Source organism: Micromonospora sp. DSM 45708 (assembly GCF_039566955.1).
GTDB lineage: Bacteria > Actinomycetota > Actinomycetes > Mycobacteriales > Micromonosporaceae > Micromonospora.
In genome coordinates this window covers 3,702,690-4,164,062 of the sequence record NZ_CP154796.1, presented here as the reverse complement: position 1 = coordinate 4,164,062, position 461,373 = coordinate 3,702,690, and the positions used below count along the sequence as shown (strand labels likewise).

At 71.3% G+C, this 461,373-nt stretch carries 345 protein-coding genes, 1 tRNA gene, 3 rRNA genes, 9 pseudogenes and 1 riboswitch (2 of these 359 running past the window's edge); of the genes and pseudogenes, 210 read left to right on the top strand and 148 right to left on the bottom strand.

The features are described 5' to 3' along the window. Together VKK44_RS17585 and VKK44_RS17580 are read left to right on the top strand one after the other, a co-directional pair. Nucleotides 1–250: the 3' portion of an adenine phosphoribosyltransferase gene (locus VKK44_RS17585; RefSeq protein WP_343442183.1), read on the top strand. It extends 317 nt beyond the left edge of the window; the window shows 250 of its 567 coding nt (coding positions 318–567); its start codon lies off the left edge, out of view; it ends in the stop codon at nt 248–250. Between the two features lie 222 nt (nt 251–472). Then, complete coding sequence (locus VKK44_RS17580; protein WP_458351543.1) at nt 473–2,935, top strand: RelA/SpoT family protein; 2,463 nt, start codon at nt 473–475, stop codon at nt 2,933–2,935. A gap of 59 nt (nt 2,936–2,994) precedes the next feature. Here the strand turns inward: VKK44_RS17580 and VKK44_RS17575 are convergent, their stop codons facing one another. Further along, nucleotides 2,995–3,834: a peptidylprolyl isomerase gene (locus VKK44_RS17575; protein ID WP_343442182.1), complete on the bottom strand. Its 840-nt coding sequence runs from the start codon at nt 3,832–3,834 to the stop codon at nt 2,995–2,997. Between the two features lie 83 nt (nt 3,835–3,917). Next, nucleotides 3,918–4,769, bottom strand: coding sequence for a peptidylprolyl isomerase (locus VKK44_RS17570; protein ID WP_343442181.1), 852 nt, complete (start codon nt 4,767–4,769; stop codon nt 3,918–3,920). 259 nt (nt 4,770–5,028) lie between these two features. On the opposite strand from VKK44_RS17570, the gene VKK44_RS17565 reads away from it, so the two are divergent. Genes VKK44_RS17565 through VKK44_RS17555 form a run of 3 tightly spaced genes read left to right on the top strand, consistent with a single transcriptional unit; the run spans nt 5,029 to nt 8,106 of the window. Further along, nucleotides 5,029–5,742, top strand: a complete 714-nt coding sequence (locus tag VKK44_RS17565) for an MBL fold metallo-hydrolase (protein ID WP_343442180.1) — start codon at nt 5,029–5,031, stop codon at nt 5,740–5,742. A 42-nt stretch (nt 5,743–5,784) separates the two neighbouring features. After that, a complete protein-coding gene (hisS, locus tag VKK44_RS17560; protein WP_343442178.1) occupies nt 5,785–7,119 on the top strand; it encodes a histidine--tRNA ligase in 1,335 nt (444 codons plus the stop codon). A gap of 51 nt (nt 7,120–7,170) precedes the next feature. After that, entirely contained in the window at nt 7,171–8,106 is a 936-nt protein-coding gene (locus tag VKK44_RS17555) for an acyl-ACP desaturase (RefSeq protein ID WP_343442177.1), read from the top strand. A 258-nt stretch (nt 8,107–8,364) separates the two neighbouring features. On the opposite strand, the gene VKK44_RS17550 is transcribed toward VKK44_RS17555, so the two are convergent. Beyond that, a complete protein-coding gene (locus VKK44_RS17550; protein ID WP_343442176.1) occupies nt 8,365–8,874 on the bottom strand; it encodes a PaaI family thioesterase in 510 nt (169 codons plus the stop codon). Between the two features lie 56 nt (nt 8,875–8,930). Here VKK44_RS17550 and VKK44_RS17545 point away from each other — a divergent pair, with 56 nt between their 5' ends. The 7 genes from VKK44_RS17545 (at nt 8,931) to VKK44_RS17515 (ending at nt 16,635) form a co-directional block, all read left to right on the top strand. After that, on the top strand, nt 8,931–9,404 hold the full coding sequence (locus VKK44_RS17545) for a winged helix-turn-helix transcriptional regulator (protein WP_343442175.1): 474 nt from the start codon (nt 8,931–8,933) through the stop codon (nt 9,402–9,404). A gap of 213 nt (nt 9,405–9,617) precedes the next feature. Continuing rightward, nucleotides 9,618–10,664, top strand: a complete 1,047-nt coding sequence (locus VKK44_RS17540; protein ID WP_343442174.1) for a S1 family peptidase — start codon at nt 9,618–9,620, stop codon at nt 10,662–10,664. Between the two features lie 108 nt (nt 10,665–10,772). Then, entirely contained in the window at nt 10,773–12,386 is a 1,614-nt protein-coding gene (locus VKK44_RS17535) for an MFS transporter (RefSeq protein WP_343442173.1), read from the top strand. An 83-nt stretch (nt 12,387–12,469) separates the two neighbouring features. Beyond that, nucleotides 12,470–14,275, top strand: coding sequence for an aspartate--tRNA ligase (gene aspS / locus VKK44_RS17530; RefSeq protein WP_343442172.1), 1,806 nt, complete (start codon nt 12,470–12,472; stop codon nt 14,273–14,275). A gap of 123 nt (nt 14,276–14,398) precedes the next feature. Beyond that, nucleotides 14,399–14,569 (top strand): hypothetical protein, encoded by a 171-nt coding sequence (locus VKK44_RS17525; RefSeq protein ID WP_343442171.1) that lies wholly within the window; start codon nt 14,399–14,401, stop codon nt 14,567–14,569. Between the two features lie 72 nt (nt 14,570–14,641). Beyond that, entirely contained in the window at nt 14,642–15,253 is a 612-nt protein-coding gene (locus VKK44_RS17520) for a helix-turn-helix domain-containing protein (protein WP_343442170.1), read from the top strand. Further along, entirely contained in the window at nt 15,250–16,635 is a 1,386-nt protein-coding gene (locus VKK44_RS17515; protein WP_343442169.1) for an MFS transporter, read from the top strand. The genes VKK44_RS17520 and VKK44_RS17515 overlap by 4 nt, the downstream gene beginning before the upstream one ends. A gap of 261 nt (nt 16,636–16,896) precedes the next feature. Here VKK44_RS17515 and VKK44_RS17510 read toward each other — a convergent pair whose 3' ends face one another. After that, nucleotides 16,897–17,637: a GNAT family N-acetyltransferase gene (locus tag VKK44_RS17510; RefSeq protein ID WP_343442168.1), complete on the bottom strand. Its 741-nt coding sequence runs from the start codon at nt 17,635–17,637 to the stop codon at nt 16,897–16,899. Nucleotides 17,638–17,663: 26 nt separating this feature from the next. Between VKK44_RS17510 and VKK44_RS17505 the strand changes: the two genes are divergently transcribed. The 14 genes from VKK44_RS17505 (at nt 17,664) to VKK44_RS17440 (ending at nt 38,280) form a co-directional block, all read left to right on the top strand. Next, the gene (locus VKK44_RS17505; RefSeq protein ID WP_343442167.1) at nt 17,664–18,233 is read left to right on the top strand and encodes a GNAT family N-acetyltransferase; all 570 of its coding nucleotides are present in this window, start codon (nt 17,664–17,666) and stop codon (nt 18,231–18,233) included. A gap of 62 nt (nt 18,234–18,295) precedes the next feature. Then, on the top strand, nt 18,296–18,508 hold the full coding sequence (locus VKK44_RS17500) for a hypothetical protein (RefSeq protein WP_018785054.1): 213 nt from the start codon (nt 18,296–18,298) through the stop codon (nt 18,506–18,508). Nucleotides 18,509–18,582: 74 nt separating this feature from the next. Beyond that, complete coding sequence (locus VKK44_RS17495; protein ID WP_343442166.1) at nt 18,583–20,085, top strand: replication-associated recombination protein A; 1,503 nt, start codon at nt 18,583–18,585, stop codon at nt 20,083–20,085. Nucleotides 20,086–22,478: 2,393 nt separating this feature from the next. Continuing rightward, the gene (locus tag VKK44_RS17490; protein WP_458351678.1) at nt 22,479–23,213 is read left to right on the top strand and encodes a hypothetical protein; all 735 of its coding nucleotides are present in this window, start codon (nt 22,479–22,481) and stop codon (nt 23,211–23,213) included. A gap of 149 nt (nt 23,214–23,362) precedes the next feature. Next, nucleotides 23,363–23,824 (top strand): DUF948 domain-containing protein, encoded by a 462-nt coding sequence (locus VKK44_RS17485; protein ID WP_343442165.1) that lies wholly within the window; start codon nt 23,363–23,365, stop codon nt 23,822–23,824. 31 nt (nt 23,825–23,855) lie between these two features. After that, nucleotides 23,856–24,161 (top strand): hypothetical protein, encoded by a 306-nt coding sequence (locus VKK44_RS17480; RefSeq protein WP_343442164.1) that lies wholly within the window; start codon nt 23,856–23,858, stop codon nt 24,159–24,161. Then, the gene (alaS, locus tag VKK44_RS17475) at nt 24,158–26,839 is read left to right on the top strand and encodes an alanine--tRNA ligase (RefSeq protein ID WP_343442163.1); all 2,682 of its coding nucleotides are present in this window, start codon (nt 24,158–24,160) and stop codon (nt 26,837–26,839) included. The genes VKK44_RS17480 and alaS overlap by 4 nt, the downstream gene beginning before the upstream one ends. A gap of 72 nt (nt 26,840–26,911) precedes the next feature. After that, nucleotides 26,912–27,385, top strand: coding sequence for a Holliday junction resolvase RuvX (gene ruvX, locus VKK44_RS17470; RefSeq protein ID WP_343442162.1), 474 nt, complete (start codon nt 26,912–26,914; stop codon nt 27,383–27,385). Continuing rightward, on the top strand, nt 27,369–28,568 hold the full coding sequence (gene mltG, locus VKK44_RS17465; protein ID WP_343442161.1) for an endolytic transglycosylase MltG: 1,200 nt from the start codon (nt 27,369–27,371) through the stop codon (nt 28,566–28,568). Before ruvX ends, mltG begins: the two co-directional genes overlap by 17 nt. Then, a complete protein-coding gene (locus VKK44_RS17460; RefSeq protein ID WP_343442160.1) occupies nt 28,568–29,377 on the top strand; it encodes a shikimate dehydrogenase in 810 nt (269 codons plus the stop codon). Before mltG ends, VKK44_RS17460 begins: the two co-directional genes overlap by 1 nt. 410 nt (nt 29,378–29,787) lie before the next feature. After that, complete coding sequence (locus tag VKK44_RS17455) at nt 29,788–35,901, top strand: RHS repeat-associated core domain-containing protein (RefSeq protein ID WP_343442159.1); 6,114 nt, start codon at nt 29,788–29,790, stop codon at nt 35,899–35,901. A gap of 171 nt (nt 35,902–36,072) precedes the next feature. Next, entirely contained in the window at nt 36,073–36,432 is a 360-nt protein-coding gene (locus VKK44_RS17450) for a hypothetical protein (protein WP_343442158.1), read from the top strand. A gap of 163 nt (nt 36,433–36,595) precedes the next feature. Then, nucleotides 36,596–37,774, top strand: coding sequence for a chorismate synthase (aroC, locus tag VKK44_RS17445; RefSeq protein WP_343442157.1), 1,179 nt, complete (start codon nt 36,596–36,598; stop codon nt 37,772–37,774). Then, nucleotides 37,771–38,280 carry a shikimate kinase gene (locus VKK44_RS17440; protein WP_343442156.1) on the top strand — a complete coding sequence of 170 codons (510 nt, stop codon included), beginning with the start codon at nt 37,771–37,773 and terminating at the stop codon, nt 38,278–38,280. Before aroC ends, VKK44_RS17440 begins: the two co-directional genes overlap by 4 nt. Here VKK44_RS17440 and VKK44_RS17435 read toward each other — a convergent pair. Beyond that, the gene (locus VKK44_RS17435; RefSeq protein ID WP_343442155.1) at nt 38,270–39,091 is read right to left on the bottom strand and encodes a cytochrome c oxidase assembly protein; all 822 of its coding nucleotides are present in this window, start codon (nt 39,089–39,091) and stop codon (nt 38,270–38,272) included. The genes VKK44_RS17440 and VKK44_RS17435 overlap by 11 nt on opposite strands. Continuing rightward, the gene (locus tag VKK44_RS17430; protein ID WP_343442154.1) at nt 39,088–39,588 is read right to left on the bottom strand and encodes a DUF2243 domain-containing protein; all 501 of its coding nucleotides are present in this window, start codon (nt 39,586–39,588) and stop codon (nt 39,088–39,090) included. The genes VKK44_RS17435 and VKK44_RS17430 overlap by 4 nt, the downstream gene beginning before the upstream one ends. A 92-nt stretch (nt 39,589–39,680) precedes the next feature. On the opposite strand from VKK44_RS17430, the gene aroB reads away from it, so the two are divergent. Genes aroB through nusB form a run of 4 tightly spaced genes read left to right on the top strand, consistent with a single transcriptional unit; the run spans nt 39,681 to nt 42,236 of the window. Further along, nucleotides 39,681–40,757, top strand: coding sequence for a 3-dehydroquinate synthase (aroB, locus tag VKK44_RS17425; protein WP_343442153.1), 1,077 nt, complete (start codon nt 39,681–39,683; stop codon nt 40,755–40,757). Continuing rightward, complete coding sequence (gene aroQ, locus VKK44_RS17420) at nt 40,754–41,200, top strand: type II 3-dehydroquinate dehydratase (RefSeq protein WP_343442152.1); 447 nt, start codon at nt 40,754–40,756, stop codon at nt 41,198–41,200. The genes aroB and aroQ overlap by 4 nt, the downstream gene beginning before the upstream one ends. A gap of 44 nt (nt 41,201–41,244) precedes the next feature. Further along, on the top strand, nt 41,245–41,802 hold the full coding sequence (gene efp, locus VKK44_RS17415) for an elongation factor P (protein ID WP_343442151.1): 558 nt from the start codon (nt 41,245–41,247) through the stop codon (nt 41,800–41,802). A 23-nt stretch (nt 41,803–41,825) separates the two neighbouring features. Beyond that, entirely contained in the window at nt 41,826–42,236 is a 411-nt protein-coding gene (nusB, locus tag VKK44_RS17410) for a transcription antitermination factor NusB (RefSeq protein ID WP_199733039.1), read from the top strand. 71 nt (nt 42,237–42,307) lie between these two features. Here the strand turns inward: nusB and bldD are convergent, their stop codons facing one another. After that, nucleotides 42,308–42,796 (bottom strand): transcriptional regulator BldD, encoded by a 489-nt coding sequence (gene bldD, locus VKK44_RS17405; protein WP_013285505.1) that lies wholly within the window; start codon nt 42,794–42,796, stop codon nt 42,308–42,310. 286 nt (nt 42,797–43,082) lie between these two features. Here bldD and pyrR point away from each other — a divergent pair, with 286 nt between their 5' ends. From pyrR to VKK44_RS17305, 20 genes are all read left to right on the top strand, one after another. Continuing rightward, nucleotides 43,083–43,667, top strand: coding sequence for a bifunctional pyr operon transcriptional regulator/uracil phosphoribosyltransferase PyrR (gene pyrR, locus VKK44_RS17400; protein WP_343442150.1), 585 nt, complete (start codon nt 43,083–43,085; stop codon nt 43,665–43,667). Further along, a complete protein-coding gene (locus VKK44_RS17395; protein WP_343442149.1) occupies nt 43,664–44,590 on the top strand; it encodes an aspartate carbamoyltransferase catalytic subunit in 927 nt (308 codons plus the stop codon). The genes pyrR and VKK44_RS17395 overlap by 4 nt, the downstream gene beginning before the upstream one ends. Further along, nucleotides 44,587–45,864, top strand: a complete 1,278-nt coding sequence (locus VKK44_RS17390) for a dihydroorotase (protein ID WP_343442148.1) — start codon at nt 44,587–44,589, stop codon at nt 45,862–45,864. The genes VKK44_RS17395 and VKK44_RS17390 overlap by 4 nt, the downstream gene beginning before the upstream one ends. Further along, on the top strand, nt 45,861–47,027 hold the full coding sequence (gene carA, locus VKK44_RS17385; RefSeq protein WP_343442146.1) for a glutamine-hydrolyzing carbamoyl-phosphate synthase small subunit: 1,167 nt from the start codon (nt 45,861–45,863) through the stop codon (nt 47,025–47,027). The genes VKK44_RS17390 and carA overlap by 4 nt, the downstream gene beginning before the upstream one ends. Further along, a complete protein-coding gene (gene carB / locus VKK44_RS17380) occupies nt 47,020–50,367 on the top strand; it encodes a carbamoyl-phosphate synthase large subunit (RefSeq protein ID WP_343442145.1) in 3,348 nt (1,115 codons plus the stop codon). The genes carA and carB overlap by 8 nt, the downstream gene beginning before the upstream one ends. Nucleotides 50,368–50,461: 94 nt before the next feature. Then, entirely contained in the window at nt 50,462–51,478 is a 1,017-nt protein-coding gene (locus VKK44_RS17375; RefSeq protein WP_343442143.1) for a quinone-dependent dihydroorotate dehydrogenase, read from the top strand. Between the two features lie 93 nt (nt 51,479–51,571). Beyond that, nucleotides 51,572–52,846 carry an adenosylmethionine--8-amino-7-oxononanoate transaminase gene (locus tag VKK44_RS17370; protein WP_343442142.1) on the top strand — a complete coding sequence of 425 codons (1,275 nt, stop codon included), beginning with the start codon at nt 51,572–51,574 and terminating at the stop codon, nt 52,844–52,846. 114 nt (nt 52,847–52,960) lie between these two features. Then, complete coding sequence (gene pyrF / locus VKK44_RS17365; RefSeq protein WP_343442140.1) at nt 52,961–53,827, top strand: orotidine-5'-phosphate decarboxylase; 867 nt, start codon at nt 52,961–52,963, stop codon at nt 53,825–53,827. Between the two features lie 147 nt (nt 53,828–53,974). After that, nucleotides 53,975–54,292: an integration host factor, actinobacterial type gene (mihF, locus tag VKK44_RS17360; RefSeq protein ID WP_343442138.1), complete on the top strand. Its 318-nt coding sequence runs from the start codon at nt 53,975–53,977 to the stop codon at nt 54,290–54,292. Between the two features lie 25 nt (nt 54,293–54,317). Then, nucleotides 54,318–54,851, top strand: a complete 534-nt coding sequence (locus VKK44_RS17355; protein ID WP_343442136.1) for a nucleoside/nucleotide kinase family protein — start codon at nt 54,318–54,320, stop codon at nt 54,849–54,851. Nucleotides 54,852–54,890: 39 nt separating this feature from the next. Continuing rightward, a complete protein-coding gene (gene rpoZ / locus VKK44_RS17350) occupies nt 54,891–55,157 on the top strand; it encodes a DNA-directed RNA polymerase subunit omega (protein ID WP_025617742.1) in 267 nt (88 codons plus the stop codon). 14 nt (nt 55,158–55,171) lie between these two features. Beyond that, nucleotides 55,172–56,380 (top strand): bifunctional phosphopantothenoylcysteine decarboxylase/phosphopantothenate--cysteine ligase CoaBC, encoded by a 1,209-nt coding sequence (gene coaBC, locus VKK44_RS17345; RefSeq protein WP_343442135.1) that lies wholly within the window; start codon nt 55,172–55,174, stop codon nt 56,378–56,380. A gap of 95 nt (nt 56,381–56,475) precedes the next feature. Next, nucleotides 56,476–57,666, top strand: a complete 1,191-nt coding sequence (gene metK / locus VKK44_RS17340; RefSeq protein WP_343442134.1) for a methionine adenosyltransferase — start codon at nt 56,476–56,478, stop codon at nt 57,664–57,666. A 59-nt stretch (nt 57,667–57,725) separates the two neighbouring features. Next, nucleotides 57,726–59,798, top strand: coding sequence for a primosomal protein N' (locus VKK44_RS17335; protein ID WP_458351542.1), 2,073 nt, complete (start codon nt 57,726–57,728; stop codon nt 59,796–59,798). A 229-nt stretch (nt 59,799–60,027) separates the two neighbouring features. Then, a complete protein-coding gene (locus VKK44_RS17330) occupies nt 60,028–60,999 on the top strand; it encodes an AAA family ATPase (RefSeq protein WP_343442133.1) in 972 nt (323 codons plus the stop codon). Between the two features lie 97 nt (nt 61,000–61,096). Further along, nucleotides 61,097–62,341, top strand: coding sequence for a cytochrome P450 (locus VKK44_RS17325; RefSeq protein ID WP_458351677.1), 1,245 nt, complete (start codon nt 61,097–61,099; stop codon nt 62,339–62,341). A gap of 43 nt (nt 62,342–62,384) precedes the next feature. Then, nucleotides 62,385–62,945, top strand: a complete 561-nt coding sequence (def, locus tag VKK44_RS17320; protein ID WP_343442130.1) for a peptide deformylase — start codon at nt 62,385–62,387, stop codon at nt 62,943–62,945. Nucleotides 62,946–62,950: 5 nt separating this feature from the next. After that, the gene (fmt, locus tag VKK44_RS17315; protein WP_343447804.1) at nt 62,951–63,877 is read left to right on the top strand and encodes a methionyl-tRNA formyltransferase; all 927 of its coding nucleotides are present in this window, start codon (nt 62,951–62,953) and stop codon (nt 63,875–63,877) included. 58 nt (nt 63,878–63,935) lie between these two features. Further along, a complete protein-coding gene (locus VKK44_RS17310) occupies nt 63,936–65,441 on the top strand; it encodes an RsmB/NOP family class I SAM-dependent RNA methyltransferase (RefSeq protein WP_343442129.1) in 1,506 nt (501 codons plus the stop codon). A 275-nt stretch (nt 65,442–65,716) separates the two neighbouring features. Beyond that, complete coding sequence (locus VKK44_RS17305) at nt 65,717–67,474, top strand: M28 family metallopeptidase (RefSeq protein ID WP_343442127.1); 1,758 nt, start codon at nt 65,717–65,719, stop codon at nt 67,472–67,474. A 42-nt stretch (nt 67,475–67,516) separates the two neighbouring features. Here the strand turns inward: VKK44_RS17305 and VKK44_RS17300 are convergent, their stop codons facing one another. Continuing rightward, the gene (locus VKK44_RS17300) at nt 67,517–68,407 is read right to left on the bottom strand and encodes a septum formation family protein (protein WP_343442126.1); all 891 of its coding nucleotides are present in this window, start codon (nt 68,405–68,407) and stop codon (nt 67,517–67,519) included. Between the two features lie 122 nt (nt 68,408–68,529). Next, nucleotides 68,530–69,417 carry a septum formation family protein gene (locus tag VKK44_RS17295; RefSeq protein ID WP_343442125.1) on the bottom strand — a complete coding sequence of 296 codons (888 nt, stop codon included), beginning with the start codon at nt 69,415–69,417 and terminating at the stop codon, nt 68,530–68,532. 261 nt (nt 69,418–69,678) lie between these two features. On the opposite strand from VKK44_RS17295, the gene rpe reads away from it, so the two are divergent. The 25 genes from rpe to argH all read left to right on the top strand — a co-directional run bounded on the left by rpe (nt 69,679) and on the right by argH (nt 94,252). Then, a complete protein-coding gene (gene rpe / locus VKK44_RS17290) occupies nt 69,679–70,359 on the top strand; it encodes a ribulose-phosphate 3-epimerase (RefSeq protein ID WP_343442124.1) in 681 nt (226 codons plus the stop codon). A 1-nt stretch (nt 70,360) separates the two neighbouring features. Next, nucleotides 70,361–71,317, top strand: a complete 957-nt coding sequence (locus VKK44_RS17285) for a GGDEF domain-containing response regulator (RefSeq protein ID WP_343442122.1) — start codon at nt 70,361–70,363, stop codon at nt 71,315–71,317. A gap of 79 nt (nt 71,318–71,396) precedes the next feature. Continuing rightward, nucleotides 71,397–71,570: riboswitch (FMN riboswitch) on the top strand. Nucleotides 71,571–71,740: 170 nt separating this feature from the next. Next, entirely contained in the window at nt 71,741–72,802 is a 1,062-nt protein-coding gene (gene ribD / locus VKK44_RS17280; RefSeq protein ID WP_343442120.1) for a bifunctional diaminohydroxyphosphoribosylaminopyrimidine deaminase/5-amino-6-(5-phosphoribosylamino)uracil reductase RibD, read from the top strand. A gap of 1 nt (nt 72,803) precedes the next feature. Then, nucleotides 72,804–73,400: a riboflavin synthase gene (locus VKK44_RS17275; RefSeq protein ID WP_343442119.1), complete on the top strand. Its 597-nt coding sequence runs from the start codon at nt 72,804–72,806 to the stop codon at nt 73,398–73,400. Then, nucleotides 73,397–74,089, top strand: a complete 693-nt coding sequence (gene pnuC, locus VKK44_RS17270; RefSeq protein ID WP_343442118.1) for a nicotinamide riboside transporter PnuC — start codon at nt 73,397–73,399, stop codon at nt 74,087–74,089. The genes VKK44_RS17275 and pnuC overlap by 4 nt, the downstream gene beginning before the upstream one ends. Next, nucleotides 74,086–75,351: a bifunctional 3,4-dihydroxy-2-butanone-4-phosphate synthase/GTP cyclohydrolase II gene (locus tag VKK44_RS17265; protein WP_343442116.1), complete on the top strand. Its 1,266-nt coding sequence runs from the start codon at nt 74,086–74,088 to the stop codon at nt 75,349–75,351. The genes pnuC and VKK44_RS17265 overlap by 4 nt, the downstream gene beginning before the upstream one ends. A gap of 4 nt (nt 75,352–75,355) precedes the next feature. Beyond that, nucleotides 75,356–75,853, top strand: a complete 498-nt coding sequence (gene ribH, locus VKK44_RS17260; protein ID WP_343442115.1) for a 6,7-dimethyl-8-ribityllumazine synthase — start codon at nt 75,356–75,358, stop codon at nt 75,851–75,853. A 701-nt stretch (nt 75,854–76,554) separates the two neighbouring features. Beyond that, on the top strand, nt 76,555–76,818 hold the full coding sequence (locus VKK44_RS17255) for a phosphoribosyl-ATP diphosphatase (protein WP_043324932.1): 264 nt from the start codon (nt 76,555–76,557) through the stop codon (nt 76,816–76,818). A 43-nt stretch (nt 76,819–76,861) separates the two neighbouring features. Next, nucleotides 76,862–77,707 carry an ATP phosphoribosyltransferase gene (hisG, locus tag VKK44_RS17250; RefSeq protein ID WP_343442114.1) on the top strand — a complete coding sequence of 282 codons (846 nt, stop codon included), beginning with the start codon at nt 76,862–76,864 and terminating at the stop codon, nt 77,705–77,707. After that, on the top strand, nt 77,704–78,666 hold the full coding sequence (locus tag VKK44_RS17245; RefSeq protein ID WP_343442112.1) for a DMT family transporter: 963 nt from the start codon (nt 77,704–77,706) through the stop codon (nt 78,664–78,666). Before hisG ends, VKK44_RS17245 begins: the two co-directional genes overlap by 4 nt. Then, complete coding sequence (locus VKK44_RS17240) at nt 78,663–79,136, top strand: PH domain-containing protein (RefSeq protein WP_343442111.1); 474 nt, start codon at nt 78,663–78,665, stop codon at nt 79,134–79,136. The genes VKK44_RS17245 and VKK44_RS17240 overlap by 4 nt, the downstream gene beginning before the upstream one ends. 327 nt (nt 79,137–79,463) lie before the next feature. Next, nucleotides 79,464–80,114 (top strand): translation initiation factor IF-3, encoded by a 651-nt coding sequence (gene infC, locus VKK44_RS17235; protein WP_091263828.1) that lies wholly within the window; start codon nt 79,464–79,466, stop codon nt 80,112–80,114. 18 nt (nt 80,115–80,132) lie between these two features. Next, nucleotides 80,133–80,327, top strand: a complete 195-nt coding sequence (gene rpmI / locus VKK44_RS17230; protein WP_343442110.1) for a 50S ribosomal protein L35 — start codon at nt 80,133–80,135, stop codon at nt 80,325–80,327. Between the two features lie 32 nt (nt 80,328–80,359). Beyond that, entirely contained in the window at nt 80,360–80,752 is a 393-nt protein-coding gene (gene rplT, locus VKK44_RS17225) for a 50S ribosomal protein L20 (protein WP_222957518.1), read from the top strand. A 32-nt stretch (nt 80,753–80,784) separates the two neighbouring features. After that, the gene (locus VKK44_RS17220; RefSeq protein ID WP_343442109.1) at nt 80,785–81,666 is read left to right on the top strand and encodes a TrmH family RNA methyltransferase; all 882 of its coding nucleotides are present in this window, start codon (nt 80,785–80,787) and stop codon (nt 81,664–81,666) included. A gap of 172 nt (nt 81,667–81,838) precedes the next feature. Further along, entirely contained in the window at nt 81,839–82,900 is a 1,062-nt protein-coding gene (gene pheS, locus VKK44_RS17215; protein WP_343442107.1) for a phenylalanine--tRNA ligase subunit alpha, read from the top strand. A gap of 26 nt (nt 82,901–82,926) precedes the next feature. Continuing rightward, entirely contained in the window at nt 82,927–85,473 is a 2,547-nt protein-coding gene (gene pheT / locus VKK44_RS17210) for a phenylalanine--tRNA ligase subunit beta (RefSeq protein ID WP_343442105.1), read from the top strand. A 284-nt stretch (nt 85,474–85,757) separates the two neighbouring features. Next, on the top strand, nt 85,758–86,759 hold the full coding sequence (gene argC / locus VKK44_RS17205) for an N-acetyl-gamma-glutamyl-phosphate reductase (RefSeq protein WP_343442103.1): 1,002 nt from the start codon (nt 85,758–85,760) through the stop codon (nt 86,757–86,759). Beyond that, on the top strand, nt 86,756–87,925 hold the full coding sequence (argJ, locus tag VKK44_RS17200) for a bifunctional glutamate N-acetyltransferase/amino-acid acetyltransferase ArgJ (RefSeq protein WP_343442101.1): 1,170 nt from the start codon (nt 86,756–86,758) through the stop codon (nt 87,923–87,925). The genes argC and argJ overlap by 4 nt, the downstream gene beginning before the upstream one ends. Beyond that, a complete protein-coding gene (argB, locus tag VKK44_RS17195) occupies nt 87,925–88,860 on the top strand; it encodes an acetylglutamate kinase (protein ID WP_458351541.1) in 936 nt (311 codons plus the stop codon). The genes argJ and argB overlap by 1 nt, the downstream gene beginning before the upstream one ends. After that, nucleotides 88,857–90,137: an acetylornithine transaminase gene (locus tag VKK44_RS17190; RefSeq protein ID WP_343442099.1), complete on the top strand. Its 1,281-nt coding sequence runs from the start codon at nt 88,857–88,859 to the stop codon at nt 90,135–90,137. Before argB ends, VKK44_RS17190 begins: the two co-directional genes overlap by 4 nt. Beyond that, a complete protein-coding gene (argF, locus tag VKK44_RS17185) occupies nt 90,134–91,060 on the top strand; it encodes an ornithine carbamoyltransferase (RefSeq protein WP_343442098.1) in 927 nt (308 codons plus the stop codon). Before VKK44_RS17190 ends, argF begins: the two co-directional genes overlap by 4 nt. Then, on the top strand, nt 91,057–91,572 hold the full coding sequence (locus tag VKK44_RS17180; protein WP_343442097.1) for an arginine repressor: 516 nt from the start codon (nt 91,057–91,059) through the stop codon (nt 91,570–91,572). Before argF ends, VKK44_RS17180 begins: the two co-directional genes overlap by 4 nt. Continuing rightward, entirely contained in the window at nt 91,569–92,780 is a 1,212-nt protein-coding gene (locus tag VKK44_RS17175) for an argininosuccinate synthase (protein WP_343442096.1), read from the top strand. The genes VKK44_RS17180 and VKK44_RS17175 overlap by 4 nt, the downstream gene beginning before the upstream one ends. 8 nt (nt 92,781–92,788) lie before the next feature. Next, a complete protein-coding gene (gene argH / locus VKK44_RS17170) occupies nt 92,789–94,252 on the top strand; it encodes an argininosuccinate lyase (protein ID WP_343447803.1) in 1,464 nt (487 codons plus the stop codon). Between the two features lie 40 nt (nt 94,253–94,292). On the opposite strand, the gene VKK44_RS17165 is transcribed toward argH, so the two are convergent. From VKK44_RS17165 to VKK44_RS17155, 3 genes are all read right to left on the bottom strand, one after another. Beyond that, nucleotides 94,293–94,646 carry an MmcQ/YjbR family DNA-binding protein gene (locus VKK44_RS17165; protein WP_343442095.1) on the bottom strand — a complete coding sequence of 118 codons (354 nt, stop codon included), beginning with the start codon at nt 94,644–94,646 and terminating at the stop codon, nt 94,293–94,295. Nucleotides 94,647–94,715: 69 nt separating this feature from the next. Beyond that, nucleotides 94,716–95,150, bottom strand: a complete 435-nt coding sequence (locus tag VKK44_RS17160; protein ID WP_233220091.1) for a DNA-binding protein — start codon at nt 95,148–95,150, stop codon at nt 94,716–94,718. 341 nt (nt 95,151–95,491) lie between these two features. Next, the gene (locus VKK44_RS17155; RefSeq protein WP_343442094.1) at nt 95,492–96,109 is read right to left on the bottom strand and encodes a DNA-3-methyladenine glycosylase; all 618 of its coding nucleotides are present in this window, start codon (nt 96,107–96,109) and stop codon (nt 95,492–95,494) included. A 169-nt stretch (nt 96,110–96,278) separates the two neighbouring features. On the opposite strand from VKK44_RS17155, the gene VKK44_RS17150 reads away from it, so the two are divergent. Together VKK44_RS17150 and VKK44_RS17145 are read left to right on the top strand one after the other, a co-directional pair. Then, nucleotides 96,279–97,379, top strand: coding sequence for an LLM class flavin-dependent oxidoreductase (locus VKK44_RS17150; protein ID WP_343442093.1), 1,101 nt, complete (start codon nt 96,279–96,281; stop codon nt 97,377–97,379). Then, nucleotides 97,376–98,002: an FMN reductase gene (locus VKK44_RS17145; RefSeq protein WP_343442092.1), complete on the top strand. Its 627-nt coding sequence runs from the start codon at nt 97,376–97,378 to the stop codon at nt 98,000–98,002. The genes VKK44_RS17150 and VKK44_RS17145 overlap by 4 nt, the downstream gene beginning before the upstream one ends. 89 nt (nt 98,003–98,091) lie before the next feature. Here VKK44_RS17145 and VKK44_RS17140 read toward each other — a convergent pair whose 3' ends face one another. Beyond that, complete coding sequence (locus tag VKK44_RS17140; protein ID WP_343442091.1) at nt 98,092–98,976, bottom strand: universal stress protein; 885 nt, start codon at nt 98,974–98,976, stop codon at nt 98,092–98,094. Nucleotides 98,977–99,304: 328 nt separating this feature from the next. On the opposite strand from VKK44_RS17140, the gene VKK44_RS17135 reads away from it, so the two are divergent. Beyond that, complete coding sequence (locus VKK44_RS17135; protein WP_343442090.1) at nt 99,305–99,775, top strand: cyclic nucleotide-binding domain-containing protein; 471 nt, start codon at nt 99,305–99,307, stop codon at nt 99,773–99,775. A gap of 1 nt (nt 99,776) precedes the next feature. Here the strand turns inward: VKK44_RS17135 and VKK44_RS17130 are convergent, their stop codons facing one another. Then, nucleotides 99,777–100,028, bottom strand: coding sequence for a hypothetical protein (locus VKK44_RS17130; protein ID WP_343442089.1), 252 nt, complete (start codon nt 100,026–100,028; stop codon nt 99,777–99,779). 216 nt (nt 100,029–100,244) lie between these two features. Here VKK44_RS17130 and VKK44_RS17125 point away from each other — a divergent pair, with 216 nt between their 5' ends. From VKK44_RS17125 to VKK44_RS17115, 3 genes are all read left to right on the top strand, one after another. Further along, complete coding sequence (locus tag VKK44_RS17125) at nt 100,245–100,748, top strand: GNAT family N-acetyltransferase (protein WP_343442088.1); 504 nt, start codon at nt 100,245–100,247, stop codon at nt 100,746–100,748. 11 nt (nt 100,749–100,759) lie between these two features. Continuing rightward, nucleotides 100,760–101,386, top strand: coding sequence for a hypothetical protein (locus VKK44_RS17120; RefSeq protein ID WP_343442087.1), 627 nt, complete (start codon nt 100,760–100,762; stop codon nt 101,384–101,386). Nucleotides 101,387–101,662: 276 nt separating this feature from the next. Continuing rightward, nucleotides 101,663–103,027 (top strand): hemolysin family protein, encoded by a 1,365-nt coding sequence (locus VKK44_RS17115; RefSeq protein ID WP_343442086.1) that lies wholly within the window; start codon nt 101,663–101,665, stop codon nt 103,025–103,027. A gap of 38 nt (nt 103,028–103,065) precedes the next feature. On the opposite strand, the gene VKK44_RS17110 is transcribed toward VKK44_RS17115, so the two are convergent. The 4 genes from VKK44_RS17110 to VKK44_RS17095 all read right to left on the bottom strand — a co-directional run bounded on the left by VKK44_RS17110 (nt 103,066) and on the right by VKK44_RS17095 (nt 105,448). Continuing rightward, nucleotides 103,066–103,383, bottom strand: a complete 318-nt coding sequence (locus tag VKK44_RS17110; protein ID WP_343442085.1) for a PRC-barrel domain containing protein — start codon at nt 103,381–103,383, stop codon at nt 103,066–103,068. Then, nucleotides 103,370–103,750 (bottom strand): hypothetical protein, encoded by a 381-nt coding sequence (locus tag VKK44_RS17105; protein WP_343442084.1) that lies wholly within the window; start codon nt 103,748–103,750, stop codon nt 103,370–103,372. The genes VKK44_RS17110 and VKK44_RS17105 overlap by 14 nt, the downstream gene beginning before the upstream one ends. Continuing rightward, nucleotides 103,747–104,973, bottom strand: coding sequence for an NRAMP family divalent metal transporter (locus tag VKK44_RS17100; protein ID WP_343442083.1), 1,227 nt, complete (start codon nt 104,971–104,973; stop codon nt 103,747–103,749). The genes VKK44_RS17105 and VKK44_RS17100 overlap by 4 nt, the downstream gene beginning before the upstream one ends. Nucleotides 104,974–105,058: 85 nt before the next feature. Next, nucleotides 105,059–105,448, bottom strand: a complete 390-nt coding sequence (locus VKK44_RS17095; protein WP_343442082.1) for a PaaI family thioesterase — start codon at nt 105,446–105,448, stop codon at nt 105,059–105,061. 102 nt (nt 105,449–105,550) lie between these two features. Here VKK44_RS17095 and tyrS point away from each other — a divergent pair, with 102 nt between their 5' ends. From tyrS to rrf, 4 genes are all read left to right on the top strand, one after another. Further along, nucleotides 105,551–106,834 (top strand): tyrosine--tRNA ligase, encoded by a 1,284-nt coding sequence (tyrS, locus tag VKK44_RS17090; RefSeq protein ID WP_343447802.1) that lies wholly within the window; start codon nt 105,551–105,553, stop codon nt 106,832–106,834. A 607-nt stretch (nt 106,835–107,441) separates the two neighbouring features. Next, nucleotides 107,442–108,956 (top strand): 16S ribosomal RNA (locus VKK44_RS17085). A 378-nt stretch (nt 108,957–109,334) separates the two neighbouring features. Beyond that, a 23S ribosomal RNA gene (locus tag VKK44_RS17080) occupies nt 109,335–112,445 on the top strand. Between the two features lie 84 nt (nt 112,446–112,529). Continuing rightward, nucleotides 112,530–112,646 (top strand): 5S ribosomal RNA (gene rrf / locus VKK44_RS17075). The 16S, 23S and 5S rRNA genes sit together here, the layout of an rRNA operon. Nucleotides 112,647–112,652: 6 nt before the next feature. On the opposite strand, the gene VKK44_RS17070 is transcribed toward rrf, so the two are convergent. After that, nucleotides 112,653–114,341, bottom strand: a complete 1,689-nt coding sequence (locus VKK44_RS17070; protein WP_343442081.1) for a hypothetical protein — start codon at nt 114,339–114,341, stop codon at nt 112,653–112,655. A gap of 264 nt (nt 114,342–114,605) precedes the next feature. Between VKK44_RS17070 and VKK44_RS17065 the strand changes: the two genes are divergently transcribed. Then, nucleotides 114,606–115,580, top strand: coding sequence for a tetratricopeptide repeat protein (locus VKK44_RS17065; RefSeq protein WP_343447801.1), 975 nt, complete (start codon nt 114,606–114,608; stop codon nt 115,578–115,580). A gap of 77 nt (nt 115,581–115,657) precedes the next feature. Further along, nucleotides 115,658–116,653, top strand: a complete 996-nt coding sequence (locus VKK44_RS17060; protein WP_343447800.1) for an HAD-IIA family hydrolase — start codon at nt 115,658–115,660, stop codon at nt 116,651–116,653. A 14-nt stretch (nt 116,654–116,667) separates the two neighbouring features. Here the strand turns inward: VKK44_RS17060 and VKK44_RS17055 are convergent, their stop codons facing one another. Continuing rightward, entirely contained in the window at nt 116,668–117,003 is a 336-nt protein-coding gene (locus tag VKK44_RS17055) for an SCP2 sterol-binding domain-containing protein (protein ID WP_343442080.1), read from the bottom strand. A gap of 112 nt (nt 117,004–117,115) precedes the next feature. Between VKK44_RS17055 and VKK44_RS17050 the strand changes: the two genes are divergently transcribed. The 13 genes from VKK44_RS17050 to VKK44_RS16990 all read left to right on the top strand — a co-directional run bounded on the left by VKK44_RS17050 (nt 117,116) and on the right by VKK44_RS16990 (nt 132,826). After that, nucleotides 117,116–117,670: a hypothetical protein gene (locus tag VKK44_RS17050; RefSeq protein WP_343442079.1), complete on the top strand. Its 555-nt coding sequence runs from the start codon at nt 117,116–117,118 to the stop codon at nt 117,668–117,670. Beyond that, entirely contained in the window at nt 117,667–117,897 is a 231-nt protein-coding gene (locus VKK44_RS17045; RefSeq protein ID WP_343442078.1) for a hypothetical protein, read from the top strand. The genes VKK44_RS17050 and VKK44_RS17045 overlap by 4 nt, the downstream gene beginning before the upstream one ends. Nucleotides 117,898–117,921: 24 nt before the next feature. Then, complete coding sequence (locus VKK44_RS17040; RefSeq protein ID WP_343442077.1) at nt 117,922–118,770, top strand: TlyA family RNA methyltransferase; 849 nt, start codon at nt 117,922–117,924, stop codon at nt 118,768–118,770. After that, a complete protein-coding gene (locus VKK44_RS17035) occupies nt 118,767–119,651 on the top strand; it encodes an NAD kinase (RefSeq protein WP_343442076.1) in 885 nt (294 codons plus the stop codon). The genes VKK44_RS17040 and VKK44_RS17035 overlap by 4 nt, the downstream gene beginning before the upstream one ends. Nucleotides 119,652–120,086: 435 nt before the next feature. Beyond that, entirely contained in the window at nt 120,087–121,844 is a 1,758-nt protein-coding gene (recN, locus tag VKK44_RS17030) for a DNA repair protein RecN (protein WP_343442075.1), read from the top strand. A 117-nt stretch (nt 121,845–121,961) separates the two neighbouring features. After that, a complete protein-coding gene (steA, locus tag VKK44_RS17025; RefSeq protein WP_343442074.1) occupies nt 121,962–123,140 on the top strand; it encodes a putative cytokinetic ring protein SteA in 1,179 nt (392 codons plus the stop codon). A 27-nt stretch (nt 123,141–123,167) separates the two neighbouring features. Then, a complete protein-coding gene (locus tag VKK44_RS17020; protein WP_343442073.1) occupies nt 123,168–124,109 on the top strand; it encodes a copper transporter in 942 nt (313 codons plus the stop codon). Nucleotides 124,110–124,171: 62 nt separating this feature from the next. Continuing rightward, nucleotides 124,172–125,035: a hypothetical protein gene (locus VKK44_RS17015; protein WP_343442072.1), complete on the top strand. Its 864-nt coding sequence runs from the start codon at nt 124,172–124,174 to the stop codon at nt 125,033–125,035. A 1-nt stretch (nt 125,036) separates the two neighbouring features. Next, entirely contained in the window at nt 125,037–126,725 is a 1,689-nt protein-coding gene (murJ, locus tag VKK44_RS17010; protein ID WP_343442071.1) for a murein biosynthesis integral membrane protein MurJ, read from the top strand. Then, nucleotides 126,722–127,855, top strand: coding sequence for a glycosyltransferase family 4 protein (locus tag VKK44_RS17005; protein ID WP_343442070.1), 1,134 nt, complete (start codon nt 126,722–126,724; stop codon nt 127,853–127,855). Before murJ ends, VKK44_RS17005 begins: the two co-directional genes overlap by 4 nt. Further along, entirely contained in the window at nt 127,855–130,239 is a 2,385-nt protein-coding gene (locus VKK44_RS17000; protein WP_343442069.1) for a hypothetical protein, read from the top strand. The genes VKK44_RS17005 and VKK44_RS17000 overlap by 1 nt, the downstream gene beginning before the upstream one ends. A 206-nt stretch (nt 130,240–130,445) precedes the next feature. Further along, on the top strand, nt 130,446–132,224 hold the full coding sequence (locus VKK44_RS16995) for a CTP synthase (RefSeq protein ID WP_343442068.1): 1,779 nt from the start codon (nt 130,446–130,448) through the stop codon (nt 132,222–132,224). Then, nucleotides 132,221–132,826 (top strand): NUDIX hydrolase, encoded by a 606-nt coding sequence (locus VKK44_RS16990; protein WP_343442067.1) that lies wholly within the window; start codon nt 132,221–132,223, stop codon nt 132,824–132,826. The genes VKK44_RS16995 and VKK44_RS16990 overlap by 4 nt, the downstream gene beginning before the upstream one ends. Before the next feature lie 64 nt (nt 132,827–132,890). On the opposite strand, the gene VKK44_RS16985 is transcribed toward VKK44_RS16990, so the two are convergent. Next, on the bottom strand, nt 132,891–133,262 hold the full coding sequence (locus VKK44_RS16985) for a TM2 domain-containing protein (RefSeq protein WP_343442066.1): 372 nt from the start codon (nt 133,260–133,262) through the stop codon (nt 132,891–132,893). 170 nt (nt 133,263–133,432) lie between these two features. On the opposite strand from VKK44_RS16985, the gene ald reads away from it, so the two are divergent. The 10 genes from ald (at nt 133,433) to VKK44_RS16935 (ending at nt 143,015) form a co-directional block, all read left to right on the top strand. Next, a complete protein-coding gene (gene ald, locus VKK44_RS16980) occupies nt 133,433–134,548 on the top strand; it encodes an alanine dehydrogenase (RefSeq protein WP_343442064.1) in 1,116 nt (371 codons plus the stop codon). Then, nucleotides 134,545–135,534 carry a site-specific tyrosine recombinase XerD gene (locus VKK44_RS16975; RefSeq protein WP_343447799.1) on the top strand — a complete coding sequence of 330 codons (990 nt, stop codon included), beginning with the start codon at nt 134,545–134,547 and terminating at the stop codon, nt 135,532–135,534. Before ald ends, VKK44_RS16975 begins: the two co-directional genes overlap by 4 nt. Before the next feature lie 275 nt (nt 135,535–135,809). Then, nucleotides 135,810–136,733 carry a ParA family protein gene (locus VKK44_RS16970; RefSeq protein WP_091657002.1) on the top strand — a complete coding sequence of 308 codons (924 nt, stop codon included), beginning with the start codon at nt 135,810–135,812 and terminating at the stop codon, nt 136,731–136,733. Between the two features lie 41 nt (nt 136,734–136,774). Continuing rightward, the gene (locus tag VKK44_RS16965; protein WP_343442063.1) at nt 136,775–137,824 is read left to right on the top strand and encodes a segregation and condensation protein A; all 1,050 of its coding nucleotides are present in this window, start codon (nt 136,775–136,777) and stop codon (nt 137,822–137,824) included. Nucleotides 137,825–137,828: 4 nt separating this feature from the next. Then, the gene (gene scpB / locus VKK44_RS16960; RefSeq protein ID WP_343442062.1) at nt 137,829–138,797 is read left to right on the top strand and encodes an SMC-Scp complex subunit ScpB; all 969 of its coding nucleotides are present in this window, start codon (nt 137,829–137,831) and stop codon (nt 138,795–138,797) included. Then, nucleotides 138,784–139,554 carry a pseudouridine synthase gene (locus VKK44_RS16955; RefSeq protein WP_107160811.1) on the top strand — a complete coding sequence of 257 codons (771 nt, stop codon included), beginning with the start codon at nt 138,784–138,786 and terminating at the stop codon, nt 139,552–139,554. The genes scpB and VKK44_RS16955 overlap by 14 nt, the downstream gene beginning before the upstream one ends. Nucleotides 139,555–139,726: 172 nt before the next feature. Then, on the top strand, nt 139,727–140,407 hold the full coding sequence (gene cmk / locus VKK44_RS16950) for a (d)CMP kinase (RefSeq protein ID WP_343442061.1): 681 nt from the start codon (nt 139,727–139,729) through the stop codon (nt 140,405–140,407). Continuing rightward, nucleotides 140,404–141,810, top strand: a complete 1,407-nt coding sequence (gene der, locus VKK44_RS16945; protein WP_343442060.1) for a ribosome biogenesis GTPase Der — start codon at nt 140,404–140,406, stop codon at nt 141,808–141,810. The genes cmk and der overlap by 4 nt, the downstream gene beginning before the upstream one ends. Before the next feature lie 164 nt (nt 141,811–141,974). Then, nucleotides 141,975–142,048, top strand: a tRNA-Pro gene (locus VKK44_RS16940). A gap of 58 nt (nt 142,049–142,106) precedes the next feature. Further along, nucleotides 142,107–143,015 (top strand): tyrosine-type recombinase/integrase, encoded by a 909-nt coding sequence (locus VKK44_RS16935; RefSeq protein WP_343447798.1) that lies wholly within the window; start codon nt 142,107–142,109, stop codon nt 143,013–143,015. A gap of 191 nt (nt 143,016–143,206) precedes the next feature. On the opposite strand, the gene VKK44_RS16930 is transcribed toward VKK44_RS16935, so the two are convergent. Together VKK44_RS16930 and VKK44_RS16925 are read right to left on the bottom strand one after the other, a co-directional pair. Further along, nucleotides 143,207–143,665, bottom strand: a complete 459-nt coding sequence (locus VKK44_RS16930) for a transposase (RefSeq protein ID WP_343442059.1) — start codon at nt 143,663–143,665, stop codon at nt 143,207–143,209. 54 nt (nt 143,666–143,719) lie between these two features. Beyond that, the gene (locus tag VKK44_RS16925; RefSeq protein WP_343442058.1) at nt 143,720–143,923 is read right to left on the bottom strand and encodes a hypothetical protein; all 204 of its coding nucleotides are present in this window, start codon (nt 143,921–143,923) and stop codon (nt 143,720–143,722) included. Nucleotides 143,924–144,507: 584 nt separating this feature from the next. Here VKK44_RS16925 and VKK44_RS16920 point away from each other — a divergent pair. Next, complete coding sequence (locus VKK44_RS16920; protein WP_343442057.1) at nt 144,508–145,617, top strand: hypothetical protein; 1,110 nt, start codon at nt 144,508–144,510, stop codon at nt 145,615–145,617. A gap of 127 nt (nt 145,618–145,744) precedes the next feature. Then, nucleotides 145,745–146,593, top strand: a complete 849-nt coding sequence (locus VKK44_RS16915; protein ID WP_343442056.1) for a hypothetical protein — start codon at nt 145,745–145,747, stop codon at nt 146,591–146,593. 171 nt (nt 146,594–146,764) lie between these two features. Here VKK44_RS16915 and VKK44_RS16910 read toward each other — a convergent pair whose 3' ends face one another. From VKK44_RS16910 to VKK44_RS16900, 3 genes are all read right to left on the bottom strand, one after another. Continuing rightward, nucleotides 146,765–150,595 (bottom strand): hypothetical protein, encoded by a 3,831-nt coding sequence (locus VKK44_RS16910; RefSeq protein WP_343442055.1) that lies wholly within the window; start codon nt 150,593–150,595, stop codon nt 146,765–146,767. Between the two features lie 196 nt (nt 150,596–150,791). After that, a complete protein-coding gene (locus tag VKK44_RS16905) occupies nt 150,792–151,991 on the bottom strand; it encodes an IS110 family RNA-guided transposase (protein WP_343447797.1) in 1,200 nt (399 codons plus the stop codon). 283 nt (nt 151,992–152,274) lie between these two features. Beyond that, the gene (locus tag VKK44_RS16900) at nt 152,275–153,519 is read right to left on the bottom strand and encodes an IS701 family transposase (protein ID WP_343447794.1); all 1,245 of its coding nucleotides are present in this window, start codon (nt 153,517–153,519) and stop codon (nt 152,275–152,277) included. A gap of 369 nt (nt 153,520–153,888) precedes the next feature. Between VKK44_RS16900 and VKK44_RS31025 the strand changes: the two genes are divergently transcribed. Together VKK44_RS31025 and VKK44_RS16895 are read left to right on the top strand one after the other, a co-directional pair. Further along, nucleotides 153,889–154,101, top strand: a complete 213-nt coding sequence (locus VKK44_RS31025) for a hypothetical protein (protein ID WP_458351540.1) — start codon at nt 153,889–153,891, stop codon at nt 154,099–154,101. A 511-nt stretch (nt 154,102–154,612) separates the two neighbouring features. Beyond that, nucleotides 154,613–155,452, top strand: a complete 840-nt coding sequence (locus tag VKK44_RS16895) for a hypothetical protein (RefSeq protein ID WP_343442054.1) — start codon at nt 154,613–154,615, stop codon at nt 155,450–155,452. A gap of 244 nt (nt 155,453–155,696) precedes the next feature. On the opposite strand, the gene VKK44_RS16890 is transcribed toward VKK44_RS16895, so the two are convergent. Both VKK44_RS16890 and VKK44_RS16885 read right to left on the bottom strand, forming a co-directional pair. Beyond that, nucleotides 155,697–156,941 (bottom strand): IS701 family transposase, encoded by a 1,245-nt coding sequence (locus tag VKK44_RS16890; RefSeq protein WP_343447794.1) that lies wholly within the window; start codon nt 156,939–156,941, stop codon nt 155,697–155,699. A gap of 168 nt (nt 156,942–157,109) precedes the next feature. Then, entirely contained in the window at nt 157,110–157,568 is a 459-nt protein-coding gene (locus VKK44_RS16885) for a GNAT family N-acetyltransferase (RefSeq protein WP_343442053.1), read from the bottom strand. A gap of 416 nt (nt 157,569–157,984) precedes the next feature. Here VKK44_RS16885 and VKK44_RS16880 point away from each other — a divergent pair, with 416 nt between their 5' ends. After that, complete coding sequence (locus VKK44_RS16880; RefSeq protein ID WP_343442052.1) at nt 157,985–158,686, top strand: hypothetical protein; 702 nt, start codon at nt 157,985–157,987, stop codon at nt 158,684–158,686. Between the two features lie 132 nt (nt 158,687–158,818). Here VKK44_RS16880 and VKK44_RS16875 read toward each other — a convergent pair whose 3' ends face one another. Both VKK44_RS16875 and VKK44_RS16870 read right to left on the bottom strand, forming a co-directional pair. Next, nucleotides 158,819–159,115: a C40 family peptidase gene (locus tag VKK44_RS16875; RefSeq protein WP_343442051.1), complete on the bottom strand. Its 297-nt coding sequence runs from the start codon at nt 159,113–159,115 to the stop codon at nt 158,819–158,821. A gap of 246 nt (nt 159,116–159,361) precedes the next feature. Then, nucleotides 159,362–159,550: a hypothetical protein gene (locus VKK44_RS16870; protein ID WP_343442050.1), complete on the bottom strand. Its 189-nt coding sequence runs from the start codon at nt 159,548–159,550 to the stop codon at nt 159,362–159,364. Between the two features lie 362 nt (nt 159,551–159,912). Between VKK44_RS16870 and VKK44_RS16865 the strand changes: the two genes are divergently transcribed. The 3 genes from VKK44_RS16865 to VKK44_RS16855 are packed head-to-tail and all read left to right on the top strand — an operon-like array spanning nt 159,913 to nt 168,113. Beyond that, entirely contained in the window at nt 159,913–161,157 is a 1,245-nt protein-coding gene (locus VKK44_RS16865; protein ID WP_343447794.1) for an IS701 family transposase, read from the top strand. 37 nt (nt 161,158–161,194) lie between these two features. Further along, entirely contained in the window at nt 161,195–167,443 is a 6,249-nt protein-coding gene (locus VKK44_RS16860; protein WP_343442049.1) for a hypothetical protein, read from the top strand. Then, nucleotides 167,364–168,113: a hypothetical protein gene (locus VKK44_RS16855; protein WP_343442048.1), complete on the top strand. Its 750-nt coding sequence runs from the start codon at nt 167,364–167,366 to the stop codon at nt 168,111–168,113. Before VKK44_RS16860 ends, VKK44_RS16855 begins: the two co-directional genes overlap by 80 nt. 161 nt (nt 168,114–168,274) lie before the next feature. Here the strand turns inward: VKK44_RS16855 and VKK44_RS16850 are convergent. Continuing rightward, a pseudogene (locus tag VKK44_RS16850) lies at nt 168,275–169,180 on the bottom strand (IS5 family transposase). Between VKK44_RS16850 and VKK44_RS16845 the strand changes: the two are divergent. The 3 genes from VKK44_RS16845 to VKK44_RS16835 all read left to right on the top strand — a co-directional run bounded on the left by VKK44_RS16845 (nt 169,151) and on the right by VKK44_RS16835 (nt 171,545). Beyond that, the gene (locus VKK44_RS16845; RefSeq protein ID WP_343442047.1) at nt 169,151–169,576 is read left to right on the top strand and encodes a DUF2750 domain-containing protein; all 426 of its coding nucleotides are present in this window, start codon (nt 169,151–169,153) and stop codon (nt 169,574–169,576) included. The pseudogene VKK44_RS16850 and the gene VKK44_RS16845 overlap by 30 nt on opposite strands. Next, nucleotides 169,576–169,932 carry a tyrosine-type recombinase/integrase gene (locus tag VKK44_RS16840; protein ID WP_343442046.1) on the top strand — a complete coding sequence of 119 codons (357 nt, stop codon included), beginning with the start codon at nt 169,576–169,578 and terminating at the stop codon, nt 169,930–169,932. The genes VKK44_RS16845 and VKK44_RS16840 overlap by 1 nt, the downstream gene beginning before the upstream one ends. 704 nt (nt 169,933–170,636) lie before the next feature. Further along, entirely contained in the window at nt 170,637–171,545 is a 909-nt protein-coding gene (locus VKK44_RS16835) for an ankyrin repeat domain-containing protein (RefSeq protein WP_343442045.1), read from the top strand. A gap of 117 nt (nt 171,546–171,662) precedes the next feature. Here the strand turns inward: VKK44_RS16835 and VKK44_RS16830 are convergent, their stop codons facing one another. Beyond that, entirely contained in the window at nt 171,663–172,448 is a 786-nt protein-coding gene (locus VKK44_RS16830) for a DUF6928 family protein (protein ID WP_343442044.1), read from the bottom strand. 316 nt (nt 172,449–172,764) lie between these two features. Between VKK44_RS16830 and VKK44_RS16825 the strand changes: the two genes are divergently transcribed. Beyond that, nucleotides 172,765–173,145 carry a DUF2750 domain-containing protein gene (locus VKK44_RS16825; RefSeq protein WP_343442043.1) on the top strand — a complete coding sequence of 127 codons (381 nt, stop codon included), beginning with the start codon at nt 172,765–172,767 and terminating at the stop codon, nt 173,143–173,145. Nucleotides 173,146–173,173: 28 nt separating this feature from the next. On the opposite strand, the gene VKK44_RS16820 is transcribed toward VKK44_RS16825, so the two are convergent. Both VKK44_RS16820 and VKK44_RS16815 read right to left on the bottom strand, forming a co-directional pair. Continuing rightward, nucleotides 173,174–173,485, bottom strand: a complete 312-nt coding sequence (locus VKK44_RS16820) for a hypothetical protein (protein ID WP_343442042.1) — start codon at nt 173,483–173,485, stop codon at nt 173,174–173,176. A 60-nt stretch (nt 173,486–173,545) separates the two neighbouring features. After that, complete coding sequence (locus VKK44_RS16815; RefSeq protein WP_343447796.1) at nt 173,546–174,421, bottom strand: IS5 family transposase; 876 nt, start codon at nt 174,419–174,421, stop codon at nt 173,546–173,548. 351 nt (nt 174,422–174,772) lie between these two features. Between VKK44_RS16815 and VKK44_RS16810 the strand changes: the two genes are divergently transcribed. After that, entirely contained in the window at nt 174,773–175,081 is a 309-nt protein-coding gene (locus tag VKK44_RS16810; protein ID WP_343442041.1) for a hypothetical protein, read from the top strand. A 254-nt stretch (nt 175,082–175,335) separates the two neighbouring features. On the opposite strand, the pseudogene VKK44_RS31020 reads toward VKK44_RS16810, so the two are convergent. Both VKK44_RS31020 and VKK44_RS16805 read right to left on the bottom strand, forming a co-directional pair. Next, nucleotides 175,336–175,520 (bottom strand): annotated as a pseudogene (locus tag VKK44_RS31020) (transposase); the annotation flags it as partial. 228 nt (nt 175,521–175,748) lie between these two features. Further along, a complete protein-coding gene (locus tag VKK44_RS16805) occupies nt 175,749–176,198 on the bottom strand; it encodes a VOC family protein (protein WP_343442040.1) in 450 nt (149 codons plus the stop codon). A 110-nt stretch (nt 176,199–176,308) separates the two neighbouring features. Here VKK44_RS16805 and VKK44_RS16800 point away from each other — a divergent pair. Then, nucleotides 176,309–176,580, top strand: a pseudogene (locus tag VKK44_RS16800) (transposase); the annotation flags it as partial. An 85-nt stretch (nt 176,581–176,665) separates the two neighbouring features. Here VKK44_RS16800 and VKK44_RS31015 read toward each other — a convergent pair. Further along, entirely contained in the window at nt 176,666–176,947 is a 282-nt protein-coding gene (locus VKK44_RS31015) for a contact-dependent growth inhibition system immunity protein (protein WP_458351676.1), read from the bottom strand. 431 nt (nt 176,948–177,378) lie between these two features. Further along, nucleotides 177,379–178,017, bottom strand: a complete 639-nt coding sequence (locus VKK44_RS16795) for a class I SAM-dependent methyltransferase (RefSeq protein WP_343442039.1) — start codon at nt 178,015–178,017, stop codon at nt 177,379–177,381. A 213-nt stretch (nt 178,018–178,230) separates the two neighbouring features. Between VKK44_RS16795 and VKK44_RS16790 the strand changes: the two genes are divergently transcribed. After that, nucleotides 178,231–179,895 carry a DUF885 domain-containing protein gene (locus VKK44_RS16790; RefSeq protein ID WP_343442038.1) on the top strand — a complete coding sequence of 555 codons (1,665 nt, stop codon included), beginning with the start codon at nt 178,231–178,233 and terminating at the stop codon, nt 179,893–179,895. Between the two features lie 1,600 nt (nt 179,896–181,495). Here VKK44_RS16790 and VKK44_RS16785 read toward each other — a convergent pair. Then, complete coding sequence (locus VKK44_RS16785; RefSeq protein ID WP_343442037.1) at nt 181,496–182,128, bottom strand: adenylate kinase family protein; 633 nt, start codon at nt 182,126–182,128, stop codon at nt 181,496–181,498. Nucleotides 182,129–182,492: 364 nt separating this feature from the next. On the opposite strand from VKK44_RS16785, the gene VKK44_RS16780 reads away from it, so the two are divergent. From VKK44_RS16780 to VKK44_RS16760, 5 genes are all read left to right on the top strand, one after another. Further along, nucleotides 182,493–182,717, top strand: a complete 225-nt coding sequence (locus tag VKK44_RS16780) for a hypothetical protein (protein ID WP_343442036.1) — start codon at nt 182,493–182,495, stop codon at nt 182,715–182,717. 44 nt (nt 182,718–182,761) lie between these two features. Next, nucleotides 182,762–183,208 carry a hypothetical protein gene (locus tag VKK44_RS16775; RefSeq protein WP_343442035.1) on the top strand — a complete coding sequence of 149 codons (447 nt, stop codon included), beginning with the start codon at nt 182,762–182,764 and terminating at the stop codon, nt 183,206–183,208. Between the two features lie 108 nt (nt 183,209–183,316). Then, on the top strand, nt 183,317–184,591 hold the full coding sequence (locus VKK44_RS16770; protein ID WP_343442034.1) for a barstar family protein: 1,275 nt from the start codon (nt 183,317–183,319) through the stop codon (nt 184,589–184,591). Nucleotides 184,592–185,280: 689 nt separating this feature from the next. After that, entirely contained in the window at nt 185,281–186,087 is an 807-nt protein-coding gene (locus tag VKK44_RS16765; RefSeq protein ID WP_343442033.1) for a hypothetical protein, read from the top strand. A gap of 430 nt (nt 186,088–186,517) precedes the next feature. Further along, nucleotides 186,518–187,000 carry an MmpS family transport accessory protein gene (locus VKK44_RS16760; RefSeq protein ID WP_343442032.1) on the top strand — a complete coding sequence of 161 codons (483 nt, stop codon included), beginning with the start codon at nt 186,518–186,520 and terminating at the stop codon, nt 186,998–187,000. 776 nt (nt 187,001–187,776) lie between these two features. Here the strand turns inward: VKK44_RS16760 and VKK44_RS16755 are convergent. The 4 genes from VKK44_RS16755 to VKK44_RS16740 form a co-directional block, all read right to left on the bottom strand. Next, nucleotides 187,777–188,184 carry a hypothetical protein gene (locus VKK44_RS16755; protein WP_343442031.1) on the bottom strand — a complete coding sequence of 136 codons (408 nt, stop codon included), beginning with the start codon at nt 188,182–188,184 and terminating at the stop codon, nt 187,777–187,779. A gap of 1,160 nt (nt 188,185–189,344) precedes the next feature. Then, nucleotides 189,345–190,139, bottom strand: a complete 795-nt coding sequence (locus tag VKK44_RS16750) for a hypothetical protein (RefSeq protein ID WP_343442030.1) — start codon at nt 190,137–190,139, stop codon at nt 189,345–189,347. 99 nt (nt 190,140–190,238) lie between these two features. Then, nucleotides 190,239–190,475 (bottom strand): hypothetical protein, encoded by a 237-nt coding sequence (locus tag VKK44_RS16745; protein ID WP_343442029.1) that lies wholly within the window; start codon nt 190,473–190,475, stop codon nt 190,239–190,241. A gap of 410 nt (nt 190,476–190,885) precedes the next feature. Further along, nucleotides 190,886–191,365 carry a hypothetical protein gene (locus VKK44_RS16740; protein WP_343447795.1) on the bottom strand — a complete coding sequence of 160 codons (480 nt, stop codon included), beginning with the start codon at nt 191,363–191,365 and terminating at the stop codon, nt 190,886–190,888. A 235-nt stretch (nt 191,366–191,600) separates the two neighbouring features. On the opposite strand from VKK44_RS16740, the gene VKK44_RS16735 reads away from it, so the two are divergent. Then, nucleotides 191,601–192,098: an HAD domain-containing protein gene (locus VKK44_RS16735; protein ID WP_458351674.1), complete on the top strand. Its 498-nt coding sequence runs from the start codon at nt 191,601–191,603 to the stop codon at nt 192,096–192,098. 83 nt (nt 192,099–192,181) lie between these two features. On the opposite strand, the gene VKK44_RS16730 is transcribed toward VKK44_RS16735, so the two are convergent. Further along, the gene (locus VKK44_RS16730) at nt 192,182–193,180 is read right to left on the bottom strand and encodes a hypothetical protein (RefSeq protein ID WP_343442027.1); all 999 of its coding nucleotides are present in this window, start codon (nt 193,178–193,180) and stop codon (nt 192,182–192,184) included. Nucleotides 193,181–193,319: 139 nt separating this feature from the next. On the opposite strand from VKK44_RS16730, the gene VKK44_RS16725 reads away from it, so the two are divergent. After that, nucleotides 193,320–193,970 (top strand): hypothetical protein, encoded by a 651-nt coding sequence (locus VKK44_RS16725; RefSeq protein ID WP_343442026.1) that lies wholly within the window; start codon nt 193,320–193,322, stop codon nt 193,968–193,970. A 133-nt stretch (nt 193,971–194,103) separates the two neighbouring features. Here the strand turns inward: VKK44_RS16725 and VKK44_RS16720 are convergent, their stop codons facing one another. Then, the gene (locus VKK44_RS16720; protein ID WP_343442025.1) at nt 194,104–194,286 is read right to left on the bottom strand and encodes a hypothetical protein; all 183 of its coding nucleotides are present in this window, start codon (nt 194,284–194,286) and stop codon (nt 194,104–194,106) included. A gap of 421 nt (nt 194,287–194,707) precedes the next feature. On the opposite strand from VKK44_RS16720, the gene VKK44_RS16715 reads away from it, so the two are divergent. After that, nucleotides 194,708–195,952: an IS701 family transposase gene (locus tag VKK44_RS16715; RefSeq protein WP_343447794.1), complete on the top strand. Its 1,245-nt coding sequence runs from the start codon at nt 194,708–194,710 to the stop codon at nt 195,950–195,952. Here the strand turns inward: VKK44_RS16715 and VKK44_RS16710 are convergent. The 4 genes from VKK44_RS16710 to VKK44_RS16695 all read right to left on the bottom strand — a co-directional run bounded on the left by VKK44_RS16710 (nt 195,939) and on the right by VKK44_RS16695 (nt 198,188). Then, nucleotides 195,939–196,427 carry a hypothetical protein gene (locus tag VKK44_RS16710; RefSeq protein ID WP_343442024.1) on the bottom strand — a complete coding sequence of 163 codons (489 nt, stop codon included), beginning with the start codon at nt 196,425–196,427 and terminating at the stop codon, nt 195,939–195,941. The genes VKK44_RS16715 and VKK44_RS16710 overlap by 14 nt on opposite strands. 283 nt (nt 196,428–196,710) lie before the next feature. Further along, on the bottom strand, nt 196,711–196,875 hold the full coding sequence (locus VKK44_RS16705; protein ID WP_343442023.1) for a hypothetical protein: 165 nt from the start codon (nt 196,873–196,875) through the stop codon (nt 196,711–196,713). A 173-nt stretch (nt 196,876–197,048) separates the two neighbouring features. Continuing rightward, nucleotides 197,049–197,828 carry a transposase family protein gene (locus tag VKK44_RS16700; RefSeq protein ID WP_343442022.1) on the bottom strand — a complete coding sequence of 260 codons (780 nt, stop codon included), beginning with the start codon at nt 197,826–197,828 and terminating at the stop codon, nt 197,049–197,051. A 165-nt stretch (nt 197,829–197,993) separates the two neighbouring features. Further along, a complete protein-coding gene (locus VKK44_RS16695; RefSeq protein WP_343442021.1) occupies nt 197,994–198,188 on the bottom strand; it encodes a hypothetical protein in 195 nt (64 codons plus the stop codon). 206 nt (nt 198,189–198,394) lie between these two features. Here VKK44_RS16695 and VKK44_RS16690 point away from each other — a divergent pair, with 206 nt between their 5' ends. Continuing rightward, nucleotides 198,395–198,736, top strand: a complete 342-nt coding sequence (locus VKK44_RS16690; RefSeq protein WP_343442020.1) for a hypothetical protein — start codon at nt 198,395–198,397, stop codon at nt 198,734–198,736. A gap of 60 nt (nt 198,737–198,796) precedes the next feature. Here the strand turns inward: VKK44_RS16690 and VKK44_RS16685 are convergent, their stop codons facing one another. Together VKK44_RS16685 and VKK44_RS16680 are read right to left on the bottom strand one after the other, a co-directional pair. Next, nucleotides 198,797–199,090 carry a hypothetical protein gene (locus VKK44_RS16685; protein WP_343442019.1) on the bottom strand — a complete coding sequence of 98 codons (294 nt, stop codon included), beginning with the start codon at nt 199,088–199,090 and terminating at the stop codon, nt 198,797–198,799. A gap of 277 nt (nt 199,091–199,367) precedes the next feature. Then, a complete protein-coding gene (locus VKK44_RS16680) occupies nt 199,368–200,612 on the bottom strand; it encodes an IS701 family transposase (protein ID WP_343447794.1) in 1,245 nt (414 codons plus the stop codon). 606 nt (nt 200,613–201,218) lie between these two features. Between VKK44_RS16680 and VKK44_RS16675 the strand changes: the two are divergent. From VKK44_RS16675 to VKK44_RS16655, 5 genes and pseudogenes are all read left to right on the top strand, one after another. Next, nucleotides 201,219–201,866: pseudogene (locus VKK44_RS16675) on the top strand (amino acid ABC transporter ATP-binding protein); the annotation flags it as partial. A 306-nt stretch (nt 201,867–202,172) separates the two neighbouring features. Next, nucleotides 202,173–203,177, top strand: coding sequence for a multicopper oxidase domain-containing protein (locus tag VKK44_RS16670; protein ID WP_343442018.1), 1,005 nt, complete (start codon nt 202,173–202,175; stop codon nt 203,175–203,177). A gap of 176 nt (nt 203,178–203,353) precedes the next feature. Continuing rightward, a complete protein-coding gene (locus VKK44_RS16665; RefSeq protein ID WP_343442017.1) occupies nt 203,354–207,139 on the top strand; it encodes a ThuA domain-containing protein in 3,786 nt (1,261 codons plus the stop codon). 8 nt (nt 207,140–207,147) lie between these two features. Continuing rightward, complete coding sequence (locus VKK44_RS16660) at nt 207,148–208,668, top strand: OmpL47-type beta-barrel domain-containing protein (RefSeq protein WP_343442016.1); 1,521 nt, start codon at nt 207,148–207,150, stop codon at nt 208,666–208,668. 32 nt (nt 208,669–208,700) lie between these two features. After that, nucleotides 208,701–209,678 carry a hypothetical protein gene (locus VKK44_RS16655; protein WP_343442015.1) on the top strand — a complete coding sequence of 326 codons (978 nt, stop codon included), beginning with the start codon at nt 208,701–208,703 and terminating at the stop codon, nt 209,676–209,678. 766 nt (nt 209,679–210,444) lie between these two features. On the opposite strand, the gene VKK44_RS16650 is transcribed toward VKK44_RS16655, so the two are convergent. Continuing rightward, nucleotides 210,445–211,512, bottom strand: a complete 1,068-nt coding sequence (locus VKK44_RS16650; RefSeq protein ID WP_343442014.1) for a competence protein CoiA family protein — start codon at nt 211,510–211,512, stop codon at nt 210,445–210,447. Between the two features lie 734 nt (nt 211,513–212,246). Continuing rightward, nucleotides 212,247–212,645: a DUF3885 domain-containing protein gene (locus VKK44_RS31010; RefSeq protein ID WP_458351673.1), complete on the bottom strand. Its 399-nt coding sequence runs from the start codon at nt 212,643–212,645 to the stop codon at nt 212,247–212,249. Nucleotides 212,646–213,155: 510 nt separating this feature from the next. Here VKK44_RS31010 and VKK44_RS16645 point away from each other — a divergent pair. Further along, on the top strand, nt 213,156–213,308 hold the full coding sequence (locus VKK44_RS16645; RefSeq protein WP_343442013.1) for a hypothetical protein: 153 nt from the start codon (nt 213,156–213,158) through the stop codon (nt 213,306–213,308). A gap of 619 nt (nt 213,309–213,927) precedes the next feature. Continuing rightward, on the top strand, nt 213,928–214,560 hold the full coding sequence (locus tag VKK44_RS16640) for a DUF6624 domain-containing protein (protein ID WP_343442012.1): 633 nt from the start codon (nt 213,928–213,930) through the stop codon (nt 214,558–214,560). A 34-nt stretch (nt 214,561–214,594) separates the two neighbouring features. On the opposite strand, the gene VKK44_RS16635 is transcribed toward VKK44_RS16640, so the two are convergent. From VKK44_RS16635 to VKK44_RS16590, 10 genes are all read right to left on the bottom strand, one after another. Next, complete coding sequence (locus tag VKK44_RS16635; protein ID WP_343442011.1) at nt 214,595–216,490, bottom strand: hypothetical protein; 1,896 nt, start codon at nt 216,488–216,490, stop codon at nt 214,595–214,597. Further along, nucleotides 216,487–220,020 carry a DUF5682 family protein gene (locus VKK44_RS16630; RefSeq protein ID WP_343442010.1) on the bottom strand — a complete coding sequence of 1,178 codons (3,534 nt, stop codon included), beginning with the start codon at nt 220,018–220,020 and terminating at the stop codon, nt 216,487–216,489. The genes VKK44_RS16635 and VKK44_RS16630 overlap by 4 nt, the downstream gene beginning before the upstream one ends. After that, nucleotides 220,004–221,164, bottom strand: a complete 1,161-nt coding sequence (locus VKK44_RS16625) for an AAA family ATPase (RefSeq protein WP_343442009.1) — start codon at nt 221,162–221,164, stop codon at nt 220,004–220,006. The genes VKK44_RS16630 and VKK44_RS16625 overlap by 17 nt, the downstream gene beginning before the upstream one ends. Then, nucleotides 221,161–225,918, bottom strand: coding sequence for a hypothetical protein (locus VKK44_RS16620; RefSeq protein ID WP_343442008.1), 4,758 nt, complete (start codon nt 225,916–225,918; stop codon nt 221,161–221,163). Before VKK44_RS16620 ends, VKK44_RS16625 begins: the two co-directional genes overlap by 4 nt. Then, nucleotides 225,915–226,790 (bottom strand): DUF4132 domain-containing protein, encoded by an 876-nt coding sequence (locus VKK44_RS16615; protein WP_343442007.1) that lies wholly within the window; start codon nt 226,788–226,790, stop codon nt 225,915–225,917. Before VKK44_RS16615 ends, VKK44_RS16620 begins: the two co-directional genes overlap by 4 nt. 788 nt (nt 226,791–227,578) lie before the next feature. Continuing rightward, nucleotides 227,579–229,588 (bottom strand): hypothetical protein, encoded by a 2,010-nt coding sequence (locus VKK44_RS16610; protein ID WP_343442006.1) that lies wholly within the window; start codon nt 229,586–229,588, stop codon nt 227,579–227,581. Then, nucleotides 229,585–230,736 carry a 5'-methylthioadenosine/S-adenosylhomocysteine nucleosidase family protein gene (locus tag VKK44_RS16605; RefSeq protein WP_343442005.1) on the bottom strand — a complete coding sequence of 384 codons (1,152 nt, stop codon included), beginning with the start codon at nt 230,734–230,736 and terminating at the stop codon, nt 229,585–229,587. The genes VKK44_RS16610 and VKK44_RS16605 overlap by 4 nt, the downstream gene beginning before the upstream one ends. Then, nucleotides 230,733–231,464 (bottom strand): NUDIX hydrolase, encoded by a 732-nt coding sequence (locus VKK44_RS16600; protein ID WP_343442004.1) that lies wholly within the window; start codon nt 231,462–231,464, stop codon nt 230,733–230,735. The genes VKK44_RS16605 and VKK44_RS16600 overlap by 4 nt, the downstream gene beginning before the upstream one ends. Before the next feature lie 228 nt (nt 231,465–231,692). Further along, a complete protein-coding gene (locus tag VKK44_RS16595; RefSeq protein ID WP_343442003.1) occupies nt 231,693–231,980 on the bottom strand; it encodes a hypothetical protein in 288 nt (95 codons plus the stop codon). Nucleotides 231,981–232,523: 543 nt separating this feature from the next. Beyond that, the gene (locus VKK44_RS16590; RefSeq protein WP_343442002.1) at nt 232,524–232,793 is read right to left on the bottom strand and encodes a hypothetical protein; all 270 of its coding nucleotides are present in this window, start codon (nt 232,791–232,793) and stop codon (nt 232,524–232,526) included. 140 nt (nt 232,794–232,933) lie between these two features. Between VKK44_RS16590 and VKK44_RS16585 the strand changes: the two genes are divergently transcribed. Both VKK44_RS16585 and VKK44_RS16580 read left to right on the top strand, forming a co-directional pair. Further along, the gene (locus VKK44_RS16585; RefSeq protein WP_343442001.1) at nt 232,934–233,176 is read left to right on the top strand and encodes a hypothetical protein; all 243 of its coding nucleotides are present in this window, start codon (nt 232,934–232,936) and stop codon (nt 233,174–233,176) included. A 289-nt stretch (nt 233,177–233,465) separates the two neighbouring features. Continuing rightward, nucleotides 233,466–234,053: an RICIN domain-containing protein gene (locus tag VKK44_RS16580; RefSeq protein ID WP_343442000.1), complete on the top strand. Its 588-nt coding sequence runs from the start codon at nt 233,466–233,468 to the stop codon at nt 234,051–234,053. A 9-nt stretch (nt 234,054–234,062) separates the two neighbouring features. On the opposite strand, the gene VKK44_RS16575 is transcribed toward VKK44_RS16580, so the two are convergent. The 3 genes from VKK44_RS16575 to VKK44_RS16565 form a co-directional block, all read right to left on the bottom strand. After that, nucleotides 234,063–234,869, bottom strand: a complete 807-nt coding sequence (locus VKK44_RS16575; protein WP_343441999.1) for a replication-relaxation family protein — start codon at nt 234,867–234,869, stop codon at nt 234,063–234,065. Nucleotides 234,870–235,121: 252 nt separating this feature from the next. Further along, nucleotides 235,122–236,579 (bottom strand): SDR family NAD(P)-dependent oxidoreductase, encoded by a 1,458-nt coding sequence (locus tag VKK44_RS16570; RefSeq protein WP_343441998.1) that lies wholly within the window; start codon nt 236,577–236,579, stop codon nt 235,122–235,124. Between the two features lie 104 nt (nt 236,580–236,683). Next, nucleotides 236,684–237,175: a hypothetical protein gene (locus tag VKK44_RS16565; RefSeq protein ID WP_343447971.1), complete on the bottom strand. Its 492-nt coding sequence runs from the start codon at nt 237,173–237,175 to the stop codon at nt 236,684–236,686. Nucleotides 237,176–237,265: 90 nt separating this feature from the next. Between VKK44_RS16565 and VKK44_RS16560 the strand changes: the two genes are divergently transcribed. From VKK44_RS16560 to VKK44_RS16535, 6 genes are all read left to right on the top strand, one after another. Then, nucleotides 237,266–238,114 carry an alpha/beta hydrolase family protein gene (locus VKK44_RS16560; RefSeq protein WP_343447793.1) on the top strand — a complete coding sequence of 283 codons (849 nt, stop codon included), beginning with the start codon at nt 237,266–237,268 and terminating at the stop codon, nt 238,112–238,114. Between the two features lie 205 nt (nt 238,115–238,319). After that, nucleotides 238,320–239,105, top strand: a complete 786-nt coding sequence (locus VKK44_RS16555) for an ABC transporter ATP-binding protein (protein ID WP_343441997.1) — start codon at nt 238,320–238,322, stop codon at nt 239,103–239,105. Next, the gene (locus tag VKK44_RS16550) at nt 239,102–239,875 is read left to right on the top strand and encodes an ABC transporter ATP-binding protein (RefSeq protein ID WP_343441996.1); all 774 of its coding nucleotides are present in this window, start codon (nt 239,102–239,104) and stop codon (nt 239,873–239,875) included. The genes VKK44_RS16555 and VKK44_RS16550 overlap by 4 nt, the downstream gene beginning before the upstream one ends. A 27-nt stretch (nt 239,876–239,902) precedes the next feature. Next, nucleotides 239,903–240,781 (top strand): branched-chain amino acid ABC transporter permease, encoded by an 879-nt coding sequence (locus VKK44_RS16545; protein WP_343441995.1) that lies wholly within the window; start codon nt 239,903–239,905, stop codon nt 240,779–240,781. Beyond that, entirely contained in the window at nt 240,778–241,878 is a 1,101-nt protein-coding gene (locus VKK44_RS16540) for a branched-chain amino acid ABC transporter permease (RefSeq protein WP_343441994.1), read from the top strand. The genes VKK44_RS16545 and VKK44_RS16540 overlap by 4 nt, the downstream gene beginning before the upstream one ends. Before the next feature lie 82 nt (nt 241,879–241,960). Then, entirely contained in the window at nt 241,961–243,250 is a 1,290-nt protein-coding gene (locus VKK44_RS16535; RefSeq protein WP_343441993.1) for an ABC transporter substrate-binding protein, read from the top strand. 95 nt (nt 243,251–243,345) lie between these two features. Here the strand turns inward: VKK44_RS16535 and VKK44_RS16530 are convergent. Then, nucleotides 243,346–243,558: pseudogene (locus VKK44_RS16530) on the bottom strand (thiolase family protein); the annotation flags it as partial. A gap of 173 nt (nt 243,559–243,731) precedes the next feature. On the opposite strand from VKK44_RS16530, the pseudogene VKK44_RS16525 reads away from it, so the two are divergent. From VKK44_RS16525 to VKK44_RS16515, 3 genes and pseudogenes are all read left to right on the top strand, one after another. Further along, nucleotides 243,732–244,332: pseudogene (locus tag VKK44_RS16525) on the top strand (acyl-CoA dehydrogenase family protein); the annotation flags it as partial. Nucleotides 244,333–244,378: 46 nt separating this feature from the next. Next, nucleotides 244,379–244,987 carry a TetR/AcrR family transcriptional regulator gene (locus VKK44_RS16520; RefSeq protein ID WP_281940140.1) on the top strand — a complete coding sequence of 203 codons (609 nt, stop codon included), beginning with the start codon at nt 244,379–244,381 and terminating at the stop codon, nt 244,985–244,987. Nucleotides 244,988–245,035: 48 nt separating this feature from the next. Then, nucleotides 245,036–247,783 carry a helix-turn-helix transcriptional regulator gene (locus VKK44_RS16515; RefSeq protein ID WP_343441992.1) on the top strand — a complete coding sequence of 916 codons (2,748 nt, stop codon included), beginning with the start codon at nt 245,036–245,038 and terminating at the stop codon, nt 247,781–247,783. Between the two features lie 27 nt (nt 247,784–247,810). On the opposite strand, the gene VKK44_RS16510 is transcribed toward VKK44_RS16515, so the two are convergent. From VKK44_RS16510 to VKK44_RS16500, 3 genes are read right to left on the bottom strand one after another with little or no spacing between them, the layout of a single operon-like run. After that, nucleotides 247,811–248,884 carry an alcohol dehydrogenase catalytic domain-containing protein gene (locus VKK44_RS16510; RefSeq protein WP_343441991.1) on the bottom strand — a complete coding sequence of 358 codons (1,074 nt, stop codon included), beginning with the start codon at nt 248,882–248,884 and terminating at the stop codon, nt 247,811–247,813. Continuing rightward, the gene (locus VKK44_RS16505; protein WP_343441990.1) at nt 248,881–250,299 is read right to left on the bottom strand and encodes an aldehyde dehydrogenase family protein; all 1,419 of its coding nucleotides are present in this window, start codon (nt 250,297–250,299) and stop codon (nt 248,881–248,883) included. The genes VKK44_RS16510 and VKK44_RS16505 overlap by 4 nt, the downstream gene beginning before the upstream one ends. 45 nt (nt 250,300–250,344) lie before the next feature. Then, nucleotides 250,345–251,010: a TetR/AcrR family transcriptional regulator gene (locus tag VKK44_RS16500; RefSeq protein ID WP_343441989.1), complete on the bottom strand. Its 666-nt coding sequence runs from the start codon at nt 251,008–251,010 to the stop codon at nt 250,345–250,347. Between the two features lie 91 nt (nt 251,011–251,101). Between VKK44_RS16500 and VKK44_RS16495 the strand changes: the two genes are divergently transcribed. From VKK44_RS16495 to VKK44_RS16470, 6 genes are all read left to right on the top strand, one after another. Then, nucleotides 251,102–252,250: an acyl-CoA dehydrogenase family protein gene (locus VKK44_RS16495; RefSeq protein WP_343441988.1), complete on the top strand. Its 1,149-nt coding sequence runs from the start codon at nt 251,102–251,104 to the stop codon at nt 252,248–252,250. A 14-nt stretch (nt 252,251–252,264) separates the two neighbouring features. Then, on the top strand, nt 252,265–253,023 hold the full coding sequence (locus VKK44_RS16490; protein ID WP_343441987.1) for an SDR family NAD(P)-dependent oxidoreductase: 759 nt from the start codon (nt 252,265–252,267) through the stop codon (nt 253,021–253,023). A gap of 33 nt (nt 253,024–253,056) precedes the next feature. Next, the gene (locus VKK44_RS16485; RefSeq protein WP_343441986.1) at nt 253,057–254,229 is read left to right on the top strand and encodes an acyl-CoA dehydrogenase family protein; all 1,173 of its coding nucleotides are present in this window, start codon (nt 253,057–253,059) and stop codon (nt 254,227–254,229) included. Next, nucleotides 254,226–254,690 (top strand): MaoC family dehydratase, encoded by a 465-nt coding sequence (locus VKK44_RS16480; protein ID WP_343441985.1) that lies wholly within the window; start codon nt 254,226–254,228, stop codon nt 254,688–254,690. The genes VKK44_RS16485 and VKK44_RS16480 overlap by 4 nt, the downstream gene beginning before the upstream one ends. Before the next feature lie 88 nt (nt 254,691–254,778). Then, nucleotides 254,779–254,988: an AMP-binding enzyme gene (locus VKK44_RS16475; RefSeq protein ID WP_343441984.1), complete on the top strand. Its 210-nt coding sequence runs from the start codon at nt 254,779–254,781 to the stop codon at nt 254,986–254,988. A 9-nt stretch (nt 254,989–254,997) separates the two neighbouring features. After that, the gene (locus VKK44_RS16470) at nt 254,998–256,632 is read left to right on the top strand and encodes an Ig-like domain-containing protein (RefSeq protein WP_343441983.1); all 1,635 of its coding nucleotides are present in this window, start codon (nt 254,998–255,000) and stop codon (nt 256,630–256,632) included. 255 nt (nt 256,633–256,887) lie between these two features. On the opposite strand, the gene VKK44_RS16465 is transcribed toward VKK44_RS16470, so the two are convergent. Next, nucleotides 256,888–257,715, bottom strand: a complete 828-nt coding sequence (locus tag VKK44_RS16465; RefSeq protein ID WP_343441982.1) for an SDR family oxidoreductase — start codon at nt 257,713–257,715, stop codon at nt 256,888–256,890. 609 nt (nt 257,716–258,324) lie between these two features. Between VKK44_RS16465 and VKK44_RS16460 the strand changes: the two genes are divergently transcribed. Then, nucleotides 258,325–259,452: a cytochrome P450 gene (locus VKK44_RS16460; RefSeq protein ID WP_343441981.1), complete on the top strand. Its 1,128-nt coding sequence runs from the start codon at nt 258,325–258,327 to the stop codon at nt 259,450–259,452. Nucleotides 259,453–259,488: 36 nt separating this feature from the next. Here the strand turns inward: VKK44_RS16460 and VKK44_RS16455 are convergent, their stop codons facing one another. The 4 genes and pseudogenes from VKK44_RS16455 to VKK44_RS16445 form a co-directional block, all read right to left on the bottom strand. Next, on the bottom strand, nt 259,489–259,617 hold the full coding sequence (locus tag VKK44_RS16455; protein ID WP_343441980.1) for a hypothetical protein: 129 nt from the start codon (nt 259,615–259,617) through the stop codon (nt 259,489–259,491). Between the two features lie 59 nt (nt 259,618–259,676). Then, a pseudogene (locus VKK44_RS31005) lies at nt 259,677–259,793 on the bottom strand (dehydrogenase); the annotation flags it as partial. A gap of 148 nt (nt 259,794–259,941) precedes the next feature. Beyond that, nucleotides 259,942–260,082 carry a hypothetical protein gene (locus VKK44_RS16450; RefSeq protein WP_343441979.1) on the bottom strand — a complete coding sequence of 47 codons (141 nt, stop codon included), beginning with the start codon at nt 260,080–260,082 and terminating at the stop codon, nt 259,942–259,944. 257 nt (nt 260,083–260,339) lie between these two features. Further along, complete coding sequence (locus VKK44_RS16445; RefSeq protein WP_343441978.1) at nt 260,340–260,891, bottom strand: hypothetical protein; 552 nt, start codon at nt 260,889–260,891, stop codon at nt 260,340–260,342. A 31-nt stretch (nt 260,892–260,922) separates the two neighbouring features. Between VKK44_RS16445 and VKK44_RS16440 the strand changes: the two genes are divergently transcribed. The 5 genes from VKK44_RS16440 to VKK44_RS16420 all read left to right on the top strand — a co-directional run bounded on the left by VKK44_RS16440 (nt 260,923) and on the right by VKK44_RS16420 (nt 322,732). After that, nucleotides 260,923–261,435, top strand: a complete 513-nt coding sequence (locus tag VKK44_RS16440) for a hypothetical protein (RefSeq protein ID WP_343441977.1) — start codon at nt 260,923–260,925, stop codon at nt 261,433–261,435. Between the two features lie 820 nt (nt 261,436–262,255). Further along, on the top strand, nt 262,256–262,507 hold the full coding sequence (locus tag VKK44_RS16435) for a hypothetical protein (RefSeq protein ID WP_343441976.1): 252 nt from the start codon (nt 262,256–262,258) through the stop codon (nt 262,505–262,507). Nucleotides 262,508–263,722: 1,215 nt separating this feature from the next. Further along, nucleotides 263,723–290,338 (top strand): type I polyketide synthase, encoded by a 26,616-nt coding sequence (locus VKK44_RS16430; protein WP_343441975.1) that lies wholly within the window; start codon nt 263,723–263,725, stop codon nt 290,336–290,338. Next, nucleotides 290,335–301,344: a type I polyketide synthase gene (locus VKK44_RS16425; protein WP_343441974.1), complete on the top strand. Its 11,010-nt coding sequence runs from the start codon at nt 290,335–290,337 to the stop codon at nt 301,342–301,344. The genes VKK44_RS16430 and VKK44_RS16425 overlap by 4 nt, the downstream gene beginning before the upstream one ends. 28 nt (nt 301,345–301,372) lie before the next feature. Next, nucleotides 301,373–322,732 carry a type I polyketide synthase gene (locus VKK44_RS16420; protein WP_343441973.1) on the top strand — a complete coding sequence of 7,120 codons (21,360 nt, stop codon included), beginning with the start codon at nt 301,373–301,375 and terminating at the stop codon, nt 322,730–322,732. Between the two features lie 87 nt (nt 322,733–322,819). On the opposite strand, the pseudogene VKK44_RS16415 reads toward VKK44_RS16420, so the two are convergent. Continuing rightward, nucleotides 322,820–323,090 (bottom strand): annotated as a pseudogene (locus tag VKK44_RS16415) (transposase); the annotation flags it as partial. 152 nt (nt 323,091–323,242) lie between these two features. Here VKK44_RS16415 and VKK44_RS31000 point away from each other — a divergent pair. The 4 genes from VKK44_RS31000 (at nt 323,243) to VKK44_RS16400 (ending at nt 325,290) form a co-directional block, all read left to right on the top strand. Beyond that, a complete protein-coding gene (locus VKK44_RS31000) occupies nt 323,243–323,470 on the top strand; it encodes a helix-turn-helix domain-containing protein (RefSeq protein WP_458351672.1) in 228 nt (75 codons plus the stop codon). Between the two features lie 216 nt (nt 323,471–323,686). Continuing rightward, nucleotides 323,687–324,148 carry a hypothetical protein gene (locus VKK44_RS16410; protein ID WP_343441972.1) on the top strand — a complete coding sequence of 154 codons (462 nt, stop codon included), beginning with the start codon at nt 323,687–323,689 and terminating at the stop codon, nt 324,146–324,148. A gap of 279 nt (nt 324,149–324,427) precedes the next feature. After that, on the top strand, nt 324,428–324,556 hold the full coding sequence (locus VKK44_RS16405; protein ID WP_343441971.1) for a hypothetical protein: 129 nt from the start codon (nt 324,428–324,430) through the stop codon (nt 324,554–324,556). Next, nucleotides 324,553–325,290 carry a DUF899 domain-containing protein gene (locus VKK44_RS16400; protein ID WP_343441970.1) on the top strand — a complete coding sequence of 246 codons (738 nt, stop codon included), beginning with the start codon at nt 324,553–324,555 and terminating at the stop codon, nt 325,288–325,290. The genes VKK44_RS16405 and VKK44_RS16400 overlap by 4 nt, the downstream gene beginning before the upstream one ends. A gap of 297 nt (nt 325,291–325,587) precedes the next feature. Here VKK44_RS16400 and VKK44_RS16395 read toward each other — a convergent pair whose 3' ends face one another. After that, complete coding sequence (locus tag VKK44_RS16395; RefSeq protein ID WP_343441969.1) at nt 325,588–326,637, bottom strand: trypsin-like serine peptidase; 1,050 nt, start codon at nt 326,635–326,637, stop codon at nt 325,588–325,590. A gap of 725 nt (nt 326,638–327,362) precedes the next feature. Here VKK44_RS16395 and VKK44_RS16390 point away from each other — a divergent pair. Next, nucleotides 327,363–328,094 carry a sulfite exporter TauE/SafE family protein gene (locus tag VKK44_RS16390; protein WP_343441968.1) on the top strand — a complete coding sequence of 244 codons (732 nt, stop codon included), beginning with the start codon at nt 327,363–327,365 and terminating at the stop codon, nt 328,092–328,094. Between the two features lie 344 nt (nt 328,095–328,438). On the opposite strand, the gene VKK44_RS16385 is transcribed toward VKK44_RS16390, so the two are convergent. The 13 genes from VKK44_RS16385 to VKK44_RS16325 all read right to left on the bottom strand — a co-directional run bounded on the left by VKK44_RS16385 (nt 328,439) and on the right by VKK44_RS16325 (nt 344,101). Further along, nucleotides 328,439–329,311: an SMP-30/gluconolactonase/LRE family protein gene (locus VKK44_RS16385; RefSeq protein ID WP_343441967.1), complete on the bottom strand. Its 873-nt coding sequence runs from the start codon at nt 329,309–329,311 to the stop codon at nt 328,439–328,441. Beyond that, nucleotides 329,308–330,249, bottom strand: coding sequence for a GNAT family N-acetyltransferase (locus VKK44_RS16380; protein WP_343441966.1), 942 nt, complete (start codon nt 330,247–330,249; stop codon nt 329,308–329,310). Before VKK44_RS16380 ends, VKK44_RS16385 begins: the two co-directional genes overlap by 4 nt. Further along, the gene (locus VKK44_RS16375) at nt 330,246–331,085 is read right to left on the bottom strand and encodes a fumarylacetoacetate hydrolase family protein (RefSeq protein WP_343441965.1); all 840 of its coding nucleotides are present in this window, start codon (nt 331,083–331,085) and stop codon (nt 330,246–330,248) included. The genes VKK44_RS16380 and VKK44_RS16375 overlap by 4 nt, the downstream gene beginning before the upstream one ends. Nucleotides 331,086–331,124: 39 nt before the next feature. Next, nucleotides 331,125–332,150 (bottom strand): hydroxyacid dehydrogenase, encoded by a 1,026-nt coding sequence (locus tag VKK44_RS16370; RefSeq protein ID WP_343441964.1) that lies wholly within the window; start codon nt 332,148–332,150, stop codon nt 331,125–331,127. A gap of 26 nt (nt 332,151–332,176) precedes the next feature. Then, nucleotides 332,177–333,184: a dihydrodipicolinate synthase family protein gene (locus VKK44_RS16365; RefSeq protein ID WP_343441963.1), complete on the bottom strand. Its 1,008-nt coding sequence runs from the start codon at nt 333,182–333,184 to the stop codon at nt 332,177–332,179. A 1-nt stretch (nt 333,185) separates the two neighbouring features. Beyond that, nucleotides 333,186–334,208 carry an NAD-dependent epimerase/dehydratase family protein gene (locus tag VKK44_RS16360; RefSeq protein WP_343441962.1) on the bottom strand — a complete coding sequence of 341 codons (1,023 nt, stop codon included), beginning with the start codon at nt 334,206–334,208 and terminating at the stop codon, nt 333,186–333,188. Between the two features lie 5 nt (nt 334,209–334,213). Further along, nucleotides 334,214–335,122: a carbohydrate ABC transporter permease gene (locus VKK44_RS16355; RefSeq protein ID WP_343441961.1), complete on the bottom strand. Its 909-nt coding sequence runs from the start codon at nt 335,120–335,122 to the stop codon at nt 334,214–334,216. Next, nucleotides 335,119–336,021 carry a carbohydrate ABC transporter permease gene (locus VKK44_RS16350; RefSeq protein WP_343441960.1) on the bottom strand — a complete coding sequence of 301 codons (903 nt, stop codon included), beginning with the start codon at nt 336,019–336,021 and terminating at the stop codon, nt 335,119–335,121. Before VKK44_RS16350 ends, VKK44_RS16355 begins: the two co-directional genes overlap by 4 nt. Before the next feature lie 101 nt (nt 336,022–336,122). Beyond that, entirely contained in the window at nt 336,123–337,358 is a 1,236-nt protein-coding gene (locus tag VKK44_RS16345; RefSeq protein ID WP_343441959.1) for an ABC transporter substrate-binding protein, read from the bottom strand. 23 nt (nt 337,359–337,381) lie between these two features. Continuing rightward, nucleotides 337,382–338,644, bottom strand: coding sequence for a Gfo/Idh/MocA family protein (locus VKK44_RS16340; RefSeq protein ID WP_343441958.1), 1,263 nt, complete (start codon nt 338,642–338,644; stop codon nt 337,382–337,384). Between the two features lie 44 nt (nt 338,645–338,688). Continuing rightward, nucleotides 338,689–340,896: a hypothetical protein gene (locus VKK44_RS16335; RefSeq protein ID WP_343441957.1), complete on the bottom strand. Its 2,208-nt coding sequence runs from the start codon at nt 340,894–340,896 to the stop codon at nt 338,689–338,691. 33 nt (nt 340,897–340,929) lie between these two features. Continuing rightward, the gene (locus tag VKK44_RS16330; protein WP_343441956.1) at nt 340,930–343,005 is read right to left on the bottom strand and encodes a hypothetical protein; all 2,076 of its coding nucleotides are present in this window, start codon (nt 343,003–343,005) and stop codon (nt 340,930–340,932) included. Nucleotides 343,006–343,285: 280 nt separating this feature from the next. Next, nucleotides 343,286–344,101 carry an IclR family transcriptional regulator gene (locus VKK44_RS16325; RefSeq protein ID WP_343441955.1) on the bottom strand — a complete coding sequence of 272 codons (816 nt, stop codon included), beginning with the start codon at nt 344,099–344,101 and terminating at the stop codon, nt 343,286–343,288. 237 nt (nt 344,102–344,338) lie between these two features. Here VKK44_RS16325 and VKK44_RS16320 point away from each other — a divergent pair, with 237 nt between their 5' ends. From VKK44_RS16320 to VKK44_RS16305, 4 genes are read left to right on the top strand one after another with little or no spacing between them, the layout of a single operon-like run. Further along, complete coding sequence (locus VKK44_RS16320; RefSeq protein ID WP_343441954.1) at nt 344,339–345,721, top strand: aspartate aminotransferase family protein; 1,383 nt, start codon at nt 344,339–344,341, stop codon at nt 345,719–345,721. Beyond that, nucleotides 345,721–346,908 (top strand): mandelate racemase/muconate lactonizing enzyme family protein, encoded by a 1,188-nt coding sequence (locus VKK44_RS16315; RefSeq protein WP_343441953.1) that lies wholly within the window; start codon nt 345,721–345,723, stop codon nt 346,906–346,908. Before VKK44_RS16320 ends, VKK44_RS16315 begins: the two co-directional genes overlap by 1 nt. Continuing rightward, nucleotides 346,905–347,747 carry an amidohydrolase family protein gene (locus VKK44_RS16310; protein ID WP_343441952.1) on the top strand — a complete coding sequence of 281 codons (843 nt, stop codon included), beginning with the start codon at nt 346,905–346,907 and terminating at the stop codon, nt 347,745–347,747. Before VKK44_RS16315 ends, VKK44_RS16310 begins: the two co-directional genes overlap by 4 nt. After that, nucleotides 347,744–348,568, top strand: coding sequence for an SDR family NAD(P)-dependent oxidoreductase (locus VKK44_RS16305; RefSeq protein WP_343441951.1), 825 nt, complete (start codon nt 347,744–347,746; stop codon nt 348,566–348,568). The genes VKK44_RS16310 and VKK44_RS16305 overlap by 4 nt, the downstream gene beginning before the upstream one ends. A gap of 226 nt (nt 348,569–348,794) precedes the next feature. On the opposite strand, the gene VKK44_RS16300 is transcribed toward VKK44_RS16305, so the two are convergent. The 4 genes from VKK44_RS16300 to VKK44_RS16285 form a co-directional block, all read right to left on the bottom strand. Then, the gene (locus VKK44_RS16300; RefSeq protein ID WP_343441950.1) at nt 348,795–349,919 is read right to left on the bottom strand and encodes a cellulose binding domain-containing protein; all 1,125 of its coding nucleotides are present in this window, start codon (nt 349,917–349,919) and stop codon (nt 348,795–348,797) included. 9 nt (nt 349,920–349,928) lie between these two features. After that, complete coding sequence (locus VKK44_RS16295) at nt 349,929–351,440, bottom strand: cellulase family glycosylhydrolase (RefSeq protein WP_343441949.1); 1,512 nt, start codon at nt 351,438–351,440, stop codon at nt 349,929–349,931. Between the two features lie 75 nt (nt 351,441–351,515). Beyond that, a complete protein-coding gene (locus VKK44_RS16290) occupies nt 351,516–352,376 on the bottom strand; it encodes a LacI family DNA-binding transcriptional regulator (RefSeq protein ID WP_343441948.1) in 861 nt (286 codons plus the stop codon). 20 nt (nt 352,377–352,396) lie between these two features. Next, complete coding sequence (locus VKK44_RS16285) at nt 352,397–353,683, bottom strand: ROK family transcriptional regulator (RefSeq protein WP_343441947.1); 1,287 nt, start codon at nt 353,681–353,683, stop codon at nt 352,397–352,399. Between the two features lie 219 nt (nt 353,684–353,902). Here VKK44_RS16285 and VKK44_RS16280 point away from each other — a divergent pair, with 219 nt between their 5' ends. After that, nucleotides 353,903–354,682, top strand: coding sequence for an ABC transporter substrate-binding protein (locus VKK44_RS16280; RefSeq protein ID WP_343441946.1), 780 nt, complete (start codon nt 353,903–353,905; stop codon nt 354,680–354,682). Next, nucleotides 354,655–355,722 (top strand): LacI family DNA-binding transcriptional regulator, encoded by a 1,068-nt coding sequence (locus tag VKK44_RS16275; RefSeq protein ID WP_343441945.1) that lies wholly within the window; start codon nt 354,655–354,657, stop codon nt 355,720–355,722. The genes VKK44_RS16280 and VKK44_RS16275 overlap by 28 nt, the downstream gene beginning before the upstream one ends. On the opposite strand, the pseudogene VKK44_RS16270 reads toward VKK44_RS16275, so the two are convergent. From VKK44_RS16270 to VKK44_RS16245, 6 genes and pseudogenes are all read right to left on the bottom strand, one after another. Further along, a pseudogene (locus VKK44_RS16270) lies at nt 355,700–355,957 on the bottom strand (cellulose binding domain-containing protein); the annotation flags it as partial. The gene VKK44_RS16275 and the pseudogene VKK44_RS16270 sit on opposite strands and share 23 nt — an antisense overlap. A 16-nt stretch (nt 355,958–355,973) precedes the next feature. Next, nucleotides 355,974–357,209, bottom strand: a complete 1,236-nt coding sequence (locus VKK44_RS16265) for a cellulose-binding domain-containing protein (RefSeq protein ID WP_343441944.1) — start codon at nt 357,207–357,209, stop codon at nt 355,974–355,976. A 277-nt stretch (nt 357,210–357,486) separates the two neighbouring features. Then, nucleotides 357,487–358,542: a DUF1501 domain-containing protein gene (locus tag VKK44_RS16260; RefSeq protein WP_343447792.1), complete on the bottom strand. Its 1,056-nt coding sequence runs from the start codon at nt 358,540–358,542 to the stop codon at nt 357,487–357,489. Between the two features lie 8 nt (nt 358,543–358,550). Then, nucleotides 358,551–358,697 (bottom strand): hypothetical protein, encoded by a 147-nt coding sequence (locus VKK44_RS16255; RefSeq protein WP_343447791.1) that lies wholly within the window; start codon nt 358,695–358,697, stop codon nt 358,551–358,553. A 43-nt stretch (nt 358,698–358,740) separates the two neighbouring features. After that, nucleotides 358,741–360,042, bottom strand: a complete 1,302-nt coding sequence (locus tag VKK44_RS16250) for a DUF1800 domain-containing protein (RefSeq protein ID WP_343441943.1) — start codon at nt 360,040–360,042, stop codon at nt 358,741–358,743. A 120-nt stretch (nt 360,043–360,162) separates the two neighbouring features. Continuing rightward, on the bottom strand, nt 360,163–361,005 hold the full coding sequence (locus tag VKK44_RS16245) for an aldo/keto reductase (RefSeq protein WP_343441942.1): 843 nt from the start codon (nt 361,003–361,005) through the stop codon (nt 360,163–360,165). A 246-nt stretch (nt 361,006–361,251) separates the two neighbouring features. Between VKK44_RS16245 and VKK44_RS16240 the strand changes: the two genes are divergently transcribed. After that, on the top strand, nt 361,252–361,833 hold the full coding sequence (locus tag VKK44_RS16240) for a type 1 glutamine amidotransferase domain-containing protein (protein ID WP_343441941.1): 582 nt from the start codon (nt 361,252–361,254) through the stop codon (nt 361,831–361,833). A gap of 173 nt (nt 361,834–362,006) precedes the next feature. Here VKK44_RS16240 and VKK44_RS16235 read toward each other — a convergent pair whose 3' ends face one another. After that, nucleotides 362,007–362,771, bottom strand: coding sequence for a response regulator transcription factor (locus VKK44_RS16235; protein ID WP_343441940.1), 765 nt, complete (start codon nt 362,769–362,771; stop codon nt 362,007–362,009). A gap of 280 nt (nt 362,772–363,051) precedes the next feature. Between VKK44_RS16235 and VKK44_RS16230 the strand changes: the two genes are divergently transcribed. Together VKK44_RS16230 and VKK44_RS16225 are read left to right on the top strand one after the other, a co-directional pair. Beyond that, nucleotides 363,052–365,586 carry a collagenase gene (locus VKK44_RS16230; RefSeq protein ID WP_343441939.1) on the top strand — a complete coding sequence of 845 codons (2,535 nt, stop codon included), beginning with the start codon at nt 363,052–363,054 and terminating at the stop codon, nt 365,584–365,586. Between the two features lie 119 nt (nt 365,587–365,705). After that, on the top strand, nt 365,706–366,668 hold the full coding sequence (locus VKK44_RS16225) for a LysR family transcriptional regulator (protein WP_343441938.1): 963 nt from the start codon (nt 365,706–365,708) through the stop codon (nt 366,666–366,668). 93 nt (nt 366,669–366,761) lie between these two features. On the opposite strand, the gene VKK44_RS16220 is transcribed toward VKK44_RS16225, so the two are convergent. The 13 genes from VKK44_RS16220 to VKK44_RS16160 all read right to left on the bottom strand — a co-directional run bounded on the left by VKK44_RS16220 (nt 366,762) and on the right by VKK44_RS16160 (nt 381,400). Next, nucleotides 366,762–368,150, bottom strand: coding sequence for an FAD/NAD(P)-binding oxidoreductase (locus VKK44_RS16220; RefSeq protein ID WP_343441937.1), 1,389 nt, complete (start codon nt 368,148–368,150; stop codon nt 366,762–366,764). Next, entirely contained in the window at nt 368,147–368,404 is a 258-nt protein-coding gene (locus VKK44_RS16215) for a (2Fe-2S)-binding protein (RefSeq protein WP_343441936.1), read from the bottom strand. Before VKK44_RS16215 ends, VKK44_RS16220 begins: the two co-directional genes overlap by 4 nt. Next, nucleotides 368,388–369,557 (bottom strand): NAD(P)/FAD-dependent oxidoreductase, encoded by a 1,170-nt coding sequence (locus tag VKK44_RS16210; RefSeq protein WP_343441935.1) that lies wholly within the window; start codon nt 369,555–369,557, stop codon nt 368,388–368,390. Before VKK44_RS16210 ends, VKK44_RS16215 begins: the two co-directional genes overlap by 17 nt. After that, nucleotides 369,533–370,882: an aminopeptidase P N-terminal domain-containing protein gene (locus VKK44_RS16205; RefSeq protein WP_458351671.1), complete on the bottom strand. Its 1,350-nt coding sequence runs from the start codon at nt 370,880–370,882 to the stop codon at nt 369,533–369,535. Before VKK44_RS16205 ends, VKK44_RS16210 begins: the two co-directional genes overlap by 25 nt. Nucleotides 370,883–370,958: 76 nt before the next feature. Beyond that, the gene (locus VKK44_RS16200) at nt 370,959–372,356 is read right to left on the bottom strand and encodes an aldehyde dehydrogenase family protein (RefSeq protein ID WP_343441933.1); all 1,398 of its coding nucleotides are present in this window, start codon (nt 372,354–372,356) and stop codon (nt 370,959–370,961) included. After that, nucleotides 372,353–373,354, bottom strand: a complete 1,002-nt coding sequence (locus VKK44_RS16195; protein ID WP_343441932.1) for a proline racemase family protein — start codon at nt 373,352–373,354, stop codon at nt 372,353–372,355. Before VKK44_RS16195 ends, VKK44_RS16200 begins: the two co-directional genes overlap by 4 nt. After that, nucleotides 373,354–374,247, bottom strand: a complete 894-nt coding sequence (locus tag VKK44_RS16190) for a dihydrodipicolinate synthase family protein (protein ID WP_343441931.1) — start codon at nt 374,245–374,247, stop codon at nt 373,354–373,356. The genes VKK44_RS16195 and VKK44_RS16190 overlap by 1 nt, the downstream gene beginning before the upstream one ends. A gap of 120 nt (nt 374,248–374,367) precedes the next feature. After that, nucleotides 374,368–375,075 carry a GntR family transcriptional regulator gene (locus VKK44_RS16185; protein ID WP_343441930.1) on the bottom strand — a complete coding sequence of 236 codons (708 nt, stop codon included), beginning with the start codon at nt 375,073–375,075 and terminating at the stop codon, nt 374,368–374,370. A 314-nt stretch (nt 375,076–375,389) separates the two neighbouring features. Next, nucleotides 375,390–376,250, bottom strand: a complete 861-nt coding sequence (locus tag VKK44_RS16180) for a DUF3592 domain-containing protein (protein WP_343441929.1) — start codon at nt 376,248–376,250, stop codon at nt 375,390–375,392. Between the two features lie 23 nt (nt 376,251–376,273). Next, the gene (locus VKK44_RS16175) at nt 376,274–377,356 is read right to left on the bottom strand and encodes a hypothetical protein (protein ID WP_343441928.1); all 1,083 of its coding nucleotides are present in this window, start codon (nt 377,354–377,356) and stop codon (nt 376,274–376,276) included. A gap of 50 nt (nt 377,357–377,406) precedes the next feature. Next, nucleotides 377,407–379,197: a substrate-binding and vWA domain-containing protein gene (locus VKK44_RS16170; RefSeq protein WP_343441927.1), complete on the bottom strand. Its 1,791-nt coding sequence runs from the start codon at nt 379,195–379,197 to the stop codon at nt 377,407–377,409. An 85-nt stretch (nt 379,198–379,282) separates the two neighbouring features. After that, nucleotides 379,283–380,656 (bottom strand): serine/threonine-protein kinase, encoded by a 1,374-nt coding sequence (locus VKK44_RS16165; RefSeq protein ID WP_343441926.1) that lies wholly within the window; start codon nt 380,654–380,656, stop codon nt 379,283–379,285. A 453-nt stretch (nt 380,657–381,109) separates the two neighbouring features. Further along, on the bottom strand, nt 381,110–381,400 hold the full coding sequence (locus VKK44_RS16160) for a hypothetical protein (protein WP_343441925.1): 291 nt from the start codon (nt 381,398–381,400) through the stop codon (nt 381,110–381,112). Between the two features lie 320 nt (nt 381,401–381,720). Here VKK44_RS16160 and VKK44_RS16155 point away from each other — a divergent pair, with 320 nt between their 5' ends. Next, entirely contained in the window at nt 381,721–382,548 is an 828-nt protein-coding gene (locus VKK44_RS16155; RefSeq protein ID WP_343441924.1) for an SAM-dependent methyltransferase, read from the top strand. 101 nt (nt 382,549–382,649) lie between these two features. Here VKK44_RS16155 and VKK44_RS16150 read toward each other — a convergent pair whose 3' ends face one another. From VKK44_RS16150 to VKK44_RS16105, 10 genes are all read right to left on the bottom strand, one after another. Further along, nucleotides 382,650–384,206, bottom strand: coding sequence for a thiamine pyrophosphate-dependent enzyme (locus VKK44_RS16150; RefSeq protein ID WP_343441923.1), 1,557 nt, complete (start codon nt 384,204–384,206; stop codon nt 382,650–382,652). Nucleotides 384,207–384,305: 99 nt separating this feature from the next. Next, nucleotides 384,306–385,157 (bottom strand): glycosyltransferase family 8 protein, encoded by an 852-nt coding sequence (locus VKK44_RS16145; RefSeq protein WP_343441922.1) that lies wholly within the window; start codon nt 385,155–385,157, stop codon nt 384,306–384,308. 31 nt (nt 385,158–385,188) lie between these two features. After that, the gene (locus VKK44_RS16140) at nt 385,189–385,794 is read right to left on the bottom strand and encodes a hypothetical protein (protein ID WP_343441921.1); all 606 of its coding nucleotides are present in this window, start codon (nt 385,792–385,794) and stop codon (nt 385,189–385,191) included. 107 nt (nt 385,795–385,901) lie between these two features. Continuing rightward, complete coding sequence (locus VKK44_RS16135) at nt 385,902–386,753, bottom strand: ParB/RepB/Spo0J family partition protein (RefSeq protein WP_343441920.1); 852 nt, start codon at nt 386,751–386,753, stop codon at nt 385,902–385,904. 254 nt (nt 386,754–387,007) lie between these two features. Further along, a complete protein-coding gene (locus VKK44_RS16130) occupies nt 387,008–389,005 on the bottom strand; it encodes a beta-galactosidase (RefSeq protein WP_343441919.1) in 1,998 nt (665 codons plus the stop codon). Continuing rightward, complete coding sequence (locus VKK44_RS16125) at nt 389,002–390,030, bottom strand: zinc-dependent alcohol dehydrogenase (RefSeq protein WP_343441918.1); 1,029 nt, start codon at nt 390,028–390,030, stop codon at nt 389,002–389,004. The genes VKK44_RS16130 and VKK44_RS16125 overlap by 4 nt, the downstream gene beginning before the upstream one ends. A gap of 36 nt (nt 390,031–390,066) precedes the next feature. Then, entirely contained in the window at nt 390,067–391,254 is a 1,188-nt protein-coding gene (locus VKK44_RS16120) for a hypothetical protein (protein ID WP_343441917.1), read from the bottom strand. After that, complete coding sequence (locus tag VKK44_RS16115) at nt 391,251–392,168, bottom strand: inositol monophosphatase family protein (protein ID WP_343441916.1); 918 nt, start codon at nt 392,166–392,168, stop codon at nt 391,251–391,253. Before VKK44_RS16115 ends, VKK44_RS16120 begins: the two co-directional genes overlap by 4 nt. After that, a complete protein-coding gene (locus VKK44_RS16110) occupies nt 392,165–393,457 on the bottom strand; it encodes an aspartate aminotransferase family protein (RefSeq protein WP_343441915.1) in 1,293 nt (430 codons plus the stop codon). The genes VKK44_RS16115 and VKK44_RS16110 overlap by 4 nt, the downstream gene beginning before the upstream one ends. Before the next feature lie 10 nt (nt 393,458–393,467). Then, entirely contained in the window at nt 393,468–394,166 is a 699-nt protein-coding gene (locus VKK44_RS16105) for an HAD family hydrolase (protein ID WP_343441914.1), read from the bottom strand. A gap of 173 nt (nt 394,167–394,339) precedes the next feature. Here VKK44_RS16105 and VKK44_RS16100 point away from each other — a divergent pair, with 173 nt between their 5' ends. After that, the gene (locus tag VKK44_RS16100) at nt 394,340–395,182 is read left to right on the top strand and encodes a PfkB family carbohydrate kinase (protein WP_343441913.1); all 843 of its coding nucleotides are present in this window, start codon (nt 394,340–394,342) and stop codon (nt 395,180–395,182) included. Nucleotides 395,183–395,202: 20 nt separating this feature from the next. Here VKK44_RS16100 and VKK44_RS16095 read toward each other — a convergent pair whose 3' ends face one another. Beyond that, nucleotides 395,203–397,305 carry an AfsR/SARP family transcriptional regulator gene (locus tag VKK44_RS16095; RefSeq protein WP_343441912.1) on the bottom strand — a complete coding sequence of 701 codons (2,103 nt, stop codon included), beginning with the start codon at nt 397,303–397,305 and terminating at the stop codon, nt 395,203–395,205. 152 nt (nt 397,306–397,457) lie between these two features. Here VKK44_RS16095 and VKK44_RS16090 point away from each other — a divergent pair, with 152 nt between their 5' ends. The 3 genes from VKK44_RS16090 (at nt 397,458) to VKK44_RS16080 (ending at nt 402,101) form a co-directional block, all read left to right on the top strand. After that, nucleotides 397,458–398,414 carry an ROK family glucokinase gene (locus VKK44_RS16090; protein ID WP_343441911.1) on the top strand — a complete coding sequence of 319 codons (957 nt, stop codon included), beginning with the start codon at nt 397,458–397,460 and terminating at the stop codon, nt 398,412–398,414. Between the two features lie 217 nt (nt 398,415–398,631). Continuing rightward, nucleotides 398,632–400,344, top strand: a complete 1,713-nt coding sequence (locus VKK44_RS16085; RefSeq protein ID WP_343441910.1) for an ABC transporter ATP-binding protein — start codon at nt 398,632–398,634, stop codon at nt 400,342–400,344. Then, nucleotides 400,344–402,101, top strand: a complete 1,758-nt coding sequence (locus VKK44_RS16080) for an ABC transporter ATP-binding protein (protein ID WP_343441909.1) — start codon at nt 400,344–400,346, stop codon at nt 402,099–402,101. The genes VKK44_RS16085 and VKK44_RS16080 overlap by 1 nt, the downstream gene beginning before the upstream one ends. 72 nt (nt 402,102–402,173) lie before the next feature. On the opposite strand, the gene VKK44_RS16075 is transcribed toward VKK44_RS16080, so the two are convergent. Beyond that, nucleotides 402,174–403,292 carry a glycosyltransferase family 4 protein gene (locus tag VKK44_RS16075; RefSeq protein ID WP_343441908.1) on the bottom strand — a complete coding sequence of 373 codons (1,119 nt, stop codon included), beginning with the start codon at nt 403,290–403,292 and terminating at the stop codon, nt 402,174–402,176. Nucleotides 403,293–403,575: 283 nt separating this feature from the next. Between VKK44_RS16075 and VKK44_RS16070 the strand changes: the two genes are divergently transcribed. Next, nucleotides 403,576–404,643 (top strand): Gfo/Idh/MocA family oxidoreductase, encoded by a 1,068-nt coding sequence (locus tag VKK44_RS16070; RefSeq protein ID WP_343441907.1) that lies wholly within the window; start codon nt 403,576–403,578, stop codon nt 404,641–404,643. Here the strand turns inward: VKK44_RS16070 and VKK44_RS16065 are convergent. Then, a complete protein-coding gene (locus VKK44_RS16065; protein WP_343441906.1) occupies nt 404,627–405,301 on the bottom strand; it encodes a hypothetical protein in 675 nt (224 codons plus the stop codon). The two genes, VKK44_RS16070 and VKK44_RS16065, sit on opposite strands and share 17 nt — an antisense overlap. 439 nt (nt 405,302–405,740) lie before the next feature. Here VKK44_RS16065 and VKK44_RS16060 point away from each other — a divergent pair, with 439 nt between their 5' ends. From VKK44_RS16060 to VKK44_RS15990, 15 genes are all read left to right on the top strand, one after another. Continuing rightward, nucleotides 405,741–406,598, top strand: a complete 858-nt coding sequence (locus VKK44_RS16060; RefSeq protein WP_343441905.1) for a glycosyltransferase family 8 protein — start codon at nt 405,741–405,743, stop codon at nt 406,596–406,598. 45 nt (nt 406,599–406,643) lie between these two features. After that, nucleotides 406,644–408,005 (top strand): alkaline phosphatase PhoX, encoded by a 1,362-nt coding sequence (locus VKK44_RS16055; protein ID WP_343441904.1) that lies wholly within the window; start codon nt 406,644–406,646, stop codon nt 408,003–408,005. A gap of 114 nt (nt 408,006–408,119) precedes the next feature. Then, nucleotides 408,120–408,968 (top strand): SDR family oxidoreductase, encoded by an 849-nt coding sequence (locus VKK44_RS16050; protein ID WP_343441903.1) that lies wholly within the window; start codon nt 408,120–408,122, stop codon nt 408,966–408,968. Between the two features lie 857 nt (nt 408,969–409,825). After that, entirely contained in the window at nt 409,826–411,646 is a 1,821-nt protein-coding gene (locus tag VKK44_RS16045) for a glycoside hydrolase family 13 protein (RefSeq protein WP_343441902.1), read from the top strand. Between the two features lie 59 nt (nt 411,647–411,705). Next, nucleotides 411,706–412,896: a sedoheptulose 7-phosphate cyclase gene (locus VKK44_RS16040; protein ID WP_343441901.1), complete on the top strand. Its 1,191-nt coding sequence runs from the start codon at nt 411,706–411,708 to the stop codon at nt 412,894–412,896. Continuing rightward, nucleotides 412,896–413,261, top strand: a complete 366-nt coding sequence (locus tag VKK44_RS16035) for a cupin domain-containing protein (RefSeq protein ID WP_343441900.1) — start codon at nt 412,896–412,898, stop codon at nt 413,259–413,261. The genes VKK44_RS16040 and VKK44_RS16035 overlap by 1 nt, the downstream gene beginning before the upstream one ends. Then, nucleotides 413,258–414,559, top strand: coding sequence for an aspartate aminotransferase family protein (locus tag VKK44_RS16030; protein ID WP_343441899.1), 1,302 nt, complete (start codon nt 413,258–413,260; stop codon nt 414,557–414,559). The genes VKK44_RS16035 and VKK44_RS16030 overlap by 4 nt, the downstream gene beginning before the upstream one ends. After that, a complete protein-coding gene (locus VKK44_RS16025) occupies nt 414,556–415,584 on the top strand; it encodes an ABC transporter ATP-binding protein (protein ID WP_343441898.1) in 1,029 nt (342 codons plus the stop codon). The genes VKK44_RS16030 and VKK44_RS16025 overlap by 4 nt, the downstream gene beginning before the upstream one ends. Next, complete coding sequence (locus VKK44_RS16020) at nt 415,581–416,384, top strand: ABC transporter permease (protein ID WP_343441897.1); 804 nt, start codon at nt 415,581–415,583, stop codon at nt 416,382–416,384. The genes VKK44_RS16025 and VKK44_RS16020 overlap by 4 nt, the downstream gene beginning before the upstream one ends. Next, nucleotides 416,381–417,181 carry an ABC transporter permease gene (locus VKK44_RS16015; protein WP_343441896.1) on the top strand — a complete coding sequence of 267 codons (801 nt, stop codon included), beginning with the start codon at nt 416,381–416,383 and terminating at the stop codon, nt 417,179–417,181. The genes VKK44_RS16020 and VKK44_RS16015 overlap by 4 nt, the downstream gene beginning before the upstream one ends. Nucleotides 417,182–417,197: 16 nt before the next feature. Continuing rightward, the gene (locus VKK44_RS16010) at nt 417,198–419,297 is read left to right on the top strand and encodes a glycosyltransferase (RefSeq protein WP_343441895.1); all 2,100 of its coding nucleotides are present in this window, start codon (nt 417,198–417,200) and stop codon (nt 419,295–419,297) included. Then, a complete protein-coding gene (locus VKK44_RS16005) occupies nt 419,290–420,408 on the top strand; it encodes a sugar phosphate nucleotidyltransferase (protein ID WP_343441894.1) in 1,119 nt (372 codons plus the stop codon). The genes VKK44_RS16010 and VKK44_RS16005 overlap by 8 nt, the downstream gene beginning before the upstream one ends. A gap of 48 nt (nt 420,409–420,456) precedes the next feature. Continuing rightward, a complete protein-coding gene (locus tag VKK44_RS16000; protein ID WP_343441893.1) occupies nt 420,457–422,073 on the top strand; it encodes an alpha-amylase family glycosyl hydrolase in 1,617 nt (538 codons plus the stop codon). Next, entirely contained in the window at nt 422,070–424,076 is a 2,007-nt protein-coding gene (locus tag VKK44_RS15995) for a maltotransferase domain-containing protein (RefSeq protein WP_343441892.1), read from the top strand. Before VKK44_RS16000 ends, VKK44_RS15995 begins: the two co-directional genes overlap by 4 nt. Further along, nucleotides 424,073–425,590 carry a GMC family oxidoreductase gene (locus tag VKK44_RS15990; RefSeq protein WP_343441891.1) on the top strand — a complete coding sequence of 506 codons (1,518 nt, stop codon included), beginning with the start codon at nt 424,073–424,075 and terminating at the stop codon, nt 425,588–425,590. Before VKK44_RS15995 ends, VKK44_RS15990 begins: the two co-directional genes overlap by 4 nt. Nucleotides 425,591–425,634: 44 nt before the next feature. Here the strand turns inward: VKK44_RS15990 and VKK44_RS15985 are convergent, their stop codons facing one another. From VKK44_RS15985 to VKK44_RS15975, 3 genes are all read right to left on the bottom strand, one after another. Then, the gene (locus VKK44_RS15985) at nt 425,635–426,822 is read right to left on the bottom strand and encodes a glycosyltransferase family 4 protein (protein ID WP_343441890.1); all 1,188 of its coding nucleotides are present in this window, start codon (nt 426,820–426,822) and stop codon (nt 425,635–425,637) included. Beyond that, on the bottom strand, nt 426,819–428,981 hold the full coding sequence (locus VKK44_RS15980; RefSeq protein WP_343441889.1) for a glycogen/starch synthase: 2,163 nt from the start codon (nt 428,979–428,981) through the stop codon (nt 426,819–426,821). Before VKK44_RS15980 ends, VKK44_RS15985 begins: the two co-directional genes overlap by 4 nt. A 254-nt stretch (nt 428,982–429,235) precedes the next feature. Next, nucleotides 429,236–429,568 carry a hypothetical protein gene (locus VKK44_RS15975; RefSeq protein ID WP_343441888.1) on the bottom strand — a complete coding sequence of 111 codons (333 nt, stop codon included), beginning with the start codon at nt 429,566–429,568 and terminating at the stop codon, nt 429,236–429,238. Between the two features lie 7 nt (nt 429,569–429,575). Here VKK44_RS15975 and VKK44_RS15970 point away from each other — a divergent pair, with 7 nt between their 5' ends. Then, nucleotides 429,576–430,424: an HAD family hydrolase gene (locus tag VKK44_RS15970; protein ID WP_343441887.1), complete on the top strand. Its 849-nt coding sequence runs from the start codon at nt 429,576–429,578 to the stop codon at nt 430,422–430,424. A gap of 49 nt (nt 430,425–430,473) precedes the next feature. On the opposite strand, the gene VKK44_RS15965 is transcribed toward VKK44_RS15970, so the two are convergent. Continuing rightward, on the bottom strand, nt 430,474–432,639 hold the full coding sequence (locus VKK44_RS15965; RefSeq protein ID WP_343441886.1) for a glycogen/starch synthase: 2,166 nt from the start codon (nt 432,637–432,639) through the stop codon (nt 430,474–430,476). 1,036 nt (nt 432,640–433,675) lie between these two features. On the opposite strand from VKK44_RS15965, the gene VKK44_RS15960 reads away from it, so the two are divergent. Continuing rightward, nucleotides 433,676–434,710 carry a LacI family DNA-binding transcriptional regulator gene (locus tag VKK44_RS15960; protein WP_343441885.1) on the top strand — a complete coding sequence of 345 codons (1,035 nt, stop codon included), beginning with the start codon at nt 433,676–433,678 and terminating at the stop codon, nt 434,708–434,710. Between the two features lie 25 nt (nt 434,711–434,735). Here VKK44_RS15960 and VKK44_RS15955 read toward each other — a convergent pair whose 3' ends face one another. The 10 genes from VKK44_RS15955 to VKK44_RS15910 all read right to left on the bottom strand — a co-directional run bounded on the left by VKK44_RS15955 (nt 434,736) and on the right by VKK44_RS15910 (nt 446,190). Further along, complete coding sequence (locus tag VKK44_RS15955; protein ID WP_343441884.1) at nt 434,736–435,338, bottom strand: NUDIX hydrolase; 603 nt, start codon at nt 435,336–435,338, stop codon at nt 434,736–434,738. Then, nucleotides 435,335–436,210: an SDR family oxidoreductase gene (locus VKK44_RS15950; protein ID WP_343441883.1), complete on the bottom strand. Its 876-nt coding sequence runs from the start codon at nt 436,208–436,210 to the stop codon at nt 435,335–435,337. The genes VKK44_RS15955 and VKK44_RS15950 overlap by 4 nt, the downstream gene beginning before the upstream one ends. Before the next feature lie 37 nt (nt 436,211–436,247). Next, nucleotides 436,248–437,285, bottom strand: coding sequence for an ROK family protein (locus tag VKK44_RS15945; RefSeq protein ID WP_343441882.1), 1,038 nt, complete (start codon nt 437,283–437,285; stop codon nt 436,248–436,250). Nucleotides 437,286–437,425: 140 nt separating this feature from the next. Further along, the gene (locus VKK44_RS15940; protein ID WP_343441881.1) at nt 437,426–438,826 is read right to left on the bottom strand and encodes a GH1 family beta-glucosidase; all 1,401 of its coding nucleotides are present in this window, start codon (nt 438,824–438,826) and stop codon (nt 437,426–437,428) included. Beyond that, the gene (yicI, locus tag VKK44_RS15935; protein WP_343441880.1) at nt 438,823–441,063 is read right to left on the bottom strand and encodes an alpha-xylosidase; all 2,241 of its coding nucleotides are present in this window, start codon (nt 441,061–441,063) and stop codon (nt 438,823–438,825) included. The genes VKK44_RS15940 and yicI overlap by 4 nt, the downstream gene beginning before the upstream one ends. Further along, nucleotides 441,060–441,941: a carbohydrate ABC transporter permease gene (locus VKK44_RS15930; RefSeq protein WP_343441879.1), complete on the bottom strand. Its 882-nt coding sequence runs from the start codon at nt 441,939–441,941 to the stop codon at nt 441,060–441,062. The genes yicI and VKK44_RS15930 overlap by 4 nt, the downstream gene beginning before the upstream one ends. Before the next feature lies 1 nt (nt 441,942). Further along, entirely contained in the window at nt 441,943–442,914 is a 972-nt protein-coding gene (locus VKK44_RS15925; RefSeq protein WP_343441878.1) for a carbohydrate ABC transporter permease, read from the bottom strand. 67 nt (nt 442,915–442,981) lie between these two features. Next, on the bottom strand, nt 442,982–444,286 hold the full coding sequence (locus tag VKK44_RS15920) for an ABC transporter substrate-binding protein (protein WP_343441877.1): 1,305 nt from the start codon (nt 444,284–444,286) through the stop codon (nt 442,982–442,984). A 75-nt stretch (nt 444,287–444,361) separates the two neighbouring features. Continuing rightward, the gene (locus VKK44_RS15915) at nt 444,362–445,408 is read right to left on the bottom strand and encodes a LacI family DNA-binding transcriptional regulator (RefSeq protein ID WP_343441876.1); all 1,047 of its coding nucleotides are present in this window, start codon (nt 445,406–445,408) and stop codon (nt 444,362–444,364) included. Between the two features lie 170 nt (nt 445,409–445,578). Next, nucleotides 445,579–446,190 (bottom strand): DedA family protein, encoded by a 612-nt coding sequence (locus VKK44_RS15910; protein ID WP_343441875.1) that lies wholly within the window; start codon nt 446,188–446,190, stop codon nt 445,579–445,581. A 174-nt stretch (nt 446,191–446,364) separates the two neighbouring features. Between VKK44_RS15910 and VKK44_RS15905 the strand changes: the two genes are divergently transcribed. From VKK44_RS15905 to VKK44_RS15895, 3 genes are all read left to right on the top strand, one after another. Beyond that, nucleotides 446,365–447,315: a hypothetical protein gene (locus tag VKK44_RS15905; protein ID WP_343441874.1), complete on the top strand. Its 951-nt coding sequence runs from the start codon at nt 446,365–446,367 to the stop codon at nt 447,313–447,315. Between the two features lie 229 nt (nt 447,316–447,544). Then, on the top strand, nt 447,545–448,318 hold the full coding sequence (locus tag VKK44_RS15900) for a hypothetical protein (protein ID WP_343441873.1): 774 nt from the start codon (nt 447,545–447,547) through the stop codon (nt 448,316–448,318). A gap of 117 nt (nt 448,319–448,435) precedes the next feature. Continuing rightward, on the top strand, nt 448,436–448,582 hold the full coding sequence (locus VKK44_RS15895; protein ID WP_343441872.1) for a hypothetical protein: 147 nt from the start codon (nt 448,436–448,438) through the stop codon (nt 448,580–448,582). An 85-nt stretch (nt 448,583–448,667) separates the two neighbouring features. On the opposite strand, the gene VKK44_RS15890 is transcribed toward VKK44_RS15895, so the two are convergent. Next, nucleotides 448,668–448,982 carry a hypothetical protein gene (locus VKK44_RS15890; RefSeq protein ID WP_343441871.1) on the bottom strand — a complete coding sequence of 105 codons (315 nt, stop codon included), beginning with the start codon at nt 448,980–448,982 and terminating at the stop codon, nt 448,668–448,670. 788 nt (nt 448,983–449,770) lie between these two features. On the opposite strand from VKK44_RS15890, the gene VKK44_RS15885 reads away from it, so the two are divergent. Both VKK44_RS15885 and VKK44_RS15880 read left to right on the top strand, forming a co-directional pair. Further along, nucleotides 449,771–451,270, top strand: a complete 1,500-nt coding sequence (locus tag VKK44_RS15885; RefSeq protein ID WP_343441870.1) for a SulP family inorganic anion transporter — start codon at nt 449,771–449,773, stop codon at nt 451,268–451,270. Between the two features lie 72 nt (nt 451,271–451,342). Next, complete coding sequence (locus VKK44_RS15880) at nt 451,343–452,218, top strand: hypothetical protein (protein ID WP_343441869.1); 876 nt, start codon at nt 451,343–451,345, stop codon at nt 452,216–452,218. Between the two features lie 187 nt (nt 452,219–452,405). Here the strand turns inward: VKK44_RS15880 and VKK44_RS15875 are convergent, their stop codons facing one another. Both VKK44_RS15875 and VKK44_RS15870 read right to left on the bottom strand, forming a co-directional pair. Continuing rightward, nucleotides 452,406–452,849, bottom strand: coding sequence for an OsmC family protein (locus VKK44_RS15875; protein WP_343441868.1), 444 nt, complete (start codon nt 452,847–452,849; stop codon nt 452,406–452,408). Between the two features lie 188 nt (nt 452,850–453,037). Beyond that, complete coding sequence (locus tag VKK44_RS15870; RefSeq protein ID WP_343441867.1) at nt 453,038–454,330, bottom strand: GAF domain-containing protein; 1,293 nt, start codon at nt 454,328–454,330, stop codon at nt 453,038–453,040. 493 nt (nt 454,331–454,823) lie between these two features. Here VKK44_RS15870 and VKK44_RS15865 point away from each other — a divergent pair, with 493 nt between their 5' ends. Continuing rightward, entirely contained in the window at nt 454,824–455,246 is a 423-nt protein-coding gene (locus VKK44_RS15865; RefSeq protein WP_343441866.1) for a cold-shock protein, read from the top strand. 15 nt (nt 455,247–455,261) lie between these two features. Here the strand turns inward: VKK44_RS15865 and VKK44_RS15860 are convergent, their stop codons facing one another. The 3 genes from VKK44_RS15860 to VKK44_RS15850 form a co-directional block, all read right to left on the bottom strand. Then, nucleotides 455,262–456,305 (bottom strand): polyprenyl synthetase family protein, encoded by a 1,044-nt coding sequence (locus tag VKK44_RS15860; protein ID WP_343441865.1) that lies wholly within the window; start codon nt 456,303–456,305, stop codon nt 455,262–455,264. Nucleotides 456,306–456,312: 7 nt separating this feature from the next. After that, nucleotides 456,313–456,729 (bottom strand): hypothetical protein, encoded by a 417-nt coding sequence (locus VKK44_RS15855; RefSeq protein ID WP_343441864.1) that lies wholly within the window; start codon nt 456,727–456,729, stop codon nt 456,313–456,315. 99 nt (nt 456,730–456,828) lie between these two features. Further along, nucleotides 456,829–457,143, bottom strand: coding sequence for a TraR/DksA family transcriptional regulator (locus VKK44_RS15850; protein ID WP_343441862.1), 315 nt, complete (start codon nt 457,141–457,143; stop codon nt 456,829–456,831). A gap of 650 nt (nt 457,144–457,793) precedes the next feature. Between VKK44_RS15850 and VKK44_RS15845 the strand changes: the two genes are divergently transcribed. Next, nucleotides 457,794–458,024, top strand: coding sequence for a potassium transporter TrkA (locus VKK44_RS15845; protein WP_343441861.1), 231 nt, complete (start codon nt 457,794–457,796; stop codon nt 458,022–458,024). A 3-nt stretch (nt 458,025–458,027) separates the two neighbouring features. Here VKK44_RS15845 and VKK44_RS15840 read toward each other — a convergent pair whose 3' ends face one another. Further along, nucleotides 458,028–459,254 (bottom strand): PucR family transcriptional regulator, encoded by a 1,227-nt coding sequence (locus VKK44_RS15840; RefSeq protein WP_343441860.1) that lies wholly within the window; start codon nt 459,252–459,254, stop codon nt 458,028–458,030. A gap of 256 nt (nt 459,255–459,510) precedes the next feature. Between VKK44_RS15840 and VKK44_RS15835 the strand changes: the two genes are divergently transcribed. Further along, nucleotides 459,511–460,461 (top strand): hypothetical protein, encoded by a 951-nt coding sequence (locus VKK44_RS15835; RefSeq protein ID WP_343441859.1) that lies wholly within the window; start codon nt 459,511–459,513, stop codon nt 460,459–460,461. A gap of 82 nt (nt 460,462–460,543) precedes the next feature. Beyond that, nucleotides 460,544–461,373 carry the 5' portion of a phenylacetate--CoA ligase family protein gene (locus tag VKK44_RS15830; RefSeq protein WP_343441858.1) on the top strand. The gene runs 724 nt beyond the window's last position, so only the first 830 of its 1,554 coding nucleotides appear in the window; its start codon is at nt 460,544–460,546; the stop codon falls past the right edge of the window.

The following is a 461,373-nucleotide window of genomic DNA, read 5'->3' as shown; positions in this document are numbered from 1 at the left end:
CTCGGCCTCCTACGCGCTGGAGTACGGCGAGGCGACGCTGGAGGTGCACCAGGACGCGTTCACCGCCGGCCACCGGGTGCTGGTGCTGGACGACGTGCTGGCCACCGGCGGCACCGCCGAGGCCACGCTCGACCTGGTGGAGCGGGCCGGCGGCACGGTCTCCGGCTTCACGATCCTGCTGGAACTGGGCTTCCTGAAGGGTCGGGAGCGGCTCGCGCCGCGCCCGGTCCATGCCCTGCTGACCGTTTGACCCTGGTCGTCCCGCGTAGCTCGCCGGCACCGACCGTCCGGGGGAGCGGCGGCGCACCCTGCCTACGGGTAGCATTGCCCTTTGCCTGACCGGGCGGGTGACCGTCCGCAGGCGGCGGAGCCCAGCCCCGGTGACCGGCGCGGAACAACACCGGCCCCCGGGTCGGTTGGATCAGACGTCGGCCGGACGGCCGGCGCATCCCGGCGAACGGTGAGGAGGCCGGTGTCCCACGATGTCGTCCCTCCGGTGGAGGGCACGGTGCACCCGACAGGCGACGCGGACGGCTCGGTGACCGAGCGCGACGGCAACCCACCGGTCGGGGCGACCGACGGCACGCCGGACGCGACGGCCGACGACGGCGGGGTCGTGGTGCCGTTCCCGACCGACGGCCCCGGTGACCCCACGTCCAGCGGCGGCTTCGCGCTCTCCAACGCGCCGACCGGCCGGCGGGTCCGCGCCCGACTGGCGCGGTTCAACGCGCCCTGGCAGACCTCGCAGGTCAGCGAGGTGCTGGAGCCGCTGATCGCGAGCCACCGGGTGAACCACCCCAAGGCCGACGCGCGGCTGTTGCAGCGCGCCTTCGACACCGCCGCCCGCTGGCACTCGGGGCAGTACCGCAAGTCCGGCGATCCGTACATCACGCACCCGCTCGCGGTGGCGACCATCCTGGGCAACCTGGGCATGGACACCACCACGCTGGTGGCGGCGCTGCTGCACGACACGATCGAGGACACCGAGTACACCCTCGACCAGATGCGCGCCGACTTCGGCGGCGAGGTCGCGCTGCTGGTCGACGGCGTCACCAAGCTCGACAAGGTCAAGCTGGGTGACGCGGCCAAGGCGGAGACCATCCGCAAGATGGTGGTGGCCATGGCCAAGGACCCCCGGGTCCTGGTGATCAAGCTGGCCGACCGGCTGCACAACATGCGGACGCTGACCTTCCTGCCCCGGCCCAAGCAGGAGCAGAAGGCCAAGGAGACGCTGGAGATCCTCGCCCCGCTGGCGCACCGCCTCGGCATGAACACCATCAAGTGGGAGCTGGAGGATCTGGCCTTCGGCACGCTGTTCCCGAAGCGGTTCGAGGAGATCAACCGGCTGATCGGCGAGCACCAGCCGCAGCGTGAGGCGCTGCTGCGCCAGGTGACGCAGAAGGTGCAGACCGACCTGAAGGCCGCCAAGATCAAGGCGGAGACCACCGGGCGGCCGAAGCACCTCTACTCGATCTACCAGAAGATGATCGTGCGGGGGCGCGACTTCAACGACATCTACGACCTGGTCGGGGTGCGGATCCTGGTCGACACGGTGCGCGACTGCTACGCGGCGCTGGGGGTCATCCACGCCAACTGGCAGCCGGTGCCGGGCCGGTTCAAGGACTACATCGCCATGCCCAAGTTCAACATGTACCAGTCGTTGCACACGACTGTCATCGGGCCCACCGGCAAGCCGGTGGAGATGCAGATCCGCACCTACGCGATGCACCGCACCGCCGAGTTCGGCATCGCCGCGCACTGGAAGTACAAGGAGCACAAGGGCACCCAGGTGGTCGGCCCGCCGGCGCACATCGACGAGATGACCTGGCTGCGGCAACTGCTGGACTGGCAACGCGAGGCGGCCGACCCGAGCGAGTTCCTGGACGCGCTGCGGTTCGACCTGTCCAGCCAGGAGGTGTACGTCTTCACGCCGAAGGGCGACGTCATCCCGCTGCCCACCGGGTCGACGCCTGTCGACTTCGCGTACGCGGTGCACACCGAGGTCGGGCACAAGTGCATCGGGGCACGGGTCAACGGCAAGCTGGTGCCGCTGGAGTCGACGCTCTCCAACGGCGACGTGATCGAGATCTTCACGTCGAAGTCCGACACGGCCGGCCCGACGCAGGACTGGCTCGGCTTCGTCAAGAGCCCGCGCGCCCGCACGAAGATCCGCCAGTACTTCAACAAGGAACGGCGCGAGGAGGCGATCGAGGCCGGCAAGGACGCGATCGTCAAGGCGATGCGCAAGCAGGGCATGCCGTTGCAGCGGATGCTCACCTCGGACGCGCTGATGGCGATCGCCCGGGACCTGCACCTCGCGGACGTCGCCTCGCTCTACGCCGCGGTCGGCGACAGCCAGGTTTCCGCGCAGTCCGTGGTGCAGAAGCTGATGGCGTCCTACGGCGGCGAGGAGGGCGCGGCGGAGGACATCGCCGAGACCGCCGTCGCCACCCGGCCGCCGCGCAGCCGGCAGAGCAGCGCCGACCCGGGCGTGGTGGTCCGGGGCGTCAGCGACGTCTGGATCAAGCTGGCCCGCTGCTGCACACCGGTGCCACCGGACTCGGTTTTCGGCTTCGTCACCCGCTCCGGCGGGGTCAGCGTGCACCGCGACGACTGCGCCAACGCCGAGGACCTGCGGGCCCAGCCCGAACGGGTGGTCGAGGTGAGCTGGAAGCTGACCTCGGCGTCCACGTTCCTGGTCGCCATCCAGGTGGAGGCGCTGGATCGGCACAAGCTGCTCGCCGACGTCACCCGGGTGCTCTCCGAGGAGCGGGTGAACATCCTCTCCGCGACGGTCACCACCACCCGGGACCGGGTGGCGGTCAGCCGGTTCAGCTTCGAGATGGCCGACCCGAAGCACCTCGGGCACCTGCTGGCCGCGGTGCGCAAGGTCGACGGCGTCTTCGACGCGTACCGGGTCACGTCCGGGGCCTGAGCACATACGCACGGAAAACGCCCGCCGGTCGAGCCGGCGGGCGTTTTCGGTGACGCGGGTCAGCCCTGGATGTCGCTCAGGCTCACCTTGGTCATGACGATCTCCTTCTTCGGGTGACCGCCGCCGGCCTGCTTCGCGAACGCGCCGTCGTCGCCGGCCGCGGCGACCTGCTTCACCACGTCCATCCCGCCGGTGACGGTGCCCAGCACCGTGTAGTTCGGGTCGAGCGGGGAGTCGCCGTACACGATGAAGAACTGGCTGCCGGTGCTGCCCGGCTGGCCGGAGTTGGCCATCGCGATGACGCCCTCCGGGTACGGCGGACGCTTGTTGGTGGGCAGGTTCTCCTCGGCCAGGTTGTAGCTCGGCCCACCGGTGCCGTCGGTGTCCCGCCAGCCCTTCCCGGTCGCGCTCGGGTCACCGCACTGGAGCACCTTGATGCCCTCGGTGACCAGGCGGTGGCACTTGGTGTTGTCGAAGAAGCCCTTGCTGGCCAGGTGCGTGAAGCTGCCGGCGGTGCACGGCACCGCGCTGCGGTCCAGCCGGGCGGTGATCGGCCCCAGGTTGGTGTCGATCGTCATCGTCTGGCTGCCCTTGTTCGCCTGCTGTCCCGGCGGCAGCCCGACGTCCTTGATCTGCGCCGGCCGGCCCTCCTTGGGCACCTCGTTGTAGGTGCACTGGGCGAAGCCGGCCGCGGTGCCGGCCTGCTCCTTGTCGTCGTCGTCGCCGCCCAGCGACGTGGCGAGCCAGACGGTGCCGGCCACCACGAGCACCAGCACGGCCGCGGCGCCGGCGATCGCCTGCGTCTGCCGGCGCTTGCGGGCCTTTCCGGCCCGCTCGGCCATCTCCCGCTCGAGCCGGGCCCGCGCCGCCGCCCGCTGGCGGTCTCTCGTGGACGTCACGGTCACTCCTCACCTGCTGTGTATCGGGGGACGGCGTCGCGCGCCGTCGCGTCAAGGGTGGGTCAGGGCCGACCCGAGGTGGATCAACCGGCGCTGGGGCTGCTCGCCGGCGCGGCGTTCGGCTCGCCGACGGTGAGGCTCTGGATCACCACGTCCGTCTTCGGCTTGACCTTCGCCCCGCTGCCATTGTCCACGGTCGGGAGCGTGCCGATCTTCTCCACCACGTCGAGCCCGCCGGTGACCTTGCCGACGACGCTGTAGGCCGGCTTGGCCGGGCTGAAGTCCTTGAAGAAGATCAGGAACTGGCTGCCGTTGGTACCCGGCGGGTTGCCGACCAGGGCGACGGTGCCCTTCGGATAGGTCGGGGGCTGACCCGGCGCGGGCGAGGCCGACGGGCTCGGCTCGGGCGCGGTGGGGACGTTCTCGTCGTAGAACGAGTAGGTCGGTCCGCCGATCCCGGTGCCGCTCGGGTCACCGCAGCGCAGCGCGCCCTCGGTGGTGATCTCGTGGCACTTGGTGGTGTCGTAGAACTTCCGGCTCGCCAGGTGGGCGAGGCTCGCGCTGCCGCAGGGCGCGGCGGCCAGGTCCAGGTCGACGGTGATCGGCCCGCCCTGGTTGGTGGTCACCGTCATCGGTCGCGTGCCCGAGGTGGGCAGGTCCCGGGTGGCCGGCGTGCCGACGTCCTTGAGGTTGGCGTTCGCGGCGCCGTCCTGCGGGGTCCAGAGGCACGTGTCCTCGGCGGCCTGCTTCTTGGGCTCCGAGTCGAACGCGCCGAGCGCCCAGGCCGAGCCGGCCACGATCAGCGCGAGCACCACCGCGGCGCCCACGCCGGCCTGGATCTGCCGGCGGCGCTTCGCGGCCGCGGCCCGCCGGGCGAGTTGCCGGTCGAGCTTGGCCCGCGCCATCTTGCGCTGCCGGTCCCTGCTGGAAGCCACAGGTGCTCCCCTTCCTCTGCCTGATCGTCGCCGGCGTCCGGGCGTCGCCCGCCGTGTTCGGTCGGGGTGCGCCACGCCACACGCCCGCCAGAGTGTACGGCTACCGACTGGGAAAGTGGTGTACGAGGTCCGGCCTCGCCTTATCGGGCGTTGTCACTGGGGCCGGTGGGGCGTCCGGGCACGGTGGCGGGCGAAACCCGCTCGTCGGTACGACTAGGCTGCTGGGCGAGGACGACGACCGGACGGAGAGGGGACGGACGTGCTCGTGGCCGGCTTTCCCGCGGACGCCTTCGGCACCAACTGCTACGTGGTGGCGACCGCGCCGGGGGAGCAGTGCGTGGTGGTCGATCCCGGCATCGGGGTGATCGACCGGCTCGACGCCGTGCTCGCGGAGCACCGCCTGCACCCGGCCGCCGTGCTGCTCACCCACGGCCACCTCGACCACACCTTCTCGGTGGCGCCGGTCTGCGGGGCGCGCGGCATCGCCGCCTACGTCCACCCCGAGGACCGCGAGTTGCTGGCCGACCCGTCCAAGGCGCTGTCCATGGACCTCACCGCGCTCTTCGGCGGGCGGCTGCCGTACGCCGAGCCGGACGACGTGGCCGAGCTGACCGACGGCGCGACGCTGGCGTTGGCCGGGCTGGAGATCACCGTCGACCACGCCCCCGGCCATACCGGCGGGTCGGTGCTGTTCCGGATGCCCGGCGCCGGCTCGCCCTGGGAGGCCGACGAGATCTGCCTCTCCGGTGACGTGCTCTTCGCCGGCTCGATCGGCCGCACCGACCTGCCGGGCGGCAGCATGCCCCGCATGCTGGCCAGCCTCCGGGAGAAGGTCCTCCCGCTGGCCGACGACACCGTCGTCCTGCCCGGCCACGGCCCCGCGACCACCATCGGCCGCGAGCGCGCGAGCAACCCGTACCTCGTCGAGGTGTCCGGGCCCGCGCGCCCGGCCGCGCCCACCCGAGGCCTCTAGACCCTCGCCCGCGCCCGGCGCGGGTTTCGCAAGGAGTACGCCATGAGCAAGCCCACGCCCATCTCCGGCTTCCCCGAGTGGACGCCGGCGCAGCGGATGGTCGAGCAGTTCGTGCTGGACCGGATCCGCGCCACGTTCGAGCTGTACGGCTTCGCGCCGCTGGAGACCCGCTCGGTCGAGCCGCTCGACCAGTTGCTGCGCAAGGGGGAGACCTCGAAGGAGGTCTACCTGCTGCGCCGGTTGCAGGCCGACGCCGACGGGCCGGCCGGCGACGACGCGCTCGGGCTGCACTTCGACCTGACCGTGCCGTTCGCCCGCTACGTGCTGGAGAACGCCGGCAAGCTGGCCTTCCCGTTCCGCCGCTACCAGATCCAGAAGGTGTGGCGGGGCGAGCGCCCGCAGGAGGGCCGCTACCGGGAGTTCCTCCAGGCCGACATCGACATCGTCGACCGGGACACGCTGCCGGCGCACTACGAGGCCGAGATGCCGCTGGTCATCGGCGACGCGCTGCGGTCGCTGCCCATCCCGCCGGTCCGCATCCAGGTCAACAACCGCAAGATCTGCGAGGGCTTCTACCGCGGCGTCGGGCTGACCGACCCGGAGGCGGCGCTGCGCGCGGTCGACAAGCTCGACAAGATCGGCCCGGCGAAGGTGGCGGCGCTGCTGGCCGAGACCGCCGGGGCGAGCGACGCCCAGGCCAAGGCGTGCCTCGCGCTGGCCGAGATCTCCGCGCCGGATGCCTCGTTCGCCGACGCGGTGCGGGCCCTCGGCGTCGACGACCCGCTGCTCGACGAGGGCATCGCGGAGCTGACCGCCGTGGTGGAGACCGCCGCCGCGCACGCACCCGGCCTCTGCGTCGCCGACCTGCGCATCGCCCGGGGGCTCGACTACTACACCGGCACCGTCTACGAGACGCAGATGATCGGGTACGAACGGTTCGGCTCGATCTGCTCCGGTGGCCGGTACGACAACCTGGCCAGCGCCGGCAACGTCCGGTTCCCCGGGGTGGGCATCTCGATCGGCGTGACCCGGCTGCTCGGCCTGCTCTTCGGCGCCGAGGCGTTGACCGCGTCCCGGTCCGTGCCGACGTGCGTGCTGGTCGCGGTCGCCGCCGAGGAGGACCGGGCGGCCAGCGACGCGGTCGCGGCGGCGCTGCGCTCCCGGGGCGTCCCGACCGAGGTGTCGCCGTCCGCGGCGAAGTTCGGCAAGCAGATCCGGTACGCCGAACGGCGGGGCATCCCGTACGTCTGGTTCCCCGGCGCGGACGGCGACGAGGTGAAGGACATCCGGTCCGGCGCGCAGGTGCCCGCCGCGGCGGGCGAGTGGACCCCGCCCCGGGCGGACCTGAAGCCGCTGGTCGGTGGCGCTGGCGTCTGACGACGATTCGACCTACGGTGGCGTAAGTTACGCCACCGTAGGGAGAACGTCGTGACCGTGCTCAGCCAGACCGCTCTGCTCACCGAACTCGAACCGGTCGTGGAGAAGAACCTCGACCGGCACCTGTCGCTGGCCAAGGAATGGTTCCCGCACGAGTACGTGCCGTGGAGCGACGGACGCACGTTCGACGGCCCGCTCGGCGGCGAGGCGTGGTCGGAGGCCGACTCGACGCTGCCCGAGGCGGCCCGCACCGCGCTGATCGTCAACCTGCTCACCGAGGACAACCTGCCCTCCTACCACCACGAGATCGCCAGCCTGTTCGGGCGGGACGGCGCGTGGGGCACCTGGGTGCACCGGTGGACCGCGGAGGAGGGGCGGCACGGCACCGCGATCCGCGACTACCTCACGGTGAGCCGGGCGGTCGACCCGGTGGCGCTGGAGCGGGCCCGGATGGTGCACATGTCCGCCGGCTACCGCAACGTCCACGACGACGAGGTGCTGCACTCGCTGGCGTACGTGTCGTTCCAGGAACTGGCCACCCGCATCTCGCACCGCAACACCGGCCGGGCCACCGGCGACCCGGTCTGCGAGGCGCTGCTGGCCCGGGTGGCGGCGGACGAGAACCTGCACATGGTCTTCTACCGCAACCTGCTCGCCGCGTCCTTCGAGCTGGCACCGAGTCAGGCCATGCGGGCGGTCGCCGACGTGCTCGCCGACTTCCAGATGCCGGGGGTGGGCATCGACGGTTTCGCGCGCAAGTCGGTGGCGATCGCGCTGGCCGGCATCTACGACCTGCGCCAGCACCGCGACGAGGTGGTGGTGCCGGTGCTGCGCCAGTGGGACCTGTTCGAGGTGACCGGTCTGAACGGCGACGGCGAGGCCGCCCGCGAGCAGATCGCCGCCCAACTCGACCTGCTGGAGACCCAGGCGGCCCGCTTCGAGGAACGCCGCGCCGCCCGCGCCGCCCGCCTGACCGCGACCCGCTGACCCCCGCCCCTCCCTCCCTTCTCCCCGGGGCACCCCTCACCCCTCACCCCTCACCCCTCACCGCCTACCGCCCACCGCCCACCGCCCACCGCCCACCCACGCTGATTCACGGAAAGAGTGGCTATTTGCGGCCGGATAGCCACTCTTTCCGTGAAACTGCGGGGCGGGGCGGGGTGCGGCGGCGCGGGTCGGGGGTGCGGGGCGGGTCGGGGGTGCGGGGCGGCGGGGCGCAGGTGGGGGTGCGGCGGGGGTGGGGAGTCAGGCGGGCGGGTCGAGGGGGAAGAGGAGGCAGGTGGAGGTGGCGTGGGCGACCAGGCGGTCGGCCGGGTCGGTCAGGCGGGCCTCGGCCAGCGCGGTGCGGCGGCCCCGCTGGAGCACGGTGCCCTCGCAGCGCAGCCTGCCGCTGGCCACGGTGACCGGGCGGAGGAACTTCACGTTCAGGTCGAGCGAGGTGTAGCCGACGCCGACCGGCAGCGTCGTGTGCACGGCGCAGCCGGCGGCGGTGTCCAGCAGGGTGGAGAGGACGCCGCCGTGCACCGTGCCGAGCGGGTTGTAGTGGAACTCCTGCGGCACCAGCTCGACGACCACGCGGCCCTCGTCGGCCGTCATCCGCGCCATGTCGATCAGGTGCATGACCGGCGGCGCGGCCAGCTCGCCGGCGATCATCGCGCGCAGCAGGTCGAGGCCGCTGCGCCGGCCGAGGTGGGCGGCCCCGGCGACCGGGTCGGACCAGGTGAACGTGCGGCTGCGCTCCTGCGTCTGGGTCATGGACCCAGCCTCGCAGCGCGTTGCTGAGTCTGTCAATCAGACCTAGCCTGGTCGACATGAGACCCGCGGCACTGGACTGGTCGGTGGAGAACTGCACCATCGCGCGCGCCATGGAGATCCTCGGCGAGCGGTGGACCGTGGTCGTGCTCCGCGAGGTCTTCAACGGCGTACGCCGCTTCGACGACATGCGGGTACGCACCGGCGTTCCGCGTCAGGTGCTGACCAACCGGCTGTCGATGCTGGTGGAGCGCGGGGTGCTGCGTCGGGAGCCGTACCGTGAGCCGGGCAGCCGGCCGCGGCACGAGTATCGACTCACCGAGATGGGGCTGGACCTGTGGCCGGTGCTGGTGGCGGTGCTCGGGTGGGGCGACCGGTACCTGGCCGACCCGCAGGGTCCGCCGCTGAGCGTGACGCACCGCGACTGCGGCGGCGAGGTGCGGGTGGCGCTGCGCTGCGCCGGGGGGCACGACGTGACCGAGCCGCGGGACATCCTGCCCCGCCCCGGACCTGGCGCCCGCCGTCGCGCCTGAGCAGGCCGGCGTCGCGTCTGACACCTGGTGACGATGTTGTTGCCTGGGCGTTACACGTGGTGGCGGTGCGAATCCGGGCAAACGCATGTCTTGCTTACGATCTTAAATGTGTGAATACTTTGGTCAGCCCGGACGGTTTCCCCAGGTCGCCCGGGTTGTCCTCGGGCGTTTTCCCATGACAGCGCCCGTTCACCCCCGTTCGGAGGTTGTTACATGCGACCCACGAGGTCCACGCTCCGTCGTGCCGCCGCCGTCGCCGTGGCCGGTACCCTGGTCACCGGTTCCCTGCTCGGCGCACCCGCTCAGGCCGCCCCCTCGCCCGCCTCGCCCGACGCCGCCGCCTCCCTCGTCGCCAAGCTCGGCGACCGCGCCGCCGGCACGTACGCCGACGCCAGCGGCAAGATGGTCGTCACCGTGACCGACGCCGCCGCCGCCCGCCAGGTGCACGCCGCCGGCGCCGTGCCGAAGCTCGTCACCCGCGGCGCGAACCAGCTCAAGGCCGCCACCAGCGAGCTGGAGCGTTCCGCCAAGATCCCGGGCACCGCCTGGTGGACCGACGCCGCGACCAACCAGGTCGTCGTCTCCGTCGACAGCACCGTCACCGGCGCCAAGCTGGAGCGGGTCAAGGCCGCCGCCGCCCGTACCGGTGGCGCGGTCCGCATCGAGGCCGAGGCCGGCACGCTGACCACCCGGATCTCCGGCGGCCAGGCCATCTACACCGGCGGCTACCGCTGCTCGCTCGGCTTCAACGTGCGCAGCGGCTCGACCTACTACTTCCTGACCGCCGGGCACTGCACCAACCTGGGCTCGACCTGGTACTCGAACTCCGGCCAGACCAGCGTCCTCGGCACCCGGACCGGCACCAGCTTCCCGGGCAACGACTACGGCATCGTCCGGCACAGCAACTCGGCCAACGCGGCCGGCAACGTCTACCTCTACAACGGTAGCTACCAGGACATCACCACGGCCGGCAACGCGTACGTGGGCCAGGCCGTCAAGCGTTCCGGCAGCACCACCGGCCTGCGCAGCGGTAGCGTCTCCGCCACCAACGCGACGGTCAACTACGCCGAGGGCAGCGTCTCCGGCCTGATCCGCACCAACGTCTGCGCCGAGGGTGGCGACAGCGGCGGTTCGCTCTTCGCCGGCAGCACCGCGCTCGGCCTCACCTCCGGCGGCAGCGGCAACTGCTCCTCCGGTGGCACCACCTACTTCCAGCCGGTCACCGAGCCGCTCAGCGTCTACGGCGTGAGCGTCTTCTGATCCGTACCCCGCGAACGGGCCGCCGGGCGACCGGCGGCCCGTTCCGTGCGTACCGGTCCGACCGACGTGGTGGGAGTGCCGGCTGCCGGACCGGGTAGGTATCGGCCGGTGAGCGCCTCCCCGACCGACGTGACCGACGTGACCGACCGGCAGCCGTCCCCCTGGGCGCCGCTGCGGTCGGCCGCGTTCCGCAGTCTCTGGCTGGCGGTGCTGGCCAGCAACATCGGCACCTGGATGCAGACCGTCGGCGCGCAGTGGCTGCTGGTCGATCAGCCCGGCGCCGCGACGCTGGTCGCGCTGGTGCAGACCGCCAGCATGCTGCCGGTGCTGATGCTGGCGCTGCCGGCCGGCGCGCTCGCCGACACGTTCGACAGGCGGCGGCTGCTGATCGCCGTGCAGTGCTTCCTGGCCGCCGTCGGTGTGCTGCTCACCGTGCTGACCGCAGCCGGCCGGATGCCGCCGGCGCTGCTGCTCACGCTCACCTTCGCTCTCGGCGTCGGGCAGGCGCTCACGTTGCCCGCCTGGCAGGCGGTGATCCCCGAGCTGGTGCCGCGCGCGCAGCTCGTCTCCGCCTCGGCGCTCGGCTCGATAAGCGTCAACCTGGCCCGCTCGGTCGGACCGGCGGTGGCCGGTGTGCTGGTGGCCCAGGCCGGCGTGGCGGTGGTCTTCGCGGTCAACGCCGCCTCGTTCGTGATCTTCGCGGTGGCGCTGGCGCGTTGGCGCCCGGAACGTCGGGAGTCGGACGCCGCGCCGGAGCGGTTCACCGCGGCGCTGCGCGCCGGCGGCCGGTACGTGCGGCACTCCCCGGTGGTCCGCCGGATCCTGCTGCGCGCCGCCCTGTTCGTGGTGCCCGGTAGCGCGTTGTGGGCGCTGCTGCCGCTGGTCGCCAGCCGCCGGCTTGGCCTCGGCGCGGGCGGGTACGGCGTGCTGCTCGGCGCGCTCGGCGTCGGTGCGGTGGCCGGCGCGTTGGTCCTGCCCCGGGTACGCCGGGTGCTCTCCGGCAACCACCTGCTGCTCCTGGCCGGCTTGCTGTACGCGCTGGTGCTGGCGGCGCTCGCGCTGGTGCCCGTACCGGCGGTGGCGGTGGTCGCGCTGGTGCCCGCCGGGCTGGCCTGGATGACGGTGATGTCCAGCGTCAACGCCGCCATGCAGCTCTTCCTGCCCGGCTGGGTACGCGCCCGCGGCCTGTCGGTCTACCAGATGGTGTTCGCCGGCGGTCAGGCGCTCGGCGCGGTCGCCTGGGGCGCGCTCGGTGAGCTCACCGGCCTGGTCGGCGCGCTCACCGTGGCCGCCGCGGCGATGGCGGTCGGCGCGCTGAGCGTGCTGCTCTGGCCGCTGCGGGAGACCCGGGGCGTGGACCGTGACCCGGCCGTGTACTGGCCCGAGCCGCACCTGACGCTGGAGCCGCCGGCGCGCGGCGGCCCGGTGCTGGTCACCGTCTCGTACACGGTCCGCCCCGAACGGCAGGCCGAGTTCGTCGAGGCGATGCGCGCGGTCGGCCGGTCCCGCCGCCGTACCGGCGCGATGCGCTGGGGGCTGTTCCGGGCCGGGGAGCGGGCCCACGGCTACGTCGAGGTCTATCAGGTGCCGACCTGGGAGGAGCACCTGCGCCAGCACGGCGGCCGGCTGACCGGGGCGGACCGGGCGGCCGAGGAACGGGCCCGGGCGCTGGCCGAGGACGAGGTGCGGGTCAGCCACCTGCTCCCGGCCGGGCCGGAGTGACCGGGCGGGTGCCGGGGCGTCGGCCGGCCCGCCCTGACAGAATGCTCCGGAGCAGTCGTGGACCAGATGAGGAGTCGCCAGCCGTGATCCGTACCCACAATGCCGGAAGCCTGCGCGCCGCGGACGCCGGCTCGACGGTGACGCTCGCCGGGTGGGTGGCCCGCCGGCGCGACCACGGCGGTGTCATCTTCGTCGACCTGCGCGACGCCTCCGGCGTCGTGCAGGTGGTCTTCCGCGAGGAGGACGCGCACGCGCTGCGCAACGAGTTCTGCGTCAAGGTCGTCGGCGAGGTGACCCGCCGCCCCGAGGGCAACGAGAACCCGGACCTGCCGACCGGCGAGGTCGAGGTGACCGCGACCGCGCTGGAGGTGCTCTCCGAGGCCGCGCCGCTGCCGCTGCCGGTGGACGACCAGGTCGAGGCCGGCGACGACATCCGGCTCAAGTACCGCTACCTCGACCTGCGCCGGGGCGGCCCGGCGAAGGCGATGCGGCTGCGCTCGAAGGCCAACCAGCTCGCCCGCACCGTGCTGCACGAGCGGGACTTCCTGGAGATCGAGACGCCGACGCTGACCCGCTCCACCCCGGAGGGCGCCCGCGACTTCCTGGTCCCGGTGCGCCTCCAGCCGGGGAGCTGGTACGCGCTGCCGCAGTCGCCGCAGTTGTTCAAGCAACTGCTCATGGTAGGCGGCATGGAGCGGTACTACCAGATCGCCCGCTGCTACCGGGACGAGGACTTCCGCGCCGACCGGCAGCCGGAGTTCACCCAGCTCGACATCGAGATGTCGTTCGTCACCGAGGACGACGTGATCGACCTCGGTGAGGCGATCGTGGCGAAGCTCTGGTCGGAGCTCGCCGGTCACGAGATCGCCCGGCCGATCCCGCGGATCACCTGGCACGACGCGATGGCCCGCTACGGTTCCGACAAGCCGGACCTGCGCTACGGCGTCGAGCTGACCGAGCTGACCGACTACCTGCGCGGCACCGAGTTCCGGGTGTTCGCCGGCGCGATCGACGCGGGCGGCTACGTCGGCGCGGTGGTCATGCCGGGCGGCGCGAGCCAGACCCGCAAGGAGCTGGACGGCTGGCAGGACTGGGCCAAGGCGCGCGGCGCGCGCGGCCTGGCGTACGTGGTGCTGGACGCGGAGACCGGCGAGGCGCGCGGGCCGGTGGCGAAGAACCTGTCCGAGGCGCACCTGTCCGGCCTGGCCGACGCGGTCGGCGCGAAGCCCGGTGACGCCGTCTTCTTCGCCGCGGCCACGGACGCCCGGGAGGCGCAGGAGCTGCTCGGCGCGGCCCGCATCGAGATCGCCAAGCGGGCCAAGCTGGTCGACGAGAGCGCCTGGGCGTTCTGCTGGGTGGTCGACGCGCCGATGTTCGAGAAGACGGACGACGGCGGCTGGACCGCCGTGCACCACCCGTTCACCTCGCCGAACGCGGAGTGGATGGACCGCTTCGAGGAGGCGCCGGACCGCGCGCTGGCCTACGCGTACGACATCGTCTGCAACGGCAACGAGATCGGCGGCGGCTCGATCCGTATCCACCGCGGCGACGTGCAGCAGCGGGTGTTCGACCTGCTCGGCATCACCGCCGAGGAGGCGCAGGACAAGTTCGGCTTCCTGTTGGAGGCGTTCAAGTACGGCGCCCCGCCGCACGGCGGCATCGCGTTCGGCTGGGACCGGGTCTGCATGCTGCTGGCCGGCGCGGACTCGATCCGTGAGGTGATCGCGTTCCCGAAGACCCGCGGTGGCTTCGACCCGCTGACCGGCGCGCCGACGCCGATCACCGGGCAGCAGCGCACCGAGGCCGGCATCGACGCCAAGCCGAAGGCACCCGCCGCGCCGCACGCCGGCACCGCCGGCCCCGCCGCTCCGGTCGCCGACCCCACCTGATCCCCGCCTCCCGGCGGCTGCCCGGCGTGAGCTGTCGATCATGAGGTTGGCGGGGCGGCGTGCGACGTGTCGTACCGCCAACCTCATGATCAGCACGACGGGGGTGCGGGGTGGAGTACGCCGATGACGAGCCGCCCACGCCGGTGTATCCGTACGGGGCGGCCAAGGCGGCTGCGGACCACCACCACGACCGCCGCCGGTCTGCACCGCCCGATCGAGGTACGCCTCGACTCCGCCCGTGCCACCGGCCTGCTCCGGACCCGCCTGCGCGGCGTCGCCGAGCTGTTCGCCTGATCGCGCCGCCACTTGCACACTTTCTTTGCATAGGTATTGTGCACAAAAAGTGTGCACAGATATTGTGCATCCATGGAGAGCGAACAGAACCGGCGCGAGCCCCGGCGGGTCCGGCTGGACCACCAGCAGGTGCGCGTGCTGGCCCACCCGCTGCGGATGCGCCTGGTCGGCGCGCTGCGGGTGAACGGGCCGGCCACCGCCACCCGGCTGGCCGAGCTGCTCGGCACCAACACCGGCGCGACCAGTTACCACCTGCGTCAGCTCGCCGAGGTGGGCATGGTGGTCGAGGACCCGGAGCGGGGCACCGGGCGGCAGCGGTTCTGGCGGGCCGCGCACGACGTCACCCAGTGGGAGGCGAGCGACTACGACGACGACCCGGACGCCCGCGCCGCCATCGAGTGGATCGAGGCGGACTACATCCGCTTCTTCACCGAGCACGCCGAACGGTGGGCCGCCCGGCGACACGAGTGGTCGCCGGCCTGGCGCGACGCGTTCGGCATGGGCGACTTCTTCATGCGCATCCCGGCCGCCCGCCTCGAAGCGATCAAGGCGGAGGTGTTCGCGGTCTTCGAACGGCACCGGGACGAGACCGATCCCGCCGACCCCGACGGCGAGCTGGTGCAGCTCTACCTCGCCGCCTTCCCGCTGAGCCCGGTCCTGCCGCCCACCGGGGAGAAGCCGTGAGCGCCCTGTCCGTACGCCAGGTCCGGTTCCGCTACCTCACGTTGTACGGCCTGCGTTGGCTGCCCAGCGGCCTGCTCATGACCGTCATGATCCTGCTGATGCAGGAGCGTGGGCTGTCGCTGTCCCAGATCGGCCTGGTCGCCACCGCGCAGGGCCTGGTGGTGCTGGCGCTGGAACTGCCCACCGGCGGGTTCGCCGACGCGCTCGGCCGCAAGCCGGTGCTGCTGGCCGCCTGGCTGGTCGGGCTGGCCTCGCTGTCACTGATGGCGGTGGCCGACTCGTTCTGGATGTTCTTCCTGGTCTGGGCGTTGCAGGGCGTCTACCGGGCGCTCGACAGCGGCCCGCTGGAATCCTGGTACGTCGACGCCACGCTGGCCGCCGACCCGGACGCCGAATACGAACGCGGCCTCGGCTGGGCCGGCACCGTCATCGGCGTCGCCATCGGCGCCGGTGCGCTGCTTGGCGGCGGCCTGGTCGCGCTCGGCCCGATCGGGCCGATCAGCGCGCTGACCGGGCCGGTGCTGGTCGCCGCCGTGCTCCAGGCCGTCTCGATCGTCGCGCTGCTGACGCTGATGAGGGAGCAGCGCCCCGCGTCCGGCCCGACCACGCTGCGGGCCTCGGTGGCGCAGGCGCCCCGGATGGTCGGCCAGGCCGTCGGCCTGCTGCGTCGCAACCGGGTACTGCTGGCCCTGGTCTCGGTCGAGTTGTTCTGGGGCTTCGGCATGGTCACGTTCGAGTCGCTGCTGCCGATCCGGCTGTCCGAGGTGGTCGGTGGCGCCGACCGGGCGGCGGCGCTGCTCGGCCCCGCCGGCTCGGCCGCCTGGCTGGCCAACGCGGCCGGTGCCGCGCTCACCCCGGTCCTGCTGCGTCGCCTCGGCGCCGCGCCGGCCGCCGCGCTGCTGCGGGTGCTCCAGGGCGTGACAGTGGTCGGCATGGGACTGCTCGCCGGTCCGGTCGGCGTGCTGATCGCCTACCTGGCCTGCTACACCGTGCACGGCGCGTCGAACCCGCTGCACATGGGGCTGCTGCACCGGCAGGTCGACGGGCCGTACCGGACCAGCGTGCTCTCGCTGAACTCGATGATGGCCCAGCCGGCCGGAGCGCTCGGCGCGGTGGTGCTGACCGCGCTGGCGGACGCCACCAGCGTCAGCGTCGCGATGCTGGTCGGCGCCGTGATGCTGGCCGTGGCCGCGCCGCTCTACCTGCCGGCCTGGCGCGCCGGCCGAGCTGCCGCGCGGTCCGGCGTCGCGGCGTCCGGGGTGGGCCCGGTCGTCCCGGCGACCGGTCCCGACGGAAGCCCCGCCGGGACCGGGCCGGTGGCCGTTGCGGTGTCGACACCGGCTGCCGGGGCCGGGCCTGAGGCTGTGGGCCGGGTCGGGTGACGGATGTCGTCCGCAGGCGGGGCGGAGAGGTCGCGGGGGGCTACGAACCTGAGGGCACGAACGACTCACGTCGGTCACCGGGGGAGCGGCCGTCGCCCGATCCATCTGTGCCATCAGGTTGGTAGCCACACGTGCGCCTACCCGCCGACCTCCGTCGCGCCGCCACCCCGCCCCGTCCGCCGGGCCGTCGCCACGTCGCCGACCGGTTCGCACCACCAACCGCCGCGCCTCCGGCGAGTGGTCGCGCGGACGTGCCTGGTCTCAGCCCAGGTGGACAGTGGTACGCGGCGCGGCGCCGGTGAAGCCGAGCCGGCGGTAGAGCCGGATCGCGCCGACGTTGACGGTGTAGACCCCGAGCGCCACGTGGTCGTACCGGGCGAACAGGGCGCGCGTCATCCCGGCGGTCAGCGCCCCGCCCAGCCCCCGGCCGCGATGCCCGGGCGCCACGGTCAGCCCGGCCAGGAAGCCGATGTCGCCCCGGCTGCGGTCGGCGCCGCAGGCGATCAGGCGATCGCCGTCCCGGATGCCGTACCAGTCGACGACGCCCGGGTCGCCCGGCCGGGACGTGCTGCTCGGATAGGCCTCGTCGACGAGCGCCGTCAGCGCGGTGTGGTCGGCCTCGGTGAGTCGTACCACCCGATCCTGCTCCGGTTGGTGCGGTGGCGGCTCGGTGGTCCAGAGGAAGTCCCAGTCGCTCAACCGGGCCACCGGCAGGCACTCGACCACCGCGTCCGGCGCGGCGCGGGACAGGTTCACCGACTGGCCGGCCCGGAGCGTGCCCTCCGCCCGCTGGGCGGCGAGAACCTCAAGCGCCGGGCCGGACGCGCCGACCGCGCCGCCGGCCGACCACTCGCCCGGCGGGAGCAGCCACCCGACCGCCCCGTCGCGCCGCCACCCCCACACGGCCTGGTCGCGGCGCAGCGCGTGCCGGGCGTACGGGTGGTGGCCGGTCGCGGCGAGCACCGCCTCCCGCCCGGTCAGCACCTCGTCGACCGTGATCATGCCGCCAGCCTACGAGAGGACCAGCCATGACCCCCATCCGCTCCGTACGGGCGGTCCATCTGCCCGGTTCGCGTTGCGTGCTGCGCGAGTGGACCGACGCGGACGCCCCCGTCCTGCACGAGTTCCTGACCGAGCCCACCGTGCGCGACGGCGTGCTGGACGACGAGCCGCCCACCCCCGAGGTGGTACGCGCCGCGCTGCCGGCCTGGCGGGAGACGGCCGGTGGGGAGCCGCGCCCGGAGTACCGGCTCGCGGCGGTCGACGGCGACCGGCTGCTCGGCCTGGGTGTGCTGACCGTGACGTCGGTGGCGCACCGGCGCGGGGAGGTCGGCTACGCGGTGCGGACCGCGTACCGGGGCGCCGGGATCGGCACCGGGATCACCCGGTTGCTGCTGGACCTCGCGTTCGACCGGGTGGGGCTGCACCGGGTGGAGGCGACCACCCGACCCGACAACGTCGCGTCCCGCCGCGTACTGGAGAAGGCCGGCCTGCGGCCGGAGGGGGTGAGCCGCGACCACCTGTTCGTCCGCGGCGTCTGGTGGGACTCCGCGCGGTACGCGATGCTCGCCACCGACCGGCTCCACCCTGGAGATTGACGAACAGACCGATCGGGTACATCCGTCGCCGACCTACTGGGAACCCCCACCGGAGGAACGACATGCTCGCCATTCTCGCGGCCATCGTGTTCGGCTTCGCGCTGCTTCTCGACTTCATGAACACCGACCTCGGCGCCCCCGATCTGTTCAGCACCTCGACGCTGATGCTGATCGGTTTCCTGCTGCTCTCGCTCTACCTGGCCGGGGTCGGCTCCGGGCCGCGCGGTGGCGGGGGCGGCCGGTGGTACCGGGGCCGGCGTCCGGGTCGCGGCTGACCGGAAAAGCCCACCCGGGTCGGGTCGGCGGCGCGATTCCGGCGCCGTCGGCCCGGCCCGGTACTGTTCCCGTGATGGAATCCGACGCCCTCTTCACCCTCGGCGAGCCCGCCGGAGCGCCCGGCGCACCCGCGGCCTCCGGCGGCGTCGACGGTTTCACCGACACCCGCGCGGATTCGCCGTTGCCGGTCCGGATGCGGCCGGCGGGCCTCGACGAGCTGATCGGTCAGGACCATCTGCTCGCCCCCGGCGCGCCGTTGCGCCAGCTGGTCGAGGGCGCCGCGCCGATGTCGGTCATCCTGTGGGGGCCGCCCGGCAGCGGCAAGACCACGATCGCCCATCTCGTGGCGCGCGCCACCGACCGGCGCTTCGTGGCGATGTCCGCGCTGACCGCCGGTGTAAAGGACGTCCGCGCCGTCATCGAGACCGCCCGGCGGCAACGCCGCTCCGGCGGCCCACCGACCGTGCTCTTCATCGACGAGGTGCACCGGTTCAGCAAGACCCAGCAGGATTCGCTGCTCGCCGCCGTCGAGGACCGCACTGTCACGCTGCTCGCGGCGACCACGGAGAACCCGTACTTCTCGGTCATCTCGCCGTTGCTGTCCCGCTGCGTGCTGCTCACCCTCCAGGCGCTGGACGACGACGCGGTGCGCGGGCTGCTGCGCCGCGCGGTGGCCGACGAGCGCGGGCTCGGCGGCACGCTGGTCCTGGCCGAGGACGCCGAGGACCATCTGGTCCGGCTCGCCGGCGGCGACGTGCGCAAGGCGCTCACCGCGCTGGAGGCGGCGGCGGCCACCGCGACCGCGACCGGCGCCGGGCGGATCGACCTCGCCGTGGCCGAGCGGGCGGTCGACGTGGCGGCCGTGCGCTACGACCGGGACGGCGACGCGCACTACGACGTGACAAGCGCCTTCATCAAGAGCATGCGGGGTTCGGACGTGGACGCGGCACTGCACTGGCTGGCCCGGATGCTGGTGGCCGGCGAGGACGCCCGGTTCATCGCCCGCCGGATGGTGATCTTCGCCAGCGAGGACGTCGGGATGGCCGATCCCACCGCGCTGACCGTGGCCACCGCCGCCGCGCACGCCGTGGAGTACGTCGGCCTGCCCGAAGCCCAGCTCAACCTCGCGCAGGCGGTCATCCACCTCGCCACCGCCCCGAAGTCGAACTCGGCCACCACCGCCATCGGGGCCGCCGTCGCCGACGTGCGCGCGGGGCGGGGCGGGTCGGTGCCGCGCGGGCTGCGTGACGCGCACTACTCGGGGGCGCGGGGGCTCGGCCACGGAGCCGGCTACCGGTACCCGCACGACGACCACCGGGGGGTGGTCACCCAGCAGTACGCTCCGGACGACCTCGTCGGGACCGACTACTACCGGCCCAGCGGGCACGGCGCGGAGCGGGCGGTGGCCACCCGGCTGCCGGTGCTGCGTCGGATCGTCCGCGGGTTGCCCGCACCGGTCACGCGGGGGGAGGCCGGCACGCCGGCCGCCGCGACCGGGGTCCGGGCAGGCGGCACCGATCAGGTCGGCGGGGCGAGTGAGGGTGGCGGCGACGCCACCGAGGGGGGTCAACAGTGATGGCGCGTGGTCCGGACCGGCCGGCGGACGGCCCTGACGAGCGGCGCGACCCGAAGGCCAAGGGCCGCCGGTGGGGACGCGGCCGGTCCGCCGAGGCGGAGCCGGACCAGGCGGTCGCCGGCGAGGAGTTCGGCTGGATCGACGACCTGCGTACCGCCAAGCAGCAGCGCGGCGAACTCGGTCCGGAGGGGGAGACGCCCCCGGGTCCCGGTCCGCGACCGGGGGCGGCCCGCGTCGCCGAGCCGGATCGGCCACCCCGCCCGGGCGCGGCGCCCCCGCCGGGTCCCGGCGGCCCCGGCCCCGGTGCGCCATCGGCGCCCGGCGGTCCGGCCCCGCACACGCCCGCTCCCGGCCGGGCGGTTCCGCCAGCTCCGGCCGGGCGGGCGGCCTCCCCGCCGCCGGCGCCCGGCCGTGCTGCCGCGCCGGCTCCCGATCCCGGTCGCCCCGGCCCACAGCCCCCGACGCCCGGCCGCCCCGGTCCGCAGCCTCCGGCATCGGGCCGGCCCGGTCCGCAGCCTCCGCCGTCCGGTCGCCCCGGCCCGCTGCCGCCCGCCGGTCAACCGGGCCGTGCGCCGCAGGCGCCCGGCGGGCCCCATCCGACCAGCGCCGGGGCAGCCGGTCGAACCGACGCGACGATGCCGCCGGTGACCGGTCGCTCCGGTGCGGCGGCGCCCCCGGGCCCCGGTGGTCCGGCCCCCGCGCCGCCGGTTCCCGGTCGCTCCGGACCGGACCTGCCGCCGGGTGCCGTCCGCCCCGGTCCGGCGGCACCCCCCGGCAGCCCCGGCCCCCGTCCGCCGATCGCCCGGCGTGGCCCCGACGGGACCGGTTCCGGGCCCGCGGCACCGCCGGTCCGTCCCGCCGGCCCCGAGCCGGCCGCCCCGCGCCGTCCCGTGGAGGGTCCCTGGCCCGGCGTGCCCGAGGCGCCCCGGCCGGACGGCCCACCGCACCGTCGCGGCACGGACGGCCCCACCGGCGGGCAGCCGGCGGTCGCCGGCCGGCCGGCCGGTCCTCAGGTCGCGCCCTCGGCCGGCCCACCCGCCGGGCGACCCGGGCCCGACCGCACGCCGGGCGGGCCGGGCCCGGCCTGGCCGTCCCCCGAGGACGACGACATCTCCCGGACGGCGACGCCACCCACCCCTCGTGGCCGACACGGCGACGGGACGCCCGGCACCCACGCCGCGGGCGTGGACGCCGGGGCCCGGCCCGCCTCCACCGGTCGCCGTGTGTCGCCCGACGAGTCGGGTGCGATCCGGCCGGTCTCCGGCGCGGGCCGCCGGGCCCGGCCCGACGGGGAGCCGACCGGTGCGCCGCCGGCCCCCGGTGCCGGACGGCGATCCCGCCACGAGGCGACGCCGCCGGCCGGTGGCCACCGCTCGCCGGAGGGTGCGGTCGACGCCGCCGCCCGACCCGTCCCGGGTGCCGGCCGGCGGGCCGCCGCCGAGCCGGACCGACCGACCGCCGTACCCCGCAGCGGGAACGCCCCGGACCTTCCCGGTGCCACCGCGCCCGTCTCCGGCGGCCCGGTGGAGGGGGCGGGCCCGCCCGCTTCCCGCCGTGCCCCGGCTCGCGGCCGGCGGGCCACAGCCGACGCCCCCGGCGTGGCCGGTGCCGCCGCTCCACCGGCCCGGGCGCCGCGCCCGGCGGCCGACGAGGCGGGTGAGCCACGCCCGCAGCGCCCGGAGCGGCCCGCCGACTGGCTGCGCCAGGCCGGTCGTACGCCGCACACCGACCCCGCCGGGCCGGCCGACCGCCGTCCGGCCGGCCCGCCGGTCGACGAACCAGCCGGCGGTCCGGACCGCGCGCCGACCGGCCGTGCCGTGGCCGTGCCGCCCGGCCGGCCCGTGTCGTCGGGCCGACCGGAGCAGCCCGGCCGACCGGAGTCGTCCGGCCGACCGGAGTCGTCCGGCCGGGCCGTGCCGCCCGGCCGACCCGAGCAGCCCGGCCGGGCCGTGCCGCCCGGCCGACCCGAACAGCCCGGCCCGGCCCGGGGCGCGGCCCGACCCGGCGTGCCGCCGGCGGTCGGGGACCGTGCCGTGGCCGGTCCGGCTCGCGCCGGCGTGCCGCCCACGGGTCCGGGCGGACCCGGCCCGCACGGCGACCCGGAGCGCACCGGTGGCATGCCGGCCCGGGGTGGGCGTCCCGCCCATCCCGACGACGCCCTCCCGGGCGGTGCGCCCCGTCCGGTGGGAGCGCCCGATCCACGGCCGTCCGGCGGGCCGACGGTGGCCCGCGCCGCCGCCGGTGTGGCCCGGCCGGCCGGGCCGGACGAGCGGACCGCCGGGCGGGCCGTCCCGCCCACCCCGGAGCCGGTCCGGGCTGCCGCCGCGCCCGTCGGCGGGGCCCCCGGTGCGCCGGCGGTGGCGCGGGCGGCAGCGGTCGTACCGCCGGGGGAGATGGTGGGGACCCGGCCCGGTGTGGGCGACGAGCCGGCGCCGCGACCGGCCGGCCCCGGGGCGGACGGTACGGAGGCCGGTGGCCTGCGTGGCGCCCGCTCCGAGCTGCGTCGGCAGATGCGCGAACGACGCCGACTGCGGATGGGCCTGCTCGCGCTGGTCAGTCTCGTGCTGTTGGGCGCGATCCCGCTCTACTTCGGGATGCGGACACTCAGCCGCGACCCGGTCTTCGACACGCTCGACGCGCTCGACGTGCCGTCCTGGGCGGCGACGAAGACGGTCGACAACGTCAGTGGCAGCCGCTGGTGCCTCCAGGACTGCCGGCTGCGGGAACGCGCTGTCGAGTCCGAGCAGGGATGGAAGCAGACCGTGGCCGTCTACGAGCAGGCCCTGGCCAAGGAGGGGTGGCGACGCTGGAAGGTCGACCGCTGCCCGGAGGAGCAGGTCGAGGGCAGCTACACCTGCTGGCGGCGGGACGAACTCACGCTCGACCTGTGGGTCCGCGACCCCGCCTGCACGCCGCCCCCGGTGGACGGGGAGCCGGCGCCGTCCGCGCCGCCCGCGCCCGCAGCGGCGACGTGCACCGGCTCGTTGGTGTCGGTGAAGGTGCGCAACGCGATCGACGACGAGCGCACCGGCCCGACACCGACCACCGATCCGTCACTCACCGGTGAGGATCCGTTCCCCACCCTCACCGACGACCCGCTCGGCGAGCCGACCCCCTCACCGTCGTGAGCCGACGTCCCTCACGGACGGTAGGGTCTGGGGCTGGCGCGCCCGCCCGCGCCCGGTGAGCACCGGGCCGGCGGGGTGCGACGTGGGCAGGTACGGTCGCGCGTTCCGGGGCGTCGGGTCCCGGGACAATGCTTGAGGAGGACATGCGCGTGAGTGGTGGAGAGATCGCTGCGCTGATCGCGGCCGGTGCGTTCCTGATGCTGGTGCTCGTGCTGGCGGTGCCGATCCTGCGGCTGCGGCACACCGTCGACGCGACGACCCGCATGATCGGCGACCTGAACGACCGCACCGGGCCGCTGCTCGGTGACGTGAACACCACGGTGAAGAACGTCAACGTGGCGCTGGAGCAGGTGCAGACCTCGCTGGACGGGGTGAACCTCCAGCTCGCCAAGGTGGACACCATGACCAGCCACGCGCAGAACGTCACCGCGAACGTGGCGAACCTGGCCACCGTGGTCTCCGCGGCGGCGGCCAACCCGCTGGTGAAGGTGGCCGCGTTCGGTTACGGCGTGCGCAAGGCCGCCTCCGCCCGCCGGCACGCCGAGACCGAGCGCGAGGTGCGCGACACCATCAAGCAGCAGCGTCGGGCCGCCAAGCGCGGCAACCGCTGACCCGACCGGCGTACGCGGGAAGGATGAGAGCATGAGGCGGTTGTTCTGGCTGGGCATCGGGCTGGCCGTGGGCGTCCTGGTGGTGCGTAAGGCCACCCGGACCGCGCAGGCGTACACCCCGGCGGGCATCGCCAGCGGGCTGTCCGAGTCCGCCGGTGGGCTGGTCGAGTCGGTGCGCGCCTTCGTGGACGACGTCCGGGTTTCGATGGCCGAGCGCGAGCAGGAGATCCACGAGGCCTTCGCCCGCGGCGAGGCGTACGACGACGAGTTCGCCGAGCTGCGGGAGGACCCGCGGATCGGCGACCGGCAGATTTTCCCGGAGGAGCACCAGCGATGAAGACGGCGGAGATCAAGCGGCGGTTCCTCGCCCACTTCGAGGCGAACGGGCACGCCGTGGTGCCGTCCGCTCCGCTGCCCGCCATCAGCGACCCGAACCTGCTGTTCATCAACGCGGGCATGGTGCAGTTCGTGCCCTACTTCCTCGGGCAGCAGTCCCCGCCGTTCGACCGGGCGGCCAGTGTGCAGAAGTGCATCCGCACGCCGGACATCGACGAGGTCGGCAAGACCAGCCGGCACGGCACGTTCTTCCAGATGAACGGCAACTTCTCGTTCGGTGACTACTTCAAGGACGGGGCGATCCCGCTCGCCTGGGACCTGGCCACCAAGTCGGTCGAGGCCGGTGGTTTCGGGCTGGACCCGGAGCGGATCTGGGCGACGGTCTACCTCGACGACGACGAGGCGTACGACATCTGGCGCGCCACCGGCGTGCCGGCCGAGCGGATCGTGCGCCGCGGCAAGGCCGACAACTTCTGGTCGATGGGCATCCCCGGTCCGTGCGGCCCGTGCTCGGAGCTCTACTACGACCGTGGCCCGGAGTACGGCCGCGAGGGTGGTCCGGAGGTCGACGAGGACCGCTACCTGGAGTTCTGGAACCTCGTCTTCATGCAGTTCGAGCGCGGTCCGGGTGTCGGCAAGGAGGACTTCCCGATCCTCGGCGACCTGCCGGCGAAGAACATCGACACCGGCATGGGCCTGGAGCGGATGGCCTCGCTGTTGCAGGGCGTGGACAACCTCTACGAGATCGACGAGGTCAAGCCGATCCTGGACCGGGCGGCCGAGCTGACCGGCAAGCGTTACGGCGCGCACTCGGGGCACGCGGCGAACCAGTCGCACCCGGACGACGTGCGGCTGCGGGTGATCGCCGACCACGTGCGCACCGCGCTGATGCTGATCGGCGACGGCGTGACCCCGTCGAACGAGGGTCGCGGCTACGTGCTGCGCCGGATCATGCGCCGGGCCATCCGGTCGGTGCGGCTGCTGGGCTACGCCGACCGGGCGCTGCCGGAGCTGCTGCCGGTGGCGCGGGACTGCATGGCCCCGTCGTACCCGGAGCTGGCCGAGGAGTTCGGCCGGATCTCCCAGTACGCGTACGCCGAGGAGGACGCGTTCCTCGCCACGCTGCGCGCCGGCACCACGATCCTGGACACCGCGATCGCGGAGACGAAGTCGGCCGGCAAGCCGGCGCTCTCCGGTGACAAGGCGTTCCAGCTGCACGACACGTACGGTTTCCCGATCGACCTGACCCTGGAGATCGCGGCGGAACAGGGCCTCCAGGTGGACGCCGACGGGTTCCGCCGGCTGATGGCCGACCAGCGCAGCCGTGCCAAGGCGGACGCGCAGGCCCGCAAGACCGGGCACACCGACGTGTCGGCGTACCGGTCGGTGCTCGACGGCGGTGGGCCGGTGGAGTTCACCGGTTACACCGAGCTGAACCGGGAGTCCCGGGTGCGCGCGCTGCTGGCCGGCGGCGCCTCGGTGGCCGCCGCGGCCGAGGGGGACACGATCGAGCTGGTGCTCGACACCACCCCGTTCTACGCCGAGGGCGGTGGGCAGCAGCCCGACCAGGGCCTGATCACGGTCGGCGGCGGGCAGGTCGAGGTCTTCGACGTGCAGCAGCCGGTGCCCGGCCTGATCGTGCACCGGGCCCGGGTGGTGCGTGGCGAGGTCCGTGCCGGGGAGACCGGCTACGCGGAGATCGACGCCTCCCGCCGGCGGGCCATCTCCCGTTCGCACACCGCGACGCACCTGGTGCACCAGACCATGCGTAACTTCCTCGGCGAGTCGGCGACCCAGGCGGGTTCGCTGAACGCGCCGGGCCGGCTGCGGTTCGACTTCAACACCCCGACCGGGGTGGCGCCGAGCGTGCTGCACGACGTGGAGCAGCAGGTCAACGAGGTGCTCCTGGCCGACCTGGAGGTGCACGCGTTCGTCACCAGCCAGGAGGAGGCCCGCCGGATCGGCGCGATGGCGTTGTTCGGCGAGAAGTACGGCGAGCGGGTCCGGGTGGTCGAGGTCGGCGACTACGCCCGGGAGCTGTGCGGCGGCACGCATGTGGCCCGCTCGGCCCAGCTCGGCCTGGTCAAGATCCTCTCCGAGGCGTCGGTCGGCTCCGGCGTGCGGCGGATCGAGGCGCTGGTCGGCATGGACGCGTTCGGCTTCCTGGCCCGCGAGCACCTGCTGGTGTCCCGGCTGGCCGAGCTGTTCCGGGTCCCGGGTGAGCAGGTCGCGGACCGGGTCGAGCAGACCGTCACCCAGCTGCGTGACGCGGAGAAGGAGCTGGAGAAGCTCCGCGCCCAGCTCGTGCTGGGCGGGGCGGGCGCGCTCGCGGCGCAGGCGAAGGACGTGCGCGGCGTCGCGTACGTGGGCACCGAGGCGCCCGAGGGCGCGGCGGCCAACGACGTGCGGACCCTCGCGCAGGAGATCCGGGGCCGGATCGACGCGGCCCGCCCGGCGGTAGTCGCGGTGGCGGCCCGGGCGAACGGGAAGGCGTCCCTGGTGGTGGCCGTCAACGCCGCCGCCCGGGGGCGGGGGCTGAGCGCCAAGGATCTGGTCAAGGCCGCGTTCTCCGGTCGGGGCGGCGGCAGCGACGACCTGGCCCAGGGTGGTGGCCTGCCCGCCACGCAGGCGCCGAGCCTGCTGGGCACCGTGGAGAAGGCGATCGCCGACGCGGCATGAACGCACCGATCGATGCCAGGGCGGACCATCGGGTCCGCCCTGGCCCGTACCGGCTCCGGAGGTGCCCGGCAGATGGTTGAGTTGTCCCGTGGTGTCCGGCTTGGGGTGGACGTCGGGCAGGTCCGGGTCGGGGTGTCCCGGTCCGATCCGCACGGCATCCTCGCCACCCCGCTGGTCACGCTGGCGCGCGACCTGACCGCCGAACCGGACGCGGTGCCGGCCGACATGGCCGAGCTGGTCCGGCTGGCGGCCGAGTACGAGGCGGTCGGGATCGTCGTCGGCCTCCCGGTCAACCTCGCCGGAAAGCACGGTCCGGCGGCGGCGAACGTATCGGCATATGCCACCCGTTTGGCTGATGTAATGAGGCCGATTCCGGTGACGCTGACGGACGAGAGGATGTCGACCGTCGTCGCAAGTCGTAGGCTGGCCGAGCGGGGCGTCCGGGGAAAGCGTCAACGAGCGGTGGTCGACCAGGCCGCCGCGGTGGAGATTCTGCAGAGCTGGTTGGACGCACAGCGGAGGCGGACGGATGATCGACGATCTTGATCTGGGGTTCGACGAGCAGGAGAGGGGGGAGAAGGGCCGGCACCGGCGCGGCGCGGTGCGTCGCCGCCAGGGCAAGTCCGGCGGTGGCCCGGGCAAGACCCTTCTCGCGCTCGCGCTCGCGCTGATCCTGCTCGGCGGCATCGGCGGGGGCGCCTACTACGGCTTCGACCGCATCCAGAACTACTTCGTCACCCCCGACTACGACGGGTCCGGCTCCGGCGAGGCGATCGTCGAGATCAAGCAGGGCGCGTTGATCGCCGACATGGCCGACGCGCTGGTGGCCGCCGACGTGGTGAAGAGCACCAAGGCGTTCATCGAGGCCGCCGAGGAGAACACGCGCAGCAAGAACATCCAGCCCGGCACGTACAAGCTGCGCAAGCAGATGAGCGGTGACGCGGCGGTCACGGCCATGCTCGACCTGAAGAACAAGATCGTCAACGGGCTCACCATCCCCGAGGGGCTGACCGCGAAGACGGTGTACAAGCGGCTCTCCGAGAAGACCGACATCCCGGTCAAGGACTTCGAGACCGCGGCGAAGGACCCCGAGGCGCTGGGCGTGCCGGACTGGTGGTTCAAGCGCTCCGACGGCAAGAAGATCAAGCCGTCGATCGAGGGCTTCCTCTACCCCGACACCTACGAGATCCCGCCGAAGGCCACCGCCGAGACGGTGCTCAAGCTGATGGTGGAGAACTTCCTCACGGTCACCGGCGACATGAAGTTCGCCGACCGGGTGCAGGCGGAACGCGGCGGGGTCAGCCCGTACGAGGCGTTGGTCGTCGCGTCGCTGGCGCAGGCCGAGGCGGGCAACAAGGACGACCTGGGCAAGGTCGCCCGGGTCGCCTACAACCGGGTCTACGGCGAGTTCCCCTGCAACTGCCTGGAGATGGACGTCACGGTCAACTACTACCTGGAGCTGACCGGCCAGAAGACCAAGACGTCCAAGGACATGACGCCGGCCGAGCTGGACAACCCGAAGAACCCGTACAACCGCAAGCTGCGCGGGCTGGTGCCCACGCCGATCAACAACCCGGGCAAGCAGGCGCTGGAGGGGGCGATGGCTCCCCCGCCGGGCAAGTGGCTCTTCTTCGTGGCGATCGACAAGGAGGGCCACTCGGCCTTCGCCGAGACCTACGAGGAGCAGCGGCGCAACGAGCAGAAGGCCAAGGAGGCCGGGATCATCTGATGGCCGCCCCACACCGTGCGGCGGTGGTCGGTAAGCCGATCGCCCACTCGCTCTCCCCGGCGATCCACTCCGCCGGGTACGCGGCGGCCGGGTTGGCCGGCTGGTCGTACACGACGATCGAGGCCGGCGCGGACGAGCTGCCCGGCCTGGTCGCGGGCCTCGGCCCGGAGTGGGCCGGGCTGTCGGTGACCATGCCCGGCAAGGAGGCGGCGCTCGCGCTGGCCGACGAGGTCTCGCCGGTCGCCGCCGCGGTCGGCGCCGCCAACACGCTGGTACGCCGGCCCGACGGCACCTGGTACGCGGACAACACCGACGTGACCGGCATGGTCGAGGTGCTCACCGGCGCCGGCTGCGTGACCGGCGCGGTGGTGACCGTGCTCGGCGCCGGCGGCACCGCCCGGGCGGCGATCGCGGCGGCGGCGCGGATCGGGGCCGCCGAGGTGACAGTGGTGGCCCGCCGGCCCGAGGCGATCGACGAGCTGCGCCCGGTGGCGGCGGCGGTCGGGGTGCCGCTGGCCGGCGCGGAGTGGGACGGCGCGCCCGCGCACGCCCGCGCCGACCTGGTGATCTCCACGGTGCCGAAGGGCGTCGCCGACCCGCTCGCCGACAACTTCGACTGGCGGCCGGAGACGGTGCTGTTCGACGTTGTCTACGATCCGTGGCCGACCCCGCTGGCGGCGGGCGCGCTGGCCGCCGGCTGCCGGGTGATCTCCGGGCTGGACCTGCTGCTGGCCCAGGCGGTCGGCCAGTTCGAGCACTTCACCGGCATCGCCGCCCCCCGTTCCGCGATGCGCGCCGCCCTGCGGTGAGGCGGGGTCCACCTCACGCTGGGTGGATAAGGAAGCAGTTGGGGCATTGTGCCCGAGTGGGGGCCGATGAATCGGAAATGCAATAGGCGTCGTTTAGCTTCGGCAATCAGGGCGTCATTGAAACTTAGTTCCGCAGCATTTCCGGCGGCCGTCACTAGTGGTGATCATTTTTCCCCGCCGGCCCTGTTTTCGCTACTCAGGGTCGGATCTCGGTGGCCCGTCGAATCACGCAAAGTTGCTTATTGACGCTCGTCTTCGAAGGACCGTAGCGTTCGGCCCACTATCAGCCCTAAGAACACGGGGGAGGGCCTAGAGTGGCTCCTGCGCGCGCGAAAACAGTCCTGTCACTACGAAGATGGAATCGGTTCGTCGGTTCCCGATCGGGACGGGTCGCCACCGTGGCCCTGGCCATGAGCCTGGCGATGACGCTGTCCGACCTGCCCGTGCGGCGGGCGGAGGCGGCGCCCAAGCCGAAGCCGGTCGGTGCACTGGAACGACCCGACGAGATGGCGGCGCTGGTCACCGCCCGGATGACCGGCCGGGACGTCCGCATCACCGGCATGACGACCGAGTCCGCCGAGTACCTCGCACACCCGAACGGCCAGATCGAGGCGAAGGTCCACGCCGGACCGGTCCGGATGCGCAGGAACGGCGGCTGGACGCCGATCGACCTCACCCTCCAGCCCGCCGCCGACGGCTCCGTGCAAGCCGTGGCGCACCCGCTCGACCTGCGGATCTCCGGTAAGCGTTCCGGCGCGGGTGAACTCGCCGCGGTCGGCGCCGGCGCCGGCCGGTTCGCGCTCGGTTGGCCGGGCGCACTGCCGACGCCGGTCCTCGCCGAGAACCGTGCGACCTATCCCGAGATCGCCCCGGGGATCGACCTGGTCGTCGAGGCGACCCGGACCGGCTTCTCCCAGTTCCTGACCGTCAAGAGCCGCGATGCGGTCGACCGCCTGCCCTCGCTGGCGCTTCCGCTGACCGGCAAGGGCCTTTCCTCGTTCACGCAGGACCCGGCGGGCGGCCTGACCCTGCTCAACGCCAAGGGCAAGCCGGTCGCCACGGTCCCCGCGCCGCAGATGTGGGACGCCCGGCGTGCCCCCGGCTCCGAGGAGCCGACCCGCCGCGCCATGGTCAGGACGAAGGCGGAGCGCCCCTCGGCGGGTGCCCGCGCCGCCGCTCCGAACGGGCTCACCATGCGGTTGCAGCCCGACCTGGCCTGGTTGAAGGACCCGGCCACGCAGTACCCGGTCACCATCGACCCGCAGATCAACCCGCTCTACACCTCCTTCGACACCTATGTGAAGGAGGGCGACACCGTCGACCGCGGCGGGGCGAACGACCTCCAAGTCGGCCTGCTGGCCGGCTCGCCCAGCGTGAAGTCGCGCGCGTTCGTGAACTGGCCGGTCTCCGCGCTCGCCGGCAAGCAGATCACCGGGGCGACGGTCTACTTCTGGAACTTCTGGTCCAACACCTGCACCGCGAACTCCTGGGAGATCTGGAGCACCGGCGCCGCCTCCTCGGCGACCCGTTGGGGCACCCAGCCCACCTGGATCCAGAAGGAGGCGACCTCCACCCAGACCAAGGGCTTCTCGTCGACCTGCGACGACGGCTGGGTGAGCGTCAGCGGCACCAGCTTCTTCCAGCGGGCCGCCACCGCCGGGCAGTCCACCGCCTACATGGGCGTGCGGGGCACCGACGAGACGAACACCAACAGCTTCAAGCAGTTCCGCTCCCGCAACGCGGTCGACAGCAGTCAGGTCCCGTACGCGGTGGTGACCTACAACTCGTACCCGACGGTCGGCACCCGCTCGACGGTGCCGTCGACGGCCTGCGTCACCGGCGCTTCCCGGCCGACCGTCAACACCGCCACGCCGCAGCTCAAGTCGATCATCTCGGACGCCGAGGGTTCGACGGTGAAGGCCGAGGTCGAGTGGTGGACGCTGACCGGCACCACCAAGCTGGGCAGCACGATCACGGCTACCGCCGCCTCCGGCAGCACCTTCAGCGCCACGGTGCCGGCCGGCGTCATGACCAACGGCTCGTCCTACAAGTGGCGGGTACGCGGCAACGACGGCTCGGTGGACGGCGCGTGGTCGCCGTTCTGTGAGTTCACCGTGGACACGTCGATCGGCGCGCCGCCGATCGTCAGCTCCTCGACCTACCCGGAGAACCAGTGGGGTGGCGACGCGAACGTCGCCGGCAACTTCACGTTTGACCCGAACGGCATCGCCGACGCCGCCGCCTACGAGTACAGCCTCGACGTGCAGCCGCCGAACAAGGTGGTCAACGCGCCGTCGCCGGGCGCCGCTGCCACGGTGAGCATCAAGCCGCTCACCCCGGGCTGGCACAACGTCTGGGCGCGGACCCGGGACTCGGCCGGCAACCTCACCGCGCTGCGCAGCTACCCGTTCAAGGTCGGCTCCGGCTCCCAGGATTCGCCCAAGGCCGGTGACGTCAGCGGCGCCAAGGTGGTCCTCGCCTCGACCGCCGCGCCGTCCTTCGTCGACGTCACCTACCAGTGGCGGCGGGCCGGCTCCGACACCTGGGTCACCATCCCGGCGGGACACGTCAGCTACGCCGTCGGCGGAGGACCGGTCACCTGGCCGGCCGCCCTGACCAGCGGCGCCGCGCCGAAGCTGAACTGGGACGTCGCCGCCACGCTCGCCGCGGTCGACGCCAACGGCATCCCGCGCGACGGACCGGTGCAGGTCCGGCCCTACTTCAACCTGAGCAACTACGGGGCGCCGGCCGACCAGGTCAAGTTCCGCTTCGACCGTAACCTGGCCTCGGCCGACACCGTCCAGGTGGGGCCCGGCTCGGTCAACCTGATCACCGGCAACTACCAGATCTCCGCTCCGGACGTCTCGGCTGCCGGATTGTCCATCTCCCGCACCGTCAACAGCCGGCAGCCGCTCGGCCTCGATCCGCTCTTCGGTCCGGGCTGGGTCTCCGGTCTGGTGGTGTCCGACGCGGAAGCGCCCTACACCAGGCTGACCACCTACGGCAGCCTGGTCCAGGTGAAGCTCCCGGACGACTCGTCGATCGGTTTCACCAAGGTCGACAGCGCCGGGGTCAACTACGAGCCGCAGGTCGGCGCGGAGTCCTACCAGCTGACCTTCAGCTCGGCCGCCAACACCTTCACCCTCGCCGACGAGAAGGGGAACGTGGTCACGTTCACCCGGACCTCGACGGACCCGGCGAACGTCTGGACCCCCACCTCGGTGACGCCGCCGGGCTCGGGGAGCGCCACCACCTACTCCTGGGAGAAAGTGACGCTGGGGACCAACGACGTCATGCGGCCGACCCGTCTGCTGTCCCCGGTGCCGGCCGGCGTCAGCTGCACCACGCTGGTCCGTGGCTGCCGTGCCCTGACCTTCACCTACGCCACCACCACCACGGCCACCGGCCTCGGTGACGGTCAGTGGGGCGACTACGTCGGCCGGGTGAAGCAGATCTCCTACACCGCCTGGGACCCGGACCTGTCCACTCCGGCGATGCGGACCGTCGTGCTGGCCCGCTACACCTACGACAACAGCGGCCGGCTGCGGAGCGTGCACGACCCCCGGCTGGACTACACCGACGGCACCGGGCCGCACTCGCTGCGAACGGTCTACTACTACGACTCGAACGGCATCATCGTCTCGTTGACGCCGCCGGCCCAGCAGCCGTGGCAGTTCTCGTACACGACCACGCCGAGCGACCCCGGCAAGGGCCGGCTCTACAAGGTGACCCGGTCGGCGTTGACCGCGGGAACGTCCGTGCAGACGGTCGTCTACCAGGTGCCGACCTCCGGCAGCGGCGCGCCGTACGACCTGTCCGGCGCGCAGACCGCACGGTGGGCGCAGGCGGAGCCACCGACCGACGCCACGGCCGTCTTCCCGGCCACCGAGGTGCCGACCGGCGACCCGAGCACCGGTACGCTGCCCAGCTCCTACCAGCGTGCGACGGTCACCTACCTGGACGCCAACGCCCGTGTGGTCAACATGGCCGAACCGGGTGGGCGCGTCACCGCCACCTCCTACGACCGGTACGGCAACGTCGTGCAGGAGTTGACCGCCGGCAACCGCCAGCGGGCCCTGGACGCGTCACCAGGCGACACCGCCAGCGCCGAGGCGCAGCTCGCGGCGAAGCTGGCCACCTTCAACGTCTACTCCACCGACGGCCAGTTGCTGCTGGAGACGTTCGGCTCGGAGCATGACGTGATGCTCGACTCCGGCACGGTCGTGCGCGGTCGGCAGCACGCCCGGCTCACCTACGACCAGGGAGCGCCGAGCAGCGGCGGGCCCTACAAGCTGGCGACCACCGAACGGTCATCGGTCAGCTATGTCGACGCCGGACAGACCCTGGACGCGGACACCCGCACCACCACCACCGACTACGACTGGACGCTGCGCCAGCCGGTCAGGGTCACCGTCGATCCGGGCGACCTGGACCTGGTCACCCGAACGGGCTACGACAGCGAAGGGCGCGTGGTCAGCACCACGGCCCCGGCCGGTGGCAGCGCGGACACCACACCGGCGACCCGGGTCACGGTCTACTACCGGGCGGCGGCCAACGCCACCTACCCGGAGTGCGGCAACCGGCCGGAGTGGGACGGCCTGGTCTGCCGCACGCAGACCGGCGGTCAGCCCGAGTCCGGGCCGGAACTACCGGTCACGGCCGTCACCTACGACATGTTCGGGCAGCCGCGCCGACAGACGGTGAAGACCGGATCGGGTGAGCTGCGGCGGACCGACCTCACCTACGACGCCGCCGGGCGTCAGTCGGAGATGTCGGTGACCGCGGCCGGTCTGGGCACGGCGCTGGAGAAGCGGCGCACCGTCTACGACCAGGCCAGCGGGCAGGCGGTCCGGAGCCAGACGGTCAACGGCTCCGGGACGGTGACGGCGGAGATCATCCGCGAGTACGACAGCCTGGGCCGGATGGCCTCGTACACCGACGCCGACGGCACGGTCACCGCCAGCACCTTCGACATCGCGGGCCGGCCGGCCACCGTCAATGACGGCAAGGGCACCCGCACCTTCACCTTCGACGGCGGCAGCGAGCGACGCGGCCTGCCGACGTCGGTGGCGGACACCCAGACGGGCACCTTCACCGCCAGCTACGACAACGATGGGATCCCGGTCAGCCAGACCTGGCCCAACGGACTCGTGGTGAACCTGACCACCGACGAGAGCGGCGCGGCCCGCGGCATCACCTACACCAAGCCGGGCTGCGGCCAGAGCAACTGCACCCTCTACAGCGAGACGGTCACCGCCAGCGCCCACGACCAGTGGCGCAGCCGCTCGTCGACCCTGTCCTCGCAGGTCTTCAGCTACGACCAGGCCGCCCGGCTCACCGGCGTGGCGGACACCGTGGCCGGCCAGTGCAGCACCCGCGGGTACGGCTTCGACGAGGCCACCAACGGCACCAGTCAGGTGGCGTACGGCCCGGCGACGGGCGGCGCCTGTCAGACGACCACGGCCGGCGCCAGCCGGGAGTGGAGCTATGACAGCGCCGACCGCACCACCGGGACCGGCTACACCTACGACGCGCTCGGCCGGACGCTGACCCAGCCGGCCGTCGACCTCGCGGTCTCCGGTGCCGCGGAAAGCACCATGACCTACCACGTCAACGACATGGTGCGCAGCATCACCCGAGGCACCCGCACCACCACCTACAACCTGGATGTCGTGCCCAACCGGATCCGCTCCTGGACCGACACCGCCGACAGCCTCACCCGGATCAACCACTACAGCGCCGACGGTGACAGTCCGAGCTGGACCGACGAGGGCGGCGGCCGGCACTCGCGGGCTATCAGTGGGCTCGCCGGCATCGCCGGCCTGTTCACCAGCACCGTCGGTGTCGTCTGGCAGATCACCAATCTGCACGGCGATCTCGTCGCTGGGATGACCGAAACCGGCGTCGGGCTGGCCTACACCAGCGAGTACGACGAGCACGGCAACGCGCGCAATCCCGCGGACGCCGGCACCCGACGCTACGGCTGGCTCGGCACCCACCAACGCGCCGCCGACACCCCCGACGGCTCGATCCTCATGGGCTCCCGCCTCTACAACCCCAGCACCAGCCGATTCCTCTCCACCGACCCGATCTACGGGGGCAACTCCAATCCGTACGAATACGGCACCGGCGACTCGGTCAACAAGGAAGACACCACCGGCAATCTGTCGTGCTGGCGCACCAGCCTCAGCTCCCGTAAGTGGTACTACTGGTGGGGCGGCTGGGGTGGCTACCGCGTCGACTGGAACTTCCAGTGCTACATCTCCCACAGTGACGTGAGGTTCCTGACCAGATGGGGCTTCGCGTACGCCATCATCGGCGCGATCGCGGCCGTCTTCTCCGGGCCGGCCGGGGCCGCGTTCGCCGTCGCGGCCGGTGCCATCGCCTGGTTCGTCTGGGAGTACAGCGAACGGTGCACCCGGAAGCGGGGAGCGTACGTCAACGGGTACTTCCGCTGGTGGACGAACCGCAGCCGGCAGTACCAGTGGGGATATGGCTGGACCACCAGCAAGTTCTGTGCCTAGGCCGACAGTGGAGTTTGGGGAGGCAGGCGGATGAAACCACGGGTCGACGTCTGGTTGGCCGGCCGAACGGCCGGTGAGCTGGCGCCCGCGCCGAGATCGATCATCGACGGCAGTGAGGCGGCCACCGTGGCGCGCGTCTGCTGCCTGGGCCGGTACGGGTTGAGTCGGTCCGTGGTCAGCCTCCCGGTGGGTGTGGCTGCGGCCGAGCGGTTCACCCGAACCTGCCAGACGGAGACCATCTGGCGGCGCAGGGTGTTCCCGGCGGTGCTCGTCGCGGCGGTTCTGCTCGTCGTCGCGTACGGCGTCGACTCGGTGCGCGACGACGCGCGGCACATGGTGGTGACACTGTTGGTGGCGCTCGTGCTGGCGGTCGTGGTGCTGGCCGGAAGGCTCGCGCTGAACCTGCGGCGCTCACCGCATCATCCGAGGGAGGTGAAGGGCGACGTCTATCTCCGGGACGTCGACCGGGAGGCGGTCGAGATCTGGATCGGTCTCAATCCCGCGGGGGCCATCAAGATCATTGATGGCTGACGGATCCGCGGTACACGGATAGGTGACACCAGATCCTGGGTGGGCGTCGGTCGACGCCCACCCAGGATCGGTGCGGCGCTCGGCGTCGAACGCGGGTGTCCGCAGAGCGGGACGTGGTGGGCAGCGCATCGGCGGGGCCCCGGCGCGTGACACACTGGCCGCTGTGTTGCGCTGGCTGACTGCAGGTGAATCGCACGGACCCGCCCTCGTCGCGCTGATGGAGGGGGTGCCCGCCGGCATCGAGGTGACCACCACCGAGATCGGCGACGAGCTGGCCCGCCGCCGGCTCGGCTACGGCCGGGGTGCCCGGATGGCGTTCGAGCGGGACGAGATCGAGATCATCGGCGGGCTCCGGCACGGCGTGACGCTGGGCAGCCCGGTGGCGATCCGGGTGGGCAACTCCGAGTGGCCCAAGTGGCAGACGGTGATGGCCGCCGACCCGGTCGACCCGGAGGAGCTTGCCGCGCAGGCCCGCAACGCGCCGCTGACCCGCCCCCGGCCCGGCCACGCCGACCTGGCGGGCATGCAGAAGTACGGCCACACCGACGCCCGGCCGATCCTGGAGCGGGCCAGCGCCCGGGAGACCGCCGCCCGGGTCGCCGTGGGCACGGTCGCCAAGGCCCTCGTCCGGCAGGCGCTCGGCGTGGAGATCGTGTCGCACGTGGTGGAGTTGGGGCCGGTGGCGGCGAAGCCCGGCCTGCGGCCCACCCCCGCCGACGCCGCGCGGATCGACGCGGATCCGCTGCGCTGCCTCGACGCCGACGCGAGCGCCCGGATGGTCGCCGAGGTCGACGCCGCGAAGAAGGACGCCGACACGCTCGGCGGCGTGGTCGAGGTGCTCGCGTACGGCGTGCCGCCGGGCCTGGGCAGTCACGTGCAGTGGGACCGCAAGCTCGACGCCCGGCTGGCCACCGCGGTGATGTCGATCCAGGCGATCAAGGGCGTCGAGATCGGCGACGGCTGGCAGCAGGCGCGCTCCCGTGGCTCGGAGGCGCACGACGAGATCATCCCCAGCGCCACCGGCGTGCGCCGGGTCACCGACCGGGCCGGCGGCCTGGAGGGCGGCATCACCACCGGCGAGCCGCTGCGGGTGAAGGCGGCGATGAAGCCGATCTCGTCACTCAACCGCGCGCTCGCGACGATCGACGTGACCACCGGCGAGCCGGCCACCGCGATCAACCAGCGTTCCGACGTGTGCGCGGTGCCGGCGGCGGCGGTGGTCGCCGAGGCCATGGTGGCGCTCGTGCTGGCCGAGGCCGCGGTGGAGAAGTTCGGCGGCGACTCGGTCGCCGAGATGCGCCGCAACCTGGCGAGCTACCTCGACAGCCTGGTGGTCAGATGAGCACCCGGCCGGTCTGCGTACTGGTCGGCGCGCCCGGCTCCGGCAAGACCACGGTGGGCACGGCGCTCGCCGCCGCGCTCGGCGTCGACTTCCGGGACACCGACACCGACATCGAGCGGCTGGCCGGCAAGCCGATCCCGGAGATCTTCGTCGACGAGGGCGAGGACCATTTCCGTACGCTGGAGCGGGCCGCCGTGGCGGCGGCGCTGGCCTCGCACGCCGGTGTGCTCGCGCTCGGCGGTGGCGCGGTCCTGGCCGAGGAGAACCGGGCCGCGCTGATCGGCCACACGGTGGTGCACCTGTCGGTGGAGCTGCCGGACGCGATCCGGCGGGTCGGGCTGGGCGCCGGCCGGCCGCTGCTGGCGTTGAACCCCCGGGCCACCCTCAAACACCTGTTGGATCAGCGCCGTCCGCTCTACGCCGAGGTGGCGACCGCGACCGTGGTGACCGACGGCCGCGCGCCGGAGGAGCTGGCCACCGAGATCGCCGCCCTGCTCAAGCCCTGACGGGACCTCGCGGCACCGGTCCGGTCCGGGCCGGCTCGGGGGCGGCGCGTCGCGCCGGGCGGGCGGTGCGCTCCGGGCGCCAGGTGGCGAGCAACGCGAACGCGAGCGCGATCTCGGCCAGGTCACCGAGGTAGTACATGAGCGTGGCGCCGGCCCGCAGTTCGGCGCCGGTGGCCGGCACGTCGACGAGCACACCGGCGTAGAGCAGTTGGGCGATCGTGGCGTGGGCGGCGACCCCGGCGCCGAGCACCACCAGCCGTACCGGCACCCGGGGGCGGTGCGGGCCGGGGTCCGGCCCGGCGACGGACCAGGCGAACAGGCAGCCGCTGAGCAGGAAGTGGGCCTGCACCAGCGTGTGCAGCAGCGGATTCTCCAGCGTGGCCCGGTAGAGCGGGGTGAGGTAGAGCAGCCACAGACCGCCGGCGGTGAGCAGCAGGCCGGTCACCGGGTGGCCGAGCACCCGCGCGACCGGGTGGCGCAGGACGTGGACCAGCCGGCGTCCGGTACGCCGGTCCAGGGTGCGCAGCAGCAGGGTGACCGGCGCGCCGAGCACCAGCGCCAGCGGCGCGAGCATGCCGATCAGCAGGTGCTGCCACATGTGCCCGACGAAGTCGCCGGCCGGCCGGAGCAGCCCCACGGTCACCAGCAGCGCGCCCAGCCCGAAGCTGGTCGTTCGCGCGGACGACCAGCCCGGCCCGCCGGGGTCCCGCAGCCGCAGCGCGGCGGCCAGGTACGCCCAGAACACCGCCGCCGGCAGCAGCGCGGTCGCCGGGAAGCCACCGGCGGCGTGCCCGCCGTGCGCGAGGCTCACCGCGCCTCCGGCGCGCACAGGTCGATCGCGTCGGCCCGCCGCTGGATCGCCCAGCCGCCGACGACCAGGATCGCGCCGAGCGCCAGGAAGCCGAGGTCCCACCAGGTCTGGTGCGGGCCGGTCCGGACGTGGTGGATGCCGAGCAGGTGGTGGTCGACGACGCCCTCCACCAGGTTGAACAGGCCCCACCCGACAAGCATCCAGCCCCACAGCATGGGGGAGCGCCAGAGCCGGCCCCGGGAGCGGGTCACCCGGGCGTAGAGCAGGGCCAGCCCGGTCAGCACCGCCACCCAGGTGACGACGTGGAACAGCCCGTCCCACAGCGTGTTCATCTCCAGGCCGGGCACGGTGTCGACCGGGTAGTCCCTGATCCCCACCCGGTCGGTGGCGGTGCTGCTGAGCATGTGGTGCCACTGGAGGACCTGGTGCAGCACGATGCCGTCGACGAAGCCGCCGAGGCCGACGCCGAGGATCGTGGCGGGAAGACGGATGCTCATTCTGCGGCCCTACCCGGGGCGGGGCCGGACAAACGCCCCACGGAGTGGACAGTCGCCGCGCCGGGGACGGGCGCTGGACTAGGCTGCCGGCGATGGACGAGGTGACCCGGATCCCGGTCGGCGGCGAGCGGCCGTACGACGTGCTGGTGGGACGCGACCTGCTCGACCCGCCGCCCGACCTGCTGCCCGGCGCGGAGCGGGTGGCCTACCTGTACGCGCCGCCGCTCAAGGCGCTGGCCGAGCGGCTCGCCGAGCGGGCCCGCGCCGACGGCGTGGCGCCGCTGCTGGTGGAGGTGCCGGACGCCGAGGCGGGCAAGCACGTCGACGTGGCCGCCGCCTGCTGGGACCGGCTCGGCGCGGCGGGTTTCACGCGTACCGACGCGGTGGTCGGGGTGGGCGGTGGCGCGGTCACCGACCTGGCCGGCTTCGTCGCCGCGAGCTGGCTGCGCGGGGTGCGCTGGGTGCCGGTGGCGACCTCGCTGCTCGGCATGGTCGACGCCGCGGTCGGCGGCAAGACCGGGATCAACACGGCCGCCGGCAAGAACCTGGTCGGCGCGTTCCACCCGCCGGCCGGTGTGCTCTGCGACCTGGCGACGCTGGACGCCCTGCCCCCGGCCGACCTGGCCGCCGGGATGGCCGAGGTGGTCAAGTGCGGCTTCATCGCCGACCCGGTGATCCTCGACCTCGTCGAGCGGGACCCGCTGGCCGCGCGGGACCCGGCCGGTCCGGTGGTCCGTGAGCTGGTCGAGCGGGCGGTGCGGGTCAAGGCCGGCGTGGTCGGCGGCGACCTGCGCGAGTCGGGGGTGCGAGAGGTGCTCAACTACGGGCACACGCTGGCGCACGCGATCGAGAAGGTGGAGGGCTACCGCTGGCGGCACGGCCACGCGGTCGCGGTCGGGCTGGTCTACGCGGCCACTCTCGCGCGGCTCGCCGGCCGGCTCGACGACGCCACCGCGCGCCGGCACCGGTCGGTGCTGACCGCGCTCGACCTGCCCACCGGCTACCGGGCGGACGCCTGGCCGGAGCTGCTCGCCGCGATGCGGGTGGACAAGAAGGCCCGGGGGAGCCGGCTGCGGTTCGTGGTGCTGGACGGCCTGGCCCGCCCGGCCATGCTGGAGGCCCCGCCGGACGAGCTGCTGGCCGCGGCCTACCGGGAGATCAGCTCGTGAGGGCGTACGTGCTCAACGGGCCGAACCTGGGCCGCCTCGGCACCCGCCAGGTCGACGTCTACGGCGTGACCAGCTACGCCGACCTGGTGGCCATGTGCGAGCGGACCGGGCGGGAGCTGGGACTGGACGTGGTGGTCCGGCAGACCGACGCCGAGCACGAGCTGCTGGGCTGGCTGCACCAGGCGGCGGACGAGGAGGCGGCGGTGGTGCTGAACCCGGCCGCCTGGTCGCACTACTCGGTAGCGGTCCGGGACGCCTGCGCCATGCTGCGGGGCCCGCTGGTCGAGGTGCACATCTCCAACATCCACGCCCGGGAGGAGTTCCGGCACCACTCGGTGGTCTCGGCGGTGGCCACCGGCGTGATCTGCGGTCTGGGCGTGGACGGATACCGGCTGGCCCTGCACCACCTCGCGCAGCGCGCGAGTCCGATTCGACACAGCTAGTAGACTTGGTGGGTCTGTCCGCCAATTGATGATCAAGGCAGGAAATGGCCACCACCAACGACCTGAAGAACGGCCTGGTACTCAACCTGGACGGCGAGCTGTGGGCCGTCGTCGAGTTCCAGCACGTCAAGCCCGGTAAGGGTGGTGCGTTCGTGCGTACCACGCTGAAGAACGTGCTGTCCGGCAAGGTGGTCGACAAGACCTTCAACGCGGGCACCAAGGTCGAGACCGCCACCGTCGACAAGCGCACCATGCAGTACCTCTACGCCGACGGCGAGGACTACGTCTTCATGGACCTGGAGACGTTCGACCAGATCACCGTGATGGGCGACACCGTCGGCGAGGCCGCCAACTACCTCCTCCCGGAGGCCGAGGCGACCGTCGCGACGCACGAGGGCGTCCCGCTCTACATCGAGCTGCCGACCTCGGTCGTGCTCGAGGTCACCTACACCGAGCCGGGCCTCCAGGGCGACCGGTCCACCGGCGGCAACAAGCCGGCCACGGTCGAGACCGGCGCCACCGTCCAGGTGCCGCTGTTCATCACCACCGGCGAGAAGATCAAGGTCGACACCCGCGACGGCCGTTACCTCGGCCGAGCCTGATGGCCGAGGGTCCGAAGCAGCAGATGCCGGCGCGCCGCAAGGCGCGCAAGCGGGCGCTGGACGTGCTCTTCGAGGCCGACCTGCGGGACCGCCCCCCGGTGGAGGTGCTCGCCGGCTACCTGGAGCGGATCGAGCAGCCGCGTCCGGACCATCTCGGCTACGCGGTCGGGCTGGTCGAGGGCGTCGCGGCGCACCTCGACCGGATCGACGAGACGATCGCCAGCTACGCCGAGGGGTGGACGCTGGAGCGGATGCCGGTGGTCGACCGCAACCTCGCCCGGATCGCCGTGTACGAGCTGCTCTACGTCGACGAGATCGACGACGCGGTGGCGATCAGCGAGGCCGTCGAGCTGGCCCGGCAGATGTCGACCGACGACTCGCCCCGCTTCCTCAACGGCATTCTCGGCCGGATCGCCGAGTACGCCAGCCGCTGAGGCTGCGGCGGTGCCGCACCAACGACGAAAGGGCCCGTGCCGTTCGGCACGGGCCCTTCGTGGTGCGTGGCTCAGGAGGCGAAGAACGCGCGGGGGTCGGCGACCAGCACACCGTGCTCGGTGAGTCGCTCGATCAGGCCCGACGGTGAGGCGTCGTAGACGATCGCGAGGGCGCGCAGGTCGTCGGCGCGGATGGAGAGCACCCGGCCGTTGTAGTCGCCGCGCTGCTGCTGGATGGCGCGGGCGTACCGGGCGACGTAGGCGAGGTCCTCGGAGGCCTCGTCGTAGAGCCGCTCCAGGTCCAGCACGATCTTGCTGGTGGGCTCGTGGCGCACCCCGCTGCCGTCGGGCAGCAGCTCCGAGACGGGAACTCGGTAGAAGTCGGCCAGCTCCGCCAGGCGGGACACGGTGACGGCGCGGTCGCCGCGCTCGTACGAGCCGACCACCACGGCCTTCCACCGCCCGTTCGACTTCTCCTCCACCCCCTGCAGGGACAGGCCCTGCTGCTGGCGGATGGAGCGCAGGCGGGCGCCCAGCGACTTGGCGTATTCAGAGGGCATTCGGACACTCCCAGTGCTGCTCGGGGTTCTCCCAGCTATCGCTACGGAGCGTGACGGTACGGGGATTGCGACAACTGGTCAAGTGGTGGTGTCGGGGAGGTTCGACAGGCCGGTCTGGCTTGTCCGCATTTCGCCGGGCTGACTGTCAGGTCAGGACCGGCGGCAGCCGGCCCGGTGACCGCTGGTAACGTGGCGTGAAGCCCCGGTCCGGGCCCCGCAAGGGCCCGCCGGAGTCGATAGACGTCCTTTAACGACCCGTCCCGTGAGGCGGGGAAGGAGGTCCGCCGTGGCCTACCCACCGGCTGCCCATTCGTCGCCGCCGCGACAACCCTCGGTGAAGGTGATCCTCGCCGCCGCCGACGTCTCGCGGGTGGTCGACCGCATCGCCCACCAGATCCTGGAGAAGACCCAGGGCGCCGCCGACACCGTGCTGCTCGGCATCCCCACCCGGGGTGTGCCCCTGGCCCGCCGGCTCGCGGCCCGGATCAGCACGTTCGAGGACGTGACCGTCCCGGTCGGCGTGCTCGACATCACGCTTTACCGCGACGACCTGCGCCGGCACGCCACCCGCGCGGTCGGCCCGACCGACCTGCCGCCGGGCGGGATCGACGGCCGGCGGGTCGTGCTCGTCGACGACGTGCTCTTCTCCGGCCGTACCGTGCGGGCCGCGCTCGACGCGCTGAGCGACGTCGGCCGCCCGGCCTCCGTGCAACTCGCCGTCCTGGTCGACCGCGGCCACCGCCAGCTGCCGATCCGCGCCGACTACGTGGGCAAGAACATCCCCACCGCGTTGGCCGAGAACGTCAAGGTCACCCTCGCCGAGACCGACGGCGCCGACGAGGTGCGGCTGTACGGAGGGACCCCCTCGTGATCCGGCACCTGCTCTCCGGCGCCGACCTGGACGCCGACACCGCCACCCTGGTCCTGGACACCGCGGCCGAGATGGCGACAGTGGCCGGCCGCGAGGTCAAGAAGCTGCCCGCGTTGCGCGGGCGCACCGTGGTCAACCTCTTCTACGAGGACTCCACCCGGACCCGGATCTCGTTCGAGGCGGCGGCCAAGCGGCTCAGCGCCGACGTGATCAACTTCTCCGCCAAGGGTTCCAGCGTGGCCAAGGGCGAGAGCCTGAAGGACACCGCGCTCACCCTCCAGGCGATGGGCGCCGACGCGGTGGTGGTCCGGCACCCCGCCTCCGGCGCGCCGCACCGGCTGGCCGACTGGGTGGACGGGTCGGTGGTCAACGCCGGCGACGGCACCCACGAGCACCCCACCCAGGCGCTGCTGGACGCGTACACGATGCGGTCCCGGCTGGGCCGGCTCGCCGGCCTGCACGTGGCGATCGTCGGCGACGTGCTGCACTCGCGGGTGGCCCGCTCCAACGTGCTGCTGCTCTCCACGCTCGGCGCCAAGGTCACCCTGGTCGGCCCGCCGACGCTCATCCCGGTCGACATCTCCCCGGCGTTGGCGCCCGGCATCGACGTCTCCTACGACCTCGACACCGTTCTTCCCGGTGTGGACGTGGTGATGATGCTGCGGGTGCAGCGGGAGCGGATGAGCGACTCCTACTTTCCGTCGGCCCGCGAGTACGCCCGGCGCTACGGGCTGGACGGGCCGCGGATGCGCCGGCTGCCCGGGCACGCGATCGTCATGCACCCCGGCCCGATGAACCGGGGCATGGAGATCACACCCGAGGTCGCCGACTCGCCCCGCTCCACCATCGTCGAACAGGTCGCCAACGGGGTCTCCGTGCGGATGGCCGTCCTCTACCTGCTGCTCGGAGGGAGCAACCGGTGACCGCGTACCTGATCAGAAACGTCAGCCCGGTCGGCGGCGAGCCGACCGACCTGCTCATCCGCGACGGCGTGGTGGCCGAGGTCGGCGCCGGCCTGACCGCCGACGACGCCACGGTGCTCGACGGGACCGGACTCGTCGCGCTGCCCGGCCTGGTCGACCTGCACACCCACCTGCGCGAGCCCGGCCGGGAGGACGCCGAGACGGTCGAGTCCGGCTCCCGGGCGGCGGCGCTCGGCGGCTACACCGCGGTCTGCGCGATGGCGAACACCTCACCGGTCGCGGACACCGCCGGCGTGGTCGAACAGGTCTGGCGGCTGGGCCGGGAGGCCGGCCTGGTCGACGTGCAGCCGATCGGCGCGGTCACGGTCGGCCTGGCCGGCGAGCACCTGGCCGAGCTGGGCGCGATGGCCGACTCCGCGGCCCGGGTGCGGATCTTCTCCGACGACGGGCACTGCGTCGCCGACCCGCGGCTGATGCGTCGCGCGCTGGAGTACGTCAAGGCGTTCGACGGGGTGATCGCCCAGCACGCCGAGGAGCCCCGGCTCACCGAGGGCGCGCAGATGCACGAGGGCGAGGTCTCCACCCGCCTCGGCCTGACCGGGTGGCCGGCCGTGGCCGAGGAGGCGATCATCGCCCGGGACGTGCTGCTGGCCGAGCACGTGGGCAGCCGGCTGCACGTCTGCCACGTCTCCACCGCCGGCAGCGTCGAGGTGCTGCGGCAGGCCAAGGCGCGCGGGGTGCGGGTGACCGCCGAGGTGACGCCGCACCACCTGCTGCTGACCGACGAACGGGCCGAGAGCTACGACCCGGTCTTCAAGGTCAACCCGCCGCTGCGCACCGCCGCCGACATCGCCGCGCTGCGCGCCGCGCTGGCCGAGGGCGTGATCGACGTCATCGCCACCGACCACGCGCCGCACGCCGTGGAGGACAAGGAGTGCGAGTGGGCGTACGCCCGGCCGGGCATGCTCGGCCTGGAGACCGCGCTCTCCATCGCGCTGGACGTGCTCGGCCCGCGGTGGGACCTGATCGCCGAGCGCATGTCGCGCGTCCCGGCCCGGATCGCCGGGCTGGCCGGGCACGGCCTCGACCCGGCGCCCGGCGTGCCGGCCAACCTGACACTGGTCGACCCGGCGGCCCGACGCGTGATCGAGCCGGCGGAGCTGGCCAGCCGCAGTCGCAACACCCCGTACGCCCGCATGACGCTGCCGGGTCGCATCGTGGCGACCTTCCTGCGCGGCGAGCCGACGGTCCTGGACGGAAAGGCTGTCAAGTGAGCAGTAGGCGGAGAAGCGCGATCCTCGTCCTGGAGGACGGGCGCACGTTCCACGGCGAGGCGTACGGCAGCGTCGGGGAGACCTTCGGTGAGGCGGTCTTCAACACCGGCATGACCGGCTACCAGGAGACGCTCACCGACCCCTCCTACCACCGCCAGGTGGTGGTGCAGACCGCGCCGCACATCGGCAACACCGGCGTCAACGGCGCCGACGACGAGTCCGGCCGGATCTGGGTGGCCGGGTACGTGGTGCGCGACCCGGCCCGGATCGGCTCGAACTGGCGTGCCACCGGCGGGCTGGAGGACCGGCTCGCCGCCGAGGGCGTGGTCGGCATCAGTGGCGTGGACACCCGGGCGCTCACCCGGCACCTGCGCGAACGCGGCGCGATGCGGGTCGGCGTCTCCAGCGTCGAGGACGACCCGGCCGCGCTGCTGGAGCGGGTCCGCCGGTCGCCGGGGATGGTCGGCGCGGACCTGTCCGCCGAGGTGACCACCGCGAAGCCGTACGTGGTCGAGGCCCGGGGCGAGCACCGGTTCACGGTGGCCGCGCTGGACCTGGGCATCAAGCGCAACGTGCCGCGCCGGCTCGCCGCCCGCGGCGTCACCACCCACGTGCTGCCCGCCGGCTCGACCGTCGAGGACCTGCTCGCCACCGGCGCGGACGCGGTCTTCCTCTCGCCCGGCCCGGGTGACCCGGCGACCGCCGACGGGCCGGTGGCGCTGGCCCGGGAGGTGCTCACCCGCCGGGTCCCGCTGTTCGGCATCTGCTTCGGCAGCCAGATCCTCGGCCGGGCGCTCGGCTTCGGCACCTACAAGCTCGGGTACGGCCACCGCGGCATCAACCAGCCGGTGCTGGACCGGGCCACCGGCAAGGTGGAGGTGACCAGCCACAACCACGGCTTCGCCGTGCAGGTGCCGGGCGTCCGGTCCGGCGCGGTCGTCCCCGACCAGGTGGTCGACACCGACTTCGGTGGCGTCCGGGTGTCACACGTCTGCCTCAATGACAACGTGGTCGAGGGGCTGCGGGCCGTGGACGTGCCCGCCTTCACCGTCCAGTACCACCCGGAGGCGGCGGCCGGCCCGCACGACGCGGACTACCTCTTCGACCGCTTCGCCGAGCTCATCGAAGGCCGGACCCACAGCGAGGGGCGTACGAATGCCTAAGCGGACCGATCTCAAGCACATCCTGGTCATCGGCTCCGGGCCGATCGTGATCGGACAGGCCTGCGAGTTCGACTACTCCGGCACCCAGGCCTGCCGGGTGCTGCGCAGCGAGGGCATCCGGGTCAGCCTGGTCAACTCCAACCCGGCGACGATCATGACCGACCCGGAGTTCGCCGACGCCACGTACGTCGAGCCGATCACCCCGGAGTTCGTCGAGCTGGTCATCGCCAAGGAGCGCCCGGACGCGTTGCTGCCCACGCTGGGTGGGCAGACCGCGCTGAACACCGCGGTCGCGCTGCACGCCGCCGGCGTGCTGGAGAAGTACGGCGTCGAGCTGATCGGCGCCAACATCGAGGCGATCAACCGGGGCGAGGACCGCCAGCTGTTCAAGGACATCGTGGCCAAGGCCGGCGTACGCCTCGGTCTGGACGACCCGTCGACGCTGACCCCGCGCTCGCGGGTCTGCCACTCGATGGACGAGGTCCGCGACACCGTCGCCGAGCTGGGCCTGCCGGTGGTCATCCGCCCGTCGTTCACCATGGGCGGTCTCGGCTCCGGGATGGCGCACACCGACGAGGACCTGGAGCGCATCGCCGGGGCGGGCCTGGCCGCCAGCCCGGTGCACGAGGTGCTCATCGAGGAGAGCGTGCTCGGCTGGAAGGAGTACGAGCTCGAACTGATGCGCGACCGCCACGACAACGTGGTGGTCGTCTGCTCGATCGAGAACGTCGACCCGATGGGCGTGCACACCGGCGACAGCGTCACCGTCGCCCCGTCGATGACGCTCACCGACCGGGAGTACCAACGACTGCGTGACCTCGGCATCGCGGTGCTGCGCGAGGTCGGGGTGGACACCGGCGGCTGCAACATCCAGTTCGCGGTCAACCCGGCCGACGGCCGGATCGTCGTGATCGAGATGAACCCGCGGGTGTCCCGCTCCTCGGCGCTGGCGTCGAAGGCCACCGGCTTCCCGATCGCGAAGATCGCCGCGAAGCTCGCCATCGGCTACACGCTGGACGAGATCCCCAACGACATCACGCTGAAGACGCCGGCCGCGTTCGAGCCGACGCTCGACTACGTGGTGGTGAAGATCCCCCGGTTCGCGTTCGAGAAGTTCCCCGGCGCCGACCCGGAGCTGACCACCACCATGAAGTCGGTGGGCGAGGCGATGAGCCTGGGCCGCAACTTCACCGAGGCGCTGAACAAGGCGATGCGCTCGATGGAAACCAAATCATCTGGTTTCTGGACCACTCCGGACCCGGAGGGCGCGACCCGGGAGAACACCCTGGCGGCGCTGCGGATGCCGCACGACGGCCGGCTCTACACGGTCGAGCGGGCGCTGCGGCTGGGCGCGTCGATCGCCGAGGTGGCCGAGGCGTCCGGCGGCATGGACCCGTGGTTCCTGGACCAGATCGCCTCGCTTGTCGAGCTGCGCGCCGAGATCGTCGACGCCCCGGTGCTCGACGCCGGCCTGCTGCGCCGGGCCAAGCGCGCCGGCCTGTCCGACCGGCAGCTCGCCGCGCTGCGGCCCGAGCTGGCCGCCGAGGACGGCGTCCGGACGCTGCGCCACCGGCTCGGGATCCGGCCGGTCTACAAGACGGTGGACACCTGCGCGGCCGAGTTCGAGGCGACCACGCCCTACCACTACTCGACGTACGACTCGGAGACCGAGGTGGCGCCCTCGGCCCGGCCCAAGGTGCTCATCCTCGGCTCCGGGCCGAACCGGATCGGACAGGGCATCGAGTTCGACTACTCCTGCGTGCACGCCGTACAGGCGCTCCGGGGGGTGGACTACGAGACGGTCATGGTCAACTGCAACCCGGAGACCGTCTCCACCGACTACGACACCGCCGACCGGCTCTACTTCGAGCCGCTGACGTTCGAGGACGTGCTGGAGGCGTGGCACGCCGAGGACTCGTCCGGCAAGGCGGCCGGCGGCCCCGGCGTCGTCGGGGTGATCGTGCAGCTCGGCGGCCAGACCCCGCTCGGCCTCGCCCAGCGGCTCAAGGACGCCGGGGTGCCGATCGTGGGCACCTCGCCGGAGTCCATCCACCTGGCCGAGGAGCGGGGCGCGTTCGGCGCGGTGCTGGACCGGGCCGGACTGCGCGCGCCCGCACACGGCATGGCCACCTCGTACGACGAGGCGAAGGCGATCGCGGACGAGATCGGGTACCCGGTGCTGGTCCGCCCGTCGTACGTGCTCGGCGGGCGGGGCATGGAGATCGTCTACGACGACGCTACGCTGCGTGACTACATCGGCCGGGCCACCGACATCTCACCGGACCACCCGGTGCTGGTGGACCGCTTCCTCGACGACGCCATCGAGATCGACGTGGACGCGCTGGTGGACGCGGACGGCGACGTCTACCTGGGCGGTGTGATGGAGCACATCGAGGAGGCCGGCATCCACTCCGGGGACTCGTCCTGCACGCTGCCGCCGATCACGCTGGCCGGTTCGCACCTGACCCAGGTCCGCCGCTACACCGAGGAGATCGCCCGCGGCGTGGGGGTGCGCGGCCTGCTCAACGTCCAGTACGCGTTGCAGGGCGACACGCTCTACGTGCTGGAGGCCAACCCGCGCGCCTCCCGGACCGTGCCGTTCGTCTCGAAGGCGACGGCGGTGCCGCTGGCCAAGGCGGCGGCCCGGATCGCGCTGGGCGCCACCATCGCGCAACTGCGTGCCGAGGGGATGCTGCCGCCGACCGGGGACGGCGGCACCATGCCGCCGGACGCGCCGATCGCGGTGAAGGAGGCGGTGCTGCCGTTCAAGCGGTTCCGCACGCCGTCCGGCAAGGGCATCGACGTGCTGCTCGGCCCGGAGATGCGGTCCACCGGCGAGGTGATGGGCATCGACACCGGCTTCGGCCAGGCGTTCGCCAAGTCGCAGGCCGCCGCGTACGGGTCGCTGCCCACCGCCGGGAAGATCTTCGTCTCGGTGGCGAACCGGGACAAGCGCGGCATGATCTTCCCGATCAAGCGCCTGGCCGACCTGGGCTTCGAGATCGTCGCGACCACCGGCACGGCCGAGGTGCTGCGCCGGCACGGCATCGCCTGCGAGCAGATCCGCAAGCACTACGAGTCGGGCGAGGGCGCGGACGCGGTCTCGCTGATCCTCGGCGGCGACGTCGCGCTGGTGGTCAACACGCCGCAGGGCTCGGGCGCGAGCGCCCGCTCGGACGGCTACGAGATCCGCAGCGCCGCCGTGACCGCGGACATCCCGTGCGTCACCACGGTTCCGGGCGCGGCGGCGGCGGTGATGGGCATCGAGGCGCGCATCAACGGCGACCTCCAGGTCCGCCCGCTCCAGGACCTGCACGCCGCGCTCCGGGCCAACGAGTGACCACCCCGACATCCCCGTCGATCATGAGGTTGGCGGTCGGGGCGGAGATCCACACCGCCGCCAACCTCATGATCACCGAATCGGAGGGCGAGCGGTGATCTTCGAGCGGGTGGTGCGGCCCCGGCTGTTCGCGCTCGGGGGCGGGGACGCGGAGGCGGCGCACGAGTGGACGCTGGCGCGGCTCGCCGCGCTGTCCCGGCGGCCGGCGGTGCTGGCGGCGCTGCGTCGGGCGTACTTCCGGGCGGCGCCGCGCACCGTGTTCGGCGTGCGGTTCCCGAACCCGGTGGGACTGGCGGCCGGGATGGACAAGAACGGGGTCGCGCTGCCGGCCTGGCCGGCGCTGGGCTTCGGTTTCGTCGAGGTCGGCACCGTGACCGCGCACGCCCAGCCGGGCAATCCCCGGCCCCGGCTGTTCCGGCTGCGCGACAGCGAGGCCGTGGTCAACCGGATGGGCTTCAACAACGCCGGCGCCGAGGCCCTGGCGGCCCGGTTGGCGGCGCTGCCACGCCCGCTCGGCGTCCCGCTGGGCATCTCACTGGGCAAGTCCAAGGTGACCCCGCTGGACGAGGCGGTCGAGGACTACCTCGCCTCCTACCGGGCGCTCAAGGGCCACGGCGACTACTTCGCGGTCAACGTGTCCTCACCGAACACCCCGGGCCTGCGGTCGCTTCAGGACCGGTCCCACCTGGACGCGCTGCTCGCCGCGCTGGTCGGCGAGAAGCCGGTGCTGGTGAAGATCGCCCCGGACCTGACCGAACCGGCGGTGGCGGAGCTGCTGGAGGTGTGCCTCGACCGGGGTGCGGCCGGCGTCATCGCCACCAACACCACGCTGGGCCGGGACGGGCTCGCCCCGGCCGACCGGGCGCGCGGCGCCGAGACCGGCGGCCTGTCCGGCCGCCCGTTGACCACCCGCGCCCGCGAGGTGGTCGCCTTCGTGCACCGGGAAACCGGCGGACGGCTGCCGGTGATCGGCGTCGGCGGCATCCTCGACCCGGACGACGCGACCCGGATGTTCGACGCCGGCGCCGCCCTGGTGCAGCTCTACACCGGCTTCATCTACCGCGGCCCCGCCCTGACCCGAGCCATCACCACCCGCACCCCCGCCGCGTGACCGTGCGGTTCCCGCCCCGGCATACCGCTGATCCGCGGCGTGACGCGGGCCGGAACCGCACGATCGTGGGAGTGGGACGAAGGAGGAGAGTCCGTGACGCCCGAGGAGATCCTCGCCCTTGACCGGCAGCACGTCTGGCACCCGTACGCGGCGTCGCCACCGGCCAGCCCGCCCTACGTGGTGGAGAGCGCGTCGGGGGTGCGGCTGCGGTTGGCCGACGGTCGGGAGCTGGTCGACGGGATGTCGTCGTGGTGGGCGGCGATCCACGGCTACCGCCACCCGGTGCTGGACGCGGCCGTGACCGACCAGCTCGGCCGGATGAGCCACGTGATGTTCGGCGGGCTCACCCACGAGCCCGCGGTACGCCTGGCGCACACTCTGGTCGAGCTGGCCCCGGACGGTCTGGAGCACGTCTTCCTGGCCGACTCCGGCTCGGTCAGCGTCGAGGTCGCGGTGAAGATGGCCCTCCAGTACCAGCGCGCCGTGGGGCGTCCGGAGCGCCGCCGCCTGGGCACCTGGCGGGGCGGCTACCACGGCGACACGTTCCACCCGATGAGCGTCTGCGACCCGGAGGGCGGCATGCACCACCTCTGGGGCGACGTGCTGCCCCGGCAGGTGTTCGCGCCCCTGCCGCCGGCCGGCTTCGACGCCCCGCCGGACCCGGCGTACGAGGCGGCGCTCGTGGACGCCGTCGAGCGGCACGCCGGCGAGCTGGCCGCGGTCATCGTGGAGCCGGTGGTCCAGGGCGCCGGCGGGATGCGGTTCCACCATCCGCACTACCTGCGGGTGCTGCGCGAGGTGACCCGGGAACACGGCATCCTGCTGATCCTCGACGAGATCGCCACCGGCTTCGGCCGGACCGGACGGATGTTCGCCGCCGAGCACGCCGGCGTCACGCCGGACGTGCTCTGCGTCGGCAAGGCGCTCACCGGCGGCTACCTGACGCTGGCGGCGGCGCTCTGCACCCCGGCGGTGGCCGGCGCGATCTCGTCCGGCGGAGTGCTGGCGCACGGGCCGACGTTCATGGGCAACCCGCTCGCCTGCGCGGTCGCGAACGCCTCCCTGGGCCTGCTGCGCGCCGGTGACTGGGCCGGGCGGGTGGCGGAGATCGCCGAGGGGCTGCGGGCCGGCCTGGCGCCGTTGCGCGGCGCTCCCGGGGTCGCCGACGTGCGGGTGCTCGGCGCGATCGGCGTGGTGCAACTGGACCACGAGGTGGACCTGCCCCGGGCCACCGCCGCGGCGGCGGCCGAGGGCGTGTGGCTGCGCCCGTTCCGGGACCTCGTCTACACCATGCCGCCGTACGTCTGTGACGCCGCGGACACCGCCCGGATCGCCGCCGGTGTGGCGGCGGCGGTCAAGGCCGGCTGAGCCCCGACGGGGCGGCCAGGGCCGGCTGAGTCCGGCCGGAGCGACCTGACGCGGCGGGAGTGCCGTCGCGGGACACCGAGGCGGCCCGGGGCCGCCGGAAGAGGGAGAGACGCGATGGAGACGTTCGGCGCGCGCCTGCACCGGGCCGTGGCGGAGCGGGGACCGCTCTGCGTGGGGATCGATCCGCACCCGGGCCTGCTGGCCGACTGGGGGCTGCCCGACGACGTCGACGGGCTCGACCGGTTCTGCCGGACCGTGGTGGAGGCGATCGGCGACCGGGTGGCGGTGGTCAAGCCGCAGTCGGCGTTCTTCGAGCGCTTCGGCTCGCGCGGGGTGGCGGTGCTTGAGTCAACTATCCGACAGTTGCGGAATGTGGGCGCGCTCGTTCTCCTCGACGTCAAGCGCGGCGACATCGGCTCGACGGTCCGCGCGTACGCCTCGGCGTACCTCGATCCATCCAGCCCGCTGTATGTCGACGCGGTCACCGCGAGCCCCTACCTGGGAGTAGGTTCGCTCGCGCCGATGGTCGAGACGGCCGCCGCGCACGGTGGCGGGGTCTTCGTCCTGGCGCTCACCTCCAACCCGGAGGGGGCCGCCGTGCAGCGCGCGGTAGGGCCCGACGGACGCACCGTAGCGCAGGCCGTCATCGATGAGATTTCCCAGCTCAATCGCGGTGCGGAGCCGCTCGGTAGCTTCGGTCTGGTGGTCGGCGCGACGATCGGCGAGACCGGCCACGACCTCGGCGGGGTGAACGGTCCGCTGCTCGCGCCGGGGCTGGGCGCGCAGGGCGGCACGCCCGCCGGGCTGCGTACCGTCTTCGGCGCCGCGCTGCCGTCGGTGCTGCCGTCGTACTCCCGGGAGGTGCTGGGCGCGGGGCCCGACCCGGCCGCCCTGCGGGCCGCCGCGGAGCGGGTGCTGGCCGAGTGCCGGAGCGCCCTGACCACCGCCGGGCTGACTGACGGCTCGGTCACTTTACGTTGATCATCGCGCGTCCACGTTGCCGAAAGCTCCGTTGACCGCTAGTTTTCCCCGCGCTGGGAACCACGGACCCCTTTGGTTGCCAGCGACACCACGTTTCACAGTTGCGGTGGGGCTCCGCCCGCCGTACTAGGGACCTGAGGAGAACTGGTGCCGCTCCCGTCACTGACCCCCGAGCGGCGCGCTGCCGCGCTGGAGAAGGCCGCGGAGATCCGCAAGGCCCGCGCTGAGCTGAAGGAGCAGCTCAAGCAGGGCAAGACCACCCTCGCCACCGTCCTCGAGCGGGCCGAGTCCGACGACGTCGTGGGCAAGCTGAAGGTTTCGGCCGTGCTCCAGGCGATGCCGGGCATCGGCAAGATCCGGGCCACCCAGATCATGGAGAAGCTCAAGATCGCCGACAGCCGTCGCCTGCGTGGCCTCGGCGAGCAGCAGCGCAAGGCGCTGCTGGGAGAGTTCGCCGCCAACTGAGCGGACCACCGTGTAGAAACAAGCGGTGAGCACGGATGACGAGGCGCGCTCGGCGGCTCGGCTCACTGTCCTGTCCGGTCCTTCCGGGGCCGGCCGGGGCAGTGTCGTCGAGTTGGTCCGGGCGCGCCTTGCGTCCGTTCGGGTGCCGGTGGTCGCCACCACCCGGCCGCCCCGCCCGGGCGAGCGGGACGGCGTGGACCGGCTCTTCCTCGACCCGGCCGGCTTCGACCGGCTGATCGCCGCCGGCGAGCTGCTGGAGTGGTGCCGGATCGGGCCGTACCGCCGGGGGGTGCCCCGGGCGCACGTGCGGTCCCCCCTCGCGCAGGGGTGGCCGGTGCTGCTGCCGCTGGACCTGGCCGGCGCGCTCGCCGTCCGGGCCGTCGTGCCGGAGGCCCGGCTGGTGCTGCTCACGCCGCCGGCGTACCGGGCCGACCCGGTCGTCGCGTCCGCGTTCGCCCACGCCGTGGCGCACGACCGGACCGAGCGGGCCGTTGCCGAGCTGGTAGGATTGCTCGGTTCGTCATTCCTGGCACCGGCCCGACCGCCGCAGCGCGGTTGAGCGGCGACCGCCGCCGAGCGAGACGCAGAGGTTAAATTCGTGGGATCCATCGCCACCAACCCCGAGGGCATCACCAACCCGCCGATCGACGAGCTGCTCGAGAAGACCACCTCGAAGTACGCGCTGGTCATCTTCGCCGCCAAGCGGGCGCGTCAGGTCAACGCCTACTACAGCCAGCTCGGTGAGGGCCTCCTGGAGTACGTCGGCCCGCTGGTGGAGACCACCCCGCAGGAGAAGCCGCTCTCCATCGCCATGCGTGAGATCAACTCGGGCCTGCTCACGGCCGAGCCGACCGACCAGCCGTAACCGCGCCCGCGCCGATGCCCGCCGAGATCGTCCTCGGGGTCGGCGGCGGCATCGCCGCCTACAAGGCGTGTGAGCTGCTCCGGCTCTTCACCGAGTCGGGTCACCGGGTCCGGGTCGTGCCGACCGTGTCGGCGCTCCGCTTCGTCGGGGCGCCGACCTGGGCGGCGCTCTCCGGCCAGCCGGTCGCCGACGACGTCTGGTCCGACGTGCACGAGGTGCCGCACGTGCGCCTCGGGCAGCACGCCGACCTGGTCGTGGTCGCGCCCGCCACCGCCGACCTGCTCGCCCGCGCCGCCCACGGCCTCGCCGACGACCTGCTCACCAACACGCTGCTGACCGCGCGGTGCCCGGTGCTGCTGGCGCCGGCCATGCACACCGAGATGTGGGAGCACCCGGCCACCGTGGCCAACGTGGCGACGCTGCGGTCCCGGGGCGTCCGGGTGATCGAGCCGGCGGTCGGCCGGCTCACCGGCCGGGACACCGGCAAGGGCCGGCTGCCCGACCCGGCGGAGATCTTCGCGGTCGCCCGCCGGGCGTTGGCCCGCGGCGTCGCCGCCCCGGCCGACCTGGCCGGCCGGCACGTGGTGGTCACCGCCGGTGGCACCCGCGAGCCGCTCGACCCGGTCCGGTTCCTGGGCAACCGGTCCTCCGGCAAACAGGGGTACGCGTTCGCCCGGGCGGCCGTCGCCCGGGGCGCCCGGGTGACGCTGGTCTCGGCCAACGTGGCGCTCGCCGACCCGGCCGGGGTGGACCTGGTCCGGGTGGGCACCACCGAGGAACTGCGCACCGCGACGCTGGCCGCAGCCGCCGACGCGGACGCCGTGGTGATGGCCGCCGCGCCGGCCGACTTCCGCCCGGCCAGCTACGCCACCGGCAAGATCAAGAAGTCGGAGGGCGGCGCCGCGCCGACCATCGAGCTGGTCACCAACCCGGACATCGCCGCCGAGCTGGGCCGGACCCGCCGGGCCGGCCAGGTGCTCGTGGTGTTCGCCGCGGAGACCCACGACGCGGAGGCCAACGGCCGGGCCAAGCTGGCCCGCAAGCGCGCCGACCTGATCGTGGTCAATGAGGTCGGCATCGACAAGGTGTTCGGCGCGGAAACCAACGCGGCTGTCGTGATGGGTGCCGACGGGGCCGTGCACCGGTTCCCCGAGCAACCCAAGGAGGCCCTGGCCGACGCCGTCTGGGACCTCGTGGCGGTCCGCCTGGACGGGCCGTCCTGACCCTTGGTCTCCGCACGTTTGCGAATGACGCCGGACTCCCGACGACTAAACTGTCGCGAGCGACCTTCAAACGTTTTTACATGCTTAGGAGTGCCGTGACACGTCTCTTCACGTCCGAATCGGTCACGGAAGGCCACCCGGACAAGATCGCCGACCAGATCAGCGACGGCATTCTCGACGCGCTGCTCGCACAGGACCCACACAGCCGGGTCGCGGTGGAGACGCTGATCACCACCGGCCAGGTTCACGTCGCCGGCGAGGTGACCACCAAGGCGTACGCCGACATCCCGACCATTGTGCGGGAAACCATTCTCGGCATCGGCTACGACTCGTCGAAGAAGGGCTTCGACGGTGCGTCCTGCGGCGTGAGCGTCTCGATCGGCGCCCAGTCGCCGGACATCGCCCAGGGCGTGGACAACGCGTTCGAGCTGCGCACCGGCGGGTCGGAGAGCGCGCTGGACGCGCAGGGCGCGGGCGACCAGGGCATGATGTTCGGCTTCGCCTGCTCCGAGACGCCCGAGCTGATGCCGCTGCCGATCGCGCTGGCGCACCGGCTGGCCCGCCGGCTGGCGCAGGTCCGCAAGGACGGCACCATCCCCTACCTGCGGCCGGACGGCAAGACCCAGGTGACCATCGAGTACGACGGGCTGCGACCGGTCCGCCTGAACACGGTGGTGGTCTCCAGCCAGCACGCGGCGGACATCTCGCTGGAGTCGCTGCTCACGCCGGACGTGCGGGAGCACGTGATCACGCCGGAGCTGGAGGGCCTCGAGCTGGACACCGAGGGCTACCGCCTGCTGGTGAACCCGACCGGGCGGTTCGAGATCGGCGGCCCGATGGGTGACGCCGGGCTGACCGGCCGGAAGATCATCGTGGACACCTACGGCGGGTACGCCCGGCACGGCGGCGGCGCGTTCTCCGGCAAGGACCCGTCGAAGGTCGACCGGTCGGCCGCGTACGCGATGCGGTGGGTGGCCAAGAACGTGGTCGCCGCCGGGCTGGCCGAGCGGTGCGAGGCGCAGGTCGCGTACGCGATCGGCAAGGCGCACCCGGTGAGCCTGTTCATCGAGACGTTCGGCACCGAAACCGTGCCGGTGGCCTCGATCGAGAAGGCCGTGGCCGAGGTGTTCGACCTGCGCCCGGCCGCCATCATCCGGGACCTGCACCTGCTGCGCCCGATCTACCGGCAGACCGCCGCGTACGGCCACTTCGGCCGGGATCTGGCGGACCTGACCTGGGAGGGCACCGACCGGGCCGCCGACCTCAAGTCGGCCGCGGGAGCCTGACCGCCGACACGCGCCGCGACCGGCGACCCGCCGAGGGGTCGCCGGTCGCTCGCGTCTGCGTGGACGTGCCGCTGCCGCACCTCGACCGCCCGTTCGACTACCTGGTCCCGGAGGCGCTGGACGCCGACGCCCGGCCCGGGGTGCGGGTGAAGGTCCGCTTCGCCGGCCAGCTCGTCGACGGTTGGCTGCTGGAGCGCGTCGCGGAGTCCGCGCATCCCCGGCTGGCGTACCTGGAGAAGGTCGTCTCCCCGGTGCCGGTGCTCTCCGTGGAGGTGGCCCGCCTGGCCCGGGCCGTCGCCGACCGGTACGCCGGCAGCCTGGCCGACGTGCTCCGGCTCGCCGTGCCGCCCCGGCACGCCCGCGCCGAGAAGACGGCCACCGCCGCCGAGCCCGCGACCGGCCCCACCGCCGAGCCCGCGACCGCCGACGCCGCCGAGCCCGCGACCGCCGGCACCGCCGAACCCGCGACCGCCGACACCGCCATCCGGCCCCGGGCCGCCGCCGAGCCCGCGACCGCGCTCACCGCGACCGGGCCCCCGGCCGCCGCCGTGGCCGACGTGGAGGGCGACGGGGTGGCGGTCGACCCGCGCGGCTGGCGGGACTATCCGGCCGGGCCGGCGCTGCTGCGCGCGCTCGCCGAGGGGCGGCCGGCCCGCGCGGTGTGGTCGGCGCTGCCGGGGGAGGACTGGCCCGACCGGTACGCGGACGCGGTGGCCGCCACCGTGGCCGGGGGCCGGGGTGCCCTGGTGGTGGTCGCGGACGGCCGGGACCTGGACCGTCTCGACGCCGCCCTGACCGCCGTGCTGGGCCCGGACCGGCACGTCCGGCTCACCGCCGCGGACGGGCCGGCCCGTCGCTACCGCGCGTTCCTGGCCGCCCGTCGGGGCGAGGCGCCGGTGGTGATCGGCACCCGCGCGGCCATGTTCGCCCCGGTGGAGCGGCTCGGTCTGGTGGCGGTCTGGGACGACGGCGACGACCTGCACGCCGAGCCCCGGGCGCCCTACCCGCACGCCCGCGAGGTGCTGCTCACCCGGGCGCAGCTCACCGACGCCGCCGCGCTGGTCGGCGGGTACGCGCGGACCGCCGAGGCGCAGTTGCTGGTGGAGACCGGCTGGGCCCGGGAGGTGGTCGCCGACCGGGCCACGGTACGGGCGCGGATGCCGGCGATGGCGCCCACCGGCGACGACCCGCAGTTGGCCCGGGACCCGGGTGCGGCCTCCGCCCGGCTGCCCAGCCTGGCCTGGACCACCGCCCGGGACGCGCTCCGCGCCGACCTGCCGGTGCTGGTGCAGGTGCCCCGCCGTGGCTACCTGCCGTCGGTGGCCTGCGCGGACTGCCGGGCCCCGGCGCGTTGCCCGCACTGCGCCGGCCCGCTCGCCCTGCCGTCGGCGCAGGGCATCCCCGCCTGTCGCTGGTGCGGCCGGGTCGCCGCCGCGTACGCCTGCCCGGAGTGCGGTGGGCGGCGGCTGCGCGCCTCGGTCACCGGCGCCCGGCGGACCGCCGAGGAACTGGGTCGGGCGTTCCCGGGCGTGCCGGTGCGGACCTCGGGGCGGGAGGAGGTGCTGGCCACGGTGCCCGGCGGCGCCGGCCTGGTGATCGCCACGCCGGGCGCCGAACCGGTCGCCGAGGGCGGCTACGGCGCGGTGCTGCTGCTCGACTCGTGGGCGCTGCTCACCCGGGCCGACCTGCGGGCCGGGGAGGAGGCGCTGCGTCGCTGGCTGGCCGGCGCCGCGCTGGCCCGCCCCGGCGCGGCGGGCGGCCGGGTGGTGGTGGTCGCGGACGGCGCGCTGGTGCCGGTGCAGGCGTTGCTGCGCTGGGACGCGGCCTGGTTCGCCGCCCGGGAGCTGGCCGAGCGCCGCGAGTTGGGCTTCCCGCCGGCGGTGCGGATGGCGAGCGTCACCGGCACGGCCGAGGCGGTGGCCGACCTGCTGGCCGGCACCCGGCTGCCGGACGGCGCCGAGGTCCTCGGTCCGGTGCCGGCCGAGGAGGGCCGGGAACGGATGCTGGTCCGCGTCCCGCGGGCCCGGGCCGGCGCGCTGGCCGACGCGTTGCACGCCGCCGCCGGGCAGCGCAGCGCCCGCAAGGCCGCCGAGCCGGTCCGGCTCCAGGTCGACCCGCTGAGCCTGTTCTGAGCGGGCCGCCGGAGCGTGACGGAGCGCACCCGGACCCTCGCGTACGGTCGTGAGCTGGGGTTTGTCGCACACCTCGTCCGGCAATTGGGTAGCGGGCGGTGATAGCATCGCCCGTCATGCCCAGTCGCGCGGATTTCCGCGCGGTACGCGGCGCGGCGGCTGTCCGAAGCACGTCGGGCCACACGGATTCGATGTCGTCAGTCAGCCGGTGAGCAGGGGTGGACCAGTCGTGACCGTTCGTCAGTCGATCGTCTTCAACGGTGACCTCGGCAGCGGCAAGAGCACCGTTTCCGTCGAGATCGCCAAGCGGCTCCGGCTGCGCCGGGTCAGCGTCGGCGACCTCTACCGGCAGATGGCGCAGGAGCGGCAGATGACCGCGCTCCAGCTCAACCTGCACGCCGAGCTGGACCAGGCGGTCGACGGCTACGTCGACCAGCTCCAGCGGGACATCGCCGCCTCCGGCGAGTCGCTGGTCATGGACTCGCGCCTGGCCTGGCACTTCTTCACCGACGCGCTCAAGGTGCACATGATCACCGAGCCGACCGAGGCGGCCCGGCGGGTGCTGGCCCGCCCGTCCGGCCCGGCCGAGAGCTACACCTCGCTGGAGGAGGCGCGGGCCAAGCTGCGGGAGCGCAGCGAGAGCGAGCGCAACCGCTTCATCGTCCGGTACGGCGTCGACAAGGCCCGGCTGCGCAACTACGACCTGGTCTGCGACACCACCCGGGCCACGCCCGAGCAGGTGATCGCGCACGTCGTCGACGTCTACGAGGGCCGGCTCGGCGCCGACGTGCTGCGCGCCGGCCAGCCGCTGCTGCTGCTCGACCCGACCCGGGTCTACCCGACCGAGGACGTCGCGACGCTGCGCGGGCTCTGGGACCCGGAGCCGGCCGGCGAGGCGGACACCGCGGTCGAGCCGCTGAGCATCGGCTACACCGGTGAGTACTTCTTCGTGGTCGACGGGCACCGGCGTCTCAGCGCCGCGGTGCGCGGTGGCGTCCCGATGGTCGCGGCCCGGCTGGTCGCCGAGGTGGACGAGCCGGTGGTCGGCGGGCTGAGCGCTGTCGACTTCTTCGCCGCCCAGGCCCGGCCGGCCCTGATCCACGACTGGGAGGACGCGCACGGCATCGCGCTGCCGCTGCCCGAGCACGCGCTGCTGGGCGGCGGCGCGGTGCTGGCCGGGGAACCGGGCGCCGGGGCCTGACCGACGGGGTCGCCCGATCCGCTGGGCCGGAGGATGATGGGGTCCTCCGATGCCTGGGAGGCCGCCCGTGGATCCTGCCGACGCCCTCGCGCTGCTGATGTCCCCCGCGGGTCGGGTCGATCCCTACCCGACGTACGAACGGTTGCGGGCGCACGGGCCGGTGGTCCGGGCCGGCCCGGTCTTCTTCGTGGTGACCGGTTACGCGGAGGCCGACGAGATCCTGCGCGACGCCCGGTTCGGGGTGATGGACGACGGCCTGCGGGACCAGTTCATGCCCGGCTGGCGGGAGAGCCCGGCGGCGCTGTCGATCTCCCGGTCGATGCTGCGCACCAACCCGCCCGACCACAGCCGGATGCGGCGGCTGGCCGCCGGCGCGTTCACCCCGCGCCGGATCGCCGCCATGCGCGGCGTGGTCGAGACGCAGGCCGACGCGCTCGTCGACGCCATGCTGGCCGCCGGTCGGGGCGGGGCGCCGGTCGACTTCATGGCCGCGTTCGCGTACCCGTTGCCGGTGGGGGTGATCTGCGCGCTGCTCGGCGTGCCGGCGGCGGACCGGCCGCTGTTCCGGCGGTGGGCCACCGACCTGACCGGCGTGCTGGAGCCGGAGATCACACCGGACGAGCTGGCCGTGGCCGACCGGGGCGCGGCGGAGCTGCGCGCCTACTTCACCGACCTGGTCGAGGCCCGGCGCCGGGTCCCCGCCGACGACCTGACCACCGCGCTGGTCCAGGCGCACGACGCCGGCGGCGAGCGGCTGTCGGGTGACGAGCTGCTGGCCAACCTGATCGTGCTGCTGGTGGCCGGCTTCGAGACCACCACCAACCTGCTCGGCAACGGCCTGGTGGCGCTGCTGGGCCACCCCGACGCGGCGGCGGCGCTGCGCGCGCACCCGGAGTTCGCCCCCGGGTACGTCGACGAGCTGCTGCGCTACGACTCGCCGGTGCAGCTCACCTCCCGGATGAGCACAGCGCCGTCCCGGCACGGCGGCGTCGACCTGCCGTCGGAGAGCTGGGTCATCGTGATGCTCGGCGCGGCGAACCGGGATCCCCGCCGGTTCCCGGAGCCGGCGCGTTTCGACCCGTGGCGTCCGCAGGTCCACCCGCTGTCCTTCGGCGCCGGGCCGCACTACTGCCTCGGCGCGGCGCTGGCCCGGCTGGAGGCGCAGGTGGCGTTCCCGTTGCTGCTGCGCCGGCTGCCCGAGCTGGCGCTGGCCGGCCGGCCCGAGCGGCGGGTCCGGCTCACCCTGCGTGGCTACGCCACGTTGCCGGTCACGCCGGGGCCGGAGGCGGCGCCGATCACCGTTGCCGGTACGCCGCCGGGGGCGGCCGGGCCGACTCCGTAGACTGGGGGGCGCACCACCCGTCCCAGACAAGGAGCCCCGCCGCGTGACCGTTCAGCCCATCCGTCTGTTCGGCGATCCGGTGCTGCGCACGCCGGCCGACCCGGTGGTCGACTTCGACGCCGAGCTGCGCAAGCTGGTCGCCGACCTGACCGACACGATGCGTGAGCAGAACGGCGCCGGCCTGGCCGCGCCGCAGCTCGGAGTGAGCCTTCGGGTGTTCACCTTCGACGTCGACGACATGCTCGGCCACCTGGTCAACCCGGTGCTGGAGTTCCCCGACGCCGAGGAACAGGACGGCCCGGAGGGTTGCCTCTCCATCCCCGGGCTCTACTTCGACACCAAGCGCCGGCAGAACGTGATCGCCAAGGGCTTCAGCGCCCACGGCGACCCGGTGCAGATCGTCGGCACCGGCCTGATGGCCCGCTGCGTGCAGCACGAGACCGACCACCTCGACGGGGTGCTCTTCGTCGACCGGCTCGACCCGGCCGGCCGCAAGGAGGCCATGAAGGCGATCCGCGAGGCCGAGTGGTACGACCAGGGCGCCCCGCCCACGGTCAAGCTGAGCCCGCACAGCCTCAACAATCCGTTCGGCCTGGGACGGTGACCGGGATGCGCCTGGTCTTCGCCGGCACGCCGGCGGTCGCCGTACCGGCCCTGGATGCGATCGCCGCCTCCGGCCACGAGCTGCTCGCCGTGGTGACCCGCCCGGACGCCCCGGCCGGCCGGGGCCGGGGGCTGGTCCGCTCGCCGGTCGGCGCGTGGGCCGACGCGCACGGCGTCGAGGTGCTCACCCCGGCCCGGCCGCGCGAGCCGGAGTTCCTCGACCGGTTGCGCGCGCTCGCGCCGGACTGCGTACCCGTGGTCGCCTACGGCGCGCTGGTGCCGCCGGTGGCGCTGGAGATCCCCCGGCACGGCTGGATCAACCTGCACTTCTCGCTGCTGCCCGCGTGGCGGGGCGCGGCGCCGGTGCAGCACGCCGTGCTGCACGGCGACGAGCTGACCGGGGCCAGCGTGTTCCAACTGGAGGCGGGACTCGACACCGGGCCGGTCTTCGGCACGGTCACCGACGAGGTCCGGCCCGCCGACACGTCCGGCGACCTGCTGGACCGGCTCGCCCACTCCGGCGCGGGGCTGCTGGTCGCGGTGCTCGACGCGATCGGCGCCGGCACCGCGCGGGCCGAGCCGCAGCCGGCCGACGGGGTCTCGCTGGCGCCGAAGCTGACCGTGGACGACGCCCGGGTCCGCTGGACCGATCCGGCGTTCGCGGTGGACCGGCGGGTGCGGGCCTGCACGCCGGCGCCCGGCCCGTGGACCACGTTCCGTGACGACCGGGTGAAGCTCGGCCCGGTCACGCCGCTGGCGAACGGCCCCGAGCTGAAGCCGGGGGAGCTGCTGGTGGAGAAGTCCCAGGTGCTGGTGGGCACCGCGACCGGGCCGGTGCGGCTCGGCGAGGTGCGGGCCGCCGGCAAGAAGGCCATGTCGGCCGGCGACTGGGCGCGCGGCGCCCGGGTCGCCGCGGGCGAGGTGTTCGCGTGAGCGCGAGGAGTGAGCCGGTGTTGCGAGCCCCGCAGTCGCGAGCGAAGGGCGACTCCGCGTGAGCGGGCCGGAGCGGCCCGTCGAGGGTGAGCGCCCGCGGGGGTACGACCGTGGCGCCGGCGACCGGCCGCGTGGTCCGGGTCGCGCCGGTGACCGGCCGTACCGGGGCGGTGGCGAGCGGCGGGGCGGGCAGCGTCCGGTCCGGCCGACGGTGGACCTGCCCCGGCACGTCGCGTACGAGGCGCTCGCGGCGGTGCACCGCGACGACGCGTACGCCAACCTGGTGCTCCCGGCGATGCTGCGCGAGGCGGGGCTGAGCGGGCGGGACGCCGCGTTCGCCACCGAGCTGACCTACGGCACGCTGCGGCACACCGGCACGCTGGACGCGATCGTCACCGACGCGGCCGGCCGGGACGTGCAGCGGATCGACCCGCCGGTGCGGGACGCGCTGCGGCTGGGGGCGTACCAGTTGCTGCACACGCGGGTGCCGGCGCACGCAGCGGTGTCGTCCACCGTGGACCTGGTCCGCATGGTGGGGCCGGGCGCGACCGGGTTCGCCAACGCGGTGCTGCGGGAGATCGCCGGCCGGGACGCGGACGCCTGGGTGGCGAAGCTCGCCCCGGCCGAGGGGGTCGATCCGGTCGGTCACCTGGCGCTGGCGTACAGCCATCCGCAGTGGATCGTCCGGTCGTTCGCCGAGGCGCTCGGCGGTGACCTGGGGGAGACGACCCGCCTGCTCATCGAGGACAACGAGCGCCCGCCGGTGCACCTGTGCGCCCGGCCGGGGCGGGCCGACGCGGTGGCGCTGGCCGACGAGGTCGGCGGCGCGCCCGGCGCGTTCTCGCCGTACGCGGTCTATCTGTCCGGCGGCGCGCCGGGTGACCTGGCGGCGGTCGCCGACGGGCGGGCCCACGTGCAGGACGAGGGCTCCCAACTGGTGGCGGACGCGCTGGCGAACGCGCCGGTGGACGGCCCGGACGGCCGCTGGCTGGACCTGTGCGCCGGTCCGGGCGGCAAGTCCGGCCTGCTCGGCGCGCTGGCCGCGCAGCGCGGGGCGCGGCTGACCGCGGTCGAGGTGGCGGAGCACCGGGCCCGGCTCGTCGAGCAGGCGACCCGTGGCCTGCCGGTCACGGTGCTGCACCTCGACGGGCGTGACGTCGGCGGTGACCCGAAGCTGCCGGAGGGGCACTTCGACCGGGTGCTGGTGGACGCGCCGTGCACCGGCCTGGGCGCGTTGCGTCGCCGGCCGGAGTCCCGCTGGCGCCGGCAGCCGGCGGACCTGCCGCCGTTGACCCGGTTGCAGCGCGAGCTGCTCACCGCCGCGCTGCGCGCGGTCCGTCCGGGCGGCGTGGTGGCGTACGTTACCTGTTCGCCGCACGTGGTGGAGACGCACGTGACGGTGACCGAGGCGTCCCGGCGGTGCGGTTTCCCGGTCGACTTCGTGGACGCCCGCCCGCTGCTGCCGGCCGGCATGCCGGGTCTGGGTGACGGTCCGACGGTGCAGCTCTGGCCGCACCGGCACGGCACCGACGCCATGTTCCTGGCGGTGCTCCGCCGCGGCTGACCCGCGCCCACCCCCTCACCCCCCACCCGTTTCCCGGTGCTGATTCACGGAAAGTGGTGGCATTTCGCGCGCCATGCCCACTCTTTCCGTGAATCAGCGGGGGAGATGGTGGGGGGTGGCGGTGGGGGAGGCCCCGCGCCGGGTGCATCCCGGGTGGGGGAGGGGGTTGGTGGGATGTGACGGGCCCGTTGACTAAGTGATCGATGCATGTAACTGTTCCGATCACCGGTCCACGGCCGTCACCCCCGCCCGCACCACCCCCACGAGGAGTCTCCATGAGACGCAGCACGCCGACCACGAGCCTCGCGCTCGCCCTCGTCGCCACCCTGACGACGGCGAGCCTGGCCGGCACCGCCTCCGCCGCGCCCGCCTCCGCCCCCGCTCCGGCCGCCCCCGCCCCGGCCGCCGCCGCGCTCGCCGCACCGGACGTCTCGCTGACCAACGTCCAGGCCCACCTCACCCAGCTCAACTCCATCGCCAGCAGCAACGGCGGCAACCGCCGGGCCGGCTCGGCCGGCTACGCCGCCTCGGTCAGCTACGTCAAGGGCAAGCTCCAGGCCGCCGGCTACACGGTCACCGAGCAGAACTGCACCACCTGCACCTACCCGGGCAGCAACCTGATCGCCGAGTGGCCGCAGGGCCCCACCGACCAGGTCGTCATGTTCGGCGCGCACCTGGACAGCGTCTCCGCCGGCCCGGGCATCAACGACAACGGCTCCGGCTCGGCCACGCTGCTGGAGAACGCGCTGGTGCTGGCCGCGCAGAACCCGACCATGACCAAGCGGGTCCGGTTCGCCTGGTGGAACGGCGAGGAGCAGGGCCTCCAGGGCTCGAAGCACTACGTCAACCAGCTCAGCACCACCCAGCGGGGCTACATCAAGGGCTACTACAACTTCGACATGGTCGGCTCGCCCAACGGCGGCTACTTCATCAACCGGATCACCTCGGCCACCGCGGCGCCGCTGAAGGCGTACTGGGACTCGTTCGGCATCCAGCCGGAGGAGAACACCGAGGGGCAGGGTCGCTCCGACGACTACTCGTTCGCCAACGCCGGCATCCAGACCTCCGGCTACGCGGCCGGCGCCAGCTACACCAAGACCGCCGCCCAGGCCGCCAAGTGGGGCGGCACCTCCGGCGCGGCGTACGACGGCTGCTACCACCGCTCCTGCGACACCACCAGCAACATCAACACGACGGTGCTCAACCGCAGCGCGGACGGCGTGGCGTACGCGATCTGGGCGCTGGCGGTCGGCGGCGGCACGCCGACCAACGACTTCTCCGTCGCGGTCAGCCCCACCTCCGGCAGCGTCGCCCGGGGCGGCTCCACCACCGCCACGGTCAGCACCGCCACCACCGCCGGCAGCGCCCAGACCGTGTCGTTGTCGGCCAGCGGCGCCCCGAGCGGCGTCACGGTCGGCTTCAGCCCGTCGTCCGTCACCTCCGGCGGCTCCGCCACCATGACGGTCAGCGCCTCGTCCACGGCGACCACCGGCACGTTCACGCTCACCGTCACCGGCACCGGCTCGGCCACCCGCACCGCCACGTACACGATCACGGTGACCGGCGGCAGCGGCGGCTGCACCGCCGGGCAGCTCATCGGCAACAGCAGCTTCGAGTCCGGCACCACGCCGTGGACGACCAGCTCCGGCGTGATCACCAACGACGCCGGCCAGGCGGCCCGGACCGGCTCGTACAAGGCGTGGCTGAACGGGTACGGCTCCTCGCGCACCGACACGCTCTCCCAGTCGGTGACGCTGCCGACCGGCTGCACCAGTTACACGCTGGCGTTCTGGCTGCACATCGACTCGGCCGAGACCACCACCTCGACCGCGTACGACAAGCTGACCGTGCAGGTCGGCTCCACCACGCTGGCGACCTACTCGAACCTGAACAAGGCCACCGGCTACACCCAGCGCAGCTTCAACCTCGCCGGGTACGCCGGCCAGACGGTCACGCTCAAGTGGACCGGCGTCGAGGACGCCTCGCTCCAGACCAGCTTCGTCATCGACGACGTGACGCTCCAGGTCGACTGAGCGCACCGGGCGGGGTGGGCCGACGCCCGCCCCGCCCGCGGCTCAGGTGACCGGCAGCACCGAGCCGCCGGCGCCCCGCACCGAGCGGGTCAGCGTCCGGTCGGAGACCCAGAGGAAGCACTGCACACCCCGGTCGCCGTCACGCCACTGCTGCTCGTACGGGTGGTAGACGATGGTGCCGGCCCGGTACTGCATCTTCCCGTCGTTCGGCACCTTGGCGTACTTCGCGATCAACGCCCGGCACGCCTTGTGCGCCCGCAGCGAGGTGCGCTGGAACTCGGCGTAGGTGACGTCGGGCGCCAGGTAGACGCCGACGAACTCGGCGTGGTGCTTCGCGGTGCAGGCGACCGGCCGCATGGCCTGGACCTCGTCCTTGCTCAGCTTCGGGTTGAAGCAGCCCAGCGCCAGCGGTGAGCCGGGCTTGAGCGCGCCGCGCAGGCTGCCGGTACGCGCGGCCACGTTGCCCTCGTCCAGGTCGGTCACCTCGGCGACGTCGCAGCGGTACCAGCGGGCGCCGCCGGACCAGGCCAGCGCGGACGGGAAGACCACGGAGAGCTGCAACCGCCCGGACCGCCAGTCCGCGCCGACGGCGCGGGTGACCTGCCGCGCGCACTCGGCGTGCGCGGTGCGGATGCCGGTCGAGCCGGTGCGCGGCGGCGCGGAGCGCCCGGCGTCCGGGCCGGTCAGTGTGCCCACGTGCAGCGTCTCGGCGCGGTGCGAGGTGGCGCAGTCGACCGGCTGGTAGCCGCTGAGGTAGCCGACGTCGGCGACGGTCGGGTGGCAGACGTCGGCCTCGGGCACGAAGCCCGCCGGGGTGGCGAAGGCCGGCCACTCGTCGGTGAGGTCGCGGTCCACCCCGGCCGGCGCGCGGCAACCGCCCAGCGCCAGCACCGCCACCGCGCCCGCGGCGACCGCCGCCCACCATCGCCGCATCGCGACCGACCTCCCGCCGTCCGGAGCCGCCCGGCCGACCGGTACGCCTCGGCGACGCAGCATACGGCAACGGGGCCGCGGACCTGTCGCACGAGGGCGGCCGGCTCCCGGCGGGACGACGGTCAGATGGCGGGCAGTCCCTCCGGGCCGGCGCCGCGCATCGAGCGGGTCAGTTTGCGGTCGTCGCTCCACAGGAAACAGCGCACGCCCCGGTCGCCCTCCTCCCACTCCCGCTGCGACGGCGGGTAGAAGATGGACCCGGCCCGGTACGGCAGCTCGGCATTGTCCGGCACGTCGGCGAACGTGGCGATCAGCGTCATGCAGCGCCGGTGCGCGGCCGGCGCGGCCCGGGCGAACTCGGCCCAGCTCATGTCGCGTTCGGAGTAGACGCCGACGAATTCGGCCCGGTGCGGCTCGGTGCACAGCACCGGGGCCATGTAGTTGAGGTTCGCGCCGATCAGCTTCGGGTCGAAGCAGCGGTGCACCAGCGGGTTGTCGCCGACCAGTGCGCCGCGCAGGCTGCCCACCCGGTTGACCGGCCGGGTGTTGTCGATGCTGCCGGTCTCGGCGAGGTCGCAGCGGTACCAGCGGGCGCCGGCCATCCAGGCGGTCGCCGGCGGCAGCGCGATGTTCAGGGTGAGCCGGGCGGCGTGCCAGTCCCCGCCGATCATCTCCCGGGCCCGCTGGTCGCACTCGGCCCGGGCGTCGCGCAGTTCGGGGGAGCCGGGCTCGGGGCGGGCGCCGTCGGCCGCCGACCCGGTGAACGTGCCGACGTGCACCGCCTCGGCCAGGTGGCTGCCCGCGCAGTCCACCGTCTCGTACGTGGCCGCCGGCACCACCGCGGTGAGCCGCGGCAGACACGCGTCGGTGGCCGGGACGAACAGCCGGGGCGCCGGCAGCGCCGCCCAGTCGTCGATGAGGTCCCCGTCGGCCCGGTGCGTCGGGGCGCAGCCGGCGAGCACCGCCGTCACGGCGCCGGCCAGCGTGAGCGCGTGGAGCCACCGTCGCATCGTCCGCTCCTTCGCCGGAGAGATGGCAACCGGTCGCCGCGGCCCGTGCGGCGTCCTCCGCGCCCGGGCGTGCAGCATATGTGACCGTCCCTGTAGGAGTTTCGTCATCTTTCAATCGATCGGCCAGTCATCGACGGCTATTCGTGCAGATTTCCGGCCCGGACAGCAGAAATGTGCACCGAAGGTGACGGTCGGGTCACAGTCGGTCCTTCGTGGTGCCGCGCTGCGGCCGGGGGGTGAGCACGTTCGTACACTGGCCCCGTGACCGTACCGCCGCCCGTCGTCGCGCCCAGCATCCTGGCCGCCGATTTCGCCCGCCTCGCCGATGAGGTCCGCGCCGTGGAGTCCGCCGCCGACTGGCTGCACGTGGACGTCATGGACAACCACTTCGTGCCCAACCTGACCATCGGCCTGCCGGTGGTGCAGAGTCTGCTCGCGGCCACCGAGCTGCCGTTCGACGTGCACCTGATGATCACCGATCCGCGTCGCTGGGCCCCCGGGTACGCCGACGCCGGCGCGTACAACGTCACGTTCCACGCCGAGGCGTGCGACGACCCGGTGGCACTGGCCAAGGACCTGCGCTCGGCCGGGGCCAAGGCGGGGCTGGCGATCGACCGGGACACCCCGATCGAGCCGTACCTGGAGCTGCTGCCCAGCTTCGACACGCTGCTGATCATGACGATCAAGGCCGGCTTCGGCGGCCAGCGGTTCCTGCCGTCGCTGCTGGACAAGGTGCGCGCCGCCCGCCGCCACGTCGACAGCGGCCACCTGGAGCTGCGCATCGAGGTCGACGGCGGCATCGCCGCGGACACCATCGAGCAGGCTGCCGCCGCCGGCGCCGACGCGTTCGTCGCCGGCACCGCGGTCTACGGCGCCGACGACCCGGCCGAGGCGGTACGCCGCCTGCGGGGCCTGGCGGAACGTGCGATGACCGGGGCCTGAGATGGACCCGGCCGGCGACCGACCCGACGTCATCCTGGTCGTCGACGACGACGAGGACATCGCCCGCTTCGTCGAGTTCAACCTGCGCCTGCACGGCTTCGAGGTGCTGCACGCCGCCGACGGCCAGGAGGCGCTGGAGGTGATCGAGCGGCAACGGCCGGACCTGGCCGTGGTCGACCTCATGATGCCCCGCGTCGACGGGCTGGAACTGACCCGCCGGCTGCGCGCCGACCCGATGACCTCCGCCCTGCCGGTGATCATGCTGACCGCCAAGGGCATGACCTCCGACAAGGTCAACGGCCTCAGTGCCGGCGCGGACGACTACCTGGTCAAGCCGTTCGACACCGCCGAGCTGGTCGCCCGCGTCAGCTCCACGTTGCGCCGCAACAAGGAGTTCCGGGAGGTCTCCCCGCTGACCGGCCTGCCCGGCAACAGCCGCATCCGGCGGGAGATCAGCGACCGGGTGCGCAGCGGCGTGGACTACGCCGTGGGCTACGTCGACATCGACCGGTTCAAGAGCGTCAACGACCGGTACGGCTTCGTCCGGGGTGACGAGTTCATCTCCGCGCTGGCCCGCAGCCTGCACCGCGCGGTGGTGTCGATCGGGCTGCCGCCGGCCTTCCTCGGCCACGTCGGCGGCGACGACTTCGTCATCGTCTGCGCACCGACCCAGGTCCGGCCGCTGACCAGCCGCGCGGTGGTCGACTTCGAGAACGCCGCCGACACGCTCTACGACGCCACCGACCGGGAACGCGGCTTCGTCGAGCTGAAGGACCGGCGGGGCAACATCCGCCGCGCCGCGCTGGTCACGCTCTCCATCGGGGTGTCGCTGTCCGACAGCGGCAAGCGGTTCACCGACCCGTTGGAGGCCATCGCCGTGGCCTCGGAGATGAAGACGGTGGCCAAGAGCCAACCCGGGTCGTACGTGGCGGTCGACCGCCGTCGCGGAGTTACGTGATCGTGCGCTCTGCTGTGAGGTAGCTCGCCTGGATGGCGCGCGCCGCCGTGGAACGTGTAAGACTTCCGGGGTACCCACCACGCGCTGGCGGGGCTCGGTGAAATTCCGAACCGGCGGTGATCCACGGCCCGACCGTGGTAAGCCCGCGACCCGGACGGCTTCGGCCGGACGGTGGACCTGGTGAGAATCCGGGGCCGACGGTTGGGGTGCGGCTCGTCCGCTCCCCAGAAAGTCCGGATGGGAGACAGCGCGCGGAACGGGGGAGGCCCTGCCGGCCGCTGAGCACCCTCAGCCGCGCCCGTGGGCTCCCCGGGGTCGGCTGTCGCCGTCCCCGGTTCTCCGCCGCCGCGTGTCCGCGGCACTCGTGCCGTCGCTCCCCACCCCGCCCGCGCGTGACCGGCGAGCGGAAGGGCAGGGCGGGCCATGGCGAGCGTCTCCGTCGACGAGGCGATGCGTCGCGCCGTCGCGCTGGCCGCCCGTGGCCTCGGCACCACCAGCCCCAACCCGGTCGTCGGCTGCGTGCTGCTCGATCCCGACGGCGAGGTCGTCGGCGAGGGCTTCCACGCGTACGCCGGCGGACCGCACGCCGAGATCGTCGCGCTGGCCCAGGCCGGCACCCGGGCCCGCGGCGGCACCGCGGTGGTCACGTTGGAACCGTGCGACCACACCGGCCGCACCGGCCCCTGTAGCCACGCGCTCATCGCCGCCGGCGTCACCCGGGTGGTGATCGCCGTGCCCGACCCCAACCCGGTGGCCTCCGGCGGCGCGGCCACGCTGCGCGCCGCCGGGGTCCAGGTCGCGTTCGGGGTACGCGCCGAGGAGGCCGAGGCCGGCAACGTGGCCTGGCTCACCTCGATGCGCCGCGGCTGGCCGTACCTGATCTGGAAGTACGCGGCCACGCTCGACGGGCGCTCCGCCGCCGCCGACGGGACCAGCATGTGGATCACCTCGGAGGCGGCCCGGACCGACGTGCACGCGTTGCGCGGCACCGTCGACGCGGTGCTCGCCGGGGTGGGCACCGTGCTCACCGACGACCCCCGGCTCACCGCCCGCAACCTGCGCGACGGCACGCTCGCCATCCGGCAGCCGCTGCGGGTGGTGGTGGACAGCTCGGGGCGTACCCCGGTCGACGCCCGGGTCCGCGACGGCGCGGCCCGGACCTGGGTGGCCACCGCCGCGGAGGTCGGGGCCGGCCCGGACGGCCGGGTCGACCTGGTGGCGCTCCTGGCCGAGCTGCACCACCGCGGCGTGCGGGCCGCGCTGCTGGAGGGCGGCCCCACGCTGGCCGGTGCGTTCCTCGCCGCCGGCCTGATCGACAAGATCGTCGGCTACGTCGCGCCGAAGCTGCTCGGCGCCGGCCCGACCGCGCTGATCGACGCCGGCGTGACGACCATCGGCGACGCCATCGACCTGGAGATCACCGACGTTACGCAGGTCGGTCCCGATCTGCGGATCACCGCGCTGCCCCGGAAGAGGGAGGCCTGACATGTTCACCGGCATCGTCGAGGAGCTGGGCGAGATCGTCCGGAGCACCGAGACCGGCGACGACTCGGCGCTGGTCGCCATCCGCGGCCCGCTTGTCACCTCGGACGCCCGGCACGGCGACTCCATCGCGGTCAACGGGGTCTGCCTGACCGTTGTCGACGTCGACGGCGGCGTCTTCACCGCCGACGTGATGGGTGAGACGCTGCGCCGCACCGCGCTCGGGGCGCTGCGCCCCGGCGACGCGGTCAACCTGGAGCGGGCCGCCGCGTTGAACAGCCGGCTCGGCGGGCACCTGGTGCAGGGGCACGTCGACGGCGTCGGCGAGGTCATCGGCCGGGAACCGGCCGCGCAGTGGGAGACGGTCCGCTTCCGGTTGCCGGCCGAGCTGGCCCGCTACGTGGTGGAGAAGGGCTCGATCACCGTCGACGGCGTGTCGCTGACCGTCGCGGAGGTGGGCGACGACTGGTTCTCGGTCGGCCTGATCCCCACCACGCTCAAGCTCACCGTGCTCGGCGGCAAGCAGGTCGGGGACCCGGTCAACCTGGAGGTGGACGTGCTGGCCAAGTACGTCGAGCGGCTGCTGGGCGGTGCCCGGTGACCGGCCCGCTCGGCTGGCTGCTCGACGCCCAGGTGCACGTCGCCGGCTCGCCGGTGCTGGTCCGGGAGATCGTCGGCAACGTCTTCGGGCTCGTCTCGGCGCTGCTCGGGCTGCGCCGGGTGGTCTGGGCGTGGCCGGTCGGCATGGTCGGCAACGGTCTGCTGTTCACCGTGTTCCTCGGCGGCGTCTTCGTCACCCCGCAGGCGCACGACCTCTACGGCCAGGCCGGCCGGCAGGTCTTCTTCTTCGCGGTGAGCGTCTACGGCTGGTGGCGCTGGTCCCGCAACCGCCGGGCCGGGGGCGGCGCGGAGCCGGCCGTGGTGCCGCGCTGGGCGACCGGCCGGGAACGGCTGGCCCTGCTCGTCGCCGCGGCCGTGGGCACCGCCGCCGCCTACCCGGTGCTGGCCGCGCTGGGCTCGTGGGGGCCGCTGCCGGACGCCTGGATCCTGGTCGGCAGCCTGCTCGCGACGTACGGCATGGCCCGCGGCTGGGTGGAGTTCTGGCTGGTCTGGATCGCCGTCGACGCGGTCGGCGTGCCGCTGCTGCTACGCGGCGGCTTCTACCCGTCGGCCGCCATGTACCTGGTCTACGGCGCGTTCTGCGCGGCCGGCTTCCTCGCCTGGTGGCGTACCTCGCGGACGGTCGCGCGCACCCGGATCCCGGCGACGTACTCGGAGGTCGTGGCATGAGCAACTTCGGTTCGATCGAGCAGGCGGTGGCGGACGTCGCCGCCGGCCGGCCGGTGGTCGTGGTCGACGACGAGGGCCGGGAGAACGAGGGCGACCTGATCTTCGCGGCCGAGCTGGCCACCCCGGAGCTGGTCGCGTTCATGGTCCGCCACACCTCGGGCTACATCTGCGTGCCGTTGACCGAGGACGAGTGCGCCCGGCTGGACCTGCCGCCGATGCACCACACGAACCAGGACCGTCGCGGCACCGCGTACACGGTGACGGTGGACGCCCGCGAGGGCGTCAGCACCGGCATCTCGGCCGCCGACCGGTCGCACACCATCCGGCTGCTCGCCGACGCCGGCACCGACCCGACCGACCTGGCGCGCCCCGGCCACGTGGTGCCGCTGCGCGCCCGCGCCGGCGGGGTGCTGCGCCGGCCCGGCCACACCGAAGCGGCGGTGGACCTGACCCGGCTGGCCGGGTTGCGTCCGGCCGGGGTGCTCTGCGAGCTGGTAAACGACGACGGCACCATGATGCGCGTGCCGGACCTGGAGAAGTTCTGCGCCGAGCACGGGCTGACGCTGATCACCATCGCCGACCTGATCGCCTACCGGCGGCGTACCGAGAAGCAGGTGGAGCTGGCCGCCGAGGCGCGGATGCCCACGCCGCACGGGGTCTTCACGGCGCTCGGCTACCGCGCCGAGCACGACCCGGCCGAGCACGTCGCGCTGGTCTTCGGCGACCTCGGCGACGGCCGGGACGTGCTGGTCCGGGTGCACTCCGAGTGCCTCACCGGGGACGTCTTCGGCTCGCTGCGCTGCGACTGCGGCCCGCAGTTGCAGGCCGCGCTGGCCCGGGTCGCCCAGGAGGGCCGTGGCGTGGTGCTCTACGTGCGCGGGCACGAGGGACGCGGCATCGGCCTGCTGCACAAGCTCCAGGCGTACCAGTTGCAGGACCAGGGGCGCGACACCGTGGACGCGAACCTCGACCTGGGGCTGCCGGCCGACGCGCGGGACTACGGCACCGGCGCGCAGATCCTCTACGACCTCGGCGTCCGCTCGATGCGGCTGCTGACCAACAACCCGGCCAAGCGGGCCGGCCTGGAGGGGTACGGCCTGACCGTGACCGGCCGGGAGGGGCTGCCCGTGTCGTCCAACCCGGAGAACGTGCGCTACCTGCGTACCAAGCGGGACCGGATGGGCCACCTGCTGGATGGGCTGGACGAGCTGACCGAGGCGCCGATGGGCCGTCCGGTCGCCGGCGACGAGATCGGAGCATAGGACGATGGCGGGTTTCGGGGAGCCGGGCGTCACCGCGGTGGACGCCGCCGGGCTGACCGTCGGTGTGGTGGCCGCGCGCTGGCACGGCGAGCTGACCGACCACATGGTGGAGCGCGCGGTGGCCGCCGCGCAGGCGTGCGGCGCGCGGGCCGTGGTGGCCCGGGTGGCCGGCTCGGTGGAGCTCCCGGTGGTGGCGCAGGCGATGGCCCGCCGCCACGACGTGGTGGTCGCGCTCGGCGTGGTGGTGCGCGGCGCGACCGCCCACTTCGACTACGTCTGCCAGTCGGTCACCGAGGGCCTGACCCGGGTGGCTCTGGACGAGGGCAAGCCGGTGGCGCACGGGGTGCTCACGGTGGACACCATCGACCAGGCCCGCGACCGGGCCGGGCTGCCCGGCTCGGCCGAGGACAAGGGCTGGGCCGCCACCGTAGCGGCGCTGGACGCCGCGCTGGCGATCCGTGGGCTGGACGCCGCCAACGCCCACCGCGTCGGCTTCGCCTGACGCGCCTGACGCGCCTGACGCGCCTGCGTGTCGGACGTGCCGGACTGGCTGACCGGACTCTGTCGCGGGTCCACGCCGCCCACCGCTCGGCCGGCGGCCGGGTGGCAGGCCGGCGGCCGACGTGGCGTGCCGCACCGGCTACGAACTTGATGGCGTGGATGAGTCGCCCCGGCTCGGCCCCGTTCCAGCCGCCGGGCGACCCCGGCCACTAGAGCCGGCTGCGGTGTCGGTCCGGCTGCCAGCGGCCTCGGCCCTATCCGGCCTCGGCCCTATCCGGCCTCGGCCCTATCCGGCCTCGGCCCTATCCGGCCCCGGCTGAATCCGGCCCCGGCCCGGCCTGACTCCGGCGTCGGCCCGGCCTGACTCCGGCGTCGGCCCGGCCTGACCCCGGCGTCGGTCCGGCCGCCGGAGCAGGCTTTGGCCCTCTGCCGCTGGTGACTGCCTCGGACGACTCGTCCGTGCCATCAAGTTCGTAGCGCTTCGCCAGTGCCAGGAGTAGGGCACCGGCCTCGACGCCGCCACCGGCGTCCGGGCGGGGATCCGGACATCGGCCCGGACCGCCGGCCCGGCGGAGTGGATCATCGGCCCGGCGGAGTGGACCGCCGGGCGTCGGTCCCGTCAGCCGGCCGGGATGAGAGCCAGGCGACGGGGGTGGACCCGGCGGGCACGCGTACCCGGGTCGGCTGGAAGAATCGCCTTCCGTGAAGACGTTCGAGGAGTTGTTCGCCGAGCTGCAGGCCAAGGCCGCCGCCGGCACCCCGGGCTCGGGCACGGTCGACGCGCTCGCCAAGGGCGTGCACTTCATCGGCAAGAAGGTCGTCGAGGAGGCGGCCGAGTCGTGGATGGCGGCCGAACACGAGGGCCCGGAGCGGGCCGCGGAGGAGATCTCCCAGCTGCTCTACCAGGCGCAGGTGCTGATGCTGGCCACCGGTCTGGAGCTGAAGGACGTCTACCGACATCTCTGAGTGCCCGTCCGCTGATCATCCGATCGAACGAAGGAGCACTCCCATGCTGCGTGTCGCCGTACCCAACAAGGGCGCCCTGGCCGAGTCGGCCGCCGGGATGCTGCGCGAGGCGGGCTACCGCCAGCGCACCGACCCGAAGGACCTGGTCTGCCGGGACGAGTCCAACGACATCGAGTTCTTCTACCTGCGTCCCAAGGACATCGCCACCTACGTCGGCTCCGGCGACCTGGACGTCGGCATCACCGGGCGGGACCTGCTGATCGACTCCGGCGCGCCGGCCGAGGAGGCGATGGACCTCAACTTCGGGCGGGCCACCTTCCGGTTCGCCGCCCGGCCCGACGACGTCGCCTCCGTGCAGCAGCTCGGTGGGCACCGGATCGCCACCGCGTACCCGGGTCTGGTCGAGCGGCACCTGGCCGAGCTGGACGTCAAGGCCGAGGTGATCCGGCTCGACGGCGCGGTGGAGAACGCCATCCGGCTCGGCGTGGCCGACGTGGTCGCCGACGTGGTGGAGACCGGCGCCACGCTGCGCCAGGCCGGCCTGGTGGTCTTCGGCGAGCCGCTGCTGCGTTCCTCGGCGGTGCTGGTGCGGCGCGCCGGCGCGCCCGGCGGCCCCCAGCCGGAGCAGCTCGAACGCCGGCTGCACGGCGTGCTGGTCGCCCGCCGCTACGTGATGCTCGCCTACGACGTGCCGGCCGGGCTGCTCGACCGGGCCAGTTCGCTCACCCCGGGCATCGAGTCGCCGACGGTCTCGCCGCTGCACCGGGAGGGCTGGGTCGCGGTGCAGGCGATGGTGCTCCGCGACGACGTCCACCGGATCATGGACGAGCTGTACGAGCTGGGGGCCCGGGCGATCCTGGTCACCAACATCCACGCCTGCCGGCTGTGAGGCCGCTGCCGCTCCCGGCCGCGCTGACCGTCGTCGTGCTGGCCGGGGTGGCCTCGGCCGCCCAGGGCGTGGTCAACGCCGAGCTGGGGGAGCGGACCGGCGACCCGGTGCTCGGCGCGGTGGTCAACAACCTGGGCGGCTGCCTGGTCGTGCTGGTCGGGCTGGCGGTGGTGCCGTCGATGCGGAGCGGGCTGGCCGCGCTGCGCCGGGCCGGCCTGCCCTGGTGGTCGTACCTGGGCGGGGTGGGCGGGGCGGTGATCGTGCTGACCGCCCCCGTGGTGGTGCCGGTGCTCGGGGTGGCGGTGTTCACGATCGCCCAGGTGGCCGGCGGCAGCCTCGGCGGCCTGGCCGTGGACCGGGCGGGGCTGGCCGCCGCCGGGCGGCTGCCGCTCACCGCGCCCCGGGTGGCCGGCGCGCTGCTCGGCATCGGCGCGGTGGCCCTGGCGCAGCTCGGCCGGCCGGTCGGCGACCTGGCGGTCGGGCTGGTGCTGCTCTCCGTGGTCGGTGGGCTGGCGGTGGCGCTCCAGTCCGCGTTCAACGGTCGGGTCGCGGCCGGGGTCGGGCCGGCCGCCGGCCTGGCGGTCAACTTCGTGATCAGCACGACGGTGATCGGCGCGGTGGCGGTGCTGGTCGGTTCGTTCGCCGACCAGCCGCGCTGGCCGACGCAGTGGTGGCTCTACGTGGGCGGCCTGTTCGGCGTCGGCATCGTGCTCGCGTTGCTGGTCGGGGTACGCGCCGCCGGGGTGCTGCGGACCGGGCTGGCGCTGGTGGCCGGGCAGCTCGGCGGCGCGCTGCTGCTGGATCTGGCGCTGCCCGACGGCCCCGGGGTCCGACTGCCGGTGCTGGCCGGCGCCGTGCTCACGCTGCTGGCGGTGCTGGTGGCCGGTGTCCGGCGGCGCGGCCCGGCCCGTGTGGCGGCCGAACGCGAGCGCGAGCCGGATGGCAGACTGGTCGGGTGAGCGATTCCGTGGTGACCGTGCGGCCCCGCCGCGTCCGGGTGGTCTGCTGGGCGGCGGCCGTCACGCTGCTGGTGGTGTTCAGCCTCGTCGCGACGTCCCTGACCGGCGCCACCGGCGACGGTTACGGCTCGTTCCAGCGCGGTGACCAGTTCGCCATGATCGGCCTCGGTGTCTTCGGCGCGCTGGGCTTCCTGCTGTTCACCCGTCCCCGCGTGGTGGCCGACGCCAGGGGCGTCCGGGTGCGTAACGTGCTCAGCTCCTACGAGCTGCCGTGGGAGGTGATCCGCGGGGTCCGGTTCGACCGGGGCGCCCCGTGGGCCAGCCTGGAGCTGCACGACGACGACCTGCTGCCGATGGTGGCGCTCCAGGCCGCCGACAAGGAGAGCGCGGTCGAGGCGGTTCGCGCGTTGCGCCGCCTGCACCAGGCGCACCTGGCCGCGCTCGCCGCCGGGCAGTCCGCGCCCCGCTGACCTGCGGGCCCGGTTTGGGCGGGCCTGGGCCGAGGGTGTAGTGTTGCGGAGTCGACCAGACTGCCCCCGTCCCTGACGTGCGGGCGGTCGCTGAAGCGGAGCGCCCGCTCCCACCCGAGTCGCCGTGTCAGGTGTCCGGGTCCGGTCCCCGGTTTCGGGCACGTCCCGATCCCGGATGCGCGATCCTGTGATCGTGCCGACCGGTCGAGTGGGCCCTGGCATACGCCGGGGCCTTCTGCTTTCCGGGTCGGCTCCCGCCCGGGAGCCCGCGGAGTCGGCACCGTAGGACACTCGACTCGAGGAGGCCCCATCAGCGTCGAACCACGCGTGAACGAGCAGATCCGGGCACGTGAGGTCCGACTGGTCGGCCCTGAGGGTGAGCAGGTGGGCATCGTCCCGCTGGAGCGCGCCCTGCAGCTGGCCGCGGACGTCGACCTGGACCTGGTCGAGGTTGCGCCGATGGCGCGCCCGCCGGTGTGCAAGCTCATGGACTTCGGCAAGTTCAAGTACGAGAGCGCACTCAAGGCGCGCGAAGCGCGGCGTAACCAGCAGCAGACCGTCATCAAGGAAATGAAGCTCCGGCCGAAGATCGACCCGCACGACTACGAGACCAAGAAGGGTCACGTGGTGCGGTTCCTCAAGGCGGGCGACAAGGTCAAGGTGACGATCATGTTCCGCGGTCGCGAACAGAGTCGCCCGGAGCTGGGTTACCGGCTCCTGCGCCGGCTCGAGTCCGAGATCACGGACCTGGGATACGTCGAGGCCGCGCCGAAGCAGGACGGCCGAAACATGATCATGGTTCTCGCTCCGCACCGGGCCGTCAAGGCCTCCGCGGTCGCCGCCACGGCGTCCCGCGGTGGGCCCCGGGACCGGGCCGCGGAGGAGTCGGCAGCCCCGGCAGGTGGCGAGACCCCGGCGGCCGGCGAGACCGCAGCAGCCGGTGAGACCGGCCCGACCGCTGACACCAGCGGCCAGTAACAGGGAGAGACGTTCCACATGCCGAAGATGAAGAGCCACACGGGTACGGGCAAGCGGGTCAAGGTGACCGGCACGGGCAAGATCGTTGCCCAGCAGGCCGGCCTCCGCCACAAGCTGGAGAAGAAGCCCTCGACCCAGACCCGCCGGCTGACCGGCACCGTCGAGCTGGCCAAGGCCGACGTGAAGCGCATCAAGAAGCTGCTCGGCCGCTGACGCGCGCCACCTGAACCGAAGAAGGAGTTGAGATGGCACGCGTCAAGCGGGCTGTGAACGCCCAGAAGAAGCGTCGTACCCTGCTGGAGACCGCGAGCGGCTACCGCGGTCAGCGCTCCCGGCTCTACCGCAAGGCCAAGGAGCAGGTGCTGCACTCGATGCAGTACTCCTACCGGGACCGTCGCGACCGCAAGGGCGACTTCCGGCAGCTCTGGATCCAGCGGATCAACGCCGGCGCCCGGGCCAACGGCCTGACCTACAACCGGCTCATCCAGGGCATGCGCCTGGCCGGCATCGAGGTCGACCGCAAGATCCTGGCCGACCTGGCCGTCAACGACGCCGCCGCGTTCGCGGCGATCGTCGAGCTGGCCCGCGCCGCCGTGGCGGCCGAGGGCACCGGTGGCGCCGCGGCCCAGGCCGCCTGACCCACCACGTACGGCAGATCGAGGCGTCTCCCATGCAGTCACCGTCGCAGGGGAGACGCCTCGACGCCGTCTCCGGCCCGTTCACCCCGCGTACCCCGAGGGTCGCGGCGGCCCGCCGGCTGCACCGCCGGCGCGACCGCGAGCAGGCCGGCCGGTTCCTGGCCGAGGGGCCGCAGGCCGTCCGCGAGGCGCTCGCCCACGGTGGCACGGTGGTCGAGCTGTTCGGCACCCCGGCCGCGCTGGACCGGTACGCCGACCTCGCCGCCGTCGCCGCCCGCGCCGACGTGCCGGTCTCCGAGGTCACCGACGACGCGCTGGCGGCGCTCACCGAGACCGTGGCCCCGCAGGGCCTGGTGGCGGTCTGCCGGCACCTCGACGTCCCCCTGGACCGGGCCGTCGCGGGCGGGCCGCGCCTGGTCGCGGTGCTCGCCGGCATCCGCGACCCGGGCAACGCCGGCACGGTGCTGCGCACCGCGGACGCGGCCGGCGCCGGCGTCGTGGTGTTCGCCGGCGAGGCCGTCGACCCGTACAACGGCAAGTGCGTCCGGGCGTCCGCCGGCAGCCTGTTCCACGTCGACGTGGTCCGCGCCGCCGACCCGCTGGCGGCCGTCGAGGCGCTGCGGACCGCCGGCCTGTCCATCCTCGCCACCACCGGGTACGGCGACAGCGACCTCGACGACCTCGCCGACGCCGGCCGGCTCGCCGCGCCCACCGCGTGGTTGTTCGGCTCGGAGGCGCACGGCCTGCCCGAGGAGTTGACCGCGGTCGCCGACGCCCGGGTCCGGGTGCCGCTGCACGGTCGCGCCGAGAGTCTCAATCTGGCTGCGGCGGCGGCCGTCTGCCTGTATTCTTCGGCCAGAGCACTGCGTCGACCGACGGTCGCGCGGCACACAGCAGGGGAGTCCGCCTCGTGATGAACGCGCCACGGCGTTCGTTTAGCCAGCCCGCCGGTGTCGGCGGGCGGCAGGTCTGACCCTTCCCCCTGCACGACTCCCACCGGCGGGCTGCGGCGAAGCCGCGCGTCCGTAGACTCGCCTGGCCGCCTGTAGTCGGGCCGGCGCCGCCCTGAGGGAGTGCCCGTTCACCATGAGCTACCGCAACGATCCGTACGACCCGAAGCAGGTCGCCCTGCTCGACCCGGACGCCCTGGCCGGGGCCGTGGCCGACGCCGAGAAGGCGTTCGCCGCCGCCACCGACCCGGACGCGCTGACCGCGCTGCGCCCGGCACACCTGGGGGACCGGTCCCCGGTGTCGCTGGCGCGTCGGGAGATCGGCGCGCTGCCGCCGGCCGCGAAGTCCGACGCCGGCAAGCGGGTCAACGAGGCCCGCCGGGCCATCGAGTCCGCGTACGCCGCCCGCCAGGAGATCCTGGACCGCGAGCAGGCCGAGCGGGTGCTGGTCGAGGAGCGGGTCGACGTGACCCTGCCCCACGACCGCCGGCCGCGCGGCGCCCGCCACCCGCTGACCGTGCTGATGGAGCAGATCAGCGACCTGTTCATCGGCATGGGCTACGAGGTGGCCGAGGGGCCCGAGGTCGAGTTGGAGTGGACCAACTTCGACGCGCTCAACATCCCGGCCGACCACCCGGCGCGCGGGTTGATGGACACGTTCCACATCGCCCCCGAGGGGTCCGGCCTCGTGCTGCGGACGCACACGTCGCCGGTGCAGGCGCGCACCATGCTCACCCGCACGCCGCCGATCTACGTGGTGGTGCCCGGCCGGGTTTACCGCACCGACGAGCTGGACGCCACCCACGCGCCGGTCTTCCACCAGGTCGAGGGCCTGGTGGTGGACAAGGGCATCACCATGGCGCACCTGCGCGGCACGCTCGACCACTTCGCGCGGGCCATGTTCGGCGAGGGCGCGAAGACGCGCTGGCGTCCGCACTACTTCCCGTTCACCGAGCCGTCGGCGGAGTTCGACGTCTGGTTCCCGGAGCACCGGGACGGGCCGCAGTGGGTCGAGTGGGGCGGCTGCGGCATGGTCAACCCGCGGGTGCTGCGCGCCTGCGGAATCGACCCGGAGGTCTACTCCGGATTCGCGTTCGGCATGGGCATCGACCGGACCGTGATGGTCCGGCACGGCGTCAGCGACATGCGGGACATGGCCGAGGGCGACGTGCGGTTCACCCGCGCGTTCGGCGCCTGAGCTACGGGAACGGTGGATAGATAGTCATGCGAGTTTCTGTCAGTTGGCTGCGGGAGTACGTGGATCTCCCCGTCGACCTGCCCGCCGGCGACCTGGAGCAGGCGCTGGTCGACCTCGGCATCGAGGTCGAGTCGATCGTGGACCTGCGGGCGACCGTCACCGGTCCGCTGGTCGTGGGCGAGGTCCTGGAGATCGAGGAGCTGACCGGTTTCAAGAAGCCGATCCGCTTCTGCCGGGTGGACGTCGGCGCCGCGAACGGCACCGGCGAGCCGCAGGAGATCGTCTGCGGGGCGCGTAACTTCGCCCCGGGCGACAAGGTCGTGGTGATCCTGCCGGGCGGGGTGCTGCCGGGCAACTTCGCCATCGGCGCGCGCAAGACGTACGGGCGCAACTCCCACGGCATGATCTGCTCGGCGCGGGAGCTGGGTCTGGGCGACGACCACGACGGCATCGTCGTGCTGCCCGCCGACGTCAAGGCCCAGCCCGGCGACGACGCGCGTCCGGTGGTCGGCCTGGACGACGTGGTGGTCGAGATGGAGATCACCCCGGACCGCGGGTACGCGCTCAGCGTCCGCGGCATCGCCCGGGAGCTGTCGCACGCGCTCGGCGTGCCGTTCCGCGACCCGGCCGACGCGCCCGCGACGGGCGGGACCGCCGAGCCGGCGTACCCGGTGGAGGTCCGCGACCCGGTCGGCTGCGACCGGTTCGCGGCCCGGCTGGTGCGCGGCGTCGACCCGACCGTGGAGACGCCCGGCTGGATGCGGCAGCGGCTCACGGTGGCCGGGGTGCGCAGCATCTCGCTGGCCGTCGACATCACCAACTACCTGATGCTCGAACTCGGCCAGCCGATGCACGCCTTCGACGCGGACCGGATCGCCGGCCCGCTTGTGGTGCGCCGGGCCGAGCCGGGGGAGAAGCTGACCACGCTCGACGGGGTGAGCCGCAGCCTGGTCGCCGAGGACATGGTGATCTGCGACGACAGTGGGCCGATCTCGCTGGCCGCGGTGATGGGCGGCGAGACCAGCGAGGTGCTCGCCTCCACCACGAACGTGCTGTTCGAGGCCGCGCACTGGGACCCGGCCATGGTGGGCCGCACCGCCCGGCGGCACAAGCTGTTCAGCGAGGCCGCGAAGCGGTGGGAGCGGGGCGTCGACCCGACGCTGCCGCTGGTCGCGCTGGAGAAGGCGGTCCGGCTGCTCACCGACCTGGCCGGCGGCACGCCCGGCGCGGAGGTGCTCGACCTCGACCACGTCCGCCCGCCGTCGCCGGTGACGCTGCCGGTGGACCTGCCGTCGCGGCGGGTCGGCGTGCCGTACCCGCCGGACCGGGTGGTGGAGCTGTTGGCACAGGTCGGCTGCGCGGTCACCCGGGGCACCGACCGGCTCGGCGAGGACCCGGGCACGGCCGGGGTGGCCGCCGGCGGCGCCGAGGTGCTGACCGTGACGCCACCGAGCTGGCGGCCCGACCTGACCGACCCGGCCGACCTGGTGGAGGAGGTGGTCCGCCTCGACGGGTACGACCGGGTGCCGTCGGTGCTGCCCACCGCGCGGCCCGGCCGGGGCCTCACCCCGCAGCAGCAGCGCCGTCGCGCGGTGGCCCGCTCGCTCGCCGAGCGGGGCTGGGTCGAGGTGCTGGCGCAGCCGTTCGTCGCGCCGGAGCTGGCCGACCAGCTCGGCCTGCCGGCCGACGACCCGCGCCGTCCCGCGGTGCGGGTGGCCAACCCGCTGTCCGAGGAGGAGCCGCTGCTGCGCACCACGCTGCTCGGCCCGCTGCTCGGCATCGTCCGCCGCAACGTCGGCCGGGGCCAGCGGGACGTGGCGGTCTACGAGATCGGTGCCGTCTTCCGTCCCCGCCCGGGCGTCGGCGCCCCGCCCGCCATGGGTGTGGACCGGCGTCCCACCGACGACGAGTTCGCCGCCGCGGACGCGGTGGTGCCGGCGCAGCCGCGGCACGTCGCGGTGGCGCTCTGCGGCGAGATCGAGCCGGCCGGCTGGTGGGGCGCGGGTCGGGCGGCCGGCTGGGCGGACGCCGTCGAGGCCGGGCGGGCGGTGCTCGACGCCGCCGGCATCCCGGCCGACCGGGTGACCGTGCGGGCCGGCGAGTACGCCCCCTGGCATCCGGGCCGCTGCGCCGAGTTGCTGGTCGACGACGTCGTGGTCGGTCACGCGGGCGAGCTGCACCCGGCCGTGGTGGCGGCGCTGGAGCTGCCCCGCCGCACCAGCGCCATGGAGCTGGACCTGGACGCGCTGCCCGCCGCGCCGCTGGTGACCGGGCCGGCCATCTCCACGTTCCCGCCGGCGCTGATCGACGTGGCGCTGGTGGTGGACGAGGCGGTGCCGGCGGCGGACGTGCAGCGGGCCCTGGTCGAGGGCGCCGGCGCGCTGCTGGAGGACGTCCGGCTCTTCGACGTCTACGCCTCGGAGCAGCTCGGCGCCGGGCGGAAGTCGTTGGCGTACAAGCTGACGTTCCGCGCCCCGGACCGGACCCTCGCGGGCGAGGAGGCGGTGGCCGCGCGCGACGCCGCGGTGGCGCTCGCCGCGCAGCGCTTCGGCGCCACCCTGCGCGGCGCCTGAGGGCATGAGGGCCTCGGCTCACCGGGTTCGGTGAGCCGAGGCCCCACCCACCTCAGCGGGCCCCCTTGATCGACACCAGCTCGCCGAGGTCGCGGTATCGCGGCACGAGGGATGCCGCCACCTCGGCGGAGTGGTGTCGATCAAGGGGGTGGAGGCGACCACTCCGCCGAAGTGGCTCCGACCAACCGGGACCGGCTTGCTCATTGCTATGCACGAGGCTGCATGACCTTGCATGGCGAGGTCGACGGCTGCTAACCTTTCTGCATAGTCATGCGGAGGTTGGTATGGGCATTCGAGTAGCGGTGGCCGGAGCGAGCGGATACGCCGGCGGCGAACTGCTGCGCCTGCTCGCCGGTCACCCCGAGTTCGACCTGGTCGCTGCCACCGCGCACAGCCAGGCCGGCCAGCCCGTCGCCGCCGTACACCCGCAGCTCGTCGGCCTGGACCTGGTGCTCGGGGCGACCGAGCCGGCGGCCCTGGCCGACGCGGACCTGGTCTTCCTGGCGCTGCCGCACGGCCGGTCCGCGGCGCTCGCCGCGGCGCTGCCCGACGCGGTCATGGTGGTCGACCTCGGCGCCGACCACCGGCTGCGCGACGCCGACGCCTGGGCCCGCTACTACGGCGGCGCGCACGCCGGCGCCTGGACCTACGGGCTGCCCGAGCTGCCCGGCCAGCGGGACGAGATCGCGGCGTCGCGGCGGGTGGCCAGCACCGGCTGCTACGCGGTCGCCACCACGCTGGCGCTGGCCCCGCTGATCGCCGCCGGGGCGGTACGCCCCGACGACGTGGTGGTGGTCGCCGCCTCCGGCACCTCCGGCGCCGGCCGGGTCGCCAAGGCCCACCTGCTGGGCAGCGAGGTGATGGGTGACCTGTCCCCCTACAAGGTGGGGGCCCACCAGCACGTGCCGGAGATCAAGCAGGCCACCGGCGCGACCGGTCTGGCGTTCACGCCGGTGTTGGCCCCGATGCCCCGGGGCATCCTGGCCACCGTCACCGCGGTGCCGACCGGCGACGCCGACCCCCGTGCGGTGCTGGCCGACGCCTACGCCGACGCGCCCTTCGTGCACCTGCTGCCCGAGGGGGCATGGCCGCACACCGCCGCGACCGCCGGCGGGAACTCCTGCCACCTCCAGGCGACGGTGGACACCGACTCGGGGCGGGTGATCGTGGTCAGCGCCATCGACAACCTGGGCAAGGGCGCGGCCGGCCAGGCCGTGCAGAACGCCAACCTGATGGCCGGGCTCCCCGAGACCACCGGCCTGTCCGCCTTCGGAGTGTCCCCATGACCGTCACCACCCCCCGTGGCTTCCGTGCCGCCGGTGTCGCCGCCGGCCTCAAGACCTCCGGCGCCGACGTCGCCCTCGTCGTCAACGACGGCCCGGACGCCGGCGTGGCCGGCGTCTTCACCACCAACCGGGTGAAGGCCGCCCCGGTGCTCTGGACCCAGCGGGTCGTGCACGGCGGCATCGTCCGCGCCGTGGTGCTCAACTCCGGCGGCGCGAACGCCTGCACCGGCCCCGCCGGCTTCCAGGACACCCACGCCACCGCCGAGCACACCGCCGCCGCCCTGACCGGCAGCAGCGCCCGGCTGATCGTCGGCGCCGGCGAGGTCGCGGTCTGCTCCACCGGCCTGATCGGTGAACGGCTGCCGATGCCGAAGCTGCTGCCCGGCGTCCGCGACGCGGTGCGCGGCCTGTCCCGCGACGGCGGGCTGCCGGCCGCCGAGGCGATCATGACGACCGACACCCGCCCGAAGACCACTGTGGCCCGGGGCAGCGGCTGGACCGTCGGCGGGATGGCCAAGGGCGCCGGGATGCTCGCCCCGGCCATGGCCACCATGCTCTGCGTGCTCACCACCGACGCGGTGGCCGGACCGGACGCGCTGGACGCCGCGCTGCGGGCCGCCACCCGGGTCACCTTCGACCGGATCGACTCCGACGGCTGCATGTCCACCAACGACACGGTGCTGCTGCTGGCCAGCGGCGCCTCGGGCATCGAGCCGACCGTTGACGAGCTGACCGACGCGGTCACCGCCGCCTGTCACGACCTGGCCCTTCAGTTGATCGCCGACGCCGAGGGCGCCACCAAGCAGATCGCGATCGAGGTGGTCGGCGCGGCGAGCGAGGACGACGCGGTCGAGGTGGGGCGCGCGGTGGCCCGCAACAACCTGGTCAAGACCGCGCTGTTCGGCAACGACCCGAACTGGGGCCGGATCCTCGCCGCCGTCGGCACCACCGCCGCCGCGTTCGAGCCGGACGAGGTCGACGTGGCGGTCAACGGCGTCTGGGTGTGCCGGGGCGGCGCCGCCGCCGAGGACCGGGCCAAGGTGGACCTCACCGGCCGCGACGTCGCCATCCGTATCGACCTGCACACCGGTGGCGCCGCCGCGACCATCCGGACCAACGACCTGTCGCACGCGTACGTGCACGAGAACTCGGCGTACTCCACATGATGAGTGACAACCTCACCCGCGCCCAGGCCAAGGCCGCCACGCTGATCGAGGCGCTGCCCTGGCTGGCCCGCTTCGCCGGCACCACCGTGGTGGTCAAGTACGGCGGCAACGCGATGGTCGACCCCGAGTTGCGGCGGGCGTTCGCCGCGGACATGGTCTTCCTCCGGTACGCCGGGCTGAAGCCGGTCGTGGTGCACGGCGGCGGCCCGCAGATCTCCGCCATGCTGGGCCGGCTCGGCATCGCCAGCGAGTTCCGGGGCGGCCTGCGGGTCACCACCCCGGACGCCATGGACGTGGTGCGGATGGTCCTCGTCGGGCAGGTCGGCCGGGAACTCGTCGGGCTCGTCAACGCGCACGGCCCGTTCGCGGTCGGGCTCTCCGGCGAGGACGGCGGGCTGTTCACGGCGGTGCGCCGACCGGCGTACGTGGACGGGCAGCCGGTCGACGTCGGGCAGGTCGGCGACGTGGCGTCGGTGGACGTCTCCGCGGTCACCGACCTGATCGCGGCCGGCCGGATCCCGGTCATCTCCACTGTCGCGCCGGACGCCGACGGGGTGCTGCACAACCTCAACGCGGACACCGCCGCCGCCGCGCTCGCCGTCGCGCTGGAGGCGCGCAAGCTCGTCGTCCTCACCGACGTCCCCGGCCTCTACGCGGACTGGCCGGACACGACGAGCCTGGTCAGCGAGATCACCGCGGACGACCTGGCGAAGCTGCTGCCGTCCCTGGAGTCGGGCATGGTGCCGAAGATGGAGGCCTGCCTGCGGGCGGTGCGCGGGGGAGTGCCCGCCGCGCACGTCGTCGACGGCCGGGTCGCCCACTCCACGCTGCTGGAGGTCTTCACCTCGGAAGGGTTCGGAACGATGGTCGTGAGCGCGAGGAGCGAGCTTGCGAGCCCCGCAGTCGCGAACAGGGAAGGCACGGTCGGTTCATGAGCACGCTGGTGCGGCGCTGGGGCGCGACCATGATGGACAACTACGGCACGCCACCGCTGGCGCTCGTCGCGGGCAGCGGCGCCGTCGTGGTCGACGAGACCGGCCGGGAGTACGTCGACCTGCTCGGCGGCATCGCGGTCAACGCGCTCGGCCACGCCCACCCGGCGGTGGTGGCCGCCGTGTCGAAGCAGGTCGCCACGCTCGGCCACGTGTCGAACCTGTTCGTCGCCGAGCCGCCGGTCGCGCTCGCCGAGCTGCTGCTGGCGCTGGCCGGCCGACCCGGCCGGGTCTTCCTCGCCAACTCCGGCGCGGAGGCCAACGAGGCCGCGTTCAAGCTCTCCCGGCTCACCGGTCGGCGGCACGTGGTGGCCACCCACGGCGGTTTCCACGGCCGGACCATGGGCGCGCTGGCGCTCACCGGCCAGCCGGCCAAGGCCGACCCGTTCCGCCCGCTGCCCGGCGACGTCACCCATGTGCCGTACGGCGACGCCGACGCGCTCGCCGAGGCCGTCACCGACGCCACCGCCATGGTGATCGTCGAGCCGATCCAGGGCGAGAACGGCGTGGTCGTGCCGCCGCCCGGCTACCTCACCGCGGCCCGGCGGATCACCGCCGCGCACGGCGCGCTGCTGGTGCTCGACGAGGTGCAGACCGGCGTCGGCCGCACCGGGCACTGGTTCGCCCACCAGGCCGAGGGCGTCGAGCCGGACGTGGTCACGCTGGCCAAGGGGCTCGGTGGTGGCCTGCCGCTCGGCGCCTGCCTGGCCTTCGGCCCGGCCGCCGACCTGCTCACCCCCGGCTCGCACGGCACCACGTTCGGCGGCAACCCGGTCAGTTGCGCCGCGGCGCTCGCGGTGATCGCCACGATCGCCAACGAGGGGCTGCTCGACCACGTCAAGCGCATCGGCGAGCGGCTGCGGCGCGGCGTCGAGGCGCTCGGGCACCCGCTGGTGCGCGAGGTGCGCGGCGCCGGCCTGCTGCTCGGCGTCGCGCTCGACCGGCCGGTGGCCGGCGCGGTGTCGACCGCGCTGCGGGAGGCCGGCTTCCTGGTCAACCCGGTGCAGCCGGGCGTGCTCCGGCTCGCCCCGCCGCTGATCCTCACCGCGGCGCAGGCCGACGCGTTCCTGGCCGCGCTGCCCGCCGCGCTCGACGCCGCCCCCGCCGCGCTCGACGCCGCCCCCGCCGGGGCGACGGCCCGCGTCGACGCGACCGGGCCCGCCGGCGCGGTCACCGCGTCCGCGCCCACCCCCGCGACCCGCACGGAGGCCCCCGCATGATCCGCCACTTCCTGCGCGACGACGACCTCACCCCGGCCGAGCAGGCCGCCGTGCTCGACCTCGCCGCCCGGATGAAGACCGACCGGTACGTCCACCAGCCGCTGGCCGGCCCCCGATCGGTGGCGGTGCTGTTCGACAAGCAGAGCCTGCGCACCCGGATCTCGTTCGACGTCGGCATCGCCGAACTGGGCGGTCATCCCCTCGTCGTGGACACCCAGGTCACCCACTTCGGGCGCGGGGAGACGCTCGGCGACGCCGGTCGGGTGCTGTCCCGCTACGTCGCCGCCATCGTGCTGCGTACCCACGGCGACGACCGGATCGCCGAGGTCGCGGCGCACGCCGGCGTGCCGGTGGTCAACGCGCTCACCGACACGTTCCACCCCTGCCAGCTGCTGGCCGACCTGCTGACCGTGCGGGAGCGGTTCGGCGGCACCGCCGGACGGATCCTGGCGTACGTCGGCGACGCGGCGAACAACATGGCCCACTCGTACCTGCTGGCCGGCGCGACCGCCGGGATGCACGTCCGGGTCGCCGGCCCGGCCGGGTTCGGCCCGGACCCGGCGATCGTGGCCCGGGCGGAGAAGATCGCCGCCGGCACCGGCGGCTCGGTCGACGTGCGCACCGACCCGGTCGACGCGGTACGCGGGGCGCACGTGGTCGCCACCGACACCTGGACGTCGATGGGGCAGGAGGCCGACGGGCAGGACCGGGTCACCCCGTTCCGGCCGTACCAGGTGAACGACGCCCTGCTCGACCACGCCGCGGCGGACGTGATCGTGCTGCACTGCCTGCCCGCCCACCGCGGCGAGGAGATCACCGACGAGGTGCTCGACGGGCCGCGCAGCGCGGTGTTCGACCAGGCGGAGAATCGCCTGCACGCCCAGAAGGCGCTGCTGACCTTTCTCCTGGAGGCCTCCACATGACCGCCCCGCTGACCCGCGCCGCCCGCCACGCCCGCATCGTCGAACTGATCCGCGACGGCGCCGTCCACTCGCAGACCGAGCTGGCCGACCTGCTCGCCGGTGACGGCATCCAGGTCACCCAGGCCACGCTCTCGCGTGACCTCAAGGAGCTGGGCGCGGTGACCGCGCGCGGCGGCGACGGGCGGGGGGTCTACCTGATCCCCGAGGACGGCCACCGGCCGCTGCGCGACGCGGAGGGGGCGCCCGCCCGGCTGGTGCGGCTGCTGCGCGAGTTGCTCAACGGCGTCGACGCCAGCGGCAACATCGCCGTGCTGCGTACCCCGCCGGGCGCGGCGCACTACCTGGCCAGCGCGTTGGACCGGGCGGGCCTGTCCGAGATCGTCGGCACCATCGCCGGCGACGACACCATCCTCGTGGTGGCCCGCGAGGCCGACGGGGGCGCCGCGCTGGGCGACCGGCTCGCCGCGTGGGCCCGCCGGGACGAGAACGTCGAAGGGAACACCACACCATGACCGAGCGGGTCGTCCTGGCGTACTCCGGGGGTCTCGACACCTCCGTCGCCATCCCGTACCTGGCCGAGCAGACCGGCGCCGAGGTGATCGCGGTCGCGGTCGACGTCGGCCAGGGCGGCGAGGACATGGCCGCCGTCCGGCAGCGTGCGCTGGACTGCGGCGCCGCCGAGTCCGAGGTGATCGACGCGCGCGACGAGTTCGCCGCCGAGCACTGCCTGCCGGCCGTGCGGGCCAACGCGCTCTACATGGACCGCTACCCGCTGGTCTCCGCGCTGTCCCGGCCGCTGATCGTCACGCACCTGGTGGCCGCCGCGCGCCGGCACGGCGGCACGATCGTGTCGCACGGCTGCACCGGCAAGGGCAACGACCAGGTCCGCTTCGAGGTCGGCCTGCACGCGCTCGCGCCCGATCTGAAGGTCATCGCCCCGGCCCGGGACTTCGCCTGGACCCGGGACAAGGCGATCGCGTTCGCCGAGGAGAAGGGGCTGCCCATCGACGTCACGGCGAAGTCCCCGTACTCGATCGACCAGAACCTGTGGGGCCGGGCCGTGGAGACCGGCTTCCTGGAGGACATCTGGAACGCGCCGGTCGAGAACCTGTACGCGTACACCGCCGACCCGGCCGAGGAGCGTGACGCCGACGAGGTGGTGATCACGTTCGACGCCGGCGTCCCGGTCGCCATCGACGGCGAGACGGTCACCCCGTACCAGGCGATCCTGGAGTTGAACCGCCGCGCGGGACAGCAGGGTGTCGGCCGGCTCGACATGGTCGAGGACCGGCTGGTCGGCATCAAGAGCCGCGAGGTGTACGAGGCGCCCGGCGCGATCGCCCTGATCACCGCGCACCAGGAGCTGGAGGCGGTCACCGTCGAGCGGGACCTGGCCCGGTTCAAACGCGGCGTGGACCAACGCTGGGGCGAGCTGGTCTACGACGGTCTCTGGTTCTCCCCGCTCAAGCGGGCGCTGGACGCGTTCATCGACCAGACCCAGCGGCACGTCAGCGGCGAGGTGCGACTGACCCTGCACGGCGGCCGGGCGGTGGTGACCGGCCGGCGTTCCGAGGTCGGCCTCTACGACTTCGGCCTGGCCACCTACGACACCGGCGACACGTTCGACCAGTCCCTCGCCAAGGGCTTCGTGCGGCTCTGGGGGCTGCCCAGCACGATGGCCGCCGCGCGGGACGCCCGGTGGGACGGGGCGCGGTCGTGACCACCAGAATGGGAGGCGTGGACGACAAGAGCCTGACCGAGAACAGCGCCGCCGCCAATCGGACGAGCCTCTGGGGAGGCCGGTTCGCCGGCGGCCCCGCCGAGGCGCTCGCGCGGCTGTCGGTGAGCGTCCAGTTCGACTGGCGCCTCGCCCCGTACGACATCGCCGGTTCCCGGGCGCACGCCCGGGTCCTCGCGGGCGCCGGCCTGCTCGACCCGGACGAGTTGGGGCGGATGCTGGCCGCCCTGGACGACCTGGAGGCGGCCTGCGCCTCCGGGGCGTTCCGCCCCACAGTGGACGACGAGGACGTGCACACCGCCCTGGAGCGCGGCCTGCTGGAGCGGCTGGGCAGCCTCGGTGGCAAGCTGCGCGCCGGCCGCTCCCGCAACGACCAGGTCGCCACCGACCTGCGGCTCTACCTGCGTGACCACGCCCGCGGGGTGGCCGCCCGGCTGGTCGAGCTGGCCGAGGCGCTGGTCGAGCAGGCGGAGCGGCACGTGGACACCGCCGCCCCCGGCATGACGCACCTCCAGCACGCCCAGCCGGTGACGTTCGGGCACTGGCTGCTCGCGCACGTGCAACCGCTGCTGCGCGACCTGGAACGGCTGCGCGACTGGGACGAGCGGGCCGCGATCAGTCCGCTGGGCGCCGGCGCGCTGGCCGGTTCCGGGCTGCCGCTGGACCCGGTGGCGGTCGCCAAGGAGCTGGGTTTCCGCACCTCGTTCGCCAACTCGATGGACGCGGTCGCGGACCGGGACTTCGTGGCCGAGTTCCTCTTCGTCACCGCGATGGTCGGCGTGCACCTGTCCCGCCTCGGCGAGGAGGTGGTGCTCTGGACGTCGCAGGAGTTCGGCTGGGTCGAGCTGGACGACTCGTTCGCCACCGGCTCGTCGATCATGCCGCAGAAGAAGAACGCGGACATCGCCGAGCTGGCCCGGGGCAAGTCCGGCCGGCTGGTCGGCGGTCTGATGAGCGTGCTCACCATGCTCAAGGGCCTGCCGATGACCTACGACCGGGACATGCAGGAGGACAAGGAACCGGCGTTCGACGCGGTCGACACGCTGGAGCTGCTGCTGCCCGCGCTGGCCGGGATGATCTCCACGATGACGGTCCGGGTGGACCGGCTCGTGGCCACCGCCCCGTCGGGCTTCTCGCTGGCCACCGAGGTCGCCGACTGGCTGGTCCGCCGGCACGTGCCGTTCCGCGACGCGCACGAGATCACCGGGAAGCTGGTGGCGCTCTGCGCGGCCCGGGAGTGCGAGCTTCACGAGGTGTCCGACGCCGACCTGAGCGCGGTGAGCGAGCACCTGGACCCGTCGGTGCGCGATGTGCTCTCGGTGCGCTCGGCCCTCGCGGCCCGCATCACCCCCGGCTCCACCGGCCCCGGCCCGGTCGCCGACCAGCTCGCCACCGCCGCCGACAAGCTGGCCGGCTGGCGCGACTGGGCGGCCGAGCAGGTCGTCCCCCGCTGACCCCGCCGCCCCGCGCGGTGGTCCGGCCACCGCGCGGGGCTCAGGCCGTCGGCCGCTCGCGCTTCGGCAGCTTCGCGACCACCGCGTCGTACGACCCGTCGAGCGCGTCGACCAGCTCGTCATCGGGGATGCCGCCGGTCAGCCGCAGCGTGTTCCAGCCGGACCGGCCGATGTAGGGGGAGGGGCGGGCGTCGGCCGGGAACCGGTGCAGCCACTCGTCGGCGATCTCGCGGGACGGACCGCACTTCACCCCGAGCCGGGCCTCGCCCTCCGGGGAGCCGAGGAACGCGAAGATCCGGCTGCCCACCTTCACCACCTCGTCGCCCTCCCACGGCCGGTCGAGCCAGGCTCCCGGCTTGGCCAGGCAGTAGGCCAGCATCTCGTCGCGCGTCATCGCGTCCTCCCGTACCGTCGTCCGGCACAGTCTCGCCCGGGGCTGTGACAGACGGTCGCCCCCGTCGGATCAGTCGCCGGTGCCGGTGCGGACGGTGAGCCGCTCATAGCGCTGCCGGGCCGCCTGGGCGCTGCCCAGCCCCAGCCCGAACGCGATGGCCTGCCAGGTCATGCCCCGACCGCGGGCCACCTGCAACAGCCCGGCCTCCAGCACGTCCACCTCGGCCCGCACGTGCGGGATCAGCGTCAGCGCGGCCATCAGGTCGGCCTGGTCGACCGGTTCCTCGCCCGCGTCCAGCTCCGCGCCGCCCGCGAGCGCCATCACCAGCGTGGCCGCCTCGTAGGCGTCGGGCACGTCGGGGTGCGCGTAGCGCCGGCGGCGGGCGTTGGTGCCGGCGTGCCGCTCGGCGATCCGCAGCAGCGCCGCGTAGTTGCGGTGGGCCCGGGCCTGAGCAGCATCCGGTGCGGTGAACGGGTCGTTGTCCACGGTGACCATGCCGTCCATCCCACACCCAAGAATGGCCTGTTGTCAACACCCCGTTGAAAGTCATTCGCGCACAACACCATGCCCTGCCCGGATGAGACGCGCCACGAGCGACGCCAGGTTGCCTCCCCTGCCGCCCCGCCCTCCCCGCCCTCCCCGCCCGCGCCGGCCCGCGCCGGCCCGCGCCGGCCCGCGCCGGCCCGCGCCGGCCCGCGCCGGCCCGCGCCGGCCCGCGCCGGCCCGCGCCGGCCCGCGCCGGGTGATCAAGGAGTTCGCGTCGCCCGCGTGGCTTTCCCCCGACACAAACTCCTTGATCAACGGAGTGAGGGTGGGGTGAGGGTGAGGGTGGGGTGGGTGGGGTGTTAGAGGGTCGTGGGTTGCCGGCGGCGTGGGGTGTGCCGGCGGTAGACGCTCACGCTCGGCTCGTCGGCCAGCCAGAACCGCCACGGCAGGTCGTGTGCCGCCGCCACGCCGACCCGTGGCCCGGCGGCGATCCGGGCCGGGGCGACCGGGCTCTCCGGCGGGGTCAGGAGCAGGGGTCCGGTGCCGTCGACCGCCGACGTGCCGTTGGCGTCCCGACCCAGGCCGAGCGCGGTGACCAGCCGGGCCGGTCCCCGCGCCAGGTCCCGGTCCGAGGCGCGGGGACGGCGCTCGCGGGCGACCTCGATGCCGTCCACCACCGTGCCGGCGCGCAGCAGCACGGCCGCCGCCTCGCCGTCGCGACCGCAGACGATGTTCGCGCACCAGTGCATGCCGAACACGAAGTACACGTAGACGTGCCCGGCCGGCCCGAACATGACCTGGTTGCGCGGGGTCGGCCCGCGGTGGGCGTGCGAGGCCGGGTCCTCGCCGGTGCCGGCGTACGCCTCGACCTCGGTCAGCCGCACGTGGACGCCGTTCGCCGCCACGGTCCAGCCGAGCAGGGTCCGCGCGGTGTCCGCGATGTCCGCGGCCGGCGCGTCGAGCCAGGGGTACGTCATGGCCGGCAAGCGTATCGGGACCCGGCGGGCAGCCGGTCGCGCTCGGCTTGATCGACTCCAGTGCGCCGAGAGCCGGCGGCCCCCGCGAGCCGGAATAGTTGACTCGTCAAATAGGTTGTGCGGGACGATGCCGGGCCGACCGGTCCGGATCTCACCCGAGGAGCTGGTCATGCAGTTCGGAATCTTCACCGTCGGTGACGTCACCGTCGACCCGACCACCGGGCGGCTGCCGTCCGAGCGTGACCGGATCAAGGCCATGACCACCATCGCGCTCAAGGCCGAAGAGGTCGGCCTGGACGTCTTCGCCACCGGTGAGCACCACAACCCGCCGTTCGTGCCGTCGTCGCCGACCACCATGCTCGGCTGGATCGCGGCCCGCACCGAGCGGCTGATCCTGTCCACCTCGACCACGCTGATCACCACCAACGACCCGGTCAAGATCGCCGAGGACTACGCGATGCTCCAGCACCTGGCCGACGGCCGGGTCGACCTGATGATGGGTCGCGGCAACACCGGCCCGGTCTACCCGTGGTTCGGACAGGACATCCGCAACGGCATCCCGCTGGCCATCGAGAACTACGACCTGCTGCACCGGCTGTGGCGCGAGGACGTGGTCGACTGGAAGGGCCGGTTCCGCACCCCGCTCCAGTCGTTCACCTCGACCCCGCGTCCGCTCGACGGCGTGCCGCCGTTCGTCTGGCACGGCTCGATCCGCAGCCCGGAGATCGCCGAGCAGGCCGCGTACTACGGCGACGGCTTCTTCGCCAACCACATCTTCTGGCCGAAGGAGCACACCGAGCGGATGGTCGGCCTCTACCGGGAGCGGTTCGCGCACTACGGCCACGGCTCGCCGGACCAGGCGATCGTCGGCCTCGGCGGGCAGGTCTTCATGCGCCGCAACTCGCAGGACGCGGTGCGCGAGTTCCGGCCGTACTTCGACAACGCCCCGGTCTACGGGCACGGCCCGTCGCTGGAGGAGTTCACCCGGGAGACGCCGCTCACCGTCGGCAGCCCGCAGCAGGTCATCGACCGCACGCTGGGCTTCCGCGAGTACGTCGGCGACTACCAGCGGCAGCTCTTCCTGATGGATCACGCCGGCCTGCCGCTGAAGACGGTGCTGGAGCAGCTCGACCTGCTGGGCGAGGAGGTGGTCCCGGTGCTGCGCAAGGAGTTCGACTCGATGCGTCCGGTGCACGTGCCGGAGGCGCCCACCCACGCCTCGATGCTGGCCGCCCGGGACACCGCGACGAGCCCGGAGGAGGGGCGATGACCCGGCGTACCCTCGCGGTCGTCTCGGCCGGTCTCGGCCAGCCCTCGTCCACCCGCCTGCTCGCCGACCAGCTCGCCACGGCCGCCCGCGACGAGCTGGTCGGCCGGGGGGCCGACGTGGAGCTGCTCCCGGTGGACCTGCGCGAGCACGCCCACGACGTGGTGAACCACCTGCTGACCGGCTTCGCGCCGGCCGCCCTGCGGCGCACGCTGGACGCCGTCGCGGCGGCGGACGGTCTGATCGCCGTCACGCCGATCTTCAACGCGTCCTACAACGGGCTGTTCAAGTCCTTCTTCGACGTGGTGGACCGCGACGCGCTGGCCGGCACGCCGGTGTTGATCGGGGCGACCGGCGGCACCGCGCGGCACTCGCTCGCGCTGGAGCACGCGGTCCGGCCGATGTTCGCCTACCTGCGGGCGGTGGTGCTGCCGACGGCGGTCTTCGCCGCGCCCGAGGACTGGGCCGGCGACGACGGCGACAGCGCGTTGCGGGCCCGGATCGGGCGCGCCGCGGCCGAGCTGGCCGAGCAGGTGGACCGCCGTCCGGCCGCGTCCGGGCCGGCCGACCCGTTCGCCCTCACCACCGACTTCGCCGACCTGCTCGCCGGCCGCGACCCGGCCTGACCGCGTTCCGGCCTGACCGCGATCCGGGCGCGGCCTGGTGGGCCGGTGCGGGTCACGGTCGGCTGCCGGGCTGGCGCGAGGGGGCCGGCTCAGTCGTCGGTCGGCGCCGGGCGGTGCGCGACCAGCACCGGGCAGTGGGCGTGCTGCACCAGCGCCTGGCTGACCGAGCCGAGCAGCAGCCCGGCGAAGCCGCCCCGGCCCCGGGAACCGACCACCACGAGCGACGCGTCGGCGCTCGCCTCCCGCAGCGCGGTCTCCGGGGAGGCGGCGACGACGGGGCGTTCGGTCACCCGCAGCTCCGGATGCGCCGGCCGGATCCGGGCGGCGGCCGTACCGAGCAGCTCGGCCGCCTCGGCCCGCTCGGCGGTGGTCGCCTCGGCCGCGGCCTCCGGGGCCGCCGCGCCGCGCTCCGGCGCGCGCACGTGCATCAGCACCAGCTCCGTGGCCCGGCGGTCGGCCTCGTCCGCGCCGAGTTCGACGGCGTACGCCGCGGACTCGGAGCCGTCCACCCCGACCAGCACCGGACCGTCGACCGGGATCGGCTGCTCCGCCGGACGTACGACGAGCACCGGGCAGTGCCCGTGCTGGGCGAGCTGCGAACCGACCGAGCCGAGCAGCAGCCCGGCGAAGCCGCCCACGCCCCGGCTGCCCACCACCACCAACTCGGCCCGGCGGGACTCCTGGACCAGCGTCGCACCGGGTCCGCCGGCGACCTGGCGCACCTCCACCCGCAGCCCGGGGTGCCGGTCGGCCAGCTCGGCGGCGACCCGTTCCAGCATCTTCTCCGCCTGCTCGGTGGGCGCCGGCACCCCGAGGTCGTACGGGTTGAGCGGCACGCCGTAGCCGAGCGGGTGCAGGTAGCCGTGCACCAGCAGCAGCGGCCGGGCGCGTGCGACGGCGGCCACGGCCGCCTGGTCGGCGGCGGCCAGGCTGGACGGCGATCCGTCCACCCCCGCCACGACGGGTCGGTTCATCGGTTGCCTCCTCCGGTCGGCTCAGGCCATTGTGGCCGTCCCCCGTTCCGCTGGTGGGCGCCGCCACGCCCGGCCCGGTCCGGCGGAGCCCCCGCCCATCGCGAACTCGGACGGGTGCCCCGGCTGTCTCGCGGCCGAGCCGGGCCCGTCAGCCTCCGGGGTGCCGGACGACGGCCAGCGGACTGCGGCAGTGGTGCAGCACCGCGTGGCTGACCGAGCCGAGCAGAGCCGACCGCCCACGCGGTGCGGGACCATCGGCCCTGCCGGACCGAGGCGCGGTGGGGTGCAATGGGGGCTCGGCTTCCCCCCTGGCGATCGTGGAGGCGCGATGACCCCGCTGGAGATGCTCCGCGTGCACCCGTTCCTGGCCGGGCTGCCGGAGGAGTGGTTGCCCCCGCTCACCGGCTACGCCCGCCCGGTGGCCTGGCACCCCGGGCACCGGCTGTTCCGGGCCGGGCAGCCGGCCGAGCGGTTCTGGCTGGTCCGGGACGGTCAGGTGGCGCTGGACTTCCCGGTGCCCGGTCGCGGCGACGTGGGGATCGAGACGGTCGGCGCGGGCGGGGTGCTCGGCTGGTCCTGGCTGTTCCCGCCCTACCGCTGGCAGTTCGGCGCGGTCGCCACCCGGCGCAGCACCGGGGTGGAGTTCGACGCCGAGGGGGTGCGCCGGCTGATGGGGTCCGACGACACGCTGGGCCGGCACCTCACCGCCCGCTTCATGAGCGTCGTGGTGGACCGGCTCCAGGCGTCCCGGGTCCGCCTGCTCGACCTGTACGGGTACCCGACGTCAGCGGCGAGCTGACTCACCCGGCGGCGCTGTCGCGCCGGATTACCAGCTCGTCCACCTCGAGCCGGCCGATGCGCAGCTCGCGGACCACCGCGCGGCGCACCACCAGCCGGCCGATCACGAGCGCGCCCACCGCCACGGCGCCGAGCGCGAGCGCGGCCACCGCCAGCGCGCCCCCGGCCGTCGCGCCGAGGGCCCGCGCCCCGGTCGCCGCCGCCCCGGTCGCGGCCAGGGTCCGGAGGCGCGGGGTGCGGGGTGTGGTCGGCATGGCCCCATCGTAGTGCGGCCCGGGTCCGCCGGGCGGCGCCGCGCCACCGGAGGTCAGGTGACGGTGGGGCCCGTTCGGTGAACTGTCCGCGCACCCGGGCCAGCAGCTCCGGGTCCGGCGGCGCGGTGTCCGCGAGTGGGAAGGCGAGTCCCGCGATGAACGGGACGGGCCGGAGGTCCCGAGCGGTGTCGGTGGGTCCGCGTATCGTTCCCGGCCGTGACCCCTGCTGTGGAAATTCGTCCGGTCCGCGACGACGACCTGCCCGCGTTCTTCGCCCACGAGCAGGACCCGCAGGCCAACTGGATGGCCGCGTTCGGCCCGAAGGACCCGTCGGACCGGGCCGCGTTCGACGCGCACTGGGCGCGGATCCGCGCCGACGAGCGCATCGTCAACCGCACGATCGTCGCCGGCGGCGAGGTGGTCGGCCACGTGGCGGCGTTCCCGGTCGACGACCGGACCGAGGTGAGCTACTGGATCAACCCGGAGCGCTGGGGGCGCGGTCACGCCACCGCCGGGCTCGCCGCGCTGCTGCGGGAGCTGCCGCAGCGGCCGGTGCGTGCCCGCGCCGCGAAGGACAACGCCGCCTCGCTCGCGGTGCTGCGCAAGTGCGGCTTCGTGGTGGTCGGCGAGGACGCCGGGTACGCTCCGGGCCGCGGCGTCGAGGTCGAGGAGTGGGTGCTGGAGCTGCCCGCCGAGGCGCCTGACCAGGGCGACCACTAGTGTCCCCCCGGGTGAACTGGCTGGAACTCGTCGGCTGGGCCGGCTCCGCGCTGCTGGTCTGGTCCCTGCTACAGACGCGCATCCTGCGGCTGCGCGCGCTCAACCTGGTCGGCTGCCTGATCCTGATCGGCTACAACGCCGCCCTGCACGTCTGGCCGATGGTCGGGCTGAACGTGGTGCTCACCGTGATCAACCTCTGGTACCTGCGCAAGCTGCTGGCCACGCGGCACGACGAGCAGACCTACCAGGTGGTGGAGGTGGGCACCGGCGACGCGTTCCTGGCCCACACGCTGCGGGTGCACGCCGCCGACATCGCCCGGTTCAACCCGGCGTTCCGGTGGGACCCGGCCGCCGCCGACCGCTCGGCGTTCCTGGTGGTCCGCGCCGACGAGGTGGTCGGCGTGATGGTCTCGCACGCCGAGGCCGGCGGGGTGGCCCAGATCGACCTGGACTACGTGACCCCGCCGTTTCGCGACTTCACCCCGGGCGAGTTCGTCTACCGGCGCAGCCGCCTCTTCACCGACCGGGGGTTCCGCCGGGTGGTCAGCCCGCCGGGCATGGTCGCCCCCTACTACCACCGGCTCGGCTTCCGCCCGGAGGGCGGCGCGTACGTGCTGGACCTGCCCGTCCCGGCCTGAGCCGGATCAGGCCGGCGTGCTCGCGCGGTCGCGGGGTCGGCCGAACCAGCGGGGTGAGCGCGGGCGCGCAGCCGACCACCGCGTCGCTCGCGCGCCAGAGCGGCTCGCCGGCCGGGCGGGCCCGCAGCGCGTCGGCCTGCGGTCCAGGTGCCGCCCTGGCGCACGCAGGATTCAGGCGCGAGCCGGCGGGGCAAAGAGGGGCCACGCCGACCGGGCCTGCCGGCCGGCGAGTCGGCCATCGGCCGACCCGGATCGGGCCGAGGGAGACAACCGGTCGTGCAGAGCTACTGGAGCCAGTTGGCCCTGGTCGGTGTGCTGGTGATCGTCAACGCGGCCTTCGCCGGCAGCGAGATGGCCCTGGTGTCACTACGGGACAGCCAGCTGCAACGGTTGGAGCGCAGCAGCCGCGCCGGCCGCACCCTCGCCCGGCTGGCCAAGGACCCGAACCGGTTCCTCGCCACCATCCAGATCGGGATCACCCTGGCCGGCTTCCTCGCCTCCGCCGCCGCGGCCGTCTCCCTGGCCCGCCCACTGGTGCCGCTGCTCGGCTTCTTCGGCGACGCCGCCGAGACGGTCGCCATCGTCGCGGTCACCCTGGTGCTCACGTTCGTCACGCTGGTCTTCGGCGAGCTGGCGCCCAAGCGCATCGCCATGCAGTCCGCGGAGCGCTGGGCGTTGCTGGTGGCCCGACCGTTGGACGTGCTGGCCAGCCTGACCCGGCCGGCGGTCTGGCTGCTCGGCGCCACCAGCGACATGGTGGTCCGCCTGTTCGGCCTCGACCCGAAGCACGAGCCGGACGAGATCGGCCCGGACGAGCTGCGCGACATCGTGGCCGGCAACCACGGCTTCACCAAGGAGCAGCGCACCATCATCGCCGGCGCGGTGGAGATCGCCGACCGGCAGTTGCGTGCCGTCCTCGTACCCCGGTTGCAGGTCTTCACGCTCGACAGCGGCACCACCGCGGAGGCCGCGCGGCTGGTCCTGGCAGCGACCGGGCACTCCCGGGCGCCGGTGGTCCGGCACGGCGGCCTGGACGACGCGGTCGGCGTCATCCACCTGCGCGACCTGGTCGGCGTCCCCGACGACCGGCCGGTCGACGACATCGCCCGCCCGCCGATGCTGCTGCCCGACTCGCTGTCCGTGGTCGACGCGCTGCGCCAGTTCAAGGCCGAGCGCCAGCACATCGCGCTGGTGGTGGACGAGCGCGGCGCGGTCGACGGGATCGTGACGCTGGAGGACATCCTCGAGGAGATCGTCGGTGAGATCTACGACGAGACCGACCGTGACCTCCAGGCGGTCCACACCGAGGCGGACGGCACGCTGGTGCTGCCCGGCACGTTCCCGGTGCACGACCTCACCGACCTCGGGGTGGACCTGCCCAACCGGCCCGTCGGCGACTACACCACCATCGCCGGGCTGGTGCTGATCTGCCTCGGGCACATCCCCACGGTGGCCGGCGAGCAGGTCACCGTGGACCGCTGGGAGCTGACGGTGGCCGGCGTGGACCAGCGCGCCATCACCGAGGTGCGCCTGCGGCGCCGCCCCCGCCACGACCGGAACAGCGACGACACGGACGACGCCGAGCCGGCCGACGACGCCGACCCGGCGGACACCCCGGAACTCGACGAGGCGCGCCGCTGACGGCGGTCGAGTCGAGCGCCGGCGGCGTCGGAGTCGGGTCAGCGCCGGTCGGCGGGTGGGCCGAACGGGAAGCCGGGCACCGGCGGGTGCAGCCGCACCGCGTCGGCCGGCACCTGGTGGGTGCTGCGCCCGACCAACCGGGCGACCACCCGCAGCAGCCACGGCCCGGCAGGGTGCAGCTCCGGCCCGATCAGCCGGCTGGTCACCCGGGTCCACCAGTGGCCGGCGATGATCACGTCGGCGATCCGCAGCCGCTCCGGCGGCCAGCCGCCGCGCACCACCACGTCCACCACCCGGCCCAACCGCCGCCCGTGCAGGTCGTACGCGGTGCGCCCGAGCAGCTCACCCGCTCGCACGGTTCGCCCCCGGGATCCGCTCGATCAGGTGCCGCCTCAGCCATGCCTCCACCGGCGAGGACGGCAGGTCCGCCGCCCGGCAGCGCAGGCGTACCGCGCTGTCCACCCGGTCCACCTCGGCCAGCGGCACCCGCAACGGCGGCACCGGTGGATCGTCGGTGAACCGGTCGGCGACCGCCACCAGCAGCCGCCCGACCCGGCCGCCGATCCGCTCCCCGAGCGCGCCCTGGCCGGTGAGCAGGCCGTCCACGTACGGGTAGCCCCCGTCGTCCACCGCGAACGCGATGTCGTCGACCCGCCCGACCAGCCGACCCTCCGCGTCGACGATCTGCCGGTCGAGCAGTTGCCTGGCGAGCTGGACCCTCATCGTCCCACCCCCGTCATGATCGCCAGTGGGATCGCCGCCACCGAGGCGGCGACGATGAGCAGAAGGAACACGGCGCCGAGCAGGTTCGCCCACCACCCGTTGACCCGGTCGCCGAGGTAGGTGCGGTCGTTGGCCACCACCAGGATCGGCAGGTAGGTCAGCGGCAGCACCACCGCGCTCAGCACCAGCATGTACTCGGTCAGCCGCACCGGGTCCACGGTCGTCATCAGCATCACCACACCGAGCAGCAGCCCGACCAGCAGGATGCTGTGGAACCGGGCCGCCTCCCGCGGACTGACCCGCTTGCCCCACTGCCAGCCGAAGTACTGCGCCGCCGCGTACGCCGCCGACAGGCCGGTCTCCAGCGCCGCGCCGAACGTCACCGCGAAGAACGCCAGCACCGCGGCGACCAGACCGGCGCCGCCCAGCGCGGTCGCCACCGGTCGGGCCACCTGGTCGAGGCTGTTGAGCGACGCGCCGGACGGGTGGTAGGCCACCGTCGCCACGGCGATCAGCGACAGCGCCAGGAAGCCGCCGACCGGGAAGCCGATCAGCACGTTCGACCGGGCGCGCGCCAGGTCGGCCGGGCTCCACCGCTCCTCCACCCCGCCGGAGGAGAAGAAGAAGACCTCGTACGGGCTGACCGTGGACGCGAACAGCGCCACCGCCACGAACCAGTACAGCGGCCAACCGTGACCGGCCGAGCTGATCCGCCACGCCCCGTGCCCGAGCTCCGCCCAGTCGGTCGGCAACGCCACCAGCGCGACCGCGAAGACCAGCAGCGCCAGCCCGGCCAGGCCGAAGATCCGCTCCATCAGCTCGAACCGCAACCGCCACAGCACCAGCCAGACCGCCAGCGCGGCCAGCGGCACCCAGAGCAGGTGGCTCACGCCGGTGGCCAGCGTGAGCGCCAGCGCCACCCCACCCAGCTCCGCGGCCAGCGTCACCACCGTGACCAGCCACGACGCCACCAGGTTGAGCAGCGCCACCCGGGGCCCCAGCCGCTCCCGGACCAGGTCGAACACCGCCCGGCCGCTCACCGCCGCGATCCGGCCGGCCATGTCCGCGTACGCGCAGATGCCCACCACCCCGACCAGCAGCACCCAGGCGTGGGCCATGCCGAACAGCGCGCCGGCCTGGCTGGCCGCCACCAGGTCGCCGATGTCGACGAAGCCGCCGATCGCCGACAGCACGCCCAGCGTGGCGGCGAGCAGCTTCCTCACGTCGGAGGAGCGGGGGCGGCGGGTCTCATCGACGCGACGATATCGGCGTCAGTGCCCCATTATTGCCGAATGGAGCAGTCGGACGTCAGCCGGCGGTCAGGTTCTGCAAGCGCACCTGCCCGCGGGCGACCAGCCGGGCGTCGCCGTCGGTGATCTCCACCAGCCACAGCTGCTGACTGCGACCCCGGTGCACCGGCGTGCCGACCGCGGTCAACTCGCCGTCGCGGACGGCGCGCAGGAAGTCGGTCTGGTTCGACACCCCGACCACCCTGCCCCGGTCGCCCAGCCAGAGCGAGCCGCCGACGCTGGCCGCCGTCTCCACCACCGAGCAGTAGACCCCGCCGTGCTGGATCCCGTACGGCTGGTGCAGCTCCGGGCGGACCCGCCAGCGGATCACCACCCGGTCGGCGCTGACCTCGTCCAACTCCAGCCCCAGCAGGGCCACGAAGCCCCCGGTCAGGTCCGGTGTCTCCACCCTGGTTCCTCCTCGCGCTCGACGGCGCCGCCAGCCTAGTCGCCACCGCCGTCGGCAAACCCGGTACGGCCCCGGGCCGGGGATGGGGGAGAATCGGTGACCGTGACCGACAGCAACCTCCCGCCGGGGCGGGACTCCCTGACCGAAGACCTGCTGTGGCGGGGCCTGATCCAGGACTCGACCGGCCCCGACGAGCTGCGCGCGCTGCTCGACGGCCCGAGCGCCACGTTCTACGTGGGCTTCGACCCGACCGCCCCCAGCCTGCACGTCGGCAACCTCATGCAGGTCGTCACGGCCCGCCGGCTCCAGCTCGCCGGACACCGGCCGCTGCTGCTGGTCGGCGGCGCCACCGGTCAGATCGGTGATCCCAAGGAGAGCGCCGAACGGACGCTCAACCCGCCCGAGGTCATCGCCGGCTGGGTCCAGCGCATCCGGGACCAGCTCTCCCCGTTCGTCACGTACACCGGCGACAACGCGGCCCGCATGGTCAACAACCTGGAGTGGACCGGCGAGATGTCGGTGGTGGAGTTCCTCCGGGACGTCGGCAAGCACTTCCCGGTGAACAAGATGCTGGCCCGGGAGGTGGTCAAGGCCCGGCTGGAGAGCGGCATCAGCTTCACCGAGTTCAGCTACCAGCTCCTCCAGGCCCACGACTTCTTCGAGCTGCACCGCCGGCACGGCTGCCAGCTCCAGTACGGCGGCTCGGACCAGTGGGGCAACATCACCGCGGGGGTGGACTACGTCCGGCGGCGCGGCGCCGGCCCGGTGCAGGCGTTCACCACGCCGCTGGTCACCAAGTCGGACGGCACCAAGTTCGGCAAGAGCGAGACCGGCGCGGTGTGGCTCGACCCGGAGATGACCAGCCCGTACGCCTTCTACCAGTTCTGGCTCAACGCCGACGACCGCGACGTGACCCGTTACCTGCGGTACTTCAGCTTCCGGTCCCGGTCGGAGCTGGAGGAGCTGGAGAAGGCCACCGCCGAACGCCCGCAGGCGCGCGCGGCGCAGCGGGCCCTGGCCGAGGAGCTGACCACGCTGGTGCACGGCGAGCGGGAGACGGCCCAGGCGATCGCGGCGAGCCAGGCGCTGTTCGGGCGGGGTGCGCTGGAGGAACTCTCGCCGGAGACGCTGCGGGCGGCGCTCGCCGAGGCCGGTCTCGTGTCCGTCGACGAATTGCCGGACGTCGCCGGGCTGCTCAAGGAGTCGGGCCTGGTCCCGAGCATGAAGGAGGCCCGGCGGGTGATCGCCGAGGGCGGCGCCTACGTCAACAACACCCGGGTCGCCGAGGTGGACGCGACTGTCTCCGTGGCTGACCTGCTGCACGGCCGCTACCTGGTGCTGCGCCGGGGGAAGCGCTCGTTCGCGGGCGTTGAGCTGCGGGGATAGTCGACTGTCGACGATGTGACGGGGGACGCGCCCGGCGGATTTGACGATCAATCCGCCGGGCGCGTAACTTTCTCTCTGCCAGCGCGGAACGGACGAACAGGGCGAAAGACCTGGAAGGCCGGAGCGCAGGACCTGGAAACCGGGTGGTGCCCCGGATCCGCCGGGAGGCGGATTTGGCGGGGCGGAACCGACCGGGTAAGGTTATCGGCCGGTAGGGAAACGGACGGGCCAGCGGGAGACCGCGAACGGCCGTCCTGCCGAATTCCTCGACGCGACCGACGCGAGTCGGCCGAATCGTGGTGCCCGGCAAAAGGGTGATGCATGACAAACTGGCAAACACCGGTTTGACACGGCGGAAACCACCGGGTAACGTAGTAAAAGTGCCCGGCGCGAGAGCGGCGGGGATGTGAACGAAATGCCCCGGGTCGGGGGCCTCCTGGTGGGGGTTTCCGGTGTGGTGTGTGGTTGTTCTTTGAGAACTCAACAGGGTGCTTGATAAGCCAGTGCCAATTGTTTTATACCCCGGACTGGTCAGGCTTTGGTCTGATTTGGTCGGGATTCCTTTGGCAACACTTTTGTTGCCAGGACATTGTGTCCGACAAAGTTTTTGTTGGAGAGTTTGATCCTGGCTCAGGACGAACGCTGGCGGCGTGCTTAACACATGCAAGTCGAGCGGAAAGGCCCTTCGGGGTACTCGAGCGGCGAACGGGTGAGTAACACGTGAGCAACCTGCCCTAGGCTTTGGGATAACCCTCGGAAACGGGGGCTAATACCGAATATGACCTCGCATCGCATGGTGTGTGGTGGAAAGTTTTTCGGCCTGGGATGGGCTCGCGGCCTATCAGCTTGTTGGTGGGGTGATGGCCTACCAAGGCGACGACGGGTAGCCGGCCTGAGAGGGCGACCGGCCACACTGGGACTGAGACACGGCCCAGACTCCTACGGGAGGCAGCAGTGGGGAATATTGCACAATGGGCGAAAGCCTGATGCAGCGACGCCGCGTGAGGGATGACGGCCTTCGGGTTGTAAACCTCTTTCAGCAGGGACGAAGCGTAAGTGACGGTACCTGCAGAAGAAGCGCCGGCCAACTACGTGCCAGCAGCCGCGGTAAGACGTAGGGCGCGAGCGTTGTCCGGATTTATTGGGCGTAAAGAGCTCGTAGGCGGCTTGTCGCGTCGACCGTGAAAACCTGGGGCTCAACCCCAGGCCTGCGGTCGATACGGGCAGGCTAGAGTTCGGTAGGGGAGACTGGAATTCCTGGTGTAGCGGTGAAATGCGCAGATATCAGGAGGAACACCGGTGGCGAAGGCGGGTCTCTGGGCCGATACTGACGCTGAGGAGCGAAAGCGTGGGGAGCGAACAGGATTAGATACCCTGGTAGTCCACGCTGTAAACGTTGGGCGCTAGGTGTGGGGGGCCTCTCCGGTTCCCTGTGCCGCAGCTAACGCATTAAGCGCCCCGCCTGGGGAGTACGGCCGCAAGGCTAAAACTCAAAGGAATTGACGGGGGCCCGCACAAGCGGCGGAGCATGCGGATTAATTCGATGCAACGCGAAGAACCTTACCTGGGTTTGACATGGCCGCAAAACCTCCAGAGATGGGGGGTCCTTCGGGGGCGGTCACAGGTGGTGCATGGCTGTCGTCAGCTCGTGTCGTGAGATGTTGGGTTAAGTCCCGCAACGAGCGCAACCCTCGTTCGATGTTGCCAGCGCGTTATGGCGGGGACTCATCGAAGACTGCCGGGGTCAACTCGGAGGAAGGTGGGGATGACGTCAAGTCATCATGCCCCTTATGTCCAGGGCTTCACGCATGCTACAATGGCCGGTACAATGGGCTGCGATACCGTGAGGTGGAGCGAATCCCAAAAAGCCGGTCTCAGTTCGGATCGGGGTCTGCAACTCGACCCCGTGAAGTCGGAGTCGCTAGTAATCGCAGATCAGCAACGCTGCGGTGAATACGTTCCCGGGCCTTGTACACACCGCCCGTCACGTCACGAAAGTCGGCAACACCCGAAGCCGGTGGCCCAACCCTTGTGGAGGGAGCCGTCGAAGGTGGGGCTGGCGATTGGGACGAAGTCGTAACAAGGTAGCCGTACCGGAAGGTGCGGCTGGATCACCTCCTTTCTAAGGAGCACCATCCGGCGAAAGCTGGTATGGAGCCCGCGGCCCGCGAATGTCGGGTCGGGGTGCTCAGATGGCGGAGACACTGGTGAGTTTTTCTTCGGCAACGGCCGGGGTTCTTCTAGTACAGCTGCTTCTTCGGGAGTGGTGGGAACGGAGTCCCTGGTGCGGCTGGGGGATGGCGTAGAGCACCCTGTTGGGTCCTGAAGGAACAACCTGTGGGTTGTTTTTTCGGAGCCTTGTGCGGGCGGGAGTCCGTGAAGGTTGCCAGGCATGGCCTGGTCTCGCATACCGCCGGCGGTTGTCGGGTTTGGTGTGGGGCTTGAGGGTTGTGGGTTGGTTGTTTGTTGAGAATTGCACAGTGGACGCGAGCATCTTTGTGGTCAAGTTGTCAAGGGCGAACGGTGGATGCCTTGGCACCAGGAGCCGATGAAGGACGTGGGAGGCCGCGATAGGCCTGGGGGAGCTGTCAACCAAGCTGTGATCCCAGGGTGTCCGAATGGGGAAACCCGGCATCAGTCATGTGATGTCACCCGCACCTGAACACATAGGGTGTGTGGGGGGAACGCGGGGAAGTGAAACATCTCAGTACCCGCAGGAAGAGAAAACAAATAGTGATTCCGTGAGTAGTGGCGAGCGAAAGCGGATTGAGGCTAAACCGGTTGCGTGTGATACCTGTCAGGGGTTGCGTGGTCGGGGTTGTGGGACCCTGCTCAACAGACTGACATCTGTTGGAGAAGTTACAAAGCCAGTGGTTAGTCGAACAGTCTGGAATGGCTGACCGTAGACGGTGATAGTCCGGTAGGTGAAAGCTGCTGGTCTTCTGTGGGTGTTCCCGAGTAGCGGCGGACTCCTGAAATCTGCCGTGAATCTGCCAGGACCACCTGGTAAGCCTAAATACTTCCTGGTGACCGATAGCGGACAAGTACCGTGAGGGAATGGTGAAAAGTACCCCGGGAGGGGAGTGAAATAGTACCTGAAACCGTTCGCCTACAATCCGTCGGAGCCTTACGGGGTGACGGCGTGCCTTTTGAAGAATGAGCCTGCGAGTTAGTGGCATGTGGCGAGGTTAACCCGTGTGGGGGAGCCGTAGCGAAAGCGAGTCTGAATAGGGCGTATTCAGTCGCATGCTCTAGACCCGAAGCGGAGTGATCTAGCCATGGGCAGGCTGAAGCGCGGGTAAGACCGCGTGGAGGGCCGAACCCACCAACGTTGAAAAGTTGGGGGATGACCTGTGGTTAGGGGTGAAAGGCCAATCAAACTCCGTGATAGCTGGTTCTCCCCGAAATGCATTTAGGTGCAGCGTCGCGTGTTTCTTGCCGGAGGTAGAGCACTGGATGGTCTAGGGGGCCCACAAGCTTACCGAAATCAGCCAAACTCCGAATGCCGGTAAGTGAGAGCGCGGCAGTGAGACTGCGGGGGATAAGCTTCGTAGTCGAGAGGGAAACAGCCCAGATCACCAGCTAAGGCCCCTAAGCGTGTGCTAAGTGGAAAAGGATGTGGGGTCGCATAGACAACCAGGAGGTTGGCTTAGAAGCAGCCACCCTTTAAAGAGTGCGTAATAGCTCACTGGTCAAGTGGTTCCGCGCCGACAATGTAGCGGGGCTCAAGCACACCGCCGAAGCTGTGGCATTCACATTTTTACTTCGCCCGGTCTTGATATCGGGTGCAGGTGTGTGGATGGGTAGGGGAGCGTCGTGCCGGGGGTGAAGCGACGGGGTGACCCAGTCGTGGACGCGGCACGAGTGAGAATGCAGGCATGAGTAGCGAAAGAAGGGTGAGAAACCCTTCCGCCGGATGACCAAGGGTTCCAGGGCCAGGCTAATCCGCCCTGGGTGAGTCGGGACCTAAGGCGAGGCCGAGAGGCGTAGTCGATGGACAACGGGTTGATATTCCCGTACCCGCGAAAGAGCGACCCTGACGAACCTCGTTGTGCTAACCATCCGAGCTGCTGGAGGTCTTCGGACTGATGGTGGTGAGCGTGGGAACCTGGCGGGTAGTAGTCAAGCGATGGGGTGACGCAGGAAGGTAGCTGAGCCCGGCCGGTGGTTGTGCCGGGGTAAGCGTGTAGGCCGTGCCATAGGCAAATCCGTGGCGCATGTAGGCTGAGACGTGATGCCGAGCCGATTCAGGTGAAGTCAGTGATCCTATGCTGCCGAGAAAAGCCTCTAGCGAGTTCTTAGCGGCCCGTACCCCAAACCGACACAGGTGGTCAGGTAGAGAATACCGAGGCGATCGGGCGAACTGTGGTTAAGGAACTCGGCAAATTGCCCCCGTAACTTAGGGAGAAGGGGGGCCGGAGACGTGAAGCCCCGCGCGGGTGGAGCGTTGTATGGCCGCAGAGAGCAGGGGGAAGCGACTGTTTACTAAAAACACAGGTCCATGCGAAGAAGTAATTCGATGTATATGGACTGACGCCTGCCCGGTGCTGGAACGTTAAGGGGACCTGTTAGCTCTTCGGGGCGAAGCGGAGAACTTAAGCGCCAGTAAACGGCGGTGGTAACTATAACCATCCTAAGGTAGCGAAATTCCTTGTCGGGTAAGTTCCGACCTGCACGAATGGCGTAACGACTTCCCCACTGTCTCAACCACAGGCCCGGCGAAATTGCATTACGAGTAAAGATGCTCGTTACGCGCGGCAGGACGGAAAGACCCCGGGACCTTTACTATAGCTTGACATTGGTATTTGAATTAGCTTGTGTAGGATAGGTGGGAGCCGGTGAAGTCCATACGCCAGTATGGGTGGAGGCAATCTTGAAATACCACTCTGGTTGATTTGGGTATCTAACTTCGGACCGTTATCCGGTTCAGGGACAGTGTCTGGTGGGTAGTTTAACTGGGGCGGTTGCCTCCTAAAGGGTAACGGAGGCGCCCAAAGGTTCCCTCAGCCTGGTTGGCAATCAGGTGTTGAGTGCAAGTGCACAAGGGAGCTTGACTGTGAGACTGACAGGTCGAGCAGGGACGAAAGTCGGGACTAGTGATCCGGCACTGGCATGTGGAAGCGGTGTCGCTCAACGGATAAAAGGTACCCCGGGGATAACAGGCTGATCTTCCCCAAGAGTCCATATCGACGGGATGGTTTGGCACCTCGATGTCGGCTCGTCGCATCCTGGGGCTGTAGCAGGTCCCAAGGGTTGGGCTGTTCGCCCATTAAAGCGGTACGCGAGCTGGGTTTAGAACGTCGTGAGACAGTTCGGTCCCTATCCGCCGTGCGCGTAGGATACTTGAGAAGGGCTGTCCCTAGTACGAGAGGACCGGGACGGACGAACCTCTGGTGTGCCAGTTGTCCCGCCAGGGGCACGGCTGGTTAGCTACGTTCGGAAGGGATAACCGCTGAAAGCATCTAAGCGGGAAGCTCGCTTCAAGATGAGGTATCCCACCACTCTTTGAGTGGGTAAGGCCCCCAGCTAGACGACTGGGTTGATAGGCCGGAAATGTAAGCCCGGTAACGGGTTCAGTTGACCGGTACTAATAGGCCGAGGACTTGACTACTAAGCTGCTACGCGTCCACTGTGCAACTCTGAACAAACACCAGACCCCTTGTGTGTGGGTTGTTGGTTGATATGTTCATAGAGTTACGGCGGTCATGGCGGAGGGGAAACGCCCGGTTACATTCCGAACCCGGAAGCTAAGCCCTCCAGCGCCGATGGTACTGCACTCGGGAGGGTGTGGGAGAGTAGGACACCGCCGGACAATCTTTCAGTCGAGGGCCGCCCCACCAGGGTCGGCCCTCGACTGCGTTAGCGTTCTGGCGGAAACGCCATCAGGAAGGATGCACCTGTGAGCTCTGGACCGCAGGACGGGGACCGCCCCCGTCGCTACGAGGATCGCGCCGACCGTGGCCAAGGGCGCGGCGACGCCCGCCGCGATGATCGCCCCTCGTACCGGGGCGGTCGCGACGACCGTGCCGGCGGCACCCGCGGTGGTGACCGTCGTGAGGGCGGTTTCCGTCGTGACGACCGCGCTGGCGGTGCGCCTGGTGGCGACCGTCGTGAGGGCGGTTTCCGGGGTGGCGACCGTCAGGGTGGCTTCCGCGGTGGTGACCGTGACGGTGGCTTCCGGGGCGGGGAACGCCGTGAAGGTGGTTTCCGTCGTGACGACCGCGCTGGCGGTGCCCCGGGCGGGGACCGTCGTGAGGGCGGTTTCCGTCGTGACGACCGCGCTGGCGGTGCCCCGGGCGGGGACCGTCGTGAGGGCGGTTTCCGTCGTGACGACCGTGCCGGTGGTGCGCCTGGTGGCGACCGTCGTGAGGGCGGTTTCCGGGGTGGCGACCGTCAGGGTGGCTTCCGCGGTGGTGACCGTGACGGTGGCTTCCGGGGCGGCGACCGCTCGGGTGGCTTCCGTGGTGGTGACCGTGACGGTGGTTTCCGGGGCGGGGACCGTCGTGAAGGTGGTTTCCGTCGTGACGACCGCGCTGGCGGTGCGCCCGGTGGTGACCGTCGTGAGGGTGGCTTCCGGGGCGGGGACCGTCGTGAGGGTGGCTTCCGTCGTGACGACCGTGCCGGCGGTGCGCCGGGTGGCGACCGTCAGGGTGGCTTCCGTGGTGGTGACCGTGACGGTGGTTTCCGGGGCGGGGACCGTCGTGAGGGCGGTTTCCGTCGTGACGACCGTGCCGGCGGTGCGCCCGGTGGTGACCGTCGTGAGGGTGGTTTCCGGGGTGGCGACCGCTCGGGTGGTTTCCGCGGTGGTGACCGTGACGGCGGTTTCCGCGGTGGTGACCGTCCGGCTGGCTTCCGGGGCGGGGACCGTCGTGAGGGTGGCTTCCGTCGTGACGACCGCGCTGGCGGCGCGCCGGGCGGTGACCGTCGCGAGGGCGGTTTCCGGGGTGGCGACCGTGCCGGTGGTGCGCCTGGTGGTGACCGTCGTGAGGGTGGTTTCCGGGGTGGCGACCGTCAGGGTGGTTTCCGCGGCGGCGACCGTGACGGCGGTTTCCGGGGTGGCGACCGTCAGGGTGGCTTCCGGGGCGGTGACCGTGACGGTGGCTTCCGGGGCGGGGACCGCCGCGAAGGTGGCTTCCGTCGCGACGACCGCGCCGGCGGCGCCCCGAGCAGTGACCGTCGTGAGGGTGGTTACCGGGGTGGCGACCGCTCGGGTGGCTTCCGCGGTGGTGACCGTGAGGGCGGTTTCCGGAGCGGTGAGCGACGCGAGGGTGGTTTCCGTCGTGACGACCGGGAGAGTGGTTACCGGGGCGGCGACCGCCGTGAGAGCTACGCCGGCGGTGAGCGTCGTGAGGGTGGTTTCCGTCGTGACGACCGCGCCGGTGGTGCGCCGAGCGGTGAGCGTCGCGAGGGTGGCTTCCGTCGCGACGACCGTGAGGGCGGCTTCCGTGGTGGCGACCGTCGTGAGGGCGGTTACCGCGGTGGGCGTACCGAGCGGGACGGGGAGCACCGCGGTTACGGCGACCGCCCGGACCGGGACGACCGCCGGTCGGGCAGCTTCGGTCCGCAGCGCGAGCGTCAGGACGAGCGGGGCGAGGGACGTACCGGGGCGGCGCCGGACCTGCCGGACGAGGTGGTCGCGAGCGACCTCGACTCGACCGTGCGGGCGGAGCTTCTCTCGCTCGCCAAGCCGGTCGCGGAAACCGTCGCCCGGCACCTGGTCGCGACCGGCCTGCTGATCGACGAGGACCCGACGCTGGCGTTGTCGCACGCCATGGCCGCCCGACGGCTCGCCTCGCGGATCGCCGCGGTGCGTGAGGCGGTCGGACTGGCCGCGTACCACTCGGGGGAGTGGCAGACGGCGATCGCCGAGCTGCGGACGTACCACCGGATGACCGGCTTGCAGAGCCACCTCGCGGTCCTGGCCGACTGCGAGCGGGCGCTGGGCCGGCCGGAGCGGGCGATCGACCTGTTCCGCGGGGCCGACCAGGCCAAGCTCGACCAGGCCGTCGCCATTGAGCTGCTGATCGTGGCGGCCGGCGCGCGCGGCGACCTGGGCCAGAAGGACGCGGCCGTGGCGATGCTCCAGGTCCGCGAGCTGACCGCCGAGTCGGCCGAGCCGTGGGCGGCGCGGCTGCGCTACGCGTACGCCGACGCGCTGCTCGCGGTGGGTCGGCGCGAGGAGGCACGCGAGTGGTTCTCCCGCGCCTCCGACATCGACTCCGACGGTGAGACCGACGCCGCCGAGCGGCTGCTGGAGCTCGACGGCGTGGTCATCGAGGGCGACGACGAGGACGACGAGTCGGACGGCGACCCGGTCCGCTCGGGTTCGTCGGCCACGGACCGCGACTCCGACGACGAACGGAACGGCGAAGACAGCCGGACCGACGAGGACGACGACGACCTCGACGAGGACGACGACCTCGACGACGAAGACGACGAAGACGAGGACCTCGACGAGGACCTCGACGAGGACGACGACGAAGAGGCCCGCCCGACCGGCGACCGCACCGAGGCGCCCGGCGCCGGTGACGCGGCCCGGGCCGGGTACCGGGACCGTGACGCCGGCGACCTGGGGGACGACGAGCTGACCGACACCGAGGCCGGCGCACTCACCGCCGCCACCGGCGACGCACCCGCCGGCCAGGCCGATGACCGGCCGGCGACCGGCGGGAACGGGAACGGGACCGACCGGAACCAGACCGGCGGGACCACGCCGGGTGGGAACGAGGCGGCGGAGCGCCCGTGAGCGGGCACGCCGGGGCCACCGACACCGGCCCCGGCGCGGAGCGGGCCCGCCCCGACCGCGCCGGGGCGGACGGACGGCTGGTCGACGGGTACGCCCTGGTGGTCTTCGACCTGGACGGGGTCATCTACCTGATCGACCGGCCCATCCCCGGTGCGGTCGAGGCGGTCGGCCGGCTACACGCCGAGGGACGGGCGGTCGCGTACGCGACGAACAACGCCTCGCGCCGTTCCAGCGAGGTGGCCGACCTGCTCACCGGCATGGGCGTGCCGGCCGAGCCGGCGGAGGTGCTGACCTCCGCCGCCGCCACCGCCGAGCTGCTCCGGGACCGGTTGCCGGCCGGTGCGCCGGTGCTGGTGGTCGGCGCGGAGGCGCTCCGGGCGGAGCTGCGCGCGGTGGGCCTGCGGCCGGTGTCGACGGTCGACGAGGAGCCCGCCGCGGTGGCCCAGGGCTACGGTCCGGAGGTCGGCTGGTCCGAGCTGGCCGAGGCGTCCCTGGCGGTACGGGCGGGTGCGCCCTGGTACGCCACGAACACCGACCGCACGCTGCCCAGCCCGCGCGGTCCGCTGCCCGGGAACGGTTCGTTGGTGGCGGTGCTGCGTACCGCGCTCGGTCGGGATCCCGACGTGGTGGTGGGCAAGCCGGAGCCGGCGCTGTTCGCCACCGCCGCCCGCCGGGCCGGGACCGGGCGCACGCTGGTGGTGGGCGATCGGCTCGACACCGACATCGAGGGCGCCCGCCGGGCCGGGCTGGACAGCCTGCTGGTGCTGACCGGGGTCAGTGACGCGGCCGAGCTGCTGGCGGCGCCGGAGCCGCGCCGGCCGGCGTACGTCTCCTTCGATCTGGCGGGGCTGTTCGACGCGGAGGCCGTGGTGGCGGTGCCCGGCCGACCCGAAACCGGTGGCTGGTCGGTGACGGCGACCGGCGGGGAGCTGGCCCTCGACGGCGCGGGACGGCCGTTGGACGCGCTCGCGGCGCTCTGCGCGGTGGCCTGGTCGACGCCGGCCGGCCCGCGGGTGCGGGCCGGGTCCCCGGCGGCGGCGGAGGCGCTGGCCGCGTTCGGTCTCGACGGCTGAGCCGGCGGCGTCGCTCAGAGCAGCTTGCGGAGTTTCATCAGATCGAACGGGTTCGCCTTGACGGAGACCCGGCGGGACGCCACCGCCGACATGATGTCGAGCTTGCCGTGGACCAGGGCGATCAGGTCGTCGCTGGCGATGCTCAGCGCGATCTTGGCCTTCGGGTCGTCGCCGTCGGTCAGCCCGACCAGCCGGCCGCCTTCGAGCCGTCCGTGGAACGCGGTGCCGAGATCGGTGATCCGGCAGGCCAGGGTGCGGTCGAGGTCGATCTTCCCCGATGCCTCGGCGTGCCGGTCGAGCCGGTCGGCCAGGTCCTGCAACGCCTGGCGGCAGTCGTCCACGCTGGCCACGTCGTCTCCTCACCACGATCCACGCCGTTCCCCGGCACCGTACCGCAATGGTGTGTCCCCGGTGCCCGGTAGCGTGGCACCTGCACACCTCGCCCCGTGGAAGGACTCAGGCATGCAGGACGCGTGGCGCGCCTACCTCTCGCTGGCCATGGGCCTGACGGAGGCGCCCCGGAAGAAGGCGCAGGACGCGGTGATGCGCGTCGTCGGTCAGGGCGGCGCGACGGCCGGGCAACTCCAGTCGCTCGCCGAGGAACTGGTCGCCACCGGCCTGGCGAACCGGGAGGCGCTGACCAAACTGGTCCGCTTCGAGGTCGACCGGGCGCTGGGCGCGGTCGGGCTGGCCACCGCCGACGAGGTCGCCGAGCTGACCCGTCGCGTGCACGACCTGGAACGGCAGTTGCGGGAGGCGCGCACGCCCGTCGAGCCGGCGACCCCGGCCGACCGGCCGGCCCCGGTCACCGAGCCGGCCACGACCGCCCCGACCACATCCGCGCCGGCTTCGAGCGGGACCGCGCCGTCCAAGGCGGTCGCGAAGAAGGCGGTGGCCAAGAAGGCGATCGCGCGCAAGCCCGCCGCCGCGGTGGTGCGCACGCCGGCCGGTGAGTCGCCCGCCGCGCCCGCCCGGCCGGCGCGCAAGGCCACCGGCCGCCGGGCGGACGGTTCGTGACCGCGCCCTTCCGGCCCGGTCCGCCGCCGGGCCCGCGTCCCGGCCCGCCCCCGGGGGTACGCCCCGTGCTGGTCGAGGAGGTCGGCGAGGCACGACACCCGGCGGTGGACGCCGCGGTGCGGGGCATGGCCAACGCGGAGGCGCTCGCCCCGGCGGATCAGATCGCCCAGTACGAGGCGGCGTACGAGACGCTGCGCGAGACCCTGGCCGGCATCGACCAGGCCTGAGCAGAGGCGGAGAACGGACACCCGATGGCACGTCGTACCCGCTTGGACGCCGAACTCGTCCGCCGCGGTCTGGCCCGGTCCCGCGAGCAGGCCGTCGCGCTGGTGGAGGCCGGGCGCGTCCGGTTGCGCGGGGTGCCGGCGCGCAAGCCCGCGGCCATGGTCGACCCGGCCGACCCGCTGCTGGTCACCGGCGAGGACCCGACCGAGGAGTACGTCTCCCGGGGCGGCCACAAGCTGGCCGGCGCGCTGGCCGCGTTCGCGCCGGGCGGGCTGGTGGTGAGCGGCCGGCGCTGCCTGGACGCGGGCGCCTCCACGGGCGGATTCACCGACGTGCTGCTGCGCGCCGGCGCGGCCGAGGTGGTGGCCGTGGACGTCGGCTACGGGCAGCTCGCCTGGCCGCTGCGCACCGACGGGCGGGTCCGGGTCTTCGAGCGCACCAATGTGCGTACCCTCACGCCGGAGACGATCGGCGGCCCGGTCGACCTGACGGTGGCCGACCTGTCGTTCATCTCGCTGCGTCTGGTGCTGCCCGCGCTGGCCGGCTGCACCGGGCCCGACGGCGACCTGGCGCTGATGGTCAAGCCGCAGTTCGAGGTGGGCCGGGAGCGGGTCGGCGCCGGCGGTGTGGTGCGCGACCCGGCGCTGCGCGCCGAGGCGGTGCTCGACGTGGCCGCCGCCGCCGCGCGGCTCGGTCTCGGCCTGGCCGACGTGGCGGCCAGCCCGCTGCCCGGGCCGAGCGGCAACGTCGAGTTCTTCGTATGGTTGCGCCGGGACGCGCCCGCCGCCGATCCCGACCGGGTACGCGCGGTGGTGGCCGCGGGTCCGCAGGGTGCCGCCGTGACGGCGGCCACGACCGAGGAGGTGTCCGGGTGAGCCGCACCGCGCTGTTGGTGACGCACACCGGTCGTCGACGCAGCACCGAGCACGCCCGGGCGGTCGCCGCCGACCTGATCTCGAACGGGTTCGAGGTGCGGGTGGTGGCCGAGGAGGCCGACGACCTCGACCTGCCGGGCGTGGTGCCGGTGACCGGCCCGGAGGCGGCCGAGGGCGCGGAGATCGTGTTCGCGCTCGGCGGGGACGGCACGTTCCTGCGCGCCGCCGAGCTGGCCCGACCGGCCAAGGCGCCGCTGCTCGGCATCAACCTGGGCAAGGTCGGCTTCCTGGCCGAGGCGGAGATGAACGACCTGGACGCCGCGGTGCGTGACGTGGTCGCGCGCAACTACACGGTGGACGAACGGCTGACCCTCGACGTGACCGCCGAGTTCGAGGGCGGGCCGACCATCGAGTCGTGGGCGCTCAACGAGATCAGCGTGGAGAAGGGCGAGCGCGCCCAGATGCTGGAGCTGCTCGTCGACGTGGACGGCCGGCCGCTGTCCCGGTACGGGTGCGACGGCGTGGTCTGCGCGACCCCGACCGGCTCCACCGCGTACGCGTTCTCCGGTGGCGGGCCGGTGGTCTGGCCCGAGGTGGAGGCGCTGCTGCTGGTGCCGATCAGCGCGCACGCGCTGTTCAGCCGTCCGCTGGTCACGGCGCCGACCTCCACATTCGTCATCACCGTCGACCCGTTCACCACGCTCGCGGTGCTCTGCTGCGACGGCCGGCGGGTCTACGACCTGCCGCCCGGCGCCCGGGTCACGGTGCGCCGGGGCGCGTTGCCGGTGCGCATCGTCCGGCTGCGGGCGCGCCCGTTCACCGACCGGCTGGTGGCCAAGTTCGACCTGCCCGTGCAGGGTTGGCGCGGCAACCGCCGCTGATTGACGGCTCAGCAACGTATCCGGGTCCGCCGGTGCGCGTTACGGTGGGCGGGTCGGGCCGCGTCGAGGTGAGTCCGGCCGCGGCGGTGAGGCCCGCCGCGGCGGAGGTGGCGTGGCCCGGCGGTCGCGGGTTCGGCCAGGGGTGGTCGGAGCCGCGACGGTCGGGGTGTCGGAGTGTCGCGGCCGGCCGCGGCGGGCGGTCCGGCGCGCCGTGCCCGGTCGGGTGTCGACCCCGGTCGGGCCGACAGGTCGATGAGCCGCCGCCGGAGGAAGCGGCGGCGCACGAGCTGGGCGACGTCCGGCGCCCCGACCCACACCCACCCCCGGTTCCCCGAGCGCGCCGGTTCCCGGAAGGCGTGGCGATCCGACCGCGGCTGACCACTCCTTCCGTGCCGGCTGGTCAACTGTCACCCGGCGGGGCTACTGTCGGGTGCTGTGCTGGAAGAGCTGCGCATCACCGGACTGGGCGTCATCGAGGACACCACGCTGCCGCTGGCCGGGGGGATGAACGTCATCACCGGCGAGACCGGCGCCGGCAAGACCATGGTGGTGACCGGCCTCGGCCTGCTCTTCGGCGGCCGGGCCGACGCGGGTCGGGTGCGGGCCCAGCCGGGCCGTGCGGTGGTGGAGGGGCGGCTGCGGCTGCGCGGCCGGGTGGCCGAGGCGGTGCACGCCCGCATCATCGACGCCGGCGGCGAGCCCGACGAGGACGGTTCGCTGCTGCTCAGCCGCACCGTCACCATCGAGGGTCGTTCGCGGGCCCACCTGGGCGGGCGCAGCATGCCGGTGGCGACGCTCGGCGAGGTGGGTGAGCAGGCTCTGGCGGTGCACGGCCAGTCCGACCAGCTGCGCCTGCTGCGTCCGGCCGAGCAGCGGGCCGCGCTCGACCGGTTCGCCGGCGGCGAGCACGAGAAGCTGCTGGACGCGCTGCGCGAGACGTACGCGCGGTGGCGGACGGTGGTCGACGACCTGGCCGACCGGCGGCGCAACGCCCGTGAGCGCAACCAGGAGGCCGACCTGCTCCGGCTCGGCCTCGACGAGATCACCCGGGTCGATCCGCAGCCGGGGGAGGACGACGAGCTGAAGGCGGAGGCGCAGCGGCTGGAGCACGCCGAGGGGCTGCGCACCGCGGCCCAGGTGGCGCAGCAGTGCGTGGCCGGCGGCGTGGAGGCGACCGACGACACCCCCGACGTGGCCGTGCTGCTCGGCACCGCCCGCCGCACGCTGGAGGCGCAGGCCGGCACCGACCCGGCGCTCGGTGAGCTGGCGGCCCGGCTGGAGGAGGTCGCCACGCTGGTCACCGACGTGGCCGCCGAGCTGTCCACCTACCTGACCGCGCTGGACGCCGACCCGGCCCGGCTGGAGACGATCTACGAGCGACGGGCCGCGCTGCGCGGACTCACCCGCAAGTACGCCGACGACGTGGACGGCGTGGTGGCCTGGGCCGAACGGGCCCGCACCCGGCTGTCCGAACTGGACACCTCCGACGAGCTGTTGGACGAGCTGGACCGGGAGGCGTCCCGGCTCGCCGGTGAGGTGGCCGACCTCGCCGGCCGGGTCTCCGCCTCCCGGCAGGAGGCCGCGGTCCGCTTCGCCGAGCAGGTCACCGTCGAGCTGGCCGGGCTGGCCATGCCGCACGCCCGGATCGAGGTGGCGGTGCTGCCCCGGGCGGCCGGGCGGTCCGAGCCGACCCTGCCGGTCAACGGTGTCGAGGCGGGCGTCGGCGCGGACGGCGCCGACGAGGTCGAGCTGCGGCTGCTGGCCCATCCCGGAGCGCCGTCGTTGCCGTTGCAGCGGGGCGCCTCCGGCGGTGAGCTGTCCCGGGTGATGCTCGCCATCGAGGTGGTCTTCGCCGGTTCCGGCGGTCCACCCACGCTGGTCTTCGACGAGGTCGACGCCGGTGTCGGCGGGCAGGCGGCGGTGGAGATCGGCCGGCGACTGGCCCGGTTGGCGCGCACCCACCAGGTGCTCGTGGTCACCCACCTGCCCCAGGTCGCCGCGTTCGCCGACCGGCACCTGGTGGTGGCGAAGGACACCGGGGGCGCGGTGACCACCAGCGGGGTACGGGTGGTGGAGGACACCGAGCGGGCCCGGGAGCTGGCCCGGATGCTCGCCGGTTTGCCGGACTCCGATCTGGGTATCGCCCACGCCGAGGAGCTCCTGGCCGTGGCCGCGAAGGAAAGGCGTCCGTGATACCCCGATTGTGAGCGCAAGCACACCGGGGCGCGTTCCGGTGTGCTTCCCTGGGTAGGCGGCCCTGCTCAGCATGTCGCGACAGCAGAACCTGCCCCACATGCCAGGATGGTCACGATGCGTCTACCCACACTGCGCCGGACCCGGAACGCGGAACCGGGCTCGATCCTCGGCACCGCGCGCCTCGACCGCCGGACGAAACGGCTGGTCGGCCGCCTGCGTCCGGGTGACATCGCGGTCATCGACCACGTCGACCTGGACCGGGTGGCGGCCGACTCGCTCGTCGCGGTGGGGGTGGCCGCGGTGCTCAACGCCAAGCCGTCGGTGTCCGGGCGCTATCCCAACCTCGGCCCCGAGGTGCTGGTGGCGGCCGGCATCCCGCTCCTGGACGATCTCGGTGAGGGCGTCTTCGAGCAGGTCCGCGAGGGCGACCTGGTGCGCATCGAGGGCAACACCGTCTTCGTGGGCACGGAGCCGGTCGCGCACGGCGCGTTGCAGGACGCGGAGACGGTCGGCAAGTCGATGGCCGACGCCCGGGAGGGCCTGTCGGTGCAGTTGGAGGCGTTCGCCGCCAACACGATGGACTACCTCCGGCAGGAACGCGACCTGCTGCTCGACGGCGTCGGCGTGCCGGAGATCCAGACCCAGATGCAGGGCCGGCACTGCCTGATCGTGGTCCGGGGCTACGACTACAAGGCCGACCTGGACGTGCTGCGGCCCTACATCCGGGAGTTCAAGCCGGTGCTGATCGGCGTGGACGGCGGGGCCGACGCGCTGGTCGAGGCCGGTTACACCCCCGACATGATCATCGGCGACATGGACTCGGTCACCGACGACGTGCTGCGCTGCGGCGCCGAGGTGATCGTGCACGCCTACCCGGACGGGCGGGCCCCGGGTCTGGCCCGGGTCAACGGCCTGGGTGTGCCCGCGATCACCTTCCCGGCGGCGGCCACCAGCGAGGACCTGGCCATGCTGCTGGCCGACGAGAAGGGCGCCTCGCTGCTGGTGGCCGTCGGCACCCACGCCACCCTGGTGGAGTTCCTCGACAAGGGCCGGGGCGGCATGGCGTCGACGTTCCTCACCCGGCTGAAGGTGGGCGGCAAACTGGTCGACGCCAAGGGCGTCAGCCGGCTCTACCGGCAGAGCATCTCCGGGTCCTCGCTGCTGCTGCTGGTCCTCTCGGCGGTCGCCGCGATGGCCTCCGCGGTGGCGGTCTCCACCGTCGGGAAGGCGTACTTGGGCGTGGTCTCCGAATGGTGGGACAATTTCGTGTTCCAGCTCGGCCAGCTCTTCTAGCCCCCCGACGATCAAGAGGCTGCAAGCGTGATCAATTTCCGCTACCACGTGGTGTCCCTGACCGCGGTCTTCCTCGCGCTGGCGATCGGCCTGGTGGTCGGCACAGCCGCCCTCAACGGGCCGGTCGCCGACTCGCTCCGGGAGAACGTCAACGGCCTGCGCAAGGACAACTCGCTGATGCGCCAGTCGGTCAACGACATGCAGAATCAGCTGAAGACCGAGGAGGAGTTCGTCGGCGAGACGGCGCAGTTCGTCCTGCCCGGCAAGCTGGCCGGCCGGCGGGTGGTGGTGCTCACACTGCCCAGCGGCCGGGACCAGACCGAGGGCGTGGTGAACATGCTCCGCACCGCCGGCGCGAACGTCACCGGCCGCGTCACCGTGCAGGACAAGTTCGTCAACCCGGACAGCAACAACAACCTGCTGGAGCTGGCCGTCACCGCCGCCCGGCCGAACAGCGCACCCACCGCCAACCTCCCCGGCAACGGGCACGGCGTGGAGACGTCCAGCGCGTTGCTGGCCAACGTCCTGCTGGACCGCCCGGTGGGCAGCCCGGCGGTCAGCGAGGCCGACCGGCGCAGCGTGCTCCAGAAGTACGCGGAGGCCGGCTACCTCACCCCGGAGGACCGGATCTCCGGCGCCGCCGAGGCGGTCGTGCTGGTCACCGGCCAGCCGTACGTGGACAAGGACTCGGCGAAGAAGGATGAGTCGGTGGTGAAGGTCGCCGAGCAGTTCGACCGCGCCGGCGCGGTGGTGGTCGCCGGCATGGGCTCGACCGGCGGCAACCTGGTGGCCGTGGTCCGCGGCGACCCGGTGCTGTCGCAGACCATCTCCACTGTCGACAACGCCAACACCGTGCAGGGGCAGCTGGTCACCAGCCTCGCCCTCGCCGAGCAGCTCACCGGCAAGAAGGCCGGCCAGTACGGCGTGGGCGACAACGCCGCCGCCCGGCTGCCTAAACTGCCCCAGTGACCGCGCCGGGCCGTGGAGGTCCGTGCCGGGTCGCGTCGAGAGTCCGGATCAGGAGGGGTCGCGTGAGACTGGGTCGGCTGCTGGCCGTGGGCACGGGGGTGCTGGCCGCCCGCTACGCGCTGCGGGAGGTGCGCACGTCGCCGAGCGCGCCGGCGTTGGAGCGCACCAACTTCCGGGGCCGCACCGTGACCCTGGCCGCCGGCCCGGCCCTGGCCGTGGGCGCCGCCACCGCGGGCGCGCTCGGCGCCGGCAGCGCCCCGGCCGGCGCCGCCGCGCTGCTGGCCGGCGTCGGCGCCGGCGCGGTCGGGCTCTACGACGACGTGGTCGGCGCGCGCCCGGAGCAGAAGGCCGCCAAGGGCTTCGCCGGTCACCTCGCCGCGCTGCGCGCGGGGCGGGTCACCGCCGGGCTGGTCAAGGTCGTCGGGGTGGGCGCCGCCGGGCTGGGCGCCGCGGCGCTGCTCGCCGCCGACCGGCGGGTCGCCGCCCATCCGCGCCGGCAACGGGCCGGCACGTTCGGTCGCGGGGTCGACGTGCTGCTCGGCGCCGGCGTGGTGGCCGGCACCGCCAACCTGGTCAACCTGCTCGACCTGCGCCCCGGCCGGGCACTGAAGTCCGGCCTGCTGCTCGGCGCGCCGCTGTCCACCGGCCAGTACGGCGGCATCGCGGCGGGCGCGGTCGGCGCCGCCGCCGGCCTGCTGCGCGACGACCTGGGCGAGCGGGTGATGGTCGGCGACAGCGGCGCCAACGCGCTCGGCGCGCTGCTCGGCGTGAGCCTCGCGGCGCGTACCGGGCCGCTCGGGCGGGCCGGCGTGCTGGCCGTGCTCGCCGCGCTCACGGCCGCCAGCGAGAAGGTCAGCTTCACCCAGGTCATCCAGCGGACCCCGGGGTTGCGGCACCTCGACGAGCTGGGCCGGCTCGCCGACTGACGTGACGAAACCGGCACCCCTCGCCGCCGTCGGCCGCGTCGCCGGGGCGGCTGCCCTCATCGCCGTGCTCACCGTGGTCAGCCGGCTCGCCGGCTTCGGCCGCACCGCCGTGTTCACCTGGACGCTGGCCCCCACCGACCTGGGCGGCGCCTACCTGGTGGCGAACTACGTCCCGAACGTCATCTTCGAGATCGTCGCCGGTGGGGCGCTGGCCAGTCTGGTCGTACCGCTGCTGGCCGGCGCTGTCGCCGCCGGTGACCGGCGGGCGGTGGCCGCCACCACCGGCGCGTTGCTGACCTGGACGCTGAGCCTGCTGGTCCCGCTGGCGGTGCTGGTGGCGCTGCTCGCCGAACCGCTGACCGGCCTGCTCGGGCACGGCCTCGACGCGGCCCAGCAGGCGACCGGGGCGCGGATGCTGCGGGTCTTCGCGCCCCAGTTGCCGCTCTACGGCATCGGCATCGTGCTCACCGGGGTGCTCCAGGCGCACCGCCGGTTCGCCTGGCCGGTGCTCGCGCCGCTGCTGTCCAGCATCACCGTCATCGCGGTCTACCTCGCCTTCACCGCCGTGCAGGGGCGGCGGGCCGGCATCGGCGAGGTCGGCCGCGGCGGGGAGCTGCTGCTCTCCGGCGGCACCACGCTCGGTGTGGTGGTGCTCTCGCTGTCCCTGCTGATCCCGCTGCGTCGGCTGCGGCTGCGGCTCCGGCCGGGCTACCGGTTCCCGGTCGACGCCCGGGCGCGGGTCGGCGGCCTGGTGGTCGCCGGTGTGGTCACCGTGGCCGCCCAGCAGATCGCCCTGGTCGTGGCGCTCAACCAGGTCACCTACGGCCGGGTCGCCGACGTCGGCGTCTACAACCTGGCCCAGACCGTCTACTTCCTGCCCTGGTCGGTGCTGGCGGTGCCGCTCGCGGTGGCCGCGTACCCGACGCTGGTGGCGGCCCGGGCCGGCGGCGACGAGCGCGCCTACCGCGACACGCTGGCCCCGGCGGCGCGCGGGGTCGTGCTGTTCAGCCTGCTCGGCGCCGCCGCGCTGGCCGGCACCGCGCTACCGGTCGGGCACTTCTTCTTCCCCGACCCCGTCGACGCGCGCACCGCCGCCGCCGGGATCGCCGGCTTCGCCCCCGGCCTGCTCGGCTACGGCCTGTTCGCGGTCCTCACCCGGGCGCTCTACGCACGCGGCGAGACCCGCTCCGCCACGGTCGCCACCGCGCTCGGCTGGCTGAGCGTGCCCGCCCTCGCGGTCCTGTTCGGCCAGGCGCTGCCGCTGGCCGACCGGGTGCCCGCGGTGGCGCTGGCCACCTCCGCCGGGATGCTGTTGCTCGGCGCGCTGCTGGTCGCCGCCGTGCGGCGTGCCGCCGGCCCGGAGGCGCTGGCCGGCATCGGCCGGGCCGGCGCGGCCGGACTGCTCGCCGCCGTGGTCGCCGCGGCGGGCGGGGCGGCCACCGCCCGGGGGCTCGACGGGCTGGGGGACGGGACCCCGACGACGCTCGCGGCCCTCGCGCAGGGCATGCTGTCCGGGGTCGTGGTCGGCGTCCTGTTCCTCGCCGTCGCCTGGCTGACCGACGCCCGCGACCTGCGGCCGCTGCTCGCGACCGTGACCCGCCGGCTGCGTCGCCGGCGCCCGGCCGACGGCCCGCCGGCGGACCAGCACCCCGGCGAGCGGGGCGACGGAAAGGAGATCGTTTCCTCATGACGGACGCCTCGCCGGCACCGCGCTGGCCCGGGTCGGTCGCCCTGGTGCTCGCCTCCAGCACCGGCGGGGTGGGACAGCACGTCCGGTCGGTCGCCCGCGGGCTGACCGAGGCCGGCGCGTCGGTGCTGGTCTGCGGACCGGCCGCCACCCAGCAGCAGTTCGACTTCACCGGCACGGGCGCCCGGTTCACGCCGGTGGAGATCCCGGCCAGCCCCACCCCGGGCGACGCGCGCGCGGTCACCGCGCTGCGCCGGGCGCTGGCGGAGACGCCTGTCGACGTGGTGCACGCGCACGGCCTGCGGGCCGGCCTGGTCGCCGCGCTCGCCCGGCCCACCGTCCCGCTGGTGGTCACCTGGCACAACGCGGTGCTCGCCGGCGGGCTGCGCGGCGCGTTGTCCCGGCTGGTCGAACGCGTCGTCGCCCGCTCCGTGCGGGTCGCGCTCGGGGCCTCCGCCGACCTGGTCGAGCGGGCCGCCGCGCTGGGTGCCGCCGACGCCCGGCTGGCGCCGGTCGCCGCGCCGACGCTGCCCCCGCCCGGTCGCCGCCGCGCCGCGGTGCGGGCCGAGTTCGGCGTCACCGCCGACCGTCCGCTGATCCTCTCGGTGGGCCGGCTGCACCCGCAGAAGCGGTACGACGTGCTGATCGACGCCGCCGCCCGGTGGCGGACCCGGGTACCCGCCCCGGCGGTGGTGATCGCCGGCAGCGGACCCGCCTACCTGCCGCTGGCCGCGCGGATCTCGGCCGCCCGCGCGCCGGTGACCCTGCTCGGGCACCGCACCGACGTGGCGGACCTGCTGGCCGGCGCCGACCTGGCGGTGGTCACCAGCGACTGGGAGGCCCGCCAGTTGTTCGCGCAGGAGGCGCTGCGCGCCGGCGTACCGCTGGTGGCGACCGCTGTCGGTGGCCTGCCGGAGCTGGTCGGCGACGCCGCGGTGCTGGTCCCGGCCGGCGACGTGGACGCGGTCGACGCGGCGGTGCGCGAGCTGCTCGACGACGCGGCCCGCCGCGCCGACCTGGGCCGCCGGGGCGCGGCCCGCGCCGCGACCTGGCCCACCGAGGCGGACACCGTGGCCGCGCTCGCCGACCTGTACGCGGAGCTGACGCCACAGCACTCCACGGGGAACCGCTGATGCTGCGCAGACTGACCCCGGTGCTGCTGACCCTGGTGGTGGTGGCCCTGGGCATCACCGCGCTGGCCGCCCGCCCGGACGACGGCGGGCCCCGGCGCAGCGCCGACTTCGTGGTGCTGGTCGGCGCGGCCGGCCTGCGCTGGGACGACGTGGACCCGCAGAACACGCCGACGCTGTGGCGGATGGCCGAGCAGGGGGCGATCGGTTCCCTCTCGGTGCGCTCCGCGCACCGTCCCACCTGCCCGGTGGACGGTTGGCTGACGCTCGGCGCGGGAAACTTCGCGGCCTGGAACGGCAGCCGCCCGGGTGGCGGCTGCCCGGCCACCGGGGTGACCGTCGAGCAGCCCGACGGGATCGGCGCGAACCTGCCCGACCAGCAGGGCGTCGTCGCCCACAACCAGAACAAGCTCGCCTGGGGCGCGGTCCCGGGCGCGCTGGCCGAGTCGGTGCGCTGCTCGGTGGCGGTCGGGCCGGGCGCCGCGGTGGCCGCCGCCCGCCCGTTCGGCCGCGTCGACCGGTACGAGCCGGCGCTGCCCGACGACCCGACGGAGCTGCTCGGCTCCTGCGTGCTGAGCATCGTCGACGTGGGCACTGTCGACGACGACGATCCGGCCGTCCGGGCCGCCCAGGCCCGCCAGGCCGACGCCCGGCTGGCCCGGGTGCTCGCCGCCCGGCCGCCGCAGTCGCTGGTGCTCGTCGCCGGCGTCTCCGACACCGACACGCCGGCGCGGCTGCACGTCGCCGTCGCGGACGGTCCGGGCTGGGACGGGGGTTGGTTGACGTCGCCGAGCACGGCCCGGGCCGGTTACCTGCAACTGGTCGACCTGGCCCCGACCGCACTCGCCGCGCTCGGCCGGCCGATGCCGGAGCGGCTGTTCCTCGGCCGGCCCGCGGTGACCGTCGACGACCGGCCGGGCGACCTGCGGGAGGCGATCACCGCGCCGGCCGACGCCGACCGGGAGGCGGCTGCCCAGCGCCGGGTCGCCGGCTGGTTCTTCACGCTGCTGGCCGCCGCCCAGATGGCCCTCGCGGTGGCGGTGTTGCCGCTGCTGCGGCGGGCCCGCCGGCTCGCCGGCCCGCACGGACCGGAGCCGGTGTCCCGGCGGGTGGTCGCGGTGGTGGAGTTGCTGCTGGTCGCCGCCGCGCTGGCGGTGCCGGCGGCCCTGCTGGCCGACGCCGTGCCCTGGTGGCGCGGCACCCACGCGGGCTGGTGGTTCGCCTCGGTGACCGCCCTGCTCATCGTCGGTGGCACGGCCGTGGTCCGGTTCGCCCCCGGCCACGACCGCACGCTGGGGCCGCTCGGCGCGGTCGCCGGGTTGGCCACGCTGGTGGTCGGCGTGGACGTGCTCACCGGCTCCCGACTGCAACTCAACGGCGTGGTGGGATACTCCGCGCTGGAGGGCGGCCGGTACGCCGGCCTGGGCACCGTCGGCCTGGGCGTGTTCATCGCCGGGTCGTTGCTGTGCGGGGGCTGGCTGGCCCAGCGGGTACGCCGCACCTGGCGGCCGACCGTCATGGTGGCCGTGGCTGGCACCGCGGTGGTGATCGTCGGCAGCCCGTACCTGGGCGCGGATTCGATCGGCGCGATCGCGCTCACCGCCGGGGTGAGCGTGGCCGCGGCGATCTGTGGCGGCGGCTGGCTGACCGTCAGCCGCCTCGCCTGGGCCACCATGGCCGGGCTGGCCGTCACCATCGGCTTCGCGCTCGTCGACCTGGGCCGGCCGGCGGCCGAGCGGGGCAGCCTGGGCCGTTTCCTGGCGGCGCTCGGGGACGGCACCGGTGGTCTGACCGTGCACCGGTCCAGCACCTCGAACTTCCAGACGCTGGTGAACAGCCCGCTCACCGTGCTGGCCCTGGCCGGCGCCGCGCTGGTCTGGCTGGCCCTGCTCCAGCCGTGGGGCGGGCTGCTGCGGCTGTTCGGCATCTACCCGGCGATCCGGGCGGCGATGGCCGGCACCGGGGTGGCCGCCGGGCTCGGCGGTGTGCTGGGCGGCAGCGCGTTGGACGTGGCCGGCGCGGCCGGCGCGCTGGTGGTGCCGATGGCGGCGTTGGCCGCGCTGCGGGTGCTCGACCACTCCACGGACCGCACGCTGCCCGACAGCGGCCGGCCCGGGGGAGAGGGGGGCGTGGCGCCGTCGGACGGGTCCGGTCCCGGCGGCGCGGGCCCGTCGGGCGGCCCCGGTGACGCGGACCCCTCGGCCGGCCCGGGTGCCGGCGCGGACGTGCCCGGCCGGGGTGGCGCCCCGGCGGGACCGGACGGGTCCACCGGGGGTGACGCGTCCCGCCGTCCGGCCGGGATGGCGACGCGCGGGGCCGACGCGGTGCCGGGAGCCCGGGTACCCGCACCGGCCGCCCCACCAGCGGCCGAGTCGCCGGTCCGCTGACCCGTGGCGGGCGCGCCGACCGGTGGTCCGCGCGCCGGCGCACGGGAGTTGATCAAGCCGGACGGGGCCCCACGTGCGCCGACAGCGGGTGCGACGCCGGCTCACGGTCCGGAAGGTGTTACCGTGGAATCCCGTGGATCGCGTGATCACTTGTCTGATCGGCACGGCGGTTCGCACGACCGCTACGGACGACACGGGAGCAGGCCTTGGCCCCTTCAGCACGGACGACCAGGCACATTTTCGTCACCGGGGGAGTCGCCTCCTCGCTGGGCAAGGGCCTCACCGCCTCCAGCCTCGGCAATCTGCTGACCGCGCGCGGGCTGCGCGTGGTGATGCAGAAGCTCGACCCGTACCTGAACGTCGATCCCGGCACGATGAACCCGTTCCAGCACGGCGAGGTGTTCATCACCGAGGACGGGGCCGAGACCGACCTCGACGTCGGCCACTACGAGCGGTTCCTCGACCGTGACCTCTCCGGCAAGGCGAACGTCACCACCGGGCAGATCTACTCGGCGGTGATCGCCAAGGAACGGCGCGGCGAGTACCTCGGCGACACGGTCCAGGTCATCCCGCACATCACCAACGAGATCAAGGCCCGGATCCTCGGCATGGCCGACCCGGACGCCGACGGCCAGGTCCCCGACGTGGTGATCACCGAGGTCGGTGGCACGGTCGGCGACATCGAGTCGCTGCCGTTCCTGGAGTCGATCCGCCAGATCCGGCACGACCTGGGCCGGGACAACTGCTTCTACCTGCACGTCTCGCTGGTGCCCTACCTGGCGCCGTCGGGCGAGCTGAAGACCAAGCCGACCCAGCACTCGGTGGCCCAGCTGCGCAGCATCGGCATCCAGCCCGACGCGCTGGTGCTGCGCTGCGACCGGGAGATCCCGGACAAGGTCAAGGAGAAGCTCTCGCTCTACTGCGACGTGGACCGGGAGGCGGTCACCGCCGCACCGGACGCGCCGAGCATCTACGACATCCCGAAGGTGCTGCACCGCGAGGGCCTGGACGCGTACGTGGTGCGCCGGCTCGGCCTGTCGTTCCGCGACGTCGACTGGACCCGCTGGGACGACCTGCTGGAGCGGGTGCACCAGCCGCGCCACACCATCACCGTGGCGCTTGTCGGCAAGTACGTCGACCTGCCCGACGCGTACCTGTCGGTGAGCGAGGCGATCCGGGCGGCCGGGTTCGGCCACCGCGCCCGGGTGCAGCTCAGATGGGTGCCCAGCGACGAGTGCGTCACCCCGGCCGGCGCCGCCGCCGCGCTGGCCGGCGTCGACGGCATCGTGATCCCCGGCGGGTTCGGGGTGCGCGGCATCGAGGGCAAGGTGGGCACCGCCCGGTACGCCCGGGAGAACGGCGTCCCGCTGCTCGGCCTCTGCCTCGGCCTCCAGTGCATGACCATCGAGGTGGCCCGCCACCTGGCCGGTCTGGACGGGGCGAACTCCCTGGAGTTCGACGAGGAGGCCGTGCACCCGGTCATCGCCACCATGGCCGACCAGGAGGACATCGTGGCCGGCCGCGGCGACCTGGGCGGCACCATGCGGCTCGGGGCGTACCCGGCGACGCTGGCCGAGGGGTCGATCGTCGCCCAGGCGTACGGCAGCACCGAGGTCAGCGAGCGGCACCGGCACCGGTACGAGGTGAACAACGCCTACCGCGACCAGCTCACCAAGGCCGGCCTGACCGTCTCCGGCACCTCGCCGGACGGCCGGTTGGTCGAGTTCGTCGAGCTGGACCGCGACCTGCACCCGTTCTTCGTGGCCACCCAGGCGCACCCGGAGCTGAAGAGCCGCCCCACCCGCCCCCATCCGCTGTTCGCGGCGTTCGTGGGCGCCGCGGTCGCGTACTCCGAGTCCGACCAGCTCCCGGTCGACCTGGACGGCTCGTCGGCAGCCGCCGCGGCGAAGCCGGCCCGCGCGCCGAAGCGGACCGCCGCGGCGGAGCAGAACGGCGTGGCGGAGCAGAACGGCGTGGCGAAGTGAGCGGCGTCGAGCACCGCTACGAGGTGACCGCGCGCCGGGACGTCTGGTCCGGCCGGATCTTCTCGGTGGTCAGCGACGACGTGACGATGCCCGGCGGGGGCACCGCGGCCCGCGACTACGTGCGGCACGTGGGCGCGGTGGCGGTGGTGGCGCTCGACGACGCCGACCAGGTGGTGCTGATCCGCCAGTACCGGCACCCGGTCGGCCGGCACCTGTGGGAGCTGCCCGCCGGGCTGATGGACGTCAGCGGGGAGGACCTGGCCGCCGCGGCGGCGCGGGAGCTGGCCGAGGAGGCCGACCTGACCGCGGGGCGCGTCGACGTGCTCGTCGACCTGCACAGCTCACCCGGTTTCTCGGACGAGGTGGTGCGCGTCTTCCTGGCCCGTGACCTCGCCGACGTGCCGGCGCAGGAGCGGCACGACCGGCGCGAGGAGGAGGCCGACCTCCAGGTGGTCCGCGTCGATCTCGACGAGGCGGTCCGGATGGTCCTGGCCGGTGAGATCACCAACGCGTCCTGCGTGGCCGGGCTGCTCGCCGCCGCCCGCGCCCGGGAGACCGGCTTCACCGAGCTGCGTCGCCCCGAGGTGCCGCTGCCGCGCTGATCGGGCACCGACGACGAGAGGGGCCGCGCGGCAGACGCCGCGCGGCCCCTCTCCGGTTCGCCGCTCAGTCGCGCAGCGGCCGGCCCTGGCCGTCGACGCCGCCGTTGACCAGGATCAGGATGCCGTCGACGAGGCCCCAGATCGCGCCGAAGCCGCAGGTCACGAGTGTGACCACGAGCTGGATCACGCCGGTCTTGGTGTCGCCCATGTAGAACCGGCCGATGCCGAAGCCGCCGAGGAGGATCTGGAGGATGCCCGCGACGACCTTGCTCTTGTCCGAGACGCCGTACGGGTGCTGCTGGTAAGGAGTGGTCATGAGCGGACACGATAGTGATCCACTCTCGTTCCGTGCGCGCCGGCACCCCACCGGTGGAAAGATATTTACCGAAGTCTGTCCTGTCGGCTGATGGCGTCTCCACCGGCCAGCCCGGTCCATGCCTGACACTCCGTCAGCACCGCCGGGCACCGGATGGCACAGTGTCGGCGTCCCCGCGCCGTCCGCACGCCTAGACTGCCGCCGGCGGGACCTGACCGCGTCGGCAACGGAGCCGTCGTGGCGCCGCGCTGTCGGGGGTGAGCCGTGCCCCGGAGGAAGGTGTCTGCATCGTGAAGGTCGGAATCCCCCGCGAGGTCAAGAACCACGAGTACCGGGTGGCGATCACGCCGGCGGGCGTCAACGAGTTCACCCGCCACGGTCACGAGGTCTTCGTCGAGGCGGGCGCCGGGGTCGGCTCCAGCATCACCGACGAGGAGTTCGCCGCCGCCGGCGCGAAGATCCTGGCCACCGCCGACGAGGTCTGGGACACCGCCGAGCTGGTGCTCAAGGTCAAGGAACCGATCGCCGAGGAGTACCCCCGCATGCGCGAGGGGCAGGTGCTCTTCACCTACCTGCACCTGGCCGCCTCCCGCGAGTGCACCGACGCGCTCGTCGACCGGAAGGTCACCGGCATCGCGTACGAGACGGTCGAGCTGCCGGACCGGTCGCTGCCGCTGCTCGCCCCGATGTCCGAGGTGGCCGGCCGGCTCGCCCCCCAGGTCGGCGCGTTCTACATGATGCGCACCGGCGGCGGGCGGGGCGTGCTGCCCGGCGGCGTCTCCGGCGTGTACGCGGCCAAGACCGTGGTCATCGGCGCGGGCGTGTCCGGCCTGAACGCCGCCGCCATCGCGCTCGGCCTCCAGTCCGAGGTGCTGCTGCTGGACAAGAACGTGGCCCGGCTGCGCTCCGCCGACGCCATCTACCGGGGCCACCTGCAGACCGTGGCCTCCAACGCGTACGAGATCGAGCGGGCCGTGCTCGACGCGGACCTGGTCATCGGCGCGGTGCTGGTGCCCGGCGCGAAGGCCCCGAAGCTGATCTCCAACGAGCTGGTCGCCCGGATGAAGCCGGGCAGCGTGCTCGTCGACATCGCCATCGACCAGGGCGGCTGCTTCGAGGACTCGCGGCCCACCACGCACGCCGACCCGGTCTACAAGGTGCACGACTCGATCTTCTACTGCGTGGCGAACATGCCCGGCGCGGTGCCGAACACCAGCACCTACGCGCTGACCAACGTCACCCTGCCGTACGCGCTCGAACTGGCCAACCAGGGCTGGCGGAAGGCGCTGCGCGGCGACCCGGCGCTGGCGCTGGGCCTGAACACCCACGACGGCCGGGTCGTCTACGGCCCGGTCGCCGAGGCGCACGGCATGGACGTGCTGCCGCTGGCCGAGGTGCTGAGCTGACCGAACCCGGGGCGCTCCGGGCCGGCGCGACACCCGCGCCGGCCCTGCGCCGCGCGGTCCGGGGCTACCTGGACCACCTCACCGTCGAGCGTGGCCTGTCCGGTAACACGCTCGCCTCGTACCGCCGGGACCTGGACCGCTACCTCGACACGCTGGCCGCCGCCGGGGTGACCGACCTGGCCGCCGCCGGCCCGACCGAGGTCGAGGCCCACCTGGCCCGGCTGCGTGCCGGCGACGACGAGCACCCGCCGCTCGCCGTCTCGTCCACCGCGCGCGCGGCCAGCGCGGTACGCGGCCTGCACCGCTTCGCGCTGCGCGAGGGCCTGGCCGGCGCCGACCCCGGTCGCGACGTCCGCCCGCCCACCCCGCCGCGCCGGCTTCCCCGGGCGCTGCCGGTCGACGCCGTGCTCCGGCTGATCGACGCCGCCGGCCCGGCGGTCGCCACCGGCGACGACGCGCCCCGCGCGCTGCGCGACCGGGCGCTGCTGGAATTCCTGTACGGCACCGGCGCGCGCGTCTCCGAGGCGGTCGGCGCGGCCGTCGACGACCTCGACCTGGACGCCGGCGCCGTGCTGCTGCGCGGCAAGGGCGGCAAGGCCCGCCTCGTCCCGGTCGGCGGGTACGCCGCCGACGCGGTGCGCGCCTGGCTGACCCGGGGCCGCCCGGCGCTGCTCGCCACCGGGCGGGGCACCCCGGCGCTGTTCGTCAACGCCCGGGGCGGGCCGCTCACCCGGCAGGGCGCCTGGGGTGTGCTGCGCGCCGCCGCCGACCGGGCCGGCCTGCCGGTCGACGGACCCGACGCGGTCTCCCCGCACACGCTGCGCCACTCGTACGCCACCCACCTGCTCGACGGCGGCGCGGACGTACGCGTGGTGCAGGAACTGCTCGGCCACGCGTCGGTGACCACCACCCAGGTGTACACGTTGGTCACCGTGGACCGACTGCGCGAGGTGTACGCCACCGCGCATCCGCGCGCGCTCGGGTGAGCGCGAGGAGTGAGCCGGGTTTGCGAGCCCCGCAGTCGCGAACGAACGGTGGCTCGGGTGAGCGCGAGGAGTGAGCCGGGTTTGCGCGAGCGGACCGTGCCGCTGATGGGCGGCCGACACGCCGACCCGCTGCCGAACGTGCTGCTGGCCGGTGGCGTACAGTCGGCATCGGCGCGGGCCTCCAGGTGCGACGGACCGGGGGTGCGCAGCGGCGCCGCGAGGGACGTCGGACGGCTCCGACGCCGGGTTGGTCGTCGGGAGGGGGCAACGAGGACATGGCAGGAAACGGTGACCGTGCCGAGACCTGGACGTCGGAGCTCCGTGAGCAGCAGGCGACGCTCGGCGCCGACCTCGGCCCCGCCGACCCGGCCGCGTACACGATGCGCAAGCCGATCCCGGAGCCGATGCCGACCGACCGGCACGGCCCGGCGCGGATCATCGCGATGGCCAACCAGAAGGGTGGCGTCGGCAAGACCACGACCACCATCAACCTGGGCGCCGCGCTCGCGGAGTACGGCCGCAAGGTGCTGCTCGTCGACTTCGACCCGCAGGGCGCCCTCTCCGTCGGCCTGGGCGTCAACCCGCACAACCTCGACCTGTCGGTCTACAACCTGCTCATGCAGGACGACGTCACCGCCGAGGACGTCCTGATCAAGACCGACGTGGCCGGGCTGCACCTGCTGCCGGCCAACATCGACCTCTCCGCCGCCGAGATACAGCTGGTCAACGAGGTCGCCCGGGAGATGGCCCTGGCCCGGGTGCTGCGGACCATCCGCAAGGAGTACGACTTCATCCTGATCGACTGCCAGCCCTCGCTGGGCCTGCTGGCGATCAACGCGCTGACCGTCGCGCACGGCGTGCTCATCCCGCTGGAGTGCGAGTTCTTCAGCCTGCGCGGCGTCGCGCTGCTGCTGGACACCATCGACAAGGTGCGCGAGCGGCTCAACTTCGACCTCGAACTCGAAGGCATCCTCGCCACCATGTACGACAGCCGCACCACCCACTGCCGGCAGGTGCTGCAACGGGTGGTCGAGGCGTTCGGCGACAAGGTCTACCAGACCGTCATCACCAAGACGGTGAAGTTCCCCGAGTCGACGGTGGCCGGCGCGCCGATCACCACGCTCGACCCGGCCTCCTCCGGCGCGCGGAACTACCGGCAGCTCGCCCGAGAGGTGATCGCCGCCGAGACGGACCGGTAGGGCGTCCGCCACCCGCCTGCCGCGTCGACTACGGTTTCCCGGTGACCGCGCCGCCCCTCGACCCGCCGCACGGCGCCGGCGAGGTCGACGCCGGGCCCGCCGAGACCAGCGGCTTCACGGTCCGGCTGGACAACTTCACCGGCCCGTTCGACCTGCTGCTCCAGCTGATCAGCAAGCACAAGCTGGACGTCACCGAGGTCGCGCTGCACAAGGTGACCGACGAGTTCATCGCGTACCTCCGGGCCATGGGCGACCAGTGGGACCTGGACGAGACCAGCGAGTTCCTGCTGGTCGCCGCCACCCTGCTCGACCTGAAGGCGGCCCGGCTGCTGCCCTCGGCCGAGGTGGAGGACGAAGCGGACCTGGCGTTGCTGGAGGCGCGGGACCTGCTCTTCGCCCGGTTGTTGCAGTACAAGGCGTACAAGGAGGCGGCGGCGCACATCGCCGAGTTGGAGGCGGTCGGCGGTCGGCGCTACCCCCGGGCGGTCACCCTGGAACCCCGGTACGCCGAGGCGCTGCCCGACCTGGTGCTCGGCATCGGCCCGCAGCGGCTGCTCCGGCTCGCGGTGAAGGCGATGAGCCCGAAGCCGGTGCCCGAGGTGTCGATCGCACACGTGCACATGGTCCGGGTCAGCGTCCGGGAGCACGCCGGCATCATCGCCGAGCGGCTGCGCCGCGCCGGCGTCGCCACGTTCTCGCAGCTCTGCGCCGACTGCGAGATGACGCTGGAGGTGGTGGCCCGGTTCCTGGCGCTGCTGGAGCTGTACCGGCAGGGGCTGGTGGCGTTCGTGCAGGAGCAGGCGCTGGAGGAGTTGACGGTCCGCTGGACCGGGACCGCCGAGGGTGCGGCCGAGCTGACCGTCGACGAGTACGCCGGCGACCCCGAGCCCGGCACCGCGCCCGCCGGCACGTCCGCCGCGGCCGACGCGTCCGGCCCGGACGTCGCCCCGGGCACCGTATCCGCCGTCGGCGTGTCCGACGACGGCGGCTCCGCCGGGGTCGTCCCCTCCGACACCACCGGCCGCCCCGCTGACGGCAGCCTAAGCGCTGCCGGCGACGCGGCGGACCCGTCCGCACCGATGCAGGAGTGACCCGATGAGCGACGAGGAGCGACGCGACTCGCTGGCCGACCAGGCCGCCGCCTGGATCCCTCCGTGGGCGCGCCCCACCCCGCCCAGGCCCGACCGCGCCGACGAGCCTCCGGAAGCGGAATCCGGCCAAGACCTCGATCTCTCCGCAGATCGTGGAAGCGACGGGCCTCCGGAGGGACCGAATCCTGCCAAGATCTCCTCTGCGGGGGAGAGGGGCCGAGATGGTGGTGCCGGAGCGCCCCCGGCGGGGCGGGACCGAACCACGATCTCGGAAGAAACCGGGTCCGACGGGGACGCGCCGGCCGGCGGGGTCGAGCCGGGCGCCCCGGGTGGAGAGCCGGCGGGTAGCGAGGGGAGCGCTTCCGGCGTACCCCCGAAGCGGGGGCGGCGGCGGCCGGCGCCCGAGCCGGCGCCCGCGCCGGTGCTGGACGACGCGGAACTACGCGGCGCCCTCGAGGCGATCCTGCTGGTGGTCGACCAACCGGTCAGCGAGCTGATCCTCGCCGACGTGCTGGAGCAGGCACCGGAGCGGGTCGGCGCGATGCTCGACGAGATCGCTGCCGGCTACACCGCGGCCGGGCACGGGTTCGAGCTGCGCCGGGCCGCGGGTGGCTGGCGTCTCTACACCCGGCCGGAATACGCCACCTACGTCGAGCGGTTCGTGCTGGACGGGCAGTCGGTCCGGCTGACCCAGGCAGCGCTGGAGACGCTCGCCGTGGTCGCCTACCGCCAGCCGGTGACCCGGTCGCGCATCTCGGCCATCCGGGGTGTCAACTGCGACGGGGTGCTCCGTACCCTGGTGGGTCGCGGCCTGGTCGAGGAGTGCGGCACCGAAGCGGACAGCGGTGCGTTCCTCTACCGGACCACCACCGTGTTCCTCGAGAAGCTGGGGCTCAACTCGGTGGACGACCTGCCGCCCCTGGCCCCGTTCCTTCCCGACGACGTAGAAGAGCTTGCCGATGCGACGCGATGACCGTGCCCCGAAGCCCGACGCCCCCGTGTACGAGAGCGCCGAGCGCCTCCAGAAGGTGCTCGCCGCCGCGGGGGTGGGTTCGCGGCGGGCCTGCGAGGACCTGATCTTCCGGCGGCGGGTCACCGTCAACGGCCGGGTCGCGCAGCTCGGTGACAAGGCCGACCCGGCACGCGACGTGATCCACGTCGACGGCGAGCGGCTCCAGGCCGACGTCCGCCTGGTCTACGTGGCGATGAACAAGCCGCGCGGGGTGGTCACCACCATGGCTGACGAGAAGGGCCGCACCGAGCTCGCCGACTTCATCGGCGCGCGGCTGGAGCAGCGGGTCTACCACGTCGGGCGACTGGACGCCGACAGTGAGGGCCTGCTCCTGCTCACCAACGACGGCACCCTCGCCCACAAGCTCATGCACCCGTCGTACGAGGTGCTCAAGACCTACCTCGCCGAGGTGGCCGGGCCGATCCCACGCAACCTGGGCAAGCGGCTGACCGGCGGCGTCGAGCTGGAGGACGGGCCGGTGAAGGTCGACGGGTTCAAGGTGGTCGACACGCTGGGCAAAACCGCCCAGGTGGAGCTGACCCTGCACGAGGGGCGCAAGCACATCGTCCGACGCCTGATGGCCGAGGTGGGACATCCGGTGTCCCGGCTGATCCGTACCTCGATCGGTCCGATCAAGCTCGGCGACCTGCGCACCGGGCGGCTGCGGCGGCTGACCAACGCGGAGGTCGCCGCCCTGTTCAAGGCCGTGGGTGACTGACCCCGACGATCGGGGTAGGGCGACCGGTAGGCTTCGACGCGGTCCGCGGGCCGGCGCGCACGCGCCCCCGCCGGTCGCCCGCGCGGCGCGGGCATGATTGACGACGAGTAACCATCCGCTCAACGGTGTCGCTCCGCGACGACCTGCGAGGTACGGGCTGAGGAGGACAACGGTGGAGGAAAACGTACCGGCCGGGCGTTGCGTGGTCGCTGTGGACGGGCCGTCCGGTTCGGGCAAGTCCACCGTGTCGCGGCGACTGGCGGTGAGCCTCGGCGCCCGCTACCTCGACACCGGCGCCATGTACCGGGCGCTGACCTGGGCGGTCCTGCGCTCCGGCGTCGAGCTGACCGACACCGAGTCGGTGACCAAGGTCGCCGGCGAGGCCGACCTGCGCATCGGCACCGACCCCCAGGGGTACGCGGTGACCGTCGACGGCACCGACGTGTCCACCGACATCCGCGGCCCGGAGGTGACCGCCGCGGTTTCCGCGGTGGCCGCCGTGGGCGCGGTCCGGGAGCTGCTGGTGGACCGGCAGCGGCGACTCGTCGCCGAGGCGGGCCGGATCGTGGTGGAGGGCCGTGACATCGGCTCGGTGGTGACGCCCGACGCCGACCTGAAGGTCTACCTGACCGCCTCCGAGGCGGCGCGCGCCCAGCGGCGCAGCGCCGAGGACGCCGCCGACGTCTCGGCGACCGCCGCCGACCTGGCCCGCCGGGACCGGCTCGACTCGACCCGCAAGGTCAACCCGCTCCAGCAGACCCCCGACGCGGTGGTGCTGGACACCACCGCGCTGGGCATCGACGAGGTCGTCACCCGCCTGCGTGATCTTCTCATCGAACGGGGCGTGGCATGACTGACGATTTCGGCGGCTGGGTGGAGCTGCGCGAGCCGGAGGTCGAGGTCGGTGAGCCGGCCGGTCCGCAGCCCGTGGTGGCCGTGGTCGGCCGTCCCAACGTGGGCAAGTCCACGCTGGTGAACCGCATCATCGGCCGTCGCCAGGCGGTCGTCGAGGACATCCCCGGCGTGACCCGGGACCGGGTGCCGTACGACGCGCAGTGGAACGGCCGGGCGTTCACCGTGGTGGACACCGGCGGCTGGGAGCCCGACGCCAAGGACCGGGCCGCGGCCATCGCCGCCCAGGCCGAGACGGCCGTGGCCACCGCCGACGTGGTGCTGTTCGTGGTGGACGCCATGGTCGGCTCGACCGACGTGGACGAGGCCGCGGTGAAGATGCTGCGCCGCAGCGCCAAGCCGGTGATCCTGGTGGGCAACAAGGCCGACAACACCACCATCGAGATGGAGGCGACCGCGCTGTGGTCGCTCGGCCTCGGTGAGCCGTACCCGGTGTCGGCGCTGCACGGTCGCGGCTCCGGTGACCTGCTCGACGCCATCATGGCCGCGTTGCCCGAGGCGCCGCCGATCGTGGAGAACCGTCCGCGCGGGCCGCGCCGGGTGGCCCTGGTCGGCCGTCCCAACGTCGGCAAGTCCAGCCTGCTCAACCGGTTCTCCGGCGAGGACCGGGCGGTGGTCGACTCGGTCGCCGGCACCACTGTCGACCCGGTGGACAGCCTGGTCGAGATCGGCGGCGAGACCTGGCAGCTCGTGGACACCGCCGGCCTCCGCAAGCGGGTCGGGAAGGCCAGCGGCACCGAGTACTACGCCAGCCTGCGTACCGCCTCGGCGATCGAGGCGGCCGAGGTGGCGGTGGTGCTGCTGGACTCCAGCGAGGTGATCAGCGAGCAGGACCAGCGGGTCCTCACCATGGTGGTGGAGGCCGGCCGGGCCCTGGTCATCGCGTTCAACAAGTGGGACCTGGTCGACGCGGACCGCCGCTACTACCTGGACAAGGAGATCGACCGGGAGCTGCGGCGGATCCCGTGGGCGATCCGGTTGAACCTGTCCGCGCAGACCGGCCGGGCCGTGGACAAGCTCGCTCCGGCGCTGCGCAAGGCGCTCGCGAGCTGGGAGACCCGGATCCCCACCGCCCAGCTCAACCAGTGGCTCACCGCGCTGGTCCAGGCCACCCCGCACCCGGTACGCGGCGGCCGGGCCCCGCGCATCCTGTTCGCCACCCAGGCCGGGGTGGCGCCGCCGCGGTTCGTGTTGTTCACCACCGGCCCGCTGGACGCCGGCTACCAGCGGTTCGTGGAGCGCAAGCTGCGCGAGGAGTTCGGCTTCGAGGGCAGCCCCATCGACATCTCGGTGCGCCCGCGCAAGAAGCTCGGTCCGGGTGGCCGCGGCAAGGCGCACGGCTGATCGTTCCACCAGAAGCCGCCGGGCCCCGCCCCGGCGGCTTCTTTCCTAGGACGCTTTAGGAGACGTGACGCCGGCCCGTGCGTCGCCGAGGGGCCTGTGCGTACGGTGCGAAGATCTTGCGCTAAGCTGTACCGGCTGCCGCGGAGAACGTCGCGCGGGGGCATCGGGACGTGGCGCAGTTTGGTAGCGCACTTGACTGGGGGTCAAGGGGTCGTCGGTTCGAATCCGGCCGTCCCGACAGCGAGAGGGTTTCCACAGGTCAGCGACTTGCGGGAACCCTCCTCTCATTGCTCGGCATGAATGCCTGGTCTAGCACGCCGCTGTTGGACTCCTTGACTCGGGCAGGTTGTCATGCCACTACTGGATCTTCAGAAGCTCACCTCGGGACTGTCCCGGACCTGGGCCGGGTTTCTTCGGGACTGGGACCGGTCGCTGCGGGCCGGGAACTACCCGGAAACCACCCGGAAACCACCCGCTACAACTACCTCCTCGCTGCCGCGCAGTTGGGTCGGTATCTGGGGGAGTCGTCCCCGGATCCGGACGCCGATGCTGCTGCCGAGGATCCGTGCGCGGTGACGCGGGCGCACGTGGAGGCGTTCCAGGCGTGGATGATCGAGACCCGGTCCGCGTCGACCGCGTTGAACAAGCACAAGGGGTTGCAGCAGTTCTTCAAGTGGCTGCTGGTCGACGAGCAGGCCATCGACCGCTCACCGATGGAGCGGGTGCGGCAGCCGAAGACACCCCGGAAGTTGGTTCCGGTTCTGCGCGACGAGGACACCGGCAAGCTCCTCGACGCCTGTAAGGGTAAGGGCTTCGTCAACCTGCGGGACGAGGCGTTGATCCGGCTGTACTGCAACACCGGTGCTCGGCTCTCCGAGGCGGGCAATCTCCTCGTGGCCGATGTCGACCTGAACACCGAGTCGGTGCGTTTCCACGGCAAGGGCGCCAAGGATCGGCGGGTCCGTTTCGGGCCGAAGACTGCTCGGGCGTTGAGCCGCTATCTACGGGCGCGGGACAAACACAAGGGCGCCGCTTTGCCTCAGTTGTGGTTGGCGGAGCGGGGCAGGGCCCCGTTGACTCCGAACGGCATCAAGATTCTCCTCAAGCGGCTGGGTAGAGCGGCCGGGGTGCCGGACGTGCACGCGCACCGGTGGCGTCACACGTTCGCCCACGAGTGGAAGCGCGCCGGGGGGAGACACCGGTGACCTCATGCTGCTGCTGGGCTGGGCATCTGAGGATATGCCCCGGCACTAGGGTGCCAGCGCCGCGGCTGAGCGGGCGCAGGAGACGCAGGCCCGGCTGGGTATCGGCGAGCGCGTGTAGGTCGGCTGAACGGTGTCAACGCCGCCTCAAACGGGGCTCTGGCACAGATTCTGTGATTGATCTTGTTGGCGGCTCACGAATTGGTCAGGACGCGTTTGCGGAGGAGGTCGAGGTTCGCCCGGCCATACATCTGTCGCTTGATCGCTTCGATGCGGTTGACCTGGCCCTCGACCGGGCCTGAACTCCAAGGCTGGGCGAGGCCGGCGACGACGGCGTCGCGGTCGCCGGCGAGACCGGCGGCGAAGCCGCGGATCTCGGGGTATCCGGCGTGGCGGGCTTGGTCGATCCAGGCGTCAAGGTGCTGCCCGGTGCCTTGGTGGCGGACCAGCGCGGCGAACCCGCGGGCGAGGCCAGCGACGGTGTCAAGGTCCGGGCAGCGGCGGCGGGCAGCGGCGAGATCGGCGTGTTCGCCCTCGGTGACTTTGTGGCCGGGTCGCGTGATCCAGGCGGTGATCCGCCGGGCCGACGGCACCCGGACTGCGGTCGCAGGGGCAGGCCTGGCGCGGTTGATGGTGAGCCAGTCCCGCAGCATCCGCAAGCTGCCTTGGTAGCTGCGGGCCAGGATCTCGGCGTGCAGGTCAGCGGTCTAATGGATGCCGTTGGTAAGACGTTGCCGCAGGTAGGAGTGGAACGGGGCGAGGATGCTGGGTCGGCTGCTGGCGTTCGGGCCGATCAACGCCTCGCCGGTGGCGGCGTGGGCGTACTTGCGGGCCGTTCTGACGTTCAGGTCGAGGCGGCGGGCGGTCGCGCTGATCGAGCACTGGCCGATCCGGCATTCGTGCAAGCACACCTCGACGCGATCCTGGCCGGCAAACCAAGCCGCGCCGCAGTCTGGCTCAAGACGCCCTGAGACGTGCCGACTTGCACATCCGGTGGGCCGTGACCGCAGATCGCCCAGAGGCCGTGGCCCTTGAACGAGCCGTCCTCGACGCTCTGGCCGCATTACCGCTTTGGAACCGCGCGCGATAATGAACCCTCGTAGCGGCCACGAGCGCGCTTGGTGATCTCCGGCACCCCAGCCTCCGGCTAAGGGATCGCGCGTCCAGTTCCGGCGCCAAACCGCAACGCTGGCACACTCATGAGGTGAGTACATGGGCGCTGTTGCCGGAACATGTAGGGCCGGGCGAGTGGCGGGCAGTCCAAGGCCGGCTGCAGAGGGACATGCGCCAGATCTTCGCCGAGGCTGGCCTCCGGTTCAGGCAACACGGCGGAAGGATCTCGGTCCGCTCAGACCCCAGCTCTGACCTCGTTTACGCCCTTCCTCTTCAAACTACGAAGGGGCACCTACGAGCAGACGCCGGCGGGACGCTGCGCCGAAACACGTTCGGCCGCGGGTATGAGCACCGAGTCCGCGAACATCTGAACCGCCCCGGCGTGAACCCAGACGACTTCGATCATTGGACCCACGTCCGGCTCCGGCTACTCAGCGACACCGATGTCCTCGGCTCGGTCAAGGAGCTGACGGAGGTTTACTCGCAATGCGCCGCCTTCCGTCTCGGTGCGCACCCCACGTTGATGCGCCGCCAGTTTCTGTGGCGTGTCATCGACCACCTGGTCAACCGCGTTCCGGCCGACCAAATGCCGCTAGGTACGCAGCGGCCAGAGGGCATGCTGATGACCGGGATCCTCGAGGCGCTCCCCGGAGCGATGATGTGCGTTCCCCTGACAGCCCGCTTTCAACCGATGGCGGCAGTGCTCATGACCAATCTCGGCGCCGAGATCGCCCTGCTCGCCCCCGGCAGCGGGTTCGTCCGTACGCCTTATATGGACCGCTGGCCGGTCGGCGCCGAGCGACCACAGCTCTCAGGCCCCGGAACCGGCGTCTACGACGTTGGGATCCGTCGGCTGCCCGATGGCCATGCCGAAGCCCTGCTCCGTCAATCGGCGACCGGCATGAACCGGCTACTCGGATTGCTTACCGACCCCGCACGGTTCACGAACACAGACGGCGTCCTCGATCTCGATGAGCAGATGATCGCATGGACGAACGTGCGCTTCGGGCTGTCGGCCGTGGTGGAGCTGGCTGCCGATTGGGGAGCCAGCGACAAGATCTGGTCGGCGTTCCGGGCGCTCGGAACCCTGCAAGGGCTCTGGGAAGGCGCAACCCAGAGCAGCGTGCCCCTGTGGGAGCTCCTCAGTCCCGACCGGCTTCGCTCTCACGCTCTCCCGGCTCTTCCCGACCCTACTCACCGAGCCTTCTACGCCGCCTTGATCAACAACTACGAAAAGGAACTCCGGGAGGGGTTTCCCGGCCTGTCGCTGGAGAGAGCCGTCAAGGAGGTCCAGGAACTACGCCATCTAGTCCATGGAACGGGCGGCCAAGGTCATCGCCCCCGAGACGCGCGGATCACGACGCTTCGACACCTGGCGACGAACAACCCCAACATCCAACTGGTCGCCGACATGGCAGTGCTGTGGTGGACCGCCCTTCTGTTCGATCCCGATCGCCTCTGCACGCCCGGCCGAGCACCGTGGCGGCCCTGAATCTTCCAATATTCCACGTTCGCGCCCACTGGCGGCCCGACGGGCGGATCGGCCGGAGACCTGCCCTTGCAGTTGCCGGCCGCACTAACCATTGGGCAGTCGAGGTGACGCTGTGTAGCATCGGTTCGTGGCCCTTGTGGACTGGTGCCGTCACTGCGGCGTAGAGACCCGAATGACGGAAGAGCACCTACCGCCGAAGTCTGCCGACAATGCCGCACCGATCACGATCTACAACGAGGTGAACGGTGAGCTGAAGGTTTTACGGAGCTACGAACAGGGACACAGCATCCCGTCGCTGAGCAGCGACTGCAACGGCGGCGCCAGCAAGCGGGGCCTCCCGCAGGCATACGCAACATGGCGGAAAGATGTTGTGGGGCAGCTTGGCCAGGCGGCAGCGAGCATGCAGGCGGCGTTCGGTTGGGACCGCAACGACCTCTGGCTGCTTGCGAAGTCGGAGACCGAGGCCTTCTGGCTCCCGATGGAACACGGCAGGGGCATCAACCCTCGAGGTGGGGTCAGTCTGCACCCCGGCAGGATCGTGCGGCAGATCATTGGCATGACCCTCGCCGTGCAACGGACCCGTCGACTTCGAGACGAGCATCCCGAACTGATTGCCGCCTACGAGTCCGAAGGGCCCACTTCGCTTTCCGGTCATAGCATCCATGTCGCGCTCGCGGGCACGGGGACGTTGGCCTACTTCACCGATGCCGTGATGTCGGTGACCGTCGACAGTTCGGGTGAACGGGAACCGAGAACGAAGCCCTTCTGGGCGATCGTTTTCCAACCGTTCGTAATCATGTTGTGTGAGGGGACAACTGCTCCCGTTGAGGCTGCTCGCATCGACAGTTGGCTCTCCTACGCGGATAATGCGATCTTCACCAAGGCCGGCCGCAAGACCCGCTATCCCATCGCCCACCGGGGCAATCTGTTGGTCAGCTTCCTGCATTCGGGCATAGGCAGGGCTCCTCTGGGGTGAAGAGCCGAGTCTCCGATCGGGGGTACGCCCTCCTGGTCGAGGAAGGATGACGGGTTTCGATAACAGCTAGCCGCCTGCCCACTGGTTCTGCCGTCGCTAGGCGCAAGCACACAACCAAGTCCCGGCAGCCGTAGGTCCACTGGTCCACTCTGGGAGGTGGCTGAATCCGTGTCAATCCTCCCGGCGCTGGGCCGCACCAGCCGCCAGCCGCAGGCTCGGGCCAGGGCGCGGCACGTCTGGATCGTCCAGGATCTGCGCGAGGTCGTCGATGGTCGCAAACGGAACCACGGGTTGTGGCACGTAGGCGGCCGGGACAGGCGAGGGAGTCACCACCATCGGGCACACGGTCCAGCCGTCAACGTCGGGGCCCAGGCCGTACGCGCGGAGAAGGACGCTGAGTTGGTCGTTGATGGCGTCTGCCTTTTTGATCAGCTTGGGGAGGTAGGGGGTGCCGCGCTGCGGGCGGAAGTGGCCCCATCGCTCGTGGCCGGAGTCAGGGGCGCCGTGGTAGTCGATGATGTCGTAGAGCACGCGGTCGCTGTCGGTGGCGACGTGGCTGGCTTTGGCCTCGACGACGAACACCCGCCGCTGGTTGGTATCGATGGCGACGAGATCGATTTCGCCGGGAATGGCGAGGCCCAGTTTCCGGGCTCGGTCCGGCTTGAGGCGCGGAATTAGGGCGCGATGTGGCGCGCGGGTTTCTCGTTCGACGTCGGCTTCGAAGGCTTTCTGTTCGCGCTGCTCCCAGTCTCTGAAGGCGTTGACGACGGCGGCTGGGCTGTCGGGCCAGGGCAGGCGGGCGACCTGGAGATATCCGAGGAGCAGCTGCGCTGCCCGGGCGACGCGCCGGGGCATCACGAGCAGCCGGTCCGGGTTCCCGGGAACGGGCAGAAGTGGTCGGCCGGAGAAGCGCTCGCCGAACGAAGGCGGTCGGTCGCCGACACCGATCTGGGCCGCGATCTCCCGCCGTAGTGTCAGCAGGTCCACTGCCCGGTGCAGCCGCTCGGGTTGGAACCCGGACGAGAGGCGGACGGTCTCGACGAGGTCGGCGACGAGGACTTCGGTGGCATCGGTGGCCTCCCACGAGGCAGCGATGGCGAGGACGGAGAAGATCTCGTCGCAGTCCACGCCGCATGTCTCGCCGAGAATCTGGTTGGCCCGCAGGCCGGCCTCGGCGGCTTGGTGGTGCAGTGGAGACTTCCGAGCGGCGGCGATCCGGCTGCGCATGGCCTCAGCCCAGGAGACGAACCGTCCGTCGTCGGCGTCTTCGGTGGGGTCCAGCTCGGCATCGTGGAGCAAGCTTCGGCCGCGGCGGGAGTCGTGGGTGCGCTGGAGGTCGGCGGTGTAGCGGTCGGCGTAGAACGGCAGGTCTCGGCCCGACGCGTCGGTGTTGCCGTTGGAGCTGAGGCCAGCGCGGGCATGGTCGCGGCTGCCGAGCAGCTCGACCAGGATCGCCGCGATGTTGAACAGGTGGTGCCAGTCGCGGTGGTCCATCGGTAGGCCGACGTCGGGGCACTGACCGAGCAGAGTTTCGGTGAGCAGGTCGGCGGCGCGACTGGCAACGATGTTCGTGTGGGCGAGGTCGTCGACCGTGCTTTCGGTGGGATAGCCGAGGGCGCGGCGCAGCACTCGGTCGTCATCAGTGCGGGTCCGGCTGGCCCAGAGCCGTTCGACCGCGACCGCGGCGGTCCGCGCCGCGGGAGCCGCGGCAAAGCGGCTGACGTGGTGTTGCAGGAGATCCACGGCGGCCGAGATGGCCGTCTCGTGGAGGAATTGGTCAGGATCGACGACGGCGGCCGTCTGGACCCGGGTCAGGAGGTGCTCGGTGATAGCCCGTTGCGCACGGGCGCGGGCGCCGTCACTGATGGTCGCCGCGACGCCGCCGGTAGCCGCACGTCCGGCGGCGTCGGTTCGCAGGAACGTCGCCGTCACCGGTAGCTGCAACCACGCCCGTTGGAACTCCTCGCCGGCCTGGCGCACCCCGTCGTTTCCGGCGGCAGCCACGGCGGCGTTGACGATGTGCTCGTCACTGTCGGGTGCGAGTCGTTCGGCCAGGACGCCGAGGAGTAGGCACCACAGCGTCTCACCGAGCTGCTGATGTATCACGCCCGGAGTCACCGCCGCCGTGGCGGGAGGCCGGTAGCCGACCCAGACGGTGACCCCGTCCGTGGCCAGCAACCGCACCGCCTGCTCCGTGTCGGGCGGCAGCGCGTGGAAGACGATCAGGATCGGGCCCGCGATGGTGTCGGTCCACGCTCGCCAGCCGGTGGCGAGGACGTCATCTCGTGTGGTGGCCAGCTCGGCAAGCCCGGCGTGGATCATGTCGCCGAGCATTTGGGTCCACAGCCGGTCGTGGGCGACGTCCGCATCGACCTGGAACGCGAGTGCCGGGCTGGCGCTGATGACCACGTGCCGATAGGGGGTGGTCTGCCCGACGGTGAGGCGGCCACCCGCAGAAGTCCCGGCGAACGGCCAGTCCCTGAGCCCGGCCAGGCCCACCCGGCGCAGAACGATCTCGTACGGGTCGCACGCCGCCCGGCTTCGCCACCGCTCGTGCACGTCGACACCCGACTGCTGCCGGTCGGCCGAGCCGTCGAACAGGATCCCTCGGTGCTGGAAGGTCTCCCACAGATCCAGCGGTGTGGCGCCTTCGATCATCCGCAGGCCTGGCAGCTCGGCGAGCTCGTCGAGAAACGCCCAAAATTCCTCGCGATCATCGCCGACGCTGGCGGCGATCTGCCGCCATTGCTCCAACGACACGAAGATCGTCCCCGCGCGGGTCTTCTCCGGAGCGCTCCAGGGGCCGTCCACGATCACGACCCGCCGCACCACGGTCCCCTCGGCGATGAAAGCCCCTGCTCCGTTGTACTTGGTGAGAGGGGTGTCCGCGCCGACGATGGCCGCCCACTGCTCGTCGCTCGGGCTGGCGCCGTCCAATGCTAGGACTTGCCCTGGCTTCACTGCGGCGAGACGACGCCGTGCGCGATCCGCCTCTCGGGCGGTTTCCCGCTCGCTCGTACCGACGGCGACCTGCACGGCCACCAGTCGGCGCGCTGCTGGAAACATGGCCCCCGTCAGCCGGCCCGACCATGAACATCGCACCGGCCCGAGCAGATGGGTCGCCAGGCCACGCGCACTCACCCCGAAGGCGTGCTCTACCTCGGCTAACAGACTCTGCGAGACGGTGCTGCTGGACCGGCCGGCCAACTCCAGCAGGTGCGCCCCAATCGCCACGAGCGCATCGAGAACCAGCGCAGCTGGAACCGGCAGCAGAGCTCCCTCCAACCGGACGAGCAGGGCATCGCCGAGCAACCAGCTGCTCCGCGCCACCTCGAGTGCATCCCGGGCACACCAATCAACCGCCGCCCGGAGTCGATCATCAACACTCACACCACTAGGGGAGACCAACCAGACCGGTAGACCAGCCTCATCGAGTTCGCGACACAGCCCGATCAACGACCCTGCTGCTGAATGTGGCGAGCCGGCGCCACGCGCTCCCGTGCCGGAGCCGTGGAAGGCGCGCTGGATCGCGATGGCGCGTAGGCCGATCGTCACGATATCGGCGATGCCGAATCCAAGGGCTGGCACGAGAACAGGATCAGCGGCAGCGGCGTACCGGCGCAGCTGCTCCACCACCTGTTCGGGATCGTGCAACAGGCCCGGATGTAGCGGCCACATCCGATTACCCCAGAACACGTGCACACCCGCGTCCGCGTCCAGCCGTTCTGAAGCCTGGTACTGGTCCACGACAGGTACCCGTCGCCGCATTGCTTCCAACCAGGAAGAAACATCCTCCTGCCGGGCCTCGCGCCCACCGACGGCCACCCCGGCGTAGGCCTGCCCGATCAGTACCGAGAGTGCCGGCAGTTGCCGTGTCGACGACCACGAAAACGCGTACAAAGCGTCCAGGCAACTGGCCGACTCGAAGCGGCGGATGGACTGGCGGGCAACCAGCTCTAGCTCGTCAACGGCCGACGACCGGCCCGCACGCGGTTCGTTCACCTGGCAGAGACTCCCGAGCTAGCTACGTGTCGACTCGATCGCTGTCGAGCCGAAGGAAAACGGCCGACCGAGCCCATTCAGGCCGAGTCTCCCGATGCCGACATTGAGACCACGTCCTTACGGGCGACGATCAACGTGGCTCACCACCCATCTCAGGTGTCCGGCAACTGGCTAGGGGGTGTCCCTATGGGTTTCGTCAAGCGGAGACGGGGCTTGTTGGGCGTGGTTGGTAGGGGATCTTGTCGCGGAGCATGGCGAACAGGACGTCGCAGCGGCGTCGGGCGAGGCAGATGAGGGCGGCGTTGTGGCGTTTGTCTTCGGCGCGTTTGCGATCGTAGTAGGCGCGGCTGACGGGGTCAGCCAGAGACGCGAACGCGGCGAGGAAAAACGCGTGTTTGAGGTTCTTGTTGCGGCCTCGGGGTGGGTGCTCGCCGCGGATGCTGCTGCCGGATCGTCGGGTGACCGGGGCTAGGCCGGCGTAGGCGGCAAGGTGGCCGGATGTAGTGAAGGCGGTGCCGTCGCCGACTTCGAGCAGGATCCGGGCGGCGGTCCTGACGCCGATGCCGGGCATCGAGGTCAGGACCGAGGCAAGAGGGTGTGCATCAAGCATCCTCTCGACCTCGCCAGCAACCTGGTTTCGCTGGCGCAGGACGTCACGGAGGCTGTCAGCCAGACGGGGCAGGATCGTTTCCGCTGCGGTGGTGCCAGGAACGGTGAGGGTCTGTTCGTCCAGGGCGGTCATGATTTGCTCGACGAGCCGCTCACCCATGCGGGGCGCGTGGACGGCGGCGATCGAGAGCAGTTTGCGCCGGCCGGCTTTGCGCAGCCCGGCCAGTCCGCCGCAGCCTGACAGCAGTTCCAGCACGGCCTTGTGGTGGACCTTCGGGCCGAGGACCTGCTCCAGGGCCGGATAGATCTGGGTTAGCAGGCCACGGATGCGGTTGGACACGCGGGTGGCTTCGCCGGCGAGGTCGTCGTCGAAGCCACCCAGGACCTCCAACTCCGCGAGGGCTTCGTCACCGACGTCAACCCTGCGCAGCGTGTGCGGCAGGATGCGGGCGGCATCGGCGATGACGTAAGCATCGCGGGCGTCGGTCTCCGCCGCACCAGGATGCAGATCAGCGATGCGGCGCATCGCCAGGCCGGGTAGGTAGGCCACCTGATGCCCGCACGCCCGAGCCACCGCCACGGGCAGGGCACCGATCGAGGCGGGCTGGTCGACCACCACCAGCACCCGGCCATGGCGGGCAAGCTTGTCGAACAATTGCCTCAGCCGGGTCTCAGTGTTCGGCAACGTCGCATCGTGCAGCCGTTTGTCGTCCGGCGCCAACCCGACCGCGTGATGATCACCCTTGCCGACGTCCAAGCCGAGGTAGACGCCGTATCCGCCGTGCACCACACCCGCCTCCACGCATCGCTTCGTGGCCTCGGCCGCTGGTCCAGGCGTCGGACTGCCGGCAGCCACGTTACGAAGAGACCTACCCCAACACGGGTGGCCGCGTCCCTGACTCGTTGAATCGGGGGCGACGCGAGGGTCTGCAGCCCCATAGCGTCCAGGGCGGCGGTCGGCTCAGGTCCCTTTGACCGCTTCCGTAAGGGTGGGCTGCGGCGGCCGGACGACTTGGTGTAGCAGGCAGGGTGGGAGTGCGCTCGCCTAGTACTCCAGCCGGGGATCGTGATCACGGCTCGATGAGGGCTTGTCGGGCGTAGTGGCTGTTCATGGCGCGGGCTTGGTGGCGGCGTCGGCGGATTGACCAGAGCAGCGGGTCGCAGAGTCGGCGGGTGGGTTCGATGATCAGGACGTGGAACAGGTGGCGTAGCTCGTTGACAGTCAGGGGGATGAGCCCGACCGGCTGGTAGCGGTGGCGGTGCTCGGTGGTCGCGGCGGCGAGGAACGCGTGGGCGAGGATCGCCAGGGTGCTCCAGCGGTGCCAGGAGGTCCAGCGGCGGTGTTGGTGCTGGTCGAGGCCGAGGCCAGTCTTCGCGGCCTGGAACGACTCCTCGATCTTCCAGCGCCGGCCGGCGACCGCGACGAGAGTGCCGAGGGAGACGACCTCGGGTGACCAGCAGCGGTAGAAGGCCAGTTCACCGGTGCGGCGGCTGCGGCGGATCAGCAGCCAGTGGTGCCCGCCGTGGGCGTCGGTGGCGTGGGGCAGGGCGACGAAGGACCAGTCGTAGTAGCGGTGGCCCTTCGCGCCTCGACCGGCGGAGAGCCGTTGCCAGGCGGTGTCGGGAAGCTCGGCGGCGAGGCCGTCGACGCGGTAGATGCCCAGGCCGGTGATCACCTGATGTGAGCAGGCCACGGCCAGGACGTAGCCCAGTCGTAGCTGACGCAGCCGGGCGGCCAGCCGCGGATCGCTGCCGTAGGCCTCGTCGCCGGTCGCCCACCGGCACGGCAGCCCAGCGGTGACCGCGGCGGCGATCATGCGGGACGCCAACTGCGGTTTGGTCGCGAAGCGCACCTGCTCAGGGACACCGGCCTCGGCGCGGCGATCAGGGTCGTCGCACCACGACTTCGGCAGGTAGAGGGCCGTGTCGAGCATCGCGTGCCCAGCCTCGGTGGCATAGACCAGGTGCACGGCGAGCTGACAGTTCTCGATCTTCCCGGCCGTGCCCGAGTACTGCCGCTGTACCCCGACGGTGTGCCGGCCCTTCTTCAGATCACCCGTCTCGTCGATGACCAGCACGGCCTCGACATCACCGAGATGCTCACCGACGAACTCGCGGACATCGGCACGAACCTCAGCGTCGTCCCACGTCACCCGGGTCAGCAGGTCCTGCATCCCGTCCGGGCTGGCGTCCCCGGCGTGCTCAGCGATGCTCCAGCAGTTCTTCCGCGGTAGCGGCGCCAACAGCCCTCGGACGAAGTCACGAACCCGGCGGCGCGGCTCGGGCCTGCGGAAACGCCGCCCGACCGTCAACATCAGCTCGTCGAACAACACCCGCCACCGCTGGGCGTCTACCCTGTATCCGGCAGCCACCGCTGCGTCATGGTCAGTCCACACAACCGTCCATGATCGACGGTGGCTGTCCTCGTACCCCCACCGCACCAAACCGCAGCTCAGCCGAGGTCAACATCCCCGGCTGGAGTACTAGTGACATCGTGTCTCTACTCCGGACAGAGTCGGCCCGCTGCTGTACCTCTGCTGTGCTGACTCCCATCCCGCAGCTTGCGCCTACAGGGGTCACGTCCCCTGGCGTGGTGTAGATCGCCTGCGTGAGGCTCTGTGCGCTGTTTAGTTTTCCGGTTCGTTGTCGGGCTGACAACGAACTCACACACCGAACGCCGAGCGATGGTTGCGCCCTACGTCCAGGAGGGTGGGTTCATCGTCATCAAGGGGGTGTACGCGCCATGCTCCCACTGCAAAGGAGCAATGCGTCAGACCGCCGAGACTCAAAACGTGACCATCGTCTATCGCTGGCAGAATCGAGTCTGGGTGGCGACCCCTGAGGCGTCTGGTCCCCGGTATCGAAGAATGATTGCCCGAATGACAAGGCCGAAGTGACGGGCTTCTCGCGGCGGTGGGTGCCAACCGGCGCCCACCGCGGGCGCCAGGGCCCGTCGCCCAGGACGTGGTGTCGACGGGCCCCGATGCTAGGCTCTCGGCGTCGACGTTGATCGCTCGGCGGCCGGGCAGCCCTGAGCGATCGTGAGCCGCTCATGGAACGGGTACGACTATGGTTGACCTAATGACCAATTCATCGGTGACGACCCGGAGATCAACAGCTCCTTTCGGGAATGGCTATCCGGGTCCGGCCTCACCGCTTCGAATGGCGACTCCGGCTCTGTGGTGTCGGTGCACGAGTGGACTGACTGCGAACGGTTCGGCGAGCAGCTCTCCCGCTTCATCGCCGGGAGAAGCGACACATTCAAACTGTTTATCGACGGCCCGGGTGGAGATTCCCTCATCCACGAAGTGCGAAGAGTCGCGGATGCCGACTCGATGACGAAGTTCCTCGCCACGAGCGCCTATTTCCAGTAGCGCACGCCGCCTGCCATCAGGGCATAATTCGAACATGTCATATGCCGATCTCACCTTGTCCGCCTGGTTAAAGCTGTCCGACGGCGCGGCCAGCCGCACCGCCGCAGCCATCGCCCGGGCCACCAAGGCCCGCCTCGCCAGTATCGGTCCGCACGCATTCCGCAACCGGACCGGCCGGGTCGCGTTCTTCGATCGCGACGGCGTCCGCTACGCCTTGGTGCCGGGCGGCACGGTGCGGCTCGGCCATGATGCCGACCGTTTCACGCCCAGTCCTCGACAGCTCGCCGACTTTGCCGAGGCCGCCGCGGACTACGACCTGACCGGGCCGGTCGGCCGTTTCGTGGCCGCGGCGACCTCCGCGTCACGCCGTGTGTCGCTGCCGGCCCGGCTCGTCGCAGTCCACGCCGAGGACGCCGACGCGCTGCTCGAATCCGGCGACGGTACCGATCTTGACGACGGTGACCAGGAGTACGGCCATACCTGGCTGATCGCCGAGCTTGAGCGCCGGGGCCTACGGCCGCCGACCCCGGACGAGTGGGAGTACGCCTGTGGAGCCGGAGCCGGAGCCGAGAGCCTGTTCCGCTGGGGCGACGAGTATCCCGAGGGCCTGCCTTCGGGCGAGGTGCCCCTTCTCCGGGAGCCCAACCTGTTCGGCCTCGTTATCGGAGACGACCCCTATCGCGCCGAGTTCACCACCGACCCGGCGGTCCTGTGCGGCGGCGACGGCGGGTCCGCCTTGTGCGGCGGCTACGGCACCTTTCTGACCTGGCTCACCCTGGCCACCGCCTACCGTGACCCAGGTCTGGCGGAGGCCATCGACGAAGGTGGCCTCGCCGGGGAGACTCCGGTGCGTCCGGTGCTGCCGATTCCCTGAGCTGGGGGACCTGCTGGGCTTGTCGCGTCAACTTGGCGGCGGCGAAATCCTCGCGAAGGGTCATTATGGGGCGGCGGCCAGCGGCGCGGTTCGGACTGCGTGAAGCAGTAACTGAGGGCGGTCGTGGTTGGAGCGTGCGTGCCACCAACAGTCGCACCCTCAAACAAATGAGTCGGCAGGTCGCGGGACTTTGCACTCCTCAGCGCCAATGCGTTAGGCCTAGTACTCCAGCCGGGGATCGTGATCACGGCTCGATGAGGGCTTGTCGGGCGTAGTGGCTGTTCATGGCGCGGGCTTGGTGGCGGCGTCGGCGGATTGACCAGAGCAGCGGGTCGCAGAGTCGGCGGGTGGGTTCGATGATCAGGACGTGGAACAGGTGGCGTAGCTCGTTGACAGTCAGGGGGATGAGCCCGACCGGCTGGTAGCGGTGGCGGTGCTCGGTGGTCGCGGCGGCGAGGAACGCGTGGGCGAGGATCGCCAGGGTGCTCCAGCGGTGCCAGGAGGTCCAGCGGCGGTGTTGGTGCTGGTCGAGGCCGAGGCCAGTCTTCGCGGCCTGGAACGACTCCTCGATCTTCCAGCGCCGGCCGGCGACCGCGACGAGAGTGCCGAGGGAGACGACCTCGGGTGACCAGCAGCGGTAGAAGGCCAGTTCACCGGTGCGGCGGCTGCGGCGGATCAGCAGCCAGTGGTGCCCGCCGTGGGCGTCGGTGGCGTGGGGCAGGGCGACGAAGGACCAGTCGTAGTAGCGGTGGCCCTTCGCGCCTCGACCGGCGGAGAGCCGTTGCCAGGCGGTGTCGGGAAGCTCGGCGGCGAGGCCGTCGACGCGGTAGATGCCCAGGCCGGTGATCACCTGATGTGAGCAGGCCACGGCCAGGACGTAGCCCAGTCGTAGCTGACGCAGCCGGGCGGCCAGCCGCGGATCGCTGCCGTAGGCCTCGTCGCCGGTCGCCCACCGGCACGGCAGCCCAGCGGTGACCGCGGCGGCGATCATGCGGGACGCCAACTGCGGTTTGGTCGCGAAGCGCACCTGCTCAGGGACACCGGCCTCGGCGCGGCGATCAGGGTCGTCGCACCACGACTTCGGCAGGTAGAGGGCCGTGTCGAGCATCGCGTGCCCAGCCTCGGTGGCATAGACCAGGTGCACGGCGAGCTGACAGTTCTCGATCTTCCCGGCCGTGCCCGAGTACTGCCGCTGTACCCCGACGGTGTGCCGGCCCTTCTTCAGATCACCCGTCTCGTCGATGACCAGCACGGCCTCGACATCACCGAGATGCTCACCGACGAACTCGCGGACATCGGCACGAACCTCAGCGTCGTCCCACGTCACCCGGGTCAGCAGGTCCTGCATCCCGTCCGGGCTGGCGTCCCCGGCGTGCTCAGCGATGCTCCAGCAGTTCTTCCGCGGTAGCGGCGCCAACAGCCCTCGGACGAAGTCACGAACCCGGCGGCGCGGCTCGGGCCTGCGGAAACGCCGCCCGACCGTCAACATCAGCTCGTCGAACAACACCCGCCACCGCTGGGCGTCTACCCTGTATCCGGCAGCCACCGCTGCGTCATGGTCAGTCCACACAACCGTCCATGATCGACGGTGGCTGTCCTCGTACCCCCACCGCACCAAACCGCAGCTCAGCCGAGGTCAACATCCCCGGCTGGAGTACTAGGGTTGAATGAAGAGTGGTCGGCGCCTCGACGCCTCTTCGGGATCGATGTGAAGGTACCGTGGCCAATCGAGAGATGACCAAAAGCCGTCGGCACCCTCGGAGAAGGCCACCAGCCGACGCTCTGGGTAACGGTCGTGAAGGAGATCGACGACAGTGCGGCCGATGCCTCGGCCGCGGTGATCGCTGTGCACCTCAATGAACCGGATCTCTAGTGCGATGGCTCCAAGGGGCGGAACCTCGGCGTAATTACGAATGTCGACGTCGTCGCCGAGGGAAACCCGCGCGACCTCGCTGTTGCTTTCCGTGACTCGCAGGAAGGTTCTCTCGGGCCTGGGATAGACGGGGTTGTTGTACCACCATCTCTCGTTGAATCCGAGGCCCGCTTCCTCGAATGTGAATGGAAACCAACGCCGCTCACCTACTGGACGTTGGACTTCAACCATGATGAGGCCCATGTCGTGATTCTGCCCCAGGACGGCGATCGAGGCCAAGGGAGGAAGCCTTCTCGCCTGGCTGCCTTGAGCGCCGGCTCGTCATCGATCGGGTAGGCAGCTATCGGTCGAACGGCCTGCGCCGGCTGGGCCCTCCGCAGACGACGCCACCACATCGTCTCGTTGACCTCAGCACGGAGCGCTGACAGCCTGGACGGATCTCGTCCAAACTGGAGGTTTTGTTGAGGCGTCTTATTGCGGCAGGTGCAGCTGGCGTGCTGCTCAGCGTGGCCGGATGCAGCCGGGATGAGCCCCAACCGCAGGCAGAGCCACCGTCCGCCGCGTCCTTACCAAGCGAGATGCCCTCTCCAAGTGCGGAGCCCACGCCTTCATCGTCCGCCTCCACTACCGCGCCATCACCGGCTGCGGTCGTCGCAGCCATGTCACCCGCGATGGTGCGGAAGTACAAGACGCGACTGGCCACGACCGAGGACAGCGACGAGCCGTACTTCTACTTCGCCGATACAGTCGAGGAACTGCCGGTGTACGTCTGCATAGCACTGGCGGCCAACAGTGACGACGAGTTCGACACCACCGGCATGGCCGCCACCGGCGACGCAGCCATCGTCATGTCCCGCGCATCGGACTACGTCAACGCCTCTGGCTCTGACATCACCGTCTACGCCAATCACGAGGTCACCGATGCCGCCGATTACGTCAACCACCTCGCCATGGATGACACCACGCTCGTGCAACTATCGATCAAACTCTTCTGCCCGGAGATGGCCGGGGCATGGAAGACGCTGCAGCCTCAGGTGCGCGAAGCAGCGGCGCACGAGGCGGAGGAGGATGCCGAGTCGGCGCTGGCCGAGTACAACCGCGCCCATCCGGCAAAACAGTTCACCGATGGGCGCTATACCGTTGGCAAGAAAGCGGGCATGATTCTGCCTGGCACCTACCGGGTCAAGGGCCCCGTTTTCGACTGCTACTGGGAGCGGTCGGGCAAGAACGGCTCGACGATCGCCAACGACTTCATCACCAACGCACCGAACGGTGTGAAGGTCACCGTGCGTGCTGGCGAAGGATTCACCTCGCAGGGCTGCACCGACCCGGAAGGTGGCACCTGGCGACGCGCATCCTGACGTCATAGAACGCAGGGCCAGGCTGACTCGATCTCGGTAGGCGGAGCGAGCCACTCTTCGAGGCCGACTGTTGAGCCCACGGGAGAGCCAGGATGCCTGACCACCGGTACCCGAAGGCATCGACTGCATCCTTCAAGCAGGCCTCTCGACGATCCGTCGGATCATGGCGATCTGGCCATTCCAGCTGCTCAGTCGAGTGATCTTGACGGCGTCGCCGGTCTGCGGAGCTTGGATGATGAGTCCTTCGCCGACGTACATGCCTACGTGGCGTGGGTGGGCGGAGGTGCCGTTGCTGCCGGGGACCAGGATGAGGTCGCCGGGTAGCAGGCGCGTCGGGCTGGCTACTGGTGTTCCGGCGTTGGCCTGGTCGGTGGTGGTGCGGGGGATGGGGATGCCGGCTGCTCGGTAGGCCGCGACGAATCCGTCCACTGCGGTCAGCCTCCTCCAACACCGTCCGCGTCGCGGCTGGCATCCGCTTGACCAGAGCGTGCACGTTGTCCATGTCGAGGAAGAACTCCGCCACCGCCTCCAGCAAGTCCGCCTTGCGGCCCTTCGTGGGCAGCCCCAGGTTGCGTGCCACGACCTTCAGATCATCGACGTTCAACACGGCGGCGAGCTGCCCAGCGGCCGGGCCAACACCCAGCGGACGGGCGAAGACCTCCCGCAGGACGCCGCTCACCGTGAGCCGGCCCGCAGCCGCGCGACAAGCGCCGCATCGGCTGCACGCTGCAGGTACGGCGTCGCGTCGGCGCCGACCAACGCCGACACCCCCACCTCGGTGACCAGGCCACCCAACGCCAGAGCCGCCTCCAACACCTGAAGGGTCGGAAGGTCAAGGCCAGCAAGCTGATCGTACGGATTCACGGCGGCGCTCCCAGACACACGGCGACGCCCTGAATCCCACCCCACGAAACCGTCTCCGCGTGACGCGACCCGCCAGTCGGCAGAACCTGAGGCCGGCGACTTGGCCGCCGTCGGTGGCCCTGAAACGCCCGTGGTTCCTACCCCTGAGGGCTGGTCGTGGTCGTGGCGGCGGTTATGTCGGCGGCTTGGCCTAGTACTCCAGCCGGGGATGTTGACCTCGGCTGAGCTGCGGTTTGGTGCGGTGGGGGTACGAGGACAGCCACCGTCGATCATGGACGGTTGTGTGGACTGACCATGACGCAGCGGTGGCTGCCGGATACAGGGTAGACGCCCAGCGGTGGCGGGTGTTGTTCGACGAGCTGATGTTGACGGTCGGGCGGCGTTTCCGCAGGCCCGAGCCGCGCCGCCGGGTTCGTGACTTCGTCCGAGGGCTGTTGGCGCCGCTACCGCGGAAGAACTGCTGGAGCATCGCTGAGCACGCCGGGGACGCCAGCCCGGACGGGATGCAGGACCTGCTGACCCGGGTGACGTGGGACGACGCTGAGGTTCGTGCCGATGTCCGCGAGTTCGTCGGTGAGCATCTCGGTGATGTCGAGGCCGTGCTGGTCATCGACGAGACGGGTGATCTGAAGAAGGGCCGGCACACCGTCGGGGTACAGCGGCAGTACTCGGGCACGGCCGGGAAGATCGAGAACTGTCAGCTCGCCGTGCACCTGGTCTATGCCACCGAGGCTGGGCACGCGATGCTCGACACGGCCCTCTACCTGCCGAAGTCGTGGTGCGACGACCCTGATCGCCGCGCCGAGGCCGGTGTCCCTGAGCAGGTGCGCTTCGCGACCAAACCGCAGTTGGCGTCCCGCATGATCGCCGCCGCGGTCACCGCTGGGCTGCCGTGCCGGTGGGCGACCGGCGACGAGGCCTACGGCAGCGATCCGCGGCTGGCCGCCCGGCTGCGTCAGCTACGACTGGGCTACGTCCTGGCCGTGGCCTGCTCACATCAGGTGATCACCGGCCTGGGCATCTACCGCGTCGACGGCCTCGCCGCCGAGCTTCCCGACACCGCCTGGCAACGGCTCTCCGCCGGTCGAGGCGCGAAGGGCCACCGCTACTACGACTGGTCCTTCGTCGCCCTGCCCCACGCCACCGACGCCCACGGCGGGCACCACTGGCTGCTGATCCGCCGCAGCCGCCGCACCGGTGAACTGGCCTTCTACCGCTGCTGGTCACCCGAGGTCGTCTCCCTCGGCACTCTCGTCGCGGTCGCCGGCCGGCGCTGGAAGATCGAGGAGTCGTTCCAGGCCGCGAAGACTGGCCTCGGCCTCGACCAGCACCAACACCGCCGCTGGACCTCCTGGCACCGCTGGAGCACCCTGGCGATCCTCGCCCACGCGTTCCTCGCCGCCGCGACCACCGAGCACCGCCACCGCTACCAGCCGGTCGGGCTCATCCCCCTGACTGTCAACGAGCTACGCCACCTGTTCCACGTCCTGATCATCGAACCCACCCGCCGACTCTGCGACCCGCTGCTCTGGTCAATCCGCCGACGCCGCCACCAAGCCCGCGCCATGAACAGCCACTACGCCCGACAAGCCCTCATCGAGCCGTGATCACGATCCCCGGCTGGAGTACTAGGCTGAGACGACCATGGCGAAGACAGACCTGCTGCGCACGAGCCGCGATGGCGACCAGTTCCATTACCACTGGGCGGCGCGTCGGTGTTTAGCGCTCTTGCCGCCGATGGCTCCGCTGACCGCCGTGGCTATCGAAGGGGCGTCGGCGGAGGAGTTCACTGGCGACGACGGTATCGTCGCAGGTGAGCAGGTTATCGACATTGCGGAGTACTTCGGGTCTGAGCAGCTTCTGGACGCCGACCGTGTGGTGTACCGGCAGTTGAAGCACTCCACTGTCCGAGACGGCGAAGCATGGACGATGTCTGAGCTCAAAGGGACGCTGAGCGGCTTTGCCGAGCGGTTCACGAAGCTGCGGGAAACGGACGCCTCGCTGCTGGACAAGATCAGTTTCCGGCTCGTGTCTAATCGGCCTGTGGGCGAGAAGGTCAGCCAGACGTTGGAAGATCTCTCGGCTGGCAGTGCGCCGCGGCACAAGTCCCAGATGACACTGCTGCGAGGTTACCTCGGGATCGACGACGACGCGGTTGCTGGGGAGTTCTGCCGCTTGGTTGACCTTGGCAGTCCTGAGCTGGGGCTGGCGGCGTTGAGCTTGGATTTCGAGCGGAGGGTTGGTGACTACCTGCCGGGAGCGCGTGGTGATGCGCCGCTTCGCCTTAAAGAGATCGTGTCGCGGCGGGCTACATCGCTGGAGGGTTTTAACTCCATCCGGCGATCAGACGTACTGGTAGCGCTTGGCACGAGTGAGGACCAGCTCATGCCGGCCCCTTCCCGTCTGGCGCCGGTCGCGAACCGCCTCGATCGAAAGCAGTTCCGCGACATCGCCGATCAGATCGTGGGTGCTCAGGGACCGATTGTCGTACATGCGGTCGGCGGGGTCGGTAAGTCCGTGCTGGCTGAGTCGCTTGAAAGGCTTCTTCCTGACGGGTCTGAATGCGTCACGTATGACTGCTTCGGCGCGGGCGGTTATCGTCTGATCAGCGAGCTGCGGCACGAGCACCGGCAGGTGGTGCTGCAGATCGCGAACGAACTCGCCGCTCGTGGGCTCTGTCAGCCGTTGGTGCCTTCGGCCAGCGCCACCGCAGCGGACTACATGCGCGCTTTCCTTGACCGGGTAGCTTCCAGCGCATTCGTGATGGGGGCGAGGTGCCCCGATGCGCTGCTTGTCATCGCGGTGGACGCGGCGGACAATGCCGTTACTGCGGCGCGGGAGTTCGGACATCGTTCGTTCGTGCCTGACCTGTTGCGGGAGAACTTGCCGGCCAATGTGCGATTGGTGATGTTTGCGCGCACCGAGCGAGTCGCGTCGCTGGGGGTGCCGTCAGGCACGCTGCGCATCGAGTTGCGTGGGTTCAACCTGGAAGAAAGCGGTGCCCACATGCGGGCCCGGTTTGCGGACGCGGCAGATGCTGACGTGGCGGAGTTTCACCACCGCACCTTTGGCAATCCGCGCGTGCAGGCCACGGCGCTGGCCGACAAGTCCAGCGCCGTGGCCTGCCTGCGGTCCCTTGCCCTGGCTGGGGTGCCGGACGCGGCCGGGGTGCTTGATGCGGTGATCGCGAGATCGGTCGGGAAGGTCCGCGACGAGCGGAAGATGACAACCGTTGAGGTCGACGGCATCTGCGAGGCACTGGCCGCGCTGCGGCCTCGGGTGCCGGTGCAGGTCATTGCCGAGTTGTGTGATATGCCGAGCGAAGCGGTCCACAGCTTTGTCAGTGATCTCGGACGGCCGTTGCTGATCGAGGGCGGCTGTGTGCAGTTTCGCGACGAGCCGACCGAGACGTGGTTCCGGGGAAACCACCGACCAGCAGGTCGCCGGCTCGACGGATTTCTCGAGCGGCTTCGGCCACTCGCCGACCGGCATGCTTATGCGGCGGCGTCGTTGCCGCAGTTGCTGTGGGAGGCCGGACGTCTGGTCGATCTTGTTGATCTGGCGGTGGACGGTGCGGCCCTGCCCGCGTTGAGCCCGCTTGAGCGGGCCGAAATTGAGCAGCAGCGGATTCAATTCGCGCTCAAGGCGGCGATGAAGCAGAAGGCTCGGTCGGCGGCGGTGCGGCTGGCACTGAAGGCGGGCTCGCTGTCCCTGGGCCACACACGACGCCGCGAGCTGATTAAGGCGAACACACATCTGGCCGGTGACCTGCTCGACGCGCAGTCACTGGACGAGCTGGTCGCGCGGGGGCCTCTTGGCGAGGACTGGCCGGGTTCGAACCTGGCCTACGAGGGCTGCCTTCTGTCGTCTGCCGGTCAGCGTGATCTTGCGCGTAGCCGCCTGCGTAGCGCCATGGAATGGATCGACGGGTGGTCGAGGCTGCCTGAGTCGCTAAGTCGACAGCACCGGCTGGGCGGGTCCGACCTCGCGCAGGTTGCGCTGGGCCTGGTGAACACTGATGGGATTGAGGCCGCAGTCGCCTATCTCGCCGGCTGGCAACCTGCGGAGGTCGTCTACCGGGCTGGACGTATCGTGACGGCCGGTCTCATCGAGACCGGCCGTGTCGAGCAGATGGCCGATCTGATCGTGGCCGCCGAGCACAGCATGCCCATCCAGTTCGCCGCCCTCAGCCAAGCCGGAAAGTTCGATCTGCCCTTGGACGCCTCGGCTGCGCAGGCAGCGCTGGCGATGTTCGACGGGCATTCCGGGCGTATCGGCGTGGCTGACGGCGCGGACCCCTTCGGCAGCGATTTCGATGCCCTGTGGGCCGCCATCGCTTTAGTGACGGCTGCGGCGTCCCATGGCGTCGCCGAGCCGGCGAAGCTGGGGAAGATCTTGAGTCCCTACCTGCCGAGCGTGCCACCCAAAGGAATTGGGGCGACACACGGGACGTCGCTGGACGTGCTGCTGAAGGCATACGCGCTCAAGGCACGTATCGATGGCTGCGAGCTCACCGATCGGGATCTCGCCCACCCCGACCTGCTCAAGGAGCTCGACAAGCAGAATTACTCAAGCTCCCGTGACCTTGAGGAGTTCAAGCGCAACATCACGCCGTCGTTGCCATGGGCGAGTCTGTGGGCACGCGTCGCCTGTTCGCCCGACGACGTCGAGGAGGAACTCGAACAGCTTGCCGCGAGCACCTACAGCCGTAGTGTCAGCGACTATCAGACACCGCGTCTGATGCTGGCGTCAGTGGCACGGCTGTCGGCGCAGATCCTCAGCCGCCGTCAACACCCCGCCTTGATCACGAAGTACGGTGTCTGGCTGGAGACCGTCTGGGGCTACATGTTCTGGCCGACGCTGATCGACGTCGTCCGGCACAGCGCCCTGTCACGGCACATGGACGACGTCATCTTCGCCGTCGCAGGCCGGTTGGACGAGCAGGTCACCCGGGCACACGTCGCCGCCAGCGAGAAGATCGACATGTTTGCCGCACTCGCCAAAGCGATCCGTCCGGCCATGCGCGGCGAGGCGAAGGCCTACTTCGGTCGTGCGGTGGACACCGCCGACAAGATCGGCGACGACATCATGGACCGCTGGGCGGGGATCAACGCACTCGCGCGGCGCGCCGGTGAGCTCGGGGAAGACCTTGAACGGGCCTACCGAGTCGCCAGAACATTCGAGGCGCTCAGCCCTTACCTGGAAGACGCCGCCGACCACGCTCAATGCATCCAGACGGTATCGGGGTTCAGCCATCGGTCTGCGGTAGCGATCGCCGCCCGATGGCGCAGCCGCAACTTCGGATACGCTGATCTGGTACTACGGCAACTGCTGCAGCCAGGTCAAGGCCTCGCCGAGCAGGCCCCGCTGGCGGGCCTAGCCCTACTGCCCCTCGCCGAGACGTCCGATGTCCGCGCGGCTCTGCAGACCGCACTGGAATCAGGGTCGGCCCACCCGCAGTTGCTCTTCGACGCCGCAGGCGAATATGACCGCGTCGACTGGCATCCCGTCGACTACTTCGAGCACCTGGACGAACTTGCCGGACGGCACACCGTAGACCTGTCCGGCACCGTCTACGCGCGAGACGCCCGCAAAGACCGAGCCGTCGACAACTGCACCGCGACCCACCGGCACGGCATGTCGTGGGACGTCTCCCATTCCACCTGGGAAACGCGAAGAGCTCCCGACCTGGCAGAACTGGCCGCGATCGCCGTGACCTGCGCTGCAGGGCTTGAGCAGGCCCGCCGCCTGTGCTTAGACCGCCACCGGAACCTCAACATCGACGACCTCATTGACGCGGTGCTCGCCACCGCGTCACGCAACCTGCACGAGGCCATTACGACCTTCGCGCTGAACCCCCACCTGGAGGCGTACGCACACGGCAAGCTGCTGGAAAAGCTCGAGCAAGCCACCGGCCTGCCCCGTGCGGCGAGAGACGCCGCCCGTGCCCTGGCCACAGCTGCGGTCAGCCGGTTCTGCGGCGAGATCGTGACACGCAGGTACCGGTCCTTGTCCATCAAAATGCTGAGCCGTGTCACTGGGCAGCCGCCGCAGGACCTGTACGACACGGCGCTGGCGGAACTCGGCGCACGAAACGACCTGCTCGACTCAGAGTCCTGCTTCGCTTTGGTCGGCAACACCGCGAAATGGCTGCCACCCGCCGACGCGCGAGACGCCTTCGACCAAGCCGCAGACGAGCTCGACTACCTCATCGATCCCGAGACCGCCGACGGCCCATGGATGCCTGGGCTGACTCCTCCAGAGGATTTGCGCGTCTGCGCCGCCGGGTACGTGTGGTCGGCGTTGGCTGACCCCGACGACCGGACCCGTTGGCTGGCCGCCCATGTGGTCCACCTGCTCGGCCGGCTCGGTGCCAAGGCAGAACTCGATGCCCTCGCCGAGCTCGCCGACGCCGCGCCTCCGCAGCCGTTCGCTGACAGCCGCGTGGCCTTCTACGACCAGCATGCCCAGTTGTGGCTGTTCATGGGCCTGGAACGGGTCGTCATCGACAACCCAGCGAGCCTACGACCCTTCGAGGCGCAGCTACGGCGGATGGCACTCGGCACGCACACCCACGTGCTGATGCGAGAGAGCGCATGCCGATTACTGGAAGCGCTCGACCGCCACGGGCTAATCGACCTGGACAGCGATGAGCGCGCCCGTCTGGCGGCACGTAACAAGCCGATCAGCAAGGTCCCAGCAACCCGAACACGCCGCAAGTCTCTCGGCTCAAGGCCGCGCCGGCGGCAGGAAGGCGCTTACCGCTTTCACTTCGACTTCGAAGAGCACTGGATCGAGCCGCTCGCGCGCTGTTTCGCCATGGACCCCGCAGAAGTGGTACGCATGGCCGGCGACGTGATTACCACGCTGTGGGGGCTCGACGTTCGTGAGGGCCGCGTCGAGGACCTGCGCCAGAGTCGGGGACTCTTCGACCGACAGAAGACCCACTACTACAAGTACGACACTCCGACTGTTCACGATCTTGACTTCTATCTGAGCTTCCACGCGCTGATGACCGTTGCCGGTCATCTCATCGACACTAGACCCGCCCGCGACGACCCCGATAGCTTCGACAGCTTCCCCGACTGGCTTCAGCGATTCCGTCCGACGCGCCCGGACGGCCGCTGGCTCGCCGACCGCCGCGACCCGGTGCCCGCTGATCGAAGCACGCTGTCCGACGCGGCATACCGCGACGGCGCCTGGACACAGCCGGTCACGTCAGAAGACCTCACCGCCCAGATCTTCGAAGCGGACCCGGGAATGATCACCGTCTGGGAATGGTCCGAGCAGAACTACCACGACAGCACCGAGATCGTCATGGTGGAAAGCGCCCTCGTCGAGCCCGGCCGCTCCAGCCACCTCCTCGCCGCCTGGCAGGCGTCCGCCAGCAGCTACGACTTCAGGGTTCCGACCGCAGAAGACGACTGCGAGATCGATCTAGCCGGCTATCGCCTGCTCGGCTGGATCAAGCATACGGACCTGGTCGGCGGCCTCGACGAGCGTGATCCGCTGGCTGGCGGCGTCAAATACCCCGGCCCCAGGCCCTCGAACGAGGCCTGCGCCTGGCTGGATCTGAGCTCAGATGCCGACCAGAGGCTCTGGCATCGAGACGGTCAGGCCGTGATGCGCTCCTACGTGTGGCGCGATCTTGTAGATCGCGGCGCCAACCACACCACGGGCAGCCAAGGGCAGCGGCTCAGCGCGACAATCGACAGTCTGCGTCTTCTCACTGACGCCACGAACATGAACGTGATCTTCAAAGTGACTATCGAGCGGCGCAAACCCGCCGCCACGGGCGACAAGGCCGAATCAGATGACCCAGCAAGCAGATACACCGAACCCGATTTCAAAGTTGTCGTCTTCGACGGCCGCAGCGGGTTCGTCGAACTTTGACCAGATTCTCGCGCTCGGCAGGGAACTCGCGTCCATGCTGGACACCCATGACACCCTTGGCCGGTGGATGGCGCAGTACATCGCCGACCTGATAACCCGTGTGGAACATGCACCAGCGGGCCCCGAGCGTGAGGAGCTTCGCCGGGAGTGTGCCGGCGAGATCCTGCGACTGTGGAGCCATCGCCACACCATTAGTAGCGACGAGCGTCCAATGGCGACCTACGAGGCACTACACCGAGCCCTCGCCAGACTCGACCCCAAGGCACCGCCCTGGGCCTTCTACCGCAAATTCGATGCAGAGAACACGCCCACCCCCGAACAAGTCGCCTCCAACGCGCTGCTGTCCACGGCGCTGGCGGTGGAGAGCGCCGCACGCGACGTCGTTCGCTCTCTCGTCTACAGCGCCGCGCAGGTGGCGTCAACCAAGGAAGCCAGATGGGTGAGACTGGCCAGAAAGCTTCCCGACGACGAGTTCTCCTTCCTGAAGTCATTGGACGACCTGATGGAGTCGGGCGTACACGACAACGACGAGGAGGCCGGGGCTGACAGCGCCGCCCCTGACGCCCTGAAGCTCAGGGATCTCGAAAGACTGGCTGCGGAGTGCGAACGCGCGCAGTCCCTGCTCATGCAGTCCCGCGGCGACCAGAAAGAGACCGGTCAGGAGTTGTAGTTGTTGCCCTTCGATATCTAGAGCTCGGCTGGCTAGGGACACATGAAGTCGTTCTGTGTGCGGCTACGGTGTCGATCCCATGCCGATACGAATCCTGAAGTCCCCCGGCTTTCGTCAAGCGGTGGCTATTGCGTAGTCGGGGGAGCGGGCTAGGGCGTGTTTCAGAAGTGGGTGCGGAGCCAGGTGTTGATCGCGGCGATGGTGATGATGGCTTCGTAGCGGACGGCGAGTTTGTCGTAGCGGGTGGCCAGGGCAGGTTTTGTTTGAGCTGGTTTGATGCCGCACTCGACGGCGTGGCGTTGCTTGTAGATCTCGGGGTCGAAGGCCGGTGGGCGTCCGCCGTGTGAGCCTCGGGCAGCGCGGTTACGGGCCTGGTCTGCCTTGATCGGGATGGTGGCCTTGATGCCTCGGGCGCGTAGCCAGGCCCGGCTTGCCGCGCTGCTGTACGCCTTGTCGCCCAGGACCCGATCCGGTCGGGTCCTGGGCCGGCCACCCCCGAGACGAGGGACCCAGATGCGGTCCAGGACCGGGACGAAGCCGCGGTTGTCGCCGCGTTGCCCCACGGTCAGCAGCATCGCCAGCGGCCGGCTGCCCTGCTCACAGGCCAGGTGCAGCTTGGTGCTCAACCCTCCGTGCGACCGGCCGATCGCGTGATCGTCCGGCTCGACCTGCACACCACCGGGCGCCTCGACCTGAGCGTGACCGTCGCGGCGGGCCCCGGCGGCGTGCTGATGCGCCCGCATCACCGTGGAATCCACCGACACGTCCCACCCGATCCGCCCGGCAGCGTCCTGGCGGGCCAGCACCGCGGTGAACACCGCCTGCCACACCCAAGCCCGCTGCCACCGACGGAACAACCCATACACCGTCTGCCACAGCCCATACGCAGCCGGAACATCCCGCCACGGCGAACCGACGCGCATCCGTCACCGGATCCCGTCGATCAACTGCCGTCTACTGCACTTCGGCGGACGCCCCAACCGACGCCGACACGGCAGCAACGGCTCCAACACCGCCCACTGAGCGTCGGTCAGATCGTGGCGCCTCGTCACCGCCAAGGTGGCCACGAGGTCTCCGGTAAAGGGTTCTTCTTGGTCGTTGAACCACCTACCGGAGACCCTCGCCCCTTATCGATCACCGACACGCCGACGTCGGATCAGACGATCTCCACTTCTGAAACACGCCCTAACGCCGACAACCTGGGATCTGTGCTGCTAGCCTCACGGCTCGTGAGTCAGAGCGGTAGCCAGGCAGCGGCGTTCTTTCGCGAGGTTGCTGGCCACCGAACCGTCTGGTTTGTGCGCGACGCTCAGGGAAGTCCCGCTCCGAAGACCTCCAGCGGGGCACGAGCCATGCCGTATTGGTCGTCCCGGGCTCGTGCTCAGCGAGCGGCTGACATCTGGGGCAACGACTTGCGTCCTGTTTCCGTCTCTCTGCAGGTTTGGCGGAACAACGAATGCTAATGGCCCGCAAACTCACCGCCGCGGACAACCCCCACGACGCGATCTTCGCCTCCCGACGAGGCACCTGGCTCTCCCCCAACAACGTCCGCCGGCAGTGGCGCCAGGCCCGCGCCGAAGCCGACCTCGACTGGGTCACCCCGCACACCTTCCGAAAGACCGTCGCCACCCTCATCAAGGAGGAGACCGACACCAAGAGCGCGGCGGCGCAACTCGGGCACTCCAGCGAGGAGGTCACCGACACCTACTACATCGCCAAGCCGGTACAAGCCCCAGACGTGTCCGGCATCCTCGAACGGCTCGGCAGCCACCCGAGCAGCCACGGATCATCGACAGGCGAGAACGATGCACACCGATGACGAACTTGGTTGCCGCACCACGTAAACGGGGGGTTTTCGGGGGCGGTTCAAATCTCCATAGGAGAAAATCAAAGCCCTGACCAGTGTTCCCGCTGGTCAGGGCTTTTTCTTTGTCGGGACGGCCGGATTCGAACCGACGACCCCTTGACCCCCAGTAGTCCGGTGGCCCAGCGGCATGCTCACGCACGTTTGTCCAGGTCGCTGTAAGCATAAACCAGCCGAGTAAAGGAGTCGTCGCACCGCTCCCACCACGTTTGCCAGCTCCCCCGTCGACCGGTGGCTTGCGGAGGACGTTGAAGCCCTTCGACGCAAGTGGCATTGAGCTGGCTTGGCTCAGGTAATCGCCGCCGCGGGTGACTCCGACCAGGCCGAGAGGTAGCCGGGCTCCATCACCGACCCGCACGAGAGGCGCGAGCGCGGGTGGCGGTGGCTGAGGCGATCACTGCCGATCGGTCGATCCGCGCGCGGCAGTCTGAAGGCGCACTCGGCGCGGCCGGCGCGTTTTGGCTCGATTCACTTTTGCCCTTGCTCTGCTGGAGCTATCCGCAATCTCCCGCGAGTTGTGTCGTATGCGTCGTTTAGCGTCGCGTCGTTGCTAGGCGACGGGAGGGCTGGTCATGACGGGGTGGGATGGAGTGCCGTTGTGGGCTGCTGGTTGCGAGGATGAGGTGCGGGCTCGTCTGGCAGCGGGAGTTGACCCCTGCATGCCGCTCGGGCATGACTCGGCCCTGCACGTCGCGGCTCAGCACTCGTCGCCCGCAGTCGTGGCGGCGATGGCCGCGGCGGCAGCCGATGTGGACGTCATGTCTGACGGCCGGTCCCCGCTGTGGCTGGCGGTCTACTCACGGCGGCACGACAACGCCCGGGTGCTCGCAGCCGCTGGTGCAGACCCGTGGCAGTCGATGATGGCCGGTTGGTCACCCGGCCGGCTGAGCCTCGCAGGCCCCGAACCCGACCTGTTCGGCACCGCGCCTGCCGGTGTCGAACTGGCCCCAGCCGAGCGGGATGCCGTCGTGTTGGCCGGTGAGCTTGGCGAACGGTTGCAGGTCCACTACTACGACGGGACCGGGCTTCTCTGCGTCGCCGGGATCGACGCGAGCGAGGCGATCCGGCGGCTCGACGGCACCCCGATGACCGAAGACGAACTGCTCGCCCACTACGACGTCGACAAGGATCCCGAACCAGGCGACGACGGTGACTGGGGTTGGCTTCCGGAGATGGACGATCTGCTGCTCGTCGGCGTCACCGACGTGCCCGGGGGCTGCGTGATCACTCAGCCGTGGGGATACCAGCCTCAGACACCCCTGGTCGGTCGGCTGCTATCCGCCGGCACCGTCGCCTACGGCTTGTACGCGAACCCGAAAAGCGGGAACCAGGGCAGCATTCACCGCGACGGGCAGACGATCGGCTGGGACCTGCACCCCGGCGGTGCCGCGTGGAGCACAGACACCAGCCAGGTGGTTCTGCTCAGCTACCTCTACCGGCTGCAGGCCCCCGCATACACGTGCGGGTTCGTGGGCCTGCGCCCTGCCGACGCCCGATGCATCACCGGCCCACCCGACCAATGGGTATTACTGCCCGAGCGGGACTACTGGGCCAGCACAACGGCGTGATGACGTCTGCATCTGCTTGCCAGGCCGCTGGGCGACGACGTCCACACGCAGGAAGTGATGGAGGCCGTCGGAAGCTACGCCGCTGACGTCATGCGTGCCCGGACATCACTGTTGGGTTTACGAGTTCTCCGGAGCTGGACGGCCCGAGAACTCATCCCAGCTGATCTCGCGCATCCTCCCGTCCGGGCGCAGCCGGAACAACCGGGGCGGCCCCATGTCACGCAGCGCCTGCTTGTAGGCCGCCTCGCGTGCCGCCTGTTCGTCACCGGACGGATCAACGACGCGAAACTCGTACATGCGAACGGTGTGCGCCTCAATGTCGTCCGGCGCCGGGAAACCCTCGATGACGAAACCGAACAAAGCGCGCAGGGCTTCTTCGCCCAACTCCAACGGATGGAACGGCAGCGGATAAGGACCCTCGTCGGAGCATCCCGGGACCGGTTCGACCGGATGTTCACCAGCCCAGTACGGCCGCTCGAAGTCGAACGGCTCGCCGATGTTCTCCACGATCCCACCATCCGGCGACAGACTCAGGGAGCGAATTAGCCTCCCGTCCTCCCACACCGCGAAGCACAGCCAGTCAACGACCGAATGCATCCCATGCATGACGATCCGCCTGCCCGCGCCCGCTGCCAGCAGATGCGCGGGCAGCTCAGAGGGCCGCTCCAGAACCAGCCTGCGGTCACACAAGACCTCAGCACCCGGCAGCACCGTGGCACACGTAATGTCATCGGGCGGGTAACTCGCATCGAGAGAGCTGTCACCCACCAACGTCACGTCATACCCGGGCAAAGCTTCCCGCACGAGTACCTCGGCGTCCGCCGGAGCAGACGGCCTCGCATCCAGTAACGCCGACCGCAAGTCGCCATCAGCAAAAGCCAACAGCGCCGTCTTCGCGCCCATACCATCCCCCACACCCAGCGAATCCACATACTACAACCGGACATGATCATGATTCGGCCACCCGGGCCCCGACCCTTGATCCAGTTCCGAGATGACGGCTCCCAGCCGAACACCGGCGCTACACGGGGAGAGCATCACGGCTCCACGCGGCGCCATGCGCGGCAGATCCATGCGCCGGGAAGCCGCCCGGGCTGCGCCGCGAGACCCGGGCCGACGCCACCTCCGGTCAAAGCCGTTGCGCTGATGCTGAGGCGACACCGGTTCAGTGTCGCTACCGCTGACAGTCTGGAGATCTGTGCTGCTAGCCTCACCGCTCGTGAGCCAGAGCGGTAGTCAGGCAGCGGCGTTCTTCCGTGAGGTCGCTGGTCACCAAACCGTGTGGTTCGTGCGTGACGCCCAGGGAAGTCCCGCTCCAGAGATCTCCAGCGGCACCCGAGCCATGCCGTACTGGTCGTCCCAGGCTCGTGCTCAGCGAGCGGCCGACGTCTGGGGCAACGACCTGCGGCCTGTCCCCATTTCCCTGGAGGCGTGGCGCAAGGACGAGCTCCCGGAACTCGCCAATGAGGATTACCGGATAGGCATCAACTGGACCGGCCCCCGACTGGTGGGCTGGGATTTCACAGTATCCGAAGTGCTCATCCGTTTGGCTCACGCCCTGCGTGAAGGCCCGTACTCGGACGACAACACCGCCCACTAGGGCCTGTTTCAGAAGTACGGACTGAGGTTCAGGCTGGTCGGTTGGGGTAGTGGCGGCTGGCTAGCCAGATGGTGAGGGCTCTGGCGATGTGGCCGGGGTCGGTCTCGATGGTGAGGTCGTGGATCTGCTGGTGGGCGTCACGGCGTTCGACTTCGTAGGTGTCGTCGTCGAGCAGTGAGATCGAGGCGTACCAGGCTTGGTCGTCGTCGGCAGGGTTGATCGTGACGAAGGTGTTGTCAGCGTGGTTCAGCTCGTCGATGAGCATGAACAGGGCGTCTTCGGAGGGGTCGTCGATGTGGTCGCCGTCTTCGGTGTCGGCGTGGTGGTAGTCGGCGGCCATCCGGTGTCTCCCTGCTTTGCTGGTCAGCGGGCTCAGCTTCGCATGAGTGATGCTCGGTGGTCAGAGCCACTCGTTGATCGCGGCGACGTGCACGGCAGCTTCGAAGCGGACGGCGAGTTTGTCGTAGCGGGTGGCCACGGCCCGGTGGCGTTTGAGCCGGTTGATGCCGCACTCCACGGCGTGACGGGCCTTGTAGTCCTCGACGTCAAACACTGGTGGCCTGCCACCGGCTGCGCCGCGCTTCTTACGGTTGCGGGCCTGGTCGGCGGGCTCGGCGATGGTGGCCTTGATCCCGTGGCGGCGCAGATATTCACGGTTGGCCCGCGACGAGTACGCCTTGTCGCCGCGCACCCGAACCGGCCGCTGCCGTGGTCGGCCTGGTCCCAGCCGGGGCACTCGGATACCCCGCAGCACCGGCACGAACTGCGGCGAGTCCCCGCGCTGCCCGGCGGTGACCAGGATCGACAGCGGCTTCTGGCCCTGCTCACACGCCAGGTGGATCTTCGTGGTCAGGCCACCGCGGGAGCGGCCGAGTCCGTGATCGGCAGGCTCAGACACCACCCCACCGGCTGGCTCCCGCTGCGCGTCGACGTCGCGTCGGGCGCCGGCGGCGTGCTGATGAGCCCGGCAGATCGTCGAGTCGACGTTGACCTCCCAGCAGATCAAGCCGGCCGCGTCCGCCCTGGCCTGCAACGCGGTGAGGATCCGCGCCCACACCCCGGAGCGTTGCCACCGCCGGAACAGCCCATACACCGTCTGCCACGGTCCGTACTCCGGTGGCAGATCACGCCACGGACACCCCGTCCGCACCCGCCACCTGATCCCGTTGATTAATAGTCGACGCGACCAAACCGCTGGCCGCCCACGCCCCACCGACGCGGGCAGCAGCGGCTCCAACATCATCCACTGCTCGTCGGTCAGATCACCACGACCCACCACAAGATCATCGACGGAGACGAGCCCGTGGATCAACTTCTGAAACAGGCCCTAGTCGGTCGCTGACCGGGCGTCGGCCATAGCTCCATGGGCGCTGCGCCGGCAGCCTGTAGATCGGTTGCCGACAACCGGCAGGATGCGACCGTCCCGGCTCGACGGCAACAGCCCTGTGACGAGCCCGGCATCGGGGGTGTCCCTATGGGTTTCGTCAAGCGGCGATCGGCGTGGCTGGGCAGGGCTGGTAGGGGATCTTGTCGCGGAGCATGGCGAACAGGACGACGGCCGACAAGAGTCCTGATCTTGCGAGGCCAGGGTCATCTATGATCCGGTGACCACGCCCGAGGAGATCAGATGGGGACCTGGCGCTTCGTGGCCGCTGTCATGACGAGTCTGACCACGGGCCTCATCGGTGTCGCCTTGGCCGCTAACTTCCGAGGCGTGACCGAATGGCACGTGCGCCGGTCAATGGCTACCGCGAACGTGCTACGGCGAATTCCGCCGTGGCGCTGGCTACCGGATGCCCGCTACGACAAGCGTCTGGTCCGTTTCATCCTGCTGGAACGGGTGATGGGCGCGATCTTCGCTGCGGCCGGCGTCATGCTCTTGATCGTTCTCGTCTACGGCAGTCTGTCCGGTGAGCCGATGCCGTCGAGCAAATGAGGAAGCCGCGGGCGCCCGGACCTGCCACCGAGCGGTCCGCGTCTAGCCCGCAAGAGTCCGGCGGACGGCAGGGTTAGTGCTGTGAGGTGTCGAGCGGTGTTTCCGCTGCTAGCCGCCATGTGCGCAGGTTGGTGAGACAGGCAGTTTGATCTCGTATCGCGTAGGTCGGCGAGGCTGCACGGTCCACGACTGTCGGCGACGCGTGAAAATCGGGCTCTGGCACACATTCTGTGATTGATCATCGCGACGACAGCTCATGAGGCGGCCAAGACGCGTTTGCGGAGGAGGTCGAGGTTCGCGCGGCCATACATCTGTCGCTTGATCTCTTGATGCGGTTGACCTGTCCTTCGACCGGGCCTGAGCTCCAGGGCTGGGTGAGGCCGGCGACGACGGCGTCCCGGCCGCTGGCCAGGCGGGCGGCGAAGCTGCGGATCTCGGAGTAGCCGGCGTGGCAGGCGCGGTCGATCCAGGCCGGTGACCAGCGCCAGGTCCGTGACCAAGTGCCAGCCCACGACGCGAGCTCACCACTTGGGGGCGCTGGCGGCGGCCGTTGGATGGGCACGAGAGCGCTGCTACGCGTCATGCCCCCTACGACGTGACTGCCCCGGCTGGTTCCCAGCATCAGAACCCGCGCCAAGTTGTCGAACCGGGTGCGGGTGTCAGTCGCTCAGGCGGAGGTGGCGCGGCCCATCTCGGCGAGGATTCCGGTGCCTTGGCCGAGCTCGATCAGGTAGCCGTCCGGGTCGCGTAGGTAGCATCGGATCTCGACGCCATGATCCTTGGGCTCGGTCAGGAACTCCCCACCCCGTGATCGCCACTGCTCGTAGACGGCTCGGACGTCGGTGACCCGGATGTTCATGGCGCTGCTGAGCGTCCGCGAATCCGATGGCGCCTGCGCCTGCACACCTGGCTTGTCGTCGGTCGGGCCACCTTCGTCGTTGATCACGATGTAACTGTTGTGGAACCGCAGGATCGCCGGCTGGCGTTCCCGCACCACTGTCGCTCCCAGCACTCGCCGGTAGAACTCCCGCGAGCGGTCCACATCCCGCACGATCAGCAGGTGCGTCATCACCAGCCCAGCCTCGGGCTGGAAGTAGTCGGGTGCCTCGCCCGCCATCACGCCTCCCCCTGGGTCCGTCCGGCTGGGCGTACCCGCGTTCGGCGCCGGCACACCCATCGGCTCGACGACGCCCGGCCACGACGAGTCACCGCGGCTCGCGGCCACGAGCCCGCAGGTTCGCCGCAGTGGTCCGCCACCAAGGCACCGGGCAGCACCTCGACGCCTGGATCGACCGCGCCCGCCACGCCGGATACCCCGAAATCCGCGACTTCGCCGCCCGCCTGGCCGGCGACCGAGACGCCGTCGCCGCAGGCCTCGCCCAGCCCTGGAGCTCAGGCCCGGTCGAAGGACAGGTCAACCGCATCAAGAGATCAAGCGACAGATGTACGGCCGCGCGAACCTCGATCTCCTTCGCAAACGCGTCCTCACCAGCCCGTGAACTACCGCCAAGATCAATCACAGAATGTGCCAAAGCCCGATTTCACGCGCCGACGACAACGTCTGCCCGACAGGGGAATCAGCTCTCATCGAGCGATGAACCGCAGGCTGGCGTCCCGAAGCAGTCGATCCCGATCGCGGAGCCTGAGGTCAGGATCGGAGGAGCAACGACCGGCAACGATCTCAGCCAGAGCAGACGCCAGTCGCTTCCGTTCCCCTTGTAGGCTCGACAACGCCGAGTCGGGTAGCCGCAGCACGTTGGACAGCAGGTCCCCCGGGTAGTAGTCGCCCTCGGCCAAGGGATCTCGGAGCAGGACCTGAACTGCGAGAGGCAGCAAAGCCGGCACGCCAATCTCCTGACCGAGCATGATGCGCAGGTCTTCGACCGTGCACTCAGCCAACGGCTTGCGTCGCAGCTGGGCCGCAACGTGTCATGAGAAACGAGGCATCCGAGCCGGGGTCCGGCCAAACGCTCCGCTCAAGCTGCTCGATGGTCGCCACGACGCTCAGGGTAGTCCGATCGGCAGCTCTGGGCCGCGATGAGGTTGGCGGGTTGTCCCATTCCCCAGCTGGCCAGCCTTCTCCACCTGGCCATCCGGCCACCCTCGCTAAACCGCTACCCCGGTTCTGGTACCGCCGACCTATCACCCAGTGAGGTGCTCGGGGAGGTCCATGCCGGACCGCCGGCGGTTCGCCGGCCAGCCGGGAGGCCAACGGTCCCGCGAAGGTGGCCTTACCCTGAAGGAAGGCGACGACCTCCGGCCTCTCTGGGGCGCGACTACGGATGCTTCCGCCCCTCTCATCGGTAGGCGAAGACGAACCCACCCTCGACGTTCGGGGCAGAACGGTGCCTCATCTCCGCTTCGACGGTGAACCCGGCGGCGACCAGCCAGGCCGCGACCCGTTCCGGTGGGCGGCTGTGCACGTAGACATTCATCGGGTGTCCGCCGTAGCCCTCGGTCTTGAGCCGGCTGCCGTCGCCGGCATGGAAGCCGAGCAGCAGGACGCCGCCGGGCCGCAGCACCCGGTGGAACTCGGCAAGGACCGTTGGCACCTCGTCGTCGGGGACGTGGATCAGGGAGAACCAAGCGAGCAGGCCGGTTAGGCAGTCGTCGGCCAGTTCGAGGCGGGTCATGGTGCCGACCTCGAAGCGTAGGCCGGGATGGTCCCGACGGGCCACGTCGATCATCGCGGGTGACAGGTCGACGCCGAACGCGTCCAGGCCGACCCTGTACAGGTGGGCTGTGATCCTGCCGGGGCCGCAGCCGACATCGGCGACCGGCCCGTTTCCTTGGGCGCGGACCAGTTCGGCGAAGAGCGCGAGGATGCCCCGCTGGAACGGTTCGCGGGCGAGGGCGTCGCGGAGCAGGTCGGCGTAGCTGACCGCCACGGTGTCGTAGGAGGTCCGGGTGTCGTCGAGCCAACCGGGAACGCGCATGCGGTGCACGATAGCGCCGACGCGGCCAACGGCATCGGTCTGGCCGACGCCATGATCGATCTGGTACCTGAGCTCGTAGTCATGTTTCCCGAGCTCATGATCACGTGCACGGATTTGACGATGAGCGGAAGTTGTCAGACGTTGTGAACCGCTTGCCGCGATCGATGCAGGCTCGCGCCACGGCAGCTAGGGGAGGGTCCTAGCATTGCCCCCGTGATCGAGGACTTCGCGGATCGGCTCCTGTGTGAGGTGGCTGGCCTCGACCCCTGCACATCGGTCGTCGAGGCTGGTGAGCAGGATATCGACGGGCTTACCGACTACGGCCCGGAGGGCCACCAAGCCCGCGCCGACCTCGCAGCCCGCGCCCTGCGCGAGCTCGAGATGTTGGGTGACGCACTGCCGGCCGCGACCCCGCTGCACGCCCACCTCGCCGAACGGCTGCATGCGCGTATCGCCTTCCATGATGCCGGGGAGGATCTGCGCGAACTGCACGCGGCGGCCACCGGTCCGCTCCAGCTCATCCGCCAGGCCGTCGAGGCCGCAGTCCCCGGCCGTGGCGCCGAGGGCGCGGCCTTCGAGGAGGGCTGGGCTCGTGTCGGCGCACGCCTGGCCGCGATCCCCGCGGCCCTGGACGGGTACGCCCGCAGTCTTCTGCTTGCTGCGAAGCGCGGCAATGTGCCGGCGCGGCGTCAAGTGGAGCTCGTCACGCGGCGCTGCCGCACCTGGGTCGACGGCGATGCCTCCCTGGTGGATCGCTACGGCGAGGGACGTCAGCGGGCGTCGTTGCAGGCCGCAGTGACGGGCGCGCGAGAGGCGTACCAGAAACTCGCCGAGATGCTGACCGCGGACCTAGCACCGCGGGCCGTTGAGGAGGAAGCGTTCGGCCAGCAGCGGTACGCACTCTGGGTGCGTACCTTCCTCGCGGCCCAGCCTGACCTGCGCGAGCTGTACGACTGGGGCTGGGACGAGTTCCGAGCGATAGAGGCAGAGCTGATCGCAGAGGCGAAGGCCCTGGGCGGGAGCGTGCCAGAGGTGCTTGCCTGGCTCGCCAACCCCGACGCACCCGGCACGCTGCACAGCAGGGAGGCGTTCGCCGCGTGGCTGCAGGAGCTGCTGGAGGCCGCCACCGAGCGGCTGGACGGTGTGTACTTCGACATTCCCACCCCACTGCGGCGCATCGAGTCGCGGTTGACCACGTCGTCCGGCATTGCCTACACCGGGCCGTCGCGGGACCTGACGCGGCCGGGCCGGGTCTGGTGGTCTCTCCCCGAGGACGCAGCGAGTTACCCCACCTGGTACGCCTACAGCACCGCCTACCACGAGGGGGTTCCCGGCCATCACCTCCACCTCGGCTCCGAAGTCTGCCGGGGAGGCCTCGGGCAGCGGCTGAACCTGCTTGGCGGCCTCTCCGGCAGCCAGGAGGGCTGGGCACTTTACGCCGAGCGGTTCATGGACGAGCTCGGTCTCTATGAACAGCCGGGTGCTCGACTGGGACATCTATACATGCAGCTCCTGCGGGCGGCACGCGTCGTGGTCGACATCGGCCTGCACCTGCGGCTGCCGATGCCGTCTGGTGACAACGCGGTGTGGACGCCGGATGCTGCGCTGAACCTGCTGCGGTACCGCTGTCACCAGGGGCCGTACGCGTCCACCGAACTCGCGCGTTACCTGGGCCGGCCAGGGCAGGCGCTGGCCTACAAGGTGGGTGAGCGCGTGTGGCTGGCCGGCCGCTCGTCCTTCCCCGGCGACCGGCGCGCATTCCACCGTCGGGCCATGGAGCTGGGTTCGCTGGGCTTGGATCAGCTGATGGCCGCCCTCCAGGGTGACCGCGCACCACTCGTGCACCCCAATGCAACAAGCCAGGGACCGCACTTGTAGCTGCACGCCCTTGATGTCCGACCAGTCTTAACCAGGGCCAGACTTAACAGCGCGTACGACCTTGGTATATCAACACAGCCATGGTCTATTTCTACGTCCGGATCTGCCGCTGGTGGTGTGCGTCGAAGTCTTGTGGGGACCGCTCGGAGCACCGATGATAGTTACATGATCATCGACAGCTTGCCGGTCCCGTCTGCGCTCCTCCGGGTGCTGCAGCAGGGTCGGTGGGTAGCTCCAGACCGCTCGTCGACGACGTACCGGGGAGTCTTCGGTGAGGACGCCGTAGCCCCGCAGTTCCTTCCCTTGAGTCGGATGACGGCCAACAGGCGCTGGCTCGATGACATCCCTGAGGACTATCGCGGGTTCTACCTCGGTCAACCGGACCGGCAGAGCCCGCCCGGTGACGTGGATCCCGACCGGTCTCTCCTGATCGGTGATCTACCTCAGCACAGCGGCGGACTGGATCGAGGTTGCGCCCAACATCGAGATGCTGATCGAACGCCTTGGGATCTGACTGTGCCGAGGGATCCCTTTGCTCTTCTGCCGCCGTCCGAGGGCCTGGCCAAATATCAATGGCTCGGGGGCGGCATGGCGCGGGTGGCCGGCTTCAATCGTGGCCGACGTCGGGTTCGCCGAGATTGTTCGGCAACTGACCGAGGCAGATCGGGCAGACGCGAAGCCAGTCCGGACGAGGTCACGCAGCACCCGCTCCGACGCGGCGGCCCGCCAGATCGGTCAGTGCTCGCCGTCTCCCACCTCCCGCGAGGCAACCAGACGCTCGGCCATGGGCCATGTGCCGGCGCCCTCCGGCGACATGCGTGGAGGCAGCGACGCATCGCTGCTGATGGTCTGACGACGCATCAGGCAACCGCACCGACCCCTGCCTGGGCGACAGCCGGCCATATCCGCCGACCAGCCGCTGGCGGTGTAGTCCCGAGATTGGGGGAGCGGCATGGGAGCAGACGGTTGCACTGAACGGCGTTGAACAGCGTCCAACGGCACTGAACGACGTCCAACTGTACCCACCCGACCTGCACGTTCTCGTTAACGCAGGTCAGAGTAGGTGCGGCGTCCTGATTCACACGGAGTGCTCCGCGGTTTCGGACGGCAGTAGACAGCTCTCTATCTTCCCTGGCAAGGAAGTATGTGCAGGTCAAGGCAGTAAGGGGCTGCTGGATACCCTGGCCTTGCAAGTGGGGGCAGATTGGGTGCAGCTTGGCGAAGTGGTCACCGCGTCCGAAGTGCTCACCGTTCCGGGACCGAGCACGGGGCTTTGACCTGCGGTGATGCGGTAGAGCGGTCTGGCGTGACCTCCCAGAGAACACCGAAGTGGTGATCGCCGGTTGCTCCCCGCCTGCCTGCTGTCGGCTTGTCGTCCTGGGCTCGCCGACGCCAGCCGCCGGGACGATGCTGCATCGACGTGCGGTTCTAGACCCGCCACGGCGGAGTTGGCAGGGATTCCGGCAGTTGAGACTCAAATCCCACTGGCAGCCATCTGGCCAGGGCTTCCTGGGCGGTGACCTCTTCGGCGGATGCGAATAGCTCATTCTTGTGGTGCGTCAACGGCGGTGCTGCGTCGCTGGCGGGCGAGCGGTTGACATCATGCGACTGCCTTGGTGGTGATCTCCGCTGGCGTGAGGGTGGCGTCGATGGAGAACAGCTTGGCTAGGGAGCTGTAGTGGTTGAGGGTGACGGCCGCAGATGGTCGGTAGGACTGCAGGCTCACGGTGATGCGTTCGGGTGTGTGGTCGTGGCGTTGGACCAGATTGCCTCCGCAGTGGTCGCAGATGTTGGGGCGTGTCGGGGCGGCGCTCTCGGTGTGCCAGGCTCGGCTGCAGTCGCGGCAGGTGCGGCGGCCGGCCAGGCGGTGCAGGACCTCGGCGTCGGGCAGGTTGAGGTCGATCGCTCGGTCGATCGGTGCGCCGAGCTCTGACAACAGGGCGTCGAGCGCCGCTGCGGTGATGGCTTGGTTGGGGAAGCCGTCGAGGACGAAGCCGGCAGCGATGTCGGGTTGGGTGAGGCGGTCGCGGATCATCGAGAGGAGCACTTGTTCCGGCACGAGTTCACCAGTGTTCATGTGCTGCAGGGCCTGGAGTGCGGCCGGGGTACTCGCCCGAATCTCGGCTTGGACTATGTCCGCAGGGTTGATGCAGGGAACGCCGAGACGCGCGGCGATGGTGCTGGCGATGGTCTCCCTGTTGGAGCCGGGTGGTCCGAGAACGGCCAGGCGCATCGGCGCAGCTTATCGCGGTAGCGACGGATGGTGAGGGTGTCGAGTCGCGAGCCCTCGTTGCAGCTTTGATCGGCTCATTGTCCGTGACCGCTTCGGTGGCTTCGACGGTGTCGTCTCGTGGGCTCACCCGATCGGTCTCGGCGCGCTGTCATGCCGAGTGGGCCCGCTTCCCAGGGCGGGTTCGGCGTCGCATTCCCGCCTGATCAATGGCGCAGAGGTTGCGAGCATCAGTAATGATCGGCGGGTGGTTGGCAAGGAGTTCAGCGCGCGCGGGGGCGTCGCCTACGTTGACCGTGGGCTGAGTTCATGGGGACAGGGTTTTAGGAGTCATAGGAGTGCTACGTGGCCTTTCGCTCGGCTGCGCGTGGGGGCGAGCGACATCATCGTCTCGTCGCTGTTTGGAGACTTCCGCATCACCCGCACGAACCTCGTATCGATCTCCCGGTTCGGCCATGTCCCCGTGCTGGTAAACGGCATCAAGTTTGTGCGAGACCACCACGACGAGGCCGTCATCTTCTGGGCCGTCCGTGGAGGCAAGGTGTTGGACGAGTTGCGACGCCAAGCCTGGGAAGTGGGCCGCTCACCGTGAGCGGTCATGTTTCAGTGATCAGGTGAGTAGCGACGGGTGTGACTATGGCCGGTGGGCGAGAGTTGAGGTTGGTCCTGGCGGTTGTCCTGGGCACCCTTCTGATCGGCGGCGGGATCCTGCTCGACGCTCGGCTGACTGCGGCGATCGACGAGCGGGTACGTGTCGGCGCCGCGACGGCCGGCCGGGTGGCCCACGTCGAACGGTTTAAGATCAGTCGTTCGTTCGCCGCCACGAGGTTGACCGTGGACTACACGTTTGACGGTGTGCGGCACCGGGAGCGGTTCTCCAGCGAACTCGACGAGGGTGAGTTTCACGTCGGGGACGTACTTGCGGTACGCGTCGACCGGACGGATCCAACCCGGGCTGCCACGCCGGATGGGTACGGGACGGAGGACCTGCTCCTGCAAGCGCCGACCCTCCTGGAAGGCATCGGCATCGTCGTGATCATGATCTCGCTCGCGCTGATCAGAAGAGGTCCCCGGCTCGAGTAGGGACCCGACTGCCGCCCCGGCCTTGGATCGGACGGCAGGTCCGTACGGAGTCGTCAAGGGCGGTGACGCGTTCCTTACGCGGGGCGGTAGCCCGGATAGGATCCTGGCGTGACGACGAGCGCCGGCTCCAAGGATGGCCGTGCGCCGCAGCAGGAGTACCGAATACGGGAACACCCAGCGGGCCCGCGATGGCTGCTCCTCGGCGACGTCGGCTTCGACCGCGTCTATGAGGACGATGTGCCGCTGGCGGCGTGCGCGGAGATCGAAGGACTGTTCGTCGACCTGCCTCAGCGACCGCGGGAACGGTTTACCCTCGTTGGCTGCGCTCCGGACGGTGCGTTCGCCGACCTGCTCAACCGGCTGCCCGCTGCGGCCCTCGGCACCGAACAGGCGTGGCTCGGTGACGTAGCGATATCGGCGCCCGCGCCATCGCAGGGCATGTCGCCGTCCTGGTCGGGCGAGTGCCTCGGTGACGTGCTCGTGCTCGGACAGCGGCCAAGCCGGGTGGGGCTCGGATCCGTGGATATCGACCTCGACGGGTTCGTCCATGTCTACGACCGCACGGATGCCGTGGTGCGTCCCGGCAACGTCGCCCATTTCGTCCTCCTGGGTGGGGACGAGACGCCGTACGGCACATGCCGCGACGTCAGCGGCGTGTTCCGCGAGCAGGCGCCACCGCTGGTGCCGCGGGTCCGGCTTCTCGGCTGCCGGCCGGAGGCGCCCTTGCTGGCCGCGCTCGACGCGGTCGGGCAGTCGACCAAGGCCAGCCTGCGTCGCCGTCGCATCCGCGCTGAGGTGCACACGATCGCGGCCGACGGCTCGGCCCACCGGATGATCGACGCGGTGGTGGCCGGAACGGTTGAGTCAGGCGAGCCGTCGCGGTTCGGGGGCGAGCTCCTCGACGTGACCGTCGACAGCGACCCACAGGAACCGCTGCCCACGGGAGTCCTCGACATTCTCACGCACTGGCACCACGGGCCGCCCGCTCAGAGGAACATATGGTCCGGCTACGGCCGAGAGCTGCGGTACCAGTGGGTCATGGTCGCGGCCGCCCACCACTCTGTTGCCCAGGACCGCTCGGCCGGCACCACGTACGACCTCGACGGCCGTTACGTCACGGACATCGAAGGGTTCTACTGCGCGGTCGGCGAAGCGATCAACGGCCCGGGCGGATACTTCGGCTGCAACCTCGACGCCTTCGACGACTGCCTTCGCGGAAGGTTCGGCGCATCGACGCCGTTCCGGCTGGTGTGGCACGACTCGACCGTCGCTCGTGACCACCTCGTCGCCGGCTACGACCGGCGACGACTCGCGCCGGCGGCGACCATGGAGTGCCTGCTCGGAATCTTCGCGGAACACGACGTCGAGATCGACCTGCGTTGAGCCGGACCGTCGCTGCTGTGCTGTAAAGCGGTCTGGGACTCGCGGATGTGGTGTCGTCGTCGCAGCGACCGGGCCGCAGCTCGGCGAGAGTTGGCTGACAGACGCCCTCCGGGAGGACTTGGAAGCTGCTGGACGCGGTGACGCCGGGCATCCCTCATGCCGAGAACAGTGCGTCGAACGAAATCACGGATCCACATCACACGATGCGGGCATGCTCGATTCTCGCGAAGTACCCGACGAGCAGTTCCGTAAGCACCAGACGCCTGTCTGAGGCGGAGTTGGGGTCGGCATCCAGATTCGTCGCCGATCTTGCGCCGCGCGTCAGGGCTCCGCGGACGCATAGACCTCATCGACGAGGTAGTGCGTCGTGTTGTCGACGCGGGGCCGGGCGTGCGCGACGGCGTCGAGCGGGGCCGCCAGACGGCGCGGGAGGGGCAACGGTTATCGTCGGGAAATCAGGTCGAGGCGCTGGGGTGGTCAGCTGAGTCGTTGGCTAACTGGTCGTGAGGCGCCGTGGCGCGGGGGCGCCTCGGTGAGCTGGCTGACGGATGCTTCAGGGAGCGGATTGGGAGCTTAGGCCGCGTTTGATCAGCCGGCCCTCGCCCGGCCTGTTTGCCGACGAGGATTAGCCGATCGGCGCGCGCCCTGCGAACGCCGTCTTTGCCCGGCCACCATCAGACAACCGCACGATGTCGACGGGGGCCACCATCTTCAGTACGTCACCAACCATAGACACCGCGCTTTCGGGTAACCGGCGGGCGGGAACGGTGGTCCTGGTCGCCGCCGCGGCGAGCGCCGTGGTGCTGGCCGTGCCCGGTGGCTTCCGTATCTTCGACGGCGTCGCCACCCTCTACGGCGCGAGCCGCTGGGTGCTGCTAGCGCTGATGGCCGCAGGCGGACTCATGCTGAGACGGGGCGGACCGGCCGCTACCGGCGTCGCAGCGACAACGGGCCTGTTCGCCGCCGGACAGCTCAGCGCTACCGGCATCTGGGCGGTGAAGCACTGGCGCCCCTTCTCCGGCATGGTCGGCACCGGCTACGACATGCTTCCCCTGCTGATGTCGCTGGCAGCCGTCCTCGCCGTCGCGGGCGCATCGGCCGGAGTGTTCTGCCTGACCGCGATGCGCCGCAACGGTGTTTGGGCCGTACAAACCACTAGAATTCAGCGCTGGGTCACCTTCTCAGCCGGCGCGGTAGTCGTGGTCGGCCTGCCAGTAGCGATGCTTGGCGGACTGTCCCCGATCACCATGCTCGGTACGTTCACGCTGCTGTTCGGCCTGCCGTGGGGCGCCGCCCTGGCTGCGACCGGCTGGCTGCGCCGCGACGCGGCGATCGCCGCAGGTGCCCTTGTGACCGTCAGCGCGCTGACCGCCGTCGGCTGGAGCATCGGCCACAGCACCGAGTGGCGCTCCGTTTTCCTCCACTTCCTCGCCGTCGCTGTCGTAGCCGCCTTGGCTACCGCCCTCCGCCTGCGCCGTCCAATCCAAGCCCTCTGAGCACTTCCGCCGCGTCGATCTTGGGCGACTCCTGGTCGCTATGCCGGTGCTGGCGCGCTCTACGACGATGCGCACGGCACCGGTGCCGACCGCCAGCCGTCGCCCATGCAAGAACGACGTAGTGGATACGGCGGAGATCGGGCCACGATCGGCCTAGTTCTAGTTCAGACGTTGGACTGCCACGCAGTGCCGACGGCGGAGATCCGCGAGACAGAACCCAGGCACCAGATTTCCGCAGCGAGTGCCACCCAAAGGCGGCAACAAGCGACCGGACATCCAAGTGGTGTCGGCTCCGGCTGGGGGGTTACGAGACGTCGTTTAGCGGGTGACGGACGAGTCGACGTGTACCGGGGCTCAGCGATCCTCACCGGCAGCCGGCCGGCGCGGAAGAGACGCGCCGAGCGACCAGCCGTCCCGACCCGAGTGACGGATGACCACAACGCTCATGACACGTGCGCTAATCTGCCCTGTGATCAACAGCTCTATCGGTGCCAGCCCTCGCCGCCGTGCCATCAGCTTCATCACCGCTGGCGTCGCACTGTGCTTGGTCACGCTCGGTGTCTGGCTCGTCTTCGCCCTGCGCGGCGAGGATGGGCGTGGCGAGCACGCTCGTGAAATCGAGCTGGAAGTCACCTCAGAGACCGGCCAGGTGAAGGGCATTATCTGGCGGTACCCGGATGACGGGAACGACATCCATGACGTGAGTGACCCTTCTCGCGGGATGATCAAAACGCCCTGGTCACAGCGGATCGATGTCAGGTCCGCGCAAGGGCCGATCATTCTCAACGTCATCCATGACCCGGACTCCACCGGGGCGACCTGCCGGATTCTGGTCAACGGCAAAGTGACGGATGAGCAAAGCGGTGTCTTTCCGCATTGCATGACCACGGCCCAGCGGGCGTTCCCAGCGTGACTTTGTCAACCGACCTCGGCCAGGCATGGCAGGATCTCGCCTGCTGACCTCGGACAAGAAGTCCGCTCCTGTCGTCGCGCGACCCAGCCATTGCGTTGCCTCGACCGGGTGCGGCGCAACATGCCGGTGGGCGGGCTGCAGGGCGTCGGGTTCGGGTTCATCCGCACATCGGCCTTTGGCTCTGGAGTGTGCAACGCCGCGCTCATCGGTCAGGGGATCGTCCCGGTGGCGCGACGAACGGCGTCAGTCCGTTCGCTTTGCGCCGTATCCATGGCGCATCCGGAACTTCATCGGATCGGTCCCGGTCGCCGTCACGTGCGCGATCAGCACAGACCTCAGCGAGTCGGGAATGTCGGCGTGCTGCGAACCGGCCCACTCAAGGGATGTGAACAGCTCGGGTCTGCTGCACCGATAGGTGACATCTGAGATGGCTTGCCCTGTGGGCGGGCTGGAAGGATGTCGCTGTGCCCAAGCCTTACCCCCGAGAGTTCCGCGATGACATCGTGCGTGTCGCCCGTGACCGCGAGCCAGGCGTGACGGTCGAGCAGATCGCCAAGGACTTCGGGGTCCATCCGATGACGTTGTCAAGTGGCTGCGCCAGGCGGACGTCGACGCCGGCGCCGCCGGAGACAACGCCGCCATGGATTCCTTCTTCGGGGCGGGCGGCAGTAGCCCGTGTCCGCCCGTTAGCCGCCAGCGGTGTCCTGCCGAGATTGGGGGAGCGGGATGGGAGCGGGTTCGATCGTATGCTGGTGCCACGTCCCGGTCGTCGGCGGTCAGCGTGGGACATAGCCGTTTGCAGACTGGACCAACAAACGGAATCCCATCGGCACCCGCTGGCGACGACGCAGGCCGAGTACTTCGTAGTCGACCGAGAGGTCATCGAAGAAGAGCCCTGATCCCGGGGCCATCTCCACGTCCGGGATCGTGATCGTGACGAAGACCGGCAGCTCCGTGCCTGCGGCGATCCTGATCGAGCGGAACGGTGCCGCCGCAGCCGGGTCGAAGACGACGGCGGTGGCCTCGTCGACAGGGTTTACTGCCAGGCGCGCAATCTTGAACACGAGCCGATCCCCCGGACCGCCCTCGCCCGCGACGCCGGTGACCGTCACCGGCCACGGCCCGGGATTGCGGATGGACGCGCCGAACGTGACCTGGCCTCCGGGATTGAAGGCGAACCGCACCTCCGTCCTCGGCCCCTCCGTGCGGGACTCCGCATCAGCTCCATGCCACCAGGAGCTGCCATGATCGAGGCGATGGCCGATGGTGGCTGACAGATACCCAGCGCCCAACGCGACGGCCAGCGCCGCGGCGACGAGGAGCCGTCGACGACGTGTCACAAGGGCCTCCGCATGGGACCGAGCACCGACGTAGACGTCATGACAACGCACGCTACAACGCGCATACGGGCAGCGCTGCCCGCCCCCGCGCGGTTCTGCTGCCGCTTCGGCCGTCCTATCCATTGTGTCCCGGTGGTAAAGGAGCCAAGGAGCAACGGCGGTCGCCTCCTGCACGCGACCGGCGGCACGGCGACAGGCCGAGGCAGGTCGCTGCGGTCCGACTTCCGGCCGTATCCACACCTGTAAACCGTGTGCTGGGCTCGTCGAGTTGTTCGCGGCCCGGGGCCAAGTGGGACCACGCGACCTGTGCGATGGTGCAGTGTCAAACGTAGGCCGCCGCTGCGACAACAGGCGCTACAACCGCACGCCGAACGGTGAATCTTCCAAGACGTGCGACCGTACCGTCTGCTGGTCCACGTTGCTGGTGCCTGAATCGGCGAGAACATCCGCTCATGCCGCAATCCGCGCATGGCGGACGGTGACGAAGCTGGCCGAGCTACCGAGGGTCCGCGGTGTCCCAGGCGTACTGAAACTGGTGCGGGCCGAGTTGCCACTTACGCAGAACGGTCAACAGCTCGGACTCGTTGGCTGCGCTGGCGCTTCGCAGCAGAATCGATCCGATGTCGTTGGTCGAATCCGTCGAGCAGGTCTGCGTTGTACTCCCGGTGCTCAATCTTTTGATAGACCGTGCTGTGTTTCTGTGGGTCCATCCCTCACGGCGGGGCTCTGCATCCCGGTCGACCTCGCGCGGCGTGATGTCGACGAAGGCACGCCGGCCCGGATCCGTAGCAGGCACCTCAACCGCCAGACGTCGGCCGAGCCGTAGAGCAGACAGTTTCTCGAACGGCCAGGCCGGCTCGTCTGTCATGGATCCTCGACGGGCCGCGAACACGACTTCACGGTAGAGCATGATCCTTTGCGCACTACTGCAACGCCCGCACATCCCGCTGAGCGTTCGATCGCCTGGCAGCTGCCGGAGATCGCGGGTCTATCTGCGAGCCGGGCTAGATGCTGAGCGGCACGGTCTCCACGTAAAGCTCGGCATCCTCGACTGGATGCCGCGATGCTAGGTAGGCGTCGGCGGCCCGCCGGGTGAGGAACGCGCCGACCGGTGCAAGGGTGTCACTCTGACCGGGCCAACTGATCCTTACCATGACGACGTGCAGGTAGGCGTGCCGTGGGTCTGCGATGTCCGTTGGTCGCTGGCCTGCCCGCACTGCGGCGACAACCTCCTTCAGGGAGGCGAGGCCGTGACTCAGGCCGCCGTCGGCTCCATCCAGTGGCCGCTGTACCACCGGCTTTCGGCCTTGGTCGAGCCAGACGAAACGGCTGATGTCGCCGGGGGCGTCATCCTCGTGCCACCCGACAGCCATCGCCACGACCCAGTCCAGCGAGTCCGCCGTCTCCAGCGCGAACAGCCGGTCGTCCATGTCGAGCGAGCCGCCAGCCATCTGCTGCTCGATGTGATCCTGCTCCTCGCTGCTGGGACAGCGGATCACCAACCCGTCGTAGATCCGGCGGATCTTCTGCGCTGACACGGGCTTGAACAGCACGTCGATACGGGTTGGGTGGTCAGCCGATCGCGGTGAGCGCAGCAGGAGTTGGCCATGGCTGACCGTCTGCGCCCACAGCTGGAACCTGCGGTGTGACCGGAACAACTCGCGGCCGGGAGCGAAGCGATTCGCCGTGTTCAGCCAGTCGTGGGTATGCACACGCGCGATCCTGACATAGGCGGCGCCCGCAGACGTCAAACCGGCGATCCAGTTGGTGATCACCCGCAGCGACCGGATCGACAGCATCCGCTATTGCCGCGGACGCGCGCCGTGCACCGTCACGATCGCTTGGGCCAGGTGCCGTCCGGTCGCGCCCGTAACGGGTCAAAGCGATCGCCGATTGCGCTACGGATTGGCGGTCTGCTGGATGAACGACAAGACCCTCGGCAGGACATAACAGAACTCGCCGCCACCCCACGAGTCCACGAGGCCACCGGCTCGTTCCATCGCATCCCAAAGTGGCTCAGTCGAGCGGATGATGTCCTCCGCGGTAGCCGGATCGATGTCGACGGCAGCGCAGACAGCTGCCGTCAGCTCCGCGCGAGATTCGGCGGGCATGTCCTGCAACGGATCATGAGGCATCCGCAGAAGCTACCTCAGGCGACGTCCACGTTCGTGCTGCTTCGGGAGGGCGTGGCCGGCAAGCACCAGGCCACTGCATACCAAGTAGCGAGCGCGGTGTAGTGCGCCCCGTCCGGGCCGTCCACGCGGCCGGTGAGCTTCTTGCGCTGTCGGACCTTCACCAGCGTCAGAGTAGGCGGCCCGGCTTATCAAGAGCGTCCAGCGCATGGCTCCGCGCGGGCGCGCCGGAAACAGGAGCTTCCATCACTCTCTGTAGACGTTTGGCGTTTGCATTGGCTCGATTCCCGTGCACGCACATGCCGATGAGAGCGCACCTGATCTTGTTGTTCGGAAGGGCAGTGTGTCGCCTGATGACCGGCGTGGACGGTAGCGGCGGATGGGGCGCAACCTGGACTCGGCGACCACGCTTGTCAGGTGACTTTGGCGTCGAGTAGGTCGGCCGCTTCCTCGAGTGTGGTTGCGAATGCGTCTGGCGGGATCCTGGCGACGAAGACCCTCCCGAGGTCTTCCGGGAAGGGATGGGCCGGCCGCCGGAACGCGAAGACGATCACGAGATCGTCGTCCATCCAGGCGTACCGTGACACGTTGTCGACGGTTTCACCCCAGGTCATGAAACAGAACTGCTCGCGAAACTCCGTCTCGTCCGCTTTGAGAAGTCCGAAGATCTCCTCCGGCGTGCGCTCCAGGTAGGGGCAAGCCTGCACGTCGCGCCGGCGCACCTGCGCCGCACTCGACCGCAAGAACCGAAGGAACGACGGGAGGAAGGCCACGTTGTCATCGGTGGTCAACCATTTGCCTGCGGCCCAAAGATCAACGACGCGGAGCTCGGAAGAGATACTCTCGCCGACCTCCACGGCGAAGATGGCCCGATCACCGAATCGTCGTGTCATCACTCGCGGAGGCTAACAGCGAACGCCGCGACGCCGCCGGTAGGCGGGCCAACGCTGCGATCGCCGCCCAGTGTCGATACACGAGCTTGCCTCAACGAGCCGGCCTCGGGCGGCTCAGCCTTCTGCCGCTCCTCGCGCGCTGCGAAGCGTCACCGTCGATGGGGTCGGAGCGCGTCCGGGCCCGTCGGTGGCCTACGGGTACGGTTTCAGGGTGCTTGTCGGCGCTGCGCGACCGTTGATCTTTGTCGATGTTGACGGTGTGCTCATCCCGTTCCGGGTCCGGTCGCCGGGCGCACGCCGTTTCGGCAGCGGGGTAGGTGACGCTGTTGATGGCTTTGGCAATCCGCTGCTGGATCGGCTTGATCCAGTTGACGGCGGGCGTCTGCTCGCTCTGCCGGGCGAGTTGGTCTGGGCGAGCACGTGGATGGCGGAGGCGAACGAGGTCGTCGCGCCGCGGCTTGGCCTTCCGGTGCTTGCGGTCGTGGACTGGCCTGACGACGACGAGGAACTGGGGCGCGGTGTGCATTGGAAGACTGTGCACCTGGCGCGGTGGGCGGCCGGACGTGCGTTCGTCTGGCTCGATGATGAGATCACGGACGCCGATCGGCGTTGGGTTGCCGCGCACCACTCGCAGCCGGCGCTGCTGCACCGCGTCGATCCGTTCCTCGGACTGACCGACGCCGACCTTACCGTGGTGCGTCGGTGGCTCGAAAAGCGGGAAGTGACACATTGATCAGCTGCGCGGATCTGCCGCTGGCCGCACGCCCAATCAGCGTCCGCTCGTCCCGACGATCGGAGCTGATGGCTCGGCTGCTTTCAGTCCTCGAGTGGATCCCAGTGGTTGCTGTAGCGCAGCAGTGACTGGGCCAGGTCGGGGTGAGTGGCCGCCCACACGGTGTCGAAGAGGAACCACTGCTGGTACCCGAATGACTGACCACAGTGCATGGTGACTTGGGCGAGATGTTCGTCGACCTTGATGCGCGATGCGTCGGGGCGTCGGCCGTCGACGTATCGGCCCGTTGTAAGAAGCTCCATGGCTTCGCCGTGGGCGGCGCCGTGCTCCTTGGGCAGGTTGGGCCACGGTTCGGCGTTGAGGTTGAAGCCGGGCCATCTGTTACACCGGTCCAGCGCCGGCCAGATGGCGTCTTCTTCGGGCGCGACGAGCGCTCGCAGGACCAGCAGCTCGGGTGGCCATGCTGCACCGCTGTCGGGGTCCGCGGTCCGGAGGTGTCCGGCCAGTTCCCACAACCCGACCCCCGGGAATACCAGCGGCTGGGAGCAGGCGAGGCTTTCGCCGTCGTAGAACGTGAGGAACACCGCGTACGTGCTGGCGTCACCGTTACTGGCGGGCGTAACGACTGTTACCGGCACATCGGCGACGAACGACGTCAACTCACCTCCCGCACCAGGCAACGGCCACGACTGGAACAGGTATGCCAACCGGTCGTGGGCGGTCGCGACCACCTCGTCATCGAGGAAGAAGTAGGCCAGTTCCACCTCGTCGTCATCGGTCCGTACCCGAAGGCTGTGATCGTCGAGGCGGATGAAGTCCTCGTCACCCTCGACGTACAAGTGCTCACGCAGGAGCTCGCGCAGCTCGCTGGTCGTTGCCGGCCGAGACAGGCCGTGTTTCCGCGCCGCCTCGAAGACAGAATCGAGGCCGTAGACGTCACCGCCCAGCTCGTCCTCGACCCAGGACTCCGGATCGTCGCAGTCCCAGCCTCGCCGGAACCAATTCAGCACGGTCTCGTCCGGCAGCCGCCGGACCCGCTTACTCAACCGGCCCTCGTAGTGGGAGCGATACACGAAATGCACGGCACGACGGTACTGCAGCCGGTCCCGCAGATGTGGACGGCCGGAGCCAAACTTCTGCCGCTGCTAGGGCGTGCTTCAGAAGTGATTGGCGGTGGCGTGTGCCTGCGGGTCGATGTCTTCGATCAGCTATGTTGCCGGCGTGGAGATCCAGGTGTTGGAGGGTGCGCTCGTCGAGGTGCCCACGGCCGATGTCACAGGCGTGGACCGGCGTGCGTTCGGCGAGTTCGTGGGGCCGCGTGGCGAGTTGGCGTCGTACGCGTTCGGGTGGACCACCGGCTCGGACCCGCACGCCGCCCGTCTGTCCATCGGGATTGGTGCCGGCAATCCTGGCGGTGGCACGTTCCACGCCGTCATCTTCGCGCACGAGGGTGGTCACGCGTTCTCGCTCGTCGATGAGCCGTTCGAGCAGGTTCCGCAGGGCGGCCCGCACCTGAGCGCGGATGAGTCGCGGGCCCACGAGGACCTGCCGTTCGTCTGGTGGGTGGCCGACCACGTCATGCAGCATGATCGGCGAGCCGGTTGGATGCGGCACTGGTTGCTCGGCACCACCTGTATCCAGACCCCTGAAGTCTTCGAACGCCACGAGCCTGTCCTGTTCGTCAGTCACGACGCGGACGACGGCGTCTGGCAGTTGATCGGAGCCTCTGACGCGAGCGGCGGCACCGGCAAGGTCGGACACCTGCACCATGCCGTCGACGAGGACCCCACCCTGATCGACGTTCTTGACCTACCGCCCGGACGGATTGCGGTACGCGCGGGCGTCGGAGAACCCTGGACCGCAGACGTCTAACCTCAATTGAGGCTTCACCTACCGACTGTCGGTCAGCCGCTGCTGAAGGACGAGGACCAGGTATCCGGATCGGCCGCGCTCAGTGCGGTTGCAGCCGACGTGGGCCCCTCCTGGATCGCTCTCGGGAGCCTGATCATCGTTGAGCGGGCTTGCCGGTGCCTGGCCCGACTCGAACGGTTTTGCCACCCTTCGAGGGCCAGTGACGCCCCGACCCCGGCGCCGCGTTGGGCAGGCCGGCATCCAAGCACAGTTCACCCGGGCTCAACGCGAGGATGTCCATGCCGCCGATCTCGTCGTACGGCGTGCCGTAACGCATCTGCGCTCGGTTCGAGAAGCGGGTACCCGGACTTGGCGGTTCGGTGCGTTGACGACAGACGGCCCACGTTGGCTGACGAGGACGCCTACCAGCGGGCGGCTGGGCGGGGTCACCACTCGAAGGTCTTCCACTCCCCTGGCGGGATGGGCCCTTCGCTGGTATCCCAGCAGCGAGCGGCCCATGCCTTTGTCACCATCACTGGGCGGCTCAGCACCACGTCGCCGGCTCGCTGCGCGCGTAGCACCACCCCTAGTACTCCAGCCGGGGATGTTGACCTCGGCTGAGCTGCGGTTTGGTGCGGTGGGGGTACGAGGACAGCCACCGTCGATCATGGACGGTTGTGTGGACTGACCATGACGCAGCGGTGGCTGCCGGATACAGGGTAGACGCCCAGCGGTGGCGGGTGTTGTTCGACGAGCTGATGTTGACGGTCGGGCGGCGTTTCCGCAGGCCCGAGCCGCGCCGCCGGGTTCGTGACTTCGTCCGAGGGCTGTTGGCGCCGCTACCGCGGAAGAACTGCTGGAGCATCGCTGAGCACGCCGGGGACGCCAGCCCGGACGGGATGCAGGACCTGCTGACCCGGGTGACGTGGGACGACGCTGAGGTTCGTGCCGATGTCCGCGAGTTCGTCGGTGAGCATCTCGGTGATGTCGAGGCCGTGCTGGTCATCGACGAGACGGGTGATCTGAAGAAGGGCCGGCACACCGTCGGGGTACAGCGGCAGTACTCGGGCACGGCCGGGAAGATCGAGAACTGTCAGCTCGCCGTGCACCTGGTCTATGCCACCGAGGCTGGGCACGCGATGCTCGACACGGCCCTCTACCTGCCGAAGTCGTGGTGCGACGACCCTGATCGCCGCGCCGAGGCCGGTGTCCCTGAGCAGGTGCGCTTCGCGACCAAACCGCAGTTGGCGTCCCGCATGATCGCCGCCGCGGTCACCGCTGGGCTGCCGTGCCGGTGGGCGACCGGCGACGAGGCCTACGGCAGCGATCCGCGGCTGGCCGCCCGGCTGCGTCAGCTACGACTGGGCTACGTCCTGGCCGTGGCCTGCTCACATCAGGTGATCACCGGCCTGGGCATCTACCGCGTCGACGGCCTCGCCGCCGAGCTTCCCGACACCGCCTGGCAACGGCTCTCCGCCGGTCGAGGCGCGAAGGGCCACCGCTACTACGACTGGTCCTTCGTCGCCCTGCCCCACGCCACCGACGCCCACGGCGGGCACCACTGGCTGCTGATCCGCCGCAGCCGCCGCACCGGTGAACTGGCCTTCTACCGCTGCTGGTCACCCGAGGTCGTCTCCCTCGGCACTCTCGTCGCGGTCGCCGGCCGGCGCTGGAAGATCGAGGAGTCGTTCCAGGCCGCGAAGACTGGCCTCGGCCTCGACCAGCACCAACACCGCCGCTGGACCTCCTGGCACCGCTGGAGCACCCTGGCGATCCTCGCCCACGCGTTCCTCGCCGCCGCGACCACCGAGCACCGCCACCGCTACCAGCCGGTCGGGCTCATCCCCCTGACTGTCAACGAGCTACGCCACCTGTTCCACGTCCTGATCATCGAACCCACCCGCCGACTCTGCGACCCGCTGCTCTGGTCAATCCGCCGACGCCGCCACCAAGCCCGCGCCATGAACAGCCACTACGCCCGACAAGCCCTCATCGAGCCGTGATCACGATCCCCGGCTGGAGTACTAGGTGCGGTGAGCACGGATCGGCGTGCTGCGAGTACCGCAACTCCATGCTGTGGGCCGCGAGGTAGTCACTGAATTCGTCCTCAAGGCGCGACGGCGTCTGTCCCACCAGCCGCATTCCCCCAAGGGTCAACTGGGGGCCACGCAGCGCATTGAGCGCGATACCTGCGAGTGCCATCGACGCGTCGTAGTAGGCGGTCACCGCCGGCCCGGAGAACCCCGCACCGGGTGGCTGCTCAAGCCAGAAATCCGCCCACCCGTCACCGCCCGATGTGCCCTGCCAGGCGGCGACTCTGAGGAAACCCTGCACCGCAACCTGAACCTGGTCGTGCGTCATGCCGAATTCCAACGGGCCGACACGCTCGAAGGGCGTGAACAACCACGGGAGCCGCTGCCCTTCCGGCAGAACGCTCCAAACCTCCGCCGCCATGATCCTCTCCCAGTCGACTGCCACGCCCCAGCTGTGCTCGCGGCACGAAGATGATAATGAGCGGAATCGAACTCCCGGGTTGCCCAGCCCACATCTGAGCCTGCTCGCCCTACATGAATCTGCCGCAGGGCGCGCGCGGAATGAGGTGACCCCTCAGACCGGACACCTTCTGACTTCGCATCCTGCCAAGGAGGAGGAAACCGCTGTGGCTCGACAGAGCAAGTACTCCGATGAGTTCCGGCGCCAGGATGCGGCGTTGGTGCTCGGCTCCGGTCGCACGATCCGTGACATGGGTCGGGAGCCAGCGTCAACCACGAGACGCTGCACAACTGGCCCGTCGCAGGACCTCGTTCTCCTTCAGCAACTTGATCCACCTGCGGGCCTCGCGCAGCTCGGCCGAGTCGCTGCCGCTGACGCCAGGCTCGGTGCCGGCGTCGATGTCGGCCTGGCGCAGCCACTTGAACAGCGTCATCGGGTGAACTTCGAAATCCCTGGCGCTGCTCGACCGTCACGCCCGGATCACGGTCGCGAGCCACCCGCATGACGTCATCACGGAACTCTCGCGGTAAGGCTTGGGCACAGCGACATCCTCCTAGAGGACGTCTCGTAACTCGGTGAAGGCGTTGCCGGGCGCCGGTGCTGGTGTCACCCGGTGAGGATGATGTTGTGGAGGTGGGCGATGCCGGAAGCGGTGCCGGTCAATGTGTGGGCGGCGCGGCGGTAGTCGCGCAGGATCTTGAAGGTCTTCATGCGGGCGAGGGCGTGTTCTACCTGCGCTCGGACGGTGCGGTGTTGCTTGTTCAGGTCCTTCTTCCAGTCGGGTAGATCGCTGCCGTTGGCGGGTTTGCGGTACGGGATGATCACCTCGGGGTTGCCGCGGTAGGCGCCGTCGGCCATGACCGGCCGCCCGTCGAGTTTTTGCTGGATGCCGCTGGTGCGGTAGACGATGGTGTCGTTGCGGTTGCCGGGTTGCGGGTCGCCGAGGGCGACGACGAGGCGGGTGTGGGCGTCGATGGCGACCTGCAGGTTCGTCGAGTAGCGGTAGTTCTTGCTCGGGGCGGCCAGGCGGTGATCCCGGGTCGGGATGAGGGTGCCGTCGACGATGGTGATCTGGTCGACCCGACGCCGGCGTACCGGTGCCAGAGCGAGCAGGGGGCCGACGGTGTCGATGACCCGGTGGGCGGCGGAGTGCGACACCCCGAACAGTGGGCCGATCTGGCGCATCGTGAGGTTGGTGCGCCAGTACGCGGCGACCAACAAGACCCGGTCGGCGAGGTCGAGAGACCACTGACGGCCAGGACGACCGTCAGCGATTGCGTCACCGCCACGCTCGGCGACCAGCCGGACCAACCTGCGGAACTGGGCGGGCTGCAGCCCGGTGAACGGAAAGATCCACTCCGGGCAGGCCGCCGAGATCACCTGCACCCCGCCATGATCCACCATGGACCGGCCACCGAGTTACGAGACGTCCCTTAGCCCGCCCGCAGGGCAAGCCGTCTCAGATGTCACCTATCGGCGCAGCAGACCCTCCGTCCGTGCGTCAAGGTCCGCATGACGTGGCGCGCGCCGGATGGCCGGCCAGGTCGAGGGCTACAACTTCCGGTCAGTGATGGCGGCCTCAATGCGCAGTCCCATGCCAGTCAGGATGAGGAAAAACGCAACGAGATACGGCTTCACGCCGTCGTAGCCCGATGACATGGTGAGCAGCGAGGTCAGGAAGCCAGCGACCAGCAACAGCGTGCCGAGTAACCGTCCGGTATCCGCTCGTTTAGATCGAGGATCCACAGTGCGACCGTAGCGGAGTCGGTGTAAGTGAGCGATGCCCTGGCCTGGGTCGGGTGACTAAGTGGGTGACGATCGGCACGCGCGGCGGCGGACCACCACGGACACCGGTGGACACCTGCCGCTGCTGGAAGAGCGTGACTGCCAGGTTGGAAAAGGTGACTGATGCGAACGCGAAACAAACGTCCAGTAAGAATGGGGGTGACGGCATGGACCGCTTCGAGGGCCGCTGCTGGCTGGACTGGTGGGCCAACACCTCGACCCTTCTCGGCAGCGTCGAAGTGGCCGTCGTGATCACCGCCAGCGACGCCGGCTGGGGCGCCCATGGCCACCTCGTCAGCGACACCGACGAGGACCGCGACGGCCTCGCGTTCCTTTGCGACCAAGATCCCGTCTTCACGCTGCGCTTCGAAGACGAACGCATCACCGCCGTCACCGTCCGCCCCACCGACGACCACCGCCGGTTCACCCTCACCGAATACACCGGGCCAGGACACCGCTCAGTCGAGCATCACAACGATCTGACCCCACCCCAAGCACGTCTCGGCTGAACCCTCCGAATCTTCCTAGGCCCCTCCGTCAACCATCAGCTAGGACGGGAATATCAGGCGTCAGCGGGACTCGGCAAGCTCCCACTCGCTCGGGCGGACCCAGGTCTGCCCATCGCCAAGCCGGACCCGCACGGACTCACCAACGTCTAGGGTGGCGAGCACCCCGAAGATGGCGTTCAGGACGGCTTGCCTGTCCGCTGCCGCAAGGATGTCGACGTCAAGGTGAGAGCCCTGCTCACTCGTTCCGGCGCCGGTCACCTCGCCGAGTCCGAGGAGCGCGTTGTTGAGCTCATCTTCGAGGTCGTCGCGATCGACAGTGATGGGACCGTCGATCACCAGCTCCACGAAATCCATCACGTCACCTCCATCGGGTGAAGCCTTAAAGCCGGTGAGCATCCCAGCGACGCTCACGACCCGGCCAGCGACAGCGGTGTCTCGGTCTTTCGTACGGCGCCGCCCGGCTTCACAGGTCACTCTGACCGGCCGACGACGAGTGAGGCAACCACTTGTCGTCTCTACCGATCTCACGCAGGCGTTGGCCGACGCCGGCGGCCAGATACTGGGCGGGATCGCCGAGCGGTGAATCGAGTTGCGGTCCAAGGAGGGTTAATACTCCAGCCGGGGATCGTGATCACGGCTCGATGAGGGCTTGTCGGGCGTAGTGGCTGTTCATGGCGCGGGCTTGGTGGCGGCGTCGGCGGATTGACCAGAGCAGCGGGTCGCAGAGTCGGCGGGTGGGTTCGATGATCAGGACGTGGAACAGGTGGCGTAGCTCGTTGACAGTCAGGGGGATGAGCCCGACCGGCTGGTAGCGGTGGCGGTGCTCGGTGGTCGCGGCGGCGAGGAACGCGTGGGCGAGGATCGCCAGGGTGCTCCAGCGGTGCCAGGAGGTCCAGCGGCGGTGTTGGTGCTGGTCGAGGCCGAGGCCAGTCTTCGCGGCCTGGAACGACTCCTCGATCTTCCAGCGCCGGCCGGCGACCGCGACGAGAGTGCCGAGGGAGACGACCTCGGGTGACCAGCAGCGGTAGAAGGCCAGTTCACCGGTGCGGCGGCTGCGGCGGATCAGCAGCCAGTGGTGCCCGCCGTGGGCGTCGGTGGCGTGGGGCAGGGCGACGAAGGACCAGTCGTAGTAGCGGTGGCCCTTCGCGCCTCGACCGGCGGAGAGCCGTTGCCAGGCGGTGTCGGGAAGCTCGGCGGCGAGGCCGTCGACGCGGTAGATGCCCAGGCCGGTGATCACCTGATGTGAGCAGGCCACGGCCAGGACGTAGCCCAGTCGTAGCTGACGCAGCCGGGCGGCCAGCCGCGGATCGCTGCCGTAGGCCTCGTCGCCGGTCGCCCACCGGCACGGCAGCCCAGCGGTGACCGCGGCGGCGATCATGCGGGACGCCAACTGCGGTTTGGTCGCGAAGCGCACCTGCTCAGGGACACCGGCCTCGGCGCGGCGATCAGGGTCGTCGCACCACGACTTCGGCAGGTAGAGGGCCGTGTCGAGCATCGCGTGCCCAGCCTCGGTGGCATAGACCAGGTGCACGGCGAGCTGACAGTTCTCGATCTTCCCGGCCGTGCCCGAGTACTGCCGCTGTACCCCGACGGTGTGCCGGCCCTTCTTCAGATCACCCGTCTCGTCGATGACCAGCACGGCCTCGACATCACCGAGATGCTCACCGACGAACTCGCGGACATCGGCACGAACCTCAGCGTCGTCCCACGTCACCCGGGTCAGCAGGTCCTGCATCCCGTCCGGGCTGGCGTCCCCGGCGTGCTCAGCGATGCTCCAGCAGTTCTTCCGCGGTAGCGGCGCCAACAGCCCTCGGACGAAGTCACGAACCCGGCGGCGCGGCTCGGGCCTGCGGAAACGCCGCCCGACCGTCAACATCAGCTCGTCGAACAACACCCGCCACCGCTGGGCGTCTACCCTGTATCCGGCAGCCACCGCTGCGTCATGGTCAGTCCACACAACCGTCCATGATCGACGGTGGCTGTCCTCGTACCCCCACCGCACCAAACCGCAGCTCAGCCGAGGTCAACATCCCCGGCTGGAGTATTAAGCCATCGACGACGACCTGGCGCACGACCGCGTTGGTGAGGTCGCTGCGTCGGCAGGGAACGCAGCACGAACTAAGGTTCGCTCTCCTGCTGGACGTGCTGAAGCACCGAGCCGGCGGCGCCACTGTTTGGCCGATGGCCGTGCGCCGGACCAAGATCTGGTGCACCCATATGCCGCCGACCGTGCGAACGGGCTCAGCCGAGGTGCTCGCCTTCGCGGTACGGGTTGTGGGTTCAGCCACGATCGGCCGCCTCCGTCTCGGATCGGGTGTCGGCCACGGCGCGATCGAGCCGCTCGGTCAGCTCGTCGCAAAGAGCTCGGACGCGCCTGTCGATCGGCAGGCGTCGGTCGCCTGCCGGGCCGTGCGACTCGCGTGGAGCGCTGTGCGCGTGCAGCCGGGGATGGTAGGGGAAGTCGAGGAATGCGCAGAACCGGCGGATCTGGGTCAACGGGGTCGAGATGACCGACCCGGACGTCGAGATCGACGCGGTCCGCCGCGGCATCGGCATGGTCTTCCAGTCGTTCAGCCTGTTCCCGTACCTGACCGTCCTGAACAACCTCACCGTCACGCAGCGCAAGGTGCTGCGACGCGGTCGCGCCGAGGCCGCGCGGATCGCACGGGCCAACCTGGAGCGCGTCGGGCTGAGCGACAAGGCCGACGCCTTCCCGGCGCAGCTCTCCGGCGGGCAGCAGCAGCGGGCGGCCATCGCGCGGTCGCTGTCGATGGAGCCGAAGCTGATGCTGTTCGATGAGCCGACCTCCGCGCTCGACCCGGAGCTGGTCGGCGACGTGCTCACCGTCATGCGCAAGCTGGCCGAGGACGGCATGACGATGATGGTGGTCACCCACGAGATGGCGTTCGCCCGCGAGGTCGCCGATCGGGTCGTGTTCATGGACGGTGGCGTGGTCGTCGAGCAGGGCCCGCCGCAGGAGGTGCTGGGCGCGCCGAAGCACGAGCGGACCCGCGCCTTCCTCGCCCGGGTGCTCGACCCGACCCGCGTCGCGCAGCTCGGTCTTCCCGTCCAGTCGCCCGAGCCACCGGAGGCCCCCGCCCTGCCGGCGGACGACCGCCACAAGCTCTGAGCGCAGCTGCCGTACGCCGGTCCGCCGGGTTGCCCCATCGAGGGCAACCCGGCGTCGTCGTCTGCGCTCCTGCTTGTGTGTCAGCTTCATGTCAATCGATGGCCGTCGTGACGTCAAGGTAATCTTTTTGCAATCAGGGCTGTACTTTCGTCGATGGATTACATAAGTTGCTGTCATCCATCGAAAGCTTTGAGTCTTCCGAGCAAGTTCGCGACGAGCCTCACCCTCAGTCGTGCCACCGCCCCCGTGCTCGGGTCGATGCACCCTGCCTTCGTCGCGTCTTCGCCCGGTCGGGAACGGAGACCCATGGACGATCACGCCATTGGCGCTGACCGCCACCTGTCCCGCCGATCTCTGATCGCTACCGGCGCGCTCGCCGCCGGGGCGTTGGGCGCGTCCGCCCCGGCGATCGGCGCCGCGTTCGGAGGCAGCCCCGCCCGAGCCGCCACCGGCGTCACCAAGAAGGTCACCATCTACGCCGAGCAGGTGCCCGGCGGCCTGTACGGGTACGGCCTGGCACCCGGTCAGGCCACCGTCCCCGGGCCGACCCTGGAGATGTACGAGGGTGACACATTGGAGATTACCCTGGTCAACACCACGACGCAGCGGCTGTCCATCCACCCGCACGGGGTCGACTACAGCACCGAATCCGACGGCAGTCCGTTCAACGCCTCGTTCAACAACCCCGGCGAGACGCGGACGTACGTCTGGCGCTCCCACGAGATGGTGGCCGCCGCCGGCCGGCGGTACATGCCCGGCAGCGCCGGCTACTGGCACTACCACGATCACGCCATGGGCACCGACCACGGCACCGGCGGTATCGCGAAGGGCCTCTACGGGGCGCTGATCGTCCGGCGGCGCGGCGACATCCTGCCGTCGAAGCAGTTCACCGTCGTGTTCAACGAGATGATGATCAACAACAGGATGGCCCCGGAGACGCCGATGTTCGAGGCGAACCTGGGCGAGCGCGTGGAGTGGGTGGCCATCGGCCACGGCAACCTGTTCCACACCTTCCACCTGCACGCGCACCGGTGGGCGGACAACCGCACCGGAATGTTGGAGGGGCCGAGCGACCCGAGCCTGGTGATCGACAACAAGGACCTCAACCCGGGCAGCTCGTTCGGTTTCCAGGTGCTGGCCGGGGAGGGTGTCGGACCCGGCGCGTGGATGTACCACTGCCACGTGCAGAGCCACTCCGACGGCGGGATGGCCGGCATCTTCCTGGTGCGCAACGCCGACGGCAGCATGCCGCCGGGCGCCGAGGAGGCGATCCACCGGTTCCAGGGCCACACCCACACGCACGGAAGCTGACCCAACCGAAAGTGGGGACGGGCATGACCAGAAAACTACGACGAACCCTTGCCGCGGTAGCGGCCTTCGCGGCACTGATTCCGGCGACCACGGCGGCTGCGGCCGCGCCACGATCGGCAGCAGCCCCGCAGGCGGCGCAACCGCAGAGGACCGCGGTCCTCGTGTTCCACGGCCCGGTGGCCGAGCAACAGGACCCGGTCTCGCGCGCCGTGGACACCATCAAACAACTCGCTGCCGGTCATGACATCGATGTCACGGCCACCACCGACCCGGGCACGTTCACCACGGCCGGGCTGTCCGCGTACCGCAGCGTGGTCTTCCTCTCCGCGACGGGCGCCGCGCTCAACCGCGACCAGGAGTCGGCGCTGCAGAGCTACGTGAAGGCCGGCGGCGGCTTCGTCGGCATCGCCGACGCCGCCCGCGCGCAGGTCGACTCCACCTGGTTCACCGGCCTGATCGGCACCCGGCCGGCCGGCGCCATCCCGGTGGCCGAGCCGGTGGCCCGGGTGACCGCCAGCGGCGAGAACCCGCCCAACGAGACCAAGGAGAAGCTGACCGACGGGGACGCCAACACGAAGTGGCTGGTCCGCACCCCGACCGCCTGGGTGGCGTACGAGCTGAGCGCGGCCAAGCGGATCACCGGCTACGCGCTCACGTCGGCCAACGACTCCGCCGGCCGGGACCCGAAGGACTGGACGCTCCAGGGCTCCACGGACGGGCAGAGCTGGACCGACCTGGACCGCCGCACCGGGCAGACGTTCCCGGACCGGTTCCAGACCCGGCGGTTCGACATCGCCACGCCGCAGGAGTTCACGCGCTACCGGTTGAACGTCACCGCGAACAGCGGCGAGCCGCTGACCCAGCTCGCCGACCTGCGCCTGTTCACCGGCAGCACCACCGCACCCGAGCCGCCCCCGGTGAACCGCGCGGTGGTGGACATCCTGGACCGCACGCACCCGGCCACGGCGTCGCTGCCGCTGACCCTCACCCGCTCCGACCGCTGGGAGAACTGGGATCCCAACCCGATCGGCAGCGTGCACACCCTCGCCCAGGTCGAGGAGCGGCACTACAACGCGGGGGCGGGCGCCAACGGCGCGTTCCATCCGGTGTCCTGGTGCCGGGACTACGACGGTGGCCGGTCGTTCTACACCGGCATGGGCCACACCGAGGGCAGCTACGGTGAGGAGGCGTTCCGCGCGCACCTCGCCGGGGCCCTCAACTGGACCACCGGTCGCGTCCGCGGCGACTGCCAGGCGACGATCGCCGCCAACTACAAGGTGGAGCGTCTCACCGCCGCCAACCAGACCGGGCAACTGGACCAGATCGGCGAGCCGCACGGGCTCACCATCGCCCCGGACGGCACCGTCTTCTACGTCGGCAAGGCGGCCTGCCCCAGCGGCCCGGTCGCGGACTGGAACGACCCGAAGGTCGGCTTGGGCTGCGGCACCATCCACTCCTGGGATCCGCGCACCAAGCAGGCCAAACTGCTCACCACCCTGCAGGTGATGGGCAACCGGGGCAGCGGCTCCGAGCTGGTGAAGAACGAGGAGGGCCTGCTCGGCATCGTGCCCGACCCGGCGTTCGCCGAGAACGACTGGCTCTACGTCTACTGGATGCCGCACGAGTCGATCGACCGGGTGAAGCGGGTCGGGCAGCGCACCGTCTCCCGGTTCACCTACGACCGCCAGGCGCAGACCATCGACCAGGCCACCCGCAAGGACCTGCTGCAGTTCCCGGTGCAGATCCACAGTTGCTGCCACGCCGGCGGCGGCATGGCGTTCGACGCCAAGGGCAACCTCTACGTCGGCTCCGGCGACAACAACTCCTCCGAGGGGTCGCAGGGCTACTCCGGCAACAACTGGACCCAGGAGTACCAGGGCATCTCGTTTCAGGACGCCCGCCGTACGTCGGGGAACACCAACGACCTCGCCGGCAAGATCATCCGGATCCACCCGGAGCCGGACGGCACGTACACCATCCCGGAGGGCAACCTGTTCCCGCCGGGCACCGAGAAGACCCGACCGGAGATCTACGTGATGGGCGTGCGCAACATCGCCCGCCTCCAGATCGACCCGATGCACCAGTGGCTGACCGCCGGCTGGGTCGGCCCGGACGCCTCGTCGCCCAGCCCCACGCTGGGCCCGGCCAAGTACGAGACCGCCACGATCATCACCTCGGCGGGCAACCAGGGCTGGCCGTACTGCATGGGCAACCGGCAGCCGTACCGGGACCGCAGCACCACCGACGCGACAGTGCTGACCGGCTGGTACGACTGCGACAACCTGAAGAACGAGTCGCCGCGCAACACCGGGCTGGTGGACATCCCGGCGGCCAGGGACAACATGATCTGGTACTCGCCGGACGGCGGCGGGCCGGTGTTCCCGAAGCGCACCGACGGCAGCGGCCTGCCGACCTACGTGGCGGCGGACGCCACCTACACGCAGCCGTACCTGCGCGGCGGCGGGCAGGCGATCATGTCCGGCCCGACGTACCACCGGGAGCTTGTCGACACCACCAGCGGCGTGGCGTGGCCGGAGCACTGGGACGGCAAGTGGCTCATCGGCGACCAGTCGAACGCGTCCAACCGGATCGCGGTCACCGTCGACCCGGCCGGAGTGCCGCAGGCCGCCCCACCGGTGTACGCCGAGTCGCTGCGGGCCATCATCCCAGGCGGCAACGGCGACACCCGCCTGCAGAGCTGGATGGACGCCAAGTTCGGCCCGGACGGGGCGCTCTACCTGCTGGACTACGGCGGCGGGTTCTTCAGCCTGCACCCCAACCAGAAGCTGATCCGGATCACCTACACCGGCGGCGCGCCCACCCCGGCGCCGGCGGCCACCTCGGTCGCCGTACAGAACAAGCCGCTGACCATCGCCTTCACCGGCGCCCGCTCCGGCGGGGTCAGCTACCGCTGGGAGTTCGGCGACGGTGCCACGTCGACCGAGGCGAACCCCCGACACGTGTACGCGAAGGTCGGCGTCTACACCGCGAAACTGACCGTCACGTACGCCGACGGTGATACCGCGACGGTGCAGACCGCGGTGACGGTGGGCTGCGCGGTGCCCGACGACCGGACGACGGTGTGGCTCGGCGACACCGACACCGGGGTGCCCAGTCGCGTGGTCGGGCAGGGCTGCACCGCCAACGACCTGATCGACGACGAGAGCACCTGGGCCGACCACGACGGTTTCGTCCGGCACGTCACCACCGTGGCCCGTGGCCTGCAGGACGACGACCTGCTCAGCAGCCGGGAAGCCGGCACCCTCACCCGACTGGCCGCCGCGTCCCCGATCGGCCGGGACGGGCACACCGGGTACGAGCCGCTCTACGACGGCACCGCCGAGTCACTGCTCGGCTGGCAGCAGGCGCCGACGGGATCGTTCTCGATCCAGCCGGACGGGTCGCTGCGGCCCAGCGGTGGTCTGGGGATGCTCTGGCACACCAGGGAACTGGGCGACTTCTCGCTGAAGTTGCAGTTCAAGGACATCGCACCGGGCACCGGCCGGGCCAACACCGGGGTCTTCATCCGGTTCCCGGACCTGCGAACCCCCCTGGAACAGCGACCGCCGGGCAGTTGCGGCACCATCGGTTCGGCGCGGACCTCGACCGCCTGGATGGCGATCTACTGCGGACACGAGATCCAGATCTACGACGGTGACACCGGTGAACCGCAGAAGACCGGCTCGGTCTACAACTTCGACCCGGTGCCGCTCGCCCAGGCCGGCGTGACGCCGAAGAACGAGTGGAACGACTACGAGATCCGTGCCGTCGGGCAGCACTACACGATGATCCGCAACGGCGTGGTGATCAACGAGTTCGACAACACGCCCGGCAAGCAGTCCTCGCGCGCCGGCGACCCGCCGACCGATCTGCGGCAGTTCCTGCGCGGCTTCATCGGTCTGCAGAACCACGGTGACAACGACCTGGCCGAGTTCCGCAACGTCCGCGTACGGGAACTCTAGGAGTGACGATGACCCGACGACTGACCGCCGCGCTGGCGGCGCTGCTGCTCACGGTGATCCCGTTGACAGCGCCGTCCGCCTCCGCCGCCCCCCGCGCCGAGGAACAGGTGCTGACCTGGACCGCCGACGACAACATCACCCGCTACAAGTCCGCACCCACCACGGCCGTGGCCGGGGCGACCACGATCATCTGGGAGAACAGCGCGGCCACCGGCAACACCACCGGCATGCCGCACACGCTGACCTTCGACACCAGCACCGAGGGCTACAACCACGATGTCACGCTGAACATCCTGGCCAGCCCGTTCGACGCCAACGACGGTCGGCACCAGGCGACCGTGACGCTGACCCCGGGCCGGTACCGCTACTTCTGCTCGATCCCGGGCCACGGCCAGATGGTCGGCGAGCTGGTGGTCACCGACGGCGGCGGCGACACCACGCCGCCGACGGTGACCGCCGCCGTGACGGGCGACCGCGACGGCGACGGCAACTACCTGGGCGCGGCAACGGTGACCGTGACGGCCACCGACGCCGGCTCGGGGGTGGACACCGTGGAATACCAGGTCGACGACACCGGCTTCGAGCCGTACACCCAGCCCGTGCGGGTGACCGCGATCGGTGACCACTCGGTGCAGTTCCGGGCCACCGACCAGGCCGGCAACACCAGCACCGTCGGTTCGGTGGCGTTCCGGGTCGTGGAGCCGGGGGAGGAGGACACCACGCCACCGGTGGTCACGGCCGCGCTGGCCGGCGACCGCGACGGCGACGGCAACTACATCGGTACGGCCACCGCCACACTGACCGCCACCGACGCCGGCTCCGGCGTCGCCAGCATCGAGTACGCCCTCGACGGCGCCGCCTTCACCGCGTACACGAGCCCGGTGGTCGTCACGGCGCCAGGGATGCACATGCTGCACTACCGGGCGACCGACGCCGCCGGTAACACCTCGGCCGAGCAGATGGCCCACTTCACCGTCGTCGAGCCGCCGGCCGAGGACACCACCCCACCCACTGTCACCGCCACGGTGACCGGTGACCACAACGACGACGGCGCGTACGTCGGCGGGGCGACGGTGACCGTCACGGCCACCGACGCCGACTCGGGTGTGGCCAGCGTCGAGTACGCCCTCGACACCGGCGCCTGGACCGCGTACACGGCTCCGGTCGTCGTCCGCGCGCCCGGCGCGCACACGCTGCGGTACCGGGCGACCGACACGGCGGGCAACGCCGCCACCGCGCAGTCGGCCACGTTCACCGTTGTGGCCGACGGCACCGACGGCTGCCCCGTGTCGGACACCCGCGCCACGGTGATCATCGACGGCGACGACACCGGCGTGGCGAACGTCGACACCGGCGACGGCTGCACCATCAACGACCTGATCGACGAACACGCCGACTACCCCGACCACGCCGCCTTCGTCCGGCACGTCGAAGCGGTCACCGCCGTGCTGGTCACCAGCGGCACGCTCGACCGGCGGCAGCAGGGCGCCATCGTCCGGGCCGCGGCCCGATCGGACATCGGCGCATGAGTCCTCGAACCTCACCGACAGGGAGAACAACGATGCCCGGACGTACCGTCGCCAAGCTGGCCACCGTGAGCGCCGTCATCGCGGCCTCGGTGCTGGCCGTGGCGCCCACCGCACACGCCGACCTGGTCACCCACTGCATCGGCACCGGCGGCGCGGTGACAGTGCCCAACGACCTGCTTGTGCCGGCGGGGGAGTCCTGCGCGCTGACCGGCACCACGATCACCGGCAACGTCACCGTCGCGGCCGGCGGCAACCTGGTGGTGACCGGCGGCCGGGTCAGCGGCGAGGTACGCGTCGCCGCCGACGGCTACCTCGACGCCACCGAGACGACGATCGACGGCCAGGTGGTGCTGGCCGCCGGCGGGTACGGGATCTTCCTGAAGGACGCCCGCACCGGCACGCTGACCGTGCGCCCGAAGGGCTCCACGACCATCGACAGCTTCCTGTTCGCCGAGGGGGCGACGGTCACCGGGCACGTCAACGTCAGTGCCGGTGAGGTCCGGTTGGATCGCGGCACGCAGGTGCAGCGCAATCTCAGCAGCACCGGCACCTACTACACCGACCTGCACGACTCGTTCGTCGACGGCACGCTGTCGGTGCTCAACAGCGCCACCGGCAGCGTGGTGTGCGGCAGCGCGGTCCAGGGCCGGGCGACCTTCGCCGGCAACCTGGGCGGCGTGCAGCTCGGCCCGAACGGGGCTCTCGACAGCTGCGCGTCCGGCGGCTACTGGGGTGCGGACGTGAGCATCACCAGCACCACCGGTGGTGTCACCGTCGACGACAACATCATCAACGGCCAGTTGGCGGTGACGTCCAACGACCCGGTCGCCCAGGTCGCCACGAACAACCGGATCCGCGGCGGCGTCACCGGTGACCAGGCGGCGGCGACCACCAACCGGTCGGCCCGGGTGGCCGTCCCGGACCGGGAGGACGCCGGCGACCAGCGGGCCGAGACCCGGCGTACCTCGGCGGTGCAGGAGGCCACCGAGGCGGGCGCCGCCCGGCTCTGACCGATCGACACGGCAGTGGCCGGTCACCCCGAATCGTTGGGGTGACCGGCCACCACCGGTCGTCGAGCCAGACGACGACGTCCCGTAGTTCCTCCCCAGAGTCAACCAACTCCCGAAGAGCCCTGCCCGACTGGGGCGCCAGAAGTCCATCGTCTCGCCGCAGGCGGTTGATCGCCTCGTAGGCGGTGCGGGTCTTCCCTGCCGCGGCACGTCCATGCACCAATATCACGCCACCGCTGGCCACCAGCCAGTCCAGTTCCTTATCTGCCTCCCGTCGAAGGTATGGGAGGACATTCCGGGCGGTGGGGCCCGTGGAACCGATAGCCGCCTTCACTCCAAGCTGCGCGGGGTGCACGTCGCGGACCCGGGGGAGGTCCCCCTCTGATAGGTGGAGTGCAGTCCGCCGTAAGGCCTCGCGCCGGACCTTCTGACGCGGCCGGCCGCGCACCTGCAGGACGAGCTGTCCGAGCAGCAACGACGTGCTGGCGACCCCGGCCAGGCCGCCGAGGATGCTCATCCACTCGTCTGCCTGGCTGCGGCCCTGCCGGGTCAGGAAGAAGACGAGTAGAACGAATCCGAGTATCCCGATCCCGGCGAGCGACCAACGCACCCAAACATTCTGGTCGGTGCGGCGGGCCTGGGCAAACGGCCGGCGCCTCTGACCGGTGCCGATGGTGGTCGTCGAGGCGCTGGTCATGACTAGGCTCAGGCAGCGTACGCCGACTGGAGCAGCGCCAGTGTGGAGCAATTGCAATTTTCGCGGGTTTCATGGGTATTCGATGAGCTTGTGAAGCCCGTCGGTGAGTGCCTCCGGGGTTACCCAGTTGCAGATCTGGCAGCGGTAGCGGCGTAGCGCGGGATCGGCGTCGGGTGGAAGTGCGTCGATGCGGTGGACCTCGTGCCAGTCCGGTTCGGTTGGTTCAGGAAGTCTGCGTGCCGCGACGCTGTGGATCGGCTCAGCCGTCTTGTGCGGGATGCGCCCCGGCCCTGTGTTACCTGATGCTGTGATGAGTAGCCGGCGCCTCGTCTCCGCTAGACATGCGGCCTCGGACGCGTGGTTCCTAAGCGCGACGAGCACCGTGGTGGGTAGTGCGAAGCCTGTGGGCCCGATGGTGAAGTCTGTCAACTCGGCCCAGCGTGTCTCGGTCGGATCGCCTGGGCATGGTGGGTGGTGAGGTGCGCGGAGGCGGTGGTCTGGTCGGTTCCACCAGTCGCCGTCGAAGCTGTGGGGTCGGGCCAGGGGGATGCCGATTGTGTCGAGTTCGGGGGAGAGGAGCCAGTGGCACTGGGGTTCGTCGCGTGCGATGCCCGGTACGCCGAGGCGTGCGTGCCACAGCCACACGTCGACCAGGCCCGCCGCGACGTAGTCATGATGCCGGCGGGTCCAGTCCTCGTCGGTGAGTGGTTGTTGCTGGATTTCCACGACCAGGCGCGTTCCGTCGGCTAGCAGGATTTCGACGTCGCTGCGGCGTCGCCCGTCTGCGGTCCAGTACTCCGTGCGTGCTTCGGTTACGCCGGGCTGGTTCTTCGCCCAGCGTAGGATGGTTTGTTTGGCGTTGGCGTGCCATAGCGTCTCGGGGCTGTGGCCGCCGGGTGGCGCGTGCCCGCTCGGGTGGGCGAAGTGCGTCCGGACCTTGCCGTATTTCTTTCCGCCCCGGGTCAGCAGCGGCACGCGTGTGCCGGCTGGGGCGTCCATGCCGTGGTAGCAGTGCCAGCAGACCAAGGTCTCATCGCCGCCGTATCCCTTGGCCTTCCACACGTACTTGGGCTCGTCGTCGACGTGGACGCTGCTGCCTGAGTGCAGGTCCAGGCCGACGACCGACAGGTCGTTCACGGATCTTCTCCTCATGCGGTGCCGCCCACACGACAAAGGCCGCGTGGGCTGCTGCGGTACGCGGTTACGCGAAGTGCCGGATGAGCCGCCCGCCATCGCAAGAAGAAGAGATCACATCGTGATCATGTCGGAGCTCACTGGCTCCCAGATCGCCCGCTCAGGCACCCAGGCCATCAACACGGGTCGACTGTCACTCACCTCAAGAAGAGTCAATTTTCAGTAGTCGACGGGCTGGGCCCAGTATCGCCGGTCTCGCCAGCGGTCCACAAGACTCCCGTCGATGCCGATCCAAGGAGCTCCATGCATGGCAAAGGTCGGTCCCGTCGAGAGCTGCTCGCCTGTGCTGGGGTCTCGGTACGCGATTATGAGACGTGCAGGGCCCGGCTGGTAGGCGGTCAGACGTGGCGCACGTTCAACCTTGGCCCCCCGTTTACCCCCCGAAAACCCAAGCCAGATGTTGACGAAGAGTGACAAGGAGCGGCGAACGGCTAGTGACGTCGTTGCAGCTCAGCGAAACACATCAGGCAAGTGATGACAAGCCCGCTCCGGCTACTTTCCGTTACAAGGGGTCGTCGGTTCGAATCCGGCCGTCCCGACAGTATGAAATAGCAGGTCAGGGGGCTGGTCCGAAACATCGGGCCGGCCCTTCTGGCTTCCTGGGGACCACGCCGGTGAAGTGCGCCGTCCGGTAGCGCTCCTTTGACCACCGGTCAAGGACGATGGCTTGGCGCCATCTAAAGCCCGGACGACTGCTGGGAAAGCCAATCCGGGTACTGTGCCCTCAGCGCGTCCCGTTGCTCTCGCGTCGGCCGAATGACATCGGCTCCACCGTCGTAGGGGTGATACAGCCACCCAAGATCAGCCGGCGCGAGGATCACGTTTGCCAACTCGCCGTCGGCTACAGCCCTCAACAGGACGTCAATCGCGCCCGGTCGCCAGGGGATCGTCTCGGCGTAGAGCTGTGTATAGGTGCGGTACTCAGGCCCTTCCTCGGGGTCTTCCAGCAGGGTCTGCCAGTGCCATGCCGACGGCGCGACTTCTGAACGCCTCGGCCACATCTGCGGAGTGGTTGCCGAGCCCTCTGTCCACTCGCTGGTTACAACAAGGAGGGCGGCACCTGGACCGAGCTCCAGACAGCACCGTGTAGTGCCGGTCGAGCAAGATTGCGTACTCGGTCTCGTTGTCTGCGTACCGCTTCGATCCTGGCAGGCTGTGGAACCTCACCCACCGATCCGGGTATCGGCCGCGAAGCCAGTGGGCGAACGGCGGGCACTCGGGCCAACGCTGCTCCCACAGCTCGGTCAAGGCCGGTGCATTCAGTTCTTGGTTAGGTGTCACCGGGTTGTTGTACCTCAGGTCAAGCAGGGTCGCTCCCGGGGACCAGGCGGGGACCACACGTCATGCACGAGTGCGGACGACGAAGCGTCGGCCGCACTCCTTCCGCGGACGCCTAGCGTGCGTGACGTGCGTGGACGTGTGGCGGATCGTCCTGGGGGTCAAGGGGTCGTCGGTTCGAATCCTGCCGTCCCGACAGCGAGAGGGTTTCCACAGGTCAGCGACTTGCGGAAGCCCTCTTTTATTGCTCCGCATGAATGCCTGGTCTAGCACGCCGCTGCTGGACTCCTTGACTCGGGCAGGTTGTCATGCCACTACTGGATCTTCAGAAGCTCACCTCGGGACTGTCCCGGACCTGGGCCCGGTTCCTCCGCGACTGGGACCGGTCGCTGCGGGCCGGGAACTACCCGCAGACCACTCGTTACAACTATCTGCTCGCCGCCGCCCAACTCGGCCGCTAGCTGGGGGAGCGCTCGCCGGACCCGGATGCCGAGGATGCTGACGATCCGTGTGTCGTGTCCCGGGCGCATGTGGAGGCGTTCCAGGCGTGGATGATTGAGAGTAGGTCCGCGTCGACCGCGGTGAACAAGCACAAGGGACTGCAGCAGTTCTTCAAGTGGCTGCTGGTCGACGAAGGATCGGCGGGTGCGGTTCGGGCCGAAGACTGCCCGGGCGAGCAGACTGGGAGCAGAACGTTCGGCTCTGATGTCCGACGCGGTAGACGGGTCGGTGGCCACTACTGGGTTACGGGCTCACACGGCCCGTCGTCGGATCGGGAAGCTGGACGTACCACAACCAGCACCTGCGTGACGAGAGACCGGGCTTTGGCTCCGTAACCAACCGATGACCGCGGTCGGGTGGGGCGCCCAGACTCCGGTCCACATGGCGAGGTCGTGCATCCAGCTGTCGGTGCTACCTGCTGACGGTCCGCAACGCCGCGGCACCCGGACGAAGACCGTCGTGGTCAGCGCCCGGGTGCACGACGTCCCGGCGGTGTGACCCGGCGGTCCCGCGCCGGCGCTCGGCGTGGGGCCACCGCCCAATAGGCTGGGCCGATCGGGCACAGCCGTGGGAGGACGAGTGGGACACGAGACGGACGGACCACAGCAGGACCAACCACCGGATCTGGTCGGCCAGCAGGGTGATCCGGGCGGCGGCACCAGCTCCACCGGGCGAGGCGTGACCGCCCATGGGAAACTCGCCACCGAGTTGATCGAGCGGATGGAACGGGACCAGCGGGCCCGGGCCGAGGCGGCACGTCGGACGGCCGGTGACGCCCCCTGGGCTCTGGTACGCGAGGTCGACCTCGACAACACCGCGTGGCTGTCGCAGATCGTCGACCGGCAGGGTTGGCCTCGACGCAGCCGCGTCGGCAAGGAGGCGGCCACCGCCGCCTGGCTGCTCGCGCAACACGCCGACCACGACCCCGACTTCCAACGCCGCTGCCTGCGTCTGCTCGCACAGACCGTGGACGACGGGGAGGCCGAACCGTCCCACCTGGCCTACCTGACCGATCGCGTCCGCCGGGCCGAGGGCAGACCACAGCGGTACGGCACCCAGTTCTGGTACGGCCCCGCCGGCCCGCTCCAGCCCCAGCCGATCGAAGACCTGCAACGCCTCGACGAGCGCCGCCGCAGCGTCGGGCTCGGCCCGTTCGCCGAGTACGCCAGCCACCTGCGCCAGCAGGACCCCGCGGAGCAGGGACGGCACTGACCAGCGCCCGAGCCGTGCTGAGGGTCGGACCGGCTCACCGTCGGGGCAGCCAGGACGCCTCGACCAGTGCCCGGGACGCCGCCTCCTCGTAGACCGCCAACGCCAGCCAGGACTCCGCGAACGCCTGCCCGTCGTCGTCGGTGACCCGGCCGAAGGCGTCCCGGGCCCGGTTCCGCGCCGCGCCGCTCATCGCCCCGACCAGGTACCCGCCGACATCCAGGCGGGCCCGCCGCAGCTCCCGCTCGGTGGAGTCGGCCAGCGCCTGGACCGCCCGGCCACCCGAGACGACCCGCTCCACCTGCCGGCGCAGCAGACCCAACGCCGGATCGCCGAGGGCCGGGCGCGGCGACGCGGCACCGAACTGCGCAGGCGGCACGGGCTCGCCGAGGTTCGGGCGCCCACCGGCGACCGGCGTCGACGCCGGCACGCGGTCCGTCCTGAGCTGACTGTGGTGCAGCCGGTCGTACCCGAGATCGGCGTGGCCCGCCCAGCTCTCCGGCAGGGCGAGCCCGGGCCCACCGGCGGACACCGGGCCCACGGCGAGCGCCTGGACAGTTGCCCGCCGGGTCGGATCGAGCCGGCCCACCAGGCGCAGCTCCGCCCCCACCGACTGCCCCAGCAACCGCAGGTTGTCGCGGTGGGGCAGGCCGGGGTGCTCGTCGGCGACGGTCAACGTCAGGACCGCGCCGTCGCCGGTGGCGGCCAGCACGGCGTTCTCCTGGGCACCCTGCACCCGCACGGTCAGGAAGAGCAGGTCGGCTCCGACGGGACGCTCCGGCACCGGTTGGGCTGACGCGGCGAGGGCCCGCCGTACCTGATCGGCCAGGGGCTGTGCCCACAGCCCGACCAGGGGTTCGTCGGCCCAGCCGGCGCCGCTGGCCCGCGCCGCGCGCACCGCACGTCCGGTGCCCAGCTGCCCCGACACCGACGCGGTGCCGCCGGAGACCACCAACCCGGCCCGGGTCAGCTGCCGGTGGGTGAGCCCCGACTCGCCCACCGCCACGGTCGAGTCACCCGCGCCGGCGGCCCGCCCGGCACCGCCCGGCGCGAGGTCGGCGACCGTCCACAGCCGACCGTCCCGGTCCACCAGGTAGGTGACCACCCCGGCGTACCCGGAGTCGGCCACCACGGGCACCGCGCAGAGCCCGTACAGCCGCAGGCCGGCCTGCGGATCGTAGGCCTGCCGGGCGGCGCCCAGCAGCGGCCTGAGTTCCCCGGCCGGCGGGCCGGTTCCGCGCAGTCGACGGGACACGGCCAGCAGCTCGCGCAGATCGTCGGTCAGGTCGGCCAGCCGGAACTGCGACTCGGCCGCCCGGGCGGCCTGTAGTCCCGCCGCGACCCGGGTGCCGGACGCGGCGGCACGGTGCAAACCGTTGGCCCTGGCCTCGTGCACGGCCCGGAGCAGGGCGGTCCGCAGCACGACCCCGCAGCCGACGGTCCCGGCCCCGAGCACGGCCACCGCCACCTGCCACAACCCGTCGGCGGCGGCGCGCTGACGCGCGGTCAACTCGCCGCCCCCCGCCGACCCGCCCCCCGCCGCCGCCGCCGACCCGCTGGCCGTCCCGGACGCCGCGACGGCGGTCGGACCGGATCCCGTGCCGGCGGTCGGACCGGCGGCCTCCGGCACCGGGTCCGTCGGGGCCGGGTCGTCCACCGGGGCCAGGGCGAGCACCGCCGCGCGGTGCAGGCAGTTGGGTGCGAGCAGGCAGCTGCATCGGGCGTCGGCGGCGGCGCGCACCACCCCGTCGACCGCGACCAGCGTCACCGTGGTCGCGTCGTCGACCCGGACCGTCACCGCGCCGGCCGTGCCGGCGACCGGCCAGTCGCTGGCCCGGGCCGCCGCGTCGTCCACCTTCCTGCGGAGCCGGGCGGGCAGCGCGTCGAGCGCCTCGGCAAGCACCGGCGCGGTCACCGCTGGCAGGCCGGTCATCCACGCACCTGCTCCCCGACCCACCGGGCCAGCTCCAACGGGCTCAACGCGGCGATCGGCATCCCCGCCGCCACCAGCTGACCGGCCGCCGAGACCGAGTACCGGGGTCGCCCGGTGTCGTCCAGGCTGGCGCAGCCCAGCACGGTACAGCCCGCCTCCACCAGCGCCCGGGTTTCGGCCAGCAGCCCACCCATCGGAAATCCCTCCTCGAAGTCGCTGACGACGACCACCATGGTCCGTCGCGGGACGGTGACCAGTGACCGGGCGTGACGCAACCCGGCCGCGATGTGCGTACCCCCGCCGACGCTGACCTCCAGCAGCAGGGCCAGCGGATCGTCGACCCGCTCGGACAGGTCCACCACCTCGGTGGAGAAGGCCACGAAGTGGGTGGTGAGCGCCGGTACACCGGCGAGCACGGCGGCGGTGAGCGCCGACCAGATCACCGACTCCTCCATCGAGCCGGAGACGTCGACGACGAGCACCAGCCGCCAGTCCACCCCCCGGCGGGCCCGGGTCCGGAACACCGGCCGCTCGGGCACCAGCACGACCCGGCCCTGCTCGTCGCGGCGGCTGGTGGCCAGGTTGGCCCGCAGCGTCCGAGGGAGGTCCAGCGGCCCGCCCGGTCGGTAGCTGGGGCGGGGGGTGGTCAGCCCGGTCAGCGCCGGCCGCAACCGGGAGGCCAGCTCCCTGGTCAGCTCCTCGACGAGGCGGGTCACCAGCGGTCGCAGCCGAGCCACGGTGGACTCCGGCAGCCCACCGGCGAGGGTGAGCACGTCGCGGAGCAACTCGACGGAGGGACGCACCGCCGCCGGATCGAGCTCGACCGCCGCGTCCAGCCGGCCTGCCTCGACCGCTCGGGCCAACACCTCCTCGCGGATACCGGGCCCGAACAGGACCGCCAGCTCCTCCGCCCACTCCCGTACGCCGGGGAACGACGCCTCCCGGCCGACGCGACCGGCCGCCTCCACGCCGGCCCCCTCGCCCCGGCCGGCCCCGTACAGCTCGTCGAGGGCGGTGGCGTACCGCCGTGCGCCCGACCCGGTCCGGCTGGTTTCCCGACCGAGCACGAGCCGCCACCGGTCGACCGTCGCGAGCGCGTCGGTCGGAGCCCGGCGGGCGGGCGGCGGCGTGGCGCCAGGAGCGTCGACCGGCCGGTCCGTCGGCGGCTCCGCCGGCTCGGGGGTGAGGAAGCCCTGACGGACCAGTGCCGACCGGCCCGCCCGGTCGGCGAGCAGCCGGACCAGCAGGGCGTCCGGATCGTCGAGCACGGCGATGTCGGTGGCCGGATCGGCCCCGCCCAGCCGCGCCCGGACCACGTCCAGCAGGCGATCCCGGCCGGCCGGGCTGACCACGTGGAAGCCGGCGCGCAACGCCGGCAGCCGGGTGAGGAACTCCTCGTCGGGCAGCGCCTCGACCCGGTCGAGGAGGCCGTCCAGCACCTCGCCGCTGCCCCGCAGCAGCGGCTCGGCGACGACCAGCAGCCCGGTCAGGTGGCCCTGGAGTTGCCGCCGCGCGGTAGGCGTGGTCGCGGTGTCCACCCAGGACGCGATGCGCCGCCCGAAGGCGGCCGGCTCGCCCAGCCCCAGCAGGACCCGCACCGCCCCGGCGGCGGCGGCCATCAGCGGCGTGCCCTGGGCGGTGAGCCGGGCCAGGCAGTCGGCCAGCCGCAGCACCACCCCGGCGGCGTCGGCCCGCTGGGCGAGCGCGGCCAGCGCCTCCGCGTCGGCCACGTCCTCCGCACCGGCCAGCCCGTCGACCTGCCGGACCGCCGCGCTCTCCAGCGCCTCGGCGACCGTGCCCAGCTCGCCCGCCGGCAGCCCGGACCCACCCGGAAGCTGGCCGAGGCGCAGCCGGTCGAGCAGCGCCAACGCGGCGATCAGTTCGCTGAGGGTGCCCTCCGCCGGCACCGTGACCGCCAACTCGGTGAGCCGACGCACGGTCAGCCCGGTCAGGTCGCACCGCGCGGCGGCCTCCAGACCGCCGATCACCGCGGCCACGGTCGGGCCCTCCTCGGCCCGTTCCCGCCGCCGCCGCTCCACCAGGGCGCCCTCGGCGGCCTGGGCGAGGGTCACTCCGCGCAGGCCGGCCACCTCGATCGTCGCCTCGGTCCGGGGCGACCAGCCCACCCGCCAGCGCGAGGTGATCGCGTCGACACCGCCGACCCCCGCACCGACGACCGGTTCGGCGTAGGCGACGCCACAGACCGCGAGCCGGTGCAGGGTGATCTCGCGCCGTCGGTCCAAGTCGGACCGGAGCGGGTCCAGCCGCAGCTCTCTGGCCGGGTCGCCGGCACCCGGCAGCCGCAGCCCGGCCAACAGATCCCGCACCACCAGGGCCAGCCCGGAGCGGGGAGCACCGGGGGGCAACGCGCCCCGCCGGTCGCCGACGAGAACCTGCTCCATCGCCCCGGCCACCACCCGGCCGCGGCCCAGCACCTCGCCGTGGGCCAGCACGCTCTGCATCGCCTCGACCAGCTCACCGCGGCCCGGCGCGGGCAGGCCGCGCAGTCGGGCCAGGTCGAGCGCGAGCCGGGCCGTCTCCCGGGCCTCGGCCGGACCGGCCGGATGACCGGCCCGGCGGATCGCCGCACAGACGGCCACCACGGCGGCCACCGTCGCCGACTCGACGGCGGTGGGGTCACCGCCGGCCGCGAGGACCGACTGCTGCCACTGCGGATCGCGGATCCCGGCCGGATAGCCCGACCGGGCGTCCAGCAGCCCGAACGTGTACGGCACCAGCGAGGTCACCACCGACGGCGGGCTGGCCGGGCCCGCCGGGGGTGCGCCCGCCCCGGTCAGCAGCGCCGGGGCGTGGAAGGCGCCGACCAGGGCGGCGACCCGTTGTTGCCCCGCCTCGGCCAGGCACTGCCGCATCCGCGCCTCCCGCCGCAGGTCGAGAGGGGACACCCCGGCCCCTCGCTCGGCATCGGCGCGCAGCGCCCAGCCGACCGCCAGCGCCGCGCGGCGTACCGCCTCCGGGCTCGCGCCGGGCGCTCGTGCCTCGACGGACCGGTCCCACAGGTCCTCGTCGGGACGCCCGGTGCCCGCCGCTCGCAGCGCGTCGGCGAACGACCGGCCCGTCGCCGGGGCGCCACCCGGCCCGGGGTGGCGCTCCCGCCACGCCGCGTCCGTCAGGGGCAGGTCGCACGGTACGACCGGGACCCCGTTGCGGGCGGCCCAGCGCACCGCGACGAACTCCGGGGAGAAGTCGGCGAACGGGTAGAACGCCGGCTCCCCACCGTCGCCGACCACGCCGGCCAGCGCCACCGGTGCGATCGTGGTCGGATCGGCGAGCCACGGCAGCCACTCGCCCAGCTCCGGTGGGAGTTCGAGGAGCAGCACCTCGGGCCGGAACTCGGCCAGCAGTCGCGGAAGCACCACCGCCAGCGCGGGCGAGTGGTGCCGCACCCCGATCAGGTACGGCCGGCGGCATCCGGCCAGCTCGGTGACCGCGACCACCGGATCGAGCTGCCCGGCGGCGGCCGGGTCCCGCGGCTCGGCCGGGTCCGGCGGCTCAGTCGGCGAGGACATCACGCAGTTCCCAGAGTCGCCGCCACAGTCGCGCACCGTCCTCGGCCCGACGCCGGACCGCGCCGTCCCAGTAGCCGAGCAGCTTGGCCCCGTCGGCGGGGTCGTCCTTGCGGACCACGCCCAGCAGGTGCCCCGGCAACAGCGACAACACGTCCCGGTCGCCGGGGAAGTATGCCGCCGCCAGGGCCAGCGACGTCGCGACCGCCACCGCCTCGGCGGTGCTCATCACCGTCGAGGGCCGCTCCACCTCCCAACCCTCGACCGACCGTCCGGCCCGCAGGTCCCGGAACGCGGTGACCAGCGCCTCCAGCACGGCGTCGTCGACCGCGAACGGGGTGCGTACCCGGTCCAGCGCCGCCCGGGCCTGCCGCCGCACCAGCGTGGTCTCCTGCGCGAGGTCGGGGATCGGGCCGACGGTCTCGAAGTTGAACCGGCGCTTGAGCGCGGCGGACATCTCCGACACCCCCCGGTCCCGGAGGTTGGCGGTCGCGATCAGCGTGAAGCCGGGCGCGGCGGGAACGGTGGCCTCGACGGTGCCGGACAGCTCCGGCACCGCGATCCTCCGGTCGGACAGGATGGACACCAGCGCGTCCTGGACCTCCGGCAGGCAGCGGGTGATCTCCTCCACCCGGGCCACCGCGCCGGTACGCATCGCGGTCATGATCGGCGACGGCACCAGCGCGGCGGCGCTGGGCCCGTGCGCGAGCAGCAGCGCGTAGTTCCAGCCGTACCGGAGCTGGTCCTCGGTGGTGCCCGCGGTGCCCTGCACGACCAGCTCGCTGGTGCCGCAGACCGCCGCGGACAACAGCTCCGACAGCATCGACTTCGCGGTGCCCGGCTCGCCGACGAGCAGCAGTCCCCGCTCTCCGGCCAGGGTGACGACACAGCGCTCGACCAGGGCCCGCTCGCCGACGAACTTGGCGGCGACGGCCAGCTTGCGGGGCAGGGTGTCGCGGCGGGCCTCCTTCGGCAGCTCAAGCTCGGCCTCGGCGCTGCCGGCGATGAACGTGACGACCGCACGGGGGGTGAGCCGCCAGCCCGGGGGCCGGGGCCCGTCGTCGTACGCGGCGAGGAACTCCAGCTCGGTGGCGTGGGCGTGCTCGGCGGGGTGGACCTGCCGAGCCGCCGGGGTGGTCGTGGTCATCGGCGCCTTTCCGTGACGAGATCATCGAATCGGGGTGCGTCACCGGCGTGCAGCCGGTCCCAGGCGAGCGCGAACAGCCGGGGCGCGGGAGCGATCGGGATGACGATGCCCAGGGCGGTCACGCCGCCCTCGCCCCCGATCAGCAGCGGCAGCTTCCACCGCTCCAGCGGCAGCAGCGGCGCCTTCAGCGCCAACCAGCCACCGGGCAGGAACAGGGACCGCCCGGCCCGGGACCGCTTCGCGACCACGACGTGTGGGGTCGCGGCCAGCTCGGCCCGCGCCGCCTTGAGCCGCGCCGGCTTCCACCCGGTCCACCGGGCGACGTTGCGGTCGGTGGGATCGGGCAGGGCGAGCAGTTGCAGGTAGAGCGCGGCGGCGTCGGCGCTCAGCCCGAGCGTGGCGCCGACCGTCGCGACCAGCTCCGGCGCGGACCGGGTCGGGTCCTGCGCGAAGCCTTCGGCCGTCGGCGCGACGGTGTCGGACACCGCCTCGGTGAGCTGGTCACCGAGCAGCGCCCGCAGCGCCGCGAGCACCGACTCGTCGGCCCCGTCGAGGCGGGCCCGCAGCACCGCGAACACCGGATCGTCCACCCCCCGCAGCCCGGCCGGGCGCAGCCGCACCTGGTGCCAACCGGTGTCCGGCGGGATGACCACCGGGCCGATGCCGGTCCCGGCGGGGCCGGTGGTCGCCGGAGTGCCGAGCGCGGCGGCGAGCGCCGGGATTTTGGGCTCGTCGAGGCGACCGACCGGGATGGTGAAGTCGGGATCGGTCAGCCGCTGCCGGGCCAGCCGGGCGGCGACCGGCAGCGCCGACCGGATCGGATCGTCGGCGGACAGGTCGTACGCCAGCCACGGCAGCGTCTTGGTCAACGCGACCAGCACCTCGTGGTCGTCGATCCCGGGGGCGGTGCCGGCCAGCCAGCGGCAGGTGGTCGGATTCGCCACCCCGTGGATCACCTCGGAGGCCGACAACGGACTGGCCACGTCGGCCCGGTCCACCCGGACGATCAATTCGTCGGAGACCGGCCGACGTCGGCCGTGCCGCCGGATCCACTCCTCGACGATCAGGTCGTGCCGCGGCCCGTCGGCCCAGAGCGCCGCCGGGTCGTCGGGCACCAGCCGCCCCAGCACCTCGGCCACGCCCTCGCGCCGGTCGTCGCCCCAGAACCGCGCCGCCACCGCCGCGGCCGCCGGGTCGGGCAACCCCAACGTGGTACGCACCGGCGCGCCCTCGGCCTTCTCCCACGCGACCCGGGGCAGGCCCGCCAGCAGCAGCACAGCCTCGGCGTGGCTCATGCCCGCCTCCTCGGACAGCGCCCGCGCCCGATCCGCGCGCCAGGGCGCCGGGCCGTTCCCGCGGACCAGCCGGACGAAGGAGTCGATCCGCTCCGGCGTCACCGCACCGGTCCGCATGATCTGCTCCCCGGTGATCCGGAAACCCGGCACCGCGTCGAACCGTCCGGTGGACGCCCAGTCGAGCACGTCGACCTCACGGTCGTCGGTGTCCACCCCGAGCACCAGCAGCCGCCGGCCGCCGGCGGTGAACACCTGCCCCCTGACGTGGTCGAGCGGTCGAGTGCCGTCGGCGACCAGGGTGGCCCGCCGTACCCGGCTGCCCGGAGCGACGAGCCCGGACCGGGCGCAGGTCTCCAGCAGTGTCAGCAGCGCCTCGCGTACCTCGGGCCTGGTCACCGGTCCCGCCGCCCGGTACATCGCGGCGGGCAGCAGCCCCAGCGCGTCGAACCAGTCGAGGTCGCCGTCCAGTTCGATCGGGGCGGTCGGGACCGGCCCGGTGCCGGTGAGCGCGGCGCCCGCCCGCGCGATGAGCCGCTGGGCGCTGTCCCCCTTGCTGTAGCAGTATTGGATGAGCCCGGACAGCCCCTCGACGAGGAGCCGGTCGGCGGCCGTCTCCTCGGCACCGGCCGGACTCCGATCCCCGGCCGGCGAGGCGCTGCCCGGCCGGCCCGCCAGCACGTCGGCCAACGCGCGCAGCCGCGCCGCCTGCCCGGCCGCCTGCTCGACGAGGCCGGCGACCCCGGCGACGAGAGCGGGGGCGGTGAGCTGCGGGAGGTGCCGGCCGACCAGGGCGCGCACCTGCGTGGTGTCCAGCCCGGCCGCCTCGGCCAGCAGCGCCCCGGCCTGCGCGTCGGTGACGGCTCGCAGCGCCGCCGAGCCGGCCTCGTCGCGGAGGCGCAGGAAGTGCCAGAACTCCGGCGGCGGCACCAGGCCGGTGCCGGCGGCGGAGGCAGAGCGTTCACCGCCCAGCGGGTACCACCCGAGTTGGAAGCCGTCGTCGGCGCAGACCAGCAGCGAGCCACGGTTGCCCCGGCTGCTGCGCAGCAGACCGTGGGTGGCGGTCGCGCCCGGGAATCGCACCGCTGCGGCCAGGCTCCCGTCCGGGCCGACACCGGCCGGCAGCGCGAAGGACCGGCCGTTCACTGCTTCGCCGGCCCAGCCGCCGTCGGGGCCGCGCCGGACCCGCCACCCGGCGAGCCCGTCGGCCCGGCCCAGCGGGCTGTCGGCCGACTCGGTGGGGCGCAGCCAGCACAGGTCGGCGTCCAGCGGTTGGCCGTCGACGGCGCCGTCCTCGAAGAACGCCGGCAGGGAGGACCGCCCGGGCTCGCCGGTCGCCGGGTCGTACTCGTGCCACCCCCGGTTCTGCTCGCGGGCGCGCACCCAGTAGGTGCTGCCGTCGCTGATCACCCGACCGCCGGTCCGCTCCCCCCGGTCACCCACCCGCAGCGGACGCCGACCGAAGGTGCGCCCGCCGCCGGGCAGCGGCAACGACAGGTCGGCGTACGGGTTGAAGGCGTCGTCGTCGATGACGAAGACGTCGTCCGGCGCGCCGCTCCAGTAGGCGGCCCGGTCCGGGCCCCGGTCCCAGCAGACCAGCAGTTGGCCGTCGACGTAGCGCAGCACCTGCCGCCACAGGTAGCGGCGCTCCCCGGCCGGGATCCGCATCAGGTGCTCGTGCTCCACCCCGTCCGGCCCGACCACCAGCACCAGGTCGCCGCGGACCAGCAGCAGGTAGGGCCACTGCCCGATGAGCCGTAGGTCCTCGCCCGGCTCGCCGAGGCGATCGGCGGCGGCGTCCAGGGCCGGCCAGCCGTACTCGTCGAGCAGACCGGTCCGCAGGGTACGGCCGAGAATCGGGCCGAGGTCGTGCGCGACGAGCCGGCGTACCGCGTCGGGGTTGACCGCGAACCCGGCCGGGCAGGCAACGGTGCCGACCCGGTCGAGTTGGTGGTCGATCGCCGGCAGCCCCTGCCGGCCCACCGCGTCGGCGAGGGTGTCCAGCCACCGCCGCAGGGCCGTGCGGAGCCCGGGCGCCGCGATGATCTGGCGCACCCGCGCCGTCGTTTCGCGCTGGTCGCGCGAGCCGGTCCGCAGCCGGCCCTCCACGCCCTTCATCAACGCCGGCAGGAAGCGCGGGTCGGCGGCGGTGGCCACCAGGTCACGCCGGCCGGGCGTCTCGTCCGACAGCCACTGGTCCACCCAGTACCGGGCGGTGTCGGCCGGGTCCGCGACCGGCACGCCCAGCGCCAGGCAGAGGTCGAGCAGGTCGAGGTCGACCGCGTCGTGGTCGCGGCAGAGCGCGACCGGCACACCGTCGGACTTCAGCCGCCCGGCCATCCGCTCGACCAGCGCCAGCAGCCCGGGGTGCCGCTTGCGTGCCCGCCAGGAACGCCGCTCGCGGTGCCCGTCGATGCGGCGCAGCCAGCCGGCGGGTCCGTCCGGCGCGTCGGCCCCGGCGGGGACGCCACCCGCCGGCTCGGTCAGCGCGGCCGTGGCGCCGGCCTCCTCCAGCACGCCCAGCCAGACGTCGTCGCCGCAGTGCTGCGGGGTGAGGCCGAGCAGCCGGCCGCGCAGGGCTGGATCGGCGGCGGCGAGCCGGGCCAACGGCTTCCGGTAGGCCGTCCAGAACGCCTCGGGCGCCCGGTTGAGCGCCGGGGCGGCCAGCAGTTGGCCGAGCACCTGTTCGTCGGCGGCGATCGGGTCGAGGCCCGCCTTACGGGCCAGCCGGCGCAGGTCGGTGTGCATCGCCGCGTACGGCGGGAGGCCACCCAGGGTGCGCTCCACGCACAGCCGCAGGAACATCTCGTACGCGTCCGCCGGGGCACACCGCGTCGCCAGGTCTCGGGCGTGTCCGGAGAGCGCCTTCGCGGTCAACGCTCCGGCCAGGGCGAACTCCAGGAACACGGCGTGCTGGCGGTCCTCGTCGATGGTCAGCCCGTAGGCCCGTTCCGCCTCGCGTGCCTTGCCGAACATGGTCGCCGCGTACGTCACGCTGTCGGCGGCCAGGAACGCCCGGCCGGCCTCCTCGTAGAACGTCGGCAGGAAGTGCGGCACCGACCGGGCCAGCCGCTCGCCGAGGGCGTTGAAGCCGTCCTTCGCCGGGCCGATCCGGGACTTGGCCGTCCGGGCCAGTCGCTCGATCTCCTTGACCAGGGCAAGCGCGTGGTGCCCGTTGGCCGGGTCGTGGACCAGCGCCCACGCCGGGAAGCCCAGCGCCTGTTGGCGGACCACACCGACCGGGGTCACCCGGTGCGGGCGGGCGAAGCCCAGGAACTCCATGGCGAGGTCCTCGGCCTCGCCCAGCGCGCCGCTGACCAGCCGGACCACAGCCCGCCCGGCGAGCACCGGGTGGGCGTACCGGCGGGCGGTCAGGGTGTCGACGACGTCCTCCTTGGGCACCACCGTGCCGGCCGGCAGCACGGCCCCCGCTTCCACCAGGTCCATCGCGTCGATGCTCACTTCTCCTCCTCCTGCTGCTCCGCCACGACCCGGCCGGCGTGCAGCGCGGCGGCCATCCGGGTGCCTTCCGACCAGGCCACCGGGCCGACCGCGCCCAGCGGCAGGGCGGTGCCGTGCCGGTCGGTGAAGACGAGGTCGCCGGTCTCGGTCTCGTAGTACGGGTCGTCGGCGCCGACCCACGACCGGGCCTCGACGGTGCGGCCGTCCTCGAAGATCCGGCACACCGCGTTGCCGCCGCGCACCGGGTAGCCGAGCTTCGTCGCGCGGGCCGTCAGGTGACGCAGTTGGTCGTACTTGCCGCCGGAGTAGTCACCGAACCGGGTCGCCTTCGGGTCGACGTCCGCTCCGCGGACCCAGGTCTGCCGGAAGAGTTGGTCGACGGACTGGCGGACCTGGAGGTCGGCGGCGAACTCGCGCAGGTCGTCGAGGTCGGCGAGGGTGACCGGGTGCGGGACGACGACCCGCCGGGCGGCCCGGCGGACCGTGTCGCCGTCGAGGTTGACCAGCCCGATCTGGCCGTCGCCCACCTCGCGCAGCAGACCCACCTCGTCCGGGTCCCAGTGGCCGTCGTCGTCGAGCACCGCGACGACGAGGTCGGTGAGCGCGGCGCGCCACGCCTCGTCCGGCCACACCTCGGTCAGGACCGCGACCGGCACCGGCAGCGAGCGCACCATCCAGCGCTCGACGTCCGTGCGGCACTGGGTTTCGTGCCGGGCCAGCCACTCGGTGAGCTGCCGCAGCCCGACCACTGTCGGATCGTCCCGCAACGACGCCGGCAGGGAGCGGAGTTCGCGCCCCTTCGCGTTACGGGCGACGACGTCGCGATCGCGGTAGGTGACCTGGTAGCCACCCGGAACCTCTGACCATCCCATGTGGACATCCAACGCTCGACGGGAGAAGACACCGGAGGCTAGCCCAGCCGGGCGACAAACCCGCCGTCGCTCCGCCGGGCGCGGGCCGACCCGGCGCAGACCCGGCTGCCGGCGCACGCCAGTCGGCGAGGCGACCAGCCACTCAGGTCTGTCGGCCGCCACCCGTGACGTGCACAATCGGCCACATGACGATCATGGTAGGCGGGCCGCCCCGCCCACGACACGCCGGCCGACCTCGCTCGGCGCTCCTGACGGGCGGGGTGATCGGAGCATCGCTGACCGCCTTCATCGGTGCTGCGTCGTCGAGCGGGCGCCGCTGATCGTCGGGGGATCTGGTCCTGCCCGCGGTCTATGGCCTCGCCCTCTTCCTCGCCACGTTGCCGCGCGGCGCCCGGGAAGCGGCCTTCGTGCCGCGCACGGGCCTGGCGCCCGGCGTCTCCTGGGCCGGGTCGCTGCCCCTGCCCGTGATTCCGCCGCATAGCCCGATCCGCCTTCCACCGCCGCTGGACCGTCTCATCGACGACCTAGTCCCACCACCGCGTCGGGCACGCCGCCGTGGCTCGCCGCCCGGGCAGCCCATGGCGGCCTCGCGACCGAGTAGGGGCGCGCCGTTCCCCCGGGTGACGGGTTCTGTCGACACTAACGTCCGTAGCAGGTCCGCAGGTATCAGCCGGCTGACCCTGAGCGAGGCTGGATCACGACGTCCGTGTCACCGAGCACCACCCCGCTGCAGCCCAAACCGCGGTGCTGTCCGACCCCGACCCCCGCGCCGAGCAGCATCGCATTCGTCAGCTCTCCATCGCTGCGACGAGCCGCCGGAGGCCGGCGCGTTCTCGGCGGTTCTCGTGGGTGATCCATTCCTTGCCTTCGGCTGCGATGCCCTCTAGCACGTGCAGGGTGCGTTCGAGGCCCGAGGCGTCGAGCGAGACCTGGGAGGCGATGCGGTCGTCGTCGCCGAGTTCTGGCATGCCTGGCCACTCACCGGTGATCGTCAGCTCGTCCCGGGGATTATTCGTCAGGGTGAGGGAGAGTTTCTTCTCGCCGTTGCGGGCATCGACGACGTGCGCCGCCACGACCGAGTTGTACTGGTAGGTGAGGCGTTGCTGATCGCCGAGTTCCATGGTCTCGAAGTCGAGGGTGACCGTGACCTGGCGGACGCCGTCCTTGGTGAGCAGGAAGAGGAGAAGTTTGTATCGCGAGTAGCGCCAGGGTCCCTTGCTGACCCGGGCCCGCTTGCACCCGGGTACGGGCGCCTCGATGAAGGCGTGCGCTATCACGTCCTGCGCGGCCACGCGGTAGTGCCGCAGCGTGTCCTCGACCAGGATCTTGCGGTCGCAGTCGAGCCAGTGCGCCATCTCCGCGTCGGTCGGCTTCGATTCCAACTTGCGAACCCACCTGTCGTACGCCGCGCGCCGGTCCTCGTAGTCGCGCCGGACCCGGTCTAGGTCGTCCCGGTAGCGGTGGCCCTCGAGGAGAATCGCGAACCAGCCCTGGATGGCGAGCCGGGCCCCGGCCACGATTCCGGCCGTCGCGATCACCGTCGTCAACGGCGCCTCGGCGAGGGCCTGCCAGAGCAGCAGCGGGCCGGTAACCACTAGGGCGAACACCGCGGTGCCGAAGGCGGTCCACGTCGAGGATGGCACTCGGGAGTCCTTGGGATCCGCGGTCAGCTCACCGCTGAGCCACTGCCGCTTGACGTCGCTGGCGAGGAATCTCACTAGCCAGGCGACACGCTTGGCGTCGACCGGTTGCTCCCGGTACAGCTCGACCAGCTCGTTACGGAGGGTCTGCCGGATGCCCGCCGTCTCCGCCAGCCACGTCTCCCGGGCCATGTCAGGCGGCAGGTAACGTCCGAAGTAGCGGTCGAATAAGGAGTCCATCGCGGAGGCGAACCGGTCGGACTGTGCGGGAGCACGTCGGGGTGTGAGGGTGAGACGCTGGCCGGCCGCCCGGCGTCGATGCCGAGCCAGCCTAATCGTGAAGCCGGCCCGGACCACGACGACGACGGCTCCAAGAGCCACCATCAGATAGCCGGCTGAGCGGAGCCATGAGTGGGCCCAGGCGTACTGGACCACCGCAAGGCCCGTGACGAGGAGCAGTGCCGAGCCGCCGAGGGCGCGTAGATAGTTCCCCGCGTCTTTACGGATCGGATGTGGCGGAACCGGCCTGGGAGGGATCGGCTTGGGCTGGAAGAACTTCCAGACCCGCTCCGCCCGGCCGTTGGCTGTCCTGTCCCGCCGGGCGGTCGCGAACGTCTTCTGCCAGGTCCAGTCCTGGTGCGGGCCGGCCAAGAAAACCTCGAGGTGGTTGAGGATGCTTTCCTGCAGGGGCGGGTTGAGCGATTCGAATTCCTTGACCACCACATCGATCGCGGCCGGGTCGGGAGTCTCCGCGGTGGTCTGCGGCAGCGAGTCCAGCAGCGAACCGACGGCGTTGATGCCCCGGGCCCAGGGATCTTCGCAGCGCTGCGCCGCCCAGCGGCGGACGTGTGCCAGCTGCGCGAGTTCCTGGTCCGTCAGGCTCTGCAGGGTACGGCCGCTCAACAGTGCAAGCGCCAGATAGAAGTAGGCGCGGGAGTTCTGGTAGCCCCGGGCAATGGCTTTCCTGATCAGCTCTCTCGCCTCGGGTGGGGCGCTGATCTCCAGGTAGCGGAGGCCGACCTCGAACTGCCGCTCCGGCGGGTCGTCGTCGCTGACGTGGTATCCGCCCTCGATGTGGACCTCCTGGGCCTGGAAACCCACCCGGGCATCGCCGTCAGCGACGTTGGTGAACGTCCTCTCCTGCGGTCCGGCGCTCATGACAGATCCCGCAGAGCCGCCATGAGCCCCGCGACCCGCGTGGCGAGGTCCGTCCAGTCCAGCAGCAGGCCGCGCAGCTTCCGCAGGGCCGTGGTCGCGCGGCTCCGTGCCTCGTCGTCGGCCGGAGGTACGTCGGCGGCGGCTGCGTCCATCTCCTGCTCCGCCGCGCGATAGGTGACCGCGTCCACGTCACCCGCCTCATGGCACTTACGGAGCGAGGCGCGCAATTCCGCGAGCTGATCGTGGAATGTCTCCCCGCCCGCACCGCCCGGCGCGCCGTAGACGGTCGCGTGGTGAACGGTGTGTGCCTGGAATCCAACGTGAGCGTTGCCCTTGGCGACGTTTCTGACGGAGCCGGACATCGATGCACCACCTGCTTCCTTTCGAGGACGGCGAGGAGAGGAGCCAGACTCGGCCCCGAGTTCCTGGGCGAGCGCGAGGGCGAAGGCCGCGGCGTTGGCGGCGGCACGCGGCTGCCAGTTCTCGCCGTCGGTGTGGACCTTGGTCCCGTCGGCACGGTCGCTGATGCCGCGGACGACGACGGCCGGCAGGGAGCGGTTCAGGTGGGCGGCCTGGGCGACCCCGGCCGACTCCATCTCCACCGCCAACGCGTCGTTGTAGTGATCACGGATGCGCGCCGCCTCGGGCGAGGACGCCGAGTCGAGGACGACCTCTCCGGCGGCGATTGGGCCAAACCGCACCTTGGGCACTCTTCCGGCGAGGCCCCTCGCCCAGCCTCGCTCCCGCTCAAGATGCCGGGCGAGCTGATCACAGGCATGGGGGATCTCCCACACGCGAGGCCGGGTGCGGAAAGCATCGCTCTCGCTAGTGCCGCCGTGATAGGCGTACACGTGGGTGGCCACGACGACGTCGCCGAGGCCGACGGAGGGCCAGAGCGCCCCGGCCACGCCGGCGAAGATGACCGCTTCCGGGTCGAACTCGGTCATGGCGCGCTCGGCGATGACAGCGGAGGGGTGGTTGCCCTTGCCGACAAGGCCGAGAATGATCTCACAGGAGCCTCCGGTCACGGTGCCACGCTCGAAGCGCGTGCCCATCGGATGTACGTGTGGTTCGACTTTCGTGAGACGTTCGCGGACCGCGTTGTACTCGAGGTCCAGTGCGGTGAGCACGACCACGGGTTTGGTCATCTCTTGTCTCCTCCGGCTGCGACGGTCGGAACCGTGCGGATCATGGGCGGGTAGAGGTTCCGGCGCGGACCAGCGCGGTAGACGCGGGCCGGACGGCCGGTGCCCGTGGCGCGGGGCGGACCGGCGGGGACCACGAAGCCCTTCGTACTCTGGACTTTGCGGTAAAAGTTGCGGGGATCGAGCGGGGTGCCCCAGACGGCCTCGTAGACCTGCTGCAGCTCTGTGAGGGTGAAGACCTCCGGGCAGAAGGCGGTCGCCAAGCTCGTGTGCTCCAGTTTGGAGCGGGCACGCTCCACCCCGTCGATGACGATGCGCAGGTGGTCGAAGGCGAGTGGCACTCGCGCGGCCAGTACGTCGTCGACTGGCGTCCACTCAGCGGCTGCGGCGTCGGTTCCAGAGACGGGCTCGGGAAGGCGCGGCACGACGGCGAGGTGAGCGACGGAGACCACGCGCCCACGAGGGTCACGGTCGGGGTCGCCATATGTACCGAGCTGCTCCAGGTGCGGGATGTCGTTGAGCCCCGCCTCCTCCCGCAGCTCCCGGCGAGCGGCGGTGAGAATGTCCTCGCGCTCATCGGCGAGGAAGCCACCAGGCAGCGCTGCCCGCCCGATGAACGGCTCAATACCGCGCCGCACGAGAAGCAGGTTCAGACAACCACCGCGCAAGGTGAGGATCACGAGGTCGACAGCGAGCAGGATCAGGGGTGGTTCCCAGGTGTCATCGGGCACTGCTCGACCATAGCTTCTTGTCGATCTGACAAAAAGGGGTCGGCGCTGTCGCAAGACCGACACCTTGGGTAGCAGCTAGATCACCAAGGGGTGATCCCGAGTGCGGTGGCGCCGCCATACGTAGTGGCGGTGATGCCGGGAAAGATGAAGCGGGAATAGTGGGATAGAGCCGGGTGAGTGCCGCGCATGGCTCGGTAGCCACCTTCACGGATTCGGCGTAGCGCCTTATCACTTGCCGTGGTCGGCCCGGGCTGGCGTCATCCCGGCCATGATCGAGAGAATCGAGTCCTCCGTCTGCCGGTGAGCGTGACGACCGAGCCTGGATCGCTCGGACCCCAGACCACCCTGTTCGAACACGCCCTGCGCCTGCATCAGCAGGATCCGGACTCGCCCCTGCCGCGTGATGGCGAGCCCTGTCCGGACGACAGACGCCACCGCTACCGGCGGCAGCGCCCGCAGACCCGGAAAGATCAGCGCCTCCGCGGCGTCGAAGTTGCCGCCATTCTCGACATGCACTTCGGCAGGCCGAGGCGCAACCGAGCGAACTCGCCGACGCTTTCTGCGAGGCTGACGTCCCGATCCATCACAACGAGCACATCGCTGCAGCGGCGCTGCGCGCACGCCGGCAGCAGGTGCGGCACAGCCCCGGTCGATGCTCAGCCACTGTTGGCTGGCGCTGCTCGCCACGGATTGGGCGGAGGAAGACATCCCGCTGACCCAGACCATCGGTCTGCTGTCGCATAGGTTCGGGCCGTTGGCCGCCGAGGCGCTGCGACGTCGCCGAGGAGGCGGACAAGCGTTGTTGTGGCTGGCCCAGCGTGTTGCCGGTTGGGGGCGGGTCTACGTCATCGAGGCGCTCTGCCAGCACGGGGCGTACGCCTCGCGTCGATGGCTGCTGCGCCACGCCTGCGACGGCGACTACCTCAACGGCTACTTCGTGGTCGACGTCGGGTTCGCCGAGATTGTTCGGCAACTGACCGAGGCAGCCCGGGCAGACGCGAAGCCAGCCCGGACGAGGTCACGCAGCACCCGCTCCGACGCGGCGGCCCGCCAGATCGGTCAGTGCTCGCCGTCTCCCACCTTTCGCCAGGCAACCAGACGCTCGGCCATGGGCCCGGTGCCGGCGCCCTCGGGCGACATGCCGAAGTGACCGCGGATTTCCTCGTCGAGGTACTCCCGAATCTCGTTGCTGTCCGCTCCACCGGCCAGCCTCGTCAACAGCGGCGAGAGCATGCAGTCGTACTCGTCGACGTTGGTCTCCGGATCGAAGACACCGATGAAATCCCACTCGTTGAGCAATCGTCGCAACTCGTCCGCCCGCTCGTACATGCGGCGATGATCGCATGTTGGACGGCACACAGCCCGCCGTCGAACAGCAGAGGCCCGTGCACTCCTTTGCCGCGAGTCGCGCGGTCATAGCCGGCGGTGACGACGGTAGTGTATGACTACCTCTCCTGCTTCGGCTTCCCGTGTCGTACCTGGCGATCAACTCGCTCGACGACCTGTTGGGCTGGTACCGACCAGATCCGGCCGGTCTCGATGTCGGCCTGGCGGCGGCGCTGGGCGGCGCGCAGTTCGTAGGCGTGTTGCCGGCAGGCCCGCTTGCAGTAGCGACGCTTACGGGCGGTGAGCGGCTGCGCGATCGTGGCGCCGCACCACCCACATGGTGTCTCGATCTCGTGCTCGGTGACCCCGTCACCGAGCAACGGTAGGTCGGCCGGGGTCACGTCACTGAGGATGCAGCGGACAGGTGTGCAGAAGGTGTGTCCCACTCGCGAGGCCGGGGTCTTGGCGGTCACGCGAGTGGGCTGTCCGCAGGGCAGGCGTGTCCACGATGGGTCGGTGGTCCGTCCCACCGCAGGGTGGCCGCAACCTTCACTATCTGAACACGCATCCCCCTTCGCGAACGTATTTTTTAGGTTCGGTTTCTCTCGGTAAGGGTGTCCACCCGCAATCGCCCACCGGTGCGGCGGCTGCGGCGGCCTATCCCCGGGAGGAAGCATGTCCACGCGTCTGAGGCGAAACGCACGGCGGTCCATCCGCACCTTGCTCACTGGTGTCGCTCTGGCGACGTTACTGTCGGTCACCTCAGCCACCGCCGCCGTCTCAGCCCCTCCGAGGGCTGTCCGGGCGGGCGAGGGGCCGGTAACGATTCTCGCTGACCAGTACTACGAGATTCGGTCTCAGCTCACGCAGCGCTGCCTGGACGTCGAAGGTGCCGGAAATGGCGACGGTGTGCCGGTGATCGTGGCGAACTGCTGGGGCGGGGCACACCAGAAGTGGAGGCTCTTTAACGTCGGCAACGGCTACTACGAGCTCCATCCGCTCAACAGCCAGCGGTGCCTTGACGTCGCCGGGTCAGGTCTCGACCAAGGCGCTCCCGCCATGCAGTGGGGATGCTGGGGCGGCGCCAAGCAGCATTGGCGGTTGGCTGACGCTGGCAACGGCTACTACGAGATCCGAAATCAGCTCACCCAGAGGTGCCTTGATATCACCGGTGACGGGCTCGGCAACCCCGCCCGCGCGATGATCTGGGACTGCTGGGGCGGCGCTAAGCAGCATTGGCGGCTAGCGCCGATACCCGCGTAGCGCCCGCATTCACAGTTGTAGGTAGGCCGCCCACAGCCCGTCTGCCCGCACCGGCTTGACCGGCGGGCGTAGTCCGCCGCCGACCTCAACGATGACGACCGGTAGACCCGGAACGGTGCCGTGCCGGCTGATGCCGGCCGCAGGACGCCAGCAGGACGGACACGGCACCGGTCCGGGGCCGTGCGATGTTGCGGCAACCGTCGTCCTGGCCTCGTCGACACCGTCCTCCTGGTCACGCGGGGTCCAGCCGGATCGGGCGGTGGCCAGCCGGGCGGCGACCAGGCGGGCCCCGGCGACGCGCAGCCACCAGTGCCGCGGCGTGGACCCCGCCTCCCTTCCGGGCCGGACCGCGTCGACCAGCCCGGCGGTGCGCCGCCGGTCCAGGCGGTGGCGGACCGTGCGGACCGGCGTGCCAGTGGCCCGCGCGAGCTGGTCGGTGGTCAGCACCCGATGGGCGTCGAGCAGCCAGCAGGTCGTGGGACGGGCCGCCGGTGGCCCGCAACCGGGCGACGAACGCACGGTCGTCCGACACGGCCGGTCGCAACTGACCGCCGCCAGGTGCCGGCCGGCGCCCAGGCCGTTGTCGAACTCCGACCAGCCGGTCTCGTACCGCTGGCAGAGGGCACGCGCCGCCACGTCGGTCATCGGGTCGCCCGCGTCGACGACGGGCCCTTGCCGCGCCGCCAGTCCGACGGCTTGTGACCGGCGAAGGTCTTCCCGCGCGGGATCCTCCGTCGGGACAAGGTGAGGATGCGGAGACGGCGCATGAAACAGGGTATCCGTATCGAATTGCGCGATCGACAGAACGGCCATCATGGACGAGCTAAGGAAAAGCAGGGAGATTACGCCGCCGACGGATCGATGGCCGTTGTTGCAGACGGTCCTGGGCCTACCTCTTGGCAGCTAGTCTGATCGGCAGCAGGGACGTGTATACAAGCTTGCGCGGCCGTCCGTGTCGAACGCTTCAACTGGCCGCCAGCCGGCCGGTCTCGCCGTTGAGCCGATCCGAGCCCATGCCGTGGTTGCCTTCCCGGCGCCGGCAGGCCTGGGTGGTCGTGGGCGCGCTGATCACCAGGCGCAGGGCGCGTAGTCCTTCAGGAAGCAGCCGTAGAGGTCTTCGCCCTGTTCGCCGCGGACGATCGGGTCGTAGACCCTGGCCGCGCCGTCGACCAGGTCCAGCGGGGCGTGGAAGCCGGCGTCCGCCAGCCGCATCTTCGTCGGGTGGGGCCGCTCGTCGGTGATCCAGCCGGTGTCGACGCTGGTCATGAGGATGCCGTCGGCCAGCATCTCTTGGGCGCTGGTTCGGGTGAGCATGTTCAGCGCGGCCTTGGCCATGTTGGTGTGCGGGTGCCCCGGCCCCTTGTAGCCGCGGGCGAACTGGCCTTCCATTGCCGACACGTTCACCACGTACTTCCGGCGGGCGGTTGCTGCGGCCATCGCCGGTCGTAGTCGGCTGACCAGCACGAACGGTGCGGTCACGTTGCAGAGCTGGACTTCGAGCAGCTCGACCGGGTCCACCTCGTGCACCCGCTGCACCCAGCTGTTGACCGGGTCGAGGTCCGGCACCAGACCGCCGGCGTCGATGGCGGTGGCTGCCGCGATCCGTTCCGGCGAGGCGGAGCCGCTGGTCAGCGCCAACGCGGTGAGCGCCTGCGGGGTGACCGTGGCCGACTGCGGCGAGGCGATCATGCCCGAAGGGTCGCCCCGGCCGGCAGGCTTGGCGAACGTGATCAGCTCCGGCAAGGGGCCGTCCGGCAGGGCCGCCGCCTCCGCGGCGACGAGCTGCGCGTATGCCCCGGGCGTGCGGCGGACGGTCTGCGCCGCATTGTTGATCAGGATGTCGAGTGGTCCCTGGGCGCTGACCGAGTCAGCGAGGGCGATCACTTGGGCGGGGTCGCGCAGGTCGATCCCGACGATTCGCAGGCGGTGCAGCCAGTCCCCGCTGTCCGGCATCGCGGCGAATCGTCGGACCGCGTCGTGCGGGAACCGCGTGGTTACCGTGGTGTGCGCGCCGTCGCGCAGTAGCCGCAGCGCGATGTACATGCCGATCTTGGCTCGGCCGCCGGTGAGCAGCGCGCGTCGGCCAGTCAGGTCGGTGCGGGCGTTTCGGCGCTCCCGGTTGAGCGCGGCGCAGGGCGGGCAGAGCTGGTGGTAGAAGGCGTCCACCTCGTGGTAGCGCTGCTTGCAGACGTAGCAGCCACGCGGATTGTGCAGGAAGCCGGCGGTGGCACCGACGGTGGGGGAGGCGAGCGGGATGCCCTGGGTCTCGTCGTCGATCCGGCCCGGGGCGCCCGTAGCGGTGGCCGCCGTAACCGCGCGGTCGGCCGCCGCGACGGCATCCCGCCGTTCCTCGCGTCGCCGCTGCTTGATCACCTTGTAGAGCTTCGCGGTGGCCCGTTGCACGCGCACCACGTCGGGGTGATCGGGAGGCAGGTCCTCCAACGCCTCGAAGACGCTGAGACAGGTCTCCAGCTGTCCACGGTCAATGCCGTGTTGACCGGTTTCGGTAATGTTGTCCGCCGTCATGCGTCGCTGTCTCGTTCCGTTCCCTGCGCCGGATCTACCCGGCCCACCCCAAGTCCGACCCGGAACTGTACGCACCGCACGGCCTCCGACGCATCCGCGTCTGTTCAACAGCCTGAAGATCGTGGAGGCCAACCTCGTCCGGTGTACGGAGCCCTTGAAACGAAGACACCGCCTAGGTCTCGCTCTGACGGAGGCGTCGAAAGGTGATCTTCGGTGACGCGTCTGACAATCGACGTCGGATTGGGAACCCGTCGGTGGTCCGACAGCAGGTAGACGTTGTTGCCCACCCCGCCGGCGGGCAGTGCCAGCGTCGACTCCTTCGCCGCGCGCAGCGCCGCCGGTGGCCGTGGCATCTCGGGGTGCGGCGCCCGGTTGATTCCTTCCACGGTGACCAGTGCCAGCGGCACCAACAGCGCCAGTGGCAGCAGGAGCCGGAGCCCGCGCCTGGGTGGCGGCTTCCGGGTCGGCTCGTCCAGCACGGTGACCAGCCGGCCGCCGGCATCGCCGGCAGCAGGGGTCGCGCACGGTGGGCGCGGTACGCCGGTACCGGCGATTTTGCCGATGCGGACGAGGGCGGGCAGGGCAAAGGATGACATCTGTCGATGTAACCCCACCCGTAGGGAGTGCCCGGCGTGTCATCACCAACCACCACCCGTCCCCGTTCCCTCGCTGCTCGTGCCGTCGGGATGGCGCTGGCCGCCGTCCTGGCCGCCGGCGGCGTGCTCGGCGCGTCGTCCGGCGTCGCGCAGGCCGCGGAAAACCCGTACGAGCGCGGCCCCGACCCCACCGTGGCGATCCTGGAAGCCAGTCGCGGCCCGTTCGCCGTCGCCACGGACAACGTCTCCTCGCTCAGCGTCACCGGCTTCGGCGGGGGAGTCATCTACTACCCGACCAGCACGAGCGCGGGCACGTTCGGTGCCATCGCCATCTCGCCCGGCTACACCGCCGCCTGGTCCAGCATCGACTGGCTCGGGCCCCGGATCGCCTCCCACGGCTTCGTAGTGATCGGCATCGAGACGATCACCCGTCTGGACCAGCCGGACAGCCGGGGCCGGCAGCTGCTGGCGGCGCTGGACTACCTGACCCAGCGCAGCTCGGTGCGTGGCCGGATCGACGCCACCCGGCTCGCGGTCGCCGGCCACTCGATGGGCGGCGGCGGGACGCTGGAGGCCGCCGCGTCGCGCCCGTCGCTGCAGGCCGCCGTGCCGCTGGCGCCGTGGAACCTGGACAAGACCTGGTCCGGGCTCCAGGTGCCGACCCTGATCGTCGGTGGCGAGGCGGACACCGTCGCCCCGGTCGCGACGCACTCCGAGCCCTTCTACAACAGCATCCCGGCCTCGGCCGAGAAGGCGTACCTGGAGTTGAACGGGGCCAGCCACTTCTTCCCGCAGACGGTGAACACGCCCACCGCCCGGCAGATGGTGGCCTGGCTGAAGCGGTTCGTCGACAACGACACCCGGTACGAGCAGTTCCTCTGCCCGGGACCGACCGGTCTGGCGATCGAGGAGTACCGCAACACCTGCCCGAGCGCCTGACCCCGTCGGGCGGCCCTGGCCGCCCCGGCCGGCCCGCCGGCGCCCCGCGCGACGGCGGGCCGGCTGCCGCCCGGTCCCCGGTGCGCCGTGCGCACGCACACCTTCAGGCCCCGCTCGTGCACCGGGCGGAGGTATTGACGCCGGAGGCGAGAAACGTACACTCCGAGTGTAAATATCGCGCCCCGCCGGACCGAGGGATGGGCCAATGGAGCAAGGGCTCGCGCTGCACCACATCGGGGTGCGCTTCGGTGGTCTCACCGCCCTCGACGACGTCTCGCTGCGGGTGCCCGCCGGCCGGGTGGTCGGCGTGATCGGCCCCAACGGCGCGGGAAAGACCACCCTGTTCAACGTCATCTGCGGCTTCGTCGCCCCGGACGCGGGCACCCTCATCCTCGACGGCCGCCCACTGCGGCCCCGGCCGCACCGGCTGACCCGGCTGGGTATCGCCCGGACGCTGCAGGGCACCGGGCTCTTCGCCGGGCTCACCGTGCTGGAGAACGTGATGGCCGGCGCCACCCACACCACCCGTGCCGGCTTCCTGCCGGCGCTGCTCGGCCTGCCCGCCAGCGACCGCGACGAGCACCGGCTGCGCCGGGACGCCCTCGACGTGCTCGACCGGCTGGGCATCGCCGCGCACGCCGCCGCCGCGCCGGGCACGCTGCCCTTCGCCGTACGGCAGCGGGCCGCCCTGGCCCGCGCCCTGGTGGCCCGGCCCCGGCTGCTCCTGCTCGATGAGCCCGCCGGCGGCCTCGGCGCCGAGGACATCGCCGAGCTCGCGGAGCTGATCCGCGAGCTGCCCGGTCGTGACCCGGACCCCTGCGCGGTGCTGCTCGTCGAGCATCACATGGATCTGGTGATGTCCGTCTGCGACGACATCGTGGTGCTCGACTTCGGGCGGGTGATCGCCGCCGGCACGCCGGACGAGGTGCGCGACGACCCGGCGGTCGCCGACGCCTACCTGGGCGCGGCCGTGGACGAGGCCGCCGCATGAGCGGGCGATTCAGCCGGCTCGACGCGCCGGCCCCGCACGGCGGTGGCGCGAGCGGCGGGGACCTGCTCACCGTACGAGGGCTGGTGGCCGGCTACGGCGCCGCGCCGGTGCTGCGCGAGGTCGACCTCGCCGTCCCCGCCGGTACCATCGCGGCGGTGGTCGGGGCGAACGGCGCCGGCAAGACCACCCTGCTGCGCGCCCTGTCCGGCATGCTGCGCCCGCTGGCCGGCCAGGTCGTGCTCGCCGGGGAGGACCTGCGCGGCACGCCGGTGGAGCAACTGGTGCGCCGGGGGATGGCGCACGTCCCCGAGGGGCGCGGGGTGATCGGCGAGCTCACCGTGGACGAGAACCTGCGGCTGGGCGGGCTGTGGCGCCGCGACAAGGCCGACTCCGCCCGCGCCCGGGACGAGGTGTACCAGCTTTTCGAGCCGCTGGCCCGGCGTCGTGGCCACCTCGGCCACCAGCTCTCCGGCGGCGAACGGCAGATGCTCGCCCTCGGCCGGGCCCTGGTCGGCCGGCCCCGCCTGCTGCTGCTCGACGAGCCGTCGCTCGGCCTGGCGCCGCGGGTGGTCGCCCAGATCATGGCCCTGCTGCGCCAGCTGCGCGACGGCACCGGGCTGACCGTGCTGCTGGTCGAGCAGAACGTCCGCAGCGCTCTCTCCGTCGCCGACCAGGGGATCGTGATGTCCCTCGGCCGGGTGGTCCGCGCCGCCCCGGCGCAGCGGCTGCGCGACGACGTCGACCTGCGGCACGCGTATCTCGGATTCTGAACCCCTCGTCTCCTCCGAAGGAGGACTGTGGAGCGCTTCGTCTTCCTCACCTTCGACGGCTTCTCCCGGGGCGCCGTCTACGCGGCGTTCGCGCTGGCACTGGTGCTCATCTGGCGGGCCGCGCGGATCGTCAACTTCGCCCAGGGCGCGATGGCCGTCGCGGCGGCGTACGTCGCCTACAGCGTGTCCGTGTCGACCGGCTCCTACTGGCTGGGCTTCCTGGCCGCGCTCGCCGCCGGTCTGCTGCTCGGCGCGGTCGTGGACCGGGCGGTGATGCGCTTCGTCGACCACGCCTCACCGCTCAACCCGGTGATCGTCGCGCTCGGGCTGGTCCTGTTGATCCAGGCCGTCCTCGGCATGCTCTACGGCAACGAGTTCCGCCCCGCCGGGACGCCGTTCAGCCGCGCCGCGCTCACCGTCGGCGGGTTCGCCGTCGGCTCACCGTACGACCTGTTCGTCTTCGCCACGGTGGGGGTGACCATGGCCGCGCTCGCCTGGATCTTCGCGCGTACCCCGGTCGGCCTGCGGATGCGCGCGGCGGCCTTCGCCCCGGAGGTCTCCCGCCTGCTGGGGGTCAACGTGGGCGGCATGCTCGCCCTCGGTTGGGCCCTCGCCTCGGGGGTGGGGGCCCTGGCCGCCATGCTGGTGATCCCCACCGAACTCGGCCTGCACCCGAACGCCATGGACCTGGTCTTCGTCTCGGCGTTCACCGCGGCGGTGGTCGGCGGACTGGACAGCCCGCCGGGGGCGGTGGTCGGCGGGCTGCTGGTGGGCCTGCTGCTCTCCTACGTCAGCGGATACGCCGGCAGCGACCTCACCCCGCTCGCGGTACTGCTCCTGCTGCTGGCCGTGCTGCTGGTCCGGCCCGGCGGGCTGTTCGCCTCGGTCGCCGCGAGGCGGGTGTGAGCGCCACCCGGGCGGCGGCGCCGCCGCGGGCGGCCACCGGCACGCGCGCCGACGACCGCCGCGGGTCCACTCTGCTGCGGCACCTGGCGGTGGCGGCCATCGCGGCACTGCTGGTGCTGGCGGCGAGCTACGGCCTGGCACCGTTCCGCAACTTCCAGCTCGCCACGGTGGCCGCCTACCTCTGCGCGACCGCCGGACTGACCGTCCTGACCGGACTCAACGGTCAGCTCTCCCTCGGGCACGGCGCACTGATGGCGATCGGCGCCTACACGGTGGCGCTCTGCCAGGGCGCGTTCGCCGACCACGGGATGACCGACGGCTGGCTGCTCCCGCTGTCGCTGGTCGCGGCGGTCCTGGTCACGGTGGGCGTCGGTGCCGTGGTCGGGACGGCCGCCGCCCGCCTGCGCGGTCCGTACCTCGCCGGCGTGACGCTGGCCGTCGCGGTCGTGGTGCCCGCCCTCACGGTCACCTTCGACGACGTCTTCAACGGCGACCAGGGGCTCTCGGTGCCGGTCGAGCCGCCGCCGCTGGCGCTCGGCGCCTACTTCCCCTACGAGCGGTGGCAGCTCTGGATCGCCACGGCGGCCACCCTGGTCGCCCTGGTGCTGCTGGCCAACCTGGTCCGCAGCCGGTACGGCCGTACCTTCCGGGCGGTCCGGGACGACGAGGTGGCGGCCCGCCTCGCCGGCATCCACGTGGCCCGTACCCGGGTGCTCGCCTTCGTGGTCAGCGCGGCCGGCGCCGGGCTCGGCGGCGCGCTGCTCGCGGTGCTTGCGCAGAGCGTCTCGCCCGGGGGGTTCTCGCTGACCCTGTCGCTCTTCCTGCTCATGGCCGTGGTGATCGGCGGTCTCGGCCGCCTCGTCGGGGCGCTCTGGGGAGCCGTCCTGCTGGTCGCCCTTCCCGACCTGACGCACTCCGTGACCGACCTGTTCACCGTCTCACCCGCGGTGGCGCAGCGGCTGGAGGGCAACCTGCCGTTGGCGATCTTCGGGATCACCCTGGTCGTCGTCATGATCGCCGCGCCCGGCGGCGTGCAGGGACTGCTGTCCCGGCTCGGCCGGGAGCTGCTGGCCCGGTGGCCGGGGCGGCGGTCCTAGCAAGCCCCGGCGGCGCGCCCGCCGGCACCCAACCCACCACCCGATTCAGGAGAACCGGACCGAAGAAAGGTCGGTGTTCCACATGCACCGTACGACACGACGTGGTCTCGCGGTCGTCAGCACCATCGCCCTGCTCGTCGCCGCCGCGGGTTGCGGTGGCGACGAGGGCCCGGGCGGCGCCGGGCGCGGGACGGTGCCCGGCGTCACCGACACCGAGATCGTGGTCGGCACCCACATGCCGCTGACCGGGCCGGCCTCGGCCGGTTACTCGAAGATCGCCCCGGCCACCAAGGCGTACTTCGACTACGTCAACGCCAACGGCGGGGTGCACGGCCGGAAGATCACCTACAAGATCATGGACGACGGCTACAACCCGGCGAACACCCAGCAGGTGGTCCGCCAACTGGTGTTGCAGGACAAGGTCTTCGCCGTGCTCAATGGGCTCGGCACGCCGACCCACACCGGCGTGCTCGACTTTCTCAAGAGCAACCGCGTCCCGGACCTCTTCATCGCCTCCGGCAGCCGCAGCTGGGACCAACCGGACAAGTATCCGGGCTCGTTCGGCTTCAACCCCGACTACACCGTGGAGGGCAAGATCCTGGCCAACCACGTGAAGACCGCGCTGCCCGGCCGGAAGGTCTGCTTCCTCGGCCAGGACGACGACTTCGGCCGGGACAGCCTGGCCGGGGTGGAACAGGTGCTCGGCGCGGGCGCGGTGGCGGTCAAGCAGACGTACGTCACCAGCAACACGAACGTGGCGCCGCAGATCGGCGCGTTCAAGGCCGCCAACTGCCAGGTGGTCGTCCTGGCCACCGTGCCCGGCTTCACCGCGCTGTCGATCGGCACCGCCGCCCGGCTCGGCTTCAAGCCGCAGTGGCTGGTCTCCAACGTGGGGGCCGACCACCCCACGCTGGCCAAACAGCTCGGCGCGGCGGCCGGCCTGCTGGAGGGCATGGTCGGCACCAACTACCTGCCGATGCAGAACGACGCGGCCGACCCGTGGATCCAGCTCTTCACCAAGGTGAACAAGGAGCACAACGGGGACGCGCCGTTCGACGGCAACACCGTCTACGGGATGGCGGTCGGCTACCTCTTCGTGCAGGCGCTCCAGGCCGCTGGTCAGGACCTCACCCGGGAGTCCCTGCTCAAGGCGGTCGCCAAGGGCGGCTTCCAGGGCCCCGGGCTCGCGCCGCTGCGCTACTCCGACAGCGACCACTCCGGCTATGGCGGGGAGCGGCTGACCCGGGTCAGCGGGGGCGTGCAGGCCTACTTCGGGCCGACGTACGAGACGGACGAGCACGACGGGCCGGTGCGTGAGTACACCGCCCAGCCGGTGACCCCGCCGGCCAACGGGATCCCGACCGCGTCCTGAGCCACCGCGCCGGGCGGGCGGGGTCACCCACGACCCGTCCGCCCGGCACCGTAGCCGCGCCGGCCGGGCCGCGGGAGTCGTGCCAGCGGGGCACCCCCACCGGCGGGCCGGTCGGCGGGCCGGGTCACCGCGTCGGCGAACCGCGGGTTGGCGCTGCCCGGGTGCCCGTCGCTGCGGCCCCGGTCGTACCGGGAGACGCACTCCACCCCGGCGGAGACGAAGGCGTGATCCTCGCCGGCCCGGATGGCGTGCAGCGCCATCCGGATGGTCTCCAGAGACGACGAGCAGTACCGGTTCACGGTGGTGCCACACATTATATTTGCATTGACGGTGCGGTTATGACCGAGCCCGTGTCAACGGAATGTGAGATGTCGGGCGAGATCCGTCGTTGACGTTCACTGGAGGGCCTCATACTGTTTGCATCGTGAATGCAGATTCAGGCCGGCTCGACGGCCGGGTCGCCCTCGTCACCGGCGCCAGCCGCGGGCTGCACACCTTCGGGTACGACGACAGCGACCACGGCGGCCACGCCGAGATCGACTTTGTCGACGTGCGGGTGCCGGTGGGCAACCTGATCGGGGCGGAGGGCGACGGTTTCGCCATCTCGCAGGCCCGGGCTCGGTCCCGGCCGGGTGCACCACTGCATGCGGCTGCTCGGCATGGCCGAGCGGGCGGTCGAGCTGATGTGCCGGCGGGTCTCCGGCCGGCGCGCGTTCGGCGGGCCGCTCGCCGCGCAGGGGGTGGTCCGGGACTGGATCGCCGAGGCCCGGGTCCGGCTCGAGCAGGCCCGGCTGCTGGTGCTCAAGACGGCCTGGCTGATGGACACCGCCGGCAACCAGGCGGCGCACACCGGGATCCAGGCCATCAAGATCGCGGTGCCGGGGACCGTCGAGTGGGTGCTGGACCGGGCCATCCAGGCGCACGGGGCGGCCGGCCTCAGCCAGGAAACCCCGCTGGACCGGCTCTGGGTGCGGGCCCGCGCGCTGCGCCCGGCCGACGGCCCGGACGAGGTGCACCGGCAGTCGCTGGCCCGTCGCGAGCTGCGCCGACACCGCTCCGACGCGCCGACGGCGCACGTCTAGACTCGGCGGGCAGTGAGGCGTGACAGCGTCGAGGAGGGCAGCGCGGATGGGTGGGGTGCAGGCGCCCGGCCGGGTGGACGGGCGGACGGCCCGGGCCGCGCGGACCCGGGCGGCGATCGTCGAGGCCCACCTCGCGCTCATCTCCGAGGGGGACCTGCGGCCGACCGGCGAGCGCATCGCGGAGCGGGCCGGCATCTCGCTGCGTACGCTCTGGACGAACTTCAAGGACATGGAGACGCTCTTCGAGGCCAGCGGGGCGGAGGTGCTCCGCCAGCAGGACGCCGCGTACCGGCCGATCTCGCCGACGCTGCCGTTGGCCAAGCGGGTCGACGCGTACTGCCGGCAGCGGGCGCGGCTGCTTCAGCTCATCGCGCCCTCCGCGCGGGCGGCGCAGATGCGGGAGCCGGTCTCCGACCAGCTGCACCGCAATCGGCTGGTGCACATCTCGCGGGTCCGCGAGGAGGTCGAGCAGCTCTTCGCGGCCGAGCTGGCACAGGCCGGGTCCGGTCGGGAGCAGGTGCTGCACGCGGTGGTCGCGGCGAGCATGTGGCCGGCCTGGTCGATGCTGCGCGACGGGCTGGGGCTGGGCGTGGACCAGGCGCGGGCGGTGATGGCCCGGACGGTGGGCGCTCTGCTGGCCGGCGCTCCCCGCTGACCGGCCCGAACTCTTTCCATCCGGTTTCCGATAGGTGACACTCGATGCATGGTTGCTGCATTGTCGGTGCAAATAACTGGGCTGCCGGGTCGGGACACCGAGTGCGCGGCCGTCCGGCGGCTGGTCGACGGCCTGCCGGACGCCGGGGGAGCGCTGCTGGTGTGGGGCGAACCCGGCGCTGGCCGCAGCGTCCTCGTCGGCTACGCCCACCGGTACGCCACCCGCTGTCACCGGCTGGCCGGCGCTGGCCTGGCGGACGAGGCCGCGCTGCCGTACGCGGGCCTGCAACGCCTGCTCGACCCGCTGCTCGACCGGGCCGACGCCCTGCCCGAGCCGCAGCGCGGGGTGCTGCGGCGGACGCTGGCCGGCGCGGGCTGCCCGGCCGACCACCGGCTCGCCCTGTCGATGGCCGTGCGGGGACTGCTCGTCGCCGCCGCCCGGGAGCGCCCGCTGCTCTGCACGGTCGACGACGTCGATCGCGGCGACCCGCCGACCGCGGAGGTGCTCGGCTTCGTGGCCCGCCGGCTGCGTCACCTGCCGGTTGCCATGCTGCTCACCGCCGGCACCGACGCGGTCGCCGCCGGCGTGCCCCGGCACCGGCTGCGACCCCTCGACGACCGGGCCGGCGCCGCGCTGCTCACCGACCGGCTGCCCGGGCTGGCCCCCCGGGTGGCCCGGGAACTGACCGCGGTCGCCGGCGGCAACCCGCAGGCCCTGGCCGACCTGGCCGAGGTGCTCACCCCGGGCCAGTGCCGCGGTGAGGAGCCGCTGCCCGACGGGCCGCCCCTCGACGGCGCGCTGGGTCGCGGGTACCGGGGCCGACTGGCCGGGCTGCCCGCCGACACCCGGCGGGTGCTGCTGCTCGCCGCGCTCGACTCCGACGGCGATCCGGCCACCCTGGTCCGGGCCGCCCGCGCCGACGGCACGGCGATCGAGGCGCTCGCCCCGGCCGAGGCAGCCGGGCTGGTCCGGGTCGGCCCGGAGCGGGTGGCCCTGGCGCAACCGCTGGCCCGGGCCGTCGTCGCGGCGGACGCGACGCTGGCCGAGCGGCGCGCCGCCCACCTGCTGCTCGCCGGCGTGCTCGACGGCCCCGGACAGCACCTCCGCCGGACGCTGCACCGCGCCGCCGCGGCGGAGGGCCCGGACCCGGTGCTGGCGGCGGAACTGGAGGCCGTGGCCGGTGGGACCGGCGGGGACGACGGGGTGGCCGCCCTGCACCGGGCCGCCGAACTCAGCGGCGAGCCGCGGCAGGCCAGCGCCCGGCTGGTCGCCGCTGCCGGTCGCGCCTGGGCGGCGGGGCAGCCGCGGCGTGCCGGGCGGCTGCTCGCCGAGGCCGCCGCGGCCGGACCGGTCGACCCTGTCGCGGCCGGCCGGGCCGGGCTGCTCCGCGGCGAGCTGGAACTGCGCTGCGGCTCGCCGTCGACGGCCTCGACCACCCTGCTCGCCGCCGCCCGGGCGGTGTCCGGGGTCGACCGCGTCGCCGCCCTCGGCGCGCTTGTCCGGGCCGGTGAGGCGGTCTGCCACACCGGCGACCAGTTCCGCTACGCCGAGGTGGCGCGCCGAGTGGCGGTCCTGCGCCGGCCCGAGGACCCGCCCGACGCGGAGTTGCTGACCGCGCTGGCCGCCGGGGTGGCGGCGACGCTGCGCGGTGACCACGAGCGGGGCGGCCCGGCCCTGCGCCGGGCGGTCGTGCTCGGCAACCGGCTGACCGGGCCGGCGCTCACCCCCGCCGCGCTGACCGGCGCGGCGGTCGCGGGCCTGCTGGTCGCGGTCGACAGCGCCGCCCACCGGCTCGCCGAGCGGGCCGTCGAGCTGGCGCGTGCCCGCGGCGAGGTGTCCGCGCTGCCCCGGGCGCTGGAGCTGCGCGCGATCGCGGAGTACTGGCTGGGCCGGCACGAGGCGGCGGCGGATACCTCCCGGGAGGGGTTGCGGGTCGCCCGGGACACCGGCCAGGTCAACTCCGCCGGGGTGCACCTGGGCATGCTGGCGATGCTGGCGGCGGTCCGGGCCGACCGGGAAACCAGCCTGTGCCGGATCCGCGAGATCGGCGAGGCGCCCGCCCCGCACAGCCGCCCGCGCGCGCTCGCCCAGTGGGCGCTCGCGGTGCTCGACCTGGTCAACGGGCGGCACGAGGCGGCCGCCACCCGACTGGCCGCGCTGGCCCGCCCCGGCACCGGCCGAGGGCAGGTGCTGATCCAGGTGATGGCCACCCCCTACCTGGTCGAGGCCGTCGCCGGCGCGGACCGGCGACCGGCCGCCACCGCCGCGCTCGCCGTCTTCGACAGGTGGGCCAGCAGCACCGCGAGCCCGTCCCGGCGGGCGCTCTCCGCGCGCTGCCACGCGCTGCTGGCCGCGCGCGGCAGCGCCGACGCCGAACGCGGCTTCCGCACCGCGCTGCGGCTGCACCCGGCGGATGCGGGGGCGTTCGAACGGGCCCGCACCGAGCTGCTCCTCGGCCGGGAACTGCGCCGCAGCCGCCGCCCCCGGGACGCCCGCGAGCACCTGCACGCCGCCCGGGAAACCTTCGGCCTGCTCGGGCTGACCGTCTGGGCCGAGCAGGCCACCACCGAGCTGCGGGCGGCCGGCGAGTCGGTCGGCACACCGGAGCTGCCGGCCGCCCGGCTGCTCACCGGGCAGCAGCTACGGATCGCGCAGCTGGTCGCCGAGGGAGCCACCAACCGCGAGATCGCCACCCGGCTGTTCCTCTCCACCCGGACCGTCGACCACCACCTGCGCAACATCTTCCACCGGCTCGGCATCCGGTCCCGCACCGAGCTCGCCCGCGCGCTGCACTGAACCCGGCACGGCGGCGGGCGGCGACGGTCAGGGCAGCACGACGGTACGGGCGCCCTCGCCGCGGGCCATCCGGTCGAACGCCGCCGCGGCGCCGTCCAGGCCGGTCCGGTCGGTGATCAGGGCGGCCGGGTCCAGGGTGCCGGCGAGCACGGCGCGGGCCAGCTCGGGCACGTCGCGGTCCGGGTCGGACGAGCCGTACACCGAGGAACGCAGTGTCCGCCCGGAGTGGAAGATGTCCAGCGCGCTCAGGCTGACCACGTCGTCCCGCGCGCCCATCCCCACGACGGTGACCTGGCCGCCGCGCCGGGCGGCCCGCCAGGCGGCGCGGATGGTCACGCCGCGGCCGACGCACTCCAGGGCGTGGTCGACGCCACGCCCGTGGGTGCGCTCCCGGATCGCCCGGCTCAGCGCGTCGTCGGCGACGAGGAAGTCGGTGGCCCCGGCGGCGGCGGCCAGTTCGGCCTTGGCGGGCGACACGTCGACGGCGAGGACCGGGTCGGCGCCGGCGGCCCGGGCGGCGGAGACCACCGACAGGCCCACCCCGCCGAGACCGATCACCGCCACCGACTCGCCGGGCGCCACCCGGGCGGTCCGGCGTACCGCGCCGACCCCGGTGAGCACGGCGCAGCCCAGCAGGGCCGCGGTGGCGAACGGTAGCTGCGCCGGAACGCCGATCACCGCCTCCTGCGGCACCACCACCTCCTCGGCCAGCGCGCCGAGGCCGAGGGCGACGTGCAGCGGCGCACCGGCCGAGGTCCGGCCCCGGGCGGTCGCGGGGGAGCCCGTCCGCTCGCAGAACCACGACTCGCCGCGATCGCAGTACCAGCACCTCCGGCAGGGCGGCGCCCAGTTCAGCACCACGTGCGCGCCGGGCCGGACCCGGTCGACGCCGGGGCCGACCTCGACCACCTCGCCCGCCGCCTCGTGCCCGAGCACCAGCGGGTACGGCGGCGCGACCGTGCCGTTGACCATGGACAGGTCCGAGTGGCAGACCCCGGCGGCCCGTACCCGCACCCGTACCTCGCCCGGCCCGGGTGCCGGCAGCTCCACCTCCTCCACCGTCACCGGCTGGTTCACGCCTCGGGCGAGCAGCGCCCTCACCGCTGGATCGCCTTGGTCTGGAGGAACTCGTCGAGCCCGTAACGACCCAGTTCCCGGCCGAGGCCGGACTGCTTGTAGCCGCCGAACGGGGCGAGCGGGTTGAACGGCGCGCCGTTGATGTCGACGGCTCCGGTGCGGATCCGCCGGGCGACCCGCACCGCCCGCTCCTCGTCGGCGGACCAGACGGCGCCGGCCAGGCCGTACCGGGAGTTGTTGGCGACGGCCACCGCCGCCTCCTCGTCGTCGACCGGGATGACGGCGAGCACCGGTCCGAAGACCTCCTCCTGGGCCAGCGCGCTGCCCGGGTCGACGTCGGCGAGCACGGTCGGGGCGACGAACCAGCCCCGCTCGGGCAGCACCGCGTCCGGGCCGCCGGCGATCAGCCGGCCGCCGTCGGTGAGCGCCCGGGTCACGTGGCCGGTCACCCGGTCCCGCTGGGCCGCGGAGACCAGCGGGCCGAGCCGGGTGTCCGGCGCGAACGGGTCGCCGGTCCGGTAGCCGTCGGCGGCCTTGGCGACCAGGTCCAACGCCTCGTCGTAGCGGTCCCGGTGCACCAGCATCCGGGTCCAGGCGGTGCAGGTCTGGCCGGAGTTGAGGAAGGCGTTGCCCACGCCGACCTTCACCGCGGTGGCCAGGTCGGCGTCGTCGAGGATCACGTTGGCGGACTTGCCGCCGAGCTCCAGCGCCACCCGGGCGATCCGGTCGGCGGCCAGGTGCGAGATCCGCCGGCCGGTGGCGGTCGAGCCGGTGAAGGAAACCATGTCGACGTCCGGGTGGGCGGCGATGGCCTCGCCCACCTCGACGCCGGTGCCGGGCACCAGGTTGACCACCCCCGGCGGGAAGCCGGCCTCGTGGATCGCGTCGAAGAGCAGGTACGCGGTCAGCGGGGTCAGCTCGCTGGGCTTGAGCACCACCGTGCACCCGGCGGCCAGCGCGGGCGCCACCTTCGCCATCACCTGGTGCAGCGGGTAGTTCCACGGGGTGATCGCCCCGACCACGCCGACGGGTTCGCGGACCACGAGCGAGTTGCCGACGGTCTCCTCGGCGGGCGGCCGGGCGGCCAGGTCGACGTAGCTGCGCAGTACGGTCAGCGGCAGGCCGACCTGTACCCGGGTGGCGACCCTGAGCGGGGTGCCCAGCTCCAGCGCGACCGTCTCGGCGGCGATCGCGGCCCGGCTGGCCAGCGCCGCGTGCAGGCGGTCCAGGGCGGCGGACCGCTGCGCCGGGGTGGTGGCGGCCCAGCCGGGGAAGGCGGCCCGGGCGGCCGTGACGGCCCGGTCGACGTCGGCGGCCGTGCCGGCCGGTACCCGGGCCAGGAGCTCCTCGGTCGCCGGGTTGTGCACCGGGATGGTGTGCCCGGAGGAGGGGGCGACCCAGGCTCCGTCGAGATAGATGGCGGTTCGTGCGAGATCCATCGCGCCCCTCACCGTGGTCAAAAACTAGCGCTGCAAGTTTTGACTCTAGCGCCCCAGGTCGGCCGGTGGGAGGGGTGGTAGCGGCCCGATGTGCTCCTTGTAGGTGCGGGAGAGCCCGTGGATGAGCGCGTCGAGGCCGAGCGCGAAGGCGCCCTCGTCCACCTGCTGCTGATGCTCGGCGAGCCGGTGGGCCTGGGTCAGGTGCGGGTACTGCTCGGCGTACACCCCGGGGTCCTCGACGAAACCGCGGGCGAACGACCCGAGCGCGGACCCGGCCACGAAGTAGCGCATCAGCGCGCCGATGTGGGTGGCGCGCGAGGGCGGCCAGCCGGCCGCGACCAGTCCGCCGTAGACGGCGTCGGCCATGGCCAGCGCCGCCGGCCGCCGCCCCGGACCGCGGGCCAGATACGGCACGATGTTTGGGTGCGCGGCCAGCGCCGCCCGGTAGGAGTGCCCCCAGCGGCGCAGCGCCTCGCGCCAGTCGATCTTCCCGAAGAAGGAGACGTCGACCTGCGCCGTGACGCTGTCGGCCACCGCGTCGAGGATCTCGTCCTTGGTGGCGAAGTGGTTGTACAGCGAGGGCCCGCGCACCCCGAGTTCGGCCGCGAGCCGGCGGGTGGAGAACCCCTCCAGGCCGTCCGCGTCGATCAGCGCCGCGGCGGCCTCGACGATCCGCTGCCGGCTGAGCAGCGCCTGCCTCGGCCGGGGCATCCGTGCCTCCCTCGTTCGCTCGTGGGTTCGCCGCAACTCTGCCACAACGGGGTCTGGACGGAATTAAACTTGCAGCGCTAGTTTATGCCTCATGGACCTTCAGCTCTCCCCGGAGCAGGCGGCCGTCCGGCGACTGGCCGCCGAGTTCGTCGACCGGGAGGTGGCCCCGTACGCGGCGGCCTGGGACCGGCGCGAGTCGGTCGACCCGGAGATCGTGGGAAAGCTCGGCCGGCTGGGCTTCCTCGGGCTGACCATCCCCGAGGAGAACGGCGGGTCCGGCGGCGACCACCTCTCCTACTGCCTGGTGCTGGAGGAGCTCGGCCGGGGCGACTCCGCCGTCCGGGGCATCGTCTCGGTGTCGCTCGGGCTGGTCGCCAAGGCCATCGCCGCGCACGGGTCCGCCGCGCAGCGGGCCGAGTGGCTGCCCCGGCTCTGCGCCGGCACCGCGCTCGGCTGCTTCGCCCTGACCGAACCGGACAGCGGCTCGGACGCCGCCGCGCTGACCACCCGGGCGACCCGCGACGGCGACGACTGGCTGATCACCGGCGCGAAGACGTTCATCACCAACGGCACGTGGGCCGATGTGGTCCTGCTCTTCGCCCGCACCGGCGGGCCCGGACACCGGGGCATCACCGCGTTCCTGGTGCCCACCGACGTCGCCGGGCTCACCCGGAACGAGATCCACGGCAAGCTCGGGCTGCGCGGGCAGGCAACCGGTGAGCTGCGCTTCGACGCCGTCCGGGTGCCCGACTCGGCGCGCCTCGGCCCGGCCGACGGCGGGTTCCGGCTGGCCCTGGCCACCCTGGCCAAGGGCCGGATGTCGGTGGCCGCCGGCTGCGTCGGCATCGCGCAGGGCTGCCTCGACGCGGCGGTCGGCTACGCCGGGCAGCGCACCCAGTTCGGCAAGCCGATCGCCGGGCACCAGCTGGTGCAGCAGTTGCTCGCCGCCATCGCCGTGGACACCGCCGCCGCCCGGCTGCTGGTGTGGCGGGTGGCCGACCTCGTCGACCGGGGCGAGCCGTTCGCCACCGAGGCCTCGATGGCCAAGCTCTTCGCCAGCGAGGCCGCGGTCCGGGCGGCCAACAACGCCGTCCAGGTCTTCGGCGGGTACGGCTACATCGACGAGTACCCGGTCGGCAAGTACCTGCGCGACGCCCGCGTCGCCACCCTCTACGAGGGCACCAGCCAGATCCAGCAGCTGCTCATCGGGCGCGCGCTCACCGGCGTCAACGCCTTCTAGCAAAGGGGAGAACCGTGACCAGATTCGCCGACCGGGTGGCCGTCGTCACCGGCGCCGGGCAGGGCATCGGCGCGGCGACCGCGCACCGGCTGGCCGCCGAGGGCGCCGCCGTCGCCGTGGTCGACCTCGACGAGGAGCGCAGCCGGGCGGTCGCCGACGAGATCACCGCGGCCGGCGGCCGGGCCGTCGGCATCGGCTGCGACGTGACCGACCCCGCGGCGGTCGCCGCGATGACCGACCGGGTGGTGCAGGCGTACGGCGGGCTGCACGTGCTGGTGAACAACGCCGGCATCACCCGCGACGACCTGCTGTTCAAGATGCCTCTGGCGCACTGGGAGGCGGTGCTCACCACCAACCTGACCAGCATGTTCCTCTGTTGCCAGGCCGTCCAACAGCACATGGTCGCGGCTCGCTACGGCCGGATCGTCAACCTCAGCAGCCGCTCCGCCCTCGGCAACCGGGGCCAGGTCAACTATGCGGCGGCCAAGGCGGGGGTGCAGGGACTGACGGCCACCCTCGCCATCGAGCTCGGCCCGTACAACGTCACGGTCAACGCCGTCGCCCCGGGCTACGTGGCCACCGCGATGACCGCTGCCACCGCGCAGCGGGTCGGCAGCAGCCCGGAGGAGCATCAGCGGATGGTCGCCGAGCACACCCCGCTGCGCCGGGTCGCCCAGCCGACCGAGATCGCTTCTGTGATCGCCTTCCTGTCCAGCGACGACGCGTCGTACGTCAGCGGCCAGACCCTGTACGTCAATGGCGGCGCGCGCTGAGGCGCGCCGGCGGACCAACACCCGGAGGGGAACATGGACTTCGCGCTTTCCGACACCGAGCGGGCGATCCGCGACACCGCCCGCGACTTCATCGCCAGGGAGGTCATGCCGCTGGAGCAGGAACTGCTGCGGCGGGAGCGGGCGCACCGGCCCGGCCTGGAGCACAGCGAGCTGCGCGAGCTGCAGCTCAAGGCGCGCAAGTTCGGGTTCTGGGGGCTGGCCACCCCGGAGGAGTACGGCGGCATGGACCTGCCGGCCGTCACCCAGTCCCTGATCTGGACCGAACTCGGCCGCTCGTTCGTGCCGTTCCGGTTCGGCGGTGAGGCCGACAACATCCTGTTCCACGCCAACGACGAGCAGAAGCGCGAGTACCTGGTCCCGACCATCGAGGGGGAGCGGCGCAGCTGCTTCGCGATCACCGAGCCCGGCGCCGGCTCCGACGCGGCCAACATCAAGCTCAGCGCCCGTCGCGACGGCGACGACTGGATCCTCAACGGCGAGAAGACCTTCATCACCGGCGGTCACGATGCCGACTTCGCCATCGTGATCGCGGTGACCGACCGGGAGAAGGGCACCCGCCACGGCGGCGCCACCGCGTTCCTGGTGGACCGGTCGATGGGCTGGCGCTCGGAGTTCATCCAGACGATGGGCGAGGGTGGCCCCGCCTCGCTGGTCTTCGACGACGTCCGGGTGCCCGGGCGCAACATCCTCGGCGAGCCCGGGCAGGGCTTCAGCCTCGGCATGGAGTGGATCGGCAAGGGCCGCTACACCATCCCGTCGCACGCCGTCGGCATCGCCGAGCGGGCGTTGTCGATGGCCATCGACTACGCCAACACCCGGGAGACCTTTGGCGCGAAGATCGGCACCAACCAGGCCATCCAGTGGATGATCGCCGACTCGGAGACCGAGCTGGAGGCGGCCCGCTGGCTCATCCTGCGCGCCGCCTGGACCGTCGACCAGGGCAAGGACCCGCGGCACGCCTCCTCGATGGCGAAGCTCTACGGCGCGGGCATGGTCAATCGGGTGGTCGACCGCGTCCTGCAGATCCACGGCGGCATGGGCTACACCCGCGAGCTGCCGATCGAGCGCTGGTACCGGCAGGTCCGGCTGTACCGGATCTTCGAGGGCACCGACGAGATGCAGCGACTGATCATCTCCCGCGACCTGCTGCGCGGCTACACGAAGCTGGGAGGGCACCTGGCATGAGGGTCTTCGCGTCCATCGAGGAGTTGGCCGAGGCGACCGGCGAGATTCTGGGCCCCGGCCCCTGGTTCCGGATCGACCAGCAACGGGTCGACCGGTTCGCCGACGCCACCGACGACCGCCAGTGGATCCACATCGACCCGCGACGGGCCGCGACCGGCCCGTTCGGCGGCACCATCGCGCACGGCTACCTCACGTTGTCCCTGCTGCCGGCGCTGGCCGGTGGCCTGTACCGGGTCGAGGGCGTGGCCATGGGGGTCAACTACGGCCTCAACCGGGTGCGCTTCCCGGCCCCGCTCCGGGTCGGCAGCGCGGTCCGCGCCACCGCGACCCTGGCCGAGGTGTCACCGGTGGACGGCGGCGTGCAGGTGGTCACCGCGGTCACTGTGGAGAGCGACGCCGACGGAAAGCCGGTCTGCGTCGCCGAGACGGTCAGCCGCCTGGTGCGGGGCGTGGCCCGATGACCGCGCTGTCGCTGGCCATGGTGCTGGCCGAGTCCGCCCGCCGGCACGCCGACACCGTCGCCGTGGTCGACGGCGACACCCGGATCACATGATCGTCCGGGGTGGCTTCGACGTCTACCCACGCGAGGTGGAGGAGGTCCTTGCCGGGCACCCGGCGGTCGGCCAGGTGGCAGTGATCGGGGTGCCCGACCCGCGCCACGGCGAGGAGGTCTGCGCGGTGGTGGTGGCGGACCCGCCCACGGTATTGACAGACAGAGTCCCGACCGCCGAGGCTGTATCAAGCGATGCTGGTCGATGAATACGGGGCATGATGCGACGCAGGATCTTCGCGCTGGCCACCGCCGCCGCGGTCGTCGTCGGCGGGGCCATGACGATGGTGCTGCCGCCGGCGTACGCCGCGACGGCGTGCACGGTGGACTACACCATCACCCGAGAGTGGTCCAACGGCTTCTGGGCTGAGCTCACCGTCACCAACCTGGGCTCTCCCGTCACCGACTGGTGGCTGCGGTTCCGTCAGGTCAGCGGCCAAACGATCACCATGGGCCTCGACCGGCTGCCGGACGGATACACGCTCGGCAGCGGTGAGTTGTACCCGATGACCATGCTCCGCCCACCGGCGGGGTCCACGCTGCCGACCGGCGCCTCGGTGACGGTGCGCTTCGGCGGCAACTACCGGGACGCGGAGCCCGAGCCGACCGACTGGGTCTTGAGCGGCCAGCCGTGCAACGTGGACGTCGGCAGCCCGACCGGCTCGTCGCCGCCGACGGCTTCGGCCAGCCCGCAGCCCAGCCCCAAGCCGGGCGGCCCGTCGGTGTCGCTCACCTCGCCCCTGCCCAACGACTTCTTCGCCGCGCCGGGCGTCATCCCGATCCGTGCGGAGGCCACGGCGGCGGCCGGCCGGCGGATCGAGCGGGTCGAGTTCCGGGAGCGCGGCACGTTGCTCGCCGTGGACACCACCGCGCCGTACGCGTTCGACTGGCGCGGCGCGCCGCCGAACAGCGGCACCCGCGTCACCGCCACCGCCTACGACAGCGACGGCGCCCAGGCCACCGCCGAGGTCCGCGGCATCCGGGTGCTCCCGCCGCCGGCACCCGGTGCCGCCCCCGCGCTGAAGGCGATCGGCAACCGCATCCGCACGGTCACCACCGACCCGAGGCCGTACCGGCCACGCGGAATCATCCGGTCGGCCGCGCCCGGCGAGTGCGCGTGGGGACCGATCCGCTGGGACGGCCCGGTCGACGACGCGTCAGTAGGCGCGCTGCGGGCCCGCGGCGTCGACGCGGTGCGGGTCGTGCTGAGCGACGCCTGCTTCGTCTACACCGGCAGCCCCACCGACAGACAGAACCGCGTCGGCTACGTCGACGAGGCGGCCCGGTACGTCGACCGGCTCGTCCGGGCCGGCATCACACCCATCGTGTCGCTGCGCCAGAGCGACTTTCTCGCCACGCGCTCCTTCTGGAGCGCGGCGGCGGAGGTGTTCGGCGCCGACAACGCGGTGATCTTCGACATCTCGCCCTACGACTTCCCGGCGGCCGGTGGCACCGGTCCCGCGGTGGCCTGGACCTGCTGGCGCGACGGCGGCGTCGCCTGCGCGGGCACCAGCCTGCCGAATTTCGGCGTGCAGGAGCAGATCCGCCTGCTTCGCGTGCGGGGCTCGTTCAACCTGGTCCTCGCCGCCGGGATCGACGGCGGCAACGACCTGCGCCGCTGGCTGGAATACCGCCCGGCCGACCCGGACGGCCGCAACGTGGCCGCCGCCTGGCGCGTCGACGACCGCTCGGCCTGCGCCACGCCGGCCTGCTGGCAGTCCACCCTGCTCCCGGTCGCCGCCCAGGTACCGCTGGTCGCCACCGACGTCAGCGCCGGCTCGGCGGCGCCGACGTTCGTGCGGCGGACGATCAGCTGGCTCGACCAGCACGGCATCGGCCACCTGCGCCGGTGACCGGGGGAGAGGTAAGCCTGAGGTTCCCCGGTTGGCCGGAACCGTGGTGGCCTCCGTCAACCTGGGCGCAGCCCGGCCTGTTGTGACGAAGACGTGGCCGGCCAGTCCGGTGACCGTGTCTGGTCCAGCTTGGACTGCGCCTGGTAGCGGATGTAGGAGCCCGGCTCCATCGGTCCACAGACCCGGTCCCCGACGTCTCAGCCGGGCGGATCCTCTGGGCGGGGGCGGCCGGCGAAGGCCACCTCGCGCGCCTGCTCACGGGACGGTGTGATGGCCCGCCTTGATCACCTGGTCGTACTCCCTGCGCCGGGCGTCGTAGGCGCGCTTCAGGACTGCCTCCGAGTCGGATCCCACCGGCAGTCGAAGCGGCGGCGAGTCCATCTGACCGAGCCGCCAGACCACGTCGGCGAAGAGCTCGGGGGAGTTGATCTCCGCATAGGTGTTCATCTCGTGCAGCGCGTGGAACATGCCCTCGCTGACCGGCGTGTAGTCCGCGATACGGTTCTCCGTTCTCCGCAGGTTGGCGCTGTAACCGGTGGCGAAGCCGCCCGGCTGCAGGATGGTCACCTTGACCCCGAGGTGCCCGGCCTCGGCGGCCAGCGATTCGGCCGCTCCCTCCAGCGCACACTTGCTCGCGTTGTACGCGGCGAGCCCCGGGATGGGAACCACGTTGGAGACCGAGCTGACGAAGACGGCGTGCCCGCGGCGCTGTGCCCGCCACAGCGGCAGCACGGCGCGGGTGAGCTGCCACGGCCCGAAGACGTTTGTGGCGAACTGCGCGGCGAGCTCCGCGTCGGAGATCTCCTCGAAGGTGCCGAACTGGCCGTAGGCCGCGTTGTTGACCAGAACGTCGACGCCGCCGAAGGCGTCCACCGCACGCTCGACCGCTGCTGCGCACTGCTCCGGATCCCGTACGTCCAGGGCGGCGGCCACCACGTTGTTCGGATGGCGGGCGACCAACCCGTCCAGGGTCTTCGGCTGCCGGGCGGTCGCCACCACCTGGTCGCCCTCGGCGGCGAGCCGGGCCGCGAGAGCCTGACCGAGTCCGCTCGAACATCCCGTGACCAGCCAACGCTTTGTCATCGCCCTCGACCCGCCTCTCCACTGGTTATGCCGCGAATGCAGGGTGTCAGAGGTGGCGCAAAAGGTGAAGAGGCGTCGACCTTCGTCAGACTGATTCGTCGGGTATCCGGCATCGGAGGGGCTCCGGCCCTGTCGAAGGCCACGTCAACCCCATCAAGACGATCAAGCGACAGATGTACGGCCGCGCGGCCTACGGATCGGAAGGTTAGGGTTCGAGTCCCTTCGGCGCACTTCACGATCGAGCCGTGACCAGCGAAAGATGGGGCACGGCCTCGATCGCTTGAATGTCGGGTGTCCTCGTAGGGCCGGCCGTGGCGGCCAGCCTCGTCCTGACCGCCGCCATCACCTGGCTTCCATGATCGGAGGACAGGCCCTGGTCGAAACCCGCCCCGGCCTTGTTCCCGCCAATTTACTGCGCTTTGCTGGAACTTTTCCGGCCGGTCGAGCGACAGGCGCCCGGGGCTGGCGGGCATGGCGCCGGCGTACGTCCCACGTCATAATCACCGGATGGAGGATATGAACGGGCCGATCCGGCAGGACAGATTGTTCACCCTCAAAGCGCTGGAAAACCCGACCCGCCTGTTCCACCGAATTCGGGCGGAAACCCCGGTGACCTGGGTTCCGGAGCTCAACGCCTACCTTGTCACCCGGCACGCGGACATCGTCGCCGGGTTGAAGGACCGCCGCCTGGCCAACGCGAACATGTCCCAGGGGCTCCGGCGGTTGAGTCCCGCCGAGCAGGACGAGCTGCTGCCGCTGCGCGCCTCGATCGACATGTGGATGGGGCACACCAACACCGCTGACCACGTCCGCTTCCAGCAGCTGTTGAAGCGGTACTTCACCCGCCCCACAGTGGACGCGCTGCGCCCGCGGGTACGGGAGTTGACCCACGAGCTGCTCGACGCCGTGGCGCCGCAGGGCCGGATGGACGTGGTCAAGGACCTGGCGTTCCCGCTGCCGGCGAACGTCATCGCCGAGATGCTCGGCATGCCGATCCGCGACCGTGAGCTGCTCCAGGCCTGGTCGCGGGACATCCTCACGGTCTTCAAGATCGCCAACCTGCCCCAGCTGCGCCGGTGCCAGCGCAGCATCCTGGAGATGCAGGACTACCTGCGGCCACTGCTGGCGGAGCGCCGGCAACAGCCGCGCGAGGACGTGCTGAGCACGTTCGCGGCCGCCGAGAAGGACGGCCTGGTCACCGAGGACGAGATCGTCGCCAACTGCGTGCTGCTGCTGTTCGCCGGCCACGAGACGACGGCCCACCTCATCGCGAACGGGCTGCTCCTGCTGTTCCAGAACCCCGAGCAGCTCGACCTGCTCAAGGAGAAGCCAGAGCTGACCCCGTCAGCCGTGGAAGAGATGCTCCGCTGCGACGGCCCGGGCGGGGGCGTCGTGCGGATGACCACCGAACCGGTGGTGATCGGCGACGTGCCCATTGCGGCGCACCAGACCATCTACCTCGCCATGGTGGCCGGCAACCGCGACCCCGAGGTGTTCGACGAACCCGACCGCTTCGACGTCACCCGTACCCCCAACCGACACACCGCGTTCGGCATGGGCGCGTCCTACTGCCTGGGCGCCGCGCTGGCCCGGATGGAAACGGACGAGTGTTTCCGCATCCTGCTTGATCGTTTCCCGGACCTGCGCCCGGTCGACGCGACACCGGACTGGCATGCCAGCTCGCCGTTCCAGCATCACCTGAACACGCTGCGGGTCAAGCTGACCGCCCGCCACTGATCCGGCCACCCACCCTCCGGCCGCCCGTCCGGCGGTTCAGCCCGTCCGGTGGCGGGCGCCGGCGATCCAGCGGTCCCGGTCGGCGGCCTTGTACTGCACGTACCGGGACACCTCGGGGCGCGGCAGGACGAGGAACCGTTCGGCCGCCAAACCCTCGACCACCACGCCGCGACGTCGTCCGGCTCAAGCGGCTCGCCGGCCGCGGTGACGGCCTTCGCCGTGGCCGACCCGGCCTCGACGCCGGCCACCAACAAGGGGGTACGCACACCCCGCGGGCACAGCGCGCTGACCCGAAGGCCGCCGTCGCCGTAGGTCACCGCCAGCCATTCGGCGTACGCCACCGCGGCGTGCTTCGTCGCGGTGTACCGCGCGTCGCCCGGGGCCACCACCAGCAGACCGGCCGCCGATCAGGGGTGCAGCAGGTGACCGCCGCCGCGGGCCGACATCAGGGGCACCAGGCACGCGCGGAGTGGACGTGGGCCAGCACGTTCACCTGCTAGGTGATGGCCCAGTCCTGGCCGGGGCGTCCAGCCCGCGGCCGAACGCGACGCCCGCGTTGGCGCAGAACAGGTCGGTCGGTCCGAGCTGCCGCTCGACGGCGTCGATCAGCGCGACGACCTCGTGCTCCACACCGCCACGTCGGTGCGCGTCGCCAGCGCGGGAACGTCCGCCTGCCGGTTCTCGGCAGCCGCGCCGTCGCGATCCGCGACTCAGACGCCGGCCGCGCCCTCAGGGGCGAACCGGCGATACGAGCAGCCTGGACAGGTCGAGGAGCACAAGTTCCCCTCCTTGCCGTCAAACCTGTCATGACCAGGGCGGACGTCACTGCCGGCACCCGCAAGGCGACGGACTAGCATGTCGGGATGACTGCTTTTCGTGTCGCCATATCAACGGATGACGATGAAACTGCTGGTGCGTTTCAACTCCTGATCAGGGTTGAAGCCAGCGGCGGCGTGCACCGGATCGCTGAGATAACGATGCGCAGCAATGGCCCGGCCGGTTTGACCGTCAGCTCGCTGCCTGAGATAGATCTTGAGGCGATCGGGCAGGCACTCATTGGGGGCGCGGGAGCCTCGCGTGCCGGTAGTTCGGCAGTGGCGGCCGGCGCGGCGACTGGAGTCGTTGGTCCCGGCGCGCCCGCTGGCGGTCGGGTTTCGACCCGCAGGCGGTCCGACACTCAGCAGTCGGTTGACGATGCGGCGGATCATGGCCGACTTGCCGCGGTGCAACCCGCAGAGGCGACGCGCCATCAGGGGACGGGGTCGGGCCGCGCCTACCGGCGCATGCCTGATGCGGAAGAGGTCAGGGCCGTGTACGAGGCCGCTGGTACCGTCACCGGCGTCGCCGAACACTACGGGGTTCCGCGGCACACCGCGAAGGGTTGGATAGGCCGGCTGCGGAAGCTGAACGGTGAACCGTCGTAGCAGTCTGCTGCTCATGGTCGAGCCCACCGCATAGAGGAGAGCTTTGATGAGCGAGTACCTCATCACAGTTGAGCAGGTTGGCGGCATCGGGCAGATAAAGGTCGTTGTGGACCTGGCCTCAGCCGGCCCTGCCGTCCGGGAGATTTCGGTACGGCCTGACGAGGGTGGCTCCACCGTGCCGCAGACGCTGGCTGAGCTGGACTTTCGACAGATTGTCGAGATTGCGTTTCGGCTGTCCGGAGAGGCGGAAACCCCTGGCTCGGTGCCGGACGTCGTTGACAGACATGACAGCGAACGAGACGAACCTGCGCAGCCAATCGACGGAGGGCGGACGTCGGCGCCTGCGGACAAGGTACCGCCCGGGCGCGTCGGTAAGCACGTCAGCGACATGCCGCCCGACTTCCCCGTCAAGTACTGGAAAATGGGGAGTGCGGCGAGGGTCGCCGAGCACTACTCGGTTCCCCGGCAGATCGCCAACGGCTGGATCAAGGAGCTGCGACGAACCGGTAAAGCGCCGGATCCATGGCGCCAGGGACGGACGCGCGGGCGGCCACTCTGAGCCAGGCCATGTCGTACGCCTCCCGGACACGGATTCAGGCCGCTGCGGGCAGAACGTGAGTGCGAACGACCTTCCCGACGTCGGCTTCGAAGCCGAGAACCGTACGAATCCCTTGCAGGCGTTCCCGCACCGGGACGACGCTCGGCGCTGGCGGTCCTGCACCGATTGAACGCGGCGCGTCGGTCCCGGCAGCGGCGGTATTGATCGTCTCCACGTGCCGGCGTTCCTCAACGGCCAGTTCCTCCGTGCCGCCCGATGGCCGGACTCGCAGGCGTGGCAGTCGCCCGACCGACTGCCACGTGTGGTGCATCGACCCGGCCGACGCCCCCGACTGGAGCGAGGACCTGCTCAGCGGATCGGAGCGGGCCCGCGCCGGTGTTCCCTCCGCCGGGTCGCGGCGCGCAGGTCGTCGTCGGAGGCGGCGCGCGTCGCGCCCACGGTGGTCCGGATGCCGCCGCCGGGCGCGATGGCGGCTCATGTCGGCCACCGCGCTTCTCGCGGTCGCGGTTGCCGAGTCGGCCGATGACGATCCGCGGAAGGTCAAGCCTCGCCGCGAGTGCCCGGACTGCCGAGGGTCGCACGGGCGCCCTGAGGTCGTCGGAAGCATGCTCAACGTCTCCCTCAGGCACGCCGGCGACCGGATGGCGGTTGCGCTGTGCGGGGACACCGCCGTCGGCGTAGATGTCCAGCAGGTGAGCGCCGACGCCGAGAGCATGCTGGGCCCGGTGCTCAGCGACGCCCGGCGCGCGGACTTGCGCGCTGTTCACGGCCGGTCGGCCCCGACCCGGGCATTCCTCCCTGTTGGGGGCGCAAGGAGTCGGTGCTGAAGGCGACCGGCGGTGGGCTTGCGGATCTCGATGCCCGTGTCGAACCCGCCAGTGTGGACGCCGCCTGCCCGACCTGGCTGACCGGCTTCATCGACCGCCTGAGCCTCGTCGGGACGGCGCAGCTCGTCGATCTGGATCCCGGACCGGGTTATGTTGGGCGGTCACAGTGTTGTCGGTCCGGTCCCGCGCGGGTCCGCGAACCCGACGACGCGGAGGCGTTTGCCACCACCGGCTTTGTCCGCTGACCCGGACCGGCGGCCAGAGCCGGCCGAACTCGCCGGTGTCGCCGAACGACATGACCAGCCGAGCCGCTTCATCGCGCCCCTTCTTCGTGATTGCGGTCGTTGCGCCGGACGCTTGACAGGATGCGCGGATATTGAGAATCGTGTATGGACAAGTCGTTCCGTCGAAGAAAACTTCTACGGGGGAAGGATCATTGATGCCTCGTCCACGTTTGCCCGTTCGGCCGTGAGATCGGCGTTGATCGCCGGGCGGCTCGTCACGCTGCCTCGATCGCCGCCGCTCAGGCATCGGCTCCTAGGCCCAGCGACCTAGCTCGGTCATGCGAGCTGCATCGTTCACCTCGAAGTGTCTTTCCGGTCAGGTCGGACAGTCGGCTGCGCCAAGGCGGGCCTGGCCTTGGGTAGGCGCTTCCTGGGGGAGGTAAGCGGTTCATGTGAACGACTGCCTAGGCAATCGGCGGTTCCGCCGCACCTCATGGATCGCCTCACAAGACAATCTGGGATCACCAGTCTTTTGTAGACGGCGGCCCACAGTGGATTTGCCATGTGAAAGGGCCACCAGCTGCTATGGACGATTCTGGACGGTTTCTGGGACTAGCTCGGGCCGCTGTCGCCCGGCACGCGCAGCGGTGCCGCCGGCTGGGATCGAAATGGTGACACGAGGCCGAGTGGCGCGAGGCTGGAGCCCGGCAAGGCCTGCGCGAGGTGCTGCCGGCCGATCCGCATGCTGCGGACATATTCGACCGGCTGTAGGCGCTGTTCGACAATTCGTCCGTGTGGGATCAGAAGGGCGACCCAGGGTAGGTCGGCAGCGTCGAAACCGGCTCGAAACGTCATGTCATCATCGAAGGCGCGAGTATCCCGTTCGCTGTCAGTCTGACCGTCGGCAACCGGCTCGACGTCTCCAGTTCACGCCGCTGATCAATTCCGTCGCAATAGTGCGAGCACTACGGCGGCTATGCCACCTGCCGGATGCGTTCGAATCCGATCGAGGCCATGGCGACGAGATCTACCACGATCAGGGCATCGCGCACCAGATTTTCGCTCAACTCGCTACAGGGCGCAGCCGATTGGCGCTGATCGAAAATTACGTGTAGGTCAGGTGACTGTGTGAGCGCAGCCGGGAGTCACCGGTCTGGCTCACGTCCAGGCGGCTGTTTCGTGTTCCGCAGTGTGGATGAGGATATCTGAGGATGGCGATGTCTGAAACCTTCAGCGATGTCTGAGGCCTCCCGAGGTCAGGATAGTGCGATTGCTGTTGTTGGTGTGTCGTGCCGTCTGCCACGCGCGGCTGGTCCGGCGGCGTTCTGGACTCTGTTGCGTGATGGACTGAGTGCGATCTCGTCCACTCCTGCTGATCGCTGGGGCGTCGCTGCGTTCGGCTCGGGTGGTCCGGCCCTGGGTGCGGGGTATGGGGGCTTCCTGGACGGGGTTGATCAGTTCGATGCTGGTTTTTTCGGTATTTCGCCCCGGGAGGCTGCCGCTGTTGATCCGCAGCAGCGGCTGGCGCTTGAGTTGGGTTGGGAGGGGCTTGAGGACGCCGGCGTGGTGCCGGAGCGGATGAGGGGCGCCCGTGTCGGGGTGTTCATCGGTGCGAACAAGGATGACTACGCCACTCTGTCGCGTCGGTATGGGGTGGAGGCGATCACTGAGCACAGCACTACTGGTTTGCAGCGTGGCATGATCGCTAACCGGGTGTCGTATGCGTTCGGGTTGACGGGGCCGAGCATCACGGTTGATACCGCTCAGTCGTCGTCGCTGGTCGCTGTTCATCTGGCGTGTGAGAGTTTGCGTCGCGGCGAGTGTTCCAGCGCGATTGTCGGCGGGGTTATTCTTAATCTCAGCGCAGAGGCTGCTGTTGAGTTGTCGAGGTTCGGGGCGCTGTCGCCGGATGGCCGCTGTTTCACGTTTGATGCCCGGGCGAACGGGTTCGTGCGCGGTGAGGGTGGTGCGGTCGTTGTCCTGAAGCCGTTATGGCAGGCGTTGGCCGACGGTGACCACGTGTATTGCGTCATTCGCGGTAGTGCTGTCAACCACGATGGGGTAAGTGAGGGTCTGACGGTTCCTAGTGCCTCCGCGCAGGAGGAGGTCATCCGGTTCGCGCAGGAACGCGCAGGCGTGCGGGCGGCAGACATTCAGTATGTCGAGTTGCACGGTACTGGCACGAGGGTTGGTGATCCGATCGAGGCGGCCGCGTTGGGCGCGGCCGTTGGCAGGCCCCGCCGTGCGTATGGTCCGCTGCGGGTGGGCTCGGTCAAGACGAACATCGGTCATCTTGAGTGTGCGGCGGGTATCGCCGGACTCCTGAAGGTGATCTTGGCGATTTATCATCGTCGGATTCCGGCCAGCTTGAACTTCCGGCAGGCGGGTCCGGGGGTTCGGCTGGAGGAACAGAACCTCCAGGTGCAGACGCGGACCGCGGGATGGCCTGATCCCAGCCGGCCGCTGGTCGCGGGCGTGAGCTCGTTCGGCATGGGCGGCGCCAACTGCCACGTCGTCGTCAGCGAGGTCGCCGACGGTGAGGCTGGGGACAGTGTCAGGCTCGACGGACCGGTGGGGTCGGCGCCGTGGGCACTGTCGCTGTCGGCGAAAACGGCCCGTGCGTTGGGTGAGCAGGCGGTCAGGTTACGGGCGTTCGTGTCCGAGCAGCCGGAGATCCCGGTCCGGGATGTGGCTTGGACTCTGGCCACCGCCCGGTCGGTGTTCGCGCATCGGGCGGTGGTGGTGGCCGGGGACGTGGACGGGCTCCTGACCGGGTTGCAGAACCTGGCCGGGTTGCAGGACCCGGCCGGGGTGCGGGATCCGGCCGGGTTGCGGGATGTGGACGCCTCACCGGTGGTGCGTGGTGTGGCGGCTGGTGTGGGTGGTGCGGCGGGTCCGGTGTTTGTGTTTCCGGGGCAGGGGGCGCAGTGGGTGGGTATGGGGTTGGCGTTGTGGGATGCCGAGCCGGTGTTCGCGGAGGCGATGGCGCGGTGTGCGCAGGCTTTGGCGCCGTTGGTGGGTTGGTCGTTGCGGGAGGTGTTGGCTGATCCGGTGTTGTTGGGTCGGGTGGATGTGGTGCAGCCGGTGTCGTGGGCGGTGATGGTGTCGCTGGCGCAGTTGTGGCGTTCGGTGGGTGTGGTTCCGGCGGCGGTGGTGGGGCACAGTCAGGGTGAGATCGCTGCGGCGTGTGTGGCTGGTGGTCTGTCTTTGGCTGATGGGGCCAGGGTGGTGGTGTTGCGGAGCCGGGCGATCGTGGCGTTGTCGGGGTCGGGGGGCATGGTGTCGGTGCCCGCACCGTTGGACGAGGTGCAGCAGCTGATCGGCGGGTGGGGTGGGGACCTGTCGGTCGCGGCGGTCAATGGTCCGGCGCAGGTGGTGGTGTCTGGTACCACGGTCGCGTGTGAGGAGTTCGTCCAGGCGCATGCGGGGTTGGGGGTTCGGCGGATAGCGGTGGATTACGCCTCGCATTCGCCGCAGGTGCAGGCGATCGAGGATCGGTTGCGCAGGGATTTGGCTGGTCTGCGGCCTCGTAGCGGGCAGGTGGCGTTCTATTCGACGCTGGAGGCGGGGCGGGTCGACACTGCTGGTCTTGATGGTGGTTACTGGTATCGGAATCTGCGGCACCAGGTTCGGTTCGGTGAGGTGATCCGGACGCTGACTGAGGCTGGTCATCGGACGTTCGTGGAGGTTAGTCCGCATCCGGTGTTGGCGATGGCGGTGGAGCAGGCCGGTGAGGGCCTGGTGGTGACGGGCACGCTGCGTCGTGACGACGGTGGACGCGAGCGTTGGCTACGGTCGATGGCCGCCCTGCATGTTGCCGGTGTCGCCATCGACTGGACCCCGACCTTTGCCGGTGACGTTCCTCAACGCGTGCCGCTGCCGACGTACCCGTTCCAGCGTCAGCGCCACTGGCTCCCGGACACGCTGGCTGAGCCCGCTGGCCGCGGTGTCGCCCCGATCGACCAGTCCCAGGACACGGTCGAGCGGCACGACAACGAGGTCAACGCGGCCGGGCTCGACCTTGCCGAAACCGAACGCTCCGCGAGGCGGGAGCGGCCTGGTGAAGCCGGTGTGAGAAGTGAGCCGGCAGCCGGCGGCGGGTGGCACCTGCTGGACCTGATCCGTACCCATGCGGCCGCCGTGCTTGGTCATGCCGGGCCGCAGGACGTCGACGCTGACCGGAGCTTCAGGGAACAGGGCTTCGACTCGTACGCCACCCTCAAGATGCGTGACCGACTCACCGCGGTGACGGGGCTGCGGCTGCCGACCACCCTGCTGTTCAACTACCCCACGCCCGTGGCGCTGCGGGAATACCTGCAGCGCCGGTTGGACGGGCTGTCTGAACCAGCAACCGAACCGGTTGCCGCAGCCACTGAGCTCGACGAGCCGGTAGCGATCGTGGGAATGGGATGCCGGTACCCGGGCGGGGCCGGTGACCCGGACGGGTTCTGGCAGCTGCTGGTCGAGGGTGTTGACGCGGTGGGCGAGTTCCCCACGGACCGAGGTTGGGATCTGACGGCGCTGGACGGCCCCGGCCGGCAGCGGTCGGAGACCCGGTACGGAACATTCCTTCCCGAGGCCGGGATGTTCGACGCGGGGTTCTTCGGGATCAGTCCGCGGGAGGCCATGGCGATGGATCCGCAGCAGCGACTGCTGCTGGAGGTTTCCTGGGAGGCGTTGGAGCGGGCCGGGATCGACCCGTCCGGGCTACGCGGTTCGGACACCGGCGTGTACGTCGGCCTCATGTATCACGACTACGCCATGCAGTTGGCGGCAAGCCCGGCCGAGACCGAGGGATACACGCTGACCGGGACCAGCGCAAGCGTGGCATCAGGGCGGGTGGCGTACACCCTGGGTCTGGAGGGCCCGGCGGTGTCGGTGGACACGGCGTGTTCGTCGTCGTTGGTCGCGGTGCATTTGGCGGCGCAGGCGTTGCGCTCGGGTGAGTGCTCGATGGCCCTGGCCGGCGGTGTGACGGTGATGGCCACCCCGGGAGCGTTCGTGGAGTTTTCCCGGCAGGGCGGGTTGGCCGCCGACGGGCGGTGCAAACCGTTCGCGGACGCCGCTGACGGCACAGGCTGGGGTGAAGGCGTCGGAATCCTGGTGTTGGAGCGGTTGTCGGATGCTCGTCGGCGGGGGCATCAGGTGTTGGCGGTGGTGCGGGGCAGCGCGGTGAACCAGGATGGTGCGTCGAACGGGTTGAGTGCGCCGAATGGTCCGTCGCAGCAGCGGGTGATCCGTCAGGCTCTGGCGAATGCGCGGTTGTCGCCGGGCGAGGTGGATGTGGTGGAAGCGCACGGCACGGGCACGACGCTGGGTGACCCGATCGAGGCGCAGGCGCTGATCGCCGCTTACGGCCAGGACCGGCCGGCGGGGCAGCCGTTGCGGTTGGGGTCGGTGAAGTCGAACATCGGCCACACCCAGGCAGCCGCGGGTGTCGCCGGGATCATCAAGATGGTCCTCGCCATGCGGCACGGCTTGATGCCCAGGACGCTGCACGTGGGCACCCCGTCCACGCATGTGGACTGGTCGGCGGGGTCGGTGCGGCTGCTGACCGAGGCCGCACCGTGGCCGGGTAACGGCCGGCCGCGACGGGCTGGGGTGTCGTCGTTCGGGATCAGCGGCACCAACGCCCACCTCATCCTCGAAGAGTCCGAACCGCTCGAGATCCTGGAAGAGGCCGAACCGTTCGAGTCGCCGCAGGACGCACTGGCTGACCCGGCGGGCTCGGGTCAGGAGTCGCCGGCGGTCCCGCTGCCGGGTGGGGTGGTGCCGTGGTTGTTGTCGGCTAAGTCTGAGGTGGCGTTGCGGGCGCAGGCGCAGCGGTTGGCCGGGTTCGTGGCGGATCGGCCCGAGGTGGAGCCGGTCGCGGTGGGGCGTGGGTTGGCGGCTCGGTCGGTGTTCACGCACCGGGCGGTGGTCCTCGGCCAGCAGCGGTCGGTGTTGGTGGACGGGCTGCGGGCGCTGGCCTCCGGTGGTCAGGCGTCGGGGGTGGTGACCGGGGTTGCGGGGTCTGGTCGGTTGGCGGTGGTGTTTTCCGGGCAGGGGAGTCAGCGGGTCGGGATGGGTCGGGGCTTGTATGAGGCGTATCCGGTGTTCGCGGAGGCGTTCGATGAGGTCTGCGCGTCCTTCGACCAGCATCTCGAGCGGTCGTTGCGGGACGTGGTCGCGGGCGAGCCGCAGCTACTGGACCAGACGATGTACACCCAGGCAGGGCTGTTCGCGGTACAGGTGGCCTTGTACCGGCTGATCGGCTCGTGGGGGGTGGCCCCGCAGTGTCTGGCGGGGCACTCGATCGGTGAGTTGAGCGCGGCGTATGTGGCCGGGGTGTGGGATCTGACCGATGCGGTAGCGGTGGTAGCCGCCCGGGGCCGCCTGATGCAGGCGCTACCCGCTGGTGGTGCCATGGTGGCGTTGACCGCCAGTGATGCTGAAGCGCAGGAGTTGATCGCCGGGCACACCGACCTGGTCGGGGTGGCGGCGGTCAACGGGCCCCACTCCACAGTCATCTCCGGCGACCAGGATCTGGTCCTGGACCTGGCGCGGCAGTGGCGAGACCGGGGCGGCAAAGCCCGGCGACTTAAGGTCAGTCACGCGTTCCATTCCCCGTTGATGGAGCCGATGTTGGCCGAGTTCGCCCACGTGTTGGCCGAGGTGGTCTGGCGAGAGCCGACCATCCCGGTGGTCTCCGGCACCCCCGACGCAGACGTGACCCAACCCGAGTACTGGCTGACACACACCCGCCAGACGGTGCGGTACCACGACGCGGTGAACGCCCTGCGTGAGCAAGGCGTGGATGTCTTCCTCGAACTCGGCCCGGACGGCACGCTGACCTCAATGGCCGACACCGACACCCCTGACACAGGCGTGTGGCTGCCAGCGATGCGCGCCGAACGCGATGAGCGGCAGACACTACTGACCGCTATCGCCGGTATCCACGTGCACGGCGCGACGGTGAACTGGCAGACACTACTCGGCACGAGTGCCGGTCCGGCCGAGGCCACGGGCGTGGCGGTGGGCGGGGCCATCGCGCTGCGGGCTGAGTTGCCGACCTATCCGTTTGAGCATCAGCGGTTCTGGCCGGCGGTGCGGGATGTGTCGGTGCGGGGTGGGGATGGTGGGTTTGATGCGGAGTTTTGGCGGGTGGTGCAGCGGGGTGATGTGGGGGCTTTGGCTTCTGCGTGGGGGGTGGATGAGCAGGGTGTGGCTACGGTTTTGCCGGGGTTGGCGGCGTGGCAGCGGGCTCGTGAGGACCGGCGGCTGATTGACGCGTGGCGGTATCGGGTTGTGTGGGAGCCGTTGACCGGTGGTCCTGAAGCAGCGCTGAATGGTAGCTGGCTTGTGGTGTATGGCGCGGATCTGGTGGCTGATGAGGTCGGGTCGGGGTGGGTCGGGCGGGTCGAGCAGATCCTGGTCGGGCATGGTGCGCGGGTGGTGCGGGTAGCTGTTGACGGCACCCGGGTGGGGGCGGCTACGGCGTTGCGGGCGGTGGTGGCCGGGCTGGACGGGGCCGGGTGGGGTGGGGTGGTGTTCCTACCCGGCGGGGCGCCGGTGCAGGAGCTATTGGCGCTGCTGCAAGGCCTGCACGACACCGACACGGGTAGCGACGCGGGGCGGGTGTGGGTCCTTACCCGAGGCGCGGTGGGTACGGGTCGGTTCGATGCTCCTGTTGATCCGGTGCAGGCTCTAGCGTGGGGTTTGGGTGTGGTCGCGGCGTTGGAGTATCCGCGCCTGTGGGGTGGTCTGGTGGATCTGCCTGCGCTCTGGCCTGAGGCGTCGCGGGACGCGGCGGCGGTGGCGCGTCGGTGTGTCGCGGTGTTGGCCGGGTGGGGTGGTCAGGATCAGGTCGCGGTGCGTGCGAGTGGTGTGTATGGGCGCAGGTTGGTGCGTGCCGGGGCGGTGGAGTCGCCGCGGGTGTGGCAGCCTCGGGGCACGGTGCTGGTCACTGGTGGTACCGGTGGGTTGGGTGCGCATGTGGCTCGTTGGGTGGCCGGGCACGGTGCGGAGCATGTGGTGTTGGTGTCTCGTCGGGGTATGGACGGGCCGGGTGTGGCCGAGTTGGTCGGTGAGTTGGGCGCTGATGGCCGGGTCCGGGTGAGTGTGCGGGGTTGTGATGTGGCGGATCGTGACGGGTTGGCCGCGGTCCTGTCCGGGGTGGGGCCGGTTGATGCGGTGGTCCACGCGGCCGGGGTGGGTCAGCTCGCGTCCATCGACGACACCGATGCGCAGGTGGCGGAGCACATTTTGGCGGCGAAGGTTGCGGGTACCCGTAACTTGCACGAGTTGTTGGTCGAGGGGTCTGAGCGTCCGTTGGACGCGATGGTGTTGTTTTCCTCGAACGCTGGTGTGTGGGGTGGTGGTGGGCAGGGGGTGTACGCGGCGGCTAACGCGTTCCTGGACGCGTACGCCGCCCAGCAGCGTGCCGCGGGGCGGTCGGTGACGAGTGTGGCGTGGGGTTTGTGGGCCGGTGAGGGAATGGCCGGGCAGGCCGACACCGGGCAGTTGCACCGGCGTGGGGTGCGCGGTATGGATCCGCAGCGGGCGGTGCAGGCCTTGGTGGAGGCGGTCGGTCAGGGTGAAGGCTTCCTCGCGGTCGCTGACGTGGACTGGGCCCAGTTCACCCAGGCGTTCACTTCCGCCCGCCCGAGTGCGCTACTGGCTGGCCTGCCCGAGGCACAAGCCGCTGTCGCCGACGCTGAACCCGGGCCATCCGACGATTCAGCACTGGCCGCCGAGTTGCGGGCGTTGGCCGGCCCGCAACGCCAGCAGAAGATCCTCGAACTGGTACGCACCCACGCCGCTACAGCCCTTGGCCACGACAACGCCCAGGCGATCCCACCTGATCGGGCATTCCGCGAACTCGGCTTCGACTCCCTGACCGCCGTAGAACTACGCAACCGACTGGCCGCCGCGACCAGACTGCCGCTGCCAACCACACTGGTCCTCGACTACCCCACCCCAGAAGTGTTGACCGACCATCTGACGGACCTCCTGCTGGGCAACAACACTGCCGCAGCCGCCACGCCAGTAGCGGCCCGCGCGGATATCGACGAACCGGTGGCGATTGTGGGGATCGGGTGTCGATACCCGGGTGGAGTGGACGACCCGGACGGGTTCTGGCGGTTGCTGGTCGAGGGCGTCGACGCGGTGGGTGGGTTCCCCACGGATCGGGGTTGGGATGCGGGGTATGACCCGGATCCAGCTCGGTCGGGAACCAGTTACGTCCGGGAGGGTGGATTCCTGGCTGGTGCGGCGTTGTTCGATGCGGGGTTCTTCGGGATCAGTCCGCGGGAGGCTGTGGCGATGGATCCGCAGCAGCGACTGCTCTTGGAGGTCTCCTGGGAGGCATTGGAGCGGGCCGGGATCGACCCGTCTGGCCTGCGCGGCTCGGACACCGGCGTGTATGTGGGCACGAACGGCCAGGACTACATCTCCATGATCGGCGACGCGCAGACCGGTAGCGAGGGGCATCTCCTTACCGGTAACGCGGCGAGTGTCATGTCGGGGCGGGTGGCGTACACCCTGGGTCTGGAGGGCCCGGCGGTGTCGGTGGACACGGCGTGTTCGTCGTCGCTGGTCGCGGTGCATTTGGCGGCGCAGGCGTTGCGGTCGGGTGAGTGTTCGATGGCCCTGGCCGGCGGTGTGACGGTGATGGCCACCCCGGGAGCGTTCGTGGAGTTTTCCCGGCAGGGCGGGTTGGCCGCCGACGGGCGGTGCAAACCGTTCGCGGACGCGGCTGACGGCACAGGCTGGGGTGAGGGCGTCGGAATCCTGGTGTTGGAGCGGTTGTCGGATGCCCGTCGGCGGGGGCATCAGGTGTTGGCGGTGGTGCGGGGCAGCGCGGTGAACCAGGACGGCGCGTCGAACGGGTTGAGTGCTCCGAACGGTCCGTCGCAGCAGCGGGTGATCCGTCAGGCTCTGGCGAATGCGCGGCTGATGCCCGGCGAGGTCGACGTGGTGGAGGCGCATGGCACGGGTACCACGCTGGGTGACCCGATCGAGGCGCAGGCGCTGATCGCCGCGTACGGCCAGGACCGGCCCGCGGGGCAGCCGTTGCGGTTGGGGTCGGTGAAGTCGAACATCGGCCACACCCAGGCAGCCGCGGGCGTCGCCGCAATCATCAAGATGGTCCTCGCCATGCGGCACGGCCTGATGCCCAAGACGCTGCATGTAGACGCCCCGTCGTCACACGTGGACTGGTCGGCCGGCTCGGTGCAGCTGCTGACCGAGGCCACACCATGGGCGGACAGCGGCCGGCCACGGCGGGCCGGGGTGTCGTCGTTCGGGATCAGCGGCACCAACGCCCACCTCATCCTCGAAGAGCCCGAACAGCTTGAGATCCCGGAAGACGCCGAACCGTTCGAACCGCCGCAGGACACATCGGCCGACCTGGGCCAACAGTCGCCGGCGGTCCCGCTGTCGGGTGGGATGGTGCCGTGGCTGCTGTCGGCCAAGTCTGAGGTGGCGTTGCGGGCGCAGGCGCAGCGGTTGGCCGGGTTCGTGGCGGATCGGCCCGAGGTGGGGCCGGTGGTGGTGGGGCGGGCGTTGGTGGACAGCCGGGCGACCGGGTTCCCCTACCGGGGTGTGGTGCTCGGCCAGCACCGGTCGGCGTTGGTTGACGGGTTGCAGGCGCTGGCCTCCGGTGTCGAGGCGCCGGGGGTGGTTGCCGGGATCGCTGGGTCGGGCCGGTTGGCGGTGGTGTTTTCCGGGCAGGGTAGCCAGCGGGTTGGGATGGGTCTGGGCCTGTATGAGGCGTATCCGGTGTTCGCGGAGGCGTTCGATGAGGTCTGTGCGTCCTTCGACCGCCATCTTGAGCGGTCGTTGCGGGAGGTGGTTGCGGGCGAGGCGCAGCTGTTGGATCAGACGGTGTATGCCCAGGCGGGGTTGTTCGCGGTGCAGGTGGCGTTGTTCCGGTTGGTCGCCTCGTGGGGGGTGGTGCCGCAGTGTCTGGCGGGGCATTCGATTGGTGAGTTGAGTGCGGCGTGTGTGGCCGGGGTGTGGGATCTGGCTGATGCGGTGGCGGTGGTGGCCGCCCGGGGCCGCCTGATGCAGGCGCTACCCGCTGGTGGCGCCATGGTCGCGTTGACCGCCACCGACGCTGAAGCTCAGGAGTTGATCGCCGGGCACACCGACCTGGTCGGGGTGGCGGCGGTCAACGGGCCCCACTCGACGGTGATCTCCGGCGACCAGAACCTGGTCCTGGACCTGGCGCGGCAGTGGCGAGACGCCGGCGGCAAAGCCCGGCAGTTGAAGGTCAGTCACGCGTTCCACTCCCCGTTGATGGAGCCGATGCTGGCCGACTTCGCCCACGTGTTGACCGAGGTGACCTGGCGAGAGCCGACCATCCCGGTAATCTCCGGCACCCCCGACGCGGACGTGACCGATCCCGCATACTGGCTGGCGCACGTCCGCCAGACGGTGCGCTACCACGACGCGGTGACGGCGCTGCGTGAGCAGGGCGTGGGTGTCTTCCTCGAACTGGGCCCGGACGGCACGCTGACCTCGATGGCCGAAACCCCCGATGCAGGTGTGTGGCTACCGGCGTTGCGCGCTGAGCGGGACGAGCCGGAGACACTACTGACCGCGGTCGCCGGTGTCCACGTAAACGGCGGGACCGTGGACTGGCCGAGACTGCTCGGCACGAGTGCCGGTCGGCGGGCTCTGGAACTGCCTACCTACCCGTTCCAGCATCAGCGGTTCTGGCCGCAGACCGTGGCGGCTGGTGTGGGCGATGTTCGGGTGTTGGGGCTGGGTTCGGTTGATCATCCGTTGTTGCGGGCGGCGGTGTCGTTGGCTGATGGGGACGGGGTGGTGTTGACCGGCCGGTTGTCGCTGTCGGTGCAGCCGTGGTTGGCCGATCATGTGGTGTTGGGTTCGGTGTTGTTGGCGGGCACGGCTTATGTGGAGTTGGTGATGTACGCCGGCGACCAGGTCGGTTGTGGCTTGGTGCAGGAGTTGACGCTGCAGACCCCGTTGGTGCTGCCGGAGCAGGGCGGGGTGCAGGTGCAGGTGTGGGTCGGTGATCCCGGCCAGGATGGTCGACGGCCGGTCAACGTGTACTCCCGACCGGAGGGCGCGGAGGGTGTGGGGGGTTCGTGGGTTCGGCATGCCACGGGTGTGTTGAGCCCGCAGACGGGTCGGGTTGCGGCGGGGTTGGGGCAGTGGCCGCCGGCCGACGCGCGACCGGTGGCTGTAGACGGGTTGTATGAACGGTTGGCCGACGGCGGGTACGTGTACGGGCCGGTGTTCCAAGGCCTGCGGGCGGTGTGGCGTTCCGAGCGGGATGTGTACGCCGAGGTGACACTGCCCGAGCACGTCGAGACCGGCGGGTTCGGGTTGCATCCGGCGGTGCTGGACGCGGCGTTGCACCCGATCGGGTTGACCGGGCTGCTCGGCGACGACGATGGCGGGGCGGTGTTGCCGTTCGCGTGGAGTGGGGTGCGGCTGCATGCGACCGGGGCGAGCACGCTGCGGGTCCGGCTGACACCGGCCGCCGACGGCGGTGGTATCGCGGTGGCGGTGTTCGACACCGCCGGCCAGCCGGTCCTGACCGCGGACTCGCTCGTGTTGCGGCCGGTGACCACCGACCAGTTGGCCGTCGGGGTGCCGGATGCGGCGCAGTCGCTGTTCGCGGTGGAGTGGGTGCCGCTGCCGGACGCGGAACCTGACACCACGGCGGCGGCTGTCGAACCGGTCTGGGGATGGCATGGGCAGGTTGATGGTGAGCTGCCCACGGTGGTGGTGGCCGAGCTACCAACTCCAGACGATGCTGTGGGCGTTGTCGAGGCCACGCATGCGGCGAGCACGTTGGTGTTGGGCTGGGTCCAGGACTGGCTGGCCGATCCGGCCACGGAGGGTTCCCGCCTGGTGGTGCTCACCCGCGGCGCCACCGACGGCAGTGACCTGGCCGCGGCTGCGGTGTGGGGCCTGGTCCGTTCCGCGCAGTCCGAACACCCTAACCGATTCATCCTGCTCGACCTCGACGACGACACCGACCCCTGCAACGACCTGGGCAGGATCCTGACGGCGGTAGTCGACAGCGGCGAGCCGGAGATCGCGGTACGCGCTGGCGGGCTGTATGTGCGGCGGTTGGTCCGGGCCGGTAGTGGCCGTTTGGTCCTGCCTGGCTCTGATGGGTTGTCGTGGCGTCTGGATGTGTCGGAGCCGGGCAGTTTGGACAATCTGGCGGTGGTGGATTGTCCGGAGGTGGTGGCGCCGTTGGCGGTTGGTCAGGTGCGGGTTGCGGTGCGGGCGGCGGGGTTGAACTTCCGGGATGTGTTGGTCGGGTTGGGTATGTATCCGGATCCGGCTGCGGTGATGGGTAGTGAGGCGGCCGGTGTGGTGCTCGAGACCGGCCCGGACGTGACGGGGATGGTGGTCGGGGATCGGGTGTTCGGGATGTTCAACGGTGCGTTGGGGCCGGTGGCGGTCACCGATCATCGTCTCCTGGCCCGGGTCCCGCGGGGCTGGTCTTTTACTCGGGCGGCGTCGGTGCCGATTGTGTTTCTGACCGCGTTTTACGCGTTGCGGGATCTGGCGGGTGTGCGGGCGGGGCAGCGGATTTTGATTCATGCTGCGGCTGGTGGGGTGGGTATGGCCGCGGTGCAACTGGCCCATGCCTGGGGATTGCAGGTGTACGCCACCGCGAGCGCCGGTAAGTGGGACACCCTGCGCGGGATGGGTGTGGACGATGTCCACCTGGCTTCGTCCCGTGATCTGGGCTTCCGCGACAGCTTCCTGACCGTGACCGGTGGGGAGGGTGTGGATGTGGTCCTCAACGCGCTGGCCGGGGAGTTCGTGGACGCGTCGTTGGACCTGCTGCCCCGTGGTGGCCGGTTCGTGGAGATGGGTAAGACCGACGTGCGGGATTCGGCCCGGGTTGCTGCGGATCGTCCCGGGGTGGTGTATCAGGCGTTCGACCTGTCCGAGGCCGGTGGTGACCGGATCGGGCAGATGCTGGCCGAGATCCTGGACATGTTCACCGCGGAGGTCCTGCAGCCACTGCCGGTGAGCGTGTTCGAGGCAGCCCACGCCGTGCAGGCCCTGCGTTATCTGCAGGCGGCCCGCCACGTGGGCAAGGTCGTGCTGCGGCTACCGGCCGGGCTGGACCCGCGTGGCACGGTGGTGATCACCGGTGGGACCGGTGTGTTGGGTGGATTGGTGGCCCGGCATCTGGTCACCACGCATGGGGTCAGGCATCTGTTGTTGGTGTCCCGGCGGGGCCCGGCCGCGGCCGGAGCGGCGGAGCTGGTCGGTGACCTGACGGAGCTGGGTGCGCGGGTGCGGGTGGTGGCGTGTGACGTCGCTGACCGCAACGCCCTGGCCGAGGTACTGGCGGCGGTGCCGGCCGGGCATCCGGTGGTCGGGGTGGTGCACACCGCCGGAGTCCTCGATGACGGGGTGGTCGAGGCGTTGACGCCGCGGCGGCTGGAGACGGTGTTGCGGGCGAAGGCGGATGCGGCGTGGTGGCTGCATGAGCTGACCCGGGACATGGATCTCGGGTTGTTCGTGGTGTATTCGTCGGCGGCGGCCACGCTCGGGTCACCGGGGCAGGGCAACTACGCCGCGGCCAACGCCGTCTTGGACGCCCTGGCACTACGACGACAGGCCGCCGGCCTGGTCGGGCACTCGCTGGCGTGGGGGCTGTGGGCCCAGCAGTCGGCGATGACCGGGCATCTCGACGAGGCCGACCTGGACCGGATGCGACGCAGCGGCATCCTTCCCCTGTCCTCCGAGCAGGGCCTGGGACTGTTCGACGCGGCGATACGTACCCACCAGCCGCAGTTGGTGCCGATCCGGGTGGACCTGCCCGCGCTACGTCGTACCGCCGCCGGTGGTGTGCCGCCGTTGTGGCAGGTGTTGGCCGGCGGCTCGACCCGCAGGGCCGCGACCACCGCCGATGCGCGGGTGGATCTGGCCGCCAGGTTGGCGGCTATGGGAGTCGAGGAACGCGAACGGACGGTCCTGGAACTGGTACGCGCACAAGCTGCGGTCGTGCTCGGCCATCCCGACTCCACGACGATTGATTCGGGCAGCGCGTTCCGTGAGCTCGGGTTCGACTCGTTGACCGCGGTGGAGTTGCGTAACCGGCTGGCTGCCGCGACTGGGCTGTCGTTGCCGGCCACGCTGGTCTTCGACCATCCGACACCGCAGGTGTTGGCCGGTTACCTGCTGACGGAACTGCTCGGTGAGCAGACCGACGTCGTCGCGCCGGTGGTGGTCGGTGCGGGTGTCGATGAGCCGGTGGCGATTGTGGGGATGGGGTGTCGGTATCCGGGTGGGGTTGATGACCCGGACGGGTTCTGGCGGTTGTTGGTCGAGGGCGTTGACGCGGTGGAGGGATTCCCCGCGGATCGGGGTTGGGATCTGACGGCGTTGTACGACCCCGATCGGCAGCGGTCGGGGACCCGGTACGGAACCTTCCTTTCCGGGGCCGCGATGTTCGACGCGGGGTTCTTCGGGATCAGTCCGCGGGAGGCCGTGGCGATGGATCCGCAGCAGCGCCTGCTGCTGGAGGTTTCCTGGGAGGCGCTGGAGCGGGCCGGGATCGACCCGTCCGGGCTACGCGGCTCGGACACCGGCGTGTATGTCGGCACCAGCGGCCAGGACTACATCTCGATGATCGGCGACGCGCAGGCCGGCAGCGAGGGGCACCTCCTGACCGGCAACGCTGCCAGTGTCATGTCCGGGCGGGTGGCGTACACCCTGGGCCTGGAAGGCCCGGCCGTGTCGGTGGACACGGCGTGTTCGTCATCAGCGGTCGCGGTGCATCTGGCGGCGCAGGCGTTGCGCTCGGGTGAGTGCTCGATGGCCCTGGCCGGCGGTGTGACGGTGATGGCCACCCCGGGAGCGTTCGTGGAGTTTTCCCGGCAGGGCGGGTTGGCCGCCGACGGGCGGTGCAAACCGTTCGCGGACGCGGCTGACGGCACGGGCTGGGGTGAAGGTGTCGGAATCCTGGTGTTGGAGCGGTTGTCGGATGCTCGCCGGCGGGGGCATCAGGTGTTGGCGGTGGTGCGGGGCAGCGCGGTCAACCAGGACGGCGCCTCCAACGGGTTGAGTGCCCCGAACGGGCCGTCGCAGCAGCGGGTGATCCGTCAGGCCTTGGCCAACGCGCGGCTGACGCCCGGCGACGTCGACGTGGTGGAAGCACACGGCACCGGCACCACGCTGGGTGACCCGATCGAAGCACAAGCACTCATCGCCGCATACGGCCAGGACCGGCCCGCGGAGCAGCCGTTGCGGTTGGGGTCGGTGAAGTCGAACATCGGCCACACCCAGGCAGCCGCCGGCGTCGCCGGGATCATCAAAATGGTCCTCGCCATGCGGCACCGGTTGATGCCCAAGACGCTGCACGTGGACACCCCCTCCACGCATGTGGACTGGTCGGCGGGGTCGGTGCGGCTGCTGACCGAGGCCGCACCATGGCCAGGTAACGGCCGGCCACGACGGGCCGGGGTGTCCTCGTTCGGGATCAGCGGCACCAACGCCCACCTCATCCTCGAAGAGCCCGAACCGCTCCAGATCCCCGAAGAGACCGAACCGTTCGAACTGCCGCAGGTCGCACCGGCTGACCCGGCGGGCTCTGGCCAGGATTCGCCGGCCCCGCCGGGCGGTGGGGTGGTGCCGTGGTTGTTGTCGGCTAAGTCTGAGGTGGCGTTGCGGGCGCAGGCGCAGCGGCTGGCGGGGTTCGTGGCGGATCGGCCTGAGGTGGGGCCGGTGGTGGTGGGGCGGGCGTTGGCGGGCCGGTCGGTGTTCGCGCATCGGGCGGTGGTGGTGGCTGGGGATGCCGACGGGTTCTTGGCTGGGTTGCGGGATGTGGATGCTTCGCCGGTGGTGGTGCGTGGTGTGGCGGCGGGTGGGGGTAGCGCGGCGGGTCCGGTGTTTGTGTTTCCGGGGCAGGGGGCGCAGTGGGTGGGTATGGGGTTGGCGTTGTGGGATGCCGAGCCGGTGTTCGCGCAGGCCATGGCGCGGTGTGCGCAGGCTTTGGCGCCGTTGGTGGGTTGGTCGTTGCGGGAGGTGTTGGCTGATCCGGTGTTGTTGGGTCGGGTGGATGTGGTGCAGCCGGTGTCGTGGGCGGTGATGGTGTCGCTGGCGCAGTTGTGGCGTTCGGTGGGTGTGGTTCCGGCGGCGGTGGTGGGGCACAGTCAGGGTGAGATCGCTGCGGCGTGTGTGGCTGGTGGCCTGTCTTTGGCTGATGGGGCCAGGGTGGTGGTGTTGCGGAGCCGGGCGATCGTGGCGTTGTCGGGGTCGGGGGGCATGGTGTCGGTGCCCGCACCGTTGTCCGAGGTGCAGCAGTTGATTGCCGGGTGGGGTGAGGACCTGTCGGTCGCGGCGGTCAACGGTCCGGCGCAGGTGGTGATCTCTGGTACCACGACCGCGTGTGAGGAGTTCGTCCAGGCCCACGCGGGGTTGGGGGTTCGGCGGATCGCGGTGGATTACGCCTCGCATTCGCCGCAGGTGCAGATGATCGAGGACCGGTTGCGCACGGATTTGGCTGGTCTGCGGCCTCGTAGCGGGCAGGTGGCGTTCTATTCGACGCTGGAGGCGGCGCGGGTCGACACCGCTGGTCTTGATGGTGGTTACTGGTATCGGAATCTGCGGCACCAGGTTCGGTTCGGTGAGGTGATCCGGACGCTGACTGAGGCTGGTCATCGGACGTTCGTGGAGGTTAGTCCGCATCCGGTGTTGGCGATGGCGGTGGAGCAGGCCGGTGAGGGCCTGGTGGTGACGGGCACGCTGCGTCGTGACGACGGTGGACGCGACCGTTGGCTACGGTCGATGGCCGCCCTGCACGTTGCCGGTGTCACCATCGACTGGACCCCGGCACTGGGCACCGGCCCGACCCCGCCGGTTGCCCTGCCTACCTACCCGTTCCAGCACCAGCGGTACTGGCCGCAGACCGTGGCCGGCGGTGTGGGCGATGCTCGGGTGTTGGGGCAGGGTTCGGTTGATCATCCGTTGTTGCGTGCGGCGGTGTCGTTGGCTGATGGGGACGGGGTGGTGTTGACCGGCCGGTTGTCGCTGTCGGCGCAGCCGTGGTTGGCCGATCATGCGGTGTTGGGTTCGGTGTTGTTGGCGGGCACGGCGTATGTGGAGTTGGTGATGTACGCCGGCGACCAGGTGGGCTGTGCCCTGGTCGAGGAGTTGACGCTGCAGACCCCGTTGTTGCTGCCCGAGCAGGGTGCAGTGCAGGTGCAGGTGTGGGTCGGTGATCCCGGCCAGGATGGTCGACGGCCGGTCAACGTGTACTCCCGGCCGGAGGGTGTGGAGGGTGTGGGGGGTTCGTGGGTTCGGCATGCCACGGGTGTGTTGAGCCCGCAGACGGGTCGGGTTGCGGCGGGGTTGGGGCAGTGGCCACCGGCCGACGCGCGACCGGTGGCTGTTGATGGTCTGTATGAACGGTTGGCCGACGGCGGGTACGTGTACGGGCCGGTGTTTCAGGGTTTGCGGGCGGTGTGGCGTTCCGACCGGGATGTGTACGCCGAGGTGACACTGCCCGAGCACGTCGGGGTGGATGGGTTCGGGTTGCATCCGGCGGTGTTGGACGCGGCGTTGCATCCGATCGGGTTGACCGGGCTGCTCGGCGACGACGATGGCGGGGCGGTGTTGCCGTTCGCGTGGAGTGGGGTGCGGCTGCACGCGACCGGGGCGACCACGCTACGGGTCCGGCTGACACCGGCCGGCGACGGCGGTGGTATCGCGGTGGCGGTGTTCGACACCGCCGGCCAGCCGGTGCTGACTGCGGACTCGTTGGTGTTGCGGCCGGTGACCACCGACCAACTGGGCGCCGGGGTACTGGACGCGGCGCAGTCACTGTTCGCCGTGGAATGGGTGCCGCTACCCGATGCGGAACCCGACACCGCGTCGGTGGCTGCCGAACCGGTCTGGGGATGGCATGGGCGGGTTGATGGTGAGCTGCCCACCGTTGTGGTCGCCGAGCTACCAGCTGCGGGCGATGGTGTCGGTGTTGTTGAGGCCACGCATGCGGCGAGCGCGTTGGTGTTGGGTTGGGTGCAGGAGTGGCTGGCCGATGTGGCCACGGAGGGTTCCCGCCTGGTGGTGCTCACCCGTGGCGCTACCGATGGCAGTGACCTGGCCGCGGCTGCGGTGTGGGGTCTGGTCCGTTCCGCGCAGTCCGAACACCCTCGCCGATTCATCCTGCTCGACCTCGACGATCACACTGACCACGGCACTGACCACGGCACTGACCACGGCACCGGCCATGGCACCGACCTGGGCAGGATCCTGACGGCGGTGCTCGCCAGCGGTGAGCCGGAGGTCGCGGTTCGGGCTGGTGGCCTGTATGCCCGGCGGTTGACCCGAGCCGGTGGTAGTGGCCGGCTGTCTCTGCCTGGTCCTGGTCGGTTGTCGTGGCGTCTGGATGTGTCGGAGCCGGGCAGTTTGGACAATCTGGCGGTGGTGGATTGTTCGGAGGTGGTGGCGCCGTTGGCGGTTGGTCAGGTGCGGGTTGCGGTGCGGGCGGCGGGGTTGAACTTCCGGGATGTGTTGGTCGGGTTGGGTATGTATCCGGATCCGGCTGCGGTGATGGGCAGCGAAGCGGCCGGAGTGGTGCTCGAGACCGGCCCGGACGTGACGGGGATGGTGGTCGGGGATCGGGTGTTCGGGATGTTCAACGGTGCGTTGGGGCCGGTGGCGGTCACCGATCATCGTCTCCTGGCCCGGGTCCCGCAGGGGTGGTCTTTCACTCGGGCGGCGTCGACGCCGATCGTGTTCCTGACCGCGTATTACGCGTTGCGGGATCTGGCGGGTGTGCGGTCAGGGCAGCGGATTCTGATCCATGCTGCGGCAGGTGGGGTGGGGATGGCCGCGGTGCAGCTGGCTCGGGCGTGGGGGTTGCAGGTGTACGCCACCGCGAGCGCCGGTAAGTGGGACATCCTGCGCGGGATGGGTGTGGACGACGCGCACCTCGCCTCTTCCCGCGATCTGGGCTTCCGCGACAGCTTCCTGACCGTGACCGGTGGGGAGGGTGTGGATGTGGTCCTCAACGCGCTGGCCGGGGAGTTCGTGGACGCGTCGTTGGACCTGCTGCCCTGCGGTGGCCGGTTCGTGGAGATGGGTAAGACCGACGTGCGGGACCCGGCTCGGATCGCCGCGGACCGTCCCGGGGTGGTGTATCAGGCGTTCGACCTGTCCGACGCTGGTGGTGACCGGATCGGGCAGATGCTGGCCGAGATCCTGGACATGTTCGCCGCGGAGGTTCTTCAGCCGCTGCCGGTGAGTGTGTTCGAGGCGACTCACGCAGTGCAGGCCTTGCGTTATCTGCAGGCGGCCCGTCATGTGGGCAAGGTGGTGCTGCGGCTACCGGCCGGGCTGGACCCGCGTGGCACGGTGGTGGTCACTGGTGGGACCGGGGTGTTGGGTGGTTTGGTGGCCCGGCATCTGGTCACCGCGCATGGGGTCAGGCATCTGTTGTTGTTGTCCCGGCGGGGTCCGGCCGCGGCCGGGGCGACCGAGTTGGTCGGTGACCTGACGGAGCTGGGTGCGCGGGTGCAGGTGACCGCGTGTGACGTCGCTGACCGGGATGCTCTGGCCGAGGTGTTGGCGGCGGTGCCGGCTGAGCATCCGATGGTCGGGGTGGTGCACACCGCGGGCGTGCTCGATGACGGGGTGGTCGAGGCGTTGACGCCGCAGCGGCTGGAGACGGTGTTGCGGGCGAAGGCGGATGCGGCGTGGTGGTTGCACGAACTGACCCGGGACATGGATCTCGGGTTGTTCGTGGTGTATTCGTCGGCGGCGGCCACGCTCGGGTCACCGGGGCAGGGCAACTACGCCGCGGCCAACGCCGTCCTGGACGCCCTGGCACTACGACGACAGACCGCCGGCCTGGTCGGCCAGTCGTTGGCGTGGGGGCTGTGGGCCCAGCAGTCGGCGATGACCGGGCATCTCGACGAGGCCGACCTGGACCGGATGCGACGCGCCGGCATCCTTCCCCTGTCCCCTGAGCAGGGCCTGGCGTTGTTCGACACGGCGATACATACTGACCAGCCGCAGCTCGTGCCGATCCGGGTGGAGCTGGCCGCGCTGCGCCGAGCCGCCGCCGGCGGCCTGCCGCCGTTGTGGCGGACGTTGGCCGGCGGCTTCGCCCGCCGCACGGCAACCACAACCGATACGCGGGTGGATCTGGCCACCAGGTTGGCCGCTATGGGAGTCGAGGAACGCGAACGGACAGTCCTGGAACTGGTACGCGCACAAGCTGCGGTCGTGCTTGGCCATGCCGACCCCGCGGCGGTTGATCCGGGCAGCGCGTTCCGTGAGCTCGGGTTCGACTCGTTGACTGCGGTGGAGTTGCGTAACCGGTTGGCTGCCGCGATCGGACTGTCGCTGCCGGCCACGCTGGTCTTCGACTACCCCAGTGCGGAGGTGTTGACCGACCATCTGACGGACCTGCTGCTTGGTAAGAACGCTGCCGTGGCCGTCGCGCCGCTGGTGGTCGGTGTGGGTGTTGATGAGCCGGTGGCGATTGTGGGGATGGGGTGTCGGTATCCGGGTGGGGTTGGTGACCCGGAGGGGTTTTGGCGGTTGCTGGTCGAGGGTGTTGACGCGGTGGGTGAGTTCCCGGTGGATCGGGGTTGGGATGTCGGGTCGTCGGATGACTCGGATCCGGCGGGGTCGGGGACCAGTTATGTCCGCGAGGGTGGGTTCCTGACTGACGCGGCGTTGTTCGATGCGGGGTTCTTCGGGATCAGTCCGCGGGAGGCTGTGGCGATGGATCCGCAGCAGCGGTTGTTGTTGGAGGTTTCCTGGGAGGCGTTGGAGCGGGCGGGGATCGACCCGTCGGGGCTACGCGGGTCGGACACCGGCGTGTATGTCGGCACCCATGGGCAGGACTATCCGACGTTGTTGAGTGTGGCGGATTCTGCGGGGGATGGATTCTCCGGTACCGGTAACGCGGCGAGTGTCATGTCGGGGCGGGTGGCGTACACCCTGGGTCTGGAGGGCCCGGCGGTGTCGGTGGATACGGCGTGTTCGTCGTCGTTGGTGGCGGTGCATTTGGCGGCGCAGGCGTTGCGGTCGGGTGAGTGTTCGATGGCTCTGGCCGGCGGCGTAGCGGTGATGGCCACTCCAGGGACGTTTGTGGAGTTTTCCCGGCAGGGCGGGTTGGCCGCTGACGGGCGGTGTAAGCCGTTCGCGGATGCGGCTGACGGCACGGGTTGGGGTGAGGGCGTCGGAATTGTGGTGTTGGAGCGGTTGTCGGATGCTCGCCGGCGCGGGCATCAGGTGTTGGCGGTGGTGCGGGGCAGCGCGGTCAATCAGGACGGTGCGTCGAACGGGTTGAGTGCGCCGAACGGTCCGTCGCAGCAGCGGGTGATCCGTCAGGCGCTGGCCAACGCGCGGCTGACGCCGGGCGAGGTGGATGTGGTGGAGGCGCATGGCACGGGTACCACGCTGGGTGATCCGATCGAGGCGCAGGCGCTGATCGCCGCGTATGGCCAGGACCGGCCGGCGGGGCAGCCGTTGCGGTTGGGGTCGGTGAAGTCGAACATCGGCCACACCATGGCAGCCGCGGGTGTCGCTGGGATCATCAAGATGGTCCTCGCGATGCGGCACGGCTTGATGCCCAAGACGCTGCACGTGGACACCCCGTCCACCCATGTGGACTGGTCGGCCGGCTCGGTGCAGCTGCTGACCGAGGCCACACCATGGGCGGACAGCGGGCGGCCACGGCGGGCTGGGGTGTCGTCGTTCGGGATCAGCGGCACCAACGCCCACCTCATCCTCGAAGAAGCCGAACCGTTCGAACTGCTGCAGGTCGCACCGGCTGACCCGGCGGGCTCTGGCCAGGATTCGCCGGCCCCGCCGGGCGGTGGGGTGGTGCCGTGGTTGTTGTCGGCTAAGTCTGAGGTGGCGTTGCGGGCGCAGGCGCAGCGGTTGGCGGGGTTCGTGGCGGATCGGCCTGAGGTGGGGCCGGTGGTGGTGGGGCGGGCGTTGGCGGGCCGGTCGGTGTTTGCGCATCGGGCGGTGGTGGTGGCCGGGGAGGTGGACGGGTTCCTGGCCGGGTTGCAGGATCTGGCTGGGTTGCGGGATGTGGATGCTTCGCCTGCGGTGGTGCGTGGTGTGGCGGCTGGTGTGGGTGGTGCGGCGGGTGCGGTGTTTGTGTTTCCGGGGCAGGGGGCGCAGTGGGTGGGTATGGGGTTGGCGTTGTGGGATGCCGAGCCGGTGTTCGCGGAGGCGATGGTGCGGTGTGGGGAGGTGTTGGCGCCGTTGGTGGGTTGGTCGTTGCGGGAGGTGTTGGCTGATCCGGTGTTGTTGGGTCGGGTGGATGTGGTGCAGCCGGTGTCGTGGGCGGTGATGGTGTCGCTGGCGCAGTTGTGGCGTTCGGTGGGTGTGGTTCCGGCGGCGGTGGTGGGGCACAGTCAGGGTGAGATCGCTGCGGCGTGTGTGGCTGGTGGTCTGTCTTTGGCTGATGGGGCCAGGGTGGTGGTGTTGCGGAGCCGGGCGATCGTGGCGTTGTCGGGGTCGGGGGGCATGGTGTCGGTGCCCGCACCGTTGGACGAGGTGCAGCAGCTGATCGGCGGGTGGGGTGGGGACCTGTCGGTCGCGGCGGTCAATGGTCCGGCGCAGGTGGTGGTGTCTGGTACCACGGTCGCGTGTGAGGAGTTCGTCCAGGCGCATGCGGGGTTGGGGGTTCGGCGGATAGCGGTGGATTACGCCTCGCATTCGCCGCAGGTGCAGGCGATCGAGGATCGGTTGCGCAGGGATTTGGCTGGTCTGCGGCCTCGTAGCGGGCAGGTGGCGTTCTATTCGACGCTGGAGGCGGCGCGGGTCGACACTGCTGGTCTTGATGGTGGTTACTGGTATCGGAATCTGCGGCACCAGGTTCGGTTCGGTGAGGTGATCCGGACGCTGACTGAGGCTGGTCATCGGACGTTCGTGGAGGTTAGTCCGCATCCGGTGTTGGCGATGGCGGTGGAGCAGGCCGGTGAGGGCCTGGTGGTGACGGGCACGCTGCGTCGTGACGACGGTGGACGCGACCGTTGGCTACGGTCGATGGCCGCCCTGCACGTTGCCGGTGTCACCATCGACTGGACCCCGGCACTGGGCACCGGCCCGACCCCGCCGGTTGCCCTGCCTACCTACCCGTTCCAGCACCAGCGGTACTGGCCGCAGACCGTGGCCGGCGGTGTGGGCGATGCTCGGGTGTTGGGGCAGGGTTCGGTTGATCATCCGTTGTTGCGTGCGGCGGTGTCGTTGGCTGATGGGGACGGGGTGGTGTTGACCGGCCGGTTGTCGCTGTCGGCGCAGCCGTGGCTGGCCGATCATGCGGTGTTGGGTTCGGTGTTGTTGGCGGGCACGGCATACGTGGAGTTGGTGATGTACGCCGGCGACCAGGTCGGTTGTGCCCTGGTCGAGGAGTTGACGCTGCAGACCCCGTTGCTGCTGCCCGAGCAGGGTGCAGTGCAGGTGCAGGTGTGGGTCGGTGATCCCGGCCAGGATGGTCGACGGCCGGTCAACGTGTACTCCCGGCCGGAGGGCGCGGAGGGTGTGGGGGGTTCGTGGGTTCGGCATGCCACGGGTGTGTTGAGCCCGCAGACGGGTCGGGTTGCGGCGGGGTTGGGGCAGTGGCCACCGGCCGACGCGCGACCGGTGGCTGTCGACGGGTTGTATGAACGGTTGGCCGACGGCGGGTACGTGTACGGGCCGGTGTTCCAAGGCCTTCGGGCGGTGTGGCGTGGCGAGCGTGATGTGTATGCCGAGGTGACGCTGCCCGAGCACGTCGAGACCGGCGGGTTCGGGTTGCATCCGGCGGTGTTGGACGCGGCGTTGCACCCGATCGGGTTGACCGGGCTGCTCGGCGACGACGATGGCGGGGCGGTGTTGCCGTTCGCGTGGAGTGGGGTGCGGCTGCACGCGACCGGGGCGACCACGCTACGGGTCCGGCTGACACCCGCCGACGACGGTGCTATCGCGGTGGCGGTGTTCGACACCGCCGGCCAGCCGGTGCTGACCGCGGACTCGCTGGTGTTGCGGCCGGTGACCACCGACCAACTGGGCGTCGGGATGCCGGATGCGGCGCAGTCGCTGTTCGCGGTGGAGTGGGTGCCGCTGCCGGACGCGGAACCGGTGGCTGCCGAACCGGTCTGGGGATGGCATGGGCAGGTTGATGGTGAGCTGCCCGCGGTGGTGGTGGCCGAGCTACCGGCTGCGGGCGATGCTGTGGGTGTTGTCGAGGCCACGCACGCGGTGAGCGCGTTGGTGTTGGGTTGGGTCCAGGACTGGTTGGCTGATGCGGACACGGACGGTTCCCGGTTGGTGGTGGTCACTCGTGGCGCTACCGATGGTAGTGACCTGGCCGCGGCTGCGGTGTGGGGTCTGGTCCGTTCCGCGCAGTCCGAGCACCCCAACCGGTTCGTCCTGCTCGACCTCGACGACGACACCGACCCCGGACGCGAACTAGGCAGACTCCTGACCGCAGTGCTCGACAGTGACGAGCCGGAGATCGCGGTACGCGCCGGTGACCTGTACACCCGGCGGTTGACCCGAGCCGGTAGTACTGGCCGGCTATCCCTGCCCGGCGCCGAGCGATTGTCGTGGCGTCTGGATGTGTCGGAGCCGGGCAGTTTGGACAACCTGACGGTGCTGGATTGTCCGGAGGCGGTCGCGCCGTTGGCGGCTGGGCAGGTACGGGTTGCGGTGCGAGCAGCGGGGCTCAACTTCCGGGACGTGTGGCTCGGGCTGGGTATGTCCCCGGATCCGACCGCGGTGATGGGCAGCGAAGCGGCCGGAGTGGTGATCGAGACCGGCCCGGACGTGACGGGGATGGTGGTCGGGGATCGGGTGTTCGGGATGTTCAACGGTGCGTTGGCGCCGGTGGCGGTCACCGATCATCGTCTCCTGGCCCGGGTCCCGCAGGGCTGGTCGTTCACTCGGGCGGCGTCGACGCCGATCGTGTTCCTGACCGCGTATTACGCGTTGCGGGATCTGGCCGATGTGCGGGCGGGGCAGCGGATCCTGATCCATGCCGCGGCCGGTGGGGTGGGGATGGCCGCGGTGCAACTGGCCCATGCCTGGGGATTGCAGGTGTACGCCACCGCGAGCGCCGGTAAGTGGGACACCCTGCGCGGGATGGGTGTGGACGATACGCACCTGGCCTCTTCCCGCAATCTGGACTTCCGCCGCAGCTTCCTGACCGCGACCCGGGGACAGGGTGTGGACATGGTGCTCAACGCCCTGACCGGTGAATTCGTGGACGCGTCGCTGGACCTGCTGCCCCGTGGTGGCCGGTTCGTGGAGATGGGTAAGACCGACGTACGGGATGCGGCCCGGGTCGCCGCGGACCACCCCGGGGTGGCGTACCAGGCGTTCAACCTGCCCGACGTCGGTGCTGACCGGATCGGGCAGATGCTGGCCGAGATCATGGACATGTTTACCGCGGAGATCCTCCAACCACTACCCGTGAACGTATTCGAAGCAGCCCACGCCGTGCAGGCCCTGCGTTATCTGCAGGCGGCCCGCCACGTGGGCAAGGTCGTGCTGCGGCTACCGGCCGGGCTGGACCCGCGTGGCACGGTGGTGATCACCGGCGGGACCGGTGTGTTGGGTGGTTTGGTGGCCCGGCATCTGGTCACCACACACGGGGTCAGGCACCTGTTGTTGTTGTCCCGGCGGGGCTCGGCCGCGGCGGGGGCGGCGGAGCTGGTCGGTGACCTGACGGAGCTGGGCGTGCGGGTGCAGGTGGTGGCGTGTGACGTCGCTGACCGCAACGCCCTGGCTGAGGTGTTGGCGGCGGTGCCGGCCGGGCATCCGGTGGTGGGGGTGGTGCACACCGCGGGCGTGCTTGATGACGGGGTGGTCGAGGCGTTGACGCCGCAGCGGCTGGAGACGGTGTTGCGGGCGAAGGCGGATGCGGCGTGGTGGCTGCATGAGCTGACCCGGGACATGGATCTCGGGTTGTTCGTGGTGTATTCGTCGGCGGCGGCCACGTTCGGGTCACCGGGGCAGGGAAACTACGCCGCGGCCAACGCGGTCCTGGATGCCTTGGCGCTGCGGCGGCAGGCCGAGGGTCTGGTGGGGCAGTCGTTGGCGTGGGGGCTGTGGGCCCAGCAGTCAGCGATGACCGGGCATCTCGACGAGGCCGACCTGGACCGAATGCGACGCACCGGCATCCTTCCCCTCTCCTCCGAGCAGGGCCTGGCACTGTTCGACACGGCAATACGCACCAACCAGCCGCAACTCGTACCGATCCGGGTCGACATGGCCGCGCTACGTCGTACCGGGGCCGGTGGCCTGCCACCGTTGTGGCGGACATTGGCCGGCGGCTTCGCCCGCCGGACGGCAACCACAACCGACACCCAGATGGACCTGACCACCAGGCTGGCCGCTATGGGCGTCGAGGAACGCCAGCGAACAGTCCTGGAACTGGTACGAATACAAGCCGCCGTCGTACTCGGCCATCCCGACCCAACGATGATCGACCCGGACAGCGCATTCCGCGAACTCGGCTTCGACTCGTTGACCGCGGTGGAGCTGCGTAACCGGCTGGCCGCCGCGACCGGCCTGTCGTTGCCGGCCACGCTGGTCTTCGACTACCCCACCCCCGCCGAACTCAGCCGCGAGCTGTGGACGCGAGTTGTGCCAGAGGAGAAGGCGCCCGCAAATGCTCTGGAGTCCGACTTGGACCGGATCGAGCAGGCTATACGCAGGTTTGCCTCGGGCGATGGCAGAGATCCGACGAAGCTGGCGGACCGCCTGCGTGAGCTGGTGCGCAGGCTCGAGGCCCAGACGGGCGGCCACGGGGCAACCCCGGTGATCGACACCTATGCAGCCTCAGATGACGAGCTGTTCGACGTTCTCGACAAGATCGCAAGCTCCGAGGGAGGGCGAACGGCATGAGCAACGATGAGAAGCTGCGGACATATCTGCGACAGGCTACGGACAACCTGCTGGAGACCCGGCGACGCCTGCAGGAGATTCAGGATCGGGCGACTGAACCCATCGCCGTGGTCTCGATGGCCTGCCGGTTCTCGTCCGGCATAGATACCCCGGAACAGCTCTGGGATCTCATTGCCACGGGTGGCGACGCCATCGGGCCATGGCCGATGGATCGGGGTTGGGATGTCGGGTCGTTGTATGACCCGGATCCGGCACGGTCGGGGACCAGTTATGTCCGTGAGGGTGGGTTCCTGACTGGCGTGGCGTTGTTTGACGCGGGTTTTTTCGGGATCAGTCCGCGGGAGGCCGTGGCGATGGATCCGCAGCAGCGACTGCTCTTGGAGGTCTCCTGGGAGGCATTGGAGCGGGCGGGGATCGACCCGTCCGGGCTGCGCGGCTCGGACACCGGTGTATATGTGGGTACCACCGGACAGGACTACGTCTCGATAATCGGCGACGCGCAGACCGGTAGCGAGGGGCACTTGCTTACCGGTAACGCGGCGAGTGTCATGTCGGGGCGGGTGGCGTACACCCTGGGTCTGGAGGGCCCGGCGGTGTCGGTGGATACGGCGTGTTCGTCGTCGCTGGTCGCGGTGCATTTGGCGGCGCAGGCGTTGCGGTCGGGTGAGTGTTCGATGGCCCTGGCCGGCGGCGTAGCGGTGATGGCCACGCCGGGAGCGTTCGTGGAGTTTTCCCGGCAGGGCGGCTTGGCCGCGGATGGGCGGTGTAAGCCGTTCGCGGACGCGGCTGACGGTACGGGTTGGGGTGAGGGAGTTGGGATTCTTGTGTTGGAGCGGTTGTCGGATGCTCGCCGGCGGGGGCATCAGGTGTTGGCGGTGGTGCGGGGCAGCGCGGTCAATCAGGACGGTGCGTCGAACGGGTTGAGTGCGCCGAATGGTCCGTCGCAGCAGCGGGTGATCCGTCAGGCTCTGGCGAATGCGCGGTTGTCGCCGGGCGAGGTGGACGTGGTGGAGGCGCACGGCACGGGCACCACGTTGGGTGACCCGATTGAGGCGCAGGCGCTGATCGCCGCGTATGGCCAGGACCGGCCGGCGGGGCAGCCGTTGCGGTTGGGGTCGGTGAAGTCGAACATCGGCCACACCCAGGCAGCCGCGGGTGTCGCCGCAATCATCAAGATGGTCCTCGCGATGCGGCACGGCCTGATGCCCAAGACGCTGCATGTAGACGCCCCGTCGTCACACGTGGACTGGTCGGCTGGCTCGGTGCGGTTGCTGACCGAGGCCACACCATGGGCGGACAGCGGCCGGCCACGACGGGCCGGGGTGTCGTCGTTCGGGATCAGCGGCACCAACGCCCACCTCATCCTGGAGGAGGCCGATCCCGTACCGGACCCGGCGTTGGGTCATGAGCCGGCCCCGCCGTCCGGCGGGGTGGTGCCGTGGTTGTTGTCGGCTAAGTCTGAGGTGGCGTTGCGGGCGCAGGCGCAGCGGTTGGCCGGGTTCGTGGCGGATCGGCCTGAGGTGGGGCCGGCCATGGTGGGGCGGGCGTTGGCGGCTCGAGCCGTGTTCGCGCATCGGGCGGTGGTGGTGGCTGGGGATGCCGACGGGTTCTTGGCTGGGTTGCGGGATGTGGATGCTTCGCCGGTGGTGGTGCGTGGTGTGGCGGCTGGTGGGGGTAGCGCGGCGGGTCCGGTGTTTGTGTTTCCGGGGCAGGGGGCGCAGTGGGTGGGTATGGGGTTGGCGTTGTGGGATGCCGAGCCGGTGTTCGCGGAGGCGATGGTGCGGTGTGGGGAGGTGTTGGCGCCGTTGGTGGGTTGGTCGTTGCGGGAGGTGTTGGCTGATCCGGTGTTGTTGGGTCGGGTGGATGTGGTGCAGCCGGTGTCGTGGGCGGTGATGGTGTCGCTGGCGCAGTTGTGGCGTTCGGTGGGTGTGGTTCCGGCGGCGGTGGTGGGGCACAGTCAGGGTGAGATCGCTGCGGCGTGTGTGGCTGGTGGCCTGTCTTTGGCTGATGGGGCCAGGGTGGTGGTGTTGCGGAGCCGGGCGATCGTGGCGTTGTCGGGGTCGGGGGGCATGGTGTCGGTGCCCGCACCGTTGTCCGAGGTGCAGCAGTTGATTGCCGGGTGGGGTGAGGACCTGTCGGTCGCGGCGGTCAACGGTCCGGCGCAGGTGGTGATCTCTGGTACCACGACCGCGTGTGAGGAGTTCGTCCAGGCCCACGCGGGGTTGGGGGTTCGGCGGATCGCGGTGGATTACGCCTCGCATTCGCCGCAGGTGCAGATGATCGAGGACCGGTTGCGCACGGATTTGGCTGGTCTGCGGCCTCGTAGCGGGCAGGTGGCGTTCTATTCGACGCTGGAGGCGGCGCGGGTCGACACCGCTGGTCTTGATGGTGGTTACTGGTATCGGAATCTGCGGCACCAGGTTCGGTTCGGTGAGGTGATCCGGACGCTGACTGAGGCTGGTCATCGGACGTTCGTGGAGGTTAGTCCGCATCCGGTGTTGGCGATGGCGGTGGAGCAGGCCGGTGAGGGCCTGGTGGTGACGGGCACGCTGCGTCGTGACGACGGTGGACGCGACCGTTGGCTACGGTCGATGGCCGCCCTGCACGTTGCCGGTGTCACCATCGACTGGACCCCGGCACTGGGCACCGGCCCGACCCCGCCGGTTGCCCTGCCTACCTACCCGTTCCAGCACCAGCGGTACTGGCCGCAGACCGTGGCCGGCGGTGTGGGCGATGCTCGGGTGTTGGGGCAGGGTTCGGTTGATCATCCGTTGTTGCGTGCGGCGGTGTCGTTGGCTGATGGGGACGGGGTGGTGTTGACCGGCCGGTTGTCGCTGTCGGCGCAGCCGTGGTTGGCCGATCATGCGGTGTTGGGTTCGGTGTTGTTGGCGGGCACGGCGTATGTGGAGTTGGTGATGTACGCCGGCGACCAGGTGGGCTGTGCCCTGGTCGAGGAGTTGACGCTGCAGACCCCGTTGTTGCTGCCCGAGCAGGGTGCAGTGCAGGTGCAGGTGTGGGTCGGTGATCCCGGCCAGGATGGTCGACGGCCGGTCAACGTGTACTCCCGGCCGGAGGGTGTGGAGGGTGTGGGGGGTTCGTGGGTTCGGCATGCCACGGGTGTGTTGAGCCCGCAGACGGGTCGGGTTGCGGCGGGGTTGGGGCAGTGGCCACCGGCCGACGCGCGACCGGTGGCTGTTGATGGTCTGTATGAACGGTTGGCCGACGGCGGGTACGTGTACGGGCCGGTGTTTCAGGGTTTGCGGGCGGTGTGGCGTTCCGACCGGGATGTGTACGCCGAGGTGACACTGCCCGAGCACGTCGGGGTGGATGGGTTCGGGTTGCATCCGGCGGTGTTGGACGCGGCGTTGCATCCGATCGGGTTGACCGGGCTGCTCGGCGACGACGATGGCGGGGCGGTGTTGCCGTTCGCGTGGAGCGGGGTGCGGCTGCACGCGACCGGGGCGACCACGCTACGGGTCCGGCTGACACCGGCCGGCGACGGCGGTGGTATCGCGGTGGCGGTGTTCGACACCGCCGGCCAGCCGGTGCTGACTGCGGACTCGTTGGTGCTACGGCCGGTGACCACCGACCAGTTGGCCGTCGGGATGCCGGATGCGGCGCAGTCGCTGTTCGCGGTGGAATGGGTACCGCTACCGGACGCGGAACCGGTGGCTGCCGAACCGGTCTGGGGATGGCATGGGCAGGTTGATGGTGAACTGCCCACGGTCGTGGTCGCCGAGCTACCGGCTGCGGGCGATGCTGTGGGTGTTGTTGAGGCCACGCATGCGGCGAGCGCGTTGGTGTTGGGTTGGGTCCAGGAGTGGCTGGCTGATCCGGGCACGGAGGGTTCCCGCCTGGTGGTGCTCACTCGTGGCGCTACCGATGGTAGTGACCTGGCCGCGGCTGGGGTGTGGGGTCTGGTCCGTTCCGCGCAGTCTGAACACCCTCACCGGTTCGTCCTGCTCGATCTCGACGATGATACCGACCACGATGGCGATCACGGCAGCGACCTGGGCAGGATCCTGGCGGCGGTGCTCGCCAGCGGTGAGCCGGAGGTCGCGGTTCGGGCTGGTGGCCTGTATGCCCGGCGGTTGACCCGAGCCGGTGGTAGTGGCCGGCTGTCTCTGCCTGGTCCTGGTCGGTTGTCGTGGCGTCTGGATGTGTCGGAGCCGGGCAGTTTGGACAATCTGGCGGTGGTGGATTGTTCGGAGGTGGTGGCGCCGTTGGCGGTTGGTCAGGTGCGGGTTGCGGTGCGGGCGGCGGGGTTGAACTTCCGGGATGTGTTGGTCGGGTTGGGTATGTATCCGGATCCGGCTGCGGTGATGGGTAGTGAGGCGGCCGGTGTGGTGCTCGAGACCGGCCCGGACGTGACGGGGATGGTGGTCGGGGATCGGGTGTTCGGGATGTTCAACGGTGCGTTGGGGCCGGTGGCGGTGACTGATCATCGTCTCCTGGCCCGGGTCCCGCGGGGCTGGTCTTTTACTCGGGCGGCGTCGGTGCCGATTGTGTTTCTGACCGCGTTTTACGCGTTGCGGGATCTGGCGGGTGTGCGGTCAGGGCAGCGGATTCTGATTCATGCTGCGGCAGGTGGGGTGGGGATGGCCGCGGTGCAGCTGGCTCGGGCGTGGGGGTTGCAGGTGTACGCCACCGCGAGTGCCGGTAAGTGGGACATCCTGCGGGGGATGGGTGTGGACGATGCGCACCTGGCTTCGTCCCGTGATCTGGGCTTCCGCGACAGCTTCCTGACCGTGACCGGTGGGGAGGGTGTGGATGTGGTCCTCAACGCGCTGGCCGGGGAGTTCGTGGACGCGTCGTTGGACCTGCTGCCCCGTGGTGGCCGGTTCGTGGAGATGGGTAAGACCGACGTGCGGGACCCGGCTCGGATCGCCGCGGATCGTCCCGGGGTGGTGTATCAGGCGTTCGACCTGTCCGAGGCCGGTGGTGACCGGATCGGGCAGATGCTGGCCGAGATCCTGGACATGTTCGCCGCGGAGATCCTCCAACCACTGCCGGTGAGCGTGTTCGAGGCGACTCACGCAGTGCAGGCCTTGCGTTATCTGCAGGCGGCCCGTCATGTGGGCAAGGTGGTGCTGCGGCTACCGGCCGGGCTGGACTCCCGTGGCACGGTGGTGATCACTGGTGGGACCGGTGTGTTGGGTGGGTTGGTGGCCCGGCATCTGGTCACCACACACGGGGTCAAGCACCTGTTGCTGTTGTCCCGGCGGGGTCCGGCCGCGGCCGGAGCGACCGAGTTGGTCGGTGACCTGACGGAGCTGGGTGCGCGGGTGCGGGTGGTGGCGTGTGACGTCGCTGACCGGGATGCTCTGGCTGAGGTGTTGGCGGCGGTGCCGGCCGGGCATCCGGTGGTGGGGGTGGTGCACACCGCGGGGGTGCTTGATGACGGGGTGGTCGGGGCGTTGACGCCGCGGCGGCTGGAGACGGTGTTGCGGGCGAAGGCGGATGCGGCGTGGTGGTTGCATGAGCTGACCCGGGATATGGATCTCGGGTTGTTCGTGGTGTATTCGTCGGCGGCGGCCACGTTCGGGTCACCGGGGCAGGGCAACTATGCCGCGGCCAACGCGGTCCTGGATGCCTTGGCGCTGCGGCGGCAGGCCGAGGGTCTGGTGGGGCAGTCGTTGGCGTGGGGGCTGTGGGCCCAGCAGTCGGCGATGACCGGGCATCTCGACGAGGCCGACCTGGACCGGATGCGACGCAGCGGCATCCTTCCCCTGTCCCCTGAGCAGGGCTTGGCGTTGTTCGACGCGGCGATACGTACTGACCAGCCGCAGCTCGTGCCGATCCGGGTGGACTTGGCCGCGCTGCGTCGTGCCGCCGCCGGTGGCGTGCCGCCGTTGTGGCGGACGTTGGCCGGCGGCTCCGCCCGCAGGGCCGCGACCGCCGCTGACGCGCCGGTGGATCTGGCGGCCAGGTTGGCGGCTATGGGGGTCGAGGATCGCCAGCGGACGGTTCTGGAGCTGGTGCGGGCACAGGCTGCGGTTGTGCTCGGCCATGCCGACCCCGCGGCGGTTGATCCGGACAGCGCGTTCCGTGAGCTCGGGTTCGACTCGTTGACGGCGGTGGAGTTGCGTAACCGGTTGGCTGCCGTGACTGGGTTGTCGTTGCCGGCCACGCTGGTCTTTGACTATCCGACGCCGGTGGTGTTGGCCGGGTATCTGTTGACGGAGCTGTTTGGTGAGCAGATCGATGTCCTTACGCCGGTGGCGGTGGGTGTGGGTGTTGATGAGCCGGTGGCGATTGTGGGGATGGGGTGTCGGTATCCGGGTGGGGTTGGTGACCCGGAGGGGTTTTGGCGGTTGCTGGTCGAGGGTGTTGACGCGGTGGGTGAGTTCCCGGTGGATCGGGGTTGGGATGTCGGGTCGTCGGATGACCCGGATCCGGCGGGGTCGGGGACCAGTTATGTCCGCGAGGGTGGGTTCCTGACTGACGCGGCGTTGTTCGATGCGGGGTTCTTCGGGATCAGTCCGCGGGAGGCTGTGGCGATGGATCCGCAGCAGCGGTTGTTGTTGGAGGTTTCCTGGGAGGCGTTGGAGCGGGCGGGGATCGACCCGTCGGGGCTACGCGGGTCGGACACCGGCGTGTATGTCGGCACCCATGGGCAGGACTATCCGACGTTGTTGAGTGTGGCGGATTCTGCGGGGGATGGATTCTCCGGTACCGGTAACGCGGCGAGTGTCATGTCGGGGCGGGTGGCGTACACCCTGGGTCTGGAGGGCCCGGCGGTGTCGGTGGATACGGCGTGTTCGTCGTCGCTGGTCGCGGTGCATTTGGCGGCGCAGGCGTTGCGGTCGGGTGAGTGTTCGATGGCCCTGGCCGGCGGCGTAGCGGTGATGGCCACTCCAGGAGCCTTCGTGGGGTTCTCTCGGCAGGGCGGGTTGGCCGCTGACGGGCGGTGTAAGCCGTTCGCGGACGCGGCTGACGGCACGGGCTGGGGTGAAGGCGTCGGAATCCTGGTGCTGGAACGACTGTCCGATGCTCGCCGGCGGGGGCATCAGGTGTTGGCGGTGGTGCGGGGCAGCGCGGTCAATCAGGACGGTGCGTCGAACGGGTTGAGTGCGCCGAACGGTCCGTCGCAGCAGCGGGTGATCCGTCAGGCGCTGGCCAACGCGCGGCTGACGCCGGGCGAGGTGGATGTGGTGGAGGCGCATGGCACGGGTACCACGCTGGGTGATCCGATCGAGGCGCAGGCGCTGATCGCCGCGTATGGCCAGGACCGGCCGGCGGGGCAGCCGTTGCGGTTGGGGTCGGTGAAGTCGAACATCGGCCACACCATGGCAGCCGCGGGGATTGCCGGGATCATCAAGATGGTCCTCGCGATGCGGCACCGGTTGATGCCCAAGACGCTGCACGTGGACGCCCCGTCGTCACATGTGGACTGGTCGGCTGGCTCGGTGCGGTTGCTGACCGAGGCCACACCATGGGCGGACAGCGGCCGGCCACGGCGGGCCGGGGTGTCGTCGTTCGGGATCAGCGGCACCAACGCCCACCTCATCCTGGAGGAGGCCGATCCCGTACCGGACCCGGCGTTGGGTCATGAGCCGGCCCCGCCGTCCGGCGGGGTGGTGCCGTGGTTGTTGTCGGCTAAGTCTGAGGTGGCGTTGCGGGCGCAGGCGCAGCGGCTGGCGGGGTTTGTGGCGGATCGGCCTGAGGTGGGGCCGGTGGTGGTGGGGCGGGCGTTGGCGGGCCGGTCGGTGTTTGCGCATCGGGCGGTGGTGGTGGCTGGGGATGCCGACGGGTTCTTGGCTGGGTTGCGGGATGTGGATGTTTCGCCTGCGGTGGTGCGTGGTGTTGCGGCGGGTGTGGGTGGTGCGGGTTCGGTGTTTGTGTTTCCGGGGCAGGGGGCGCAGTGGGTGGGTATGGGGTTGGCGTTGTGGGATGCCGAGCCGGTGTTCGCGGAGGCGATGGTGCGGTGTGGGGAGGTGTTGGCGCCGTTGGTGGGTTGGTCGTTGCGGGAGGTGTTGGCTGATCCGGTGTTGTTGGGTCGGGTGGATGTGGTGCAGCCGGTGTCGTGGGCGGTGATGGTGTCGCTGGCGCAGTTGTGGCGTTCGGTGGGTGTGGTTCCGGCGGCGGTGGTGGGGCACAGTCAGGGTGAGATCGCTGCGGCGTGTGTGGCTGGTGGCCTGTCTTTGGCTGATGGGGCCAGGGTGGTGGTGTTGCGGAGTCGGGCGATTGTGGCGTTGTCGGGGTCGGGGGGCATGGTGTCGGTGCCCGCGCCGTTGTCCGAGGTGCAGCAGTTGATTGCCGGGTGGGGTGGGGACCTGTCGGTCGCGGCGGTCAACGGTCCGGCGCAGGTGGTGATCTCTGGTACCACGGCCGCGTGTGAGGAGTTCGTGCGGGCGCATGCGGGGTTGGGGGTTCGGCGGATCGCGGTGGATTACGCCTCGCATTCGCCGCAGGTGCAGGCGATCGAGGATCGGTTGCGCACGGATTTGGCTGGTCTGCGGCCTCGTAGCGGGCAGGTGGCGTTCTATTCGACGCTGGAGGCGGGGCGGGTCGACACTGCTGGTCTTGATGGTGGTTACTGGTATCGGAATCTGCGGCACCAGGTTCGGTTCGGTGAGGTGATCCGGACGCTGACTGAGGCTGGTCATCGGACGTTCGTGGAGGTTAGTCCGCATCCGGTGTTGGCGATGGCGGTGGAGCAGGCCGGTGAGGGCCTGGTGGTGACGGGCACGCTGCGTCGTGACGACGGTGGACGCGAGCGTTGGCTACGGTCGATGGCCGCCCTGCACGTTGCCGGTGTCACCATCGACTGGACCCCGGCACTGGGCACCGGCCCGACCCCGCCGGTTGCCCTGCCTACCTACCCGTTCCAGCACCAGCGGTTCTGGCCGGCGGTGCGGGATGTGTCGGTGCGGGGTGGGGATGGTGAGTTTGATGCGGAGTTTTGGCAGGTGGTGCAGCGGGGTGATGTGGGGGCTTTGGCTTCTGCGTGGGGGGTGGATGAGCAGGGTGTGGCTACGGTTTTGCCGGGGTTGGCGGCGTGGCAGCGGGCTCGTGAGGACCGGCGGCTGATTGACGCGTGGCGGTATCGGGTTGTGTGGGAGCCGTTGACCGGTGGTCCTGAAGCGGCGCTGAATGGTAGCTGGCTTGTGGTGTATGGCGCGGATCTGGTGGCTGATGAGGTCGGGTCGGGGTGGGTCGGGCGGGTCGAGCAGATCCTGGTCGGGCATGGTGCGCGGGTGGTGCGGGTAGCTGTTGACGGCACCCGGGTGGGGGCGGCTACGGCGTTGCGGGCGGTGGTGGCCGGGCTGGACGGGGCCGGGTGGGGTGGGGTGGTGTTCCTACCCGGCGGGGCGCCGGTGCAGGAGCTATTGGCGCTGCTGCAAGGCCTGCACGACACCGACACGGGTAGCGACGCGGGGCGGGTGTGGGTCCTTACCCGAGGCGCGGTGGGTACGGGTCGGTTCGATGCTCCTGTTGATCCGGTGCAGGCTCTAGCGTGGGGTTTGGGTGTGGTCGCGGCGTTGGAGTATCCGCGCCTGTGGGGTGGTCTGGTGGATCTGCCTGCGCTCTGGCCTGAGGCGTCGCGGGACGCGGCGGCGGTGGCGCGTCGGTGTGTCGCGGTGTTGGCCGGGTGGGGTGGTCAGGATCAGGTCGCGGTGCGTGCGAGTGGTGTGTATGGGCGCAGGTTGGTGCGTGCCGGGGCGGTGGAGTCGCCGCGGGTGTGGCAGCCTCGGGGCACGGTGCTGGTCACTGGTGGTACCGGTGGGTTGGGTGCGCATGTGGCTCGTTGGGTGGCCGGGCACGGTGCGGAGCATGTGGTGTTGGTGTCTCGTCGGGGTATGGACGGGCCGGGTGTGGCCGAGTTGGTCGGTGAGTTGGGCGCTGATGGCCGGGTCCGGGTGAGTGTGCGGGGTTGTGATGTGGCGGATCGTGACGGGTTGGCCGCGGTCCTGTCCGGGGTGGGGCCGGTTGATGCGGTGGTCCACGCGGCCGGGGTGGGTCAGCTCGCGTCCATCGACGACACCGATGCGCAGGTGGCGGAGCACATTTTGGCGGCGAAGGTTGCGGGTACCCGTAACTTGCACGAGTTGTTGGTCGAGGGGTCTGAGCGTCCGTTGGACGCGATGGTGTTGTTTTCCTCGAACGCTGGTGTGTGGGGTGGTGGTGGGCAGGGGGTGTACGCGGCGGCTAACGCGTTCCTGGACGCGTACGCCGCCCAGCAGCGTGCCGCGGGGCGGTCGGTGACGAGTGTGGCGTGGGGTTTGTGGGCCGGTGAGGGAATGGCCGGGCAGGCCGACACCGGGCAGTTGCACCGGCGTGGGGTGCGCGGTATGGATCCGCAGCGGGCGGTGCAGGCCTTGGTGGAGGCGGTCGGTCAGGGTGAAGGCTTCCTCGCGGTCGCTGACGTGGACTGGGCCCAGTTCACCCAGGCGTTCACTTCCGCACGCCCGAGTGCGCTACTGGCTGGCCTGCCCGAGGCACAAGCCGCTGTCGCCGACGCCGAGCCCAGGCCACTCGACGACTCGACACTGGCCGCCGAGCTACGCGCGTTGACCGGCCCGCAACGCCAGCAGAAGATCCTCGAACTGGTACGCACCCACGCCGCTACAGCCCTTGGCCACGACAGTGCCCAGGCGATCCCACCTGATCGGGCATTCCGCGAACTCGGCTTCGACTCCCTGACCGCCGTAGAACTACGCAACCGGTTGGCCGCCGTGACCGGACTGCCGCTACCAGCCACGCTGGTCTTCGACCATCCGACACCGATCGCCCTGGCCGACCATCTCCGGGTCCAGCTGTGGCCGGGCGAGCAGGCCGAGGCACCGGTCGTCGCCGAGCTCGACCGGTTGGAGCGCGCGCTCGCCGGACCAGCCGTGGACGCGGATACGCGCGCCCAGCTCGCCCGGCGCCTCCAGGCGTTGGTCGTCCGGCTCACCACGCCGCTGCCCGCAGAGTCGACCGCCGGGCCCGACACCGACCTGGACGAGGTCACCGACGACGAGCTGTTCGAACTTGTCGACAACGAGCTCGGCTCGGCCTGAACGCCGTATCCGCTCCGGAGGGACACCCGTGACCAACGACGACAAGCTGCGCGAGTACCTCAAGCGGACCGTAGCCGAGCTGCGCCAGGCCAACCGACGGGTACAGGCCCTGGAGGCCGCCAGCGTCGAGCCGGTGGCGATTGTGGGGATGGGGTGTCGGTATCCGGGTGGGGTGGGTGACCCGGAGGGGTTCTGGCATCTGTTGGTCGAGGGCGTCGACGCGGTGGGTGGGTTTCCCCCGGATCGGGGTTGGGATGTCGGGTCGTCAGATGACTCGGATCCGGCGGGGTCGGGGACCAGCTATGCCCGGGCGGGTGGGTTCCTGGCTGGTGCGGCGTTGTTCGATGCGGGGTTCTTTGGGATCAGTCCGCGGGAGGCTGTGGCGATGGATCCGCAGCAGCGGCTGCTGCTGGAGGTTTCCTGGGAGGCGTTGGAGCGGGCGGGGATCGACCCGTCCGGGCTACGCGGCTCGGACACCGGTGTGTATATCGGTGCCGCCGGGCAGGACTACATCTCGGTGATCGGTGACGCGCAGACCGGTAGCGAGGGGCATCTCCTGACTGGCAACGTGGCGAGTGTCATGTCGGGGCGGGTGGCGTACACCTTGGGCTTGGAGGGCCCTGCGGTGTCGGTGGATACGGCGTGTTCGTCGTCGTTGGTGGCGGTGCATTTGGCGGCGCAGGCGTTGCGGTCGGGTGAGTGTTCGATGGCCCTGGCCGGCGGCGTAGCGGTGATGGCCAAGCCGGGAGCGTTTGTGGAGTTTTCCCGGCAGGGTGGGTTGGCCGCTGACGGGCGGTGTAAGCCGTTCGCGGATGCGGCTGACGGTACGGGTTGGGGTGAGGGTGTTGGGATTCTTGTGTTGGAGCGGTTGTCGGATGCTCGTCGGCGGGGGCATCAGGTGTTGGCGGTGGTGCGGGGCAGCGCGGTCAATCAGGACGGTGCGTCCAACGGGTTGAGTGCGCCGAACGGTCCGTCGCAGCAGCGGGTGATCCGTCAGGCCTTGGCGAATGCGCGGTTGACGCCGGGCGAGGTGGACGTGGTGGAGGCGCACGGCACGGGTACCACGCTGGGTGACCCGATTGAGGCGCAGGCGCTGATCGCCGCTTACGGCCAGGACCGGCCCGCGGAGCAGCCGCTGCGCCTGGGGTCGGTGAAGTCGAACATCGGCCACACCCAGGCAGCCGCGGGCGTCGCCGGGATCATCAAGATGGTCCTCGCCATGCGGCACGGCCTGATGCCCAAGACGCTGCACGTGGACACCCCGTCCACCCATGTGGACTGGTCGGCTGGAGCGGTGCGGCTGCTGACCGAGGCCACGCCATGGCCGGTCAACGGCCGGCCACGACGCGCTGGGGTGTCGTCGTTCGGACTCAGCGGCACAAACGCCCACCTCATCCTGGAAGAAGCCGAATCGAGCGAGTCGCTGCAGGTAGCACTGGCTGACCCGGCGGCCTCGGGCCAGAAGCCGTCGACGCTGCCGGGTGGGGTGGTGCCGTGGTTGTTGTCGGCCAAGTCTGAGGTGGCGTTGCGGGCGCAGGCGCAGCGGTTGGCGGGGTTCGTGGCCGACCGGCCCGAGGTGGATTCGGTGGCGATGGGGCGGGCGTTGGTGGACGGCCGGGCGACCGGGTTCACGCATCGGGGTGTGGTGCTCGGCCAGGATCGGTCGGCGTTGGTGGACGGGTTGCAGGCGCTGGCCGCGGGTGGCCAGGCGCCCGGGGTGGTTGCCGGGGTTGCGGGGTCTGGTCGGTTGGCGGTGGTGTTTTCCGGGCAGGGGAGCCAGCGGCTTGGGATGGGTCTGGGTTTGTACGAGGCGTATCCGGTGTTCGCGGAGGCGTTCGATGAGGTCTGTGCGTCCTTCGACCGCCATCTGGAGCGGTCGTTGCGGGAGGTAATCGCGGGCGAGGCGCAGCTGTTGGATCAGACGGTGTATGCCCAGGCGGGGTTGTTCGCGGTGCAGGTGGCGTTGTACCGGTTGGTCGCCTCGTGGGGTGTGGTTCCGCAGTGTCTGGCGGGGCATTCGATTGGTGAGTTGAGTGCGGCGTATGTGGCTGGGGTGTGGGATCTGGCTGATGCGGTGGCGGTGGTGGCTGCGCGGGGCCGCCTGATGCAGGCGCTTCCTGCTGGTGGTGCCATGGTGGCGTTGACCGCTAGTGATGTCGAGGCGCAGGAGTTGATCGCGGGGTACGCCGATCTGGTGGGGGTGGCGGCGGTCAACGGTCCTCGTTCCACGGTGATCTCGGGTGATCAGGTCGTGGTGTTGGACTTGGCGCAGCAGTGGCGGGACGCCGGTGGTAAGGCGCGGCGGTTGCGGGTCAGTCACGCGTTCCATTCGCCGTTGATGGAGCCGATGTTGGCCGAGTTCGCCGACGTGTTGGGTGAGGTGGTGTGGCGGGAGCCGACCATCCCGGTGGTGTCCGGCACTCCGGGCGCGGAGGTGACCGATCCGGGATATTGGCTGGCGCATGTCCGCCAGACGGTGCGGTACCACGACGCGGTGACGGCGCTGCGTGAGCAGGGCGTGGGTGTCTTCCTCGAACTGGGACCGGACGGCACGCTGACCTCGATGGCCGACCCCGACGCAGGTGTGTGGCTACCGGCGTTGCGTGCTGACCGGGACGAGCCGGAGACGTTACTGACCGCGGTCGCCGGTGTCCACGTACACGGCGGGACCGTGGACTGGCCGAGACTGCTCGGCACGAGTGCCGGTCCGGCCGAGGCCATGGGTGTGGGCAGGGCGATGGGCGGGACCATCCCGCTGCGGGCTGAGTTGCCTACCTACCCGTTCCAGCATCAGCGGTACTGGCCGCAGACCGTGGCCGGCGGTGTGGGCGATGCTCGGGTGTTGGGGCAGGGTTCGGTTGATCATCCGTTGTTGCGTGCGGCGGTGTCGTTGGCTGATGGGGACGGGGTGGTGTTGACCGGCCGGTTGTCGCTGTCGGCGCAGCCGTGGTTGGCCGATTACGTGGTGTTGGGTTCGGTGTTGTTGGCGGGCACGGCGTATGTGGAGTTGGTGATGTACGCCGGCGACCAGGTCGGTTGTGCCCTGGTCGAGGAGTTGACGCTGCAGACCCCGTTGGTGTTGCCGGAGCAGGGTGGGGTGCAGGTGCAGGTGCAGGTGTGGGTCGGTGATCCCGGCCAGGATGGCCGACGGCCGGTCAACGTGTACTCCCGGCCGGAGGGTGTGGAGGGTTCGTGGGTTCGGCACGCCACTGGTGTGTTGAGCCCGCAGGCCGGTCGGGTTGCGGCGGGGTTGGGGCAGTGGCCACCGGCCGACGCGCGGCCGGTGGCTGTGGACGGCTTGTATGAACGGTTGGCCGGTGGCGGGTATGTGTACGGGCCGGTGTTTCAGGGTTTGCGGGCGGTGTGGCGTTCCGAGCGGGATGTGTATGCCGAGGTGACGCTGCCTGAGCAGGTTGGGGTGGATGGGTTCGGGTTGCATCCGGCGGTGTTGGACGCGGCGTTGCACGCAATCGGGTTGACCGGACTTCTCGGTGATGAGGCGGTGTTGCCGTTCGCGTGGAGTGGGGTGCGGCTGCACGCGACCGGGGCGAGCACGCTGCGGGTCCGGCTGACACCCGCCGACGACGGTGCTATCGCGGTGGCGGTGTTCGACGCCGCCGGCCAGCCGGTGCTGACCGTGGACTCGTTGGTGTTGCGGCCGGTGACCACCGACCAGTTGGGCGCCGGGGTGCCGGATGCGGCGCAGTCGCTGTTCGCGGTGGAGTGGGTGCCGCTGCCGGACGCGGAACCGGTGGCTGCCGAACCGGTCTGGGGATGGCATGGGCAGGTTGATGGTGAGCTACCCGCGGTGGTGGTGGCCGAGCTACCGGCTGCGGGCGATGCTGTGGGTGTTGTCGAGGCCACGCATGCGGCGAGCGCGTTGGTGTTGGGTTGGGTCCAGGAGTGGCTGGCTGATCCGGGCACGGAGGGTTCCCGGCTGGTGGTGGTCACTCGTGGCGCTACCGATGGCAGTGACCTGGCCGCGGCTGGGGTGTGGGGTCTGGTCCGTTCCGCGCAGTCCGAACACCCGAACCGGTTCGTCCTGCTCGATCTCGACGATGACACCGACCACGATGGCGACCACGGCAGCGACCTGGGCAGGATCCTCACGGCGGTGCTCGACAGCGGCGAGCCGGAGATCGCGGTACGCGCCGGTGGCCTGTATGTGCGGCGGTTGACCCGGGCCGTTGGCACTGGCCGGCTGTCCCTGTCCGGCTCTGACGGGTTGTCGGCGGGGTTGGATGCGGGTGGCACGGTGGTGATCAGTGGCGGGACCGGGGTGTTGGGTGGGTTGGTGGCCCGGCATCTGGTCACCACACACGGGGTCAAGCACCTGTTGCTGTTGTCCCGGCGGGGTCCGGCCGCGGCCGGAGCGACCGAGTTGGTCGGTGACCTGACGGAGCTGGGTGCGCGGGTGCGGGTGGTGGCGTGTGATGTCGCTGACCGGAACGCGCTGGCTGAGGTGTTGGCGGCGGTGCCGGCCGGGCATCCGGTGGTCGGGGTGGTGCACACCGCGGGCGTGCTTGATGACGGGGTGGTCGGGGCGTTGACGCCGCGGCGGCTGGAGACGGTGTTGCGGGCGAAGGCGGATGCGGCGTGGTGGTTGCATGAGCTGACCCGGGATATGGATCTCGGGTTGTTCGTGGTGTATTCGTCGGCGGCGGCCACGTTCGGGTCACCGGGGCAGGGCAACTATGCCGCGGCCAACGCGGTCCTGGATGCCTTGGCGCTGCGGCGGCAGGCCGAGGGTCTGGTGGGGCAGTCGTTGGCGTGGGGGCTGTGGGCCCAGCAGTCGGCGATGACCGGGCATCTCGACGAGGCCGACCTGGACCGGATGCGACGCAGCGGCATCCTTCCCCTGTCCCCTGAGCAGGGCTTGGCGTTGTTCGACGCGGCGATACGTACTGACCAGCCGCAGCTCGTGCCGATCCGGGTGGACTTGGCCGCGCTGCGTCGTGCCGCCGCCGGTGGCGTGCCGCCGTTGTGGCGGACGTTGGCCGGCGGCTCCGCCCGCAGGGCCGCGACCGCCGCTGACGCGCCGGTGGATCTGGCGGCCAGGTTGGCGGCTATGGGGGTCGAGGATCGCCAGCGGACGGTTCTGGAGCTGGTGCGGGCACAGGCTGCGGTTGTGCTCGGCCATGCCGACCCCGCGGCGGTTGATCCGGACAGCGCGTTCCGTGAGCTCGGGTTCGACTCGTTGACGGCGGTGGAGTTGCGTAACCGGTTGGCTGCCGTGACTGGGTTGTCGTTGCCGGCCACGCTGGTCTTTGACTATCCGACGCCGGTGGTGTTGGCCGGGTATCTGTTGACGGAGCTGTTTGGTGAGCAGATCGATGTCCTTACGCCGGTGGCGGTGGGTGTGGGTGTTGATGAGCCGGTGGCGATTGTGGGGATGGGGTGTCGGTATCCGGGTGGGGTTGGTGACCCGGAGGGGTTTTGGCGGTTGCTGGTCGAGGGTGTTGACGCGGTGGGTGGGTTCCCCGCGGATCGGGGTTGGGATCTGACGGCGTTGTACGACCCCGATCGGCAGCGGTCGGGGACCAGTTATGCCCGGGAGGGTGGGTTCCTGGCTGACGTGGCGTTGTTCGATGCGGGGTTCTTTGGGATCAGTCCGCGGGAGGCTGTGGCGATGGATCCGCAGCAGCGGCTGCTGCTGGAGGTTTCCTGGGAGGCGTTGGAGCGGGCGGGGATCGACCCGTCGGGGCTGCGCGGGTCGGACACCGGCGTGTATGTGGGTACTACCGGGCAGGACTACGTCTCGGTGATCGGTGACGCGCAGGCCGGTAGCGAGGGACATCTTCTTACCGGGAATGCGGCGAGTGTCATGTCGGGGCGGGTGGCGTACACCCTGGGTCTGGTGGGCCCGGCGGTGTCGGTGGATACGGCGTGTTCGTCGTCGTTGGTGGCGGTGCATTTGGCGGCGCAGGCGTTGCGGTCGGGTGAGTGTTCGATGGCCCTGGCCGGTGGTGTGACGGTGATGGCCACGCCGGGAGCGTTTGTGGAGTTTTCCCGGCAGGGCGGGTTGGCCGCCGACGGGCGGTGCAAGCCGTTCGCGGACGCCGCTGACGGCACGGGTTGGGGTGAAGGTGTCGGAATTGTAGTGTTGGAGCGGTTGTCGGATGCCCGTCGGCGGGGGCATCAGGTGTTGGCGGTGGTGCGGGGCAGCGCGGTCAACCAGGACGGCGCGTCCAACGGGTTGAGTGCCCCGAACGGTCCGTCGCAGCAGCGGGTGATCCGTCAGGCCTTGGCCAACGCGCGGCTGACGCCGGGCGACGTCGACGTGGTGGAGGCGCACGGCACGGGCACCACGCTGGGTGACCCGATCGAAGCACAAGCACTCATCGCCGCTTACGGCCAGGACCGGCCCGCGGAGCAACCGTTGCGGTTGGGGTCGGTGAAGTCGAACATCGGCCACACCATGGCAGCCGCCGGCGTCGCCGGGATCATCAAGATGGTCCTTGCCATGCGGCACGGCTTGATGCCCAGGACGCTGCACGTGGACGAGCCCTCATCACATGTGGACTGGTCGGCTGGCTCGGTGCGGCTGCTGACCGAGGCCGCACCATGGCCGGTCAACGGCCGGCCGCGACGGGCCGGGGTGTCGTCGTTTGGGATCAGCGGCACCAACGCCCACCTCATCCTGGAGGAGGCCGATCCCGTACCGGACCCGGCGTTGGGTCATGAGCCGGCCCCGCCGTCCGGCGGGGTGGTGCCGTGGTTGTTGTCGGCCAAGTCTGAGGTGGCGTTGCGGGCGCAGGCGCAGCGGTTGGCCCGGTTCGTGGCCGACCGGCCCGAGGTGGATTCGGTGACAGTGGGGCGGGCGTTGGTGGACGGCCGGGCGACCGGGTTCACGCATCGGGGTGTGGTGCTCGGCCAGGATCGGTCGGCGTTGGTGGACGGGTTGCAGGCGCTGGCCGCGGGTGGCCAGGCGCCCGGGGTGGTGACCGGGGTTGCGGGGTCTGGTCGGTTGGCGGTGGTGTTTTCCGGGCAGGGGAGCCAGGGGGTTGGGATGGGTCTGGGCCTGTATGAGGCGTATCCGGTGTTCGCGGAGGCGTTCGATCAGGTCTGCGCGTCCTTTGACCAGCATCTTGAGCGGTCGTTGCGGGAGGTGGTGGCGGGCGAGCCGCAGCTGCTGGACCAGACGTTGTATGCCCAGGCGGGGTTGTTCGCGGTGCAGGTGGCGTTGTACCGGCTGGTCGCCTCGTGGGGGGTGTCCCCGCAGTGTCTGGCCGGACACTCGATTGGTGAGTTGAGCGCGGCGTGTGTGGCCGGGGTGTGGGATCTGTCTGATGCGGTGGCGGTGGTGGCCGCCCGGGGCCGCCTGATGCAGGCGCTACCTACTGGTGGCACCATGGTCGCGTTGACCGCCAGCGACGCCGAGGCCCAGGAGTTGATTGCCGGGTACACCGACCTGGTAGGGGTGGCGGCGGTCAACGGGCCCCAGTCCACAGTCATCTCCGGTGACCAGGATCTGGTGTTGGACTTGGCGCGGCAGTGGCGAGACGCCGGTGGCAAGGCGCGGCGGCTGCGGGTCAGTCACGCGTTCCATTCGCCGTTGATGGAGCCGATGCTGGCCGACTTCGCCGACGTGTTGAGCGGGGTGGTGTGGCGAGAGCCGACCATCCCGGTAATCTCCGGCACCCCCGACGCGGACGTGACCGATCCGGGATATTGGCTGGCGCATGCCCGCCAGACGGTGCGGTACCACGACGCGGTGACGGCGCTGCGCGAGCAGGGCGTGGGTGTCTTCCTCGAACTGGGACCGGACGGCACGCTGACCTCAATGGCCGACACCCCTGAAGCAGGCGTGTGGCTACCCACGCTGCGCGCTGAGCGGGACGAGCCGGAGACGCTACTGACCGCAGTCGCCGGTGTCCACGTACACGGCGGGACGGTGAACTGGCCGACACTGCTCGGCACGAGTACCGGCCCGGCCGAGGGCGTGGGCAGGGCGGTGGACGGGGCCATCCCACTGCGGGCTGAGTTGCCGACTTATCCGTTTGAGCATCAGCGGTTCTGGCCGGCGGTGCGGGGTGTGTCGGTGCGGGGTGGGGATGGTGAGTTTGATGCGGAGTTTTGGCAGGTGGTGCAGCGGGGTGATGTGGGGGCTTTGGCTTCTGCGTGGGGGGTGGATGAGCAGGGTGTGGCTATGGTTTTGCCGGGGTTGGTGGCGTGGCAGCGGGCTCGTGAGGACCGGCGGCTGATTGACGCGTGGCGGTATCGGGTTGTGTGGGAGCCGTTGAGCGGTGGTCCTGAAGCGGCGCTGAACGGTAGCTGGCTTGTGGTGTATGGCGCGGATCTGGCGGCTGATGAGGTCGGGTCGGGGTGGATCGGGCGGGTTGAGCAGATCCTGGTCGGGCATGGTGCGCGGGTGGTGCCGGTAGTTGTTGACGGCACCCGGGTGGGGGCGGCTACGGCGTTGCGGGCGGGGTTGGACGTGTCTGGGTTGGGTGGGGTGGTGTTCCTGCCTGGTCGGGCGCCGGTGCCTGAGTTGTTGGCGCTGTTGCAGGGACTGCACGACGTCGACCTGGGTGGCGATGGGGGCTTGTCGGGGCGGGTGTGGGTGCTGACTCGTGGCGCGGTGGGTACGGGTCGGTTCGATGCTCCTGCTGATCCGGTGCAGGCTCAGGCGTGGGGTTTGGGTGTGGTCGCGGCGTTGGAGTATCCGCGCCGGTGGGGTGGTCTGGTGGATCTGCCCGTGCTCTGGCCTGAGGCGTCGCGGGACGCGGCGGCGGTGGCGCGTCGGTGTGTCGCGGTGTTGGCCGGGTGGGGTGGTCAGGATCAGGTCGCGGTGCGCGCGAGTGGTGTGTATGGGCGCAGGTTGGTGCGTGCCCGGGCGGAGGAGTCGCCGCGGGTGTGGCAGCCGCGGGGCACGGTGTTGATCACTGGTGGTACCGGTGGGTTGGGTGCGCATGTGGCTCGTTGGGTGGCCGGGCACGGTGCGGAGCATGTGGTGTTGGTGTCTCGTCGGGGTATGGACGGGCCGGGTGTGGCCGAGTTGGTCGGTGAGTTGGGCGCTGATGGCCGGGTCCGGGTGAGTGTGCGGGGTTGTGATGTGGCGGATCGTGACGGGTTGGCCGCGGTCCTGTCCGGGGTGGGGCCGGTTGATGCGGTGGTCCACGCGGCCGGGGTGGGTCAGCTCGCGTCCATCGACGACACCGATGCGGAGGTGGCGGAGCACATTTTGGCGGCGAAGGTTGCGGGTACCCGTAACTTGCACGAGTTGTTGGTCGAGGGGTCTGAGCGTCCGTTGGACGCGATGGTGTTGTTTTCCTCGAACGCTGGTGTGTGGGGTGGTGGTGGGCAGGGGGTGTACGCGGCGGCTAACGCGTTCCTGGACGCGTACGCCGCCCAGCAGCGTGCCGCGGGGCGGTCGGTGACGAGTGTGGCGTGGGGTTTGTGGGCCGGTGAGGGAATGGCCGGGCAGGCCGACACCGGGCAGTTGCAGCGGCGTGGGGTGCGCGGTATGGATCCGCAGCGGGCGGTGCAGGCCTTGGTGGAGGCGGTCGGTCAGGGTGAAGGCTTCCTCGCGGTCGCTGACGTGGACTGGGCCCAGTTCACCCAGGCGTTCACTTCCGCACGCCCGAGTGCGCTACTGGCTGGCCTGCCCGAGGCACAAGCCGCTGTCGCCGACGCCGAGCCCAGGCCACTCGACGACTCGACACTGGCCGCCGAGCTACGGACGTTGACCGGCCCGCAACGCCAGCAGAAGATCCTCGAACTGGTACGCACCCACGCCGCTACAGCCCTTGGCCACGACAGTGCCCAGGCGATCCCACCTGATCGGGCATTCCGCGAACTCGGCTTCGACTCCCTGACCGCCGTAGAACTACGCAACCGGTTGGCCGCCGTGACTGGGTTGTCGTTGCCGGCCACGCTGGTCTTTGACTATCCGACGCCGGTGGTGTTGGCCGGGTATCTGTTGACGGAACTGCTCGGTGAGCAGAGCGATGTCCTTACGCCGGTGGCGGTGGGTGTGGGTGTTGATGAGCCGGTGGCGATTGTGGGGATGGGGTGTCGGTATCCGGGTGGGGTTGATGACCCGGAGGGGTTTTGGCAGTTGCTGCTCGAGGGCGTTGACGCGGTGGGTGGGTTCCCCGCGGATCGGGGTTGGGATCTGACGGCGTTGTACGACCCCGATCGGCAGCGGTCGGGGACCAGTTATGCCCGGGAGGGTGGGTTCCTGGCTGACGTGGCGTTGTTCGATGCGGGGTTCTTTGGGATCAGTCCGCGGGAGGCTGTGGCGATGGATCCGCAGCAGCGGCTGCTGCTGGAGGTTTCCTGGGAGGCGTTGGAGCGGGCGGGGATCGACCCGTCGGGGCTGCGCGGGTCGGACACCGGCGTGTATGTGGGTACTACCGGGCAGGACTACGTCTCGGTGATCGGGGACGCGCAGGCCGGCAGCGAGGGACATCTTCTTACCGGGAATGCGGCGAGTGTCATGTCGGGGCGGGTGGCGTACACCCTGGGTCTGGAGGGCCCGGCGGTGTCGGTGGATACGGCGTGCTCGTCGTCGTTGGTGGCGGTGCATTTGGCGGCGCAGGCGTTGCGGTCGGGTGAGTGTTCGATGGCCCTGGCCGGCGGTGTGACGGTGATGGCCACCCCGGGAGCGTTCGTGGAGTTTTCCCGGCAGGGCGGGTTGGCCGCCGACGGGCGGTGCAAACCGTTCGCGGACGCCGCTGACGGCACAGGCTGGGGTGAAGGCGTCGGAATCCTGGTGTTGGAGCGGTTGTCGGATGCCCGCCGGCGGGGGCATCAGGTGTTGGCGGTGGTGCGGGGCAGCGCGGTCAATCAGGATGGCGCGTCCAACGGGTTGAGTGCGCCGAACGGTCCGTCGCAGCAGCGGGTGATCCGTCAGGCCCTGGCCAACGCGCGGTTGACGCCCGGCGACGTCGACGTGGTGGAGGCGCACGGCACGGGCACCACGTTGGGTGACCCGATTGAGGCGCAGGCGCTGATCGCCGCTTACGGCCAGGACCGGCCGGCGGAGCAGCCGTTGCGGTTGGGGTCGGTGAAGTCGAACATCGGCCACACCCAGGCAGCCGCGGGCGTCGCCGGGATCATCAAGATGGTCCTCGCCATGCGGCACGGGTTGATGCCCAAGACGCTGCACATGGACACCGCGTCGACACATGTGGACTGGTCGGCTGGCTCGGTGCGGCTGCTGACCGAGGCCGCACCATGGCCGGTCAACGGGCGGCCACGGCGGGCTGGGGTGTCCTCGTTCGGGATCAGCGGCACCAACGCCCACCTCATCTTGGAGGAGGCCGAACCGCTCAAGATCCTGCAGGAGGCCGAACCGTTCGAGCCGCCGCAGGACACACCGGCTGACCCGGCGGCCTCGGGCCAGAAGCCGCCGACGCTGCCGGGTGGGGTGGTGCCGTGGCTGCTGTCGGCCAAGTCTGAGGTGGCGTTGCGGGCGCAGGCGCAGCGGTTGGCCGAGTTCGTGGTCGACCGGTCCGAGGCCGGGCCGATTGCGGTGGGGCGGGCGTTGGTGGATAGCCGGGCGTCCGGGTTCACGCATCGGGGTGTGGTGCTCGGTCAGGATCGGTCGGCGTTGGTGGACGGGTTGCAGGCGCTGGCCTCCGGTGGCCAGGCGCCCGGGGTGGTGACCGGGGTCGCTGGGTCGGGTCGGTTGGCCGTGGTGTTTTCCGGGCAGGGGAGCCAGCGGGTCGGGATGGGCCTGGGCCTGTACGAGGCGTATCCGGTGTTCGCTGAAGTGTTCGATGAGGTCTGCGCATACTTCGACCAGCATTTCGAGCGGCCGTTGCGGGAGGTAATCGCGGGCGAGGCGCAGCTGTTGGAGCAGACGTTGTATGCCCAGGCGGGGCTGTTCGCGGTGCAGGTGGCGTTGTTCCGGTTGGTCGCCTCGTGGGGGGTGGCCCCGCAGTGTCTGGCCGGACACTCGATTGGTGAGTTGAGCGCGGCGTGTGTGGCCGGGGTGTGGGATCTGGCTGATGCGGTGGCGGTGGTGGCCGCCCGGGGCCGCCTGATGCAGGCGCTACCTACTGGTGGTGCCATGGTCGCGTTGACCGCCAGTGATGTCGAGGCGCAGGAGTTGATTGCCGGGTACACCGACCTGGTAGGGGTGGCGGCGGTCAACGGGCCCCAGTCCACAGTCATCTCCGGTGACCAGGATCTGGTGTTGGACTTGGCGCGGCAGTGGCGGGATGCCGGTGGCAAGGCGCGGCGGCTGCGGGTCAGTCACGCGTTCCATTCGCCGTTGATGGAGCCGATGCTGGCCGACTTCGCCGACGTGTTGAGCGGGGTGGTGTGGCGAGAGCCGACCATCCCGGTAATCTCCGGCACCCCCGACGCGGACGTGACCGATCCGGGATATTGGCTGGCGCATGCCCGCCAGACGGTGCGGTACCACGACGCGGTGACGGCGCTGCGCGAGCAGGGCGTGGGTGTCTTCCTCGAACTCGGCCCGGACGGCACGCTGACCTCAATGGCCGACACCCCTGAAGCAGGCGTGTGGCTACCCACGCTGCGCGCTGAGCGGGACGAGCCGGAGACACTACTGACCGCAGCCGCCGGTGTCCACGTAAACGGCGGGACCGTGGACTGGCCGACACTGCTTGACACGAATACCGGCCCGACCCAGCCGGTTGCCCTGCCGACCTACCCGTTCCAGCACCAGCGGTACTGGCCGCAGACCGTGGCCGGCGGTGTGGGCGACGTTCGGGTGTTGGGGCAGGGTTCGGTTGATCATCCGTTGTTGCGGGCGGCGGTGTCGTTGGCTGATGGGGACGGGGTGGTGTTGACCGGCCGGTTGTCGCTGTCGGCGCAGCCGTGGTTGGCCGATCATGCGGTGTTGGGTTCGGTGTTGTTGGCGGGCACGGCGTATGTGGAGTTGGTGATGTACGCCGGCGACCAGGTCGGTTGTGCCCTGGTGCAGGAGTTGACGCTGCAGACCCCGTTGGTGCTGCCCGAGCAGGGCGCAGTGCAGGTGCAGGTGTGGGTCGGTGATCCCGACCAGGATGGTCGACGGCCGGTCAACGTGTACTCCCGACCGGAGGGCGCGGAGGGTGTGGGGGGTTCGTGGGTTCGGCATGCCTCGGGTGTGCTGAGTCCGCAAGCTGGCCGGATCCCGGCCGGGTTGGGGCAGTGGCCACCGGCCGACGCGCGACCGGTGGCTGTCGACGGGTTGTATGAACGGTTGGCCGACGGCGGGTACGTGTACGGGCCGGTGTTCCAGGGCCTTCGGGCGGTGTGGCGTTCCGAGCGGGATGTGTATGCCGAGGTGACACTGCCTGAGCACGTCGCGACCGGCGGGTTCGGGTTGCATCCGGCGGTGTTGGACGCGGCGTTGCATCCGATCGGGTTGACCGGGCTGCTCGGCGACGACGATGGCGGGGCGGTGTTGCCGTTCGCGTGGAGCGGGGTGCGGCTGCACGCGACCGGGGCGACCACGCTACGGGTCCGGCTGACACCCACCGACGACGGTGCTATCGCGGTGGCGGTGTTCGACACCACCGGCCAGCCAGTCCTGACCGCGACCTCGCTGGCGCTGCGACCAGTAACCACCGACCAACTGGGCGCCGGCGTACCCGACGCGGCGCAGTCCCTGTTCACGGTGGAATGGGTACCGCTACCGGACGCGGAACCCGACACCGCGTCGGTGATTGGCGAACTGGTCTGGGCATGGCACGGGCAGCGCCCGCAACCTCTGCTGATGCCCCACTCGCCAGGCGGGCTTGATGGTGAGCTGCCCGCCGTCGTGGTCGCCGAGCTACCGACTGCGGGCGATGCCGTGGGTGTTGTCGAGGCCACGCATGCGGCGAGCGCGTTGGTGTTGGGTTGGGTCCAGGAGTGGCTGGCTGATCCGGGCACGGACGGTTCCCGGCTGGTGGTGCTCACTCGTGGCGCTACCGATGGCAGTGACCTGGCCGCGGCTGCGGTGTGGGGTCTGGTCCGTTCCGCGCAGTCCGAGCACCCTCACCGGTTCGTCCTGCTCGATCTCGACGATGACAGCGACCACGATGGCGACCACGGCAGCGACCTGGGCAGGATCCTGGCGGCGGTGCTCGACAGCGGCGAGCCGGAGATCGCGGTACGCGCTGGTGGCCTGTATGTGCGGCGGTTGACCCGGGCCGTTGGTACTGGCCGGCTGTCCCTGTCCGGCTCTGACGGGTTGTCGGTGGGGTTGGATGCGGGTGGCACGGTGGTGATCACTGGTGGGACCGGGGTGCTGGGTGGGTTGGTGGCTCGGCATCTGGTCACCACACACGGGGTCAGGCACCTGTTGCTGTTGTCCCGGCGAGGTCCGGCCACGGCCGGAGCGACCGAGCTGGTCGGTGACCTGACGGAGCTGGGTGCGCGGGTACGGGTGACCGCGTGTGACGTCGCTGACCGGGATGCTCTGGCCGAGGTGTTGGCGGCGGTGCCGGCTGAGCATCCGGTGGTCGGGGTGGTGCACACCGCCGGAGTCCTCGATGACGGGGTGGTCGAGGCGTTGACGCCGCAGCGGCTGGAGACGGTACTGCGGGCCAAGGCCGACGCGGCGTGGTGGCTACACGAACTGACCCAGGACATGGATCTCGGGTTGTTCGTGGTGTATTCGTCGGCGGCGGCCACGTTCGGGTCACCGGGGCAGGGCAACTACGCCGCGGCCAACGCCGTCCTGGACGCCCTGGCGCTGCGGCGGCAGGCCGAGGGTCTGGTGGGGCAGTCGTTGGCGTGGGGGCTGTGGGCCCAGCAGTCGGCGATGACCGGGCATCTCGACGAGGCCGACCTGGACCGGATGCGACGCAGCGGCATCCTTCCCCTCTCCTCCGAGCAGGGCCTGGCGTTGTTCGACGCGGCAGTGCGTACCGACCGGCCGCAACTGGTGCCGATCCGGGTGGACTTGGCCGCGCTGCGTCGTGCCGCCGCCGGTGGCGTGCCGCCGTTGTGGCGGACGTTGGCCGGCGGCTCCGCCCGCAGGGCCGCGACCGCCGCTGACGCGCCGGTGGATCTGGCGGCCAGGCTGGCGGCTGTGGGCGTTGAGGAACGTGAGCGGGCAGTCCTGGAACTGGTGCGTGCCCATGCGGCCACAGCCCTTGGTCACGACAGTGCTCAGGCAGTCGCACCTGATCGGGCGTTCCGTGAGCTCGGGTTCGACTCGTTGACGGCGGTGGAGTTGCGTAACCGGTTGGCTGCCGTGACTGGGTTGTCGTTGCCGGCCACGCTGGTCTTTGACTATCCGACGCCGGTGGTGTTGGCCGGGTATCTGTTGACGGAGCTGCTTGGTGAGCAGAGCGATGTCCTTACGCCGGTGGCGGTGGGTGTGGGTGTTGATGAGCCGGTGGCGATTGTGGGGATGGGGTGTCGGTATCCGGGTGGGGTTGGTGACCCGGAGGGGTTTTGGCGGTTGCTGGTCGAGGGTGTTGACGCGGTGGGTGAGTTCCCGGTGGATCGGGGTTGGGATGTCGGGTCGTCGGATGACCCGGATCCGGCGGGGTCGGGGACCAGTTATGTCCGCGAGGGTGGGTTCCTGACTGACGCGGCGTTGTTCGATGCGGGGTTCTTTGGGATCAGTCCGCGGGAGGCTGTGGCGATGGATCCGCAGCAGCGGTTGTTGTTGGAGGTTTCCTGGGAGGCGTTGGAGCGGGCGGGGATCGACCCGTCGGGGCTGCGCGGTTCGGACACCGGCGTGTACGTGGGCCTCATGTATCACGACTACGCCATGCAGTTGGCGGCGAGCCCGACCGAGGGCGAGGGATATGGCACCGGGACCAGCGGAAGTGTGGCGTCGGGGCGGGTGGCGTACACCCTGGGTCTGGAGGGCCCGGCGGTGTCGGTGGATACGGCGTGTTCGTCGTCGTTGGTGGCGGTGCATTTGGCGGCGCAGGCGTTGCGGTCGGGTGAGTGTTCGATGGCCCTGGCCGGCGGTGTGACGGTGATGGCCACCCCGGGAGCATTCGTGGAGTTCTCCCGGCAGGGCGGGTTGGCCGCCGACGGGCGGTGCAAATCGTTCGCGGACGCGGCTGACGGTACGGGCTGGGGTGAGGGCATCGGAATCCTGGTGCTGGAACGACTGTCCGATGCTCGCCGGCAGGGGCATCAGGTGTTGGCGGTGGTGCGGGGCAGCGCGGTCAACCAGGACGGCGCGTCCAACGGGTTGAGTGCCCCGAACGGGCCGTCGCAGCAGCGGGTGATCCGTCAGGCCTTGGCCAACGCGCGGTTGTCGCCGGGCGAGGTGGATGTGGTGGAGGCGCACGGCACGGGCACGACGCTGGGTGATCCGATCGAAGCACAAGCACTCATCGCCGCGTACGGCCAGGACCGGCCCGCGGAGCAACCGTTGCGGTTGGGGTCGGTGAAGTCGAACATCGGCCACACCCAGGCAGCCGCCGGCGTCGCCGCAATCATCAAGATGGTCCTCGCCATGCGGCACGGCCTGATGCCCAAGACGCTGCATGTAGACGCCCCGTCGTCACACGTGGACTGGTCGGCCGGCTCGGTGCAACTACTCACCGAGGCCACGCCATGGGCGGACAGCGGCCGGCCACGGCGGGCCGGGGTGTCGTCGTTTGGGATCAGCGGCACCAACGCCCACCTCATCCTGGAGGAGGCCGATCCCGTACCGGACCCGGCGTTGGGTCATGAGCCGGCCCCGCCGGCCGGCGGGGTGGTGCCGTGGTTGTTGTCGGCCAAGTCTGAGGTGGCGTTGCGGGCGCAGGCGCAGCGGCTGGCCCGGTTCGTGGCCGACCGGCCCGAGGTAGAGCCGGCCGTGGTGGGGCGCGGGTTGGCGGCTCGGTCGGTGTTCGCGCATCGGGCGGTGGTCCTCGGTCAGCAGCGGCCAGCGTTGATGGACGGGCTACACACGCTGGCCGGGGGTGGTCAGGCGTCGGGGGTGGTGACCGGGGTCGCGGGGTCTGGTCGGTTGGCGGTGGTGTTTTCCGGGCAGGGGAGCCAGCGGGTCGGGATGGGCTTGGGCCTGTATGAGGCATATCCGGTGTTCGCGGAGGCGTTCGATGAGGTCTGTGCGTCCTTCGACCGCCATCTGGAGCGGTCGTTGCGGGAGGTAATCGCGGGCGAGGCGCAGCTGTTGGATCAGACGGTGTATGCCCAGGCGGGGTTGTTCGCGGTGCAGGTGGCGTTGTACCGGTTGGTCGCCTCGTGGGGTGTGGTTCCGCAGTGTCTGGCGGGGCATTCGATTGGTGAGTTGAGTGCGGCGTATGTGGCTGGGGTGTGGGATCTGGCTGATGCGGTGGCGGTGGTGGCTGCGCGGGGCCGCCTGATGCAGGCGCTTCCTGCTGGTGGTGCCATGGTGGCGTTGACCGCTAGTGATGTCGAGGCGCAGGAGTTGATCGCGGGGTACGCCGATCTGGTGGGGGTGGCGGCGGTCAACGGTCCTCGTTCCACGGTGATCTCGGGTGATCAGGCGGTGGTGTTGGACTTGGCGCAGCAGTGGCGGGACGCCGGTGGTAAGGCGCGGCGGTTGCGGGTCAGTCACGCGTTCCATTCGCCGTTGATGGAGCCGATGTTGGCCGACTTCGCCGACGTGTTGGGCGGGGTGGTGTGGCGGGAGCCGACCATCCCGGTGGTGTCCGGCACCCCGGGCGCGGACGTGACCGATCCCGCATACTGGCTGGCGCACGTCCGCCAGACGGTGCGCTACCACGACGCGGTGACCGCGCTCCGTGAGCAGGGCGTGGGTGTCTTCCTCGAACTGGGACCGGACGGCACGCTGACCTCGATGGCCGACCCCGACGCCCCCGATGCAGGTGTGTGGCTACCGGCGTTGCGTGCTGAGCGGGACGAGCCGGAGACGTTACTGACCGCGGTCGCCGGTGTCCACGTACACGGCGCGACCGTGGACTGGCCGACACTGCTCGGCACGAGTGCCGGTCCGGCCGAGGCCATGGGTGTGGGCAGGGCGATGGGCGGGACCATCCCGCTGCGGGCTGAGTTGCCTACCTACCCGTTCCAGCATCAGCGGTACTGGCCGCAGACCGTGGCCGGCGGTGTGGGCGATGCTCGGGTGTTGGGGCAGGGTTCGGTTGATCATCCGTTGTTGCGGGCGGCGGTGTCGTTGGCTGATGGGGACGGGGTGGTGTTGACCGGCCGGTTGTCGCTGTCGGCGCAGCCGTGGTTGGCCGATCATGCGGTGTTGGGTTCGGTGTTGTTGGCGGGCACGGCGTATGTGGAGTTGGTGATGTACGCCGGCGACCAGGTCGGTTGTGCCCTGGTCGAGGAGTTGACGCTCCAGAGCCCGTTGGTGCTGCCCGAGCAGGGCGCAGTGCAGGTGCAGGTGTGGGTCGGTGATCCCGACCAGGATGGCCGACGGCCGGTCAACGTGTACTCCCGACCGGAGGGCGCGGAGGGTGTGGAGGGTTCGTGGACTCGGCACGCCACGGGTGTGCTGAGCCCGCAAGCTGGCCGGATCCCGGCCGGGTTGGGGCAGTGGCCACCGGCCGACGCGCGACCGGTGGCTGTCGACGGGTTGTATGAACGGTTGGCCGACGGCGGGTACGTGTACGGGCCGGTGTTCCAAGGCCTGCGGGCGGTGTGGCGTTCCGAGCGGGATGTGTACGCCGAGGTGACACTGCCTGAGCAGGTTGGGGTGGATGGGTTCGGGTTGCATCCGGCGGTGTTGGACGCGGCGTTGCACGCAATCGGGTTGACCGGACTTCTCGGTGATGAGGCGGTGTTGCCGTTCGCGTGGAGTGGGGTGCGGCTGCACGCGACCGGGGCGAGCACGCTGCGGGTCCGGCTGACACCCGCCGACGACGGTGCTATCGCGGTGGCGGTGTTCGACGCCGCCGGCCAGCCGGTGCTGACCGTGGACTCGTTGGTGTTGCGGCCGGTGACCACCGACCAGTTGGGCGCCGGGGTGCCGGATGCGGCGCAGTCGCTGTTCGCGGTGGAGTGGGTGCCGCTGCCGGACGCGGAACCGGTGGCTGCCGAACCGGTCTGGGGATGGCATGGGCAGGTTGATGGTGAGCTACCCGCGGTGGTGGTGGCCGAGCTACCGGCTGCGGGCGATACTGTGGGTGTTGTCGAGGCCACGCACGCGGCGAGCGCGTTGGTGTTGGGTTGGGTCCAGGACTGGCTGGCCGATCCGGGCACGGACGGTTCCCGGCTGGTGGTGCTCACTCGTGGCGCTACCGATGGCAGTGACCTGGCCGCGGCTGCGGTGTGGGGTCTGGTCCGTTCCGCGCAGTCCGAACACCCGAACCGATTCATCCTGCTCGACCTCGACGATCACACTGACCACAGAACCGACCACGGTGACGACCTGGGCAGAATCCTCACGGCGGCGCTCGACAGCGGCGAGCCGGAGATCGCGGTACGCGCCGGTGGCCTGTATGTGCGGCGGTTGACCCGGGCCGTTGGCACTGGCCGGCTGTCCCTGTCCAGCTCTGACGGGTTGTCGGCGGGGTTGGATGCGGGTGGCACGGTGGTGATCACTGGTGGGACCGGGGTGCTGGGTGGATTGGTGGCCCGGCATCTGGTCACCACACACGGGGTCAAGCACCTGTTGCTGTTGTCCCGGCGGGGTCCGGCCGCGGCCGGAGCGACCGAGCTGGTCGGTGACCTGACGGAGCTGGGTGCGCGGGTGCAGGTGACCGCGTGTGACGTCGCTGACCGCAACGCCCTGGCCGAGGTGTTGGCGGCGGTACCGGCCGAGCATCCGGTGGTCGGGGTGGTGCACACCGCCGGAGTCCTCGATGACGGGGTGGTCGAGGCGTTGACGCCGCAGCGGCTGGAGACGGTGTTGCGGGCCAAGGCCGATGCGGCGTGGTGGCTGCACGAACTGACCCGGGACATGGATCTGGCGTTGTTCGTGGTGTATTCCTCGGCGGCGGCCACGCTCGGGTCACCGGGGCAGGGCAACTACGCCGCGGCCAACGCCGTCTTGGATGCCTTGGCGCTGCGGCGGCAGGCCGAGGGTCTGGTGGGGCAGTCGTTGGCGTGGGGGCTGTGGGCCCAGCAGTCGGCGATGACCGGGCATCTCGACGAGGCCGACCTGGACCGGATGCGACGCACCGGCATCCTCCCCATCTCCTCCGAGCAGGGCCTGGCACTGTTCGACACGGCAATACGCACCAACCAGCCGCAACTCGTGCCGATCCGGGTGGACCTGGCCGCGCTGCGTCGCGCCAGGACCGGTGGCCTGCCACCGCTGTGGCAGACATTGGCCGGCGGCTCGACCCGTCGGACGGCGTCCACCGCCGACACGCCGGTGGATCTGGCCGCCAGGCTGGCCGCCATGGGAGTCGAGGAACGCCAGCGGACAGTCCTGGAACTGGTACGGACACAGACCGCCGTCGTGCTCGGCCATCCCGATCCCACGACGATCGACCCGGACAGCGCGTTCCGAGACCTCGGCTTCGACTCGTTGACCGCGGTGGAGCTGCGTAACCGGTTGGCCGCCGCGACCGGGCTGTCGTTGCCGGCCACGCTGGTCTTCGACCATTCCAGCACCGGAGCCCTGACCGATCATCTGGTGAACAAGCTGGCCGCCGCCGTGAGTACCGGCAGCGACCGCGGTACCGGCGCCGAACCGACCGGCTCGGGAGCCGTTCGGGTGTCGAACCTCGCGGAGATGTACATGCAGGCCGAGGTCGACGGCAGACACGACGAGTTCTCCGAGGTGGTCGGGCGATTGGCGAAGCTCCGCCAGACGTTCGGTGTGGACACGGCCGACGAGGCGGTCCGGCCTCCCACCCGGGTCGCCATCGGCGACGCCAAGCCCAAGTTGTACCTCTTCAACCCATACGTAGCCCCGGTCAATTTCCCGTATGCGCGGCTGGCGTCGGCTTTCCAGGGCACCCGTGACGTGTCGGTGTTGCACTCGCCCGGCTTCCATGCCGGTGAGAAGCTGCCGGAGGACATCGAGGCGATGACTCTCGCGTACGTCGAGGCGATCATCCGAGACAACGCGAACGGCGAAGAATTCGCACTGGGCGGCACCTCCAGCGGTGGGCTGATCGCCCACCGGGTTGCTGCCGAGCTGGCGCGGATGGGCATGGCGCCGGCCGGCGTCATTCTCCTCGACGCGCCCTCGCAGGAGGCCCATCAAACCGTGTCGGAGGACGGGCCGCTGTGGCAGAAGCAGATTTTTGAAAGAATCAGGCGGACTGGCGACGACGGCGATGACAGCTGGGTCTTCGCGATGGTCCATTACCTCTCCTTCCCGTGGTGGCCCGCCGAGCACATCGAGATACCGACGCTCCAGGTCCGGGCATCCGAGCGGATCAGCGGACCGGCAGACAATGACGACTGGATGTTCACCTGGAACTACGCCACCAAAGTCACGTTGGCAGATGTGCCAGGGAATCATCTAGAAATAACCGACGAGTACGCTTCGGTGAGTGCGTTGGTGGTCAATGACTGGCTCTCCCGCTCGCCCGAGGAGCGCCCACCGTTCGTGGACTACTGGGGGTTGAAGTAGATGCGACCCTCCCGAACTCGGTGGCTCAGCCTTGCTGAGCCACCGAATCCCGACTCGGGTGGGGGCCACCAACCTGCTCCACCGGTGGGTGGAGTCGTGCCTGTAACCGCCGGTCAGCGTGACCGCGAGGGGGATGCCGCCGGCGTCGTTCCAGTCCCGTGACCTGCGCCAGCAGGTCATCGCCGAGCCGACCCCCTCCGGTGGCAGGTGCTCCCACGGAACCGCGGTGTCGGCACGAACACCATCCCACCCAGCACCTTCCGGTCGTCCAGCGGCTTGCGCCCCGGATACCGACTCCGCCTCGGGGGTGGGCTGGCAGCAGCGGCGCGAGTTCGGCCCACAACTCGTCCGAGACCATCCACGGCGGCTGCTCACCTCTCCTCACGTACGGCTGGTGAAGGCGTTCCTTCCGCCACGGACCTGGGCCACGTGCACGCGGACGACGCCGCCGGTCCGTCCGGGCGTCGCGTACATCGAAGGTGTTAACTCTCTTTCGAGGACTGGCAGGATCTGCGCGCGCTGCGAGCGGCGGCGCGGCACGGGTCGATCACAGCGGCGGCAGCGGCGCTCGGCCGGACCCGGCCCGCCCTGTCCCGACGGATCGCCCGCCTGGAGCGACAGCTCGGCACACCGCTGCTCGTGCGGACCCCGCGGAGCTGCGTGCCGACCGACGCCGGCCGGCTCCTGGTGGACGCCGCCGCCCGGGCTGCCGCCTCCTGGACGCCACGACCGCGCTGAACCAGAACATCCCGGTCAGCTACGGCGGGGTCACCCGCGACCGGTGGACCACCAACGCCACCCCGTCCCGTAAGCCGGCCGCCATCGGCAACGACAAGCTCTCGGTCTGGACGCCGCTGTCGTCGAACAGCTTCGCCCGCACCGAGATCAACCCGTTCGAGCTCGACCCGCCGCAACAGTGACGGCACCACCGGCAACCTGGCCAACTGGGGTGTGGTGGAGACCAACACCGGGCGGATCACCAACAACACCGTTGTGCCGCACACCGTGCGCTACGTGCTGCGGCAGGGCGACACGGGGGGCAACGTGCGCTTCGCGTACCGGTGCAGCGTCTACGGCGCGGCCGCGGCCTGGACCAGTGTGGACATGCCGCCGGGCACGCCGGCGAGGACCAAGGAGTGCGTGATCCCGGTGCCGGCCTTCGGCTCGACGACGTTCTCGGTGTCCCAGGCCGAGCATCGGGGTGCTGGAGAACTACCTGGTGATGACCGCCTGACCGACTGGTCTCCGGGTGGGTGCCGGCCGTACGGTCGGCACCCATCACTGTCGCCCAGTTTCCCGGCCTGGCCGTACCGCCGGTGCAGACCCAGCCACACGTCCACAGCGGGCCCGAAAGCACAGATCGCCAGCACCGGCCACTCCGACATTGACGAACAGCCGGCGGCTGTCGTTCAGTAGCTGACGGCATTCCTGGCTGATCTGCGAGAACGGGAGCCCACGTCCGCGCGGCTCCCGTTCGGCGAAGGTCGGATTGAGCAATGCAGAAGAAGATGAGGGTACCGGCCCGTACTATCTTTCCCCGGTGAGCATTGATCAGCATAAAACGACGCCTAGTTGCGGGCCGCGTTCCGTGGTGAGCCCGAGGGGTCGGCGTGCCGGGTCAGAAGGGCGAGCCTGAACGCCCTCGGCCAGTCGCTGGTGATCGTGCCTGCGTCATGCCGGATCGCGCTTCCGGCCGTGGCGCCCAGGTTCGCGGCGACGCCGATGGCCCAGGAGCGGTTCGACGCGCCGAGCGGCGACGCGATCCGGGCAGAGAGCCCGTTCGGCCGGGTCGCCGACCCCGCATGGGAGGAGAAGACCGGATGAGTGGTCCGCAGATCGTGTCCCGTGAGGACTGGCTGCGCGCGCGAATAGAGTTGCTCGCCAAGGAGAAGGCGCTCACCGACGCACGGGACGAAGTCTCGGCAGCTCGGCGGGCCCTGCCGATGACGCCGGTCGAGAAGGACTACCGGTTTCGGTCCGCGTCGGGTGAGAAGAGTCTGCTCGACCTGTTCGAAGGGCGCCGGCAGCTCATCACGTACCACTTCATGTTCGATCCGAGCTGGGACGAGGGCTGCGTGAGCTGTTCGTTCCTCGTCGACAACGTGGCGCACCTCGGGCATCTGCATTCCCGCGACACGTCGTTCGCGGCCGTTTCCCGGGCGCCGGTGGAGAAGATCGAGAAGTTCAAGGCGCGAATGGGCTGGACGATCCCGTGGGTGTCCTCCTTCGGAACCGACTTCAACTACGACTTCAAGGTCACCGTGGACGAGTCCGTCGCCCCGATTGAGTACAACTACAAAGACAAGGCGACGCTGGAGCGCGAGGGCCTGACCCACCACATGAGCGGTGAGCAGCACGGGCTGAGCGTCTTCTTCCAGGACGACTCGAAGGTCTTCCACACCTATTCCACGTACGGGCGAGGGCCGGACATCGTGCTCGGCACGTACAACTACCTCGACTTCACGCCGCTGGGCCGGCAGGAGGTCGGAACCGGGATCATGCTGTTCAAGCACCATGACAAGTACGAGTCAGCGGCGGACGGGCCCAGCTGTCACTGACCGGCTCGCTCCCGAACGGTTCGGGCGGCTGATCCCGCCCGAACCGTTCGATGCGCAGAACGTCCGCTGGTACGGGCTCGGCCGCGTCCAGCCGCGTGTGCGTCATCTCGACCGCGGCGCTCCGACGCCGCCGTGTACGTCGGGCGGGTGATGATCGGGAGCCGACCCGGCCGCTCGCCATCCATGCCGCCCCGCGCGTCGTTCGCGGCGTCACCCCGGGCGAAGCTTTCCGCCTGGGTCTCATGACGGCACCCGCCGGGCGCGTGGCGACGCACCCGGCGGGCAGATCCGTCAGGATCAGGAGGAGATGTTGCGAACCGTGTTGTAGAGGTTCCCCACCTGGTTGCCGTAGTACGGCGAATACATGTACTGCGGGAGGTTGTTGTACTTGAAGTCGTTGTGTCCGTTGATGTAGCCCCAGTTGCCGTCGAACGACATGAGCCAGGGGCCGCCCGAAGAACCACCGGTCATGTAGTTCGTCATGTAGATGGTGCCGCCGCCACCGTCGTAGGTCGGGCCGTTCTCGGCCCAGAGGGTCTGCCCGTTGAACGGGGAGGCCTGCGGGTATCCGAAGGCGTAGTCGTACTGGCCGACCGCCTGGTTCCAGGTGATGCCCTGGCCGCCGAGGTAGTCGGTGATCCGCCAGCCGTTGACCCGGCCGATGACCGCCGAGCCGACGTCGTTGGCGAAATCGCCGTTGTTGTTGTACCAGGCGCTGGTGGTCCAGAGCCCCGTGGCGTACCAGTAGCCGTACGGCGCCGAGCCGTTGACGTAGTTCGGGACGAAGGCCCAGTTCGTGGCCCACTGGAGGTTGCCGGTCATGCAGTGTCCGGCGCTCCACACCGAGGACTTGCCCTCGGTGTTCACGACCGCGGCTGAGCAGACGTAGTTGAGGCCGCTGAGCGTGAAGAAGACCTTGCCGGTGGTCCGGGCGGTCGGGTGCCCGACCGGGTATGCCGGGTCGTAGGCGTTGGTGCCCATGTCGGGCAGGTCAGCTCGGGGCGTGGTCACGGGCGGAGCCGGCGCCACGCTGCCCGCCGCGCCCTGCGGGCGGGCCGCAGCGCCGGTGATCTGGCCGGGGCGAGCGTTCTTCACCGCCGGGATCTCGCTCTCCGGCAGCGCCGCGCGCATCCGATCCGGGGTCCAGTAGGCGGCCAGCGCGGCGGCGCGGGCGTCGACGCCGGTGCCGCGAGCGGTGCGGGCGACCTCGGGGCTCAGTTGCGCGACGACGCCGACGACGCCCTTGTGGGATGTGTCGGGCTTTGCCTGGGCGGCGCCTGCGGTGGTGAGCGTCATCGCGGACAACGCGGTGATCAGCGCGAGGCCGCTCAGCAGTCTCCGGGACATTCTCCCTGCCTCTCCGGGTGGGTGGGGGAGACAAAAAGATACGACGAAGAAGCGGGGAAGCAGTCGTCGAAATGTGCCGGATGACACTTGGAGGAAGATCTCGCCAAGCGAGCAAACATTGACTTGCTTGACTGAGTTGGGTAAAGCGATGTTACTCCCGACATTACGCCAAACAATCCAGCCGGAAGTAACATCGAAGTCATCACTTGTTGTTAGTGCATGTCTCAGGTGGCGCATGGCTGTCCATGGTGGTAGATCATTCCTAGGGTGGATGGCCGGTTGATCCAGCAGGGGTGCCTGGCGGGAAGTGCCGTCAATACCGGTCCGGCAATCAGCAGCCATTGAGCGTGCCTCCGGCGTCTGGCCGGATCGGGTCCGCTCATTCGTCTTTGCTCGCCCGCCAGGACGAGCAGGCCCGCCCGCCATGACGAGCAGGCCCAAGAGGGCAGCACCGCGGCGCAGACCGCGAGCAACAGCCAAGCCGGCGTGACCAGTGCCAGAGTGACGTAGGCCAACATCAATGCGAAGTGGGTAGCTCCATAGCCCCCACAATCTAGCTGTCGATCGTGATCTGGGTCGATCGCCGTCGCGCCCACAGGGGTCTGCTGCACCGATAGGCACAGGCAGAGTCTCGCGTCGTGACGGCCAGGCTTGGTCAACGGGGGTTGCCTGACGAGAAGGGACTGTTGCGAAGCTCGTGGTGTCGAACGGGTGGAGGCTGGGGCGTGGCGACGGATCTGGTCGGTGTCCTCGCGGTGGCGTCGTTGGCCGCGTTCGCGTTGGCCTGGCTGTCGGCGGTGGCCGGTTTCGGCGGCGGCGTGTTGCTGCTGCCGGTGTTCACCGCGCTGTTCGGGCTGCGCATGGCGGTGCCGATGCTGACCTTGGCCCAGGTGTGGAGCAACGGCTCACGGGTGTGGTTCAGCCGGCGCGAGGTGAACTGGCGACTGGTGCGCTGGTACGCCCTGGGCGCGGTGCCCACCGCTGTCCTGGGCGGACTGCTGCTGGCCCACGCCCCGCTGGGGCCACTGAAGCGGCTGCTGGGGGTGTTCCTCATCGGGGTGGTCGTCTGGCGGCGACGCAATCCGCATCCGCGGCGGCCGTCCGACCCGGCGTTCGCCGGCGTGGGGGCGGGCTCCGGGCTCGGCTCGGCGCTGCTCGGGTCGGTGGGGCCACTGACCGCGCCGTTCTTCCTCGCGTACGGGTTGACCCGCGCCGCCTACATCGGCACCGAAGCCGCCGGCGCGCTGGTCATGCACGCTTCGAAGATCGCCGCGTACGGCGCCGGCGCGCTGCTCGACCGTACTGTGCTGCTGTTCGGGGTGGCGCTGACACCCGCGACCCTGCTGGGCGCCTGGGCTGGCAGCAAGACCGTGGGGCGGATCAGTGACCGACGGTTCGTCGCCCTCGTGGAGGTCGGTCTGATCGCCGCCGGGGTGCTGTTTCTGTTCGGCCTCTGACGTCACCCGATCCCGCTACTGCTCGTCGGTGTCTCAGGGGAGGTCCTGCCGGAGGCGACGGGGCGGGGCGAACGCGTACAGGTCCAGCAGATCGGGTGGATCCGCAGCCGGGCCAGTTGCCCGGCATGGTCGAACCCGGCCGCGGTGCCGCAGCAGCAGCCCCGGCAGACCGTGACGGTGCAACCGGCTGTCGCGCCGCTGTCCCGGCCGCGGCGACTCACGGCGCCCCTTCGGCCCTGGGCGCGCCGCCACGCGGAGGAGGCGAGCAGGCGTAGGCCGTTGAGGCCGACGATGACGGTCGAGCCTTCGTGTCCGGCCACGCCCTCCGCAGGAGGCCCGCCCCTTCAGCCGGCGAAGGTGTGGTCGGGGAAGCCGGGCACCTGGGGCCGGATCCGGAACAGCGCCCCCGCCGGGGACCGGTCGTCGGCCGGCAGTCCCTGACGGGAGGTCGTGATGTACAGGTCGGCGTGGTCGGGGCCACCGAAGGCGCAGGCGGTGGGCCGCCGCACCGGCAGCGTCACCACGGCGGTGAGACTGCCGTCCGGGCCGTAGCGGTGCACGGCGCCCCCGTCCCACAGGGCGACCCAGACGCCGCCCTCGACGTCGAGGCACAGGCCGTCCGGCGTGCCCGCGTCGGGCGGCACCACCACCGCCGGTCGTCGGTCCCGCAGCGCGCCGGTGGCCGGGTCGACGGCGAAGACGTCGATCCGCCGTGTCGCCGAGTCGACGTACCAGGCCCTGTCGCCGTCGCGGGTCCAGGCGAGGCCGTTGGAGACGGTGAGCCCGGTGAGGACCGTCTCGACCGTGCCGTCGGGGTCGAGCCGGTGCAGGGCGGCCCGACCCGGCGTCGCGTCGTAGGCCATGGAGCCGCAGTAGAAGCGTCCCCGCGGGTCGCACCCGCCGTCGTTCATCCGGACCGACGGGTCTGACCAGATCTCCGGCAACAGTTCCACCGAGTCGTCCCGCAGCAACGCGAAGCCCCGCTCGAGCGCGGCGACCAGTCCGCCCCCCGATCGTGGTCGGACGGCGGCGACCACCGGGGCGACGTGCCGGCGGCGGATCGTCCCGGTCGCCGGGTCCAGGGACAGGATGTCCCCGGCCAGCATGTCGACCCACCGCAGCAGCCGGTCGGCGGGACACCACACCGGCCCCTCCCCGTGCCCGGCGACAGGTGCGGTGACCTGCTCCAGCAGACCGTCACACGGCGCGGCGGTCACAGGTAGTCCGCCGGCCAGTGGAAGGCGTCGGGCGCCTCGACGACCGCCCGCACGTGTTCGGGCGCCGCGTGCACCGGCCGGACCATTCCGGTCTCGTCGTACTCCGTCTCCGGCTCGGTCAGGAGGGCGGGCAGCGCCGCCACGATCGCCGGATCGGCGGGCAGCCGGGCCGTGCAGCGCCGCACGTCGTGGCCGGCGGCGGCCCGGGCCACGGCACCGAACAGGACGGGCAGAGCGTCCGGCCGGTCCGGCCGGACGGCGACCTCGACCACCCGCACGTGCCCGGGGGACCAACGCGCGACCAGGTACCCGACGGGCCGCCCGCGATGCCGGGCGACCAGCGTCCGGGCGGGCGGGGCGTACCAGAGCGGCACCCGGAGCGCCCAGTCAGCGGCATCGCGTACGGTGCTGAGCGGCCGGTGGGCGTTGAACGCGGCGTGTATCCCGGCGAGTTCGGTCCAGTCCACCGAGTCCGGCGCGTGGACCGTCCAGCCCGGCGGCACGCTGGCGGTGCCGGTCACCGGCCGGCCGCTGGCGTAGCGCAGGGTGAACGGGCGGTAGCCGCTGGACAGGTAGACGCCGGGCGTGCCGGTGAACAGCAGCGACCAGGCGCAGCCGTCCGCCGCCATCGCCGCGCCGGCCAGCTCCAGCAGGCGGCGGATGTGGCCCTGCCCGCGTGCGTCTACCCGGGTGGCCACGTTGGCCACCCCGCCGACCAGATCCACCCCGCCGGCGCCGTCGCGGATCCGGCGGGGCAGGTAGTGGACGGCGGCGACCACCGTCACGACCCGCACCGCCAGGAAGGTACGCGCCAGGCCGCCGGGGTCGCGGGCGTGCAGCTCGGCCACGTGCGTCCCGGGGAACGCCTCGGCCCACAGCGCGTGCAGTGAGGGCACGTCCGCCGGCGTGGCCGGCCGGAACTCGACCGGGGCGCTCACGCCGGCGCGAGCGGGTTGCGTTGCCGGCCGAGTCCCTCGATCTCGGTCTCCAGCACGTCACCGGCGCTCAGGTAGGGGAACCGGCCGGACAGGGCCACCCCCTGCGGGGTGCCGGTGTTGAGCACGTCCCCCGGTTCCAGCACGGTGAACTGGGACAGGTGCCAGATCAGGTGGGCCACCCCGAAGATCATGTCGGCGGTCCGGGAGTCCTGCCGGGGTTCGCCGTTGACCCACGAGCGCAACCGCAGCGCCTGCGGGTCACCGGCGTCGTCCGGGGTGACCAGCCACGGGCCGAGCGGGTTGAACGTCTCGCACGACTTGCCGGTGGCCCACTGCCCGCCCGGGTCGGCGAACTGGTATTCCCGTTCGGTCACGTCGTTGCTGACGGCGTAGCCGGCCACGTGGGCCAGCGCCTGCGCCGGTGAGTCGAGGTAGCGGGCCCGCGTCCCGATCACCACGGCCAGCTCGACCTCCCAGTCGGTCTTGACCGAACCGCGCGGGACCAGCACCGGGTCGTACGGGCCGACCACGGTGTTCGGTGACTTGTGGAACAGGATCGGCCGCTCCGGCGGGACGGCACCGGACTCGGCGGCGTGCGCGGCGTAGTTCTGACCGATGCACAGCACCGCGCCGGGCCGGGCGATCGGGGCACCGACCCGCTGCCCGGTCACGTCGATCCGGGGCAGCGGCCCGGCCGCCCGGACCCGTCCGGCCGGGTCCGCGGCGAGAAACGCCGCGTCGATGTCGCCCGTGACGCCGCTGAGGTCGAAGTGGCTGATGCCGTCGAACAGCACCGGTCGTTCGGCGCCGACGGCGCCGATCCGCATGAATCTCATGGTGTCCTCCCAGGAGTGGCGAGTGCGAGGTGGGTGGCGTCAGCCGGTGCGGGTGAGCAGGTCCGGTGTCACGGCGTGGGTGAGGGGCTGGCCGGCCAGGTGACGGGCGATCTCGTCGACGACGATCTCGCCCTGCCGCCGCCGGCCCTGCACCGTGCCGGCGGCCTGGTGCGGGGTGAGCAGCACGTTGGGCAGCGTCCGCAGCGGATGGCCGGTGGGCAGCGGCTCGTCGTCGAAGACGTCCAGCGCGGCGTCGAGCCGGCCGGCGGTCAGCTCCGCGACGAGGGCCGCCTCGTCGACCAGCCACGACCGGGCGGTGTTGACCAGCCCGGCGCCGTCGGGCATCAGCGCCAGTTCGCGGGCGCCCAGCAGATGCCGTGTCTCCGGCAGGGTCGGCGCGTGCAACGCCACCACGCGGCTACCGGTGAGCAGGTCGTCCAGGCCGACCAGCCGGGCGCCGAGCCGGGCGGCGTCCGCCGCGGTCAGGGTCGGGTCGTGGACGCTGACGTCCGCGCCCAGGACGCGCACCAGTTCCAGGTACGCCCGCCCGGTGCGGGACGCGCCGATGACGCCGATCGGACAGCCGAGGATCTCGTGCCGGGGCGGCGCCTGTTCCGCCCGCTCCCAGCTCGTGTCGGTCCGCAACGCGTGGTCGAACCGGTGCGTGCGGTGCAGCAGGGCCAGTGTGAAGGCGAGGGCAACCTCGGCCACCGAGCGGGCCATGCCCTGCCCGGCCTGGGTGACCTCGATGCCCCGGGCGAACATCTCGGGGGTCACGAACGGCTTGACCGAGGCCCCGGTGTGCGCCACCAGCCGTAGCGCCGGGGCGCGGTCCAGCAGGGCCGCGTCGAGCCGGGGCATGCCCCAGGAGGTCACCAGCACCTCGGCCCGGGCCAGCACCGGCGCCAGGTCGGCGGCGGTGAGTGCCGCGTGGGCGTCGACCAGCGTGGCGTCGGTGATCGTGGCCAACCGCTCGCCGATGCGGCCCGGGAAGAACTGGGCACGCAGCGGGGCGGACACGGACACCACCGTCACCGGGCGGTGGGCGCGGTGCGGTGCGGTCACGGGCGCAACGCCCGGCCGGGGGCCGGTCACCGGAGCCAGTCGTCGCGGTGCTCCGCGACGAAGTCGTCATCGGTCAGCCACGGGTAGGCCGCGACCACCCGGGTCAGCTCCGCGTCCTGGCCGGGCGACAGCCCTTCGGCCGGGTCCAGGCACCACACCCCGTCGAGCAGACCCTGCCGGCGCAGCACCTCGTGCACCCCGGCGATGCAGCCGTGGAAACCGTTCACGGCGTCGAAGACCGCCGCGTTGGCGTCGGTGACCGCCGCCGCCCGGCCGGTCAGTTCCGTCAGCGCCGCCGCGTCGCCGGCCCGGGCCGCCCGCACCCGCTCGACCATGGTCACCGCCGCGCGGGTCCAGACCGCCCACTGACCGAGCAACCCGCCCACGAAACGGCGGCCGGCGAAGTCGCCGAGGAGGTCGCCGAGGATGTGGTCGTCGTTGCCGGTGTAGAGCGCCACCTCGGCGCCCCGGTCGGCGGCGGTGATCCCACGCACCGCCTCCAGGGTGCGGTATCGGTCGAACGGGGCGAGTTTCACCGCGACCACCGACGGCTGGTCGGCGAAGGCCCGCCAGAACGACGTGGACAGGCGTGGACCGCCGATGGCCGGCTGGAGGTAGAAGCCGATCACCGGCAACACCTCGCCGACGGCCCGGGCCCGCTCCAGCAGGTACGCCTCGTCGGCGCCGGGCACCACCGGGGACAGCAGGACCGCGTGGTAGCCCAGATCGGCGGCGAGTGCCGCCTCGGCGACAGCCTGGGCGGTGTCGCCGCAGGCCCCGGCGATCTTCACCACCGGACGGCCGGCTTCGGCGTCGATCGTCTCGCCGGCCAGGGCGAGCACCGGCCGCAGGAGTCCGGCCTCGCGGATGCCGAACTGGGTGGTGTGCACGCCGACAGCGACTCCGCCGGCACCGGCGGCCAGGTAGTAGCGGGTCAGCGCGCGCTGCCGCCGCTCGTCGAGGCGACGGTCGGCGGTCAGCGCGAGCGGGTGCGCGGGAATGACCACGCCGTCGCGCAGCAGGTCCAGGACCATGTCAGAACCTTCCGTCGCGGACGGCGAACCGGGTCGGCTTGCCGGAGGTCGGCAGGCCGGCGGCCAGACTGTCGGCCTGCCAGTCGATCAGCGTGCCCAGCGGCACGTCCGGGTAGCCGAACAGCGCGTGGCAGCGGGTGGCGTCGTTGAGCAGCGCGGTCGGCGCCTCGGAGCCGGTGTACGAGACCTGCCGGCCGAGGCGTTCGCCCATCCGGGCGGCGATTCGGCGCACCGAGGCGGTCTCCGGGCCGGTCAGGTTCACCGTGAACACGTCGGGGGAGGCGTGGCGCAGCGAGCGCAGTGCCACCTCGTTGGCGTACCCCTGCCAGACCACGTTGACGTGGCCGGTGGTGACGTCCACCGGGTCCCCGGCCAGCACCGCCTGGCCGATGTCGGCGAGCACCCCGTACCGCAGGTCGACCGCGTAGTTGAGACGCAGCACCGAGACCGGCGTGCCCCGGGTCGCGGCGGCGTGGGCGAAGACCCGCTCCCGGCCGAGGCAGCTCATCGCGTAGTCGCCGATCGGGCCGGGCGGGTCGCTCTCCACGCTGCCGCCGCTGGTGACCGGCACCATCGGGTAGACGTTGCCGGTGGAGAAGGCGGCGATCCGGGCAGCCGGGTAACGGCGGGCCACCGCGGCGGGCAGCACCGTGTTGACCATCCAGGCCAGGTGGGGGGCGGTGGTGGTGCCGAACTTCGCGCCCACCATGAAGACCACGTCGGTGGCGTCCGGCAGGTCGGCCAGGTCGCCGTCGCCCATCAGGTCGCACGTCACCGGTTCCACCCGGTCGGCGGCGAGCGCGTCGGCAGCCGCCCGGTCCGACCAGCGCGACACCGCGTACACCCGGTCGCCGGTGCGGCCGGCGGCGTCGAGCCCCCGACGCGCCAGCCGGCACAACGACGGGCCCATCTTGCCGCCGGCGCCGAGCACCACCAGGTCGCCCGCGCCGCCGGCCAGGTCGGCGACGAGCGCCGTGGACGGCTGGGAAAGCCGATCCTCCACCTCGGACTCACTTCTGAACACTGCACTCATCCCTTGATTCCGGACATCGTGACGCCCTCGGTGAAGTACCGCTGGCCCACGAGGTAGGCGGCGAAGATCGGCACAAACGCGACGACCGAGCCGGCGAGCATGACGTTGAGCGGCACCTGCTCCTGCTGGAGGGAGGCGATGCCGACGGTGAGGGTCCGCATGTCCCCGCTCTGCCCGATGATCAGTGGCCAGAGCAGGTCGTTCCAGTGCCACAGGAAGACGAAGACGCCGAGGGTGGCCAGGATCGGCTTGCACAGCGGCAGCACGATCCGCAGGAACGTCCGCCACTCCGACGCGCCGTCGATCTTCGCCGCCTCGAACAGTTCGTCCGGCAGCCCCTGGATGAACTGCCGCATCAGGAACACCGCCTGGGCGTTGGCCAGGGTGGGCAGGATCAGTCCCCAGTAGGTGTCCACCCCGCCGACCTTCGCGATGAGGATGAAGGTGGGGATCAGGGTGACGTGGTAGGGCACCATCACCATGGCCAGGAACGACCAGAACATCGTCTCCCGGCCGGGGAAACGCTTCTTGGCGAACGCGTAACCCGCCATCGCGGCGAGCAGCAGCACCGCGACGACGCTGACCACCGAGTAGACGGCGGTGTTGAACAGCCACCGCAGGATGCTCCGGGAGCCGAGCACCGTCTCGTACGCGTCGAAACCGAGCGGCCACGGCAGCAGGCTGCCGGGGAACTCGACGGCGGCGGCGGGTTTCAGGCTCAACACGACCATCGCGTAGAACGGGAAGAGCGTGACCACGCTGGCCACGCCGAGCAGCACGTAGCGCAGAGCGGTGCCGGCCGGCCCGGGTTGCAGCGGCCGGTAGGAGCGGCGTCGCCGGGTCGGCGCGGTCGGCAGGCCGGGCGCGGTGGACGTGGACGTGGGGGCGGTGCTCGTGGCGGTCACTTGTCCCTCCCGAGGGTCAGCCGCTGGATCAGGGCGACGACCAGGGTCATCGCGAACAGGGCGACACCGATGGCGCTGGCGTAGCCGAGGTCGAAGTACTTGAAGCCCTGGTCGTACAGGGCCATGACGAGGGTGTAGCTGGCGCGGGCCGGGCCCCCGCCGGTCATCGCGTACACCAGGTCGAAGACCTGGAAGGAGGCGGTGGTCTCGATCACCAGCAGGAAGAACAGGACCGGTTTGAGCTGGGGCAGCACGATCCAACGGAATCGCTGCCAGGGGCCCGCGCCGTCGGTGAGCGCCGCCTCCTCCTGCTCGCGGGGCAGATCCTGGAGCCGGGCCAGCACGATCAGCATGCCGTAGCCGAAGTGCGACCAGACGCCGACCATCGCCAGTGCCGGCAGCACCAGCACGCTGGAGGCCAGCCACGAATCGTCGGGCAGGCCGAGCCAGCCGAGGATGCGCGACCACGGGCCGGCGGACGAGAACACCCAGGAGAACACCGTGGCGACCAGCACCAGGCTGGTGACCACCGGCAGGAAGAACACCGACCGGAAGAAGCCGACGCCCCGGAATCCGCGCCGGACCAGCAACGCCAGCCCGACCGCCGTGGCGACGGTCAGCGGCACGTAGAGCAGGGTGTAGACGACGGTCACCCGCAGGGACTGCCAGAAGACCGGGTCGTCGGCGAGCCGGCGGGCGTTCTCCAGGCCGGTCCACTCGGCGTCGCCGCCGATCGTGTACTCCATGAAGCCGAGCACCAGCCCGGCGACCGCCGGGCCGAAGCGGAACGCGAGGAACAGCAGGAAGGCGGGAAGGACGAAGAGTAGACCCCATCGTGCCTCGCGCCGGGCGATCACCCGCCGGGCCCGCCGGGCCGGCAACTGAGCTGGTACGGCCATCTCGCCATCCTTCTTCGCAGGTCGGACCGGCCGAGGTGGCCGGTCGGGTGGGGCCCGGCCCGCCGCCGCGCCCCCCCCCCCCCCCCCCCGGGCCGGTGGGGTCAGAGCAGCGCGTCGGCGGCCTTGGCCGCGTCGGCGAGCGCCTGCTCGGGGGTCTTCTTGCCGATCAGCGCGGCCTGGATCTCGGGGGCGAGCACCCCCATCACCTCGCGGCTCTTCTCGTTGAGCGAGCCGACCGTCATGCTGGGCAGCGTCTTCTCCATCGCGCTGTTGACCGGGTCCTGCGCGTAGAGCGAGCCGGCCGACTTCTTGGTGGAGAAGTAGCCGCCCGCCGTGTCGTACGCGGTGGCGACCGAAGGCTGGGTGGCGAAGGTGATCCACTGGCCGGCGGCCTTCTTGGCCTTGCTGCCCTTGAGCATCGACAGGCTGCCCACCGTGCCGTAACCGACGCTCCTGGCGTCGCTCAACGGCGGGAGGACCTTGATGTTCTCCTTGCCCCAGAACGACTCGACGTCGGCCGGGACGTGCTGCCAGGTGCAGGCGACCTTGTTCTTCGCGACGTTCGTCTGCTCGAACGCGGGAATGCTGGTGAGCAGATCCTTCTCCACGAATCCGCCGTCGACGAGCTGCCGGAGGAAGGTCAGCGCCTTGGTGCCCTCCGGGCCGTCGAAGGCCACCGACTTCCCGTCGGTGGCGAACACCTCCCCGCCTGCCTGCCAGAGCAGCGGGTAGAAGGACTGGTTGAGGGTGGCGCTCGGGTCGGCGTAGTAGTTGGTGACGTCGAAGCCCTTGGCCTTGAACCTCGGGGCGAGGGCGAGCAGGTCGGCCCAGGTCTTCGGGTACTCGGTGACGCCGGCGGCGGCGAACACCTTGGCGTTGCAGATCAGCGGGTTGCCGCTGGTCAGGATCGGCGCGCCGAGCATCTTGCCGTCCTGGGTGACCGCCTCGCGCAGGTTGTCCAGGTAGTCGGCCCTGGCGTCGGCGGGCAGGTACTCGTCGACCGGCTCGATCATCTTGCCGAACTTGCCGAGCTGGTCGGGGATCAGGTAGACGACGTCCGGACCCTTTCCGCCGGCGATGGCGGTGGTCAGCGACTCCTCCCGCTTGGCCCACGGGAAGATCTCCACCTGGACGTCGACGTCCGGGTTCTCGGTCTCGAACGCGGTGACCTGCTTGTCCCAGAAACCGCGGTGGGTAGCCTCGTCGGGGATCACCGGGTAGATCCACATCGTGACGGTCTGCTTCTCGCCGCCGCCGGCGTCCGACCCGCCGCAGGCGGTGAGTAATCCGGCCGCCAGCGCGGCGACCGCGACCGGGGCGAACCTGCCTACTCGCATCTGTCGTTCCTCTCTGAGTGGGTTCAGTGCACGGGCACGGTGACGACCGTGCCGGTGAGCCGGGCCGTCTCGGCGGCGAAGACCGCCAGGTGGCTGGCGAGTGTCTCGTCCAGCCCGGACCGGATGTGGTGGCCGTCGCCGGTGGCTACGGCTCGGATGAAGGCGTCCATCAGCCCGGTGTCGCCGCCGCCGTGGTCGTCGGCGGCGGTCGACCCGCCCACCGTCCCGGCGTCGAGGACCTCGATCCGGTCGGTGCGGAAGTCATGCACCCGGACCCGCTCGCCGTCGCCGGAGAGGGAGCCGTGGGTGCCGAACATCTGGGTCTGCCGGTGGGTCTGCTCGGTGAAGGCGGCCATGGTGAACGTGGCGGTGACGCCACCGGTCAGCTCCATCGCCACGACCTGGTGGTCGACGACGTCGTTGTCGCCGGAGTACACACACCGTCCGTACGGGCCGTCGCGCAGCGCCTCGACCAGCGCGGCCTCGTCGGTGCCGTCGGTGACCACGCTGACCGGCCAGACCGGCCCCTGCTCGCGCAGCACCGGGAGGTAGAGCTTCGGCGCCGAGTAGGGGCAGGCCGCCTCCACCGGGCAGTCCAGGCAGCGCGTGGCGGCCCCGGCCGGCGCCTGGTCGGGCCGGAAGTGACGCAGCCCGCCGAAGCTGGCGACCCGTGCGATGCGCCGTCCGGTGACGTACCCGATCCAGTCCAGGTCGTGGCTGGACTTGGCCAGCAGCATCGGGGTGGCCAGGTCCTCCCGCCGCCACGGGCCGCGCACGTAGGAGTGGGCGTAGTGCCACCAGCCGACCGGCTCGAGGTGCTGGACGGAGACGACCTCGCCCAGCACCCCGCTGTCCACCACCCGCTTCACCAACTCGGTGTAGGGGGTGTAGCGCAGCACGTGGCAGACGGCGAAGAGCACACCGGTGGCGCGAACCGCGTCGACGATCTCCCGGCACTGGTCCGCGGTCGGGGCGAGCGGCTTCTCCACCAGCAGGTGCCGGCCGGTCTTGGCGAACGCGACCGCCGGTTCGACGTGCAAGCGGTCCTGCGTGGCCACGACGACGGCGTCCGCCGGCGGGTCCGCGTCGAGCAGCTCCCGCCAGTCGGTGAACTCCGCCGCGCCCGGGTGGTGGGAGGTGATGATGCCGCGCTGGTGCGGTCGCGGGTCGGCGACCGCGACCACCCGCGCCCGCCCCGGGTGGGCGGCCACCCACCGGGCGTACGTCTGGCCGCGGTTGCCTGCGCCCACCAGCGCCACCCGTACCGGCCGGTCCTGCTGTTCCACCTGCTGCTCCTCGTTTCCTCGCTCGCTTGCCGGGGCCCGGCGGCTCAGACGGTCAGGTTCCCGGCATCGCGCACGCGGGGCCCGGCGGCGGGCAGCTCCCGCGCCACGCCCTCCTCCACGCACCCGGTGTGGTGCAGGTGGGAACCCTCGCCGAAGCCGGTCCCGGCCAGCCGCAGTCGCCCACCGGTGAACTGCGTGCCGACGGCGGAGTACCTGTTGGTGCCGGCGTCGACGCTGACGTGCGCGGTGCTCGCGTCGGTGGTGGTGCTCAGGTAGCCGCCCAGCTCCCACCGCACGGCGCCGGTGGCAGCGGCCCGTGACAGCAGCGCCTTCGCGGCGTTGGTGCCGCTGATCACCGCCCCGCCGCCGACGCTGATCCGCTGGTCGGTGGCGCCGGCGAGCCGGATGCCGGTGTCACTGAAGGTGCCACCGGACACGCGGAGGTCGGCCGACTTCACGACGGCGGGTGCGGCGTTCGGGGCGCCGACGAACGTCACGTCGGTCAGGTGCAGCCGCCCTGGGCCGCTGAAGGTGTGCCCGTCGACCCCGCGGATCGTCGTGCGCACCAGGTGCACCGGCGTGGTGACGCTGGCCTGGACGACGTCGGTGCCGGCGGTCGCCAGCGTGAACGCGCAGTCCTCGATGACGGTGGGCCGCTGCGACCGGGTGGACTGCTGGGAGATGATCAGCGTGTCGTCGGCGGAGCAGCCGCGAAGGTGCACGCCGTCGGCGTTGATCCACATCATTCCGGAGCCGGCCAGCCCGGCCTTGCGGATGACCTGGACGTCCTCCAGGGTCAGGTCGGTCACCTTGACCCGGGCGACGAACCAGGAACAGACGTGCTTGCGCACGGTGATCCGCTTGGCCGCCGACCCCCACGCCGCCCCGGAGTTGGCGAACGTCATCAGTCCGGAGTTGCCGGTGTAGACCAGGTCGTGTTCGTACTGGCCGTGCGTGACGAACGGGCCCTGGTCGTCGCCGTCGCCGTGGCAGTTCGTGACATACCCGTACGCCGAGGCGGTCCAGTCGTTGAGGTGCCGGGCGTTGGAGGTGCGGCAGTCCTCGACGTGCCCGTACAGACAGTAGATCTGTTGGGTGAGGTAGCCGGCGCCGCCCCAGGTGACCGAGGTCGGATTCTTCAGCGTGCACCGGGCGGTGTGGAAGTAGGTGCACCACCGTCGCATGATCACCGGCCAGAACGTGCCGGTGGCGTCCACGTCGGTGACGTCGCAGTGCACCGCGTACTCGTAGGCGACCGGGTGGGAGCCGGTGTACTGGTCGGCCCCGGCGCCGGTGAAGACCAGGTTGCGCACGTGCACCCGGCTGACCGGTTCGACCCGGGTCCAGGTGATGGTCCGGCCGGCGGCCAGCTCCCAGCCGTTCTTGTAGTTGACCCGGATGTGGGTGCCGTCGACGATCTGGGTGACCTGGACCAGCTTCTGCAGCTCACGTTCCCAGGTGCCGGCGAGGCGGTCGACCTCCACGGCGTACCACTGGCCGACGGCGAAGGCGGAGGAGTCGGCGACCTGGAAGGAGTCCCAGCCCTCGCGCACCGTCTCGCTGAGGGTGTGGGTGCGGACCTCGTCGGTGACCTTCCCGCGGAAGAACAGCACCGCGGCGAACGGGTCGTCGCGGCCGGCGTCCTCGATGCCGGTGGTGGACATGACGTGCCCGCCGAAGTCGAGCACCAGGTCGCTGCGAGTGAACCGGTGCCGCTTGACGAAGCGCAGGTCGGAGTGGGCCTCGATCCGGTGCACGGTGGGATCGCCGACCATGGCGTCCAGCGCGGCGTCGGCGGCGGTCTTCGCGTCGAAGACGCCGAAGTGTCGGAACTCGACGACACCGTGGTGGAGTTGGCGCCAGCGGCCGGGCCGGTCGCGACGGCCGTCCGGGCGGCGCGGCCCGGCGCTGTCGGGTGCGAGCACGGTGCCGCCGTTGTCCACGGCGGTGCTGGCCGCGTCCCAGCGGACCAGGCGGGCGCCTCCGTCGCCGGCGGTGAAGTGCCCGTCGACGTGCACGACCTGCCCGTCACGCAGGGTCGGGGTCGGCAGGTCGAGCAGGGCGGCGACGGTGCCGACGTGCAGGACCGTGTCGCGGCCGGGGGCGAGCGGGGTCGCGGCGTCGTCCGGCGCCGGCTTGGCGGACGCGGCGGTGCCGGGGGAGAGCGTCAGGGCGGTGCCGGCGAGGGCGAGTCCGCCGAGGCCGGAGGCGCGCAGCAGGGAACGGCGGGAGGTCGGGTCGGAGCGGTCCATGAGGGGTGTCTCCTCTTTTGGGAGCCGGGGCGATCAGAGGGTGAGGTTGTCGCCGGTCACGACACGGTCGGAGTCGGCGGGCAGGTCGCGGGTGACGCTCTCCTCGACGCAGCCGCTGTGCAGCAGCGTGGTGGTGGCGGTGAGAGTCAGCCGGCCTCCGGCGAACCGGGAGCCGACGGCCCGGTACCGGTTGACGCCGCTGTCCAGCCGGACGTGCGCGGTGGCCGCGTCGTCGGTGGCGCTGCGGTAGTGGCCCAGCTCCACCCGGACCGCGCCGGGTCCGGCGACCCGGCCCAGCAGCGCCCGGCGGGCATTGGTGCCGGTCAGCACCGCGCCGCCGTCGACGACGAGTCGCTGGTCGCGGACGGCGGACAGCTCGATGCCGGTGTCGGTGAAGGTGCCGCCGTCGATCACCAACTCGGCGGCGCCGACCAGCAGCGGGGCGGCATCGGGCGCTCCGGTGAGCGTGCAGTCGGTGAAGCGCACCGGGCCGGAGCCGCGCAGGATCGGCCCGTCCAGGCCCCGCAGCGTGGTCCGCACGAAGTGCACCGGGCTGCTGACCGGGGTCTGCACGACGACCGTTCCGGCGGGCTGGTCGAAGTCGCAGTCGGCGATGACGGTGGGCCGCCGGGAGCGGGCCGAGCGTTGGGCGATGCTCAGCGTGCGTGCCGAGCAACCGCGTAGCTGCGCGCCGTCGGCGTTGATCTGGAGCGTGCCGGCGGGGTCGAAGGTGGAGCGGGCGATGACCCGGACGTCCTCCAACGTCAGATCGGTGATCTTGGTGCCGGCGACGAACCAGGAGCAGACGTGGCGACGGACGGTGATCCGTTTGGCGCTGATGCCCCACTGGCCACCGCTGTTGGCGATGTCCATCAGGCCGGAGTTGCCGGTGAAGACGAGGTCGTGCTCGTACTGGCCGTGGGTGGTGAACGGGTTGCCACCGGCGTCGTCGCCGTCGCCGTGGCAGTTCTCCACGGTGCAGTACGCCGACGCGGTCCAGTCGTTGAGGTGTCGGGCGTTCGAGGTGCGGCAGTCCACCACGTGCCCGTAGAGGCAGTAGATCTGTTGGGTGAGGTAGCCGGCGCCGCCGTACATCACGGTCGGGGGGTTGGTCAGGACGCAGCCGGCGGTGGTGAAGTGGGTGCACCAGCGGCGCATGATCACCGGCCACCAGGTGCCGGTGGCGTCGATGCCGGAGACGTCGCAGCGCACCGCGTACTCGTAGGCGATCGGGTGGGAGCCGCTGTACTCGCGGTCGTCCGGGCCGGAGCCGGGATACTCGCCGGTGAAGGCGACGTGGCCCCGGAAGGCCATGTTGCGGACGTGGGCGCGCTCGACCGGCTCCACCCGTCGCCAGGTGACCGTACGACCGGGCTCCAGGGGCCAGCCGTTGAGGTAGCCCACCCGGATGTGGGTGCCGTCGACGATCTGGGTGACCTGGACCATCTTCTGCAGCTCGCGCTCGTCCGCCCCGGTCAGCGAGTTGCTGGTGGCCGTCCACCACTGCCCGACCGTGAACCGCCCCGAGTCGGGCACCGGGAACACGTCGGTCAGTTCGGGAACGGTCTCGGTGAGGGTGTGGGTGATCACCGTGTCGGTCACGGTGCCCCGGAAGAAGAGGACCGCGCCGAACGGGTTGTCGTGGGTGTTGCGTTCGATGCCGTCGGTGTGCACGGTGTGCCCGCCGAAGTCCAGCTCGATGTCGCCGCGTCCGAACGTGTGCCGTCGGACGAAGCGCAGGTCGGTGTGGGCCTCGATCCGGTGGATCGCCGGGTCGGCGACCATCGCGTCCAGCGCGGCGTCGGCGGGGGTGTCCCGGCCGAAGATCCCGAACCGTCGGAAGTCACCGGTGCCGTCGTGCAGGGCCAGCCACCGGCCCCGCTGTCGGCGGTACGGGTCGTGCACGGTCCCGCCGTTGGCGGGGGCGGTGCTGGTGGGATCCCAGCGCAGCAGTCCGCCGCCACCGTCGCCGGGGGAGCGGTATCCGGCGAGGTGCACCAGGGTGCGGGTGGCCAGCGTGGCGGGGTCGACGGTGGCCAGGCCGGCGACGGTGTCGAGGTGCGGGATCTGGTCCCGGGGGGTGAGGGTGGACGTGCCGAGTAGACCCATGGCGAGCCTCAACCTTCGCGATCCAGCCGGCCGGCGTGACGCCTGACGGCGGTGCGGTGGCCCACGGGCGGCACGGGGACGCCCGCGAGACGGGGGAAGGTCGGGCAAACGCGCGAGGCGCGCAGGCGGCGGAGCTGCTGACCGGAACACCCGGCGCCGGGGCTGCGGCGCGTCGGGAGTCAGCTGTTCGCCCGAGTGGCCGCTACCCAGGAGGTAGCGGCCCCGCCGTGACCTGGGCCGCGGCGTTGGCGGGAACGTTAAACAGCCGGTGAACCGGCTGTCAAGAGGTCGTGTCGGCCGGGACGTGACCGAGCCGGACCGAGACGGCCTCGGCCGTCTGCCGCACCTGACGGCCCAACTCCTGGTACCGCCAACTGGGCAGACCCAGCTTCAACCCGGTCACGCTGATCGCGCCGCAGCACATCCCGGTGTGGTCACGCAGGGCGCTGCCGATGCAGAACACACCCTCGGCGTCCTCCTCGTCGTCGAGGGCGTAGCCGGCCTTGCGGACGTCGTCGAGGTGCGCCAGGAGGGAGGCCAGGTCGGTGATCGTGTGGTCGGTGCGTCGGGGCAACCCGACCCGGCCGATCAGCTCGGTGACCTGCTGGGTGGACATCTCGGCCAGCAGCGCTTTGCCCAGCCCGGTGCAGTGGGGCAACTCGCGGGTGCCCATCCGCAGTTCGATCTGGATGCGCTCACCGTTGCTGACCTGGTCGATGACGACCGCGTGGGCGCCCTCGGGGACGGCCAGCCGCGAGCTGAGCCCGGTCTCGCGGGTCAGCGTGGCCAGCATCGGGCGGGCGATGTCCCGCAGCGAGAGCTGCTGTTGGGCGCGAACGCCGAGGCGGGCCAGCGCCATCCCGAGCCGGTAGCGGCGATTCATCCCCTCGCCGTCGTCGGCGGCCAGACCGTGGTGGCACAGGGTGTGCAGGGTGGCGAACGCGGCGCTCTTGGACAGCCCGCAGGCGCCGGCGACGTCGGTGACGCTCAGCCCCGCACCCGGGGCGGCGGCGGCCAGCGCCTCCAGCACCACAGCCGCGCGGCTGACGCTGCGCACCAGGTAGCGGGAGGTGTCGCCGGCTTCGGTGGTGGTCATGGTCCTACTTTCGGTCAGAAGCGCTAAGCGTGTTCGCCGTGGCCGAACAGAGTAACAAAACCGTTCGGAAAATGGTTGATCGTTGTGTTGACCTTGCCGATCAAGCGTGCCTAGTATGCCGAACAACGTTCGGTAATGCCGAACACCGTTCTGAAAGTTGATGGATATCTCTCGCGGCGGAAACCCGCGGCGGTGCGACCGGGCTGGGTCGCCACGCCGCACCGATGAGGAGAAGGTGTGACTTCACGATCGGCCCCAGCGGGGGCCACCCTGGCCGAGCGCGCGCGCCGGGTCATCCCCGGCGGCGTCAACAGCGGGCAGCGCAGCATCCCCGGCCTCACCGACATGGTGATCGCCGGCGCCTCCGGCGCGTGCTTCTGGGACGCGGACGGACGCCGTTACACCGACTACCACGCGGCGTTCGGGCCGCCCCTGCTCGGTCACAACGACCCCGACGTCAACGCCGCCGTCGCCGAGGCCGGCAGCCGACTGGACCTGTGCGGCGTGGCGGTGACCGACGGCGAGATCCACCTCGCCGAGACCCTCAACGACCTGGTGCCGAGCATCGAGAAGGTGCTGCTGACCAGCACCGGCAGCGAGGCCACCTTCCATGCCCTGCGGGTCGCCCGGGCGGCCACCGGGCGACGTCTGGTGGTCAAGTTCCAGGGCTGTTACCACGGCTGGCACGACTCGGTCAGCCTCAACGTCATCTCCGCGCCGGACCGGGTGGGTCGGCCCGATCCGATCTCCACCGGGATCCTGCCCGAGGTCCTCGACGCCACGCTCGTGCTGCGCTTCAACGACGTGGCCGCCGTCCGGGCGGCCTTCGCCGCTCACGGCGACGACATCGCCGCGGTCATCGTCGAGCCGGTGCCGCACAACGTCGGGTGCCTCCTGCCCGACCAGGAGTTCCTCGTCGCGCTGCGGGACGAGTGCACCCGGGCCGGCAGCGTGCTGGTCTTCGACGAGGTGATCACCGGATTCCGACACGACCTCGGCGGCTGGCAGAAGATCAGCGGTGTCGTCCCCGACCTGACCACGCTCGGCAAGGCCATCGCCAACGGCTATCCGATCGGCGCCCTCGGTGGCCGGGCGGACCTGATGGACCTGTTCAGCACCCGCCCCGGCGCGCCCGCGTTCTTCGCCGGCACCTACAACGGGCATCCCGCCGTGGTCGCCGCCGCCCTCGCCACCCTCGGCAAGCTGCGCGCCGAACCGGTGCACGAGCACGTCTACCGCCTCGGTGAACGGGCCCGCGCGGGCATCACGGCGACCCTGGCCGACCTGGACGTCCCCGCCGTGGTCACCGGCCACGGCTCCGTCTTCGTGACCTACTTCATGCCCGGCCCGACACCGCGTACCTACGACGACCTGCTGCGCAACGATGCCGGCATGTTCATCGGGTACCGCCGTCGGATGCGCGAGCACGGCATCTTCGAGCTGCCGTTGAACCTCAAGCGCAACCACATCTCGTACGCCCACACCGACGCCGACATCGACCGCCTGGTCGAGGCCACCGGGGTGGCCGTACGGGACACCCTCGCCTCCGGTGGGACCACCGAACTGGCCGGCACCGCCACCATGGGTGGCGCGACCGCCGGCGGGGAAGGACACTCCTGATGCTGACCGTCGACAAGACCCGACCCGAGGGCCCCGCCGGTCGGATCAGCCGGGTGGAGACGCTCACCCTGGGCACCGCCTGGCGCGACTTCTCCTACGTGCGCGTGCACACCGACGCCGGGCTCACCGGCGTCGGCGAGATCACCCACCCCTACCGGGCGCGGGAAACCTGCCAGCTCGCCGAGGCGATGGCCGAGCGGCACCTGATCGGCGCCGACCCGTTCGACGTGGAGGAGATCTGGCTGCGCATGTACCAGGGGGACTACCTGCGCGGTGGTGACATCGGCGGAATCGTCGTGTCCGGGGTCGACCAGGCCCTCCACGACATCATGGGCAAGGCCCTCGGGGTGCCCGCGTACCGCCTCACCGGCGGTGCCTGCCGCGACCGCGTCCGGGTGTACGCCAACGGGTGGTACACCGGAGAGCGGGAGCCCGAGACGTTCGCCGAACGGGCCGTCGCCACCGTCGCCAAGGGCTACACGGCGCTGAAGTTCGACCCGTTCGGGGCAGGGCTCGGCGAGCTGTCCCGTACCGAGCTGCGCCGCTCGGTCGACATCGTCGCCGCCGTCCGTGCCGCCGTGGGACCCCGGATCGAGCTGTTCGTCGAGGGACACGCCCGCTTCGCCATGCACACCGCCGTCCGGCTGGTGCGTGAGCTGGAGCCGTTCGACCTGGGCTGGTTCGAGGAGCCGTTGCCGTGGACGCACATCGAGCGGTACGCCGAGCTGCGCGCCCGCGCCACGATGCCGATCTCCGGCGGGGAGCACTTCCACAACCGCTACGAGTACGCCCGGCTGTTCGCCACGAACGCGGTCGACATCATCCAGCCCGACCTGTCCATGGCCGGCGGCTTCACCGAGGTGCGCAAACTCGCGGCCATCGCCGACCAGCACGCCATGGTGGTCGCCCCGCACAACTCCAACTCGCCGCTGTGCACCACCGCCTCGGTGCACGCCGTCCTCGGGATGCCCAACTTCAAGATCCTGGAGACCTTCGACGACCTCCTTGAGGACTACGTCTTCGAGGCCGTGCGCGGCGCTCTGCCGGTGGTGGACGGGCACGTCGCGCTGCCCACCGCGCCCGGCCTCGGTGTCGAACTGGTCGACGAGGTGTTCGCCGAGCACCCGCCGAGCCACGGCTTCTGGAACATGTTCGCCGAGGGTTGGGAGAAGCGGGACCGCCGATGATCGTCGACGTGCACTCGCACCTGTTCGACTGCCCGGAGCACGTCGGCGACCCCTTCGCCGCCGACGCGTCCCGGGCGCACGGCGGCGACGTCGACCTGACGGTGCGGTGGTCGGAGTACGCGGCCACCGCACCGGCGGGCACCAGGACGATCGTGGTGGGCGGCAAGGCGCGCCGCTCCGGCCTCTGGGTCGACGACCGGGCGGTGGCGGCGTACGTGGCGGTCCACCCCGACCGGCTGGTCGGGTACCTCGCCCTGGACCCCACCCAGCCCGGCTGGCGCGACGAACTGGAGCACGGGCACCGTGACCTCGGCCTGCGGGGCATCAAGCTGATGCCGATGTACGCCGGGTTCGACCCCGCCGACCCCGCCTACGACGACCTGTACGCCTACGCCGCGCGGCACGGCCTGCCGCTGCTGGTGCACACCGGCACCACCTTCGTCTCCGCCGCGCCGCTGCGCTACGCGCTCCCGGTGCACCTCGACGAGGTGGCGATCCGCCATCCGGAGCTGCGCATGGTGCTGGCTCACCTCGGCCACCCCTACGAGGGGGAGTGCATCGCGGTCATCCGCAAGCACCGGCACGTCTACGCCGACGTCTCGGCGTTGCACTACCGCCCGTTCCAGCTCTGGCACAGCCTCCGGCTGGTGCAGGACTACGGCGTCTGGCACAAGCTGCTGTTCGGTAGCGACTACCCGTTCACCACCGTCGACGCCTCCATCGAAGGGCTGCGGGCGGTGGGCCGGGTCCCCGGCATCCCCGGCCTCGACCCGCTCGACATCGGGCAGATCGAGGCGCTGATCCACCGTCCGTCGCTCGACCTGCTGGGGTTGGTATGACGCTCGTCCCGCCCTCCTTCGACCTGTCCGGGCGGCTGGCCGTGGTGACCGGCGCCGCCCGGGGTCTTGGCGCCGCGTTCGCCGTCGGCCTCGCCTCGGCCGGCGCCGACCTGGTGGTGGTCGACCGGCCCGGCGTCGACCTCGGGCCGGTCGTGGCCGCGGTGACCGAACACGGCCGCGCCTGCCACCCGTACCCGCTGGACCTGGCCGACACGGCGGGGATCTCTCCGTGGGTCGACCGGGTGCGCCGCGACCTGGGGCCGGTGCACATCCTGGTGAACAACGCCGGCGTGGCCCGGCTGGAACACTTCAACGAGATCACCGTCGACGCCTGGCGCGAGGTGATGCGGGTCAACGTGGACGCCGTCTTCTTCCTCGCCCAACGCGTCGCCGAACACATGATCGCCGACGGGGTGCCGGGCCGCATCGTCAACATCTCCTCGAAGAACGGCCTGGTCGCCGAGGCGGGGCTCGCCCACTACAACGCCTCGAAGGGCGCGGTGGAGCTGCTCACCCGGTCGCTGGCCGCCGAACTCGGGCCGCACGGCATCACCGCCAACACCATCGCGCCCGGGATGATCGCCACCCCGATCGACGGTGACTTTCCCCTGGACCGGCAGGCGTTCGAGGCCGCCTGGGCGGAGCGGATCCCGCTGCGCGGCGGCTACGGCGTGCCGGAGGACTGTGTCGGCGCGCTGCTGTTGCTGGCCTCCGACGCTGGCCGCTATGTCAACGGCACCCACCTGGTCGTCGACGGGGGAGTGCTCGCCGATCAGATGCCGCGCCTGCGGTTCATGCCCCCCTACCGCGGCACCGTCTGACCGTCGGTCGCTTCGACCACCTCCCGCAACTCCCGCCTTCACCCGTTGGGTACACCTGCCCGACCGGTTCGGACGGTTTCCGTCGGGCGCGACTGTCGACGTCGATCGGGTCGACGAGGACCGGCACCGCGCCCTCGTCGGCTCGCCCAGCACGGCGACCGCGCCAACCGGTGTCGGGCCGGGTGTGGGCGCGGCCGTCGTCGCCGCGCCCACACCCGGCGGCAGATCAGCCGACCGTGCAGCCGACCACCGGCGCCGGATTGTCACCGGTCGAGGACGCCAGGAAGCCGAAGCTGGTCGAGCCACCCGGTGCCAGGCCGCCGTTCCAGCCCAGATTCCGCGCGGTGGCGGTCGCGCCGGCCTGCGTGACCGTGGCGTTCCAGGACTGCGTGACCTGCCGGCCGCTGCCGAGGCTCACCGTCGCGGTCCACGCCGTCGTGGCCGCCGCCGTGTCGTTGCGGACGCTCACCTCGCCCTGGAAGCCGCCGGCCCACTGGGAGACCGTCCGGTACGTCGCCGTGCACCGCCCGATGCCGGGCGGCGGGGTCGACGGTGACGGCGCCGGGGTGACCGGGAGGGTCGGGCCCGGCGTCGGGGTGGGCGGGACGGTGCCGCCGAGCACCCGCGCGAGCGCGGGATGGAAGCGGTCGGCCATCTTCCGGAAACCCGAGTCGTTCGGGTGTACCCCGTCGCCGGTGTCCGTGGCCGCGTCGAAGCCGGTCCACTGGTCCACCACGACGATGGGTGACTGGGCGGTGGTGAGACCGGCGGCCCAACCGGGGATCCGGTTGTTGAGCGTGACGGTGTCGGCGGGGCAGGTGTCGCAGCCGTGGTGCGGGATGATCTGCGACACGACGATCCTCATGCCCGGGTTGCTCGCCCGCATCTGGCCGACCAGCTTGGTGAACGCGGCGAGGATCGTGTCCATCGACTGCCAGCCGCCCCAGAGGTCGTTCGTGCCGAGGTGCATCACGACGACGTCCGGCCGGGCCGCGTTCAGCCAGGGCGGGAGCTGGTTGTTGTCGGCGATGCCGACCGCGGAGAAACCGCCGTGACCCTCGTGGTCGGCGTCGTAGGAGAAGCCGTAGTTGCAGCTTCCGCCGTCCGAGGTGCTGCCGACGAAATCGATGTTGGAGTAGCCGTCGGTCCGCAACTGGTTCCAGAGCAGGGCACGCCAGCAGCCGGGGCCCGCGGTGATCGAGTCACCGAGCGGCATGATCCTGATCGGCGCCGCCGCCGCCGACGACCGGTGCGGTGCGGACCGTACCGGGGAGCCGGGGAACGCCACCGTGAACGCCAGGACCGCGGTGATCGCGGCGAGTACGGCGTACCGAAGGGATTGTCGCGACATCGGGGTTCCCTACGGCGTCACGGTGAGCAGGTGGGCGCGGTAGCCCTCGCCGTAGCTGCGGGTCGGCGTGCCGCTGTAGTCCTCGATGAGCACGTTTCCGCCGCTGCATCCCCACGGGTTCCAGGTCCACGCGGTGTAGCCCAGCCGGTTGCGGTCCAGCCAGGTCATCAGCCGGTCGACGTAGTCGTGGGCGCAGGTGTCCTGACCGATCTCGCCGGCGTGCACCGGCACCTGGGCGGCCACCGGGGCGATCTGGGTGTCCCAGCAGGTCTCGGTGACACAGGCGTTGAAGTTGTACGAGTGCCACGAGGCGACGATGTTGCCGCGCGGGTCGGTCGGCTTGTAGGTCAGCCACTGGGTCAGGTCGTTGGTCCAGGTCAGGCCCGGCACCAGCAGCACGTTGGTGGCGCCGGTGGCGCGTACCGCGTCGACCAGGTCCTGCATGCCGGCCACCGGGTAGTCGATGCCGGTGCAGGCGCCGCCGTCGCGCAGGCACCGCCACGCGGCGGCCATGTCCGACCAGTTGTTGGCGGCGTCCGGGTAGGGCTCGTTGAACAGGTCGAACAGCACCGCGTCGTTGCCCTTGAACGCGTTGGCCACCCCGGTCCAGAACTGCGGCGTGTACTGCCGGCTGGGCATGGGCTTCTGACAGGTGGCGTTCACGTCGGCGCAGGCCGAGATGTTGCCGGTGTACTGCCCGTGGGTCCAGTGCAGGTCGAGGATCGGGTTGATCCCGTTGGCGACCAGCAGGTTCGCGTAGTCCTTGACGGCCTGCTGGTAGGCGGGTCCGCTGGGTGAGCCGGAGAGACCCAGCCAGCAGTCCTCGTTGAGCGGGATCCGGACCGCCCGGATGTGCCAGGCCTTCATCGCGTCGACCGAGGCCTGGTCGACCGGGCCGCTGTCCCACATGCCCTTGCCCTGCACGCAGGCGAACTCCCCGCTGGCCCGGTTGACGCCGAGCAGGCGGTAGGTGGCGCCGCCCGCCGTCACCAGTTTGTTGCCGGAGACCCGCAGGCTGGGCGCGGCGCCGCCCGGCGGCGGCGTGGTCGGCGGCGGCGTGGTGGTCGGCGGCGTGGTGGTCGGTGGGCCGGTGGGCGGCGTCGTGACCGCGCCGGTGCAGGTCGTGCCGTTGAGCGCGAACGAGGTGGGTACGGGGTTCGCGCCGCTCCACGACCCGTTGAAGCCGATCGTGGTCGACCCGCCGGTGCCCAGCGAGCCGTTCCAGCTCAGACTGGCCGCCGACACCCGCGCGCCGGACTGCGACCAGGTGGCGCTCCAACCCTGGGTGACCCGCTGGTTGGCGTTGGGGAAGTCGAACGTCAGGCTCCAGCTCGTGAGCGCGGAACCGAGATTGGTGATGGCGACGTTGCCGCTGAACCCGCCGGTCCACTGGCTCTGCACGGTGTAGGTGACCGCGCAGCCGGTGGTCGCGGCCGAGGCGGGCAGCGTGACCGCCAGCAGGCTGGTGGCCATCAGGGTGCCGGCTGCCGCCGACGCCAGCAGGGCATGACGACGTGTCATGGATGCTCTCCTAGGTAATAGAGGGGAGCGTCGATGGGAGCGCGTCTCGGAGCTTTGTTTATTAGCCTCACTAAGTCAAGCTGATCGATGTAATCCACTCGGCGCGGCCGTCGTCTCCCGGGCGACCACGGTCTCGGTCGCGCACCACCGTTCCGGCACCGGCTCGCCGTTGACCAGCCGCAGCACGGACTCGCCGACCAGCTCGCCGAACGTGTGCACATCGAGGCTCATGGTGGTGAGTGCGGGGGAGGCCAGACGGCAGAGGCTGGAGTCGTCCCAGGCGATCAGGCTGACGTCGCCGGGAACCCGGCGGCCCGACTCCTTGATCGCGTGCAGGCCGGCGACCGCCATCAGGTCGTTGTCGTAGATGATCGCGGTGGGCGGCTCGACCCCGGCCAGCAGCTCGGCGGTGAGCTTGGCCCCGGCCTCCTCCGAGTAGTCGCCCTCCACGACGACGGCCTCGACGGCGGCGTCGGCCGAGGCCGCCAGCATGGCGGCCGTGCGGGCCCGGGTGTGCAGGAGCGCACCCGGGCCGCTGATCCGGGCGATCCGGCGATGCCCGAGATCGACCAGGTGCGCCAGTGCCGCCCGCATCGATCCGACGTCGTCCCGGCGCACCGCCAGGGCCCCCCGGGTCGGCTCGCCCGTCACCACGACGGGCAGGCGAAGCTCCCGCAGCACCGCGGGCCGCCCGTCGTCGACCGACGGGTTCACCAGCACGACCGCGTCGACCAGCCGCTGCCGCGCCCACCGGCGGTACGCGGCGATCTCGGCCGCCTGGTCGGCGACGACGTGCAGCAGCACCGACCGCCCGTGAGCGGCGAGCCGCTCCTCGATGCCCGCGATGAACTCCATGAAGAACGGCTCGGTGCCGAGCAGGCGGGGCGGCCGGGCGAGCACCAGGCCCACCGCGCTCGTCCCCCACGCATCGTCCATGTCGCACGCTCCCGGGTTCGTCAACTGGCCGATTCGGTGAGCCGTGCCCGCTCGTCGGCCACCTGCTCGAGTGGGCGTGGGCCGTGACCCACCGGGACCAGCTCGGATTCGAGGACCAGTGCGGCGGCTCCGACGGCCGATGCCGTGGCGGCGGACCGGGAGAGCCGTACGTCGACGGTGTGCGTGCCACGGGAGAAGGACGCGCGCAGTTCGTGCCGGACGATCGGGAGGTAGACCGAGCCGGCGGCGGCCAGACTCGGCCCGGTGAGCACGAGCACCTCGAGGTCCATGAGGTTCGCCAGCGTCCGGGCGGCCACGCCCACCTGCCGGGCCGACCGCTCCAGCAGCACCAGTGCGTGCGGTTCGCCCCGGCGGGCGGCGCGACTGATCGCGGCGAAGTCGGCGATCACCGACGGTCGTCCGGCGCTCGCGGTGAGACCCACCGCCCGGGCCGCGGCCGGGTCCGATCGGGCGGCGGCGACCACCGCGGCCGGCCCGGCCAGCGCCTCCACGCACCCGCGGGCCCCGCACCAGCAACGGGGACCGTCGGCGGACACGCACACGTGTCCGAGCTCGCCGACGTTGCCGCTCGGACCCCGGTAGGTGACGCCGCCGATGACCAGGCCGGCGCCGATGCCGGTGCCCATGTAGAGCGCGGCGGCCGACGTCGCGGCGCCGAATCCGCCCGTCCAGTGCTCACCGAGCGCCGCCGCCGTCGAATCGTTGTCCAGCACCACCGGCAGCGCCGTGACCCGCTCCAGCGCGGCGCCCAGCGGGAAGCCGGTCCACTGCCGCATCACGGGGGCGAGCCCCGCGTCCGGCGGACCACCGATGCCCCGGGCCGGGCCGACCGGGCCGGGGAAGACCAGACCGACGCCGAGGACCCGGGCCCGCTCCACCCCGACGCCGTCGATCAGCGCGGCTATCGCGGTGGCGATCCGCGCCACGACGGCCGCCGGCTCGTCCGCGCCGGCGCCCGGCCGGGAGATCCGGGCTACCACCGTTCCGCCGAGGTTGGTCAGCGCGTACGTGATGACGCCGTGGTCCAGGTGCACGCCGACGGCGTACCGGGACGTGTGGTCGAGCTGGAGCAGCACCCGTCGCTTGCCCCCGGTCGACTTGGCGTGCCCGGTCTCGACCACCAGGCCCTCGTTGATGAGCTTGCGGACGAGGGTGGAGATCGTCGGCGCGGTGAAACCGGTGGCCTTGATCAGGCCGACCCGACTGATCGTCCCGGCCGCCCGGATCGCGTCGAGAACGACTGACTTGCTGCTCGTATGCGGCTTGCTCGTTGCTGGTCCGCTCACTGCTTCTCTGCCACGGCTGGTCGGTCGGCCGAGCGAATCATACAGCGATCCCGATGCCCGGGGGCGGCGCCCGACGTCGTCAAGGTATTGACACTTGCCTAAATAGACGTCGAGAATTCTCCCCGAAAAGGTTTTCGGGAAGCGTTCGGTCCCGGACGCCGGCTCCTTCAGACAACGGAGGCCGACATGACAACCACACCGGGTCCGCACCGCCGGCGGATGCTGGCCGCGGTCACGTCGGCGGTGCTGGTGCTCGGCGCGGGGGCGTGCGGCGGCGACCGCGGCGACGACCAGGGGCTGGCCCAGGCCGGCGCGACCGGAACCGACGACGGCAGCGAGCTGACCCTGTGGACCCGGGCACCGCTGGAGAAACAGGCGAAACTCCTGGTCGAGGCGTACAACGCCGGCCACCGGAACAAGGTCGAACTGACCGTCGTCCCCAACGACGACTATGTCGCCAAGGTGGGCGCGGCGGCCGGCTCCGGCAACCTTCCGGACCTGTTCGCCGCAGACATCGTGTACGTGCCGAACTGGGTGAGCCAGGGCCTGTTCCGGGATCTGACCACCAACATCGACGGCCTCGCTTTCAAGGACGCCGTCAACAAGGGCCACCTCGCCGCCGGTACCCGTGACGGCAGGGAGCACGTGCTGCCGTTCGTGCTCGACCTGTCGATGCTGTTCTGGAACAAGAAGCTGTTCACCGAGGCCGGCCTCGATCCGGAGAAGGCACCGGCCAGCCTCGCCGAGTACGCCACGGCCGCCAGGGCCGTCCAGGCGATCGGTGTGCGCGGCGCACATCCGACTGACCGAGGGCCGAAAAGTTTTCGGTACCCGGCCCGGCGGGTCCGCCCCGGGCGGGCCGCTGGGGGGCGGCGCGAACCGATTCTCGAAATCCTTTTCAAAATCCGGTCATCCGGTATAGTCGGTACGCCTCGATGGCCCAGCCCCGGTCCGGCCCCGAAGGGATTCCGGTGGGTAGACGACGTTCGCAGTCGGTGACACTGATGGATGTGGCGAAGCTGGCCGGAGTGTCGGTCGCCACCGCGTCGAAGGCGCTCAACGCCCGGGAGCAGGTCGCCCCGGCCACCCGCCGACGGGTGCAGCAGGCCGCCGAGCAGCTCTCGTTCCAGCCCAACGGGCTGGCTCGCGGGCTGATCTCCGGACGCTCCCACACCGTCGGGCTGCTCACCGAGACGCTCGGCGAACGCTTCGCCTTCCCGGTCCTCAGCGGAGTCGAGAACGCACTGGGCAACGAGCGGATGTGCGTGCTGCTGTGCGACGCCCGCGGCGACGTCATCCGCCGCCAGCACCACATCCGTACGCTGCTCTCCCGGCAGGTCGACGGATTCGTGATCCTGGGCGACTCCAACGACATCCGGCCGTCGCTCCGCCGCGACCTGCCGGTGCCGGCGGTCTACGTCTACGGCGAGTCGGACGACCCGGAGGATCTCTCCCTCCTGGCCGACGACGAAGGCGGTGGGCGGCTCGCCGCCGAGCACCTCGTCTCGCTGGGCCGCCGCCGCATCGCGCACATCACCGGTCCGCAGACCTACCGGGCCGCTCGGGACCGGGTGGTCGGCCTGGAAGCGGTGCTGCGCGAGGCGGGCCTGCCGCTGGTCGGTGGCGGGCCCCGCTACGGCGACTGGTCGCAGCGCTGGGGGCGGCAGGCAGCGGCCATGGTCATCAACACCTCGCCGGACACCGACGCCATCTTCTGCGGCAACGACCAGATCGCGACCGGCGCGATCGAGGCCCTGCGCGACCTCGGCCGGCGTACGCCCCAGGACGTGGCCATCGTCGGGTACGACAACTGGGAGGTCTTCGCCACCGACTGCCGGCCGCCGCTGACCACCGTGGACCTCAACCTCGAACAGCTCGGCGCCGCGGCGGTCAGGTACCTCTTCGCCGCCCTGGACGGCAATCCCGCACGAGGCGTCGTCCGGCACCCCGGACGCCTGGTCGTGCGCGACTCCACCGGCCCGGCGGGTGACCTCGGCGCGGTCGTCGCTCCCACCGGGTGGCGTTCCACGCCTGGGTGACGGTCTGCCCGGCGGTGAACGACCAGCGCAGCGTCCAGCCGCTGGTCGGGTCGCCCAGGTTGGTGACCGTCACGTTCGCGCCGAACCCGCCCGACCACTGGGAGCTGACCGCGTAGGCGACCCGGCACCCGGCGGAAGCCGCGTGGCCGGTACCGCCGGTCGCCACGCCGGCGCCGACCAGGACCACGGCGAGCGCCGTCGCCGCGAGACGGAAGGAGTTCCTTCGGGTACGCATCGGCTGACCTCCTCCGTCAGTAGCCGTATCGGCTCTTGAGGTGCCGCCACCAGTCGCGCAGCATCCAGATGTCGAACTCGGTGATCGTGGTGGCGCTGCCGGCCTTCATGATGAAGCCCTGGCCCGGCAGCGGATCCCAGTCGTAGAAGTCGTCGAGGCCGTAGGTGTGGCCGGTCTCGTGCAGCAGGATGCGGATGTTGTCGCTGCCGAGGTTGCCCATGAAGTACTCGCGACCGACGCGTTGACCCCAGTCGCCGCCGGCACCGCCGCCGAATCCGTCGGTCAGCCAGAGCGAGTGGTCGTAGTGGTGGGTGGCGCCACCCGGACAGTTCGGGTACTGGCCGTTCTGGTTGAAGTACCGGCCGCACGGCTCGCTGCACTGCGGCGCGTTCTCCCGGATGTTGTTGACGTAGATGTCGACCGAGTTGTCCGACCACTGCAACTGGTTGCGGTCCCGCACCGCCCAGCCGACCACCTTCACCGGCACGTCGCTGTAGGGGAAGCCGTTGTGGCCGGCCATCACGTTCATCCACTTCTTGTACTGGCGGGCCAGGGCGGCCTGGACCTGGTCGCGTTGGGCGGCCGTCACGGTGGCCGACGAGTCCCACCGGACGCAGTAGTTGATCGCGCCCCGGTTCGCGAAGAGCTGGTCCCACCCGTAGTTGCGGAAGCCGAGCGGGTTGCCGTTGTTGTAGGTCTGCTCCACGTGCTGCCACACCTGGTTGAGCGGGCCGACCAGGTTCGTCGGCGGGCTCCAGCCGGAGGTGGGGGGTGGCGTGGTGGGGCCGGAGGTGGGGGTGGGTGCCGGCGTGGTCGGGGTCGGGGTGCTCGGCGTACCGGTGCACGTCGTGCCGTTCAGGGTGAACGAGGTGGGCGCCGGGTTGGACCCGGTGAAGGCGCCGTTGAAGCCGAACGACGCCGCGGCGCCGGTGCCCAGGGACCCGTTGTAGGCGGCGTTCGTCGCGGTCACCCGGCTGCCGCTCTGGCTGACGCTCGCGTTCCACGCCTGCGAGACCGTCTGCCCGGCCGGGTAGGACCAGACAAGCGTCCAGCCGTTGACCGGGTCGCCGAGGTTGGTGACCGTCACGTCGGCGCCGAAGCCGCCCGACCACTGGCTGGTCACCCGGTAGTCGACGCGGCAACCGGCCGGGGCGGCCTGCGCTCCGGTGACCACGAGGGCCGCGCCGGCGGTGGCGGCCAGCGTGGCGGTCAGGGCGACCGCCAGCCGTACGCCGCTTCTCGATGAAGCCATGGGTTCTCCTCTCGGCCGGCGTGGCGGCTCCGGCCGACCGCCACGCCGGGATGCTCGAAACAGGTTCGCACCAGCGATGCATCGACCACCATCGCTGCCGAAAAGGTTTTCGTCAAGGCGTCCGCGGAGGCCTCGATCGCGGATTTCGCCCGTTCTGGGGCCCGCCGGCCGGGACCTCGCACCCCGCCTCGCGTCGGTCAGCTCCTCCCACCGCTGTCGGCGGGACTCCGCCGCGGACCGTGGATGAGGGGAGGGCCCGGGGGTCCCGGGCAGGGGCTCAGAGCACGCCGGTGAGCCGGCCCTTCCACCCGGCGAGGACCGCGCCCGGGTCGGTGTCGAGGACGTCGGTGAGCAGCGTCGCGTAGACGTCACGGAAGTCGGTGTGGAACTTCAGGTCACCGTCGTCGAGGTCGGTGAGGCTGGGCGGCTCGCCGTACAGACCGCCGCTCACCGGCGCGCCGAGCAGCAGCATGTTCGAGGCGGTGCCGTGGTCGGTGCCGTCCGAGCCGTTGGCGGCGACCCGACGGCCGAACTCCGAGTAGACCGCCGTGACCACCTTGCGGCCGGCTTCGGAGCCCGCCATCCGGGTGTGGAAGCGGCTCAGTGCCGTGTCCAGCATTCCGAGCAGCACCTGCTGGAGTTGCTTCTCGTCGGCGTGCGTGTCGAACCCGCCGAGGGAGACGGAGAAGACCCGGGTCGACACGCCGGCCTCGACGCACCGCGCGACCAGGTCGAGCTGCGCGTCCAGCGAGGCTCGGGCGCCGCCGGTGGCGGTGGCCGGGGTGCTCTCGCCGTCGTCGTCCTGGCCGTCGTCGTCCGGTGCCTCGCGGACCGTGCGGATCATCTCGTCGACGGAGCGCAGATCCGTGAAACATGCCGCCGCGCGGGCCCGGGCCGGGGATTCCCCCGGCGCGGCGGCGCCCAGCGCGGCCAGCGTCGACGCGGGCAGCCCGGCGGCCATCTGCCGCTCGCCCACCGGCACCGAGGCGCCCGCGCCGCGCTCGCCGGCGAGCAACGGGGGCAGCGCCGACTCGAACGAGACGGCCAGCCGGGGGTCGGCGCCGGCGCGGTCCAGCCAGCGGCCGAGCCAGCCGGTGGTACCGGGCCGGTCCGGCTGCGCGGTGTGCCAGATGTCCATCGACCGGAAGTGGCTGCGGTCCGGCTTCGGGTAGCCCACCCCGCGGACCACCGCGAGCTGGCCGGTGCCGTACGCCCGGTGCAGGCCGGCCAACGCCGGGTTCAGGCCGAACTGGTCGTCCAGCTTCAACACGTCCTCCGCCGGGTGGGCCAGCTCGGGTCGCGCGTCACGATAGGCCGGATCGGCGTACGGGATGACGGTGTTCAGGCCGTCGTTGCCGCCGTAGAGCGTGACCAGGACCAGGGTGCGGGCCTGGGGGTCCCGGTCGCCGGCGGTGGCGAGCAGGTCGGTGAGGCGGAGAGCGGCGGCACGCCGGCCAGAGCGGTCGCGCCGACCACCCCGCTGGCCACCAGGAACCGTCGTCGGGTCAGGACGTCCACGGAATCGCTCCTCTCAACTGACCGCGTACTCGGGGCTGACCAGGCCGGCCGTCAGCAGCTTCCGCGGCTGCCCGGCGAGCGGCGTGAGGGCCGCGCGGGTGCGGTCGCTCCACGCGTCGACGACCAGCAGCCGGGCCAGCGCGTCGGCGCGACCGGCGGCCGGCGCGGCGTCCAGCCGGGCCAGCACGGCCGGCGCGGCTGCCTGCGCCAGCAGGTCCGCCACCCGCGTCCTGGCCTGCAACGACGAGGTGGTGAGCCAGGCGGCGCCGGCCGGCCAGCCGCCGACGCTCGGCGGGCGCAGCGGCACCTGGTCCAGCGCGTTCAGCCCGGCCAGAATGCGCCGCCGGCCCTGCTCGGGCAGCGCGGACGGCCGTACGCCGAGCTGTCGGGCCGCGCCGACCAGCCACTCGACGGGCTGCTTGACCAGCGTGTCGCGGGTCTGCGCGAAGGCCGGGGCGGTGAAGATCCGCCGCAGCGTGCCGACCGTGTCCGGGCCGGCGAGGTCGGCCGGCGCGGGAGCGTGCGTCCCGGCGTAACGGAACCAGAGCCGGCCCGCGACGAACCGCGCGGCTTCGGGACGTCCGGCGAGCAGCTTCGCGTACGAGCCGGTGTCGAAGGCAGCCTGCTGGCCGAGGATGGTCTTCGGACCGGGGTCGTGCCGGCGGGGCTCGAAGCGGGCGACGCCGGTGGACCGGTCCACCGTCCAGCCGGTCAGTGCCCGGGCCCCCTCCTTGACGTCGGCCTCGGTGTAGCCGCTGCCGATGCCGAGGGTGAACAGCTCCATGGACTCCCGCGCCAGGTTCTCGTTCGGCGACCGGCGGCTGTTCTTCTGTCCGTCGAGCCACAGGATCAGCGCCGGGTCTCGCAGCATCGCGTCGACCAGCGGCCCGAGCGGCCCCCGGCCGTGGCGGCGCAGGGTCTCCAGTTGGCGCAGCATCAGCGGGGCGGAGCGGACCTTCTGCACGCTTGTCGCCCAGTGCCCGTGCCAGAAGAAGACCAGCTTCTCCTCGGCCTGATGCTCGGCGGCGATCATCCGCTCCAGCCACCAGCCGGTGAGCGCGGTGACCTGCTCCCGGCGTTTGCGGTTGACCTGCTGGCGCTGCTCCCGGCTGGCGTCCTTGCGTGGCTGCGCGGCGGGATCGGCGCCCAGCGCGGGGGTGGGCGTCGCGGTCGCGCCCCGGTCCGCGCCCTCGGGGGCGAGCAACCGGTCGAGCGTCGCGGCGAACCCGGCCCGCTCGGCGGCGTCCACCTCCTCCGCGGTCGGCCCGAAGGTCGCCCGGCGCAGCAGGTGCGCCACCGCTTCCCGTTCCGTCATGCGGACGACGCTAGCCGGCGACTGTACGGGGAAGGTAAGCGCCCGGTGCGGGCCGCGTCCGGATGAGCGTTCGCCGCCGGGCCGGGGCGGGAGGTGGACCTGAACAGCCGGTGGCAGGTGCTACAGCATCTCCAGCGGTTGCGGGCCGGCCGGCGGCGGGAACGCCGTGTCGAGTGCTGCGACGTCCTCCTCGGTGAGGGTCAGGCCGCGTGCGTCCGCGTTCTCCCGGGTGTGATCGGGATTCGACGACCGGGGGATCGCGGCGACCCGGTCCTGCCGCAGCAGCCAGGCAAGCGCCACCTGAGCGGTCGTGACCCCGTGCCGGGCGGCGATCTCCGTGACCTGGGGGTGGCCGAGCAGCCGGCCCTGCTCGATCGGCGAGTACGCCATCACAGGGATTCGGTGCTCCCGGAGCCACGGCAGCAGGTCGTACTCGGGACCGCGGCGGGTGAGGTTGTACAGGATCTGATTCGTCGCGCAGGAGTTTCCGCCCGCCTCCAGTAGCTCCGTCATGTCGGACAGGTCGAAGTTGCTCACGCCCCACTGCCCGATGTCACCGGCGTCGACGAGTTCGGAGAACGCCTCGATCGTCTCGGCGAGTGGGTGCGTACCACGCCAGTGCAGCAGGTAGAGGTCGATGTGGTCGACACCGAGCCGTTGCAGGCTGCGGCGGCAGGCATCCACGGTTCCTCGTCGGCTGGCGTTGGACGGCAGCACCTTGTCGACCAGAAAGACGTCCGCACGTCGTCCGACGATCGCCTCGCCGACGAGTTCCTCGGAAGCGCCGTCGCCGTACATTTCCGCAGTGTCGATCATGGTCATGCCCAGGTCGAGCCCGGTGCGTAGGGCGGCCATCTCGTCCCGCCGCCTCGCGGGGCGCTCGCCCAGGTACCAGGTTCCCTGGCCGAGCGTGGGCATCGTCTGGCCGGACAGCAGCTCGATCGCGTTGGCAGCGAGGGTCATGTCGACCTTTCCGATGGTCTGGGTTCCAGTGGGCTGTCTGCCTTACCCGTTGCGACGGGCAGCACACCCGGGTGGCGCGACCTGTCCGTGCCCAGGCCCTCGTCGCACGGCGGGCAGGTGGCCGGGCTGTCCGCCCTCGATCGGCGTTCGCCGGCCTGTTGTTTGCCGGTGCCAGCACCGGGAAGGCGGCCGCGAGCGAACGCCGCGCCGCCGACGGGGTGGCGCCCGCGAAGGGAGACCGCAGAGATGGCGCAGCGCCAGCAGCCACTGACCGGCAAGCGAGTCGCCTGCCTCGCCGCCGACGGGGTGGAGGACGTGGAGTACACCCAGTCCCGGGCCGCCGCCGAGCAGGCGGGGGCCGAGGTGCATCTGATCTCGTTGGAATCCGGCGAGATCCAGTCGATGAACCAGGACATCAATCCGGCCAACCGCTACCGGGTGGACCGGACCGTGAACGAGGCCGACGCGGCCGACTACGACGCCCTGCTGCTGCCGGGCGGGACGGTCAACCCCGACCGGCTCCGGATGAACCCGCAGGCGATGGACTTCGTCCGGGCGTTCTTCCAGCAACAGAAACCGGTGGCGGCGATCTGCCACGGCCCCTGGTCGTTGGTCGAGACCGGGATGGTCGACGGCCGGACCGTCACCTCGTTCCCCAGCCTGCGCACCGACATCCGCAACGCGGGCGGGAACTGGGTGGACCAACAGGTGCAGGTCGACAACGGCCTGGTCACCAGCCGCAGCCCCAGCGACCTGCCGGCCTTCTGCGCCAAGATGGTCGAGGAGTTCACCGAGGGCACACACGTCCGCCAGGTGGCGACGGCCTGACCCGGTGGCGGGGTATCCCGCCAACGGGAAACGGCGCCGCTTGCGCCGAGCAACGGCTGGTGGCTCGGCGCAAGCGGCGCTCGCCTCGACGCGGAGGATGTGGACACCGACGGCACCCCCGTGCCGCACTCCCGAGATCGTCGACGCGATCGAGCAGATCGAACGGACCGGTGTCAGCGCCCTTCCAGGGCATCTCCTGCGCCGGCCGCGTGAAGTGCGATCCCCTTGCCGCGGAGAGTGTGGAGATAGCGTACGCCCGATCCCTGTTCGCCGAGCTTGCGGCGCAGCCTGTGTACCAGGACGTCGATGGAGCTGGCCGAGGAGACGGCGCCGTGTCCGACCCTGGTGCGTAGCTGCGACCGCGGCACGACGCGGCCGGGATGCTCGGCGAGGCAGGCGAGCAGGTCGAACTCGGTTCGGGTGAGCACGAGGGGTTCCCCGGCGACGGTGGCGCTGCGTTCGGCCACGTCGACGCGGAGTTCGCCCACCACGGTCGGGGTCGGCGGCGGGGCGGCCGGGATGCGGCGGAGCAGGGCCGCGACGCAGGCGTCCACCACCGGTGCCGGGCACGGCTTCGGCAGGTAGCTGTCCGCTCCGGCGCGCAACGCCTGCACGATCTGGTCGTCACGGCCGCCGACCGAGAGGACCACCACCGGGCGACCCGAGCTGAGGCACAGCAACCGCATCAGCAGCAGGCCGTCGACCGACGGCAGGAAGGGATCCAGCAGTACGACATCCGGCCGCTGATGGGTGTGGCAGACCAGGTCCGACAGCGCTCGTCCGATCTCGCGCAACGCGAGGTCGGCGACGACGTGTCCGTACCGAGCCAGATGTTCCCTGAGCGAACGCCGGTACACGGCGTCCTCGTCGATCAGCAGAATGTTGGCCATGTCTTTGCCGTCCGGTGTCGCATCGATGAATTTCTCGAACGATGACATGAGCAGCCGGTCGGGATGCATAGCGCGCCCCCATAGCGTTCGGTGATCGTTCCGACGGCTGCCGCGGACTTCGTGCCGGGCCAAAGCCTCCGGTAAGCCGCGCTCGCGCCAACCTGACCGGGGACTGTGGGGGCGTTGTGGCCGCGAAACGGGCCTGATTAGCGTCCGACACCCAGGCATCCATCGACAGATCTAGTTCCGTTGGTGGATCGCACGCCCGCTCGAACCCCCCTGAGGAGAGTGCGTGTCCAGAACGTCGATGCGTCGGAGCATGACCAGGATGAGCGGCGCCGTCATCGCGCTGACACTCGCCTGCGGCATGGCGGCGCCACCAGCCGTCGCCAGCCCCGTGACCCCACCGTCCGCACGCCAGTCCGCCCGGGCCGACGCCGTGCCTCCGGCGGCCTCCGAAGCCGCCGTCCGCGGCGGCCACCTCAACGACCACGTGAGCAGCCGACCGCTTCCGGCGCACAAGCGGGCCCCGCAGCCGGCGGCGAAGGACGCCACCCGGGCCGACTACGACCGGCCGGTATCCCCGCCGCGTCGCACGCGACCGTCGGACAACTCCCGTACGACCGCCGCCGCGTGCAACGCGGCCGACTTCACCAGTCGCACCGGATCCGCGCTGGTGAGCCAGATCAAGGCGGCCACCGTCGACTGCGTCAACAGCCTGTTCAGCCTCACCGGGACCGACGCCTACAACGCCTTCCGCGAGGCGCAGATGGTCAGCGTCGCCTACGCGGTCCGCGACGGCGCCGCCGGCTACCCCGGCAACTCCTCCACCGGCATGACCCAGCTCGTCCTGTACCTGCGGGCCGGCTACTACGTGCAGTGGTACGACACCAGCGTGGGGACCTACGGGCCGAGTCTGCAGACCGCGATCCGGTCCGGTCTGGACGCCTTCTTCGCCTCGTCGCACGCCTGGGACGTCACCGACGCCAACGGCGAGACGCTGGCGGAGGCGGTGACCCTCATCGACAGCGCCCAGGAGAACGCCCGCTACCTCTACGTCGTCAACCGGCTGCTGACCGGCTTCACCTCCGCGTACCTCACCTCGTCGTACATGCGCGGCGCGGTGAACAACGTCTACACCGTGCTGTTCCGCGGCCACCAGGTTCCCGCGTTCGTCTCGGCGGTGCAGGCCGACCCCACGGTGTTGAACAACCTGTACGCCTTCGCCAACGGACACCTGGACCTGCTGGGGACCGAGAACAGCTACCTGACCTCGAACGCGGGCCGGGAACTCGCCCGCTTCCTCCAGGAGGCCCCACTGCGGGCCACGGTGCGCCCCATGGCGTCGGGCCTGCTCTCGCGCAGCAGAATCACCGGGCCGACCGCGCCGCTCTGGGTGGGCGTGGCGGAGATGACCCAGTACTACGACGCGGCCAACTGCTCCTACTACTCCACGTGCAACCTGGCACAGCAACTGACCGCCTCGGTGCTGACGGTCGACTACGCCTGCGGCGCCTCGATCCGCATCCTGGCCCAGGAGATGACCGCCGCCCAGCTCAGCCAGTCGTGCAACAGCCTCAAGGGCCAGGACGCCTACTTCCACAGCATCGTGTCCGACGGCGGCCCGGTGTCCGGCGACGTCAACTCCGACATCGAGGTCGTCGTCTTCGACTCCAGCACCGACTACCAGACCTACGCCGGCGCGATGTACGGCATCGACACCAACAACGGTGGCATGTACCTGGAGGGGAACCCCTCGGATCCGAACAACCAGGCCCGCTTCATCGCCTACGAGGCGGAGTGGGTCCGGCCGACCTTCCAGATCTGGAACCTCAACCACGAGTACACCCACTACCTCGACGGCCGGTACGACATGTACGGCGACTTCAGCGCCAACGTCACCACCCCGACCATCTGGTGGATCGAGGGCTTCGCCGAGTACGTCTCCTACTCGTACCGCAACGTCACCTACACCGACGCGCTGACCCAGGCCGGCTACCGCACCTACTCACTGCGCACGTTGTTCGACACCACGTACAGCCATGACCAGACACGCGTCTACAACTGGGGCTACCTTGCCGTCCGCTACATGCTCCAGTCACACCGGTCGGACCTGACGACCGTCCTCGGCCACTACCGATCGGGCGCCTACAGCGCCGCGCGTACCTACCTGACCAGCACCGTCGGTACGCGTTACGACGCGGACTTCTCCGCCTGGCTGACCCGCTGCGCGGCCGGCGACTGCGGTGGCACCACCCCACCCCCCACCAACCAGCCGCCGTCGGCCGCGTTCACGGCGACCACCAGCGGGCTCACCGCGACCTTCACCGACCGGTCCACCGACAGCGACGGCAGCGTCGCCACGCGGAGGTGGAGCTTCGGCGACGGCACCACCTCGACGGCGACGAACCCGCGCAAGACGTACGCCGCGGCCGGCAGCTACACCGTCTCGCTGACGGTCACCGACAACCAGGGCGCGAGCGGGACGACCACCCAGACGGTGGCGGTCACCTCCGGCGGTGGGAGCAGCCTGCCGGAGTGCTCCGGCACGGACACCCGGATGCTCGACCGCAACTGTCAGCGCAGCGGTCGCGCCGCGACCGCCGGCAACTACGACCACCTCTACGTCTACCTGCCGTCGGGCGTGTCCAGCCTGACCATCAGCGCGGCCGGCGGCAGCGGCGACTGCGATCTCTACTACAGCCCTTCGAGCTGGGCGACGACCAGCAACTACACCCGATCCTCGACCGGTGCCGGCAATGCCGAGTCGTTGACCGTCACCAGCCCGCCCGCCGGATACCACTTCCTCAGCCTGTACGGGAAGGCATCCTGCTCGGGCGTCACCGTCAGCGCCCGCTACTGACCGTTGCCGCCTCTCCTCCCCAGTGATGCGCCGCCCGCCCCGCTGCGGGCGGCGCATCCGGGTGCGGCCATCGGGCACACCGGCCCCGACCGGCCCGGCGAGCGGCATAATCGCTGCCCATGGACATCGATGTACGGCACCTGCGGGCGATCAGCGTGGTCGCCGAGGTGGGAAGCGTGACCGGGGCCGCCGCCCGGCTCGGGCTGTCCCAGCCGGCGCTGACCGCCCAGCTGCACCGGATCGAGGAACTGCTCGGCGGCCCACTCTTCGTCCGCAGCCGCATCGGCGTGCAACCGACCGAACTCGGCAAGCAGGTGCTCCGGCGGGCACACGTGGTGCTTGCCGAGGTGGACGCGCTGGTTGACGACTTCGCGGACAAGCAGCGTGCCTCCGAGTTGCTCCGGGTGGGCACCGTCCACCTCGCCTGTGTGGGCAGCCTGGTCCGACACGTCAGCGCGTCGTTCCCGGACACGGAGATCGGGTTGCAGATCGAGCCGTCGTCGCGACTGCTGGTGGAGGCGGTCACGCACGGCCAGTTGGATGCCGCCCTGGTGGGCATCCTGGAAGGCTACGACCTGCCGATCGGCCCGACCGTCGCCAGCCGCACACTGGTGCCGAGGCACCCCATCTTCGTCGCGCTGTCGGCGACGCACCGCCACGCGCGCCACGCCACGGTCCGGCTGGCGGATCTCAGTGACGAATCGTGGGTCTGCCCGCCTGGTCCCGACGACGGCTCACTGGCCGCCCTGCGCCGTGCGTGCCGGGCTGCCGGCTTCGAACCGAAGATCCGTTACGACGCGCCCAGCGGCGCGGCCTCCCCACTGGTGGCCGCCGGGAGCGGCGTCCGGCTGGTCGATCCCACCTGGGCGCCGGTGTCGGGGACGACGGTGCTGCCGCTGACAGGCGAGCCGCAGGTGGCCAGGCTGGCCGTGATCTGGCGACGGAACTCGTTCACCAACGAGCAGGGCAGGCGCCTGTTCCGGGCCGTCGCGCACGCCTTTCTGGACCACGTCGACGACAACCCGGCCTACGCCCGCTGGTGGCGGGAGAATCCGCACGCCCACCCCATGCCCGAGGACTGAGCCTCCTGCTGGCCCGCTCCTTCAAGCCCGGCGCCGCGAACTGACCCTTGGTCAACGCCATCGAACGCTGAGGCGTCCGGAGGGGGCGCCCGATCAGTCGGTGAGATCCGCAGCCGCCAGGTCGGCGAGCGTGACCGGTTGCGCGAGCGGGCGGGAAGCGTACCCGGTCAGATCCGCCACGGTCGGCCGGCGGCCGGCTTCGTGTGCGGTCAGGCAGGCGGCGGCGTAACCGCAGACGCGTCCCTGGCACCAACCCATGCCCACCCGGGTCGTCAGCTTCACCCCGCGCGCGTCACAGACGGACAACTCCCGCATCGCCCGCCGAACCACGCCGGCCGGCACCTCCTCACAGCGGCAGACGAGGGTGTCGTCGTCGCAGCGGTCCAACCACCAGGCCGGCACCGGATGCACCGCGTGCAGCGCCGCGGCGAACCGGCGCAGTCGGTGGTGGGCCCGCAACAGCCGCCCCCGCCGCCGGGCCGACCACGGCGCCGCGTGTCCCAGGGAAACGGCGGCGGCACCGGCCGCCAACTGCCCCTCCACCAGCGACAGTGCGGCCCCACCCACCCCGGTCACCTCGCCGGCGGCGTACACCCCCGGTACGGAGGTCGCCAGGTCCGGGCCGGTGGCCAGCACGAGGCTGCCGTCCCGGTCGAGTCGGGTGGCGCAGCCGAGCGCCACGGCCAACTCCACCTGGGGGACGAATCCGAAGCCGACCGCGAGGCCGTCACACGCCACCTCGCTCTCGCTGCCCGGCACGACCGCGCCCCGCGGGTCGAGCGCGGCCACCGTCACGCCGGTCAGCTCGTCCGTGCCGTGCGCGGCCACCACCGCGGTCCGCCGGTGATAGGGCACCCGGTGTCGAAGCATCCGCCAGGCGTACCGTCCAGCTTCGGGGAGTTTGTCGGGCGCGCCGAGCACCGGCCGGACATGTCTGGCGTACCGGAACGGGTCGTTGGCCTCGTACACGCCTGCCACCGTGCTGCCGGCGTCGGCCAGAGTGGTCGCGACCGGAAGCAGGAACGGGCCGGTGCCCGCCACCACGACGCGGCGCGCGAAGCACACCCCCTGGCCCTTGACCAGGGCCTGCGCCGCGCCGGCGGTCACCACACCGGGCAGGTCCCAGCCGGGGAACGGCACCACCCGGTCGTGGGCGCCGGTGGCGATGACGAGCCGCCGTGCGGCCACCACCCGCGATCCGGCGTGGACGGTGAACCGCGGGCTGTCGGGGCGGGACCCGATGAACCAGACGGCGGCGTCGCTGATCCGCTCGACCCGGCCCAGGCGGTCGCGCAGGTCGACAAACGTCGCCCAGTCCCGGTGGCCCCGGCCGTCGGCGTCGCAGCGGTGGCGCCAGTACTGTCCACCCGGTCGCGGTCCGCTGTCCAGCACGGCTACCCGACAGCCGGCGTCGGCGGCGGTGACCGCGGCGGCCAGGCCCGCCGGTCCGGCGCCGATGACCACCACGTCGTACCCGGTCACGCCCGCACCTGCGGCTCGTCGTGCGACTCGACCACGTCCCCGGGACGGGCAGGTACCAGGCAGGCGCGCTGGGCGGGCACGCCGTTGACCCGGACCAGGCAGTCGAAGCACACCCCTATTCCGCAGAACACCCCGCGGGGCCGGCCGCCGAGGCGGGTGCGCCGCCAGGAACGGATGCCGCCGGCGAGCAGCGCGGCGGCGATGGTCTGCTGCCCGTCCGATGGGACGGGACGGCCGTCAAAGGTGAACATCATGGCGCTCCGGTGCGAAGGGTCGTAGGTCTACGTGTGGGGGACGGCCGGTCAGGAGGGCGGCGACGGCGTGTCCGGTCGCCGGGGCCAGACCGATGCCTGCCCCTTCGTGCCCGGCCGCGTGGTGCAGGCCGGGCACCCGGGGGTCGGCGCCGATCATCGGCAGGTGGTCGGGGCTGTACGGCCGGAATCCGCGGTAGGCGCGGATGGTCGATGCGGAGGCGAGGACCGGGAACAGCCGGACGGCGCCGGCTGCGAGCCCCCGCAACGCCCGCAGCGAGAAGGTCGGGTCGAACCCCACCCGCTCCCTGGTCGAGCCGATCAGGACCGGGCCCGACCGGGTGCCCTCCACCACCGGGGACACCTGGAGGTCGGCGGAGCCGCGTCCGACGTTGGCGACATAGTCGGCGGCGTACACCTTGTGCCGGATGAGGGCGGGCAGCGGCTCGGTGACCAGCACGAACCCGCGTCGGGGCAGGATCGGCAGCGCCACGCCGGCCAGCGCGGCGACCTCGCCGGCCCAGACGCCGGCGGCGTTGACCACCAGCCGCGTCGGCAGCAGACCCCGGTCGGTCTGCACGCCCAGGATGGCGCCGGCGGCGTCCCTGGGCAGACCGACGACCGTGGTGCCGGTCAGCACCGTCACCCGGGCCGCGCGCAGCAGGTGGGCCGCCGCGAGCATCGGTTGCACCTGCATGTCCTGCGGATAGTGCATCCCACCGGCGAGGTCGGGGGCCAGGTGTGGCTCGTAGTCGCCCAGGTCCTCGGCGGCCACCTCGTACGCCTCGACCCCGGCTTCCCGCTGGTTCGACGCGAACGCTCGCAGCGCGTCGTACTCGTCCGGTGCGGTGGCCACCACCACACCACCCTTGTGTTCCAGCTCGAACAGCGTGCCGTCCACCGCGTCCGCGAGCTCCCGCCACAGCTCCCCGGAGTGCCGGGCGAGCGTCAACTCCGGCCCCGGTGGCTTGTCGGAGACCAGGATGTTGCCCTCGCCGGCGCCGGTGGTGCCCGCGGCGACCCCGCCGCGATCGACAACCGTCACCGTGAGGCCGGCCCGGGCGGCGTAGTACGCGCAGGCGACGCCCGTCATCCCGGCGCCGATCACCACGACGTCCGCGCCGGCCGGGCTCACGACGCCATCCGGTGCATCCACGCCTCGACGTCCCCGGCGCGCCGGGGCAGGCCGTCGGAGAGCAGCCGATACCCGTCGTCGGTGATCAGGACATCCTCCTCGATGCGCATGCCCAGCCCCCGCAGCTCCGCCGGGATCAACTCGTCGTCCGGCTGGAAGTACAGGCCCGGCTCGACGGTGAGCACCTGACCGGCCTCGAGACGCCCGTCCAGATAGCTGCCGGACCGGGCGGCGGCGCAGTCGTGCACGTCCAGTCCGAGCATGTGTCCCGAGCCGCACAGGGTCCAGCGGCGGTGCAGGCCGGAGTCTTCCGCCAGGGCGTCTTCCGGTGAACCGGGCAGCACCCCGAGGTCCGCCAGCCCGTGGGCGAGGACCGTCATCGCCGCCCGGTGGAACGCTCGGAACTCGACACCCGGTTGCAGACACTCCAGGGCGGCGTCATTGGCCCGCCGGCACAGCTCGTACAGGTCCCGTTGCAAGGGGCTGAACCGGCCGGACACCGGGAGGACGCGGGTGATGTCGGCGGTGTACAACGACCGGGTTTCCGCGCCGGCGTCGAGCAGCAGCAGGTCGCCGTCGCGGACCGGGCCGTCGTTGTCGGTCCAGTGCAGGGTCGCCGCGTGAGCCCCGGCCGCCACGATCGAGTGGTAGCCGACGTCGTTGCCCTCCAGGCGGGCCCGCTGCCAGAACACGCCCTCCAGGTGGCGCTCCGAGGTGCGCTTCGCCATCGGCAGCGCCCGTACCACGTCTTCGAACCCGCGGATGGTGATGGCCACCGCCAGCTCCATCTGCTCGATCTCCCAGGGGTCCTTGACCAGCCGCAACTCGGACAGGACCGCGTCGAGCTCCGCGTCGCCCGGTCCGGCCGCGTGGGCCAGCAGACCGTCGACACGTGCGTCGACGGCGCGCACCGCCCGGGTGGGCACGCCACCCCCGCGAAGCGCCGACTCCAGGTCGGTGACGTGCCGGGTCGGCACCGCCAGCCGCGCGTGGCTCTCGGCGAGGGTGGGACGTCGCCCGGCCCACAACTCGCCGTACACCCGGTCGCGGAAGAACTCTCCGCTTCGCCGGTCGGAGCGGGGCCGCAGGAACAGGGTGGCGTCGCCGTCGGGCTCCATCACCAGCACGCCGTCCGAGGACTGGTCGCCGGTCAGCCAGGTGTAGGCCGAGTGCGGTCGGAAGCGGTAGTGCTGGTCGTTCGACCGTCGTCGGTATTCCCCGGCGGGCACGACGAGGCGTTCACCGGGGAACCGGGCGTGCAGCCGGGCCCGGCGGATGGCGGTCCAGCGCGCGACGTCGGCGGCCGGCAGGTCATGGTGTTCGCTGTCCGCCCAGCCGGACAGCATGAACTGTTCCAGGGCCGGGCTGACCGGCAGGTCGTGGCTGCCGGTGCGCAGGTCGGCGCGGGTCACGTGACCTCCTTCACGGGGACGGGGGTGGGGGAGCGGCGAAGGTGACGGTACGCAGCGAGGTGTAGAAATCCAGTGCGGCGGTGCCCTGCTCGCGGGGGCCGTAGCTGGACGCCTTCTCCCCGCCGAACGGCGCGTGGAAGTCCACCCCGGTGGTCGGCGCGTTGACCCGGATCAGTCCGGTGTCGACGCCCTGTGCCGCCTGGAGCAGCATGCCGACGTCGTGGCCGTGCACCGAGGTCACCAACCCGTACCGCACGCTGTTGGCCAGGGTGATCGCGGTGGGCAGGTCCGGTACGGCGAAGATCACGGCCAACGGGCCGAACGTCTCCTCGCGGGCCACCGGGTGACCCGGGTCGACCCGGTCCAGCAGCACCGGGGCGACGAAGAACCCGCCGTCGGGACTCGCGTCGCCGGTGAGTATCCGTCCGCCGGCGACGCGGGCGGCGTCAACCGCGTCGAGGACCCGGCCCCGGGCGGCGGCGGTGATGACCGGGCCGACGGCGACACCGGGCTGTGCCGGATCGCCCACCGGCAGTGCCGCCACGGCCGCCACCAGCGCCTCGGTGAACGGGGCGGCGTCCCCGACCACGATGATGCGCCTGGTCGCGGTGCATTTCTGGCCGGCGTACCCCATCGCGGCGTGGGCGAGCATCGCGGCGGTGGCGGTCAGGTCGGCGTCGGGCAGCACCACGGCGGCGTTCTGCCCGCCCATCTCCGCCTGGACGGGCAGCCCGGCGCGGGCGGCGGCGACGGCAACCTCCGCGCCTACCGCCGCCGACCCGGTGAACGAGACCACGTCGCTGACCGCGGCCACCGCCCGCCCCGTCTCCGGCCCACCGGGCACGACCTGTAGCAGCCCGTCCGGCAGCAGTCCGTGGAACAGGCGGTGCACCTCGTCTCCGCAGGCCAGTGCCGCGGGAGAGGGTTTGAGCAGGACCGCGTTGCCGGCGGCGAGCGCGGGAGCGGCCTTCCACAACGGGATCGCCAGCGGGAAGTTCCAGGGCGTGACGAGCCCGGCGACGCCGTGGGGGCGGCGTTCGGTGTAGAGCAACCCGGCCTGGTTCGTCGGCAACGACGGGGCCAGCAGCTCCCCGGTGGCGGCGAAACATGCCTGCGCGTAGTAGTCGAGGATCGCGGCGGCCCGTCCGACCTCCGCCCGGGCCTCGGTCACCGGCTTGCCGACCTCCCGCACCACGAGGTCGGCGGTGGCGTCGGCGTGGTCCCGCAACCGCTCGGCGGCGCGACGCAGGGCCGAGGCCCGGACGGTCGCTCCCGCGCGGCGCCACTCGTCCTGCGCCGCGCGGGCTCCGGCCGCCAGTTGCCGCACCTGGTCCGGGGAGACCGGGGCGCGTTCGGCGACGATGTCGTCCGGGTTCTGGGGGGAACGACTACGGATCGGTTCGGTCACAACAGGAATCCCGCCGGAAAGGGGTCGTCAGGGTCGAGGAAGAGCTGTGCGGTGCCGGTGAGCCAGGCCCGGCCGGTGATGGTCGGCAGCACGGCGGGTTGACCGGCGACGGTGGACGAGGCGGTCAGCCGACCGGTGAACCGGGTGCCGAGCAGCGACTCGTTGACGAAGTCCTGGTGCAGCGGGAGCAACCCGCGGGCGTGTAGCTGCGCCATCCGGGCCGACGTGCCGGTGCCGCAGGGGGAGCGGTCGAACCAGCCCGGATGGATCACCATCGCGTGCCGGGACAGCCGGGCGGTGGACCCTTCCGCAGCGAGATAGACGTGGTGGCAGCCGGAGATCCGCGGCTGATCGGGATGGACCGGGCGGGCCGTGTCGTTGATCGCCGCCATGATCGCGAGGCCGGCGTCGAGCAGGCGTTGCCTGTCGGCCCGGTCCAGACGCAGGCCCAGCTCGGGAAGATCGACGATGGCGTAGAAGTTGCCGCCGTACGCGAGGTCGTAGCGGACCTGCCCGAGCCCGGGCACCTCGACGCGGGCGTCGAGCGCCATCGCGAAGGAGGGGACGTTCTGCAGGGTGACGGCGGTGGCACGGCCATCGGTGACCGTGACCGACGCGGTCACCAGCCCGGCCGGGGTGTCGAGGCGGATGGTGGTCACCGGCTCGCTGACCGGCACCATGCCGGTCTCGACGAGCACGGTGGCCACGCCGATGGTGCCGTGGCCGCACATCGGAAGGCAGCCGGAGACCTCGATGTAGACCACCCCGACATCGGCGTCCGGCCGGGTCGGCGGTTGCAGGATCGCGCCGGACATCGCCGAGTGGCCCCGCGGCTCGTACATCAGGAAGGTTCTCAGGTCGTCGAGGTGAGCCATGACGTGCTCGCGGCGCTGGGCCATGGTGGCGCCCGGGATCACCGGGACGCCGCCGGTCACCACCCGGGTGGGCATGCCCTCGGTGTGCGAGTCGACCACATGGATGACGCGCTTGCTGCGCATCAGTGGTGGCCCGCCGCGATCAGCTTCTCGGTGACCGTGCGGATGTCCTCGGCGTCCGCCGTCGACAGCGGCTGCCGGGGCTGGCGGGTGGGTCCACCGGGGCGGCCCGCCACATCCATGGACAGCTTGATCGCCTGGACGAACTCGGTGCGGGAGTCCCAGCGCAGCAGCGGGTGCAGGGCCCGGTAGAGCGGCAGCGCGGTCGACAGGTCTCCGGCGGTCGCGGCCTCGTAGAGGCGGACGCAACTGGCCGGAAGGGCGTTCTGGAACCCGCCGATCCAGCCGACCGCGCCGGCGAGCAGCAGTTCGAGGGCCAGGTCGTCCGCACCGGCCAGGACGTCGAGCCCGGGGGCGAGTTCGGCGATACGGTACGCGCGGCGTACGTCGCCGCTGAACTCCTTGACCGCGACGATCAGGCCCTCCTGGTGGAGGCGGTGCAGCAGGGCCGGCGTGAGGTCGACCCGGGTGTCGATCGGGTTGTTGTAGGCGACGATCGGCAGGCCGGCCCTGGCCGCCTGGCGGTAGTGGGCCAGCACCGCCGCGTCGTCGGCCCGGTAGGCGGTGGGCGGCAGCAGCATGACGGCGGAGCATCCCATCTCGCCGGCCTGTTCCACCCAGCGACGCGCCTCGTCGGCGCCGTACGCGGACACCCCGGGAACGACCGCGAGTCCGGGCGGTGCGGCCTGGACCGCCGTACGGACGACGGCCGCCCGTTCCTCCGCGCTGAGCGACTGGTACTCGCCGAGCGACCCGTTGGGCACGACGCCGCGGCAACCACTGTCGGCCAGCCACCGGATGTGCTCGGCGTACGCGTCGTGGTCGACGCGCAGGTCGGCGGGACGGAACGGCACTGCGGTCGCCACCAGGACGCCCCGCCAGGACACGTGCTCCATTGGACCTCCAGTAATATGTTACATATTACAGTAGCAGCGTGTGCGGCGACGTCAAGACGTGTCGATCAGATGCGCCGGCCGATGCCACCCGGCGATGCGCCGACGGTGCGTGACAGGCCCTCAGCGTTCGGGCTGCGCGGCCCAGATCCCACGGATGTGTCGCAGGTGGCGCCGCATCGCGTCGACCACGGCGTCCCGGTCTCCGGCCGACAGCAACGTCACCAGTTCGACGTGCTCATCCGCCGATGCCACCAGTTGCCCGGTCTCGCGGAGAGAGTCCAGTCCGTACAGGCGGGTGCGGCTGCGCAGGTCGGCCACCGTGTCCACCAGCCGCTGATTCCCACCGGTACGCAGGAGGGTCAGGTGGAACGCGTTGTCCGCCTCGACGTACGCCACCACGTCGCCGCGACCCGCGGCCACCACGATCGCATCCGCCAGGACGCCGAGTTCCTTCAGTTGCTCCGCCGACAGCCGCCCCACCTGGTCGGCCACCACCGGGATCTCCAACAGTTCCCGGATCTGGGTGATCTCGTCGAGCTCCCGCTCGGACAGGGATCTGATCCGGAACCCCTTGTTCTTCACGATCGTGATCAGGCCCTCCTTGGCCAGATCGAGGATCGCCTCCCGAACCGGGGTCGGGGAGACCCCGAACCGAGCTGCCAGGGTGGGTGCCGAATAGAGCGTGCCCGGTCTGATCTGGCCGGCGATGATCGCCGCCCGGAGCGCCTGGGCCACCTCTTCCCGTAGGCTCTGCCGATCCCGCAAGGCCATCAGCGCCGGCCCGGATCCGATCGGGTCGGCGTCTCGCGGGTCCCCGTTGGCTGCCACCGCTACTCCACCCCGGCTCGTCAGCCGACACCTACCGGAGGGACCGTCGTCCTCGCTGTCCTCTGGTCACGCCGACGTCGCTGTCGGCCCTGAGGACGCCGCAGTCGACCTGCCAGGGCATGCTATCCCCAGGCCGAGTCGGCGGACGCGTCGCCGTGCCCCGTCGTACGGGACCGCCGGCGTGCGACTACCAGACCGAACTCGCCGACGGGCAGGCCGGCCCCCGGCGGGGGTCGAACCGGACTTCCTCCCGCGGGGCCAGGACGGTGCGGGAGCCGGTGGTCGCCGCCGCGGCACGGCTGCCGAGGTGACCGTCAGAGCAGCACCACGCCCGCCACGCCCGTCGCCGCGAGCACGACGACGGCCAGGACGTGGACCGTCAGGTCCCACTTCTGCCAGCGGTGTTGGGCCGCGCGGTCCAGCGTGAAATCGGCCGGGTCGGCGGGGGTGTAGTGGACCGTGACGTCGCGGCCGTACGCGGCGGCGGGGTCCGCGAGGCCCGACGTGCAGTAGGCCGTGACGGTGGTGCCGTCGTGGGTGGTGAACGACACGACGGGGGTGATGGTGGTCGAGGTGCCGCTGTCCTCGTCGAAGCTGACGTCCTTCAGGACCGCGACGACCTGTCCCCGCACGGTGTCCATCGCGGCCAGCTTCCTGGTGCGGAGATTCCTGGCGCGTACGGCGCCGGGCAGGTGAACGGCGGCGTGGACCGCACCCGGCAGACCGAAGCCGATCAGCGCCCACGGCCAGCCCCGGTCCACCGCGGCGAGGAGCACCAGCCCGACGTAGACCAGGAAGACTGCGAAGCCCGGCCAACCCGGCGCACGACCGGGCTCCTGTGGAGCGTGGGAGAACTGGTAGGCGTGTGGTCTGCCGCGCGGGTGGTTGACCCCGATCTCCCGGCCCTCCCACGCCGCGGTGATCATCTCGCCCCGGTCACCGTCGTTCGTCAGGGTGACCTCCTGACCCGAGGCCGGGTCGCGGTAGGAGACGACCACCGATATCCCGCCCGTGCGGGAACCGCCGTGCCGGGGCGCCCGCACCCGCTCGATCCGCCCGGTGAGCTGGACCGTCCGCTGTGCCCGGGTCACTCCGGCCAGCGACATGCCGTACCCGACCAGGGCCGCCACGCCCCAGGCCGCACACCACAGCATCAGGAACTCGTCCCACCCCATGCGCCCTCCCGCTGCTGAGCCGGTCAACCGCCGCTGCGCCGCAACACTCTGCCCTGTCCGTCCGCCTCGAGCCTCCCGGTGGCCCCGCCGCCGGTCACCACGACTCTCAGGGTGAGGGATCCGGTGACGCCGTCCGCGGTGAGCTGCCAGCTCTGCGGGGACTCGACGCGGAGGGTGGCCCTGGCCTCCGCGACGAGGCCGGGGATGCGATCGTAGGGCAGGGATCTCGGGTCGAACCCGGCGCTGCCCACCCCGGTGGGGGCGAAGACGACCGTCAGCAGGCGGTCCTGCACGACGACGGTGAGCGCCTGACGTTTCTCCCCGGGCGGCGTCACCGACTGGACGGCCCTGCGTAGCTCGCCGTCGTCGAGCATCGACCGGCCGGGACCGAGGACGACCGTGCCCGTCGCCGACGTCACGGTGGTCGTGGACGACGAGGTGGAGACGGACGGGGTGACGGCGCCGCTGTCACCCTCGCGTGAGTCGAACAGTTCGGCACGGAACAGCAGGAGCACGGCCGCCGCGCCGAGCAGCAGCCCGAGGAGAGTGAGGAAGCCGCTGAGGCAGCCATCCGGCGAATCGCTTCTCATGGCCGGGCCGGGCGCCGAGTCCACCCGGGACACGGCCGCCCGCTCCTCCCACGCCGGCGTCGGCCGCTTCACGATCCGCGTCTTCCACGGTCGGTCCGGCGGATACTGCACCACCACGACCCCGCGCGGCCGGTATTCGGGCAGCTCGACGACGTTGATGTCCTGCTGGATCTCGACCCGGAACGCGGGCGCGTCGTCCGGCGCGACGGACAGCTCGAACCGCACCAGCACGTCGCTGGTCTCGCCCCCGACGGCCTCCCGACTCTCGATCACCGCGAGTGCCGTGCGCGGCACGACGGCCGCTTCCCTGGCCCGGCGCGGCAGCGCGGCGAGGAAGAGGACAAGGCCGTAGACCGTGGGCAGGACCAGCCCCGTGACGATCAGCGGCGCCCGCCCGACGACGCAGCCACCGATGAAGGCGGTCAGCGACGCTCCGATCACCCCGCCCGTCACCAGCCCCCGAGCGAGGTCGGCCGGCGTGTCGTGGGCAGGCGGCCGGCCTACGGTGATTGTCATCTGGCCGATTGTGCACGTAACCGCTGGCGGTTGACAGACCTGGGGGAGCGTCAGAAGCTGCTGACCAGCTTCACGAACGCTTCGTCGATCTTCGCGGGATCGGTGGCGTCGAAGGCCTTGCCGGAGGATGCTTTGGCGATCCGGTCCAGGGTGGCGAAGTCCGACTCCCGGTCGAACGCGATGCAGAACACCTTGACCGGACGCTGCGGGTCCAGGGCGACCTCGGCGAGCAGGCGGGCCAGGTCGTTGTCCCGGCCGTACTCGTTCTTGCCGTCGGTCAGCACGACGATCGCGTTGATCCGCTGCGGGTCGTACCGGTCGAGCAGGTCCCGGTGTGCGGCCCGGACCGTCGCGTAGAGCGCGGTGCCGCCCTCGACGTGCAGGCCGGCGATCTTGCTGTTGATCCGCTTCTGGTCGAACCCGCCGAGCGGGACCTCCGTCCGGTACGGGCTCTTCGGCCGCTTCGGGGTCTCCGAGGAGAACGACCAGAGCCCCACCCGGTCCTCGGAGTTGAGCAGCGCGAGGCCCTTGCCGGCCGCCGCCGAGGCGACCTGGAACCGGGTCCGGTTACCCACCATCGCCTGCATCGACCCGGACGTGTCCAGCGCGATCAGGATGTTGGCCTTCTTGCGGAGCGTGCGCCAGCCGTCCAGCATCGCGCCGACCACCTGCGGGTCCGGGGGCTCGAAGTAGGTCAGTCCGCCGGTGGGCTCGGCGCCGACGCTGGCGAGCAGCTCCGCCGACGCCCGGCGCTCGTGGTCCCGGAAGCCGAGGCGGGCGAAGCTCTCCTGCTGCGCGTCCTCGGTCAGGAACGCCTGGAAGTCGGCCGCCGCCGCGCGCTGCCGCTCGTCGGCGGAGGGCAGCACCACGAACGGGTGGTCCAGGTTGAACGTGCCCTCCTTGGGATGGACGGCGACCAGCGGGACGTTCGGCCGGCGGCCCCGCTCCTGCCCGTCCTGCCGAGGGCTCAGCGCCCCCGTGTTGTAGAGGTCGACCAGCTCCTCCTGCAGGACGATGGCGCTCATGTCGTCCGTGCTGCCCGCCCCGCCGGCCAGGTCCGCCTCGGCGAGGCTGCGCAGCAGGTCCACCGAGTCGTCGCTGTAGTGCGACACGTTGGCCTCGATCCGGCGGACGAACTGGGTGACCGCGGGGTCGGCCAGGTCGGACCGGGTCAGGTCGCTGGATCGTTGCACCGCCGCGTAGTAGGTGGCGATGGTCGCGGCCAGCCCGGAGGTGGACATGTTCGGGTTGTCCTTGCCGAAGGTGAAGCGGCCCCACTCCGGCTTGCCGAAGCTCGCCCACCCGTCCCGCCCGGAGAGACCCAGGATCTCCCCCCAGCCCAGCGGCCCGCGCTGGCGTACCAGTTCGGCCTTGGGCTTCGGCATCGCGATCACCAGTGGACTGTTGGCGATCGACGGGTAGCGGTCCGGGGTCTGCGGCGCCCGCCCGGCGGCCTGGTCGAGCAGTCGGAGCTGGCTGGTCCACAGGCTCGACGTCGGCAGCCAGACCTGCGGTTGCGGCAGGCCGGTCCGGGTCCAGCCGGTGGCCAGCGCCTCGGTGGCCTGGCCCGAGTTCAACGCGCTGACGTGCACCTGGGCGCAGCCACCGCCCTTGATCGACCGGCTGCTGCGGTTGTAGCGCTCGGCCAGCTCGGCCAGCAACGCCGCCTTCTCCGTCGAGGAGTTGACCTGGAGGGTGGTGGCGCAGTCGGTGCGGGCCCCCGCGCTGCCCGCCTCGCGCTGCCGGACGAACACGAACGCCCCGGCGATGACCAGCAGCCCGGCGGTGACGGCGGCCGTGTAGGGCAACCACTGCCGGGTACGCGTAGCGGATGGGGTCATCGGGACGTCCTCCTCGGCGGGCGGCTGATGGCAGTCAACCTATCGATCCGGCGCCAGCCGGCGACCCGGACCCCACCGAACCGGGTCACCCGCGGCCGGACCGTCCCCCGACCGCCGTGGCGACCAGGAGCCGAACCAGGTAGACCACGACGAAGGCGACCGCCCCGGCGGCGGCGGCCGGGCCGATCGCGCTCGACGCGACGTAGCCGGCGGCGGCGCCAGCCGAACCGAGGAAGAGCGCGGTCGAGATGCCCCAGGCGTCCAGGGCCTCACGACGCAGTCGCCGCAACGCGCCGCCCGGGCCCGCACCACCGCCGGGTGCCGTCACCGGCACGTGCGCCGGCTGGGTCGTCATCGGCACGTGCGCCGGCTGGGTCGTCATCGGCACGTGCGCCGGCTGGGTCGTCATCGGCACGTGCGCCGGCTGGGTCGTCACCGGCACGTGCGAGGGCTGCGACGGTTGGGCGTGGAACGGCGTCGTCGGCTGAGTCGGTGTCTGCGGCGGCGTCGGGCGCGGCTGCGGTGCCGTCGGCGGAACCGGGGGGAGCGGGTGGTTCGGCGTCGGCGCGCCTGCGGTCTCGTTGCCGACCTCGAGCAGGCTCTCCCGACGTAGCGGCGCGGTGACCGTGCCGTCCTGCCGGAGCAGCCGCACCAGCACCCGCTCGGCGCCCGGCCGATCCGCCGGATCCTTGGCCAGGCACTCCCGGATCAGCTCGTCGAGCACGGGAGGCAACGCCGGCAGCTCGGGCGGATCGTGCAGCACCCGGTGCATCACGGCGAAGAGCGAATCATTGCCGAAAGGCGGCCGACCGCCGGCAGCGAAGGCGATCGTGGCCGCCCAGGCGAAGACGTCGCAGGGCGGACCGACCGCGTCGTTGCGGAACCGCTCGGGCGCCATGTACGCGGTGGTCCCCATGACCCGGCTGGACGCCGTCTCGGTGACTCCCAACGCGCGGGCGATGCCGAAGTCGATCACCCGAGGACCGTCCTTGCCCAGCACCACGTTGTCCGGCTTCAGATCGCAGTGCACCACGCCGGCGCTGTGGATCGCGGCGAGCGCGGTGACGGTGCCGACCGCGAGCCGGTGCAGCGCGTTGCCGGCCAGCGGGCCGCGCTCGCGCACGTGCCGGTAGAGGGTCGGGCCCTCGATGAACTCACTGACCACGTAGGGCTGCTCGCCGTCCACCTCGGCGAAGAGCACCTGCGCGGTGCAGAACGGAGCGACCCGGCGCGCGGCGGCGATCTCCTTCACGAACTGCGACCGCGCCCGTGGATCACTCAGATCGACGTTGACCATCTTGACCGCGACCCGGTCACCGGTGTCGTCCTCGCCGAGATAGACGACCCCCTGCCCACCCGCGCCCAGCCGACCGACCAGCCGATACCGGCCGGCGGTGACCGGGTCGTGCGTCCACAGGCTCGCCAATCCTGGCACCGGCGTGCCGGCCAGTTCTGACATCCCGACTCCATCAGTGTCGTGCCCGGCCACCGGCGGCGCAGGGCACGGCCATCGTGCCATGCCGACGCCGGTGACCGAAGACGTCCGACCACGGGTGGAGGTCAGCGCCGGCGGGGCGGCTGCGGAACGGCATGCCGCTGGCGTGCGCCGCCCAGCGTGTACGCGTAGGGCACCGCCGCCACCTCCGTGCCGAACCCCGGTATGCGCATAGAGCGCGGTCACCGTCGGCGATCCGGCAACCCGTTGCCCGACCGGTCCGTCGGGGGTGAAGGTCACCGTGACCCGGCCGCTGCGCCCCGGCGCCAGCGTCAACGGCGCGTCCGGCCCGGCCGCTCCCTCGACCACCCGCCGCCAGTAGCTACCGGTGGACGACGTGGCCCGCCGGTCGAGGAGCCGGGTCAGCGCGGTCGCCGCGCAGTCCACCCGGACCGGTGGCTGGGGTGTGGCGCCACCTCAGCCGACGACACCAGCACCTCCGAGCGGCGACCGGCGGGGCCGGCCAGGTCCGGGTCCCCGTCCCACCTGGAGCAGGCGCTGGCCCTGTACCGCCAGCTCGGCAACCGCACGGGTGAGGCCTGGACGCTGAACAGCCTCGGTACGCCGCACACCCGCCTGGGCCAGCTCACCGACCACCACCAACGGTCGCTCGACATCCGCCACCACACCGCGGCCCACCCGATCGCTGTCGACATCGGCGCGCATCAGGAGCACGCCCGCGCCCACACCGGCCTCGGTCACGTCCACCGTGCCCTCGGGGTGTCGAGCGCGGGGACCACTCCGCTTCCCTCGTGACGAGCGCATGGCGCTGCCGATGACCCTCGGCCGCGATCCACCCCGTCGTCATCGCTCTCGGCCCGGACATCGTCGCGGCTCATCTGGACGACGGAGGGCGGTCTGCCGATGCCCGACACGCCGGGCGTCGCCGTTCGACGTGCTTCCTGGTCGCCGGGCCGATCCGCTGGGAGCGGTACCAGCGGGGGCGACGGTCCACATCGTCCGGTCGCTAGACTCCCGGGCAACCGCCCACGGACCGGTGTGCTGATCAGGATCGGATGGAGAAGCCGTTGACGCGCGACAAGGCCGCACCCCCCGGAATCGACCTCACCGTTCCCAGCGTGGCCCGGGTCTACGACTACTTCCTGGGCGGTAAGGACAACTTCGAGGTCGACCGGAAGGTCGCCGAGCACGCTCTGCGGATCACGCCGGACGGGCCGGCCGCCGGGCAGGCGAACCGGGCGTTCCTGCGCCGGGTGATCCGTTTCCTCGTCACCGAGGCCGGCATCGACCAGTTCCTCGACATCGGGTCCGGGCTGCCCACCCAGGGCAACGTGCACGAGGTCGCCACCGAGCACAACCCGACCGCCCGGGTGGTGTACGTGGACAACGACCCGATCGTGTTGACGCACGGGCGGGCCCTGCTCGCCGCGGAGGGCACCGCGACGGTGATCCAGGCCGACATCCGCCGGCCGCAGGAGATCCTCGACGACCCGGACGTCCGTCGGTTCCTCGACTTCGACCGGCCGATCGGGCTGTTGCTCTTCGCGATCCTGCACCACCTGGGCGACGACGAGCAGCCGGGAGCGGTGTCGGCGGAGTTGATCGACGCGTTGCCGTCGGGCAGTTACGTGGCGGTCTCGCACTTCCGTGACCCGGGTGAGCGGGACCCGGACGGTTCCCGGAAGGCCCGCGAGGTCGAGCGGGTGTTCAACGAGTCGCTCGGCACCGGCCGCTGGCGTACCGACGAGGAGATCCTCTCCTTCGTCGACGGGCTGACGCTGCTGGAGCCGGGGCTGGTGCCGTTGGCCGAGTGGCGTCCCGATCCGGGCACGCCCGCGCTGAAGCAGACCGACACCTACCACACCTTCGTCGGACTGCTGGCCCGCAAACCGTAGGCCGTCGCGACGGAGCCGCCGGGCACCTGGTGGGCGTGACCCGGCCGCCCGCATCGGGATCCGGGCCACGACCGGCAGCTCGTCGCCCGTGGCGGTGGTGCTCAGGCGGGAGCGGGCGCGGACTCCCGGACCAGCACCACGCCGGGAGCATCCGCGAGGCGGGAGTTCAGCTGCGCGACAGCGGCGGTCGCCGTGGTCGCCGAGCAGTCCAGCCGGTCCACCGGCAGGTCCGGACCCACCGCCCGGACCAGGCGGTCGATCAGCGCGTCCGCGGTGTCCGGGCGGTCCGCGCTGGGGGCCAGGGGCTGACCGCCGGTCTTGTCCTGGGTGCCGTTGACCAGGACCACGACAACCACCGGAATGCGCCGCACCGCCACGTCGAGCAGGCTCTGCAACCCGGTGTGCAGCAGGGCGTAGTCGCCGATGACCGCTACGGCGGGCGCATCGCCGCGGGCCGCGCCGCCGGCCACCGAGACCGCCGAGCCGAGGCACACCGCCGCGTCCGACGCCTCGTACGGCGCGTAACAGAGGTTGACCGACGATCCGACGTCGGTCGCGACGAAGACTCCTGCCCGGCGGAGATCGGCGATCGCCGCGAACGCCGGATGGAACGGCGGGTAGGTGGAGTCACCGGAGGTCTTGGCCTGGACGTGCCGCCAGTCGGCGGGACCCTCGGCGAGCGCGCGGCTGATCGCGTCAGCGCCGATCGGTCCCTCCGGCGGCAGGTGCCCGCTGATCCGCCCGATGGCCTGGTGGCCGCCGGGGACCTGTTCGCGGATGCGTCGCTCCACGTGCGGCAGTGGGCTCTCGAGGACGACGATCCGGGCGTGTTCCTCGACGAAACGGGCGATCTCCTTCTCGTCCCGGTCACCGTCGAGTCGGCGTAACGTCAGCCGGCACGCGCCGTCCGGCGCCGCTACCGCCGAGTGGCCGAAGTAGATCAATCCCACCTCGTGCGTGTCCGCGCAGGCGAGCATCGGCTCGGCGCCCGGCACGGGTGAGCCGGTGGAGTGCCGGCGCAGGCGGCGGTGTTGGACCCGGCCCAGTTTGGTGAGCCGCTGGGCGACCGCCGGGTCGAGCCTCGGCCGCTCGCCGGAGACGGTGTCGCCGACCGCCTCGGGGCCGCCGCCGGCACCGGTCGGCACGGTGCCGGTCAACCGCAGGACGACCGGTACGGATTCGGCCTCGGAGAGGCGGACGGCGGTGCTGATGCAGTGCGCCAGGTCCCCGTCGAGGGTCGGTTCGATCAGTGGGATCCGCAGGATCTCCGCGAGGTCGCGGCTGTCCTGCATGGCGGTGGAACGGGAGCAGTCGAGATCGTCGGCCACGATCAGCACGAGGGCCGCGCCGATCGAGTGCACCGCCGCGTTCAGCAGCGCGTCGAAAGCCACGTTGAGGCCGTTCTGTTTGCACATGACTGCGCTTCGCCGCCCGATGAAGGACAACCCCAGCGCGTTTTCCACGGCGACTTTTTCGTTGACCGACCATTCGAAGCCGGAGAGCAGTTCCGCGGCGGTTTCCGCCACATGGGTGATCGGTGCGCCCGGCACCGCGAAGCAGTGTTCGACGCCGTGCTCGGCAAGATTCGTGGCAACCGCTCCGCATTCGCAGGCACCTTGGCAATGGCTCACGTCAGCTCCCCGGATAGTGATGTCCATTGGATTCTCGACGCTACCATCCTGATTTGCGAAAGCGCATTCCGACAAATGTTTTCCCGGAAATGCCGAGGTGTGAAAAACGGAATCCGCCGGCGCGGCTCACCTGCCGTCGTCCTCCCACCAGCCGGGATAGGCGCGCGCCGGCATGGCGGTGGTGTCGAAAGCGGTCATGCGCGCGTACCCCTGGTAGAGCCGGAAGAAGTGGGGGAGGGCGGAGCGACCGAGCCAGGGCTTGCGGGCCCCGCCGTAGTGCAGGATCCGCGGCAGCGGTCCCCGGTGCTCACGGACCACCGTCCGCGCGACCTGGAAGTTCCATTCGTAGCTCAACTCCTGCCAGTGCCCGCCGAGCGCGACGTTGAGTGAGTCCTGGTCGGGCAGCATGAGGTCGGTGCGCCCGCGGGCGAAGTCGAAGACGCGCCGCGTGGCGTCGAGCGCCTCCCAGCGCTCCACGTCGATGGCCAGGACCCCCGCGTTCAACTGCCGCCCGGCGTGCTGCTGGCCGAAGACCTGCGCCTCTGCCCCGAAGTCCCAGTCGTGCACCGCCCCGAAGGCGTGCTCGCCGAGTGGCAGATCGGCCAGCGGCCGGGCGTCACCGACCACCAGCGTGTCCGCGTCCAGATAGAGCATCCGCCGATGCCGCCCGCTCAGCATGCCGGGAACGAGCAGGTACGCGAACACCGTCGGCGCGAACTCCCGGTTCTCGCACCGGGTGGAGGGCAGATCCCGCAGGAGCGCCTCGTCCAGCGGGAGGAACTCGACGCTGGCGGCCGACGACCACGATGCGGCGATGAGGTCCCGGGATCGTGGGGAGATGCCGAGGTCCAGGACGTACATGGTGGGCCGCACGGTGTCCGGGAGGTTCGCCAGCAGCGACCGGCCGGAGACGGCTGCCGGCAAGGCGTAGTTGTCGTCCGTCGCCCAGACCAGGGCCACGTTGTCGAATGTCTCCACCGCGGGTTCTCCTCGCGCCGTGCCGGAATGGTCAGAACGTGGGACCGCCGGCCGCGATGCACTGCCGGCGGTACTCGTCGTACATCACCCGCATGTGGACGAGATCGTGCGGGGCGTCGAAGTGGTGGACGACCGGCAGCGGCCCGGTCCATTCCTGGTGCAGTCGACCGAGGACGGGGAAGCGCCACTCGGAGCCGAGCCGCTTCCAGCGCGGCGGAAGCGGGTCGCGGCGCCCGGACCGTTCCTCGACGAACCTCCTGGTGTCGATGACCAGCACGCCGGGATCCAGGGCCGGCGGGCCGTCCGAGCCCGGTTCGGTGAGGCGCGGCGTGCCGGCCACCGGGAAGTCTTCCAGGTCGATCGAGGAGAGCGGCGACAGGTCGCCGACCACGAGGGTGTCGCAGTCCAGATGGATGACGCGGTCGTGTGCCCCCGCCAGCATCGCGGAGATCCGAAGGGGTGCGTCCACCGTGCCGGGCGCGGGGGCCGCCTCGTCGGCGGGTTCGAGGAATGTCAGGCGGCTGCGCCCGATCAACGCCGTGAGGCGCCGCCTGGTCTCCGGGCGCAGCCCGAGATCGAGCATGACGAAGCCGAAGTCGTCGGACGGGCTGTTCTCCAGGATCGAGGTCGCGGACATCGCCGCGGGGCCGGCATCCGCTTCGGGAACCGCGTATGTGACGACGTGACGATTCGGTAGGTGCACCTGTCCCTGGCCTTCCTCGCCGAGGCGATCGGTGGGTGGTTCTAGATGGAGTCCACTCCGGGTCTGCTGCGTTGCCGGGACAGGAACGCGCCGATGATCTGGGCTGCCGCCTGGTCCTGGGTCATGCCCTCGTTGCGTGCCCAGGCGCGCATCTGTCGATGGTCCGCCACCGGCAGCGTGACGACGACCTGCCGGACCCCCTCGCTGCCGCGCGAGGGCGTGCCGATCGCATGGGTGCCGGTGCGGCTGTTGCCCTTGAGTTGCTTCACCGATCGCAGCCGGTGGATCTGCTCGGCCCGGGTCAGCCCGGCGAGCTGGGAGGCGATCGCCTTGAGGTCCACCCGCTCACGGGCCACGTCCTTGACCGCGTCCTCCACCCGCAGGGCGGTCTTCACGTCGATCTGGCCCTGGTCGACGAGCGTCTTCAGTTCCGGGTCCAAACGCTCGTACTTCACGTAGGACCGCACCTGGTGGTAAGGCAGTCCGAGCTCGTCCGCCGCGGCCTTGATGGAGCCGTACTTGTGGTAGAGCGCGGTGCAGACGTCGATGAGATCCAGCTGGTTCATGTCGCGCCGGATCAGATTCTCGCTGAGGGACAGGACCTTCGCGGAGATCTCGTCGACCGCTCGCTCCAGGATGGCGGCGCTGATCGTCCGACGGTTGAGTCGCTGGTGGGCGAGGAACCGGCGTTGCCCGATGATGATCTCGTAACGGTCCGGCCTGCCGTCGATCGGCGCGACGACGATCGGCTCGAGCTGGTTGTTGACCCTTATGTTCTCGACGAGATCATCCAGGCCCTCCTCCACGGCCCGGGTGCGGGCCTGCCGTGGGCTGATCTCCAGCCGATCGAGCGGTATGTCCTCCACCGTGCGAAATTTGACAGCCACAATCATCCCCCCGTGGAACGCAGTCGTCTCGATCGATCAAGCGGCCGAGCTTCAGTGGCATTTCTACAACCCCACCGATTTCTTTGCCATGGCGTTGTCAGGAATGCGCGGTATGGATCGTTCTCCATGTGGTGCCAAGCGCAGGAGTGTCCACAGGCGTACTCGATGACTGAAGTGGCGTGGGTGGTGGGCGCGGCGCGGCGAATGTCGTCCGGGGTGCACGGGCCGGTGGTCGGCGGGTGGGCGCTCTGGTGCGGAAACTAGATTCGAAATGCTGATCTTGAGGGATGCCGATGCGCCGAGAGGTCACCGGCTCGATGACCGGCAATCCGATCATCACCGAAAGTGATGTCGGCCCGGATGGTGAGGCCCAGTAACTCGTGGTGACCCTTGAGATAGGCGCCGGCCAACTCTCCGTCGCGGCAGTGGACGACCGCACAGCCGCCCGGCATCAGCGTGGTACGCAGCGTCTCGCCCATGATCGTCGTCGTCACCGGCGCCGGGTCGGCGCCGGCACCGGGAACCGGCGGGTGGAAGAGAAAGACGAACACGTCACCGGCGGGGCCGATGCGGCGCAACTGGAGGACGCCGTCGCCGGTCCGGTCGGCCCGTGGTGCCGTGGGGGGCCAGGCGGCCAGCGCGGTACGGGCGTCCGCGGCGACGGTGATCGGCAGGCCCGCGCGGACGGCGTCGGCCAGGCGGGTGCAGCGCCCGCCTCGCTCGTCGGCCGTCGGCAGCTCACCCAGCACCAACAACGGCCGTCCCGCACGGGCGTGCGTCACCAGGAGTTCCTGGAGCCCGGCCGGCATGAGCGGTCCGGAGGTGGTGACCAACGGGCGGCGCCGGTCGTCGTCCTCCGCCTCGCGGTAGGCGATCGAGAACGGCACCCCGTACCGCAGGCAGTGCCGCACGAACGGCGCGATCGTCCGGTCCGCGGGCGGTTCCGTGTCGACCCCCCACGAGGTGAGCGCGGCCTGCTCGGGCCGGACGAGGAGGACGACGTCGACCTCCGGCCGGCTCGCCGCCAGGGCCGGTCCCGCCGCCCGCAGGAATCCGGTGAACTCGCGCAACGCGTCCAGGCCCGGACCGGGCGACCCGTCCACGCCGATCGGCGCCGCGTCGCCGTACGGCGGATCGAGAAGCGCCGGGTCACCGGCGACCGTCCGTCGATGTGCCGCGTCCATCGTGAGGTGCTCGTCCCATCCGGCCGTGGCGCAGCCGGTGTAGACGCTGATGCCGGTGGCGCCGCAGGCGAGGCCGAGCAGCGAGCGGTAGATCGGTACACATGCCGCGGCGCAGGCGGGGCTGACCCAGGGCAACGACCAGTTCTCCTCCATCGCCGGCCCGGGAGCGCGCTTGACGGCCAGCACGTACCGGGTCAACTCGTCGTCGTCGGCGAGGTCGCCGGTCCAGTTGGTGAATCCGTAGTGGACCGTGCGGGGCGTCGCCGGGCCGCTGCGGCTCAGCCAGGCGTCCAGGCCCGGCGATCGCGCCTCCGCCGGCGGTGCGGCGTTCATCAGCAGCGGCACGTCCAGGTCGAGGTGCGCGCCGATGTCGTCCAGCCCGTCCGCCAGCGACTCGTTGAGCCAGGCCGCCCATGCGGCGTACCCGCCGCCCGCGCCCGGGCGCGGCGGTCGACGGCCGGGATGCCGTCGGGTGAACGCCGCCACGCCGGGCGCCGAGTAGTCCAGGGCGGAGGCCGCCAGCGCCGTCTCGCCGAACCAGCCCTCGTTGCCCACCTGCACCGCCACCACCGGCCCGTGCGGATGGATCAGGGGACGCAGCACGTCACCGACCGCGCGCAGCCACTGCCCGGCGTCCTCCCGGAAGACCGGGTCATGGGGTGACGGCAGCGGATAGCCCTGCGCGGACAGCGGTTCGCCGGTGGCGCAGAGCGCGGCGGTCCGGCCGGTGCCCCCGGCTGGCCCGACACGATCGGGCAGTCCACCGAGGGGGAGCTCGGCGTGCACGTACGGTCCGGGCTTCGGCATCGCCCACAAGCCGGCGGCCTGCACCAGGCCGAGGAACCCGAGCAGGTCCCGGTTGCCCGGCCCGGTGAACGCGAAACGGCCCGGCTCCAGTTCGTGGTGCCGCCACGGAACGTAGAAGCTGATCGTGGTGAGTCCGGCCGCCCGCATCGCGGACAGCTTGGCCGCCCACCGCCCGGCCGGATCGCGGTAGTACGGATAGTCGCCGGTCAGCAGCAGGTCCGGCCGGTCGTCGACGACCACCACGCCGGCCCGGATCACGGGGCTCATCCGTCGGTCGCCGGGACGGTGAGCAGAATCTTGAGCGCGGCGTACCCGTCGAGCGGGTCCGGGACGCCGAGCATGGCCATGGCCTTGTCGGCGTGGTGCAGCGGGATCTCGTGACTGACCAGGGACTCCAGCGGCAGGTCCGCAGCGAGGTCCAACGCTGACTCGAAATCGGCGGGCGCGTACGGGCCGGCGCCGACCACCCGGATCGCGCCGGTCGCGAGCCGGTGCAGGGAGATGTCGGCGACGCTGCCCAGACGCTCGCCCATCACCAGGACGGTGGCGCCGTCCTCCACCAGCTCGACCCCGACTCCGGGCATGGTGCCGACGCTGTCCACGACCAGATCCGGCGGCCGGGCGAGGTCGGGGACGGCGGTGACGTCGACCGACCGGGGCAGCGCCTCCCGTACCAGCGCGGCCCGGCGTTGATCCGGTTCGGTCAGCCGGACCCGGAAGCCCCGGAAGGCCAGGACCAGCGCGCAGAGCGCGCCGATCGGGCCGCCGCCGAGGACCAGGATGTCGTCGTCCCAACGGGGTGCCGCGCAGCGAAGGTTGTTCAGCACGCAGGCCAACGGCTCGACCAGTGCGGCCCGCCGGTCCGGCAGCCCGTCCGGGATCGGATGGACGAAGCGCTCCGGCACGACCGCGTACCGCGCCATGGTGCCGTCGCGGTCGACGCCGATCTCGCGGCCCTCCTTGGCGCGGCACAGCGCCATGCGTCCACGCCGGCACATCCGGCACGCGGTGCAGTAATAGGTGGGGTTCACCACCACGCGGGCCCCGCCGCGCAGGCCGCGCACCGCCGCGCCGACCGCCGCGACCCGCCCGACGGCCTCGTGGCCGAGCACGACCCCCGGGGCCGCCTCCGCCTCGCCCAACAGGATGGCACGGTCGGTGCCGCAGATGCCGGTCATCGTGACCCTGACGAGCACGTCGTCGGGGTTGGTGACGGTCGGCGTCGGCCGGCGGGTGAGCGTCCCCCGGACGTCGGCGGCATGGAACGCGTACGCGGGCATGGTGCCGGTCACGGCGGTCTCCTTTCGTCGCATGGACCCGGACGTCGGCTACCACGGAAGGTCGGCGAGGTGCCGCTCCGGGTCCGGCTCGTCGCCGGCGGAGAACTGCTCCACGAGGTCGTCGAGCAGCACCGCGCCGACCAGGTAGTGGAAGGCGGCGAGCTCGACCGGCGTGACCGGCCGCCCGTCGGCGCCCCACCGGGGCTTGTCGTCCGAGAGTCGGCACGCCGCCTCCGACAGCACGTGCAGGTCGTGCGTGAGCAGCAGCCGGGCGCGCCACCCGGGGTCGTCGAGCAGCTCGCGCAGACAGGGCAGGTCGGCGAGGAAGGGCACGAAGCCGAGCACCGCCTCCCGGTACGGGTGCTCGCTGGTGTCCCGCAGCCCGGCCCGGTACGACGGTGGCGTCCCGCCGAGCCGCCGCACCACGCAGCCGCGCCGCAACGCGGGATCCCACACCGAGAGGCTGAACAGCGCCTTGGCGAGGTCGTAGACCGGGTCCAGCGGTGCGGTCGACCCGCGTGGGTCGATCAGCCGGAAGTCCCGGCGGTCGGGGGCGACCAACACGTTGCGGGTGTTCGCGTCCCCGTGCGCGGGAAAGCCCAGCCGGCGGGGCGCGAGCCGGGCGAGCCGGCCGGCCTCCCGGTCACGCAACTCGGTCAGGACGCGGACGGGAGAGCGACAACGCCGGCCGTTGACGAGCAACACGTCCGCGCCGGTCAGCTCCGGCAGGGCCCGCCGCAGCATCGGCAGCCGGCGGAAGAAGCGCGCGATGACCACCCGGTCCAGGTAGTCCGCCGGCGCCGCCGTCGTCGTCGCGGCGTACCCGTGCCCGATGAGCTCGGTGGCCACGCTGCGGTAGGTGTCGAAGAAGGCGCCGCTGTCGCCGGCCCGCAGCGGCGCGGCGAGGTCCTGCGACGGGAAGTACGGGGTGAGCTGCGCCGCCCAGTCGGGTCCGTGCACGCTGTCGACGATCGGCTGGTACCGCCCGCCGAGCCGCGGCGCCTGCCGGCGGGCCAGGTCGATCTGCGACTCCTTCGTCCGGAACGAGGCCAGGTCGTGACCGTCGACGGTGCCGGGCCGCGCCGTCACGACCTTCAACACCATCGGCGAACCGTCTGGCCGGAGCGCGTGGTAGACCCGGGCCGACGAGCCGCCCTCCAGGATCTCCGCGCCGACGGACACGCCGAACCGCTCGGCGGCGGCGTCCCGGCACGTCTCCGCAGCGGCGGCGGTCACCACCGGATGCCCGCCAGGAGAAGCTCGTGCAGGCGGGGCGTGGACGCGGCGATGCAGGACCGCTGGTTCAGCGGACCGATGTCCAGCAGCAACGTGTCGTGCAGGGATTTTCCGTAGGCGTCGGTCACCACCACGCCGGCCCGCTCGGCGATGAACACGGCGGCGGCGATGTCGTACGGGAAGAGGTGCAGGATGCTGCCGTGCCCGACCCGGCGGAACTCGGCCTCCGACTCCGGCCGGTCGCGCAGGATGCGGTTGCCGATGTCGACGTACGCGTCCATCTGCCCGGTCACGATGCGGGAGAGCGAGAACGACGCGGAGTTGAAGACGTAGACCGCGCCGCGGTTCGCGGAGGCGTCGATCAGGTGCCCGTACGCGTCGATCATCATGCCGGTGGGATGACCGTTGAACTCCAGCGACCAGAACATCCGCTCCACCTCGCCGGTGTCGCTCAGGCGCGGCACCGGGTCCGGGAACCCGCCGGACTCGACGGCGGTGCCGTCCTCGTCGGCGTACAACCAGTTGCCGGTCTTGATCTCGGTGAGCACCGCGTGCGTGATGTCACCGATGGTCGGCTCGCCCGGGTACGGCGCCGCGGCGATGGACACGCACGCCATCTCCAGGTCGGCCGCCGCCGCGCGGGTGCCGTCGATCGGATCGATGATCAGCACGTGCCGCGGGTCGTCCCCGAGCACGGTCAGACCGGCGCTCTCGGTGTAGCAGGCGACCGACTGTCCGGTGCGCCGCAGGAAGTCGGCGGCGGCCCGCTCGGCGAGCACGTCGACCGGGAACTCCGCGTCACCGCCCTGCGCCGCGCCGCTCACGTAATGTCGACCGACCGTGCCGCGGCCGGCCACGACGGTCTCCCGGATGTGCTGCGCCAGGCCCAGCAGCAGGTCACGCACGGCGCTCACCGCACCGAGAGGAAGAGTTGGGTGAGGCGGTCGCACATCTCGTCGGCCTCGGCGAAGCTGATGATCAGAGCCGGCCGGACCTTCAGCACGTTGCCGTACCCGTAGAGGGAGGTGCGCAGCAGCAGCCCGTGCGCCATGCCCTCCTCGGCGAGGTGGTTCGTCAGCTTCGCGTCCGGGCGCCCGTCCGCGTCGGTGATCTCCATGCCCAGCATCAGGCCCAGCCCGCGTACCTCACGGACGAAGCCCACCTTGGCCGCCAGCTCCTCCAGCCTGGTGCGGATGTGCGCGCCGACAGCGCGGACGTGCTCCAGGAAGCCGGGCTGGCGGATGATCTGGAGCGTCCGCGCAGCCGCCGTCGCGGCCAGCACGTTGCCGCCGAAGGTGGAGTTGATGTGGTGGGCGGTGAGGCCGGCGAACCGCTCCTCGGTCAGGATCCCGGCGATCGGCATGCCGGACCCGCCGAGCCCCTTGCCGAAGGTCAGCATGTGCGGCGAGACGCCGAAGTGGTCGGCCGCGAACATGTGACCGGTCCGGCCGAACCCGGTCTGGATCTCGTCGAAGATCAGCGCGATCCCGCGCTCGTCGCACAGCCGGCGCAGCGCCTGGAGGTAGCCGTCGGGCACCACGATGTTGCCGCCGTTGCCGGAGATCGGCTCGACGATGACCGCCGCCACCTTGCCGGAGCTGGCGTAGTCGATGAAGTCGTTGATGCGCTCGGCGCAGAGCAGGTTGCAGCTCGGGTACTCCTGCTTGTAGAAGCAGCGCAGACAGTACGGGTCCGGCACGTGCACCACGCCGGGCATCTGGAAGGTGAACGGCGCCCGGCGGAACGCCGCGCCGGAGGCCGCCGTCATGGCGATGGTCTGCCCGAGGTGGCCGCGGAAGAGACTGACCACGTCGGACTTACCGGTGACGTGTTGGGCGATCTTGATGGCGCCCTCGTTGGCGTCCGAGCCGCTGGCCGACTTCAGGTGGACCTTCTCCAGCCCGGGCGGGGCCACCTCGGTCAGGCCGCGCACCAGGTCGTTGAGCGCGTCGGTCTGGAACTTGGAGGTGACGTGGATCAGGTTCGGCGCCTGTTCCTGGATCACCCGGACGATCTCCGGGTGTGAGTAGCCGAGGGACAGGTTGAAGGTGCCGGCGGAGCAGTCCAGGAAACGCTGCCCGTCCTCCGTGTACGCCCATACGCCCTCACCGCGGACGAACTTGAGCGGGTCCGGGCGGTAGTAGTAGCCCGACAGCGGGTCGTCGCCACCGAGCGCGCCGGTCGGGTCCGCGTGGATGGTCATGTTTCCTCCGTCATGGTCGGACGAGTGTTTCCAGCACCTGCGCGAGGCGGAGCTGTTCGAACGATTCGAGGCGCAGGTCCGCCGCGCTCAGGTCGAGCGCCGCGGTGACCGGGTTGGGCACCGCGACGCACCTGATCCCGGCCGCCTTGGCGGCGTGGACGCCGCTCGGCGTGTCCTCGAAGGCGATCGCCGCCTCGGCCGGGACCCGCAGGTCGTGGAGTGCCGCCAGGTAGAGCGCCGGTTCCGGCTTGGCGATGCGCGGGTCGGCGTCGGCGCACCGGATCGTCCGCCAGCCGTCGGCGACACCGCACTGCCGGCTGTAACGCTCCACCCAGGCCCGCGAACTGTTGCTGACGATGCCCCGGGGCAGGCCGAGCGCGTCCACCTCGGCGAGCACCCGGGGCACACCGGGGCGCGCCCGGATGGTCACCAGCAACTGGTCGAGCCGGCGTTCGAGTCGCCGGTCCAGCGCCGACCGGTCGACCGGCCCGCCGGCGAGCGCGCCGAGTTGGCCCCAGATGTCGGCGCCGATCCGGCCCACGGCACGGGTCCACAGGTCGTGGTCGAGCGAGGTGCCCGCCTCGGCGAAGATCTCGGCGTGCGCCTGGAAGATCAGCTTTTCCGGGTCCCACAGTGTCCCGTCGAAGTCGAAGAAGACCGCTCGGGTACGGGTGTCGTGCGCCCAGCGCTCCCGAGTGAGTACTGCCACGTAGCTGGCTCCCTTCACGCTTGCGCGGCGACCACTGGCCGGTTGCCAGGGCAGACAACCACCCCGGTCTGGCATCGGCCTGGCAGCGGGCTGGTGGCGATGTCAGCCCGGTACCAGGGCGATCGGTGAGGGTGGGTGCCACGACGGGGACGCCACGACGTGAGGAGCCAACGATGCGGGTGGCAGTGATCGGCCACGTGGAGTGGACGACGATCGCCGAGCTCGGCAGGGTGCCGGACCGTGGCGAGGTCGTGCACGCGGCCGTCACCTGGGAGGGCCCGGCCGGAGGCGGCGCGGTCGCTGCGGTACGGATGGCCGAGCTGACCGGCGGGTGTGTCTTCCTCACCGCGCTGGGCGACGACGAGGCGGGCGAACGCTCCCGCTCGGCGTTGAAGGGCCGCGGCGTCGAGGTGCTGGCCGTGACCCGGGCCGCGCCGACCCGCACGGCGGTCAGCCTCGTGGACGCGACACGGGAGCGGACGACGGTGACGCTCGGGCCCCGGCTGCACCCCGAGGCGGAGGATCCGCTCCCCTGGGACGACCTGGCCGACTTCGACGCGGTCTTCTTCGCGGCGGGGGCGCCCGGCGTGCTCCGGTCGGCCCGCGCCGCCAGATCCCTCGTGGTGACCACCCGCGAGCTGGAGACGGTGGCCGCGGCCGGGGTACGCCCGGACGCGATGGTCGGCAGCGCCCGCGACGGCGCCGAACGGTACCGACCCGAGCTGCTGGCGGAGGCGCCCGGACTGGTGGTGGTGACGGACGGCGCGAACGGTGGCGCCTTCACCGTGGCCGGTGACCACGCCGGCGTCTATCCGGCCGCGCGGGTCGACGGGCCGATCCTGGACACCTACGGCGTCGGGGACACCTTCGCCGCGGCCCTCACCGTCGGTCTCGGCGCGAACCTCGGCGTGGCGGGGGCACTGGAGCTGGCCGCCCGCTGCGGCTCCGCCTGTCTCACCGGCACCGGGCCGTACGGCGCGGTGACCTCGGTGGCCGCCCTCCGGTTGCCGCGATGAGTTCCGCCGGAGCCGGCGGCTCAGACGACCGCGTAGGCACCGGCCCGGCGCGGGTCGGCGGTCGTGCGGTCGCGCTCGATCAGGGTCGCCAGGCGCCGGTGCTCCTCGTGCAGGCCAGCCTCGGCGGCGGCCCGGGCGACGGACGGCAGGCAGTGGCGTTCCCGGTCGTACCACCGCCTCGCCGCGCCTCGGGTGGACGGCGGCGGGACCGGCTGACCGGGCTGGACGCCGTGCGGGGTGGGCAGCCGGTCGGCCCGCTCGGCCGAGTGCAGGTACCACCGCACCAGCCGCTCGACCGCCCGGGTCCGGGCGTCGGCCGGGTGGTGCCACGCCAGCTCGGTGGCGCGGAGCCGCGGCAGCGCGCGCAGCCCGTAGCGGCCGGCCTGATCGAGTTCTACCAGGTGCAGGTCGACCAGCAGGTCCAACGCCGCCTCGGTGTCCCGCACGCCGGCGCCGGCCAGGGCGCCGCAGGCCTCCGGGCCGAGATCCGGCACCGCGATGATCCCGAGCAGCGCGAAGAGCGCGCGGGGATCGACCGGGCCGCCGCCCGGCAGCCGCGCCAGGCTGGCGTCGATCCGCGCGGTGACCCCGTCGTTGCCCGACCGGAGCTCGGTCAGGCGTTGCGACTCGTCGCGCAGCCGTCGGGCGAGGGTGGCGATCCGGCGGCCCGGATGGCCGGCTATCCGCGCACCGACCAGCCGCAGTGCGAGGGGGAGGCCGTCGCAGGCCGCCACCACGGCCGCGGCGTCGTGCCGCTCGGCAGCCACCCGGTCCCGGCCCACGAGCCGCGCGAACAGGGCGTGGGACTCCTCGGGGCGCAGCGCGTCCAGGGCGACGTGGTGGTCGCCGGGCACCCGGGTCAGCCGGCTCCGGGCGGTCACGATCACCGCGCACGTGCCGGCGCCGGGCAACAGCTCACGGGCCTGGTCGGCGTCGGCGGCGTCGTCGAGCAGGAGCAGGATCCGACGGCCGGCCAGCGCGCTGCGCAGCAGCGCGGCGCACTCGTCCTCCGTCTCGGGAACCGTGGACGCCGGAACGCCGACGCCACGCAGGAGGCGGGCCAGCGCCTCGCCCGTGCCCAGCGGCCGGTCGCTGCTGCCGCCGAGGTCCACGAACAGCTGTCCGTCGCCGTAGCCGCCGCGCGACGAGTGGGCGACGCGCAGGGCGAGCGCGGTCTTGCCGGTGCCGGCCGCGCCGGTGATGGTCACCACGGTGGCCGTCTGCCGTCGTGCGTCGGCCGTCACCAGGGCGCCCAGTTCGGCGACGACGGACTCCCGGCCGGTGAAGTCGGGCAGGTCGGCGGGGAGCTGCGCCGGCGTCGGGGCGCGGGTCGGCGCCGGTACCAGATCCCAGTCGCCGTCGGAGTCCGACCAGGTACCGAGGATCGCGTCGAGTCGGCTCCTGAGTTCCGGGCCGGGCCCGAGGCCGATCTGGCCGATCAGGTGGTGCCGGGCGGACTCGTAGACGCCCAGCGCCTCAGCCGGCCGACCGGCCTGCGACAGCGCATGCATCATCTGCTCGGTGAACGGCTCACGCAGCGGATGCTCGGCGGTCAGCCCGCGCAGCCGCGCGATCACCTCGTCGTGACGACCCAGGCGCAGCTCGGCCTCGTTCTGCCACTCCCGGACGGTCAGCCACCGCTCGCGCAGCCGCTCCGCCTCGTCGCAGCGCAGCGCGTCGGCCGGCACGTCGGCATACGGCTCACCCCGCCAGAGGCGCGCGGCGGCGGCGAACTCGGCTGCCGCGTCCGCCCAGCGTTGCTCGTCGAGGGCCCGCTTGCCGGCCAGCCGGTGCCGGTCGAACAGTCCGGTGTCGACCTCCTCGGCAGCGGCGCGCAGCACGTAGCCGCCGCTGTTGGTGCGGACCCGCGCGCCCAGCCCGGGGCCGAGCGTGCGGCGCAGCCGCATCACGTAGCTGTAGACGGTCGACGTGGCCCCGTCGGTCCGGCGCCCGTTCCACAGCAGGTCGGCCAGTTGGTCGATGGTGACCACGGCGTTGGCCGACCGCAGCAGCGCGGCGAGCACGACCCGCTGGCGGGCCGACGTCACGGCGATCTCGCCGTGCGCGTGCCGGACCGCCAGCGGCCCCAGGACGCCGAAGGCCGGCGCCGGGAATTCGGTCATGGTGCGGCCCCCATCACAATCGGAAGATTTGCGGTACAGGCGATTTTCCGCCGTCCCCGCGCGGAATCTGTCGCATGGTGTTCCGCCGGACAGCGCCGGCAAGCCGTGCTGGGAAATGGTCCGCGACGAGATCCACGGATTGGATATTCGGAATGCACACGATAGGCGTGGACGTCGGTGGGACCAAGATGGCGGCGGGTGTGGTCGATGCGGCCGGACGGGTCGTGGCCCACCGAAGTTATCGCACTCCGGCGGCGACAGCCGAGGTCGTTCCGGAATTGTGCCGCCTGGTCGGTGCGGTACGCGGAAGGTACGACATCGGCGCGGTCGGCGTGGGTGCCGCCGGATTCGTCGACGAACACGGGGCGACCGTCCTCTTCGCCAAGCACATCGGCTGGACCGGTGAACCGTTGCGGACGTCCCTGGAAGGACTGCTCGGCCTTCCCGTGGTGGTGGAGAACGACGCGAATGCCGCGGCGTGGGGCGAGGCACGCCACGGCGCGGGCCGGAACGAGCGCAACCTGGTGTGCGTGACGATCGGCACCGGTATCGGCGGCGGGCTGATCCTGGACGGGAATCTGTTCCGGGGAAGTCACGGGGTCGCCGCCGAACTGGGGCACCTGTGCGTGGTGCCGGACGGCCGGCGCTGTGGATGTGGCGCCTTCGGCTGCTGGGAGATGTACGGGTCCGGCGGCGCCCTGGTACGGGAGGGGCGCCGGCGTGGCGTGGTGGCGGGCGCGGACGCCCCCGCCGGTCCCGCCATCACCCGCGCCGCCCGCGCGGGTGATCCCGCGGCACTCGATCTGCTGGCCTGGTTGGGCGACTGGGTGGGGCGGGGCCTGGCCGGACTGGCCGCCGTGCTCGACCCGCCGTGCTTCGTGCTGGGCGGGGGCGTCGTCGCCGAGGCGGGCGAGTTGCTGCTCACGCCGGTTCGCACGTCGTTCCGTCGGCACCTGACCGGCGTCGGGCACCGGCCCGTCGCACGGGTGGTGCCGGCGGCGCTGGGCCACGACGCCGGGCTGATCGGCGCCGCGGACCTGGCGCGGGTCGCCCAGGACCGGACCACGGCGCGAAGTGTTCCTAGTGCGTCGAAGGATCGTCGGCGCTAGTTGTCGTCGGCGCCTTCCGCCGGCAGCAAGGAGATGACATGGACTGGTCCTTCCCGCCGAGCCGACCCCCGGTGGCCCCGCGCGTCCGGTCCGCCGGCGTACGTGCGTCCCGTGACGAACCGCGTACTGTTCGTTGTCGGACCATCGACCCGTCCGAGGCTGAGGACGCATCGTCGTGAGTGGTGGCGGTACGGACGGAACGGCGGCGGTCCCGGGAGTGGACCGGGCCCGCGGGCCGGGCGCGCTGATCGCCCACTACCTGGGGCCCTATCGCCGCCGGGGGTCGGTCCTGGCGCTCCTGGTGCTCACCGACATCGCGATGGTGACGGTGAATCCGCTCATCGCCGCCCATTTCATCAACCAGGCCGCGGCCGGGGCGTCCACGCCGGAGCTCCTCCGCATCGCCGTCGGCTACCTGATCATCGCGGTGGCGAATCTGGCCGTCACGCTGATCTCCGGGCGGCTGGCCGTGGGACTGGCGCAGCACTCCACCAACGACCTGCGGATCGACCTGGTGGATCACGTCCTGCAACTGGACCACGCGTTCCTGACTCGGGTACCCAGCGGTGACCTGCTGGAACGCATCGACGGCGACACCACGACGCTGGAGCAGTACCTGTCCTCGTTCATCTTCGACGTGCTCGCCGCCTCGCTGCTCACCGTCGGCGTGGTGACGGTGGCGGTGATCAGCGACTGGCGCCTGGGCGGCGCGCTCGCGGTCAGCGGGGCGATCGCCTTCGTCCTCGTGGTACGCGCGCAGGGTGTCGCGCGGCCGTGGCTGCGGGCCGAACGTCGGGCCCGCTCGCGGCTGTCCGGCTTCCTGTTCGAGCGGCTCTCCCGCCGGGAGGACATCCGGGCGGCATCCGCCGAGAACTACACGCTCGACCGACTGTCCGAGCCGCTGACCGGTCTGCGCCGGGCGATGGCGCGGGCCGGGGCGGGACTGCGGGTCTCCTCCAGCGGCCTGGAACTCGGTGTGGCGATCGCGTCCGCGGCGGTCCTGGCCCTCGGCGGGTTCCTGCTGACCGGCAACGGCGTCGCGCTCGGCACGGTGTTCCTCGCCTATCAGTACATCGGCGTGCTGAGCAACGCGCTCTACCGGGTCAGCCAGCGGCTCTCCGACCTGGCCACCGCCTCGGGCAGTCTGGACCGCATCGCCGACCTGCTCGCGCTGCCGGTGGCGGAGACGCCCGGCCCGCAGCGCGCCGTACCCGGCTCCGACGTGGAGTTCCGCGATGTCAGCCTCAGCTACGACGGCGTCAGGGTGGTGCTGCGGGAGGTGAGCTTCCGGGTGCCCGCGGGTGGGGCGCTGGCGCTGATCGGCCGCAGCGGAAGCGGCAAGAGCACGGCATCCGGGCTGATCTGGCGGGCGTACGACCCTGATCAGGGGACCGTGACCATCGGCGGTGTCGCGACCACCGACCTGCCGGTCCGGGCGGTCCGCGCCGAGGTGGGCGTGGTCACCCAGGAGACCTACCTGTTCCACGCCAGCCTGCGCGACAACGTCGCGGTCTTCGACGCGGCCGTCGAGGACGGGGCGATCGCGGACGCGCTCCGGGCGGTGGGGTTGTCGAGCTGGCTGGCCGACTTGCCGGCCGGGCTGGACACCGTCATCACGGGCGACGGGTCGAGCCTGTCCATCGGCCAGCGACACCTGCTGTCCATGGCGCGGGTCCTGGTACGTGACCCGCGCGTCCTGGTGATGGACGAGGTGACCTCGCATCTGGACCCGGCCACCGAGCGGGTGGTGCACGACGCCATGGCCCGGTTGATGGCCGGCCGTACGACGGTGCTCGTCACCCACCGTGGTCAGGCGCTGGACCTCGTCGACCAGGTGGTCGTCCTGGAGGCCGGAGCGGTGACCTGGCAGGGGCCCCGGGACGACGTGCCCGTCCCGTTCGTGTCGTTGCTGATGAAGGGCACCGTCTGATGGCCGTCCTGCGGCTCCTGTTCACGGCGTTCCGCCTGCATCCGAGGTCGTTCGGCCTCGATCTGGTCCTGCAACTCGGCCGCATGGTGATTCCGTTGGCGCCGCCGCTGCTGGTCAAGGCGATCTTCGCCCGCTATCAGGTGGGGATCACGCTGACCGCGGCCACCTGGGGGCTCGTGCTGGGCATCCTCGGCATCTCCCTGATCCGCATCGCGGTCGTGGTCGCCGCGACCGCGGCGGACGGGCAGTGCAAGGCACTGATCATCGAGGGCCTGACGCGCAGCGCCTTCCGCGCCGCGCTGCGTGAGCCGGCCGCCACCCCGCTGAGCCGGCCGCTCGGCGACGTGGTGAACCGGCTGAGCGCGGACACCCTCCGGGTGTCCGTCCAGGCGGTGTCCGCCCTCCAGGCCGCCGGCACCATGGTGATGGGGATGGTGGCGCTGTCGTTGATGGTGGCGCTCGACTGGCGGCTGAGCCTCGCGGTCGTCGTGCCGGTCGCGGTGTGCGGCGGCGTGGTGTGGCTGTCGAGGTCCCGGGCCGGCGCCGCGTACCAGGCGGAGCGGAACGCGGCCGGTGAGGTCAGCCAGCAGATCAGCGACGTGACCAGCGGAGCGGTCGCGATCCAGCTGGCCGGAACCCGCGAGGCGGTGCTGGGGCAGCTACGCGAGTCGTGCGAGCGGCGGCGCCGTGCGACCACGAGGTCGCGGATGTACTTCGAGGTGCTGCTGGGCTCGACGCTGGCGAACATCAGCGCGATCGGCGTCGGGTTGTTGCTGTTCATCGGCGCGGGCCGGGTCGGCGCGGTCGTCACCGCCGCCGACCTGGCGTTGTTCATGGCCTACCTGCACTCGGTGGTGGCCTTCGTCGCGATGTTCGGTGGTCACCTGGCCGCGTACCGGATGTCGGAGGTGTCGGCGACCCGGCTGGACGCCGTCGTGCCGGGAACGGTGGACGGGTACGCCTCGGCCGGTGAGGCCGCGGTCCCGGCCGCCGACGTGGCCGCGACCGGCGGCTTCCGGGACCTTCGCGTCGAGCACCTCACCCACATCCACGCGGAGAGCGGCCACGGAATCCGGGACGTCAGCTTCACGCTGCGGCGCGGTCAGCTCCTGGTGATCATCGGAACGGTCGGTGCGGGCAAGACGACGCTGTTACGCGCGATGCTCGGGCACCTGCCGCGGCAGGGCGGCCGGGTGCTGGTCAACGGCGAGGAGGAGGACGTGCTTCAACTGCCGAACTTCGCGTACACGCCGCAACGGCCCGGCCTGGTCTCCGACTCGGTGCGGGAGAACATCCTCGCCGGTGCGGCAGATCTCCCGGAGCGGCTGGACGGTGCGGTGTGGGCGAGCGCGCTGGACCGCGACGTGGCGGGCATGACCGCGGGGGTCGACACCGTCGTGGGCCCCGAGACCGGCCTGTCCGGCGGTCAGGTCCAGCGGGTCGGCCTGGCGCGCATGATCGCCCAGGGGGCGGACGTCCACGTCGTGGACGACCCGTCGAGCTCGCTCGACGGTCGCACCGAGCGGGAGGTGTGGCACCGGATGTTGGGCCGCCCCGACACCACCTGCATCGCGGTCACCCACCAGCGGTGGATCCTGGACCGCGCCGACCTGGTGCTGGCCCTGAGCCACGGCACCGTGGAGGCGCTGGGACCCTGGCACGAGGTGCGCCACACCTCGGCGGTGGCCCGGCGGATCTTCGTCCGCGCCGGCCGGGTGCCGCCGGCCCGGCCCACGCGGTCGGAGCCGGGCCGGTGACCTCTCGCGGCCGATGGCTGCTCGCCGGAGCGCACCGGCACGGTTGACCGACTCGTCCGGAGGCGGGACCTGTCAGCGACTCAGCACCTCCTGGTAGGCCGCCAGATGGTCCGGCATGCCCACCGCGGAGTCGTACTGCTGTGCCGTCTTCGCCCCGCCGGCTCGCAGCCGCTCGACGAGCGCCGGGTCGGTCAGCGCCCGGGTGAGCTGCCGGGTGAGCGACCCCGGGTCCTTCGCGGTCCACAGCAGGGCGTTCTCGTCATGCACACAGAACTCGTCGAAGCCGGACACGTCGGTGGCGACCAGGCAGGTGCCGGATGCCAGCGCCTCCAGGGCGGACAGTCCCAGGCCCTCACGCCAGCTGGGCTGGACGACGACGTCGGCCGCCGCGTAGATGTCCGGCATCTCGTGGTACGGCGTGTCGAAGATCAGCTTCACGCGGTCCTGGAGGCCGTGCTCGTCGACGAAGGCGGTCATCTCCTGGATGTAGCCGGGCGTACCGCAGTTGGCGGAACCGAGCAGCCGCAACTCGAGATCGAAGCCCTCGTCGCGGCAGCGGCGCACGCCTTCGAGCAGCTCCATCTGGCCCTTGTACCGCGCGAACCGGCTCGGGCAGATGAGCAGGGGGATGCCCGGCGTGGCCGCCAGCGCGGTCCGTCCCCGATCCCGGTCGCCGGACGCGAACCGCGCCACGTCGATGCCCTGCCGGACCGGGCGGACGCGACCACCCGGGGACAGTCGGCGGACCACCCCCTCGTAGTGCCGGCTGGTGGGCATGAAGCAGTCGATGGTGCTCAGCCCGTGGACGAACCTGCCCCGGGCGGCGCCCGCCGGCGTCTCCAACGCCGACATCTCGAAGAACGACGTCACCAGCTTCGCGTCGAACCGGTCGTCGGCCAGCGCCATGGAGGCCATCAGCGCGGTGCCGTGCGAGAAGACATGGACGACGTCCACCGGGTGGTCCGCGAGGAACGTGTGCAACTGCTGCCCGATGCGGAACATCTGATGCTCCCAGACCAGCCGGTGACCGTCGTAGGAGTTGTCCGGCACGAAGACCGTCCCGCCGGAGGCGCGAACGGCCGACGCGATGGCGTCCGTCGTCTCGTTACCGCAGACGAGATGCGCCTGCACGCCCAGGCCGACCATTCCGTAGAGCAGATTCTGGACACTTACCTCACCACCGCCCGTCACCGGCGGCATCGCTGCGGAGACATAACACACCCTCAATTTTTTGTTCATTTGCCGTGCCCCTTCCCGGTGAAGACCGGATGGCGTGGACGCAGGGAGATAAATCGACTGCCGGGCCGATTGGCGGGAGCTCGCCGCCGGATTGCATTCTGCCTCGGCCGGTATGTCGTGTCGACCGGTCCGCTGTAGCCTTCGACGAAAGCGGTCGAGACCCGCGGCCCGAGCCGCCGCAATGTCTCCGATGTATACCGCGAATCGCATCCACCGTCAGCCGGGAGAGTCGCCCATGCCTGATCAGAAATTCCACATCGGCGTCGTCGGCGCCGGTCTCGTCGCCCAGACCGCCCATCTCGAGGGGGTGCGGAAATCCAGGTCCGCCGTGCTCTACGCCATCTGCGACGCGGCCGAGGATCTGCTGCGCCGGGTGGCGGACATCCACCGGCCGGTCACCACCTTCGCCGATTACGACGCGATGCTGGCCGACGACAGGGTGGACGCCGTCATCGTCGCCGTCGCGGACGAGTTCCACGCCGCGCTCTCGATCCGGGCGCTGGAGGCCGGCAAGCACGTGATCGTGGAGAAACCCATGGCGACGACCGTGGAGGACGCGCAGGCCATGGCCGAGGCCGCCCGCCGCAACGACCGGATCGTCCTGGTCGGCCACGAGAAGCGGTACGACCCCGGTGTCGCCTTCGCGCGGGATTTCATCCAGGACGAGATCGGTGAGGTCATCGCGCTGAAGCACTGGTACGCCGACTCCGCCTACCGGTACCGGATGACCGACACCCTCCAGCCGGTCATCGAGTCGAGCCCGGCCGCCGTTCGCCCGCCCGGGGACCCGAAGGGCGACCGGCAGCGCTACCTCGTGCTGGCGCACGGCTCGCACCTGTTCGACACCGCGCGCTATCTGGGCGGTCCGATCGACGCCGTGCGCGCCCGTCTCTCCACCAGGGCCGGCTCACACTGCTGGTTCGTCGAGGTCGCCTTCGCCAACGGGTGCCTCGGCCATCTGGACCTCACCGTCGCGGTCCGGATGGACTGGTGGGAGGGCTTCCAGGTCTACGGGGCCGAGGGCAGCGTGCTCGGCAGGATCTTCCACCCGTGGTACCGGCGGGCCGCCGAGGTCCAGGCGTTCTCCACCCGGGACGCGTTGTTCCGGCAGCCGCTCGGCGCGGACGCCGACGTCTTCCGGCTCCAGGTCGACGACCTCGTCTCGGCGGCCACCGGGGGGTCGGCACTGCGCGGCGCCGACGTCGAGGACGGGCTGGCGTGCGTGCGGGGGATGGTTGCCCTGGCCCGATCGGTTCGGTCCGGCGACTGGGTCACGCTCGCCGATGTCAGCGGGGATCAGTGAGTGGGGCCGGGTCCCGCGCCGGCGGGGCGACGACCAGCTCGGTCTCCCGGTCGCGGTCGAGCCGCGGCGGGCCGGCGACCACCATCGTGGCCCGGGCCCAGGGCTGTTCCCGCAGCAGGAACGGGAGTTCCTCGCGTAGCCACTTCGCCACGTGTTCCGTCTGCTCGGGGGAGTCGCCGTCGCGGGCGACCAGCAGGCGCTCCTGCACGTAGCGGTCGCCCTGGAGGTACACCGAGGCGTCGAGCCACGGAGCGAGCTCCTCGCGGATGACGCCGGTCCCCTCGACGTAGACGAAGTCGGTGCCGGCCGGGACGGTGATCGATCCGGGCCGGCCGCGGTCGGTCCAGGGCCGTGGGCGGAAGTCCACCGCCTCGCCGCGGTGCAGGGGGCGCAGGATGTTCTCGATGAGCACGGCGCCCCAGTCGAAGTAGGCGTGGTGCCAGGCGACGTCGTCGGTGTGCACGACGGCGGAGTTCGGCACCGCGTCGCGCAACCGCTCGGCCAGGGTCGTCTTGCCGGCGCCGCCCCGCCCGTCGATCGCGATCACCCGAGGACGCCCGGTCACGTCGGGTGAGGCGTCGCGCAGGTGCTGGACGGCGTCGAGGACGCTCATCGTCCGCCAGCCCACTGCCTCCGTCTCGCCGGGATGTAGTCGCATCGGCAGCCCCTTCCGAAAGGTCCTGACACGGAGCCGGCGGGGGCGCCGGCCGCTTGAGCCTATCGATGCCCGGGGCGCGCCGACCGTCCAGTTCGGGCGGTGGCTCCGGGCCCCGACCCCGGTCGCGGTGAAACTAGAACCACTCGGCGGGCGGGGACGCCCGCCGCTCACGGCCGACCGCGCCGGTTGCGGGTTGCGATGGCAATGCGGCTATGGGACTGTCGTCTCTCCGGAATCGTTCCCGCCCCACCAGACGCTTCTGGTCGAGTTTCGCGATTCTCGCCCGGTGGCCACGACTTTCCAGATCGCGGTACCGGGCATCGCGTCGGATCCACCATTCCGACGACTTACCGGCTGGCGTGTCCCCGGCCAGCGGCCCACGTCAGCGGCGGTGCCGCAGCGCGCCTATTGATCAGGTCCGAGGAGAGGAGTTCGCCGCATGAGTCCAGACCGGCGGCCGATCGCGGTGGTACTCGCGGTGGACGACAATTACGCGTTGCCGGCGGTGGTGACGGTGCGGTCCCTGGTGGAAAATCTGGCGACCGGCACGGCGGTCGATGTCGTCGTACTCGATCTGGGAATTTCGGCGGAGAATGCCGACCGGCTGCGGGCCGCCGCGGCGCCTCACCCGCTGACGGTCGAGCACTTCGACGTCACGCGCCTCGCCGATCTCCCCGTCTCCAGCGAGGGTCACTCCCGTCAGTTCAGCACGGTGATCTTCGGTTACCTCCACCTGCCCGTGCTGCTGGCCGACCGCTACGAGCGTCTGCTCTATCTCGACGCCGACCTCCTCGTCGTCGCCGACATCACGCCGTTGCTCCGTCTCGACCTGGCCGGGCGGGCGGTCGCCGGCGTGCCCGACTGGGGCATCCCCACGGTCTCCGACGCCGAGGGGGTCCTCGACTGGGCGGAGCGGGGGCTGTCGCCCGACACCCCGTACCTCAACTCCGGCCTGCTGCTGATCGACGTGGACAGGTGGCTCGCGACCGACCTCACCCGGCACGCGTTGGCGTACGCCGGCCGCCACTCGCACCTCGACCTGCCCGACCAGCAGACCCTGAACGCGGTGCTGCGCGGGGACTTCGTGACGCTGGGGCGGGAGTGGAACTTCATCGTCTGGCCGCCCCTGCTGGACTCCTTCTCCGGCCCGATCCCCCGGATCTGGCACTTCGGTGGCCGCTTCAAACCGTGGAGCCGGGGCAGCCGCTCCCGCCATCACCAGTTGCTGTACCAGGCCTACGCCGACCTCGTGGGTTGGCGGCCGGCCGTACCCGGGCAGCCCGAGCGGGTCGCGTAGGTCAGCCCGCGGAACCGTCCATCTCCGTCCAGCAAGGAGAAAGTCTTGAGCCTCGATCGACGACGCTTCCTGGCCACCAGCGGCGCGGGAGCACTGGGAGTAGCGCTGTCCGGCACCATCGGCGCGCTCTTCAGCGGCGCGCCCGCCCTGGCCCACCACGGCCGAGGGTACGGCGACCTTCTGCCCGACCCCGCGGGGCTGCTCGATCTGCCCCGCGGGTTCCGCTACCGGATCCTCTCCCGACAGGGCGACCCGATGCGGGGCGGGACCGTGCCGGGCAACTTCGACGGCATGTACGCGTTCCAGGGACGGCGCGGGGAGAGCCGGCTGGTGCGCAACCACGAGAACCGCCAGGACGCGGAGTCGCCGGTGCGGGCGCCGGCGGCACTGACCTTCGACCCGGCGGCGATCGGCGGGACCACCACCATCGCCCTGCGGCCCAACGGCAGCGTCGACGAGCACGTCAGCCTGGGTGGGACGGCCGTGAACTGCGCCGGTGGCGCGACCCCGTGGCAGACCTGGCTGTCCTGTGAGGAGACCGAGGGCCGCCGCGGGGAACAGGGATACGAGACCGACCACGGCTGGATCTTCGAGGTCGACCCCTTCCACAACGTGCACAACGACCGACCCACCCCGCTGACCGCGATGGGACGATTCGCGCACGAGGCGGTCTGCGTCGATCCCACCACGGGCGTGGTCTACGAGACCGAGGACGCCGCGGGGGAGAAGTTCGGGTGCTTCTACCGCTTCCTGCCGCACCGTCCACTGGGCGGACACGGCAGTCTTCGTGCCGGCGGGACTCTCCAGGTGATGCGCGTGCCGGGCGTACCGGATCTGTCGGTGGTCCAGGACCCCGGCGCCGCCTTCGACGACATCACCTGGATCGACGTGCCGGATCCTCGGGCGGCCAGCACTCCGGTCCGCTTCCAGGACTACGGCCCCGCGGGGGTCACCCACGCGCAGAAGCTGGAGGGCGCGTGGTGGGGCAGGGACGGCGGGGCCTACTTCGTCTCCTCGTACGCCATCCGGGAGAACGGCTCCGCCGCGGGCCACCACGGTCAGGTCTGGCGTTACGACCCACGCCGCCGGCGTCTCACCCTGATGGTGGTCTTCCGGGGTGAGGGCAGCGAGGACCAGTTGTTCGAGACGCCGGACAACATCTGCGTCACGCCGTTCGGCGGCCTCATGCTCTGTCAGGACGGCGGCGGCGAGAACTACCTGATGGGCGCGACGATGGCGGGCGAGCCCTACCTGTTCGCGCGCAACCGGCAGAACATCGGCACGGATTCGGCGCCCGCGTACGGCGAGTTCGCCGGTGTGTGTTTCTCCGCCGACGGGCGGACCCTGTACGTCAACTGCTACAACCCGGGCACCACCTTCGCAATCACCGGGCCGTTCCGCGCCTGACCTCTCACACGCCGGCCCCGCCCGAGGGCGGGGCCGGCACACCGCTCGCCGCGCGATGGCCCCACCCGGCGCGGTGACGGGCGTGGTGGCTCCTCGGAGGAGGTGGAGGAACTGATGCGGGTCCTGCTGCTGGGGGCGTCGGGATACGTCGGCGGTGCGCTCTGGAGGTCGTGGGCCGACCGGCACGACGTCGTCGGCACCCGCGGTGCGCGCGACGTCGAGGGTCTTGTCCGCGCCGACCTGACCGACGTGCGGGCGTTGACCCGGCTGGCCCGGGACGGTTTCGACCTGGTCGTGCACGCCGCCGGCCTGGTGGGGCTGGAACAGGCGGAGGCGCACCCGGAGCGGGCGTGGCGGCTCAACGTGGAGTCGGTCCGGATCCTCCTGGCGGCGGTCCAGGATCGACCCACGCGCATCGTCTACCTGTCGAGTGACCAGGTGTTCGACGGCTCCCGGGAGGCGTACGTCGAGACCGACCCGACCGCACCGGTGAACGCCTACGGACGCACCAAGGTCGCGGCGGAGCGCCTGCTGGACGGCGGACCGCACCTGGTGGTCCGGATTCCCCTCGTGTACGGCCGGAGCCCGGTCGCCGACCGCTTCCTCGCCCGGTTCCGTGGCGCCCGGACACCGGCGCCCACCGACATCCTCTGCGCGCCGGTGTACCTGCCGAGTGTCGCCACGGCGCTGGAGGCGTCGTGGACCGACTCCGGCGTCGTTCACCTCGGCGGCCGGGAGGTGCTCTCCCGGTTCGAGCTGATGTCGCGGGTACGCGATGCCCTCGACCTCCCGACCGAGGTGGTGCCGGTGCGAAATGCCGACTCGCCGAACTCCCGGCTGCGTCCGGGCCGGCTGGTTCTGCGCAGTGCCGGGCGCGAGCCGTTGGAGCCGGACCTGGAGACGGCGCTGCACCATCTACGCCGGCACGGTGACAGTTCCCGGAAAAGGTCACGGGGGCACTGATTCGACGGCACGGCCGCTGTGGCGGACAATGCCGTCGATGTCGCCTGGCGCGAAATCGGCGTTTGTCAAATGCTTTCGCGCGTAGGCGCTACCGCCCACGACATCAACCCCCGTCTTCGTCGCGTAGCACGGCATGCATTGCCACCGGTTGATCAATGAGGGTACTCGTCATGTTTCGCCGGGCGCAAGGGGAGACGGGGGCGGCAAGGGCGCGACGGAGTCGCCGGTCCGCCGGATCCTCCCGTTGACAGCCCCAGACGGAGTTTCTAGTATCAATGTCCTCCTGTTGCTTGGTCAACAACAAAGCAATTGCGATCGCTGTGTAAGGGGGAGCGTGGAACGGGGGGAATTGACGGAGTCCGTCCACCGCGGCATGCGGAAAATGGTTGCCCCTCTGGACGACGGCGATCGTCGTGCGCTCAGAGCCCTGGGCCTTACTCCGAGTCATTCCGACCTGCTCCGGCTGCTCGACGGGCCGGGAGCGGAGGGTGCCACCATCACCAGGCTGGCGGAGCGGCTGCTGTGTACTCGGAAACATGCGACCCGCCTCGTCCGGAGGCTGCCTGACCACGGCCTGGCCGGGAACCGGTCCGATGCCGACGATCAGCGGCCGGCCAGGGTCCACCCGGCAAGTGCCGACAGCGCGCAACCAGCCGCCGCGCTCGACGAATTGTCCAGGAGGCTGAGCGCACGGCTCGCCTCGTGAAACCGAGTCCCCGCCCTGGCGCGACGCCGCCGGTGCGCACCGCCTCGGCTGCCCCGGTCTGATTGGCAGGGACCCGCCCGGACGCAGTGAGCCCGAGATCGACCGAACCGCGGTGGTGACCGGTCCATGCGGCACGGCCACCACCGAAGACATGGGGGTTAGCGAGTTGCGCCGGTACCCGGGTGTGCACCACGACGGATCAGAGATCTACGTGCCGGAGCGATCGCCCCGCCTGGGTGCCACCGTCCGGGTCTACGTCCGGGTCGCTGCCGATGCCGGCGTCGACGCGGTGTGGGCGCGGACGACGTTCGACGCCGAACCCCGCTTCACACCCGCCGAGCCCGTCCCGGTGTCGGGCGACGACCGCTGGTTCGAGGTGCCACTCCTGCTGCGCAACCCGGTGATCCGTTACCGGTTCCTGCTCGCCGGTCCGGCCGGCTACCGCTGGCTCACCGCCGCCGGCGTGGTGGCGCACGACGTGCCCGACGACACCGACTTCCGGATGGTCTGCGACGACCCGGCGCCGGACTGGGCGCGGGACGCCGTCGTCTACCTGATCTTCCCGGACCGGTTCGCGCGCTCGTCCGCCGCCGCCGGACGGTCCCTGCCGGACTGGGCGCTGCCGCGTGACTGGGACGACCCGGTCACCGGCGCGGGGCCGGACCGGCCCCGCGAGGTCTTCGGCGGCGATCTGGACGGGATCAGCGAGCGGCTGGACCACATCGCCGCGCTCGGGGCCGACAGCATCTGCCTGACCCCGATCTTCACCTCCCCGTCCAACCACCGGTACTGCGCGGCCAGCTTCGACGAGATCGATCCGCTGCTGGGCGGCGAGGCGGCGCTGACCAGGCTGGCGGAGGCCGTCCACCGACGGGGCTGGCGGCTCCTCGGCGACCTGACCACCAACCACACCGGCGACCAGCACCCCTGGTTCCGCGAGGCACGCGACGGTCGGCACCCCGACCTGTACTACTTCACCGACGACGCCCCGCACGGCTACGAGACCTGGGTCCACGTCAAACGGATGCCGAAGCTCAACTGGACCTCGCCGGAGTTGCGTCGCCGGATGACGGACGGCCCGGAATCGGTCGTACGGCGCTGGATCCGCGCCGGGCTGGACGGGTGGCGGCTGGACGTCGCCAACTCCACCGGCCGGTGCATGCGCGACGACACGACCCACGAGGTCATGCGGCAGATCCGTGCCGCCATGCTCGCCGAGCGCCCCGACGCCCTGCTGATCGGGGAGAACGCCCACGACGCCACGCGCGACGTCGACCAGGGCGGCTGGCACGGGACGATGAACTACGCCGGTTTCACCCGACCGGTCTGGACCTGGCTGGCGACCCGGCCCTCGGCGTTCCTCGGCGTGCCCACCGGCATTCCACGGCTGTCCGCCGGCGCCATGCTCGCCACGATGACCGCGTTCGCCGCCCGGATGTCCTGGCCGAGCCGCGTGACGTCCTGGTCGTTGCTGGACTCGCACGACACCCCCCGATTCCGGACGCTCGTCGGCGGGGACCGACGGTTGATCGAGGTGGGGGTCGGTCTGATGGTCACCCTGCCCGGCACGCCGATGATCTTCGCCGGAGACGAGATCGGCCTCGACGGCGCGTACGCCGAGGACGCCCGTCGCCCGATGCCCTGGCACCGGGCCGACCGGTGGGACCAGCAGATCTTCGCCACCTACCGGGCGCTCGTCGCGCTGCGCCGCCGCAGTGCGGCCCTCGGCGACGGCGGGCTGCGCACGCTCCACGTCACCGACGACATGGTCGTGTTCTGCCGGGAGAACAAGGACCAACGCCTCCTGGTGCTGGCCGCCCGGGCGCCCGCGACCGGACCCGTCGTCGTACCGGCCGCGGCGCACGCGGTCAACCTCTACGGCGGCGCGCCGGACGTGGGCGCCGACGGGTCCCTGCCCACCGACGGGCCGACGTTCCAGGTGTGGCACCTGCCGTCGGAGGACGTCCCATGACGCCGGGACGAGAGCGCTGAGGCCTCGACGACCATCACACGCAGAAACGGGGGACTACTGTGATCACGCTTGATCCGGCGGCGCGGGCCGAGGTCAACGCCGACTCCGGCGGCTTCGACGTACGAGGCGCAGACGGCACCTCGTACCGGGTGGACATCGACAGCGACGTCCTCTCACCGGCGAACCAGAAACTGGCCGGCTACTTCGGCGACCGGCGGGTGCTGGCCTTCGTCGGCCCCAACGTCGACCGGCTCTACGGTAGGCGCCTTCGGGCCTATCTCGACGCCCGCCTGCCACCGGACAGTTGGAGCGTGCACCGCATCCCGGCCGGGGAGAAACACAAGACGCTGGCGACGGTCGAGGAGATCTGCGCGACGGCGAAGGCGATGCGGCTGGACCGGCAGGGCGTGATGCTCGCGGTGGGTGGCGGCATCACCGCCGACCTCGTCGGGTTCGCCGCCTCGATGTACGCCCGCGGCGTCGACTACGTGAAGGTCAACACCACCCTGGTCGGGCAGGTGGACGTCGGCGTCGGCATCAAGACCGGTGTCAACGCGTACGGCGCGAAGAACATGCTCGGCACCTACCACCCGGCGCTCGGCTCGCTCAACGACCCGGGCTTCCTGCGGACCCTGCCCGACCGGGACGTGCGCTGCGGCCTCGGTGAGATCGTCAAGATGGCCGTCATCAAGGACCGCGCGCTCTTCGACCTGCTGGCCGCGCACCCGACCGTGTTCCGCGACGTCACGCCGGACCCGCACCTCGAGGACCGGGTACTGCGCACCGCGATGGAGCTGATGCTCGTCGAGCTGTGCGGCAACCTGCGGGAGCGCAGCCTGGCCCGGCTCGTGGACTTCGGCCACACCTTCGGCCCCGTCATCGAGGTCGCCAGTGGCCACCGGGTCGCCCACGGCGAGTCGGTCGCCATCGACATGGCGATCTCCAGCCACGTGGCCCGGCTGCTCGGCATCCTCGATCCGGCGTCCTGCCGGCGCGTCGTCGACCTGCTGCGGGTGCTCGGCCTGCCGGTCTTCGATCCCGAGACGTGCACGCCCGACCTCATGCTGGCGGCATTGCACTCCGCCTGGGAGCGCCGCGGCCGGCACGTGCACCTCGTCGTCCCCGACAGCGTCGGGTCGGCGGTCTTCGTGGACGACCTGAAGGCCCTTCCGGAGAGCCTGCTGACGGCCGCGCTGGACGCGCTCGCCGCCGACGCGGGGAACCGGCCGATGACAGGAGTGGTGATCTGATGAGCCTGCCGAACCTGGACCAGTTGATGCGGACGGTGGTCGCCGACCACGGCGGGGTCGGTGAGTTGCGGGCGCACCGGGCGTACGACCGGAGCACGGCCGTCGCGGGTGTCGCCTTCATCGATCTGGTCGTCGTGCCGCCAGGCAGCTCGATCGGCCTGCACCGGCACGGCGACGACCAGGAAACCTACGTGCTGCTGCGCGGGGAGGCGACCATGCACCGTGGTGGCGAGGAGTTCCGGGTCCGTGCCGGGGACGTGGTGGTGAACCCGCCGCACACCGTGCACGGTCTGCTCAACGACTCGCCGGCGGACGTCCACCTGCTGGTGTACGAGATCGCGCCGGTTGCCGGCGGGACGTCGTGACCGGGCCGCGGCAGCGGGATCTGCTGGCCCGTGAGGCCGTCCACCTGGCGCCCGGAGCGTCCGAGGAGTCCGCGCTCGGCGGACGGGTCTTCACCGACGGCGCCGGAACGGTGCTGACCGACGCCGACGGCAACGACTATCTGGACTTCGCGGCCGGCACGCTGACCCAGTCCCTCGGGCACTGCCATCCGGAGGTGGTGGCCGCCCTCACGGCCCAGGCCCAACGGCTCTGGAACGTGCACGACTTCGCCACCGCTGACCGCGCGGAGCTGTGTGAACTGCTCGCCGCCCTGCTACCGGCGGAACTCGACACCTACGCGTTCTTCTCCACCGGCGCGGAGGTGGTGGAGGCCGCGTTGCGGGTGGTCGCGGCCGTGGCGCCGGCCGGGCGCAACCGTGTCGGCGCCCTCCGGCACGGCTTCCACGGCAAGACGCAGGGCGCCCGGATGTTGGTGCACTGGGACATCGGCAACCAGTCGCTCGCCGGCAACAGCGTGCTCGGTTACTCGCCCTACTGCTACCGGTGCCCGCTGGACCTGGAGTACCCGAGCTGCGGGGTCCGCTGCGCGGACCTCGTCCGGCGGCACATCGCCGACAAGCCCAACATCTCGGCGCTGGTCTTCGAGCCGGTGCTCGGCGCTGCCGGAGTGATCGTCCCGCCGCCCGGGTACTGGGAGCGTATCGGTGACGCGTGCCGGGCCAACGGGGTGCTGCTCGTGGCCGACGAGGTGCTGACCGGCGGTGGGCGGACCGGCACGTTCCTCGCCAGTGAGGGCCTGGGCATCGAACCGGACCTGGTGACGATGGCCAAGGGAATGGCGTCCGGCTTCCCGTTCGCGGTGCTCGCCGGCCGTCACGAGGTGCTGCGGCAGCCGGAGACCGAACGGGCCGGCTCGACCGCCTCCACCTTCGCCAGCAACCCGCTGGGCATATCGGCGGCGCTGGCCACGCTCACCGTGCTGCGCCGGGATCGCCTCGTCGACCAGGTCCGCGTGCTCGGCGACGTCATGGCCGACCGGCTTGCCGTGCTGCACGAGCGGCACCCCGTCCTCGGTGACGTCCGCGGGCTCGGGCTGCTCTGGGGACTGGAGTTCGTCCGCGACCGGACCTCCCGCGTCGCGGATCCGCAGCTTGCCGGCAACGTCTACCGGCGGGCTCTCGACCTCGGTCTGCGGACCGCGCTCGGTGGGCACATCCTGCGGCTCGCGCCGCCGTTCACCCTCCGGCCGAGCGAGCTCGACCGGGGCCTGGACCTGCTCGACCAGGCCATCACGGAGGCGACGGAGGTCGGGTCGTGATCGTCGCCGACGACCTCACCAAGCACTTCAAGCGTTACCGGCGCGAACCCGGCCTGCGGGGGAGCCTGCGGACCCTGCTGACCCGCGAGTACGACCTCGTGCACGCCGTCGACGGCGTGTCGTTCGAGGTCGCGCAGGGGGTCAAGGTCGCGTACATCGGTGCCAACGGCGCCGGAAAGTCCACCACCATCAAGCTCCTGACCGGGATCATGCGGCCGACCGCCGGGCGGGCGCGGGTCCTCGGCCTCGACCCGCACCGCGAACGGATCAGGACCACGAAGCGGATCGGCGTCGTCTTCGGCCAGCGCAGTCAACTCTGGTGGGACCTCCCCGTGCTGGACTCGTTCCGCATCCTGCGCCACCTCTACGAGGTGCCGGCGCCGGTCTACGACCGGAACATGGCGCTGTTCCGCCGGATGCTGGACCTCGACGCGCTGGGCACGACACCGGTGCGTCAGCTCAGCCTCGGTCAGCGCATGCGCGCCGAGATCGCCGCCTGTCTCCTGCACGACCCGGCCGTGGTCTTCCTGGACGAGCCGACCATCGGCCTCGACCTCGTCCTCAAGCAGGCGGTGCGTGACCTCATCAACCACGTGAACGCCGAACTCGGCACGACCATCATGCTCACCAGCCACGACATCGGCGACATCACCGGCATCTGCGACCAGGCCCTCGTGGTGGACCGCGGCGTCATCCTCCACCAGGGCACGATGCGGGAACTGCTGCGATCCGTGGACACCCGGGCGGTGATCTTCGAGTACGCCGCCGGCACCGTGTCGGAGGCGGAGGCCGTCCGTCGCATCCACGCCGGGCTGCCGGAGGTGACCGCCGTGCCCGCCGAGGGCAGCCGGATCAGGGTCGAGTACCCCGTCCGGCACCTGTCCGCACGGCAGGTCATCGCCTTCCTGCTCGACGCGTTCGAACTGACCGACGTGCTGGTGCCCGACGCGGACCTGGAGACCCTGCTCCGCCGGATCTACGTCGAGGCGCGCGAGCAGCCGGCGGCCGTGGGGGGCGTCGGGTGAGACGAGCCACCCGGAAGTACCTGCCCCTCGCCCAGGCCGGGGTGCACGCGGTGCTGCAGTACCGGGCCACGCTCCTGCTCCAGGCGGTGACGGCGGCGACCGCCACCGCACTGCACGTCTTCCTGTGGCGGGCGGTCTACGCGGAGGCGTCCCGCCCGCCCGACATCCCGCTGAACAGCCTCACCACCTACCTCGTGCTGGCTCAGGTCCTCGCGCTGTTGCACGCCAACCGGGTCGACGAGATGGTGGCCGGCGAGGTCTACCGGGGCACGATCGCCGTGGCGCTGCTCCGGCCGGCGAACTACGCCCTCACCTGCCTCGTGGCCAACCTGCCCGCGGCGATCATCGCCGCCGCGCTGGCCGGCGGACCGGTGCTGTCCCTGTTCGCCGTTCTGACGCCACTGGACCGGCCCACCGTGCCGAACCTGCTGCTGTTCACCGTCGCGGCCACGCTCTCCGTGCTCCTCGCCTTCGAGGTCAATTTTCTCGTCGGGCTGGCGACGTTCGTGACCACCAACAGCTGGGGCATCCGGATGATCAAGAACGGGGTGGTGGCGTTCCTCGCCGGACAGGTGGTACCCCTGGGGCTGCTGCCCGCGGGCATCGCCCAGGTGGTCCGGCTCCTGCCGTTCCAGGGGCTCATCGACGGGCCGTTGCGTCTGCTGCTGGGCACCTACCGCGACGCGGCCGGTGCCGCGGCGATCCTCGGCGTACAGGCGATCTGGGTGCTCGTGCTGCTCGGCCTGAGCGTCCTGGCCTGGCGCGGCGCGCGACGTCGGATCGAGGTGATCGGCGGATGATCGCCGTGGTCCGCCGGTACCTCCGGCTCACCGTCCTGCTGTGCGGCGTCAGCATGCACCGGCTCACCGCGTACCGGATGGACTTCGCGGTCGGGGTGGCGAGCTTCGTGATCCGGGTCGGTGGTCAGATCGCCCTGATCGGTCTGGTCTACCGGTACGTGGACGACCTCGCCGGTTGGGGCTACCACCAGGCACTGTTCCTGCTCGGGTTCTCCCTGCTGTCCCGCGCGCTCGACCGGCTCTTCACCGACCAGTTGTGGATCCTCGCCTGGCAGCTCGTCCGCTCGGGCGAGTTCCACCGCTACCTGATCCGGCCGGTGAACCCGCTGTACCTGCTCCTGTCGGAGCGATTCATGTACCCGGAGGGCATCGGCGAGCTTGCCCTGGGCCTCGCGATCACCCTTGCCTCGGCCGGGGCGCTCGATCTGCACCTGGACGTGGCGCAGTGGCTGCTGTTCGTCCCGATGGTCGTCTGCGGCGCGGTGATCCATGCCTCGATCAAGACGCTCATCGCCTCGTGCTCGTTCTGGAGCGTCTCCAGCCTGCCGGTGCTGAGCGCGGTCCACCAGCTCGGCGAGTTCGGCTCGTACCCGCTGGGCCTCTACCATCCCGCGCTCCAGGCCGTGCTCACCTGGGTGCTGCCCTTCGCCTTCACCGCCTACATACCCGCCCGGTATCTGCTGTTCGGCGCGGTCGACGGCCTGATCTGGCTCCTACCGGTCACGGCGGTGGCCGCCGCCGTCGCGTACGGGGTGTTCCGGATCGGCGTCAACCGCTACGAGATGACGGGTAGTTGAGGAAGGAGACTCTGACATGCACGTCATCGAGACCTACTTCGAGTGCGGTGGCTTCGACCACCGGTTCGTCCAGGGTGGAACGTCGGTCTATCTGTGGAACCTGTCCCGCGCTCTCGTCCAGGCGGGCCATCGCGTCTCCATCGTCACGCCCGCCCACGGCCGGTTGGCCGACCTGCGGGACGTCGGCGAACTGCGGGAGCTTCCGTACCGCGACAGCTACGAACTTCCGCTGGTGCTCGACGCGCGGACCTGGCGGGACGGTTTTCCGGCCGAGACCACCGTGCCGTTGACCACCACCGCCCATCACCTCGCCCTGGACGGCGTCGACCTGTACTTCCTCTCCAACGAGATGCTGGACAGCCTGCCGGACCGCTTCTATCCGCCGTACCACAGCAAGGGGAAGGACCTGGTCTTCTTCAAGCCGTTGGCGTACCAGGTCGACAGCATCCGGTTCATCCGTCGGCACCTGAGCGGGGAACGGGCCGTCGTGCACGCCCATGAGCCCTACTACCACTACCTGATGCCGGCGGCATTCCGCGCGGACCCGGACAAGCGGGTGGTCAGCACGGTGCAGAGCAACATGCCCATCAACAAGTCGGAGTACCGACCGCTGGTACGCCGCCTGCTGGACTTCCTCGACGTCCCGACAGCACTTCCGCCACCCGATCCCGCACCCGAGCCGGCGCTGCTGCCCATGATCCAGTACCAGCAGCGCACCCACCTGCACTACGCGTATCCGGACGACCACGTCCGCATCTACGACCTGATCGTCGAGCACGCCGACCGCATCGACTTCCTCTCCCCGGGCCACCGGCGCTTCTACAGCGACTTCGCCGACACCCCGTTCGAGCAGGTGTTCGCCGCGCTGCCGGTGGCGCGAACCGTGCGCAGGCACGCCGCGAAGCAGGTCGTCGGCGGCTGCGCGATCGGCGAGGCGTGGACGGGTGACATGCCACCTGTCGACCGGGCGGCGGTGCTGGCCGGACTCGGCCTCGACCCGCGCCTGCCGACCTTCTTCCACAACGCCCGCTACGCCGTCCACCACAAGGGCCAGGTGGAGCTGGTCAGAGCGGTCGACCGCGCGTTGGGCGAGGGAACCGCGGCGAACTTCATCATCCGCTGCGTCAGTGACGCGGGGATCGACGACCCGCTGTTCCACGACGTCGTCGCCCGGCACCCCGGCCGCGTCTACCTGGAGTGGCGCCGGGTCGACCACGACACCATCCAGGCGTACGCGTCGTGCGCCGACTTCTGCCTCTTCCCGTCCAAGTTCGAGATGGACACGTTCCTGATCGCGATGGGCGAGGCGATGGCGTGCGGCGCGGTGCCGATCGCGACCGCCCAGGAGGGCACCGCGCACTTCGGTCACGTTCCCGATCCCCTGGCCGATCCGCTCCCGGCCGGCGCCACCGGCTTCGCCGTCAACCGTTCGTTCGCCGAGGACGACGAGCTGCTCGTCGCCGCCCTGACCGACCGCATCCACGCCGCCGTCCGGCTGCTGCGCGATGATCCGGAGCGTTACGCCCAGCTCTCGGCCAACGCGGTGGTGCGGGCCCGCTCCTTCACCTGGCAGCGGTGCGCCGACAACCACGCGGCCACCTTCGCCGGGCTCTGGGACGGGACGCCACCCGAGCTGTCGGTCGAACGGATGCTGGCGCACGGCTGGTTCGAGAGCCTTCCCCCGGCGGCCTGGTCCGACCATCGGGAGGCGATCGCGTCGGCCGCGCTCGGGCGTGGCGACGTCGAGGCGTTCCGGCGCTGTCAGCCGATCGACGCCGACGCGGCGCGCCAGCTCTTCGAGGCGGCCTGGGCGCGTGCCGACACCACTGCCTGCGCTCGGGCCGCGCAGGGCTTTCCGGAGCTGGAGAACCGATTGAGAAACCGGTACGAACTCACCGACGGGCGTCTGCGGCATCACCTGCCGCACGTGGTCCGCGCGGAACTGGTCCTGCCCGGCGACCCCGTCGACAGCCGCGCGCCGGCGACCGTCCTGCCGATGACCCGCGCCGCCGACGGTTTCGAGGTCCCGGTGCCGGAAGGCGCCGGCCGGCCGCTCCACGTGCTCCTCACCCTGCCCTCGGGACGCGCGGTCTGGGACGTGGTGGGCGATGAGTGACGGCGTGCGAGCGGTGCTGCTCGCCGGCGGGGAGGGACGCCGGATGGGACGCCTCGGAAGGGGGCGACTGAAACCGTTGATCCCGTTCGGCGGGTCCTGCCGGCTGATCGACTTCAGCCTCGCCAACGCCGCCGCCTCCGGCCTGCCCGTGGTGGTCCTGCTGTCGCAGTACGAGGAGCGCCAGCTCATGGACGACCTGCGCCGCACCTGGTGGCGCCCGGACTTCCGGGTCCATTTCGGCCGGTGGGACGCCTGGTACCAGGAGGGGATCCCCGGTCCGCTCCCGGCCTCCGACGAGCCGCCCGAGCGGGGTACGGCGGATGCCCTGATCCGGAAGGCCGAGTACATCTTCGGGCCGGATGTCCGGGACGTTCTCGTCCAGCACGCCGACCATGTCTACCGCTTCGACTACCGACCGATGATCGCCCGGCACCGGGCCAGCGGCGCGGCGCTCACCCTGGCCTACCAGCGGATCGACCCGCGCTACGTGCACCTGTTCGGGATGGTGGAGTTCGACCCCGAGGGCAGGCTCACGCGGTTCGTGGAGAAACCGAGCGTGGTCACCAGCGATCTGGTGTTCGCCGCGTTCTGCCTCTTCGACGCCGCCGTGCTGCACCGGTACCTCGAACAGCTCGACGGCACCGACTGGCAGTACGACATCAGCCGCGACGTGATCCCCGCGATGCTCGCGGCGGGGGAGGACATCCAGGGGTATCCGGTCGACGGGTACTGGGCGGACATCGGCACCGTCGAGCGCTACCACGGGGCCCACCTCGCGATGGTCGACCCGGGGCGGACGGACCGTCCCGACCTGACGTCCATGCCCCGCACCATCGCGGGTCCGGTGGCCCGCTCGCTGGTCCTGGACCGGGCCGGGGTATGCCGCAGTGTCGTCCCGGCCGACCTCGTCAACGGTGGGCTGATCGAGGAGAGCGTCGCCTTCCCCGGGGTGCGGGTGGGCGCCGGGGCGCACGTCACCCGGTCGGTGCTGCTGCCGGGCGCCCGGGTGGCGCCGGGCGCCCGACTGGACTCGGTCGTCGTCTGTGAGGACGGCTTCGTCCAGGCGGTCCCGGCACCTCAGGGGACCGGGGTGGTGCCCGGTGGGCGGTGACCCGGCCTTCGCTCCCGCGACCGGCGACCCGATCGCGGGCGGGACGCCATGACGCCCGACCCGACCGCGCTGCCCGACGACACCGTCGCGCGGCTCCGCCTGGATCCCGACCCGGGGCGCGGGTACCACCCGTCCCCCGTCGACTGGCGCGACGAGGTCGGGTACTCCATCCTGCTGGACCGTTTCGCGCACGCCCGGTTCCGGCTCGTCGCCGGTGACCCGGCCGGCGGCGACACCCGCCACGGCGGCAACCTTCCCGGCGTCACCGCGCGCTTGGACTACCTGCGTGACCTCGGGGTGACGGTGCTCCAGTTGTCGCCCGTCGCGCTGACCGAGCCGGCGGCGTACCACGGTTACGCTCCGCTGCACCTCACCCGCGTGGATCCGCACCTGGGCACCCTCGACGATCTCGTCGAACTGGTCGACCAGGCACACCGCCGGGGGATGCGTGTCCTCCTCGACCTCGTGCTCAACCACACGGCGCGGGTCTTCGACTATCCCGACGGCGACGACTTCAAGCCGGACCCGGCGCCGACCGTGCGGTGGACCAGGACGGTCGGGCCGCGGGAGTTCGCCGCGGCCGAACGGTTCACGCGCCGGGGGAACATCCGGGACTGGAAGCATCCCGAGCAGGCCGTCCGTGGCGACTTTCCGCCCGGGTACCGACGCCTGGCCAGCGAGGACCCGGAAACCGCCGAGCTGTTGACCACGGTGGCGCGGTGGTGGGTGCGGGTCACCGACATCGACGGGATCCGGGTGGACGCCATCCGGCACATGGACCCCGCATTCGTCGCCGTGTTCAGTGCCCGGCTCAAGCGGTACGCCGACCGCCTCGGCAAGCACAACTTCCTCATCCTCGGCGAGCACTCCAGCAGCGAGGACGCGTCCCTCGCCGAGTGCCTGCGCTCCGGTGTGGACACGGTGTACAACTATCCCGAGTACCGGCGGCAGAGCTGGGCGCTGCACGGCCGGGCGCCCACGACCGACCTGCGCCGCAGCTTCGACCTGGCCCGCAGCGCCCTGGGTGAGCGGGCTCACGACCGCACCGTGCGTTTCATCGACAACCACGACGTGTTCCGCTTCCTGCGTGACGGCGAGCCCGAGGGGCGGCTGCATGTCGCGCAGGCGTTCCTGCTCTTCTCGACCGGTATGCCGATGCTCTACTACGGCACGGAGCAGGGCTTCCGGCAGCCCACCGGTCGGCTGGAGCGCGAGTGCTCGGCGGACCGGGCGTCACCGCACAACCGGGAGGACATGTTCGGCGACGGCGCCTTCGTCTCGCCCAGCTCGGCGGGGGACCGCTTCGACACCACCAGCACGTGTTTCCGGTGGACCCGACGGCTGGTGGACGTGCGTCGCGACCACCCGGCCCTGCGGCGGGGGCGGCAGGCCCACCGCTTCGCCGACCCCGACGGTCCGGGCCTCTACGTCTTCAGCCGGTACACCGACACCGACGAGGTCCTGGTCGTGCTGAACACCGATGACCGGCCCCGCCGGCACACGGTGCCGGCCGGGCCGTTGCTCGCCGCGCAGCCGGCTCTCGTCGACGCGCTCGACCCCGGTCACCGGGTGGACGTCGGCGTGGCCGGGGTGCCCGTCGACGTTCCCGGTCACGGCGTGCGGGTCCTGGTCGCTCCGGACGCCGCAGCGGTGGACGTCCCATGAGGCCGGCCGGGTGCGGCCCACCGCGCCGGATCGTCGTCGAGGACGTCACCCCACTGGTGGGCGGCGGCCGGTACCCCGGCAAGACCGTTGTAGGCGAGCACCTGCCGGTACGGGCGACGGTCTGGGGGGAGGACCAGGTGCCCCTCTCGGTGGCGGTGCGCTGGACCGGCCCGGAGGGCGCGGCCCGTCTCGTCCCGATGACCGAGGACCGTCAGCGGCCCGATGTCTGGCTGTCCACGGTCGTGGCCGACGCGCCGGGGCACTGGACGCTGCGGGTGCTCGCCTGGGCGGACCCGTGGAAGCTGTGGCTGGCGGCGCTGACAGCCAAGGTGGCAGCCGGATGCCGGGCAGCCGACCTGGTCGACGAACTCCGGACGGGTGCCCGCCTGCTGGAACGCGCGGCGGGGGACGCCGCCACCGGGCCGGGCCGACTCGCCCGGTCCGCCGTGCGCGCGTTACGGGACCCGATGCTCGACCCGGGTCGGCAGGTGGAGACGGCGCGCGCCGTCGACGTCACGGCCCTGCCCGGCGCGGAGCTGCTGCGGCAGCACCTCGTCACCGGCGATCCGCTGCCGGTGTACGCCGACCGGCCCCGCGCCGCCCACGGGGCCTGGTACGAACTCTTTCCCCGCTCCACCGGCGGGACGGACGCGGCCGGCCGGCCGGTCCACGGCACGTTCGCCACCGCCGCCGCCGACCTGCCCCGGATCGCGGCCATGGGCTTCGACGTGGTCTACCTGACGCCGATCCATCCGGTCGGGCGGGTACGGCGGCTGGGTCGGTACGGCCACCCGGTCGCCGGCCCGGACGACCCGGGCTGTCCCTGGGCGATCGGCTCGGCCGACGGTGGCCACGACGCGGTGGAACCCCGGCTGGGCAACCTCGACGACTTTCGCGCCTATGTCCGGGCCGCTGGCGAGTCGGGCCTGGAGGTCGCGATGGATCTCGCGCTGCACTGCGCCCCCGACCACCCGTGGGTCGCGGCGCACCCCGAGTGGTTCACCGTCCGTTCCGACGGCACTGTCGCGTGCGCGACGAGCCCTCAGGCGGTGTGGAGCGACATCGTGCCGCTGAGCTTCGACCAGGATCCGGAGGGTCTGTACGCCGAGATCCGCCGGCTGGTGGCGCACTGGATCGGGTGCGGAGTCCGGATCTTCCGGGTCGACAGCCCGCACCACAAGCCGCCCGAATTCTGGCACCGGCTCATCTGGGACCTGAAGGGCGACCACCCGGACCTGCTCTTCCTCGCCGAGGCGTTCACCCGGCCCGCGATTCAACAGGGGCTGTCCAAGCTGGGCTTCAGTCAGACCTACACGTACTTCATGTGGCGCGACACCAAGGCGGAACTCACCAGCTTCGGTGCGGAACTCGTCCGTCACTCCGACTTCATGCGTCCCAACCTGTTCCCGACGAATCACGATGTCCTGCCCCGCGTCCTGCATCACCAGGGGCCGGCCATGTTCGCCATCCGGGCCGCGCTGGCAGCGACCCTGTCGCCCAGTTGGGGGGTGTACAGCGGGTACGAGATCTGCGAGAACGAGCCGGCCACCCCCGACGACCACCGCTGGCGCGACGCGGAGAAGTACACCCTGGTGGCGCGGGACTTCGCCGCCGCCCGGGTCGCGGGCTGGTCGCTGGAGGAGTGGATCGGCCGGCTCAACCGGATCCGCCGGGCCCACCCCGCGTTGCAGCAGCTACGGACGTTGCGTTTCCACGACATCGACGACGACCGTCTGATCGCCTACTCGAAGTCGGACCCGGCGACCGGGGACACGGTTCTGTGCGTGGTGACCCTCGATCCGTCCGAACCGCGCAGGGGCACGCTGACCCTGACTCCGGACGACCTCGGTGTCCCGACGACCGGCGTCCTCCTGCTCGACGAGGTGAGCGGCATGTCGGTGCGCTGGACCCCGCCGCTGAGCATCGCCCTCGACCCCCGCCGCGCGGTGGCCGCGATCTACCAGGTGCAGGCTTCGGCACCACCGAAGGAGGAACAACAATGAGTACGGAGATCAACGGCCTCGCCCCCGACGAGGGCACGGGGGGCGGATACGACGTCGTCATCCTGGGCGGAGGAGTGGCGGGTTGCGTGCTGGCGGACCGGCTCAGCGAGGACCCGGACCGCCGGGTGTGCCTCGTGGAGGCGGGACCCGACCACGGGCCCGAGCCGCAGGAGTGGCCGGAGCGGATCCGCAACGCCAGGGCGCTGCCCCGTGACGAGGTGTGGGAACGGCATGCCCCCGCGCACCGCGTCCGCGCCCGGGTTCTCGGTGGTTCGTCCTGTGTGAACGGCTGCTGGAACACGTGGGGCTCGGAGGCCGACCACGCCGAGTGGGTCGGTGCGGGCGGCCCGCGGTGGTCGGCGGCTGCGATGGCGCCGTTCCGCCGCCGGGCGGCGGACCGGATGCGGCTGCGCGCCGTGCCGGACCAGGAGCAGTCGGCGTGGAGCCGGGGTGCCATGGCCGCGGCACGGGAACTCGGTCATCCCGAGGTCGACATGAGCGCGCCGGGTGCGCCGGGATACGGGACGCCGCTGCTGAACGCGATCGACGGACTGCGCTGGAACGCCGCCTTCGCCTACCTGACCGATCGGCGGTCCCGGCCCAACCTGACGATTCTGGACAACGTCCTGGTGGACCGGCTGTCCGTTCGTGCGGGGCGGGTCCACGGTGTCGACGTCCTGCACGCCGGGGCCCGGCGGACGCTCGTCGCCGACACGTACGTGCTGGCGTGCGGCGCGTTCGGTTCGCCCGCGGTTCTCCTGCGCAGCGGCATCGGACCGGCCGAGCACCTGAAGTCGGTCGGGGTCGACCCGGAGATCGACCTGCCCGGGGTCGGGGGGAACCTGATCGACCAGCCGGGCGTCTTCATACCGCTGGCGCCGACGGCCGCGCTGAACGCCTCCCTGGCCGGGAAGGAGGCCGCCGGCGATCTCTACGTCAGCCGGATGCTGCTGCGCGTGGCCAGCCCCTGGTGTCAGGAGGGCGCCTGGGACCTGCACATCCTGCCGACCGCGGGACCACCGCTGTACGGCTCGCTGCCGCCCGGGCAGTACGAGGCCGGCATCTCGGCGTTCTTGATGAAGCCCGCCTCGCGAGGACGGGTCCGACTGCGCTCGGCCGGCCCCGAAGCGCCACTGGAGATCGAGCCGGCGTTCCTGTCGGACCCGCCGGGACGGGATCTCGCCGTCCTGCGGGCCGGGTTGGTCAGGGCCGAGGAGCTGGCGGCGTCGTCACCGCTGCGGGAGTTGGCGGCCCCGCTGCCCGGACAGCGGTTCAGTGCCCGGCCCGACGACGAGCTGCGGTCCCGGCTGGGCACGTACTGGCATCCGGTGGGAACCTGCGCGATGGGCGGCTCGGACGATCTCGACGCGGTGGTGGACGGGGAGGCGCGAGTACGCGGGGTGACGAACCTGCGGATCGTCGACGCCTCCATCCTGCCCACGCCGCCGGCGTCCAACACCCAGTTGCCCGTGCTCGCGCTCGCCGAGATGCTGGCCGAGTCGATGAGCGGGTGAGGGGATGCCCGGGTCCTGCACTCCGGCGGGGACCGGGCCGGTCGTCAACCTGCCGAGACGTCCCTGACGACCCGCTGGTACACCTCCGCGGTACGACGGGCGACGGCTAACCAGGAGAAGTCGGAGCCGAGCGTGGCGGAGGCGGCCTCGGACAGCCGGCGGGCGAGCGCCGGTCGCGCGAGCAGCCGATCGATCGCATCGGTCAGCGCCCGGACGTCCGAGGGCGGATAGGTGAGGGCCGTTTTCCCGTCTGTCACGTATTCCAGCAGCCCACCGGTCGCTGCGACGACCCGAGGCACGCCTGCCGCGGCAGCTTCGAGCGCCACCATGCCGAACGGCTCGTAGATGCTCGGTACGACCAGGGCGGTGGCGGCGCCCATGAGCGCCGCGAGTTCCGGATGCGGCAGGAACCCGGCGAACTCCACCGTATCGCCAAGCCCCAGCCGTGCCGCCTCGTCGGCGAGTTCCGCCCGCCGGGCGCCGTCGCCGGCCACCACCAGCCGGAGACCCGGGTGTCGATGCCGAAGCTCGGCGGTCGCCAGGAGGAGATCCGGAACTCCCTTCTCACGGGCCAGCCGGCCCGCGTACGTCAGCAGCGGCCCGCCCCGGCCGTACCGTCGCCGGGCGGTTTCGACCGCCGTCGCGTCCGGTCGCCAGCTCTCCCGGTCGACCCCGTTCGGCACCACCTCGACGTTGCTCCGCGGCACGTCGAACAGGTGCCCGGCCTCGCCCCGCATGTGCGCGGAGCAGACGATCACCCGGTGTGCCATGCCGAGCGTCCAGCTCTCGATCCGGTGGATCGTCCGGTTGAGGTCGTTGGCCAGTAGTCCGTGGTGCCGCCCCGCCTCGGTCGCGTGCAGGGTGACCACCAGCGGCGCGCGGGTGTGCCGGGTGAGACTGGCCGCGGCGTGCGCGACCAGCCAGTCGTGCGCGTGCACGACGTCGAACGGCCCCGTCAGCCCCAGCCCCGACCGGGTGAGCGCGTGGTTGAGCCCCAGCACCCACGGGACGAGATTCTCCTTGTCGAGCGCCGGAAGTGCCGGGTCGGGTCCGGAGCGGACGATCCGCACCTTCTCGTGGCGTTCCTCGGTGCGTGTCGCGCCGTCACCGCGGGTCAGCACGGTGACCTCATGGCCGGCTTCGGCGAGCGCGACGGACAGCGCGTGCACGTGCCGGCCGAGACCGCCGACCAGGAGGGGTGGGTACTCCCACGACAGCATCAGGATCCTCATCCGACCTCCCGCCGGCGGTCGGCGATCTCGACCGGTACCACGTCCCACGCGACCCGGCCCGTGGCGAGAGTCAGCAGCAGCACCAGCTCGTCGACGTCGAGCCCGTCCGGCAGGTCACCGACGAAGCGGCCACCCTGCGGCGTGAGCGGCCACGTGTACCGTCTGCCGCTGCCGGCCTCCGGCGCGACCTGGTAGGGCAGGACGAGGTCGACGCGGTCGGCGTGGGGGAGATGGTAGGTGACCCTCCGGCCCCGACCGGTCCGCTCGACCACGCAGCGCTCCCGGACGAGCCGCTGCCGCTCCTCACCGACGAGTTCCGCCAGCCGGGCGCACCTGTCGAAGTCGGCACGCCGGTACGCGGCGTCGAAGAGGCGGTTGACTGTCGACGCGTCGACCGGCGCGCACCGTCGGTAGACGTCGATGTCGCCCCGGGCCATCGCCTCCCCGGCGATCCGGTCGCGGTGCGTCTGCCACGCGTCGTCGCCCAGCCGGTCGAACCAGCCGTACTCGATGGCGAGTTCGTCGGGGTGGCGGGCTTCGACGCCCTGGGCCGCCTGCGCGAACCGGGTGAGGCGCTGTGCCGCGCACTCCTTCCACCTGAAGGTCCGGGCGAGTTCCCGTGCGTTCGTGGACAGCCGGGTGTAGGTGGGCCGGTCGTGCCGGAACACGTCCAGCGCCGCCCGGATACCCGCCGCCAGCTCGCGGGTCAGGTGATCGTCGTTGGCGCGGAACGAGCGGGCCACGGCGAATCCGGTAGCCGCCGGATGGGACCGGTCGAGCGCGTGGTGGTAGTGACTCAACGTCTCCTGCGCGGTGGCGAGGGGCACCGCTCCGCACGCCATCGCCTCGCCCATCGTGATGAGGAAGGCGTCGAGTTCGAACTTCGAGGGGAATACGCAGAAGTCGGACGCGGCGACCTGGTCGAAGAGGACCTCCTCGTCGACCATCTGCCATTCCAGGGCGATGTTCTCCGGGTACCGGTCGTGAATCTCCTGGAAACGCGCCGGGCCACCCGAGGGCTTGCCGTCGCCACCGCTGTTCACCGCACACCGGATGATGAAGTTGACGTCCCGGTCGGTCCGCAGCACGGCATCGACCGCCTCCATGAGCTCGACCTGGCCCTTGTGGTTGGGGTCCAGGCGCGCGGCGTGGTAGAAGGTGGGGCGCGCGGGATCGAGACCGAGCCCGGTGAGCGTCCGCCGCCGGTCGACGAGCGTCGGGTCGCGCTCCAGCCACCAGTTGGGCAGGGCGCACCCGCCGACGAGCTGCTTGTGGGCCGTCTCCTTGATGATGCGCGAGACCGTCAGTTGCTGGAAGCTGCGCTCGGACGGCGCATCCCGGAAGGTCGAGTAGTAGTGCTGCTGCCCGGTGGAGAGGAAGTCGATGACGTCGGTGTGCAGCGCGATCAGGGAGAAGTAGCAGGTGTAGTCGGGGCCGAATTCCTGCCGGCGGTGAGATCGGCGAAGGTGGTTTCCCATGGCGGTCGAGAGCGCGTCGTCGAGCGGCGGATCGGCGAGACGGTCGAGGTCGACATCCGTGGCGAACATTCGCAGCAGTCGTTCCAGGTTCGGCCGGTAGACCTTGTCGTTGATGGGTGCGTTCATCGCGATCGTGCTGACCATCGTCCGGCCGGGCTTTCCGCCGAGCACGGGCGGCAGGAGGTAGTGGAAGTACGGCTCGTAACCCTGGATGACGGCGGGTTCGTCGGCGAAGACGGACTGGATGAACCGGATCGCGTCGACCTGGAACACGAGTGGCTTGAAGTAGGCGAGATCCCTGCCTTCGAGCTCGTTCGCGGGGTAGAGCTGCTCCGGCAGCAGGTCCAGGTGCTCGTCGGAGAGGAAGTAGACGTCCACCCCGTCGCGCCGTAGCCGGAAGGCGCGGGTCGTCAGGGGCAGCGCGACCTCGGTGGGGTGGTCCGGCCAGATGCGCGGGTCCAGCAGCAACGGCATGACGTGCGTGTCCGCGTACGGCAGCTCCTCCAGCTCGTAGTGTGCGCGCAGGTAGTCGAGGCTGCCGTGTGCGGGGGTGACGATGGACACCCGGTGGCCCTGCTCGACGTATTCCCGGGCCAGGTGCCACACCAGGGTCGCCACGCCCCCGCGCATCAGCGACACGTCAAATGCCGCGCACTCGAACGCCACCTTGATGATGTGCACGATTGTCAGCGCTCCTTCGCCCGCCGGAGCCGTGTCCGGACGCCCTTCACCGAACCGTCAGGAACGGTTCGGCCTTGGAGGTCGTGGCGGTGGCGGAAAGTCGGCCACCCGAGCCGGGTACGACCCGATCAGCGATACGCAGCCGTATTACGGCGCGATATTCCTGCGGGAAAGACCGACCGTCGGTGAGTTCTCACGGTGGAGCATGGGCAGGTGGAGGTGGCCACTCCGAGCATGTGCGTTGTTCCCCCGCGTCAAGTGCTGCTCTCGATGATGATCAGCATCTGTCTATCCGCACAGTACCCGAGCGTCGCCGCGACCGGCAAGGCCGACAGGGGTCCGAACGCCCCGGCGACATTCTTCTCCACACCGGAATGGCAACGTCGCTGCTCGATCCGGGTGCGGTTGACGGAGGCTTGGGATTCTGCACGGATCTGGATACGCTCCACTCGTTCATCGCGGGGAGGTCCGTCCACATTGCCATGCAGATATATCGGCAGTGCGCCACCATGACGGCCCGTTCCACATTCCTGGTCCGGGAATGATTCCGCCCGCTCGGGTGCCGTTTCCCGTTGTCCGTCCGCCACGTCCGAGATGAGAGGCCGACCCTTGCCGCAGCGCGACGCGTTCGAGGAGCCGGAGTTCCCGGGCGGGAGGTACACCCTGGTCGCCACCGATCTCGACGGCACGCTGCTGCGTTCCGATCTCACCATCTCGGCGCGAACCCGGTGCGCTCTGGCCACGATCCCGGAAGGCGCCGTGCACATCGTCGTCACCGGTCGTCCCGCGAGCGGATGTCTGGCCTTCCTCGCGGCCATCGGCTATCGGGGCGTCGCGGTCTGCGGCCAGGGCGGGCAACTGTACGACGCGGACAGTCACCGGCTCCTCTGGTCGACCGGGGTGGATCTGGACGTGGCCCGTCGTGCCGTCGGACTACTCGCCGCCGAGCTGCCCGGTCTCCTCGTCGCGGTCGGCACGGCCGGACTCCACGGCGGGGTGCTCTCCGCCCCCGGCTTCTCGAAACGTGGGGAGAAGTCACATCAGCTCACCACCGACAGTGAACGGCTGTGGGCGGCGCCCATCGAGAAGGTCATGATCCGTCACCCCGGCGTGGATGACGAGACGCTCGCCGCCGGAGCGCGGGAGGCGTGCGGCTCCGACCTCACCGTGACGCACGGCGACGCCGGGACGATCGAACTCCTGCCGCCCGGCGTCACCAAGGGCTCCGGTCTCGCGCGGGCCGCCGACTACCTGGGCCTGACGGCGTCCCGGGCCGTGGCCTTCGGTGACATGCCCAACGACATCCCGATGTTCGCCTGGGCCGGTCACTCCGTCGCGGTGGCCAACGCTCATGCCAGCGTGCTCGCGGCGGCCGGGGAGATCTGCGCGAGCAACGACGAGGACGGCGTGGCGCAGGTCATCGAACGGCTCTACCGACGCTGACGACCGCCACTTCCGGTGTCGGCGCGGGGTCGTCCCCGCTGCGGCGGCCCTACGGCGTACCGGGATCCGGATCGGCCCCGCCGGCCACCGTGACCTCGTCCCACCCGGTCCGCCCGGACCTGAGCGTCAGCAGGAAGTGCAGCGTGGGGTGTGGTGGCGGTGCGTCCAGCGCGATCACGAATCCGTGGCCGTCCTGCCGCATCGGTTCTGGTCGGCGGCTCGGTCCGGTGTTCGTGCCGGGCCCGGTGGACGGGACGAACAGGTCGACCCGCTCCGCTTCCGCGAACGTGTACCGGAGCTGCCAACGACCGTCGGCCTGCGTCAGCCGGCACCGGCTCCGGAGGCGGTGAACGAGGTCGGCGAGGCCCGACCGGGCGGCCAGGGACGTGCACCGGACGAAGTCCGCGCGGCGGTAGGCGGCCTCGAACAGTTCCCGGTAGGCGGGCTCGTCGAGGACCGCGCAGCGACCGTAGGCGTCTGCGTCCCCGAGCGCCAGTGCCTGTCGCGCGATGTCGTCGCGGCGTTCCCGCCACGCTCGTGCCGGGAGCAGGTCGAACCAGCCGTAACGGATGGCGTCGGTCGCCGTGGGCCCCGTGTCCGCTCGTCCGTCGAGCAGCGACCGGTAGACGGCCAGGTGCTGCTGCGCCAGCCGGGACCAGATGAACGTTCGGCCCACGGCCCGGGCCCGCCGGGACAGTCGTCGGTACTCGTCCGGCCGCGAGCAGATCATCTCCAGGGCTCTCCGGATCGTCGCCACCAGATCCTCGACCAGGCGCGGATCGTCGTCCCGGAAGGATCGCCGCACGGCGAGACCCGTGCCGGTCAGCGTCCCCCACGCGTGGCCGAGATGGTTGGTCCCCTGTTGGTCGGTCCCGATCGGAACGGCGCCGCACACCATCGCCTCGGCCTGGGCGATCAGGAAGGACTCCAACTCGAACTTCGACGGGTAGATGCAGAAATCGGCCGCCGAGGCGTGTGCGAACAGCGTGTCCGGGTCCGTCATCGACCAGTCGAGGCGGACATTGTCCGGGTACCGCTCGGCGACCTCCTGAAAGTAGTCGTTGCCCGCCCGTGCCCGAGCGTCACGGCCGGAGGCGGTGACGCACCGGAGGACGAAGTTCACCTCCTTCTCGTCATGCAGCACCTCGTCGATCGCCCGCATCAGCTCCAACTGCCCCTTGTGGTGCAGGGAGTAGCGAGCCGCGTGGTAGAACGTCGGTCGGTCCGGGTCGAGCCCGAGGTCGGCGAGCACGCCGCGCCGGTCTGTCTCGTCCGGGTCGCGGGCAAGCCACTCCGCCGAGACACCGGAGCCGCCGACGAAGAACTTGCCCGCGTTCTCCCGGATCGCGCGTGCCACGGTCAACTGCGGGAAGACCTTCTCGAACGGCGTGTCGTGGAAGGTGAAGAAGTAGTCGCGCTGCCCTTCGGACAGGAATTCGAGCGCGTCACCGCAGATCGTCACCAGCGAGATGACGCAGACGTCGTCGAGGCGCTGTGGCTGGTAGAGCCGGGTCGTGGGCAGGTGCTCGCGCATCACGACGTCGAGATCACCGGCCGGCTCGGGGTCGGCCAGCGCGGTCAGGTCCACCCGGACGCCGATCTGGTCGAGGAGCCGCTCCACCTGGGGCCGGTAGACCTTGCGGTTGACCGGCATGTTGCTGTTGATGGTGCTGACCACGAGACGCCGGGGGTCGTCCCGAAAGGCGGCGGAGACCAGGAAGTGGTAGTAGGGCTCGTGTGCGTGCACCACCAGGTGCTCGTCCGGCCAGAGGGTCCGCAGCAGGTGGACGGCATCCATCTGGAAGGCCAGTGGCTTGAAGAACGACAGGTCCCGCCCCTCACTGGCCGCCGCCGGGTAGAGCGTGTCGGGCAGCAGGTCGAGGTATTCGTTGGACAGGTAGTACAGGTCCACGCCGTCGATGCGCGTGTGGTACACCGTCGTCGTCAGGGCGGCGTGCTGCTCGGCGGGGAAGCCTCGCCAGATGTCGGGATCGAGCACCAGCGGCAGGTCGTACCGGTGCCGATAGTCCAGGGGGCGCGCGCCGTATTTCTCGACCAGGTAGTCGGCTGCGCCGTGCGCCGGCGTGATGACGGAGACCTGGTGGCCCTCCCGGACGAACTCCCGTGCCATGTGCCACGATTGCAGGGACATGCCGCCGCGCATGAGCGCCACGTCGAAACCGCCGCACTCGAACGAGCACTCGACAATATGCATTGTCCTGATCCTTTCTGACTGTCCCGCGCCGCGCGACCCGTCAACTGGCGCTCGCCGCCGGGGCCTCGACCCGCCGGACCGCGGCGATCAGGGCGAGCATTCACTGTCGACCGAAAGAGCCGGTGCCCCCTTTCCCGGCGTCGAGGAACGAGCGCATCCCGCTCGTCGCCGTGGTGGAAGCAGCCGCGATGAGCCTGTCGCACCGGCCGGAGAGCGCGCCGGACAGCCGCCGGGGGACGGCCCGCGGGAAAGTGCGACGTCGAATCCCGTGGCGCCTGTCACCCCGCACATTCATATCCCCCTGGCATCTCCGCCGGAACGCTCGCCGGGTCACCGGGCCCGACACTCGGGCGGGTTCGGTCGAGTGACAGCTCTGGCAGCGGCGCGGTCGTTCGGACCGGTCTGGGCCGCCGTCGACGGATCAGGACCGGTGAAGACGGGAATCGCATTCGTCGACGGGCCGGCCTGCCGCACGGCTTCTGTCGCCGGGGGTCAGGCCGGGCCCGGAGAACGCCACGACGTCGTGGTGGTGTGGGGGTCCGTCGCCCGGTTGTTTCTCACTGCCCGGATCAGCGGAGCGCCGCAAAGATTGGTTGCGGCCACGCCCGATTTTTCCGGGCGCGTGGAAGCGCCTCTGCTCACGACATGAACCCCCGTTGGTGTCGCGTAGCGGCAAGATATTGCCGGCGGTTGATCTGGGACGTTACCGTACGTCCCGTGTCGATGCAAGGCGCGCTCGCTTACCCGAAATGTCGCCGGTGGGCGTCCGGGCGGGACGGTGCCGGCCACACCGACTCACCGGACCCGAGGCCGGGCACGGACGGCTCCGCCTATTGTTTTTTCCGTGCCGTGCCCATGTTTATTCGAACGCATACGGCGGATGTCGATTCAACGCGCCGCCGCCCGCACATTTCTGATTTCACTGGATTCGTCGTGACGCGCGGCGGGCGTCGACCCGCCCACCGCGACGGCGAATGCCATTCGGCGGCCATCCACACCGGACGCCACCAGAATTGTCCTCCGCTAGAGTGAAATCATGCGCGCTCGACTGTCCGACATCGCCCACCAGGCCGAAGTCAGCCAGGCGACGGTGTCGCGGGTGCTCAACGGCAGGCCCGGAGTGGCGGCGGAAACCCGCCGGGCCGTCCTCGCCGCGCTCGACGTGCTCGGCTACGAGCGCCCGGCGCGACTGCGCAAACTCAGCGCCGGGCTGGTCGGCCTGGTCGTGCCCGAGTTGGACAACCCGATCTTCCCGGCGTTCGCCCAGGTCATCGAGTCGACTCTGGCGCAGAGCGGGTTCACCCCGGTGCTCTGCACGCAGACCCCCGGCGGGGTCACCGAGGACGAGTACGTCGAGATGCTGCTCGACCGCCAGGTCTCCGGGATCATCTTCGTGTCCGGCCTGCATGCCGACACCACCGCCGACCAGGACCGCTACCACGCGCTGATCGCCCGCCCGCTGCCGATCGTCCTGGTCAACGGCTACACGCCCGGCATCTCGGCGCCGTTCGTCTCCTGTGACGAACGCGAGGCCGTCGAGCTGGCCGTCGCGCATCTGGTGGCGCTCGGGCACCGCCGGATCGGCCTGATCACCGGCCCGGACCGGTTCGTGCCGGCCCGCCGTAAGGTGGCCGGGTGGGGCGCGGCCATGACCCGGCTGACCGGAGTGCCCAGGTCCCGGCTGGACGACCTCGCAGAGTTCACGCTGTTCGGCGTGGAGGGCGGGGAGGCCGCCGCGGGGCGCCTGCTCGACCGGGGTGCGACGGCAGTGGTCTGCGGCTCGGACCTGATGGCGCTCGGCGCCGTCCGGGCGGCCCGCCAGCGCGGCCTGTCCGTGCCCGGTGACTTCTCCGTGGTCGGCTACGACGACTCGCCGCTCATGGCCTTCACCGACCCTCCGCTCACCACCGTGCGGCAGCCCGTGAGGGCGATGGCGGTGGCCGCCACGCGCGCCCTGTTCGACGAGATCAACGGGCAGGGCGCGCCCCACTCCGAGTACGTGTTCCGGCCCGAGCTCGTGGTGCGGGGCTCCACCGCTGTCGCGCCCACCTCGACACGGCCCGGACGCTGACCGGCGGGCACGGACCCGTCGTGGACTACGGGCATTGCCCGCCCTCGTCGCCCGGGGCCGACGGGCCGGGCCGGAGGGCGCCGTCGTCCCACAACGCCACCAGCGTCACCGCGGCCAACGTGGCCGCGTCGGTGACCAGCCCCGAACGCACCATCTGGTGGAACTCGCCGGTGTCCACCCAGCGCTGACGCATGTCCGACTCGGTGGACTCCCGCTGCGGGCGACCGAGTCGCAGCCGCTCCGCCAGGAAGACGTGACAGCCCTGGTTGGCGTAGCCGTACGCGACGTGCACCCGGCCCAGGTAGGTCATCTGCTCGGCCTGCATCCCGGTCTCCTCGCGCAGCTCGTTGCGCGCGAGGTCGACCGGCGGGGTCGGGTCGTGGTCGCGGGTCGGCCAGGACCCCTGGGGAAATTCCCAGTACCGCCCGCCGACCGGATAGCGGTACTGCTCGACCAGGTGCAGGCGGCCTTCGTCGCGGGGCACGATGAGGGCGAAGTCGGGCTTGTCGACCACCCCGTAGCGGCCCCTGCCGCCATCGGCGTGCCGGACGTCGTCCTCGCGGACGGTCATCCACTGGTTGGCGTACACCTGACGCGAGGCCAAGGTGTGCACGGTCGGTCCGGTCATGTGCCACTTCCGATGAGTTCGCGCAGGCCCGCCGCCACGCCACGGATGCGCAGGCTCGGGTCGACCTGATCGAGCAGGACGCTCGTCAGGCACGAGTTGGTGGGTCGGCAGGCGTACCGGGTGCCGGCGGAGGGCACCGCGACGACCTGGTCCGTGGCCGTGCCGAGACTCGCCGCGATCTGCCTGGCCCAGTCCGACCGCGACACCCGGTCCGGCCCGCCGAGATGGAGCAGCCGGTGCGGGCCGCCGGACAACACCACCTCGGCCACCCTGGCCACGTCCTGGGCCAGCACCGGTGTCGTCCACTGGTCGGCCGGCGCCTCCACCGGGGAGCCGGATCTCAGCCGCCGGACACAGGAGGCGAAGAAGTTCTGCCACTGGCCGGGCCGGTGCTCGTCCCAGCCGTAGACCAGGCTCACCCGCAGCACCGTGGCCCCGGCGGCCTGGAGGATGTGCCGCTCCGCCAGCAGCTTGGCCCGACCGTACGCGTTGGCCGGGCGCGGGACGGCGTGTTCGTCGAAGCTCTCGGTGCGGCCGTCGAACACGTTGTCGGTCGAGATCAGCAGCAACCGTCGGTCCGGTGCCGCGGCCACGAGATTCCTCGCCGCCGCGACGTGCTCGCGCGCGGCCTGCTCGGAGTTGTTCTCACACCAGGTGACATCCGACGGACCGTGCACCGCGACGACCGCCTCGGGCTGCACCGCATCGACCAGGGCTCGGCAGGCACCGGGGTCGGTGACGTCGAGGGGCCGCCACGGGTGCGTGCCGGGCGCCGGGCTGCGCGAGGACAGGACCACCGGATGGCCGCTCCCGGCGAGGTGGTCGGCGATGGCCCGCCCGACGAAGCCGCTTCCGACGATCAGCGTACGCATCGGTGGCTCCGTCCCCGCGCCGGACGCGCCCGCGACGTCATCGGGCGCTCTCCGCGAGCGATGTGGCGGGCAGCCGGGTGGCCAGCAGACGCCCGATGCCGAGCAACCCGTGGTCGTCGTCCGCCGCGCCCAGGGAGACCATCTGCCGGATCTGCGTGGTGTCGAGACCGAAGCAGCCCTGTTCGACAAGACAGGCGGTGAGCATGTCGGCGTACCGCTCGCCGACGGCGAGCGCGAAACCGCCGATCACGATGTACCGGGTGACGCCGATCGAGGTGAACACGGACGTGACAGCGCGGGCGAGGTGACGCAGGCCCCCGCGCAGGATGTCCGTGGCGAACGCGTCGTCGGCATGGACGGCCTCCACGAGGTGGTAGGTGGTGATGCCGTCGGCGCTGCCGGCCGGGCCGGAGAGGGCGGAGGCGGCGAAGCCCGCCGGGTCCTCCCGCGCGGTACGCCGCGCGATCCGTTGCATGGCCCGGCCGGAAGCCAGGGCGCCCAGGTGGCCTCGGCCGCCGCAGTCGCACAACGGCGCCTGCGGGGACAGGTCGCACCTCCAGTGGCCCAGCTCGCCGCCGTGGCCCCGCGCGTCGAGAAGCACCTCGCCGTTCCAGTAGACCTTGCCGCCGATGCCCGAGCTGACGGTCAGCAGGCAGAACGGCACCTGGCCGGCCGACGGTTCGGCGTAGCGCCACAGCGCGGCGGTGATGTCGTTGACCACGACGACGGGCAGGCGGAGTTGTTCCTCGACCAACGCGCGCACGGGCACCGGGGGCCCGCCCCCGCCCCAGATGGTGGGGGCGGCCGTCGCCCACCCGTCCGTGGTCACCGGCCCCGCGAACGCGATCCCGACGGCGCAGCTCCCGTGCTCGCGTACCGCCTGCCGCGCCCGGTCGACCAACTGCCGCGACACGCGGTGCTGTAGCGGTACGGCGGTGTGGTCGGGATGCACGGCGAGGCCGTCGGTGGGGAAGCGGTCCACCGCGGTGAGCCGCCCGGTGGCTGTCTCGTAGCGGCCGATGCGCAGCGACGTTCCACCGATGTCGATGACGGTGTAGACACCAGGCTCAGACAATCTCAGCCTCCGACGTCACGGCCGGTTCGCGCCGAACATGGTCGATCGCCCCCGCCTCAGCATCCGATGCGCCACGAACCGTGAGCGGCCGTGGACGCAGGGCAGTTAAGCACGGCTCGCGAGGCTCGGCAACACCCGACCTAGCCGTCCAGTCGGCCGGTGGCGGCCAGGCGGCGGTACCAGTGGGCGCTGTCCTTCCAGGTGCGCTCCTGGGTGTCGTAGTCGACGCGGATGATGCCGAAGCGGCGGTCGTAGCCGTAGCCCCACTCGAAGTTGTCGAGCAGCGACCAGACGAAGTAGCCCCGGACGTCGGCGCCCCGCCCGCGGGCGTCGGCGACCGCGCCGATGTGCCGGCGCAGGTAGTCGATCCGCCGGTCGTCGTGCACCCGTCCGCCGGCCGAGACGACGTCGTCGAACGCCGCGCCGTTCTCGGTGATCATCAACGGCTGGCCGGGGTACTCGCGCCGCAGCCGCAGCAGCAGTTCGGTCAGGGCCGGTGGGTCGATGTTCCATCCCATCGCCGTGTGCGGACCGGGCTGCGGCAGGAAGTCGACGTCGTCGGCGCCCACCCACGGCGAGTGGGTCGAGGCGCCGTGCCCGTCGGCGGCGGAGCGTGCCGATTGCCCGTCCCAGGCGCGGACCAGGGTGCTGGAGTAGTAGTTGACCCCGAGCACGTCCAGCGGCACCGCGATCAGCTTCTCGTCACCCGGGCGCACGAACGACCAGTCGGTGACGGCGGCGGTGTCGGTCACCAGGTCGGCCGGGTACGCCCCGTCCAGCATCGGGCCGAGGAACGCCCGGTTCGCCAACGCGTCGATCCGCCGGACCGCGTCGGAGTCGGCGGCCGAGTCGGACGCCCCCCGGACGACGTGCAGGTTCAACGTCACCGACAGCTCGGCGCTCGGCGTCAGCTCCCGGACCACCCGCCCGGCCAGGCCGTGCGCCAGGTTCAGGTGGTGCACCGCCGCCAACGCGGCGGCCGGTTCGGTCCGGCCGGGCGCGTGAACGCCGGAGCCGTAACCCAGGTACGCCGAGCACCACGGCTCGTTGAGCGTGGTCCAGGTGTGCACCCGGTCGCCGAGCGCCGTGACGATCCCCGACGCGTAGTCCTGGAAGCGCAGCGCCGTCTCCCGCGCCGGCCACCCACCGGCGTCCTCCAGCTCCTGCGGCAGGTCCCAGTGGTACATGGTCGCGACCGGTCGCACGCCGCGCTCCAGCAGGCCGTCGACCAGCCGTGCGTAGAAGTCCAGGCCGGCCTGGTTGAACCGCCCGGAACCGCCCGGCTGCACCCGGGGCCAGGAGATCGAGAAACGGTACGCGCCCAGCCCCAGCTCGGCGACGTGGTCGAGGTCCTGCGGCCAGCGGTGGTAGTGGTCGGCGGCCACGTCACCGGTGTCGCCGCCCAGCGTACGCCCGGGGGTGTGGCTGTAGGTGTCCCAGATGGACGGACCGCGACCGTCCTCGGTGGCCGCGCCCTCGATCTGGTACGCCGCCGTCGCCGAACCCCAGACGAAGCTCTCCGGGAAGTTCCGTGCCGTCATCGTCCCGCCCTCTCCGTGCCGGCCACCACGCAGTGGTACGCCGACGACTCGCCCGCCACCAGTTCGGCGGTGGCCACCCCGTCGCGGAAGCCCACCTCGAACTCCGCGCCCGGCCCCGCGCCGGGCGCCGGGATCCGTACCCGCTGCCGTTGCCCCTCCGCCGGGGCGTAGAGCCGCAGCTCCACCCCGTCGGCCCAGTCGTAGTCGGGCCGGTCGGCGCGCGCGCCGAACCCGATGACCGCACCCGGCCGGGCGAGCACCGGCAGGCTGTCGTACTCGTGCTTCTCGGTCACCCACGCCGGGCCGGTGAGCTGCGCGCCGGTGACCAGGTGGGTCCACGTGCCGGCGGGCACGTAGAAGGTGACCTGCCCGTCGGCGCTGAGCACCGGCGCCACCAGCACGTCCGGGCCGAGCATGTACTGCCGGTCGAGGTGTGCCGCGGCCGGGTCGTCCGGGAACTCCACGATCATCGGACGCATCATCGGGATGCCGTCGCGGTGCGCCTCCTCGGCGGTCGCCGCCAGGTACGGCATGAGACGGAGCTTGAGCCGGGTGAAGTGGCGCAACACGTCCACGGCCTCCTCGTCGTACGCCCACGGCACCCGGTACGAGCCGGAGCCGTGCAGCCGCGAGTGCGAGGAGAGCAGGCCGAACGCGATCCACCGTTTGAACACCGCCGGGTCGGGGGTGCCCTCGAAGCCGCCGATGTCGTGACTCCAGTAGCCGAAGCCGGACGAGGCCAGGGACAGCCCGCCGCGTAGCGACTCGGCCATCGCGACGAACGTCGACTCGCAGTCGCCGCCCCAGTGCACCGGGAACTGCTGGCCGCCGGCGGTGGCCGAGCGGGCGAACAGCACCGCCTCGCCCTCGCCACGCTCGGTCTCCAGCAGCTCGAAGACCGCCTTGTTGTAGAGGTACGAGTAGTAGTTGTGCATCCGTTGCGGGTCCGACCCGTCGTGCCACACCACGTCGGTCGGGATGCGCTCACCGAAGTCGGTCTTGAAGCAGTCGACGCCCATGTCCAGCAGCGCCTTGAGCTTGCCGGTGAACCAGGCCACCGCGTCCGGGTCGGTGAAGTCGACGAGCGCCATGCCGGCCTGCCACTTGTCCCACTGCCACACCGAGCCGTCCGGGTTGCGCACCAGGTAGCCGGCCCGGCGGCCCTCCTCGAACAGGTACGAGCGCTGCGCGATGTACGGGTTGATCCACACGCACACCTTCAGGCCCCGCTCGTGCAGCCGGCGCAGCATGCCCTCCGGGTCGGGGAAGGTCGCCGGGTCCCAGACGAAGTCGACCCAGTGGAACTGGCGCATCCAGAAGCAGTCGAAGTGGAACACCGATAACGGCAGGTTCCGCTCGGCCATCCCGTCGACGAACTCGGTCACCGTCTTCTCGTCGTACGACGTGGTGAACGACGTGGACAGCCACAGCCCGTACGACCAGGCGGGCACCCGGGCCGGTCGGCCGGTCAGCGCCGTGTAGCGGCGCAGCACGTCCTTCGGGGTGGGCCCGTCGACGACGTGGTAGGTGAGCGACTGACCCTCGACGCTGAACTGGGTCTGCGCGACGACCTCCGAGCCGACCTCGAACGACACGTGCTCCGGGTGGTCCACGAACACCCCGTAGCCGGCGCTGCTGAGATAGAACGGCACGTTCTTGTACGCCTGCTCGCTGGCGGTGCCGCCGTCGGCGTTCCAGACGTCGACCGTCTGACCGTTCTTCACGAACGGGCCGAACCGTTCGCCCAACCCGTACACCGTCTCGCCGACGCCGAGCGCGAGTCGTTCGTGCACGTACCGGCGGCCCTCGCCGTCGGTGACGATCCCGACGCTGCGCGCGGTGGACGCCGTGACCAGCCGGTCGCCGTGCCGGAACTCGACCCGCCAGCCGTCGACCAGCGCGACCCGCACGGTCAGCTCGCCGGTGGTCAGCGACGCGCTGATGCCGGTGATGTCGACGGTGACCGGGTGCGTGTCGTCGGTGTGCAACCCGAAGTGGGGTTCGCGGGGTAACCCGCCGCTGTGGTGGCCGATGGTGACCCCGACCACGCCGGGCGCGGGGGAGAAGAAGCGGACCGTGACGACGGGCCGGTTGAGCGTGTCGCCCCGGCCGTTGATCTGACCGGCGGGCGCGAAGACGGTGAAGCCGCGGTCGTCCGGCTCGACCGACTCCACAGTGCCGGGGCGCAGCACGCTGACCCCCGGGCGTAGTTGCCAGTATCCGTCGGTGAACTTCACTTCTCTGCTCCTGCGGTGATGCCGCGCGCCAGGGTGCGCTGGAAGATGAGGAAGAAGAGGATGGCCGGCACCAGGCTGATCAACGCGCCGGCGTTCGTCGTCGGGGCGTCCATCAGGCGGTCGCCCTGCAACGACGCGAGCGCGACCGGGATGGTCTGGGTCTGGTTGTCGATCAGCATGACCAGCGGGATGAGGAACTCGTTCCAGGTCCAGATGAAGAAGAAGATGAGCAGGACGGCGAGGGTCGGCCGCAGGTTGGGGAAGACCACCCGCCACAGCACCGTCCACTTGCCGGCGCCGTCCAGCGCGGCGGCCTCCAGCAGCGAGCGCGGGAACGTGCCCAGCACCGAGGCGAGCAGGTAGGTGCCGAACGCGCTCTGGATGACGGTGAAGATGATGATCACCGACAGTCGGGTGTTGTAGAGGCCGATCTCCTTGGCGACGTAGTACAGCGGGTAGATCAACGCCTCCTGCGGCAACATGTTGGCCAGCAGGAACAACCCGACGATCCACAGCCGGCCGCGGACCCGGCCGACACCCAGGGCGTACGCGTTGAGCAGCGACACGACGACGCCGAGCACCGCCACGGACCCGGCGATGAGCGCCGAGTTCCACAGCTTGAGCGGGAAGTTCACCTCGGACCAGTACGTCCGCAGGCCCCTGGTGTAGAACTCCGTCGGCCAGCTCAGCGGGCCGCCCGACGAGTAGTCACCTGGCGACTTGAACGCGTTGAGCAGCATGAACGCGAACGGCACCAGCATGACCAGCGCGCCGACGGTGACCAGGGCGAGCACCAGCCAACGGCTGACGCCCCGGTGGTGCCGGTCGCGTACCGGCCGGCGCACCGGCGTGGGCGCCGGTGTGAGCGTGACGGCCATGTCAGAACCCCCGGTCCCGGCGCTCGCTGCGCGCCTGCATCCCGATGAAGACCCCGGCCACCACGACGATGATCAGCGTGAGCACCGTGGAGATCGCGGAGCCGTAGCCGACCTGGAGCTTCTTGAAGAACGTGTAGTACGCGAAGTAGGACGGCACGTTGGTGGCGTTCTCCGGGCCACCCCGGGTCAGCGCGAAGATCGGCCCGAACACCTTCAACGCGGCGATGGTGCAGGTCAGCGCCACCACGAAGGTCTCCGGCCGGATCTGCGGAAGCGTGATCGCCCGGAACCGGTGCAGCCAGTTCGCCCCGTCGACCTCGGCCGCCTCGTACAGCTCCGGGTCGACCCGCTGCAACGCCGCCATGAACACGACCACCGGGTAGCCGATCTGCACCCAGATCATCACCGCCATCACCGCCGGCAGCGCGGTGTCCGGGTCACCCAGCCAGTCGTGGCGCAACGCCCCGAGACCGACCGCGTCGAGCAGGCTGTTGAACGCGCCGTCGGGGCGCAGGATCCAGCCCCAGACGATGCCGGCGACCACCACGGGCAGCACCTGCGGCAGGTAGAACGCGGCCCGCAACGCCGCCGCCGTACGCGGCTTGAACCGACGCCCGATGACGTCGAAGAGCACCGAGGCGAGCAGCAGCCCGAGCAGGGTGGGCGCCACCACCATCGCGACGATCATCGCCACGGTGTTGCGGAACGACGCCCAGAACACCTCGTCGTGCAGCAACCGCTGGTAGTTGTCGAACCCCACGAAGGTGGGGTCGCCGACACCTGACCACCGGGTCAGCGACAGGTAACCGGTGCCGACCAGTGGCGCGCCGATGACCAGGAGGAACAGCGCCGCTCCGGGGAGCAGGTAGAGCCAGTACGCCGCGTCGCGGCCACGCGGTCGGCGCCGGGACGGGGGAGCGGGGGCGGGGGTCGCCGCGGACGGCGCGGCGGCGACGGTGTCGGGGACTGCCATGGAAGATCCTTCCCGGCGGGGCGGGCGGGCACGCCGGTCGAGCCGGTCGCGCCCGCCGCTCGCCGTGTCACTTGCCGGTGATCTCCTTGACGCCGTCGGCGTACGGCTTGGCGATCGTGTCGAGCACCTGGTCGGGGGACTTGGACCCGTTGATCAGGCCCTGGAACCCGCCGACCAGCACGTCGTAGTAGCCGGGCACCGGCCAGTCCGGGTAGAAGGCCAGGCCGTCCTGCTTGCTGACCGTGTTGAAGTCCTCGATCAGCTTGCGGTCCTTGGGGTCGCTGATCCTGGCCGGGTCGCCGGCCACCGGGACGCCACCGTTGTTGCCGATCAGGTCCTGGATCTCCGGACGCAGGGTGATGTCGATGAAGTCGTACGCCAGGCTCTTGGCCTTGCTGTTCGTCGGGACGACCCAGAGGTTGCCGGACGAGCCGGCGTTCAGGCTGTTGCCCGGGAACAGGAAGGTGTCCCAGTTGGCCTTCATCTCGGCCTTGAAGCGGCCGTACCACCAGCTCCCCGAGACGATCATCGGCGTCTTGCCCGCGATGAACGCGGTGCCCATGTCCTCGGCCTTGAGGCTGGCCGAGTCCTTGGCCACGTAGCCCTTCCGCACCCAGTCGGCGAACGTGTCCGCGCCGTACCTCAGCGGGCCGGCCGTGAAGTCGACGGGGTTCTTGTAGAGCTGGTAGTTGTCGACGAACGTCCGGTCGGCCTTCGACAGGGCCAGCTGGTAGAAGAGCTGCCCGGCCGGGTACTCGGCGCCGGCCATGCCCAGCGGGGTGATCTTCTTGCTGACGAAGGTGTCCATCGCGGCGGTCATCTCGGCCATGGTGGTGGGCACCGTGACGCCGTTGCGGTCGAACAGGTCCTTGTTGTAGTAGACCGTGACGTACTCGCCGTAGTTCGGCACGCCGAACCAGTTGCCCGACCCCATCACGCCCTTGTCGGTGTAGCGGGCGGTGGTCTGGAGGCTGGGGCTGAGCTTGTCGGCCCAGCCGCGCTTCTCCGCCTCGCCGCTGAGGTCGGTCAGCAGGCCCTGGGAGGACAGCAGGCCGGCCGTGGCGTTGCCCTTGTTGTACTCCATGATGTCCGGGCCCTCGGACGAGTTGATGATCATGCCGGCGTTCTGCTGGATCTGCTCGAACGCCTTGCGCTCGAAGCGCACCTCGACGCCCGGGTGCTCGGCCTTGAAGATCTCGATGGCCCGGTTCCAGCCGACCCCCATCGCGCTGTTCTCGCCCTCGTAGTGCCAGAGCTTGAGGGTCTTGGCCCCGCTGTCGTCACCGCTGTCGTCGCCGCCGCACGCGGCCACGGTGGTCGTCGCGGTCGCCGCCAGGGCGAGCGCCGCGACGATCCGGCGGAATCGCTGCATTGCTATCCTCCTCGTTGAGTATCGAGCCGGTACTTCACTGGGTCCGTCGTCGCGTTGCCGCGCGGCGGCGGGCCGTCATGACAGGTCAGCCCCCATCGGTGGGCGGCTGCGTGGTGCCGCGGTCGATCCCCGGATCTCCAGCGCGGTCGGCAGCAGTTGCTGGTGGCACTCGTCACCGGCCCCGTCCAGGTGGCGCACCAGCGCCTCGACCGCGATCCGGCCCATCGCCGACCCGGGCGACGTCATCGCGGTCAGCGCCGGGGTGGCCAGCTCGGCGACCTGCGGCGAGGTGACCATCGAGACGACCGAGACGTCGTCGGGCACGCACAGCCCGCGCCCGGTCAGCTCGCCGAGGATGCCGAAGATCGCCGTCTCGTTCATGGCCAGCACGGCCGTCAGGCCCGGCGCCCGCGCGAGAGCGGCGGCCAGCGCCGCCCGACCGCCGGCGGCGCTGTCCTCGGCCGGGATCATGACCGGTTCCAGGCCGTGGCCGGTCATGGCCGTGACAAAGGCGTCCCGGGTACGCAGAGCCGGCCCGTAACCGCGGGTCAGGGTTTCGGCCGAGTGGTTGACGTAGACGATCTGCCGGTGCCCCAGACCGACCAGGTGCGCCACCGCCTCCCGCACGGTCTGCTCGAAGTCGATGTCGACGTAGGAGAGCCCGCCGATGTCCCCGGTGCGCCCGATCAGCACCAGCGGCACACCGACCTGCTGGAGCGCGGTGACCCGCTCGTCGGTGAGCTGCACCTCCATCAGCACGACGCCGTCGAACATCCGCTGGCTGGCCAGCCGGCGCAGGTCGTCGAGGTCGCCGCCACCGCCGACGGGCGACAGCACCAGGTGGTAGCCGACGGCACTGGCCGCCGCGGCGGCCCCGGTGACGAACGCCGTCTCGGTCGCGCCGAGGCCACGCTCGTCCATCGGCAGCAGCAGGCCCAGGATCCGGCTGCGCCGGCTGGCCAGGCCACGGGCCATGGCGTTGGGCTGGTAGTCCAGCTCGGTCATGGCGGCGAGCACCTTGGCCCGGGTGGCCTGGGAGATCGGCCGGGTGCCGGTGAGCACGTAGGAGACGGTGCTGACCGAGACCTGGGCCAGGCGGGCGACATCGTGCATGGTGGCCATCGCGCACCTCCTCCGGCCAGGCGTGGAACCCATTCGAATGATCGTCGAAGCGCTTCGACGAAGCGGTTCGACAGACGCTAGGCTTCCTGTTACGGCGACGTCAATAGCCGATGTCGAAAGAAGTCGGAACGGCGCGCCGCCGACGTGGATCAGCGGCCCTCCGCCACGACCTACGGCGCGCCGCCGGCCCGGCGGCGAGCCAGTCGCCATCCGACGGAGGCGAGCGTGAGGACGACCGCGCCGGCGATCAGGTACCAGGCGAACCGGTGCAGGTCCACGAGGACGGCACGCAGGTGGTCGCCGGTCAGGTAGCCGGCTGTGGTCCACAGCCCGACCCAGGCGGCGGCGCCGAGCGCGTTGTAGGCCACGAAGCGCCGCCACGGCATGCCGGTGGTGCCGGCGACGACCCCGTTGAACTGCCGCAGACCGTCGACGAAGCGGGCGGCGGCGACGAGCTTCGGGCCGTGGCGGCTCATCACCGCCTCCAGGCGGGCGAACCGGTCCGGGCCGAGACGCAGGCGGCGGCCGTGCCGCAGGACGAGCCGGCGGCCTCCGAGGCGGCCGATCAGGTAGCCCACGCTGTCCCCGATCACCGCGGCCAGGAACGCGGTGGCCGCCACGCCGACGACGCTCAGCCGGCCGTGCGACGCGTATCCGGCGGCGAGGACGATCGCGCTCTGGCCGGGCGCGGGAACACCGAAGCCCTCCACGCCGACGAGCAGGGCGAGCCCCGGGTAACCGTAGTGGCTCACCAGGTCGGTGAGCACGCGGAACGGGCTCACCGGCCGGTCCCGGGAAGGCGGCCCACCACGTCGACGAGCCTAGCCGGAGCAGGGCGTCGGCGGGTCGTCCCGGTCGCCGGCACACCCCGTCGGGGCAAGGCGCGCGGGGCGGCGGGACCGCCGCGAGCAGGCCCGGCGCGTACGCGCGTGCCGCGCCCTGACTAGCATCCGCTCGTGATCGAGGAGCTGATCCGGACGGTGTCCGCCACCGACGACGACGCGATCGAGGGGCTGCGCGCCATCGCCGACGCCGAGCCGGAGAGGCTGACGCCGTACCTGGGCACCCTGCTCGACCGGGACGTCCTGTGGCCGGGGACGTTGTACCGGGCGGCGGACGCCGAGGTGGTCCGCCGGGTCGTCGAGCGCGTCGACGGCGGCCGGACGCCGGACCGGCTCGACCAACTGCTGGTCATCCTGGCGCACTCCGGTCACCCCCTCGCGGAGAGCGCCCTGCGCCGCTGGTCGACGCAGCCGCCGGCCGGCGCGGACCGGCTGCACGTCGACGCGTTGAGCTACGCGCGGGTGGGCGGCTGGACGGTCGGGCCGGACGGGCGCCGGCGGGACCTGTGCGGCGACGTCGCGTACGAATGGGTCATGCGCGCCGGGCCGCGCCGCGCCGACGTCGCCACCTGCCCGTGGTGCGCGTCGCCCCGGTGGACCGCCGCCGACCTGCACACCGCGGACCCGGCCGTCGGCGCGGCGCTGGCGCACACCGGCTGGTCCGGCCGGTTGGTGATCGAGACGTGCCACTTCTGCGCCTGCTACACGACGCTGTACAGCCGGGTCACGCCGGCCGGCGACACCGCCTGGTGGACCGGCAACGCCCGCCCGGTGCACCTCGGATCCGTCGAGGCCGAGGATCCGCCGGCGCTCGTGCCGGTCCCCGGCGCGGCCCGGCGGAGCCCCTATCAGGCCAGCGCCTGGGAGCGGGGCGGTTCGACGCTCGGCGGCCGGCCCGACTGGATTCAGGACGCCGAGCACCCCGACTGTCCCGGCTGCGGCGAGCCGATGGACTACCTGGGGCTGGTCGGCGGCGCGGACCTCGACGAGTACGGGGAGGGCGCGTACTACCTGCACCTGCACCGGCCCTGCGGGTTCGCCGCGGTGACCTACCAGCAGAGCTGACCGCTTCGGCCCGGTCCGGCCGCCGGCACCTCCGGCCGGCCCGCACGAACTGATGTCCGTCGATATTGCCGGATCGGTTGCGGGCGTGCTGGAATGGCTCGGACCACCGCGGTATGGCGCCATCGCGCGCCGGCACGGTGCGACCGGAAGCAGCGCAGCGCCGGCCGGCCGAAGAGTTCCTGCTGGCCCGTCCCGGGTGGCGGAGGACCAGCCGTCCTGGAGGATGACCATGCGTAGTTTCCTCGCGGTGTTCGCCGCCGCACTGACGCTCGGCACGGTCGCCGGCAGCGTTCCGGCCGGCGCGTCGCCCGCCGCCCCGCGCACGTGCCCCCGTGGCCTGCTCTTCTGCGAGGACTTCGAGCGACTGCCCCCCGGGGGGCCCAGCACGCTGAAGTGGGGCGTCGACACCCGCCACGGCACGCTCACCGTCGAGCGTGGTCGCCGTGGCAACCAGGTGCTGCACGTCCACACGGTCGACAACGGGCGCGCCTTCCTGCGCGTCGACGACCTCGCCGCGCCGGGCAACCGCTTCTACGGCCGGATGCGCCTGCGCGTCGACGCCTTCCCCACCGCCCCGGACTGGGCGCACTTCACGCTGGTGGAGGCGACCGGCGCCGGCAGCGCGGAGGTCGTCCGTCCGGTCGGCGGCCAGTACGCGCCCACGGTCCCCGGAACCTTCTGGGGGATCGGCGCCGACGGCGGCCCGACCGGCGACTGGACCAACTGGCGGGAGTCCGCCCCGGTCACCGAGGACACCTGGCAGTGCGTCGAGTGGAAGATCGACCCGACGGACAACCGGGTCGCGGTGTGGATCGACGGCGTGGCGAACCCGGAGCTGACCGCCTCCACGACCGAGCACGGCGGCAACGACGTGCCCTTCGTCCTGCCGGCGGTCGACACCGTGAAGATCGGCTGGCAGCTCTACCAGGGCGGCACGACGCCGGGCGAGTTCGACCTCTGGATCGACGACATCGCCCTCTCCGGTAGACGGCTCGGCTGCTGACCCGACGCCCGGCCGGGCGCGCCCGGAGAGCCGGTGCCTGGCGGCCCGGGTTTCCCGACCGGGCCGGCCGGGGTAGACATCGCACCGCCATCAGCCCAACCTCCCGAGGAGACTGCCATGTCGGTGCAGGCGTTTCTCTATCTCGTCGCGGTCATCCTGCTCGTGCTCGCCGCGCTGCCCATCCCCACCCGCGGTTTCTCGCTCGCCCTGCTCGGCGCGGCGTGCGCTCTGCTGGCCTACGCCTGGCCGGTGATCACCGGTTAGACGCCGACGGGTCGGGGGCGGGTGGGGGCGGGCCGAGTGGCCGCGCCCGCCCCCCGTCCTCGAGGACGCCGGAAGTGGTCCGGCCTCAGGCGCAGCCGCGGTACTGCAACGCGGAGTCCTTCATGTACGCCCACAGCGCCAGGCCGTTCCAGTAGTCGTAGGTGAGCGTCCAGCCGTTGGCGGTGTTGCCGGTCGGTCCGGTCACGACCTGTCCGTACCGGCGGGTGCCGTACAACGTGGACTCGTCCGGCGCGGTGTACATGCCCGCGTAGTCCCAGACGACGGTGAAGCTGCTCGTCGTGCACGCCGCCTGTGCCGTCCCGGCCGGCGCCAGGGCCGTCAGCGTGGTCGCCGCGAGGCAGGCTGCCATCGTGCGCAGCAGCAGTCGTCGAACGGTCATCACGTCCTCCACTCGATCGTCGAAAGTGAATGTGCCACCGGGGCACCTCCCGCAGCATCCTATTCGTCGGTGACGATCCCGACGGGTCGCCGACCGCCGACTGCCGGGCCGGACGGCGCGTGTCGATCGTCGTGGACGGCAGGACCGGGGCTTCTTCGCCGACCGGGGTTCGCGAGCGCGAACCGGTCGGACCGGTGACCGGGGGAAGCCCGGCGGGCATCGCCCGGCGACGACCGCGCGCACACGGGGCCGACGGACCAGCGCGAACCGCGCGTTCCCGTCGTGTCCGGTCGCGTCATTCGACCGAGTCCCAATGGTGATCCGAGCGTCTGCGCCCTGTGCGAATAATATTTATCTCGATATATTGGCGAGAGCTGTCGGCGGGCCGTCGCCAAAAGACCGGAATCGGATTCCTGGCGTGCCCGTTCGTGGCCGGCGCCGATAAGGCGTCGCCCGGTCGACCGCCCCGGTCGCCGTGGGTCGACGCGGTCGCGGTCACGTCGGCAGCACCCGCCCCACCAGCGCTGACGCGACGACGGGAGGAGAGCGAGCCGCATGGGAAAAGGTTCGCCGACCCGGGCCGGTGTGTCGCGTGCCCCGCCGCGGCGGAAACGAGGCCCGCTCTTTTTCCGGCGCCGGTCACGCCGCCCCGAGGCGTATTCGCCATTGGCGGAATGCTGTCCCCCGGACCGGTCGAATGGCGCTCCCCACCCGCCGGTCACGCCGATTCAGCCGTCCTGCTTCCCGGGGACAACCAGTTGCCCGTCCACTCTTTCCGGATGTGAACGATGTCGTCTCCGACCCTGCCTTGGCGCGCCGTGGGCGCCGACCTGTCCGCCTCCGTCGTCGTCTTCCTCGTCGCGCTCCCGCTCTGCGTGGGCATCGCCGTCGCCTCCGGCGTACCGGCCGAACTGGGCCTGGTCACCGGCATCGTCGGCGGTCTCGTCGTCGGATGCATGCCCGGCAGCACCATGCAGGTCAGCGGCCCCGCCGCCGGCCTCACCGTGCTGGTCGCCGACGCCGTGAGCCGGCACGGCCTCGGTGGCCTCGGCACGGTCGTCCTGGTCGCCGGCCTGATCCAGGTCGTCCTGGGGTTCCTCCGACTCGGCCGCTGGTTCCGGGCCATCTCCGTGGCCGTGGTGCACGGCATGCTCGCCGGCATCGGCCTGCTGCTCATCGTCGGCCAGCTCTACGTCCTGTCCGGCCGCGAGGCGCCACGCTCCGGGCTCGGGAAGTTCGCCGGCCTGCCCGGGCTGGGGGGCGACATTCTCGGCTCCAGCACGGTGCGGACGTCACTCGCCGTCGGCGTGGTCACCCTCCTGGTCATGCTCTCGTGGGACCGGCTGCCGGACCGGCTGAGAAAGGTGCCCGCGGCGCTGGTCGCGGTCATCGCCGCCGCCGCGACGGCCGGCGGCCTCCACCTGCCGGTGGCGACGATCAGGGTGGAGGGCCTGCTCTCGGTCGTGCAGCCCTCGATCGGACACTGGACCATGCTGACGGAGCTGAGCGTGCTGGCCAGCGTCGCCACGTTCACCATGATCGCGTCGGCGGAGAGCCTGTTCAGCGCGGCGGCGGTGGACCGGCTGCACGACGGGCCGCGTACCGACTTCGACAAGGAACTGGTGGCACAGGGCACCGGCAACGCGATCTGCGGGATGCTCGGCGCGCTGCCGATGACGGCGGTCATCGTGCGCAGCTCCGCCAATGTCCGGGCCGGCGCGCGAACCAAAGCCTCCCGCGTCCTGCACGGGGTGTGGCTGCTCCTGTTCGCCGCCGCGGCGCCCGGCCTGATCGAGCTCATCCCGCTGCCCGCCCTGGCCGCCGTGCTCATCCACGCCGGGACGAAGCTGCTGCCGCTGCGGTCGATGCCGGAGCTGTGGCGGGGGCACCGGGGGGAGGTGCTGGTGCTGGTGGTGACCGCCCTGACCATCCTCCTGACCGACCTGTTCGTCGGCGTGCTCGTCGGCCTCGGCCTGGCCATCGTCAAGACCGCCTGGGAGACCTCCCACGTACGTGTCGGCGTGGACGACGGGGGCACCGGCCCGATCGACGTCACGATCACCGGCAACGCCACCTTCCTGCGACTGCCCACGCTCCTCACCGCGCTCAACGCCCTGCCGACCAGCCGGCCCGTACACCTGGACCTGGGCGGTCTGCGGCACGTGGACCTCGCCTGCCGGACGGCGTTGAACACCTGGATCGAGACGCACAACCGCGGCGCGGGCGTCCTGGTGCGGGTCGCCGGCGCGGACGGGACGCCGGACGGCCCGCCCGACGGCCGCGACTGACCGGTAGCGGCATCGCCGAAGCGCTGGTCAGGGCTCGCGGAGCGGAAACCGGGCCGTGACATGATGGCGCGCATGGGCGAGCAGCGGGACACGGGCGGACACCACGGCGACACCACCGGGGCGGGTGTCGATGCGCGACTCGCCCTCGCCCAGGACCCCTCGACGTCACACCTGACGCTGATCGACCTGGCGTCCGACCCGTCGCCGATGGTCCGGAAGGCGGTCGCGACCCGCACCGACGCGCCGGCGCAGGCGCTGCGACCGCTGACCCGGGACCACGACCGGCAGGTCCGGGAGGCCGTGGCGCGGAACCGTTCGACCTCGGTGGGCAACCTCCTGCGACTGGTGAAGGACGCCGACCGCTGGGTCCGCTGGGCGGTCGCCGGCAACCCGGCCTGCGACGGGTCGGTCCGCCGGGCGATGGCGGAGGCCGCCGACAAGGAGCTGCGCGGCCTCCTCGCGGAGCGCCCCGACCTGGAACCCGAGCTGGCCGCGCGGCTGGTCGACGACGCCTCCCCGGAGGTACGGGAACGACTCGCCACCCACGCCCACGACCCGGACACGATCACGGCCCTGATGGCCGACCGCACCGCACGCGTCCGCAAGGGGCTCGCCCGTAACCCGCGGACCACCGCCGCCCAGCGCAGCGCGCTCGCCCAGGACCCGGTGGCGGACGTCCGCGCCGCGCTGGTGCTCGCGGTCGAGCTGGACGAGACGGATCTGCGCCGCCTGCTCGGCGACCGCTCGGTGCAGGTCCGGATGGCGATGGCGAGGTCGGAGATGGTCCCGGCGGACATCCGTCGGGCGCTCGGCCGCGATCCCGACGAGATGGTGGCCGGCGTCGCGCGGGACTTCCGCCCCGGGTCGAGCACCGCACCGGTGGTACGGGCCACCGGTCGGCGTGCCTCCGCAGCCGGCCCGGGTCGACCGGGCGGCGCCCGGCGCTGACGACCGGACCGGTACGTCATCCACGGCGGCCGACGGCCTCGGCCGGCGGGTTCGCGTCGCGTACCGGGGTCGCCAGCGGCGGGGCCGTCGCCGGCATCCCGGACAGCGGCGCCGCGACCCGATGATCAACGCGGCGGGCGGGGCGGGCGGCGGAACGCGATGACGACCGGGACCGGTGGTCGGCTCGTCAGTCCTCGCCGGTGCCGGCGACGTCGACGATCGTGACGGGAGTGCCGAGCTGGACGGTGCGGGAGACGGTGCAGAGCCGGTCGTGCGACTGACGCAGCGACCGGGGGAGCGCCTCCCGCGCCCGGTCGCCGTCCGGTCCCTCCGGGAAGGCCACGGTGAACTCCACCCGGAGGTTGCGCATCCGGTTGCCGCCGGCCTCGTCGCGGATCTTGTCGCCGGTGACCCGCACGGTGAAGTGCTCCGGCTCGGCGCGGCGGCTGGTGATGTGGTCGACGTCGGCGGCGGTGCACCCGCCGATGGCGGCCAGCAGCAGTTCCACCGGCGTGAACGTGTCGTCCTGGCCCATGCCCATCGAGATCGACCCGCCGCGGGCGTTCCGCACGGTGTACTCGCCCAGGGTGGTGCGCTCGATCTCCACCGAGCGGAAGGTGTCCTCACTCATGCCAGCGAACCTACCCGGCGGCGATGCGGTCAGCGGACGAACCTCGCCCGCCGGCAGCGGCCTGCCCTCCGTCCGGGGCCGCCCCGGCCCAGCGGGAGTGCTCCGCCGACCGCGCGTACGGGATGGGCTGCTCCCTTGTGGTCGTCCGGGTCATCAGCTCGCGACGGGCCGGTAGGTGGGACCGCGGGTCACCGGTTGAGGTAGGCGGCCAGGCCGCCGAGTTCCTCACTGGCGATGAAGACCGAGCGCACGTTCAGGATGGCCTCCTCCACGTGGCGGGGGCAGCCCCACGCGGAGTCGCCCCACGAGTCGGCGAGCTTGATCTCGGCCGCCGCCGTGCACCCGCCGGTGCCGCCGAGCTGACACTGCTCGGGGTGCGGCGTGGCGGCCAGCGTGGCGGCTGCGGCACGCACCCGGGCGGTGAGTTCCGCCGCGGCGGCGGCGCGCTGCTCGGCCTCGGCGCGCAGCTCCCGCTCCGCCCGCACCACCCGGGCCAGCTCGTCGTGGGCGGCTCTGGCGCGTGCGTCGGCGGCGGCCTTGGCCTGCTCGATGTGGTGTCGTTCGATGGCCAGCGCCGCGGTGCCGGTGAAGACCCGGGCCAGCGCGAGGTCGGCGTCCTGGGGGACGCGCGGGGTGCGGTGGTAGACGGCGAAGGTGCCCAGCAGGCTGCCGTCGCGACCGAGGATCGGCGTCGACCAGCACGCCCCCAGCCCGGCCCGCTCCGCCAGGGGGCGGAAGTCGGTCCAGAACGGGTCGGTGGCGATGTCGGCGACGACGACCGGCTGCCGCCGGTGCGCGGCGGTGCCGCAGGAGCCGACTCCTTCACCGGTGGCGATGCCGTCGATGGCCTGGTTGTAGAAGTCGGGCAGGCTCGGTGCCGCGCCGTGGCGCAGGTGCCGGCCGTCGGGATCGGCGAGCAGGACGGAGACCAGCAGCTCCTCCGGTGCGAGCTGCTCGATGCAGCGGGCCATCCCGTCGAGGACCTCGGTCAGCGGTGCCTGGCGCGCGATCTGCTCGACCAGGGCCCGGTGCTCGGCCATCAGCCGTTGCGCGTGCTTCACCTGGGTGGTCTCCAGGCCGATCACCCGGATGCCGACCACCGCACCGCCGGCGTCCCGCCGCGGCTCGTAGGTGAAGTCGAAGAACGCCTCCCGCGCCTGCGGTCCGGTGCCCAGCACGACCCGGACGTCGCGACCGGTGTAGGGCTCGCCCGTGCGGTAGACCTGGTCCAGCAGCGTGATGAAGCCCTGGCCGGCCAACTCGGGCATCAGCTCCCCGATCGCCACCCCGGTGCTCGCCCGTTCCTCGCCGATGGCGGTGAAGAATGCCTGGTTCGCGCTCTTCACCACGTGGGTCGGCCCGGCGAGCGACGCGAAGACCGCGGTGGACTGTCCGAACAGCGACCGCATGTCCTCCTCCCCGCCCGGCCCGACGACCGCGGCGTCCGCAGCACCGGGCTGTTGGCCCTCCACCGCCGTCATGGTGGTCTGCCTCTCTGCCGAGTCGTGGTCACCGGTCCGGGAATCCGGAGTTCCGCCTCGTGGCCCTCGCCGATGTCGCGGCGCCCCGTTTCCGGGTCGTCGGTGACGTGGCGAGCGGACCGGTCGAGACGCCGATCATGCCGGCGAGCGTAACGGATGTCCGAATCCGTCGGCCGGGCGCGGCAGCCGGATGCCGGGCGCGCTGGACGCCCTGCGCCACCGTGAACAGGCGGGCAACCCGACCCCGAGGAGGCGGCCGTGGACGTCCCGTTCCGACCGCCCGAGCCATGGGCCGCCGCGCCCGTCCGGGGGCCGTCCCGTCGGATGGCCTGTCGCGGCGCGGAACACCGCCGGCCGGCGACGACGGACCGGGTCGGCCGGGAGCGGCGCCCGGCGTGGTGCGTGGCGTGGACGCGACACGGGCCATCGGCCTGATCGTCGCTTCGCTATCCTGACCCGGGTTGGTTGGTTCAGTCGGTGGGGGTTGGTGGGCATGGAAAAGGGCACAATCGTCCGGTTCGACGACGTTCGGGGTTACGGGTTCATCGCGCCGGTGCGTGGCGGCGACGACGTCTTCGTGCACGCGAACGACTTCGGCGACCAGCGGCATTCCGTGGCGGTCGGCATGAAGGTGAGCTATGAGGTCGTGCAGTCCGAGCGGGGCCTCAAGGTCGCGCGCGTGACCCTGGACCCGCCGCCGGTGTCGCTGCAGGAGGCGAGTTCCGCCGTGCCGGCCGGCGCCGGTTCGGCGCCGGTGGAGGACGACGAGTTCGACGTCCTGACGGTCGGCCAGTTCGACGCCTCGCTCACCGAGCTGCTGCTGGCGAACGTGCCCACCATGACCGGTGCGCAGATCGTCCAGGCCCGGCGGGCGCTGGTCGCGATGGCGCGTCAGCACGGCTGGGTCGAGGACTGACGACCGGGCGCCCCGCTAGCGGTTGCGCTCCACGACGTACGCGGTCAGGTCGAGCAGGAAACGACCGTCCTCGGTGTCGGCCGCGGCGCCCAGCGCCCGTTCTCCTTCGCGCCGGGCCGCCGCGGCCAGCTCCCGGGCGCTGCGCCGCGCGGACTCCACGCAGTCGTACGCGAGCAGCCGCCCGTGCAGCCAGCGCACCTCCGACGCGGTGCGTCCGGCCCGGGTCCGGCTCAGGAAGCGGAGCGCCCGTTCGCGTTCGTCCGGCGTGCACCGTCGCAGGAAGTCGATGAGGATGAGCGTCCGCTTGCCCTCCCACAGGTCGCCGGCGATCTCCTTGCCGTACCGGGCGTAGTCGCCGGTGAGGTTGAGCGCGTCGTCCTGGATCTGGAACGCGGCCCCCAGATACCAGCCGTAGCGGTCCAGCACGTCGACGGCGTTCTCCCGGCCGGTGGCGACCAGGATGCCGGTGCGGCACGGGTAGATGCAGGTGTACCAGGACGTCTTCTTCAGGCACATCCGGTAGTAGTCGTCGGCGTCCAGGTCGCACACGTTGTCGCGGATCCAGCCGACCTCGATCGCCTGCCCCTCCAGCGAGTGGCGCAGCATGAGCTCGGTCTCGGTGAACAGCCGCCAGGCGATCCCCGAGCCGAGCGCCGCCCGGTTCGCGGCGAGCCGCCGCAACGCCAACAGGTTCGTCATGTTGCCGACGTTGAGCGCCACGCCGACCCCGTACTCGGCGTGCAGGGTCTGCCCGCCGCGTCGCTGCTCGCTGGCGTCCTGGATGTCGTCGTGGATGAGGAACGCGTTGTGGAACAGCTCCACGGTCACCGCGGCGTTGAGCCCCACCGGCTCGGCGCCGCCGAACGCCCGGCACGTCGCGAGGCACAGCGCCGCGCGCAGCCCCTTGCCCCACCGCCGGGGGTACTCCGCGACCAGGTCGTAGAGGTATCGCGGCCCACCCGCGGGCAGGTCGTCGAGCAGCGCGTCGAGGGCGAGCCCGCGGTAGCGCGCCAGCATGCGGTCCACGTGCCCGCCGGCCACCCCGGTGGTCGGCGTCACCGCGCCGCTACCGGTTCGTCCGGGTCGGGCCGGTCGGGCCCGGCGACGACAGCCGGTCCGCGAGCCCGTTGGCCACGTCGGGCGCCAGCCGGGCGAGATTGAGTACGGTGTCCAGCGCGTCGTGCGCGTCCGAGGTGTAGCGGCGGATCACCTCGCCGCGCTGGTCGTCGGCCATCTTCAGTTGCCCGACCACGGTGTCGATCAGCGCGTGGCCGTCGGTGCGGACGCGCGCCACCAGTTCGTCGAACGCCTCCGGGTCCACCCGGCGGCTCTCGCTCAACTTCTCCTCGAGCCGCCGGGCGCCGGCCAGTCCCGCCGCGAGTTCCTCCTCCAGCACCGTGGCCGCGTGGGTCACGGTCTCCGAGGTCTCCTCGGCCACCTTCTCGAAGCGCTCGTTCGGGCGCTCACGCTCGCTGTCCGTCATGGCCGAAGTGTCACCGGACCACTGATGACACGCCAGGGGACTGTCGCCATGGTGACTCAGCGTGGTCGGCCGGGCGTGCCGTTCGTGCGGTGAGTCGGGTCAGCGGGGCCGCTGACACGGTACGCAGAAGCGGGCCGCGGGCCGGATCTCCAGGCGGGCCGTCGGGATGTCCTGACCGCAGCGCTCACAGACGCCGTACCTGCCCTCGGCCATCCGCGTCAGCGCCCGGGCGGTGTCCGCGGCGCCCTGCTCGGCGGCCTCGATGAGCCGGTGCAGGGTGTCCGGGTCGTGGCCGCCGTGCTCGGGCTGGCGGTGCTGCCCGGTCAGCTCCCCGAGCTGGGCGGTGTACTCCGCGGACTGCCGTTCCAGTAGTTCGCGCAGCGTCCGGGTGCGGTCGTCGAGGGTGTGCGTCATGGCCGGATGGTCCTTTCGCCGAAGAGATGACTGCCTGGCCGCCCACGCGTCGGAGCGGGTGCGGCGGGCCGGGGGTCGGGGGGTCGCGCTCGGCGACGTCGGGCGGCGTCGCCTCAGCGGCGGCGGGGCCCGCCCGGGGCGGGCCGGACGCGACCGTCGCCGGCCGGACCGGTGATCCCGGCCGGGGCGGGCCGGCGCGGCGGCGCGACACCGGCGACCACTGGCGGCGGAGCCGTCGACGTGCCGCTCATGATCACGCCTCCTCGCTGCTCGGCCACCGGGTCGGACCTCCATCGTCGTCGGCGCGGCGGGGGACGGCACTGCCAGCGGCCGGCCAACAAGTGGGTGCCTGATTGCCGGTGGCCGGAGAGGAGCGGGTGTTCCGGGCCGCCGCGTCCGGCGCCGATCGCGCTGCTCCACACCGCTTTCCCCGGCCCGGGGTGGCGATCGGAGCGGCGCCCGGGGCGGCGACCGGCGGACGCTACGGTTGACGCATGGGCATCGACCAGCGCCGCCACGGCAACTGTGTTCCCGCCTGGTCGGCCGACCGGGCGCCGCCCGCCACCACGGTCCACGTCCGCCCGTTCACCGCGTCGCCGTAGCGTCCGCCCGCTCCCGGGCGGCCCGGCCGCCGTCCCTGGAGAGTCCTCGTGATCATCGAACGCACCGTCCTGCCCGGCATCGGGGTACGACACGTCATCACCACCGAACAGGGCCGTCGGATCGGCGTCGTCGTGCATCGGCGCGGTGGTCGGCGGGACGTGGTGCACGACGACCCGACCGATCCCGACGGCACTGTCAACCTGACCCTCACCCGGGAGGAGGCGTCGGCCCTGGCGAACCTGCTCGGGTTCCCGGAGCTGGCGCTCGTCCCGGCCTGACGGCTACGCGGGCAGCGGCCGGCGCGGCCAGTCCAGTGCCCGCGCCCCGAGCACGGCGGCGTGCAGGGTGAACCGGTCCCGGGGGTCGGCGGGGTCGTAGCCGCTCAACGCGCGTACCCGGCCCAGCCGGTAGGTCACGGTGCGCACGGAGACGTGCAGGCGGCCGGCCGCCTCGGTGGCGACCTCACCGCAGGCGAAGTATTCGGTCAGCGTGTCCAGCAGCGGACCGGCGCCGCCCCGGGCCTGGCCGAGCGGGGTGAGCACGGCCCGCACGAGGTCCACCATCGCCGGCTGGTCCCGCAGCAGGACGCGGTAGATGAGCAGGTCGTGGGCGTCGATCACCGGTGTCTCGGCGCGTAGCCGCCGGGCCGTGGTCAACGCCTCCCGAGCCTCCTCGTAGGAGCGGGCGATGCCGTAGAGCCCCGGATGCGGCCGGCCCACGGCCACCTGCCACGGACGGCCCCGCACCAGCCGGTCCAGCTCGCCGTGCATCAGCCGGCCCAGCTCCCCGGCCGGCTCGCCGCCGACGGGCCCCCGGCCGGGCGACACCGCGTCGGCCGGCGCGATCACGACCAGCAGGCCCTCCTTCGTGGCCACCAGCACGTCCCGATCGCCCAGCCGGTCGAAGATGACACGTTCGAGCGTGCTGATCGCCGCCCCGGTGTCCGGCAGCCGCCGGCCCGGCGCGGCGAGCGCGACCTGGTGCACCCGGGCGAGGTCCAGCCCGAACGGCTCGGCCCGCTCCACCAGGCCGCCGAGGTCGGAGTCGCCCCGCAGCAGGTCGTCGACGAGTTCCCGGCGCAGCGACTCCTCCCGGCGGACCAGGTCCCGGCGGGCCGCCGCGTAGCCCTCGGCCAGGGTGGCGACGGCGGCGTCCACCACGTGCAGGACCGCCTCCGCGGTGGCGCGCACCGTCTCGCTGTCGGTGGACCGGTCCAGGTGCGGAAGCTGCTGCCAGAGCCGGCGCGCCGCGGACAGGTAGAGCTGCACCACCCGGCCGGCCGACACGCCCTGCTCGGCGGCGCGCCGGCCGAGGGCGCCCACCGCGTCGAGTTCGCCGCGGCGCGGCCGGCGGCCGGTGACCGCCGCGTCCCGCAGGAGCGGCAGATAGTCGCCGAGCAGCTCCACCGGTACGCCGGCGGCGTCGGCGCTCGCCTCGCGGGCCACGCTCGTCAGCCACCTGTCGTCGCCGGTCCCGGCCGGTCCCGGCCGGCGGCCACCCTCGGTCATCGTGATCTCCCCGTGCGGGCCGGCCGTCGGCCCGGTTCCCCCAAGGTTAGGCCCGGACCTGCCCCGCGTCGGACCAGGTCCGGCCGGTCCGGCTCGACGGTATGGCGGGCTGACTCCGGCGGACGCAATCCGGACGAGATACGACTCTCCACCGCGACGCCGCGCAGCAGGGAAGTGCTCGTCGCGTCCGTCTGCCAAACCGGTGGTCGGATCGAGCCGGGTCGGCGACCATGGTCGGCATGGTGGGGGATCGGGCATGAGGCTGCCGCTCCAGGGCGGACTGCCGCCGGTGGCGGCACCGTCCGGCGCGGTCGTGGAGATCGCCTGCGACGAGTCGGGGTTCTCCGGCACCAACCTGCTCGATCCCGCCACGCCGGTGATCGCGCACGCGAGCGTCGACGTCACCGTGGCGGAGGCGGCCGAGCTGCTCGCGACACTGCGCTCCGGCTTCCGGTTCGCACCGCACGAGTTCAAGTCCCGGCAGTTCCTGCGCCGACCCGAGGCGGCCGAGGCGTTGGCGTGGTTCCTGGCAGCACTGCGCGGGCGGGCGCGCGTCCACCTGGTCGACAAGCAACTCTTCCTGGTCACCCGCATCGTCGACCTGCTGCTGGGCCAGCCGTCCTATCTGGCCGGCACCCGCCTGGCCGGGCAGCGCCGGACCGATGCCCACGTGCTGCACCGGGCCGTACGGACCACCGGCCCCGACGGGGACGCCTTCCTGGCGGCGTTCGTCGACATGTTGCGGACCAAGCGGCGGGACCGGGCGGGCGACGGCAGCGTGGACCGCTTCTTCGCGGCCCGGGACGCGCTGCTGCGGCACGCGCCGACCGACGCCGTACTCACCGCGCTGGACCGGAGCCGGGTGGCTGCCGTCCAGGCCCGCCTTTACGCCGAGGACCGGTCGATCCCGCCGCCGTTGGAGCCGCTGCTGCCGGCGTTGGCCGAGACCGTGCTGTTCTGGAGCGCGGGGCAGCGGCGGGTGCTGGTGACCCACGACGAGCAGAGCGCGCTCACCGCCGACCGGCTTCGCCGCCTCCAGCGGGCGCTGGCCGAGCGCGCCGGACTGCCGGCGGGGGAGTCGCCGCTGGCCGGTCTGGTGATGACCGACTCCCGGGACGATCCGCGCGTGCAGGTCGCGGACCTGCTCGCCGGCGTGGCGCGGCGGATGCCGGGCGCGGTCGACGACGGCGCGCTGCGGACGCCGTAGGGGCCGCTGGGTACGCGTACTCAGCACGAATCCCGTTCGGTGGCTCAGGTGTCGGCGCGTCGGCGTCGGCAGGATCCTTGTCATGGCCGAGACACTGCACCGACCCGTCGCCCTGCGTACCGTCGGGACGCCCTTGCTGGGGGAGGCCGCCGGCCGGGCGGTGGCCGCGATGGTCCGGCTGGTCGGCCGGCACCCGGCCGGGTGGCGGTGGCTGGCCCGGCGGCACCACCCGGCGCTCGACCGGCTGGCCGAGGCGAACGCGCGGGCGGCCTGCGTGCGGGCCTCCCGCCGGGTGCCGGCCTACCGCGAGTTCCTGCGGGCCCGTCCGGCGGGCGCCCGTCGGCGGCTGCGGGACTTCCCGGAGACCGACAAGCTCGGGTACGTGGTGGGCCACGACGCCGCCGCCCGGTGCCGGCGGGGGCGGCTGCCGGAGCGGGGCGTGGTGGTCGACGAGTCGGCCGGGTCGTCGGGGCGGCCGTTCAACTGGCCGCGCGGCGAGCGGGAGCTGCGGGCGGTGCACCGGGACATCGCCGGCTACACCGGGCTGGTGTTCCCGATGCGCCGGCCGTTCGTGATCAACGCGTACTCGATGGGCGCCTGGGCGACCGGGACCACGACCGGCGCGGCGATGGCCCGGATCGCGGTGGTGAAGAACACCGGACCGGACCTCGGCAAGATCGTCGACACCTTGCGCGAGTTCGGCCCGGAGCACGACTACCTGGTCACCGCGTACCCGCCGTTCCTCAAGCACCTGCGGGACCGGCTGGACGCCGAGGACTTCCCCTGGTCGCGGTACCGGATCTTCGGTAGCTGCGGCGGGGAGGGGATGACGGAGGCGCTGCGGGACTACCTGGAGCAGCGGTTCGTGCGGGTGCGTTCGGCGTACGGGGCGTCGGACCTGACCATCGGCAT

Coding starts and splice junctions, on each gene's coding strand:
- hisS (WP_343442178.1), top strand. CDS start 5,785: ATGAGCAAGCCCACGCCCATCTCCGGCTTCCCCGAGTGGACGCCGGCG.
- VKK44_RS17550 (WP_343442176.1), bottom strand. CDS start 8,874: ATGACCCAGACGCAGGAGCGCAGCCGCACGTTCACCTGGTCCGACCCG.
- VKK44_RS17545 (WP_343442175.1), top strand. CDS start 8,931: ATGAGACCCGCGGCACTGGACTGGTCGGTGGAGAACTGCACCATCGCG.
- VKK44_RS17540 (WP_343442174.1), top strand. CDS start 9,618: ATGCGACCCACGAGGTCCACGCTCCGTCGTGCCGCCGCCGTCGCCGTG.
- VKK44_RS17525 (WP_343442171.1), top strand. CDS start 14,399: ATGACGAGCCGCCCACGCCGGTGTATCCGTACGGGGCGGCCAAGGCGG.
- VKK44_RS17520 (WP_343442170.1), top strand. CDS start 14,642: ATGGAGAGCGAACAGAACCGGCGCGAGCCCCGGCGGGTCCGGCTGGAC.
- VKK44_RS17510 (WP_343442168.1), bottom strand. CDS start 17,637: ATGATCACGGTCGACGAGGTGCTGACCGGGCGGGAGGCGGTGCTCGCC.
- VKK44_RS17505 (WP_343442167.1), top strand. CDS start 17,664: ATGACCCCCATCCGCTCCGTACGGGCGGTCCATCTGCCCGGTTCGCGT.
- VKK44_RS17500 (WP_018785054.1), top strand. CDS start 18,296: ATGCTCGCCATTCTCGCGGCCATCGTGTTCGGCTTCGCGCTGCTTCTC.
- VKK44_RS17495 (WP_343442166.1), top strand. CDS start 18,583: ATGGAATCCGACGCCCTCTTCACCCTCGGCGAGCCCGCCGGAGCGCCC.
- VKK44_RS17490 (WP_458351678.1), top strand. CDS start 22,479: ATGGTGGGGACCCGGCCCGGTGTGGGCGACGAGCCGGCGCCGCGACCG.
- VKK44_RS17480 (WP_343442164.1), top strand. CDS start 23,856: ATGAGGCGGTTGTTCTGGCTGGGCATCGGGCTGGCCGTGGGCGTCCTG.
- alaS (WP_343442163.1), top strand. CDS start 24,158: ATGAAGACGGCGGAGATCAAGCGGCGGTTCCTCGCCCACTTCGAGGCG.
- ruvX (WP_343442162.1), top strand. CDS start 26,912: ATGGTTGAGTTGTCCCGTGGTGTCCGGCTTGGGGTGGACGTCGGGCAG.
- mltG (WP_343442161.1), top strand. CDS start 27,369: ATGATCGACGATCTTGATCTGGGGTTCGACGAGCAGGAGAGGGGGGAG.
- VKK44_RS17460 (WP_343442160.1), top strand. CDS start 28,568: ATGGCCGCCCCACACCGTGCGGCGGTGGTCGGTAAGCCGATCGCCCAC.
- VKK44_RS17455 (WP_343442159.1), top strand. CDS start 29,788: ATGAGCCTGGCGATGACGCTGTCCGACCTGCCCGTGCGGCGGGCGGAG.
- VKK44_RS17440 (WP_343442156.1), top strand. CDS start 37,771: ATGAGCACCCGGCCGGTCTGCGTACTGGTCGGCGCGCCCGGCTCCGGC.
- VKK44_RS17430 (WP_343442154.1), bottom strand. CDS start 39,588: ATGAGCATCCGTCTTCCCGCCACGATCCTCGGCGTCGGCCTCGGCGGC.
- aroB (WP_343442153.1), top strand. CDS start 39,681: ATGGACGAGGTGACCCGGATCCCGGTCGGCGGCGAGCGGCCGTACGAC.
- efp (WP_343442151.1), top strand. CDS start 41,245: ATGGCCACCACCAACGACCTGAAGAACGGCCTGGTACTCAACCTGGAC.
- nusB (WP_199733039.1), top strand. CDS start 41,826: ATGCCGGCGCGCCGCAAGGCGCGCAAGCGGGCGCTGGACGTGCTCTTC.
- bldD (WP_013285505.1), bottom strand. CDS start 42,796: ATGCCCTCTGAATACGCCAAGTCGCTGGGCGCCCGCCTGCGCTCCATC.
- carB (WP_343442145.1), top strand. CDS start 47,020: ATGCCTAAGCGGACCGATCTCAAGCACATCCTGGTCATCGGCTCCGGG.
- pyrF (WP_343442140.1), top strand. CDS start 52,961: ATGGAGACGTTCGGCGCGCGCCTGCACCGGGCCGTGGCGGAGCGGGGA.
- coaBC (WP_343442135.1), top strand. CDS start 55,172: ATGCCCGCCGAGATCGTCCTCGGGGTCGGCGGCGGCATCGCCGCCTAC.
- VKK44_RS17325 (WP_458351677.1), top strand. CDS start 61,097: ATGTCCCCCGCGGGTCGGGTCGATCCCTACCCGACGTACGAACGGTTG.
- fmt (WP_343447804.1), top strand. CDS start 62,951: ATGCGCCTGGTCTTCGCCGGCACGCCGGCGGTCGCCGTACCGGCCCTG.
- VKK44_RS17305 (WP_343442127.1), top strand. CDS start 65,717: ATGAGACGCAGCACGCCGACCACGAGCCTCGCGCTCGCCCTCGTCGCC.
- VKK44_RS17300 (WP_343442126.1), bottom strand. CDS start 68,407: ATGCGGCGATGGTGGGCGGCGGTCGCCGCGGGCGCGGTGGCGGTGCTG.
- VKK44_RS17295 (WP_343442125.1), bottom strand. CDS start 69,417: ATGCGACGGTGGCTCCACGCGCTCACGCTGGCCGGCGCCGTGACGGCG.
- VKK44_RS17285 (WP_343442122.1), top strand. CDS start 70,361: ATGGACCCGGCCGGCGACCGACCCGACGTCATCCTGGTCGTCGACGAC.
- ribD (WP_343442120.1), top strand. CDS start 71,741: ATGGCGAGCGTCTCCGTCGACGAGGCGATGCGTCGCGCCGTCGCGCTG.
- VKK44_RS17275 (WP_343442119.1), top strand. CDS start 72,804: ATGTTCACCGGCATCGTCGAGGAGCTGGGCGAGATCGTCCGGAGCACC.
- VKK44_RS17265 (WP_343442116.1), top strand. CDS start 74,086: ATGAGCAACTTCGGTTCGATCGAGCAGGCGGTGGCGGACGTCGCCGCC.
- ribH (WP_343442115.1), top strand. CDS start 75,356: ATGGCGGGTTTCGGGGAGCCGGGCGTCACCGCGGTGGACGCCGCCGGG.
- hisG (WP_343442114.1), top strand. CDS start 76,862: ATGCTGCGTGTCGCCGTACCCAACAAGGGCGCCCTGGCCGAGTCGGCC.
- rpmI (WP_343442110.1), top strand. CDS start 80,133: ATGCCGAAGATGAAGAGCCACACGGGTACGGGCAAGCGGGTCAAGGTG.
- rplT (WP_222957518.1), top strand. CDS start 80,360: ATGGCACGCGTCAAGCGGGCTGTGAACGCCCAGAAGAAGCGTCGTACC.
- VKK44_RS17220 (WP_343442109.1), top strand. CDS start 80,785: ATGCAGTCACCGTCGCAGGGGAGACGCCTCGACGCCGTCTCCGGCCCG.
- pheS (WP_343442107.1), top strand. CDS start 81,839: ATGAGCTACCGCAACGATCCGTACGACCCGAAGCAGGTCGCCCTGCTC.
- pheT (WP_343442105.1), top strand. CDS start 82,927: ATGCGAGTTTCTGTCAGTTGGCTGCGGGAGTACGTGGATCTCCCCGTC.
- argC (WP_343442103.1), top strand. CDS start 85,758: ATGGGCATTCGAGTAGCGGTGGCCGGAGCGAGCGGATACGCCGGCGGC.
- argJ (WP_343442101.1), top strand. CDS start 86,756: ATGACCGTCACCACCCCCCGTGGCTTCCGTGCCGCCGGTGTCGCCGCC.
- argB (WP_458351541.1), top strand. CDS start 87,925: ATGAGTGACAACCTCACCCGCGCCCAGGCCAAGGCCGCCACGCTGATC.
- VKK44_RS17190 (WP_343442099.1), top strand. CDS start 88,857: ATGAGCACGCTGGTGCGGCGCTGGGGCGCGACCATGATGGACAACTAC.
- argF (WP_343442098.1), top strand. CDS start 90,134: ATGATCCGCCACTTCCTGCGCGACGACGACCTCACCCCGGCCGAGCAG.
- VKK44_RS17180 (WP_343442097.1), top strand. CDS start 91,057: ATGACCGCCCCGCTGACCCGCGCCGCCCGCCACGCCCGCATCGTCGAA.
- VKK44_RS17175 (WP_343442096.1), top strand. CDS start 91,569: ATGACCGAGCGGGTCGTCCTGGCGTACTCCGGGGGTCTCGACACCTCC.
- argH (WP_343447803.1), top strand. CDS start 92,789: ATGGGAGGCGTGGACGACAAGAGCCTGACCGAGAACAGCGCCGCCGCC.
- VKK44_RS17165 (WP_343442095.1), bottom strand. CDS start 94,646: ATGACGCGCGACGAGATGCTGGCCTACTGCCTGGCCAAGCCGGGAGCC.
- VKK44_RS17160 (WP_233220091.1), bottom strand. CDS start 95,150: ATGGACGGCATGGTCACCGTGGACAACGACCCGTTCACCGCACCGGAT.
- VKK44_RS17155 (WP_343442094.1), bottom strand. CDS start 96,109: ATGACGTACCCCTGGCTCGACGCGCCGGCCGCGGACATCGCGGACACC.
- VKK44_RS17150 (WP_343442093.1), top strand. CDS start 96,279: ATGCAGTTCGGAATCTTCACCGTCGGTGACGTCACCGTCGACCCGACC.
- VKK44_RS17145 (WP_343442092.1), top strand. CDS start 97,376: ATGACCCGGCGTACCCTCGCGGTCGTCTCGGCCGGTCTCGGCCAGCCC.
- VKK44_RS17140 (WP_343442091.1), bottom strand. CDS start 98,976: ATGAACCGACCCGTCGTGGCGGGGGTGGACGGATCGCCGTCCAGCCTG.
- VKK44_RS17135 (WP_343442090.1), top strand. CDS start 99,305: ATGACCCCGCTGGAGATGCTCCGCGTGCACCCGTTCCTGGCCGGGCTG.
- VKK44_RS17130 (WP_343442089.1), bottom strand. CDS start 100,028: ATGCCGACCACACCCCGCACCCCGCGCCTCCGGACCCTGGCCGCGACC.
- VKK44_RS17105 (WP_343442084.1), bottom strand. CDS start 103,750: ATGAGGGTCCAGCTCGCCAGGCAACTGCTCGACCGGCAGATCGTCGAC.
- VKK44_RS17065 (WP_343447801.1), top strand. CDS start 114,606: ATGGCCGCCCGACGGCTCGCCTCGCGGATCGCCGCGGTGCGTGAGGCG.
- VKK44_RS17050 (WP_343442079.1), top strand. CDS start 117,116: ATGCAGGACGCGTGGCGCGCCTACCTCTCGCTGGCCATGGGCCTGACG.
- VKK44_RS17040 (WP_343442077.1), top strand. CDS start 117,922: ATGGCACGTCGTACCCGCTTGGACGCCGAACTCGTCCGCCGCGGTCTG.
- steA (WP_343442074.1), top strand. CDS start 121,962: ATGCGTCTACCCACACTGCGCCGGACCCGGAACGCGGAACCGGGCTCG.
- VKK44_RS17005 (WP_343442070.1), top strand. CDS start 126,722: ATGACGGACGCCTCGCCGGCACCGCGCTGGCCCGGGTCGGTCGCCCTG.
- VKK44_RS17000 (WP_343442069.1), top strand. CDS start 127,855: ATGCTGCGCAGACTGACCCCGGTGCTGCTGACCCTGGTGGTGGTGGCC.
- VKK44_RS16985 (WP_343442066.1), bottom strand. CDS start 133,262: ATGGACCGGGCTGGCCGGTGGAGACGCCATCAGCCGACAGGACAGACT.
- VKK44_RS16970 (WP_091657002.1), top strand. CDS start 135,810: ATGGCAGGAAACGGTGACCGTGCCGAGACCTGGACGTCGGAGCTCCGT.
- scpB (WP_343442062.1), top strand. CDS start 137,829: ATGAGCGACGAGGAGCGACGCGACTCGCTGGCCGACCAGGCCGCCGCC.
- VKK44_RS16955 (WP_107160811.1), top strand. CDS start 138,784: ATGCGACGCGATGACCGTGCCCCGAAGCCCGACGCCCCCGTGTACGAG.
- der (WP_343442060.1), top strand. CDS start 140,404: ATGACTGACGATTTCGGCGGCTGGGTGGAGCTGCGCGAGCCGGAGGTC.
- VKK44_RS16935 (WP_343447798.1), top strand. CDS start 142,107: ATGAATGCCTGGTCTAGCACGCCGCTGTTGGACTCCTTGACTCGGGCA.
- VKK44_RS16930 (WP_343442059.1), bottom strand. CDS start 143,665: ATGCTGCGGGACTGGCTCACCATCAACCGCGCCAGGCCTGCCCCTGCG.
- VKK44_RS16900 (WP_343447794.1), bottom strand. CDS start 153,519: ATGTTGACGGTCGGGCGGCGTTTCCGCAGGCCCGAGCCGCGCCGCCGG.
- VKK44_RS31025 (WP_458351540.1), top strand. CDS start 153,889: ATGGTTGCGCCCTACGTCCAGGAGGGTGGGTTCATCGTCATCAAGGGG.
- VKK44_RS16895 (WP_343442054.1), top strand. CDS start 154,613: ATGTCATATGCCGATCTCACCTTGTCCGCCTGGTTAAAGCTGTCCGAC.
- VKK44_RS16890 (WP_343447794.1), bottom strand. CDS start 156,941: ATGTTGACGGTCGGGCGGCGTTTCCGCAGGCCCGAGCCGCGCCGCCGG.
- VKK44_RS16885 (WP_343442053.1), bottom strand. CDS start 157,568: ATGGGCCTCATCATGGTTGAAGTCCAACGTCCAGTAGGTGAGCGGCGT.
- VKK44_RS16880 (WP_343442052.1), top strand. CDS start 157,985: ATGTCACCCGCGATGGTGCGGAAGTACAAGACGCGACTGGCCACGACC.
- VKK44_RS16865 (WP_343447794.1), top strand. CDS start 159,913: ATGTTGACGGTCGGGCGGCGTTTCCGCAGGCCCGAGCCGCGCCGCCGG.
- VKK44_RS16860 (WP_343442049.1), top strand. CDS start 161,195: ATGGCGAAGACAGACCTGCTGCGCACGAGCCGCGATGGCGACCAGTTC.
- VKK44_RS16855 (WP_343442048.1), top strand. CDS start 167,364: ATGACCCAGCAAGCAGATACACCGAACCCGATTTCAAAGTTGTCGTCT.
- VKK44_RS16840 (WP_343442046.1), top strand. CDS start 169,576: ATGGCCCGCAAACTCACCGCCGCGGACAACCCCCACGACGCGATCTTC.
- VKK44_RS16835 (WP_343442045.1), top strand. CDS start 170,637: ATGCCGCTCGGGCATGACTCGGCCCTGCACGTCGCGGCTCAGCACTCG.
- VKK44_RS16830 (WP_343442044.1), bottom strand. CDS start 172,448: ATGGGCGCGAAGACGGCGCTGTTGGCTTTTGCTGATGGCGACTTGCGG.
- VKK44_RS16820 (WP_343442042.1), bottom strand. CDS start 173,485: ATGGCCGCCGACTACCACCACGCCGACACCGAAGACGGCGACCACATC.
- VKK44_RS16810 (WP_343442041.1), top strand. CDS start 174,773: ATGGGGACCTGGCGCTTCGTGGCCGCTGTCATGACGAGTCTGACCACG.
- VKK44_RS16805 (WP_343442040.1), bottom strand. CDS start 176,198: ATGGCGGGCGAGGCACCCGACTACTTCCAGCCCGAGGCTGGGCTGGTG.
- VKK44_RS31015 (WP_458351676.1), bottom strand. CDS start 176,947: ATGCTCGGTCAGGAGATTGGCGTGCCGGCTTTGCTGCCTCTCGCAGTT.
- VKK44_RS16795 (WP_343442039.1), bottom strand. CDS start 178,017: ATGCGCGTTCCCGGTTGGCTCGACGACACCCGGACCTCCTACGACACC.
- VKK44_RS16785 (WP_343442037.1), bottom strand. CDS start 182,128: ATGCGCCTGGCCGTTCTCGGACCACCCGGCTCCAACAGGGAGACCATC.
- VKK44_RS16775 (WP_343442035.1), top strand. CDS start 182,762: ATGGCCGGTGGGCGAGAGTTGAGGTTGGTCCTGGCGGTTGTCCTGGGC.
- VKK44_RS16765 (WP_343442033.1), top strand. CDS start 185,281: ATGTCGACGGGGGCCACCATCTTCAGTACGTCACCAACCATAGACACC.
- VKK44_RS16760 (WP_343442032.1), top strand. CDS start 186,518: ATGACCACAACGCTCATGACACGTGCGCTAATCTGCCCTGTGATCAAC.
- VKK44_RS16750 (WP_343442030.1), bottom strand. CDS start 190,139: ATGCTGTCGATCCGGTCGCTGCGGGTGATCACCAACTGGATCGCCGGT.
- VKK44_RS16745 (WP_343442029.1), bottom strand. CDS start 190,475: ATGCCTCATGATCCGTTGCAGGACATGCCCGCCGAATCTCGCGCGGAG.
- VKK44_RS16740 (WP_343447795.1), bottom strand. CDS start 191,365: ATGACACGACGATTCGGTGATCGGGCCATCTTCGCCGTGGAGGTCGGC.
- VKK44_RS16720 (WP_343442025.1), bottom strand. CDS start 194,286: ATGCGTTACGGCACGCCGTACGACGAGATCGGCGGCATGGACATCCTC.
- VKK44_RS16715 (WP_343447794.1), top strand. CDS start 194,708: ATGTTGACGGTCGGGCGGCGTTTCCGCAGGCCCGAGCCGCGCCGCCGG.
- VKK44_RS16705 (WP_343442023.1), bottom strand. CDS start 196,875: ATGACGCTGTTCAAGTGGCTGCGCCAGGCCGACATCGACGCCGGCACC.
- VKK44_RS16690 (WP_343442020.1), top strand. CDS start 198,395: ATGGACCGCTTCGAGGGCCGCTGCTGGCTGGACTGGTGGGCCAACACC.
- VKK44_RS16685 (WP_343442019.1), bottom strand. CDS start 199,090: ATGGATTTCGTGGAGCTGGTGATCGACGGTCCCATCACTGTCGATCGC.
- VKK44_RS16680 (WP_343447794.1), bottom strand. CDS start 200,612: ATGTTGACGGTCGGGCGGCGTTTCCGCAGGCCCGAGCCGCGCCGCCGG.
- VKK44_RS16670 (WP_343442018.1), top strand. CDS start 202,173: ATGGACGATCACGCCATTGGCGCTGACCGCCACCTGTCCCGCCGATCT.
- VKK44_RS16660 (WP_343442016.1), top strand. CDS start 207,148: ATGACCCGACGACTGACCGCCGCGCTGGCGGCGCTGCTGCTCACGGTG.
- VKK44_RS16655 (WP_343442015.1), top strand. CDS start 208,701: ATGCCCGGACGTACCGTCGCCAAGCTGGCCACCGTGAGCGCCGTCATC.
- VKK44_RS16645 (WP_343442013.1), top strand. CDS start 213,156: ATGCCACTACTGGATCTTCAGAAGCTCACCTCGGGACTGTCCCGGACC.
- VKK44_RS16635 (WP_343442011.1), bottom strand. CDS start 216,490: ATGACCGGCCTGCCAGCGGTGACCGCGCCGGTGCTTGCCGAGGCGCTC.
- VKK44_RS16630 (WP_343442010.1), bottom strand. CDS start 220,020: ATGTCCTCGCCGACTGAGCCGCCGGACCCGGCCGAGCCGCGGGACCCG.
- VKK44_RS16625 (WP_343442009.1), bottom strand. CDS start 221,164: ATGACCACGACCACCCCGGCGGCTCGGCAGGTCCACCCCGCCGAGCAC.
- VKK44_RS16615 (WP_343442007.1), bottom strand. CDS start 226,790: ATGGGATGGTCAGAGGTTCCGGGTGGCTACCAGGTCACCTACCGCGAT.
- VKK44_RS16610 (WP_343442006.1), bottom strand. CDS start 229,588: ATGAGCGCCGGACCGCAGGAGAGGACGTTCACCAACGTCGCTGACGGC.
- VKK44_RS16605 (WP_343442005.1), bottom strand. CDS start 230,736: ATGACCAAACCCGTGGTCGTGCTCACCGCACTGGACCTCGAGTACAAC.
- VKK44_RS16590 (WP_343442002.1), bottom strand. CDS start 232,793: ATGTACGAGCGGGCGGACGAGTTGCGACGATTGCTCAACGAGTGGGAT.
- VKK44_RS16580 (WP_343442000.1), top strand. CDS start 233,466: ATGTCCACGCGTCTGAGGCGAAACGCACGGCGGTCCATCCGCACCTTG.
- VKK44_RS16575 (WP_343441999.1), bottom strand. CDS start 234,869: ATGATGGCCGTTCTGTCGATCGCGCAATTCGATACGGATACCCTGTTT.
- VKK44_RS16570 (WP_343441998.1), bottom strand. CDS start 236,579: ATGACGGCGGACAACATTACCGAAACCGGTCAACACGGCATTGACCGT.
- VKK44_RS16565 (WP_343447971.1), bottom strand. CDS start 237,175: ATGTCATCCTTTGCCCTGCCCGCCCTCGTCCGCATCGGCAAAATCGCC.
- VKK44_RS16560 (WP_343447793.1), top strand. CDS start 237,266: ATGGCGCTGGCCGCCGTCCTGGCCGCCGGCGGCGTGCTCGGCGCGTCG.
- VKK44_RS16555 (WP_343441997.1), top strand. CDS start 238,320: ATGGAGCAAGGGCTCGCGCTGCACCACATCGGGGTGCGCTTCGGTGGT.
- VKK44_RS16550 (WP_343441996.1), top strand. CDS start 239,102: ATGAGCGGGCGATTCAGCCGGCTCGACGCGCCGGCCCCGCACGGCGGT.
- VKK44_RS16535 (WP_343441993.1), top strand. CDS start 241,961: ATGCACCGTACGACACGACGTGGTCTCGCGGTCGTCAGCACCATCGCC.
- VKK44_RS16520 (WP_281940140.1), top strand. CDS start 244,379: ATGGGTGGGGTGCAGGCGCCCGGCCGGGTGGACGGGCGGACGGCCCGG.
- VKK44_RS16515 (WP_343441992.1), top strand. CDS start 245,036: ATGGTTGCTGCATTGTCGGTGCAAATAACTGGGCTGCCGGGTCGGGAC.
- VKK44_RS16505 (WP_343441990.1), bottom strand. CDS start 250,299: ATGGATCTCGCACGAACCGCCATCTATCTCGACGGAGCCTGGGTCGCC.
- VKK44_RS16500 (WP_343441989.1), bottom strand. CDS start 251,010: ATGCCCCGGCCGAGGCAGGCGCTGCTCAGCCGGCAGCGGATCGTCGAG.
- VKK44_RS16495 (WP_343441988.1), top strand. CDS start 251,102: ATGGACCTTCAGCTCTCCCCGGAGCAGGCGGCCGTCCGGCGACTGGCC.
- VKK44_RS16485 (WP_343441986.1), top strand. CDS start 253,057: ATGGACTTCGCGCTTTCCGACACCGAGCGGGCGATCCGCGACACCGCC.
- VKK44_RS16480 (WP_343441985.1), top strand. CDS start 254,226: ATGAGGGTCTTCGCGTCCATCGAGGAGTTGGCCGAGGCGACCGGCGAG.
- VKK44_RS16475 (WP_343441984.1), top strand. CDS start 254,779: ATGATCGTCCGGGGTGGCTTCGACGTCTACCCACGCGAGGTGGAGGAG.
- VKK44_RS16470 (WP_343441983.1), top strand. CDS start 254,998: ATGATGCGACGCAGGATCTTCGCGCTGGCCACCGCCGCCGCGGTCGTC.
- VKK44_RS16465 (WP_343441982.1), bottom strand. CDS start 257,715: ATGACAAAGCGTTGGCTGGTCACGGGATGTTCGAGCGGACTCGGTCAG.
- VKK44_RS16445 (WP_343441978.1), bottom strand. CDS start 260,891: ATGAGCAGCAGACTGCTACGACGGTTCACCGTTCAGCTTCCGCAGCCG.
- VKK44_RS16440 (WP_343441977.1), top strand. CDS start 260,923: ATGAGCGAGTACCTCATCACAGTTGAGCAGGTTGGCGGCATCGGGCAG.
- VKK44_RS16430 (WP_343441975.1), top strand. CDS start 263,723: ATGTCTGAGGCCTCCCGAGGTCAGGATAGTGCGATTGCTGTTGTTGGT.
- VKK44_RS16425 (WP_343441974.1), top strand. CDS start 290,335: ATGAGCAACGATGAGAAGCTGCGGACATATCTGCGACAGGCTACGGAC.
- VKK44_RS16400 (WP_343441970.1), top strand. CDS start 324,553: ATGAGTGGTCCGCAGATCGTGTCCCGTGAGGACTGGCTGCGCGCGCGA.
- VKK44_RS16395 (WP_343441969.1), bottom strand. CDS start 326,637: ATGTCCCGGAGACTGCTGAGCGGCCTCGCGCTGATCACCGCGTTGTCC.
- VKK44_RS16375 (WP_343441965.1), bottom strand. CDS start 331,085: ATGAGATTCATGCGGATCGGCGCCGTCGGCGCCGAACGACCGGTGCTG.
- VKK44_RS16365 (WP_343441963.1), bottom strand. CDS start 333,184: ATGGTCCTGGACCTGCTGCGCGACGGCGTGGTCATTCCCGCGCACCCG.
- VKK44_RS16350 (WP_343441960.1), bottom strand. CDS start 336,021: ATGGCCGTACCAGCTCAGTTGCCGGCCCGGCGGGCCCGGCGGGTGATC.
- VKK44_RS16345 (WP_343441959.1), bottom strand. CDS start 337,358: ATGCGAGTAGGCAGGTTCGCCCCGGTCGCGGTCGCCGCGCTGGCGGCC.
- VKK44_RS16335 (WP_343441957.1), bottom strand. CDS start 340,896: ATGGACCGCTCCGACCCGACCTCCCGCCGTTCCCTGCTGCGCGCCTCC.
- VKK44_RS16330 (WP_343441956.1), bottom strand. CDS start 343,005: ATGGGTCTACTCGGCACGTCCACCCTCACCCCCCGGGACCAGATCCCG.
- VKK44_RS16325 (WP_343441955.1), bottom strand. CDS start 344,101: ATGACCACCACCGAAGCCGGCGACACCTCCCGCTACCTGGTGCGCAGC.
- VKK44_RS16315 (WP_343441953.1), top strand. CDS start 345,721: ATGCTGACCGTCGACAAGACCCGACCCGAGGGCCCCGCCGGTCGGATC.
- VKK44_RS16310 (WP_343441952.1), top strand. CDS start 346,905: ATGATCGTCGACGTGCACTCGCACCTGTTCGACTGCCCGGAGCACGTC.
- VKK44_RS16305 (WP_343441951.1), top strand. CDS start 347,744: ATGACGCTCGTCCCGCCCTCCTTCGACCTGTCCGGGCGGCTGGCCGTG.
- VKK44_RS16300 (WP_343441950.1), bottom strand. CDS start 349,919: ATGTCGCGACAATCCCTTCGGTACGCCGTACTCGCCGCGATCACCGCG.
- VKK44_RS16295 (WP_343441949.1), bottom strand. CDS start 351,440: ATGACACGTCGTCATGCCCTGCTGGCGTCGGCGGCAGCCGGCACCCTG.
- VKK44_RS16290 (WP_343441948.1), bottom strand. CDS start 352,376: ATGGACGATGCGTGGGGGACGAGCGCGGTGGGCCTGGTGCTCGCCCGG.
- VKK44_RS16280 (WP_343441946.1), top strand. CDS start 353,903: ATGCTGGCCGCGGTCACGTCGGCGGTGCTGGTGCTCGGCGCGGGGGCG.
- VKK44_RS16265 (WP_343441944.1), bottom strand. CDS start 357,209: ATGGCTTCATCGAGAAGCGGCGTACGGCTGGCGGTCGCCCTGACCGCC.
- VKK44_RS16250 (WP_343441943.1), bottom strand. CDS start 360,042: ATGACGGAACGGGAAGCGGTGGCGCACCTGCTGCGCCGGGCGACCTTC.
- VKK44_RS16245 (WP_343441942.1), bottom strand. CDS start 361,005: ATGACCCTCGCTGCCAACGCGATCGAGCTGCTGTCCGGCCAGACGATG.
- VKK44_RS16240 (WP_343441941.1), top strand. CDS start 361,252: ATGGCGCAGCGCCAGCAGCCACTGACCGGCAAGCGAGTCGCCTGCCTC.
- VKK44_RS16235 (WP_343441940.1), bottom strand. CDS start 362,771: ATGTCATCGTTCGAGAAATTCATCGATGCGACACCGGACGGCAAAGAC.
- VKK44_RS16230 (WP_343441939.1), top strand. CDS start 363,052: ATGAGCGGCGCCGTCATCGCGCTGACACTCGCCTGCGGCATGGCGGCG.
- VKK44_RS16225 (WP_343441938.1), top strand. CDS start 365,706: ATGGACATCGATGTACGGCACCTGCGGGCGATCAGCGTGGTCGCCGAG.
- VKK44_RS16215 (WP_343441936.1), bottom strand. CDS start 368,404: ATGATGTTCACCTTTGACGGCCGTCCCGTCCCATCGGACGGGCAGCAG.
- VKK44_RS16205 (WP_458351671.1), bottom strand. CDS start 370,882: ATGCTGTCCGGCTGGGCGGACAGCGAACACCATGACCTGCCGGCCGCC.
- VKK44_RS16195 (WP_343441932.1), bottom strand. CDS start 373,354: ATGCGCAGCAAGCGCGTCATCCATGTGGTCGACTCGCACACCGAGGGC.
- VKK44_RS16190 (WP_343441931.1), bottom strand. CDS start 374,247: ATGGAGCACGTGTCCTGGCGGGGCGTCCTGGTGGCGACCGCAGTGCCG.
- VKK44_RS16180 (WP_343441929.1), bottom strand. CDS start 376,250: ATGGGGTGGGACGAGTTCCTGATGCTGTGGTGTGCGGCCTGGGGCGTG.
- VKK44_RS16175 (WP_343441928.1), bottom strand. CDS start 377,356: ATGACAATCACCGTAGGCCGGCCGCCTGCCCACGACACGCCGGCCGAC.
- VKK44_RS16170 (WP_343441927.1), bottom strand. CDS start 379,197: ATGACCCCATCCGCTACGCGTACCCGGCAGTGGTTGCCCTACACGGCC.
- VKK44_RS16165 (WP_343441926.1), bottom strand. CDS start 380,656: ATGTCAGAACTGGCCGGCACGCCGGTGCCAGGATTGGCGAGCCTGTGG.
- VKK44_RS16150 (WP_343441923.1), bottom strand. CDS start 384,206: ATGGACATCACTATCCGGGGAGCTGACGTGAGCCATTGCCAAGGTGCC.
- VKK44_RS16140 (WP_343441921.1), bottom strand. CDS start 385,794: ATGTCCGCGACCTCGATCCTGGAGAACAGCCCGTCCGACGACTTCGGC.
- VKK44_RS16135 (WP_343441920.1), bottom strand. CDS start 386,753: ATGATTGTGGCTGTCAAATTTCGCACGGTGGAGGACATACCGCTCGAT.
- VKK44_RS16130 (WP_343441919.1), bottom strand. CDS start 389,005: ATGAGCCCCGTGATCCGGGCCGGCGTGGTGGTCGTCGACGACCGGCCG.
- VKK44_RS16110 (WP_343441915.1), bottom strand. CDS start 393,457: ATGACCATCCACGCGGACCCGACCGGCGCGCTCGGTGGCGACGACCCG.
- VKK44_RS16100 (WP_343441913.1), top strand. CDS start 394,340: ATGCGGGTGGCAGTGATCGGCCACGTGGAGTGGACGACGATCGCCGAG.
- VKK44_RS16095 (WP_343441912.1), bottom strand. CDS start 397,305: ATGACCGAATTCCCGGCGCCGGCCTTCGGCGTCCTGGGGCCGCTGGCG.
- VKK44_RS16090 (WP_343441911.1), top strand. CDS start 397,458: ATGCACACGATAGGCGTGGACGTCGGTGGGACCAAGATGGCGGCGGGT.
- VKK44_RS16080 (WP_343441909.1), top strand. CDS start 400,344: ATGGCCGTCCTGCGGCTCCTGTTCACGGCGTTCCGCCTGCATCCGAGG.
- VKK44_RS16070 (WP_343441907.1), top strand. CDS start 403,576: ATGCCTGATCAGAAATTCCACATCGGCGTCGTCGGCGCCGGTCTCGTC.
- VKK44_RS16065 (WP_343441906.1), bottom strand. CDS start 405,301: ATGCGACTACATCCCGGCGAGACGGAGGCAGTGGGCTGGCGGACGATG.
- VKK44_RS16060 (WP_343441905.1), top strand. CDS start 405,741: ATGAGTCCAGACCGGCGGCCGATCGCGGTGGTACTCGCGGTGGACGAC.
- VKK44_RS16050 (WP_343441903.1), top strand. CDS start 408,120: ATGCGGGTCCTGCTGCTGGGGGCGTCGGGATACGTCGGCGGTGCGCTC.
- VKK44_RS16045 (WP_343441902.1), top strand. CDS start 409,826: ATGGGGGTTAGCGAGTTGCGCCGGTACCCGGGTGTGCACCACGACGGA.
- VKK44_RS16035 (WP_343441900.1), top strand. CDS start 412,896: ATGAGCCTGCCGAACCTGGACCAGTTGATGCGGACGGTGGTCGCCGAC.
- VKK44_RS16015 (WP_343441896.1), top strand. CDS start 416,381: ATGATCGCCGTGGTCCGCCGGTACCTCCGGCTCACCGTCCTGCTGTGC.
- VKK44_RS16010 (WP_343441895.1), top strand. CDS start 417,198: ATGCACGTCATCGAGACCTACTTCGAGTGCGGTGGCTTCGACCACCGG.
- VKK44_RS16005 (WP_343441894.1), top strand. CDS start 419,290: ATGAGTGACGGCGTGCGAGCGGTGCTGCTCGCCGGCGGGGAGGGACGC.
- VKK44_RS16000 (WP_343441893.1), top strand. CDS start 420,457: ATGACGCCCGACCCGACCGCGCTGCCCGACGACACCGTCGCGCGGCTC.
- VKK44_RS15995 (WP_343441892.1), top strand. CDS start 422,070: ATGAGGCCGGCCGGGTGCGGCCCACCGCGCCGGATCGTCGTCGAGGAC.
- VKK44_RS15990 (WP_343441891.1), top strand. CDS start 424,073: ATGAGTACGGAGATCAACGGCCTCGCCCCCGACGAGGGCACGGGGGGC.
- VKK44_RS15985 (WP_343441890.1), bottom strand. CDS start 426,822: ATGAGGATCCTGATGCTGTCGTGGGAGTACCCACCCCTCCTGGTCGGC.
- VKK44_RS15970 (WP_343441887.1), top strand. CDS start 429,576: ATGAGAGGCCGACCCTTGCCGCAGCGCGACGCGTTCGAGGAGCCGGAG.
- VKK44_RS15965 (WP_343441886.1), bottom strand. CDS start 432,639: ATGCATATTGTCGAGTGCTCGTTCGAGTGCGGCGGTTTCGACGTGGCG.
- VKK44_RS15960 (WP_343441885.1), top strand. CDS start 433,676: ATGCGCGCTCGACTGTCCGACATCGCCCACCAGGCCGAAGTCAGCCAG.
- VKK44_RS15955 (WP_343441884.1), bottom strand. CDS start 435,338: ATGACCGGACCGACCGTGCACACCTTGGCCTCGCGTCAGGTGTACGCC.
- VKK44_RS15950 (WP_343441883.1), bottom strand. CDS start 436,210: ATGCGTACGCTGATCGTCGGAAGCGGCTTCGTCGGGCGGGCCATCGCC.
- VKK44_RS15940 (WP_343441881.1), bottom strand. CDS start 438,826: ATGACGGCACGGAACTTCCCGGAGAGCTTCGTCTGGGGTTCGGCGACG.
- VKK44_RS15930 (WP_343441879.1), bottom strand. CDS start 441,941: ATGGCCGTCACGCTCACACCGGCGCCCACGCCGGTGCGCCGGCCGGTA.
- VKK44_RS15925 (WP_343441878.1), bottom strand. CDS start 442,914: ATGGCAGTCCCCGACACCGTCGCCGCCGCGCCGTCCGCGGCGACCCCC.
- VKK44_RS15920 (WP_343441877.1), bottom strand. CDS start 444,286: ATGCAGCGATTCCGCCGGATCGTCGCGGCGCTCGCCCTGGCGGCGACC.
- VKK44_RS15915 (WP_343441876.1), bottom strand. CDS start 445,408: ATGGCCACCATGCACGATGTCGCCCGCCTGGCCCAGGTCTCGGTCAGC.
- VKK44_RS15900 (WP_343441873.1), top strand. CDS start 447,545: ATGCGTAGTTTCCTCGCGGTGTTCGCCGCCGCACTGACGCTCGGCACG.
- VKK44_RS15895 (WP_343441872.1), top strand. CDS start 448,436: ATGTCGGTGCAGGCGTTTCTCTATCTCGTCGCGGTCATCCTGCTCGTG.
- VKK44_RS15890 (WP_343441871.1), bottom strand. CDS start 448,982: ATGACCGTTCGACGACTGCTGCTGCGCACGATGGCAGCCTGCCTCGCG.
- VKK44_RS15885 (WP_343441870.1), top strand. CDS start 449,771: ATGTCGTCTCCGACCCTGCCTTGGCGCGCCGTGGGCGCCGACCTGTCC.
- VKK44_RS15880 (WP_343441869.1), top strand. CDS start 451,343: ATGGGCGAGCAGCGGGACACGGGCGGACACCACGGCGACACCACCGGG.
- VKK44_RS15875 (WP_343441868.1), bottom strand. CDS start 452,849: ATGAGTGAGGACACCTTCCGCTCGGTGGAGATCGAGCGCACCACCCTG.
- VKK44_RS15870 (WP_343441867.1), bottom strand. CDS start 454,330: ATGACGGCGGTGGAGGGCCAACAGCCCGGTGCTGCGGACGCCGCGGTC.
- VKK44_RS15865 (WP_343441866.1), top strand. CDS start 454,824: ATGGAAAAGGGCACAATCGTCCGGTTCGACGACGTTCGGGGTTACGGG.
- VKK44_RS15855 (WP_343441864.1), bottom strand. CDS start 456,729: ATGACGGACAGCGAGCGTGAGCGCCCGAACGAGCGCTTCGAGAAGGTG.
- VKK44_RS15850 (WP_343441862.1), bottom strand. CDS start 457,143: ATGACGCACACCCTCGACGACCGCACCCGGACGCTGCGCGAACTACTG.
- VKK44_RS15840 (WP_343441860.1), bottom strand. CDS start 459,254: ATGACCGAGGGTGGCCGCCGGCCGGGACCGGCCGGGACCGGCGACGAC.
- VKK44_RS15835 (WP_343441859.1), top strand. CDS start 459,511: ATGAGGCTGCCGCTCCAGGGCGGACTGCCGCCGGTGGCGGCACCGTCC.